Source organism: Pseudomonas sp. LBUM1644, from assembly GCF_059716195.1.
Genome location: NZ_CP166812.1, coordinates 2,419,351 through 2,880,723, shown reverse-complemented (window position 1 = coordinate 2,880,723; position 461,373 = coordinate 2,419,351). Strand labels below are relative to the sequence as shown.

Below are 461,373 nucleotides of genomic sequence, written 5' to 3'. Positions count from 1 at the left end.
CAACTGGCCATGGATGCCCTCGACGGCTTGCAGGCGCAAGGACGCAAGGTCGCGGTGATTTCCCACGTACAGGAGATGCACGAGCGGATTCCGGTGCAAATTCAGGTCCACCGTCAGGGTAACGGCCTGAGTACCCTGGAGGTGAAATGAACACGCTGTACTCCTTCCGCCGCTGCCCGTACGCCATGCGGGCGCGCATGGCCCTGCGTCATTCAGGGGTTGCCGTGAGCATCGTCGAGGTCAGCCTCAAGGCCAAACCGGCCGAGATGCTTGCGTTGTCTGGCAAAGGGACGGTGCCGGTGCTGAGTGTCGATGGCCAGGTCATTGATGAAAGTCTGGAGATCATGCGTTGGGCGTTGGCGCAGAACGATCCGCAGGATTGGTTGCTCAAGGGTGATCCTGCCGGACAAGCGCACATCGCCGCCCTGATCGAGGAAAACGATCAGGTGTTCAAGGTGCATTTGAATCGCTACAAGTATGCCGAGCGATTTCCCGAGCAGCCGATGACGATTTATCGCGCTGAGGGCGAGGTGTTTTTGCGCAGGCTCGATGAGTTGCTGGAAGGTCGGGACTATTTTCTGGCGGCGCATCCGAGCCTGGCGGATGTGGCGCTGATGCCGTTCGTACGGCAGTTCGCCCATGTCGATCGCGAGTGGTTCGCGCAGACGCCGTACGTGCGGTTGCAGGCCTGGCTACAGCGCTTCCTTGAATCGGACCTGTTCACCTCAATCATGAACAAATAACGCCCTTGTAGGAGCTGCCGCAGGCTGCGATCTTTTGATCTTCAGCGTCTTTTAAATCGCTACAGATCAAAAGATCGCAGCCTGCGGCAGCTCCTACAGGGGCCAGCAATTCAATGGTTCTGCGACTTTCAGGCGAAGACTTCGCACATCTGCAACGCCGAGCAATCCACCTGGAAGGGGCCGAAGAAATCGGCATGGCGTTTCATGGGTGGATTGCCAGCCAGCAAGCCCATGGCCTTGTCGGTTTCAATATTACGGGCGAGGTTGTGATTGGCTTCAATGGAGCGTGCCACTGACCCGGCCGAACCCTGTCCGATGCCCAACAGGGAAGCGCCATTGGTCATGAATGCCAGGAAGGCGATGACCCAGAGTTTGCCCCCTTTCATGCCCCGACCACTCCCGCGACACCGGCGTGATCGACCATTACGCTATTGGCGTGCTTGGCAAAAGTGAGGATTAAGCGGGTCATGGTGTTCTCCGTGGGCGTGTTTCAGGACCCACAGAATCGATCAAAAAAGCAGCGATAACCACTCAGGGTTATCCATACTGAACATCAGCTTCGTTGATCATTGATCCGGTCTATCTCAGTCTTCGATAAAACTCATCAAGCGCTCACGCGCCGCATCCGGGTCGCCTGGAATGGGCTGGACAGCCGAAATAATAGGAGTTGAGTAGAGAAACAGAAGCATCACTGCCAGACGCATCGCCATGTTTTCGATCCTTAGCATGGGGAAGGAGTCAAAAAAATAAGCGTCAAATCTAATCGTATGGCCTTGTGATATCAAGGCATACATTGATGGCAATGTGATGCTGTCGTAAACGCGTTATGCAGGAGCGACATCACTCATGTTCTTCGACACTGTTAAGTGCGATCGACGCAAGTGACTTCGCTCCTGCATAAAAGGTGCAGGGCTGGAATTTCAGGCTTGGGTCTTGTGGTCCAGAGCCGCGTAGAAGTTGGCGCTCTGTTGCAGGTATTTCTGAGTGTAGCTTTGGGTGTGGTTTTTTTTGCTGTTGATTTCAACGTTGGCACTGGCTGGCAGGGCAACGGTGGCGGAGATTGCGGAAGCTGCGATTACGGAGAAGAGATTGAAGTTCATGGCGGTATTCCTCGGATTCAGTTGGCTTGCTTGCCCGGTGGGGCCGTGAAGCAAACTTAACGCTCGAGGCGCCGTGCCTGAAATCCTTTGTAGCATTAGCAGATATCAGCGTCATTAATAGAAGGATGCAGGCCCCATCAACCGGGGCCTGCGGCTTATTGACGCAGCAGAAACTTGAGATCGCTGGGGGCGTCCATCGGCAGTTTTTGCACGGTTTTACCCAAAAGACCGGTATCGGCATCGCGCTCGACAACGACAATCTGGTTGCTCTTCTGGTTCGCGATCAACAGGAACTTGCCACTCGGATCGAGGCTGAACTCACGTGGGTGGTCACCCTCGACGGAACGCCGCTGGAGCTCCTTGAGGTGCCCGGTCGCCGGGTCGATGGCGAAAACCAGCAGCTGATTGGCCGTGCCACGGTTGCTGACGTAGAGGAACTTGCCGTCCGACGAGGCGTGCAAGGCCGCGCCCGCCTTGTCCGAAACCGGCTGGCCTGCCGCCAGGTCGACCAGTTGCGTTTGCTCAAGCTTGCCGTCCTGGTAATCGAACACAGCCACCTGAGCGCTCATTTCCATGGTCAGCCAGGCGTGCTTGCCATCGGTGCTGAACAGCAAATGTCGCGGTCCGCTGCCCGGCGGTAACTGGACGAATGCCGGATCGGCAGCAATCAACGGCAATTGCGGATTGGCCTTGGGGTTGAAGCGGTAGATAAAGACCTTGTCCGCACCCAGGTCATTGGAAAACACGTAGTTGCCATCAGGTGACGAGATCGTCGAATGCACGTGTGCCGACATCTGCCGCTCGGGATTGACCCGGCTGGACGGATGACTGCTCATCTGCACCACGGTTTTAAGCTTGCCATCGGCGCCCACCGGCAACACCGCCAGGGTGCCGCCCGGATCTTCCGCCACCGAGTAATTGCTGACGAACAAGTGGCTGGCATCGCCGCTCAGGCTTGAATGCGTCGGTTCGTTGCCCAGGCTCTGCACCTGACTGATCAGGCTCAGCTCATGGGTCTTGGGGTTGATCGCATAGCTGCTGACGCGCCCGACCGGATCAGCCTGGCCTGGGCCATTCTCGTTGACCACAAACAACTGGCGCTGATCCTTGGACAGGGTCAGCCAAGACGGGTTTTCGCTTTTGACCACTTGCAGCGGCCTGGCGCTGATCTGCCCGGTGGTGCTGTCGAAGTTCAGGCGATAAATGCCCTGGCTCTGGCCGGCGGTGTAAGACCCGACCAGCAATTGATAGGCGTCGGCGAAGGCTGCCTGGGCACCCATTGCGCCAATACTGCCGGCCATCAACAGTGGCCAGAGATTACGCATCCTCATGCTCGTCTTCCTCGTCATCATGACCACCAATAGCTTCCACGCATACCAGTCGGTGCTCACCGGAATCCCCGGTAATCAGCCAGCTTTGCAGCGTGGCATCGAACGTCGCGGCCTGGATTTGCGCCGGGGTGAATTCCCAGTGCTTGGCCGCACGACCGTCCATGCATTCGATGTGCAGGTTATCGAATTCATCGAGGGAAAATTCAAAGGCGTGCAACCCGTCGATTTCGACCATGTCGCAGTGTTCGAGGGTGCTGAGCAAGGTGTCGGTTACGGCAGTCATGGCAGTCGATCTTTAAAGGGGAAAGACGCAATGATAGCTCATCACAACACCCTCCCCTGTAGGAGCTGCCTAAGGCTGCGATCTTTTGATCTTGAAAATCAAAAGATCGCAGCCTTCGGCAGCTCCTACAGGATGTCGAACAGTTAGATTGCGTCCCGGGATGGCTGGCCGTCCACCAAGCGCTGGATGCGCAGCGGATTACCATTCTTCAGCGCATCCGGCAGCAGGTTATCCGGATAGTTCTGGAAGCACACCGGCCGCAGGAATCGGTCGATGGCCAGGGTGCCCACCGACGTGCCCCGTGCATCCGACGTCGCCGGATACGGCCCGCCATGGACCATCGAATCACAGACCTCGACACCGGTTGGATAACCGTTGAGCAGGATGCGTCCGACCTTCTGTTCCAGCAACGCCGTCAGCTCACCGAACTGCTCGAAGTCCGCTGGCTCGCCGATGAGGGTCGCGGTCAGTTGACCGTGCAGGCCGTTCAACGCGGCACTCAGTTGCGCCTGGTCCGCCACTTCGACAAACACCGTGGTCGGGCCGAAGATTTCTTCCTGCAAGACTTCATCGCCATTGATGAGCAAGCTGACATCCGCCTTGAACAGCTGCGGCTGAGCCTGGTTGCCGTTCTGTGGAGTACCCGCCAGATGCGTAACGCCGGGATGAGCGAGCAGTTTCTGCAAGCCTTTGCCGTAGCTGCTCAACGTGCCCGCGTTCAGCATGGTTTGCGCCGGTTGATCGTTGATCAGCCGTGCCACTTGCTGCACGAACGCGCTGAACTGCGGTGAACGAATACCGATCACCAGCCCGGGATTGGTGCAGAACTGGCCACAGCCCTGAACCACCGAAGCGGTGAGGTCGCGAGCGACCGTTTCTGCCCGGGCCTCAAGCGCCTGCGGTAAAACGATCACCGGGTTGATGCTCGACATCTCGGCAAACACCGGAATCGGTTGCGCACGCGCCGCCGCCATATCGCACAATGCACGGCCACCCTTGAGCGATCCGGTGAAGCCGACCGCCTGAATCGCCGGATGCTTGACCAGCGCTTCGCCGACCCCGCCACCGTAGATCATGTTGAATACGCCGGCCGGCATTGCGGTTTTTTCCGCCGCACGAATGATTGCATCGGCGACCTGTTCGGCCGTTGCCATATGACCGCCATGAGCCTTGAACACCACCGGGCAACCTGCGGCAAGGGCCGATGCGGTGTCGCCGCCCGCCGTGGAAAACGCCAATGGAAAATTGCTGGCGCCAAACACCGCAACTGGGCCGAGTCCAATGCGGTATTGGCGCAAATCCGGACGCGGCAACGGTTGACGTTCAGGCAGCGCCAGATCGATCCGCGCACCGTAGAAATCACCGCGCCGCAGTACTTTGGCGAACAGACGCATCTGGCCGCTGGTGCGACCGCGCTCGCCTTGAATACGCCCGGCAGGCAACGCCGTTTCGCGGCAGACCACCGCCACAAACTCATCACCCAACGCGTCCAGCTCATCGGCAATGGCATCGAGAAATTGGGCCCGGCGTTCGGCGCTCAGGCTGCGATAAGCCGGGTAAGCCGCAGCGGCAGCCTTGGCGGCGGCATCGACTTCTTCCGGGGTGGCCTGGAAAAAATCGTGAGGCAACGCTTCGCCCGTGCTGGCGTCCACGCTCTGGAGTTTGATGGTGCCGGCCGCGCTACGTTGGCCGCCGATGTAGTTGTGACCGAGTATCTGGGTCATGCAAATCTCCTTAAAGGGTGCCGATGGTGCCGGGTTCGAACGCCGCTTCAACCGGCGCAATGCCGTTAATCAAGGGTGCGCCGAACTCAGCCTGGCTGATTTCGAACACGTCACCCGGCTGGGTACGGATGCCGTCGGCAAAGGACAGGGTCGCGGTGCCGAAGAAGTGAATGTGCACGTCGCCCGGACGCAGAAATTGGCCGTACTTGAAGTGGTGGTACTCGAGGTTTTCCAGGCTGTGGCACATATTGGCCTCGCCGCTGAGAAACTCGTTCTGCCACAGCACTTCACCGTCACGCAGAATGCGACTGGTGCCGACCAGATGTTGAGGCAGTTCGCCGACCCGAAGTTCCGGACCATAACTGCAGCTGCGCAATTTGGAGTGGGCCAGGTACAGGTAATTCTTGCGCTCCATGACGTGGTCGGAGAACTCGTTGCCTACTGCAAATCCGAGGCGATACGGCTTGCCATCGTGGCCGATGACATACAGGCCGCTGAGCTCAGGCTCTTCCCCGGCGTCTTCGGCGAACGGTGGCAGCGGGAACGGTTGACCCGGACGCACGACAATGCTGCCATCGCCCTTGTAGAACCATTCCGGTTGCACCCCGGCCTGCCCCGCCGCCGGTTTGCCACCCTCCACGCCCCACTTGAAGATGCGCATGGTGTCGGTCATTGCGGCTTCGTCGCCGGCCTGCTGGTGCATTTTGTCCCGAGCCGAGGCGCTGCCCAGATGGGTCAGACCGGTGCCGCTGACCAGCATATGAGCCAGGTCCGGATGGTCCAGCGGCGGCAGGATGCGCAGTTGCGCCAGCAATTGTGCATAGTCATGGCTGATGCCCAAGCCCAGGGTTTTCACCTGTAGCTCAAGGTTGACGCCCGCCTCAATGGCTGCCAGCGCCAGATCACGCACCGTGCGGGCGCCTTGCACTTCGTGCACCAGAGCGTCCTCGACCACGCCAACCCGGCGCTCGCCGTTACTCAATTCGAACTGAACCAAACGCATGATTTTCTCCTTTAACAAACTCGAAAACACCGCAAATCAAAATGTGGGAGCGGGCTTGCTCGCGAAGAGGCCGTCACATCAACAACAACGCTGACTGACACTCCGCCTTCGCGAGCAAGCCCGCTCCCACAGTAGATCGGGTCACATTCAGGTACGGGTAGCGCCGCGGGCGCTGGCGGCGAACTGGTCGGCCGGCAGCACATGCTTGCGCTCCAGCAGCCGATAAACCACGCCGGTCAACAGCAGCCCGAAGACCATCACGCCCGACAGGAAATACAGCCCCGACGCCAGATTCCCGGTGTACTCCTTCAGCGCCCCGATCACGAACGGACCGATGTAACCGCCAAGGTTTCCCACGGAGTTGATCAAGGCGATCCCGGCCGCCGCACTGGCGCCAGCGAAGAACCGGCCCGGCAAGGTCCAGAACACTGCCGTGCAAGAAAACAACGAGAACGCCACCAGGCACAGCGCCGCCAGTTGCAACACCGGTACCGTCAACCAGGCGCTGAGGAACAAGCCGATGGCGCCCAACACGTACAGCACCGCCAAGTGACCATAGCGATCATTCAACCGGTCGGAACTGCGCGGAATGATCAGCAAACCAATGATCCCGAAGATGTACGGCACCGACGACACAAACCCCGTCACCAGATCGGTGCCACCGAACTGCTTGATCAGCGTCGGCAACCACAGGCCCAAGCCATAGATGCTAAGCGTCACCGGCAAATAGAACAGCGCCAGGAGTAACACGCGCTTGTCCTTCAGGGCGTGCAGCGGGTTGCCGTGGCGGGTCTGGCCGTACGCTTCCAGGTCCTTTTTCAGCTCACCGGCCAGCCAGTCCTTCTCGGCCTGGTCCATCCATTTCACCTGTTGCGGGCCGTCCGGCAGGTACCGCAATACCGGCCAGGTCAGCAGGATGGCCGGAGTGCCGATGACAATGAACAGCCACTGCCAGCCGTGCAGCCCGAAAGTGCCGTCCATGCCAAGCAGGCCGCCGGAAACAGGACCGGTGACCATCATCGCGATGGGTTGAGAGAGGATGAACAGCCCGAGGATCTTGCCGCGATGGCGAATCGGGAACCATTGGGTGATGTAGTACAGGACGCCCGGGAAGAACCCGGCTTCGGCCGCACCGAGCAAAAAGCGCATCACGTAGAAACTGTGCGGTCCCTGGACGAAGGCCATGCCGATGGTGATAGCGCCCCAGGTGACCATGATCCGTGCGAACCAGCGTCGCGCGCCGAAGCGGTCGAGCATCAGGTTGCTGGGGATTTCCAGCAGAAAGTAGCCAATGAAGAACAGCCCGGCACCCAGGCCGTAGGCCGCGTCACCGAGGCCGATATCGGCACCCATGTGCAACTTGGCGAAGCCTACGGCGGAGCGATCCACGTAGGCGATCAGGTACAGCAGGATCAGGAAGGGAATCAGTTTCAGCGTGATGCGACGAATAAGCCGCAGTTCCTGGCTCATGGGATCGGTCTCCGATTGTTGTTGTTATAGAACCTCGGGGAACGCCTCTCGCTGAAAAAACGCCAGGGCCATTCCTCCGCTGAAAACGACTATATAGTAATACTAATTACCCAACAACACTTCCAAACCAGCGAAATAGCGCTTATGTTACGCCTTAGCTCGAACAATATAGTCATACAATAAGAGAATCGATCATGTCTGATAAGAAACCCACCCTGCGTTCCGCCCAATGGTTTGGCACTGCCGACAAAAACGGCTTCATGTACCGCAGCTGGATGAAGAATCAGGGCATCGCCGACCACCAGTTCCACGGCAAGCCGATCATCGGCATCTGCAACACCTGGTCGGAACTCACTCCGTGCAACGCGCATTTCCGCCAGATCGCCGAGCACGTCAAACGTGGGGTGATCGAGGCTGGTGGCTGGCCGGTTGAGTTTCCGGTGTTCTCCAACGGTGAATCCAACCTGCGCCCGACCGCCATGTTCACCCGCAACCTGACGAGCATGGACGTCGAAGAAGCGATTCGTGGCAACCCGATTGACGGCGTGGTGCTGCTGACCGGTTGCGACAAAACCACCCCGGCGCTGCTGATGGGCGCGGCCAGTTGCGACGTGCCCGCCATCGTGGTCACCGGCGGGCCGATGCTCAACGGCAAGCACAAGGGCCAGGACATTGGCTCCGGCACCGTGGTCTGGCAGCTCAGCGAACAGGTGAAGGCCGGCACCATCACCCTCGACGACTTCCTCGCGGCCGAGGGCGGCATGTCGCGTTCGGCCGGTACGTGCAACACCATGGGCACCGCCTCGACGATGGCGTGCATGGCTGAAGCCCTTGGCACTTCCCTGCCCCACAACGCAGCCATTCCGGCGGTCGATGCGCGCCGTTACGTGTTGGCGCACATGTCCGGCATGCGCGCAGTGGAAATGGTTCGCGAAGACCTGAAGCTGTCAAAGATCCTCACCAAGGAAGCGTTCGAAAACGCTATTCGCGTCAACGCTGCCATCGGTGGCTCGACCAACGCAGTGATTCACTTGAAAGCCATCGCCGGCCGGATCGGCGTGGACCTGGAGCTGGACGACTGGACTCGCATCGGTCGCGGCATGCCGACCATTGTCGACCTGCAACCGTCCGGACGCTTCCTGATGGAAGAGTTCTACTACGCTGGCGGCTTGCCTGCCGTGTTACGCCGCCTCGGTGAAGCCAATCTGATTCCGCACCCGGGCGCCTTGACCGTCAACGGCAAGACCCTCGGCGAGAACACCAAGGACGCACCGATCTACGGCAAGGACGAAGTGATCCGCACCCTCGACAACCCGATCCGTGCCGACGGTGGCATCTGCGTGTTGCGCGGTAATCTGGCGCCACTCGGCGCGGTGCTCAAACCGTCCGCAGCCACGGCTGAGCTGATGCAGCATCGCGGGCGTGCGGTGGTATTCGAGAACTTCGACATGTACAAGGCGCGGATCAACGACCCGGAACTGGACGTGGATGCCAACTCGATTATGGTCATGAAAAACTGCGGGCCGAAGGGTTACCCGGGCATGGCCGAAGTCGGCAACATGGGTTTGCCGGCCAAGCTGCTGGCCCAGGGTGTAACCGACATGGTGCGCATTTCCGATGCGCGCATGAGCGGCACCGCTTACGGCACGGTGGTTTTGCATGTGGCACCGGAAGCAGCGGCCGGCGGGCCGTTGGCAGTGGTGAAGGAAGGCGACTGGATCGAACTCGACTGCGCCAGCGGGCGCCTGCACCTGGACATTCCGGATGCCGAACTGGCAGCACGCATGGCCGATCTGCAGCCGCCACCGCCAATGATCCTGGGCGGATATCGTCAGCTGTACATCGACCATGTGCTGCAGGCTGACCAGGGTTGCGACTTTGACTTCCTGGTCGGTTGTCGAGGGGCCGAAGTACCGCGCCATTCTCACTAACACCACAGCCCCCTGTAGGAGCGAGCTTGCTCGCGATGGTGTGTCAGTCGATATCACTGTGACTGTCACACCATCGCGAGCAAGCTCGCTCCTACATTTGTTTGCGCCGCGCCTGTTATCATGCGCAGCATCTCCATCGCCCAGGATCGCGCCGTTCCCCATGGATTACCGCAAACCCTCCGACCGCAAAAGCATGCACTCGCGCATCGTCCAGGAACTGGGCATGCAGATCGTTTCCGGGCGCTTCAAACCGGACGACAAACTGCCCGCCGAAGCCCTGCTGTGTGAGGAGTACGCGGTCAGCCGCCCGGTACTGCGCGAGGCCACTCGTGTGCTGGTCGCCAAAGGCCTGGTGTATTCCCGCCCGCGGGTCGGCACGGTGGTCAAGCAGCGCAAGGAATGGCACATGCTCGACCCGGACGTGCTGCACTGGTTGATGCAAAGCAGCCCGCAGAACCAATTCTTCGATCTGCTGACCAGCGTGCGCAGCATCATCGAACCGGCGGCCGCTGCCCTCGCTGCACAATTCGCCACAGACGCTGATATCGCCTCCATCGGTGAAGCGTACCAGCGCATGGAAGCCGCACCGACGCCCGAAGCCTTGTTGCAACCAGACCTGGATTTTCACAGCCGAATTGCCGATGCGACCCACAACGACTTGTTGGCGAACCTGTGCAACATGCTGTCGGTGGCGATAGCCGAAGCGTTGAAGCATTCGAACCAGCGGCCGAACCTGCATGAGCTGGCATTGCCACGGCACAAGGCGATTCTCACGGCCATCGAAAACCGCGATGCGCTGGGTGCACGCCATGCGACGCTGGTTCAACTCGACGATGCGCGTAGCGCGCTGAATGTGGTGTTGGGTACGGATTTGTCTTAGGTCAAAGTCAAAAGATCGCAGCCTGCGGCAGCTCCTACAGGGTCCGGTGTACTCGGTCCCCTGTAGGAGCTGCCGAAGGCTGCGATCTTTTGATCCTCAAACATAAAAAAAAGCCGCAACCCTAAGGTTGCGGCTTTTCTGTTTCAGCCAGGGATCAGTGAGCAAACAGCGAGTTACCCTTCTGCCCCGCCAGTTTCTCCGGCTTGATCAGGAACCGCGCCAGCGCTGGCAGCAGCCACAGTGCGCCGAACATGTTCCAGAGCAACATGAAGGTCAGCATCAGCCCCATGTCGGCCTGGAACTTGATGGCCGAGAAGATCCAGGTGCACACGCCGATGGCCAGGCACAAACCGGTGAACAGTACCGCTTTACCGGTGGACTTCAGCGTCTGGTAGTAGGCTTCCTGCAACGGCAGGCCAGCACGCAGGAAGCTTTCCAGTCGGCTGTAGATGTAGATGCCGTAGTCCACGCCAATCCCCACCCCGAGCGCCACGACCGGCAAGGTCGCGACTTTCACGCCGATGCCCATGAAGGCCATCAATGCGTTACCGAGTACCGAGGTCAGCACCAGCGGCAGCACGATGCACAAGGTCGCCGCCCAGGAACGGAAGGTGATCATGCACATGGTCGCAACGCAGATGTAGACGAGGATCAGGATGGTCAGCTCGGATTCCTTGATCACCTCGTTGGTGGCCGCCTCGATCCCGGCGTTACCGGCGGCGAGGATGAATTCCAGCCCTTCTTTGTTGTTCTCCTTGGCGAAATCTTGCACTGCATGGACCGCACGATCCAGCGTTGCCGCCTTGTGGTCGTTGAGGAATACCAGCACCGGCGCCAGGGAGCAGCTGTTGTTGTACAGGCCATCAGCCCGCGCGATGGAGTTGTTCAGCACGTCCGGGTTGCGCGACAGGGTTTCCCATTTCAGGTTGCCCTCGTTCATGCCCTTGATCATCTGCTTGGACACGGTCACCAGCGAGACGGCCGATTGCACGCCCTCGGTGTTTTGCATCTTCCACATCAACTCGTCGATCGGCGCCATGGCTTCGTAGCGTGAGCACCCTTCGGCCTTGGTCTTGACCATCACCACCAACACATCGGAACTGGTGGAGTAGTTGTTGATAATGAAGTTGTTGTCCTTGTTGTAACGCGAGTCCGGACGCAGCTCCGGAGCCCCTTGATCGAGGTCACCGATTTTCAGGTTCTGGCTGTACCAAAGGCCGCCACCAAAAGCCAGCAAGGCCAGGGCAATGGACACCGGTGCAACTTTCGGGCTGGCAAAATTCGACAGCAGGCGCCAGAACGGGTGTTCGCGGTGTGCGTCCTTCTTGCTGCGCTCGACGGCGCGTTTACTGATGCCGACGTAGGAGATCGCGACTGGCAACAGGATCAGGTTGGTGAACACGATCACTGCCACGCCGATGGATGCACCGATCGCCAGCTCACGAATCACACCGATATCGATGATCAATAGCGTAATGAAGCCAACGGCATCCGCGAGAATCGCGATCATCCCCGGCAGGAACAATTGGCGGAAGGTCCTCCGCGCAGCCGTCAACGCGTTGTCGGCCTCGCTGGACTGCAACGCAATACCGTTGATTTTCTGTACGCCGTGGGAAATACCGATGGCAAAGATCAGGAACGGCACCAGCATCGAATACGGATCGAGCCCGAAACCGAAAAAGTGCATCAGCCCCAGCTGCCAGACCACCGCGACCAGCGTGGTACTGAGTACCGCCACGGTGCTGCGCATGCAGTTGGTGAACCAATAGAGCAGGATCAAGGTGATGATGAAGGCAACGCCGAAGAACATCACCACCATCACCAGGCCATCGATCAGGTCGCCGACTTTCTTGGCGAAACCGACGATGTGGATCTGGACGTTAGGGTTCTGCTTTTCAAACTTGTCGCGGATCTTTTCTTCCAGCTCGTGGGAGAACTTGCGGTAGTCCAGGGCCAGCAACTTGCCTTGATCCTGCGGGTCCGGGTAGGACTCCAGCAGCGGGATGTCGACGATGCTCGACTTGAAGTCGTTGGACACCAGGCGCCCGACTTGCCCGGACTTGAGCACGTTGTTGCGCAACAGGTCGAGGCTTTGCTGGGAGCCGTTGTAGCTCTGGGGAATCACTTCACCGCCAGCGAAGCCTTCTTCCGTCACCTCGGTCCAGCGAACGCTCGGGCTCCACAGCGACTTGAGACCGGAGCGATCGACGCCGGAAATGTAGAACACCTCGTCGTTGATCTGACGCAGGGTCTCCATGTACTCCTTGGAGAAGATATCGCCGTCGGTAGCTTCCACCGAAATGCGCACGGTGTTGCCCAGGTTCGCCAGGTCGTTACGGTGCTCCATCATCTTCTGAATGAATGGATGCTCGAGCGGGATCATTTTTTCGAAACTGGTGGACGGCCGGATCAGCGTCGCCTGCCAGAACAGGAAGATGCTGACCAGCAGGCAGATCGTGATCACTGCCGGGCGGTTGTTGAAAATCAGGCGCTCGAGAAACGTCGCCTTGTCCTGGTGATGACTTGTCATGGATGTCATAGCTCCGCCCTTCTTATTATTTGCCCAGCTCTGAGCCGGTTGGCGAAGTAGCGCGAACGCCGCCCTGTCCTGCCAGAATCAAATTGCCGTTACCCGCCGCAGTCACCGCCGAAACGGAAATACGGTCCGGTCGGTTGAACACGCTGAAGGTTTCGCCGTTGTCGTTGCTGCGGATCACCGAGCCACCATTGCCGACAATCACGATGGAGCCGTCGTCGAGCAACGTTGCGCCGGACAGGCCGAACTCCAGTGCGCCGCGAGTCGCTTTCAACTCGACCGGCTCCCACGTGGTGCCGAAATCAGTGGAGCGAAACAGGTTGCCCCGCAGGCCGTAGGCCAGCAGCGTGTTGGATTGAGCAGTGCCGATCACGCCGAACAGCGAACCTTCGTATGGGCCTTCGAGTTTCTCCCAGGTCTGGCCCCAGTCGGCCGAGCGGAACATGCTGCCCTGCTCGCCAACGATGAAGAGACCGGCATCCTTGACGGCGGCGATGGCGTTGAGGTGGTACTGGTCTTCGTTATCCAGGCGATCGCTGGCGTCTTCCCAGTGCTTGCCACCGTCGGTGGTTTCCATCAACGAACCGTAAGCGCCCACGGCAAAGCCGCTGTTGACGTCCTTGAACCAGACATCGAGCAGCGGCGATTCGCGTTTCAGGTCTTCAAATTGCTTGATCCAGGTGACGCCGCCGTCTTCGCTGGCGAGGATCTGTGCGTCATGGCCTACGGCCCAGCCGTGTTTGTCATCGACAAAATACACTGAGGTCAGCAGTTGCCGGCTCGGTACTTTGGCCTGGGTCCAGGTCTTGCCCTGGTCATCGGAGTAGAGAATGTGCCCGCGGTCCCCGACTGCCACCAGGCGTTTGCCGGCGTGGGCGACATCGAGCATCAGGCTTTTACTGGCCTTGGCAGATTCAACGGAATAAACGACGTCGGTTGCTGGCGCAGCGGCGGCCAGCACAGGTGCCGAAAACGCGGCACAGCCCAACAGCGAGAGCGCTGTAGCCAGCATCGCGAACTTGCGCAGTGCCGGCGGGCGGCAGATACCCACACCCATGACAGGCTCACTCATAGACCTTCCCCCATTATTATTGTTAGGTCGTTCAACCCATCAGGGCGCCGTAAGGGGTGCTCGTTGTGATTGGCCTCTGGAGCATAGTCCTGAAACGCGCAATCTAGAGCCCCTTCGGAAGCTGGCTTATCCTATCGGGGTTTGGAAAGGTCTGACAATCGACGCCACGTTATCTTTTGTTAACTGGAGGGGAATGGGGTTTGGCTGAATGATTGGGTATCAGGTGGGGTGATTTGGGTTGGGTGCATATCCGTTGCCGCGGTGACGGCTGATAACGGTTTCGCTCTTACAGCGAGTCACTTTGGAAAAGCACCAAAGTAACCAAAGTGCTTCTGCCCCTTTCGTTCGGTGCCTCTCGATGGGGCGGTGCGTCAAGATCAACAGCAGGCGAGCTAACGCTCGGCCTTGAGTGGTGAAGATCAAAAGCCTTACGCCGCCGCATCGTTGATCGTTCCCACGCGGAGCGTTCAAAAGATCGCAGCCTCCGGCAGCTCCTACAGGGATCGGTGTAGGAGCTGCCGAAGGCTGCGATCTTTTGATCTTGCTGTTGCCGTTGCTTTGGCTTTAGATCTTGATCTGCCCTATATCGGGAGGCTGAGTGGAGGTGTTCATCCGGGGATTGGCGCGCAGCGCCGTTCGACGCAGTCGAACACATTGCATGTAGGTCGTAGCGGAGCAGACCGGAGGGCAATGCCCCCAGATGGATACCGGAACGAAGGAACGCCGAGCCTAAGCGAGGGGCCGGACGCTCGGGGCGAGCCTTTTTTGCTTACTTTTTTTGGCGTTTGAAAAAAAAGTGAGTCGCCGTAAGGGCGAAACCCTAAGCCGCCGTTACCGTAGAAACGGATATGTACCCCATCCAAGAAACAGATCGACCCGAAAAGCCAGCTCCCACAAGGTCCGAGTGAACCCTGAGGGAGCAAACCCAAACTCAGGCCAGACTTTTACTGACCACTTCAAACACATCACTGGACAACTGCCCCGAAGCCCGAATCCGCTCCAGCTCGCCCTTCATCAACGCCTGACGAGCATCGTCATATTTGCGCCAGCGAGTCAGCGGCGCCAGTTGGCGAGAAGCGATCTGCGGATTGAACCCATTCAACTCAATCACCAGATCCGCCAGGAACCGATACCCGGAACCGTCGGCCGCATGGAAATTGATCAGGTTCTGCCCGGCAAACGCACCGACCAGCGCCCGCACCTTGTTCGGGTTCTTGATGTTGAACGCCGGATGCTGCATCAACTGACGCACCCGCTCCAGGCCACCCGGCAATGTGCTGCCCGCCTGAACGCTGAACCACTGGTCCATCACCAGCGGATTGTCCTTGAAGTGCTCGGCGAAACTGGCCAGTGCCTTGGCTTTCTCATCGTCGAACGAAGAGTTCACCAACACCGCCAGCGCGGTCAAACGCTCGGTCATGTTGTCGCTGGTCTCGAATTGCTCCAGCGTCGCTGCCAACACCTCCGGCTTGCCGCTGAGCATCAGGTACGACAGGGCGATGTTCTGCAAGGCACGACGAGCAAAGTGCTCGGCCTCGGCGACATAGGGGGTTTTCTTCGAGAGATCGCGATTGGCCTGATAACGCAACCACAATGCCTCGAACAAACCTTCAGCCAATTGCTTGCGCGCGAACTCGCGAGCGATGTGAATCGCGTCAACGTCAGCCACTTCGCTGATTTCAGTCAGATACGCCTCGCCCGGCAACGAGAGCATTTCTGCCACCATCGCCTGATCCAGCGTCTGGTCCGATAGCACGGTGCGCAAGGCAGAAATCAGGCGCTGATCCAGTACCAGGGTTTCGCCCTTCTGCTGTTGAGCGATCAACTCTTGCAGCACCTGCACCGACAATTGCTGGCCGGCATCCCAGCGATTGAAGCCGTCGCTGTCATGCTGCATCAGGAACATCAGTTGGTCGCGATTGTAGGGGAAGCTCAGTTTCACCGGCGCCGAAAAGCCGCGCAGCAGTGAAGGCAATGGTTGTTCCGCGATGTCGACGAAGGTGAAAGTCTGCTCGGCCTCGGTCACTGAGATGACCCGCGAAGTACCCTGAGCGCTGGCTTCATCGGAAAGACGCAAGGCAATCGCCGCGCCTTTCGAGTCGAGCAAGCCCAATTCGACCGGGATCACGAACGGTAGCTTTTCAACCTTGTCCGGCGTTTCCGGGCAGCTCTGACGGAACGTAAGGCTGTAGGTTTTCGCTGCCGCGTCGTAGGACTCGCTGACCGCCAAACGCGGCGTACCGGCCTGGCTGTACCAGCGTTTGAACTGGGTCAGGTCGACGCCGTTGGCATCTTCAATGGCTTTGATGAAGTCATCGCAGGTCACGGCCTGGCCGTCATGGCGTTCGAAATACAGGTCGCTGCCCTTACGGAAGCCTGCAGCGCCGAGCAAGGTGTGGATCATGCCGACCACTTCCGAGCCTTTTTCGTACACGGTCAGGGTGTAGAAGTTCGAGATCTCGATGAAGCTGTCCGGGCGCACGGCGTGGGCCATGGGGCCGGCATCTTCGGCGAACTGGTGCGTGCGCAGATAGGCCACGTCCTGAATGCGCTTCACAGTCGCCGAGTTCATGTCGGCGGAGAAGCCGGAATCGCGGAACACGGTGAAGCCTTCCTTCAGCGACAACTGGAACCAATCGCGACAGGTCACGCGGTTGCCCGACCAGTTGTGGAAGTACTCGTGGGCGACGATCGCTTCGACGCGTTGGTGCGCGGCATCGGTCGCGGTTTCAGCGCGAGCCAGCACGGCGCTGGAGTTGAAGATATTGAGGCCCTTGTTCTCCATGGCGCCCATGTTGAAATCGTTGACCGCGACGATCATGAAGATGTCCAGATCGTACTCGCGACCGTACACCTCTTCGTCCCAGCGCATCGACTTCTTCAGACTGTTCATCGCGTGCTGGCACTTGTCGATGTTTTCCGGCTCGACATAAATGCGCAACGCCACGGAGCGCTCGGTCATGGTGGTGAAGGTATCTTCGACACACCACAAGTCGCCGGCCACCAACGCGAACAGGTACGCCGGTTTCATGAACGGGTCTTCCCAGGTCGCCCAATGCCGGCCGTCTTCACCCGGACCGCTGGCAATCGGGTTGCCGTTGGACAGCAGCACCGGGTAGCTGTGCTGCTCGGCGACGACCGTGGTGGTGAACTTGCTCATCACGTCCGGGCGGTCGAGGTAATAGGTGATCTTGCGGAAACCTTCGGCTTCGCACTGGGTGCAGAACATGCCGCTGGACTTGTACAACCCTTCCAGCGCGGTGTTGGTTTCCGGGTGAATCCTGACGCTGGTGTCGACCGTGAAGGTGGTGCTGGTCGGGTGCAGGGTAAGGTGGTTTTCAGTCAGCTGGTAATCGGCATCGCTCAATTCGCGGTCGGCCAACGTGACTGACAGCAATTCAAGTTGCTGGCCGTCCAGCACCAGCGGCGGCAGGCCCGAGCCACGCTCAGGATTGCGGCGCATCACCAGTTGCGCATGGACCAGACTGTGGTCCTCGAACAACTCGAAGGTCAGGTGCGTCTCGTCGATCAGGTATTCAGGCGCCTGATAGTCCTTCAGGTAGATCATCTTCGGTTGTTCGGTGCGCATGCTGGAGTCCTTACTGATGCACGGCGAGCTGATAGGCCGTGTATTTACGAATATTGATCACGCCGGTGTCGAAGATCAGGTATTGGCCCTTGATCCCCAGCAGCGTGCCTTCGGCAATCGGGTTCTTGTCCAGGTTGAAGCTGACAATCTTCGCCGGGTATTGCTCGACCGGGTAGCGGATTTCGAGCGGCTCTACGTCGGCAATGGTCTGGATCGCCTGTAGGCCGAATCGTTCCTGCAAGCCTTGCAGCCCTTCGGCGCAGCTGTCGAACAGCTGATCGCGAACTTCGGCAAGGTCCACCGAAACGGCTTCACCCTTGAGTAAAGCACGCCAGTTGGTCTTGTCGGCGACCTGACTGCGGAACAGGTCTTCGACGAAGCCTGACTGCTGACGGGTCGACACGCGCATGATCGGCAACGCCTGACGGGCGCCCTGGTCGATCCAGCGGGTCGGCAGCTGGGTGGCGCGGGTAATCCCGACTTTCACTCCGGACGAATTCGACAGGTAGACAATGTGATCGGTCATGCAGAACTTCTCGCCCCACTCCGGTTCGCGGCAGGTGCCAGCGTCGTAGTGGCACCGTTCCGGACTCATGATGCAGAGGTCGCACTGCGCCAGTTTGGTCATGCAGGGGTAGCAGTAACCCTGGCTGAAACTGGTTTTGGTCTTGCGCCCGCAATGGGAACAGAAAATCGCCCCCAGGTATTCCAGACGAACCGTGCTGCCGATCAACGGATTGACCGGCACCTCGATGTCGCCCAGACGAAAGGCGTACTGCACGTCAGACCCGTCAAGACGCGCCGACATTTTACTGATTGCACCGCGGCCAATCTCGATCAATGGATGGCATCCGACTTGAACAAGATGTTCGGCACACTGATCGACTTCGAACTGCATTCCTGCGGGCCCATATAGCCGGTGCGCTTGTCTTCCGGAAGGTTCTGGACTTCCCAGGCGATCATCGCCTGCAGCGACAGTTCGCGTTGCTCGGCGGTGAGTTTGCCACCGTCCGACCATTTGCCGATTTCCACCGCCAGTTTCAGGCTCTGGTAGATATCGGGGGTGATGTTTTGGATCATTTCGTGAAAAGAGGACATCAAGGTCTCCGAACTTACATAACTTTTTTAGGCGGCCAGTTTACGGCGGTTGTACAAACCACCCAACAAACCGGTCAAGCATCCGACGAGCAACCCGCCGACGTGGGCCGCGTTGGCAATTTCACCGAAGCCGATCATCGAGATCAGGCCCGACAGACACAGCACCAGCCACACCAGCATCATCACCAACACGCCGCGCGGCAGGCGATAAGCCCGGTTCGGCGACAGTATCTGGAAAATCCAGCAATGCCCAAGCAGCCCGTAAAGCACCCCGGACAAGCCGCCAAACAGGGTTGGGCCGCTGAAATAATATTGCGCGTAGTTGGACACCAGGCCGAACAGCAATGTCAGGCCGATCAGGTTGATACTGCCCTGGCGCGACTCGATGCGCCGGCCCAGCTCCCAGTACCACATGCCGTTCATGGCCAGGTGCAGGATGCCGAAGTGGATCAGCATCGGCGTCACCAGACGCCACCACTGCCCCGCCGCCAAACTGTCAGCCAATGGCACGAAATGGATGTATTCGCCGACGACCCGAAAATCGAGAAAGGTCAGCCAGCGCAGGGTGTCGAGGTTTTCACCGAGCAGCGTCACTGCGCCGACGATCAGGCTCAGCAGCAACACCAGGCCGGTCGCTCTGGCATGGCGTAGCTGCTCGGCAAAACCGGGGCGCTTGATGGTCTGCGCAACGGGAATTTCCAGTTGCTGATCAGGGTCGCCCGCCGGGAAGCGCTCATACAACGAGCGAACGTCTTCACTGATGTTGGCCGGCACCCACAACACCTGTTCACCCGCTTCTTCGCTGACGCGATACGGCACCTGCATGCGTTGCAGCAGAATGACGAACCCGCTCAAGTCCACTGCCAACGGCAGCCGCAATACGGCAACAGCAGTCATTGCAGCGCCTCCGGCCGCTCGACATCGACCCAGACAAATTTGTTCGGGTCGAGCCGGGTTTCCTGGTCCAGTCGATAGGCGACCAGTTTGCCGTAGAGCACTGCGCTGTAATCCAGGCAGGCCAGGTTCGGACGGATCGGCGCCGGTTTACCGCTGCGCCAGTAGTGGCCGACGAACAACAAAGGTTCATCGATGCCATAGCGCAGCAGGGTGTCCTTTTCGGTGGAAGACAGCGGCGTGCGGGCCACGGGATCGGGCAATGCATCGGGCTGGAACACAATGTCTCCGTAGGTTTGCGGGTCGTCTTCCCAGAATTTGGTGCGGAAAAACGAACGCACCAGGCCATCGCCGCTGGTCATGGTCAAGCCATGCGGCAAACGCATGTCGGTGCCACGCAGCAAACGGTCAAACACGGTACACGCGAAGCTGCCCGGCACAGCCGAAGCCTGAAGGAAATGTTCATCGATGCAACCGTTGGAAAACTGCGCACGCAGCGGCTCGATCAGCCCCGAATCCCAGCAGGCGTGCACCACCCGGAAGCGCCCGGCATCCACAAACAGGGGCATTTCGTAGAACCATTGCTGGAAGTCGTGCCAGTCGCCGGGATGGTGTTCAAATTGAGTCAGGGTTTCACCCAGCAAGCGGGCGTGACGCGGCGTGTGCTCACGCACGAATTGCTTGCCGCTGCCCGGTGGTGCCGGGGTGCTCCAGCCAAGGGCGTTGAATTCATGGTTGCCCATGATGCACAACGCCTGGCCTGCCTCGACCATGTCATGAACGATGTGCAGCGCTTCACGAATCCGCGGGCCGCGGTCGATGATGTCACCGACGAACACCGCCATACGCGACGAATGCCGCCAGACGCCACTTTGTTTGTGATAACCGAGCCGGTCGAGCAAATGCTCAAGGGTCAGAGCGCAACCGTGCACGTCACCGATCAGGTCGTAGCTACGCGCGGGATCGAGCATCAATCGCCTCCACCCCCCAACCGACTGCCCCAGCCGAGCTTGGTCCGGCAGACTTCATAATAGTTGTGGTCGAGCGGGTGAATCAGCCGCAGCTTCTGCGCCTTTTTGCTGATGGTGATGGTGTCACCCGGCGCGCAGGTGAAGTGGTTCTGCCCGTCACACGAGACTTGCGGGTAGATCTGCATATCCTTGGACACGACGATTTTCAGCTCACTGTTGCCATCGACCACAATTGGCCTGCCTGACAAGGTATGGGGGTACATCGGCACAATCACAATAGCGTCGAGCTTGGGATGCATGATCGGGCCGCCCGCCGACAGCGCGTAGGCGGTCGAACCGGTTGGCGTGGCGACGATCAGGCCATCGGCCTTCTGGCTGCAGACGAACTGGCCATCGATGTACAACTCGAACTCGATCATGCGCGTCGACTTGCCGGGGTGCAGCACCACGTCGTTCAGTGCATCGCCCTGGCCAATGGCCTCGGCATGGCGCCGGACTTCGGCCTGCAACAGGAAGCGGTTTTCCACCAGGTAGTGGCCGTCGAGCACTTCGGCGACTTTGACTTCCAGCTCGTCGGGGCGAATATCGGTCAGGAAACCCAGGCTGCCACGGTTGATGCCGAGCACCGGGATATTGTGTCGGGCCAGGGCACGTGCGGCGCCCAGCAGGCTACCGTCCCCGCCGACGACAATCACCATGTCACAGACTTCACCGAGCATCTTGCGCGAGGACGTTTGCAGGCCATGACCCGGCAGTACTTCGGCGATGGTGTCTTCGAGGATCACGTGCAGGTGACGATCGAGCAGAAACCGTTTCAGTCGGCGGACGGTATCCAGCACCTGCGAACTGCCCAGGCGACCGATGATGCCGATATTACGAAATTGCTCCATGGGGCTCCTGCGGGGCAGCGAAAAAACACGATTATGGGCGAAAGCGCAGGATAGACAAAATCCTTTCAGCCACAAGGATGACCTCCTGTTTAAGGCTATGCTCGCAAGATGATCCTATTTCCCGAGTTGTTACAGTTACCCCACCAGTTACGCCACCCCGAAGTGCGTGACCTGGCGTGGGTCATCCTCGCCCCGCCCATGCTCGCCAACACGCCGTGGCCACAGCGTCATCCGCTGACCGGCAGCGACTGGGTGCAGGCACCGGAGCGCCTGGAACTGTGGCTGCGGCAACTGGATCGCGACAGCTATGACTTGTTGCACTGGCTGGCCCAGGCGCGAACCCGGCGCCTCGGCCTGTATTACGAACGTCTGTGGCAATACGCTGTGCGGCATGCGCCGGGTATCGAGCTGATCGCCGCCAATATGCCGATTCGTCGCGAGGGCCATACGCTGGGCGAACTTGACATGCTGTTGCGCGATCGCGACGGCGTGCACCATCTGGAGCTGGCGATCAAGCTCTACCTCGGCCCACAAAAAGGCGACGGTCACGATACTGCGCAGTGGCTGGGCCCGGGCTGCCACGATCGACTGGACCGAAAACTGGCGCACCTGAGCCAGCATCAGTTGCCGATTTCCGCGCGACCCGAGAGCCGCGAGGTGCTGGCAGCGCTGGATATCCAGCAGTTCAGCGCGCACTTATGGCTGGGCGGCTATTTGTTGTACCCATGGCCGGGACAAGCCGATTCCCCGAGCGGCGCGCATCCGCAGCATTTGCGCGGCAGCTGGCTGCATCAAAAGGACTGGCCGGCGTTTGTTCAGCAACGGCCTTTCGGTCGCTGGCAACCCCTGCCCCGTCACGCCTGGCTCGCGCCGGCGCACTACCCCGTCGACCAGACCTGGACCACGGAACAGTTGGCGGCATGGCTGCGCGATATCGAACCGCTGGCGCCGGCGCAGTTGCTGGTTCGGCTGGTTGAAAATGCTGACGGCGATTGGGAGGAAGCGGAGCGGCTATTTCTGGTGGCGGATCTGTGGCCGAATGTACCGGGCAGTGGCTGAGATTTTGTAGTGTCTGGGCCGGCCCCTTCGCGGGCAAGCCCGCTCCCACATTTGATCTCCATTTTGACGAAGATCCCTGTGGGAGCGGGCTTGCTCGCGAAAGGGCCAACCCGGTTCAGATGGACAACCGCAATGCCAGCGCCGCCAAGGTCACCAGCAAAACAGGCACCGTCAACACGATCCCGACCTTGAAGTAATACCCCCAGCCAATCCGAATATTCTTGCGCTCCAGCACATGCAGCCACAACAGCGTCGCCAGACTGCCGATCGGCGTGATTTTCGGCCCCAGGTCGCTGCCGATGACATTGGCGTAGATCATCGCCTCTTTCACCACCCCGGTCGCCTGACTCGCATCAATCGATAGCAGGCCGATCAGCACCGTCGGCAGGTTGTTCATGATCGACGACAACAGCGCTGTCAGCACCCCGGTGCCCATGGCCGCGCCCCAAACACCGTAGGCGGCAAAGCCGTCCAGCCAGCTGGCCAGATACCCGGTGAGCCCTGCATTGCGTAGCCCATAGACCACCAAATACATACCGAGCGAAAAAATCACGATCTGCCATGGCGCTTCTTTCATCACTTTGCGCGTGGAGATCTTGTGACCTCGGGCGGCAATCGCCAGCAGCAACGCCGCGCACACTGCCGAAATGGCGCTGATCGGAATTCCCAGCGGTTCCAGGGCAAAGCAGCCGAGCAACAAAATTACCAGCACGGCCCAACCGGCATAAAACGTTGCTTTGTCATGGATCGCAGACTCAGGCGACTCAAGTTGTTCCGGGTCGTAATCCTTGGGGATGTCGCGCCGGAAGAACCACATCAGCACCGCCAGCGTTGCCGCGACACTCACCAGGTTGACCGGGATCATCACCGCCGCGTAGCGGTTGAAGCCGATGTGGAAGAAGTCCGCGGAAACGATGTTCACCAGGTTCGACACCACCAGCGGCAGGCTGGCGGTGTCGGCGATGAAGCCGGCGCCCATGACGAACGCCAGGGTCGCCGCGGGCGAAAAGCGCAGCGCCAGCAACATCGAAATCACGATGGGCGTGAGTATCAGCGCCGCGCCGTCGTTGGCAAACAGCGCCGACACCAATGCCCCGAGCAGCACCATATAGGCAAAAAGTTTGCGCCCGCTGCCCCGCCCCCAACGGGCCACGTGCAGCGCCGCCCAGGCAAACAACCCCGCCTCATCCAGCAGCAGGCTGATGATGATCAGTGCAACAAAGGTGCCCGTGGCGTTCCAGATGATCTGCCATACCAGCGGGATATCGCTCAGGTGCACTACGCCAAGGATCAGCGCCAGCACCGCGCCGAATACCGCACTCCAACCGACACCGAGGCCCTTGGGTTGCCAGATCACCAGGGTGATGGTCAGCAGGAAAATCAACGACGCTACGAGCATGCCAGGCCAGCCTTTATACAGGGGCCGCCAAAATAACCGAATTCACCACGCGGGTGTAGGAGCGAGCTTGCTCGCGATGGAGTTAAAGGCAATGCGTTTATCCAGAAAAAACGCGTTATCGTTAACCTCCATCGTGAGCAAGCTCGCTCCTACAAGGTTATGTGGTGTCAGACCTTTTTGTGTTGTTCCACCCACTGACCATAGGCATTGATGAAACTCTGCAAAAACGGCTTCACCGACTCAGACAACTTGCCCGCCTCGTCGAAGGCCGAACCGGCCCCACTTAGATAGGCCTCCGGTTGCTGCATGCACGGCACATTGAGAAACACCATGGACTGACGCAAATGGTGGTTGGCGCCAAATCCGCCGATTGCCCCCGGTGAAACACTGATGACTGCGCCAGGCTTGCCGCTCCAGGCGCTTTTGCCATAGGGACGCGAACCCACATCAATTGCATTCTTCAACGGCGCAGGTACGGAACGATTGTATTCCGGGGTCACAAACAGCACCGCGTCGGATGAACTCACTTGTTGCCGGAAAGTGCTGTAGGCTGCCGGCGGTGAAGCACCATCGATGTCTTCGTTATAGAGCGGCAGATCGCCGATTTCGACGATGTTGAGCTTGAGATTGGCCGGTGCCAGGTCGGCCAGGGCCAGCGCAACCTTGCGATTGATCGATTCCTTTCTCAAGCTGCCGACCACTACGGCGATCGTATAGACGTTGCTCATGGAAGATTCTCGACTGTTCGATAGAAAGAGCTTGTAGTTATAGATGACGAATCAAGCAGTGAGCGGCTGAAAACTACCGCCCTGACTATTTTTTTCTTGTAGGAAAACTTACATCGCCCAAGCACGGTCTACAGAACCGCAAATTGAGTGATTTATCTCCAGAGGTTCTAAGCAGATGGCAGCAGTACTCGTCGGTCAGTTCCATGCAAGAGACGCGGAAGGCCGTGTTTATTCCGTGCATGAGTTCCAGGAATCCACCCCGTCGGCAGACGGCCTCGTCGGCTCCGCGCCTGTCACCACCTATAAGCTGGCCATTGGCGATCGTGTCAACAAGCTCGATGACAACCAGTTTTTGCTGGTGCAATCGAACGTCACCATCGTTCGCGAACCCGACACCTATGTCGGTAGCCTGCCGGAAACCACCGTCGCTTCATAACCTCGCGTTATGAGCAGAAGTCATATGCGCGGACTTGGGTTAGGATTCAGCCACTGAATCCCACCTGCTGAACATGGACTTCACGCATGCGTTTACGCCATATCGAAGTGATCCAGGCGCTTTTGCAGACCGGTCACCTGGGCACCGCCGCCGAATGGCTGCAGTTGCCGGTGGCCGAGGTTGAACGCATTCTGCGCGACGCCGAGGATCAGTTGGGCTTCATGCTGTTTTCCAGCGTGCGCGGACGCTTGCAGGCCACGCGCGAGGCGCGGGAGTTGCAGGTCGGGATCAACCACGTCTACGACGCACTTGAACCGGTCCAGCGCCTGGCCGCCAGCCTGAAGCAATATCAGGCACCGCCACTTCGAATTATCTGCACCCCGCCGCTGGCCCAGCAACTGTTGCCACAGAGCATCGCGGTACTGCGTCGGCGTCTTCCCGATGCGCCTTGCACCCTCCTCAGCCAGCCCACCCGCGACATCGTCAGAAGCTTGTTGCTGCACGAAAGCGATCTGGGGCTGAGCCTGCACGATCCCGATCACGCCGACATCCATTGCCAAGTGATTGCCCAAGGCAAGCTGCAACTGCTGGCGCCCCATGGCTGGCTGCAACCGAAGCAGAAGTACATCTCGCTGCAAGACTTGGCGGGCCAGTCAATGGTTGGGCTGGAGGGCCAGGATCCGCTGAGTCCGGCACTCGAGCACAAATTACATGCCTTGCGCCCCGCCCCGGTCATCCAGACCCGGGTACAGACTCACCAGATGATGCGCAGCATGGTCGAAGCCGGAGAAGGCCTGGCCATTGTCGACCCGTTCACGGCCCTGGGCGCCCGTTCGGCCGGGCTGGATGCCTGTCCGCTGGCGCCTGCCGTGCCGATCAGCCTGTATGCCTTGACCCTCAAGAATGGCGAACCATCAGCGGCCGTTCAGGCATTGCTGGACATCGTCACGGAACAAGCCGCGGCGATGCTAACGAACTGAGTGGGTTTTCCAGCGGGTTATCGAACAATCGATACCAGAACAACGCCACTTCGGCGGTGTTCGGGTCGATACCGCGATAACGCAAATGATCGATCCCGCCAATTACGTAACCGCTGCGTTCATAGAGGCGGCAGGCCCCAAGATTGTTGTTCTGGGTCTCGAGCATGATGCCCGGGAGTTTCTTTTTGCGACTCCAGAACTGCGCGACATCCAGCAGCGCCTTGGCCACGCCATGCCGTCGCGCCGGCGCATGGACCGCCAACTCGTCGATATGGGCAAAACCGTTCCAGTTGGTGCTGACGACCAGGTGGCCCACTGGCTCGTCGTCGAGATAGGCCATGAAAATGGCGCTGTCGGGGGCATCCCGGAAACTGCTGAACTCCTCAGGATCAATGCCGTAGCACTTGCGGTAAGGCGTGATGGGGGTGACCGGCCACTGTTCCACCGGTTGACCGATTTCAGGCGTGCCATAGGCGACGACTTCAAAACTGAAATCGCTGCCCCAGATGTAGGCGGCGAAGCCATCGTCGGCCACACGCACCGACAGCCCTGGGTATTTTGGATTCATGAGCGGTTGCATACTGGGAAAGGTCCTCATTCCTTGATGCAATCGACGGTGTAGTGCCGTCCATTGCCCTCGTCTTCGTGTTGCAAGCCGTGCACATCAGCGACAAACCCCGGGAAGCTGCTGTCGAATGTACGGGCAAACGCCAGGTAATCGATGATCGAGCGTGTCGACTCGGTAAATCGCTCACCGGGCATGATCAACGGAATCCCCGGCGGGTATGGCACCAGCATCACGGCCGCGATCCGCCCATCCAGAGCATCGATCGAAACCGCTTCAACATCGCCACGCACCAGTTGATCATAGGCGTCAGCTGGCTTCATGGCGATTTCCGGCAGCACCGTGTACATGCGCTTGAGGTGCTTGGCCGTGGCATTGCTGCGATAACAGGCATGCAATTGATCACACAGATCGCGCAAACCCATGCCCTGATAGCGCGCGACGTTTTCTTGCGCCACGCACGGCAGGCAACCCGCCAGACTGACATTGGCATCGTAGCTGCGCTTGAACTCCAGCAACTCGGTCAACAGCGTGCTCCATTTGCCCTTGGTGATGCCCATGGAGAACAACACCAGGAACGAATACAAACCGGTCTTTTCAACCACCAGCCCACGCTCCCAGAGGAATTTACTGACGACCGCAGCCGGAATCCCACGCTCGCTCAGGGCACCGCCAGCGGTCAGGCCGGGCATCACCAGAGTCACTTTGATCGGATCGAGCAGCACGTAGTCGTCGGACACGCCACCGAAGCCGTGCCAGTCGGCGTCAGGCTGTAGCAGCCAGTCTTCGGTGATCACGCGATCAATCCCCGCCACCGACGGCGGCTGCCAGATGGAAAACCACCAGTCGTCGGCGGCGATGTGCTGCCGCAGATTGGCCAAGGCCCGGCGGAAACTCAGCGCCTCGTCAAACATCTCCTGCAACAGCGAACGTCCGGCGGGACCTTCCATCATGGCGGACGCCACGTCCAGAGAAGCGATGATGCTGTATTGCGGCGACGTGGAGATATGCATCATGAACGCTTCGTTGAAGCGGTCACGGTCGAGTTGCCGCGCGCCGCCATCCTGGACATGAATCATCGAGGCCTGGCTGAACGCGGCCAGCAATTTGTGCGTGGAGTGGGTGGTGAACACCAGCGGGCTGTCTTCGCTGCGGGAAGTGCCCATGCCGTAGCGCCCGGCGAAAAATTCGTGGAACGCCGCATAGGCGTACCAGGCTTCGTCGAAGTGCAGCACCTCGACGCTGTTACCCAGGTTCTGCTTGATTAATTCAGCGTTGTAACAGAGCCCATCGTAAGTCGAATTGGTGACCACAGCCAATTTAACCTTGGGTTCACGGCCCTTGGTCAACGGGCTGGCATCGATCTTGGCCTGGATCGATTCGCGGCTGAACTCGCTCAGCGGGATGGGGCCGATGATCCCCAGTTCATTGCGCTCCGGGCACAAGTACAGTGGGATGGCGCCGGTCATGATGATCGAATGCAACACCGACTTGTGGCAGTTGCGATCCACCAGCACCAGATCATCGCGAGCGACCATGGAATGCCAGACGATCTTGTTGGCGGTCGAGGTGCCATTGATCACGAAAAACGTGTGGTCCGCCCCGAAGTTACGGGCCGCGCGGGCCTCCGCCTCTGCCAGCGGGCCGGTGTGATCCAGCAACGAGCCGAGCTCCGGCACCGACACCGACAAATCCGAACGCAGGGTGTTTTCACCGAAAAACTGGTGGAACGCCTGCCCCACCGGGCTTTTGTGATAAGCCACGCCTCCACCATGTCCAGGGGTGTGCCAGGAATAATTGGAATCGGCGGTATGTTGAACGAGGGCTTTGAAAAAGGGTGGCAACAGACCATCAAGGTACTTGCGTGCCGCTCGGGCAACCTGCCGAGCCAGAAATGGCACGGTGTCTTCGAACAGATAAAGAATGCCCCGCAGTTGATTCAGCTCGTCCATGGCGTCGGCCGGGGCGTTTTCCAGCGTCACTTGCTCACCCAGGGCGAAGATCGGCAGATCCGGCGCACGAACCCGCGCGAGACCGATCAATTCGGCCATATTCTGTAACAAATGAGAATGGGCGCTGGGGTCTTCAGACGCGATCAACATGCAGGAGAGGCCATGATGGGTCGAAGCCACCAGGCGCCCCTCGGTGTAATCCACTGCCGAGACAATGCTGAAGCCTTCCTGCTCAAGCTCCCGGGCAATGCCCCGCACGCGGTCACCGGCGACGGTGTCGGCCTTGATGTCGCGATGGACGATCAGGACCGGGAATTTCAAATCTTTATACATGAGGCTCAGTGTCCTGAGGCGGCAGGCCGTGGCTTGCCAATCACCTCAGGGTAGAGGGTTCGAGGGGATGTGGCGAGCGCGATGCCCCGAAATGGGTCATTGAGTGTATTGCGGGGGTGCGGCTTTTCAAGATCAAAAGATCGCAGCCTTCGGCAGCTCCTACAGGGGGATTGCAATCCAAATGTAGGAGCTGCCGCAGGCTGCGATCTTTCAAGCTTTACGCCTGAGCCTTGGCCTCGGCCAATTGCTGCCACAGCGACGGCGCGCCGGCGGATTTGGCGATGGCTTCCAGCCGCGACACGTGTCGGGCCAGGTCATCTTCACTGGCGCGGATGACTCGTGTCGGCTGGCGATCAGCCGGCAGACGGCGAATTTCGGTCGCGGAGTTGTCAGCGCCTTCACCCGAACCATTGCCATCGGAAGCGTTACCTGCCAGCGACAGGCTGGTCTGGCCGCCGGTCATGGTCAGGTAAACGTCGGCGAGAATCTCGGAGTCGAGCAAGGCGCCGTGCAGTTCACGGCCAGAGTTGTCGACGCCATAGCGTTTGCACAAGGCGTCGAGGCTGTTGCGCTGCCCCGGGTGACGTTCCCGGGCCATCATCAGGGTGTCGAGGATCGAGCAGTGCTGCGTGATGTCCGCACGATCATGCTGGCCCATCAACGCGAATTCGTTGTTGATGAAGCCAACGTCGAACGCCGCGTTATGGATGATCAGTTGGGCGCCCTTGATGAATTCGAAGAACTCATCCGCCACTTCAGTGAAACGCGGCTTGCCCACCAGGAACTCGTTAGTAATGCCGTGGACGCCGATGGCGCCCTCGTCACTTTCGCGATCCGGCTGCAGGTAAACGTGGAAATGCCGGCCCGTCAGGCGCCGACCGATCAACTCGACACAACCGATTTCGATAATCCGGTGGCCGTCGGTCACCGGCATGCCGGTGGTTTCGGTATCGAGTACAACGGATCTGGTGGCCATTATTGCTCAGCTCTCAACGGGTCATTCGTGCAAAAGCGGCGATGTTAACACGCAACACGACCCCTGTAGGAGCTGCCGAAGGCTGCGATCTTTTGATCTTTTCGCCCTTATAAAAGCAAGATCAAAAGATCGCAGCCTTCGGCAGCTCCTACAGGGGATAGGGTGCAAAATCAGGCTTGTTTGTAGCCACGTACTTCATCCACGCCACGGTTGGCGAGTTGGTCCGCCCGCTCGTTGCCGTGATGGCCAATGTGCCCGCGCACCCATTTCCAGGTGACGTTGTGGCGATTGACCTGCTCGTCGAGCAGCTTCCACAAGTCGGCGTTTTTGACCGGCTCTTTCGCCGCCGTTTTCCAGCCGCGCTTCTTCCAGTTGTCCATCCACTCGTTGATGCCTTTCATGACGTACTGCGAGTCGGTGACCAGCAATACATCGCAAGAACGCTTGAGCTCCTCCAGGCCGCGGATTGCGCCCATCAACTCCATGCGGTTGTTGGTGGTGTTGGCTTCGCCACCCCAGAGTTCTTTTTCAACGCCCTTGCACACCAGCAGTGCGCCCCAGCCGCCAGGGCCAGGGTTGCCTTTGCAGGCGCCGTCAGTGAAGAGTTCTACGCTATCGCTCATGCCAGTCTATCCAGAAAATGCGGTGGCTCGCCGATCGATGATCGAAGATGCCCGAGGCCGGGGCTGACCCCGACCGGGAATATAAATGTGTATTACGGCTCGATATTGCGACGATTGACCTTGGCCATCGGCAACGGGATCAACTTGCCCATCGGCTCGCGCCGCTCTTGGCGGACCGGACGCAGACCGACCACGATTTTGCGTGCGACCAATAAATAGAAACCGCCGCCGGACAATTGCCAGTCACCGGCCTTACGCTCCCAACCGGCCAGACGGGCTTGCCAGGCGGGCGACGCAATCGGCGGACGATAGCACCCGAAGCGGCGTTTCTCCAGCGCAAAGCCCAGCAGGTTCAGCCAGTCAGCGACGCGCGACGGCGAAATGCAGCGCGCCTTGCGCAACGCGTCATGGGCAAATACATGACGCAAGCCCCAACTGCTCCACGGATTGATGCCGATGATTACCAGGTGCCCGCCGGGCCGCACACTGCTGGCGGCTTCACGTAGCAAACCGTGGGGCGACAGGCAGAAATCCAGCCCATGCTGCAACACCACCACGTCGGCGGCGTGCTCGCTCAGCGGCCAGGCCTGTTCCTCGCAGACAATCTCGACCCCCGGCAACGGCGCCCCGAGGCGTACATTGCGCTGGACCTGCGGCGCTGGCGGCGGCGTCTGGGCCGAGGGACCGTAATGGACCAGGTAACCGCCGAAGAACCGCCCCAGCTCGTCTTCGAGCATCCGCCGCTCTTCGTCCAGCAAAAATTGCCCGAGGGGCCCGGACAGCCATTCACGAGCCGCGCTGATCAACGCCAGCCAGTCAGGATCGGCCTGAGCGAACGCTTTATCAGTCATTGCATTCTCCAACGCGCCAGGAAGTTCTAAGATGCACCATTGTTTTCCGCTTGGCGAATCCGACGATGATACAGATCACTGCCCTGCCCGCCTTCACCGACAACTACATCTGGTTGTTACAAGACCACGACACCCGGCGCTGCGCGGTGGTTGACCCGGGCGATGCCGCGCCAGTCATTGCCTGGCTCGCGGCGAATCCGGGTTGGGTACTGAGTGACATTTTGATCACTCATCACCATCACGACCATGTCGGCGGCGTCGAACAGCTGAAAAAAGCGACAAACGCGCAGGTTTATGGCCCGGCAAGCGAAACCATTCCCGCACGGGATGTCGCCCTCAAGGACAACGACCGTATCAGCGTGCTGGGTTGTGACTTTGATGTCATCACCGTGCCAGGCCACACCTTGGGGCACATAGCCTATTACCATCTCGGCCTGCTGTTTTGCGGTGACACCCTGTTCGCCGCCGGTTGCGGACGACTGTTCGAAGGCACACCCGAGCAAATGCATGCCTCGCTGTCACGCCTGGCGGCCCTTCCGGAGGACACGCGGGTCTACTGCACGCATGAATACACGCTGAGCAACCTGCGTTTTGCTGCAGCGGTCGAACCGGGGAACCCGCATACCGCTGAACGGCTCGCCAAGGTTACGCAGCAACGTGAAGCCGGAATTATCACGCTGCCCTCGACGCTGGCCCTCGAAAAGCTGACAAACCCGTTTTTGCGTACCGGCGAAACATCTGTTAAAGAAAAAGTGGACGAACGGATGGGGACCGATAACCGGGCTCCGAGTGCGGTTTTTGCTGCCCTTCGGGCTTGGAAAGATAAGTTCTAAGCAGGCTTGTCATCAGGCTGAAAAATCTGAATGGTTGACCGCAGGGGGTGCGCTTTCTAGAATCGCCCGACATTTTTGCCCGGAACTTACTTCCAGCCAATGTCGTCATCTATTCGTAAAGCCATCAATTCAGACGCATTGACCCGCTTGGCTCAAGTCATTGCGGTGGCTGTGTCCGCCACTTTGGCGGGCTGTTCCAGTCATGTGCCGCAGACCGAAGCGGCACACACTCCGAACATCGCAGCTCGAGCCAAGCAAAAACCTATCTGGCTCAGCGAAAAACCAAGTCCACAAATCCCACAGGATGTCTGGGAGCGCATGCGCCAGGGCTTCCAGTTGCAGGATGGCCTGGGCGTCAACCCGCGCATCGAGCAACAGCGCCTGTGGTTCGCCAGTAACCCGTCCTTCCTCGAAAACGCCGGCGAACGCGGCAGCCTGTACATCCACTACATCATCGAACGCCTTGAAGAACGCAACATGCCGCTGGAACTGGCGCTGCTGCCGGTCATTGAAAGCGCCTACAACCCGATGGCCTATTCCCGGGCCGACGCGGTGGGTCTTTGGCAATTCATCCCTTCCACCGGGCGTTACTACAACCTGCGTCAAACCCGTTTCTATGATGGCCGTCGCGATATCACCGCCTCGACCACCGCCGCCATGGATTACCTGACCCGCCTGCATGACATGTTCAACGGCGACTGGCTATTGGCACTGGCGGCCTACAACGCCGGTGAAGGCACCGTCAGCCGGGCCATCGAGCGTAACGAAAAGCTCGGCCTGCCGACCGATTACTGGAACCTGCCACTGCCGGCCGAAACCCAGGCTTATGTGCCGAAGTTGTTGGCCTTGTCGCAAGTGGTACTGGCGCCGGAAGCTTATGGTGTTAACCTCAGCCCGATCGCCAACGAGCCGTATTTCCAGGTCGTCGAAATCAACCAGCGCATGGACCTGTCCAAGGTTGCCGCGGTGGCCAACATCGACGAAGACGAATTGTTCCAGCTCAATCCGGCGTTCAAACAGCGTACGACCCTCGACGGCCCGCAGCATTTGCTGGTGCCAACGTCCAAGGCCCAGTTGCTGACCACCAGCCTGCAGACCATGCGTCCCGAGGAGCTGATCAGCAAGAAGCCGATCAAGCCGGTGTTCGAAGGTGCTGACGAGTCCGAAATCGCCAGCCTCAAGCGTGCCTACCGCGTCAAACGCGGCGATAACCTGGCCTCCATTGCCAAGGCCAACAAGGTCGACATCAAGGACCTGCAGCGCTGGAACAAAATGACCGGCAAGAACCTCAAGGTCGGCCAGACCCTGGTCATGCAGGACGCCACCAAACGCAACGGCGGCCGGGTCAACACTCTCGTGGCGGCAAACAGCAAAACAAAGGGTAAAACAGAAAAAGCGCAACCGCAGACCCAATACAAAGTGCAGCAAGGTGATTCGCTGTACATGGTTGCCAAGCGCTTCAATGTCGAGATGCAACACCTCAAGCGCTGGAATCCGCGTGTTGGCCAGGCGCTGAAGCCTGGTCAGATGCTGACGGTTGCTTCGCCTCGTTAATTTGAATTGACGCCAAAAAGATCGCAGCCTTCGGCAGCTCCTACAATGGATTATGTGCATCCTGTAGGAGCTGCCGAAGGCTGCGATCTTTTGCTTTTGGCCTCTGTCTTTTTCCTGTCCATACAAGCTGTTACTGTACGGCCCACAAAGCCCAAGCCGCCTGGATCGGATCTCTGACTTGAAGCGTCCCCTCCTCCTTCTCCTGATCAGCCTGGCCTTGAGCTCCCCCGCAAGCGCGACGATCAGCGAAAGCCATGGTTATGCGCAGTTCGGCACGCTCAAGTACCCGGCCAGATTTACCCACTTCGACTGGGTCAACCCGCAAGCGCCCAAGGGCGGAACATTGCGGGTGATGGCGTTTGGCACCTTCGATACGCTCAACCCGTACACGTTCAAGGGCTCAAGTCCTGTTTCCACCCCGAATTTCCTGCAATACGGTATCAACGAACTCAACGAACCGTTGATGGTCGGCACCGGCCAGTACGCGCCGTCCGGTGACGAGCCGACGTCGAGTTATGGTCTGATCGCCCAATCGGTCGAATACAGCGAAGATCGCAGCTGGGTGGTGTTCAACCTGCGCCCCGAAGCCCGCTTTCACGATGGCACGCCGATTACCGCGTACGACGTCGCGTTTTCCTACCGTTTGCTGCTCAAGGAAGGTCATCCGCAATACCGCACCAGTCTCCAGGAAGTGTCGCGGGTCGATATCCTGAGTCCGCTGCGCATTCGCTTCGTCTTCAAGCGCGCCGGCAATTCGCTGCAGATCCTTCGCCTGGGCGAGTTGCCGGTGCTGCCGCAGCATTACTGGAAAGGACGCGATTTCAAGGCCACCACCTTCGAGCCGCCGCTGGGCAGCGGGCCGTATCGCATCACTTCGGTCACGCCGGGGCGCCAGATTATTTTCGAGCGGGTGAAGAATTACTGGGGCACGGACCTGGCGGTGAATCGCGGCAAGTACAACTTCGATCGCATGGAAGTCGAGTTCTATCGAGACAGCGACGTGGCGTTCGAAGCCTTCAAGGCGGGTGAATTCGACATCTACATCGAACACCAGGCGAAAAACTGGGATAACGGCTACACCTTCCCGGCCGTTACCCGTGGCGATGTGATCAAGGCCCAAATCCCGCATCAGATCCCGACCCAGAGCCAGGGTCTGTTCATGAACAGCCGCCGCCCGACCTTTTCCGACACCAAAGTCCGTGAAGCGCTGGGGCTGATGTTCGACTTCGAGTGGACCAATCGCACCCTGTTCAGCGGCGCCTATAAGCGCGCCATGAGTTACTACCCCAATAGCGAGTTCTCTGCCACTGGCCTGCCAGTCGGCCATGAATGGCTGATGCTCAAGCCGTATCGCGAGCAACTGCCCGCCAGGCTGTTCACCGAACCATTCAGCCTGCCGCAGACTCAAGGGCGCGGCATCCCCCGGGAAACCCTGCGAAAGGCCCTGGGCTTGCTGAACGAGGCTGGCTGGAAGCTGAACGGTCAACGTATACAGAACGCGGCCGGGCAACCGTTGCGCCTGGAGATCCTGCTGGTCAACCCGAACCTGGAACGCATCCTTCAACCGTATGTCGAGAACCTCGCCAGCATCGGAATCGACGCACGGCTGCGCACGGTCGATCGCGCCCAATACAAACAGCGCCTCGATCAGTTCGATTTCGACATGATCCTGATGACCCTCAATCAAACCCTCAGCCCGGGCCTGGAGCAATGGCAGTACTTCCATTCCAGCCAGGTCGGGGTCAAGGGCAGCAAGAATTACGCAGGTATTGCCAACCCGGTGGTGGATTATTTGCTCGAACAGTTACTTGCTGCCCAAACCCGCGATGAGCAAGTTGCTGCCGGCAAAGCCCTGGACCGGGTGTTGTTGTGGCAGCACTACATCATTCCCAATTGGTACCTCAATTATCACCGTCTGGCCTACCGCAACCGGTTCGCCTTTGTCACCACGCCGCCCTACACCCTGGGCCTGAGCGCGTGGTGGCTGAAATCTTCGGAGAAAGATCAATGAAACCCGTACGCGCCCTGCTCCTGCAGGCCAGCGGGCTGTTGTTCGCCGGGTTGGCCTGCGCCGCCCCGCAACATGCCCTGACCCTGTACAACGAGCCGCCGAAATACCCGGCCGACTTTAAACATTTCGACTACGTGAACCCGGACGCGCCCAAGGGCGGAATCTTCCGCCAGGCCGGTTTCGGCGGCTTCGACAGCCTCAACCCGTTCATCAACAAGGGGGTCGCGGCCGACGATGTCGGGATGATCTACGACACCCTGGCCAAACAGGGCCTGGACGAACCGTTCACCGAGTACGGCCTGATCGCCGGCAAGATCGAGAAAGCACCGGACAACAGTTGGGTGCGTTTCTACCTGCGCCCCGAAGCCCGCTTCCATGACGGTCATCCGATACGCGCCGAGGACGTGGTGTTCAGCTTCCAGACCCTGATCAAGGACGGTGCGCCGCTGTATCGCGGTTATTACAGCGACGTGGAGGAAGCGGTCGCCGAAGACCCGCTCACGGTGCTGTTCAAGTTCAAGCACAGCAACAACCGTGAGTTGCCGCTGATCCTCGGCCAGTTGCCGGTGCTGCCCAAGCATTGGTGGGCAACCCGGGATTTCAACAAGGGCAATCTCGAAATCCCGTTGGGCAGCGGCCCCTACAAGGTCAGCGAAGTGAAGGCCGGGCGTTCGGTACGTTACGAGCGGGTCAAGGATTACTGGGGCAAGGACCTGCCGGCGAACCGTGGTTTCTATAACTTCGACGTAATGACCACCGACTACTACCGCGACAACACCGTGGCACTGGAAGCGCTCAAGGCCGGACAGTTCGATTACTGGCTGGAGATGACCGCGAAAAACTGGGCCAACGCCTACAACATCCCGGCCGTCACCGAAGGCCGGTTGATCAAGGAACAGATCCCCAACGGCAACCCGACCGGCATGCAAGGCTTCGTGTTCAACCTGCGCCGGCCAGTGTTCCAGGACGTGCGCGTGCGCCAGGCGCTGACGCTGTTGCTGGACTTCGAGTGGACCAACAAGCAACTGTTCAACGGCGCCTATGCGCGCACCCGCAGCTACTTCGAGAACTCGGAGATGGCGGCCACCGGACTGCCGGACGCCGACCAGTTGGCGATTCTCGACCCGTTCCGCGGTAAGGTCCCCGAGCAGGTGTTCAGCGAGGCATTCCAGAACCCGGTGACCGACGCCAGCGGCATGCTTCGCACCCAGCAACGCAAGGCGTACCAACTGCTGCAAGAGGCCGGCTGGCGGATCGTCGATGACAAAATGGTCGACGCCACCGGCAAACCGGTGACCATCGAGTTCCTGCTGGCCCAAACCGAATTTGAACGCGTGTTGCTGCCGTTCAAGCGCAACCTCAGCGACCTCGGCATTGATCTGGTGATCCGTCGGGTCGACGTCTCGCAATACATCAATCGCGTGCGTTCACGGGACTTCGACATGATCGTCGGCAGCTTCCCGCAGTCCAACTCGCCGGGTAACGAACAGCGCGAGTTCTGGATGTCTGCCGCCGCCGACAAACCTGGCAGCCGCAACTCCATGGGCCTGAAAGACCCGGTGGTGGACCAGTTGGTCGAGCAACTGATCAACGCCTATTCACGCAAAAGCCTGGTGGCCCACGCCCGCGCGCTGGACCGCGTGCTGCAATGGGGTTATTACGTGATCCCCAACTGGCACATCAAGACCTGGCGCGTGGCTTATTGGAACCACATCGGGCATCCGAAAATCTCACCTGCGTATGACGTCGGCATCAATACCTGGTGGATCAAGCCCAACGTGACACCGGCGTTAGAAGTCGAAACCAAACTGCAAGCCGACCCTGCGGGCACGGAGTAATCAGATGCTGGCGTATATTTTTCGGCGACTGCTGCTGATCATCCCGACGTTGCTCGGCATCTTGCTGATCAACTTCGTGATCATCCAGGCCGCCCCCGGCGGGCCGGTGGAGCAAATGATCGCCAAGCTTGAAGGCTTCGAAGGCGCCACCAGCCGCATTGCCGGCGGCGGTGCCGAAGTGTCGGTGGCCGGTTCCGCCTATCGCGGTGCCCAGGGCCTGGACCCGATGCTGGTGAAAGAAATCGAGCACATGTACGGCTTCGATAAATCGGCGCCGGAACGCTTGTGGATCATGATCAAGAACTACGCCACCCTGGATTTCGGCGACAGCTTCTTCCGCGATGCCAAGGTCATCGACCTGATCAAGGAAAAGATGCCGGTGTCGATCTCCCTCGGGTTGTGGAGCACGCTGATCATGTACCTGGTGTCGATCCCGCTGGGGATCGCCAAGGCGACGCGGCACGGCAGCCACTTCGATGTCTGGACCAGTTCGCTGATCATCGTCGGTTACGCCATCCCGGCGTTCCTGTTCGCCATTCTGCTGATCGTACTGTTCGCCGGTGGCAGTTATTTCGACTGGTTCCCGCTACGAGGCCTGACCTCGAACAACTTCGACGAACTGAGCATGGGCGGCAAGATGCTCGACTACTTCTGGCACTTGGCATTGCCGGTGACCGCGCTGGTGATCGGCAACTTCGCGACCATGACCTTGCTCACCAAAAACAGTTTCCTCGACGAAATCAACAAGCAGTACGTGGTCACCGCCAAGGCCAAGGGCCTGACCAATCACCGGGTGCTTTACGGCCATGTGTTCCGCAACGCCATGCTGTTGGTGATCGCCGGTTTCCCGTCGGCATTTATTGGCATCTTCTTCACCGGTTCGTTGCTGGTCGAGGTGATTTTCTCCCTGGACGGCCTGGGCCTGATGAGTTTCGAAGCCGCGATCAACCGGGATTATCCGGTGGTGTTCGGCACCCTCTTCATCTTCACCCTGTTGGGACTGGTGGTGAAACTGATCGGCGACCTCACGTACACCTTTGTCGATCCGCGCATCGACTTCGAAAGCCGGGAGCATTGAGATGAATCTATCCCCGCTCAATCGCCGGCGTTTCGAACTGTTCAAGGCCAACAAGCGTGGCTGGTGGTCGCTATGGCTATTTTTGCTGCTGTTCGGCCTGAGCCTTGGCGCCGAGTTGATTGCCAACGACAAACCGCTGGTGGTGCATTACGACAACGGCTGGTATTTCCCGGCGCTCAAGCGTTACCCGGAAACCACTTTCGGCGGCGAATTCCCCCTGGAAGCCAACTACAAAAGCCCGTACATCCGCGAACTGCTCAAGGCCAAAGACGCCTGGGTGCTGTGGGCACCGATTCCCTACAGCTACCAAAGCATCAACTACGACCTGAAAGTCCCGGCGCCGGCGCCGCCGTCGACCGACAACCTGCTGGGCACGGACGACCAGGGCCGCGATGTACTGGCCCGGGTCATTTACGGCTTCCGGATTTCGGTGTTGTTTGCCCTGACACTGACTATTCTGAGTTCGATCATCGGTGTCATTGCCGGCGCCTTGCAGGGATTCTATGGCGGCTGGGTCGATCTGGCCGGGCAGCGATTCCTGGAGATCTGGTCCGGGCTGCCGGTGCTGTATCTGCTGATCATCCTCGCCAGTTTCGTACAGCCCAATTTCTGGTGGCTGCTGGGGATCATGTTGCTGTTTTCGTGGATGAGCCTGGTGGACGTGGTCCGCGCCGAGTTCCTGCGCGGACGTAATCTGGAATACGTGCGCGCGGCCCGGGCGCTGGGCATGCAGAATGGTGCGATCATGTTCCGCCACATCTTGCCCAACGCCATGGTCTCAACCATGACCTTCATGCCGTTCATCCTGACCGGCGCCATCGGCACCCTGACTGCCCTCGATTTCCTGGGCTTCGGTTTGCCGCCTGGCGCGCCGTCCCTGGGTGAATTGGTAGCCCAGGGGAAATCCAACCTGCAAGCACCATGGCTGGGCATGAGCGCGTTTGCGGTGCTGGCGTTGATGTTGAGTTTGCTGGTGTTTATCGGCGAGTCCGCTCGCGACGCCTTCGACCCGAGGAAGTGAAATGAATCAGGACAATCTGATCGAAGTGCGCGACCTGTCCGTCGAATTCGTCGTCGGTGACCGCTCGCAGCGGGTGGTAGAAGGCGTCAGCTTCGACATCAAGCGCGGCGAGACCCTGGCGCTGGTGGGCGAAAGCGGTTCCGGCAAATCGGTGACCGCCCACTCGATCCTGCGGCTGTTGCCCTACCCGCTCGCCCGGCATCCGTCCGGGACCATCGAGTATTCCGGGCAAGACCTGTTGAGTCTGAAAGAAAAAACCATTCGCCACATCCGCGGTAACCGGATCGCGATGATCTTTCAGGAGCCGATGACTTCGCTCAACCCGCTGCATTCGATCGAGAAGCAGATCAATGAAGTGCTGGGCATCCATAAAGGTCTGGTCGGCAAAGTCGCGACCAAGCGCACCCTGGAATTGCTGGAGATGGTCGGCATCCCCGACCCGCACAAACGTCTCAAGGCCCTGCCCCACGAATTGTCCGGTGGCCAGCGCCAACGTGTGATGATCGCCATGGCCCTGGCCAATGAGCCGGAACTGCTAATCGCGGATGAGCCGACGACTGCGCTGGACGTGACCGTTCAGCTGAAAATCCTCGAATTGCTCAAGGAATTGCAGGCTCGCCTGGGCATGGCGTTGCTACTGATCAGTCATGATTTGAACCTTGTGCGAAGAATTGCGCATCGCGTATGTGTCATGCAGCGAGGTTGCATCGTCGAACAGGCATCGTGCGAAGAGTTGTTCCGCGCGCCGCAGCATCCGTACACTCGGATATTGCTGGCAGCAGAGCCCAGCGGCACGCCGGCAACCAATGTCATTGGCCCGCCGCTGCTGGAGGTCGAGGAACTGAAAGTCTGGTTCCCGATCAAGAAAGGCTTGCTGAAAAAGACCGTCGACCACATCAAAGCGGTGGACGGGATCAATTTCAGCCTGCCCCAGGGCCAGACCCTGGGGATTGTGGGAGAAAGCGGTTCCGGCAAGTCGACACTGGGTTTGGCGATTTTGCGGCTGATTGGCAGCAAAGGCGCGATCCGTTTTGAAGGCAAGCAGCTAGACTGCCTGACGCAGCAACAGGTTCGGCCGTTGCGGCGAGAGATGCAGGTGGTGTTTCAGGACCCGTTCGGCAGCCTGAGCCCGCGAATGTGCGTCAGCCAGATTGTTGGCGAAGGCTTGCGGATCCACAAGATGGGCACCGAGGCGGAGCAGGAGCAAGCGATCATTGCGGCACTCAAGGAGGTAGGCCTGGACCCGGAAACCCGGAACCGCTACCCCCATGAATTTTCCGGCGGGCAACGGCAGAGAATCGCCATTGCCCGGGCACTGGTGTTAAAACCGGCGTTGATTCTGCTGGACGAGCCGACTTCGGCCCTCGACCGGACCGTACAACGCCAAGTGGTGGAGCTGCTGCGTTCACTGCAAACCAAGTACAACCTGACGTATCTGTTTATCAGCCATGACCTGGCTGTCGTCAAAGCGCTGAGCCACCAGCTGATGGTGGTCAAGCATGGCCAAGTGGTCGAACAGGGAGACGCGCAAAGTATCTTTGCCGCCCCCCAACATCCGTATACACAGCAGTTGCTGGAAGCCGCTTTCCTGGCACCAGCCACTGCGCAATAACCTGAAAGAGAGGAGCAACACATGGGTTTTCTCGCCGGTAAGCGCGTACTGATCGTCGGTGTCGCCAGCAAGCTGTCCATCGCATCCGGCATCGCTGCCGCCATGCATCGCGAGGGCGCTGAGCTTGCCTTCACTTATCAGAACGACAAACTCAAGGGTCGTGTCGAAGAGTTCGCACAAAGCTGGGGTTCCAACCCGGACCTGTGCTTCCCGTGCGACGTGGCCAGCGATGAAGAAATCGCCAAGGTCTTCGTTGAGCTGGGCAAAAAGTGGGACGGCCTGGATTGCATCGTGCACTCCGTCGGCTTCGCCCCGGGCGACCAACTGGACGGCGACTTCACCGAAGCCACCACCCGTGAAGGTTTCCGCATCGCTCACGACATCAGCGCGTACAGCTTCGTGGCCCTGGCCAAAGCTGGCCGCGAAATGATGAAAGGCCGCAACGGCAGCCTGCTGACCCTGTCGTACCTGGGCGCCGAGCGCACCATGCCGAACTACAACGTCATGGGCATGGCCAAGGCTTCCCTGGAAGCTGGCGTTCGCTACCTGGCCGGTTCCCTGGGCCCGGACGGCACCCGCGTCAACTGTGTATCGGCTGGCCCGATCCGCACCCTCGCCGCTTCCGGCATCAAGAACTTCCGCAAGATGCTGGCCGCCAACGAAGCGCAGACTCCGCTGCGTCGCAACGTGACCATCGACGAAGTGGGCAACGCCGGCGCGTTCCTGTGCTCGGACCTGGCGTCCGGCATCAGCGGCGAAATCATGTACGTGGACGGTGGCTTCAACACCACGGCCATGGGTAGCCTCGAAGAGTAATCTTCAGTCAGCCATAAAAAACCCGCCTCTTCAGGCGGGTTTTTTATGCAGCCAAGATCAAAAGATCGCAGCCTTCGGCAGCTCCTACAGGGGTATTCGATCATCCACGATCAATGTAGGAGCTGCCGAAGGCTGCGATCTTTTGATCTTCAAATCAGGCAGCGGGCAAACAACTGCTGGATCGGTTGCATGCGCTGGCTATAGCGCTGCAGCAACACCATCTCTCGATAGAACGTCAGTTCGCCCAGCGGTACGATCCGGACCTTCGCGCCATATTCGAGCCAGAGCCCCGCTTCAGGCAGCAACGAAACCCCCAGCCCGCACTCGACCATTTTTACGATGGCTTCCAGTTCATCCAGCTCCAGGGCGACGTGCACGTCGATCTGTTGCTCACGCAAAAACCGCGTCACCAGGCGTCCACCGAATGAATTGCGGTCGTAGCGCACATGAGGATGCTCCGCCAGCAACTGCAACGGATCATCGCCTTCAAGGTCGGGCGGCACGATCAACACGAACGGCTCGCGCCGAATCACTTGCGCTGACAATTCCTTTGGCAACTCGAACGGTGGCTTGATCAAGATCGCCAGATCCACTTCCCCGGTATCGACCTGACTCAACAGATTCAACGACACGCCGGGCACCAGTTTCGGCTCCAGCAGCGGCGCCTGTTGGCGCAATCGCAACAACGCCTGGGGCAGCAGCCCGGTCTGAGCCGTCGCCACCGCGCCGATTTTCAACTCACCACGGCAGTCGCCAACGTCATCGCTGATCGCCATGCGGCTGAAGGTTTCCAGCATTTCCTTGGCCATCGGCAGCGCCCGTTGGCCCGCCGCATTGAGAATCGCCTGGCGCCCGGTACGATCGAAAAGGCGAATACCCAAGGCTTGCTCCAGATTGCGCATCTGCGCGCTAACCGCCGATTGCGTCAGACCGATGTGCATCCCGGCCGCCGCGAAGGTTCCGTAGCGGGTCACGGCAATGAAAGTTTTCAGTTCCCGCAGCATGGCGTTCTCGATTGATCGAAATAATTTGTGCTCGACGCAAAAACTATCGTCTTTCAATCAAAAAGCACAGCGCTAAACTCGACACCAACGATCAGCAGCGCGATGAGGAATACCCATGCAACTCTCCCCTTTTCATTTGGCCATCCCGGTGTATGACCTGGCGGCGGCACGCAATTTCTATGGTGAAGTCTTCGGCCTCGAAGAAGGTCGGTCCAGTGACCACTGGGTGGACTTCAACTTCTTTGGCCATCAATTGGTGATTCACCTGGCACCGAAAAACGCTGCACAAGAAGCGGCCCATACCAACGCCGTGGACGGGCATGACGTGCCGGTTCCGCATTTTGGGGTGGTGTTGGGCATGGACGATTGGGAGGCCTTGGCCAAGCGGCTGAAATCCCTCGACACTCAATTCGTCATTGAGCCGGGCATTCGGTTTCAGGGGTTGGTGGGTGAGCAGGCGACGATGTTTCTGTTCGATCCGTGCGGTAATGCGCTGGAGTTCAAGGCGTTCAAGGATATCGGGCAGTTGTTTGCCAAGTGAATCAAGATCAAAAGATCGCAGCCTGCGGCAGCTCCTACAGAGGATTTGAGTTCATCCATACAACGCGTTACCCGGTGGAATTGTGTTCATCCATGACCATGCGATAACCGATCACTGTAGGAGCTGCCGCAGGCTGCGATCTTTTGATCCTTTAAAGGCCGGCAACTTCCAGCAGGCTCTCCACCGATTGATGCAGCACAGGGTCGTATTCAATCTGCCCGATGCTGAAACGAATGTCATAGCCGCGATGGACCGTGGCATTGCGCTCATCGAGAATTTCCTCAAGCCGCGCCTTGATCGCACTGACGTCCACGGCACTCGAACCGGTCAGCAAGGCAACGAATTCATCGCTGCCCAGTCGACCGATCACATCGCTTTCGCGAAAGGTAATGCGCAGCACGTCCGCGAAGGTTTTCAACGCATCATCGCCTTCGGCTCGACCGTACAGGTAGTTGATGTGCTTAAAGTTATCGAGGTCAAAAAACAGCAGGCTCGCCGATGTTTGCAGCTGCTGACAGGCATCCAGGCCAAGTTGGGCCAGCGCGATGAAACCATGGCGGTTGGGTAGCAGCGTCAACTCATCCATGCTCGCCATCTGCACACCGATGACGTCTTGCTCAGCCTTGCGGGCCAGGTCGCGCAGCATTTCACGCGCCTGCTGTGGCGTGCGCCTGGGGTCTGCGCTAACGCCTGATTTGACCGGCTTGCCTCGGATCAGCATCACTTACTCCATTGGCGGGTGTGCACTTTAGAGTCGCCCATACCCGGTTTGACTCCACGCTAACGGACCGCCGGTCAACTTCCCAGTACCGGACACGGCCCTCCAGCGTCCGCCCAAAGCTTGAATTGAGTGACAAAAATGTCGTGCGGCACGGGAACCGGAGCGCGATTACCGCCCGGGTTCCAGCCCCAAAGCACCAGCTTGTCTTCGCTGACATGCTTGATCAGCGCTGCAAAATCGCGGTCGCCGTTACTGGCGCGGTCCTTGATCAGGGCGCACAACTTGTCGGCTGGCAGGCCAATCCAGGCCATTTTGCGTGCTGCCGGCGGCAGACTCCAATGCGGTGCTCCCGGCGGAGCTTTCGGGCCATAACTGTCCGGAGGATTGGCTTCAGCGTGACACGTCGCACAAGGCAAACCCGCCGCACCTTTGCCGTCCATACCGCGCACGACGTTCATTGCATGCGCAACACCAGCGTCGAACTGCAACGGCGAATCACCGGGAATATGGCAGTTCTGGCAACGCGGGCTCTGGAAGACTTTCTGCACAGTGTCGAAGGCCTGCAATGACTGTTTGTCATCGGCCAACAGATCCGTGGCATAGATAGCAAGGCAAACCAGCAACACCGAGCCGAGCAACCAATGATGTCGTTTCATCTCACACCCCCGACAATTGCAGCGGCAGTTCCCGCAAGCGCTGCCCGGTCAGGGCAAACACCGCGTTGGCCACCGCTGGCGCCGTGGGCGGCACACCCGCCTCGCCGATTCCGCCAGGCTTTTCAGTGCTGGGCACGATGTGCACTTCGACCACCGGCATTTCGTTCAGCCGCAACACTTGGTAGTCATGATAATTGGACTGCACCACCTGCCCGCCCTTGAAGGTCAGTTTGCTGTGCAAGGTGAACCCGAGGCCAAAGGTGATGCACGACTCCATCTGCGCCGCGATGCTGCGCGGGTTGACCGCAATCCCGCAGTCGACCGCACACACCACCCGGTGCACACGGATTGCCAGGTTGTCCTGGGACACCTCGGCGACCTGCGCCACGTAGCTGCCAAACGACTCATGCACCGCGACACCCAACGCATGGCCGTCCGGCAAGGGGGCATTCCAGTTGGCTTTTTCTACCGCCAGATTCAACACGCCCAGGTGTCGCGGATGCGCCTTGAGCAACGTTCGTCGGTATTCCACCGGGCCCTTGCCGGCGGCTTCCGCGAGTTCATCGATCAACGATTCCATGACGAATGCGGTGTGACTGTGACCCACCGATCTCAGCCACAACACGCTGATGCCGGTTTTCGGTGAGTGCAGTTCCACCTGGTGATTGGCCAGGTCTTCAAGGTAAGGGCTGTCGGCGACGCCTTCGACCGAGGTTTTGTCGATGCCATCCTTGACCATGGTCGCCGCAAGCGCAGTGCCGTCCATGATCGACTGCCCGACCATTACGTGTTTCCAGGCAATGGGCAAACCGCCGGCATCCAAGCCGATCCGCGCCTGATGCAGGAACGCCGAGCGGTAGTAACCACCGCGAATATCGTCCTCGCGGGACCACACCGTTTTCACCGGCGCGCCCGCCGCCTTGGCCACCTGCACCGCCTCAGCGACAAAGTCCGAGGTCGGATTGGCCCGGCGACCGAAACCGCCGCCAAGAAATTCGGTATGAATCTCGACCTGCTCGGGTTTGAGCCCGGTAATTTTCCCGGCGATCATTTGATCCATTGTCTGAAACTGGGTGCCCGTCCAGATCTCGCACTTGTCCTTACTGATTTTCACCGTGCAATTGAGCGGTTCCATCGGCGCGTGCGCCAGGTAAGGCACGCTGTACTCGACATCAATCGTCTTCACCGCTTTGCCCAACGCAGCCTCGGTATCGCCCGCCTTACTCGCCGAAAGCCCGGGAGTGGCAGCCAGTTTGCGGAAACTTTCCAGCAGCTGCTGACTGTCGAGCCCAGTGTTCGGCCCCAGGTCCCACTCGACCTTCAGCGCATCGCGTCCCAGTTTCGCCGCCCAGTAATGATCGGCAATCACCGCCACGCCGGTAGGGACCTGCACCACTTTGTGCACGCCCGGTACCGCAAGCGCTTCGGCGCCTTCAAAGGATTTGACGCTGCCGCCGAACACGGGCGGGCGAGCGACCATGGCGGTCAGCAGCCCATCGAACTGCACGTCCATGCCGAACTTCGCACGGCCGGTGATTTTTTCCGGTGTGTCCAGGCGTTGGGTCGGCTTGCCGATCAGCTTCCAGTCCTTGGACTCCTTAAGCGCGATCGAGGCCGGTTCCGGTACCGGCAACTGGCCGGCGTCATCGGCCAGCTCGCCATACGTGGCACGGTTGTCGCCGGCCATCACGACACCCGATTCCGTACGGATTTGCGAGGGGGCTACGTTGAAGCGCTTGGCGGCGGCGTCGATCAACATCATGCGCGCCGCCGCGCCAGCCTGCCGGTAGCGGTCGAACTCCATCCAGGTCGACGTCGAACCGCCGGTGATTTGCATCCCGCCAAACCCGGCCAGGCCATAATCGGCCGCCGATGCGGGAGAATGTTCGACGCGGATTTTCGACCAGTCGGCGTCCAGTTCCTCAGCGATCAACATGGTCAGGCCGGTCCAGATACCCTGCCCCATCTCCGAATGGCCGAGCAGCACCGTCACGCTGTTGTCATTGCCAATTCGCAAGAAGGCATTCGGTGCGAACACGTTGCCTTGATTCTCGGCGCCGAAGGCAAAGCGATGGCCGCCGGGAATAACGAACGCCACCACCAGCCCACCGCCCAGCAAGGCGCTGCCCTGGAGAAAACCACGGCGTGAAAACGGATTGATGCTGTTCATGAGTCATGACTCCCATCAACCGATGTCGGCGGCGCGCTTGATCGCTGCGCGGATCCTTGGGTAGGTGCCGCAACGACAGATGTTGCCGGAGAGCGCCTGATCGATGTCGCTGTCGGTGGGTTTGGGGATCTTCGCCAGCAACGCGGCGGCAGACATGATTTGCCCGGACTGGCAATAACCGCACTGCACCACATCGAGTTCGGCCCAGGCCTGTTGCACCGGATGGGAACCGTCGGTGGACAGGCCTTCGATGGTCATGATTTTCTGCCCATGGGCCACGGCCGTGGCGGGTGTGATACAGGAACGCAGCGGCGCGCCGTCGATGTGTACGGTGCAGGCTCCGCACTGGGCCATGCCACAACCGAATTTGGTACCGGTGAGGTGCGCGACATCGCGCAGGACCCAGAGCAGTGGCATGTCTGCAGGGACATCGAGCTCCTGATCCTTGCCATTGATGTTAAGGGTCAGCATGGCGAATTTCCTCAGACTCACGGTGACGCCGTTTTTTTTTGAGCAAAGGTCGGCGTTATCCTTTCAGCTAAGCGCAAATTGCCGGGCGAGACCGGTTCATCGACCACCGGTCACCATGGACGGCGCGCTATGTAGGAGCTGCCGAAGGCTGCGATCTTTTGATTTTGGCGATGTTTTGGACGCCGAAGATCAAAAGATCGCAGCCTGCGGCAGCCCCTACACGCTGCGATCTTTTGATTTTGGCGAGGTTCGGGACGCCAAAGATCAAAAGATTGCAGCGTGCGGTGGGGGTTAGAAGTCGGTGGAGACGGACACTTCGCGCCAAGTTTGCAGCTCATCGGCGACGAAGCTGTTCTTCGCTTCGATCGCCGCGACGGAGTCACTGCCCAGTGGCAAGCGCAGTGGTGCTTTTGGCGCTTCCACCAGCACGATCATGGCCTGCGCAAGCTTGTCCGGATCGCCAGGCTGGTTCAGGGTCACGGCCTTGGCAATCTTGCGGACTTCACCCGCCGTGCTGTCATAGTCGGTAATCGAGGCCGGCGATTCGACCAGGGAATTGCCTTCGAGGAATTCGGTACGGAAGTAACCGGGCTCGACCACCGTCACTTTGATGCCCAGCGGTAACAACTCGGCGTGCAGCGCTTCGCTCAAGCCTTCGACGGCGAATTTGGTCGAGCAATAGACGCCAAAACCCGGCCCAGACTTATAACCGCCCACCGAGGAGAGGTTGATGACATGCCCACTGCGAGCGGCGCGCATGTGCGGCAGGACGGCGCGTGTGACATTCAGCAAACCGAAGACATTGATTTCATACACGCGCCGCACTTCATCGGCGGTGGCTTCTTCCACCGCACCCAACAGACCGAAACCGGCGTTGTTGACCAGCACGTCAATACGCCCGAAGTGGTCGATGGCAGCCTTGGCGACTGCAATGCCTTGAGCTTCGTTGGTCACATCCAGCGACACCGCGAGCAAGGCGGATTGAGTACCGAAGCGTTGGGTGACGGTGCTCGCATCACGCGCAGTCGCCACCACGGCATCACCATTGGCCAGTGCGGCGGCGGCAATCTTGGCGCCGATGCCGCGGGAAGCGCCAGTGATCAGCCAGACACGTTTGAAGTGGTGGGAAGTGGTCATGATTGAGTTCCTTGTTTGCGGTTGGGGTGAGCACAAGGTACGCAGGAAGATTGATTGGAAAAATGCCCTCGTGCTACAAGCACTATGAAACTGTCTTTCATAATGGCACCGAGATGAATCACGATCCGTTCGACGGTTTGACCGAGTTCCTGGCGGTGGCCGAGCACAAAAGCTTCACCCTCGCCGCGACTCGCCTGGCGGTGACGCCCACGGCCATCAGCCACGCGATCAAATTGCTCGAACGCCGCACCGGGGTGCTGCTGTTTCAGCGCACCACGCGCCGGGTGGCGTTGACCGAAGCCGGCGCCAGCCTGTTTGCCCGCTTGCGTCCGGCAGCCAGTGAAATTGACGAGGCGCTGGCCGTGCTCAGCGGTTTTCGCGATCAACCCATGGGCACGCTGCGCATCACTGCGCCGCGCCTCTCGGGCAGCCTGTTGATCGAGCCGCTGATTCCGCTGTTTCGCCAGGCCTACCCAAAAGTCACCCTCGATATTTCCCTGGACGACGCCACGGTCGATTTGATGGAAAGTGGATTCGATGCCGGGATCCGGCTGGGCGAATCCATCGAGAAAGACATGATCGCCGTGCGCCTGACACCCGACCTGCAATGGTCAGTGGTGGGCTCGCCCGCTTACTTCGCCAAGGCCGGCAAGCCGCTCAGCCCTGAAGACCTGACTCGGCATCAATGCATCGGCTTTCGGTTTGCCAATTCCGGCAGCGCGCACCGCTGGGAGTTTCGTCGTGACGGGCGGGACTTCACGGTCGGCGTCGAGGGTGGTGTGATCGTCAATGACCGCAGGCTGCTGGTCTCCGTTGCCCGCAACGGACAGGGATTAGCCTACGCCTGTGATCTGGAAGTCAGCGAGGAACTGGCGAACGGTCAACTGGAGCGGGTACTGCAACCCTATGTGCCGTTGAGTTCGGCGTTGTACCTGTACTTCCCAAGTCGCACTCAGACGCAACCGAAGCTACGGGCGTTCATCGATGTGGCTACGCAATGGATCGCGGACCAGGGTGGGTTGCGCCGCTAGACGCGCGGCCTGAGCAAGATGCCGGTGTAGTGCGTCAGGAACACGCCGAAAGCCGTGCACCAGAGCAGCGCCGACACGCCCAGCCCAGTCACCGAAAACGGCACGAGCAACACTCGGCACACACCGGCCAGCAGCACCAGGGCAAACCCCAGGACCACGGCTTTGGAGGGCTGCAACACGCGCCCGGTATGACCCAGGCTGACCCGTGCGATCATCGCCAGAATCAACCCGCCAATACCGCCCACGGCCAGTGAATGGGTGGCGAGGCTTTGTTGCGACATCAGGCCGGCGTGCCACAACGCCATCGCCAACGTCGCCAAAGCCAACCATGCGTAAGCCAGGTACAGCGACCAGAGCAGCGGCACCCGCCAAATGCCCCGATCATGCCAGCGCCACAGGCGCAGCAGATGCAATGCGCTGATCAGCAGAAACAACGCCGCCAGCCAAAGCCTCGGGACGTCGTTCAAACCGGCGGCAAACGAAACTGCTACGAGCAGTCCGCCGATCAACAACACATAAGTGGGCCATGGATTCACTGCGGGCGTTGCGGGGCGGCTCAAGCCGCGCTGTATGAAGAACGGAATCACTCGCCCGCCAATCACGCTCATCAGCGCACCGACCAGCCACAAGGCGGCCAGAACACCGCGTCGTTGCAGGCCAGTGTCATCAGTCCAGAGGCCCGACAAGGTCAGCACCTGACAGCCGGCCAGCAACGCAATCATCAGCAGAATCGGGTAGTTTTCGCGCTTGCTGGCAGCCACCAGGTCCCGTCCCAGCACCCAGGCCAGCAGTGGCAAAAAAGGTAGCTGCAAGACCAGCAACCACGCCGGCGGTATGGGCATCAGCCACGCCAGCCGGGCCAACAACCACAACAGCAGCAGGCCGATCAGCGGCCAGCCCTTAAGCGCCGGGCGGCCAGTCCAGTTCGGCACCGCAGTCAGCAGGAAGCCGGCGATGATCGCCGTGGCGAAACCGAACGGCATTTCATGGCGATGCCAGGCCAGCATGCCGCCGATGGGTTGCGCGCCGGGCAAGCGGCCGTATAGCCACAATGCCCAAATCGCCACCGCAATCGCCGCAAACCCCGCGCCGGCGAGAAAGAACGGTCGAAACCCGAGGCTGAAGACTGGCGTATCGGCGAACCTGCGCATGTCAGGCCACCGCGCCGATCAGGCCTTTACCCAACCGATGCTGCGATAACAGGCGCATCACGTAGCCAATTTTGATCAAGGTCGGACCGATGATGGTCATGGCGTGCATCATCACCAACACCACAATCGGCATGTGACCGTCGTAGAGGTAAGCGCCGTAGATACCGGCCAGGAGCATTGCCAGGCCAGTGCCAAGGACTTTGCTCGATAGGTGCAGAACGTTCAGAGGATTGCTGAAGAAATCGAACATTTTTTCGTACTCCCGAAGCAGTTCAGTTGTACGTTTGATGTTTCAAGTCTCATGCCAGAAATTTTGTGCTTATAAATCAAAAAGATAGATTTTAATGAGTCATTATGACCTCATGCGGAATTGGTCGTTATGACTCATTTCGCGGTCATTTAGACTCACTTCAATGCAAAATCCACACACACATTTGTCGATGTACGGTACGGCCAGACGACCGCAGGCTGGCTACGCTGAAAGTCCTCGCATGAGCACAATGTTTTGCTGTAGGAGCGAGCTTGCTCGCGATGGACTGACTCAAGAGCGCCACGTTTACCCAGTAAACCCGCGTTATCGTTAACGACCATCGCGAGCAAGCTCGCTCCTACAGGTAACAGCATGCGGCATGAGCAACCCGTAGAGGACAGCCACCATGCAACGCGTTCAAAAAACTGCCCTCCTGCCTCTGGCGTTGCAGCGAGCCTTTGACGGCGAGAGCTAATACACTCCGGGGCTGGCCTGCCGAGGACACTGACTATGAAGCACCCCGTTGCCAAAAACGCTGACCAGGCCCCGCGCTTCTGGCGCGACGACGCCCTGCCTTTCATCGAAGCCCGCTCCATCGCCGATGGGCGTGAGGTCTGCTACACCCGTCATTCCCACGAGCACTTTTCCATCGGTGCAATCACCGCCGGGCGCAGCACTTATGTTCACGAGCAATCGGAGTTTCAGGTCAGCGCCGGCACCGTAGTCCTGATGAACCCCGGTGATGTTCACGCCTGCAATCCCATTGATGATCAGCCGTGGTCGTACCTGATGTTGTATGTCGATACGGCGTGGCTTACCGATTTGCAGCATCAACTCGGATTCAGCCACGACCTGGCTTTGCGCCGGTTCGCCATCACCCATCTGCGCGACGCCAGCCTGTTTGCTGGCCTCAAGGGCTTGTACGACGTATTGGTCGATCCGCAGCAAGACGTGCTGGGCAAGCACAGCGCTGCGGTAGAGTTTTTTACCGAGGTCCAGCAACGCCTCGACCCCGGCGATCAACCGCTACGCGAACCCAACTACAAGCTTGAGCGTGCCGCCGACTACATCCGCGACCACTGCACGCAAATGCTCAAGCTCGAAGACATTTGCGAGGCGGCCCAGCTGTCGCCGTCCTACCTGATTCGCGCTTTCAAGTTGCGTTACGGCATGACGCCGCATGCGTTCCTGGTCAACAGACGCATTCAGTTCGCCCAGGACCAATTGCGCAACGGCAGGCTGATCGCCGACGTGGCGCTGGAAGCGGGGTTTGCCGATCAGGCGCATTTTCAGCGGGCGTTCAAGCAGCACCTGGCGGCGACGCCGGGGCAGTATCGCGGCTAAAACCAACCCAATCCCCTGTGGCTAGTCCCTTGTGGCTAGTTCCCTGTGGCGAGGGGATTTATCCCCGTTGGGCGGCGAAGCGGCCCCAGCGTTCATGCAGGCAAATGCAGCGCTCAGGTATTACGACGGCTTCGCCGCCGAACGGGGATAAATCCCCTCACCACAGTGGTTTACGGCAGTAGTAAATACACGGCGCTCACTGCCAGCAACAACGCCATGATCCGATTGAACAAGCGCATGCCCGCAGGATTACTCAGGTACCCCCGCAGGAACGTCCCGGCGTAGACCCAGCAGCCGACGGACAGATAGCAGATCACCAGGTACACCGCCGCGAACTGCCAGACCAGCCGCGCTTCGCCGTCGGCGACGAAGGCGCCCATTCCCGCCACGCACGCCAGCCAGGCTTTCGGGTTGAGCCATTGCATGACCGCGCCGTACAACATCGACGGCGCACGACCGGTATCTTTCGCGTCGAGACGACCATTGTCCGCCGCCAGTTTCCAGGCCATGAACAACAAGAACGCCACCCCCGCCAGTTGCACCACCCGTGTCAGCGACGGCCAACGCCGCAACACCTCATGCAACCCCAGCCCCATCAACACCAACAACAGCACGAAGCCCAGCGTCGCCCCGGCAACATGCCGTTGGCTGGCACGAAAACCGAACTGCGCCCCCGAACTCAACGCCACAATATTCACCGGGCCCGGCGTAATCGAGGCCACCAGCGCAAACGCCGCCATGGACATAATCAAACTCATTGCACACCTTCTTCAATTCAGTGGATTCAACGTTCAAGGTAATGAGCGCCCGGCACCCCGTATTGAAGAAAACTGCCCAATGTCTGACGTTGATGTCCTGCTATGGCACGCTCTCTGTAGCAGCTGGCGCAGCCTGCGTTCGGCGGCGCAGCAGTCGTAAAATCTGGCGATGAGGTCATTCAGGAAGACCGTGCACTCATGTTCACGACTGCTGCGCAGCCGAACGCAGGCTGCGCCAGCTGCTACGGGTCCTGTGTTTGGCGCAGTGGGATGTTCGATCAATCATCCTCGTGCAGTTTGATGCCGCGAGCATGCAGCAGATGAGGCACCACCAGTACCAGGAGCGTCAGCGCGAGGAAGGACGCCGCGATGGGTTGCGTCACAAAAATCAGCCAGTCGCCCTCGCCAATGGACAACGCATTGCGCAGCTGTTTTTCGGCCATTGGCCCCAGCAGCATCCCGACGATGACTGGCGCCACCGGAAAGTCAAAACGACGCATCAACACCCCGCCCCAGCCGATGGCCAACATCAGCAGCAGGTCGAAGGAAGAATGGCGCATGCCGTACACGCCGATGGTGGCGAACACCAGGATGCCGGCATTCAAGTACGGTCGGGGGATCTGCAGGAGCTTGACCCAAAGCCCCACCAACGGCAGGTTCAGTACCAACAGGATGACGTTGCCGATGTAGAGCGAAGCGACCAGGGTCCAGACCAGGTCTCCCGACGTCTGGAAAAGCATCGGCCCCGGTTGCAGGTTGTAGTTCTGAAACGCGGCTAACAGAATCGCCGCCGTCGCGGACGTTGGAATGCCCAGCGTCAGCAGTGGCACCAGGGACCCGGTCGCGCTCGCATTGTTGGCTGCCTCGGGACCGGCGACTCCCTCAATGGCCCCCTCGCCCTTACTGCCGGCAAACTCTTTGGGGTATTTGCTCAGTTTGCGTTCGGCCGAATAGGACAGAAACGTCGGAATCTCGGCGCCACCCGCCGGAATCGAGCCAAACGGAAACCCGATCAGGGTGCCGCGTAGCCAGGCCGGCACCGAGCGCTTCCAGTCGGCACGGGTCATCCACAACGAGGTCAAGCGGTGCCGGCCGGACGTTTCTTCTTTTTGATACAACAAGCTGTACAAAGCCTCGCCGACGGCGAACAACCCGACCGCGACGAGCACGACTTCGATGCCATCCACCAGCTCCGGTACGCCCAAGGTGTACCGGGCAATGCCCGAGGTCGAGTCGAGGCCGATCAAGCCGATGGTCAGGCCAATCCCCAGTGAGGCGAAACCGCGCAACATCGACGCGCCCAGCACCGCCGACACGGTCGTGAACGACAGCACCAGAATTGCGAAATACTCTGCCGGGCCAAATTTCAGCGCCAGTGTCGCCACGATGGGCGCAAACAGCGTCAGCAGAATCGTGGCGATGGTGCCCGCCACGAATGAACCGATAGCAGCCGTTGCCAGGGCCGGTCCTGCCCGGCCGTTACGGGCCATGAGATTGCCTTCCAGGGCCGTGACCATGGAGGACGACTCCCCTGGCGTATTGAGCAAGATAGAGGTGGTAGAGCCGCCAAATTGCGCGCCGTAATAGATACCGGCAAACATGATCAGCGCCCCGGTGGGATCGACCTTGGCGGTGATCGGCAGCAGCAATGCAACGGTCAGCGCCGGCCCGATGCCCGGCAAGACACCGATCGCGGTGCCAAGCAGGCAACCAATGAAGCCCCACATCAAATTGATCGGTGTCAGCGCGGCGGCAAAACCCATTGCCAAGCTTGAGAGAATGTCCACCTGGGTGATCTCCTTCGGCCCGGGTCAGATCCAGGCGTTGACAAGGGGCGGAAGGGAAACCCCAAGCCCGGCGTTGAACAACCAGTAAATCGGCAGGGTCAGGGCGATGCCGATGGCCAGGTCCCGCACCGGACGGCGACTGCCAAACCCTCGCGCCGAACAGGCAAACAACAACCCGGCCGCGAGGACGAATCCGATGAGGTTGATCAGCAAGGCCACGCCAACCAGTCCCGCCGTCACCCAGGCCGCGCCGAGTTTGCCGCCGGGCTGCGCTTTGGCGGATTCGTCGTCGTGGTCGGCCAATTCGCGGAAACCACCGGTGAATGCCTGATAAATCAGGAACAGCCCGACCACGCCCAGAAATGCCGCCAGCGCATAGGGGTAGACATGGGCGCCGAGAATGACAAAACCCATTTCGGGCGGAAACCGGAAAGCCCCGAATGCGAGCACGGCACTGATCGCCACGATGCCGGCGCCAATCGCCAGCTGCGCCGGCACTACTTTTTGAGTCCCGGTCATTTCAAAAGCAGCCCGACGTTGACCAGCATTCCATGCAGCCGAACGTGTTCTTCGTCGACAAATTTGCCGAAATCATCCCCGGTCAACACACTCGGTGACCATGCGTTGATGGTGATGTTGTCCTGCCAACCTTTGGTCTTCGCGGCGGCCAGCACGGCGTCGGTCACTTCTTTGCGCTGTTCTGGCGTGAGGCCCGCTGCACCGTAAACACCGCGCCAGTTGCCGATCGTCACGTCGTAGCCCTTCTCTTTGAGGGTCGGCGCATCAATGCCTGCGACACGCTCGGGCGCGCCGATGGCCAACACACGGAACTGGCCGTTTTTGATGTATTGGCCCAGTTCAGCATAACCACCGGTAATTACCTTGATCTGCCCGCCCAGGACCTGGGCAACCACCTCGCCACCACCGGCGAAGGCGACGTAATTGACCTTGTTCACCGGAATGTCCATTTTTCCGGCCAGATCGGCGATGCCGATGTGATCGATCGAGCCCTTGGAGCCACCGCCCCAGGTGATGCTGGACGGCTTGGCCTTGAACGCGGTCAGCAAGTCCTCCAGGGTTTTGTATTCGGACTCCTTGCGCACGGCAATCACGTTGTACTCGGTAAACAGCCGCGCGATCGGCGTCACGTCCTTCAAGGTAATTTGCGGTTTGTTCTGCTCAATACCGGCAACCATGATCGCGCCAACCACGAGCAGCGCATTCGGATCGCCCTTGGTGCTGTTGGCGAATTGCGCCAACCCCAATGTCCCGCCGGCCCCACCCTTGTTCTCGAAGGTGACCGCTTTGGCTGCCTTGGCCTCGATCAGGGCCTTGCCCAGATCCCGCGCGGTCTGGTCGTAACCGCCCCCCACTGAACCTGGGGCCATGAACTTGACGGTGTCGAGGGCGAAGACTGGCGTCGCCAACAGGGCGGCGGTGATGGCAATGGCTAAGGAGCTGCTGAATCGACGGAACATGGCCTGCATGAGTAGTCTCCCAATATTGTTTTTGTGGGTGCCGCTTGAATCGGGCTCAGGGGCAAACCCTGCTCGCCGAACGTGCGTCTGTGGACAAGCGTAGGCCATAGATCCAATGCTGTTCACTCAAGGTAGGAGCTGCCGTAGGCTCGGGCCGCGTTCGGACGATCTTTTGATCTTGCTTTTTTTAAGATCAAGATCAAAAGATCGCAGCCTGCGGCAGCTCCTACAGAGGGGCAAGTGTACGGTGACTTCGATTGCCGGCTGTATGGGCCGGACCGCCCGCCATCCGTGATAAAAATGCGCTTCTTGTACCAGGAGCCCCGTCATGGACCTCGCCACCCTCACCCTCTTTCTTCCGGCCTGCTTCGCCCTGAACATGGCGCCCGGCCCGAACAATTTGCTGTCGGTCAGTAACTCGACTCGCTATGGCTATCGCACCGCCTGCCTGGCCGGGATCGGCCGATTGCTGGCGTTCGCCGGGATGATCGCCCTGGCCTCGGCCGGGCTGGCGGTGGTGCTGCAAACCTCGGAGTTATTGTTCTACGGGATCAAGATTCTGGGGGCGGCGTATCTGCTGTATCTCGCCTGGCAATTGTGGCGTGCGGACCCGACGGCAGAAAACGTGGTGGCGAGTGCGCCGGTGGGCATGCTGGCCTTGGCGCGACAGGAGTTCCTGGTGGCGGCCGGCAACCCGAAAGCGATCCTGATCTTCACCGCGTTCCTGCCACAATTCGTCGACTCGACCCGCGCGATAACGCCACAATTCGCCGTGCTGGGTGCGTTGTTCCTGATGCTGGAGTGGATCGCCATCGCCGCTTACGCCTACATGGGCCTGCACATGCGCCGCTGGTTTGCCGAGCCACGGGGCAAGCGGATGTTCAACCGTTGCTGCGCGGGGTTGTTGTCGGCGGCGGCGTCGGTATTGCTGATGGCACGCCGAGCCTGAACCACTGAACCCTGTAGGAGCTGCCGAAGGCTGCGATCTTTTGATCTTGATTTTTTATGGCGGCAAGCAAGATCAAAAGATCGCAGCCTTCGGCAGCTCCTACATAAAATCCCGTCAATCCCGTCAATCCCGTCAATCGCGTCAATCGCGTCAATCGCGGACGACGGGAATTCGCTGTCGATTTTCCGGTGGAGGCGACGCTCGACGCGTCTTATGCTCAGCCCATGAACCTACAAAACGCTTTGCTTCCGCCCCACGCCGAGATGGTTCGCGCCATGCTCGAACGAGACACCGCCTACGAGGGGGTGTTTTTTACCGCGGTCAAAACCACGGGCATCTTCTGCCGGCCCAGTTGCACGGCGCGCAAGCCGAAGCCGGAGAACGTCGAGTTCTTCGCCCACGCCGACGAGTGTCTGACCGCGGGTTACCGCGCCTGCCTGCGATGCAAGCCGCTGGACGCCGCGGCCATCGCTCCCGACTGGGTGCAACGGCTACTCAAATCGGTGGAAGCCGATCCTGAGCAACGCTGGACCGACGCCCAGTTGCTGGCCCAGGGCATCGAACCGCTGAAACTGCGCCGCTGGTTCAAGCAGCATTTCGGCATGACGTTTCACGCCTGGCTGCGTACCCGACGCCTCGGCATGGCGCTGGGCGGGATCAAGCAAGGCGATTCCATCGACGACGTGGCGTATGACTCCGGCTATGAATCCCTGAGCGGTTTTCGCGATGCGTTTCAAAAGTCGTTCCGCATCACCCCAGGGCGCGCCGTCAACAGCGAGCCACTGTTGTTCACGCGCCTGACCACGCCGCTGGGGCCGATGATCGCCATGGCTGAACGCCGCGGCCTGGTGCTGCTGGAGTTTCTTGATCGACCGGCGCTGACCCGGGAAGTCGAGGCACTGCAGAATCGTTATGGCTACGCGGTAGCGCCCGGCCATAACGCACATTTGCAACAGATTGAAGCGCAACTGGCGCAGTATTTCGCAGGTCAGCTCAAGGAATTCACCGTTGCACTGCACTTGCCGGGCAGCGTTTTTTCCCGGCAAGTCTGGGCCGAACTGGCGAATATCCCGTACGGCCAGACCAGCACCTACGGCACCATCGCCGCGATACTCGGCAAGCCCGGCGCCAGTCGCGCCGTCGGGCTGGCCAACGGACATAACCGTCTTTCGATTGTCGTGCCCTGCCACCGGGTGATCGGTGCAGACGGCTCGTTGACGGGCTATGGTGGAGGACAACCGCGCAAGGCCTTCCTGCTCAGACTGGAAAATGCGGCAGTCCAGATCACCCGGCAGCTTGCCTTCTGATCACTCGTACATTGCATAGGGAAGGACTTTCGATGGATAGGCTCGACCAGCATTTCCACACGCTGCATCAGGACGGCTTGCTGATCCTCACCAACGTCGCCGATGCCACCGGGGCGCGGTTGGTGGAGCAACTCGGCAGTAAAGCCGTTGCCACCAGCAGCGCGGCAGTGGCGTGGGTCCACGGCTATCCCGATGGCAATGCCCTGCCCCTCGAACGCCTGGTCTCGACCGTCGAATCCATCGCCCGGGTGATCTCGGTGCCTTTGTCCGTGGACATCGAGGCCGGTTATTCCGATGACCTGACGCGAGTCGCCGCCGTCATCGATGCGGTGATTACCGCCGGTGCGGTCGGGATCAATATCGAGGACGGCGCGTCGGCGCCTGAACTGTTGGTGCGCAAGATCGAAGTCGCCCGTCAGGTGGCCGAGCGTCGTGGCGTCAAGTTGTTCATCAATGCGCGCTGTGACGTGTATCTCAAGAGCCTGGTTCCCGCTGAAGACCGGGTGGCCGAAACACTCAAGCGCGCAGCGTTGTATCAGGCCGCGGGGGCCGATGGGCTGTTCGCGGCGGGCGTGAGTGCCGAGTACGAAATCGCCGCCCTGTGCCAAGGCACCACCCTGCCAGTGAATGTGCTCGGGCTACCGGGGCTGCCTTCGCCAGAAGCTTTGAAAGCACTCGGCGTACGCCGTTTGAGCGCCGGCTCGGGCATCGCCGAGTTTTTGTACGGCGCCATGGCGGGTCTGGCCAAGAGTTTTCTGGAGACCGGCACACTCGACAGCAGGCACCTCAAGGCCTTCACTTACGGGGAAGTTAATGCCCTGCTGAAACCGGCCGAAAACGCTTGATCGACATGGCCGCCCCGTATCAACTCGCGACCGAGTTCCTGTCTCGCGTCGATGACGACTGGCGGCGCCACATCGCGGCCATCGGCCCTTGCCTGCACCAACCGCATGCGGCGCGCGATCCTTATGAATCGCTGGTACGGGCGATTGCCTACCAGCAGCTGCACGCAAAAGCCGGTGATGCGATTGTCGGTCGGCTGTTGGCATTGTTTCCGTCGGTGGCGTTTCCGCGACCTGAGCAGGTGCTGGCCACAGACTTTGAGCAAATGCGCAGCTGCGGCTTTTCGGCGAGCAAGATTGCGACCATTCAAGGGATTGCCCAAGCGACGTTGAACGGTGTGGTGCCGGACTTTGACACGGCGTTGGCGATGGCGGATGAAGCGTTGATCGAGCGCCTCGTTACCTTGCGCGGGGTTGGGCGCTGGACGGTTGAGATGTTGCTTATTTATAGCCTGGAGCGGCCGGACATCCTGCCGGCCGATGACTTTGGCGTGCGTGAGGGGTATCGGCGGCTGAAGGGGCTGGAGGTACAGCCGACGCGCAAGCAGATGGTTGAGATCGGGTTGGCGTGGCGCCCGTATCGGACGGTGGCTTCCTGGTATTTGTGGCGGATGACTGGCAAGTAGACCGCGTTATCGTTCTTCGCGAGCAGGCTCGCTCCCACATTGGATCTCCAGTGTTCGTAACATTCCTGCGGGAGCGGGCCTGCTCGCGAAGGGGACGGCACAATCAGCAAAAATCCAATTGCCCATCACCCTCCCTATCAACCATGACTTCCCCAGAACCCGACGCATGTTGATCCCGCCGGTCCAGGCTGTCTGGATAGGCCCAAGACTCCTCGGAGGTTCCCATGCAGCTAGAAGGCTCCTGCCATTGCGGCGTGGTGTCGTTCAGTTTGTCCAGCGCCCACCCCTACCCGTATCAGCGCTGCTATTGCTCAATTTGTCGCAAGACCCAGGGCGGTGGTGGTTATGCGATCAATATCGCGGGGGATGCCAACAGCCTGAAAGTGCGAGGGCGCAAGCACATCGCGATTTACCATGCACTACTCAAGGATGAAGGCGATATCCGCGCCCACCGCAGCACGGCCGAGCGACATTTCTGCTCGGTGTGTGGCTCGGGTTTATGGCTGTTCAGCCCGGAATGGCCGGAGCTGATTCACCCGTTTGCGTCGGCCATCGACACCCCGTTGCCGGTGCCACCGGAACACACGCACTTGTTGCTTGGTTCCAAGGCTCGCTGGGTGGAGGCAGAGGTGCAGCCGGGTGATAAACAGTTCGACGTCTATCCTGAAGAGTCCATTGCCGAATGGCATGAACGCTTGGGTTTGAGCTTTTAGAAGCAAAGATCGCAGCCTTCGGCAGCTCCTACATGGGAATGCCGCAGGCTGCGATCTTTTGATCTTATGCCGCAGCCGGCACACCGCTGTGGAAGCGGAATTCCACGTCCGGCGATTCAATCAACTCCTGCTCGGCAGCACGAACCCTGTCGATCACTTGCGCGATGTCCTTGGCGTCCCCGTACTGGTAGGCCAGTTTCAGGTACCCCTGAAAATGCCGGGCCTCACTTTTCAGCAGGCCAAAGTAGAACTTGCCCAGTTCTTCGTCCAGATGCGGCACCAGCGCTTCGAAACGCTCGCAGCTGCGGGCTTCGATGAAAGCGCCGACCACCAGCGTATCCACCAGTTTTACCGGCTCGTGACTGCGCACCACCTTGCGCAGGCCCGAGGCGTATCGCCCGGCGGACAGCTGACGCAACTCGATCTTGCGTTTTTTCATCAGGCGCATGACCTGCTCGTGATGCACCAGCTCTTCCCGGGCCAGGCGCGACATCAGGTTGATCAAATCGACGTGCGAGTGGTACTTGGCGATCAGGCTCAACGCCGTGCTGGCGGCCTTGAATTCGCAGTTCTTGTGGTCGATCAGCAGGGTGTCCTGATCAGCCAGCGCGGCCTGGACCCAGCCGTCTGGAGTACGGCAGCCGAGGAACTCGTGAATTTCGGGAAGGATCATGGGGCTCACGGATAAAGGGTTCAAAACGAAGGGCGCCGATTATACCGGCCTGCCGGCAGACCACCAGTCGCCGCCGTTGATATGTATCAAGTACCCGGTTGGCGACCAGCAACTATAGTTGTCCCACGCAGTATTTTTTACTTCCTGGAGATCCCGACCATGCAAGCCATTCGCAGCATTCTGGTGGTCATCGAACCCTCGCCGGATGAAAGCCTGGCCTTGAGACGCGCCAAATTGATTGCCGGGGTGACCCAGGCGCATTTGCACCTGCTGGTTTGCGACAAAAAGCATGATCACGCCGATCACCTGCGCGACCTCAAGGCCGCACTGCTGGAGGACGGCTACAGCGTCACTACTGAACAGGCGTGGAATGAAAGCCTGCATGAAACCATTGTTGATGTGCAGCAAGCGGAAGGCTGCGGGTTGGTGGTCAAACAGCATTTCCCCGACAGCCCGCTGAAGAAGGCCCTGCTGACCCCGGAAGACTGGAAACTGCTGCGCACCTGCCCGACGCCGGTCCTGTTGGTAAAAACCGCTGGTTCCTGGAAGGACAAAGTGATTCTGGCGGCCATCGACGTTGGCAATACCGATGGCGAACACCGCCACTTGCACGACACCATCATTGATCACGGCTACGACATCGCCAGCCTGGCCAAGGCTCAGTTGCATGTGATCAGCGCGCATCCGTCGCCGATGCTGTCGTCGGCCGACCCGACGCTGCAGCTCAGTGAAACCATCGAGGCCCGTTATCGCGAGCAGTGCAAGGCATTCCAGGCCGAGTTCGACATTGACGACACGCACCTGCATATCGCGGAAGGCCCGGCGGATGTGCTGATCCCGTTCATGGTGCACAAACTTCAGGCGGCGCTGATCGTGATTGGCACGGTAGCGCGCAGCGGGTTATCGGGGGCTTTGATCGGTAATACGGCGGAGGTAGTGCTGGATTCGGTGGAGAGCGATGTGCTGGTGTTGAAACCGGATGAAATCATGGATCATCTTGAGGAAGTCGTGACCCGGCATTAGAGCGCAGATCAAAAGATCGCAGCCTGCGGCAGCTCCTACAGTTGGAATGCGTACCCTGTAGGAGCTGCCGAAGGCTGCGATCTTTTCAGGCGCCAAACGCGTCCTTGAGGAAACCCGGTGCGATATAACGCTGGTAATGCGCCTCTGACAGCAGGAAAAACTCCCGATCAATGGCATCGCGCAATTCCGGCAGGTTCCAGTCGCGAAACTCCGGCATCAGCACCATTCCGTAGGCTTCCAGATTGTTGATCACCCGCGCACCCCGTGCGATCAACTGGTACGCCCAGCAATATTCCGACTGATGCGGCACAAAACGAATTTTGCGTTGCTCCAGTTGCAGGCGCAGGCGTTGCGGATCGAAAACTTCCAGCTTGCTGGCCATCACCTGCGATAACAGCTGCTCCAGACGCAGCCACACCGCCCGTTTTTCTTCCTCGTTGTAACCATTCCAGTTGATCACTTCATGGTGGAAACGCTTGCAGCCACGGCAGACCAGGTCACCGTAAACAGTGGAACAAAGGCCGACGCAGGGGGTCTTGATGGTCTGATTGGGCATAGGTAGGCAAAACACGGGAAAACAGAACAGGTCGGCATGTTAGCCCTTTGTCTAACATTCATCACCCCTCAAAGTTAAAGGCCTAACTTACCTTTAATTTTTTTTTGCCGTAGAATCAGCCAGCCTTTTAAGGCGCCAATGTCCGTTTGAAGCTGTTTTCAAAGCGTCACGAGCACAGTCGTTCCTTCAGAGCGGTGTTGGCGAAGGGTTTTTCCAGCGGGGAAAAGCCCAACGCCAACCCTCATCAGCTCCCGTTCTGCAGGCGTAAAACTTTGAAAGCAGCTTCTGTAAGGAATTGTCGGTAATTCTGGCTAAGTGGCTCACAACGCCATGCAGCGCATGAGTACGGCAATTTCGGGATGAGCGTCCCGGACACCCATTTGGGACCACTGATGAGGGTAATAACTGTGCTTGAAGCCTACCGCAAACATATCGAAGAGCGCGCAGCACTGGGTATCGTTCCCCAGCCGCTTAACGCCGAACAAACTGCAGGCCTGGTTGAGCTGCTGAAAAATCCCCCGGCTGGCGAAGAAGCTTTCCTCGTTGACCTGATCACCAATCGCATTCCGCCAGGTGTGGACGAAGCAGCCTATGTAAAGGCCGGTTTCCTGTCCGCCCTCGCCAAAGGCGAAGCCAAATCCCCTCTGATCGACAAGAAACGCGCGGTTGAACTGCTCGGCACCATGCAGGGCGGCTACAACATCGTCACGCTGGTCAACCTGCTGGACGACGCCGAACTGGCGCCAGTCGCCGCTGAAGAACTCAAGCACACCCTGCTGATGTTCGACGCTTTCCACGACGTCGCTGAAAAAGCCAAGAACGGCAACGTTCACGCCAAAGGCGTGCTGCAATCCTGGGCTGACGGCGAGTGGTTCAAGAACCGCCCGACCCTGGCCGACAAGATCAGCCTGCGCGTATTCAAGGTCACCGGCGAAACCAACACCGACGACCTGTCCCCTGCCCCGGATGCCTGGTCCCGCCCGGATATCCCGCTGCACGCCCTCGCCATGCTGAAAATGGCCCGTGAAGGCATCGTGCCTGACGCCCAGGGCGTCACGGGCCCGATGAAGCAGATCGAAGAAATGCGCGGTCAAGGCTTCCCGATCGCCTACGTTGGCGACGTGGTCGGTACCGGTTCTTCGCGTAAATCCGCCACCAACTCGGTGCTGTGGTTCTTCGGCGACGACGTTCCTTTCGTGCCGAACAAGCGTGCTGGCGGTTTCTGCTTCGGCAGCAAAATCGCTCCAATCTTCTACAACACCATGGAAGATGCCGGCGCACTGCCAATCGAATTCGACGTGACCAACATGAACATGGGCGACGTGATCGACCTGTACCCGCATGCTGGCAAAGTCTGCAAACACGGCACCGACGAAGTCCTGACCACCTTCGAAATGAAGACCCCGGTGCTGTTGGACGAAGTTCGTGCTGGCGGCCGTATCCCGCTGATCATCGGTCGCGGCCTGACCGAAAAGGCTCGCGCCGAACTGGGCCTGGGCCCTACCGATCTGTTCAAACTGCCTGAAGCACCTGTCGACACTGGCAAGGGTTTCACCCTGGCACAGAAAATGGTCGGCAAGGCGTGCGGTCTGCCAGAAGGCAAAGGCGTTCGTCCTGGCACCTACTGCGAACCGAAAATGACCACCGTCGGCTCTCAGGACACCACCGGTCCCATGACCCGTGACGAACTGAAAGACCTGGCGTGCCTGGGCTTCTCGACCGATCTGGTGATGCAGTCCTTCTGCCACACCGCGGCTTACCCTAAGCCGATCGACGTGACTACCCACCACACCCTGCCAGACTTCATCATGACCCGCGGCGGCGTTTCCCTGCGTCCGGGCGACGGCATCATCCACAGCTGGCTGAACCGCATGCTGCTGCCGGACACTGTCGGTACCGGTGGTGACTCGCACACCCGTTTCCCGATGGGCATTTCGTTCCCGGCCGGTTCCGGTCTGGTTGCGTTCGCTGCGGCCACTGGCGTTATGCCGCTGGACATGCCGGAATCGATCCTGGTGCGCTTCAAAGGCAAAATGCAACCGGGCGTCACCCTGCGTGACCTGGTTCATGCCATTCCTTACTTCGCGATCCAGGCTGGCCTGCTGACCGTCGAGAAGAAAGGCAAGAAGAACGCCTTCTCCGGCCGCATCCTGGAAATCGAAGGCCTGGACGACCTGAGCATCGAGCAAGCTTTCGAGCTGTCCGACGCCTCGGCCGAACGTTCGGCTGCCGGTTGCACCATCAAGCTGTCGAAAGAGTCGATCACCGAGTACCTGAACTCCAACATCACCCTGCTGCGCTGGATGATCGGCGAAGGCTACGGCGATGCGCGTACCCTGGAACGTCGTGCTCAAGCGATGGAAGCCTGGGTTGCCAACCCTGAGCTGATGGTTGCCGATGCTGATGCCGAATACGCTGAAATCATCGAAATCGACCTGGCCGACATCAAAGAGCCTGTGCTCTGCGCGCCAAACGATCCGGACGACGCCCGTCTGCTGTCCAGCGTTGCTGGCGAGAAGATCGACGAAGTGTTCATCGGTTCGTGCATGACCAACATCGGTCACTTCCGCGCTGCCGGTAAACTGCTGGATCAAGTCAAAGGTCAGCTTCCAACCCGTCTGTGGCTGTCGCCGCCGACCAAAATGGATGCTCACCAGCTGACTGAAGAAGGCTACTACGGCATCTACGGCAAGGCCGGCGCACGCATGGAAATGCCGGGCTGCTCGCTGTGCATGGGTAACCAGGCACGTGTAGAGCCGAACTCGACTGTTGTGTCGACGTCGACCCGTAACTTCCCGAACCGTCTGGGCGACGGCGCGAACGTCTACCTGGCTTCGGCTGAGTTGGCGTCTGTTGCTTCGATCCTGGGTCGCCTGCCGACCGTCGAGGAGTACATGGAATACGCTGGCAAGATCGACAGCATGGCGGCCGATGTTTACCGCTACCTGTCCTTCGACCAGATCGCCGAGTTCCGTGAAGCTGCTGCGAACGCCAACATTCCGGTCGTTCAAGCCTAACGCTGCAACGCAATAAAAAACGCCGCCCATCGTGAGATGAGCGGCGTTTTTTATGCCCGCAAGAAGATCCAATGTGGGAGCGGGCTTGCTCGCGAAAGCGGTGTGTCAGTCGATACAGAGGTTGACTGATACACCGCTTTCGCGAGCAAGCCCGCTCCCACAGGGTTATGTGTTCGGCTTGAGGGCTTGTTGTACCGCAGCGTCAACGCTCAGGCCGCTGAGAATTACCTGTTTGAGTTCCAGCGCCGGCAACTTCGTCAGCACCGCTTTAGCCTCATGCTTGAGCCGCGCCAGAATCAGCAGTTTGTCCTCGGCCCGCACCTGCAAGAAGAACGTTTCCAGCGCTTCGATACTCGTGCCGTCGAGATCTGGCGACTCTTCGAGACTGAGAATAATCGTATGTATGGGTGGCGACGCATGCCGCGCCAGGCGCAAGGCACCGCCCAGAATGCGCTCCACATTGGCGAAAAACAACGCCTCACTCGGCCGGACGATCAGCACACCAGGAATCTCCCTGGCATCCGGATGCCGCTGCAGATCAACAAAATCATGACCGCTACCGATTTGCCCCAGCACTTGAATATCCGCCGAAGACATCTGTTTGAGCATCAGCACCACGCTGATCGCCACCGCCACCAGCAAGCCGTCCAGCACACCCAGCACCAGCACGGCGGCCACCGCGCAAATCACCAGCAATCGGTCTCGACGCCAGATGAAGTAGCGGCCCAACGGTTGCAGGCTCAGGCCACGAGCCAGTGCATGAATGACGATCGCGGCCAGTACCGGCTCGGGGGTCAGTGCAATGTAGGGCAGCACCGTCAATACGATCAGCAAGACCACCCCCGCCGCTACCGCACCGGCCAGACGCGAACCGGCACCCGCCGCCTCATTGGCCGAAGTTGCGGAATAGCCGGCGCCCGCAGGCATTCCGTGGAACAGGCCTGACAGCAGATTGGCTGCGCCGAGGGCCAACAGGTCGCGGTTCGAGGACACCCGGTCGCCATGCTTCAGCGCAAAGGAGCTGATCGACCCAAAAGATTCGGCATACAGAATCATCACCATGGCAAACGCCAGTTCCCCAAGGCGCAACCAATCAGTGAAAGGCAGCACCGGCAGACGCGGCACCTCAAGATTCAAGTCGATGACGCCGATCAGCTTGACCCCATACGACGGCAGGTCCAGCCATTGACCGGCCGCAATACCGAGCGCCACCACCAGCAAACCTCCCGGCAGGCGGCGGACCCGCGTGCACAACCACAGCACCAGCAATGACACGGCTGCCACCAGCGCCCCGACCGGATTCCATTGAGGTAACTGCTCCAGCAGTTGTGGCAAGTAACGGATCAGGTTGGCGCCGTCCAGGTGCACATCGACCGCGCTCGCGATCTGTTTGAGGATGATGGTCACGGCCAGGCCCAAGGCAAAGCCACGCAACACCGGCTTGGCAATGAACGAAGTCACACTGCCCAATTTGAGCAGACCGGCGAGCAGGAAAAATCCTCCGGTGACCAGCACCAGGCCGATGGCGAGGGTCATGCGCAAGCCTGAATCACCATTGGCCAGTGTTGCCGTGGCCGCAGCCAGGACGGCTGCCGAAGACGAGGTGGCGGAAACGATGGCAAACCGACTGGTGCCGAATAGCCCGTAACACAACAAACCGGCAAACAAGGCAATGACGCCCGCCTGTGGCGCTAACGCGGCGATGCTTGAATAGGCGACCGCCTCGGGTAACAACAAACCGGCAATCGACAACCCGGCCAACACGTCCAGCCAACGGCTAGGCGGATCGGCACGGGATTGCGTCGATACGCCTTGGGCATGCGCCATGAAGCGTCTCCAGAGAAAGGGGAAAACCTGCGGCAAACGCTCTATGACGCGCTTTTCTTTGCAGTCTCTAGGGTAGTCGCTAATCCGGGGGGATGTCTGATTGGGGTCAGGTGCGGGGCGGTTTTGTGCCCCAAAAGATCGCAGCCTTCGGCAGTCCTACAGGTGTATGTAACCTCTGTAGGAGCTGCCGCAGGCTGCGATCTTTTGATCTTGCTTTCTAGGCCGTCAGCGAATAAATCAACGCCGAGATTGCCACCAGGCCCACGGCCGTCACGAACACGTTGGAAGCCTGACCACGATAACGCGCCATCGCCGGAACCTTACGGATCGCGTACATCGGCATCAGGAACAGGATTGCCGCGATGATCGGGCCACCGAGGGTTTCGATCATGCCGAGAATGCTCGGGTTCAGGGTGGCGACAATCCAGCACACCACCAGCATGAACGCGGCCGTCATGCGGTCCAGGGTTTTCGGCGCCGGGCGCTTGCCGCTTTTCGCGACCAGGCCCTTGAAGCCTTCACTGGCGCCGATGTAATGGCCCAGGAAGGACTTGGAAATGGCCACGAATGCAATCAATGGCGCCGCGAAGGCGATGGTCGGGTTGCTGAAGTGGTTGGCCAGATAGGACAGGATCGACAGGTTCTGCGCCTTGGCTTCCGCCAGTTGCGCCGGCGACAGCGTCAGCACGCAGCTGAAGACGAAGAACAGCACCATCACCACCATCAACGCGTGGGCGCGGGACAGGATCTGCGAGCTGCGCTCTTCGGCGTGATCGCCATAGCGACGCTTCTGGTCCACCGCAAACGCCGAGATGATCGGCGAGTGGTTGAACGAGAACACCATGACCGGAATCGCCAGCCACAAGGTGTGCAGCAATGCCGACGGTTCAGGCAGGGTCGATGCGGTGGCCAGGATGCCGCCGCTCCAGTGAGGAATCAGAAACACCGCCAGGAACAGCAACGCCACGATGAACGGATAGACCATCAGGCTCATGGCCTTGACGATCGCTTGCTCACCGCAACGCACCACGGCCAGCAGGCCGAGGATCAGCACCAACGACAACACGGCGCGCGGTGGCGGCGTGATGTGCAGTTGATGTTCGAGGAAGCTGCCCACTGTGTTGGTCAGGGCCACGCTATAGATCAACAGGATCGGGAAGATCGCGAAGAAGTACAGCAAGGTAATCAGCGCGCCGGCCTTGATCCCGAAATGCTCTTCTACCACTTCGGTGATGTCGGCGCCTTCGCGTCCGGACAACACGAAGCGGGTCAGGCCACGGTGTGCGTAAAAAGTCATGGGGAAGGCCAACACGGCCAGGACCAGTAACGGCCAGAAACCGCCCAGGCCTGCGTTGATCGGCAAAAACAGGGTGCCGGCGCCGATGGCTGTGCCAAACAGGCCCAGCATCCACGTGGTGTCATGGCGATTCCAGCTCGAAAGAGTCGCTGGTGTCGCCGTTACATAGCGTTTTTCGACGCTATTGGCCTGATCATTCATCCGGTGGGATCTCCGCATTCCGGTCACTTGCTACCCGGCCAGGGCGAGTCGGAAAAATCCGACAGGCAGCGCCCTGTCCGAAACAGGGGCGCGATTGTCCGGGATTAGTGAACAGAAGCAAAGACTTAGCTGAGGAGTGGTGGTGCGAATCAGATTTCCAGATGTTTTTATTAATAGATGTTTCAAAGAATCTATTTAATAAAGGTTTAGCGTCATGTATTTTAAATCCTACCTGCTGACCGGCAGCCCTGACAGGCGGAGATACTTATGCCACTCGTTCGCGTCGACATCAAAAACAACCAGGACCCCACCTTCGCCAAGCGTATTGGCAAACTGATCTACGCTGCGATGCACACCACCATTGGGGTTCCCGAGAACGATAACTTCCAGATCCTCGCCGAACACGACGAACATCACTTCATTTATGACCCGACCTTCATGGGTATCAACCGCACGGATAACCTGGTGATCATCCAGATCACGCTGATGGAAGGTCGGACCACCGAGCAGAAAAAGCTGCTCTACAAAACCATCGCCGAAAGCCTCAACGCGGAACTGGCCGTGCGCGTGGAAGATGTCTTCATCAGCCTGGTGGAGGTCAAGCGCGAGAACTGGTCGTTTGGCAATGGCATCGGCCAATTCGCAGGTTAAATCGTGCTCATTTCATTGATTACTGACATGCATGGCATCACGCACATCGCGCTGGGCCCGAACGGCGTCTATGCCCTGCAATCCGGCAAGAAGAATCTCGCTGCAGGGCCTTCGGCTTCCGTGAAGGTGACAACCTGACACCTGCACCACATTTCCCTATGATGCCAATCATCTATGCATCCTTCATACCTGTGAGCCGCCATGCCGAGAGTCTCCCGTAAACAAGCCGAACTCAACCGCGAGATCATCGTCGAGGCCGCCACACGCCTGTTTCGCGAACGCGGCCTGCATGGCATCAGCGTCGTCGATGTGATGGGTGCTGCGGGCCTGACCCACGGCGGCTTCTACGGCCATTTCGAATCCAAGGAAGCGCTGGCGAAAGAGGCTTGCTCGCGGGCGTTCACTCAATCGATGGAGCGCTGGAAACAGAAAATCGACGATCCCGACGACAGCAGTTCCGCCCGTGAGCGCATCATCGCGCCTTACCTGTCCGCGGCCAACCGCGACAATCCCGGCGAAAGTTGCCCGGTTACCGCGTTTGCCGGCGACATGTGCCATGAAACCGCCGACAGTGGTTTGCACCAGACCTACACCCAAGGCCTTGAAGCGTTGCTGAAAATGCTGGCACCGCTGATGGGGGAAGATCAGCCCGAGGCCAATCGGCAAGCAGCGCTGATGAACTATTCGTTGATGGTGGGTGCGCTGACATTGGCCCGTGCTACTCGGGGCGAAACATTGTCAGATGAAATTCTCGATGCGGCACGGACTTTTCTCACGTCGGGCGGTACATCTGCCTAAGCTACAACGTACACGAGTGTTGACCATTGCCAAACGACGCCGGAGCCAGCAATCTCATGCGACGTTCGAGCCCCGACATTCCGACGCCCACAGGAGCCCAGCATGCCCGCAACCGTTCTGGTACTGGTTGAAACCATCAATGAATATCTGCCCATCCTCGAACATCAGGGCTTTCACCTGATACTGGCTCCCACCCCCGCCGAGCGCGCCGAGGCCATTACACGGCACGGCGGGCAAATCGATGCGGTCCTGACCCGCGGGCCCCTGGGCCTGTATGCCGATGAAATCGCCGCCCTGCCCGCGCTCAAGATCATTTGCGTGATCGGCGCCGGTTACGAACACGTCGACTTGCAAGCCGCCGCCGACCGGAACATCACCGTCACCAACGGTGCCGGGGTCAATGCTTCTTCAGTTGCCGACCACGCCATGGCCATGTTGCTATCGTTGGTGCGTGACATCCCGCGCGCAGACGCCGCCGTTCGCCGGGGCGAATGGCCGAAGATCATGCGCCCTTCCCTGGCCGGCAAACGCCTGGGCATCCTCGGTCTCGGTGCCGTCGGCATGGCCATCGCCAAACGCGCCTCCAACGGCTTCGACATGACGGTCAGCTACCACAACCGCCAGCATCGCAGCGATGTGCCCTACAGCTTCTGCTCGACCCCCACCGAGCTGGCACGCGCCTCAGACTTCCTGGTCGTCGCGACCCCGGGCGGCCTCGGCACCCGGCACCTGATCAACCGCCATGTACTCGACGCGCTAGGGGCCAAGGGCTTCATCGTCAACATCGCCCGGGCCAGCGTGATCGTCACCACCGACCTGATCAATGCGCTGGAGCAACGCAAGATCGCCGGCGCAGCGCTGGATGTCTTCGATGCCGAACCCCACGTGTCGGAATCCCTGAAGGGCTTGACCAACGTCATCCTGACCCCGCATGTCGCCGGATTGTCCCCGGAAGCCACGCAAGGCACCGTGGAATTGGTGGGCCGCAACCTCGTGGCCTTTTTCACCAATCAACCGGTGCTGACGCCGATTGCATTGCCACCGTCGATGAGCAGCGCTGCCAGCTGAAGGCAATTCAAACAGGTGTATCAAAAGCAATGATTGGCAGGCAACACGCTCACCTATAAGGGCTGCTCGAGGTTGTGGGTATCGGGTGCGCGCATTAGATTAGCCAATAGTCTCAGGCCTCCAAAATAAGCAGAAGGGATAAGCATGGCGCTTACTGACCAGTCCACCCGTATCCGCACCGGCGAAGAACTTGATGCCAGCCTGATCGATCCATACCTCAAGGCCCATATACCGGGGCTCAGTGGTTTGCCGCAGATCAGCCAGTTTCCGGGCGGTGCGTCGAACCTCACCTACTTGCTGGAATACCCCGAACAGGAATTCGTCCTGCGTCGGCCGCCATTTGGTCACAAGGCCAAGTCCGCCCATGACATGGGCCGCGAATTTCGCATCCTCAATCAACTCAAGGACGGCTTTCCGTATTGCCCGAAAGCCTACGTGCATTGCACCGACGAATCGGTGATCGGCGCCGAGTTCTATGTCATGGAACGGGTCAACGGGATCATCCTGCGCTCTGAACTGCCTCCGGAATTGGGCCTGGATTCGGCAAAGACCGAAGCCCTGTGCAAGAGCTTCATCGACAAGTTTGTCGAGTTGCACCAGGTCGACTACAACGCCTATGGGCTGGGCGATCTGGGCAAACCCGAAGGCTATGTGGCCCGGCAGATCAAGGGCTGGAGCGACCGTTACGAAAAAGCCCTGACCCCCGACGCACCGCAGTGGGAAGCGGTCAAGGCCTGGCTCAACGACAAGATGCCGGCCGATCACCCGACCTCGAGCATCGTTCACAACGACTATCGCTTCGACAACGTCATCCTCGACCCGAACAACCCGATGCAGATCATCGGCGTGCTCGACTGGGAACTGACCACGCTTGGCGACCCGCTGATGGACCTGGGCAACACCCTCGCCTACTGGATCGAAGCCGGCGACCCGGCACCGGTGCAATTGATGCGCCGCCAGCCAAGCCACGCCCCGGGCATGCTGACTCGCCGCGAGTTCGTCGATTACTACGCTGAACGCTCAGGCATCCAGATCGACAATTTCGATTTCTACTACACCTACGGCCTGTTCCGCCTCGCCGGCATCGTGCAGCAGATCTACTACCGCTTCTTCCATGGTCAGACCCAGGACAAACGCTTCGCGCAGTTCATTCACATGAACAAATTGCTGGAGCAAATGAGCCTGCAGGTCATCCAGAAATCCAGCCTCTGATTCCGCCCCCGGCCCAATAACAAGACTTTTTATAAGAGAATCCCATGTCCAAGACTCAGTTGTTTGACCTCGACGGCAAAATCGCTTTCGTTTCCGGCGCCAGCCGTGGCATCGGTGAAGCCATCGCCAAATTGCTGGCTCAGCAAGGCGCGCACGTGATTGTTTCCAGCCGCAAGCTGGAAGGCTGCCAGCACGTAGCCGACGCGATCATCGCGGCGGGCGGCAAAGCCACCGCTGTTGCTTGTCACATTGGCGAAATGGAACAGATCAGCCAGGTTTTCGCCGGAATCAAGGAACAGTTCGGACGCCTGGACATCCTGGTCAATAACGCTGCGACCAACCCGCAATTCTGCAACGTGCTGGACACCGACCTCAGCGCCTTTCAGAAAACCGTTGACGTGAACATCCGGGGCTACTTCTTCATGTCGGTGGAAGCCGGCAAGCTGATGCGTGAAAACGGTGGTGGCAGCATCATCAACGTCGCGTCGATCAATGGCATCTCGCCGGGCATCTTCCAGGGCATCTACTCGGTGACCAAAGCGGCGGTGATCAACATGACCAAAGTGTTCGCCAAGGAATGCGCTCAGTTCGGCATTCGCTGCAACGCCCTGCTGCCAGGCTTGACCGACACCAAATTTGCGTCGGCACTGGTGAAGAACGAGGCCATTTTGAACACCGCGCTGCAGCAGATCCCGCTCAAGCGTGTGGCGGACCCAAGTGAAATGGCGGGTGCCGTGTTGTACCTGGCCAGCGATGCGTCCAGCTACACCACCGGCGTATCGCTAAACGTGGATGGCGGTTTCCTGTCCTGACCCATTGATACACACCCTTATCCTGACAGGTTGATGGACACCCTGTAGGAGCTGCCGCAGGCTGCGATCTTTTGATCTTAGCGATTCAATCTACGCCATAGATCAAAAGCAGAAGATCAAAAGATCGCAGCCTGCGGCAGCTCCTACGGGGTTTATTGGGTGATGCAGCGTGTCAGGGTCGTGGTTCGCGTCACCTGCGCATCTGCCCGCGCATCGCCGTTCACATCGGTATTTTCAGAGGTTTGGCAAGTACGGACGGGATCGGGGGGTGGTGCGACGGGAGGGGGTGGCGGTGGACTGGCACAACCGCCAAGGATCACTGCACAAAACGTGAATGACAAAAGCGGTAAAACGCGTTTCCCAAGACTGTTCATAGGTTGACCCGCGGTAATTGATGTACACATTTGTGTGACAACAAAACAACGCCGGAAAGTCCACGAGTTCCCAATAGAAAAAAACACCCTCGTATTGTCTTAGCCCACTACATCACTCATGCCATCCAGACCTGGCACTTACCACGACATTGCCCCTGGACGATGCAGGCTATTGCTCTCCAGTTCGTAGCGCAGTTCTTCAATCAGCGCATTCACCGCTTCCGGCGTCCTGAGCGTTGAAACGTTCAATCCACTGACCACCAGATCGACCTGCCCCGACACCGGGTGATACAGCTTCACCGTCAACGAATTATCACCCGTGACACTGCAGTCACACGCCAATGGCGAAAAACTCCGCTCCAGTTGCATACGCAATTGCGCCAGATAAATCATTCCGCTTGTTCCTGTCATTGTTTCGAAGGTTGCGATCCTGGCCCAAAGACCCCTTTCGCACCCTTTCAGACTAGGCACAGCCGTGCGGCACCAACACACGAATTTGCACCTCACCGACTAGTGCAATTGCACCTTATCGCTGGCCTTTTGGGCGCCACTCACCGGAGAACAACCCCCGTTCCCGCGCCCACACAATAGCCTCGCTGCGACTGTGAACATCGAGCTTTGAATACACCGTCGATACATGATTACGCACGGTGTTGGGCGCCAGTTTGAGCCGGGCGGCGATCTCCTTGTCCGCCAGGCCTTCGCAAATCAGCCCCAACACATCACGTTCCCGGGCGGTCAGATCAGTGAAAGAGACGTTGGGTAACTTAGGCGAATTGACGTTCTTCACGTTGGCGAGTTTTTCGATCAGCGTACGGCTGAACCAGGAAGCGTCTTTCATCACCTCTTCGATCGCCGCTACCAACTCCAGCTCAGTGCGTTTGCGATCGGTGATGTCCATCAGCACCAGCAGGTAGCACGGGCTGTCCTGAATGTTCACGGTGTCGGCGGACACGGCGCAGTCGATCAGTTCAGTGTCTTTCTTGCGCACGCGGACATCGACACGGTCCAGGCTGCCGGTTTTTTCCAGCGCCGCAAACAGCCGGGTCCGTGCGCCCTTGTCGTGGACGAAATCGATCTCGGCGATGGTCTTGCCGAGCACCTCTTCGCTGGGGTATGCCAGGGTGTCGAGGAACGCTTCGTTGACGTCCATGACCACTTGATCAACGGCACTGCACACCAGGATCGGCACCGGCGTCAGGCGAAAGGCCTTGGCAAATCGCTCCTCACTCTGACGCAAGGCGACTTCAGCCTTGTGCCGAGGCTCCGTGTCGACGAAGGAAAACAACATGCAGGCTTCATCATTAAGCTCAAGGGGTTGGCCGGCGACGATGACCTGCTTGCTTCCGCCTTCGGGTAATTGCAGTTCGGCCTGCATTTGCGGGATGGTTGTCCCCTCCCGCAGACGCTGCTTGGCCAGGTCTTTGTTTGAGGCCCCTTCGAGTACATCCAGCTCATATGCTGAAGCGCCGATCACCTGATCACGGGCATAACCGGTCATTTCCAGAAAACCGGAATTGACCTTGATGTAGCGCAAATCACTGAGCCGGCAGATCACCGCCGGGGCCGGGTTGGCATTGAAGGTTTTTTCGAAGCGCTGTTCGGCGCTGGCCCACTCAGTGACATCGTCCATGATCAGCACCAGCGACTCCGGATCACCAGCGCTGTCGGCCAACACCAAGCTACGCACGCTGTGGACCCAGCTGCGCTCTTCGTCTTCCTGCGACGTCACTTCCACCAGCACATCGCTGAACGTCTCACGCCGCGCGACCCGGTTGATCGGGTAATTGTCGACCGGGACCGGATGATTGTTGCGATAGCGCAGGGTGAATCGCTCGGCATACTCCTGGGCATTCGTACCCAGATCGCTGATTTGCCCGACACCGTGCATGGCCAGCGCCGCATCATTGGCCCACAGGATCGTCTGGTCGAGCTCCAGCAGAATCACACCATCCGACAGGCCGGCGATGATCTGCTGCAACTGTCGGCGATTGGTTTCGGTAGTCAGGACGTCCTGGCTCATTGGATCTCCACACGTGCGCCGGCGCTTGCATGCGCCGGCCTGTGAAGATGTCGACCGCAGGGGGATGCGATAGTGCTAAACCTCGTAGGAGCTGCCGCAGGCTGCGATCTTTTGATTTTCGGCGCCGCGTCAAAAGACAAGATCAAAAGATCGCAGCCTGCGGCAGCTCCTACAGGAGATTGTTTCAGGCGGCGAGTTGGCCGCTGGCAATCGCTGCCGACGCCGCCAGCATCGCCCGCAACAACACCGCACACCCGGCTGCCAGATCATCCGGCGCGGCGTTTTCGATTTCATTGTGGCTGATGCCGCCTTCGCACGGCACGAAGATCATCCCGGCCGGGCCGAGTTCGGCCAGGAAGATTGCGTCGTGGCCCGCGCCACTGACGATATCCATGTGCGACAGGCCCAGCCCTTGTGCGGCACTGCGCACCGCATCGACGCAGCCCATGTCGAAATACAGCGGCGGGAAGTCAGCCGTGGGGGTGAGTTCGAAGGTCAGGCCGTGTTCCTCACAGGTGGTATCGATGACTTCGCGGACTTCGGCGATCATCGAGTCCAGGCGCGCCGGTTCCAGATGCCGGAAATCGAGGGTCATGCGCACTTCGCCGGGGATGACATTGCGCGAGCCAGGATAGGCTTGCAGGCAACCGACGGTACCACAGGCATGAGGTTGATGGCCGAGCGCCGCGCGATTGACGGCACCAACGATGATGGATGCGCCGACCAGGGCGTCCTTGCGCAGGTGCATCGGGGTCGGGCCGGCATGAGCTTCGACGCCGCGCAGCGTGAGATCGAACCACTTCTGGCCCAAGGCGCCCATCACGACGCCGATGGTTTTGTGTTCGTCCTCAAGGATCGGGCCTTGTTCGATGTGCGCCTCGAAATAGGCGCCCACCGCATGCCCGCTGACGGTACGCGGGCCCGCGTAGCCAATCGCGTTCAGCGCTTCGCCGACGGTGACACCTTGCGCATCGACCTTGGCCAGGGTTTCTTCCAGGGTGAATTTTTCCGCAAACACGCCGGAGCCCATCATGCACGGGGCGAAGCGCGAGCCCTCTTCGTTGGTCCAGACCACCACTTCCAGCGGTGCTTCGGTTTCCACGCCAAGGTCATTGAGGGTTCGCAGCACTTCGACGCCAGCCAACACGCCGAAACAGCCGTCGAATTTGCCGCCCGTAGGCTGCGTGTCGATGTGGCTGCCGGTCATCACCGGGGGCAGGTTCGGGTTGCGACCGGGGCGACGGGCGAAGATGTTGCCGACAGCGTCGATGCTGACGGTGCAACCGGCCTCCTCGCACCACTGGACGAAAATATCCCGCGCCTGGCGGTCGAGGTCGGTCAGGGCCAAACGGCAAACGCCGCCCTTGACCGTGGCGCCGAGTTTGGCCAGTTCCATGAGCGACTGCCACAAACGGTCGCGGTTGATGTGCTGATGGGTGGACTGCAGAACGTCTACAGCAGCGTTCATGATGATCTCCTCAGGCGGTTCTTATGGTTTCTTCAGGTATTTCTTTGGTGTATTTGAGGCCGTCTTCGCGAGCAAGCCCGCTCCCACAGGGGGAATGCATTTCAAAATGTGGGAGCGGGCTTGCTCGCGAAGAAGCCAGTGCTCACACCGCAGATTTCGCTACAGACGGGTTCGGACGCATCGAGCACAACCCGTAATAAATCACCCCACCCAGCGCCGAGCCGGTGAACCAGCCATAGCTGTAGAACCAGCTGAACGCATTGCTGCCCAGCGACAACAACGTCAGCACCACCGGCACACCGAAGGCGATGAACCCGAACCAGTTCCACGCCGGATAAACGTCATCTCGATACAACCCCGCCAGGTCCAGTTGCTGTTTCTTTATCAGGAAATAGTCCACCACCATGATCCCGGCGATCGGCCCGAGCAGGCTGGAATAGCCCAGCAGCCAGTTGGAATAAACCGTTTCCAGGCTCACGTCGGAGACGATCAACCCAAGCTTTTTCAGCAGCTCATGGCCCATCAGCAGCAACCCCACCAAACCCGTGAGCAATACCGCTTTGGTCCGGTTGATCACCTTCGGCGCGATGTTCTGAAAGTCGTTGGTCGGGGAAACAATGTTCGCCGCCGTGTTGGTGGACAGCGTGGCGATGATGATCAGCGCCATCGCCACGGCGACCCACACCGGGCTCTGGATATGACCGATCAACGTGACTGGATCAGAGACCGTAACGCCCACCAGTTTGACCGACGCGGCCGTCATCACCACACCGAGGGAGGCGAACAGGAACATGGTCAGCGGCAAGCCGAAAATCTGCCCGAGGATCTGGTCTTTCTGGCTCTTGGCGTAGCGGCTGAAGTCCGGAATGTTCAGGGACAAGGTGGCCCAGAACCCGACCATCGCGGTCAGCCCGGCAGCAAAGTAGCTAACGACGCTGGCGCCTTCCGGACGTTTGGCCGGAATCGCCAACAACTCGGTCATCGACACGTTCGGCATCGCCCACATCAACAGACCCACGCCCACCAATACCAGCAGCGGCGCCGAGAGTGTTTCCAGCCACTTGATCGATTCGGCACCCCGTAATACCACCCATAAATTCAGCGCCCAGAAGATCATGAAGCCGATCACTTCACCGGTGCCGCCAAGGGATTTCCAGCCTTCGAAAATAGACCCCAGAAACAGGTGAATGGCCAGGCCACCGAACATCGTCTGGATGCCGAACCAGCCGCACGCCACCAGCGCCCGGATCAGGCACGGCACGTTGGAGCCGAGGATGCCAAACGATGAGCGCAGCAATACCGGGAACGGAATGCCGTATTTGGTGCCGGCAAATGCGTTCAACGTCAACGGGATCAATACGATGAGGTTGGCGAACAGAATCGCCAGCAAGGCTTCGCCCACGCTCAGGCCGAAATACGCGGTGAGTACGCCACCAAGGGTGTAGGTCGGCACGCAGATCGACATGCCGATCCACAGCGCGGTGATGTGCCATTTGTTCCAGGTTCGTTCGTGCACCTTGGTCGGTGCCATGTCGTGGTTGTAACGGGGACTGTCGAGGACGTCACTTCCGGCTTCGAGCTCAAACAAGCCGTCGCGCTCGGTCACTTGCGATCTGATCTGTTGCATGGCCGCTCCACTGTTCTTTGAATTATTTTTTGCTCATCAGGGCAGTCGGCATCAATAAGCGTGCCGGGCTCCCCGTTTGCGCATCGGGCAGTTCCATAAAACTTTGCAACCAACTGATGTTTATCAATTTTATTTGTTTACCCAGTAAGTCCACGGTGACTTGTCTGTTCACTCAGGCTAAAGGCCAGGCAAGTTGTCCGAACAGTCAGGACTCAATCTGGTGCATCGATCTTTTTTCAAAGTTGCGCATCAACCTTAGACCATCCTCAAGCGGCTGATTTCACATAGGAAATTTCGTCTATTTTTGGAACCTGTCAAGTGCGTCAAAATGGTGAGCGGTCGAACCATTTTGGTGATTATTACGTTTAATCGTTATTTATCAGTTAGTTATCACAGTTATAAGCATATAAAAAATATTCTTGATCATTCCTTAAACTCAGACTAGCTTCTATTCCTGACAGCGTTGACAGGAATACACCTGTTTGCGTTGGCGTCATATAAAACATTTAGAACCGACACAAGTCGGTCATTGCCTGCGAGGAACTCGGAATGTCTCTGTTGATCCGTGGCGCCACCGTTATTACCCATGATGAAAGTTTTCGCGCCGACGTCTATTGCGCTGACGGCGTGATTAAAGCCATCGGTGAACATCTTGATGTCCCGGCAGGTGCCGAAGTGCTCGACGGCAGCGGCCAATACCTGATGCCCGGAGGCATCGACCCCCACACCCACATGCAACTGCCCTTCATGGGCACGGTGGCCAGTGAAGATTTTTTCAGTGGCACGGCTGCCGGCTTGGCCGGCGGCACGACGTCCATCATTGATTTCGTGATACCCAATCCGCAGCAATCGCTGATGGAGGCCTTTCACCAGTGGCGCGGCTGGGCCGAGAAGTCGGCATCGGACTACGGCTTCCACGTTGCGATCACTTGGTGGAGCGAGCAGGTCCGCGAAGAAATGGCCGAGCTGGTCAGCCAGCACGGGGTCAACAGTTTCAAGCACTTCATGGCCTACAAGAACGCAATCATGGCGGCCGATGACACCCTCGTGGCGAGTTTCGAGCGCTGCCTGGAACTCGGCGCGGTGCCGACCGTGCACGCGGAAAACGGCGAGCTGGTCTATCACCTGCAACGCAAGTTGATGGCGCAGGGCATCACCGGGCCGGAAGCGCATCCCCTGTCGCGGCCTTCGCAAGTGGAAGGCGAAGCGGCCAGTCGGGCCATCCGCATCGCTGAAACCCTCGGCACGCCGCTGTACCTGGTGCACGTCTCGACCAAGGAAGCCCTCGACGAAATCACCTACGCCCGTAGCAAGGGCCAGCAGGTTTACGGCGAAGTACTGGCGGGGCATCTGCTGCTGGACGACAGCGTCTATCAACACCCGGACTGGCAGACCGCCGCCGGTTATGTGATGAGCCCACCCTTCCGTCCTCGTGGCCATCAGGAAGCGCTTTGGCATGGCCTGCAATCCGGCAACCTGCACACCACGGCCACCGACCACTGCTGTTTCTGCGCCGAGCAAAAAGCCGCGGGCCGTGACGATTTCAGCAAAATCCCCAACGGCACCGCCGGTATCGAAGATCGCATGGCGGTGCTGTGGGATGAAGGGGTGAACACGGGGCGGTTGTCGATGCAGCACTTCGTCGCGCTCACTTCCACCAACACCGCGAAAATCTTCAACCTCTACCCGCGCAAAGGCGCGATTCGCGTGGGCGCCGATGCAGACCTGGTGCTGTGGGACCCGGAGGGTACGCGGACGATTTCGGCGAAGACGCATCACCAGCAAGTCGACTTCAACATCTTTGAAGGCAAGACCGTGCGCGGTGTACCCAGTCATACCGTGAGCCAGGGTCGAGTGGTGTGGGCCGATGGCGATCTGCGCGCTGAGCGTGGTGCGGGGCGGTATGTCGAACGGCCGGCGTATCCGGCGGTGTTTGATTTGTTGAGCAAGCGGGCTGAGATGAACAAGCCAACGGCTGTGAAACGCTGAGATCGAGGCCTTCGCTCCCACACTTGAAATGCGATCCCTGTAGGAGCTGCCGAAGGCTGCGATCTTTTGATCTTGCTTTTTAAGATCAAGATCAAAAGATCGCAGCCTGCGGCAGCTCCTACAGGGACCAAGCACGATTCAACCAATGCCCATCAGAGGCAGTACCTCAATAACCGTGAGGCCAACACCGTGATCAAGACCCTGAACCACCTCCCGCATTCCAACGAGAATGCGGCCGCCCTCGCCGGCCATTTCACCGACCTGGCGCCCCCTCTCAACGACCGTCAGGCGCACCTGGAAGCCTCGCGCTGCCTGTACTGCTACGACGCTCCTTGCGTAAATGCCTGCCCGAGCGAGATCGACATTCCGTCGTTCATCCGCAATATCCATCAGGAAAACGTCCAGGGCGCGGCGCAGAAAATCCTCTCGGCGAACATCCTTGGCGGCAGTTGCGCCCGGGTCTGTCCGACGGAAATTCTCTGCCAGCAAGCCTGCGTGCGGAACAATGATCATGAGTGCGCGCCGGTGCTGATCGGTCTGTTGCAGCGGTATGCCGTGGACAACGCGCACTTCAGCGAACACCCGTTCCAGCGCGCCGCCGCAACCGGCAAGCGCATTGCCGTGGTTGGCGCCGGTCCGGCCGGGTTGTCCTGCGCTCATCGCAGTGCGATGCACGGTCATGACGTGGTGATTTTCGAGGCTCGGGAAAAGGCCGGTGGCCTCAACGAATACGGGATCGCCAAGTACAAACTGGTGAATGACTACGCGCAGCAGGAGCTTGGTTTTTTGTTGGAGATTGGCGGCATTGAAATCCGCCACGGACAGAAGCTCGGCGAGAACCTGACCTTGAGCGAACTGCATCAGCAATTCGACGCCGTGTTCCTCGGCCTCGGCCTCAACGCCAGCAAACAATTGGGCCTACCCCATGAAGAGGCGCCCGGATTAGTCGCCGCCACTGATTACATTCGCGAACTGCGCCAGGCCGATGACCTTACGCAGCTGCCGCTGGCCGATCATTGCATCGTCCTCGGGGCCGGCAACACCGCCATCGACATGGCCGTGCAAATGGCGCGCCTCGGCGCTCGCGACGTCAATCTGGTGTACCGCCGTGGTGTCGAGGACATGGGCGCCACCGGCCACGAACAGGACATCGCCAAGGCCAATCAGGTGCGTTTGCTGACGTGGGCACAACCCGAAGCAGTGTTGCTCGACGATCAGGGCCAGGTACGTGGCATGCGTTTCGCTCGCACCACACTGGTCGAAGGTCGCCTGCAAACCACCGGAGAAACCTTCGAACTCGCCGCTGATGCCATCTTCAAAGCCATCGGCCAGGCCTTCGACAGCAGCGCCCTCGCCGACCCGCTGGCCCGGGAACTCAAGCGTCAGGGGGAGCGCATCCAGGTCGACGAACACCTGTGCACCAGCATCCCCGGTGTCTATGCCGGTGGTGACTGCACCAGCCTCGATCAGGACCTCACCGTGCAAGCCGTGCAGCACGGCAAACTGGCCGCCGAAGCCATCAACGCCCAACTCATGCTCAACGTGGAGGCTGCGTAAATGGCCGATCTCTCGATTGTCTTCGCCGGCATCAAAGCCCCGAATCCGTTCTGGCTGGCCTCCGCGCCGCCCACCGATAAGGCCTACAACGTGGTGCGCGCCTTCGAGGCCGGTTGGGGCGGTGTGGTCTGGAAAACCCTGGGTGAGGACCCGGCGGCGGTCAACGTGTCGTCGCGTTATTCGGCGCACTTCGGCGCCAACCGTGAGGTGCTGGGCTTCAACAACATCGAACTGATCACCGACCGTTCGCTGGAGATCAACCTGCGGGAAATCACCCAGGTCAAAAAGGACTGGCCAGACCGTGCGTTGATCGTGTCGCTGATGGTGCCGTGTGTCGAAGAATCCTGGAAGTACATCCTGCCGCTGGTGGAAGCCACGGGTGCCGATGGCATCGAGCTGAACTTCGGTTGCCCGCATGGCATGCCGGAACGCGGCATGGGCGCGGCGGTCGGCCAGGTGCCGGAATATGTCGAGCAGGTCACTCGCTGGTGCAAGACCTATTGCTCATTGCCGGTGATCGTCAAGCTCACACCCAACATCACCGACATCCGCGTCGCCGCCCGCGCGGCCCACCGAGGTGGGGCCGATGCCGTTTCGCTGATCAACACCATCAACTCGATTACCAGCGTCCATCTGGAACGCATGGTCGCCAATCCCATGGTCGGCAGCCAAAGCACCCATGGTGGTTATTGCGGTTCGGCGGTGAAGCCCATAGCGCTGAACATGGTCGCTGAAATCGCCCGTGACCCGCAGACCCAAGGCCTGCCGATCTCAGGCATTGGCGGCATCGGCAGTTGGCGCGACGCGGCAGAGTTCATCGCGCTGGGCAGCGGTTCGGTGCAAGTGTGCACGGCAGCGATGCTGCACGGCTTCCGGATTGTCGAGGAGATGAAGGACGGCTTGTCTCGCTGGATGGACAGTCAGGGCTACAGCAGCGTGTCGCAGTTTACCGGGCGTGCGGTGGGCAATACGACTGACTGGAAGTACCTGGACATCAACTACCAGGTGATTGCGAAGATTGACCAGGAGGCTTGCATCGGTTGCGGTCGCTGCCATATCGCCTGCGAAGACACCTCGCACCAGGCGGTTGCGACCCTGAAGCAGGCGGACGGCACCCATAAATACGAAGTGATCGATGACGAATGTGTGGGCTGCAACCTGTGCCAGATCACGTGCCCGGTGCAGGACTGTATCGAGATGGTGCCGATGGAGAACGGCAAGCCGTTTCTGGACTGGAATCATGATCCGAGGAATCCGTACCATGTAGCTGTTTGACTTTTTAAAGAGATCGCAGCCTCGTTTCACTCGGCAGCTCCTACAGGTACACGTAATCCTTGTAGGAGCTGCCGAGTGAAACGAGGCTGCGATCTTTTGATCTAGGGCTCCAACCCAATCCCCCGCAATATCACACTCGTCACCGTCTGCACCGCCCGCTCAAACTGCATGTCCGACAGCGGCTGGTGATCGTTCAGAATATTCACCTGGTGATCAAAGTCAGCGTAATGCTGGGTCGAGGCCCAGATCATGTAGAGGAGGCTCGAAGGCTCCACCGGCAGGATGCGTTTGTCGTCCACCCATTGGCGAATTTTCGCTTCTTTCATCTTGGCCCAGTCGTACAGGCTGACGTCCAGTTTCTCACCCAGGGTCGGCGCGCCGTGGATGATTTCATTGGCCCAGACCTTCGAACCGTAAGGGCGGCTGCGGGAGTGGTTCATCTTGGCGCGGATGTAGCTGCTGAGCACCACGCGCGGGTCGTCGAACATCTCGAAGCACAATGCGTCCTGCTTCCAGACCTCCAGCAGATCGAACAACACCGCGCTGTACAATTCGCTTTTGGTGCTGAAGTAGTAATGCAGGTTGGAGCGCGGCAGCTGCACTTCGGCGGCGATGTCGGCCATGGCCGTGCCGCCAAAACCTTTTTCGGCAAAGACCTTCTCGGCCCCCAGCAAAATTTTCTCGACGTTACTGCGACGAATCTCGATCTTGTGATTGCCCATGAGGGCTCCCTGACTACAGCGTTGGCCAAGACTAGCATCCGCTCTACCTTGCGGCGACTGGGGAAAACGAAACTTCGTACACACGGCTTCTCGACGCTAAACTCACCCCATCCAAGCACCTGCCTCAAAGGTATTCCACGATGCTCAAGCAAACCCTGGCCACCGCTGCACTGCTCGGCTCGCTCCTCGCCGCCTCGTCGGTATTTGCCCACGCCCATCTGAAAAGCGAGACACCCGCCGCCGACAGCACCGTGAGCGCCCCATCGGAACTGCGCCTGGTGTTTTCCGAAGGCGTTGAATCGACCTTCAGCAAGGTCACGATCCGCAAGGACGGGGCCGAGGTGCCGGTCAAGAGCCTGGCCACCGAGGGCAGCGACAGGAAAACCCTGGTCGTCACGCCAGCCGCGCCTTTGGCAGCGGGCGCCTACAAAGTCGAATGGCATGCGGTCTCGGTCGATACCCACAAAAGCGAAGGCGCCTATAGCTTCAAGGTCGGCCAGTAATTCATGACGAGCGCGATGGTGTTGTGTCGTTTCCTGCATTTCACCGTGGTGCTGATGCTGTTCGGGGCCTGGATGTTCAGGCCTCTGCTGTTTGGCCGTGAAACAGCGCTGGAGCAACCGCTGGGACGTATCGCCCGCTGGCTTTGTGCAGTGGCGCTGGTCAGCGGCGTCTGCTGGTTGCTGCTGATCACCGCCAGCATGGCCGGGACCTGGAACTCGGCATTCGAGCCGTCGACGTTAAGCCTGGTGCTGGGCAAAACGTTTTTCGGTCAGGTCTGGCGCTGGCATTTGCTGATCAATGGGTTATTGGTGGCGCTGTTGCTGTCGCCATGGCGTTCGAACTTCCCGCTGCGCATGGGCCTTGCCGGCCTTCTGCTGGCCACCCTTGCCCCGGTCGGCCACGGCGCGATGCTGGATGGTCTGAGCGGCCAGTTGCTGATCCTCAATCAAATCATTCACCTGATCTGCGTCGGCGCCTGGCTCGGCGGGCTGATGCTGTTGGTCATGGTCCTGCGTCAACCTGACGGCCATGCCGTCGGTGAAATCCTGCGGCGCTTCAGCGGTGTCGGTTACGCCCTGGTCGCGGGGTTGGTGTTGACCGGACTGATCAACGTACGGGTGCTGACCGGGGCCTTTTGGCCGACGCCGTTGCTGACCGGGTTCGCGTTGATTCTGCTGATCAAGGTGTCGCTGGTCGGCGTGATGTTGGGCCTGGCACTGTTCAATCGGTTGCAGGTCAGGGACAACGGGCAACGCCTGCCGACCTTGCGGGCCAGCGTAATCCTGGAATGGTTTCTGGGGATGGGCGCGGTGGCGGCGGTTTCACTGTTGGGAACCATGCCCCCCATGATCGCAGGCTGAACGATCCCCTGTAGGAGCTGCCGCAGGCGGCGATCTCTTGATCTTAAGCTGCTGATCCGAAATCAATGTCGTCGTACAACTTCTGATTGACAACCCCTGAACGCCTCGCAAATAATCGCCCCCAATGTTGTACGACGACGTATGACAACTATAAAAACAAAAAGCACCAAGGGAGCGTTACTGTGAGCAAGCTCGTCCGCAATTCCGTCTGCACCCCTCGCCCGAACTTCGTACGCCGTCATACCCTAAGCCTGATTGGTTGCAGTGGCCTGGCACTTGCCTTGCCAATGTCGAGTCATGCCGAAGGCTTCACTGATGACGCAAAAGCTACGCTGAACCTGCGTAACGCTTACTTCAATCGCAACTACATCAACCCGGCCTACCCACAAGGCAAGGCTGAAGAGTGGACGCAGAACTTCATCCTCGACGCCAAGTCCGGCTTCACCCAAGGCTTCGTCGGTTTCGGCGTCGATGTACTCGGCCTGTACTCGCAGAAACTCGACGGTGGTAAAGGTACCGGCGGCACGCAACTGTTGCCTATTCACGATGACGGCCGCCCTGCCGACAACTTCGGCCGCCTCGGTGTGGCACTGAAAGGCAAGGTCTCTAAAACCGAACTGAAGGTTGGCGAGTGGATGCCGGTGCTGCCGATCCTGCGCTCGGATGACGGCCGTTCCCTGCCGCAAACCTTCCGCGGCGGCCAGGTGACCTCCACCGAGATCAGCGGCCTGACGCTCTATGGCGGCCAGTTCCGGCAGAACAGCCCGCGCAACGACGCGAGCATGGAAGACATGTTCATGAACGGCAAATCGGCGGCCTTCACCTCGGACCGTTTCAACTTTGGCGGCGGTGAATACACCTTCAACGACAAGCACACCCAGGTTGGCGTCTGGTACGCGGAACTCAGCGATATTTACCAGCAGCAGTATTTCAACCTCAACCACAGCCAGCCGCTCGGTGACTGGACGCTGGGCGCCAACCTCGGGTTCTTCAACGGCAAGGAAAATGGCAGCGCACTGGCCGGCGACCTCGATAACAAAACCGCATTCGCCATGCTCTCGGCCAAGTACGGCGGCAGCACCTTCTATGTCGGCCTGCAAAAACTCACCGGCGACGATGTCTGGATGCGGGTCAACGGCACCAGTGGCGGCACCCTGGCGAACGACAGCTACAACTCCAGCTACGACAACGCCCGGGAAAAATCCTGGCAGTTGCGCCACGACTACAATTTTGTGGCCCTCGGCATTCCCGGCCTGACCCTGATGAACCGCTACATCAGCGGCGATAACGTGCACACCGGGGCGATCACCGACGGCAAGGAATGGGGCCGCGAATCGGAACTGGCCTACACCGTGCAGAGCGGCGTGCTGAAAAACCTCAACGTCAAATGGCGCAACGCGAGCATCCGCAAGAACTTCAGTACCAACGAATTTGATGAAAACCGTATTTTTATCAGCTACCCGATTTCGTTGCTGTAAGAGCCTCGCAGGCTGACTACTCACCTGTAGGAGCGAGCTTGCTCGCGATGGACTGAAGGGCACCGCGTTTATCCAGAAAATACGCGTTATCGTTGACGTCCATCGCGAGCAAGCTCGTTCCTACAGGGACTGCCGCAGATGCCCTCCGTCATTTCCTGCCAATGTTGCGTTGACAAAACCCGGACACCCTAACGATACTTTGATCTAGTCGTACGACAACCTACAACGAACTCAACAACAATAAATTGCGCTCCAGGGACTACCATGACCACTACTCCTACAGCCCCTTTCAATCGCCTGCTTCTGACCGGCGCCGCCGGTGGCCTCGGTAAAGTGCTGCGCGAAAGCCTGCGCCCGCTCGCCAAGGTGATTCGCCTGTCGGATATTGCCGACCTCGCACCGGCCATCGATGATCGCGAAGAAGTCGTGACGTGCGACCTTTCCGACAAGCAAGCCGTGCATCAACTGGTCGAAGGCGTCGATGCCATCTTGCACTTCGGCGGCGTGTCGGTTGAGCGCCCGTTCGAGGAAATCCTCGGCGCCAACATCTGCGGCGTATTCCACATCTACGAAGCCGCGCGCCGTCATGGCGTGAAGCGCGTGATTTTCGCCAGCTCCAACCACGTCATCGGTTTCTACAAACAGGATGAAGTGATTGACGCTCGCTCCCCTCGCCGTCCGGACAGCTACTACGGCTTGTCCAAGTCCTACGGCGAAGACATGGCCAGTTTCTACTTCGACCGCTACGGCATCGAGACCGTCAGCATCCGCATCGGCTCGTCCTTTGCGGAACCGCAAAACCGCCGCATGATGAGTACCTGGCTAAGCTTCGGCGACCTGACTCAATTGATCGAACGCGCGCTGTCTGCGCCGAACGTCGGCCACACCGTGGTCTATGGCGCGTCCGACAACAAGAACGTCTGGTGGGACAACCGCTACGCCACCAGCCTCGGTTACCAGCCACAGGACAGCTCTGAAGTATTCCGCGATAAAATCGAAGCCCAACCAATGCCGGCCGCCGATGACCCGGCCATGGTTTATCAGGGTGGTGCGTTTGTCGCGTCTGGCCCGTTCGGCGACTGAGTCACCGCGTTGCACTTGATTTCCACTTTGAACACAAGGTTGCCATGCAAGCCGAATTGATTGTCGATGCCCGCAACGCGGTCGGTGAAAGCCCGGTCTGGGTCCCCGAGGAAAACGCCTTGTACTGGGTCGACATTCCTGCCGGAGCACTCCAGCGCTGGCGTGCCGACAGTGGCATTGTCGACACCTGGATTGCGCCGGAGATGCTCGCCTGCATCACACGTAGTAGCGCAGGCGGCTGGGTGGCCGGCATGGAAAGTGGTTTTTTTCACCTGCGCCCGCACAACGACGGCAACCTCGACAGCGATCTGCTGGCCCACGTCGACCATGCCCGCACCGACATGCGCCTGAACGATGGACGCTGCGATCGCCAGGGCCGCTTCTGGGCGGGGAGCATGGTGCTGAACATGGGTGCCAACGCCGCTGATGGCGCGCTTTATCGCTACAGTGCCGGACAACGCGGGCCCGTCGACGCTCAGCTCAGCGGATTTATCGTGCCCAACGGCCTGGGCTTCAGCCCGGACGGGACAACCATGTACCTATCGGACTCCCATCCCTTGTCGCGGCAGATCTGGGCTTTCGACTATGACATCGAGCGCGGTACGCCCTCCAACCGCAGGGTGTTTGTCGACATGACCCAGTTTCCCGGGCGCCCCGACGGCGCCGCCGTCGATGCCGACGGCTGCTATTGGATCTGCGCCAACGACGCCGGGTTGATTCATCGTTTTACCCCTGACGGTCGACTGGATCGGTCGCTTACCGTGCCGGTCAAAAAACCGAGCATGTGCGCCTTCGGTGGCAGTCGACTGGACACCTTGTTCGTGACCTCGATCCGCCCCGGTGACGACCAGGATGAACAGTCGCTGGCGGGTGGGGTGTTTGCGCTGGATCCCGGCGTGACAGGTTTGCCTGAGCCATTGTTCAACAATGGCTAACGTCAAAAGATCGCAGCCTTCGGCAGCTCCTACATTGACCGCGCACACCGTGATATTGCGGATGTACCCGAACCTGGTAGGAGCTGCCGCAGGCTGCGATCTGTTCATCCATTCAACGCAAGATGAATAACCATGACACTCATCGAACTGGAAGACGATCTCACCCACCTCACCCTCGCGCCTGAAACCGGGGCAAGCATCGTCAACTGGACCGTACGCAGCACCGGCCAGCCGTTGTTGCGTCACAGCGATGCCCACGCGCTCAACACCGGTCTGCCGGGCAAACTCGGTTGCTATCCGTTGGCGCCATGGTCGAACCGAATTGCCGAAGGCGGCTTCGACTGCCCCGAAGGCTGGCTCGCACTCCCGCCCAACAGCCTCACCGATCCGCTACCGATTCACGGCAGCGCCTGGCAACAGCCATGGCGAGTGGTTTCGCAGGCGCCGAATGAAGTCGTCCTGCAACTCCACAGCGTGACGCCCTTCGCCTATCGCGCAACGCAACGTTTTCATTTGCACGACGGCAAGCTCAGCATCGATTTGCAAGTCACCCACCTGGCTGAAAATGCGGCCTGGCACGGGCTCGGTTTGCATCCTTACTTTCCGCGCACCGCCAACACAAGGTTGCAGGCCCAGGCCCGGCAAGTCTGGTTATGCGACGCCACCAAATTGCCGACCCGACTTGATTCGTTACCGGTTGAATGGGATTTCCAGCAGCTCAAGGGATTGCCCGAGACGCTGGTCGACAACGGTTTCTGCGAATGGGATGGCCACTGCCTGATCCAGCAACCCGACCTCGGTTATGAACTGGAATGCCAGGCCAGCGGCAGCGATTACTACCTGCTCTACTGCCCGGTGGGCCTGGCGTTTTTCTGTATTGAACCGGTGAGCCATCCGGTCAATGCGCATCACTTGCCTGGCCGTCCGGGGTTGCGTTTGCTGGAGCAAGGTCAATCCACTGAACTGGGTTTCAGCCTGCACTATCGCGAACTGGGCTAACCCAGCATCTGACTGAGCACCGCGCGCAACTTGCCGGGTTTCACCGGTTTATTCAGCAACGGGGCCTCGAGTCGTTGCAGCGAGCGCCGACACTGGTCGGTACGGTCGGCGGTGATGATGACCGCTGGAATCGTCTGGCTGAAATGCTTGCGCAAGTGCCTCACCACCTCACAGCCCACGATCCCGTGATCAAGGTGATAGTCCGCCAGAATCAGTTCTGGCGCCTGCCCCTGCAACGCCAGCAACGCCGACGCTTCATCGGTGGCGGTCACCACTTCGCAACCCCACTGCCCGAGCAACGCGCTCATGCTTTCGAGGATGCTCACCTCATTGTCCAGCACCAGCAATCGCCGGCCCGGCAACGGATTGCCCGTGCCAGGCTGCGGTGCCGCCAGACTGATGGGCAGCGGAACCTCATGGGAAATCGGCACGTCGATGCTGAACATCGAACCGCGTCCCGGCAACGAATGAACCTGAATCCTGTAGTCGAGAATCTTCGCGATCCGTTCGACAATCGCCAACCCGAGGCCGACGCCCTTGCGGTCAGCGGCGCGACCGACGTCCAGTTGGTTGAACTCGAGAAAGATCGAATCCAGACGATCCGATGCAATCCCACGCCCGGTGTCCCAGACCTCCAGGCGCAGCATCTCGCCACGACGTCGCGCGCCCAGCAGGATGCTGCCTTCGTCGGTGTAGCGGCAGGCGTTGCTGAGGAAGTTGCGCAGGATACGGGTCATCAAGCGCAAATCAGTATGAACGGCGTAATCGCCCATGTGCACCCGCAGGTTCAAGCCGGCCGCTTGTGCCACTGACTGGAACTCGGAGACCAGCGGCCCGAGCAATTCGTCGAGACGGTACAGCGCGACGTCCGGCTTGACCGCCGCCTGATCGAGCCGGGAAATATCCAGCAGATCGGTAAGCAGATCTTCCGCCCCTTCCAGCGCCTGGTGCGTACGCTCCACCAGCACCTGTTCGACGTCGGGCAGTTTGCGTTCGCGCAAGGTCGATATCAGCAAGCGCGCGGCGTTGAGCGGTTGCAACAGGTCGTGGCTGGCGGCGGCGAGGTATTTGTCTTTGCTGCGATTGGCAGCCTGGGCGGCGTCACGGGCATCGCGCAGTGCCTGTTCGACTTGTTCACGCTGGGTGATCTGCTGTTGCAGGTTGCGGTTGGCTTCCAGCAATTCATCGGTGCGCGCGGTGACGCGCTGCTCCAGTTGGTCATTGAGCTGTTGCAGGCGTTGCTGGGCCAGTTTGCGTTCGGTGATGTCGGCGACAAAGCCTTCCACCAGCCCTTCCTGATCGGGCTTGAGCAGCAGGTTCATCAACACGTCGAGGCTGCTGCCATCCTTGCGCCGAAGTTGCGTTTCGTAACCGTGCAAGCTGCCCTGGTGCCTGAGGATTTCGCCAATGTTTTCCAGCTCCGCTGCACCGCCGACAAACAGGTTGCTGGCCAGGTCCGCCAGGGAGAACAGCACCTCTTGCGGGTCGTGGTAGCCGAGCATCCGCGCCAGCGCCGGGTTGGCGGCGCGCATGCCCTCAAGCAAGCTCGCCTGGAAGATCCCGAGAACGGCGTTTTCGAACAGCCATTTGTAGCGATTGCGCTCGGCCTCCAGTTCGTCGAGGCGCGCCGCCAGTTCCGGGTAATGGCTCTTGCGCGCCGAGTGACTGCCTAATCCCAGTAACCCGGCCAGCGCCCGTTGTTGCTCGTCAGAGCGCTTCGCCATAGACGACCTCGACATCACGCTGACTGGATTCGCGCGGATTGGTGAGAATGCACGGGTCGTGCATGGCGTGTTGGGAGAGGAACGGAATGTCCGCCGTGCTGACCCCGTGCAAGCCGAGGGTTTCATGGAAGCCGATCGCATGCTTGAGGGCGATCAGATGCTCAACCAGACGCGCGCAAATCTGTCGATGATTGAGGCCTCTGCAGTCGATGCCGAACGTCTCGGCGATCACCTTGAAGCGATCCGGCGCCGAGCTGTAGTTGAACGCGACGACGTGTTCCACCAGCACCGCGTTGCATAAGCCGTGGGGCAAGTCGAGAAACCCGCCGAGGCTGTGGGACATCGCGTGCACCGCGCCGAGGATCGCGTTGGAGAACGCCAGCCCGGCTTGCATGCTGCCGAGCATGATTTTCTCGCGCAGGGCGATGTCCGTCGGGTTGGCGATCATTTGCACCAGGTTGCCGTTGATCAAGCGCATCGCTTCAAGTGCATGGGGATCGGTCAGCGGCCCGTGACCGGTGGAGACGAAGGCTTCGATGGCGTGCACCAACGCGTCGATGCCAGTACACGCCGAGAGGAACGGATCCATGCTCAGGGTGGTTTCCGGGTCGATCAACGACACGTCCGGCACCACCGCTTTGCTGACGATGGAGAACTTCATGCGTTCTTGCTGGTTGGAGATGATCACGAATTGCGAGACGTCCGCCGAGGTGCCGGCGGTGGTCGGAATCAGGATCAGCGGCGGGCTGGGCACGCGGATGGTGTCCACACCCTCGAATTCAAGGATGCTGCGCCCGTGGGCGACGACGATGCCGATGCCTTTGCCACAATCCATCGGGCTACCGCCGCCGACGGCCACGATCACGTCGCAATGGTTTTCCCGGTACAACTCGGCGCCGAGCATGACTTCTTCGACCCGAGGGTTGGGCGAAACGTCGCTATACAAGAAGTAGTCGATGCCCTGGGCTTGCAGGCTGGCCTCGACATCGGCGACCCAACCGGCGGCAATCACCCCGGGATCGCTGACCACAAGGACCTTGCGGGCGCCAAACGTCTTGGCGTAGTTGCCGACGTTGTGCCGGCAGCCGGCGCCGAAGATGATTTCAGGTGAAACGAATTTACGCAGCTGGCTGAGACTCTGGCTCATTGGAAAGCCTGTTTTTTATTGTTTTGAAAGGTAAAGCCACACTAACCCATCCGGCTGCGAATGCAATCAGACCAATGGGGTAGCGGGTTCCTGTATCCACCGCAGATCAACTGTGGGAGCGGGCTTGCTCGCGAAGGCGGTGGGCCAGTCAATATCAATACCGACTGACACACCGCTTTCGCGAGCAAGCCCGCTCCCACAAGGGAAGTACGTAGCGTCCTATCCGCGATAAATCAATCGCGAGGCCTTCTCGTTGCGCAACGTCAGGTGTTCCATGCCCTGCCCCGGCGCATCAGCTTCCTCGCGGGCCTTGAGGATTACACCGTGGTGCGCAGACTTGCTGCACACCGGATCGGCATTGGCGGCGTCGCCGGTCAGCATGAACGCCTGGCAACGGCAGCCGCCGAGGTCCTTGTGCTTTTCATCGCAGGAGCGGCAGGGTTCTTTCATCCAGTCATCGCCGCGAAAGCGGTTGAAACCAAACGAGTCGTTCCAGATGTGCGAGAGGCTGTGCTCGCGCACATTGGGAAACTGCACCGGCAACTGCCGGGCGCTGTGGCAAGGAAGTGCGGTGCCGTCCGGGGTGATGTCGAGAAACAGATTGGCCCAACCGTTCATGCAGGTCTTGGGGCGCTCTTCGTAATAGTCCGGGGTGACAAAGATCAGCTTACACGGGTGTCCCTGTGCCTCCAGGCGCTCGCGGTATTCGTTGGTGATGCGCTCGGCGCGCTGCAATTGTTCGCGGGTCGGCAACAGACCGACGCGGTTGAGTTCGGCCCAGCCGTAGAACTGGCAGGTGGCCAATTCGACGAAATCTGCCTCCAGCTCCAGGCATAAGTCGATGATCTGCGCGATCTGATCGATGTTGTGCCGATGGGTCACAAAATTCAGCACCATCGGGTAACCCTGGGCTTTCACCGCGCGGGCCATGGCGAGCTTCTGCGCGAAGGCTTTGCGCGAGCCGGCGAGCATGTTGTTCACGGCCTCATCGGCGGCTTGAAAACTGATCTGGATATGGTCGAGCCCGGCGACCTTGAAGTCGCGGACCTTTTGCTCGGTCAAGCCGATGCCGGAAGTGATGAGATTGGTGTAGTAGCCCATGCCCCGGGCGGCTTTGATCAGCTGTGCCAGGTCCTGTCGAACCAGCGGCTCGCCACCGGAAAACCCCAGTTGCGCGGCGCCCATCTCCCGCGCCTCGCGGAACACGCGAATCCATTCTTCGGTGCTCAGTTCTTCCCCCGACTGGGCGAAATCCAGCGGGTTGGAACAGTAAGGGCATTGCAGCGGACAGCGGTAGGTCAGCTCCGCCAACAGCCAGAGCGGTGGACCGGGTGCTTGATCGATCAGGCTCACAGGGAAATCCCCCGGTGCCACACGTTTTCGCGGGTGACCGTGTGATACGGCGGCCGTTCCAGCTCGTATGCCATGCTCATGGCATCCAACATGCTCCAGAGCACGTCGAGCTTGAATTGCAGGATCTCCAGCATGCGCTGCTGGCCTTCGAGCGTGACGTAATGCCCGAGGGTGATACGCAAACCGTGCTGGACATCGCGCCGCGCCTGACCCAGGCGCGTGCGGAAATAGTCGTAACCGGCGACATCGATCCAAGGGTAATGCGTCGGCCAGGCGTCGAGCCGGGATTGGTGGATGTGCGGGGCAAACAATTCGGTCAGCGAACTGCTCGCAGCTTCCTGCCAACAGGCGCGGCGAGCGAAGTTGACGTAGGCGTCGACGGCGAACCGCACGCCCGGCAACACCAGCGCCTGGGAAAGCATCTGTTCGCGACCCAGTCCCACTGCTTCACCCAAGCGCAGCCAGGCTTCGATGCCGCCTTCGCTGCCGGGGACGCCGTCGTGGTCGAGGATGCGTTGCAGCCATTCCCGACGCATCTCGCGGTCCGGGCAGTTGGCGAGGATGGCGGCGTCCTTTAGCGGGATGTTGACCTGGTAATAAAAGCGGTTGGCGACCCAGCCCTGAATCTGTTCGCGGGTGGCGCGGCCGGCGTACATGGCTTGGTGGAAGGGGTGATGGATGTGGTAGTAGGCGCCTTTGGCGCGCAGGGCCGCTTCGAATTCAATGGGGGTCATGGGTGAGTCTGTCATTGCTGTTCTCCGGGGAACAACCGGTGGATTGTGCGGTGTCTGGTCTGGCCCTTTCGCGAGCAAGCCCGCTCCCACAGTGGATCTGTTGCGTATACAAGTCCCCTGTGGGAGCGGGCTTGCTCGCGAAAGGGCCATCCGCTACAACACGATGTCCATGCCATCAAACGCCACCTCGATGCTACGGCGTTCCAGCAACGCGCGCTCCGCCGAGTCTTCATCCAGGATCGGGTTGGTGTTGTTGATATGGATGAGCACCTTGCGCTGGCGCGTGAAACCCTCCAGCACCTCAAGCATGCCGCCGGGCCCGCTCTGCGACAGGTGCCCCATCTCACTGCCCAGACTCTGGCCGACTTCGCACACGCGCATCTCGTCGTCGCGCCACAACGTGCCGTCCAGTAGCAAGCAATCGGCACGTTGCATCCAGCTCAACACTTCGTCATCGACTTGGCCCAGGCCCGGCGCATAAAACAGCGAAGCGCCACTGCGCAGGTCTTCGATAAACAGGCCAATGGTGTCGCCGGGTTGCGGGTTACCGCGATTCGGCGAGTACGGCGGTGCGTTACTGACCAGGGGAATCGCCCGAAACTGCAGGTGCTCGCAGCCCGCAATCCTGAACGGTTCGCGGTCGAGGCCGATGGGCTGCCACTGCAAGCCGCCGTTCCAGTGTTCAAGCATGGGAAATAACGGGAAGCCGCTACTCAGGTCCTGGTGAACCCGGTCGGTGCACCACACCGAGTGCGGGCAACCTTCGCGCAGGCTCAACAGGCCGGTGCAATGGTCGATCTGGCTGTCGATCAGGACGACACCGGCAATCGCCGTGTCGCGCAATCGCCGTGCTGGTTGCAGGGGCGCGAAACCCTCGAGTTGCGCGCGGATATCCGGTGAAGCATTGCACAGCACCCACTCCACGCCGTTGTCGCTCAGGGCAATGGATGACTGCGTGCGACGTTGCCCCCGCAGGCTGCCATCGCGCACACCCGTGCACTGGCGGCAATTGCAGTTCCATTGCGGGAAACCACCGCCAGCGGCGGAACCGAGTACGCGGATGTGCATGGGCGATGCTCCAGGAGGCAGGCCCGGCCAACGCAACGGCTGGCCGGGTGAACAATCAACGGTTGGCGAAATACATCGTCACTTCAAAGCCAATGCGCAGATCGGTAAACGCGGGTTTATTCCACATGGGTCAAGCCTCTTCTTGTGCCGGGCAATTCCGGTAAAGCCATTAATGCACGAGCCGCCAGGCACCCGAATGCTACTTTCGAAGGAGGTGGCGGCGTGCGTTGGTAGGGGGTGAAAGGGTCCTGCCAGAACATAACGAACCCCTGTAGGAGCTGCCGCAGGCTGCGATCTTTTGATTTTCAAGATCAAAAGATCGCAGCCTTCGGCAGCTCCTACAGGGGCGGTGTAGAGCCGATGACTTTTTTGATACAGGGTTAGAAGAACCCCAGCGGATTGATGTCGTAGCTCACCAGCAGATTTTTGGTCTGCTGATAGTGGTCGAGCATCATCTTGTGGTTTTCACGGCCGACACCGGATTTCTTGTAGCCACCAAAGGCGGCATGGGCCGGGTACAAGTGGTAGCAATTGGTCCAGACGCGCCCGGCCTTGATCGCCCGGCCCATGCGGTAGGCGCGGTTGATGTCGCGTGTCCACAGACCGGCGCCAAGGCCGAATTCGCTGTCGTTGGCGATGGCCAGGGCTTCGGCTTCGTCCTTGAAGGTGGTGACACCCACCACCGGGCCAAAGATTTCTTCCTGGAACACACGCATCTTGTTGTGGCCCTTGAGCAGCGTCGGCTGGATGTAATAGCCCGTGGACAAGTCGCCTTCCAGACGCTCTGCCGCGCCGCCGATGAGCAGCTCGGCGCCCTCCTCCTGGGCAATTTTCAGGTACGAGAGGATCTTGTCGTACTGCTGCTCGGACGCCTGGGCGCCGACCATGGTTTCAGTGTCCAGCGGATTGCCGCGCTTGATCTTGACGATCTTCTTCATGACCTCGGCCATGAACGGTTCGTAGATCGATTCCTGCACCAGCGCTCGAGACGGACAGGTGCAGACTTCCCCCTGGTTGAAGAACGCCAGCACCAGACCTTCAGCGGCTTTTTCGATGAACTGCGGCTCGGCGTTCATGATGTCTTCGAAGAAGATGTTCGGCGACTTTCCACCCAGTTCGACGGTACTTGGAATGATGTTCTCGGCGGCGCAATGCATGATATGCGCGCCCACCGGGGTGGAGCCGGTGAAGGCAATTTTGGCGATGCGCTTGCTGGTGGCCAGCGCTTCACCGGCTTCACGACCGAAGCCCTGAACGATGTTCAGCACGCCGGCCGGCAGCAAGTCGACGATCAGCTCGGCGAACACCATGATCGACAGCGGCGTCTGCTCGGCAGGTTTGAGCACCACGCAGTTACCAGCGGCCAGGGCCGGGGCGAGTTTCCAGGCGGCCATCAGCAGCGGGAAGTTCCACGGGATGATCTGCCCGACCACGCCCAGCGGCTCGTGGAAGTGATAGGCGGTGGTCAGCTCATTGATCTCGGCGGCGCCGCCTTCCTGAGCGCGAATGCACCCGGCGAAGTAACGGAAATGGTCGGCAGCCAGCGGCACGTCGGCGTTCAGGGTTTCGCGCACGGCTTTGCCGTTGTCCCAGCTTTCGGTGACTGCGAGGACTTCCAGGTTTTGCTCGATACGGTCGGCGATTTTCAGCAGCACCAGGGAGCGATCCTGCGCAGAGGTCTTGCCCCAGGCATCGGCGGCGGCATGGGCCGCGTCGAGGGCTTTTTCGATGTCGACGGCGCTGGAGCGCGGGAACTCGGCGATCACTTCACCGGTAACCGGCGAGGTGTTGGTGAAGTACTCGCCATTGACCGGGGCGACGAACTCGCCGCCGATGAAATTGCCGTAGCGCGCTTTGAAGGAAACGACGGCGCCGGGGGTGCCAGGTTGTGCGTAGATCATGGTGAGCCTCAGTCTGGGTCGATGCCTGTCGGGCAAACAGGCGATGAATCGATAGTAGAGAGCCCCGCCTGCCAGACGAATGCGCCGTTGGCAGGGGGACTCTCGTTATTTGGTAGTAGGAGCGAGCTTGCTCGCGATGGTCATCAACGCTGACGCTGGCAACCTGACACGCCGCGGCGGTCTCCGGTTTTTCGCGAACGAGCTCGCTCCTACAAGGGTTGTGCGGTGGTCAATGTTTGGCCACGAGGTCTTTCGGCAACTTGAAGGTCCAGAGCATCCCGCCCTGGTTGAAGTCCTTGATCCGCTTGGCCACTTCGCCGCCCCACAGCGGCACCGCACCACCCCAGCCCGAGAGCACCGAGACGTACTGTTCGCCGTCCATTTCCCAGGTCACAGGCGAGCCGAGTACACCGGAGCCGGTCTGGAATTCCCAAACCTTTTCGCCCGTCTTGGCATTGAAGGCCTGGAGGAAACCTTCCGGCGTACCGGTGAACACCAGGTTGCCCTTGGTGGTCAGCACCCCGCCCCACAGCGGCGCGTAGTTCTTGTGGCGCCAGACTTCCTTGCCGGTGACCGGATCAATGGCGCGCAGTACGCCGATGTAGTCTTCGTTCAACGGCTTGATGGTGAAACCGGCACCCAGGAACGCTGCGCCTTTCTTGTAGGCGATGCCTTCGTTCCAGATGTCCATGCCCCACTCGTTGGACGGCACGTAGAACAGCTTGGTGTCCTTGTTGTAGGCCATCGGCATCCAGTTTTTCGCGCCGAGAAACGCAGGCGCTACAAACACTGAACTGCCTTTGGCTTCAGTGCCCGGGGCACCAGGGCGACTGGCTTCGTTGTAGATCGGCCGGCCATCCTTATCCAGGCCGGTGGCCCAGGTGATCTTGTCGACGAACGGGAAACCACGAATGAATTTTCCGTTGGTGCGGTCCAGCACGTAGAAGAAACCGTTACGGTCGGCGGTGGCCGCGGCTTTGATTTCCTTGCCGCCTTCGGTGTAGTTGAACGAGACCAGTTCGTTTACGCCGTCATAGTCCCAGCCATCGTGAGGCGTGCTCTGGAAGTGCCACTTGATGGTGCCGTCGTCCGGGTTCAGCGCCAGGCGCGATGAGGAGTAAAGGTTGTCGCCAGGGCGCAAGTGCGAGTTCCACGGCGCCGGGTTGCCGGTGCCGAACAGCAGCAGATTGGTTTCCGGGTCGTAGTAACCGCCCAGCCACGGCGCCGCGCCGCCGGTTTTCCAGAGATCGCCGGGCCAGGTCTTGCCGGCTTCACCGCCGGAGATACCGTTCTCTATCGCCTTGCCATCTTTGTAGACATAGCCCATGTGGCCTTCGACGGTCGGGCGGACCCACAGCAGATCGCCGTTTTTCGGGTCGTAAGCCGAGATTTTGCCCACCACACCGAACTCGCCACCGGCCACGCCGGTAATCAGTTTGCCGTTGATTACCAACGGCGCAGCGCTAATGGAATAGCCTTCCTTGTGATCGGCGACCTGCTTGCTCCACACCACCTTGCCGGTGTCTTTGTTCAGGGCCACAAGCTTGGCGTCGAGAGTGCCGAAGAACACCAGGTCGCCATACAGCGCCACGCCACGGTTGATCACGTCGCAGCACGGGCGGATGTCATCGGGCAGGCGTGCGTCGTACTGCCAGAGTTTTTTGCCGGTGCGTGCATCCACCGCGAACACGCGCGAGTAGGAGCCGGTCATGTACATCACGCCGTCCTTGATCATCGGCTGCGCTTGCTGACCGCGTTGCTTTTCACCGCCAAAGGAAAAGGCCCAGACCGGCCGCAGCTCCTTGACGTTATCGACGTTGAGGGTGTCCAGCGGACTGTAGCGCTGACCCTGGACGCCCAGACCGTTGGTGACGATCTGCTCCGGATTCTTGGGGTCCTGGAGAATGTCCTGATCGCTGACGGCAGCCAATGTCGAGCCGGACAACAGCATGGCGCTGAGCAGCACACTCAAGACGAAGGGTTGGCGACGTGCGGGTTGGGTCATGACGGCTACCTCTGCGGTTTTTGTTATACCCGGGGAATTTTCCCGGTCAGGTGCAGATTCTTGGGCGCCGACGCCCTTTCAACAATTGCCCGCAGTGCTGAGATTGCTAATCCCTTAGTACGGGGTCGGAGGTGATGAATGCTGGATTTGCGATCAATACCAGCGCCCTGTAGGAGCGAGCTTGCTCGCGATGGTGTGTCAGCTGCGTTGATGTCGACAGATACACCATCGCGAGCAAGCTCGCTCCTACAGTCGATGTGAGTCGACTCGGGTCATCTGTGCACGCTCGTAACGCGGATACAGGTGGCTGACGCTGCGGATCAGTTCATATCGGGTCAGGTTAATCCCGGAAAACCGCTCGGGGACAGGGCTGCGGATCATCTCGGCCATGTCGCTGCCGTGGGCGGCACCGTCGCGCATGAGCTGGTCGAGCCAGGTCAGGTAGTCGCGCATCTGCGCGAAGGGTTTTGCATCCGTGGCCACCGGTCCGTGGCCCGGAACGACCAGCGTCCACGGCAAGCCCTGAAGGGTCGCGATGTCCGCCAGCCACACCGACAACCCCGGGCTGTTGGGCGTGGTCAGTGCCCGTTGATAAAACACCAGGTCACCGGCAAACAGCACGCCGGTTTGCTGGTCGAGAATAGCCAGATCCGCGCCGGTGTGCCCACCCAGGCTCAGCAGGCGCAGTTCGTGATTCCCAAAATTTCGCACGCCGGGCGTCAGCGTTTCGGTCGGCAACAGCACTTCAGTCCCGCGCATCCAGTCCCCCACCAGCCGATACAGGTTCTCGGCCATCGCATCACCTTGCTGATGCAACAACTCAGTGGTGCCTGCCAGCGCGCCAATGGGTACGTCGCTGAAGGCCTGATTGCCCAGCACATGGTCCGGGTGATGATGGGTCAGCAGCACCTCAATCACCGGTTTGTCGGTGGTCGCGGCAATGGCCTTGCGCATGGCTTCGCCGTAGCGCTTCGACGGTCCGGTATCGATCACCACCACGCCGCGCTCGGTGACGATGAACGCGGTGTTGACGATGTTGCCGCCGTTAGCCTTGGCGAAATTGTCGGTACTGCCCTCCAGCAGCCAGGTGTCTTCGGCGATCTGTCGGGGCTTGAGCACGTAGTCGAGGTCGGCAAGGGCCGGCAGGCTCAGGCCCAGCAACAAAAACAGCATCCAGCGCATGACACGCTCCTTGGGGTCAGGGTATGGCCGCATCGAATTCATTGCCGCTGTTGTCCCGCAGCAACAGGCGCGTCTGCCCTGCGCCTTCGATATCGAAGGCCAGGCTGGGGTTTTCGCTGACGGCAGGAAACAGTTCGAGCCGGGCCAGCAACTGGTCGTTCTGATCCCGCAACTCGGCATGGTTGATGAAGAATTCCGGGATGCCGCTGACCATGCCGTTGTCCATCGGGTGCGCCACTTGCACGCGCACGCGGCTGAAGTCGCGCCGAGGATAACGACCGCCCAGCACTTCACCGATGTGCTCTTCCCAGCCGGGTTGGGTGCGCACCACGCTCGGCGCCGTGCAACCGCCACCCGCCGCGTCGATCAGGGTCGAGCCAACGTGCCAAATGCCATCACGCGTCAGCACCGCCGCGCGCAAGGGTGTGGCTTGTTCGATACGGATGCGGATCGACAGCCAGGGCAGGACCCGGTCCAGCGGTTGGAAATCGACGATTTTCGGCAAAGGATTGAGTTCGGCCCAGGCGAGGATTTTCACCACGTCGCCCTTGAACGCTCGTGCGTCGATTTCCAGGGGCACTTGCCGCGCGTCTTCGGCGAACGGTGGCGCAAACAACTTGATCCGCTCGTCGAACACGAACGGCGCGTCGCCCAGCATCAGCTTGTGATAGAACTCCCACATCACCGACGGCACCGGATCTTTACCCGGTTCGAGGGTCGCCGCGTGCGCGGCCAAGGGCAACCAGCAGGCCAGCAGACAACTCGCTCGCCAGTTCACTATTGATACATCTCGGGCACGTCATAGCGCAGGCCGTAGCGGGCATAAATGGCCTTGACCGAGCCGTCACGAATCAACGCCTCCAGCGCCTCTTCCACGGCATAGGCCAGTTGCCGGTTGCTTTCATTCACCGCCATGCCGATTTCCCAGAGTTGCTTGCCCATGTTCGGGTAGGCGTTTTCGGCCAGCGCCACCTGCGGATCCGCCGCCTCATGCACCTGCCAGTCAATCTCGCCACGCATGGCCATGACCGCGTCGACTTCACCGGCCTTCATCGCCGCGAACGCCTGTGGCACGCCGGGATAGTGGTGGGTTTTGCCGGCGAGCATGCCGTTGAACACCGAGGTCAGGTAGAACGACGGCACGCTGTCGACTTCGACGCCGATCGGGTGCTGCTCGAATACCGCGACACTGCCCACCGAGTCCAGTCGACGGCGGTCATACGCGACTTGCCATTGCTCGTTCTGGTAGGGACCGAACATCACTACATGGTCGTTCTCCAGCTCGCCCAGTTCATTGCGCTTTTGTGAATAGTCGCGGTCGTATGGCACGCGCATCATCAGGTCGGCCAGTTGCTGGTTATGCAACTGGCTGGCGCGCCAGATGTAATCGCGCAGGTCGTCGTCGAGCTTCTCGCCGGCGGGTGCCCAGATCAGCGTCAGGTGCACACCAAGGGCTTTGGCCAGTGCCTCGGCGAGGTCGACATCGACCCCGCGCGGCTGGCCGGCGTCTTCAAAACTGTAGGGGGCGAAATCCTTGTAGACCGCCACTTTCAGTTCGCCTGCGGCGATCATTTGGTCAAAGGTACGGACCTGCGCCTGCGCCACTTGGCAGCACAGCAACACAGCGCTGATCAACACAGTGAGCAGGCGCATGGGCTACTCCTCGACGTGAACGCTGTCCAGGTAGGTGCGCACCGCCCACAAGGCTTCCTGACTCAGGTAATCCGCCATTTTCGGCATGTACACCCGGCCGTCACGCACCGCGCCATGGCGAACCCGTTCGACGAACCATTCATCACCGGCGTCGCCGACATCGAGCAGGCGCAAATCCGGGGCGATGCCGCCGGACTTGGCTTCCAGGCCGTGACAGGCCGCGCAGTTCTGGTTGTAGGCCGAAGAACCGATTTCCAGCGCTTTGTCATGTTGCGGCGAGGCGCGGTAAGGGTTCACCGAGGCCCAGCCATCGGCATCGACCTGCACGCCGGCGTCCTTGATCGGGGTCAGGCCCGGCGTTTCGACAGCCTGCGGCACCACGTTGCCATGGGCCCACACGGAACCTGCGCTGATAAAACCGGCCAGCAGTCCGGCCACGAGCAAGACGTTGCGTTTTGTTGTCATTGTTATGCCCTCTGGGTTGCACGCAAAACCTCTTGGCAGAGGCTATGGCAACCATCTTAGGAACCCCGTCGCACCAGCCCCATGCTGCTTTGGTGGCCGCCATCTAGTCCCTTGGTAGTAGGGCAATTGGCCGACACGCCCGCGTTTCCCGGATGAGTTACGACCTTGGTACTGCCTCTCCGCTACTTTCTGCATATTTCTTCTACCTCGCAGGCTTCCTATGCTGGCGCTACCTGTAATGGAGTGCCTTATGCGCCAGCTTGCCCCTTACGCCCTGATCTACCTGCTGGCGATTGCCTGCGCTGCCGGGCTGGCGACCCAGAGCCAGGCAGCCGACGCGCCGTTGCAGGTGCAGATCGGCTACCTGGGTTATCGCCCCGATCCGGGGCCGTTGTTGTCGAACGTGATTCCCGAACCGACCGACGCCGGGCTGCGCGGCGCCGAACTGGCGATCACCGACAGCAACAGCACCGGGCGTTTTCTCAATCACCGCTACAGCCTGGTCAGTGCCAGCGTCGACAGTCCGGATGCGCTGGTCGAAGCGGCCAAGGCCCAACACGAGCAGGGCCTGCGGCTGTTTGTGGTGAATGCGCCGGTGGAAACCCTGCGCCGACTCAGCGCGGTGCTGCCCGACAGCCTGCTGTTCAACGCCGGCAGCGCGGATGACAGCCTGCGCAGCACCGATTGCCTGCCGAACGTGCTGCACACGCTGCCGAGCCGGGCGATGCTCGCGGATGCGCTGGCGCAATTTCTGGTGGTGCGCAAATGGCAGCGGGCGCTGTTGATCGTCGGCCCGACCACGGACGATCAAGCCTACGCCGCCGCCCTGCGCCGCGCGGCGAAACGCTTCGGCCTGCAACTGGTGGCGGAAAAAGCCTGGAGTTTCGACAACGATCAACGCCGCAGCGCCCAGGCCGACATGCCGCTGTTCACCCAGACCGCCGAATACGATGTGGTGCTGGTGGCGGATGAACGCGGTGACTTCGGCGAATACGTGCCCTACCAGACCTGGTATCCGCGCCCGGTGGCCGGCACTCAGGGCCTGACCCCGGTGGGCTGGCACAAAACCGTGGAAACTTACGGCGCCGCCCAGTTGCAGAAGCGCTTCGAAGCCATGGCCGGGCGCTGGATGAATGACCGTGATTTTGCCGCATGGATGGCCGTGCGCAGCATCGCCAGCGCGGTGAGCAAACTGCGCCAGAGCGATCCGATGGCGATCCGTACGCTTGAAATCAGCGATCAATTGCCCCTGGACGGCTTCAAGGGTCGCAAGCTCAGCTATCGCCCGTGGAATGGCCAGTTGCGTCAGCCGATCCCCATCGTGCAACCCCGGGCGCTGGTCAGCACCTCGCCGCAAGATGGTTTCCTTCACCCCTTCAACGAAATGGACAGCCTGGGCTATGACAAGCCCGAGGTCAGTTGCCGCTTTCCCTGATCGGGTCCCTCACAACACCCACAATAAAAAGGAAACTGCCATGCGCCGCACCCTGCTTTCTTGCGCCCTGCTGCTCGCCGCCGGGCACGCCGCGGCCAGCACCGCCTGGGTCTCGAACGAAAAGGACAACAGCCTGAGCCTGATTGACATGCAGACCCTGCAAGTCACCGACACCCTGCCCGTCGGCCAGCGTCCGCGCGGCCTGCTGCTGTCCCACGACAGCAAGTTGCTGTACATCTGCGCCAGCGATTCCGACCGGGTCCAGGTGATGGACGTCGCCACACGCAAGATCATCAAGGAACTGCCGTCCGGCAAAGACCCCGAGCAATTTGCCCTGCACCCGAACAATCGCTGGCTGTACGTTTCCAACGAAGACGATGCGCTGGTGACGGTGATCGACACCGAAACCTCGAAGGTGCTGAGCCAGATCAACGTCGGCGTCGAACCGGAAGGCATGGCGGTCAGCCCCGACGGCAAATGGGCGGTGAACACCAGCGAAACCACCAACATGCTGCACTGGATCGACACCAGCACCCAGACCCTGGCCGACAGCACCCTGGTGGATCAGCGGCCGCGCTTCGTCGAGTTCGCACCCGATGGTAAACAGCTCTGGGCCTCGGCGGAAATTGGCGGCACCGTGACCATTCTCGACGTCGCCACCCGCCAGATCCTCAAGACCCTGACCTTCCAGATCAAGGGCGTGCACCCGGACAAGGTCCAGCCGGTGGGGATCAAGCTCAGTGCCGACGGCAAATACGGTTTTGTCGCCCTTGGTCCGGCGAACCATGTGGCGGTGATTGACGCCAAGACCTTCGAAATCCTCGACTATCTGCTGGTGGGCCGCCGGGTCTGGCAGATGGCGTTTACCCCGGATCAAAAGCAATTGCTCGCCACCAACGGCGTCAGCGGTGATGTGTCGGTGATTGATGTCGACAGCCTCAAGGTGACCAAATCAGTCAAGGTCGGGCGCTATCCGTGGGGCGTGGTGGTAACGCCATGAACGCACTGCAGGTCAACGAGCTGAGTTTCGCTTACGGCGCGCGGGAAGCGTTGCGCCAGGTAAGTTTCAGCCTGGCACCGGGACGTTTTGCGGCGTTGCTGGGGCCGAACGGCGCGGGCAAATCGACGCTGATTGCGTTGCTCACCCGACTCTATGATTTACAGCACGGTGACATCCTGGTGGGCGGTTGCTCGTTGCGTAACGCGCCGCGCCCGGCGCTCAGACAACTGGGTGTGGTGTTCCAGCAAAGTACGCTGGACCTGGACCTCAGCGTCGAGCAGAACTTGCGTTATCACGCTGCGCTGCATGGCATGTCGCGCCGACAGACCCACCTGCGAGTCGATGCCGAACTCGCCAGGCAAGCATTGACCGAGCGCCGTCGCGAACGGGTACGCGAACTGAATGGCGGTCACCGTCGCCGGGTGGAAATCGCCCGTGCGTTGCTGCATGAGCCACGGCTGCTGCTGCTCGACGAGGCCAGCGTCGGCCTCGACCCAGCCAGTCGACTGGCGCTCAACCAACACATCCGCAGCCTGTGTCGCGAACACGGCATCAGTGTGTTGTGGACCACCCATTTGCTGGATGAAGTGCGGCCGAGCGACGACTTGCTGATTCTGCATCAAGGGCGATTGGTCGCCAGCGGACCCGCCGATGCGCTGAGTCTGGAACACGGCGGTGACCTCGGTTCGGCCTTCGCTCGCCTGACAACGACAGGAGCCGCCCGATGAACGCTTATTGGCAATGCTTCAGCGGCATCGTGCTGCGCGAATGGCTGCGTTTTGTGTTGCAGCGCACACGGTTTCTCAGTGCGCTGGTGCGACCGTTGTTGTGGTTGCTGGTGTTCGCCGCGGGGTTTCGCGCGGCACTCGGCATCGCGATCATCGAGCCCTACGACACCTACATTCCCTATGAGGTCTACATCATTCCAGGGCTGGCCTGCATGATCCTGCTGTTCAACGGCATGCAAGGGTCGCTGTCGATGGTCTACGACCGAGAGATGGGCAGCATGCGCGTGCTGCTCACCAGCCCTCTGCCGCGGACGTTTCTGCTGTGCAGCAAACTGTTGGCCACGTCGCTGATTTCGCTGTTGCAGGTGTATGCCTTTCTGGCGATTGCCTGGGTGTACGGCGTGCAACCGCCGGCCGTGGGTTTGCTGATCGCGTTGCCGGCATTGCTGCTGGTGGCGTTGATGCTCAGCGCGCTGGGCTTGCTGCTGTCCAACGCGATCCGCCAACTGGAGAACTTTGCAGGAGTGATGAACTTCGTGATCTTCCCGCTGTTTTTCCTGTCGTCGGCGCTGTATCCGCTGTGGAAAATGCGCGAGTCCAGTGAATGGTTGTTCTGGTTGTGCGCGTTGAATCCGTTTACCCATGCGGTCGAGCTGGTGCGGTTTGCGCTGTACGAGCGCTTCAATCCACTGGCGCTGGCGGTGTGCGTCGGACTGACGCTGGTGTTCACGTTACTGGCCGTGTTTACCTTCAACCCCCAACACGCGGCCCTGCGCAAAACCAACTGACCACACAATTCCCCCCTGTAGGAGCGAGCTTGCTCGCGATGGTGTGTCAGTGACATTGATCTCGACTGACACGACTTCGCGAGCAAGCTCGCTCCTACAGTTGATCTGCATTGAGCAGGGCAAAATTACTACTTTAGTACTGGTTTACCTGTCTATCGTCGCATTCCCAATGCACCGCGACTGGCATGTAATGGGTTCATAACGATAAGGATTGAACCCCATGCCGCGTGCCCGACGTCGTCTGATGCGCCCTTCTCTCGCGGTGCTGTCGCTGAGCCTGTTGCTGGGCACCGCGCACGCCGAAACGCCGCTGTTCTCTGCCGATGGCTACCGCATCGGTCTCTACCGCAGCCCGACCCCGAATCAGCTCCAGGGTGCGGCCATCATCGACACCGCCGCCCTGCAAACCCTGCTGACTCAAAGCCAGCGTCCGGTGCTGATCGACGTTTACCGCCGTCAATGGCTGCAAGGCCGTTTCATCGAAGACCAGCCCCACGAGAACCTGCCCGGCAGCCACTGGCTGGCCAATACCGGCGACGGTGACCTGACAGCTGCCTGGCAGGACTATTTTGCGCGTAACTTGAATACATTGACCGCAGGCGATCTTGCGCAACCGCTGGTCTTCTACTGCCGTGCCGATTGCTGGCTGAGCTGGAACGCGGTAAAACGCGCCGCCGCGATGGGCTATAAGTCTGTGTATTGGTATCGCGATGGCCTGGACGCCTGGCAAGCGGCAAACCTGCCCGTGACCCCGGCCCAGCCCGAACCCTTTCCCTGATCGTTACGCTTGCGTGTTGTTGCCACACCCTAATCAAAATAATGAGGTGAAAGGCTATGTACAAAATTCTGATTGCCGACGATCACCCGCTGTTTCGCGAAGCCATACATAACGTCATCAGCGATGGATTTCCGGGCAGCGAAGTCATGGAAACCGCCGATCTCGACAGTGCGCTGCTGCTGACTCACGATCACGACGACCTCGACCTGATCCTGCTCGACCTGAACATGCCCGGCATGCACGGCCTCAACGGCCTGATCAACCTGCGCAACGAAGCGCCGACCATTCCGGTGGTGATCGTGTCGGCCGAACAGGACAAACAGATCGTGCTGCAAGCCATCACCTACGGCGCGGTGGGGTTCATCACCAAGTCCTCGCCACGGGTGCAGATGACCGAAGCGATCCAGCAGATTCTCAACGGCAACGTGTACCTGCCGCCGGACATTATCCGCACGCAGAAAGCTGGCACTCATCGCCGGATGAACGACACCCCGAGCTTCCCGCAGGAACTGCTCCAGGCCCTGACCCGCAAACAGTTGCTGGTGCTGGAGCGCATGACCAAGGGCGAATCGAACAAACAGATCGCCTACACCCTGGAAATCGCCGAAACCACGGTCAAGGCCCACGTCTCGGCGATCCTGCGCAAACTCAACGTGCACAACCGCGTGCAGGCGATCCTGAGTGCCGGAGACATCGATTTCGGGTCTTACCTGCGGCGCTGAAACACGATTCCTGCGCCGAGGGCATTTCGCAGCGACGCAAACTCTGTAGCAACTGGCGTAGCCTGCGTTCGGCTGCGCAGCAGTCGTGAAACCTGATTGCGCGGTCTTCCTGATACACCGCATCGTCTTGTTTTACGACTGCTGCGCAGCCGAACGCAGGCTGCGCCAGCTGCTACAGATCGGAATTGCCGCGCGTTATCGGGATGGGCCGAGCAAATGACTCATCGCCGTCTTGAGCTTCATCGGCCGCACCGGCTTGTGCATCAAGGTGTGCCCCAGCTCTCGGATCTGTTGTTTGAGTTCGTTGCTATAGTTGGCGGTGATCATCATCGCCGGGATTGCTGAAGCGCGACGGGCGTTGATCCGCGCTACGGCATCGACGCCATTCTGTTCATCGTCCAGGTGATAGTCGGCAATCAGCAAGTCCGCTTCGGCGTGGTAGTTGTCCACTTGCCGCGCCAAATCCTGCTCCGACAACGCGGTTACCACCTGGCACCCCCAGCCTTCGAGCAAGGTGCGCATGCCCGCGCAAATCGCCGCGTCATTATCCAGCACCCACACCCGCGCGCCGCGCAGACGTTCGAGCATCGGCTCACTCATCACCAGACTCGGCGGCGCCTTGGGCGCCGTTGCACTTAAAGGCACTTCGACGGAGAACATCGAACCCTTGCCCGGCCAGGAACGCACGTGAATGCGGTGGCCAAGAATCCCGGCTATTTTCTCGACAATCGCCAGCCCCAGGCCCAAACCGCGATCCTGATCCGGGCGCTGCACGTCACCGCGTTTGAACTCCTGGAAAATTTCTTCCAGACGGTTTTCGGCGATGCCCATGCCGCTGTCCCACACCTCAATCGACAGGCGCTGGTGATGACGACGGCATCCAAGCACCACGCGTCCACCGTAGGTGTAGCGAATGGCGTTGCTCAAAAGGTTTCTCAGGATCCGCGCCAACAGCTGAATGTCACTGCGCACCAGCGCGGAACAGGCGATGAAATGCAGTTCAAGGCCTTCACTGCGGGCAACCTGGGTGTATTCGGCGGCAAGGTTCTCCAGCAATTCGCTCAGGGCGAACGGCGCGATATCGGCCTTGATGACGCCAGCATCGAGCTTGGAAATATCCACCAGCGTGCCCAGCAGATTCTCCACGTCTTCCAGCGAATTGCTGACATTGCGCACCAGAATCGCATTGGCCACCGGCTCCCGGCGTTCCAGCAAGGCACTGGTAAACAGTCGCGCGGCGTTCAGCGGTTGCAACAAATCGTGGCTGACGGCGGCAAGAAATTTGGTCTTCGACAGGTTGGCCTGCTCGGCCTCAAGCTTGGCCTCACGCAGGCGCGACTCCACCCGCCGACGTTCGTCGATTTCTCGGCGCAGTTGATCGTTAAGGGTCGTCAGTTCGGCGGTGCGTTCGCGCACCCGCAACTCCAGATTCTGATAAGCCTGGTGCAGTGCCTCGGCCGTGCGCCGGCGCTCGGTGATGTCACAGATCAACACGAAAATCCCCACCACTTCCCCAGTGGCCAGGCGATTGGGCACGTAGGAGCGCAGCATGTAGCGTTCCTGATTGTTGATGTTGATTTCGGCGAACTCGAACGTCACGCTTTCACCCGCCAGGGCCCGCGCCACGTAGGCTTCCAGGCGCTGGTAATGCTGCTCGCTGTGAACTTCGCGCAAGCTCTGCCCGAGCATCACACCCCGGGGCCAGCAGTACCATTCTTCGTAGACTTTATTGGTGAACTCGTAGACCAGATCGGCGTTGAGGTAGGCGATCAGCGCCGGCACATGGTCGGTGATCAGGCGAATCCAGCGCTCGCTTTCGCTGAGTGCTTCGGCGTGCTGGTAGCGTTCGGTGATGTCGGTGAAGGTGTTGACGAACCCACCGGTGGGCAACGGATGAGTGCGAATTTCCAGCACCCGGCCACCGTAGAGGCGCTGCTCGCATTCCTGCACCGGCCGCCCGTTTGAGTCGCGACTGGCCGGAGTCAGCAGGTTCAACTCACTGTCGGCGATCACTTCGGCGAACGGACGATGGGCCGCCACCGGGGCCAAGCCGCTGAGCTCCAGAAAGCGCCGGTTCCACAATTCCAGAATGCCCTCGGCATTGACCATCGCCACGCCTTGGGACAGGTTATCGACCGCCCGTTGCAGCAAATGGGATTTCTGCGCCACCGCTTGTTCACGGCGCAGCGCTTCACTGAGTTTGACGTCGGTGATGTCAGTGAACAGGATCACGCGCCCGCCCTCCTGGGTGGGCCGCTCGCTGACTTGCAGCCAACGGCCGTCTTGAAGGCGATAGAGCAGGTTTTCGTCGACGCCTCCACGGGGTTCTTCAGTGAACAACCCGGTCGCCGTCATCAATCGCTTGACCTCGGCCAAGCGCATGCCCGCGTTGATCCGCACCCGGCTATCGCCCCAAAACCCCCTGAAACGGCTGTTGAACAGCACGATCCGTTGCTCGGCATCAAACAGCACAAAGGCGTCGGAAATGCTCTCGATGGCATCGATCAAATGTTGGTGGGCGGTTTCAGCCCGTAGCCGCGCTTCGCTGAGCAAATGATTACCGGCCTTGAGTTCGGCCATGGCCTGGTTCAAGGCGTCGGTGCGCTCACGCACCTGCTCGGCCAACACCACTGAATGCTGGAACGCCGCGTACGGGTCGTTGCCGCGGGTGATGCCTGACTCGATCCGCTCGATCAGCGCGGCATTGATGCGTTGCAGTTTGTGGTTGTCGTGTCGCAGGCTGGCGATCTGAGCCTGTAGCTCAGCGGTGTCCAAGGGACCGGCCTCGGGCAATGGCAACCCCGGTGAAGGTCTGGTTGATGTGCATGCCATTGAACTGTTCTCCGTAGGTGTTGAAACCCATCACCCGCTGATCGCGCAAAAACGCGCCGATCTGCTCCAGGCTGCCGTCGTCTTCCAGTTCCAGACGCCTGAGAAAACAATCGCAGCCAATGGTCAGCAACAGATCGCCGAGGCGCTCCTGCAGCCCTTCGAACAAGGCTTGCAGATTGGGCAGCATCGGGCCTGGCGTCATGACCGTAAGAACAATGCCGTTCTCCACCGCGCAATAGAAACTCAGGCTCAAGTCCGGATGAACCTGCTGGATCGCCCGCACGTAGTACTGATCGTTGATCCGCACCGCGAGCGGGTGCGCGGCGAAGACTCGGTGATCGAGCTCCGCCACCGGCACGCCGATGTGCCGGGCGTATTCCTCGGCGGCGGGCTCGGCATTAAGTTCAAAGACCCGGCGCGAAGCGCTGTCAGCCCCGGTGACCACCAGTTTTTCCGCCCTCGGCAGGATGTGGTGGGTGGTGAAGACCTCGAAGTCGAGCCACGTATTGACCAGCACCACTACCGCCGCGCCGCTGTGGAACTCGCCGCCGAAGTACACGTGGGTGTGGGTCAGGTAGTTGTCGTCGCCTGCCGATCCGCCGAAATGCGGAATGTCGCCCAACGCCGCACTCAGGGCGGCGAGGACCATTTCTTCGCGGCTGGACAAACCATCGAGCAGGGTCAGGGCGAAGCTGTTGCCCTTGATCGGCGCCAGGGTATTACTGCGACAGCCACTGACCAGTCGCTCGACCATTTGCTGGGCGTCGATCAGGCTGAAGCGTTCCATCTCGCAGATCAGCTCGACGGCGATGGAAAAGTGCCGATGATCGAAACCCACCGCCGTGACGCAGTTGCGGCCATAGCCCAGAGGAGTGATTTCTCCGGCGCTGGTGCAGCCCACCAGGCGAATCCCGCCGAAGCTTTCTTGCAAGGCCTGCCCCAGCGCCTGCAAGTCGTACTCGGCGGAACAAAAGAACAGCACAAACCCCAGGTGCGGGTGCAACAACCGTCGTGCCAACTCCTGAGCCACCTGCTGGGCATCGGTGGCCTGGGACATTGCACTGACGACGCCTTCGCTCTGGACCTGATGCATTGTGGCCTCCCGCAGGTGCGCCTGGATGAGGCACGAGTGTACGAATCCTGAGGGTCTGGACGTATGCTACTTGGGTAGCGGGTACCTGCTTCGATGGGATGAGACGGGGCGCGTGGATCTACAGAACACCACACATCCCCTGTGGGAGCGGGCTTGCTCGCGAAAGCGGTGTGTCAGGCAACATCAATGTCGACTTGAAGACCGCCTTCGCGAGCAAGCCCGCTCCCACAGGGGATCGGCGTTAAGACCCGCTACGCGGTCGCTTTGAACAACATGTAAGCGGCGACCACCACGCAGATGGCGGCAAAACCAGTTTGCAGGGCTCGCGGCGGTACGTGCGCGCACAGTTTTCGGCCAATGATCATGCCGACGATGCTCGCCGCGATGAAGGCGTAACCGAGGCTGTCAATGCGCACCCCGACCTGAAACGCACCGATCACGCCGATCGCGGAAATCAGGCTGATCACCATCAACGACGTGGCGACGATGCCGCGCATCTGCACATCGGTCAGTTGCTTGAACGCCGGGACGATCAGGAAACCACCGCCCACCCCGAGTAATCCTGAGACCACGCCCGTCACCGCGCCCAACGCAGCCAATGTCGCGGTGCATTTGGCGGTCCAGGAAAAGCGCCCCGTCTGTTGATCGAGCATGCAGTTTTTCTGGCCCCAGTTGGCGTGCCCGTGGTCGTTTGGCCCTTCATCCTGACGCTCTTTGCGCAGCATTCGCCAAGCGACCATGACCATCAGCAGGCTGAACAGGATCATCAAGATCCTTTCCGGCAACTGATGGGCGAAGAAAATGCCGAACGGGGAAAATATCGCCCCCAGCAACGCGATCAACAACGCCGCTCGGTAGCGTACCAGACCGTGACGTAATCCGTCGATGGCGCCGACGGCCGCCGCACTGCCCACCGCAAACAGTGCGACCGGCGCGGCTTGGGTCATCGTCAAACCCAACCCCAGCACCAACGCCGGTACCGCAAGAATGCCGCCACCGGCACCGGTCAATCCGAGTACCAGGCCCATGACCACACCAAAAAAACTTGCCAGCAACATAAACCACTCGTGATCTGCAACAAAAAGCCGGGAGCGCCCGGTATCGATGACTGACAGGATAGAGCCCGAACGGATTTTTTTCTCACTTTGAATTGATGCGGGGCTGGTCAGCACAGGGACAATGAATCTACCCTCAAGGCTCGTTCAGAAAGAAACGGCCACCATGCCTGCCTTGATTGAAGCTTTTTTTGACCCCGCCTCGTCAACCTACAGTTATGTGATCTACGAACACGACGGCGGGCACTGCGCAATCGTCGACCCGGTGCTCGACTACGACCCGGCCGCCGGGCGCACTGCAACCGTCCAGGCCGACAGGATCATCGGCTTCGTTCGCGAACATCAGTTGCAGGTGCAATGGCTGCTGGAAACCCACGCCCACGCCGACCATTTATCCGCCGCACCCTATCTGCGTCGCGAGCTGGGGGGCAAGATCGCTATCGGCCAGTCGATCAGCAAGGTTCAGGGGGTGTTCAAGACCCTGTTCAATCTGGAGCCGGAGTTTTGTGTCGATGGCTCGCAGTTCGATCATCTGTTTGCCCCGGATGAATCGTTCATGATCGGCAACCTCAAGGCCACCGCGCTGCATGTGCCCGGCCATACCCCGGCCGACATGGCTTATTTGATCGGCGGCGATGTGCTCCTGGTGGGCGATACGCTGTTCATGCCAGACGTGGGCACCGCTCGCTGTGACTTTCCCGGCGGTAACGCCAGTCAGCTGTTCGCTTCGATCCAGAAGTTGCTGGCCTTCCCCGCGAGCGTCAGTCTGTATGTCTGCCATGACTATCCGCCCGAGGGCCGCGAACCCCGGTGCATGACCACGGTTGGCGAACAGCGCCAAAGCAATATTCACGTCCACGATGGCATCGACGAAATGGCCTTCGTCGCCATGCGCACCCAGCGCGATGCCGGGCTGGGCATGCCGACGCTGTTGCTGCCGGCGATTCAGGTGAATGTACGGGCGGGGAACTTGCCGCCGGCGGAGGACAACGGCGTCACGTACCTGAAAATCCCTCTGAACAAACTCTGACTTTGTAGCAGCTGACGAGCACCGCGAGGCTGCGATCGCGGTCTGCCTGAAAGAGCCCGGTTGCAGGGTTTGCGACGGCTGCGCCGCCGAACGCTGCCTCGCGGTGCTCGACAACTGCTACGGAGATTGGGTTTAGCCAGCCAGGGTCAAACCATTGGCCGGCAATGGCAGCGCCGTCTTGTATCGCACCTGCTTGAGCGCAAAGCTTGAGCGGATGTTGGCCACGCCGGGGACTTTGGTGAGGAAATCCATCATGAAGCGCTCCAGCGACTGAATGGTTGGCACCAACACACGGATCAAATAGTCCGGGTCGCCGGCCATCAAATAGCATTCCATCACTTCCGGGCGATCCGAGATCGCCTCTTCGAAATGTGCCAGCGCCTCTTCCACCTGTTTCTCCAGGCTGACGTGGATGAACACGTTGACGTGCAGCCCCAGCAGGTCGGCATCGAGCAGAGTCACTTGCTCACGAATCAGGCCCAGTTCTTCCATCGCCTTGACCCGATTGAAACACGGCGTCGGCGACAGGTTGACCGAGCGTGCAAGGTCGGCGTTGGTGATACGGGCGTTCTCCTGAAGGCTGTTGAGAATGCCGATATCGGTACGATCCAGTTTGCGCATGAGACAAAACCTCCTGTTATTTTTGTTTATTTAGAATTTCTATCCTCAAATGATCGCCAACGCAACGAAACACAGATAAATATTCTCCTGCGCCGGGCCTATGATGTTTGTAGGACAAGATTTCCATTACACGTGGAATGACGGTCAGCTCACTACAAGAAATTCACAAGATCGAGCGTAGAAGCCATGAACCAAGCGTACGAACCGCTGCAACTGCACGTTCCCGAGCCATCGGGCCGTCCTGGCTGCAAAACCGACTTTTCCTACCTGCGTCTGACCGACGCCGGCACGGTGCGCAAACCCGCTATCGATGTTGAACCTGCCGAGACTGCCGATCTGGCCAAGGGCCTGATTCGCGTGCTCGACGACCAAGGCAATGCCCTCGGCCCATGGGGCGAAGGCGTGCCCGTCGAGATCCTGCGCAAAGGCATGCGCGCCATGCTCAAGACGCGGATCTTCGACAACCGCATGGTGGTCGCCCAGCGTCAGAAAAAAATGTCGTTCTACATGCAGAGCCTTGGCGAAGAAGCCATCGGCAGCGCCCAGGCCCTGGCCTTGAACATCGACGACATGTGCTTCCCCACCTACCGTCAGCAAAGCATCCTGATGGCGCGCGAAGTCCCGCTGGTGGGCCTGATCTGCCAACTGCTGTCCAATGAGCGCGATCCGCTCAAGGGCCGTCAGTTGCCGATCATGTACTCGGTCAAAGAGTCTGGCTTCTTCACCATTTCCGGCAACCTCGCCACCCAATTCGTACAAGGTGTGGGCTGGGGCATGGCGTCGGCGATCAAGGGCGACACCAAAATCGCCTCGGCCTGGATTGGCGACGGCGCCACCGCCGAGTCGGACTTCCACACTGCCCTCACCTTCGCCCACGTTTACCGGGCGCCTGTGATCCTCAACGTGGTCAACAATCAGTGGGCCATCTCCACATTCCAGGCGATTGCCGGTGGTGAAGCCACCACGTTCGCTGGCCGTGGCGTCGGCTGCGGGATTGCCTCCCTTCGGGTCGACGGCAACGACTTCGTCGCCGTCTATGCCGCCTCTGCCTGGGCCGCTGAACGCGCACGCCGCAACCTCGGTCCGACCATGATCGAATGGGTCACCTACCGCGCCGGCCCGCACTCGACCTCCGATGACCCTTCCAAATACCGTCCCGCCGACGACTGGAGCCACTTCCCGTTGGGCGACCCGATAGCGCGCCTGAAGCAGCACCTGGTGAAAATCGGCCAGTGGTCCGAAGAGGAACACGTCGCCGTCAGCGCCGAACTGGAAGCCGAAGTCATTGCCGCGCAGAAAGAAGCCGAGCAGTACGGCACCCTTGCCGGCGGCCAGATTCCAAGCGCCGCGACCATGTTCGAAGACGTCTATAAAGAGATGCCGGAGCACTTGAAGCGCCAGCGTCAAGAGTTGGGGATCTGACATGAACGACCACAACAACAAAATTGAGCTGGAAACCGCCATGACCACAACCACCATGACCATGATCCAGGCCCTGCGCTCGGCCATGGATGTGATGCTTGAGCGTGACGATAATGTCGTGGTGTTTGGCCAGGACGTCGGCTACTTCGGCGGCGTGTTCCGTTGCACCGAAGGCTTGCAGACCAAATACGGCACCTCCCGGGTGTTCGATGCGCCGATCTCCGAAAGCGGCATCGTCGGCGTCGCCGTCGGCATGGGCGCCTACGGCCTGCGCCCGGTGGCCGAGATTCAGTTTGCCGACTACGTCTACCCGGCGTCCGACCAGATCATTTCCGAAGCCGCCCGCCTGCGTTATCGCTCGGCCGGCGAGTTCACCGCCCCGATGACCCTGCGCATGCCGTGCGGTGGTGGCATCTACGGTGGCCAGACCCACAGCCAAAGTATCGAGGCGATGTTTACCCAGGTCTGCGGCCTGCGTACCGTCATGCCGTCCAACCCCTACGACGCCAAGGGCCTGCTGATCGCCTCCATCGAAAACGATGACCCGGTGATCTTTCTTGAGCCAAAACGCTTGTACAACGGCCCGTTCGACGGCCACCACGATCGCCCGGTAACCCCGTGGTCGAAACACCCGGCCGCACAAGTCCCGGACGGTTACTACACCGTGCCGCTCGATGTGGCTGCCATCACCCGTCCAGGCAAGGACGTGACCATCCTGACCTACGGCACCACCGTTTACGTGTCGCAAGTGGCCGCCGAAGAAACCGGCATCGACGCTGAAGTCATCGACTTGCGCAGCCTATGGCCGCTGGACCTGGAAACCATCGTCAAGTCGGTGAAGAAAACCGGCCGTTGCGTGGTCGTCCACGAAGCGACCCGCACCTGCGGTTTTGGTGCTGAACTGGTCGCCCTGGTGCAAGAACACTGCTTCCACTACTTGGAAGCGCCTATCGAGCGTGTCACCGGTTGGGACACTCCCTACCCGCACGCACAAGAATGGGCGTATTTCCCTGGTCCGTCCCGTGTGGGCGCGGCTTTGCATCGGGTTATGGAGGTCTGAATGGGTACCCACGTTATTAAGATGCCGGACATTGGTGAAGGCATTGCAGAAGTTGAACTGTCGGTGTGGCACGTCAAGGTCGGCGACCTGGTCGTCGAGGATCAGGTGCTGGCCGATGTCATGACCGACAAGGCTATGGTCGACATCCCTTCTCCGGTGCACGGCAAAGTGATTGCGCTGGGCGGTGTGCCCGGCGAGGTCATGGCGGTGGGCAGCATCCTGATCAGCATTGAAGTCGAAGGCGCGGGCAACGTTAAAGAGTCGGCTCAACCGGCTGTTGCTGCTGCCGTGAAAGAAGCGCCGGTTGCAGCGCCAAAAGTCGCAGCTGTTGCTGAAAGCAAACCGGTCGCTGCTACAGCGCCACGAGCTGCCGCTTGTCAAGGTCCAATGGTTGCTCGCGAGGCCGATGAGCGTCCGCTGGCCTCCCCGGCCGTGCGCAAACATGCGCTGGACCTCGGCATCCAGTTGCGTCTGGTGCGCGGCACCGGCCCTGCCGGTCGTGTCCTGCACGAAGACCTCGACGCCTATCTGGCTCAAGGTCAGTCAAATGCGTCGACCGCCACCGCCGCTTACGCCCAGCGTAACGACGAAGAGCAAATCCCGGTCATCGGCATGCGCCGCAAGATCGCCCAGCGCATGCAGGACGCCACCCAGCGCGCCGCTCACTTCAGCTATGTCGAAGAAATCGACGTCACGGCCGTGGAAGAACTGCGTGCGCACCTGAACGAGAAACACGGCGCGACGCGCGGCAAGTTGACCTTGCTGCCGTTCCTGGTCCGCGCCCTGGTGGTTGCCCTGCGCGACTTTCCGCAAATCAACGCCCGTTACGACGACGAAGCCCAGGTCATCACCCGCCTCGGCGCAGTACACGTGGGCATCGCCACGCAAGCCGACATCGGTTTGATGGTACCGGTGGTGCGTCACGCTGAAGCCCGCAGTTTGTGGGACAGCGCCACGGAAATCTCCCGTTTGGCCACCGCCGCGCGCAATGGCAAGGCCAGTCGCGATGAGCTGTCCGGCTCAAGTATTACCCTGACCAGCCTAGGCGCTTTGGGCGGGATTGTCAGCACGCCGGTGCTGAACCTGCCGGAAGTGGCGATCGTTGGCGTCAACAAAATCGTCGAACGTCCAATGGTCGTCAAAGGCCAGATCGTGATTCGCAAGATGATGAACCTCTCCAGCTCCTTCGATCACCGCGTGGTCGATGGCATGGACGCGGCGCAATTCATCCAGGCCATTCGAGGCTTGCTCGAACAACCCGCTACCTTGTTTGTGGAGTAAGGCATGCAGAACTTGAACACCACATTGCTGATCATCGGCGGCGGTCCTGGGGGTTATGTAACGGCGATTCGGGCCGGTCAGCTGGGCATTCCGACCATTCTGGTGGAAGGCCAGTCGTTGGGCGGTACGTGCCTGAACATCGGCTGCATTCCGTCCAAGGCGCTGATCCACGTTGCCGAGCAGTTCCACCAGACGCAGCACCACAGCCAGCATTCAGCTCTGGGTATTAGCGTTTCGGCGCCGACCCTGGACATCGGCAAAAGCGTGGAGTGGAAGGACGGTATCGTTGATCGCCTGACGACTGGCGTTTCGGCGTTACTTAAAAAGAACAAAATCCAGGTTATTCAAGGCTTTGCGACAGTCATTGACGGTAAAACCGTAGAAGTCGGCGACACGCGCATCCAGTGCGAGCACCTGGTGCTGGCCACCGGTTCGAAAAGCGTGAACCTGCCGATGTTGCCAATTGGCGGGCCAATCATCTCTTCCACTGAAGCTCTGGCGCCGACTTCTGTGCCAAAACGGCTGGTTGTGGTGGGTGGCGGTTACATTGGCTTGGAGTTGGGCATTGCCTATCGCAAGCTTGGCGCCGAGGTCAGTGTGGTCGAGGCACAGGACCGCATATTGCCGGCCTACGATGCCGAGCTGACGCAACCGGTGCATGACGAACTTAAAAAACTCGGCGTGAAGCTTTACTTGAAGCATAGCGTTCAAAGCTTTGATTCCGTTAGTAATACACTTCAGGTTCTAGAGCCTGGTGGTGAGACGCTGAACCTCGAAACCGATCAGGTGCTGGTGGCCGTCGGACGCAAACCCAACACCCAGGGTTTTAACCTTGAAGCGCTGAAACTGGACATGAACGGCTCGGCGATCAAGATCGACAACCGTTGCCAGACCAGCATGCGCAACGTGTATGCCATCGGCGACGTCAGCGGCGAACCGATGCTGGCACACAGGGCGATGGCCCAAGGCGAGATGGTTGCGGAACTGATCAGCGGCAAATCCCGCGAGTTCAACCCGACCGCCATCGCTGCCGTGTGCTTTACCGACCCGGAACTGGTGGTCGTCGGCAAGACACCGGACGAGGTCAATGCCGCAGGGCTGGACTGCATCGTTTCAAGCTTCCCGTTTGCGGCCAATGGCCGGGCCATGACGCTGGAGTCGAAAAGCGGTTTCGTGCGGGTTGTCGCTCGTCGGGATAATCATGTGATTGTCGGCTGGCAGGCGGTCGGTGTGGGGGTGTCGGAATTGTCGACAGCGTTTGGCCAGAGCCTGGAAATGGGCGCTCGGCTGGAAGACATCGCCGGCACCATCCATGCGCATCCGACGTTGGGCGAGGCGGTGCAAGAAGCGGCGTTGCGTGCCCTTGGGCACGCGTTGCACTTGTAAAGATCAAAAGATCGCAGCCGTCGGCAGCTCCTACAGGGGATCGCGAACCTGTAGGAGCTGCCGCAGGCTGCGATCTTTTAAGCGACGACTTCGTCGTCGAACGCTGCCTCGCGGTGCTCGACAGCTGCTACATCGGGTGCATCGATGGTCGCAGAGATCGAATTGCGGGCTGCGAAACAGGCCCGGAATGAAGTATTGTTGTCCCCATCCAGAAAAACGTCAGAAGCCTTGAACCGTTTCGGCGGTTGTTAAGTGATAGAGGGTGTCATGGGTAACGAAAGCATCAATTGGGACAAGTTGGGTTTTGACTACATCAAGACAGACAAGCGCTATCTGTCGCACTGGCGTAATGGCGAGTGGGACAAAGGCACCCTGACCGAAGACAATGTGCTGCACATCAGCGAAGGCTCCACTGCCCTTCACTATGGCCAGCAATGCTTCGAGGGCCTGAAGGCCTACCGTTGCAAGGACGGTTCGATCAACCTGTTCCGCCCGGATCAGAACGCCGCACGCATGCAACGCAGCTGCGCCCGCCTGCTGATGCCACAGGTGTCCACCGAGCAGTTCGTCGAAGCGTGCAAGGACGTGGTCCGCGCCAACGAGCGTTTCATCCCGCCTTACGGCACCGGCGGCGCGCTGTACCTGCGTCCGTTCGTGATCGGCGTGGGTGACAACATCGGCGTGCGTACTGCGCCCGAGTTCATCTTTTCGATCTTCGCCATTCCGGTCGGTGCCTACTTCAAGGGCGGCCTGACCCCGCACAACTTCCTGATCTCCAGCTATGACCGTGCTGCCCCTCAAGGCACCGGCGCGGCCAAGGTCGGTGGCAACTATGCCGCCAGCCTGATGCCAGGGTCCCAGGCCAAGAAAGCGCACTTCGCCGACTGCATCTACCTGGACCCGATGACGCACACCAAAATCGAAGAAGTCGGTTCGGCCAACTTCTTCGGGATCACCCACGACGACAAGTTCGTGACCCCGAACTCGCCGTCGGTACTGCCAGGCATCACCCGACTGTCGTTGATCGAACTGGCAAAATCGCGTCTGGGCCTGGAAGTGGTCGAAGGTGACGTGTTCATCGACAAGCTGTCCGATTTCAAGGAAGCCGGCGCTTGCGGTACGGCTGCCGTGATCACCCCGATTGGCGGCATCAGCTACAACGATCACCTGCATGTGTTCCACAGCGAAACCGAAGTCGGCCCGATCACCCAGAAGCTCTACAAAGAGCTGACCGGTGTACAGACCGGCGAAATCGAAGCGCCAGCGGGCTGGATCGTCAAGGTTTGACCTGAGACGGCTGTCCGTTTGAGTACAAAAGCCCGGCCTTCACATTGATGGCCGGGCTTTTTTTTCGGCCACTGAAAGATCGCAGCCTGCGGCAGCTCCTACAGAGGCATGCGCTCCCCTGTAGGAGCTGCCGCAGGCTGCGATCTTTTGACGTTGCCTTGAGTGGCCGACGGCAGCGTCAGGTCAAATCGCGCATTGATCTCTTTTCTTCCCAACGCCGTCAATGCCAACGCCCGACTGTCCAGATCTTGCGTCACCCATTTGCGCTTGATCGCCGTTTGCAGCAGCGCCGCCCCCAACGAACCGCCCAGATGCGGACGGCGCATGCTCCAGTCCAGGCACGGGCAGGCAAATCGGCGACGCAACGTGTTCAAGTCTTTAACTTCGATCCCCAACCCTTCATACAACGCTTCGCCGCTGTCGCTCAGCTGATAAACCCGCTCATCGGTCTCCAGCAACCAGCCTTGTTCCAGCATCTGGTCATGCAGCAACACCGCCAAGGTGCCGGCCATATGGTCGTAACACGTGCGGGCGAATTGCAGGCGATCCGGGGTGTGCGGGTTGAAGGTCGGCGCGGCGTTCTGGCCGATCACCATCAGCGCTTCCAATGCCTGGGCTACCCGTTTGTCCGCGAGTAATAGCGATGGCGGCCCTGTACGTGTAAACGCACCAGTGCCGACTCCTTGAGTTTGGACAGGTGTGCGCTGGCAGTGGACGCGCTGACCTCGGCAATCGCCGCCAGCTCGGTGCTGGTGCGGGCGTGGCCGTCCATCAGCGAACAGAGGATTTTGGTCCGGGCGGGTTCCGCGATCGCCGCGGCTACTTGAGAGACGCCAATGTCGTGCTGTTCAACGTTCATATTTCGCTCCCGGACGAATCAAGGTCCTTTTGGACTGGAGATAGTAGCAACACTTTTCCCACCACGAACAAGGCTGCGACCCATGGACCCGATCATCGCTGCGACTCATGCCGATCCTTATCCTTATTACGCACAACTGCGCGCCGAGGGCGGGCTGGTTTTTCACACGAGACTGAAACTGTGGGTGGCCAGTAGCTCCCGCGCCGTGGCGGCGGTGCTGACGCATCCTGATTGTCATGTCCGGCCTGCCCACGAACCGGTGCCCAAGGCGATTGCGGGTGGCATCGCCGGCAAGGTATTCGGGCAATTGATGCGGATGAATGAAGGCGAGCGCCAGCGTTGCCCGAGGTCGGCGATTGAGCCGGGGTTGGCGTTGGTTGATGTCGAGGAAGTCAATGCGCTGGTCCACGCGCGTTTGCTCAGCCCGGACGCTGATGGGCTGTACAAGGCGATGTTCCGCGGACCGGTGTGCGTGGTGGCGGCGTTGCTGGGGTTCACGCCTGCTCAGGGCCGGGTCATCAGCGAACTGACAGCGGATTTCGTCGCTTGCCTGTCGCCGCTTAGCGATCAGGTACAACTGGTGGCTGCCCATGCTGCGGCGGAGCAGTTATGCGGTTATTTCATCGAGCTGCTGGACGACCCGGACCATCAAAGCGCCCTGCTCACCGGTATCCGCCAGCGCTTTGCGGCGACATCAGCCGACCCCGAGTCGTTGATCGCCAACCTCCTCGGCCTGTTCTCCCAGACGTATGAGGCCACCGCCGGGTTGATCGGCAATGCGTTGGTGGCGTTGATTCGAAACCCGACGTTGCAGAGCGAGCCGATTCGCGTTGATGACCTGCTGGCCGAAGTCCAGCGCTTCGATCCGTCGGTGCAGAACACCCGCCGGTTCGTCGCTGCGCCCTGTGAAATCGACGGCGTGAACCTGCACCCCGGCGATGTGATCCTGCTGCTTCTGGCCTCGGCCAATCGCGATTCACAGCTCAATGACCATCCCGACGCCTTCCTGCTCGATCGTCCGCAGCGTCGCAGTTTCACTTTTGGCGCGGGGCGGCATCAATGTCCGGGGCAGGAGTTGGCCATGAGTATCGCCAGCGCTACGGTGACGCAAATTATGCGGATGAAACCTTCGCTGGATCGATTGACCTGGTGCTACCGGCCTTCGCTGAATGGGCGGATTCCGTTGTTCTCTGATTTGTCTTAAGCCTGATTTATAGATCAAAAGATCGCAGCCTTCGGCAGCTCCTACAAGTGCTCAGCGCACCCAAAACCTGTAGGAGCTGCCGAAGGCTGCGATCTTTTGATCTTCCAGCTGTATTAATTACACCAGGTTAAAACTGTAATTACCGGCGATGCCTATATCCCCAAGGCCTTTCTCCATAGAGTCTCCGTTATAAAAGACACCGAGGCGCCACTGATGCAAACCCTACTGGACACGTCACTGAGTGCTTTTGCACGCACAGACTTGCTGCAAGGCCCCACGCCCATTCAGCGGGCCGAACGTCTCGAACGACTGCTGGGCCTGGATACCCAGGGAATCGGCCTGTTTCTCAAGCGCGACGATCACATGTTGATTGGCGGTGGCGGCAACAAGCTGCGCAAACTCGAATTCCATATCGGCGCGGCGCTGGCGGTCGGGGTCGATACGGTCATTACCATCGGCGGCCTTCAGTCCAACCATGCGCGCCTGACCGCCGCGGTTTGCGCTCGCCTGGGCATCGCCTGCGAATTGATCCTGACCCGCTCGGTCCCCAAAGCCGAAGTGGATTACGAACTCAACGGCAACGTGCTGCTCGACCAGTTGTTCGGCGCAAAAATAAGCGTGCTTGCCGGTGGCTCCGACTCGCTCGCCAAGGCCGAGTTACGGGCGACGCAACTTAGGGAATCGGGGCGCAAGGTGATGGTGCTGCCAACGGGTGGCTCAACGCCGCTGGGTAGTCTCGGTTATGCGCGCTGTGCAGCGGAGATTGCGCAGCAGGAAGCGGAACTCGGCCTCACCTTCAATCAAGTCGTAGTGCCCAACGGCAGCGCCGGTACCCACGCCGGGCTCGCCGCTGGTTTTCAATTGCTGGGCCAAGGCACATCAATCGTCAAGTCGTACTCGGTTTTATCCGATCAAGCCACGTCAGCGGTTAGAACCCTGAAGTTAACCCAGGAAACGCTGAAGTTGCTGAACAGCGACGCGATGATTCAGCCTGAAGAGATCGTCATTGACGGCAGCCAATTGGGCGACGGTTATGGTCTGCCGACGCAAACCATGCAGGACGCCGTACACCTGATGGCTCGCACCGAAGGTTTGTTAATCGACCCGGTGTATTCCGGGAAAGCATTCGCGGGGCTGTTGGCCGATCTCCGGCAAGGACGTTTCCGCGACGGAGACAACGTGCTGTTTGTGATGACCGGCGGCACACCGGGGTTGTATGCCTATCGGGAAACGTTTCAGGCCTGACCCGCCAGGGCAACATCAAGAGATCGCAGCCTTCGGCAGCTCCTACAGGTGATCGGTGTAGGAGCTGCCGAAGGCTGCGATCTTTTGATCTTTACCATCAATCATCCCTCGTCAGCACTTCCAGCAATTCAATTCAGAGAGGCGCCCCGCGCGCGTCAAGTTTCAGACGAGTCCTACATCTATCAAATGCCCATTGATATAGCGTTCGAATCGTTTCGAAACCAAGGGCAATATCCCGGGAGCCAAAAAGTGAATCTTCGCTATCAAGATCCATCAATGAGCCACAAAGAAGCGACGAAGCTTCTTGAATGAAGAAGACAGAACCTGGGCTCAGAACACTTGCCTTAAATACCTCGCAAGTGACACGGAATCGGTTGCAGCATCCGCCGTGACCGCTCTGGGTCATATCGCTCGCAGGCATAGTGAGTTGGATAGGGAAACGGTCCTTCCAGCACTCGAGATCGTGAAGAAAAAATTCCCATCTCTTGAAGGAATTATTGCGGACACGCTAGACGATATTGAAGCGTTCACCTGACAACTTCAAAAGATCGCAGCCTGCGGCAGCTCCTACAGGTGATCGGTGTAGGAGCTGCCGAAGGCTGCGATCTTTTGATTTTTACCCTCAATCATCCCGCGTCAGCACCTCCAGCAATTCAATTTCGAAGATCAAATTCGAATTCGGCGTAATCGTCCCCATCGAACGCTCGCCATAACCTAACTGGGCCGGCACCAGCAGCTTGCGCTTGCCGCCCACCTGCATGCCCATGATCCCTTGATCCCAGAATCTTTGAATGTGACCCTGCACGATGGTATGCTTGAGGCATAAGGAGATCACATGAAACAAGCAATCTCGTATGTACGCTTTTCCAGCTTCCGCCAACATGGTGGAAGCTCTGTAGAACGCCAGACTGCCATGATTGCGGAGTGGTTAACCAGGAATCCCGACTACATGCTTAGCGGGTTGAAGTTCGAGGATTTGGCCAAATCGGGCTACCACGGCGACCACATCAAGGCTGGTGGAGGCTTCGGCAAACTCCTTCGAGCCGTCGAGGCTGGTGCCATCAAAGAAGGTGACGTTGTTTTGGTGGAGGCCATTGACCGAACGGGTCGGATGGACACCGTGGACATGCTCGACCTACTCACACCAATCCTGAAAGCCGGTGTATCGATCACCACCCTCGATGACGGAAATACTTACAACCGCGCCAGCGTAAACGGCTCGCACATCTATATGCTGATGGCGAAAATCCAAGCCGCGAACCAATACTCGGAAGCCCTCTCCCGCCGCGTCACCGCGTCATACAGATTACGCGAAGAGAAAGCAAAGGCAGGACAGCAAGTGAAGCGCTGGACACCTGCTTGGCTCACGGTCGAAGGTGTCGTGATCGAGCGAATAGCCAAACACGTCAAGACTGCTTTCGAGTTATATGCGTCGGGTGTCGGCAAAGCCACTATCTCTGTCCGCATGCGAGATTCCGGCGAACCGGAACTGGCAAAGTGCTCAAGTCCAACTATCGAGGGCTGGTTACGGAATAGAACGGCTATCGGCTACTGGAACGATATCCCCAACGCTTACCCAGCTATCATCGAACCGGATCTGTTCTTTCGTGCCCAACAACGCGGCAAGGAAGCGAAAACAACTCGCCCTGCGAAGACGGCAAAGCATTTCCTCGTCGGCTTGGTGAAGTGTGGTCACTGTGGCGGCAACTACATAATGCAAAACAAAGATGGACGCCCCCACAGCATGAGGTGCTTGAATCGCCAGCGACTGAAAGACAGCGGGTGCGATAACACACGCACTATACCGAAGCCAGTCTTGGACTACATCCGCGTCAATACATCCTTGGGGGCGATTGAAGCAGCATTCCAACGCCAACAACTGACGGTCAACCAGAAACGAATACTCGCTATCCAGAACGAGCTTGCAGAAGTTGCGCAGAAGATCACTGAACTAACCAACGCTGTAGAAATCGTCGGAGCAATCCCCGAAGTTATCCGCCAACTTGCAGCTCGCCAAGCCGAACGAACAGCACTGGAAGCAGAACTGGTGGTGATGGAGCGAACTGAAAGCCCGCTAGATACTTTCGGCGCTGTTCATGTTGAAGACGATTTGCTGGAAAATGATCCAGTGAAACTGGCTGCACTGCTAAAAGGTGTGGACTACAGGATCACGGTCTTCGTGGGCGGGCGGATAATCGTAAACTGGTCAGCAGAAGACGGATACGGACACGAATGGGCGTACAAAGGGGTTGAGCGGTCAACAGGAAACTACCTGCTCCGAAGCTACACCACAGAGGCTATGGACGAGCTTCACGATGACTTTTTTGGACTGAAAGCCAAGCCTTTGGATGAAACGATAAGGATACTCCCGCAACCGCACCTTGTGCCAAAACCTATATTGAATACGGAAGTAGTGGAGCAACTAAACCCGCTGCAGAAGCTGCTTAGAAGAACGCACAAGCACCAACCATGAGTCACGCCCCTAAAAGTACCGCTCGGAGTGATGGGACACCACTAGTACGCAAAACTAGAGACGATTTGCAACCTCGATACTTTACTGCCCTAGAACGGAAGGAGATACTGACGGGGCATTGCGCCCAGCGGGTTAGTGGCTACTTATTATGTTACCTCTCACATTACTAATAGGGGATTAGTTATGATTGAGGCACTCGAAAAGCACGCTGATTAGTTTACAAGGCAATGTAAATCTCATCGAATTCCTTACAAGCTTGATCCACCTTATACTTCATCATCAGGGACGCTGAAAGCTTAACTAACTTATCAAACAGTGGATGCCCAGACAGAATAGTACATCGCCCCAGACACTCACTATTGCTTGCGTCATATGCATATACCGTGTAGAAAACCCCACTAGCATCCCGGTTCAATCCAACGGTTAAGTATTTTATCGGCTCTGGAACAGATGCCTTGCGCAATGAAAACTGTAGTGTATCTTCAAAGGGCGTGAACATTGCCGATAACGACATTACAAATAGGCTGGCGACTTCCAAGGAGTCTTCAACCTGCTCCAGTGTTGGAACTTTGTATTCGTGCTCCAGAATATTACGTAGCTTGACCACCTTCCGTAGAAGACCGGGGGTCAAAAGCCCTAACCCTTTCAATTTCTCGATCTTCATTGGAACTTCAAGCTGTAACGAATCAAAACCGAAAGACATTAGCAGCCTGTCCATCTGACCAACAATTGCTCTCTTCGCATTTGTTATGGAGTTTATCAGGGCTGAAAGCCCACCTCGCTGAAAGTCCTCTTCTGCCAAGATCAGAAATTCAACTGGAGATATGTCTAAATCGATCAAGTTAAAACTTCCACCAACTAGCTCCACCCCACATCGACTCATATCAATAGCATGTTCAATACAAAAATCTTTGATATCCATGCCTTCTCCTGACCAGAGCCTAGTTGTTAGAAACCGCGTAGGCGGTCCGCAGGTGTACCATGCGGTCATTTTGATGGTCAACGACGAGATTCGGAACAACTCATGATTGCCTTAGCCGTAAAATCGAATTGGCGACCGCTGCTGCATTCTTGTCTAGTGTTTCTAAGGCTGCCATTGCGTTAGCGGCAACATCCCCCACGCCATTCTCTGAGAGATACTTGGTCACTTCTTCGATGGCTGAAGCTAAAGCGTGCTGGTTGTAAAGAAGCAGCGTCAGTGCATCAGCCGTTGCGATGTTGGGTTCTGAGCTACGTGGCATGGCAATCGTCCCTGAGTGATGGTGCAGAGATCCTAGTTTATCTCGGCGCTGACTGTAGCTACTTCTCCCAAACCGCAGATACCGGAATTTTTCCAAAACGGCACTTGCCCCAGGTCGATCGTGGCCCGTGAAGCGCCTTAGGAAATATGCGGACGGGGTATCAGGTAGAACGATGGACTCCACACTCTGGAGGTCGGTGCTTAACGCCCTCGCCGTGCCACCTCGCTACGGAAATTACGATTTTAAAATATCCGACCAAAGAAAAGCCCCGCACTTGGCGGGGCTTGCTCAGTGGTCTAGACCTTGTTCCAGTGGCGTTTGACTGTAGCAATGCCGATCTTCAGTTCACCGGCGACTTGGGCCTGAGTCATATCTCTCGCTCTGAGTCGACGCACTGCTGCCGTAGTAAGCATCGCCTCAGGGCGGCCCAACTTCTTGCCTTCGCTTTTGGCACGCTGCAATCCTGCCTGTGTGCGTTCGATCAGCAAGTCACGCTCAAACTCCGCGACGGCGCCGAGAACTTGCATAGTCATCTTGCCCGCTGCACTGGTGAGGTCGACACCGCCGAGAGCAAGACAGTGAACACGAATACCACCAGAGGCCAAGTGCTCAACCGTCTGGCGTACATCCATCGCGTTACGGCCTAGGCGGTCCAGCTTCGTCACGATCAGCACGTCACTCGACTCCATCTTGCCTAGCAGAGTCTGGAAGCCCTTACGCTCACTGGCGGGAATGCTGCCTGAGATAGTTTCCTCGACCACCCGGCTCGCCTGTACATCGAAACCAGCAGCTTTAACTTCTTGTACTTGGTTCTCTGTGAACTGGCCAGAAGTGCTGACGCGGCAGTAAAGGAAAGTGCGGGACATGGCGGGTGACTCCACTGGTATCACTTAAGGTAGTATCAGTATAATAAGGAATCATCAACTCTTAAAGGCTATTTTGATGATACCAAATACCGCTCGTCAGGAAGGTATCGTTTAACGGTCGTTTGTTGGTACGTACAGAAATGCCACTTGCCGGGGCCGCATAGCTTCTGGAGGCTGCATTCAAAACTGGATCGGCGACTCCTACGACTGCTTGATGCCGGACAACTCTGCTGCAACCGAAAGAATTTGCACGAACGGAGAGACTGGCTTAGCACCTGTAGTGGTAACGCAGCACAAATAGGGGAGTTGACGTGCCACAAACGATATTAGCCCCATGTAGCTGACGCCTTTAAGCCAATAGATAGCTGATAGTTCCGAAGTTGTTACCGGAAGCCGCTGCGGGGGCCGATGCTCAGTAGAAACTTCGCATGGCAGATATGGGCAGACCGTGTAATGATTCGGGAGATAAAACCTTGACTAATTAATCAGCCGCTTAGGCCACGGAGCACATCATGGATGCTGGATACGTATCTGCCATTATTTCGGCTGCCGCTGGCATCACTGGCGTTTTGTTCGGGAATGTGTTCGTCTTAGTTAAGGAACTCTTGACAACTAAGGCCGCTCGCCAGAAAGAAACGACATACCTTGGAGTCATTGTTGTATCTCACTTGGATCGGTTTGCCAACGGCTGCTCGCATGTTGCGTTTGACGATGGCACAGAGTACGGCCGTCCTGCGGGAAAAAATGGTGAACACGTAACAACTACTGCGCTTCCAGTGTTTCAACCGCTGGAAATCAATGTTGATTGGAGATTATTGCCGAAAGACTTGATGTACCCGATCCTTCGGCTTCCTGATCTTCAGGAGCAACTCCAAAGCAGACTCGCAGGAATTACGCAGTACGATAATGATCCTCCAGAACATACCGAGCTCTTCTGGGTCAGGCAGCATGGCTATGCCGACTTAGGACTCCAAGCATCCGACTTGGCACGGAAGCTTCGCACGCATGCAGGGATACCCGTCGAGGAATCTCGTCCGGGCGAATGGAACCGAGATCAAAACTTGAAGGACGTGATCAATGAAATTGACGCTAAAAGAGCGGCTTGGGAACGTCGGCAGTCCGAGAGCCTGAAACAACTAAACTCCTAGTTGTGCGTAAGAATTTATCTGCTTACTTTCGTTCGCGGCTTTATGCTGCCAATGCAAAGGATGTATCTCCACCGGGTCTAGTGCACTCCGTAAGCACAGGGAACTCCAGATATGCCGGGTAACCTTTAAAACCCCAGCTGCTGTAGTACTTGCCGCCCACCAACCGCTTGAAGCTGGGTTGATTCTTGTACTGCCGACGCCCCTGTTCGATAGCGGCATGTAGGCTTTCCAGTACACCTATACGGGCTGCGTCAACCTGATCAGCAGTGCAGATTCCTACGTCGAGCAGAGCTTGCCATGTACTCTCGAACGAGCGGTACAGGTTGGCGATGTACGCATCCCAATTAGAACCACATGCTTCCCAAGCCATCTTTTCAGGAATATCCACGACTGGCACCAGCGTTTGAAGGTGCATGCGTTTCACCAACTTCGCCTCCAGCATTTCTACGGGAACGTGCAGGCCCTGTAGTGCATTGAATGCCGCCTCTGTGATCAGTTTGACCAACTCCTGTCGATCAGGATCTACCATACGTGCTGACGGATTCCACGGGTTTAGGGGGCAGAAGTACTGTAACGGTGCCCACGTAGCATTGACGGGCTTGAGGAAGCTTCCGTGCTGCCGCTGGGAAAAGTCCTCGGTCTGGGCCAAGTACATTCCTAAGACACGCACCAGACGTAGCATCACCTGGCAGTTGCCCTGGTGGCGTCCAGCGGCGATGCTGGCCACCCGCTCCAACTCATCGGCGTAAATGCAAAGGATCGCCCTCGCATACACCTCTGGTTGAAACTTACTTGTTGTTGTCTTGCCGCGTTGGTGTGCATCCATCTGCTCCAGCACTTCGATGTCGATATCACGCGACTCCAGCTCACTCAATGTCCATTGACGGTCAAGGCTGCGAATGGCAGTTCCTTTCTGCTGGCGGTTGTAGATCCGCCGGGCGAGAGTGTGACGCTTGTCTAGGTCAATCGAAGGGGCTTGATCAAGATAGTCATCTAGGGCTGCACCAAGAAAGGCACGGATCTTTGCGACAATGGCTGCGTTCGAGTCGCCCTGCTCTACTGCCCACTTCTGTTTCAGAGTACTGGCGGGAATCCTCAGACCTGCATCGGCAGGCACCAACTTGTTGCCCTGCTTCCGGTTCAGTCTGCCGCAACCGATGAACAGGTTTGCCGGGTGAAGCAGACCGATGTATCCGTTCCTGCCCTTACGTGGCTGGATATGGCAGATGTTGAACAGGTTCGTCTTCTGGTCACTGCTCCAGCCGTAACACTTGTACATGGCATCGCTGAGCAAATGCAGGACTAACAGAGTGGCGGACGTGTGCCCTGTCAGAACCTGAACGGTGCCAGCCTCTCGGCACTCCCTGATCACCCACCGCCAGAAGGTGTTCTTGGCAAGCTTGGCAAATCTGTTCTCTACCTTCTTGCTGGGCTGCCTCGCCCTGTGGGCCTTTTTACGGCATACGCTGGTGCAGTAGCGCTGGGACTTCTCGGTGAATCTTTTTGCTTGGTACTCGACGCTGCACTGGCAGCAGATGTAGTTACGCTGCGTGGGGTGTTTCCGGCTTTCCATTGCTTCCCTCAGTGTTTGGGATTTCAAGATACTGTTTATATGCTTCTGTAATCAGAAGGTTGACGAAGTAAGAGGGGTTGTATTTCCCCCTCGCCTGCATCATCTCGATCAGCTCCTTCTGAGCCTGTTCGTTCACGTTTAATCGCATGGTTTCACTCATGTAAGTTGGGATTGGCTGAAAGCCACATAACACGCGGGGTTGCTCGTATTAGCGTGTCATAAATCTATACTGCCTCCCGCCTTCTAACGCCTTTCGCCAGACAGCAGAAACCCGATGTAGTCAGTTGGGCCAGTTAGGCTTAACTATCGGGGAAGCGATTCAGGGAAGGCGGATATGGTGCGGGAAAAGTTACTTGGCTGTCGATGCTTTCTTTGGCGAGTACGCGGACAGCAGATCAGCAAGTGCCAATGCTTCCTCAGTTGACTGTTGTTCTGCTGCTACTTTAGCCGCTGCCGCTGCGTGATCTCTCGCCCTGCGTGCTACGGAAATGTCAACTTGGCGTTTTGTCTCTTCAACATTGCGGGAATAGCGATTTGCGGCATATTCAACCTTCGCCTGCTCTGTGACTTCAAGAAGATCCGCATCGACTATCGCCGCTGGCTTTCTAAGCTGGACGCTAAGATATAGCGGACGACAAAGTGAAGTTACAACGGTATACCCCAGAGCGAACCAGCCTTCTAGCTCGTTGAGAGCTACGGTTAGCGGCTCTTCGTTAATCCAAGACACATTAACGCCTAGATCGGGGTAAGCTGGCGACATGCAGCTCCGAAAGTATTGAACTTCTTTCTGTTTAATCAGCCCCTGCAGCTCTTCGTCAGAGTGCTTGAAGATTTCGACAACTTCACTGCCATACTTATATTGCGTATTTTTCATATTGGTTTTCCTTGGACTACTTCGACTTGTTATGTGCTTTGATCTGCTTGATAAGACTCTGGCGGGCCTCATCGTCGCTAGTGGATGGTTTGGTAGGCTTTGCTTCGTAGGCGGCTACCTTAACCTTGGACGGGGCAGCCTTGGCCTTGGCTTGGGCAAGTGCCTTCGCCGTGGCTCGAAAATCGAGCAAGTCAGAAAGAGTGGAGATTGTGCCCACAGGGAACACGCTATCCTCAAGGCTGTTCAAGTATTTTAGTTCAAACTCAGTTACTTCGATAAAGTCTGAAGTAGACGACTCCAGCTCTTCGTGACTATAAGAGAGAATGGCGCCCGAGCTCTTGGCAACTTCCAGGTAGAGGGTGGTAACCATTACGCTGCTCCTTGCCTGAATGTTTGTTCTGCTTCCTGTAGGTTGAAGGCTAGCTCCAGCTCTGCTGGAGTTTGCTTCAGGTTTGCACGATAGTTTCGTGTCTGGCAAACACCAGAACACCAGCGACTGCGGTGAGAACGACTATAGTACATAGCTCCGCAGTGATGGCAGTATTTCCGCTTGAGCGGATAACGCTTTATCATTAGTTGTATCTCTGAGTGTGTAGTTGCTTTCGATAAGCCAAGAAAACCCCTAACTCCGCGTGAGAGTTTCGGGGGAACTGGCTATCAGTTGTTTGCACTGAGTAGTGCATAGACTTTCTCTACGTTGCAGAGAAAAGAAGTAGCGACCGTCTTTTGTTGCATCCTGACGGTCGAGGACTGGCATTGTGACTATACGGATATGCCTAACCATATAGCCATCATGGCAACAACTCTTAAGGAACAATGTCGATCTTCTGCACTTGGATCGACCACAAGTAGTTAGCGACAAAGTTCGGCAAGGATCAAACCTAACTATGTCGTCGAGCAGGCAGGCAGGGAAACTTGGGATGGCGTTACTGAGAAGTTGTATCTAACTAAGCACACTTTACCATCTTTCTCGATTCTGTCAAGTGCTAGATCGCACTTATAGTTAAGTTGCAACTATTATTTCTATTAATCTGACGGAAGGTAGTCATCCCAGACGTGAGGCCATGTTGCGCAGTGCCGCTGTGTTCAATCTGATGGAGTACGGTACTGCTGGGCTGGCAGATTTCACACAGGAACGCGTTCTCGAAACTGCTGCTCTACAATCTACAGACTCATATAGTAAATTGTTGCTCCCAACCATTGATCACCCGGCCAGTGCCAATCACGCACTGGAACGGTTTGCCTCGACTGTAGGAAGAGTCGAACTCGGTGCCATCTTCCAGCCAGCCACGGTATTGGGTGGTGATCAGCGCGCCTTTGACGGCGGCTTTGCCCTCGCCCACTTCAAGATCGATTACCTGCAATTCATCATTCATCGCGTTCACTCTATTGCTCACTTGCCCTTCAGGCCGGATGGGCGCCGTTTTCCCAGAAATACGCCCGATTGGCAACCGCTTCGGTCTGTTTCCGGCTTTCACCGTGAACTAACATAAGCACCACCAACCTCTACGGATCAACATGCCATGATGGCAACCCCCTGAATGAGTCTGGTCTGGACCAGCGCAGCCATCGGCTCAGTGATGCTTGCCCTGATCGTCGCGTTGATCTGCCGCGAGCGCTTGCTGCGAAAGCAGTTGGCCGAGTGTCGAGTGTTGATTGCCAGCCTGACCGATGGGCTCGTGCGTGCATCCGGACGACCGGGCCAGGGTCCGGGCTGGTGAGCTGCGCTGCCTGGAAACCGGCGAAAACCATGACGAGGAGTATCGGGTAGTCTGGCCCGATGGCACCATTCGCTGACTGCGAGAGACCGGCATCGTGGTCATAAACGATCACGACACGACCATCAAGATGATGGGTGTGGTGCGCGAATCACCGAGGAAAAAGCCTCTGCCAGTTACTTGCAGCACCTCGCCCACTACGACCCGCTGACCGGCCTGCCCAATCGCCTGGTGCTTGAAGAGCGTTTGTCCGAAGCCCTGGAACAGGCGCGCATCAGCGCCACGCGGGTTGCGCTGGTGTTTGTCGACCTCAATGGTTTCAAGGCAATCAACGACCACTACGGCCATGCAGCCGGCGACCGGGTATTGATCACAACGGCTACCCGTTTGAAGAGAATCCTGCGCTCAACCGACACCGTCGCCCGGATTGGCGGTGACGAATTCGTGGTCATCCTGCAAGGCCTCGCCCAAGGCGTCAGCCTGCAGGATGAGGCTCGCAGCATTTGCCAGAAAATCTTCGTCGAACTGTCACCGCCCATCACCATCGGCAATGACCAGCGCCACATCGGCACCAGCCTCGGTGTCGCGGTGTTCCCGGACCATGCGCCGAGCATGGACCGGTTGATTCATATTGCAGACCTGGCGATGTATGAGGCCAAGCGTAGAGGGAATAATCAGCATCGGTTGGGGAGTGAAAGCCCGGTGCGAGCTCACAGCGAGTAACGTTTGGGCCACCTAACGCTCCACAGGAGTGATATCCACGATCGTCCCGTTGGTGATCATCACCATCATGTACTTGCCATTGATCTGCACCCACTGCGCCTGTGCCTTCGGCGGTTTCAGGCCTTTCTGCTGCCAGTTGACCAGGGCTTTTTCGCTGCGTTGGTAGACGTCCGGGGCGCGGTCGCCGACCACCAGTTTGCGGGCGTTGTTAACGCCGGGCTGGACGGTTTTTTGCGGTGGGTCATCCGCTTGAACGATCGGGCTGATACCGGCGATGCCGGCGACAAGCGCCAGGCTGGCGATAAGGGTCTTGTTGTTCATCGGTGAACCTCCAGTGATGTCGTGGTACCCAACTCCGACTGCGTTCGGGATCAATCATTCATTACTGTTGCGATGATTCTGTGGCCGACTGTACGGGACGACTCACTCAGAGGCGGCGTAGTCTGCGGAAAAACCATCGGGATTCGCCATGCACATCGCCATTCTGACCTTTGACGGCTTTAACGAACTGGATTCGCTGATCGCCTACGGCATGCTCAGCCGGATTTCCCTGATCGGTGACAAGGATTGGCGAGTCAGCATCGCTTCGCCAACGCCTCGGGTCACGTCGATGAACGGTTTGACCATCGACGCGCACGTCGACCTGGCGCAGGCCTGTCAGGCGGATGCGGTGCTGGTGGGCAGCGGCATGAAGACCCGTGAAGTGGCCAATGATCCGGCGATTATGGATCAGCTGCGTTTCGACCCGTCCCGCCAACTGCTGGCGTCGCAGTGCTCTGGGACCTTTGTGCTGGCCAGACTCGGGCTGCTCGGCGAGGCTCCGGCCTGCACCGATACCACCAGCAAACCCTGGGTGCAGGCGGCAGGCGTCAACATCGTCAATCAGGCGTTCTACGCCAACGGCAACATCGCGACGGCGGGCGGCTGTTTCTCCGCGCAGTACGTGTCAGCCTGGTTGCTGGCGCGGCTGAAGGGTATGGAAACGGCGCGGGAAGTGCTGCATTACTTCGCGCCCGTGGGCGAGAAGGAAGAGTATGTGGCCAGGGGAATGGCGCATATCGAGGCGCATCTCTGACGGATGGGCCGCCAATGAAACCGCCATCGCGAGCAGACTCCGGGCGGCGCTCCGACGATGGCGGTACTTCATTCAACGACTGTTTATGTTCAAGCTGACGCCCGTGGCTGCAACCCTTATCCTTGACACTCCGCCGTACCGAGTTCTGGAGTAAGTCATGCCCCACGAAGGCAACCTGTTGCAAGCCGCTGTCGTTTTTCTGTTCGCGGCCGTGCTCACCGTGCCGTTGGCCAAACGTCTGCAATTAGGGGCGGTGCTGGGTTATCTGTTTGCCGGTGTCATCATCGGGCCGTCGGTGCTGGGCCTGATTGGCAATCCGCAAAGCGTCAGCCACATCTCCGAGCTCGGCGTGGTGTTGCTGTTGTTCATCATTGGTCTTGAGCTGTCGCCGCGACGCTTGTGGGTGATGCGCAAATCGGTGTTCGGCGTCGGCCTGGCGCAGGTGCTGCTGACGGGGTCAGTGATTGGCGTGCTGGCGTTGTTGGTGTTTGGCCAACCGTTGAACAGCGCGATTGTGCTGGGCCTGGGGCTTGCGCTGTCGTCTACCGCGTTCGGCTTGCAAAGTCTGGCCGAGCGCAAGGAATTGACCAGTCCTCACGGGCGGCTGGCGTTTGCGATTCTGCTGTTCCAGGACATCGCCGCTATCCCGCTGATCGCCATGGTGCCGCTGCTGGCCGGCGGCGACCACACCACCAGCGCTGCGGAAGACCTGAATCATGGCTTACGCGTGCTGGGCAGCATCGCGGTGGTGGTGGTCGGCGGGCGCTATCTGTTGCGGCCGGTGTTTCGTGTCGTGGCGAAGACCGGTTTGCCAGAGGTCTCCACCGCCACCGCGTTGCTGGTGGTCATCGGTACGGCGTGGCTGATGGATCTGGTCGGTGTGTCCATGGCATTGGGCGCATTCCTGGCCGGGTTGCTGCTGGCGGACTCCGAGTATCGGCATGAACTGGAAGCGCAGATCGAACCGTTCAAGGGGCTGCTGCTGGGGCTGTTTTTCATCAGCGTCGGCATGGGCGCCAACCTCAGTTTGCTGCTGAGCGCGCCGATCACGGTGTTAGGCCTGACGTTGCTGCTGATCGCCATCAAGCTGCCGCTGCTGTTCGTGGTCGGTCGATTGGCCGGTGGCCTGGGCAAAGTCAGTGCGATTCGCCTTGGTATCGTGCTGGCCGCCGGTGGTGAGTTTGCGTTTGTGGTGTTCAAGATCGGCCGTGATCAAGGCCTGTTCGAGCCGCGCTTATATGACTTGCTAGTGCTGACCATTACCTTGTCCATGGCGGTGACGCCGCTGTTGTTGCTGCTGTGCGCACGGCTGTATACGTCCAAGGTGCAACCGGTGGTGGTGCCGCAAAAATTCCGCGAAATCGACACCGACGAGCCGCGCGTGGTGATCGCCGGCATGGGCCGCATGGGGCAGATCGTGGCGCGGATCCTGCGGGCGCAGAACATCAAGTTTGTTGCACTCGATACCTCAGTGGAAACCATCGAATTGTCGCGCAGCTTCGGCGGTGTGCCGGTGTTCTATGGCGATCCGATGCGCCCGGAAATCCTCAGCGCGGCCAAGGTCGAGCAGGCGGAATACTTTGTCATCGCCACCGACGACCCGGACACCAACATCAAGACCGCCGAGGTGGTGCACAAGCTGTATCCGCACATCAAGATCATTGCCCGGGCGCGTAACCGCCAGCACGTGCATCGCCTGGTCGACCTCGGCGCCGAAGCGATTCGCGAAACCTATTATTCGAGCCTGGAAATGAGCCGGCGCACGCTGGTCGGGCTGGGGCTGACCCAGGCCCAGGCGGATGCGCGAATCAAACGCTTCAAGCATCACGACGAACAGGTGCTGGAAGCGCAACATGCGGTGTATGACGATGCGGCGAAGGTGTTGCAGACCGCGCAGGAAGCCCGGGCGGAACTGGCGAAGTTGTTTGAGTCGGATCAGTTGGAAGAGCAATCGGGTAAGACTTAAGACCTTTGGCACAGCAAAAAGATCGCAGCCTTCGGCAGCTCCTACACGGCCTACGATTTATGTAGGAGCTGGCGCAGCCTGCGATCTTTTGATCTTTTCCAACTCGTTATCAAGCTCGAATGGAGTTCACAATGTCTGCCGACCAACCCGCCCCCGCACTCAAGGAAATCTTCAACCCCGAGCGCCTCCAGCACATCGCCACCGAAATGACCGCGGTCTACCCCGCATTCGACGCCAAGGCCTTCTTGAAAATGGCCAACGACGGGCTTGCAGACTTGTCGATCATGCAGCGCATGGCCCGGGTAAGCGAGTGCCTGCACGCGGTGCTACCGCTGAACTATGAAGAGTCGCTTGAGGTGCTACGCGCCCTTGCCCCGCGCCTGAACAGCGGCTTCGTCAGCATCTCGTTGCCACATTACGTCGCGATGTATGGCGCTCACGCGTTCGAGCCGTCGATGGAGGCGCTGAAATATTTCACCGCGTTCGGCTCCTCGGAATTCGCGATCCGGCATTTCCTGCGCAGCGATTTCGAGCGCTCGCTCGAACGCATGCACGATTGGTCGCTGGATGAAAACGAGCACGTCCGGCGCCTGGCCAGCGAAGGCAGCCGACCGCGCCTGCCGTGGTCGTTTCGCCTGGAGCAGATCCAGGCCGACCCGAAGCTGGCGGCCGCAATCCTTGACAACCTCAAGGCTGACAGCAGCCTCTACGTACGCAAATCGGTGGCCAACCACCTCAACGACATCACCAAGGACCACCCCGAGTGGGTATTGGACCTGATCGAAGGCTGGTCGCTGGACGACAAACGCACCGCGTGGATAGCCAGGCATGCCCTGCGCAGCCTGATCAAACAGGGCAACCAGCGGGCACTGGCGGTCATTGGCGCGGGCGGTAAACCTGAGGTCGAGATCAGTGACGTGAACGTCACACCGGCGGTGATCGGGCTCGGAGAGAAAATCACCCTGTCCTTTACCGTCAAATCCACGGTCGCAGACAGACAGCGCCTGGTGATCGACTACGCCATCGATTACGTCAAAGCCAACGGCAGCACCTCGGCGAAGGTGTTCAAACTCAAGGCCCTGACACTTCCCGGCAAGGCCAGTGAGCCCATCACGCGTGGCCAGCACATCAAGCAACACACCACCCGCCGCCATTACGCGGGCAAGCATGCGGTGCACATTCTGGTGAACGGCGAACGCCTCGCGAGCACCGCATTCGAAATCCTCGTTTGATCCACACCCTGTAGGAGCTGCCGCAGGCTGCGATCTTTTGATCTTGATTTTTAAAAACAAGATCAAAAGATCGCAGCCTCGTTTCACTCGGCAGCTCCTACAGGGGGTTCAGTAGTGCTTGCTCGCGTTCGCACAGCTCCACCACGTAATCCCACAACACCCGCAATCGCACGGATTTGTGCAGCTCGCGGCGGGTGCTGATCCAGTAGCTGCGCTGGATGCTTTCGTCCGGTAACAAGGGCACCAGCTCCGGATCGGCGCTGGCCATGTAGCACGGCAGCACTGCAATCCCCAGCCCTGAACGCGCCGCCTGGTGCTGGGCGATCACGCTGGTGCTGTGGAAGACCACCTGCGGGTTGCGACAAAAACTGTTGAGGAACATCAGTTCCTGGCTGAACAGCAAGTCGTCGACGTAGCCGATCCAGGCATGTCGGCCAAGGTCTTCGCGGCTGCGCAGCGGTGGCGAGCGATCCAGATAGGCCTGGCTGGCGTATAGCGCCAGCCGATAGTCCGTCAGTTTGCGAGTGACCAGCATGTCGGCGGCCGGGCGTTCGAGGTGAATGCTGATCTCGGCTTCGCGGTTGAGAATGCTGACAAAACGCGGCACCGCCAGCAGTTCCACCTCCAACCCCGGATAGCGCTCGAACAAACTGTTCATGCGACTGGCGAGGAACATGATGCCCAGGCCCTCCGTCACGCCAACGCGGATCTTGCCCAACGGCGCCGTGGACTGGGTGATTTCTTCCTGGGCCAACAGCGCGACGTTTTCCATGGCTTCTGCGTGTTTGAGCAACGCTTCGCCGGCCGGGGTCAGTTCGTAGCCCTGGGCGTACTGGACGAACAGCGCGGTGCCGAGGCTCTTTTCGATGGCCTCGATGTGCCGGGCCACCGTGGCATGGGTCGTGTTCAAGCGGCGGGCAGCGGTCAGCAAACGCCCGCTGCGCTGCAACTCGAGAAAAAACCGCAGGTCATTCCAATCAAACATGAACCTTCCTTAGGACTATGCTGTTTAAAAACGCACAGCGGCTGCGCAAAAACTAACATTCTTTTGACGAAAGCTAACAACTAGGATGACCGACAACAAGAACAACAGATGAGGTCATGGATGCAGACTTCCCTTGATGAATTCGACTACATCGTGGTCGGCGCCGGACCAGCCGGTTGTTTGCTGGCCAATCGGCTGTCGGCCAACCCGCAACATCGGGTACTGCTGCTTGAAGCGGGCGGCCGTGATAACTACGCGTGGATTCATATCCCGGTTGGCTACCTGTTCTGTATCGGCAACCCGCGCACCGATTGGTGCTTCAAGACCGAAGCGCAAGCAGGCCTGCAAGGCCGCGCCCTGAGTTACCCGCGGGGAAAAGTGCTCGGTGGCTGTTCTTCGATCAACGGCATGATCTACATGCGCGGCCAGGCCGGGGACTACGACGGCTGGGCTGCCGAGGGCAATCCCGGCTGGAGCTGGAACGAGGTGTTGCCGCTGTTCAAGAAAAGCGAAAATCATTTTGCCGGTGATTCGCAATTTCACGGCGCCGCCGGCGAATGGCGGATCGAACGCCAACGTCTGTCATGGCCCATTCTTGATGCATTCCAAAGGGCTGCCGAGCAAAGCGGCATCGCCAGCATCGACGACTTCAACCAGGGCGACAACGAAGGTTGCGGTTACTTTCAAGTCAACCAGAAAGCCGGGATTCGCTGGAATGCGGCCAAGGCGTTTCTCAAACCGGTCCGCAACCGACCCAACCTCACCGTGTTGACCGGTGTTGAAGTGGATCGCGTGCTGCTGGAAAACGGCCGTGCATCGGCGGTCAGCACACGCTGGCAAGGTCAGGCGAAATCCTTCAAGGCACGCAAGGAGATCGTCCTCTGCGCCGGCGCCGTCGGTTCGCCGACCATCCTCCAACGCTCCGGCGTCGGCCCGCGCCCGCTGCTGGAAAAACTGGGCATCGGCGTGGCTCATGAGTTGCGCGGCGTCGGCGGCAACTTGCAGGATCACCTGCAACTGCGATTGATCTACAAACTCGAAAACGCCCGTACCCTGAACCAGATCGCCGGCAGCCTGTGGGGCAAAATGGGCATGGGCTTGCGTTATTTGTATGACCGCAGCGGCCCCCTGTCGATGGCACCCAGTCAGCTCGGCGCGTTTGCCCGTTCGGGACCGGAGCAGACCTCGGCCAATCTTGAATACCACGTGCAGCCACTGTCGCTGGAGCGCTTTGGCGAACCCTTGCACGCCTTCCCGGCGTTCACTGCTTCGGTCTGCGATCTGCGCCCGCAAAGCCGTGGCCGAATCGACATTCGTTCGGCCAATCCGCAAGACGCGCCACTGATTCAGCCCAATTATTTGAGCCACCCGCAAGACTTGCGTATCGCGGCCGACGCCATCCGCCTGACCCGGCGCATCGTCGCCGCTCCGGCGTTGCAAGCGTTCAAACCGGTGGAATACCTGCCCGGTGACAGCCTGCAGAGCGAAGAAGAATTGCACCAGGCTGCTGCCCGCATCGGCACCACGATTTTCCACCCGGTGGGCACCTGCCGCATGGGCAATGACACGGATTGCGTGGTGGATGCGCAATTGAAAGTCCACGGCATCCCCGGCCTGCGCATCGCCGATGCGTCGATCATGCCGCGCATCACCTCGGGCAACACGTGTTCGCCTACGCTGATGATTGCCGAGAAAGCCGCCCAACTCATCCTCAACCCAGCCACAAGGAGCATCATCGAGCAAAAGGAACTGGCCGCCCACACCTGAATCCCACCTGTAGGAGCTGCCGAAGGCTGCGATCTTTTGATTTTGCTTCTTAAGATCAAGATCAAAAGATCGCAGCCTGCGGCAGCTCCTACAGGATTGGCGTACACCTGATTTATGGACAAACGCGGCACCACCCACAAGGGCGGTGCCGACAGTGGAACAACAAAAACAATCACTGTGAGGGATACCGATATGTCAGAACATGTTCAGCCTCTGGAAATCACGCGCAGCGCCGATGCCGGCCGCGACACCCGTAAAGTCATCTTCGCCTCGTCACTCGGCACGGTATTCGAGTGGTATGACTTTTTTCTCTACGGCGCGCTTGCGGCCGTCATCAGCAAACAGTTTTTTGCCGGTGTCAACGACACCACCGCGTTCATTTTTGCGCTCATGGCGTTCGCCGCCGGTTTTGTCGTGCGGCCGTTCGGTGCGCTGGTGTTCGGGCGGTTGGGGGACATGATCGGGCGTAAATACACCTTCCTCGCGACCATCATCCTGATGGGGCTGGCGACCTTCTGCGTCGGGTTACTGCCGACTTACGCGAGCATCGGCATCGCCGCGCCGATCATCCTGGTCGTGCTGCGCATGCTCCAGGGCCTGGCCCTGGGCGGTGAATACGGCGGCGCGGCCACCTACGTCGCGGAGCACGCCCCCATCGGCAAGCGCGGTTTCCACACCAGCTGGATTCAATCCACCGCCACCCTCGGGCTGCTGTTGTCGTTGCTGGTGGTGCTCGGTTGCCGCTATTTCACTGGCGACCAGTTCGAAGTCTGGGGCTGGCGGATTCCGTTTCTGTTTTCGATTTTCCTGCTCGGCATCTCGACCTGGATTCGCTTGAGCCTGCACGAGTCGCCTGCCTTCGTGAAAATGAAAGAGGAAGGCAAACTCTGCAAGACGCCGCTGCGTGACTCCTTCGGTAAATGGGAAAACCTCAAAGTCGTTCTGATCGCCCTGTTCAGCATCAACGCCGGGCAAGCGGTGACCTTTTATGCCGCGCAGTTCTACGTGCTGTTCTTTCTCACCCAGTTCCTGAAGATGGACCCGGCACTGGCCAACAGCCTGCTGATTGTCAGCGTGATCATCGGTGCGCCGTTCTTCATCTTCTTTGGCTGGCTGTCGGACAAGGTCGGGCGCAAACCGGTGCTGATGATCGGCCTGCTGCTGGCGACCGTGCTGTACTTCCCGATTTTCAAAACCTTGGCCCACTACGCCAACCCGGCCATCGACCAAGCCAGCCACCAGGCACCGATCACCGTGCTGGCCGACCCGGCCACCTGCACGTTCCAGTTCGACCCGGTGGGCAAGGCGAAATTTGACAGCCCTTGCGACAAGGTCAAGACCTTCCTGGTGAAACAAGGCTTGCCCTACAGCAGCGAAGCGGCGCCGGCCGGCAGCAAGGTGCAGGTGAGCGTCGGCGACGTGAAGCTCGATGGCTATGACGAAGCGGCCCTGCGCGGCGCGGTGACATTGGCCGGGTATCCGTCGCAAGCCGATACCCAACTGATCAACAAGCCAATGATCGTGGCCTTGATCGTTGCGCTGATCATCATCTCCGCCATGTGCTACGGACCGCTGGCGGCGCTGATGGTCGAACTGTTCCCGACCCGCATCCGCTACACCTCGATGTCCCTGCCCTACCACATTGGCAATGGCTGGTTTGGCGGGTTTCTGCCAACGGTGTCGTTTGCGTTGGTGGTGTACACCGGGGACATCTTCTACGGACTGTGGTACCCGGTGGTGATTACCGCGGTCAGCCTGGTGGTGGGGATGATTTGTTTGCGTGAGACCAAGAACGTGGATCTGAATACCAACTGATAATCAAGCCATAACGCGGACCGTAGCAGCTGGCGAAGCCTGCGTCCGGCTGCGTAGCAGTCGTAAATTCTGAGCGCTAGGTATTCCTGAAACACCGCCGCTTGATTTTACGACTGCTACGCAGCCGGACGCAGGCTTCGCCAGCTGCTACGGTTTGTGTTACGGCTTAATTGATTGGCATTCTCCAGCCCCGCCACTCACCCGACCGAGGCACCATGATCATTTCATCCGCTTCCGACTATCGCGAGGCCGCCCGGCGCAAACTTCCGCGTTTCCTGTTTGATTACATTGACGGGGGCGCTTACGCCGAGCACACGCTGAGGGCCAACAGCGCTGACTTGACGGGCATCAGCCTGCGGCAGCGCATTCTGAAAAATGTCGAGACCCTGAGCCTCGAAACCACCCTCTTCGACCAACCCCTTTCAATGCCAATCATCCTGGCGCCGGTGGGCCTGACAGGCATGTTCGCCCGCCGGGGTGAGGTGCAGGCGGTCAAAGCCGCGAACAACAAAGGCATCCCACTTTGCCTGTCGACGGTCTCGGTGTGTTCGATCGAGGAAGTCTCGACCCAGAGCCAGCAATCCATCTGGTTTCAGCTGTACGTGCTGAAAGACCGAGGCTTCATGAAAAATGCGCTGGAGCGCGCGAAGGCCGCCGGCGTAAAGAACCTGGTGTTTACCGTCGACATGCCGACGCCCGGTGCGCGCTACAGGGATGCGCACTCGGGCATGTCCGGCCCATTTGCGGCGTCACGCCGAATGCTCCAGGCCATGACCCGACCCGACTGGGCATTCAATGTCGGTGTCATGGGCCGGCCACATGACCTCGGGAATATCTCTAAGTACCTGGGCAAAGCCGTAACGCTCGAAGATTACATGGGCTGGCTGGCGAACAACTTCGATCCGTCGATCAGCTGGAGCGACCTGCAATGGATTCGTGATTTCTGGAAAGGCCCGATGATCATCAAAGGCATTCTCGATCCCCAGGATGCCAAGGACGCGGTCAGCTTTGGCGCCGATGGCATCGTGGTGTCGAACCATGGCGGGCGGCAGCTGGACGGCGTGCTGTCCACGACCAAGGCATTGCCGCCGATCATGCACGCCGTGGGGAATGATCTGACAGTGCTGGTCGATTCAGGGATTCGCTCGGGGCTTGATGTCGTACGAATGTTGGCCCTGGGCGCGAAAGGCGTATTGCTCGGGCGTTCAATGGCCTATGCGCTGGCGGCCGATGGTCAACGCGGGGTGGAAAACATGCTGGACATTTTCGCCAGGGAAATGCGCGTGGCCATGACCTTGACCGGTGTGACGTCGATTGGGCAGATTGATGAGTCCACGCTGGTGGATATTCGAGCTGGAACGCAGAGCGTCCCTTGAGGCATCCCCACGCGGAGCGTGGGAATGATCTGTCTCCAATTTATCGCCTTTGAAGCGCCAGTCAGACCACGTCGTCAAGGATCTCGAACTTCACTTGATCCGGATAAAACGCCACGTATCCACGAATCTGATCGACCGAGACTTTGGGGTTTTCATAACTCCACACGGCATTGGCGCCTTCGTGCCCCGGGATTTGCAGGCTGAAATAGCTGGCATCTCCCTTATACGGGCAGTAGCTCGTGTGATCCGTGCGGGCGAAATATTTCTCGTCAATGTCCTCCCGCGGGACGTAGTACACAGGCGGGTAATTGGCCTCCAGCAGCACCAGCGCGCGGGAGGACGCGGCCACCTGGATACCGTGAAACTTCACCAGCAGGCAGCCTGGCTGCTCGGCGATGGTGATGACAGGACTGGGACCGGAGCTTTTCATGGAATACGTTCCTCATGGGCTATTGGACCTGTAGGCGCGAGCACAGCGGCCTCAATACCGGAGACCTCAAGCGTCAGGTATAACCCAAATTTCGCAGTCACGACTGCTTCGCAGCTGAACGGAGGGTCAAAAGATCGCAGCCCAACAGGGTGCACGCCGTTGTAGGAGCTGCCGCAGGCTGCGATCTTTTAACACTTTCCAACGGAAAACTTCGTCTACGATCAATAGCACCGTTGACACCCTTACTGCGCAGTTGAGCAGTCGTGGCGTGGGGGTTCGAGTCTCAAAAGCTTGAGGGACCGCACATGCCTGCCACACAGTTTGCGCTCGATCAAAAGATCATCACCCTCGACGCCCGCCCGGATCGCCTGGATTTGCGTGATCGCATCTTCACCCCGCGCGTCCAGTCACTGCCGCCCTCCTGGCCCGCCGACAAAGACATCGCGACCGAACTGTCGGCTTATCTCGGTAAAGGCATGGTCCTTTACCAGGGCAACGAAGGTGCGTGCACCGGTTTCGGGTTGGCGGCGGTGGTCAACTATCTGTTGTGGCTGCGGGACCGGGCCTCGACCCAGACGAGCCCGCGCCAGCTCTATCATTTGGCCAAGCTGTATGACGAGTGGCCAGGCGAAGACTACGCCGGCTCCAGTTGCCGTGGCGCGTTGAAGGGCTGGCACAAACATGGCGTCTGTGCCGAGGCGCTTTGGCCCTATACGGTCAAGGCCAACGGCTCGGTGCCCGCGTTTGAAGCGCCGGCCGAGAATTGGGCCATCGACGCCATGACTCGACCGCTGGGGGTCTACTACCGCGTCGAGAAGGATGACATCACCGCCATGATGGCGGCGCTCTACGAAGCCCGCGCGCTGTACGTTTCCGCCAATGTGCATCAGGGTTGGGCGCTAATGCAGCCCAAAGGCAAAAAACGCCCGCCCGTGGTGTTCCAGAGCATGTCGCAACTGCCGGTCATCAAATGGCCGGCAAAACCTCAGGGCGGTCATGCCTTTGCCTTGATCGGCTACACCCATCAGGGCTTCATCGTGCAGAACTCCTGGTCAACCGATTGGGGATTTTCCGGATTTGCCATCCTGACATTCGAGGACTGGCTGGCCAATGGCACGGACGTCTGGACCGTGGCGCTCGGGGTAGCGATCGAACACGGCGCGCCCTCGCACAACCTGACTTCACGTGCCAAGGCCGATGCCCGGTCGCCGTTTCGCAACGCACTGTCCAGCGCCAGCGCCAAGCGCGAAGGTGTCTCGCTGTTTACCGCCAGTGCGCGCGACCCCGATCGCAAAGGCCCACCCTTGTTGACCAAGGACCAGGCGTATGGGCTGACCATCGTGATGGAAAACAACGGCAGCATCGGCCCCCGTCTCACCGACGTCGAAAATGTCCGGGCGGGCGTAAAGCGTATCGTCTACGAGGCACCACGTGCCTGGTACGACAAGTTGCCGGCAGCCAACAAGCCAGCGGTATTGCGGATCGCCGTGATTGCCCACGGCGGGCTCAATTCAGAGGAGGACTCCATCAACCGGATTTGTGCGATGGCGCCGTACTTCCTCGAAAATGGCATCTATCCGCTGTTTGTCACTTGGCGCACCGGCGCCGTGGAAACGTTCGCGGACATCGTTCAAGACGCATTGCCCGGGTTGTTTCCTGAGGCGGGGGGCATCAGCGACATGCTGAAGAACCTCAAGGATAAAGCCCTGGAAGGCCTGGATCGCACGGTGGAACTGGCGACCAAAAAACTCGGCGGCGATCAGTGGAGCCAGATGAAACAGAACGCCGAAGCTGCCTCCGAGGCGGGCTTCACCCCGCGCGGGCTGGTGGAAATGGCGGATAACCTGAAGAAACTGGTCGCGGACCTGGGCAAGAAGAACGTTGAATTGCACCTGGTCGGCCACTCGGCCGGATCATTGATCAATGGCCATTTGATACAGCTGGTGTGGGCGCGAAGCCTGTCCATCGAAACGTCGACGTTGATGGCCCCGGCCTGCACCCTCGACTTTGCCAACCAGACCTATCGCAAAGTCATCGATGCCGGTGGGCTCAAGCGCAAGGATTTCCACCTCCACATCATGTCCGACGACCGTGAACAGGACGACAACGTCATCAGCGTGTACCACAAGTCGCTGCTGTACCTCGTTTCCCGTGCCTATGAAGAACTGCAACGGATGCCGCTGCTGGGCATGGCCAAGGCGCTGGATAAAAATTTCCAGGACTTCAGCGATCCCGCCCTGGCGGAGTGGAACATTGCCGCGAAAAACATGACCGAGCAGTGGAATCAGTTTTACTGGGGCAAAACCATTCCATCCGGGTTTGCCGCAACAGGCCGCGGGCTGCCCGACGCGTTCGCGAACACCCTGCACATCTTCAACGATGCCAAAATGAACTACGGTGCGGGGACCAAGGCCGATACGTCTCATGGCGGATTCGACAACGACATCAACGTCATTACCGCCGTGTTACTGACCATCCTCAGACGCGAACCCAACGCCAAGCTGGATCTGCCGGTGGTCAACCTCAACTATTGACCCGTATTGGCCCGTATTGCCCCGTCCCCTGTAGGAGCTGCCGAAGGCTGCGATCTTTTGATTTTAAAGGTCAAGATCAAAAGATCGCAGCCTTCGGCAGCTCCTACAGGGGAGAAATGAATCGCAATGCGAAAGCTGTACATCCATACAGATAATGATTGCTCCATCGTTCATCAGCCGCCATTCTGTCAGCCTCTCGACAGTTGATGAACGATGGTGGTTATGCGGTTGTACCTCTGTGAAAAACCTTCCCAGGCCAAAGACATTGCAGCGGTGCTCGGCGCCAGGCGTCGGGGCGACGGCTGCTGGCTGGGAACGGACGTCACGGTAACCTGGTGCATCGGCCACCTGCTCGAAACCGCGCCGCCGGATGCCTATGACGCGCGTTACAAGCGCTGGGTACTGGCGGACCTGCCGATCATTCCAGACAAATGGAAGATGACGGTCAAACCGCGCACGGCCAGCCAGTACAAAGCCGTGAAGCGTCTGCTCGGCGAGGCCAGTGAACTGGTGATCGCCACCGACGCCGACCGTGAAGGCGAAATGATCGCCCGGGAACTGGTGGAACATTGCCGGTATCGCGGGCCGATCCAGCGCTTGTGGCTGTCGGCACTGGACGATGCCTCGATCCGCAAGGCGCTCGCGGCACTCAAGCCTGGGGCCGAAACGTTCAGTCTTTATCATTCGGCGCTGGGGCGTTCCCGGGCCGACTGGCTGATCGGGATGAACATGAGCCGGTTGTTCACGCTGCTGGGGCGTCAGTCCGGGTACCAGGGCGTATTGCCGGTCGGCCGGGTGCAAACACCGACCTTGCGCCTGGTAGTGGACCGCGACCGCAGCATCGCCGATTTCGTACCGGTGGCCTACTGGGCCATCGACGTACAACTGCTGCACGACGGCACCGCGTTCACCGCCCAGTGGCGGGCGGCGTCCGACGTTTGCGACGATCAGGATCGCTGCCTCGATCAGGCGCTTGCCCAACAGGCCGCAGCGGCGATGGGCAGTGCCGCGAAGGCCAGGGTCATCAAATTGCGCACCGAGCGGATGCGCGAAGTGGCGCCCCTGCCCTTCGATCTGGGCACCCTGCAGGAAGTCTGCTCAAAGAAGCTCGGGCTCGGCGCGCAGGAAACCCTCGATATTGCCCAGGCGCTCTACGAAACCCACAAAGTCATTACCTATCCGCGCAGCGACTGTGGCTACCTGCCCGTCAGTCAGCACAGCGAAGCACCGGGTATTCTGGCGGCGTTGAGACAGGCTGATCCGGCGCTGAACGCCTTGAGCGATCACCTCGAACCTCAGCGACGATCCCGGGCCTGGAACGACGCCAAGGTCAGCGCGCACCACGGCATCATCCCCACGGCGGCGGCGAAAAACCTTGAGCGACTGGCGGGCAAGCAGCGAGCGGTCTACACCCTGATCCGCGCGCGTTACCTGGCGCAGTTTCTGCCCAATCACGAATACGACCGGACCCAGGCCGACTTTGACTGTGCAGGTGAAGCCCTGCGCGCGGTGGGCAAGCAGATCGTCGAGCCCGGCTGGAAACGCGCCCTGCCCGAGGCCCTGGCCCCGGCCAAGGGCCGCGAAGCACCGGCACCGCAGACACTACCGGCCCTGGCCGAGGGGCGTGACTGCGCGGTGGCCGACGTGAAACTCAAGGACCTCTGGACGCAACCGCCGAAACCGTTCACCGAAGGCGACCTGATCAAGGCGATGAAAAATGTGGCCAAACTGGTCGAAGATCCGCTGCTCAAGCAAAAGCTCAAGGACACCACGGGCATCGGCACTGAAGCGACCCGCGCCTCGATCATCCAGGGCTTGCTCGACCGTGGTTACCTGATCAAGAACGGCAAGGCCCTCGCCGCGACCCCGGCGGCTTTCAGCCTGATTGATGCCGTGCCACGCGCGATTGCCGATCCCGGAACCACGGCGATCTGGGAGCAAGCGCTGGACATGGTGCAAAGCGGCGAAATGAGCCTGGAAGAGTTCGTCACCAAGCAGGCCGCGTGGATGAGCAAGCAAGTCGCTCGCTGCGCCGGCCTGAGCCTGACCATCAGCGGACCCGCAAGCCCGGCCGGGCGCGGTGCCACGCCCTGGAAGAACAAGCGCAAACCGGCCAAGCGCAAACCATCGACCGGCACCCGGCGCACGGTCAAACCGGCGGGCAAGGCGTGAGGGCAGCCGGTAATGGTCTAGTGTTTTCATAGCCCGCATCAGGAGCTCACCCGCATGCCCTCGATACAGCTGCACGCCGCCCAGCGCGATGAACTGGAAACGATTGAAAACCTGATGCAGTTCTACCTGCACGACTTCAGCGAGTGGCTGCCGCTGAAACTTGGTGAGCATGGCTTTTTCAACGTCCAGCCCCAACTGGATTACTGGCGAAACCCCGCAACCCGCCCGTTTCTGATCAACGTTGATGGAGAATTGGCCGGTTTTGTGACAGTGGATGACGTCACCCACCTTCAAGGTGCCGAGCACAACATCGGCTACTTTTTTGTCAGCCGCCGCTTCCGTGGCCAAGGTGTCGCGAAGTTTGTCGCTTCCACCCTCTTGAGCCAATTCCCCGGTCAATGGCAAATTTTTCACATCGACGCGAACCTGCCTGCGCGGCGGTTCTGGGCCAGGGTAATGCCCGAGCTCACAGCGGGTGCGTTTACCCGGCAACAGCTGCCAGTGGAGGATTATCCCTGCACGTTCTATCGCTTTACTTCCGCAGCGCCAACACCGCCCCTGTAGGAGCTGCCGAAGGCTGCGATCTTGGCGATGTCAACTCCACCGCACCCCCACACATGCTGGCTTCGCTGCTCCTTTTAATTCCAAAAGCCCATTGTCCGACAATATGTAGTGCCTGAAAATAATCACTACATAACGGTTGACGACGTCGATTTGCCCTTGCATGATGCAGACATCTCCCCGATCGGGAGTACAGCAACATGTTTGAGCAAGCTCGTCTGACCGCCGAGCTGTTTTCCCCGGATACACGCTGCCCACAAGGCAGATTGAAGAAACTGACCTGGCCCGAACGTCCAGTACAAGGACGAGAAGCTGGCGATCTATCCTCATGAAGCTTGTGGCCGACCCTGAAAATGTCGGCAGTGGCCTGAAGGTTTTCGCCGGTTCTCTTCGTTGTGACGCTAACGCGTAGCAGTTATTCAACACGACTACATGCAGCAGACGCGGGACTCGCCATCTATGGCGGCCGACCGCTGACGTCCTGGTTTCGGTGCCAGGGATCAACTAACCGATGGGCTACTTGTATTAGCGAATCAACTTTGAAAGATCACCAAATGGTCAAGGGGCTTTATTATGAATCTGAACAATCAAACCACTATCGATGAACTGGCTCGTATGTTCGCTGCGCAAAAAGACAGCCATGACAGCCATATTCTGTGGATCAGCAAGTCGGGACAGGTTCATATCGACTGTCTGTCACCGCACGCCCATGAAGCCGAGTTCGACCAGAACAACCAGAACCTGCTCGCCCGACTGAAGATGTACCGTCGCGGCCAGGGCTACGTCGGCAAGAAAGCCGCGGCCGACAAGGACTTCATCGGTAATGTGCTGCATACGCTGAAACAGGCGTGGGCATCGATGCAGAATCACAACGAAGTTCGGGTGATTGACCGATTCTACTGATAGCACAATGGGGTTTTATCCCTCCCCATAAATAACAAAGGCCCCGCTCGTTATATCGAGCGGGGCCTTTTTGTTTGTCTCGCGCACAGCAAACGAAGCTATCGTTAAGCCTATCCACTGAGCATTGGAGACTGGCGATGAAAAAAACCCTGACGTTCATACTGCTGCTGGCACTGGCGAATGTTGCCCACGCCAGCAGTACCCCCGGCATGCCCTCCTTTGATGTCGATTGCCCCGGCAAAATTGCCGTTCATGCGGATCAGGACGGGCCGGTGACGATCAACAACAAGGAAGCCGAGACCAAAGCCATCGACGAACACCACTTCGAGGCCAAAGGCTCGGGCATCACACTCTCGATCGTCCTCGCCGATGATGACTCGGTGACTGTGAGTTCCACTGGCAAGGCGCCCAATGGCCTGTGCCAGTCAGTCGATGATTGACGTGCCCCCGAGCACCAGTTCCATAAAGGCCAATGACGCCGCGCTGTCATAGTTGTTTCTGCGTCGCAGCAGTGCAGCCCCGCGCTGGGCGCCTTGCCGAGTAACGGCATTTTGCGCAAAGCGCGGTCCTGGGTGGCGATAGCCATGTGCCGAATGACTTCGAGCAAGGTGTTCACCGAATTGACCTCAATCAACACCTTCGGGCGGTGCGCGTGAACCACCGTGGTCGGCGACTGCCAGCAGATAGCGCAGGTGTCGGAGCAGCATGGAATCTCCATCTATAGGCAGCACTTATGCGATGCATTGTATATCGGTCTTGGACGCTATTGATTAATCGGCAGAAGATTGGTTCACACCCAAGCATTACCCAACCCGATAGGAGAAATACCATGCAACAGTCCCACGCCTACAACGACAACAGCCTTGAACTGACCGCCAAGATTCTCGACGCCAAAGCTCGCAAAAACCTGTCCTTCGAAGACGTCACTGAAGGCACCGGCCTTGGCCTGGCGTACGTCACCGCAGCCCTGCTCGGCCAGCACCCGCTGCCGGAAAGCGCCGCCAAAGTGATTGGCGAGAAACTCGACCTGGACGCCGACTCGGTAGCCCGCCTGCAAATCATCCCCCTGCGCGGCAGCCTCTCGGGAGTCCCGACTGACCCGACCATCTACCGCTTTTACGAAATGATCCAGATCTACGGCACCACCCTGAAAGCCCTTGTTCATGAACAGTTCGGCGACGGCATCATCAGCGCGATCAACTTCAAGCTGAACATGAAGAAAGTCGAAGATCCAGAAGGCGGTCACCGTGCAGTGATTACCCTCGACGGCAAGTTCCTGCCACTGCGTCCTTTCTGAGTTGATACCGGCCGCAACGAATTTTCACGCACACCAATCTGTAGCAGCTGCCGAGCCTGCGAGGCTGCGTTCGGCTGCGGAGCAGTCGCCTGGGCCTGCGAGGACTACGTCCACGGACGCAGCCTCGCGAGCTCGGCAGCTGCTACGGAACTATCCAATTCATGTACGAGGTGATACCCATGAAAGCGCTCGTCGACGGTTTTTTGAAGTTCCAGAAGGAAGCCTTCCCGCAACGGACCGACCTGTTCAAACACTTGGCCACCACGCAGCACCCCGGCACGTTGTTCATCACCTGCTCCGACAGTCGTGTGGTGCCGGAACTGCTGACCCAACAAGAACCGGGTGAACTGTTTGTGATCCGCAATGCCGGCAATATCGTGCCCTCCTACAGCCCCCATCCGGGTGGTGTGTCGGCTACGGTCGAGTATGCGGTCGCGGTACTGGGCGTCACCGATATCGTGATCTGCGGCCACTCGGACTGCGGCGCCATGACCGCTGTCGCCAAGTGCACCTGCATGGACCACTTGCCCGCCGTCAGCGGCTGGTTGCAACACGCGGAATCGGCGAAAGTCATCAACGAAGGCCGGACTCACGCCAATGAAGCGGCAAAAGTGAGTTCGATGGTTCGGGAAAACGTGATCGCTCAACTGGCTAACATCCAGACTCACCCGAGCGTGCGACTGGCTCAGGAAAAAGGGCTGCTGAACCTGCATGGCTGGGTCTACGACATCGAAACCGGTTCGATCGATGCACTCGATGCCAACAGCCGCTCGTTCGTGTCGCTCGTCGAGCACCCGACCACCTGCGCCGTTTACGGCAGAGCGGTTGAAGCCGCTTGATGGGTGCCAGACCACCCGGCAGCGCCCCCGGTTCATGGGAACGCTGCAACGATTCAACCTCTATTTGTCGTCGAGCTTATCTGGTCGACTCTCCGCGCTTTCTTCGGCGTTGGGCGGTGTTGGAACACTGCCCGGCGTGAACACGTGAGTCAGCAACTCCCTCGCATCGATTTCGACAACACCCGGCACAGAACGGGCCAGCGCAACCGCCTGTTCACATTGTTTATGGGTGTTGACGCGACCGCTCAACGCCACCGTGCCCGCAAGGGTTTTGACATGGATCTGCAGGCCCAGGCTCGGCTCGCCCAGTGCCAGGGCTGATTTCACCCTCGTGGTAACCCATGCGTCGTGAGCGACCGTTTCCAGCCGATGAGAGTAATGCTCAAAGGATTGAAGTTTCATGGCGGACCCCTCTCTCAAAACACAGACTCAAACACACATTAATTATAGTGCGCCTCTGGCCTGCGGTCGGGAAGGTTCAGCGCTTGACCGACAGATCGGTCTGGGTCATTCGGCTACGGATCGTAAACACCCCATCTCCCGAGAGAATCGCGCTGCGCGCGAACAGACGGCCGCTTTCCCAGTTCGAAAGACCCAGTTCCGGCTTGTTCAGCGCGTACTGGCCATCGACCCAGCGGGTAATCCCGTCACCGACGAACGGTGCGTTGACTTCGTTATAGAAGCGCTCATGGGCCTCGGCGTGTTCACTGATCAGCGACACGGTGAACTGCGGGCTGTAACGGTTGAACAAGGCGATAGCGGTGTCCAGGTCGTCGATGATCATCAAACTCACTTCAGGCGTTTCTTCCCATTCCCACTCGCGGCCCAACTGTTCTTCGGCTAGCGGCTCGGCCAGCGCTTCGGTCTGGTAACCGTCGGCGCGGTAGACATCGACTGTTGCGGTCCGCCAATGGGCAGGCAAATACGCTTCGCTGCCCTCGACGATGTGCAACTTGCAGCCCTCTTCCCGTGCGGCGCCCGCCTGTTGCAGGGCGGCCAGAAACAGCGGCACCAGTTCGCCCGCGCGATCGCGGTGAATCAGGCAGACGTTCAGGGTGTTGCAGACTTTGCGGTCCAGGGAATTGCGCACCACGGCGGCAAAACGCTTGGCGTCGGCGTCCTTGTCGGCGATCAACCAGGCACCACCGGTACCGTGCAGACTGACGGCGGTGCCGGCCTGTTGCGCAATGCTGCCCAGTTGACTGACGGCACGCCCCGAACCACGGGCCACGGCCAACGACAGGCGCCGGTCGGCGAACATCGCCCAACCGGCGGCGTGATTGATGCTTTCAACCAGCGACACCGCGCCCGTCGGCAATCCGGCGTCGCTCAAGGCCGGGTTCAAGGCGTGGGTGACGATGGCTTGCGCCGTGCCCAAGGCATCGCTGCCAATGCGCAGCACGGCGGTATTGCCGGTGCGTAACACGCCAGCGGCGTCGGCAAAGACATTCGGCCGGCCCTCGAAGACGAACGCGACGATACCCAGGGGCGAAATCACTTGCTCGACTTTCCAGCCGTCATGTTCGACGCAACTGAGTACCTTGCCGCGCGTGGCGGACGCATCACGCCAGGCGCGCAGGCCGGCGATCATGTCGCGGCGCATGCGTTCATCGGCCAGCAGCCGCGTGGTCGAGCGCCCACGGGATTTGGCCCACTCGATGTCGGCCAGGTTGGCGGCTTCGATCAAGTCCCAGCAATCCGGGTCTTCAAGACGTTGGGCAAAGAAGTCGAAGAACGCGCTGATCGCCTCATCGGAAACAGCGGCCATCGCCTTAAAGGCGGCTTCGGCCCGCTCGATCGCCACCGTCGCCGCTTTCTGGTCCGCGACGGGAACCAGCAACAGCTCGCCGCTGACCTGTTCTACCAGCAGGTGGTCACCGGGCTGAAAGCGTGCCGCCAGTTCAAGGCTGACCACGGTGACACGGTTACCGGCAAAAGGGATCTGAGTGCCAGCGACAAGACGTTCGAGCGCAAGAGACATGAAGCGGTTTCACCATGCAATGGGCGGGCAGAAAATGTATAGGAAAAGCCCTCTGGCGTCACGTTTCAGGCCCGGGATTGCAGCCGCGAATGCAACAAACCCTTGACCGTGCGCATGACCGCGGCGTTCGCGTCTTCCATCTGCCCGACGTGTTTGAGCGCTTCCTCCAGTTCGCCCCGGCCGTGCGCCTCGAGCGCTGCCTGCCCGCTACTGTGAACCAGCCGATGCGGCACTTCCATGCGTCGAAACTCGGCATCGCGCTGCTGGGTCTGGTTCTGTTCGCCGTAGTACCACTGGCCAAACAGGCATTCGGTTTCATCGGGCAGGGTCAACGGTGAATGGGGCTTGGGATTGAGCAGGCGATCGTACACCGTGACTTTCAGCGTCAGCTCTTGCAGGTTAGCCAGTTCGACGTTGGACAGCAGGTGCGACTGATCGATTTCGCGTTGCATTTGTTGGGCTTCGCCGTACATGCCGGCCATCGCCTCGGCGGTTTTATCGATGACGGCACCGAACGCGTTCGACACCTGGCTCTGTTGCGAGATCGCCTGTTTGGCCTGGCTGATTTCCTGCTGGATGGCCGAGGTTTCCTTGACGATCTCCCGGGTCGCTTCAGCGGTTTTCTCCGCGAGCAACCGCACTTCGCCAGCCACCACCGCAAAACCGCGCCCTTTGTCCCCGGCGCGTGCCGCTTCGATGGCGGCATTCAGCGCCAACAGGTTGGTCTTGCGTGCGATGTCGCTGATCAGGTCGACGATCCGGTCAATCTCGCTGGCGCGGCCGACCAGATGGGTGATCACCTCTTCCAGTGCGTCCAGGCCCGCGGCCATGACCCGCGACTGCTCCTGCAAGTGGCTGACCTGCGCGCGGTTGTCGATGGCCGCCTGCGCCACGGTTTCGGCCCGCTGATGGTTGAGTTTGAGGCGCTGGTTGAGCATCGAGAAGGATTCGCTGACCGGTGACAGCGAGTTGCCGCACGTCAGCAGGTGTTGCGCCAGGCCGCGGAAAAAATCGCGATCGCGCAATTCGGCCTTACGCGTTGCCGACAGTGGGTCGTCGACGCTGGCCGCGATGACTGGCGCCAGCACCGCCACTGGCGGTTCGGCGGCTTTTTTGCTGCGCCACGTGAAACTCATCCCCATCTCCCTACGCATTGCGTCAAAACACGGACGATACGAACGAACAGTGCCGGGAAAAAGCCCCAATTTTACGAAATACACGCATACCCCCTGTAGGAGCTGCCGCAGGCTGCGATCTTTTGATCTTGCTTTTTTAAGATCAAAAGATCGCAGCCTGCGGCAGCTCCTACAGGGACCGTGCGCGTATCAGAGTGTGTACAGAGCCGGGCCTGACACACCCCACCTATAAAACCCCGCGCCAGAGACACATCGCAGATACACCCGCTTGATGAAATGTGCCTGTCGATTGGCCACGCCAATCAAAGCGCTCAACTCACTCCCCGCATCCCTGACTGAACGGAGATCCACCCCATGAGCACCTCACTCTCTTCGGCCGTGAAAGGCCTGCACCTTAACCTTGACCGTGCCGGTAGCTGGATCGCCCCGCTGACCCTGCGGGTATTCCTCGCCTGGGAATTCTTCGAATCAGGCCTGGAAAAGTGGAATGGCGAGAACTGGTTCGCCGACATTCAGGACCGCTTCCCGTTTCCGTTCGACCACGTGTCGGCCAACCTGAACTGGGAACTGTCGATGTGGGCCGAACTGATCTGCGCCCTCGCGATACTGGTGGGCCTGGGCACCCGGGTGTCGGCTTTCATCCTGATCGTGGTCACCATCGTTGCGACCGCTGCCGTTCACTGGCCGGCCGATTGGTCTACATTGAGTGAGCTTGCTCAGGGTTACGCCATCAGCAACAAGGGTCATGGCAATTTCAAACTGCCGCTGATCTACCTCGCGGCCTTTATGCCGCTGCTGCTCTCGGGTGCCGGCAAGTTCAGTCTCGATGCGCTGATGGCCCGGTTTTTCTGGCGTCGTAACAATCGCTAAACACCAGCACGTCGATAATGCCTCCCACTCCACAAGAACGGAGCAATCGTCATGAGCCTCACTCTCTACGGTTTTAACGGCAGCACCTATGTACGTACCGTGAAGATGCTTCTTGCAGAAAAAGCAGCGGATTACGACCAGGTGCCGGTCAACGTGATGAAAGGCGAGCCGCATCTGCCGGAGCATTTGTTGCGCCACCCCTTCGCCAAGGTGCCGGTCATCGATCACGACGGTTTCAGAGTGATTGAAACCGACGCCATCATGGCCTACCTCGATGAAGTCCTGCCCGGCCCTTCGCTGATGCCTGACAATGCCCATGACCGCGCACGCGCGCACATGGTCATGGGGATTCACGATTCCTATGGCTACGGCGCAATGGGCTCGGTGTTCGGCTATCACCTGTTTCCCGATTTCATCGGCGGGAAAAATGAAGACTCTCGGCGCAAAGGCATCGAGAACTCAAAACTGGTCCTGCGTGAACTGATGAAAATCAAAGGCGACGATCCGTTTGTCGCCGGGCAAAGTCCGAGCTTCGGCGACTTTTACCTGGCACCAGCCTGTGCTTACATGGCGATGACCCCGGATGCGCCACAGGTGTTTGCGGTCAACGGTTTCGATGACTGGTGGAAACGGGTTCAGAATCTGCCAAGCTTCCAGGCTACCCCACCGCAATAATCTTTACCCCAACTCACTTGCGAAGACAGGAGCCACCATGAGCGTGACCACCCAATGGATCGAGATCGACAGCGCCGACGGTAAATTCGGCGCTTACCTGGCCATTCCCCACACCCTCAAGGGTCCGGGGATTGTGCTGATCCAGGAGATCTTCGGCGTGAATGAACACATCCGCTCGGTTGCCGAGCAATACGCCGCTGATGGCTACCTGGTCATCGCACCGGACCTGTTCTGGCGCAGCGGCCCACGGATCGAACTGACTTACGATGAAGCGGGCTGGAAACGCGCCGTCGAGTTGATGAATGCCACCGACGTCGGCAAGGCACAAACCGACATCGAACTGGCCATCGACGCCTTGAAAGCTCATCCCGGCCTGGACGGCGGCATCGCTTCAATCGGTTACTGCTTTGGCGGCCTGCTTTCGTACCACACCGCTGCCAATGGGCTAGTGGACGTGGCTATCGCCTATTACGGCGGCGGAATCCAGAATAATCTCGACCGCGCCGATGAAATCGAAGTGCCGCTGCTGATGCACTTCGGCGAACAGGACAGCCATATTTCATTGGAAGCAGTGGAGAAAATTGCCGAGCGCTTCGACACCAATGACAACGTGGAAATTGTCGTGTATCCGGAAGCCGAACATGGCTTCAACTGCTCGCACCGCGACAGCTATAACCAGCGCGCAGCGGCCGAGGCGCATGGCAACACCTTGATCTTCTTGGGTATGGAACTGTAATACCCCCCTGTAGGAGCTACCGAGTGACACGAGGCTGCGATTTTTTGATTTTAAAAAGATCGCAGCCTCGTTTCACTCGGCAGCTCCTACCGGCATGGTTTATTCCGGTTGAGCTGAAACAGCCACGTTCGGTTGCGTACGTTCATGAACATGACGATGCGGCGTACGGTCGATGTTAAGGCTGAGCAATTCCGGACGGCTGTAGTGGCCGCGCCCATCCATCTGACGTTTACGGATTTCGATCTGGAACAAATCGATGTCCGCGATGACTTCACCTTCGCCTTCGATCAGCGCGCCGACGACCTCACCTTGCGGGTCAATGATCGCGGTGTAGCACCCCCCGGAAATCGGACCGATCTCGCAGCCGGTGTCGGCCACGATCTGGGCCTGCTGCTCCGGGTATAACCAGGCGGTCGAGTTCACCACAAAGCACGCCGATTCCAGGGCGTGCATGCGGATGCTGACTTCCATTTGGCGGGTGAACAGTTCCCCGGCGAATGAACCCGGGTACATCGAGGCGTGAATCTGTTCGCCGTCTTCGATCAAGGCGTAGCGCGCCAACGGGTTGTAATGTTCCCAGCAGGCCAGTTGACCGATGCGCCCCACCGCGCTGTCGGTAGCCCGCAAGCCAGAGCCGTCGCCCATGCCCCAGATCATGCGTTCGTGATAGGTCGGCGAGATCTTGCGGCGCGCCTGAATCAGGGTGCCGTCGGCATCAAACAACAACTGCGTGTTGTAGAGGGTGCTGCCATCGCGTTCGTTGACGCCGATGGAAACAACCATGTTCGCTTCCTTCGCGGCCTGGCCGATCGCATCGGTGGTAGCCGAGGGCACCACGACGGCCTGGTCGAGTAATTTATAGTGCTCGGCGCCCATTTTGAAAGGCGACTGCACGAACGAAAAATACGGGTAGTACGGAACGATGGTTTCGGGGAAAACGGCGAACTGCACGCCCTTCTCGCCAAGTTCACGAATCTTGTTAACCACCTTTTCTACAGTGCCTTCACGGCTGTAGAGAACAGGTGCGATTTGGACGGCAGCGGCTTTGACGACGGTCATGGCGATAATCTCACTGAGGAAACGGGCTTCAACGAGATCTAAATTACGCCAATAATATTTTGTCTCAAATGCCGAATACACCACCTTTTAGGACATCGCCTTCAAGATACGCTGAAGCACTTGCGGCGGTTGCCCGAACGCGCGGATGAACGCTCGGCGCATACGCTCCCGATCGCCAAAACCGGTATCGGTCGCGACCACATCGATGGAATGCCGGCCGGTTTCCATCATCAGGCGCGCGGCCTCCACTCGCAGGTTTTCGATGGCTTTGGCGGGTGATTGACCGGTTTCGGCGTGGAACACCCGACTGAACTGCCGAGGGCTGAGATGGGCGGCGCCGGCCAGTTCTTCCACCGACAACGCGGACTTCAGGTTGTGCTTGGCGTAAGTTAGCGCCGCCTGGATACGGTCGGTCTTGGGCTCCAGTTCGAGCATCACTGAAAACTGCGACTGCCCGCCCGCACGCCGGTGATAAACCACCAGTTGCCGGGCCACCAAACGTGCGACTTCCGCGCCCAGATCCTGTTCCACCAAGGCCAGCGCCAGATCGACACACGCGCTCATGCCCGCGGCGGTCCAGATATTGCCGTCATTGATGAAGATACGGTCTTCTTCCACCTTCACCTTTGGATAAGCCCGTTGCAGCGCCGGTGCATGGCACCAGTGCGTGGTCGCCCGTCGGCCATCGAGCAAACCGGCCTCGGCCAGCGCAATCGCCCCCGTGCAAATCGACCCCAGACGCCGGGTGGACTGACTGGCGCTTCGCAAAAATTCGACCATGCCCGGTGTGGTCGGCCGGATCAGGTTGTCGCCCATCACCAGTAGCGTATCGAAAGCGTGCTGATCGAAAGCGCTGGTTTCCACACCGAACCCAGCAGAGGTCTGCACCACGCCGCCGTGCTCGGACAGCAAGGCAATACTGTAGACCGGTTCACCCGCCGTGCTGTTGGCCATTTCGAAAGTGGCGCACATGGCCAGGCCCAGCACCTGGAAACCGGGGTAAACGATGAGTCCGACCTTGTGCATGAATACTGTCTCTTTGACCTTAAAGGTGGCGTGACAGGATTTCCAGCCACAGCCCTGCACTGTACGCCTCTTGGAATCGCTCATACATGCTTAACTACGCAAAGTTTTAGCGCCGATGCCCCCACGGCGCCTTTGTAGGAGCGAGCTTGCTCGCGAAGAACGACAGGGCGGCGCGTCTATTCAGGAAACACGCGTTATCGTTGACGTCCATCGTGAGCAGGCTCGCTCCCACAAGGGTATTACCTCCGTTCAGAGCTGGTTGGCCAGCGCCATGTTCACGAATCGTGTATCGAAACGCAGCTTGATGTTGTTCTTGTCGCCAAGGGTCGAGCCATCGGCGAACAGCATGCCCACCGCATCGGCGCTCTTGGCGTTCTGGCCGAGCAAGCCTTTGGCGAAGGAGAACGTGCGGACCTTGTCCATGGTGTGGCGGATGGCCTCGGAGTTGGCAAATTCAAACGCCGTGGCCGGCGTGTAGAACAACATGGTTTGGGTCAGTTGGTCCTCATAGCCTTTCAGGTCGGTGCCCGAGCGTTCAGCCATCGAGGTACGTGCGGCAACCGCCTGACCGTCGTCACCAGACATCAATTGCAGGGTCTCGAACCACGCGCCGACCAGCGCTTTGCCCAGCTCCGGATTGGCTTTCAGGGTTTCGGTGTTCACCGCCATCATGTCGATGATCTCCCCGGGGATCTCCTTGGACGTAAAGACCTGCACTGCCGTCGGCGATTGCTTCATCACCATGCTCAATTGCGGATTCCACAACGCCGCAGCGGTGACGCCCGGCGTGGTGAACGAGGCCACCGCATCGGCGTCGGAGGTGTTCATGATCTTGATGTCGCGCTGGCTCAGACCGTGGATGTCCAGGGCCCGGGACATCAGGTAATCCGAGACCGACAGCTCCACCAGGTTGACCTGCTGGCCCTTGATGTCGGCAAAGGTCTTGCCGTGCTTCAGCACGATGGCGTCGTTGCCGTTGGAGTAATCGCCCAGAATCAGGCCGGTGGTGTCCACGCCGTTGGCGCTCGGGATGGTCAGCGCATCCATGTTGGTCATGCCGCACGCATCGAACGCGCCGGCGGCGTACTGGTTGATCGACTCGATGTAGTCGTTGAGCTGCACGAGTTCGATCTTGATCCCGTACTTCTTCGCCCACTTGTCGATGATCCCGTGTTCACTGGCGTAGCCCCACGGCATCCAGCCGGAATAGATCGACCAGGCGACCTTGAACTCCTGTTTTTTCTCGGCGGCAGAAACCCCGAAAGCGAGACAGGACAGCGCCAGCAACACGGCTGCAAAACGATAAAGCACGCACGAGAATGCCTTCATGGAAACCTCACGGGTTATGAATGTGTGATGCATTGAGTTCAAACGAGCGGCTGGGTATAGCGGCTCAATGTCGGTGATTCCAGCGCGTACCATTGCCCGGCGCTGTTGGTGAATCCGGTGGCCTGCATGTAGCTGACGTTCGGCTCCAGCGTGTCGATGACGAACACGCGTTCACGGGTTACGCCATCGACTTGCAGCAATTGAGTGACGTGCTTGCCGTCGGCGTGCAGCTCGAAACCCTCGAGTGAAATCAGCGGCTGGCCCACTCGAACGGCGCAAGTCGAGAGCGCTACGGTAAAGCCCTGATCGAGCGACCCCGCCGCCACCGAGGTTTCGAAGTTGAATGCTTGGTTCAGCCAGTGCGGGTCATGCCCGTTACGGGCGACCAGATCGCGCAACGGCACGTCGCCCTCAAGAGGTTCGGCACGTCCCAGCACCATCGCGGCATGTTCACCGCAGACGATCAGGCCACCGCCACGGTGATACACGATGCCGCTTTCCAAGTCCTTTTCTTGCAACAATCGCAGGCCAATCAGCGCGCCAGGGGCCGACGTTTGCAGGCGCCAGTCTTCGACATACGCGCCGCTGGGCGCGAACTCGATCATGCAGTTGCCGATGCGCTTCAACACACCGGGCTCCGGCCAGCGATTGTTCAACTGCAACGACGTGTCGGTGTGCCAACTGAGCACCTCCCCCTCCCACGAACACAAGGCTTCCCAGCCTTCGTAGTTGGCAAGTGTCTGCAATTCTTCGGCGTTGTATTCCAGAAGTGGTTTGGCTGTTACCTGCTGAGCCTCCAGCGGCAGGCGCAAATCGATGGTGAAGTGGCGGCTTTGAAACCAGCACACATGGGTTTGTGTATCGGTCAGGCCATCGGCAAAGCTGATCGCCCGGCGCTTGTAGAAACCGAGCATCCAGTCCGGCACACCGTTCACGGCTTTTTGCGGATAGCGTGCGACGAGGTCGTTGAGGTGCATGTCAAACCTCCTCGGCCATTGCGGCGCGGCCATAGGACGACAAGCCTTTCGCCCCATCCGGCAAACTCAGCTCGCCGCTGGCCACGCGCTGCTTTAGGTAGCGGAAAGTCTGCAGGGTTTGCGCATACAGGTGATCGCCACACGCGACCGGGTCATAACGGCTGGGCGTTGCCGGGTCGACCAGTTGCGCGATGGGCGCGATGACCGTGTCGTAATCACAGGCACAAAACATCGGGAACGAATAACGCTCCCGGGTCACCTTGCGCACCCGATGTGCCGTGGCGACGTAGGTGCCGTTACTCAGCACTTCCATCATGTCGCCAATGTTGATCACAAACGCCCCGTCCACCAGCGGCACATCAATCCACTGCCCTGCCCCGTTCAAGACTTCAAGGCCAGGCGCGGTCGGCAGCAAAATGGTGAAGCATTCGTAGTCGGTGTGCGCGCCGATGCCGGGGCGATCCACCGGCGCGTCTGGCGAGAACGGGTAGTGGATCAGCCGCAGTTGGCTGGGCGGATGATTGACCCATTGGCTAATGGTGTTTTCCGGCAAGCCGAGCGCCAGTGCGAAGCCTCGAAACAGCGTGAGACTGAGACTGAACACGGCGTCGTAATAGGCCTTTATGTCGTCCTTGAAGCCCGGCAAGGTCGGCCAGCGATTGGCGCCGAGCATGGGGCGTTGCCCTTGGTCACGGAGGTAATCGAAACCAACGTCGAAGGCTTCCTTGTGATCGATGCTGCCCTCGACGAACTGCTCCTCGCCCTCGGGCACATAACCGCTGTGATTGCTCGAAAGGCCAATGTAATCCTGCATTTTTTGCTCAAGCCGTTGTGCGAAATAGGCTGCTGTCCGTTGCTTGAGGCGATGGATGATTTGCGGGTCGATACCGTGGCCGGTTACGTACAGGAAACCCGCTTGTTTCGCGGCCTGACCTAATGCAGTGGCGGTTTCGATTCGGTCCGCTGCGTTGGCCGAAAAAAGTCCGCGAAGGTCCACGAGGGGCAAGGTCTGAAACGCGGAGTGTGGGGTGATACGAGGCTTGGGCGCCATAAGTAACCTCCTGATGATTAGTCAAAATGTCACCTGGTCGTCCAGATATCGCAAAGCCGCGAGGCCTCCGGGTCGTCCCGGATCAGTCGCACCAGAAAAGGTGCCTGAGGGATGGAGCAAGGGACGTGCCACGTTTGAATGGCTGGCTGATGGCGAGGTTATTCATTGATTCAAAAGGGTTTTTTATGGATGGCGTCTTTAGGTTTTTTACCGGCGGTGCACCAGAATCGCGCCATGCCCTTCTATTCGGCATTGCTGCGGGAAAGGAGCAGCAGATCAAGATCAAAAGATCGCAGCCTTCGGCAGCTCCTACAGGGGACGATCAAAATCCAAAATGTGCGAGCCTGCTCGCGATGGCGGTATGTCAGGCGACATCGAGGGTGAATGTGCCGGCCTCTTCGCGGGCAAGCCCGCTCCCACAGTAATTTCTGGTGCTCACAGACTTTGTGTACACCCACATAAAGCAAAAGCTACTTCGCCGCCCCGGCTTTGGGCTTATAAAAGCGAAACCTGCCGATATCGGCCGTCTTGATGTACTTGCTGGCCCAGTCAGGCTTGACGGTCCGATCATGGAAGTACATCGCCCCCAATGTCCGATCATTGAGTGTCTTGTTCAGCGCCTTGCGCGCGATTTCCTTGGCGACGACGTATTCGGCGTCCTCCTTGACCTGATCCGGACGCCCGTCACACCACCACGAAAACTGGCAAGTCTTGGTTTCCGAACCTTGCTTGACCACTGCGCACACCGTGTCCGGAAAGCCTTCATGACCCAGGCGGTTCATGACCACGCTGGCCACGGCTTCCATCTCGCTGGTTTCCCGGCCCTTGGCTTCCCAGTAAATCGAGCGAGCCAGACAGGTGATTGCATCGTCCATAGGCGCGGTGCCAGCTGGATCGACCGCCTGGACTTCAGAGGTGGTGATGGCTTCGGCTTTGGGCACTGGTACATCGCTGCCCTTCTCCGCGGCTTTTTGCTCCAGGACTTCAGCTTTGTCTTCGGCTTGTTTTTTTTCCTGCTCCGTCGCCATCGCATGGCCGGCGAGAAGGGAGAGTGCAAGGCAGGTTGCTATCCAAATAAATCGCATGATCGACCCTTTTGAGTGAACCGCGTTTGAGCCACTGAATGTTGACGCTGTAGCGCGCCTTACTGGCGATCTGGCTTGATTGTAGTAGCCAGAATTCATTCCTACAGACGGCAAACAAACTGAATTTCGGCGTGAAAAGACATTGCGCTCGCAGGGGTAAAATCGCGCATCATGGGCGCAGTCAGCCCAAGGGGAATTTCCATGCGTTTGCTTTCATCCGCTACTCGTGTTGCCGCGTTGTCACTGGGTCTGTTGTTCGCCGCTCATGCGCTGGCGGCCGACGAGAAACAACTGATGGACTCGATCAACCTCTACCGCAGTCAGGTGCAGCGCTGCGCAGGTCAGCCGGGTGGAGAGTTGCCGCCGCTGGCGGGTGATCCACGGCTGGCGCTGTCCGCCACCAGCATCGGCAATCTGCAGCAGGCGATGGCGAGCGCCGGGTATCCGATGGTCAATGTGCAAGCGATCAGCCTGTCCGGGCCGCGTGATGCGCCGGCGGCGATGAAAGCGATTCAGGAGAGTTTCTGCCAGGTGGTGCTCGACCCGCAATTCGTCGATGTCGGCGTCAGCAGGGATGGACGTGAGTGGCGCATTGTACTGGCCCGTCCGCTATTGGCCGGGCGTCTGGGCGACTCGCAGGCGGAAGGCCAAAAGCTGCTGGCAGCGCTGAACAGTGCCCGCAGCCAACCCCACCAGTGCGGCACACAATCTTTCGCCGCCACCACGCCACTGGCCTGGAACGCCATGCTGGCCACCGCCGCCGAGGAACATTCGCGGTCAATGGCCAACAACAACTACTTCGATCACAAGGACCGCGAAGGCCGCACGCCGGGTGACCGGGCTGAACTGGCGGGCTACATCGCCCAGCAGCTCGGCGAGAATATCGCCGCCGGACAAGACACCGTCGACAAAGTGGTCAGTGGCTGGCTGGACAGCCCGGGGCACTGCGCCAACCTGATGAACCCGCAGTTCCGCGAGGTGGGTGCGGCGTATGCGGTCGATCCGAAGAGCGATGCGGGGATTTACTGGACGGTGATGTTTGGCACGCAATGAGTGCAAGGCTGTCATCAATTACGTTGATCTTTTAAATCATGAAGCCGAATTTTTTATTTTTCCCCGACCTGTTCAAGATGGCTGCACTTCTGAAATCTCGGGCGGCACCTTCATGAACATCAATTTTGCGTTTGCGTGCCTGATCGTGGTCTCGTTTGCGATCGCGTTAGGCCACGGCTGAGTCACAAAGGAGTTGCCGCTTGAGCGACACGCCCTCGCCGGCCACGGATCTGGATCAAACAAAACCTGAAGCGGTCTCGCTCTGGGAGGCCTTGCGCTTCTGGCTCAAACTTGGCTTCATCAGTTTCGGCGGTCCGGCCGGGCAAATTTCGATCATGCACCAGGAGTTGGTAGAGCGGCGACGCTGGATCTCGGAGCGGCGGTTTCTGCATGCACTCAACTACTGCATGCTGCTGCCCGGGCCCGAAGCCCAGCAGCTAGCGACCTACATCGGCTGGCTGATGCACCGCACGTGGGGTGGCGTGATTGCCGGCGCACTGTTTGTGCTGCCGTCGCTGTTCATCCTGATTGCCTTGTCCTGGGTGTACATCGCCTTCGGCGAGGTGCCGGCGGTGGCCGGTTTGTTTTACGGGATCAAGCCGGCGGTAACGGCCATTGTGGTTCAGGCCGCGCACCGGATCGGTTCACGAGCCCTGAAGAACAACTGGTTGTGGGGGATCGCTGCCGCGTCATTCGCGGCCATCTTCGTGTTCAATGTTCCATTTCCGCTGATCGTGCTGGGAGCGGCAATCATCGGGTATCTCGGCGGGCGCGTGGCTCCCGCAAAATTCACGGCCGGTGGCCACGGCGCAGCCCGCAAATCCTTCGGGCCGGCGCTGATCGATGACGACACCCCTACCCCCGAACATGCCCGTTTCAGCGCCTTGAAACTGCTGCGCCTGTCCGTTCTCGGCGCCACGTTGTGGACATTGCCGATGGGCATTCTCACCGTGCTGTTCGGCTGGGAAGGCACGTTGACCCAGATGGCCTGGTTCTTTACCAAGGCGGCGCTGCTGACGTTTGGCGGCGCGTACGCGGTGTTGCCCTATGTGTATCAAGGGGCGGTCGGACACTATGGATGGCTGACACCCACTCAGATGATTGATGGCCTGGCGCTCGGCGAAACCACACCCGGGCCGCTGATCATGGTGGTGGCCTTCGTCGGATTCATCGGCGCTTACGTTCACCCGGTTTTCGGCCCCGACCAGGCATTTTTCGCCGGCGCCCTCGCCGCCACACTGGTGACGTGGTTCACCTTCCTGCCTTCGTTTCTGTTCATCCTCGCTGGCGGCCCCTTGGTGGAGTCGACACATAACGAGCTCAAATTCACCGCACCGCTAACGGCAATTACCGCTGCGGTGGTCGGTGTGATCCTCAATCTGGCGTGCTTCTTTGGCTACCATGTGCTGTGGCCCAATGGCGTCGACGGCCACTTCGATTGGCCGTCGGCGCTGATTGCCATTGCGGCGGCGATTGCGCTGTTCCATTTCAAGCGTGGAGTGATTGAAGTGTTGGTGGCCTGCGCGCTGTCCGGGTTACTTATCCACTTGCTTTGATTGGAGTGGTGCTAGTGGGCCGGAAACACCACACCCACCTGCCGGGCATATTTCAACCACGCTTCCTTGAGCCGCTGTAGTGTTTCCGGTTGCGCGGCTGCCAGGTCAGTGTTTTCGCCACGGTCTTGTGCCAAGTCGTATAACTGCCATTGCGGCGGCTGCGCGTTGTCGCCAAAGCCTGCTTGCGGGCGCATGCCCAACAGTTTGAGGTTGCCCTCGCGGTAATAGGCATTGCCGAACAGTTCGCCGGCCAGGCTATCGTCGTTATGAGGGCTGCCTTTGCCGGCGAGCATCTCCAGCATCGATTTGCCCGTAATTGGATGTTTGCTCGTGTCAGTGGGCGCCTCGCTCGGCAGCGCAATACCCGCCAGTTCGAGAAAGGTCGGCGCCAGGTCATCGACTCGCGCCACGCCACGCTCCACACCCTGACGATGCAGGGTCTTGGGCAATTGGATAATCGCTGGCACGCTGATGCCACCTTCGGCAGTGGTGCCTTTGAACAAGTGAAACGGTGCGGCACTGACCTCGGCCCATCGCAGACCATAGTCGATCTGTGAACCGGGCTGACCCAGGTTGGCGTAACTGTTATCAGTGCGTGGGCCCGGCGGATAGAACTGGGCGTGATTTTCAGCGGCGGCGCCGTTGTCCGACATAAACACGATCAGGGTGTTGTCGTACTGGCCGCTCTCGCGCAGGTAATCGACCAGCCTCCCGATGTTGTGGTCGAGGTTATCGACCATGGCCGCGTAGATTTCCATCTTCCGCGCTTCGATATGTTGCTGCTCAGGGCTCAATTGCTGCCAGCCCGGTAGCTTCGGATTTACCGGAAGAGGCTGCGCGGGCTGGGCGTCATTGGCCACGAGGCCGAGCTTTTTCATGCGTTCGATTCGGGACAAACGCACACTGTCATAGCCTTGGTCAAAACGTCCGCGGTATTTATCCAGGTATTCCTTGGGCGCTTGCAACGGCCAGTGCGGCGAGGTGTACGCGGCGTAGGCGAAAAACGGTTTGCCGTCCTTCCTGCTGTTTTTCAGGAAGCTGATCAGTTTGTCGGTGTAGAAATCCGTGGAGTAGAAGTTTTCCGGCAGCTCCACGGCCTGGCCGTTTTCGCGGTAGTGAACCTGCTCGATTTTCGCTGGCTCGACACTGGAAGGCTTGAAGTGTGAAGCGCCGCCCTCCAGCAATGTGAAGGACTGCTCGAAGCCCCGTTGTTCCGGCCCCTGATCCGCCTCGAGACCCAAATGCCATTTACCGACCATCAGGGTGTTGTAACCGCCCGCTTTCAGCAATTCGGCAATCGAGTAAGAACGTTGATTCAGATAGCCCTCATAACCTGGCTTGCCTTGCTGGAAAGGCTGCAATGCTTCAGCCATGGTGCCTAGCCCGGCGAGGTGGTTGTCGGTACCCGACATCAACATGGAGCGAGTGATCGAACAGGTGGGCGCGGCGTACATGCTGGTGAACTGCACGCCTTGATGGGCGAGTTGATCGAGCGTGGGGGTATTGATGTCACCGCCATAACTGCCCAGGTCGGAATAACCCAGGTCGTCGGCCAGAATCAGCAAGATGTTGGTTTGTGCCGCATCGCCACTGGCCGCCATCGCCAGGCTGCTACCGAGTGTCAGCGCACCGAACAGTAACGTCAGGGGCATCCGCAAAAGACGCATATTTTCTCTCTTATTGTATTTGATCGAAGTACATGGATTTTGATAGTTGCGCGGCGCGGTGCTTACCCTTCGAAGATCGCCACCGCCCGAACAAACCCCGCCGATGCGTGCTTGATCTTGTAGGGAAAGCAAGACACCACGAAGCCGTTGGCGGGCAGCGCTTCAAGGTTGGCGAGCTTTTCCATTTGCCCATAACCGATATCGCGCCCGGCTTTGTGCCCTTCCCAAATGATCGAGGCATCGCCGTCGGCCGCGAAACGTTCGCGCGTGTATTTGAAGGGTGCGTCCCAGCTCCAGGCATCGGTGCCCACGACGCGCACACCGCGTTCCAGCAAATACAAAGTGGCCTCGCGGCCAATACCGACGCCGGCATCGAGGTATCCCGGCTGACCGAATAACGCACCAGCGCGGGTGTTGATCAGCACGATGTCCAACGGTTGCAACACATGCTCAATGCGCGCCAGCTCGGCTTCGATCTCGGCGGCGGTGACTACGTGCCCGTCTGGCATGTGCCGAAAATCCAGCTTTACGCCCGGTTGCAGGCACCAATCCAGCGGCAATTCGTCGATGCCAAACGCCGGCTGACCGCCGTCGGTGGTCGAGGCGTAATGCCAGGGCGCGTCCATGTGCGTTCCGCTGTGAGTGGTGATCTGCAAACGCTCGGCAGCCCACGACTCCTTGCCCGGCATCTGATCAAGTTGCAGCCCCGGGAACATCGCGGCCATTTCAGGCCAACCCTGTTGATGGTCCATGTAATCGATCTTCGGCAACAACGGTGGCGGATCGGTGTAGGGGTTGTTTTCGAGGGTGACCGAAAGGTCCACCAGGCGACGTTTAGGCTTGATTGGCTGTGACATGAGCAGTGTCTCCGTTGAGCGGCAGGTGCCGGGGTGCGGCGGGATTCAGGGAATTGCGGATCAGTGCGGCTGCATTGCCGTCGTGGCTGAAACCGGCCGCACGCGCCTGCGGTGTTTTCAGGGGCGGCATGCATCCGAACAAGGCTTCGAGTTGAGCGTCCGGGGCATAGCTGATGAGGCTGCGACGCTCTTGGCCGTAACTCGCCGCCAAGGCGTCGACGACCTGGGCGATGGACAAATGCAGCACCGGCAACTGCCACACCCGTTGCATCCCTGGAAAGGCGCTGTCGATTTCTGCGGCGTGGATCAGGTTGTTCACACAGCAGCGCGCCGACATCCACCAGGCCGTAGCCTCTTGCGAGACCGGGCAACTGTAGGATTCGCCCTCGGCAAACGCCCGCAACAGGTCACTCATGAACGCCGAGCGCAAGCCATTGGGCTCACGCGGGCGGGCGACGATGCCCGGCAGGCGCAACACGCGACCGTCCACTTCCGCGCGTCGGCCAAGGTCGATCACGGCGCTTTCCACCATCGCCTTGTGCGTGCCATAGGACAGCTCCGGGTGGAGCTCGGCACGCTCGTTCATTCGCGCCCGCAACTGACCGCCGTACACCGCCACACTGCTGGCATAGACCAGCACCGGCGGCAGCACTGCATCTCGTAGCTGGTTGAGCAGTTCCAGGCTGGCCAGCAGATTGACCTGATAACCCAGCTCGTAATGCGCCTCCGCCGCCCCACCTGGAACGCTCACCAGATGAAAGACCACGTCGATGCCATCGGCCAAGACGCGTCGCATCAAGGCCGCATCGGTGACGCTGCCGGAATGCCGGCGCAAACGCGGGTCCGCCGGCAAGTTTTTAAGGTCGGTGTCCAGCACCAATAACGAGCCTATGGCCTGACCACGCAAACTGCCCCGTGCCAGCAGGCAACGCACCAATTCGCGACCGACAAAACCATTGGCACCGGTAATCAACACACGCATAGGGCGCTCCTCAGCCGTGGGCCTGAACGACGCGCTGGTCAATCGCACCGAACAACGACTGACCATCGTTGCCCAGAACATCCATCCGTACCCGGTCACCAAACTTCATGAAGCCAGTTTGCGCGGCGCCGTGCTCGATCATCTCGATGGCGCGGCGCTCGGCAATGCAGGCCGATCCCACACTGCGCTCGCTATTGGAGACCGTACCGGAGCCGATCAGCGTGCCGGCGCGCAGCCTGCGAGTCAGCGCGGCATGGGCGATCAATTGGCCAAAGCCGAAATTCATCTGCCCACCGTGCGGGTGACCAAACCAGTTATCGTTCCACCGCACGTTCAACGGCAAATGCACGCGTCCATCGCGCCAGGCATCGCCCAGCTCATCCGGGGTGATGGCCAGCGGGGCAAAGCTCGATGAAGGCTTGGCCTGCAAAAAGCCAAAACCGGTGCGCATTTCCCGTGGGGCCAAGGCCCGCAGACTGACGTCGTTGATCTGCAGGATCAGCTTGATGTGCTGGATCGCCTGCTCGGCCAGACAGCCCATCGGTACGTCGTCCACCAGCACCACGAATTCGCCTTCAAAGTCGATGCCCTGGCTCTCGCTGGGCAGTCGAATATCGTCGCGCGGGCCAATGAAATCGTCACCGGCGCCCTGGTACATCAGCGGCGTGTGCTCGGCGCCGTCGATGGGGTCAAGGTTAAAGGCCTTCTGCATCAGTGCACCGTGGCTCAGGAACGCCGAGCCATCGCACCACTGGTACGCGCGCGGCAACGGCGCCATGGCCTGGGTGGGATCGAAGGCAAAGGCATCCACCACTTGGCCCGCATTCAACTGGCTGGACAGCGCTTGCAAGCGCGGTTCGGCACTGCCCCAGTTTTCGATGGCCTGCTGCAAGGTCAGCGCGACGGGGCTGGCGTCCAGCGCCCACGCCTGGTCTCGCGAGACCACCACCAGTTGGCCATCCCGGCTATCGTTTTTCAGTGTCGCGAGTTTCATGCCGATGCTCCCTGTCCATTTCGTAGCTCGGCGGCAAAGCGTCCGTCGAGGAGAATGAAGACCATGCGGGCCATGGCTTCGGTGCGGTTGCTCCAGGCGTGGTTGGTGCCGCGTTGCACCACCACGTCGCCGCGTTTGAGGTGCACTTCTTCCTCATCCAGCACCAGCCACACCTCGCCTTCGGTGACGATCCCGTAGTCGAGGGTTTCGGTGCGGTGCATCAGTTTGTGCCGGGAGTTGGCCTGGCCAGTACCGGCGTGGGATTCGCCGATTTCGGCAAACACCGCCGCAGCGTTTTCATCGCTGACCTGGTTCTGCACGCTGTCCGGTGGAATGTCCACCACGCGTATCACGCTGCCCTGCGGCCCTGGACTCAGTTGCAGCGGTTGGCTGCTGGGGTCGCTGGCGTTATCGAGTAGCGCCGGGCTGGCGCTGCTGTTCCACAGTTCATAAAACACCGTACCGGGCACCGCCAGTAGCGGGAATACATTGGGCGTCGGACCACTGCTGGCGACGATCGCCTGGCCGTCGGCGTTGTGGCCGGTGACCACTCTTTTGAATTCGGGAAGCGCTTGCATGGAATGTCCTCGTTCAGTTGCCATCGCCGACGGTGTTGCGACCGTCCGCATTCGCGTTGACCAATAAGCCACCCAACCTGGGGACCGTCAGACAAAACCCGGCCACCACGATCTGCAGCCAACCGATGACGGCCAGTGCGTGGGGTAAGGCCGAGGTGATGCCTGCGGTGATGCCGAGTACCGCCAGAGGGCTGATAAATTCGCCGGCGAAAATGGCCGCGGTAAAACATCCCGCTGCCCGGCCGCGCTGATGAAAATTGACCTGGGCCATGATCCAGGTGATGAGGGTCGGCAGCATCAGACCGATCCCCAATCCATTGACCAACACCGCGACCACCACGTGTGCATGGCTACCGGCACCGGCCATCAGCAGTCCGCCAACTCCCGCCAGCACAAAGGCAATCAGCAGCATGTGTTGACTGCGCAGTGCGCCGAACAAACGAAAACTCAGGGCACCGACCAGCACGCCCAACTGATTGGCGCCCATGGTCATGCCGATTTGCTGGGGGGCGTCCACGTGGAGCAAGTTGAGCAGATACCCGGCCTGCACCGGCACGATAAACAGGCTAAGACCGGCCAGCAGCGCCAACGCGTACATGGGCGTGAGGGCGCGCCAGGGAAATGCGCCCGTGGGTGCCGGCGATGTCGATTGCACCTTCAGTGCACGCGGTTGCGGTTCCCAGAGTTTCCAGGCCATCAACGGCAGGAAGATCAAGCCCACCGCGTACAACGCAAACGGCGTGCGCCAGTCGTTCTGTCCCAGAAAGCCGCCCACCGCAATAAACACCGCAGCGGACAGCGAGGTGGCAACCATTTGCAGCGCAAACAGGCGCTCGCGTTGGGTGCCGCTGTAGTAATCGCCCATCAGCGTAGTGCAGCAGGTCATGATGCCCGCCTCGGCCAAACCGATACCGGCGCGACTGAGTACGATCGCCTGCAGCGAGTCGAGCCACAACGGCAACACCCCGCAGATCACGTACAAGCCCATGCTCGCCAGCAACAATGGCCTGCGTCCCAGGCGGTCAGCGATCAACCCGGCGAAAGGCGCCAACAGGGCAATCACCAGCGCCGGCAAAGTCAGCACGATCGGGACCAGCACGGCGCTGCCGGCCACGTCGCTGAAATGGGCCTGCATCCGCGGCAACACCGGGGCCAGCAACACCGCTCCCAGTACCGGCAAGCAACTGCCCAGAAGCAGCAACAGACTTTGCGCCAACCCGGCGTGTTGACCGGCGTTTTCAACTCGGGATTCAGCGACCATGACAATGCTCCTTGCCGCGCAAGTGATGGACGTCAGCAACAACCGCCGTGGCAGAAGCCGCCTCCTTGATCGCACTTTCTGACCCCACGACGCCGGCGGCCGGACTGCGCACAGGCAGCAGGAAGTAGGCCAGCGCTGGCAGCAACACCAAGGCACCGACCATGTTCCAGACAAACATGAAGGCGAGCAGCACGCCCATGTCGGCCTGGAATTTGATCGGTGAAAACATCCAGGTCGCCACGCCGATGGCCAGGGTGATGCCAGTCAGCATCACCACCTTGCCGGTGGACACCAATGCCCGGTAATAGGCTTCGGAGAGGCTCGTCCCTTGACGCAGATGTCCCAGCAGAATGCTCATGACGTACAGCGCGTAGTCGACGCCGATGCCCACGCCCAAGGCGATCACCGGCAAGGTGGCAACCTTCACGCCAATGTTCAGCCAGACCATCAGCGCTTCGCACAGAATTGACGTGAGCATCAGCGGGATCACCGCGCAGAGCGTGGCGCGCCAGGAGCGGAAGGTGATCAGGCACAGCACAATCACCGCGCCATACACCCAAAAGAGCATCTCGCGGTTGGCCTGTTTAACCACGATATTGGTCGCCGCTTCGATACCGGCATTACCCGCGGCCAGCAGGAACTGCACTTCGTCGGTGTTGTTGGCCGCGGCAAATTGCTCAACGTGCTCGACCAGACGCGTGAGGGTTTCGGCTTTATGGTCGGTGAGATAGGCGTACAGCGTCAGCAGGCTGCAGTCTTCGTTGTACAAGCCACGAGGTGCGCTGGCGGTGATCATGTTGAGCATCGCCTGATTGTTCTGCAGCTCGTACCACTTCGGGTTGCCTTCACTCAGGCCGACCAGCATGCGACGGTTGAGCAATGCCAGGGAATTGGTCGAATCCACGCCCGGCAAGGCGCGCAGTTGCCAATCCAGGGCATCGACCTTGGCGAGGATGTCGTAACGCGCACAGCTGCTGGCCGGGGTTTTCACCATCACGGCAAACAGATCGCTACTGGCGCCGTAATGACGGGTGAGAAAGGCATCGTCCTCGTTGTAGCGCGAGTCCGCTCGCAACTCGGGCGCCCCGGCATCGAGGTCGCCGATTTTCAGTTGCAGGCTGACCATAAAGCCGACTGCCGCCAATGCGAGGCTGATGGCAATACACAGGCTGGCCCAACGACGCTGGGTGAACAGGTCCAGAAAACGCCAAAAAGCATGGCGACGCTGGCCGGCCTGCTCGGCTTGTTCACTTTTCAGGCTCAACTGCGCCGCAGCCGGCGTCACGCCGACATAGGACAAGAGCACGGGCAGCAAAATCAGGTTGGTGAAGATCAGCACCGCCACGCCGATACTGGCGATCACGGCGAGGTCCTGAATGACCTGAATCTTGATCAGCATCAGCACGGCAAAACCCACCGCGTCACACAGCAGCGCCGTCAGCCCGGCGAGGAACAGGCGCCGGAAGGTGAATCGCGCAGCGACGATGCGGTGCATACCACGGCCGATGTCCTGCATGATGCCGTTCATTTTCTGCGCGCCGTGGCTCATGCCGATGGCGAACACCAAAAACGGCACCAGCACTGAGTACGGGTCCAGCTGGTAGTTCAGTAGCGGCAGCAGCCCAAGTTGCCAAACCACCGCCACCAGTGAGCAGAACACCACCAGCAGCGTGCTGCGCAGGCAACGGGTGTACCAAAAGAGCACGGCGGTGGTGATCAGGATGGCCACGGCAAAAAACAGCAAAATCTGTTTTAGACCGGCAATCAAGTCACCGACCTTTTTCGCGAACCCGGTGATGTGGATATCGATTTTGTCGTTTTGATACGTGTTGCGCAGGGCCTCCAGCTGATCCGACAAGGTCGAATAGTTCAGCGGTTTGCCATTGGCCGTATTGGCCAGCAACGGTACGTAAATGATGCTGGAGGTTTGATCGAAGGCCACCAATTGCCCAAGTTCATTGGAGCGCTGCACATTACGTCGCAACGCGTCCAGGTTGGCGGTAGAGCCCGTGTAGTCATCGGGAATCACCGGACCGCCGTCCAGGCCGTCCTCGGTAACGGCGACCCACCGGGTGGCCGGCGTCCATAACGACTTCATGAACGCGCGGTCGACGCCTGGCAGCAGGTAGAGCTTGTCGCTCATGGCCTGCAGGGCTTTCAGGTACTCGGCGTCGTAGATATCGCCTTGGCGGTTGTCCACGACGATTCGCAAGGCATTGCCCAAGCCACTGAGTTGTTTCTGGTGTTCAAGGTAATTGGCAATGTAGGGCTGTTGGGTCGGGATCATCTTTTCGAAGCTGGCATTGAGCTCGATCCGGGTGGCCTGAAATCCGAGCACCAGGGTCGTCAGGACACACACCAGCAGCACCCACAGGCGATGGTTGAACAAGGTACGTTCCACCACTGAGCCGGAGCGCGGATCAAAATTCGCCAGGCTTGCCGTGGCGTTGTCGAATGGCGTCATAACCTCACTCCGAAGCGTTAGCGGTTGACGGCAATATGCGCGTCACACCCGTGAACCCGGCCAGCACCAGGCTGCCGTCGGCGGCCTGGATCACACTGGCAACGGGCTTGCCCAGTGGTTTGCCATAAGGCTCCAGCAGCCCTCCGGGCTGGCGACTGGTTCGAAATAGCGCGCCACCCTGATTTACCAGCAGCAACTGGCCGTCATCGGTGCGGATCGCATCGCTGAAAGAAATCGGCATCGGCACGGGTGCGGACTGGAAGTGCTCGCCGAGGTCGTTGGAGATAAACGCGTTGCCTTTCAAACCGGCCGCCAGCAATGTGCCGTCGTCGCGGATTTGCAAGGCAAAAAAACTGCCCGCATAGGGGCTGTCGAGCGCTGCGAAGGATTGGCCGCCATCATTCGAACGAGCCAGGTAACCCTGCTCGCCAGCGATAAACCAGTGTTCGCCCAGCCGTGCGATGGCGTAGAGGTGCGCGCCCATGGGATTGTCGATTTGCCCCATCAACGACTGCCAGGTGAGACCACCGTCGTCGGTCTGGAACGCCAGGCCATAAGCGCCGACTACCAGGCCGTGCTTGTCGTCCACAAACTTGAGTGCGAGGAAGGGTTTGTCCGCACCGTCACTGACCAATCGCTCAGCCGCTTGCACGCGTACCCCGGCGGCGTCCTGCTCTGTCGCAGTGGACTGTTGCTGCCGGGCGGCTTGCAACTCAAGTTGCGCAGCGCGGCTTCCGTTCAACTGGACGGTCCAGTGCTCACCCCCGTCTTGCGAGGCCAGCACGACACCGGCATGCCCGACGGCCCAGCCGCGACTGGCATCCGCAAACTGCACCGCCGTCAAGCTGACCGATACCGGCACCACGGCCTGGCGCCAGCTTGTGCCGTTGTCATCGGAGAGCAGCACAATGCCCCGCTCCCCCACCGCCACCAGCCGCGTCCCCGCCCGCGCCAGGTCCAGCAGCACTGCGTATTGTGCTTGCGGCGCGAACATCGCCGGGGTGTCCAGCACGTCACCCACCTTAGCGGCATGCGCCAGGCTCAACGGCAACGCCAGTGGCAGCGCCATACACCACATCAGTCGACCCAACAGCTGACAGATTCTGTTCATTACCGACCTCGAAACACCTGTGAATCCGGATCGCGGTCCGTAAACCGCGATCCGGTCTGACTCAACGAACCCCGGCACCTGCCATCGCCGCCGGCGAAAATTCCGAAGCCTTGTAGCGATCCACACTGCCGTACTGCTCAGGCAGCCCGGTATAGACGTTCTGGATAAACCAGGCGCCAGATGTCAGGTCGTAAAAGCCCGAAGACAGTTGCGCTTGTGCTGGCAGGTCGGGCAGCACCGCGGGTAACGACCACAAGGTCTTGGCCAGTTGACCGTTGGCGTCCCAGCGGTCGCCGAGCATCGCTTGCCAGGTGTCTTCATCGAGGTAGTAGCGACCCTTTGGCAATTGGTGACGTTTGCCGGGGGCCAGTTGTGCCTCCACCACCCAAACCCGGTGCAGTTCCCAACGCACGTAGTCGGGGTTCATGTGATGAGCGAGGAACAAGTCTTCAGGTTTGCCGGCGGTTTGCACTTTGTTGGTGTTGTAGGGGATGTACATCTCCTGCTTGCCCACCAGCTTCCAGTCGAAGCGATCCATGCGGCCCTGAAACACGCTTAATTCGTCGAACGACATCACCCCGGCAGTCGCCGGTGTCGGTGTATCGCAGCAGGCATTCGGCAGCTTGCGCACACGGCGCTGACCGGTCAGGTAAACGTGTGCCTGGGACTTGTCACCATTGATGTTGGTGCGGCCCATGATCTGTTCGCCGGCGCGCAACGGCGGCCCGATATTGAGCAGACGGAACAGCCAGTAGTCACCGGCGAAGGACTCCGGCGAACCGTCCTGGTAGTAATACGGCATCTCCTGAATGGCCTGGCCGTCGGTGGTCATGACCTGATTGCCGTCGGCGGTCATCAGGTAATGACGAAAATGCATCGCCACCGAAGTGCCCCGCCAGTTCAGCAAGTGGTTCCACATGGCTTCGGCGCCGTTGTGTGGCACCGGAAACGGGATGCCACCAAACGCACCTTCCGGTACCGGGCCGGCGCTGCTGTCCACCAATTTGGCGCGGGTAGCGTTTTTCAGCGTGTTGTCATACACCCATTGCGGCGCAGCGGCGGTACGACGTGTCGGGTAGACATCGATGCGATAGGTTTCAGGGAAGCGCTTGAACATTTCCTTGGTGCCGTCGCTGAGTTTGTCAGCGTATTGCGCAAGGTTTTTCGAGGTGATGCTGAACACCGGCTTGTCCGCAGCGAACGGATCGGAACGCTTGCCGCCCTCCTTGTATGAAGGATCGACCTTGGTATAGCCGCCGTCCCAGGCAGGAATAGTGCCGTTGGCATTACCGGCGCGTTCAGCGCCGAAAGGCGTCAGGCTTTTCGACAAACTGGCCGCTTCGTCTGCCGTGGCTGCAAGCGCCCATGGGCTGCACACGGCCAGGGTGCCAAGCAGCGCGAAACACAGGGCTTTGAGTTTGAAAGCTCGATTTTTCTTGTTGTGGGTCATGCGCAAGTCCTCTTAAAACGTGGTCTTGACGGAGAAGGCCAGGTAATCCCGATCCTTCAGCGATTGCTTGTAATTGAACTGGCTGGCCGCGTTGAGGTTGGTGTCCTCGGGGCCGTAGTAATGCGTGTAGGTCAGGCCTGCGGTGACGCGGTCCAGATAGGTCGCGGTGATTCCGATGTTCATATCGCCGCCATCGTCCGGGCCGAAGGAGCTGACAACGGCCGACTTGCCTAGCGGGAAGTAGCTCAGGCCGACGGGGATGCTGATATCGATGCCGGAGAAAAACTGGCGGTAGGTCGGGGTGTAAACCATCTTGAAACCGAGGCCGTCATCAGTGGCATTGGGATCGAGCGCGGCGCGGTTTTTCGTCACGCTGAGCAAGCGGTTCCAGGCGATTTCACCGACGAACCCCGACTCCCTGGCAATGAAGTTCGGCCCGAATGAAGCAATCACGTTGAGGTTGACGTGGGCCGTGCGCCCCACGGCGTACAGCGCGTTATCGTCGTTGTCGGCTTCTACACCGGGCAACACGGTCACGCCGTTGGAAACCAGCGGCATGTTCCAGCGCATCGAGGCTTCACCGGCGAAGCTGTAGGCGTCGACCGTGGTGGAAAAACTGGCACCAAAGGCGCGAATGTCTTCCGGATAAACCCAGTAGTAATCGCCGATCTGCCCGGTGCTGAAGTTCGGCGCACCGGTGGAGGGCCGTAGATAAAGCTTCGGTGTCTTGTCGTGGTACTGAATTGCGTAGAGGCCGTACTCGACCGTCTCGGCGCTGTATTTCAATTGCAGGCCGCCCTGCCCCGAACTTCGCGCTTCCTTGTCATTGCCGTGGAAGAACGCCGCCGGGCTGTTGGGGTTGCCGCCGAGGAATGCAGGAAAGGGTGCGCCGACGATCAGGCGTTCGTTGCCTTCACCAATGGTGTCGCTGGTGGAGAAATAACTGCCGGCAGCCGGAAGGCGCGTCTCCTCCCATTCGAGCTGGTAGAACGCGCCAAGCGACACGTCATCGGTCATTTGAAAAGTGCCCGACAGTTGATTGACCGGGCGGGTGATTTCCTTGAACTGGGTGTTGGGTACGGACTGCGCTTTCACCACATCGACCGGCGCCATGCCACCGGCAATGCCGTTGGCGCCGAAGAACAGGCTCTCGCCCCAGATCAACCCGTGGCGCCCTGCACGTATCGACGTGGCGCGGTCGGCCACTTCGCCGTTCCAGTACACAAAAGCGTCCAGCAGTTCGCCGTCGCCCCCGTGCACGTGGCGGGTGTCATCGGTGAATTCGTCGTAGGCCACCGAACGTGCGTTGGCACGGGCCGGATCGTCGTTATCGTTGTCGTGCTCGTACGCGGTGTCGTACCAGGCGGCACCACTGATGCGGGCGCCGACATTCTTGAAGGACATATCCAGCTCGGAAAGGATGTCCGTGCGGTTGGAAATCAGACCTTTCTTGAAGGCGCGATCACCATCGTCCTGGTTGAGCGAGACCTGACCCTCGGTCAGTTTGCTGCTGGGATTCTGGGTTCGCCACGCGGCACTGTATTTGACCGTATTGTCCCAGCGCAGGCTGAAATCCGGATTCCCCGTATCCACCTGAAAAGCATTCGCCGCCTGGCTGCACAACACCAAAACCGCGGCCAAACTGAAACCAAAGGGTGCAGACGTGCAGACCGGGCGGCGCACAAGCGTCGCAGTCGCGAAACTAACCATCGCGTTAACCTCTTGTTTTTATAGTGGTAACTGCTGTGGGTGAACTGTCGTGTTGAATCAGATAGGTTCGGCCGTGCGCGCGAGCATTTGCTTGACCAGGCCGATACGGTCGAAGTCACGGTCGTGCTGCATCTCTTTGTCGCCGGCCAGCACCGAGCTTTCGCTGATGAATTTGCAACGCTCGAAACGGCGTTTCATGAAGCGCTCGAGCTGTTGCTCAACGCTGCCGTCACCGGTCAGTTCTTCACTGAGCACGATTGCATCCTCAATCGCCATGCCGGCGCCCTGACCGAGGTGAGGTGTGGTGGCATGTGCGGCATCGCCGATCAACAAAACGCGGCCGCGGTGCCAAGGCTCGTCGACGAAAACCACTTCCATCGGCTTGTAGACCACCTGGCTACTGTCGGTGATTTGCTCACGCAGCTCGCCGATCAGGCCGGTGAACCCTTGCAAGCGCTGGCGCATCTGCTCGGCCATGGTGGTGGGGTCCATCCATGGATTGGTCGGTTCGTGGGAGGTCAGGAACATGTACATCAGGTCGCCGGCCAGCGGCACCAGTCCGGCGTTGCCCTCGGCACTTTGATAGTTGGCGAGATGATCGATTTGCGCCGCGCGCGGAAAGTTGTAGCGCCACACCGATTGACCGGTGAAGCGCGGTTGGTAGGTGTCGCCAAACAGCAGTTCACGAACCCTGGAGAACAAACCATCAGCACCAACCACCAGGTCGTAACCCGCGCTGCTGCCATCGGTGAACAACACATTAACGCTGTCGTCCTGATCGTTCAGCGATTGCACGCTGAGGCCAAGACGTACTTTGGCGCCCAGTTCGAGGGCGGTTTCGCTGAGGACTTTGTGCAGGGCCAGGCGCGAAATACCGACGTTAGCCGGATAGTCTGGACCGGCCAGGCGTTGACCGGGAATGCGCGCCAATTGCTGCCCGGCCGGACCGTAGATAGCGACATCTTCAAAGGCATACGCCGCATCGAGATAACCGTCCAACACCCCAAGCTTGGCCATCTCGCGGACCACGTTGCTCTGCTGGATAATGCCGACACCGTAAACCGTCCACTCTGACTTGAGCTCGATCAAGTCGACCTCAATGCCTTTGCGGCGCAATGCGATGGCCGCACACAATCCACCAATACCACCGCCCACGATCAGAACGTTGTTCACTTCACTCATGGCATTCTCACTTCTTATTCTTGTGATTCGATGCAGCGCCGGGCGCTGCGTCGTTAGGTCCAGCTTCCCGACAAAGCAGGGATTTGACTAATCGCGAGTAGGGATGCGATGTATCGCCAATCGCGATACCTCGACCTGCCCCTGCAACACCCCGAAGCCAGGCATTTTCAGCACCAGCCAGCCCTCTTCCAGACGCCACGGCAGTGCCTCCAGTGTTTGCCCCAGACACGGGCCATAGACGCATTCGCCGGTGCTCGGCAGAAACTGCGCACCGTGTGCGTAGCACACGATCAACTGGCCGTCGGCAGAGAGAAAACGGTCTTTGCGGTACTCCAGGCGTACGTCCAGATGCGGGCAACTGTTGCGATAAACCCGCACCTGACCTTGATGCAGCAAGGCAAAAACACTGTCTCTGCCTTGCTGTAACGGATCAAACCCGCGCGCCTGCCCTTCCACCAAGTCCTCCACCCGACACAGGAAAAAATCGCTGTCGTTCATGGCTGAAACCCGACTCAACCTTGCTTCGGTGGCGGTCCGCCGGGTGCCCATTTTTCTTTCGAGTTGAACAGGAACAGTTGCGAGTTATCCGCCGACAGCGGGGCACGGCGTGCCTCCCAGGCCTCATCGTGTTTGTCCATGTCGGCGTCGTATTCGATATGGCAACCCAGCGGACTGTTGAAGTACCAGAACCAATTGGAGCCAAAGAGGTGACGGCCAGGCCCCCAGAAACTGGTCCAGCCTTTTTGCTCGAAACGCGTGCCGGCCAACAACACTTCAGTGCCGCTGCCCATGTGGAAGGTGAAGTGCTCGCAGCCTTTCATGTGCGGCGGGGTCTGGATCATGAACAGGCAGTGGTGATCATCGGAACCTGCCGGGCGCATGAACGGACCGGCGCCGACGAAAGTGTCCGTGGTTCTGAAACCCAGGCGCTCGGCATAGAAGGCCTCGGCCTTGGCGGCATCCGGGACGAAATACACCACATGGGACAAGGTGCGCGGCGTGGCACTCATCTCGAGGGTAATGCCCGGTTGATTAAGCGGACGCTGCGGCGCATGGCCGGCGGCGTTGGTCAGGTCATCCGCCGCGTCGTACGCCTTGCGAACGGTGACCTGGAAGGCAATCGCAAATCCCATGTCGTCGATGCTGTGCAGCACCCCGTCATTATCACGGGTGACCTGACGATCTCGCGCCAGTTCGTCTTCGATGGCGTCGAGGTCAGCGGCGCTGGCGACGCCATAAATGGTTTCACGAATCGACGGTGCCGGGCCGATGGCGACAGGCAGGTTCGGATCGTCCGCACGGCGAATGATCACGGCGGTGCCGTCCAATGCTTCGAAACGCCCCCCGTTGTCGTCGACGGAAACAGGCGCGAGGCCGTAATCACGCAGGCAATCGGTACAGGCTTGGATGTCATCGACGCCAAAGATCAGGGCATCAAGGCCAATGATGTTCATGGCTACCACTCCATTGAAATTATGATCCGGAAACAGCCGCTGAACGCTCATCAAGTCGAACAGCCAGGTGTTGAAACCGGTGGTGGTGTCGGCCAGAGGTCCGACTGCGGCGAAGATTGACCTGAGGGTTGGCAGCTGACTAATCGCGTGTCGGGATGCGACCTATCGGCAAACGCGATACTTGAATCCGGAGGGAAACGTCAGGCAGCGGGGTTGACGCGGTGATGTATTCATCCGAATGTATCGCGAAAATAAATACAACAATGGACATGCCTAATGCGTTTCAACCACTTGGATCTGAACCTGCTGGTGGCGCTCGATGTGTTGCTCGAAGAGCAGAACATCACCCGTGCTGCCGAACGCTTGCACATGACGCAGTCCGCCACCAGCGGTGTATTGGGCCGCCTGCGCACCTATTTCGAGGACGAATTGCTGGTGCAAGTGGGGCGAAAAATGCAGCCGACCCCCTACGCGCTGGAACTCGGCAGACCAGTGCGCGAAGTGTTGTTGACGATTCAGTCCTCAATCACCGCCAAACCAGTGTTCGACCCCACCACCAGCAAACGACACTTCCGCATGGTGACCTCGGACTACTTGATCAGCGTGCTGTTTGCCCAGGTGATCCAGAAGATTCATCAGGAAGCGCCCTACATAACGTTCGAGATGCTCGGCCCTGGTGACAATTCCGGTGAATTGCTAGTGCGCGGCGAGGTCGATCTGATGATCGTGCCTGAGCGTTACATCATTGACGGCCACCCTTCCAAACTGCTCTTCGAAGAAGAACATGTCTGCGTGGTGTGGCAAGGCAACACGCAAGTGGGCGACAGCCTGACCCTTGAGCAGTACATGGAAATGGGCCATGTCTCGGTCGGCTTTGGTCGCAGCCGCCACATGAGCATCGAAGAGTGGTTCATGAACCAGTACGGCTTCAATCGCCGCCTCGAAGTCATTACTAACGACTTCAATACCCTGCCGCAGTTGATCGTCGGCACCCAACGCATCGCCACCATGCACCAGCGCCTGGCGCATTTGTACGCCGAGCACCTGCCGCTACGCATTCTGCAACCACCCGTGAAAATCCCCGTGATGCGCGAGTTCCTGCTCTGGCACCGCAGCGTGGACGGTGACCCCATGCATCGTTGGCTGCGTGATCGCATCAGCGAATTCATCCAGCATTTGGAACAGGGTCATATCGCCTCTCGCGATACCTCCCATCCCGACTCACGATTGGCCAAATAGTCGGGCCGTCCTTAACGTGCCTTGCACATGCCAAGGCAACCACAAGGACAATAAAAATCATGTTCCGCTACTTCCCGACCAACTACGTGTGGAATCTCTCTGTCGATCTGGCCATCGAGATGGGTGCCCGCATGGGCGAAATCGAAGAGATGTGCGCGCCCCTGCAAGACGCCGCCAAACAACCCGACGCTACCGGTACCAAGGCGTTCCGCGACACCTGGGCGAAAATGGCCGACAAGCTCTGCGGCCTGGCCGAAGAGGACGAAAGTCATGGCCGACGGCTGTCCGCAGGCGAAAAGTACAACCGCGCCGCCACGTATTACCTCACCTGCGAACGCCTGCAGGCCCACGGCGCACCGGGCCGTACCGAGCTGTACCAGCGCTTTTTGCAGACTTTCAAACGCGGTACCGAGCTGTCGCAAGAAAACTGTGAGCGGGTTGAAATCCCCTACGAGGGCAAGCACATTTCCGGCCTGCTGGTACGTGCCGAAGGCGTGAACGGCCCGACACCGATCCTGGTGCAGGTCAATGGCCTCGACTCGACAAAGGAAATGAAATACCGCGTCGGCCTGCCAGCCTGGCTGGCAAAACGCGGCGTGTCATCGTTGATCATCGACCAGCCTGGAACCGGTGAAGCGCTGCGCTTGCATAACCTGATCGCCCGTTTCGACAGCGAGCACTGGGCCAGTCGCGTGGTCGACTGGCTGGAAACCCGCAGTGATGTGGATGCCAAGCGCATTGGCTTGGAAGGCGTCTCTCTCGGCGGTTACTACTGCCCGCGCGCCGTCGCGTTCGAACCGCGCTTTGCCTGCGGCGTGGTGTGGGGTGCCAACCACGATTGGCGCGATGTGCAAAAGCGTCGCCTGGAAAAAGAAGGCAGCTTCCCGGTGCCGCACTATTGGGCGCACGTGTGCTGGGTGTGGGGCGCGAAGGATGTCGACGAGTTCATGACCATCGCCGAAAACGTACATCTGGACGGTGTGCTGGACCGGATCAAAGTGCCTTTCCTGGTCACCCACGGTGAAAAGGATTCGCAGATTCCACTGAAGTGGGCACATCGTACTTACGAGCAACTGGTCAACAGCCCTAAACGCGAGCTGAAAATCTTCACTGAGCGCGAAGGCGGCGTGCAACATTCCAGCTTCGATAACAGCATCAATGCGGGCCACTACATCGCCGACTGGATCGCGGAAACACTGGGCGGCCACACGGCCTGACTCACCTCGTAGCCTCACACAAAAACGCCGGAGAACCTTAGGGTTCTCCGGCTTTTTTTTGCATGTCTGGGTAACGAATCCAGCTATCGACGCCATCAATACGCGGCCATCGATGCAATCTGCTGGTGGCATCGATGGCAGCGCCCTAGCCTCGTTTTGCATAACAATCAGCCAAGCGAAAACACCATGACTGCCCTGCACCTGAAATGCCAGACCCTGTTCGACGGCACCGGCCTGGACACCCGCCAGCAGCAAACGCTGGTCGTTGAAAACGGCCTGCTGAGCTACGTCGGCCCGACGGCGTCAGCACCGCAACCCCACCCGGGAGACACCCTGCTGGATGCCGGCGATCACTTTGTCATGCCTGGCCTGGTGGATGTGCATACGCACCTGGCTTTCGGCAACGCGCAAAGTGAAGAAGACATTGACCTGTGGACCAGTGACGAATTCCGCGCACTGCGCGGCATGTTCTTCGCACAACACGTACTGGCTGCCGGCGTCACCAGCATGGTTTGTCCTGGGGATAGCGGCCAGCTCAGTATCGCTGTGCGTAATGCAATCGCCGCCGGCCTGTTCGAAGGCCCGCGCATTGCAGCGAGCAGCCGGGTCATTACCAACCGGCAAAGCCTGAACGACTGGTTCCCAAGCCGCGTAGGGGCCCCGGAATACTTCACCGCGCAACTGGTCACCAGCCGCAGCGATGCGCTGGCGGAAATCCGCAAGCAGGCCAAGGATGGCGTGGACCTGATCAAGATCGCCATGGACGGCACCCACCGCCGCCCCAATGGCGAAATCATCGCCGCGTTCACGGCCGAAGAAACCTACGAGATGGTTGAAGAAGCGCATCGTCTGGGCTGCAAAGTCGCGACTCATGCCTATGGCCGCGAAGCCGTGATGTACGCCGCCCGCGCCGGTGCAGACCTGGTGTTCCATGCCTTCTACATGGACGATGCGTGCATCGAAGCCTTGCTTGAAGCCGGCAGCATTCTCGCCCCAACCATGACCTTTCCCCAGAACACAGTGGACTTCTGCCAGCCCCACGATCCAGCCATCAGCACTGGCTATGCCGGTTACTGCGCACGCACTCTGGAAGTCGGCTCTGCGGTGCTCAAACGGGCCAAGGCCGCCGGCGTACCTTTCGCCTGCGGCAGCGACAGCGGATTTGCGGTGACGCCTTACGGCGAGTGGCATGCTCGCGAACTGGAACTGCTCGTAACCCGTTTGGGCTTTACCCCAGCCGAAGCGTTGTATGCCGCGACTGCAGTCGGTGCGCGCTGCATGCCACGCGGTGAAACCCTCGGCTCGCTGGAAGTGGGCAAACAGGCAGACTTCCTGTTGGTGGACGGTTCGCCGTTGCACGACATCCGCATTCTGCAAGACCGTTCGCGCCTCAAAGCCGTGTACAAAGCCGGCCAGCCGGTACGGATGGAACGCAGCCCCTACAACCCCAAACAAGTGTCGGATTTCAACTCACTGAAATGGACCGACCTGTACACCCGAGACCGCGTTGCCCAACTGGGCAAGTGGGCCTTGTGAGGACTGACGACATGCAGCAACTCGATCTACTCACCGCCACGCACATCGCGAGTGGCGCGATTCGTATCGCCCGGGAAACGGGGGTTAAACCCCTGGCCGCCGCCGTGCTCGACGCTGCGGGTCACCCGCTCGCCGTCCTGCGCGATGAACAGGCCAGTTTCCTCCGGCCACAAATCGCCACCGGCAAAGCACGCGGTTGCCTCGGAATGGGCTTCGGTGGACGGGAGCTGGCGCGCCGCGCGCAAGCGATGCCGGCGTTTTTCGATGCGATCAACAGCCTGACGGGTGGCGAAGTCATTCCCGTGGCTGGGGGTGTGCTGATACGCAATGCCGAGGGCCTGATTCTCGGCGCCATCGGCGTCAGCGGCGACACCTCGGACAATGATGAACGATGCGCTTTGCAGGCCATCGCTCAGTGGGGTCTGGTGGCAGATAACGGTGATCAGCCGCTGGGTTGATCAAGCAGCGCGGCCTGCTCCAACAATAGGCCGCGAAACCACATCATGGCCGGATCATGCTCTTGATAGGGATGCCATTGCAGCACTTGAACGGCCTCGGGAAACGCCAGCGGCGAGGGGTGAATTTGCAAGGGATAGCGCTGAGCAAAACGCTCGGCCTGCCGGCGAAACAACGTAGCGACCCGCGCGCTACCGACGATAAATTCCGGTATCAGCGCGAAGCTTTCCACGGCGACCGCTACCTGCCGCTGAATGCCCAGCTCATGCAGGTGCACGGCATCCATTGCCAGGTTTCGACCGTCGGCAAACTCCCGTGCCACATGTTCGGCAGCGCAGTAGTCGGCCAGGCTCAAGCCGTCAGCGAACTGCGGCTGCTGCGCGCAGACGATGCAGCACAGTTGATCGCTCAATAACGCCACATGGGGGTAAGCAGGGTTCAGCCGGCGCTGCGGCACAATCACACAATCACTGCGCCGATAGTCGAGCGCTTCGCTGACCACGTCACCATCACGCGGCACGGGCAAGTCCCGCAGGCTCAAACGCACACCAGGGGCGATGCGCGCCAATTCAAGGCTGACCGCCGGCAACAGCACCCCGGCTATGTAGTCGGATGCCACCAGAGTGAATTTTCGAGTACAGGTGGCTGGCTCGAAATTCACCGGGGCATCGACAATCTCCCGGGTCAGGACGAGGGCTTCACGGACCTTGGGTAACAGCTCCAGCCCCAATGCCGTCGGCTCTAGACGCCGCCCCACCTGAACCAGTAACGGGTCATTGAAATGCTCGCGCAAACGGCCAAGCGCCGAACTCGTGGCCGACTGACCCAGGCATAAACGCTCGGCGGCCCGGCTGACACTGCACTCGGTCAGCAAGGCATCCAGGGCAACCAAAAGGTTCAAGTCGAGGCGTCTGTATCGCATGCTGTATCCGTAGCAGACTTCGGGGAGTGTCCACCTTATAGGCCGGCTTGCCGACTACGCCAATCGCGTCCTTCGTTAGGTGGTATCGCCAATCAAGATGCCAGTTTCGGTTGCACACGGGGCAACACCGTCAACAAGCCCATTTACTTTGACGTGGCGCACCCTTACAACGTCCTTTCCATTGCCTAGAGCCACCCCATGTTTTTTTCCCTTGTATCGAACGGTTCCCTGCTAACACCGCAAATGCCCGATGTGATGGTTCCCTGGTGGAGTTTTACCAAGACAGTGCTTTGTGGCGCAGCCCTGACACTTGTGCGTGATGGAACGGTCAGTCTTGATGAAGAGGTTCCCGAAGGGCCCTTTACCCTGCGCCAACTGCTGCGACACGAGGCCGGGTTGGCGGACTATGGTGAACTCGCCGAGTACCACGCCGCCGTTAGCCACAACGAACTGCCCTGGTCGGCCGATGACATGCTGCATCGCCTCGACGCCACCCGGTTACGCTACGAACCGGGAGCCGGTTGGCGCTACTCGAATGTCGGCTATCTGTACGTCGCCAGGCTCATCGAGCGGGTCACCGGTCTTGCACTTGAAGAGGCGCTGGAGGAACGCGTGTTTTCAGTGCTCGGTTTGACGCACGTTCGCCTTGCTCGGACCCGGGCCGATTTGCAGGGTGTGAGCATGGGCAGCGCGACCACGTACGACCCGGGTTGGGTCTATCACGGTTTGCTGGTCGGCCCGTTGGCAGAGGCTGCCCTCCTCCTCGATCTCGTGTTTGCAGGCCACCTGCTCCCCGAGTGGTTGCTGCAGGAGATGCAGTCCGTACGTCACCTTGGCGGTCCCATTCCCGGACGCCCATGGACTGCCCCGGGTTATGGCCTTGGCTTGATGCAGGGTGCGGTGGCTGGCGGCCTGACCCTCAGCGGACACACGGGAGCCGGACCGGGCAGCATCGTCGCGGTGTACCGTTGCGCGGTCGGCGACCAGTCGGCGACGTGTGCGGTCTTGCGTGAAGGCAACGACGAAGGGGCCGCCGAAGCAGAGGTCGTGGAGCGACTGTCTGCCAGGTTCTCAAACACTGATTGAGCGATGCGATCCATACATTGCTCGCATCGATAGTCACCATCAACCCAATGAAGTTCTCTTAAAAACTCCGGGGCGTAACATCGCCTCCATACCAACCAATAACACCCCGGAGCACACAATCATGAAACGCCAAATCTTCCTCAGCATCGCTTTCTCGGTTTTTGCAGCTAACGCTTTCGCCGCAGCCCCTGCTCACCAGGCCATCGCTGAAGGCGGTTCGGATCGTCTGATCGAAAGTCGTGTTGCCGAAGGTGGTTCCGACCGTCTGATTGAAAGCCGTGTTGCAGAAGGTGGCTCCGACCGTTTGATCGAAAGCCGCGTTGCCGAAGGTGGCTCGGATCGTCTGATCCAGAATCGCGTTGCTGAAGGTGGTTCTGACCGTCTGATTCAAAATCGCAACGCATGAATGAATGGCTCTAAAGCGGTACTCAAGAAAAAACCCGGCCACAGCAGCCGGGTTTTTTTATGGCTGCAAGAATCCTGACGTCATGCGGTGTTTGAGCGTGCGTCAAGATCGCAGCCTGCGGCAGCTCCTACAGGGGGAATGCGCACTTCTGTAGGAGCTGCCGAAGGCTGCGATCTTTTGATCTTGCCGCGCCTAAACAACCGGGCTTTTTCGTGAGCTATTGACCCATTCACGTGGACTGACACCTGTTTTACGGCGAAATGCCCGGGCCAGCGCCGAAGGACTTTCGTAACCGACCTCATCGGCGATCAGGGCGATAGGCTTGCCTTCGCGCAAGCGTTTCTGCGCGAGGCTGATCCGCCAACTCACCAGATAATCGACGGGCGTCTGCCCAACCACCAGGCGAAAATGTTCAGCGAAGCTGGCGCGCGACATGTTTGCCGCTGCCGACAACTCAGCCACGGTCCAGGCCTTGCCGGGCTCGTCATGCATGAGGCTCAACGACCGCGCCAGCCGGGGATCGGCAAGGCCAGCCATCATCCCCGGACTCTGATCACGATGGGTCAAAATGTGCCGCAGCAACTGAATCACCAACAATTCAAACAGCCGGTCCATCATCGCTTCGCGACCACAGATGCCATCGAACGCCTCGTTGAACAACCACTCCAGCGTGCCGGCCATCGTCGGTATTTCATCGAGCGGCAGCACCAGGTAATCCGGCAACGCCGCCGCCAATGCATTACCCGCCCCACCATCGAAGGTCAGCGAAGCACACACCAGACGAGTATCGAATGCGTCAGAGGCGAACAGCCGATGACGGTAAGGTCGGGGGAAAAACATCAACGTTGGCTGAGTGAGCTGGACCTCGCGCTCATCCGCCAGCTTGAGTCCCAACTCGCCGGCCTGAAGCAAATGCAAATGCCCGCAATCCTGATGGCCATCAAAGGCCGTAGTGCCGCAAAACGCCCCGCTGTGGAAGGTGCCGGCACTGACACCGAAGTGCGTCAGCAAGGTGGATAAGCGATCCATAAAGCGGTTCCCGAGCAGATTTTTGGACGATCTGTCGCATATAATCGACGATTTGCACCCTTAAGGCCAGCCTCGATCATTAGCATGGAACCCGTACCTCGCGCACTTCGCGCTTCTATTTACGGAGAATGACCATGAGCCGCATCGCCCCGCTGAGTCTTGAACAAGCCACCGACGCCACCCGCCCGCTGCTGGAAGGCGTGCAGAAAAAAATCGGCTTTTTGCCCAATGTCTTCAAGACACTGGCCCACGCCCCTGCAGTGCTTTCTTCGTATCTGCAACAGTCCGTGGCCCTGGGCAAAACGTCGCTGAGCGCCACCGAGAAAGAAGCGATTTTTCTCGCTACCTCGCAAGTCAATGGTTGCGACTACTGCCTGGCGGCGCACACGTTGTTTGCAGGCAAGGCCGGGCTTTCGGCGCAAGACATCCTTAGTGCACGAAATGGCCAGCTCAACGCCTTTGCCGCGCTCGCCCGGCAAGTCACCGAAAGTCGCGGCCACCTGAGCACCGAGCAGATCGAAGCCGCCCGCGCCGCCGGCATCGATGACGCCAAGATCATCGAGGTGATTGCCCACGTGGCGTCGCAAACCTTGACCAACTATCTGAACAACGCCGCCCTGACCGAGATCGATTTCCCTGCGATCGACGCTTGAACACCGCTTCAATCTTTGGAGTACAGGCCATGAACACTGTCACGCTTTACACCACCGACACCTGCCCTTACTGCCGCAACGCCAAGGCGCTGCTGGCCAGCAAAGGCATCGCGATGAAGGAAATAAACGTTCAGTCCGAACCCGGTAAATTTCAGGAAATGCTCACCCGCAGCGGTCGACGCAGTGTTCCGCAGATTTTCGTGGGTGATGCGCATATCGGCGGCTTTGATGACCTGGCCAAGCTGGATCGTCAGGGTGGTTTAATGTCGATGCTCGCTTGATGCCAGGGTCGGACCACCGTTGGACGTTAGCCGGTGGTCCGAGCCGACTCAGTCAGGCCAACTTGACCTGAACATTGATGTTGCCTCGCGTAGCTTTTGAATACGGACACAGTTGATGCCCGGCGTCTATAAGCGCCTGGGCCGTTTCGCGCTCCAGCCCCGGCAGGCTGACGTTGAGTCGAGCCTGAAGCAGGTAACCGCCCTCATTCGTGCCCAGGTCGACTTCAGTGTCAATGGCCACGTCTGGCGGAAGCGTGATCTTCATTTTACCGGCCGCGACTTTCATCGCACCGATGAAGCAGGCTGACCAACCGGCAGCGAACAGCTGCTCAGGATTGGTCCCGCCGCCCCCGGCGCCCGGTGACGAAAGTTTTATGTCGAGAATGCCGTCAGAGCTGCGTGCTGCGCCGTCTCGTCCTCCCGAAGTGTGGACTTTGGCGGTGTAAAGAACTTTGTCGATCTGGGTCATGATGGTCTCCTGATTGAAATGTAAAAACTGTCTTCCAAACGCATCCCGTCAACGTTGCATTGCCGGAAGGGTTCAGAGGTGTCGTTTACGTGATCTCAGGTGAATCAGAGTCTGATCAGGCTGCGCTTTCCTCCCTCGTGAAAATAACCTGATCGATTCGACACTCCTCCGGGTGCTTTCGCAACCTGAAGTGGACGAGCGTTATCGATATCGATGTCATTGGTTAACGGCGGATGCGGTGGAGCTATGGTGGTTCCGTCCGCCCCGCCGGTCACTCAAGGCTGAATTTCAATCGCGGAATTGAGTCAGTTGCTGATTCAACGACCCGGCCTGAACTATCGCGAAGCGCACCCCATTGGTGCAAACAAGTTCAAAAGATCGCATCCTTCGGCAGCGCCTACAGGGGATTGCGTACATCCTGTAGGCGCTGCCGAAGGCTGCGATCTTTTGATCTTGATAACCCAGATGAGTGGTCCTCCAATACCCGGCGAAGTACTGGCGATAGAACTAGCGTTATAAGTCCAGGCTGGTCCTCCAGCATTCTTGCAGTGGTGAACTTCCATGGAAAAGATCGCCCGAAAGCTCATTGAATACTCTGCCACAGGCCTCGCAGGCGTGGGTTTGGCCTTAGTCGTCGCATTCAGCAGCCCGCTGGCCGCATACGCCGATGAGGCCACTGCCAAAAGCCTGCTCAAGAACATGTCGGACTATATGGCAGCGCAAAAAAATATATCGTTCAACTACGACACTGACCTCGAAGTTGTCACCAAGGAGAATCAGAAACTCGCACTGGCTGCGTCCGGCACGGTGGTCATGAACCGCCCCGACAAAATCCGCAACAGCCGTACGGGCGGATTTGCCGATGTCGAAATGCTGTTCGATGGCAAAACCCTGACCCTGTTCGGCAAAACCGCGAACGCTTATACCCAGGTGGAGTCACCCGGCACCCTTGATCAGTTGATAAATAACCTGAGGGACAAATACAACCGGCCATTACCCGGCGCCGACCTGTTTGTGTCCAATCCGGAGGCAGAACTGATGGCCGGCGTGAACGACATCAAGGATTTGGGCAGCGGTGTAATCGGTGGTGTGGAATGCGATCACCTGGCCTTTCGTACCAAGGACGTCGACTGGCAAATCTGGATCGCCCAAGGCGACCGCCCGTACCCTTGCCGCTATGTCATCACCTCTAAACAAGTGACCGGTGGTCCGCAGTACAGCATTCAGTTGCGCGACTGGAAAACTGGCGATGAAGTAGCCGCTGACGACTTCGCGTTCAACAACTCGACGAATGCCAAAAAAATCGAACTCAAAGACCTTCCCAACGGAGATGACTTGCCGAAGAACTTTGTGCGAGGAAAACTCAAATGAACCTCTTGATGAAAACGGGTGGCTTGCTGGTGATCGGGCTCGTCCTGGTCGCGGCGCTTGAACTCGGCGAAACCCTGGCGATCCCCGGCGTGCACAGCGTTATTTCACCGGCCGAAGCGATTGTCGGACGCCCTCTCACACCGGTCAGTGTGGCCGGGGTAGCGCGGCGTACGGTGCGGCGTTGTGCGGTGGGGGTTTATAACTGCTAGCGGTGAATCAACCGCAAAAGATCGCAGCCTGCGGCAGCTCCTACAGGGGAATGTATTTACCTGTAGGAGCTGCCGCAGGCTGCGATCTTTTGCTTTGATAGTTGATCAGTTCAACGCCACAGAACCGGACGTTACGAGTGCCTTCAGCGACGCATCGAACTGCTTCAAGGCATTTACTTGCAGTTCAGTTTGCTGGTCAATCTGCGCCGCGATCTGCGGCGCTGCTTTGCCATGCACCCAGACCGAAGGCATTTGTTGTTCACGGGCGCCCTCAGCCTTGCCGATATATTGCAGGTTCGAATCGTAGAACTTGGCCATGAAACGCGCCTCGACCTGGTTGTTGCGCTTGGACACCAGGCGGCTGTAGGTGTCCAGCATCACCACCACGTCCGGGTGCGCTTGTACCGCCGCGTCGAGGTTGTCGTAGACCGTTACCGACGCGAACTCTTTTTGCAGCGAACTCATCAGCCAGTCGATCGCCAACTTGGGATCGGAGCTGTTGACGAATGCGTTGCTGATCCGAGAATCCAGCCCGGGATTCTTCGCGCCGTTCAACGCGACCGCATGGTACTGCTCAAGGTATTCGATCGTGCTGAGGGTGTTTTCGCTGTAGAGCACAGCCACCGATTGGGCGTGCTGCAAGTTGGCACTGCTGTCGCCCACCGGCAGAAAATGGCAGGACGGGTCGGCGGCGTACGCCGGTACGGTGGCAGCGACACCGCCGATCAATACGGCGACAAGGGCCAGCAAGGTAGAGATTCTCATCGCGCAGGTTCCTTCAAAGGCGAGTTCGGTATGTCGCTATCCTCCTCCCCTGCTAAAAAAACAGAACTTGTGTTTGTTGATGGTGGTTATTGATTAAACGAATGGTTGCACAAGGCAAGCCTCACCGTGACCGGCCCCCCCTCGTAGTGTTAGTTTGGAAATGTTTCTGACATAACGATCAGATATTTCTCACAAACTGCCTGCAAAGGAATGCCCCAGCAATGGAATTTTCACTCAAGCACCTGGCCGCGACCACCCTGATGCTCGCCAGCCTTTCGTCGTTCACCACCGCGGCGCACGCCAACATCACCCCACAACAGAGCGCGATCATCCTCAAGACGTTCAGCGATGCATCGGTAACGGATTTCAGGCAATTCCTGGGCACCCTGGCCAAGAGTGACATCGCCAAAACCGACGACCTCGGCCCGGCAATCAGCACCTTCCTCGACAACAAGCCGCTTTCTTCCGAGCAACAAAACGAAATCCATCGCCTGCTGGGTCTCTATGCACGGGTGAAATACGGCAGCGCGGCCACCGAAACCTTGCGTGAGCTGGTAGCCATCCCGACCATGCGCGTCGAGGGTGTCGCCCAGCACGAGAATCCTGAGTTCATCAAAATCGCCGACAAGATCAAAGATCTTGCCCAGGCGTTCAACCTGAACTTTCGCAACATCGATAACCGCGTCTATGAAATCTCCCTCGAAGGCACTGGCGATGAAGTCGTGGGCATTCACGCCCATGCCGACGTGGTGCCTGTGACGCCGGAGAACTGGGTCCTGCAGGATGGCACCCGCCTCGATCCGTTCAAGGTCACGCTGGTCGGCGACCGCATGTATGGCCGCGGCACCGAGGATGACAAAAACGGCATCGTGGTGGCGCTCTACGCCATGAAGATCATCAAAGAAGAGAAGTTGCCGCTGGCCCGCAACTTCAAGCTGCTGGTCGACACCACCGAGGAAACCACGGGCGACGCCATCCCCTACTACTTCGAACGCAACCCGACGCCCAACTACAACCTGGCGCTGGACGGTGGCTACCCGGTGGTGATTGCCGAAAAAGGCTACGGCACCGTCATGGCCACCTTTGCCCGGCGCAACGCCCAAGGCAAGGGCGCCGAAATCACCTCGATGACCGGCGGCCTGGCCACCAATCAAATTCCGTCGACCTCCGTCGCCACGCTGGTGACTGACAAGCCCGCCGCGCTGGCCGCCAGTCTGCAAAAGGCCGGCACCGATTATGCGAAACGTAATGGCGGCAACTTCACCGTTACCGCCAAGGTCGTCGGCAAGGACGTCAAACTGACGGTCACTGGTGTTTCCGCCCACTCCTCCGAGCCCCAGTCCGGCGTCAACCCGGTAGCCAGGATGCTGGTCTTCATCAATAGCCTCGGCGGCAAAGTCGCACTCAAGCACAACCAGATCACTGACGCCGCCCGCTACGCTGCCGAAAACTGGGGGCTGGATTACCTCGGTGGCAAATTGGGCGTCGGCTTTTCCGATGAATTCATGGGCCCGCTGACTGCATCCCTGACCTTTGTCGGGGTGGATGACAAAGCCTTCAAGCTCGCGGTCAACCTGCGCGTGCCAAAGGGCAAGTCGCCGGAAGTGCTCAAATCTGAAATCGCCGGAAAGCTAGATGCCTGGAGCAAGAAAACCAGGATCGCGCCGGCTTTCGACTACTCGATCGCCGAACCGATGTTCCGCAACCCTGAGGGTGAATGGGTCAAGGCCCTGCTCGCGGTGGCCAGCGAAAACCTTGGCATGGAACACAAGTTTGGCACCTCCGCCGGCGCCACCTCGGTCCATGAGCTGCCCAATGGCGTGCAATTCGGCCTGGCCATGCCGGACGTCAAATACACCGGGCACAATGACAACGAGTTCAAGACCACCGAGCAATTCCTGCTGGACCTGCAGATCGTGACCGAGATGATGGGGCGTATAGGACAATTGCCGACACTCTGATCCACCTTTTCGGGCCCGCCGTTCTGGCGGGTCCGGTTCTTTGAACCCTGAAAGGGAGCTGACCGTAGTCACAAAAGTCGCGTAGCGAAACGGTGGACGCGACAACTACCTTGAAAGACGCCGCTAAAGACCGCGAATAGAGTTAACGATGAAATTTAAACGCGGCGGTTCGAATGTGGGCTTTAATGTCCGTGCTTATATGCAGCAAGGTGGATGCGCCTAACGGTGGATTCAGGTTGCTATGCACTTGTCTAATCAAGGAAGAAACGACATTGAAAATAGCTTTTGGCGCCCTTTTATTGACCTGGCTGTCGACTTTCGCACTCGCTGGCGAGAACCCTGTCGGCTTTCACTCTTCCACACTGGCGGACTCGCACAATGACCGCGCACTGGAGATGGTCGTCTGGTACCCCAGTGCAACTACCGCAGCCACGCAAATGATTGGCGATGATGCGGTTTTCGTCGGGGCTTCTGCCGTTCGTGACGCGCCGCCCGCTGCTGGCAAGCATCCATTGTTGGTGCTCTCCCACGGGTACAGAGGTAACTGGAGCAACCAGATCTGGCTTGCCAGTGCTCTGGCTCATAGGGGTTACATCGTCGCCGCAATCAATCACCCTGGCACCACCACTCATGACCGTAGCCCTCAAGCAGCGGCGCAGTTATGGCAGCGGCCCGTTGATGTGCGCCGAGCCATTGATAGGGTCACGACTCAACCTGAAAAATTCGGATTGGTTGCCAATGACCGAATTGCAGTAGTGGGCCATTCACTCGGCGGCATGACCGCCTTGGAGATCGCCGGTGCTCGTTTCGATCCAGACCGCTTCGCCCATGACTGCAAAGCACACCCGCAGCTAGCAAGTTGCACCGTCTATGGAAAGATAAACCCCGCAAGCACCTCAGAATCAAAGGCCGCGTTGGCCGCCGATTTGCGCGATAAACGCGTCACTGCTGTGGTTACATTGGACCTGGGCCTTTCACGGGGCCTGACCGATGAAAGCCTGGTCGCGCTGCCGGTACCAACGCTAGTGATCGCTGCTGGCGTACCGTCGCGCGAGCTTCCCGCTGAGCTGGAGTCTGCCAACCTGGCCAAACGCCTGCCTTCGGCGTCAAGCCGTTACGTCGAAATCAGCGACGCAAGCCACTTCAGCTTCTTGTCAGTGTGCAAACCTGGCGCGGAGGTAATGCTCGAAGAAGAAGTACCAGGCGATGGCATCATTTGCCGGGATGGCGACAGCGCTCGCCCGCGTGAGGTGATTCAACAGCAGATTACATCGCTAATAGCAGAGTTTCTTGAGTCATCTATCTACAAAGAAGGCAGATTGTAAAATCACGGTACGAGAACTGCCGCAGTTCAACAAAAAAACCGCTGGAGCAGTTTCAGCGTCGGCCAATCTATCAGAACGGTTGGCCAGGGATGAACGCTCTGGGTCGAAAGCGGTCAGTCGCGAACAGCTGCTTTCGGCCCATAGCTGACCTTCGGCTTTCCTACAACCGTTGACGGTTTCGCTGCTGTTTCACCTTATACATCTCGCGGTCTGCCAGCTTTGTGGCCTCGTCCGCAGTCATGCTGCCCGGTATCACTGCCACGACCCCAACACTCGCGCCGGTATATTGAATATCACCAAGACCGTGGCCCAGCTCATATCGCCCTATCGTCGCTTTGGACAGGCGATCCTGAAGTAGCTCGGCTGCATGTCGCATGTCTTTTGCCAGGTCCGAGTGTTCGGATGGTGTGCCCAAGGCGATCACGATGAACTCATCACCTCCAGTACGCCCGATGATGTCACTGGTTCTGAGGCCATGCTGCAGTTGGGCGGCCACACCGCGCAGTAGCTGGTCTCCTGCCAGGTGGCCGCGGGTATCGTTGATGAACTTGAACCCATCCAGATCGATGACACCCATTAGTATGTACTTGTTCTCCCGCTGGGCCAGGGCGAACAGGTGCGCGGCATCGTTTAGAATGGCACGCCGGTTGGACAGGCCGGTTAGTGGATCTGTCAGGGCCAGCTTGGTCAACTCGGCGTTGGCAGCCTGGAGTCGCTCAACAAGCAGCCCACGTTCAAGGGAATATCCCAGCAACCCTGACAGCAGCATCAGCAAGGGTTCCACTTCAGCAGAGCGGGCCACCTGATCCGAGCTGGCGGCACATACCGTCCCCAGCACTTGCCCATCTTGGGATCTGATTGGCGCGCTGACGTAAGTTCTGATGCCCAAGGCCGCGGCGGCCTCCGAGTCGCTCCAACATTCGGCAACGTTATCCGAGTACATGCGATTCTCGTCCAGCGCCCGCTTGCACAGAGTATCTGTCCAAGGCACGACCAGCCCTTCAGGAATCACCATGTCACCGACGTTGCGTGCGAACTCGACACGCTGGACACCCTCGTCGGTATCAATGGTCGTCAGGTAGGTCGACTCCATACCGGTCACCTGGCTGAGCAGGGTCAGCAAGGGACGCGTAAGCTGCTCCAGGGTTTGGGCTTTTGGAATGGTATCGGAGAGAAGAGAAAGAATCTGATCCATTTGGGCGTGCCGATAGCTAAGTGGTAGTTCAATTATCGACTAATCGGTGGATTACTGAACAGTGCAGGGCTTCACCAAGCTGAATGAGACTGCCAGCGCCGCTCGCTCAGTCAGACGAACCTGAAATTCTCGTAGGGGCGCGATTTCCGGAAGCATTGATGGATTGGAGCTCGCGAAGGTGACTTGGTGACGGTGGCCTAACCTGGCCGTTTTCTGCCCGTCGCGAGAGGCAGAAAACGACCCACAACAGACAGGGCATTGATGCCTTGATATTTATTCGAGGCCCATCGATCAAGGACATCAGCACATGGAAGTACCACCACAATTCATCATCCTTGAGACCACGCGTTGGATACTCAATCATCACCTGTCGTCCACGTTGACTGGCCAAATCGACTAAACCGATCTAAGGGCAAGCACATCAGCCTCTAAAATCTAGTAACAGACGAGTAAAAAACACGCCTCTACCCTCTTGCTACAGGGAAACAGGATGACCGGAAAAACAGCGCGCCAATGTTGGTCATGGGTCCTGCCCTCCCTGCTGGCTATTGACCTGGCACTGACAGCGGGATGTTCAGCAAAGCCTCGCTATTCGGCCTCAAGCATTGGCTCAAGCTGCTATGCAAAAGCACTACCCACTGCCGGCGAGGGAGGCTTGGCCTGGGGATCGACCTTGAATATCGCTCGCCAAAAATCTCTGAACAATTGCATACGTTATGCCGGCCGATCCGGTGGCACGCCGGACACCTGCCAAGTGGTGTTGTCCGAATGCAGACATTAATAGAGCCATAGCGAAACCTACTTTCCCTCGCCCATGCACTCTGCCGTACTGGCGAACAACGTCCCGGCTTGCTGAGCAAGCTTGCGCCACTCGGTGCTGGTGATCAGGCCTTCGCGCTCCATGTCGTCAGCAGACCTCAACAGCCTGTAGTACTTGTCCTCAGCATCGATGCGGTTCTCGGCCAGGGTAAAGAGCTGTCGCCAGGCTGTTATGGCTAATCTTCTTTGCGCTTCTTTCATCATGTCCCCCCACGGTCGATTGGGGGGTAGATAGCCAACGCGCTCGCGCGTTCAATTTAACTGATGCGCAAATGCACCCGAAATCGTCGGGAATCTCAACTGATCCAGATTGCACAGCGAAAACAATCCGCTGGCGCGAAGCTTTATCGAGTGGCTGCTGAGCAACCTGGACGCGCCCCATATGCCTATTTGACCAACCGCGTTTCCTTGGACGGCCGGTAGCCAAAGTATGAGCTGTAGCACTTGCTGAAATGGCTCGGCGACACAAAGCCACACGCCACCAATACATCCACCTGGGACAGTTCAGTGTGCTGCAGCAGCCGCCGCGCCTCGGTGATCCGCAGCTCCATGTAATAGCGCTGCGGCGTGGTGCCCAGTTGTTCCTTGAACAGACGCTCGAGTTGTCGCCGTGAACGGCCGGCATACACCGCCAATTGCTCCAGCTCCAACGGTTCTTCGAGGTTGGCATGCATCAGTTTCACCACCTCGCGCAATGGCGCGCTGACACAGATATTCTCCGTCGGTTTGATGCGACGGTAGCGCGACTCCTCGAACGCGAGAATGTCCTCGATGCCCTCGACGAGTGCTTTGTCGTGCAAGCCTTTGATCCAGTCCAGCGCCATGTGGAATGCCCCTGACGGACTGGACGCCGTGAGCCGGTCCCGGTCGATGACGTAGGGCTCACTGGTGACTTGCGCAGCCTTGGCAATTTCCGCGAGTGCCGGGCGATGTTCGGGGTGAATCGCGCAACGATAGCCATCGAGCAACCCCGCGCTGCCAAGGAACCACGCACCGTTCCACAATCCGGCAAGGCTGACACCGTGATCGGCCGCATTTCTCAGCAAACCGCTCAACTCATCCGTCGCCTTCAGCTCTGTCCGGTAGCCGCCACACACCACCAGCAAATCCAGGTCCTGTACCGCGCAACTGTCGATCCGGGCATCCGGGCGAATGATCAGGCCCAGATCGCTGACGACCTCCCCGTCGCTCAAACCGAACGTGCGGGAAGAAAACAAACCGGGTCGCAGCAGGTTCGAGGTCACGATCGTGTCCAGTGCTTGCGTGAACGCGGGCAGCGAAAAATGCTCGAGCAGCAAAAAGCCTGTCCGGGTCAGTCGAACAGGCTCGTTGCGGTTTTCGTTCAGGTAGCGAAGGTTTTTGCCTTTCATGCCGCCGCTAAATTGGCGTCGCTCGATCAATGTGTGGGCCACTCGGTTGCGTTAACGAACAGTTAGTTTCGCACATCAGAATATCGAAAAGCGGTCTACGCTCCTCCAATCCGCACCTCTGGAGATACCGAAATGATCCGCGCCCTCCTGACCGCTACCATGCTGCTTGCCCTGAGCATTCCGGCCCATGCCGGCGTGACGCCATTCCCCTCCTCGTTTCGCACGCAAGACATCCCGGTTGAAGGCGCCAAAATCCACGTTCGCGTCGGCGGCAAGGGGCCGGCCGTGGTGCTGTTGCATGGCTTCGGCGACACCGGCGACATGTGGGCGCCACTGGCCGCCGACCTCGCCAAGGATCACACCGTCGTGGTACCGGACCTGCGCGGCATGGGTTTGTCGTCGATCCCGGACGGCGGCTACGACAAGAAGACCCAGGCAGGTGACATCCGCGCCGTATTGGCCTCGCTGGGCATCGAACACTCGGTGGTCATCGGCCACGACATCGGGACCATGGTCGCCTTCGCCTACGCCTCGCGATATCCGCAGCTAACCGATCGACTGGTGGTGATGGATGCACCCGTGCCGGGCATTGCGCCGTGGAACGAAATTGTCCGCTCACCGATGCTCTGGCACTTCGATTTTGGCGGCCCCGATATGGAACGCCTGGTCGCCGGCCGTGAGCGCATCTACCTGGATCGCTTCTGGAACGAGTTCGCCGGCGACCCGAAAAAGGTCGATGAAGCCACCCGCCAGCATTACGCCAAGCTCTACGCCCGCCCCGGTGCCATGCACGCGGCCTTCGCCCAGTTCCGCAGCATTCGCCAGGACGCGGTGGATAATGAAGCGACGATGAAGACACGGCTGACGATGCCGGTGCTGGCCGTCGGCGGGGAAAAATCCTTTGGCAGCAATGAAGCCATCGTCATGCGTAACGCCGCTGACAACGTCACAGAAGTGGTGATTCCGGGAGCCGGACATTGGCTGATGGAAGAGGCGCCGACGCAAACCATTCAGGCGATTCGCGCGTTCATTGCGCAGTGACGCCGATTCCAGATCCGTAGGAGCCAGGCTTGCCGGCGAAGGCGTCCTCAAGCGCGCCTTCGCCGGCAAGCCTGGCTCCTACAGAAAAAGCGCTTCACTCGTGTGGGTAGATGATCCTGAGCCAAGGCCAGCGCGCCTGGTAACTTTTCGCCTTTTGCTCGAACAAATCGGGCTGGGGATTTCTTGGGTTGATCCGAAGCATCCCTTGCTCGACGTCGACCAGCCCATAAGGCGCATAGACCTCACCGGTTTCGACGTCCAGTCCGATGCACGTCCCCGCAATCAGGTAACGATCAATCCCGTCTTTAGCCGACTGAAGCTGAGGGTAGGCGCTGCCGAACCGCTGGCTGTACCAAAGGTGCACGCGCGCCTGATTCTTGAGCTCGATGTTAACGTCGAGGTCGTGAAACAGGCGCTGAGCCGAGTTGATTACCTCATTCTCAGCCTCCCAGGTCAGATCGGTATCGAAGTAAAAAACGTCGTAATCCTTGATGCCCCACTCGGGCGGTAACTGCGCCTGATGATTCCACACCGCCTGGAACAGGCAGCCTGCCGTGAGCATGCATTGGCTCAATTCGAGAGACGGCAAGCGTGCGGCAATTTCGGCGTTAACGGGATTGGTCATCGCGATGCTGACCAGGTTTTCGACAGTCAATGTCATGTTCAGTCCTTTGTGAAAATTGGTGTCATGCCCCCGTTTGTGGCGAGGGTACTTGCCCCCGTTGGATGACAAGCCGTCCCAGATCTTGCAGTCCGCCCTCAGCTCAGATCGCCAGTGCGTGGCGCCGCGAGCATACCATTGGGCCCTTCAATTGAACCCCTGGCCCCACCGCGTTTTCGAATCTCCATCAGCGCTGACTTTGATCAAATGAAGCGCCATTGGAGAGGAAATCCCGATGAACAGCAAACTACTGCTTCTGATCGCCTGCCTGAGTCCAACCCTGGTTTTCGCTGAAGGCTGTGACGTGTTGACCCGCTCCCAAAGCCCTGCCGTGCCCGTGGTCGAATCCCATAGCTGCTATGAGTACGAAGGCATGCCGGTGAGTTCCATCGACTGGTCTTGCAGCAACGAAAGCAAGGAAATGCTGACCAGCACCAAGAAAAAAGTGCAGGCCTGCGCCGATCATTATCAGGCCACTTGCATCGCTACCCTGACTCAAGAATCGCTGGCCAATCCGCATTCCACCAGCAAAGACAAGAACGCCACGTCGCTCAACATTCCCGACAATGCTCAGGTCAGCACGTATTACTACGACGCTGAGCACTTGGGTCAGGCAAAAATTGATTGCGAGTCGGGCGGTGGGCACTGGAAGGTGAAGTAACGGCTAAGGCCGCTTCACCGTCGGAAGGCGAGTCTGGAAAACCCGCGCAGGTTTTGTAGTGTCATCCAGTTCGCCAGAACAGCGGGGATGAGCATGAAGAAATGGCAGGGGCGGCTGGATTCGAACCAACGCATGGCAGGATCAAAACCTGCTGCCTTACCGCTTGGCGACGCCCCTGTAACTTGCGCGGAAATTTATCAATTTTCGTTTCGACTGGGAAGCCCCCAGGACAAAATTAATTACTTATAAAACAGCCAGTTACCAACAACAATCACTTGACACAACCAACACACACTGGCCTGCGCCCCGTTATTCGCAGGATGCGATCGTACGGCCACTGCCCAGAATCAGGTGTATGTTGAAAACCTGCGCGCCGAGGTTGATTCCGGTCAGTCAGACCCTAATACCATCTGTAGCAGCTGGCGAAGCCTGCGTTCGGCTGCGAAGCAGTCGTAAACCCTGAGCACCCAGTTTTTCTGATGCACCGCGCTGCCTGTTTTCACGACTGCTCCGCAGCCGAACGCAGGCTTCGCCAGCTGCTACAAGTAGGTGTTGCTAATTAACTGATCGGCATTACGCGCCGAAGTCACATTTGTTGCGCGAGCAGTGCACATCCAAACGTGGAGGGAAGTCAGATGACACAGATTTTGTTCATTGGGCAGACGCTGGAAACCGTGGATTTTTCCGATCCAGCCTTACCACCCGGTTTGACTGTCGAGAAGATACAAGCAGGCATAGACATCGCCATGGCATCCATGGCCGACAGGAGCTGGCAGGCTGACCTTTGCCTGATCCCGCCCGACGAAACCGCCGGTGCCTTGCTGAAAAAACAGCTGGCGACCAAGACCTACGATTGCGTGGTCATCGGCGCCGGCATTCGTCTGCCGCCAAACAGCCTTCCACTGTTCGAGACGGTCATAAACGCCGTGCATAAAGGCGCGCCCAACGCATCCATCGCGTTTAACACGGGACCTGAGACCACCGCCGACTGCGCGGCACGCTGGCTGTCTTGAACTGGGCCTGCTTCGCCTTGGCGCCGCTCTGAATTACGCTGGGTTGTCAGCCATGCCTGCGATCCAGCCCCAGCTGCACACACCATGACAATGGCAATGTCAATGTCAATGTCAGCAACAGAATGGCCGCCAGCGTCATCACCGCCACAGGGATGCCGGTGACGTAGCCCAGTCGCCCAAACACTACCGGTGCCAGCGCTCCGCCGCCGATGGTGCCTGTGTAGAACAACGCAAAGGCGTGCTCGCGTTTTTCTGCGCTCGAGAGTTCCGGCACCACGCCGTAGAGCACCGACGATGTCCCGTTCAGCGCCAGCCCCAACAGCGGCAACATCACCATCATTCCGGTCAGTGGTAAATAGACGACCAGAATGATCAGCAACGCAGTCATGGACTCCGTCAGCCACACGGACTTCATCATGCCGATGCGCGCGCCCAAGTAACCGCACAGCAACTTGCCGAAGGCGCCACCCACGAACAACAACGCCAGCGCCAGGCCGATGCCCGCTGTCCCGGCACCTTTGAAGGCAATCTATTCGTTCAGATGGGTCATCGTAGGGGGAACATTAACGATCGGTTTTTAAAGGATGAATGTAGCAGGTCCGCGAATTCAACCCTTTGCCGCCATCGCGGTGACTTCCACGCGCATGCCTTCAACGGCCAGCGAGGCCACGCCTACAGCGGCGCGAACGGGCCACGGCTTGGCGAAAAAGCGCTTATAGACCTCGTTGAACGCAGCGCGATCAGCCATGTCGGTGAGGTAGATGGTCAGGTGCAGGACGCGGTCGATGGAACTGCCGGCGCGCTCCAGCGCAACCTTCAAAGCCTGCAACGTGCACTCGCTCTGCAGGGTGATGTCGCCCAGTTCCAGGCTGCCGTCGGCGCGGGTCGGGATCTGGGTGGAGACCAGAATGCCGCCGAAACCGGCGACGTCGGAGGAGATGGAGTCCGCGTCGGGATCGGGGGTGAAGTCGATGTCTTGGTTAGCCATGGGGATCTCTGGTTTGAGGGGATAAAAGGAGGCGGCCAGTTTACAGCGCCGCTGAATCAAACGCTCTGCATCAGTTATTTATACTCAAATGCCAGCTTAATAATATTTTACCGATACCAGGGTGATCCCTAGTCTTGAGCCCAAGAAATGGCAGGCCGCTAGCGACCTAAATCCAACTCGAAGGGTATAGAGATGACCACTGAGAAAATAAAAACAGATACGCTGATTGTTGGCGCCGGTCAGGCTGGCGTGGCCATGAGTGAACACTTGAGCAAACTTGGCGTGCCCCACCTGGTGCTGGAGCGCAACCGTATTGCCGAGCGCTGGCGCACCGGGCGTTGGGATTCGCTGGTGGCGAATGGTCCGGCGTGGCATGACCGCTTTCCAGGCCTGGATTTTGACGACCTCAGCCCCGACGAGTTTGCTCCAAAAGAACGCGTAGCCGATTACTTCGAAGCCTACGCGAAGAAATTCAACGCGCCGATCCGCACCGGCGTAGATGTCCTGAAGGTTGAGCGCAATGTCGGTCGCCCGGGCTTCACCGTTGAAACTTCTGAAGGCGTGATCGAGGCCAACCGCGTCGTAGCGGCCACCGGGCCTTTCCAGCGTCCGGTCATCCCGCCGATTGCACCGAAAGAGCAACCCTTCCTGCAGATCCACTCCGCCGACTACCGCAACCCGGCACAATTACCCGAAGGCGCCGTGCTGGTGGTGGGCGCAGGCTCGTCCGGGGTGCAGATCGCCGATGAATTGCAGCGCGCCGGCAAGAAGGTCTATCTGTCCGTCGGCGCCCACGACCGCCCTCCTCGCGCCTATCGCAACCGTGATTTCTGTTGGTGGTTGGGTGTGCTCGGCGAGTGGGATCAAGCGGCGATGAAGCCGGGCCGGGAACACGTGACCATCGCGGTGAGCGGCGCACATGGCGGCCGCACCGTGGACTTCCGTGGCCTCGCCCATCGCGGCATGACGCTGGTCGGCCTGACCCAGGCGTTCAACGGAAGCGTGGCGACGTTCCAGCCAAACCTGGCCGAGAACCTGGCGCGTGGCGATGAGAACTATCTGGCACTGCTGAATGCGGCCGATGCCTACATCGAACGCAATGGCTTGGATCTGCCGGAAGAACCGGAAGCACGCCAGACCTTCCCCGATCCTGACTGCGTCACCCAGCCGATCCTTGAACTCGATTTGGCCAAGGCTGGCGTGACGTCGATCATCTGGGCCACCGGTTTTGCCACGGATTACAGCTGGCTCAAGGTCGATGCCTTCGACGACCAGGGCAGGCCGCAGCATCAGCGCGGCGTGTCGAGCGAGCCAGGGGTGTATTTCCTCGGTTTGCCGTGGCAGTCGCGTCGTGGGTCTTCGTTCATCTGGGGCGTATGGCACGACGCCAAGTACGTGGCCGATCACATCGCCATCCAGCGCTCTTATCTCGACTACCACGATGCGGCACAACGCGAGGCTGAAGTCGCCCCGGTTGCCCATAAAACCACGGTCAGCGCTTAATTTCCCTTGTAGGAGCTTCAGATGTCCACGCCAACCCATACCCGTATTCGCATGTTCAACACCAAGGAAACCTACCCGAACCAGAGCCTGGACAATGACCTGTGCCAAGCGGTCCGGGCGGGCAACACCGTTTATGTTCGTGGCCAGGTCGGGACTGATTTCGAGGGTAACCTGGTGGGTCTTGGTGACCCGCGAACGCAGGCCGAGCAAGCCATGCGCAACGTCAAGCAGTTGCTGGAAGAGGCTGGCAGTGATCTGAGCCACATCGTTAAAACCACCACTTACCTGATTGACCCGCGGTATCGCGAGCCGGTTTATCAGGAGGTTGGGAAGTGGTTGAAGGGCGTGTTTCCGATCTCGACAGGGTTGGTGGTGTCGGCGCTCGGGCAGCCGCAGTGGTTGATGGAGATTGATGTGATTGCGGTGATTCCTGAGTAAGCAGGCACACCGCGTCGCGGCCTTCGCGAGCAGGCTCGCTCCCACAGGGATCTTCAGCGACCAAGGATTTGTGCATGACACAAATCTACTGTGGGAGCGAGCCTGCTCGCGAAGGGGCCCGCCCAGACACCCTTTTCGCCCAGGCAAACCAAGGAGCAAAACCCATGACCTTCTCCATCGCCGCCCGTTGCCCCGAAACCGGCCAATTCGGCATTGCGATCAGTTCCTCAAGCATCGCCGTCGGCGCCCGTTGCCCATGGCTGCTGCCGGGGGTCGGCGCCGTCTCCACGCAAAACATCACCCTGCCATCCCTCGGCCCGGAGGTCCTCGCCCTCATGGAGCAAGGCCTCGCGCCCGCCGAGGCGCTCGACACGGTGTTGACCCGCAACGGCTACAGCCAATACCGCCAAATCACTGCCATCGACCACCTCGGCCAGACCGCGCACTTCAGCGGCACGCAAACCCTCGGCAACCACAACGCGGTGTCGGGCGAGCAATGCGTCGCCGCCGGCAACATGCTCGCCGACCGTGGTGTGATCGAAGCCATGGTCCACGCATTCGAGCACGGCGAAGGTCAACTGGCCGACCGCTTGCTCGCCGCGATGAAAGCCGCCATCGCCGCCGGTGGCGAAGCCGGGCCGGTGCATTCGGCGGCGATGGTGGTGGTGGGCGAACTGACCTGGCCGATCATCAACCTGCGGGTGGATTGGGCTGACGAAGATCCAGTCGGCCAGCTGGAAAAGCTGTGGGACGCCTACCGCCCGCAAGTCCAGGACTACATCGACCGCGCCCTCGCCCCCGACAAATCCCCGGGCTACGGCGTCGCCGGAGACGACCGATGAGCACCAGCCGCGAGTTGCTGCAAACGCTGGTGGCGTTCGACACCACGAGCCGCGAATCGAACCTGCAGCTCATCGAGTTCGTGCGTCATTATCTCGCGGACTTCGACGTACCTTGCGAGCTGGTCTACAACGAGCAGCGCAGCAAGGCCAATCTGTTCGCCACCATCGGCCCGGTGGAGTTGCCGGGCATCGTGCTGTCGGGGCACACCGACGTGGTGCCCGTCGACGGTCAGCCGTGGACGGTTGCGCCGTTTGAACTCACCGAGCGCGATGGCAAGCTGTATGGGCGTGGTACGGCAGACATGAAAGGCTACATCGCTTGCGTGCTTGCGCTGGTTCCTTCCTTGGTGGACGCGTCGTTGCGCATGCCGGTGCACATCGCGCTTTCGTACGATGAAGAAGTCGGCTGCCTTGGCGTGCGTTCGCTGCTGGCAGAGCTGGAAAAGCGTCCGGTCAAACCCATGCTGTGCATCATCGGCGAGCCCACTGAACTGAAACCGGTGCTCGGGCACAAAGGCAAACTGGCGATGCGTTGCGATATTCATGGTGAAGCATGCCATTCGGCGTACGCGCCGCTGGGGGTCAACGCGATTGAATACGCGGCTGAACTGATCGGTAAACTGGGGCGGATCGGCCACCGGCTAAAAGCCCCCGAGCATCACGATGCGCGGTTTGATCCACCATTCAGCACCGTGCAAACCGGCATGATTTCGGGTGGTAAAGCCTTGAACATCGTCCCGGCCGATTGCCGCTTCGACTTCGAAATCCGCGCCCTGCCCTCGCAGGATCCGAGCGAAGTTGCGCAGGAATTGAAGGCCTATGCCGAGCAACAACTACTCCCGCGGATGCGTGCCGTGAGTGACCAGAGCGAAATCCACTTCAGCGAGCTGTCGGCGTATCCCGGTTTGGCGACAGATGCACACAGCGAAGCGGCTGAATTGATCGCTGCATTTTCCGGTTCCCGAGAGTTTGGAACCGTGGCGTTTGGCACCGAGGGCGGCCTGTTCGACGCAGCAGGAATCCCCACCGTCGTCTGCGGCCCCGGCAGCATGGATCAAGGCCACAAACCCGACGAGTTCGTCAGCCTCGAACAGCTCAACGGCTGCGACGCGATGCTGCAACGGATGCTGATATCGATCACCCAATAATCATCCCGATTCACCGCCGCGCAACACCGCCCCTGTAGGAGCTGCCGAAGGCTGCGATCTTTTGATCTTGCCTTTAAAAACAAAAATCAAGATCAAAAGATCGCAGCCTTCGGCAGCTCCTACAGGGATAACCTCGGCGCATGAGTTCGCGCGCGACCGCCTTAAAACCACCCATCCTCGCCCCCATCCGACCTACTTTTTTTAACGTCTATACCCACAAACTTACTAATTTATCTATCCGCCCCCACAGCACATCATCGACTCCAACAAGAAAAGCGTCGCCCCCACGCAGCGCTCACCGAAGTACGTCCACGTACTCAAATTGCCTTGGAGTCCGTCATGGTTACCGCAGCAACAACCTCCGCCCCGCTCATCGAAAAACACACCATCGGCTACGTGCCGCCCGAAGATCGCCACGGCAAAACCCGCGACCTGTTCACCCTCTGGTTCGGCGGCAACATCGCCCCGCTGCCCATCGTCACCGGCGCGCTCGGCGTACAGATGTTCCACCTGAACCTGGTGTGGGGCATCGTCGCCATCCTCGTTGGCCATCTGGTCGGCGGCGTGCTGATGGCGCTGCACTCGGCGCAAGGCCCGCAGATGGGCATCCCGCAGATGATCCAGAGCCGCGCCCAGTTCGGCTCCCTCGGCGCGCTGCTGGTGGTGCTGATCGCCGGCATCATGTACATCGGTTTCTTCGCCTCCAACATCGTCCTCGCCGGCAAGTCCCTGCACGGCGTGGTCGACAGCGTGCCGGTACCGGTGGGCATCGTCATCGGCGCCCTCGGTTCAGGCATCATCGGCATCATCGGCTACCGCTTCATCCACGTGCTCAACCGCATCGGCACCTGGGTGCTTGGCGCCGGCATCGTGCTCGGGTTCGGCTACATCTTCACCCACGTACAGACCGCCGACTTCCTCACCCGCGGCAGCTTCAACATCTCCGGATGGCTCGCCACCGTCTCCCTGGCCGCGCTCTGGCAAATCGCCTTCGCGCCGTACGTCTCCGACTACTCGCGCTACCTGCCAGCCAACGTGCCCGTCGCCGCAACGTTCTGGACCACTTATCTGGGCACCGTGCTCGGCTCCAGCCTCTCGTTCATCTTCGGCGCTGTCGCCGTCCTCGCCACACCCGTTGGCATGGACACCATGGACGCCGTCAAACTCGCCACCGGCTCCATCGGCCCGTTGATGCTCGTGCTGTTCCTGCTCAGCGTCATCAGCCACAACGCCCTCAACTCTACGGCGCCGTGCTGTCGCTGATCACCCTGGTGCAAACCTTCGCCTACCGCTGGATTCCCACCGCGAAAAGCCGCGCCGTGCTCTCGGTCATCGTCCTGGGCGCCTGCTGCTTCGCCGCCGTGGGCGCCTCCGCCAACTTCATCGGCCACTTCGTCGACATGGTCCTGGTGCTGCTCGTGGTGCTGGTGCCGTGGACCGCGATCAACCTGATCGACTTCTACGCCATTCACAAAGGTCAGTACGACATCAACTCGATCTTCAAGGTTGATGGCGGGATCTATGGCCGGTACAACCCGCAGGCGTTGTTGGCTTACGCAATCGGAATCGCCGTGCAGATCCCCTTCATGAACACGCCGCTGTACGTCGGCCCCATCTCCGAACACATCAACGGCGCTGACCTGTCCTGGTTGGTCGGCTTGCTCATCACCTCGCCGCTCTACTACTGGCTAGCCAACCGCGACACGGCGTACAAACGCCGCCTCTCAATCGGCAAACTCGCCACCAGCGTCTAACCAAAAACACCGGGGCAGCCCAAATCCCATGGACTGCCCCAACACCTGTAGGAGCTGCCGAAGGCTCGGGCCGCGTTCGGACGATCTTTTGATCTTAAAACCTTTGGTAGCTCAAAAATTTAATGAACCCTACCAGCCCTCACTCACCTAACTGAATGACCATCAGGAGGGCAACCCATGCAAACCGAAACCATTTGGATCGTACTCGCCGCAGTTCTCATACTGGTCGAGCTTTGGGCAATCAACAAAGTGCGCAAAGCCGAAGGCAAATCCAGCAACAAACTCGTATGGATGGTAGTCATCGTATTTGTGCCGCTATTCGGTCTGATCGCGTGGGCAGTGGCGGGACCGAAGCACACCAATCCGAATCCGCATTCACCGCAGGCCAGACAATGATCCGCGATTACAATGCGGAAACCGCACAGCCTGAAAAAACAAAGCCCGATAACTCGGGGCTTTTTAGTTTTGAACTGACACACCCATTCAAAATCACTCACCCTCCTCGTGTAGGAGCTGCCGAAGGCTGCGATCTTTTGATCCTGACGTCCGAAAATCGTGTAGGAATTGACCCACTGTGGCGAGGGGGCTTGCCCCCGTTGGGCCGCGAAGCGGCCCCAGCTCCTGCCATACTTTTAAACATAAACCCGTTCCCGTAGCAGCTGGCGAAGCCTGCGTTCGGCTGCGCAGCAGCCGTAAATTCTGCGTGCAGGGCTAATCTGACACACCGCGACTTCTGATTTGGCGACTGCTACGCAGCCGAACGCAGGCTTCGCCAGCTGCTACAAAACCCCAGTAGGCGTCCTACACACCCGTTTGCAGACACCAAAATCGCCGCTTATAGTTTGCTCCGTCACTGACAACTATCAGAGACAGGGTTTCGCAGCCCTAAAAAGAAGACACCGAGTACCGACCTCCACACACAGCCGATTTCCGTCTGTGCATTGGTAATGTCGGTTGTGATTCATCTTTCTAGGACTATCACCATGACAACCCAAAACCCGCCACGCCGCTTCACCCCCATGTCCCAATTCGCCACCGATTACCCCGTTTTAGTAATCGACAGCCACGCCCCAATCCGCGAACTCCACAACGTCGTCAGCGAACGACTCAGCGCCGTCCTCCCCTACCTCCAGCTCATGGGCTGCACCAGCGTCACGAAGCTTCCCGCTTCCTCGACAACCCGGAAATTATGGCCGCTTACATTGCTGAAAGCACATCGCAAGACACAGGTTTTGCTTCGAAACAATCTAACCAAATTCTGAAAACCAATAGCTTCCAAACTAAATTGTAAAGCCACCCAACTTGAACGTGGGTCGCAGCCTGAAGTCCCGCATTCCCATCGGAATGGTTAGAGCTTCTTCACCTATCGAATGAGAGGTAATGAGATGACTCAGCAAGACAGCAGAGAATCGAATACGGGCAGTTCATTCGTCACCACTGCCGACGGCACCGAAATTTTCTACAAGGATTGGGGCACCGGCCAACCACTTTTTTTTCATCACGGCTGGCCACTTTCTGCTGACGATTGGGACGCTCAGATGATGTTCTTTCTCAGTCAAGGCTACCGGGTCATTGCTCACGATCGCCGGGGACATGGGCGCTCGACACAGACCGATAAGGGCCACGACATGGATACCTATGCCAGCGACGTAGCTGCGGTCGTCGCGAAGCTTGATCTCAAGAACGCGATCCATATCGGACACTCGACGGGTGGCGGTGAGGTGACTCGCTATGTGGCCAAGTACGGCAAGGGACGCGTAACCAAGGCCGTACTCATCAGCGCAATTCCTCCGCTCTTCATGAAGTCGGAGAAGAACCCTGACGGAGTACCGATGGATGTGATCGACGGCATCCGGGAAGGCACGGCGAACCTTCGTTCACAGTTCTACCTGGATATTACGATGCCTTTCTATGGATTTAATCGCCCTGGCGCGGAGATCTCGGAAGGCATTCGGTGGAACTGGTGGCGGCAAGGCATGATGGGGCGAAACTTGATTCGCCATCCTGGGAGTTGTCGAAGATGTACGCTCGATTTGACACCAAAATGGCCGCAGATAAGTTTTCCAAGGACCGTTTGTAGCGCAATCGAATCTTTTCCAGAGGAACGTCGTGCCCACCGTTTGCGGCTCTATAGGCGACGCGCGCCACATTGATGTCAGAGTCAGCAGTAGCTACGTAATACACATATACCCGGTAACCAGCTGATCGCGCTTGCCGCAGCAATTCAACTTTACTGACATCTGACATTACGGTTTCGAAGGTGAAGCTAGCAAGCTCCTGGATCAGCGATACCCGAATGAAGTCAGAAAGCACTGAGGCAATGTACGAGTCGATCTGTCGCGACGGAAAAACAAGCAGCCCCTCTTCAATGAATACATCATCGAGCCTAGCGAGGGATTCAGAGTATTTAGCAAGGAATCCACTAGCACGCATAAAAGGTATCGCGCGATCCACATAAGCCTGGAGCTTGAACTGAGCAAAGTCGAACGTACCCGTCTCACGAATACCCAACTCAATTGCATCAGGATTGACGTAGTTGACGAGTAAATGAGCAGGGACTTTCGAATTGAACGTGCTCTTTCCGCTGCCATTTGGACCAGCGAAAATTCTGACTCTAGGCGTACTCAAGCTTGAAGCTGAGGAACGACTTCCCCCTGCCGAGACTTCTTGACCTTCAGCCGAGTACCAGCCTTGATCGTCCCGTAGGTCTCGACTGAGCGAAGCACTACGCTCTCGGAGCTAGAGACTTTAACCAAATTACCTTCACGAACCACGAGCACGGACTCCCCTTTTGAAAGCGCCACGTTGTAGGCATCCCTGAATGCCTTGGCTGCAATCGAGGGAATCGTGGATTCCTGCGCGACTATCTGTGCTTCAGTCTTGGGGAGCTTCTCTTTTTTACGAGACATGTCTGACTCCGGCTAACACCTGGTAGCTATAACCAACAATTATCATACATCCCAGCGGGCGTCGAGCGCGGCGCCGCTTCTGGCCCAGCAGGTTTTCTAGTCTTTCTTGAAAGGATGTTTCGCGTCCGCTTAGGCCTGCGTTGAGCCGAAAAGCCATCGCTTCACCATCAGAAGTTAGCCGGAGTGTTAGCACTGATGATTTCCGCTTCATCCGCCCCAATATTGCGAAACCGATGCGGCAACGTCGTCGGAAAGTAATACCCATCCCCAGCATTCAGCACACTAATCTGCCCATCAACAGTCAACTCAACAGTGCCACGAGTAACCAACCCACACTCCTCCCCTTCCGAATGCACAATCGGCTCTTCCCCCGAACTCGCCCCCGGCGCGTACTGCTCGCGCAACAAGCGCATCTGCCGACTCGGCACCGAAGCACCAATCAGCAACAACCGCAGCCCATGACGCCCAAGATCCGGCTGTTCATTCGCCCGAAACACGTATTGATGCTCGCGTGGCGGTTGGTCAAAGGTAAAGAAGTCCGCCAAGGACATCGGTATGCCTTCGAGTAGTTTTTTCAGGGAGCTGACGGAGGGACTGACGCGATTTTGTTCGATCAGGGAGATGGTGGCATTGGTGACGCCGCTACGCCGGGCCAGCTCGCGCTGGGAGAGTTTGTAGCTTTCGCGTACTAATTTGAGTCGTGAGCCCGTGTCCATGACAGCCTTATGCGAAGAATACTTAAGGGTTATGGGGGTGGATGGCGGGCGACTTTTGGCCGCGAAAGTACCGCTTCCCTGTCCCGGATATTTGAAAGTCGGGTATTAAATCACGTTTGGTGGTGTTGCTGTAGGAGCGAGCTTGCTCGCGATGGTGTGTCAGCTATAGAGACGTTTACTGACACACCATCGCGAGCAAGCGCGCTCCTACAGGGATAGCGCTGATTAGATCCCGAACCGATCGCGCAGCGCGTAGTACGCGGCGCCCATGGCGGTGAGCGGGGCCTGGAAGGTGCGGCCGCCGATCATTGGCATGTGCGGCAGCGAAGCGAACGCGTCGAAGCGTTCGGCGTCGCCGCGGATCATTTCCGAGATCAATTTGCCGGCCAGGTGCGAGCAGGTGACGCCGTGGCCGCTGTAGCCTTGCATGTAGTAGGCATTTTTTTCGATGCGGCCGAATTGCGGCATGCGCGACATGGTCAGCAGGAAGTTGCCGGTCCAGCGGTAGTCGATTTTCACGTCCTTGAGTTGCGGGAAGGTCTTGAGGATTTTCGGCTTGATCAGTTGCTCGATGTCGTCCGGTTCACGCGCACCATAGACCACGCCGCCGCCGTACAGCAGGCGGTTGTCGGCGGTCAGGCGGTAGTAGTCGAGCAAGTAGTTGCAGTCTTCGACGCAGTAGTTGTTCTTGATCAGGCTGCGCGCAACCTTTTCCGACAACGGTTCGGTGACGACGATTTGCGAGCCGCACGGCATGCTTTTACGGGTCACGCGGTTGTCGAGGTCTTGCGGCAGGTAGGCATTGCCGGCGATCAGCAAGTACTTGGCGCGGACCACGCCTTTGGCGGTGCGTACGGTGATCGGTTCGCCGTAGGTGATTTCCACCGCCGCCGATTGTTCGTAGATTTTGCCGCCCAGGCCGATGATGGCCGAGGCTTCGCCAAGGGCCAGGTTCAGTGGGTGGATGTGGCCGCCCTGCAGGTCGAGCAGGCCGCCGATGTAGTTGTCGCACCCTACTTCGCGCTTGATGTCCGCCGCGTCGAGCATTTTCAGGTTCTTGTTGCCGTAGCGTTCCCAGCTGCTTTTCTGCTCGGCCAGGCCTTTGAGCTGCTTTTTGTTCAGCGCAGCGAAGATGCCGCCCGGACGGTAGTCGCACTGGATGTCGTAGTGCTGTATGCGCTGGCGGATGATGTCGGCGCCTTCGAAAATCATGCTGCCGAGCACTTCGGCGGTTTTGTCGCCGTAGCGTTCTTCGATGACATCGACGTCGCGGCTGTAGGAGTTGACCAGTTGGCCGCCGTTGCGACCGCTGGCGCCGAAACCGACTTTGGCGGCTTCGAGCACGGTCACGCTGTAGCCGGCTTCGGCGAGGAACAGGGCCGAGGACAAACCGGTGTAACCGGCGCCGATGATGCAGACGTCGCAGTCCACCGCTTGTTCCAGGACCGGGAAGTCGCCGGTGAAGTTGCGGGTGGCGGCGTAGTAGCTGTTTACATGTGTTGTTGGTTTCATACGTTTCTCCGATGGCCGCCGGCAGCGTGCCGGCGACCGTCGCTTTTTTTATAGGTATTAGAGCTTGATCCAGGTCGCTTTGAGTTCGGTGTACTTGTCGAACGCGTGCAGCGATTTGTCCCGTCCGTTACCCGACTGCTTGTACCCGCCGAACGGCGCGGTCATGTCGCCGCCGTCGTACTGATTGACCCAGACGCTGCCGGCACGCAAGCCGCGCGCGAAGGTGTGGGCCTTGCTCAGGTTGCTGGTCCAGACGCCGGCGGCCAGGCCGAAGATGCTGTCGTTGGCGATGGACAACGCTTCTTCAGCGGTGTCGAAGGTGATCAGCGACAGCACCGGGCCGAAAATTTCTTCACGGGCGATGGTCATGGCGTTGGTCACGCCGTCGAAAATCGCCGGCTCCACGTACAGGCCACCGGTGGCTTCGAGGGTGCGGCTGCCGCCTGCGATCAGTTGCGCGCCCTGGTCCTTGCCGACCTGGATGTAGCGCAGCACGTTGTCCAGTTGACGCTGATCGACCACCGCGCCGACGGTGGTTTGCGGATCGAGGGCGTGCCCCGGTTTCCAGGCTTGCAGGGCTTCCACCAACAGTGGAATGAACTGCTCGCGAATCGAGCGTTCCACCAGCAATCGTGAGCCGGCGGTGCAGACTTCGCCCTGGTTGAAGGCAATCGCACCGGCCGCCGCTTGGGCGGCCGCGCGCAAATCCGGCGCGTCGGCGAACACCACGTTCGGGCTCTTCCCGCCCGCTTCGAGCCAGACGCGTTTCATGTTGCTTTGCCCGGCGTAGATCAGCAGTTGCTTGGCAATCGCGGTCGAGCCAGTGAAGGCCAGCACGTCGACATCCATGTGCAACGCCAGCGCCTTGCCGACGGTGTGGCCGTAGCCCGGCAGGACGTTGAACACGCCTTTCGGGATGCCGGCATCCAGCGCCAGTTGCGCGATGCGGATCGCGGTCAGTGGCGACTTTTCAGAAGGCTTGAGGATGAACGAGTTGCCGGCCGCCAGGGCTGGGGCGAATTTCCAGCTGGCCATGATCAGCGGGAAATTCCACGGCACGATGGCGGCGACAACACCTGCGGGTTCGCGGGTGATGAGGCCGAGTTGATCGTGCGGCGTGGCGGCGACTTCGTCGTAGATCTTGTCGATGGCTTCGGCGCTCCAGCGGATCGCGTTGGCGGTCGCCGGGATGTCAATGTTCATCGAGTCGTTGATTGGCTTGCCCATGTCGAGGGTTTCGAGCAGGGCCAGTTCTTCCTGGTTGGCCAGGATCAGGTCGGCGAAGCGGATCAGGATGCGCTTGCGCTCTGCCGGGGCCAACAGCGCCCAAATGCCGGATTCGAACGTGCGGCGCGCGACGGCGACGGCGGCATTGGCGTCGGCTTCGTCGGTGCTGGCGACGTTGGCCAGGAAGCGGCCGTCGACCGGGCTCATGCATTCAAAGGTGTCGCCGCTGAGTGCCGGGCAGTATTGGCCGTCGATGAATGCGCGGCCTTCGATGGTTAAGGACTGGAAGCGTTGTTCCCAGTCGCTGCGAGTGTTTGTCATGGTTGTGACTCGACGCAGGAGAATAAGTGATCGTCAGGCTGATGCCTGTCATTTGAAACCTGGAATGCAATCCCCCTGTAGGAGCTGCCGCAGGCTGCGATCTTTTGATCTTGACGCCCATGAAGCGGCCGAAGATCAAGATCAAAAGATCGCAGCCTGCGGCAGCTCCTACAGGGTTATTTGCCAGTCGTTAGACGGTGTGCAGGTACCAGTTGTACTCAAGGTCCGAGATGGAGTTCTCGAACTCGGCCAGCTCGCTTTCCTTGCACGCCACGAACACGTCGATGTACAGCGGGTCGATGTATTTGGCCATGACTTCGCTGTCGTCCAGCTCGCGCAGTGCATCGCGCAGGTTGTTCGGCAGGCTTTGCTCGTTTTGCTCGTAGCTGTTGCCTTCAACCGGGGCACCTGGCTCGATCTTGTTGGTCAGGCCGTGGTGAATACCGGCCAGCACCGACGCCATCAGCAAGTACGGGTTAGCGTCGGCGCCGGCAACGCGGTGTTCGATGCGCACCGAGTCTGCGGAACCGGTCGGCACACGCACGGCCACGGTACGGTTGTCGATGCCCCAGCTTGGCGAGTTCGGTACGTAGAACTGTGCGCCGAAACGACGGTAGGAGTTGACGTTCGGGCAGAGGAACGCCATCTGCGCCGGCAGGGTCTCGAGCACACCGCCGATCGCGTGTCGCAGCGCGGCGTTCTGCTCGGGATCCTCGCTGGCAAAGATGTTGTTGCCTTCTTTGTCGAGAATCGAAATGTGCACGTGCAAACCATTGCCCGCCTGGCCCGGATACGGCTTGGCCATAAACGTGGTGTCCATCTCGTGGTCGTAGGCGATGTTCTTCACCAGACGCTTGAGCAACACCGCGTAGTCGCACGCCTTGATCGGGTCATTGACGTGATGCAGGTTCACTTCGAACTGCGCCGGGGCGCTTTCCTTGACGATGGCGTCGGCAGGAATGCCCTGCTCTTTCGCGCCTTCGAGGATGTCTTGCAGGCAATCGACGTATTCGTCGAGGTCGTCGATCAGGTACACCTGGGTCGATACCGGACGCTTGCCCGATACCGGCGAACGTGGCGACTGCGGACGACCGTTCACGTTGTCCTGGTCGATCAGGTAGAACTCCAGTTCGAATGCCGCGCAAATAGTCAGGCCAAGTTCGTCGAATTTGCGCACCACATTGGCCAGCACTTCGCGCGGATCGGCGAAGAACGCCTGGCCTTCCAGCTCGTGCATGGTCATCAGCAACTGAGCGGTTGGGCGCTTCTGCCACGGCTCAATGCTCAGGGTGCCAGGGATGGGGAAACAGATCCGGTCAGAGTCGCCGATGTCCAGACCCAGGCCGGTGCTTTCCACCGTGGAACCGTTGATGTCCAGGGCAAAGAGCGACGCTGGGAGGTTAATGCCTTTTTCGTAAACCTTATGAAGACTGGTGCGCTCGATGCGCTTGCCGCGCACCACACCGTTCATATCCGCAATCAGAAGGTCGACGTACAAAACCTCAGGATATTTCTTAAGGAATGCGTTTGCTTCGTTGAGTTGAACGGTACGCAGAGGGACCGACATGATGCACCTATTAGCTGTTAATTATTATGTTCACTACCTTGTTGCGAGCCCAGTCAACCCGAACGACAAAGTGAAGTCAATAGCGAACACTTGTCCTTTCAACCTTTATTTTCGGGCCTTTTATGGGCACGAGAGTGCCAGATCAGTCTTGCACACCGCGTAAACGCTGAAGATCAGACGTGCGGCGTTTAGAATTTTTTACATGAGAGTTGTTAATTAAAATCAACAAGGCTAAGCTCCGGAAAAGCTCGTTCAAGTGTGAAACTTCGAGGTGATAAAAATGGCACTCAAGCCATTGATCGGCGTTACTGCATGCGTCAAACAGATTGGCCTGCACCCCTACCACGTCAGCGGCGACAAGTATTTGCGTGCTGTCAGCGTCGCGGCTCTGGGGCTGCCTGTGGTCATTCCTTCCTTAGGCGACCTGACCGAAATCGATGACCTGCTCGCGCAGCTCGACGGTCTGTTGCTGACCGGCTCGCCATCGAATGTGGAACCTTTCCACTATCAAGGCCCGGCCAGCGCCCCCGGCACGGATCACGATCCGGCGCGGGACGCCACGACCCTTCCTTTATTGCGTGCGGCCATTGCGGCGGGCGTTCCGGTGCTCGGCATCTGCCGCGGCTTTCAGGAAATGAATGTGGCGTTCGGCGGCAGCCTGCACCAAAAGGTGCATGAGCTGCCGGGCATGCTCGACCACCGTGAAGCGGACAGCCCGGAGCTGGCGGTGCAATACGCTCCAGCGCATGCGGTGACGGTGCAACCGGGCGGCGTGTTCGAAGCGCTGGAGTTGCCGCCGGTGTTCCAGGTCAATTCGATTCACAGCCAAGGTGTCGACCGCCTCGCTCCTGGCCTGCGCGCCGAAGCGATTGCGCCGGACGGTTTGATCGAGGCAATTTCGGTGGAACACAGCCCGACCTTTGCCGTCGGTGTGCAGTGGCACCCGGAATGGCAGGTGCTTTCGAATCCGCCCTATTTGAGTATTTTCCAGGCGTTCGGCGATGCGTGCCGGCGACGGGCTGCGCTGCGAAAAACCCGCTGACTTACACCATTTTCTGCCCCCGCAAGTCTGGCGGGCGTGCCCTTGCGCGCCCACCGCTTGCGAAAACAACACACTGCAATAACAACAAGTACCACCAGGCAGCCAGGATGGCGGCGCCGAATAAGCCCGAACGGACCGGCAACGCAATTCCCTGTAGGAGCGAGCTTGCTCGCGATGGACGTCCGCACACCGCGGGCATTCAGACAGCCCGCGTTATCGTTGGCGTCCATCGCGAGCAAGCTCGCTCCTACAGTGGCCGGCGTTACCCGCCCTGGGCTTGCAATCAACTATTAAGTCAGGCCGCGTTGGCCCGACGACTGAAACCTGTTGGGAGTTTCACATGGCAAACGCCTCCAGCATTTACAGGAAGGCTCTTGAAGGTCACCAGACATCGAAAAAGGTGCTGGTGAAAGTCGACCGCGTCACCAAGAAATTCGACGAAACCTGCGCAGTAGACGATGTCTCTCTCGAGATTCATCAAGGCGAAATCTTCGCCCTGCTCGGCGGTTCCGGTTCCGGAAAATCGACCCTGCTGCGTATGCTCGCAGGCTTCGAGCGCCCGACCGAAGGCCGGATTCTGCTCGATGGTGTCGACATCACCGACATGCCGTCCTACGAGCGGCCGATCAACATGATGTTTCAGTCGTACGCGCTGTTCCCGCACATGACGGTGGCACAGAACATCGCCTTCGGCCTGAAGCAGGATCGTTTGTCCGCCAGTGAAATCGACGCCCGGGTTGAAGAAATGCTGCGCCTGGTGCACATGACCCAGTACGCCAAGCGCAAACCTCACCAGTTGTCCGGCGGCCAGCGTCAGCGTGTGGCTCTGGCGCGTTCCCTGGCCAAACGTCCGAAGCTGTTGCTGCTCGACGAACCGATGGGCGCGCTGGATAAAAAGCTGCGCTCGCAGATGCAACTGGAGCTGGTGGAGATCATCGAACGCGTCGGCGTGACGTGCGTGATGGTGACCCACGACCAGGAAGAGGCCATGACCATGGCCCAGCGCATCGCGATCATGCACCTGGGCTGGATCGCGCAAATCGGTAGCCCGGTCGACATTTATGAAGCACCGGTCAGCCGCATGGTCTGCGAATTCATCGGCAACGTGAACGCCTTCGAGGGCACCGTTGTGGAGGACCTGGAAGGTCACGCGATCATTCACAGCAAGGATCTGGAGCAGAAGATCTACGTCGGCCACGGCGTCAGCACCTCGGTGCAGGACAAGTCGATCACCTACGCGATCCGCCCGGAAAAAATGCTGGTCAGCACCACCCAACCAGACACCCGTTACAACTGGTCCCAAGGCAAGGTGCATGACATCGCCTACCTTGGCGGTCACTCGGTGTTCTACGTGGAATTGCCTGGCGGCAAAATCGTGCAGTCGTTCATGGCCAACGCCGAACGCCGTGGCGCGCGTCCGACCTGGGACGACAAAGTGTACGTGTGGTGGGAAGACGACAGCGGCGTGGTACTGCGCTCATGAACACACTCAATCAGCAGTTCATGCGGCTGATGCCGAGTGGTCGAAAGCTCGTCATCGGGATTCCATTCCTGTGGCTGTGCCTGTTTTTCCTGTTGCCGTTCTTCCTGGTAATGAAGATCAGCTTCTCGGAAGCGGCGCTGGCCATTCCTCCCTACTCCGAGATCTACACCTACGCCGAGCAGAAATTCCAGCTGTTCTTGAACGTCGGCAACTACTTGCTGCTGACCGACGATGAGCTGTACATCTCGGCCTACCTCGGCTCGTTGAAAGTTGCGTTTTTCAGCACGCTGATGTGCCTGGTGATCGGTTTCCCGATGGCTTACGCGATTACCAAGGCCAACAAGGAAACGCAAAACGTCCTGATGCTGTTGATCATGATGCCGACCTGGACCGCGATCCTGATCCGCGTGTATGCGTGGATGGGCATCCTCAGCAACAACGGTCTGCTCAACGCGTTTTTGATGTGGACCGGGCTGACTGATCACCCGATCGAGATCCTCAACACCAACACCGCCGTCTATATAGGAGTTGTTTACGCCTACTTGCCGTTCATGGTGTTGCCGCTGTACGCCAACCTTGTGAAGCACGACGGCACCTTGCTGGAAGCCGCATCGGACCTGGGTTCGAGCAACTTCAACAACTTCTGGAAAATCACCGTGCCGTTGGCCAAGAACGGGATCATCGCCGGCTGCATGCTGGTGTTCATTCCGGTGGTCGGTGAGTTCGTGATTCCGGAACTGCTGGGCGGCCCGGAGACCCTGATGATCGGTCGTGTGTTGTGGCAAGAGTTCTTCAACAACCGCGACTGGCCGGTGGCATCTGCCCTGGCGGTGGTGATGCTGTTGATCCTGATTGTGCCGATTCTGCTGTTCAACCGCAGCCAGGCCAAAGAGATGGAGGCACGGGGATGAAACGTTTCGGGTTTTCAAAAATGATGCTGGTGCTCGGCCTGTCGTTTATCTACTTGCCGATGCTGATTCTGGTGATCTATTCGTTCAACGCCTCCAAACTGGTGACGGTGTGGGGTGGCTGGTCGTTCAAGTGGTACGCCGGCTTGCTCGACAACACGCAACTGATGGGCTCGGTGGTGCGCTCGCTGGAAATCGCCTGCTACACCGCGATTGCCGCCGTGGCACTGGGCACGCTGGCAGCGTTCGTGCTGACTCGCGTCACGCGTTTCAAGGGCCGTACGCTGTTCGGTGGTTTGGTCACCGCGCCACTGGTCATGCCTGAAGTGATCACCGGTCTGTCGTTGTTGCTGCTGTTCGTGGCGATGGCGCAGTTGATCGGCTGGCCGATGGAGCGTGGCATCGTCACGATCTGGATCGCCCACACCACGTTTTGTGCCGCTTATGTCGCGGTGGTAGTCTCCGCCCGCTTGCGTGAGCTGGACCTGTCCATCGAAGAAGCGGCCATGGACCTCGGGGCGAAGCCATTCAAGGTGTTTTTCCTGATCACCATCCCGATGATCGCGCCGTCACTGGCGGCTGGCGGCATGATGTCGTTCGCCCTGTCGCTGGATGACCTGGTGTTGGCGAGCTTCGTGTCGGGCCCGGGTTCGACGACTTTGCCGATGGAAGTGTTCTCGGCGGTGCGTCTGGGTGTGAAACCGGAAATCAACGCCGTGGCCAGCCTGATCCTGCTCGCCGTTTCGATCGTGACGTTCATGGTCTGGTATTTCAGTCGCCGCGCTGAAGCCACCCGTAAACGGGCGATCCAGGAAGCGATGGACCAGACCGCCAGCGAATCCTGGCAGCAACCGAAGAAACAGTTGGTTGGGGCCGCCGCCTAATGTAGGAGCTGCCGCAGGCTGCGATCTTTTGATCTTGCTTTTAAAAAATCAAAAGATCGCAGCCTCGTTTCACTCGGCAGCTCCTACAAGATGATGGCGCCCCTCCCTCGCCACAGGTTTTATGTTCCATAGAAAAAGAATGGAGTTGTACCGATGAAAATGTTTGGCAGGACTCTGCTGACACTGTCCTTATTGGGCGTAATGGCTACGGGCGCCCAGGCCAATGACAAGGTTCTGCGCGTCTATAACTGGTCGGATTATATCGCCCCGGACACCGTCAAGAAGTTCGAAGATGAAACCGGCATTCGCGTGACCTACGATGTGTTCGACAGTAACGAAACCCTTGAAGCACGCCTGCTCGCTGGCAAATCCGGCTACGACATCGTCGTGCCGTCTAACAGTTTCCTGGCCAAGCAGATCAAGGCTGGGGTCTATCAGGAACTGGATAAGTCGAAGCTGTCGAACTGGAAAAACCTGAACCCGGTCCTACTGAAAAACGCGTCCGCCAGCGACCCGGATAACGGCCACGCCTTCCCGTACATGTGGGGCTCGATCGGCATCGGTTTCAACCCGCAGAAGGTCAAGGAAGTGTTGGGCGCCCATGCACCGACCAACTCCTGGGACCTGCTGTTCAAACCGGAGAACGCGGAGAAACTTAAAGCCTGCGGCATCAGTTTCCTCGACTCGCCAACGGAGATGCTGCCGGCTGCCCTGCACTACCTGGGCTACCCGGTGAACTCGCAGGACAAGGGTCAGATCGCCGAGGCTGAAGCGCTGTTCATGAAGATCCGGCCATCGGTGGCGTACTTCCACTCGTCGAAGTACATCTCCGACCTGGCCAACGGCAACATCTGCGTGGCGGTCGGTTACTCCGGCGACGTGCTGCAAGCCAAGGCTCGCGCTCAGGAAGCGGGCGACAAGGTGAAGATCGACTACAGCATTCCAAAAGAAGGCGCGGGCAGTTTCTACGACATGGTCGCGATCCCTCGCGATGCGGCGAACGTCGAGAATGCTTACCTGTTCATGAACTTCCTGATGCGCCCGGACATCATTGCCGAGATCACCAACAACATAGGCTACAGCAACGCCAATGCCGCGGCGACGCCGTTGGTGGATGAAGCGATCCGGAATGACCCGGGGTCGTATCCGTCGCAGGAAGTGATGGCAACGCTGTATGCAATTCCGGACATGCCGATTGGTGTTCAGCGGGTGATGACCCGGGGTTGGACGCGGGTGAAGCTCGGTAAGTAACCTGATCGGCTTTTGTAGGAGCTGCCGAAGGCTGCGATCTTTTGATCTTTCTTTGACGCGACATTTAAAGATCAAAAGATCGCAGCCTTCGGCAGCTCCTACAGGGGATTGTGTACATCCTGTTTTCCGTTCTTGCAGCGCCTTACCACCGCTGCACCTCTCTCATGAACGGCCTCACCTGGCTTCCTCGGTTAAGGTGAATTTGGGCGCCCTCCTCGGGCGCCTTTTTTTATGCTGGCACGAGCGGCCACTCGGCCAGCGCTCGATAGCGGCCCTTGTGGGATTCAAACAACACAAATCGATCAGCCCGCAGCAAAAACTCGGGAGGCATCGCGGATTCAGGCACCGGCGCCCGATAGTCGCGCATCAACGTCAGGTGCGGACGAAACTCCTTCGGCAAATCCTCAAACCCGAACGGCAACATCGCCTGTTCCAGCGCATACACCAGCCGCAGCAACTCCGGCGGCGCCTGCTCCGCCGCGAGCACCAACACGCTTGACCTGCGCCAGGCATCCAGCCGATCAAGCGCCACCCGCAACGGCACACCCGGCACTCGAATGTTCGCGGCCGCCGTGCAGATGTCCGCAATCTGCGCCACACCCACAGCGCCTAAAAACATCAGGGTCAGGTGAAAGTTCTCCGCCGGCACCGGGCGCCCGCTTCGCAGCTGTAGCGCACTGCGCCATTGGACAATGGCCTTGCGTTGCTCCGGCGGGCAGTTCAGGGCGAAAAACAGCCGCTTCGACGGCTCATCGGTTTCGTCGCTCACGCCTGGCACCTCCTGACATGCACGTTATAGTTGAACCAACCGCATCAACGGGACGAGGCCATGCGAGCGATCATCAGCAAAGAGCCATGGTGGGCAATGCCACCGCAACCGGGTCAGGATGAGTCCGAGCTGGATTGGGGCTGGCTGGTTCACTATAGCGAAGGTGAGCCGCGTTTCGAGTTCGTCCGGGAGCGGCCGACGGACAGTGAGATCCGCAATCGCAAGAGTTGCAGGATCACCCCTTCATCGGAGTGATCCTGTCGCGTGTTCAAGCTTTCAAAATGATGTTAAAACCGCCGAAGATCATCCGCTGGCCGTCGAACGGCATCGGGTTGACGTCCTGCTGCATGCGCGGATCGGCCATCATCTTTTGCATGCCGGCGTCGCGGGTGGGCTTGTCCGGCCAGACGATCCAGGAAAACACCACCGTTTCGTCTTCCTTGAGTTTCACCGCCATGGGAAACGAGGTCACTTTGCCGTCAGGCACGTCATCGCCCCAGCATTCAACGATGCTCAGGGCGCCGTTCTCTTTGAAAATCACGGCCGCGGATTCGGCGTGTTTCTTGAATTTTTCACGGTTGGCGGTAGGCACCGCAAAGACACAGCCATCAACGTAGGACATGGTCATTCTCCTGCTGGGGGTAGAGGGTCGATCTGCTGGTTAGTCGATTCGGGGGGACGCCAATCGACCGCTCCACTGCCCGAACTGACCGACGGTATTTCAGCACTCCCCCCCAGGTTGCCCTCGATTTGTGCCGCCATGTACAGCGTCCCCGCCATGACGCCGGTGGTCGGGTTTTGCACCAGTTTCGTCCACGCTTTATCGAACGTGTTGCCCAGGCTGCTGCGAATCAGCGCTTCGCTGTCCGGCCGGTCGGCGGCCTGAATGATCGCGCGGATCCCCGCCACCCCCACGGTAATCAAGCCACCGGCGAGTTTGCCCGCCGCCGCTGCCACGGCACTGGCCGCGCCGCGCGGGGCCATTTCGGCTTCCATTCGTTGACTGGCGCGCTTGGCCACCGGCGCCATCGCCGTGTCGGTCGCGCCAACGCCCTTGTCGCCGCCCGCGGCGTGGATCTTGTCGATCAGCGCCGCGTACGCTGGCAGCGTATTCAGCGGCGTGGTATGCACAACCTGGTAAAGCGACGCATCGCGGGCCGGTGGCGGCCCAAGGGCGATGGCGGGGATTTTCTGGATCCGGCCGTTGAGTTGAGCGATAGGCACGCCGTGACGCTGGGAGATTTTTTGCAGTTCTTCCTGAAGAATGTCGACGTAGAACGCCATTGCCAGGCCAAGAATCTGGTCGGGATCGATCTCCACCGCGACCGGCGCCAGCACGCGTTCCTGGTATTGCTCCAGCAAATAGGCCGCGAGGTGTTTGGACGAAGCATCCTGCTCGCCCTTGGCGCTGATGGTGTACCAGCTGACCTTCATCGACAGCCATTCCTGGGTCCAGTAGCTGCTGAACCAGGGAATGAAGTTCTCTTCAGTCAATTGATAGACACGGGTTCGCCAATAATCCATGGCGCCGCGTGCGTAGATTTTGGTCTGCTCGGTAGCCGATTGCGACGCCGCGACAATCTCCCGATCCACTTGCTGCCAGACGTCTGGCGCAATGATCACCTGCACCTCAACCACCGGCGCGCGCACGGGCGTGGCGCAACCCGCCAACACCACCAACACGGCGACGATCAGCGAACGCAGGTTCAAGATCGTGGTTCCTAGTGTGTTCCCCGAACAGGATATTCGGTGGTTAAAAACATTCTGATTTGAGTATAGGTGGACGGTGTCTATCTATCTGAGGGTGATGTCGTCCTGAAGGCCGCCTTCGCGAGCAAGCCCGCTCCCACATTTGACCGCATTCTCTTGGGCTATCTCGGAAAAATGTGGGAGCGGGCTTGCTCGCGAAGAGGCCCGATCAGACAACGAAGATCCACCATCACTTATGTCGATATTCACCATCGCCGCGAATGCCTTCCGCCCAACAACCGTCAGCGTAGGATTCATCTCAACCCGACACGAAACCCCGTATTGGAGGGACGAATCATGCTGATCCATCTCCTGACCTGCCTGGCCCTGACAGCCGTCACGTTGAGTGTGTTTTCCTGGTTCGTCCTGACCGAGGAGCACGCATCATGATCCACGCCGTCAGCCTCTCCGTGAGCTTCCCGGTATTTGGCACCAACTATTACTCGCAGCAATTCGAGTCACGTAAAGTGTTGACGCTGGTGTTCGACAAAAAGTTCGAAGCCATGCTGATACCGGCAGCCGGCCACCACTTCAACAACGAAGTGGTCGGTCTCAATGATCAGTTTCGTTTCTTGAACGATGTGCTGCTTGACCATCTGTCGGAGATTGAAATGGCCAGCGCCGCGTCACGTTCGGCGCATCAATTCACCTTTTAAGCGACTGCGCAGACCTCTCGAAGACAACCGCGTAACCAACGGTGCACAGGGTCTGCATCCAGCCGAGGATGCCAGAGCATGGCGACGGTGAACGCCGGCAAGGTCAACGGCAGCGTGAAGCTGTGCATCCCCGCCCGCAGATTGGCGGTGTGCCGCTCGGGAACACTGGCGACCAGGTCAGTGGATCGGGCCAACGCCAGCGCCGTTGAAAAGCCAGCAACGATGGTCACCACTTGCCGCGTCAGTCCAAGCGACTCCAGCGCTTCATCGACAGGCCCTTTATCGAGTCCCCGTCGCGACACACTAATGTGGCCGCCCGCCGCGTAACGCGCGGGCGTGATCTCACCCTCGCTGAGCGCATGCCCGCTGCGTACGACGCCGATAAAACGGTCGCGGAACAAGCCTTGCGTGCGCAACTCCGGGCCAGCCGCTTTCCCCACCACACCTGTTTCCAGATCCACGGTGCCGTCACGCAGTGCCGCGCTGTCCTTGTCCGGTTTATGCATGAAACGCAGCCGTACACCCGGTGCTTGCTCACGGACGCGGGCAATGAGCGCCGCGCCGAAATTCTCGACGAACCCTTCACTGGTACGCAGCGTGAAGGTGCGCACCAACTGCGTGAGATCGGGCTGCTCAGCCGGACGCAGGACCGCTTCTGCGTCCTGCACCAGTTGACTGACCCGCTCGCGCAATTCGAGCGCTCGCGGCGTAGCCACCAGACCGCGCCCGGCCCTGACCAGCAGCGGATCCCCGGTGGTTTCACGCAAGCGCGCCAGTGCCCGACTCATCGCCGACGGGCTCAGCCGCAACCGCTTCGCGGCGCGTGCCACGCTGCCTTCAGCGAGCAGCACGTCAAGGGTGACCAACAAATTGAGATCGGGAATGGACATGCTGCGCCCCATAAGATTTTGGTGTGGCGTTCAACGCATCAATAACCTGCAACTGATGCGTCTTCCGCCATGTTAGGCCCGGGCGTAGATTTCCGATAGCTCCGGTTTGGGAGTGCTCAGAAAAGAGGGAAATGATGAAGCCGACTATTGCTCTCGCGGACCGCGTACAAACGCCACCGACCGTTCGATGGGCGCTGGCCAGCCTTGCGCTGTCGATGTTGCTGTCCTCGCTCGGCACCAGCATCGCCAACGTAGGTTTGCCGACCCTGGCCCAGGTGTTTCACGTCTCTTTCCAGGACGTGCAGTGGATCGTGCTGGCGTATTTGCTCGCCATTACCACGCTGATCGTCAGCGTCGGTCGGCTCGGCGACCTCACTGGCCGTCGTCGCCTTTTACTGACCGGCATCGGGCTGTTTACCCTGGCCTCGGCGCTGTGCGGTGCCGCGCCCACGCTCGGGCTATTGATTGCGGCGCGGGCGCTGCAAGGGCTCGGCGCGGCGATCATGATGGCGCTCACCATGGCCTTCGTCGGCGAGACGGTCGCACAGGCGAAAACCGGTAGCGCCATGGGGTTGCTGGGAACGATGTCGGCAATGGGTACCGCGATGGGGCCGACGCTTGGCGGCCTGCTGATTGCCGGATTCGGCTGGCGGGCGATCTTCTTGATCACGGTGCCGCTGGGGCTGCTGACGTGGCTGCTCGCGCATCGTTATTTGCCCGCTGATCGCCAAAAACCGAAGGCCGGACGTGCCGGCTTCGACGCAGTGGGCACTCTGTTGCTGGCGCTGACACTGGCGGCGTATGCCTTGGCCATGACCCTTGGGCGCGGCAGTGTTGGCTGGCTGAACGTAACGCTGCTGGGCGCGACCTGCGTGGGTATCGGCCTCTTCATCTTCACCGAAGCCCGAGTCGCCTCGCCGTTGATGCGATTGACGATGTTCCGTGATCCGCTGCTCAGCGTGAGCCTGGCCATGAGCACGCTCGTTGCAACGGTGATGATGGCGACACTGGTGGTCGGTCCCTTCTATCTTTCCCGCGGGCTCGGGCTGGATGCGGTTGTGGTGGGGATTGTTCTGTCGGTCGGGCCATTTGTCGCGGCGCTGACCGGTGTACCCGCGGGCCGTATGGCCGACCGGATGGGCGCACGACGCATGATCCTTGTCGGACTCCTCGCCATGGCGGCGGGTTGCCTGGCATTGGCAGTAACGCCGCAAACGTTCGGCATCGGCGGCTACGTCGCGCCCATGATCGTCATGACCCTCGGCTACGCCCTGTTCCAGACCGCCAACAACACGGCGATCATGACCGATGTTGAACCGGACCAGCGAGGCGTCGTCTCGGGCCTGCTCAATTTGTCACGCAACCTGGGACTCATCACCGGCGCCTCCGCGATGGGCGCGGTGTTCGCCTTCGCTTCGGCGGCGGCCGACATCAGTACGGCGCAACCGGAAGCGGTTGCCAGTGGAATGCGCATGACGTTTGCGGTGGCGCTGATGGTGATCGGTATCGGCTGCGTCTTTGCGATTGGCACCCGGGCAATGACGCTCACAGCAGGCGCCAGAAGCTAGGGGATTGGCGCCTGGGCAGAATCACTGTAGGAGCGAGCTCGCTCGCGATGCTCGTAAACGATAACGCGTGGCCACAGGTTAAACGTGGCGTTCTAGCGTTTATCGCGAGCAAGCTCGCTCCTACGATGGCCGTTCATTGCGTTATTACAACGAGCGGTTCGCCCTTCTTCACAATGTACGTCGCCAACTCCGAACCATTGCCGCCACCCACATTCTTCGCGACATGTGCCGTGCCGGCAGGGATGTACAAAGAGTCGCCGGCCTTGAGTGTCACTGCTGGCTGCCCTTCGAGTTGATATTCAAACGTGCCGCTGATCACGTACGCCACTTCCACCCCTGGATGGGAATGTTTGGGAGATACCACTCCGGCATCGAAATCGACACGTACCTGGATGACTTCTTGCCCGGCGACGCCGAGATCCCGGCGGACCAGGTCCGTGCGGTGGAGCCCTGCCTGCCAGCTTTTTGCCGCAGGGGGTTGATCGGGCGCCTTCGCGTCTTCGGCTTGTGAGACGCTCGCGAACACGGACAGTGCTGCGGCGGCAGCCAGCGCGACGATATGGCGGGTGTTGAAACGGGACATGGCATTTCTCCAGGGTGTGCGCGGCAGGACGGCGCGGAGGTTGCCGCAAATGCGGTGCCTGTATTGGGAGGCTTTCATGTATCACGTACATGTCATACAGGCGGGGATTTGTATTTGAAGTTAGCTGGAGGCTTGGCGGATACGTTCAGATACAAGCACTGGAATGGGTGTGCACCGCCAATCCCTTGTGGAACCGGGCTTGCTCCGGGCGGCGTTCCGACGAAGGCGGTGTGCCAGTCAACATTGATATTGACTGACACGGCCCCTTCGCGGGCAAGCCCGCTCCCACATTTGATCTGTGTGAACTCAGGCTGTGTGTCCACAGGGATTCAGCGACGCTCATAGGTCTCAGGGCGGCTATCTCAAACGCTACCGAAAATACGCCGCAGCAAACCTTCAGGCTTCAACAGTTTCTGCACGCGCTGCTGGTTGGCGCTCCACCACAGCAGCAGTGCTTCACCCGGCATGGGCTTGGCAATGAAGTAGCCTTGAACCTCATCGCACCCCAGTTCACGCAATAGCGCCCAGTCTTGCTGGGTTTCCACCCCTTCTGCCACGACCTTGAGCTTTAACCGGCGGGCAATGTCTATTGCGCTTTCCAGCAGAATGCGCAAATGGACGTTCTCGCTCGCGCCATTGACGAAGGCGCGGTCGACCTTCAACTCGGAGCAGGGGACCCGCGACAACTGCAGCATGCAGGAAAAACCGGTGCCGTAATCATCGACTGACAGACCGAAGCCTTTGAGACGCAGACGTGCCAATGTCCCTTGGGTGATCGCGAGGTCCGTCATCAGTGCGCTTTCAGTGATTTCCAGCATCAGATAGTGCGGAGCGATACCGCTGGCCGCCACACGTTCGATGATGGCGTCGGCCAGTCTGGAGTCGGCGAGCGAGCGCGCCGACAGGTTGATCGACACGCCAATTTTCAGGCCCTCGGCGTGCCATTGCTGGCACTGGCGCAACGACAGGTCGAGCATCAGCATGGTGATGGCCGACATGTTCTCGGTGCGCTCGATCAGGTCGAGAAAGTGCCCCGGCTGCAGCAAGCCATGCTGGGGATGTTGCCAGCGGATCAGTGCTTCGACACCGCTCAGACGACCGTCAAGCAACGACACCTTGGGTTGGAAATAGGCGCAAAACTGCTGTTCGCTCAACGCGACATTGATCTCCTCGGCGGTCAGTTCCGGTCCCAGTTCGGCCATGGTCTGCAAGGCGTCACGCTGTTGCACGGCGGCAAAACGGCCGAGGCTTGAAGCCAGCTGGTTGAGTGTCAGCGGTTTTTGCAACACCCCCAACAACTTGACACCCAGGCTCTTGCCCATGCTTTCCACGACCGTCAGCAATACGCTTTCGCGCGCGCTGGCGACGATCACGGCCGGGTCCATGCCTAGCCGGACCAGTTCGTGCAGCACCTGCACGCCATCCATGCCCGGCATTTCCAGATCAAGGATCACCACCTCGATCTGCGGTATTTGCTGCAACAGGGCGATGGCCTGGTGACCATCGTCCGCCTGATGAATATCTGTCGCGCCGAGACGCAAACACAGATCCACCGCAAACTCGCGCTGTACCCGACTGTCGTCAACGACCAGGATGTGCTTTGGACTGACGCTCGATTGCATAGCTGAATCCCCCTGTTTCAACGCCAACCCATCAACAGCGCGGGAATGGCGTCGAGCGCTATTGTCTGCTCGACGCCTCCCAGCTTGATGGCTTCTTTGGGCATGCCGAACACCACACAACTGTCCTCGTCCTGCGCGTACGTTCGGGCCTTCGCTTCAAGCATTTCCTTGAGGCCGCGAGCGCCGTCGTCGCCCATGCCGGTCATGATCACGCCCAGCACGTTACTGCCGGCCTGCAGCGCGGCAGAACGAAACAGGACATCCACCGAAGGCCGATGCCGACTGACCAGCGGACCGTCCCTGACCTCGACGTAATATTGCGCGCCGCTGCGCTTGATCAGCATGTGCCGTCCGCCGGGTGCAATCAGCGCCAGGCCTGGCAACAACCGGTCACCGTCCTTGGCTTCACGCACTTCAATCGCACACAGCGAGTTCAAGCGTTCGGCGAAACTGCGGGTAAAGCGTTCCGGCATGTGCTGGACAATAGCGATCCCGGGGCAGGTAATGCCCAGTTCGCGCAACACCGCTTCCAAGGCCTGAGTGCCCCCGGTAGACGTGCCGAGCACCGCAATTTTCTGCGTGGTGCGCAGGCTCGTCAGCCCAGAGGGCGTCGGCAGCAAGGCATCGGCCGTCAACTTGACCGGCACCGGTTCGCTCCCGGCGACAGGCCGGCCTTGACGAGGACGAGCCTGGGCGGCCGTGCGAATGGCGGTCACCAGTTCATTGGCGCTTTGCTGAAGGAAATCGCGCAGGCCCATGGTCGGCTTGGCCATGACCTCGACCGCGCCGGCAGCCAGTGCCTGAAGTGTTACATCGGCGCCCTTTTCGGTGAGCGTCGAACAAATCACCACCGGCGTCGGGCGGCTCAGCATGATCTGCCGCAGGAAGGTGATGCCGTCCATGCGCGGCATTTCCACGTCCAGCACAATCACGTCCGGCCAGTTGCCCTGCATTTTCTGCAAGGCAATCAGCGGATCCATTGCCGTACCGATGACCTGAATGTCTTTATGGCCGGACAACAACTCCTGCATCACCTGACGCATCACCGCAGAGTCATCGACGATCATTACTTTAATGGTCATAGCGCCTTCTTCCCCCAATGCGCGGGCAATGCCAACGGTGCGCCATGGCGCACCCAAACATCGCCATTGGCAAGGTCAAACCTGAGGTAGCGATGGCCCTGCCCGCCCAGGTCACAACTGACCACCCGCACCCCTTCGGCCCGCAGGCAATCTTCGGCGAAACGAATGTTGCGCCGGCCCACGGCGTGGTGCCCGTTGGTCCCGACCAGCGCCTGCGCCCCGCCAAACAGCTTGGCTTCGCAGTCGCGGATATCCAGGCCATTGGCCCACGCCTGGCCCTTGAGCCACAGAATGGCCTCCTCGCCATAACGCCCATCCAGGGTCTGCAAGGCATCGCGCAAACGGGTAGGCAACATGAAATGGCACAACCCGCCAAGCTTCTGCTCCGAATGCCAGAGCGTGATCGTGACGCAAGAGCCCAGCACGGTTTCGACCTGACAGTTGCCTCCGCCGAAGAACCAGCCTCCGGGTTTGATGAACAGTTTTTCGCTCATGCGCAGACCTTGCGATAAACCGATGGCATGATCAGTTCCAGTGGCAAGCGGGTGTCGTGCAAGGACTCAGAATGGCCGACCATCAGCCACCCTCCTGGTTTCAAGCGTTCCATCACGTTACGCAGCACCTGCAACTTGGTCGCAGGGTCAAAATAAATAAGCACATTGCGCAGCAGAATCACGTCGAATAAACCCAGGGCGCTCTCAGACTGTGTGAGATTTCCAGGCACGAAGTCGACGCGCGCACGCAGCGCCGATTCGACCATGAAATACCCCGCGTAGCGGCCATTGCCTCGCAGGCAATAGCGCTTCAAATACTGCGGCGGAATACGCTCGCCGCGGCTCATCGGGTATAACCCCCGCTGAGCGTTGATCAGCACTTGGCGACTGACATCGGACGCCGTGATCGACCAGGGTTTGGGCGAGCGGAAGCTGTCCAGAATCATCGCGAGGGTGTAGGCCTCCTCCCCCGTCGAACTCGCAGCACTCCACACGCGTAGTTCGGGACTGGCGTGCAGGCTTGGAATCACCTTGTTTTGCAGCAGTTCGAAATGCTTGGGCTCACGGAAGAAATAGGTTTCATGGGTGGTGATCAAGTCGATTGCAGTTTCCCGTTCCTCGCTCCCTGACTTCGACACCAGCAGGTTGTAGTAGGCGCGGTAGCTGTCCAGCCCCAGTGCGGTCAGTCGTTTGGACAACCGTCCACACAGCAACGGCTTTTTCACCGAGGTCAGCTGGAGCCCGATCTGTTCAAGAAAAAACCGCTGGAACAGACTGAACTCCTGATCGCTGATGCTCGAGTTCAAACCGGTGACTGCGTTAACGACGTCCATGCATGTTTTCCCTGTTTTCAGGCCGAGGCCAAACCAACCAATTCGCAGATTTCGTCGACCGACAACACCTGGCGGATATCGAGCACGATCACAAACCTTTCATTCTTGCGCAGGATGCCGGCAATGAAATCCGCGCGAATGCGTGCGCCAAAGGTCGGTCGCGTTTCCACCTGGTTGGCCTCGACGGCCAGCACCTCGTTGACCGCATCGACAATGATGCCCAGCATCTGGGCTTCGTCGTCCTGTATGACCTCGACAATTACGATGCAGGTGCGCCGGCCGATTTCCGTGCGCTCACGACCAAAACGAACCGACAGATCCACCACCGGCACCACCGCCCCGCGCAGGTTGATCACCCCGCGCAGGAAGGCTGGCATCATCGGGATCTCGGTCAGGCCACCGAACTCGATGATCTCGCGAATGTGCTCGATCGGCAGGGCATACAGCTCTTCACGCAGGGTCAGCGTCAGAAACTGCTGAATCAGCAAGGTTTCTTGCAGAGCCGCTGCGCGGCTCTGACTTTGCAGGGTTAGCGATGACATGGCGACAACCTCTTAGAATCGAGTGAACGCTGCTTCATCGACGGCCTCTTCCTGCGATGGACGGCGCATGGGGATAACGTCTGTCCGCTGTGGTCGACGCGGCGCGGCCAGGGGTTTCTTGGCGTTCTTGATGTTTTCGTCACCGATGCGGAAGAACTGGATCATCTCCTGCAACTGCACAGCCTGGGTGCTCATTTCCTCGGAAGTGGACGACAGTTCTTCAGAGGCCGACGCGTTGACCTGAGTGGTCTGCGCCAACTGGCCGACCGCCAGGTTGATTTGCTCAAGCCCGGTATTTTGCTCGCGGGAAGCGGACGTGATTTCCTGCACCAGGTCGGCAGTCTTGCGGATCGAGGGCACCATTTGGTCCAGCAACTGACCGGCGCGCTCGGCCAGGGTCACGCTATCGCTGGCCACGCCACCGATTTCCTGGGCCGCGACTTGACTGCGCTCGGCCAGTTTGCGGACTTCGGCCGCGACCACCGCGAAACCTTTGCCATGATCACCGGCGCGTGCCGCTTCAATGGCCGCGTTGAGCGCGAGCAGGTTGGTCTGGTAGGCGATGTCATCGATGATGCTGATCTTCTGCGCGATCTGGCGCATGGCGTGGACCATCTGCCCCACGGCTTCACCGCCTTCTACCGCATCCTTGGCCGACTGGCTGGCCATGCTGTCGGTGACCTTGGCGTTCTCGGTGTTCTGCGCCACGGTGGCGGAAATCTCCTCGACCGACGCGCTGGTTTCTTCGACGTTGGCGGCTTGTTCGGAAGCGTTCTGGCTCAGGGCTTCGGAGGATGCGGCGACCTGCTCCGAAGCGGAGGCCAGCGAATCGGCGGTCATGCGCACATCACTCATGATCCCGCGCAGGCGAATCACCATCAGTTGCAGGCTGTAAAGCATGCTGGATTTGTCACCGTCGCGCAGTTGCACGTCGACCGTCAGGTCTCCCCCCGCGACACGTTGCAACGCATCCATGGCGACAGCGGGCTCGCCACCGACCTGACGCATGATCATGCGGGTAATCACCAACCCCAGGGCCAGCGCCAGCAGGAAGCCGCCGATCATCAACGCGATCATGAAGTTGTTGATGCCGGCAACGATCTGGTCGGCTTCCTTGTTCACCGTTTCGGCCGTGGTGCTGTTGACTTCGACCAGGTTGGCGACAGTTTTCAGCAGCGCATCGAACGCCGGTTTGGTTTCGCTGCGCAGACGCTTGGTGGCGTCGTCCAGTTGATCGGCCTGCAACAGGTCACTCACGGCTTTTGCCGAGGCCGCATAGACCGGCATTTGTTGGTCGTATTGTTCGATCAAGCGCTTTTCCGCATCGATCAGCGAGGTCTGGCGATAGGCGGTAAACAGCTCGTCGATCTTGCGCATCGATGTGCTGTTTTCGGTTTGCTGAAGGACCGTGTTGGCCGGATCGTTCAGCGCTACCGAGACGTAGGCACGGCGGTTATGTTGAACCAGTTCGATTTCAAGTTTGTTCAAGTCGCGAATCGGCACCAGTCGATCGGCGTACATGCTGGTCATCAGCTCGTTGACCTTGCCAATATTGATGACAGCGGCCAAACCAATAATCAGCGAGACCAGGGCAACCACCAGGAACGTGGAGATCAGCTTTACACCCAACTTCAGATTCATGAACCACTGCATACTTTCTCTCCGACGACTTAAATTGAATTCATCACACTGCGATTGACGTCAGGTGCAACTTCCGCAGGGCGTCCAGAGGTATCAACCGAGTACGCACTGGCACGCTGGAGCAGGTTGGCGACATCCAGAATCAGGGCCACGCGGCCGTCTCCGAGGATCGTCGAACCACTCAAACCGCGACTTTTCTGAAACAACATGCCCAGCGGTTTGATCACCGCCTGGAACTCACCCACGAGGTGATCCACCACCAGCCCGGCGCGATGTGCCCCGTGTTGCAAAACCACCAGGCTTTCTCGTCCGGGTGAGGCGCCAGCAATGCTGAACAGCTCGCGCAAGCGCAGGAAAGGCAAGGGTTCGCCGCGCAGGTTGATCAAATGATGCCGGCCGTCCTGCGGCGGCAGGTCGACGCACTCGACCACCTGATCCAGTGGCAGTACAAAATGTTCGTCACCGACCATGACCTGGAAACCGTCGATGATCGCCAGCGTCAGCGGCAGGCGGATGCGCACCGTGGTGCCCCGCCCGAACTCGCTGAGCACTTCGACTTCACCGCGCAACAGTTCGATGTTGCGCCGTACCACATCCATCCCGACGCCACGCCCGGAAAGATTGGTCACCTGTTCGGCCGTGGAAAAACCCGGTTCGAAGATCAGGCGATAGACGTCGGCATCGCTCAGCGGCTGATCCGGCTGGACCAGGCCACGCTGCAACGCCTTGGCCAGAATGCGCTGACGGTCCAGGCCGCGGCCGTCATCGCTGACTTCAATGACGATGCTGCCGGACTCATGGTAGGCATTCAGGCGCAGTGAACCGCTGACCACCTTGCCCGTGGTCAAACGCTCTTCGGCGGTTTCGATACCGTGATCCATGGCATTGCGCACAATGTGCATCAGCGGGTCGGCGAGGCGTTCCACCATCGATTTATCGAGTTCGGTGTCCGCACCGGTTACCACCAACTGGATGTCCTTGCCGAGCTCCTTGGAGATGTCACGCACCACACGCGGAAAGCGCTGGAACACTTCGCCGATCGCCACCATCCGCAAGCTCAACGACGCATCGCGGATGCTCTCGACCAGCACCGACATTGCCTGGGCAGCCTCCTCCAGCATGTCCATGTCACGCCGCAGGGCATGCAGGTTGGTGGCGGCACCGGCGATCACCAATTCGCCCACCAGGTTGATCAGCTGATCCAGCTTGCCCACTTCAACCTTGATGAACACCTGCTCGTGAGCACGTTTGTCTTCGACATGTTTTTGCTTGTTGAGCGCTGCAGCGATCACCGGTTGGGGCACCAGTTGATCGTCCAGCAGCAGCGTGCCCAACGGAGTGACTGGCGGCGCTTCGTCACGCTGGCGCGCCAATCCACGCTCGAGCTCGACCTGGGTCAGCGCGCCGCTGTGCACTAGGATTTCGCCCAGGCGCTGCGGCGACTCAGGGAGCGCCTCGATCAGGCGCAGGTATTCTTCGACCCGGCTATGGGGCGACAGGATGTGCAACTGGCAGTCATCCCGCACGAACTCGAAGACGTTCTCGATTTCCTGTTTGGTCGCCGTCGATTCGAACGCCAGTTCAAAGCCCAGGTAGCAGCTCTCGGGGTCGAAAACGCTGGCGCTGGGGAGCTGATCCGTGACCGTGTGCAGATGGACGATGCGCCCCAGTTTGCCCAGATAACGCAGGAAGGACAGCGGGTCCATGCCATTGCGCAAGACATCCGGCGAAAGCCGCAACGACAGATGCCAGAATTGGTTGTTCACCGAGTCACCGGCAACGTTCTCGGCTGGAAGTTCAAGTACACGAAACGGTTCGATCGCAGGTGCTGAATCGACGAGCGTGCGGTGGAGGTACTCTTGCAGCTGCTCCAGCAAGTGCGCGCGCAGCACGGCATTGGGCTCCTGCTTCTCGCTGCCGTCCTCGACCGCCGTGAGCAGGCTGCCGATGTAGTCGCCACAGGTCAGCAACAGCGAGAGCATCGCACCTTCCACAATCAATTCGCCCGTGCGGACCTGGTCCAGCAGGCTCTCCGCCACATGCGTGAAACTGACCAGTGACTCCAGGCCAAACAGGCCGGCAGAGCCTTTGATGGTGTGTGCGGCGCGGAAAATCGCATTGATCCGCTCTTCCGTGAACCCCTCGTCCTCGATCGCCAGCAACGCCTCTTCCATTGCCGCCAGTAATTCACGCCCTTCTTGCACCAGAGCACCGCGAGCGCTGTCCAGATTCATTGGAAACCCTCCTCTTGACTGGCCATGACCGGCGATGAATCGCCCAACTCGCCGACCAGATTGAGCAGCTCAAGCACTTCCCACACGGCGACGGAGTGCCTGACGAAATTAAGGGGCTTGTTCTGGCGTGCCGCCTCGGTCTTGAGTACCAGCAATATCTGCACGCCGGCGGTGTCGAAATCCTCGACTCCTGCCAGGTCGACTTCCAACTGCTGACGAGACTCCAGGGCTTGCAAGAGTTCCGCTCTTAGCGTTGCGGCGCTGTAGATATTCAGTTCGCCGACCAGGCTGAGGCCGTGATTTTCAGCGTGTTGGATCGTCGCCATGAAAGGGATACCTCAAGGCAGGATTAGTTTTGACACCGCGTCCAGCAGCACCGGCGGCTGGAACGGCTTGACGACCCACGCACGCACACCGGCAGCCTTGCCTTCGTTCTTCTTGGCCTCACCCGATTCGGTGGTCAGCATGATCACCGGGGTGAACTTGTAGGCCGGGAGTTGCTTGGCCGCTTTGACAAAAGTGATGCCGTCCATGACGGGCATGTTCACGTCGGAGACGATCAGATTGATCTTGCGACCGTCGAGTTTGCCCAGGGCATCCTTACCGTCGAACGCCTCCACGACGCTGTAGCCGGCATTGCGAAGGGCGATGCCGACGACCTGACGAAAGCTGCTGGAGTCATCGACGATCAACACTGTCTTTGCCATGAGGTTTCCCTTGTTGTTAACTTCGGAGGATTAGAAAAAGGTCACGGATGACTGTTCGACCTGCGCCTTTGACTCGCCGCCATGAATGCGGGTTTGTTCCAGCGTGGTGTAACTGGACTCCAGCACTTGCAACCAGGCCCGGGCATCCAGCGGCGCGACGTCGTACAGCCGCTCCAGCAAGCGCCGCATATCCAGGGTGATGTGAGAGGTGATCTGGCTGACTCGATCCTGGAATTGCAGGTCGACGAGGACTTGATTGACGGTGTGCTCGACCTCACGGCTCGAGCTTTGCAACAACGTGATGCGTTGCTCCATTTGCGCGATGCCCTGGGCCAGGTCACCCAGCACTTGATTAACGATGCCTTCGGCTTCGCGGATCTTGCTCCGCTCGGTCTCCGCCACCTGACCGGCATGTTCGATCAGCTCGTGCATGGAGCCGCCCATGATGCGAACTTTTTCAGTGATTCGCGCGCCGGTGGCGCCCGACAGCGTGGAGAGTTTGCGCACCTCGTCGGCGACCACCGAGAAGCCGCGTCCGGACTCACCGGCGCGGGCGGCTTCTATGGCGGCGTTGAGGGCCAGGAGATTGGTTTGCGAGGCGATTTTGGCGACGTCTTCGGCCATGCCGAACAGCTCGTCGACGAAGCTGCCCAGTTGGTGCATTTCCGTCAGGAAGTGCTCGCGTTCGGCCTGGGTTGCATCCAGGGCGGTCACGGCTTTTGGCAGCTCGACCTGCGCACCGCGGATGACTTCTAACCTGCCATCCTGGCCATTGTCGTCAGAACTCAAGGCAATGGTCTGCCCCACTTGCTGGCTCATGGCGACGAACTTTTGAGTCAGGCCGTCAGCGGCCTCTTCAGTCTGGGCTCGAGCCAGTTCGACTTGTTTTTCCCACAGCGGCAATACGCTCGACAGCAACTTGCGCAGGGCCAGCAGACCAATCGAGTCTTCATGCTCTGCAGGCTCTGCGACAGGTTCGACGTGAGCAATGGCTGCCTGACGCCAGCAACACCAGTAGCAAATACCTTGTATCAGGGCGGCAAGGCCGGCTTTCCACCACGCGTCCGCCAAGAAACTGCACAGCAGAACCGTCAACAGTAATCCTGCGATCAGCCACCCAGGATTACGCACCGGACTGCGTGTCGGATTCAGCGCCATCAGACCACCCCAATATTTTATTTTTTTACGGGGCTACGCTGCTCACACAGCAACGTTTCAGAAAAACGAAGAGTGCTGGCAGAAGGCCACGCTATCTTCGGTAAAGTCTAGAGGGGCAAGCCGCACGGGGCCACGAGGCAATTACCGGGAGCGACTAGGTAAAATAACCTATACGGCTTTTGGTACCCGGGCCGGGGATGGGGGAAGCCTGTCTGTTAAACCGCGACGCAACCTGTAGCAGCTGGCGAAGCCTGCGTCCGGCTGCGCAGCAGTCGTAAATTCAGACTATGCGGTACGCCAGACCCACCGGGTGCTCAGGGTTTGCGACTGCTGCGCAGCCGGACGCAGGCTTCGCCAGCTGCTACAGGTCGCTTCAGGGTTATTACTTGCCGAGATCGAGGATGCCCTGGCGGATGGCATACACCACCAGCCCGGCAAGGTCGCGGATGTTCAGACGCACCATGAGTTGCGCGCGGTGCGCATCGACCGTCTTGACGCTGAGGTTGAGCTGGTAGGCAATTTCCTTGTTGGTCTTGCCATTGACCAGCCAATACAGCACCTCGCGCTGACGCGCCGTGAGGGTGATTTCTTCGGGTTCGGAACCTTGTGCGTTCATGGCCTCGATGACACGGCCGGAGATTTTCGGACTCAGGTAGCGATGTCCACTGAGCACGGCCTGAATAGCCATCCGCAGTTCGACCTCGGCCGCATCCTTGAGCAGGTAACCCGAGGCGCCCTCTTGCATTGCCTTGAGAACAAAGTCACGGGTGTCGTGCATCGACAGCAGAATCACCGGCAGCGCAGGCCAACGCACGCGCAGCTTCTTCAGCGCTTCCAGGCCGGACAACCGCTCCATGGTGATGTCCATCAGCAGGACATCCGGCTGATGCAGTTCGAGCAGCCTTTCGACATCGTCGCCATCGCAGCCTTCGGCAACCACCGAGTACCCCCAGTCTCCGAGTAATACCCGAATGCCCGCGCGCACCAGATTGTGGTCGTCCACCAGGACAATTCGAACAGTCATGCCTTCGTTTCCTCGTTAGTTATTATTGTTGTCCGGGATGCTGACCAAGAGCTGCGTACCCTGCCCCCTGGTCGACGTCAAAACAAACTCGCCGCCCAGCAATTTGGCGCGTTCTGCCATGCTCATCAAGCCCATGCCACTGCCGTCGGACAAAGCCGCTTCATAGTCAAAACCACGTCCGTTATCGGCTATTTTCAAGTGAATGCTCTTGTTGAACCGCGCCAACCTGATCTCCACGGAATGGGCGGCGGCATGCTTGAGCACATTGTTCAGCGCCTCCTGGAAAATCCTGAACAGGGTGATTTCCACGCACGGCGCCGAGCGCGGTTGCAGCTCGACACAATCGAGCAGGCAATCGACGCTGTCAGGCAGGTAATTGTCGATCTGCCAACGCATCGCCGCCACCAGCCCCAGGCTGTCCAACTGTACCGGGCGCAACATGCGCGAGAGATCGCGGACCTTGCTCAACGCCTCATCGGCAATGCGCACCAGCACGGATTGCCGCTGTTCGATCTCGCCTTCCAGGTGACGCTGAATCCCGGAAGCACTGATTTTTATGCACGTCAGCAACTGCCCGATATCATCGTGCAATTCCCGAGAAAGATGCCGGCGCTCACTCTCCTGCACCTCGATGATTTGGCCGGACAGGCGTTGCAATCGCCCGTTGGCGGTCTCAAGGTCCCCTTGCAATCGACGATGCTCGCTGACGTCACGCACCATCACTTGAATGCACCTCTGACCATCGAGAAACAGGCAGCGCGCGGCCATCTCGACTTCAATCGCCGAGCCATCCAGCCTCAGGTACTGCCGCGACGTAAACGCCGGCGCATGGTCACGCTGCAGGACCAGCGCCAGGTCATCCATGGCCAGTTGGTGGAAACCGGGGTCGATCATGGTAAAGACATTCACCCCGATAAATTGCTCGACCGACTTGGCGGCGAAGAGCCTGGCCGCCGCCACGTTGGCAAAGATCACCCGATAGTCGCGGAGGATCAGCAGCCCTTCCGGCAGCAACTCGACCAATTCGCGATAATGTCGCTCTCCCTCGCTCAACCGCCGCTCCACCCGCTTCTGCTCAGTAATGTCGAGCAAGGCACCGAGCAGCACAGGTGTTTCGCCCTGCGGACGCAGCTCGCCGCAGATCAGGATATTGCGCAGTTGCCCGTCGGGCCGGCGAATCTGCAGCTCTATGTCTAGCCGTTCGCCTTCCAGCGCCCGATCAAACGCCTGCTGAACCAGCCGTCGCTCGTCGGCGATAATGCTGTCGAAAAAGTTGCCATAGGTGCACTCACCGGAAATCGCCGGCAAGCCGAATATTCGCGCACACTCATCCGTCCACGTGGCGTACTCGGCGCCAACCTCCCAGGACCACACCCCCAAACCGGCGATCAGTTGCGCCTCGAGCAACTTATGCTGCGATACCTGCAGGGCCTTTTCGGTTTGCTGTCGGGCCGAAATGTCATGCAGACAGGCCAACACATAGACCTTCTTGCCCAACCGGATCGGAGAAAAATGCACTTCGCAGATAAACGAATCGTCCTGATCCAGGCGCCTGAATTTCAACGTCGCACACAACTCGGCGCCGCTGGCAGCGCAAGACAACAACTGCGCAATGTCCGACGGCTGGCTACGGTTCAATTGCTCGGGGTAACAAAGGTCGACGAAGCGGTAGGTACAGAGGCGCTCAACCCCGTCGACACCGAACAGCTTAGCGGCTCGGTCATTGACTTCCTGGACACCCGACTCGCCCAGCAACAGCACGCCATCGTGAATCGATTGAAACAATCGACGATAGCGTTGCTCGCCACGCCCGATGCGCCGCCAGGCAGACGCTAGCCCGACGGATGCCGCCAGGATCACGAAGCAGGTGAGCAACAGGACGATAACCGTGAAGCGCCTCTGTTCGTTCCATTGGGCCAGGTATTCCTCCGGCCACCGGGCGACGACCACCTGCAACGGATAATTCTGCACGGCGTTGCGCACCAGCAGGATGTCCTCCCCCTCGACCTCCCGCAGCCATTGCACGCCCGTCGGGCCTGGCACGCGCGCTTGCGCGGGTAGCCGGCCTTGCTGCCGATACACCGCGCCCTGCAGGTCAAGCAACACCAGTGAAATATCGAATGTGTAGCCAAGACTGGCGAAGTAATCCCGCTGATTGGTCAGTGGCACGAGCGCGCCAACGGTCAACCATTTTCCGTTGGGGCATTCGTAACGGCGAAACACCGGCAACAAGAGCCGGTCGCCCTGTTGCACACTGGCCTCGAACCAGACCTCACGACCGACCTCATGCGGCGGCTGCCAATCGATGCCTTGGAAAGCGGCGCCGGGAAGTGACCAGTGCCGCTCCCCGGCACCGACGAACAACGGCCCGCTTTGCGGGTCGGAATCTACAAATCGTGCCAGCTCGCTGTCGACCTGGGCGTCGGTCAGTGGCCAGTCCAGACCCAGCAGATGATTGGCCAGCGCATCCATGGCGAAGCGGCGCTGCTCCAAGGCTGTCGCGGTATAACCGGCAATGGACGCGGCGAACAATTGCGTGCGAAAACTGACAGTGCGCTGGCGGTCCTGGTGGTCACGCCACAACATCAAACTGCCCAGCCCCAGGATGAGAATCAGCAGCGTGACGCAGACACTCCAGATCAACAGGTAGGGGCGTGAGTCCGGGCGAATACATATTTTGAAGCGCAATACTCGCATAACAATCCGGGGCTCAGCGCTCACAAAGGGAATGAGGAGGTATGACCAACGCCCTGCCGTAGACCCTCTGGTAATCGAGCCAGGCTCGAAAAAGGTCGCGTCATCGAAGGAGGCGAAATTAAGGTCGCAGGTTGCCTAAGGAAATTGGGCGCACACATTACTACGGAATTTGAAGGGGGAATGTTCAGGCCGACGTACGTTGCTCAGGTGGCAGTTTTGCCCTAGCTGATACCGGTTTCAGTGGTTCAAATCGCAGAGATCAACAGTGATGGCCAATAGCTAGTTACGTAGCAATCATACTGATTTTTGCAAGCGGACCCGCACAAGCCATTTCCTTGTTGACCTGGAGGATTTTACCTATTGACAGCCAGGATCAGGCAGCGCAAACAGACGCGGGCCATTACGCATTTTCACTGCCGATTCCCCTTGAACGCCTCCCGCCGCGCTGTTCGTTCTGCGGAATACGCCACGCCGAGCTCGCTGCTCAACTCTTCACGGCGCAATAGCTGGCCGCAATGTGCGCAAAGCGGCCCTAACCCGGCCGTCTCACCGCAGGCCTTGTGGGTATACACGACCGCCAATTCCTCCTCTGGCGACTTGCACCAGGTTTCTCCCCAGGCACGTAGCGCAAGAATCACAGAATAGAAAGCGTTCCCTTTCGGGGTGAGGTGGTACTCGTAGCGAAGCGGCCGCTCGCTGTAGGGGCGGCGTGCGACGAGCCCGTCAGCCTCCATGTTTTTCAGACGTGCGGCGACCATTTGCGGTGTGCCTGCGGTCTGCGCCTGGATCTCGTCGAACCGATGGCTCCCCATGAACAACTCCCGCAGGACCAGAACGGTCCATCGGTCGCCCACGACGGCCTCGGCTCGCGCAACCGGGCAAAGGGTTTCGGAAGAAGGTGTGTTTACCGACATGCGGACTTGCCTCTTTTACAGTTACTATGATTATCATATCTACAGCGAACGAAGACAAGCTCACCGCACTGATCACCCAAAATCCCAGGAGAACACCGCGATGTCGAATACTACCTATCCTCTCAACAGAACGGCCTACCTGCTGGTCGATCCTTACAATGATTTTCTGTCGGAAGGCGGAAAGGTCTACCCCTTGATCGAACCGATTGCCCAGCAAGTCGGCCTGCTGGACAACCTGCGTACCCTCGACCGTACCGTGCGTGCCCTCGGCCTGCCGGTGGTGATCGTACCGCACCACCGCTGGGAACAAGGCGACTACGAAAACTGGGATCATCCGAGCCCCACTCAATGCAAGATCATGCACATGCATCACTTTGCACGCGGCGAATGGGGTGGCGAATGGCACCCCGATTTCGCGCCAAGGGACGGCGACATCGTCGTTCAGGAGCACTGGGGTTCAAGCGGTTTTGCCAACACCGACCTTGATTTTCGCCTCAAGCAGAAAGGCATTACGCATGTGGTCATCGTCGGCCTGCTGGCCAATACGTGCATTGAAGCGACGGCTCGCTACGCGCAGGAGCTTGGCTACCACGTCACCCTGGTGCGAGATGCGACCGCGGCCTTCCGACCAGAAATGATGCATGCCGCCCATGAACTGAACGGCCCCACGTTCGCCCACGCCATTGTGACGACCGACGAACTCGTCGCCTCCCTGACCCAGCAGGCGGTGACACAATGAAGCTGACAGGCCATCTGATCATTGGCGCAAACGATGCCGCCGCAACCGAAGGGACGATGAAGGCGCTCAACCCCGCGACGAACCAGTTGATCGAGCCAGAATTCGCCTTGGGTGGCTTGGCGGATGTAAACAGGGCCGCGACACTCGCCGACGAGGCGTTTGATGGCTACAGCCATACCTCGCTCGTGCAGCGCGCGGCGTTCCTCGACAGCATTGCCGACAATCTCGACGCCGTGCGCACCGACCTTGCCGCACGGGCCGCGCTCGAAACAGGTCTGCCTGAGGTCCAGCTTGAGGGCGAGGCCGCCAAAGCCGCCACCCAGTTCCGTCAATTCGCCGATGTCGTGCGCAAAGGGCGCTTCCTGCAGCTCGCCGTCGATCCGGCACAGCCCGATCGGCAGCCTCGCCCACGCATGGACCATCGCCTTCAGAAAATAGCGATCGGCCCGGTGGCGATCTTTGGTGCGAGCAACTTTCCCATCTCGTACTCGGTCGCCGGTGGCGATACCGCGTCGGCACTGGCAGCCGGCGCGACCGTCATCCTGAAAGCGCATAACGCTCATCCCGGCGCTTCGGAAATTCAGGCGCGGGCGATTCGCAAGGCCGTGCAAGACCACGGTCTGCCCGAAGGCGTCTTCTCGATGGTGCGCGGCAGCGGAAACGCAATCGGCGAAGCGCTGGTCGATCATCCGCTGGTCCAGGCCGTCACGTTCACCGGCTCGGAGCGTGGCGGCATGGCGCTGTATCGCCGAGCGCAACTGCGCCCCGCCCCCATTCCGGTGTTTACCGAAATGACCAGCGTCAACCCGACGTTCATCCTCCCCCATGCACTGGTCACGCGCGGCGAACAGATCGGCGATGGGTTTGTCGAGCGGATGCTGGTCAATGTCGGACAAGCCTGCCTCAAACCCGCCATTCTGATCGCGATCGAAGGATCTGGCTTTGAGGCGCTGCGGGCCGCGATGGTGAAGCGGGTGTCCGAGGCATCGGCACGCACCCTGTTGGCACCGGGAATTCATGCGTCCTATATAAGCGGTCTCGCGGCCTTGGAAAATGCCGGGGCAAATCTCCTGGCCGAAGGCTCGGCAGCCCGTGCCGATTTCGATGGCCGGTCGGCGTTGCTTGAGGTCGACGGCCAGCGCTTCCTGGCTGACACGGTGCTTGCGCAAGAAGTATTCGGCCCGTCAGCACTGCTGGTGAAGGTCAGGGATGAGGATGAAATGCTCACCGTTGCACGCGCGTTCAAAGGCCAGCTCAGCGCCGCGATGCACGTTGAGGAAGGTGACACACGACTGGCCCGGCGCTTGCTGCCGGTCCTGGAACGGCGCACCGGACGCATCGTCGTCAACGCCTTCGCCCATCCGCAGGAGGTAACATTTGCCACGGTTCACGGCGGGCCGTTTCCGGCGACGTCGGACAGCCGCTTCACCTCGGTCGGCATGACCTCGATTGAACGCTTCTTGCGCCCGGTGTCCTACCAGGGTTTTCCCGACGCGCTACTGCCCGAGGTACTGCGTGCTACCAACCCACTGGGACTGCCACGCTTTATGGACGGTGAATAGATTCCCCCTGTAGGAGCCGCCGCAGGCTGCGATCTTTTGATCTTGTTTTTCAAAGGCAAGATCAAAAGATCGCAGCCTGCGGCAGCTCCTACCGTTGGCTTTTAATCAGCAAAACTTGCGTTCAGCAACATTCAGCTAAGCTCTCAACAGCTAATTGCTCACGATGCTCGCTCCTGCAGGTTTTGGGTTTTTCTGAAGAGCGTCTGCAACAGCTAATCAGACAGCCCCAAACCCTTCACGCAGGATTGACGTGATGACCGAACCCCTTCTGAGTTTCGAGGCACTCAAGCGCGCCGCGGCCGCCGGCGAAATCGATACCGTGTTGGTCTGCATGGTCGACATGCAAGGTCGATTGGTTGGCAAGCGCTTCCAGGTCGAGTTTTTCATCGACAACGGCCATGAAGAAACCCACTGCTGTAATTACCTGCTGGCCGATGACATCGACATGGAACCGGTGCCGGGTTATGCCGCCGCCAGTTGGAGCAAAGGTTACGGCGACTTTGTGCTCAAGCCGGACATGTCAACGCTGCGTCGCGTGCCATGGCTGGAGTGCACGGCGCTAGTGCTGTGCGACGTCCTCGATCATCACCATCGGCAGGACTTGCCGCACAGCCCGCGGGCGATCCTGAAAAAGCAGATCGAGCGCCTGCGCGAGCGCGGCTACACCGGCATGTTCGCCTCGGAACTGGAGTTCTACCTGTTCGACGAGAGCTACGAAGCGATCCATGAGCGCAACTACCACAAACCGAAAACCGCCGGTCACTACATCGAGGATTACAACATCCTGCAGACCACCCGCGAGGAACCCGTGCTGCGGGCGATTCGCAAACATCTGCAGGCGTCCGGGATTCCCGTGGAAAATTCCAAGGGTGAATGGGGCCCGGGCCAGGAAGAAATCAACATCCGCTACGCCGATGCCCTGACCATGGCCGACCACCACGTCATCATCAAACACGCCTGCAAAGAGATCGCGCAACTGCAAGGCAAGGCGATCACGTTCATGGCCAAGTGGCGCTACGACGCCGCCGGGTCCAGCAGCCATATCCATAATTCGCTGTGGGACAAGAACGCCAAAAAGCCGCTGTTTTTCGACGCTAAAGCCGAGTTCGGCATGTCGGCGCTGATGCGCTCCTGGGTGGCCGGGCAGCTCAAATACGCCAACGACATCACCTGTTTTCTCGCGCCCTACATCAATTCGTACAAACGCTTCCAGGCCGGCACCTTCGCGCCGACACGGGCGGTGTGGAGCCTGGACAATCGCACCGCGGGCTTCCGTTTGTGCGCCGAAAGCAGCAAGTCGATCCGCATCGAATGCCGTATCGGCGGCGCCGATCTCAACCCTTACCTGGCCTTCGCCGCGTTGATCGCTGCGGGCCTGGCCGGCATCGACGAAAAGCTCAGCCTTGCACCGCCCTTTGAAGGCGATGCCTATCTCGATGAACACTTGCCCGAAGTGTCGAAGACCCTGCGCGATGCCTGCAGCGCGCTCAAGGCCTCGGCCATGTTGCGCGAGGCGCTGGGTGACGACGTGGTCGACCACTACGTGCACACCGCCGAATGGGAGCAGAAAGAGTACGACCGACGGATCACCGACTGGGAACTGCAGCGCGGCTTCGAGCGCTATTGAGACCGCCATGACTTCGAACATTGAACTCATTTCACCGGTCGATGGCCGGCTCTATGCAGAACGCCCTTGCGCCGACGAAACGCACATCGAGCAGGCGTTGGCGGCGGCCTCAACCGCCCAGGCGTTATGGAAACGCCGACCACTGAGCGAACGTGCGGCCTTTTGCAGTGCCGCCGTGGATGCAATGCTGGCGATGAAAGCTGAAATCGTCCCGGAACTGGCGTGGCAGATGGGTCGCCCGGTGCGCTTTGGCGCCGGCGAGTTGCGCGGTTTCGAAGAGCGGGCCCGGCATATGATCGACATCGCGCCGGAGGCGTTGGCAGCGATAGAACCGGCGCCTGTCGCGGGTTTTCGTCGGCACATCAAACGTGAACCGTTGGGCACGGTGCTGGTCATCGCGCCATGGAATTATCCTTATCTGACGGCGGTGAATACGATCATTCCGGCGTTGATGGCGGGCAACAGCGTCATCCTCAAACACGCTTCGCAGACGCTGTTGGTGGGCGAGCGATTCGCCGAGGCCTTTCGCCGTGCCCATCTGCCCGAAGGCCTGTTCCAGAACCTGGTACTCGATCATCAGCACACCAGCGTAATCATTGGCTCCGGGAGGGTGCAGCAGGTGAACTTCACCGGTTCTGTCGGCGGCGGCAGCGCAATGGAAAGTGCTGCCACGGGACGTTTCCTCGGCATGGGCCTGGAGCTCGGCGGCAAAGACCCGGCCTACGTCCGTGCAGATGCCAACCTTGAATATGCAGTGGAAAACCTGGTGGACGGCAGCTTCTTCAATTCCGGGCAGAGTTGCTGCGCCATCGAACGTATTTATGTCGATGAAAAAATCTACCCGGCCTTTGTCGAGCGCTTCGTCGCCCTGACCCGCCAATACATCCTGGGCAATCCGCTGGACGAGGCCACCACGCTCGGCCCGATGGTCACGCCAACCGCAGCCGACTTCGTGCGCGAACAGATCGCTGAAGCCCTGGCCCAAGGTGCCCGCGCGTTGATTGATGCCAAGGATTTCCCTGCCGATGCGCCGGGCAGCGCCTACCTCGCGCCGCAGGTGTTGGTGGACGTCACCCATCAAATGTCAGTGATGCGCGACGAAAGCTTTGGCCCGGTGGTCGGCATCATGCCGGTGGCCGGCGATGCCGAGGCGATCGCCCTGATGAACGACAGTCAGTTCGGGCTCAGTGCATCGATCTGGACCCAAGACCTTGCCGCCGCCGAACAGCTGGGCAACGAGATCGACACCGGCACCGTGTTCATGAACCGCTGCGATTACCTCGACCCGGCGCTGGCCTGGACCGGGGTGAAGAACAGTGGGCGCGGTGTCACGCTGTCGCGCCTGGGCTACGAGCACCTGACCCGAGCCAAATCTTTCCATCTGCGCCACGAGGTGTAGGCCATGAGCCTGACTGGAAACTGGAACTACCCCACGAGCATCCGCTTCGGTGTCGGTCGCATCACCGAGCTGGCCGAGGTCTGTCGCAACCACGGTATCCAGCGACCTTTGCTGGTCACCGACAGTGGCCTGGCACGTGCGCCGATCACCACTGCGGCGGTGGACGCGTTACGCACCGCGGGCCTTGGCGTCGCGCTGTTTTGCGACCTCAAGCCCAATCCTGTGGAAGCCAACCTGGCCGGCGGGCTCGATGCCTGGCGCGCCGGCAAGCACGATGGCGTGGTTGCCTTCGGCGGTGGCAGCGGCCTGGACATGGGCAAGCTCATCGCGTTCATGAGTGGTCAGACCCGACCGGTCTGGGACTTCGAAGACATCGGTGACTACTGGACGCGTGCCGACGAAAGCGGTATCGCCCCAGTCATCGCAGTACCGACCACCGCCGGGACCGGTTCCGAGGTGGGCCGTGCGGCCGTTATCATCGATGAGCGCACGCACACCAAACGCATCATTTTCCACCCGAAAATGATGCCGCGCGTGGTCATCAGCGACCCGGCCCTCACGGTCGGAATGCCGGCAAAGATAACCGCCGGTACGGGCATGGATGCGTTGGCGCACTGCCTGGAGGCGTACTGCGCGCCCGGTTTTCACCCACTGGCCGATGGCATCGCCGTGGAAGGCATGCGCCTGGTGGCCAGCGCGTTGGTGCGCGCCGTACACACCCCTTCCGACCTGGATGCCCGAGGCCAAATGCTCGCGGCCGCCGCGATGGGCGCCACCGCGTTCCAGAAAGGCCTGGGCGCAATGCACGCCCTCGCGCATCCGATCGGCGCGCTCTACGACACTCATCACGGCATGACCAATGCCACCTTGATGCCCTACGTATTGAAGTTCAATCGCCCGGCCATCGAAGAACGCATCACGCGCCTGGCCGCTTATTTGCGGTTGCCTTCCCCGGGGTTCGACAGCTTCCTGGCCTTCGTCCTCAAATTGCGCAAGGACATCGCCGTACCCCATACGCTGTTTGAGCTCGGGGTGGATGATCGGCAAGCAGATCTGATCGCGGACATGGCGATTGTCGACCCGTCGGCCGGCGGCAATCCGCTGCCACTGACCCGGCCCGGCGCGGCGCAAATTTTCGAAGCGGCGTTTCACGGCCGCCTCTAGACAGAGCAGTCAGTTGTATCGGTTCGAAAACGGAGCAGTACGACAAGGTGTTGAAAGCCAGCCCATTGCGCAGCCGCCAATGGATTGAATCAAACCTGAAGGGGTACACACGAATGAACCCAGCAATCCAGCCCGGCACCGACGCGCACGACGATGACGTCAAGGTGCTGCACAGCATGGGCTATGCCCAGCAGCTCTCGCGACGAATGGGCGTTTTCTCCAACTTTGCGATTTCCTTTTCGATCATCTGCATCCTCTCGGGGGGCATCAACTCACTGGCCCAGGGCACCTCGGGCGCGGGGGGTGCAGCGATCGGGATCGGCTGGCCCATCGGCTGCCTGATCTCCGGGGTGTTCGCCATGGCCATGGCGCAGATTTCCTCGGCCTACCCCACCGCTGGCGGCCTGTATCACTGGGGCTCGATTCTCGGTAACCGCTTCACGGGCTGGCTGACCGCCTGGTTCAATCTGCTCGGGCTGGTCACCGTGCTCGGCGCGATCAACGTCGGCACCTATTACTTCTTTTTCGGTGCTTTCGGACCCGCCCTCGGCATGGAAGACACCACCACGGTCAGGGTGATATTCCTGGCGATCCTGACCGGCGTCCAGGCCTTGTGCAACCACCTGGGTATCGGCCTGACCGCGAAGCTCACCGACTTCTCGGGCTATCTGATCTTCGCCACCGCGCTCGCACTCACCATCGTCTGCCTGATCTCGGCCCCCAGCTATGAGTTCGTAAGGTTGTGGACTTTCGGCAACTATTCCGGCGAAGCCGGCGGCAGTGTCTGGCCACAGGTCTCGAACAGCTGGGTGTTCATGCTCGGCCTGCTGCTGCCGATCTACACCATCACCGGATATGACGCCTCCGCGCACACCTCCGAGGAAACCCGCAATGCAGCCATGTCGGTGCCACGGGGCATGGTCATGTCGGTGGTCTGGTCGTTGCTGTTCGGGTGGGTGATGCTGAGCTCGTTCGTCCTGATGCTGCCAAGCATGGACGGCGCGGCGAAACAGGGCTGGAATGTGTTCTTCTGGGCCATGGACACCCAGGTCAATCCGAACGTGAAACTCGCGCTGTACGTGGCGATTTTCATCTCGCAATTTCTCTGCGGGCTGGCGACCGTCACCTCGGTCTCACGCATGATTTTCGCGTTCTCCCGCGACGGTGGCCTGCCCTGCTCGAAAGCGCTGGCCTCGGTCTCGCCGACCTATCGCAGCCCGGTGGCGGCCATCTGGACCGGGGCGACGCTGGCGGTGCTGTTCGACTGGGGATCGTCGGTCATTTCGATCGGAGCCACGCCGGTGTACACGATTGTGGTCTCCTGTACGGTGATCTTCCTGTTCTTCTCGTTCATCATTCCCATCGTGCTCGGCCTGTTCACCTATGGCACCTCCAAGTGGCCGACCATGGGGCCCTGGAACATCGGACGCGGCTTGTACTCATTGTTCGCCATTCTCTCGGTGCTCTCGATGGTGGTGATTTTCGTCATCGGCATCCAGCCACCGAACGATTGGGCGCTGTACATCACCATTGGCTTCCTGGTGCTGACGGCCATCGTCTGGTTCGGCTTCGAGGCCCGACGCTTCCAGGGGCCGCCGATGGGCGACCTGATCGTCAAGCGCCAGGCTGAAATCGCAGCGGCTGAAGCGGCGTTGAATAAACCGGCGGGTTGAGCACCTGGGGCACTGTAGGAGCGAGCTTGCTCGCGATGGTCGTTAACGAAACCGCGTGATACCTGGGTAAACGCGGCGTTCTGAAGTCCATCGCGAGCAAGCTCGCTCCTACAGTTTCATTTAGCCATCATCCGCAACAAAAACGCCGCTTACCGCCTGGCCGCGATCACCGACCAGGATGTGCTGCTGGAGAAATGGCTTACTTGCACATACCCGGCAGCAGTAAATCGCCGAAGAAGTGAGGGTCCTCAGTTTCCCGAGACCAACCTGAGCCCGATCACGCCCGCCAGAATCAGCCCGATGCAGACGATTCGCAGCACCGTGGTGGCGTCGCCGAGCAGCGCCATGCCCAGAATTGCGGTGCCGGCCGCGCCGATACCCGTCCACACCGCGTAAGCGGTGCCCACCGGCAGTGTTCGCAGCGACAGTGACAGCAGAAAAACGCTCGATAATCCGGTGGCGGCGGCAATCAGTCCGGGGATCAATCGGGTGAACCCTTCCGAGCCTTTCATGTAGAACGCAAATGCAATTTCGAGAATGCCAGCGATGCCAAGCAGTGCCCAGGCCATGATGATAATTCCGTAGGTTGACTCGCCAGGCGTTTCGGCCCGGCGAGTGTGCTGAGAGGTTTACTGCACGTTGGCAGCAGCGGGAGGTGTGCGGAAGGTGATGCCGAAGCGGTTAAAGGCGTTCATCAGCCCGATCGCATACGTCAGATCAGCCAGTTCTTTTTCGCTGAACTCGGCAGCCGCGGCTTGATAGTCAGCGTCCGGCACGCCGGTGTCGGTCACTTGCGTGACGGTTTCTGCCCAATCCAGTGCGATGCGCTCACGACGACTGAAGACCGCGCCTGCGTCGTGCCACACCGGCACCAGCACCAGTTTGTCGACGCTGACGCCCAATTTGAGCAGATCCCGCGAGTGCATATCGATGCAGAAAGCGCAGCCATTGATTTGCGAAACCCGCAGGTAAACAAGGTCGATCAGTTCGGCGGACAGGCCGCTTTTTTGCAGGTAGACGTACACGCCGCCGAACGCCTTGTAACCTTCGGGTGAAGCCTTGGAGTAGTCGATGCGGTTGCTCATGATGAATCCTCATGGGTTGAAAGAGGCTCCATCGTGCGGTGACTTGGTCCACTTGATAAGGTCCATGAATCGCCTTGTGTTGCAGGCCATGATCCTCCCCAAACCGAACTGACATGGCCCAGTCAGATGCTCCATTCATGGACCTTTGGCATGGGGCATGCGCTGCCTAAAATGAATGCCTCCACCCTCTCCAGGAATCAGGCAATCATGAAAATCCTACACGTCAGTTGCAGCCCTCGCGGACAAGCTTCCGAAAGCTACAGGCTCTCTAAAAACATTATTGGCTACTTGCTGGAAAGCGATCCGACGGCAACCGTCATCAACAGGGTGCTGGGGGACGCGGCCCTGTCGCATGTCGATGTGTCCTACGCGATTTCCCAACAGTCATCCGAAGACGTCTCCCAAGAAGGGTCTATCGCCCGCTCGGATGAACTGATTCAAGAGCTGAAAAGTGCCGATGTCGTGGTCCTGGCCACACCCATGCACAACTTCACCGTGCCCTCTGCACTGAAAGTCTGGATAGATCATATCGCCCGGGTTCGTCGCACCTTCAATGTTGGCGCGGGCGGCAAGACCAGCCTGCTGCATGACCGGCCGGTCTATGTCGCCGTGTCATCAGGTGGACGGTTTTCCGGAGTCACCCCACGCCAGCCAGACTTTCTGACGCCGTACCTGACCGCCGTTTTGGGCATGATCGGGCTGCATGCACTAACGTTCTTCTCTGTTGAAGGCACTGCCTTTGGTCCACAAGCAATCGATGAAGCCAGAAGCAGGACCGATGAAGCACTGCACACACATTTTTCATCGATTCTGTGATTACTCCTGTTCCCCTGTAGGAGCTGCCGCAGGCTGCGATCTTTTGATCTTGCCCCTTGAAAAACAAGATCAAAAGATCGCAGCCTGCGACAGCTCCTACAGGGTGCTGCAAGCTCGCTTGTATGTTTTGACTTGAAGGGGGGCGAGGCTATGGCAAAACCAATCAACAGCTTTTCACCGCTCGACCCGACGTCCGCCGAGCCTATCTACCGGCAACTTTACTGGCGGTTCCGTGACGCGATCACGGACGGTACGCTCACGCCCGGAGAGCGGATCCCCGCGGCCCGGGCGCTGGCCAAGGAGCTGGGTCTGGCGCGGGGCACCATCGATACCGCGTATTCACTGTTGACCGCCGAGGGCTATATCCAGTCTCGTGGCCAGGCGGGCACGGTCGTGGCGCCCGGCATTAACGTCAAGGCGCTCGCTACTCGAACGACGCGACCCTCCGGGCCGACGGGAAGCACTTCGATCAGGCAAAAATCGCCGGTATTGCCCTTTCAAATGGCCCTGCCCGCGCTGGACGCCTTTCCCAGAAAAATCTGGTCGCAAATTGGCACGCGATGCGTTCGAGCCACGCTGATCCCGGACATGGCCAATCCGTCGGTGTATGGGCTGGAGTCGTTGCGCACCGCGATTGCCACTTACCTTCAGGTTGCCCGTGGCATCACTTGCTCGCCCGCTCAAGTGTTCGTCACGTCGGGCTACCGCAATACGCTGTCGCTGATTGCTCACGCCCTTCTCAACCCTGGCGATCGCGTGCTGGTCGAAGACCCCGGCTACCGACCCACCCGCCAGTTGCTGGAACATCTGCAGATTGAGGCGACCCCGGTGCCGGTGGACCAGGATGGCATGCGGGTCGCCGAAGGTGTGGACAGAGGCGCACGCGCAGCCGTCGTTACCCCGGCCCATCAAAGCCCGTTGTGCGTGTCGCTGTCGCTGCCGCGACGGCTGGAGCTGCTTGAGTGGGCGAGCCGGGAGCAAGCCTGGATTGTCGAGGACGACTACGACGGCGAGTACCGCTACATCAGCCGCCCGCTGCCCGCGCTCAAGAGCCTGGATCGCGACGGTCGAGTCCTCTATTGCGGCACTTTCAGCAAAGTGCTGTTTCCTGGCATCCGGCTCGCCTATTTGGTTGTGCCGCACGCGCAGGTGCAACGCTTCGAACAGGTCAGCCAGACATTCCTCGGCGGCTGCCCGGAACTGACACAAGCCATTGTCGCCACGTTTGTGACCGAGGGCCACTTTGCTCGCCATATCCAGCGCATGCGCAAGCTCTACGGCGAACGTCGCGACGCGACCGCGAGGGGCTTGAAGAAAGCCTTGGGTGATCACATCCACATTGATGCCCAGCCGGGCGGCATGCACTTGATCCTGCGACTGACCGGCCAGCAGTCCGACACCGCGCTGGTCGAGCGGCTACAACAGGCAGGTATTTACGCAGAAGCCCTGAGCGATTGGGGTGTCCGCGACAAGACCGATTCCGCGCTGCTGCTCGGGTTCGCCAACATCGACTCGCAGGACACCGCCGAACAGCTTGGCAAACGTATCCTGGAATTGATGTAACCGCCGCGCCGTGTTCATGGCCCAGTCGAACCGCCCATTCTTGGATCTTTCGGGCGTATTCGCCGGACCGCAACATGGGGGTTTGCAATCATCCGGGAATAATCCGATGCCAATCCCTCCTGCACTTCGCAGCATTGCCGTTTTTTCTGGCTCCAATCACGGCTTCAACCCCGCGTATGTCGAAGGCGCCAACGCCTTGGGCCGGGAAATCGCAAGACGCGGGATACGACTGGTCTATGGCGGCACCGACAAGGGTTTGATGGGCGTCGTGGCCGACTCCGCACTGGCGGAGGGCGGTGAAGTGGTTGGCATCATCACGGACCTGCTGTTCGACCTCGGGCATCTTCATGGTGGTTTGACCCAGCATGAAGTGACACCAGACATGCGCAGCCGCAAGTCGCGCATGAGTGAATGGGCGGATGCATTTATTGCGCTGCCTGGCGGCTTGGGAACCTTTGAAGAGTTGTTTGAAGTGGCGACCCTCACGCAACTCGGTGAACACCACAAAGGCGTTGCCTGCCTGAACATCGGCGATTTTTTCAATCCGCTGCGCAGCCTGCTCAAGCATGCCGTCGACGAAGGCTTCATGAAGGTCGAACACAGCGAGATGCTGCTCTTCGACACCGATCCGGCCGCGTTGATCGATGCGCTCGAGCGATGGCAAGCCCCGACCGTAACGAAATGGATTGGGCCTGCGCGTCCTTGATTGGGCGGATACCGACCAGTCAAGGAACACCCCAATCCGTAGCAGCTGGCGAAGCCTGCGTTCGGCTGCGCAGCAGTCGTAAAACCTGAGCGCGGGGTTTTCCTGAAACACCGCATCAGCTGATGTCACGACTGCTGCGCAGCCGAACGCAGGCTTCGCCAGCTGCTACATAAAGCGTGTATTGCCTGCTAACTGTTAACTGACCGGCATTACGCCAAAAGCACCTACAAGCATTCCCGTAACGCTCCCCCCTCGGCAATGGGGGGGTGTAAACCCTCAAACAACGTAATTTTCCTCCCCAGCAGATACCTGCACCCAACCACTTCACTTGTGGGCGAGGAAAATAACAATGATCAAGTTGCACGACACCTTACAGCTGCCAGATGTCGGCCTGACCGGCTTCGAAACGCCGCTCAGCGAAGTAGAGCGCGCAGTTCAGCACTCAGTGCACCAATTCGCCAAAAACGTACTGCGCCCCATCGGCCAGGAACTCGACAAAATGAGCGCCGACGATGTCTGCGCGCCGGGTTCACCGTTTTGGACCGTCTATCAGGAAGCCGCGAAGCTGGGGCTGGACCCTGATTTCTTATCGCAGTTCGAACCGGATGTCGCCGTACGCCTTGAATCGTTGATCGGCGAGGAAATGGGCTGGGGCGACGCAGGGCTGGGCGTTTCCTTGGGCGCTGCAGGCTTCCCGTTGCAGATGGCCATGGCCGTCGGCAATCAGGAACTGGTGGAGCTGTGCGCCGGCAAGATCGGTTGCTGGATGATCACGCATCCAGACAAGGGCAGCGACATCATGGTCTACGACATGAAGCGCGAATGGCCCAAGGATCAGGTCGGCAACAAGGGCAGCCTCACCGCCAAGGTTGGCAAGGACAACATCGTCCTTAATGGCCAATGCTCGGCCTGGGTGTCCAACGGTGCAGTGGCTCAAGTGGGCTTGGCGTACGTCACCGCCGATTATGGTGATGGTTATTTCGACGCCGACGGTCGGCCGCATGGCCTGGCGGTGATTATCCCGCTCGACCTGCCGGGCGTTTCCCGTGGCAAACCGCTGGACAAGATCGGCCAGCGCTCGCTGCCCCAGGGTGAGATTTATTTCGACAACGTGACCGTGCCACGACGCTTTGCGGTGGCAGAGAAAGACCAGTACTACGGCAATCAATCCTCAGCGTGGTCTTACGCCGGTACGCACATGTCGCAAGTGTTCACCGGTGTCGCCCGTTCGGCCTTCGAACTGGCGTTGCAGTATTGCCATGAGCGCAAACAAGGCGGTCAGTTGCTGATTGATCATCAACTGACCCGCTATCGCCTGGGCGACATGATGCGCCGGGTCGAGTTGTCACGCGGCGTGGCGCGGCGCTCGCTGGCCTATGCCCGCCTCTCCCCGCACACCCATCCTTACGCCACGGCGTCGGCCAAGGTGACCGTCACTGAAGAGTGCATGAAGGTCGCCAGCGAAGCCCTGCAACTGTTCGGCGGCGCGGGTACTTCCCGCGAATACCCGATTGAAAAGCTGTTCCGCGACGCCCGCTCGGCGCTGATCGAGGACGGCGAGAACACCATCATCACCATGCGCGTCGGCTTGCTCTGCCAGCAGCTGTACGCCGAAGGCTGGTCGCAGAACTGACCGCTGCACACCTACCCGACAACCCTCCAAAAACAAGAGATCAAATGAAATGGCTAAGTACCCTGTAGTTGTTTATGGCGCCAGCGGCTACACCGGCATGCTGACAATGGACTGGCTGATTGACCAGAACATCCCGTTCACCGCCGTGGCCCGCGATGCCCGCCGCACTCAGGAAATGATGGCGCAACGGGTGGTTCGTCTTGAATCGGCCACCTACGAAATCATCGAAGCGGAACACACCGTCGAAGCGCTGACCCACGCGTTCCGGGGCGCCAAAGTCGTTTGCAACACCGTCGGCCCGTTCGTCAAATTCGGCCTGACTGCAGTTGAAGCGGCACTCAAGGCGGGTTGCCACCACCTCGACACAACCGGCGAACAAGGCTACATGCGTAACGTGCGTGAGCAGTTCGGCGAACTGTATGCCCAGGCCGGCCTGGTGGTATCTCCGTCGCTGTCCTACATGTACACCTACGCAGAAATCGCCGCCGAACTGGCGTTGGAACACCCGGGCATCGACGCCCTGGAAACCTCAACCCTGTGCCGTGGCCCTCGTGGCGGCGCTGCCGGCGTCACCGTTGGCTCGACCGCTTCGATTTTCGAACTGCTGCGCGCCGAACAATGCTACCTCTGGGAGAAGAAGCTCGTTCCCCATCCTATGGGCACCTCGTTCAACATCGCCTCGCCTGACTTCCTGACCCCGGTCTTCGCCTTGCCATGGGGCGGCACGTCGCTGCCGGTGTATTTCGAGAACGATCCACGGGTGCGTTCCTGCGTTTCCTGCGTCGGTTTCTACGACAACAACGTGATGCAGATGGTGCATTCCATGGGCCAGAAGTGGGAGTCGGAATATAAGTTCCTGCCACCTGAGCAGCAGGACGCCGTCATCCAGCAAATGGTCCAGTCGACCACGCCGACCATGCCGCCGCGCGAGCGCACCACCATCACCCGCATGGTCGATACCGCCATTGGCCGTGGCCAGCTCTCCTCCGTGCGCGCCACCGTTCACGGCACCACCGCTTACATCGCCACGGGCGCCTTGCAGGTTGCCGCAGCGATCAAGCTGATCGACGGCGAGACCAACAAGGTCGGTTTCGTTTCCGGCTCCAAAGCCTTTGGCCATCGCTACTTGCTGGGCTTCCTCGAAGAACGTGGCCTGGCCCGCGCCTCCGTTACCCAGCTCTGATTCGAGCACAGGAACCGACATGGCTATTATCGATTTTTACGACCGCGGTTGGCGCATTGACCCAGCCGCCATTGCCTACATCCAGGGCGAGCGGTCCTTTACCTTTAATGAAATTGGCGAACTGTCCTGCCGCATCGCCAACGCGCTGCTGGCGCTGGACCTGCCAAAAGAAACCAAAGGCGCGATCTGGGCCGGCAATGACGTAACGGCCTGGGCCTGCACCCTGGGACTGTGGCGGGCGAACATGACCTGGATTCCGGTCAATGCGCGCAACGCAGTTCAGGAAAACGCCGACATCCTCGATTCGTTCGATTGCGATGTGATGTTCTACCAGCACGACTTCGCCGCCGTGATGGCCGACCTCCGTCCATCACTGCCGAAGATCAAACACTGGATCTGCATCGACGGCACCGACGGCGATACACCGTCGCTTGAAACCTGGACCGCAGGCCAGCCGTCGACTCGCCCGGAAGTCGCCTATGACATGGACGACGTGGTCATGCTCTCGCCCACCGGTGGCACCACCGGCAAGCCGAAAGGCGTGATGAATACGCACCGCAGCACGCAAACGTTCATTGCTCATTTCATGTTGGCCTGTGCTTACCGGGACGGGCTGAAGCCAGTGAACATGGCCGCCGCACCGATGACACACACCGCCGGCCTGCTCGCGGTTCCCTGCACCGCGCAAGGCGGCACGGTCGTCGTCCTGCCAAAGCCTGATCCGGCATTGATGTTGGCCTCGATCGCACAGCACAAGGTCAGCGAGTTCTTCCTGCCGCCGACGGTGATTTACAAGCTGCTGGAAATCCCCGGGATCGACACCCTGGACTTTTCCTCGGTGAAATATCTGCTGTACGGCGCCGCACCGATGTCGGTCGAGAAACTGAAAAAAGCCATCGAAGTCTTCGGCCCGATCATGGCCGGTGGCTACGGTCAGACCGAGGCCCCGGCGGGCATCGCCAACCTGCGTCCGGACGAACATCGGGTGAACGGTGAACTGGCCAGTGACAGCCGACTGTCCTCGGTCGGCCGTCCCAACCCGCTGATCCGTGTCGAGGTGATGAACGATGCCGGGCAGATTCTCGCCCGGGGTGAAACCGGTGAAATCTGCGTGCACGGCGACCTGATCATGAAGGGCTATTACAAGCAGCCGGAAGTGACCGCGCAAACCATCGTCGGCGGCTGGCTGCACACCGGCGACATCGGCCATATCGACACCGAAGGCTACCTGCATCTGACCGATCGCAAGAAAGACATGATCATCACCGGTGGTTTCAACGTCTTTCCGAGCGAAGTCGAGCAAGTCTTGTGGAGCCATCCAGCCGTGCAGGACTGCGCCGTGATCGGCGTGCCCGACGAGAAATGGGGCGAAGCGGTCAAGGCGGTGGTTGAACTCAATCCGGGCCATAGCGCTACGTCGCAAGAACTTATCGACCTGTGCAAATCCAGACTGGGTGGCGTCATGGCGCCCAAGTCCGTGGACTTCATCGACAGCCTGCCTCGCAGCCCGGTGGGCAAGGTGCTGAAGAAAGATCTGCGCGCCCGCTACTGGGATAGCGCGCAACGCCAGATCTGATTCGTCGCCCCTCACCTCCACCATCGTTGAACGGCGCCGCAGTCATGCGGCGCCACTCAGGAGAGTTGCATGAGCACCATCTACATTGCCGGCATCGCCATGACCGTCTTCGGTCGTCATATGGAACGCAGCCTCGACGACCTGGCGCGTGAAGCGCTGGAAGGCGCGCTCAACGACGCCAACTGCAGCCGCCAGGACCTGGGCATCGCCTTTTATGCCGGGATGACTAATGGCCCGTTGCAAGGGCAGATTTCCATTCCGGGCCAAGTTGTGTTCAGCAAGATCGGCATTGAGGGCATTGCGGTCTACAACGTGGAAAACGCCTGCGCCTCGGGCAGCTCGGCGTTCAACCTCGCGGTGCAGAGTCTGCAGGCCGGCACCACCGATGTCGCCCTGGCGCTGGGCGCCGAGAAGATGAACATTGCCGACAAAGCGAAGGCCTTCCAGATTTTCGAAGGCGGATGGGACGTCTCTCGCGTTGAGGAGAACTACCAGACGCTGGTCAAAATGGGGGAAGGTGTCGAGATTCCCGAAGGTTCGGAGTCGGACAAACCCTACAGCAGGTTCATGTCGATCTACGCGGCCATGTGCCGTTTTCACATGAAAACCTACGGCACCACGCAACGGCAGATCGCGGCAGTGTCGGCCAAGAACCACACCCATTCGGTGCACAACGAGTTTTCGCAGTTTCGCAAGCCGTTCACCATCGAAGAAATTCTCGCGGCACCGCCCATCACCTACCCGATCACCTTGCCGATGTGCGCACCGCTTTCCGATGGTGCCGCGGCGGCGATTCTTTGCACCGAGGAAGGCCTCAAACGCATCGGCGCCGACCGTAGTCGCTGCATCAAAGTAGCGGCCAGCGTGATCCGCAGTTTCAGCCATCGTCGCCTCGATCAGCCTGAGCTCAACATCGCTCGACTGGCGGCCGATCACGCTTACGACCTCGCCGGCCTGGCACCGGAAGATATCGATGTCGCCGAAGTGCATGACGCCTCGGCGATGGGCGAAATCATCCAGGTCGAAAACTTACGCCTGGCCGAGCCCGGCATGGGCGGACCGTGCGCCGAACGCGGCGACTTCACGCTCGGCGGACGGATCCCGGTCAACACCTCCGGCGGTCTCGAGTCCAAGGGCCATCCCCTCGGTGCGACCGGCATTGGCCAGATTTGTGAACTGGTCAAGCAATTGCGCGGCGAGGCCGGCAAACGCCAGGTCGAAGGCGCGCGCCACGGCATTCAGGAAAACGGTGGCGGATTGCAAGGCATCGAAGAAGCCGCGGTCGCCATTCACATTCTCAGTAAATAGGTCCCCTGCCGTTCGATTGGCAATGGTAGGCGAAACGTTAAAACAAGAAGGATAAACGACATGTTTCAAAACAAAGTGGTGGTCATTACCGGCGCAGGCTCCGGCATTGGCCGGGAACTGGCGATTCAACTGGCCGAGGCCGGTGCGCGTCTCGCCCTGTCCGACATCAATCGTGCCGGTCTCGACGAAACCCTGAGACGGCTTCCTGCCAACAGCAAAGCCAAAAGTTACCTGCTGGACGTCGCGTCGTGGGAAGCCTTTCAAGCCCACGCCGCCGAGGTCGAAAACGATTTCGGCACCGCGCATTACGTCATCAACAACGCGGGGGCGACCGTCATTGGCACGGTCGCCAACACCTCGGTCGAAGAGTACGAGTGGCAATTGGGGATCAACCTCTGGGGCGTGCTGTACGGCACCAAGGCGTTCTTGCCGATGATGCTGGAGCAGCGCGAAGGCTGCGTCGTCAATATCTCGAGCATTTTCGGCCTGCTGGGTTATCCGGTGCAGAGCGCCTACAACATGTCGAAATTTGCCATTCGCGGCCTGACGGAGTGCCTGTGGTCGGAACTGGAAAACACCGGCGTACGCGCAGTGTGCGTGCACCCGGGCGGCATCAAGACCAACATCGAAAAGTCTGGCCGCCGCTGTAAGGCTGCAGGTCCGGAAGAAGAAAAGTTCGCGGCCCAGGCCGCCGGCATGCTGCTGACCCCGGCGGACGAGTGCGCGGCCGACATCATTAAAGGCCTGCGCAGAGGCTCGAAACGCATCATGACCGGTAACAAGTCGAGAACCGTGTTCTGGGTCAGTCGACTGTTCCCAAACAGTTATCCAAAACTGCTCAAACTGATGGCTTGAGGAATCGAATCATGCAAACCAAATACTCCAGCGGACTATTCAAGACCGCCGCCTGTTTCAACCTGCTTGCGGGCCTTCCTTTCCTGGTGGCCACCGCGCCTGTCGCCTCATTGCTGGGACTGGAAGTGACCCCGATCGCCATGCTGTTCATACAGATCACCATGGGGATGGTCGTCCTGTTTGGCTTGGCTTACTGGATGGTCAGCGTCGATCCTGTGCGCTACCGCCCGTTCATCGTGCTGGGGCTAACCTCGAAATTCCTGGTTGTCGCACTCATCAGCGGTTACTGGCTGGCGGGCAATATTCCCTGGCAACTGCCGGCCCTGGCATCGGGCGACATCCTCTTTGCGATGTTGTTCTGGCGTTACTTGAGCGCAACCCGATTGGCGGTGGCACAGCGCTGCTGATCATCCCCCCTCGCCAATGGGGGGGTGGTGAATGCACAGGCGATACAGGATGCCTCTGAACTCCGTGAATACCTTCACCCAACAAGAGAACAACAAAAATGTTTTATGAAAACATCGATACCGCCTCCATCGACGCCGATGACCTGCCGTGGGTTCCATTCACGCCTTACAGCGATGAAGTTTTCATCAAATACCTGAAGTGCGACCCGATTCGCGGCGAGACCATCACCTTGCTCAAGGCTCCGGCGGGCGTTCCTCTGGCCAAGCATCATCACTCCGGCACGGTCGTCGTCTACACCATCAAGGGTGCCTGGAAATACCTGGAACACGACTGGATTTCGAAACAGGGCGGCGTGGTATTCGAAACCGCCGGCACCAGTCATACACCGATCGGGTTGACTGAATATGGCGATGAAATCATCACCCTGAACATTACGGTGGGTGACCTGCTGTATTTCGACGACAACAACAACCTTGTCGCCATCGAAAACTGGAAATCCAGTGTCGAGCGTTATCTGGCGTTCTGTAAAGCCAATGATATCGAGCCCAAAGACATCACCAGCTTTTCGGTCTGATCAGCCTCCCAGTTTCACAGGCGCCCGGTTTCGACCGGGCGGCTGTGTTGTTGCAATTACAAGAAAAAACGGAGACATCCATGTCCCAGAAGCTCCAACCCGCCGGGCGGTTCACCTTAAAACTCTGCGCGCTGCTGGCCAGCTCGGTCGCATCTGCACAAGACTCACTGCCCTTCCCGCCGACGCCTTCGGCCAGTGACGCTCAACCGACACTGCAAGCATCGAAGCATCAAAAACGCCAGCAACAATCCCACTTGCCGGCCGACGCGCCGAACATTCTGGTGATCATGCTCGATGATGCCGGGTTCGCGCAGTCCGACACTGTCGGCGGTGCGATTCACACGCCAACCCTGACGCGCGTCGCCGATAGCGGCGTGCGCTACAACGCTTTCCATACCGCCGCGATCAGCTCCGCTACCCGCGCAGCGTTGTTGACCGGGCGTAATCACCATCGCGTCGGCAACGGCGTCATCGCCGAGCTGGCCACCGATTGGGATGGCTACACCGGCAAGATTCCAAAAAGCTCGGCGACCATGGCCGAAGTGCTCAAGCAATACGGCTACAGCACCGCTGCGTTCGGCAAATGGCATAACACGCCGCCGATGGAGACGACGGCTGCCGGGCCATTCGATAGCTGGCCGACCGCCTACGGCTTCGAACATTTCTACGGCTTCCTGGCCGGCGAAACCTCCCAGTACGAACCGCGCCTGTACCGCGACACTACGCCGATCGAACCGCCACGAGACCCGAAATATCACCTCAGCGAAGACCTGGCGAAGCAAGCGGTGAACTGGCTGCAGGATCAAAAGACCTACGCACCGGACAAGCCGTTTTTCATGTACTGGACGCCGGGTGCCGTGCACGGTCCGCACCAGGTGAACGCGCAGTGGGCAGACAAATACAAAGGCAAGTTTGACGGTGGCTGGGATGCTTATCGTGAGCAGACATTTGCTCGCCAGAAAGCCATGGGCTTTATCCCCCAGGACGCCGTCCTGACCCCGCGCCCGGCGGAAATGCCAGCCTGGGACAGCTTGTCGGCTGAGCAGAAACAGTATCAGGCACGCTTGATGGAGGTGTATGCCGGCTTCATGGAACACGCAGACACTCAGGCCGGCAAGATCCTCGACGAGCTGGAACGTGAAGGGAAGCGCGACAACACGCTGATCTTCTATGTATTTGGCGACAACGGTGCTTCTGCCGAAGGTATGGAAGGCACGATCAATGAGTTGCTGGCACAGAACGGTATTCCTGTGCCCAAAGAGCAACAGCTGAAAGTCCTTAACGACATGTACGGTGGCCTGTCGGCGCTCGGCGGCCCCAAACTTGAAAGCATGTACAACTCGGCTTGGGCCTGGGCAGGTTCGGGTCCGTTTGTCGGCACCAAACTGGTCGCCGGTTACTTTGGTGGTACGCGTACGCCGCTGGCCATTTCCTGGCCAAAACAGATCAAGGCAGACGCCAAGGTTCGCGGTCAATTCCACCATGTGAACGACATCGCCCCGACCGTCTACGACGTGCTGTCGATCACGCCGCCCAAAGAGGTCAACGGTATCGCTCAGGATCCATTGGACGGCGTCAGCATGCGCTACACGTTCAAAGACGCAGACGTGAAGTCGAAAAAACCGGCACAGTACTTCGAAGTGTTTGGCAGCCGCGGCGTTTACAAGGACGGCTGGATGGCTTCGGTGTTCGGGCCGCGCAAACCCTGGGTACAAGGTTTCGCCCAGTTCATGGGCTGGAATCCTGAGAAGGATCAATGGTCGCTGTTCAACCTGCAAGATGACTACTCCCAGGCCAAAGACGTCGCCGCGGCCAACCCGGAAAAACTTGCCGAGCTGAAAGCGGAATTCGACGTGCAGGCCAAGGCCAACCACGTTTACCCGATTGGCGCAGGTCTGTACCCGTTCCTCAATCCGGCCGCACGGATTGCTACCAACCAGCATGAGTGGCACTTCAGTGATCGCATTCAGCGCTTCCCCGAGTTCGCCGCGCCCAACTTGCGCAGCCAGAACAGCAAAGTTGTCGTAGACGCCGAAGTTCCAGCAAACGCCAGCGGCGTGTTGTATGCCTTGGGCGGAATTGGTGGGGGGGTCAGTTTGTATATGGACGACGGTTTCCTGATCTACGAGTACAACGACCTGGCCATCGCCCGAGTCAAGTTGAAATCGGCCGAGCGGGTCCCCGCAGGGAAAGTGAGCATCGAAGTGTTGACCGCCATGTCGTCAGCCAAACTCGGCGCACCGGCCAACCTGACGTTGCGGCTTGACGGCAAGGACGTTGCCAACGGAACAACGCCGTTTACACCGTCCCTGACCTTCACTGCCAGCGAAACCTTCGACGTGGCTGAGGACTTGGGCTCTCCCGTTGCCCTCGACTACTTCGACCGCGCGCCCTTCGCCTTCAACGGCAAGGTCAATGATGTTCATGTGACTTACATGCCTTAAGTACTTTGTAGGGCTGCCGCAGGCTGCGATCTTTTGAGCTTGCTTTTTTAGGCTTTTGACGCTGCCAAAAGATCGCAGCCTGCGGCAGCTCCTACAGGGTTAGTGTTAATCGGGAAGGTTTAAACCTATTCCGACTAAGCCTTAGTGCTGATCGTGATTAGCCTTGATTGAAAGTTTTGAGTTAGCGGCAATACTCCAGTTCGCATCGAACCTGTTCGAATAAAGCGTGGGGCAATAAGTCATGACCTTAACTGTTACTGAAGCAAAATCATCCAGATTCTCTTTAATCAAACGCTGCCTTCGCGAACCACTACTGCATTTCCTCATTGCTGGCTTTGGACTGTTTGTCCTTTACGGTGGCTTGCATAGTTCAACCGCGAATCAGGACCCTCAACGTATCGAAATTACCCCGGACGATATTCAGCGGATCGAAATCTCCTGGCTGGCGCGCTGGCAGCGCCCGCCGTCCGATCAACAGCTCCAAGGGATGCTCGATGACTATGTGAAGGAGGAAATCCTCTATCGCGAAGCATTGAAGCTCGGGCTCGATAAAGACGACACCATCATTCGCCGGCGACTGGCGCAAAAGATGGACTTTCTCGCAGAGGACGTAGCGTCACTTCGTGAACCTGTCCCCGGCGTCCTTGAGGCCTGGTACAACCAGCATCAAGACCAATATGCCCCGCCGCCGCTGGCGACCTTCCACCACTTGTTCTTCGCCTCGGACAAACGCGGTGTTGACGCGCAAGCGCAGGCTCAAGCAGCGCTGGCCACACTGACGGATAAAAACAGCGGCCAAGGTGATGCCTTCCTGTTTAAAGATACGTATGCCGAGCAATCGCAGGATCAAATCGCGCGAAACTTTGGTTCAAAATTCGCAATTGCCTTGTTTCAGCAAACACCGGGACATTGGGTCGGACCTGTGGAGTCGGGTTTTGGCTGGCACCTGGTGTGGATAGATGCGCTGACCAAGCCCGCGCCGCCGCCGTTCGAGACCGTCGCACAGCAGGTCAAATCCGATTGGCTCTCCGAACAGCGTACCGAATCGAAACGTTCGAATTTCGATGCGCTCAAAGCGCGCTACCAAGTCGTGGTGATGATGCCGGCCGCTGTTAGCGGGATCGCCGCGACGCAAACGGAGCAGCCATGATGGGACGTACGATCTGGCTCCTGTTGTTGGTTTTATTCATGGGGCAAGCGGCCTTGGCCCATGATGCCCGCCCCGCTTACATGGAAATCAACGAAACCGCTGCCGGGCGCTACGACGTACTGTGGCGCACGCCGGTGTTGTCCGGCATGCGATTGCCTATCGCGCTACGGTTTTCTGAAGGCGTGCGAAACGTCGTTGAACCGGTGGAAAGCGAACTCAACGATTCGCTGATCGAGCGTCGGGTAATCGATGCCGGCCCCGCAGGACTGGTGGGCAAGCGCATTGAGTTTGTCGGCCTGCAAGCGAGCATCACCGATGTGTTGGTGCGCGTCTCGCGGCTGGACGGAACGGTGTCGACCACCCTCGTGCAACCCAACCAACCGTGGATAGACATTGTCGCCACGCCCGGCGCGTTCTCGGTGGCCGGTGCGTTTCTGGTCCACGGTATCGAGCACATTCTGGGTGGTTTCGACCACCTGATGTTTGTTTTTGTCTTGATGCTGCTGGTGCGCAACGGCTGGATGCTGCTGAAGACCATCACCGCGTTCACCCTCGCCCACTCCATTACCCTGGCACTCGCCGCGCTAGGTGCCGTGCACCTTCCCGGCCCTCCCGTGGAGGCCACCATTGCCCTGAGCATTCTGTTGCTGGCGGTTGAAATCGCCCGCAAGAATCGTGGCGAACCCAGTTTCACTGCGCAATGGCCGTGGGTCGTGGCGTTCTGTTTTGGCTTGCTGCACGGCTTTGGGTTTGCCGGTGCGCTGGCAGAAATCGGCTTGCCGCAACGTGACCTGCCCTTGGCGCTATTCACGTTCAACGTCGGCGTCGAGATTGGCCAACTGATGTTTGTAGCCGTGGTGTTGAGTCTTCGTGCCCTGCTGCTGCGTTGTCGCCTGCCCAAGTCTGCGTTGCTGTATGCCCAGCCGATTGCTTCTTATGGCCTGGGCACGCTGGCCGCCTTCTGGTTTTTCGAGCGAGTCTCGACTTTTTGGTCCTGAGCTGTTTCGGAGATGTGAAACATGAAAACCAATAATCACCCCACTGCACCCTCACTGTTCAGTTACGCCCTGCTCGCCCTCGCTGTCAGCACACACGTCATGGCGGACGGCAACCCGGATCGCGAAGTCTATTTTGGCCAGACGCACTCGCACACGTCGTGGTCGATCGATGCCTACCTGATTGGTAATCACCTGGTCGGGCCCGAAGAAGCTTACAAATATTCATTGGGCATGCCAGTCATGCACCCGATGGGGTTTGAAGTGCAATTGCGGGGCCGGCCGCTGGATTTCCACGGGGTAACCGATCACTCGGAATATGTCGGGGTGATCGCCCTCGCGAATGATCCAAAGTCGGACTTCAGCAAACTCCCCATCGCCAAAAAACTGATCGCCAAAACCCCGGAGGATTTCAACCGGATCTTCAAATGGATTGCCGGCAGTATCAGCGGCAAACCGATTGAAGAGCTGATCGATCCGAAGGTGGCGGGTGGCATCTGGCAACAAACCATTGCCATTGCCGACAAATACTACAAGCCCGGCAAGTTCACGACCTTCGTCGCTTATGAATGGACCTCGGCCCCTAACAATCAAAACATGCACCGCAACGTGTTTTTCCGCGATTCGAAAAAGGTCCCCGCCCTGCCCTTTACGGCGCTCGACTCAAACAAACCGGAAGATCTTTGGGGCTGGATGGACGATCAGCGCAAACACGGCAATGAGGTACTGGCGATCTCGCACAACGCCAACCTCAGCAACGGCATCATGTTTCCAGTGGATGTTGATGACCGTGGCCGGCCCATCGATGCCGCCTGGGCTGAAACACGGATGCGCAACGAGTCCCTGACCGAGATCCACCAAGTCAAGGGCACCTCGGAAACCTACCCCGACCTTTCGCCGAATGATGAATTTGCCAACTACGAAATCATGAGTTTCCTGATTGGCCTCGACAACAGCACGTCCAAAATCAATGGCAGTTACGTGCGCCAGGCCTGGCAAAACGGCATGGCACTGCAAGAAGCCAAGGGCTTCAACCCCTACAAAATGGGCGTAGTCGCCGCCAGCGACTCCCACAACGGGGTGATTCCGTACGCGCAGAACAACAACTTTGGTTCCCACGGTTTTACCGACAGCAACCCTGAGCTACGCCTTTCCGGCAAAAAGAACTCGGGCATGGCCGCTTTGCAAACCAGCACCTCCGGCCTGGCCGGGGTCTGGGCTGAAGAAAACACCCGTGAATCGATTTTCGATGCGATGAAGCGCAAGGAAGTGTATGGCACCAGCGGCGTACGCATTCCCGTGCGCTTGTTTGGCGGCTGGGGTTTCGACAGCACGCTGTGGAACGAGAAAGACTGGGTGCATGCCGCCTACGCCAAAGGCGTTCCCATGGGCGGCGACTTGCCGGCAAAACCGGGCAAAGAGGCGCCGAGCTTCGTGGTGTGGGCAGTCAAGGATGCCGATGACGGCAACCTCGACCGGATCCAGATCATCAAGGGGTGGACCAAAAACGGCCAGACTTTCGAGAAGATCTACGACGTTGCCTGGTCTGGTGATCGTCAGCCGGACCCGGCCACCGGCAAAGTGCCCGCGGTGGGCTCCACGGTTGATGTGTCCAAGGCGACTTACACCAATACCATCGGTGCCACCGAGCTGAAAAAAGTCTGGGTCGACCCGGATTTCGATCCGGCCCAGCACGCGTTCTACTACGCCCGTGCCATACAGATCCCGACACCCCGCTGGAGCACCTATGACGCGGCCAAGCTCCAAGTACCGCCGCCAGCCGATGTCTCGGCCACTGTGCAGGAACGCGCCTGGACCTCGCCGATCTGGTACTCGCCGAACGCCGAGGACGGCAAATTGACGGCGCGTGGTAAAACCATTGAAGACCTCAAGACCGAAGGCGCCAAGGCACTCACCAACGAACAGCTGCAAGCCTACGTGGTGGGTAAAACGATCAAGGTGCGCAACACCGTCACCGGCCAGACCTTTGAAATTGCCTATGGCACCGATGGCCAGCGCTCGGTGATCAGTGTCGACGGCAAACCGCCTTCAGACGGTGAATACCTGAACATGCTGCATGGCGGCCAGTTCGGCGTTCCGGCGAGTTACGAAATCAAGGACGGGCATCTGGTGACGAGCCTCGGCGGCTCGCCCTTCGAGGCCACCGTCTTCGAGCAAAACGGCAAATACGTGGCGGCGCGCAGCAGTGAGTTCGGCTTCGTGAACTATGAGGTCGAGGAAATCAAATAGCCGCCACCTGGTTTCATTGTTCCCTATCGGCGAAAGTCACCGCCGCCACGTTGGGTCTGAACGTGGCGGCGACTCTGGTCCGCACCTCTCTGGCGATTTTGCCTATCCTGGTTCAACTCACCCATGGATGCTTGGCCATTTGAGCGGTTATAGCCACTGGCAGGACTCTGTTGAGCACCTGCGCTCGGTCTGTTAGCGCTCGATGCCGCCGGGCGCTGTTGTTGAGCGCTCTGAGCCCTCTGCTGCGTGGTTGCCTGATTGACTTCAGTGCGCTGTTGTTGCGTTTTTTTTGCAGGTTGCGCGTTGGTGGCAGAACTGGCCGCCTGGCCTGCGGTAGCGCGTTTTGGTTGCGCGCTTTGTGTTGTCGGTGACGCGTTTTTTGGCGTGGGCTTGTTCACCGAAGACCAGGAGCCATCGTCATATTTTTGCCAGCTCCCGTTGGTGTTTTTATAAACGTTGCCGTCACGTCCGGCGTACATATCGCCGCTCGCGGTTTTGCCCGCCGCCGCACGGCCATTGATACTAGTGGTGGCAATGGCCTTGCCGCCTGCCGAATTCTGGTACGTCCCCACCGAGCCTCTGGCCGTCGTCTGATGCTGAGTCGCCGCCCACTGGTTACCCTTGGTCACGACGGAGCTGCCCCACTGGCCATAAGCATTCGAGCCTTGACGCGTCGCGCCATAGGCCCCGGTGTAGGGATTGTAGGCCTGGCCGACAGCGGCGCTGCCGTATCGACCCGACACTGCAGCGCCCCGAGCGTAGGTGCCAGTGTTGGGATTGTACGACGCACCCCATTGCGCGCCGCCATTGGGCCCGTAAGCGCCTCTTCTGATGCCGCTGGCGCCCGTGTAAGGGTTGTAAGTGCGATAGGCATAGGGCATCGGACGTGGGTAATACGGAGGATAACGACCGCCCCCGACACCGATATAGGGCGGATAGTAATACCCGTTCCCTTGCGCGATGATCGCGCCAACGACGGCGCCGGCGATGAACACACCGAGATACCCCGGCGTGTAACTCGCCTGCACCGTGCCGGTAGGCATGACCTGCTGCGTGACATACGTGACGTTGTAGACGGGCGAACTGGGTGGGATCGTATAGATGGCGGGCGGCACAGAAGTCGTGGTTTGCCACGGTCCCGTCGGTGTCGACGAATCGAACCACACGCCCTGAGTGCAGGCATAGTAACGATTGTCGACCTTGATCACTTTGTCCGGCGTGTTCGTTGCGTATGAGAGTGCAGTGCCTTCAATGGGCTGGAACTCAGGTTCGCCACTGTATGACACCTTGACGGCGCTCGCCGCCGCAGCAGGGTTGACTTCAACGGTGGTCGGGATCTGTGCGAGCAATACCGCATCCTCGGCCTCTGGTGTGCCGGGCACGGAACTCAGGACCCAGGCAGCCTCGCTGTCACGCGGTATCAGGGCAAAGTCAGGCGGTAGCTGGTTCGTTGCGAAGGTCCACGGCCCGCCAGGACCGGGAGCGGAAAACCATCGGCCGGCGGTGAGGTAGTAGAACGTCCGGGTCGGTGAAAAAACGAACACATTGCTCTCAGTGTTCTTGGCGACCACCAGTTGGGTGCCGGGTATCGCGGTGTAGACCGGCGGCCCGTCAAAGACAATCAACTCGGCAGGGGGACTGCTGTAGTACACGCCCAGCGCCTCGGCTTTTTGCCCTTTGGGTAGCGGAATAAAGGGCTTCAGATCTGCCCACGTCGGATCAGCCGGCACTGTTGACATCGAGGCGGGAAGCGCTTTCGTTTCGACCCAGCCGCTTTTCAGGTCGGTCGAGGTCATCCATGACTGTCCGGTGAACAGGTAGTACTGGTGGCTGGCCGGGTCTGTGAACAGTGGCCAGTTGGCATTTACCACGAACGAAAGGTCTGAATGCTGAACCGGTGCGAGCGTCGGCTCCCCGTCGACATACAGCAAGATCGCCGGCGCATAGCTCACGAAGATGGCTGGCGGATCGTTCTTGACCTCTGTCACGGGCGGCGAATTTTTGTTTTGTACACTCGCCACCAGGCGATCGACTGACAGGGTCATCGAAGCCTGTGGATTGAGAAACGTGCGCACCAGCTGATCCAGCTTCTGGCTGGTTTGCGGGTCTACACCGGGAAACGCGGTGCTGGCGAATTGCGGATTGGTTAAAAGTGCCGTGCGGTTGTCGAGGTCTACATCGGTATGCGCCTGGAACGCGGCCACGCCGAGCTGTGGTTTGCTGCCGCGAGGGGTAATGCTAATCGCCATTCGACCGCTCAGTTCCTTGAAATCCTTTCCAGTCGTCGATCTGTGGCTGGTAGTAGATGAGGGTCGCGTCGTCCCGGACAATTTCACGTGGCCAGCCAGGGTCCAGTGGGGCGGCTCGGAGCGGCAATACCGCAAACAATACAAACATCAGCATCAATGCACGGACGGGCAATTTTGATGTGTTCATGGTTTGTTCAGAACCTGCTTCAAGAGGAGTTTGCGCTTCGCGGTCAGACCATGAAGTGTAGGTTATGGCGGTGTCCCCGGGATTTTTCTCAAAGTTAGTATCGTCGCCCCCCCGATCACGGGGGGCGGCCAATTCAGCTACGCCCCCTAGCCTCTGCCATTGGAACCGCAGCGATCCGCTGAGCGGTCCGAACGCAGCCTGCCACCATGCCTACCCAAGAATTACCGCCCCAGGGCCTGCATCTCATGGCCAAGCCCGTCGGGCCGATTTGCAACCTCGATTGCAGTTACTGTTTCTATCTGGAAAAAGAACAGCTGTATCCACCCCGTGAACGCTTCAGCATGACGGACGACGTGTTGCGCCTGTATGTGCAGCGCTACATCGAAGCCCAGCCCACACCCGAAGTCGAATTCACCTGGCAAGGCGGTGAACCGACGTTGCTGGGCCTGGATTTTTTCCAGCGCGCGATGGTGTATCAGCGCGAGTTCGCCGGGGACAAAGTCATTCGCAACACGTTGCAGACCAATGGCACCCTTCTCGACGATGACTGGTGTTCATTCCTCGCCCGTGAAAATTTTATGGTGGGGATCAGTCTCGATGGCCCGCGTTTCGTCCACGACCTGTATCGCCCCGACAAGCGCGGGCGTTCCAGTTTCGATGAGGTGATGCGCGGTCTCGGTCTGCTTAAGCAGCACGGTGTCGCCTTCAACGTACTGGTGACCGTGGCTCGTGATGTCGCCCAATATCCCATGGAAATCTACCGTTTCCTCAAGGCTGAAGGCGTCCGTCATATCCAGTTCAACCCGGTCGTAGAGCGCCAGCCGAGCGCGCCGCAAGTCAGTCAGGGTTTGCACTTTGCTGTGCCGCCCGAGCTGCGCTTGCACGCGGTGCCGGAACCCGCAGTGGTGACAGAGCAAACCGTCGAGCCTGAGGCCTATGGTGATTTTCTTATCAAGATTTTTGACGAGTGGGTGCGCCAGGACGTCGGTGAAGTTCACGTGATGAATTTTGAATGGGCGCTAGCTTCGTGGTGCCAGTTGCCCGCGTCGGTGTGCCTGTTCAGCCCGCGCTGCGGCAAAGCGGCAATCGTCGAGCACGACGGCAATGTCTATTCCTGCGATCACTACATGTACCCCGAGTATCTGCTGGGTAATCTGAAGACCGATGATCCTGCCGTACTACTCGCCTCCCCCGCCCAACAAGCTTTTGGCGCGGCCAAGGAAGAGACACTGCCGAGTTACTGCCAGCAATGCGACTACCGCTTTGCGTGCCATGGCGAATGCCCGAAAAACCGATTTACGAGTGCCCCGAATGGCGAGCCGGGCCTGAATTACCTGTGCCCGAGCTACAAGAAATACTTCCGCCACCTGACGCCCTACATGAATGCCATGGCCCAACTGGTGAGTCACAAGCAACCGGCGGCGTTGATCATGCAGGCCTTCGCCGGCCCGCTGATCGTGCCGCTGGATAAATAGCCCTTAGCCTGGAAAACGGTAGTCGCGGAACTGCTCGCGCAGCTTCATTTTCTGCAACTTGCCGGTGGCGGTATGCGGCAGCGAGTCGACGAAGGCCACATCGTCCGGCAGCCACCACTTCGCAACGCGGCTTGCCAGCACTTTCAGCAACTCGTCTTTGCTCGCGGTCTTGCCAGGTTTGAGCACCACCACTAACAGCGGGCGCTCCTGCCATTTTGGATGTGGGATACCAATCACCGCCGCTTCAGCGACAGCCTTATGGCTGAGGGCGGCGTTTTCCAGATCTATCGATGAAATCCACTCGCCGCCCGACTTGATGACGTCTTTGGCACGGTCGGTGATCTGCATGTAGCCATCGGCATCGATGGTTGCGATGTCGCCGGTATCGAGCCAACCCTCGCTATTCAAAATCTGCCCGCCCTCACCACCGTAGTATTGACTGGCGATCCACGGCCCCTTGACCAGCAGCAGACCGGAAGCCTTGCCATCGCGTGGCAGTTCAGTGCCCTCATCATTGACAATCTTCATCGACACCCCAAACAGCGCCCGCCCCTGTTTGGCCTGCAAATCGAGCACTTCATTGAGCGGTGCGCCGCGGTGCTTGGGCAAGGGGATGCAGAGGGTGCCCAGTGGCGACATCTCGGTCATGCCCCACGCATGCAAGACACGTGCGTCGAAGAACGTCTCGAACGTCTCGACCTGGCTTCGAGGCGCGGCCGCCCCGCCGATCACTACCCGGTTCAGGCACAGCTCGGCGGCCGGCTGCAAGCCCTGAGCCTCGACATGTTGCTGCAACGTCATCCACACCGTCGGCACGCCCAGCGCCAGGGTGACTTGCTCATCGCGCATCAGCGTGTAGAGACTCTCGCCATCCAGCGCGGCACCCGGTAATACCAGTTTGGCGCCACACATCGCAGCAGCGTAAGGCATGCCCCAGGCGTTGACGTGGAACATCGGCACCACCAGCAGCGCTGAATCTGCCGCAGACAGGCCAAAACCATCCGAGGTACACAGCGCCAGGGAGTGCAGAATCGAAGAACGGTGCGAATACAGCACGCCCTTCGGATTGCCGGTGGTGCCTGAGGTGTAGCACATCGACGACGCCGTGCGTTCATCGAACTCAGGCCAGATAAAGTCACTGCTGTGCTCGGCGATCAGGTCTTCGTAGCAGATCAGATGAGGCACATTGAGCGCCGGCATTTGCTCACGATCACACAAGGCAATGAAACCTTTGACCGTTTTCAGGTGAGGTGCGATTTGCTCGACCAGCGCCGCGAACGACAGATCGAACATCAAGTACTGATCCTCGGCGTGATTGGCAATGAACTCGATCTGCTCGGCGAACAACCGCGGGTTGATCGTATGCAGCACCGCGCCCATGCCCGACACACCGAAGTACAGTTCCATGTGCCGGTAACCGTTCCAGGCCAGCGTGCCGATTCGGTCGCCGGGCTGCACATCGAGCGCTACAAGGGCATTGGCCACTTGTTTGGCGCGGCGGCCGATGTCGGCATAGGTGCAGTGATGAACCGATCCATCGGCCATGCGTGAGGCAATTTCAGTGTGCGGATGCGCCTTCAGCGCATGTTCCAGAACGGAAGAAATCAAAAGCGGTTGATCTTGCATCAAGCCCAGCATGGTTTTGTTCCTTTTATTCTTGTTCGAGTCAGCGCAGAAAATCACAGGTAGCCGATCTTCCGGGCGTCGCGAAGGATCACCCGGCGCATCAAACCGATGGAAAGGCGCTTGACGTGGAAAATCACTTTGGCGAACGGCCCGACCAGTACCAGGTCCTGGCCCTTTTGCACGGCACGAACCATCGCTTCGGCGACCAGCTCCGGCTCACATCCCTTGGCGTTGTAATAAGCCTGCAGTCGTTCGAGCTGCTCTTCGCGGATGGAAGGTGAAATGCTGCTGCGAGCCTGGGTGATGGGGGTATTGATAATGCCGGGGCAGACCGTGGTAATGCTGATGTTAGTGTGGGCCAGTTCCATTTTCAGCACTTCACTGAGGCCGAACACCGCATGCTTGGAGGCTGCATAGGCGCCCATCGTCGGCGAGGGATAGATGCCTGCCGCGGAGGCTACGTTCACTACATGGCGCACGCCGCCGGCCTGAATCATTTGCGGGATGAAGTGATAGCAGCCATGCACCACGCCCATCAGGTTGATGTCCATGACCCGCCGCCAGTGGGCCAGGTCACTCTGGAGGAACTGGCCCAGGTAACCGATGCCGGCGTTGTTGATCAGCACATCGATCGGCCGCTGCTTCATGTCCGGATGCTGGGCAAACGCTAGCATCTCTTCGTTATTCGAAACATCGAGCTGATGGATCATGCAGATAGCGCCTAGCGCCACAATGTCGACCTGCAGCTGTTTCAGCGCTTGCGGATTGATGTCCGTAGCGATGATTTGCGCACCGCGGCGAGCGAAGGCAAACGCCGCTGCACGACCGATGCCCGAGGCGGCGCCGGTGATCATGACTTTCTTGTTTTTGAGATCAGGGATGGACATTGAGATGTTCCATAAATGGTGGAGTTTCGCCAGCGATATTCGTTGCTTTCGCTGGGGTGCAGGAGGCTAAAAAGTCACTGTTGTGAGCCACTTCCGCCATCACTGCGACCGTCCGATTACTTCAGCTGTTCCAGAGGCGGCGCAGTCCATTGAGCCAACAACGCCTGCTCTTTCGGCCAGTACAAACGCATGTACATGGCAAAGGGGCCCTTGGGTGCAGGCAACCAGTTGGCTTCCTTGTCTAGGCCTGGGGATTCGTGCTGGATGAACAACGTGACGCCGCCGTCCGCATCGCGCTTGAACTGGGGCAGCATCGGCGAGTTGATCAAATAACGATTGAGAGGATTGTCGACCAACCAGCTGCCTGGCAGTTCATACATCGTCAGCGACCAGAACGCATTGACGGGGGGCAGTTGATCAGGCGCAAAACGCAGGCTGTAGCGCTTGCTGCCATCCAGCTTCTGCTTATCCGCATCGACACGATAAAACGGATACATCGCCTCTTGTCGGGAGGCGCCATAAATACCAATCGTCCCGAGCATGCGGTTCAGGTAGTTATTCTTCATTGTCTCGCGTGAGCCGAGAATATCGCCCGAGGTCAGTGTTCCCGCATTGAGCTGTTGGACCCCACCCGCAAAATCAGCCCAGGCATCGGCAATGCCTTGCTCGAAAGCCGCCTTGATCTCAGGGCTGAGTTTGGCTGGGGCGAACTCTTTGCCAGCGCCGATACCGATCTTGGCAAAGCGCGCCATCAGTTCTTTTTCTGAAGGATCGGTCGGGCAAAACTGCAGCAGGAAGTTCAGCGTACTGAACAGCTGCAGCGAGGTCTTTTGCTCCTCAAGGCTGAGCGGTTTGACGAAATCAATGGATGGCGCAGCTTTCGCCGGTGCCTGGCCAAGAAATGCCGATAGTGTCTGCACGGTGTAGCCGGCCTGCACTTTCTTCACATTTTCGATATCGCCTGGGTTGAATAGCTGCGTGCGATAGATAGCGAGAGTCAGATCTGTTTCAGCACGAAAGACGTTCTTGATTCCTTTGGGTGTATCACCTTTCCAGTTCGGCCCGACGACAAGATAGCTACCGCCCTCGTTACCGGTGCTGCGACTGCCTATATAGTTGGAATTGAAGGTGTAAAGATCAGTCAGCTGGACACTGTAGTAACGATCTTTCTCCACGGGAGCCATCGTCAGTACAACCGGTTCGGCGCGCAGATCGAGGCCTGCCCATGAATAGGGCGTATCCGAATTGGGCGTCTGGATCGCCTTGTCCGCCGGGGTGTAGACGCGAGGCGTGTTGTGAATACGATTCCAGGCGCCTTTGTATTCGGGATTCTGAGAATCCACGAAGTAGCCGTACTGAACGCGATAATTGTCCACCATCGGGTACGCGTAAATGTAGGCTTCCTTGGCGATCGCGCGCGCCTCTTCCGGGCTCACATTTGCCTGGGCTTGAACAGCTGGAAGGCCAACCAGTAGTGCTGCTGCGCAGGCGATAGCTTTCAATCGAATACTGTTCATCGAGTCAGCCCCTCGCATCAATATCGGTGGTGGCGGAGAAAAAGCTTTTACGCGCCGTTGCTGACTTCACATGCCAGATGACAGTGGCGCCTTTACGAATAAACCAGCTGCGGCCATCACCGCCGATATAGGTAGCGCTTTGGCCAGATTCATCGGTGATTTCAAGTTCACCTTCGATCAACGTTGCCAGCTCGCTAAAGGGATACGTGTAACTGAAGCGGCCTTTAGTGACTTCAAATAAGCCAGCCGTCAATGGTGAGTCCGGGCCGCCGACATCGAAACGGGCATACAACTTTACTATTGAGGCTGACAGTGTCTCGCCGCCCAAGTCCTCGGGTGTACCAATGTAATTGAGCTCATCAATTCTGTTGGAAGTTGAATAGATAATCATGGAAGTTCCTTTGTTCTATTTATTCTTCAAGGCTTGGGCAAGGGATAGCGCAACTCCCCGATCATTTCATCCAGTGACCCTTCTGATTCACCTTCGCTTTCCATCGCCAGCCATTTCAGGATTGCTGACTCATGGCGAACCATAGACTCGGTGACATCACGGTCTTCTTCAGGGCAAATACGGGTTATTTCTTCGAAGCGTGCCAGGAATTCTTCGACGGTGGGTTTAATCGCACAGGAAAATTCCTGCAGGCTATTCATTGCCTTGTAAACACCGACAATGGCCTCGATTTCACCCTGATCCGGGCTCTCGCTGAGGGGCATGCCGTAGCTGACCAGGAACGGGCGTAGTCGCGCTTTTGTTTCTGTTTCAAGTTGCAGCAACGTACTGAAGTGATATTGATCGCGTTTATTTTTTGCGACTTCAATCAGTGCGAGGGCGAGCGCTTCGCCGAATACTTCGCTCTCGTGTAATTCTTTAATCCAAGTGGGATAGACCAGATTGTTCATTTGGTTTTTTCCTTATTTTAATGAACGCGGCGCAGCAGGAAGTGCGAGAGCGCAGGAATCAACACCAGTGCTCCGACCATGTTCCAGATGAACATGAACGTGAGCAGGATGCCCATGTCGGCCTGGAACTTGATCGGCGACCAGGCCCAGGTGATCACGCCTGCCGCCAGGGTGATGCCCACCAGCGCCACAACCTTGCCGGTGAACGCGACGGAGTTTTTGTAGGCTTCGGTCAGCGACAGGCCGGCACGTTGCTGAGCCAGTTGCACACTCAGCAGGTACAACGCGTAATCCACGCCAATGCCCACACCGAGGGCGATCACCGGCAAGGTCGCGACTTTCACGCCCATGCCCAGCCAGACCATCAACGCCTCGCAAAGAATCGAGGTCAGCATCAACGGCACCACCGCCACCACCACCGCCCGCCAGCTGCGGAAGGTGATGAAACACAACACGATCACCGCGCCGTACACGTAGAACAGCATGGTGTGGTTGGCCTCGCGCACGACAATATTGGTCGCGGCTTCGATCCCCGCGCTGCCAGCGGCGAGCATGAACTGACGATCATCGTTGCTGTGCTCGCGGGCAAACTGGTCGGCCACTTTCACCACGTGATCGAGGGTTTCAGCCTTGTGATCCGAGAGATAGGCAATCACCGGCATCATCGAACAATCGCTGTTGAACAGTTCAGGGTTGTTGACCGAGGCCTGCTGCGCACCGTAGTTCAGCACGTTCTGGTTGCGCGCGATGGTCAGCATCTTCGGGTTGCCTTCATAGGAACCCGCCGTGATCTGCCGCACCGCGTTGACCAGCGATAGGGTGGTCTGCACGCCCGGTTGCTGTTGCAACAACCAGCCGAGACGATCCGCTTCCACCAGTGTCTCGTACTTCAGACAGCCTTCGCTGGCGGTTTTGACCATGACCGCGAACTGATCGCTCGACAGCGAATAGTTGGCCGTGATGTAAGCGTTGTCGCGGTTGTAGCGTGAATCCGCGCGCAGTTCCGGTGCTCCCGGATCGAGATCGCCGATCTTCAGGTGCGTACTGACGACGAAGCCGCCAACTGCCAACACCCCGGCAACCACCAACGCCACCGTGGCCCATTTGCGTTCGGTAAAGCGGTCAAGCAGGCTCCAGACATTGCCCAATCCTTTGCCTTTCAGCTCTTTGCTCTCCTGACGCAAACTACGCTCGGCGGCCTTTCGACTGACGCCCCAATAGGACAGCAGTACCGGCAACAACACCAGGTTGGTGAAGATCAGGACCGCCACGCCAATACTCGCGGTAACCGCCAAATCCTGGATCACCGGGATGTCGATCAGCATCAGCACGGCAAAGCCCACGGCATCGGCCAGCAACGCGGTGAGGCCTGCAAGGAACAACCGGCGGAAGGTGTAGCGTGCGGCGATCAACTGATGGGTGCCACGCCCGACGTCTTGCATGATCCCGTTCATCTTCTGTGCGCCATGGGACACGCCGATGGCGAACACCAGGAACGGCACCAGAATCGAAAACGGATCGAGCGCATAGCCGAACAGAGTGATCAAACCCAGCTGCCAGACCACCGCAATGACCGAGCACAGAATCACCAGCGCGGTGCTGCGTACGCAACGGGTGAAGGCATAGATGATGGCGGTAGCGATCAGCGCTGCCGCGCCGAAGTACATCATGATCAGCATCAACCCATCGATCAGGTCGCCCACCAGTTTGGCGAAGCCGATGACGCGGATCTTGATCGGGCCTTTGCCTTCTTCACCGGCTTTATGGGTCGCGCTGCTGCCGGCAAACTCGAATTTGTCACGCAGCTGTTCTTCGAGCGTGCGCGAGAACTGGTGATAGTCGATGGCGGCGCCGGTAACCGGGTCTTTCTCCAGCAACGGCACCACAATCATGCTCGACTTGAAGTTGTTCCCGACCAGACTGCCGACGATCCCGGAACGGGCAATGTTCAGGCGCAGTTGCTCGACGCCACTGGCCGAGCCGTCGTAGGAGTCCGGCATGACCGGGCCGCCACGGAAGCCTTCCTCCGTGACCTCGGTCCAGCGTACGGCCGGTGTCCACAATGATTTCATCCACGCCCGGTCCACACCCGGGGTCAGGAACAGCGCGTCATTGACCTGCTTGAGCACCTCGAGGTATTTCGGGTCATAAACATCGCCGTCGGTGCTCTCCACCACCACCCGCACCGTATTGCCCAATCCGCGCAGGGATTGCCGGTTTTCCAGGTAGTTTTTGATGTAGGGCTGACTCTGCGGAATCATCTTCTCGAAGCTGGCATTGAGCGTCAGTCGAGTGGCGGCGAAGTAGCTCAGCAACACCGTCACGAGCAGGCAGGTCAATACCACCAGCAGACGATTATTGAAAATCAGGCGTTCAAGGAAATTGCCGGAGCGTGCATCGAAGCCCTTGAGCTCTCGGATCACCGGCATCGTATCGAGGTTGTAGTTACCCATGACGTGGCTCGTCTCTTTTTATTGTGTGAAGTGGGCTCATTCGAAGGGCAACTGGCGCAAGCCCTGTGCGCCTGCGACCACCACGGAGCCTGATGCAACGGCCTGCGCCGCAGCGGCGGGGCCCATGCGCTCCTGTGGCTTTTGCGTGAAGCTTGCGCCGTCGTCAGCGCTGACCAGTACGTGACCGGCCTGGCTGACCAGAATGATTCGACCGTCTGCGGTGACGGTGCTCGCGGTGATGCTTGAGGACACGCCCAGCTCGACTTTGTCCCAGCTCGCGCCGTGACCGACGCTGCGGTAAACATTGCCGCGCAGGCCATAAACCAGCACGGCGCCCGGCTTGCCGGTGATACCGAAATAGCTGCCGTTATAGGGCGTAGGCAGATTGACGAAGCGTTGCGTCGCCGGGTCCAGTTTCAGCACCAGACCTTGCTCACCGACGATAAACAGGTCATCACCGATGGCACGCATTCCGTAGAGGTTCAGCGCGCCCGGATTGTCCGTACGGTCCATCAATGGAACCCAGGTCCGGCCGCCATCGTCAGTGCGGAAAATCAGGTTGAACGCGCCGACGACGTAGCCGGTTTTCTCATCCGCGAACCACACGTCCAGGAAGGGCTTGTCCGCCCCTTCATCGATCATTCTCTGAGCATCAGCCAACAGAGCCTCATCCGGCGCTGCTTGCTGCTGATAGTGTTCGAGCATGATCTGCCCAACCTGACGGCCATCGAGCTGGCGCGTCCAGGTTTCGCCATTGTTGTCGCTGTGCAACACAACGCCGTCATGCCCGACCGCCCAACCCTGAGTCGGGGTCGGGAACTGCACAGCCACCAGGTCGGAACTCACTGGCACTTGTGCCTGATGCCAACGGACGCCATTGTCATCAGAGTAAAAAATATGGCCTCGTTGCCCTACGGCAACCAGACGCTTACCGGCAGTGGCCAGCCCGGTGAACATTCCGTTAATGGCTTTTTCGCTTGCAGTCGCCGGACTTGACAGCGGGTCGACAAAATCCGCGGCGACCACCGCTCGGGTAAAGGGCACGGCCAATGCCACGCCTAGCGCCGCCAGCGTTATCCATCTAAATGCATTCATGAGGTTTACTCGGCAAAAAAAGCCGCCAGACAGCGCGAGGAGCACTGTCGGCGACAAAAAAACACCTGCGTCTATGGCTTAGCGAATGCCAGTGCCAGCCAATGACTCAGGTGCCCACTGCGCTTTCGAAAGCGGGTCGATGTACTTGACGCCGCCATACGGGCCGTAGATGCCGGTGATGTTGTAGCTACCGGAGACAAAGTCATAAATCATGTGGTTGTCGGAATTCGGCGCCTGCACGTCATAGCTGTAAGCCAGGTGTGCAAAGGAGCCGCGGTACAACTTGCCGCTGGCGTCATATTCATCGGAGGCCAGTGCAATCCAACTGTCTTCGTCGAGGTAGAAGGTGCGCTTGCTGTAGATGTGGCGTTTGCCCGGTTTCAGCGTGGCTTCTACCACCCACACGCGGTGCAGCTCCCAACGCACCAGGTCCGGGTTGACGTGGTGCGGCGTGGTGATGTCCGCCGCTTCCTTGTGGTAGTTCAGCTTGTAGGTGTTGTAAGGAATGATCATTTCCTTCTTGCCGACCAGCTTGAAGTCGTAGCGATCCATTGCACCGTTGAACACCCAGGCATCGTCATAGGTCGAGGCACCGGCCGAGCCCGGGTTTGGCGTGTCGTAGGCGATGTCCGGAGCAAGCTTGATTCGGCGCTGGCCCGGCAGGTATTGCCAGCCACGACGCTCCATTTTCAGCGGGTTGACCGCATCCTGCACCAGGATGGCTTCACCGGCGCGGCGGGCCGGGGCCTGGTAGTAGAGCTTGGTCTTGAAGAACAGATCGGTCTCTTTCGCCGGTTCCGTACGCTTCGGATCGTAGAGCGGGTATTCCAGATAGGCATTACCAGACGTGGCCAGAATCGCCGAACCGGAACCGTCGACGTTCCAGGAATCGTATTTGAAGTTGGTGGCGTAGCCCTGATAGCGCAGCAGGTGGTTCCACATGGCTTCATAGCCATCTTTCGGGATCGGGAACGGGACGCCTGGCAGCGCATTTTCCAGCGCTACACCGCCCTCGAGTGTTTTGGTGACGACCGCGTTTTTCGCGGTGTTATCCAGCAGCCGTTGCGGCAGCGCAACGCTGCGATGGGTCGGATACACATCGACCCTGAACGTCGGGTAGCGCTTGAGCAATTCCTGGGTGGTCGCGGTCAGCTTGCCAGCGTACTGGCTGAGGTTTTTGCCATCGACGACCGCACGCGGCTTGTCGGCCTCGAAAGGGTCCGGACGGAACGAACTGCCGGCCTGGAAGCTGGCAGGCGGCGTGGTGATACCGCCGGTGTAGGCCGGAATGGTGCTGTCGGCATTGCCGGCTTTTTCCGCGCCGACGGCGGTCAGGCTGCTGCCCAGTTTGGCTGCTTCATCAGGGGAAACTGCAGCGTGGGCCACGCCGGCGATGGCGACGGTCAAGGCAGTAAACAAAAGCGTGTTGACGAACTTCATGAGTGACTCCTGCTATCAAGCAAAGACTTCGATCAAATGGTCGTTTTGAAGGTAAACGTGACCATGCCCCGATCCTTGAGCTGAGATGGCGTACCGCCGAAAGCAGTGGGCTGCCCCGGTACACAGTTGTATTGACTATTGGCCCCGGGTGCGGCGCCTGCGCCTTGTGCACCCGCGCTACCGGCGGAATCGCAGGTGTCGAACGGACCAAAGTTGTCTACGTACTTCAGGTCAAACCGGTACTGGTTGTGCACGTCCATGCCAACGCCCACCGAGTAGCTGCCTGAATTCTTGTTACCCCCCAATTGAACAGCAGAGTTGCCCGACAGCCCGACGTTGTAGGTGGCCGGCAAGTACATATCGATGCCGGGGAACACCTGGTACCAGGTCGGGTTGAAGTTGACGCCCAGGACGTAGTTGTCCTTGGTGACCTTGTCGACACCGCGATACCAATCTTCGCCTTTGAACAATTGCTTGTTCTCGGTGACGTCCAACCAGCGGCTGTAGGCGAGTTCGACCAGCAAGGTCGAGCTGTCCCAGACCGGCGTGTCGCCAAACGTGGTCAGGCCATTGAGCACCGCATGCACGGTGTTGCCTCGGGCCACGCCGTTGTCACCGTTGAAACTGCTGATGAAGCCCGGCAAACCGGCAGCGCCAGCCGCTGGATTGACGGTTGCCGGCACGCTGGCCAGCGGCATGTTGTGGCGGTAGTTGACGTCGAGGCCGACGCTGACGCCTTCGATGCTTTTCGACAGGCTGATGCCGTAGACATCGATGTCGTCGACGTAGAACTGGTTGTAGCTGCCGGCATTGCCGGAAATCAGTTGCGCAGGACCGACAGCCGTCGGCTGCAGCACCAGATTCGGCAGAATGTCGGAGGTCTTGCGGTAGTAGACACCCAGGGTGCCCTGCAGCCACTCCGGGCTCCACTTGGCCATCAAGCCGAAGTCGCCGTGGTTATCCGGCGTATAGGTATGCCCGTTGGTCAGGCGCAGGAACTGGTTGGCACCCAATGGACCGGGCGTGCCGAACCGGGGGTTCTGTGCAGCGACCAACGACAGGTTATGCCCACCGCTCTGAATACCGTCGTTGAAACCCAGGTAGGTGCCCGATTCCGGCAACCGCGCCGCGTCCCAATCCAGGAAGTACTGCGCGCCAAGGGTCAGCTCCGGGTTGACCGTAAAGCTGGCAGACAACTGATTGCGCGGAATGAACAGCTCTTTGGCTTCTGTTCCCGGGATCGCCAGTGCCTTGGAAATATCCAGGCCCGATTGGCCGTAACTGTTGCCGTGGGCAAACGCGAGGATGGTCTCGCCCCAGTAAACGGTGTGTTTGCCTGCCTTGCCGCTAAGCAAGGATTCGTCGCCGACTTCCGTACTGCCAAACACAAAGGCATCGAGAATCTCCGAGGACGGACCGTTGTAATAACGATCGGCGTAACCGCTCTGGTGACGGGAATCCGGCCGGCCGTTGTTCAGCTGGTTGGTCGAGGCGTTATCGCTGCCGATATCGTCATAGGCGTGGTCGTACCAGGAGTTGGCACTGACCCGGAAACCGGCTTTTTGTTTGTAAACCACATCCAGTTCGGACAACACATCCAGGCGTTGAGCAACCGGGCTGCCGGACGAGAAGTTGCGATCCCCGTCGTTGTTGTTCCACGAATGGGCCAACTTGCTATTGGGTGCTTCCACGCGCTGGGCGTAGTTGAACTTCAGCGTGTTGTCGAAGCGCACCGCAAAGTCTTCATTCCCGGTGTTGATCTCGACCGCCTGCACGGGAGCGATGCCCAGACCGGTCAGAATCGCCGAAGTCAGCAACCCCTTGCGAAGGTTTGCATGGCAGATCTTATTATTTTTGTTCATCAAACGTGCCACCTGCTCTATGGTTTACGAAAAGTCATGGTTTTCAATTACGGCACCCGCGCCTCCTCTCACGTGCGCTGCAAAATGGTGATCGACACGGCCCGACCCAGGGCCGTGCTGTGCTGTAGCGCCGTACGGGCGCCCCTAATTTGTCTGCCGTCGGTCTGGTCGCGCAGTTGCCAGACCAGCTCGACCAGTTGCGCCAGCCCGGTGGCGCCTGGGGCGTGTCCACGTCCGAGCAAGCCACCCGAGGGGTTCACTGCATTCGACTGCCCTTTCAACGGGCCACTGAGTTGAATGAACCGATCGATCTCCGTCTCCCTGCAAAAACCCAGCGCGGCGCTGTTGACCATGAAGTCGCCGACGCTTTGGTCATGCAGTTCAGCCACGTCAATGTCTTCCGCGCCAAGACCGGCTTGCTGATAGGCCTGCTGCGCCACGCGCCGGGTGGTCGCCCGTCCCAGCACATCGAGCACACAGCCCGACTCTTGCTCTGAAGTACTGTCACTGCCCCGGGCACTGGCCAAAACGCTGACGTCGGCCCGAGCGCCGAAGCGCAAGGCGAAGGCCGGTGTGCAGATCAGGACGGCCGCCGCTCCGCAGGCTGGCGGGCACAGGTAAGGCGGAAGCCATCCGTCGCGACCCGGCACGCGGTTCAATACGGCGTAAGGGTTGAGTCCGGCCTGGATCCGCGCCCGCTCAAGCACCTGATCGAAACTGCTTTCGGAAACGCCCAGCCGCGTCAGCAGCCAACTGGTCTGGGCTGCGAACAGCAGCGCCGGTTGCTGTCGACGCTCGATAAATGCGACGTCGCCACTCGGACCGACCATGGCCGACTCATCGCGAGCGAGCTCTTTCAAACCGAAGAACTCACGATTGGAAATCCGCGCTGGCATGCACTCGACGCCCACTACCAGAACGCATTCCGCCTGACCGCACAGCACGCTGTTGCGGGCCAACTGAAAAGCACTGCTGGCGGAGGCACAACCATCGGCGAGGCTGAAAACCGGCACGCCGGAGTAGCCGATCTGCGACAGCATCTGCTCGGCTATACCCGCTTCGCCGTGGACGCAGGAGGTGAACACCTGATCGACCAGGTCATAGTCGATTCGCGCATCGGCCAGCGCCGCACGAATGGCCCGCCCTGCCAACGCGGCATGACTGTCACAGCCACCCAGCGGCAGAAACGGCGCCATTCCTGCACCCGCGACCAGCACTCTTTCCGACATAACCCTTGCTCCCCACCTGCCGATGCGCATTGCGCTCTTGTTGGGGGCCAGACTATGGCGAAGAGGCGGGTGTAAACCCCCCATTGGCAGGGGGGGAGGCGTGAAATCGGACTGGGGGGTTAGATGTCCGTTTCTGCGGTAACGGCTGCTGGCTTAAAGATCAAAAGATCGCAGCCTCCGGCAGCTCCTACAGAGGACGTGTAGGAGCTGCCGAAGGCTGCGATCTTTTGATCTACCGGATTTCTCAGCCCGCTGTTTCGAGAATCCCAAGCATGTACGCACGCGCCACGACGTGCTGCCGTGTCCCGGCCTGGAACTTTCCAAACAGGTTTTTCAGGTGCCACTTCACGGTTTCTTCACCGACATTCAGCGCCAGGGCAATTTGCTTGTTGGAGAGATTGCGTGCGAGCAGCTGCAACACCTCACGCTCCTTGGGGGTCAGCAGGCGGCTGGGTGAAACGCTCGATGTCGCGGACTCCGGCCGCGAAGCGGGCGCCGGTACCGGTGCAGCGGCTGCCACTGGCGGGACCGTTTCGCGCTTGAGCGATTGCAGCCATTTGCTCAGATCGGGATGGGTATCCTGCACCACGCGTTGCATACCATTCTCTTGCGCGAGGCTGACGGCTTCGAGCAAACAGGCGGTGCCGTCTTCGCCGGTCGCCTTGAGTGCCAGGGCCTTGAGCAGTTTGATCTGCACAATTTCCCGGCCACGGCGCAAGTGTTCGGCCGTGGCGCTGACCTTGTCGAGCACCACCAGCATGGCCTGCCATTCGCGCCTGGCCAGCAGGACATAAGCGTTGGCCACGCCCGCCAGCAACGCGAGTTCCGGACCGAGCAAACCGGCTTCTTCACGGGCGATAACCGGCGTGACAGCGTCCAGGCGTCGCCAGAGTGCCTGACAGGTATCGCTGCGTCCCTGCAGGGCATGCAAGCGAATTTGCTCGCCAAGCGAAGCGATGCAAAACCTGGGAATGCCACGTTCGTCGCCAAGCGCAAATAGCGCCTCAAGCAGATCCTGCCCGCGATTTCCCTGGCCCTGTATCGACGCCAGGCGGGAGGCAGTGATGTAGCCCAACACAATCGCATGCGGCGAAGCCAGCCGTTCGACCATGTCCAGCCTGTTTGCCAGCACGGTACTCGCTTCCTGAACGTCACCGAGTTCCAACAACACCGCGGCCAGAGTGCCAGCCAACATGACGGCCACGGGACTGCGCCGACCGATGTCCCGCTCGGCACGCATCAGGCTGTCGTGCAGGGAAGCCTGTGCGGACTCCATCCGCCCTTCACACAAATACGACAGCCCTACCATCCACTCGCCCATCCCGCGAATGGCATCCAGCCCCGGACTCCACGCATAATGTGGAGCTCGCTGAAAAAGGCGCCGGACCTTCTCGGGCTGCCCCTCGAACAGCGCCAACCGCGCAAATTGATTGGCCACAATGGCTTGAAGCTTGGTCGAGAACGAAGGCAGTCTGTCGGCCCATGGAGAAATCAGCGCCAGCGATTCGTCAGGCCGATCGCCGAAGTAGGCGGCCGCCGTGGCGATGGCGACGGCTTCGCATCGAGTGGCTTCGTCGGCGGACGGGTGCTGCTCAATGCTGGCAATCAATCCAGCGGCTTCCGCTTGACGGTCGCCCATCGCCAATGTCCAGGCCGCTGCCAGGCAGATGCGAGGATGCGTCTTGATGTCCTCAAGCCCGAGCTCTTCAACCCATTCCAGCACTCTGCTCAACTGACCATGCAACATGACTTCGTACAGGCATTCTTCAATGATGCTGTAGGCAGGCTGCGGCAGGCCTGCCGACAGGTATTGCCGGGCGGCCTGTTCCAGAAATCCGTGTTGTTCCAGCCAGACAGCCGCACGCTCGTGAAAACCCTGGCGTTGCTCCAGGGGCAACTTGGCAAACCGTCCGAGCAAGAACTCCCGAGCCAGCGGATGAATACGCACCCAATCGCTGTCGACACTCTCGACAAAAATGGGGGTCGAGATACACAGATCCTTAAGCAATTCACCCGAGCGTGGATTGCCTGTCAACGCCATGCACAACGAAGGCTGAACCATTTCCAGCAACGCAATACCGGTTAGAAATACGACCTGTTCTTCGGTGAGATGAGCAATCAGGCTATCGACGAAATAGCGCTTGATATCACCGGACCCTGTCGCCAGCTCTTTGATGGCGGCAGTCAAATCAGGGCTCTTTTCCATCGCCGAAATCGCCAACTGCAGACCGAGGGGCCAACCTTCGGTGATCTCATGCAGTCGCACACAAAGATCAGCATCGATACGCGCGCCAAAGCGACCGCCCAGTATCGCTACCGACTCTTCGACCGAAAAGCGCAGTGCGGTGCTAGTGATTGTGGCGTAGCGGCCCCGTGCCGCAAGATCGGCCACTTGCAGGTTCAAGCGCGCACGAGAGGCCATGATGATGCGCAAATTGGCCGGTGCGTTGTGCAACAGGTACGTCAGCGCTTGACGGACGGTCATCTCGGGCAGGGCGTCAGCCTCGTCCAGAATCAGCACCGTTTCGCTGCCCAGATCAGCGACTTCTGCCAGCCACTGCGTCAGTCCCTCCAGCTCGTCGCGCGCGCGCCCCGGAACACTCTCGAAGGCGCGAGCGAAGGACGGTCGCCCACTGCCAACTGCCATGGCCGTTCCCAGACCCTGGACAAATCGGGCGCCGTCATCGCGCGCATCGAGCGTCAGCCACGCCACCACCGCCCCGAGGGACAAACATTCCCGGCGCCACTGAGTCAACAGAAACGTCTTGCCGAAACCGGCAGGTGCGTGAACGGCGATCACTACCTTGTCGGTCAATTCCGGGGTATCGAGCGCCAGCCGACTGCGCATCCGGGCAGACTTCTGGCTGCGCGGCGGTGTCGTTTTCAGGATCAGTTGTGGCTCTATGTGATCCATTTTCAGGCCTTCTGCAAAACAAAGAGGGGCTCGGCCATGAACTGCCGCGGTCGATCAGGCAGCGAGCCACTGCGGCGCATTGCGGTGACGCCTTTCATTTTGGAAAGAGTAGCGTGTATGCCACCCGAAAGCCCCAGCCATGAGCGCCATCTTCGGGGCTGTCCGCCCAATAACGTGGCCCGACCTGAAGACTCATGGGTTGCTTGCCCACCTTGAACAACTGCGTCACAAACAGGTTGATCGGCACATTCCACTCCTTGGCCTGCCAGTCATAAGTGGATTCGGTGTTAATGCCAAAACTGGTGTAAGTCGCCGTGGTGTACACCAGGAAGGGCTGCAGGTACGTCTGGTTCACTTTCTCCTTGTTATCGGCCGGGCTGTTTTCCAGCGACCAGATGTGGTTGGCCAGAATGCCCGTTGTCCAGCCGTTGGCCTGTTTCAATGCCACCGCCGTGGGTCCCAATCCCCACTGCTCGCTGCTGAGCAATTTGTCGCTGCCGGTCGGCAACAGCAATGCCGGACCGACACCCCAGATCCAGCCGCCGTCAGTCGGTTTTTTCGGTGAGAAGAAAAAGCTTTGGGACGTGTCTCCCACGCCGTTTTTATCGGCGATACCGCCCGGCGCCAGTCCGTGCTGATCGATGATCGGCAGGATCGTGCGGGAAATCAGGTTCCAGTCATCGTTGAGCGAGAAAGGCAAGACGGGCTGAATATTGGTGACACTCTGGATGCCTTCACCGCTGGGGCCCATTTTCTGGTTCCAGTTGTACTGGATCGGCAAGCTGTACAACGCCGCAACCGGGTTCAGGGCCTGCTTGGCCAACTCTGCCTGGCTGTCTGCGTAACTGTTCACGGACAGACCAAACACCATCAGTGACAGCAGAGGCCGTTCAATGCATTTGTTCATGTCGAACTCCCAATCCGGCGAAGAACCTGCCAGGCAAGCTGAAACGCACGGGCAAATTCGCTTTAGCCCCGGCTTGATCCAGCCGTCATCGACAGTGCATTGGTATTCGATCAGATAACAACGCAACCGAGTCCGTAAGGCGAAGTGAAGTATTGTCGATGATTCGACATTTGCCATTTGCCATTTGCGCGTTCTCATAACCGCCAGCCAGTTGCCGATTATGGTTTACCGGACAGGTGGTCGCATTAGATTGCGCCGGGCTTAATCTCACCCCCCCAGTCATGGGGGGTATGCAGCCGTGCATTCGAAACAAGACTGTTTCATGCACACCCGAGCTCAAAAGTCGCCATTCGCTGGAGCAATAGCGGATGTGCACCTATGCTTGCGGCTGCTGGTATTAGCCATCTCCCCGGGAGAACACCCATGGCGTACGCTCTCAAACCCATCGCCGTTTTTGCGGCGCTTGCCACACTGACGCTGCCGGTCCTGACCACGGCCCAGGCAGCATCCGAAATCCCTCCAGGCGTCAGGACGCCAGACCGTATCGAGACCCGCATCGGTGTGCTGGACTTCAAGGACGGTGCGCCGAGTGCAAAAACCGCGCAGGACGTCTACGACACGCTGGCGTTCAGTCGCGGTGTCGACGCCTTCATGAACAGTTATTCCGGCGCCTCGGCCTATGCGATTCGCGAGGGTTTCCACAGCATTGGCGCTGAAGACAACTCGGTGGTCATCTTCTCGGAATTGATGGACTCCAACTCACTCTTTCTCACCGCCAACGCCGATACGATCTACACGGTGGCAACGCTCGACTTGACGAAAGGACCGTTAGTGGTTGAGGTGCCACCCAAGGCGCTCGGTACGCTTAATGACATGTGGTTTGGCTGGATCATCGACATCGGAGCACCTGGACCTGATCGGGGCGAAGGCGGTAAATACCTGATTCTGCCGCCGGACTACGAGGGTCCTGTTCCTGATGGAGGTTACTTTGTTGGCCGCTCGAAAACCAACCATGTGCTCTACGCTGTTCGCGCCTTTATGGAGAACAACGACCCGAAACCTGCTGTTGATCTCATCAAAGACAAGCTGAAGATCTACCCCTACACACCGGGTGGCTACGGCACCAGCATCGCCACGGCACTCGACGGCAAAGTCCGTTTGGAGCCCATCCTCCCGATACCTCCAACGAAGTTCATCGAGGGCAGTGGCAAATCCTTCAACACCATCCCGCCTAACGATTTTTCTTACTTCGAGATGCTCGATAAGCTCGTACAGCTGGAGCCCGCCACGTCGTTCAGCCCCGAACTTATGGGCGAATTGGCGGCTATTGGTATCGTGAAGGGCAAACCCTTTGTTCCGGACGAGCGAATGAAGAAGATCCTCACCGACGCTGCGGCCGTAGGCAACGCGGCTGGGCGAACGCTGAATTGGCGTGGTGCCGACTATCCCGGCTGGGCTCTTTATCCGAACTCGATGTGGGCCAACATGCTGTGGCAAGGTGGTTTCGACTTCGAGACGCCGCCACCGATGATCACCAAGGAAGGCTTGTTCAAAGCGCTGCCACCGACTGGCGCGCGGACCCTCGACTCCCGCGCGGCCTTCTACTACGGCTACACCATGGACTCCCCGGGCATGATCATGCGGCTGCCCAACGTTGGTTCGCAGTACCTGATGGGTTTCACTGATGCTGAAAAGAATCCCTTCGACGGCGGCAAGACCTACAAGGTGACCCTGCCACCGAAGATTCCGGCGGCAAAATTCTGGTCGTTCACCGTTTACGACAATCAGACGCGCTCCATGCTCCAGACACCGCAACGCTACCCGCGCGCAGGGAGTCAAACTTATCCGTCACCGGCCGCCGTGGAGAACGCGGATGGTTCAACGACCATTTACTTCGGTCCTTCCAAACCGGCCGATGCCAAGGCAGGCAACTGGATTCAGACGATGCCGGACAAGGGATGGTTCATGCTCCTGCGGCTCTACAGCCCACTGGAGTCGTTCTTTACCAAAGAGTGGCGGCCGAGTGAGGTGGAGCTGGTGAAGTGAGCCAGGGATGAACGATCAAACACTTGAGCCGCAATCGATCTGCACCCCGATCACCCGCAGCGCGATGTTCATCGTGGCGACGTTAACGCCTGCCAGTGAGGCTGCCAGCACAGTGCGGGATTGGTGCGACATGCGCAGTATCATCGACTTTGTGGATGGCACAGAAAACCCACTATGACCGCCTGCTGGATTTCAGCACGGCGGTCACTGGCGGCTTTTTTTTGTGCCTTCATCCCAGCTGCTGGAACAGTTGGCCGACTGCGCCCCTTAAAACCCACCGAAGGCAAATAACCACCTAAAGCGATTTTTCAGCAGTGCCCCGCCCTGCTACGCTTTTAATTCCTGGAATGGTTTCACTGCTGTCGGAATGCCATTCACTGTAGTAGCTCGCTCGCGAAGAACTCAAGAGCACCGCGCTTAGCCAGTTAACACGCGTTATCGTTAACGACTATCGCGAGCAAGCTCGCTCCTACAGGCGGCATTGCTCTGACTGCTGAGGTTGCGGAATGTGAAAGCGCAATTGTTTAGTGCCACCTTCACCGTTGCCGTGATCGCCGCGTCTACGTATGGCTTCGTGGAATGGAGAGCTGTCGAGAGTGCGCGGCAGGATGCGGTGTGCCGGGCAGCACAGCAGCACATGGAGGCGCTGGACGTTCGAACACGAGCGATGGCTTCCGGACTGTCTGTCGACGCCTACGCCGAGGCCGAAACGGAACAAGTCGGCAAACTGGTCAGAAAGCTCGACACCGCGAAAAATGATGCCGAGGTTGAAGCCGTCATAGACGCACATGCTGCCGAATTGCAGGCGGAAGATGCCGCCACCGACGCCGAATTGAAAAACCAGGGGAGCCGGCTGTTCCTCGACCAGAAACTCATCAAACAACGCATAACCACCGATACCCGCCAAGAAGTTGAACGCGCCGCGAAGGCCGTCAGTGATGCCTGCAGTTAGTCCGGACACCTTTTGTTTGGCGGGCGCTCAGCTACACTTTCCTGTCTTCTTCACGACACCTCAATCCCTGTCTCCTGATCTGGAGGTATCCCATGAGCGATAACACCGAACTCAAGTCTTTCACCGGCTGGGCCGCAACAGCTGCCGGCGCGCCATTGGAGCGCTATAGCTACGATCCCGGTCCATTGGAAGATGAGGAGGTAGAAGTCGCCGTGGAGTATTGCGGTGTCTGCCACTCCGACCAGTCGCTGATCGACAACGACTGGGGGATCAGCCAATACCCGTTTATCCCCGGCCACGAAGTGGTTGGCCGTATCGTGCGCGTGGGCGCGCAGGTACGCGGCCTCGAAGCGGGGCAACGGGTGGGCATTGGTTGGTACAAGGGCAGTTGCATGCATTGCTCCTCCTGTATGGGAGGCTCGCATCACCTGTGCGGCACGGCCAAACCCACCATCATCGGCAGCAACGGAGGCTTCGCCGACCGTTTGCGTTCGCACTGGGCCTGGGCCCTGCCAATCCCCGACAGCCTCGACCCGGCAATGGCCGGGCCACTGTTTTGCGCCGGTTCGACGGTGTTCAACCCACTGCTGCAGTTCGACATCAAACCCACTGACCGGGTCGGTGTCGTGGGTATCGGCGGCCTCGGTCACCTGGCCCTGCGCTTCCTCAACGCCTGGGGCTGCGAAGTCACGGCGTTTACTTCGTCGCTGAGCAAGCAAGACGAAGCCAAGCGCCTGGGCGCACACAACGTCGTCGCGTCGACCGACAGTGATGCCCTGAAAGCCATCGCCGGCACCCTGGATTTTCTCCTGGTCACCGCCAACGCCAACCTCGACTGGACGGCCATGCTCGGCACCCTGCGCGGCAAGGGCCGCCTGCATTTTGTCGGGGTCGTGCCCGGCGCCATTCCCGTGCACGTGTTCGACCTGATTCCCCAACAAAAGAGCCTGTCCGCCTCGCCGGTCGGTTCACCCGGCACCACGGCGACCATGCTCGAATTCTGCGCACGTCATCAGATCCTGCCGCAGGTCGAGCTCTTCCCCATGAGCCAGGTCAATGAAGCCATCGACCACTTGCGCAGTGGCAAGGCGCGCTACCGCGTCGTGCTCGACGCCAGTAAATGAGTAATGCTGTTGTAGGAGCGAGCTTGCTCGCGATGGACTCGAGAGCGCCGCGTTTAGCCAACAGACACGCGCTATCGTTGCCGACCATCGCGAGCAAGCTCGCTCCTACAGAAACTGCGTTACGGCCTCGTCCCGGGTTTAATCCGGTTTGAAGCAATAGGCAGCCAATTTGTTACCGTCCAGATCACGGGCATACGCTGCATAGGCATTCGGCGCCCAGCCACGTGGCCCGGGCAAGCCTTCACACGTGCCGCCAGCGGCCAGTGCGGCGGTATGAAACGCGTCGATGGCGGCACGCGTCGGGGCCTCGAAACTGACGGTCACACCATTGCCGACGCTGGCAGGGGCGCCGTTCGCCGGTTTCAGCACGAAGAAGGACGGCGCATTCTCGCCCCAGATAGACCCGTTGTCTCCAAGATCGGCGATACGTTTTTGGCCAAGTTCGCCCAGTACGTCGTCGTAGAAACTGCGGGCCTTGTCCAGATCATTGGTGCCGACTGTAACGTGGGTAAACACACTCATTTTATGGCTCTCTTTACTAGCGATGGGTTTGCTGCGGTTGCGGCCAAGAATGTGCCCCGTTCCTTTGAAAGGACAGTGATGTATCTGCATAAATCCCATGTGAGGAGCGCATAGAATCAGCGCGCCCGGTCTCGAGGAGCTGAGGAACGGCAAGCCGGTCCCTATCCCGTGCCATTGACCGATTAGCTGCCCTGATTACCGCAGTCTGCAAATTTGCTGTAGTCCAGCACCTTAAGCGTGCCGCTGGAATCAAGGTAGGTCATGCGGGCATTGACGATCCCGCAATTCCCGTTGCTATCGTCTACTGTAGAGATCACCTTTTTAACATCCAGGTGCGTGCCATACGTGTAAGTCTGCGGCTGGGCCTGATCATCGGCGTGGGCCGCAAAGGCTGCGACGTTCAGGACAGCGAACACGCTGGCGGCAACAAGTTTGGTGCGGTTCATGGTGGTTTCCTCAGGTTTCAATGGGCAGTGGTTGTGAGGCAAGTTGCCTTGTCTCGATGGAACCCATTCAATCGGCCCGAGGTATCGGCGATGTGTCGTAAAACCGTGGCAATTAAGGCGTAAGGTGTCACGCAGCGCACCGGATACAGTGCGATACATTTGCACCTGAAAAACAGGGCTCGCCAGACGCGTACCGCACAAATAACAAGAGGTTTGAGTGATGGAGCATGTGAACCACATTCTGATTGTCGATGACGATCGCGAGATCCGCGAACTGGTCGGCAATTACCTGAAGAAAAACGGGCTGCGCACCACCGTGGTCGCTGATGGCCGACAGATGCGCAGTTTCCTCGACGCCAATACCGTGGATCTGATCGTGCTCGACCTCATGATGCCCGGCGATGATGGCCTGGTGTTGTGCCGTGAATTGCGTTCGGGCAAGCACAAAGCCACGCCGATCCTGATGCTCACGGCGCGTAACGATGAAACCGACCGCATCCTCGGTCTGGAAATGGGCGCCGACGACTACCTGACCAAACCCTTTGCCGCCCGCGAACTGCTGGCGCGGATCAATGCCGTGCTGCGTCGTACCCGAATGCTGCCGCCCAACTTGCTGATCACCGAAAGTGGCCGGCATCTTGGTTTTGGCCGTTGGCGCCTGGACACCACCGCCCGCCATTTGCTGGATGAAGACGGCACGATGGTCGCCCTCAGCGGCGCCGAATACCGACTGCTGCGGGTGTTTCTGGATCACCCGCAACGGGTGCTCAGCCGCGACCAGTTGCTCAACCTGACGCAGGGCCGCGACGCCGACCTGTTCGACCGTTCCATCGATTTGCTGGTGAGCCGCCTGCGTCAACGGTTAATGGATGATTCGCGCGAGTCGACCTACATCAAAACCGTGCGCAGCGAAGGCTACGTGTTTTCCTACCCGGTGGAATTGCTGGGCGAACAGGGATGACATGTTCACCGTTCCTTACTCATAGAGGGCGTATCCAATGAAGATCGGTTTCCTGGGTCTTGGCAGCATGGGTCAGGCGATTGCAACCAACCTTTTGAAAAGTGGCCATGAATTATGGGTATGGAATCGCTCACCCCAGGCCGTGCAAACACTGGTCGAGCTTGGCGCCAGGACTGCTGCGACCCCGGCTGAAGCCTTCAGCGCGGATGTCGTGTTCAGCATGCTGGCTGACGACAAGGCGTTGCGTGCCGTGTTGTTGGACTCCGGGCTGCTGTCGCAGCTCAAGGGCCCGCTGATTCATGTCAACCTGGCGACCATCGCGGTTGCCTTCGCCGAAGAACTGGCCGCCGTGCATGAAGCGCAGGGCATCGACTACATCGCCGCGCCTGTGATGGGGCGGCCGAATGTCGCTGTCGCCGCACAACTCAACATCCTGGCTGCCGGCCCAAGCCACGCGATCGAACGTGTGCAGCCGCTCCTCGATCTGATCGGACGCAAGACGTGGCGGCTGGGCGACAAGGCATCGAGCGCCAACGCCATGAAGCTGGCGACCAACTTTCTGCTGGTGTCTGCGGTGCAGGCCATGAGTGAAGCGGCCGTGCTGGTCACCCGCTACGATCTTCAATCAGCCGATCTGATTGACCTTGTTTCGAGCACCATTTTTACCGGCCCGGTTTATCAAGGCTACGGCGCCCTCATCGGTGAACGCAGATACGAGCCCGCCGCATTTAAAGCGTCCCTTGGGCTCAAGGATGTGGACTTGATCCTCGCGGCTGCGGAGGACGTTTCAATCCGGATGCCCACTGCCGACATGATTCGCGCCAACCTGCTGGACGCCATAGAGCATGGTGAGGGTGATATGGACCTTGCGGTACTGGCCGAAGTCGCCGAAAGGCAAGCATTGGCAGGGTGAACGCGATCTGTAGCAGCTGGCGAAGCCTGCGTTCGGCGGCGAAGCCGTCGTTAAACCTGTGCGCGCGGTGTTTCTGATGCACCGCGTCGCCTGATTTTACGACGGCTTCGCCGCCGAACGCAGGCTTCGCCAGCTGCTACATGAAGTTCTCCCGGGTCACTGATCGGATTAATTCCACCCTCCTAAGCAGTGCTGCGAAAATGCGCATTCAACTGCAATATCGCAGCACTGCCAAACCAAATCCGCCGATATGCCCAATGTTCCCTGGCCTTTTAGTTGGCATGCGATATGCCGCTGTCTTAGACCGCCTGAGTCTTCAACCAGGTACCCACAAGCCAAAATCGAGCCGATCCACCGATGGATATCCTGAATTTACTGGCCAATAAAGCGCCGCCCCTTTCCAGCACCCTCAGTGCCGACGGACATCTCGTCAGTCTGTCCGCCAGCCTGAGTGATGAACTGGGCTATGCGCCGGAAGCGTTACTGAATCAGCCGATCGAGCGAATCTACAGCGTCGAGTCGCTGCGCACCTTGCAACGGCTGTTCGCCAATCCCCCTGCCGACGAGCAAATCCACAGCCTGGAACTGACCCTGATTCGCCATAACGGTGGCCTGTTGCAGGTGGTCGCCTGCGGTCTGCTGGAGTGGCGTTCGGTGCAACCGGCGCGTCTGCACCTGCTGAAAATCCCCCTCGGCGCGCTGGGCCATCGCCTGCGGGAAATGCACAACGCCAATGAGGTGATGAGCCAGATGCTGCAGAGCGCCAAGGTTGCGTACTGGTGCATCGAGTTCGCCGAGGCGGTGGACATCAACAACTCCCCGGATGAAATCGTCCGCCAGGTGTTCGAAAACGACTCGCACTGGCGCTTGTGCAACCGCGCCATGGCCGAGGTGTACGAGATGCCGTCGGATGTCGATTTCAACCAGCAACCGGTACGCCTTTACTGGCCGCGCAGCCCGGCCAACGAAGAGTTCGTGCGGCGCCTGATCGAGGCCGGGTTCAGCGTCGATTGCGCGCTCTCGGTGGATCGTCGGCACGATGGCTCACCGGCCTATGTGGAAAACGACGTGCGCGCGACCATCGTCAATGGGCACCTGTTGCGCATGTGGGGCAGCATCCGCGACGTCAGTCAGGAGTTGCGCATGCAGCACGATGCGGAGCAGCGCATCGACGCCTTGCGCCGGGTCTTCGATGCGGTGCCTGACGCGGTGCTGGTGATCGATGAACACTTGCAACCGCAATGGCGCAACGCAGCGTTCGAAGAGACGTTTGGCATCACCCATGGCGCCGGGATTGCCCGTTTGCTGCTGGATAACGCCTTGCCGGAACGCACGTGGCACAGCCTGCCGCTGCCGGACTTGAGCGGACGCATTCTGAACTTCAATGTGCATTGTTCGCGCATCCTGATTCGTGAGGGCGTGGCCTGGCGGGTCGCGGTGTTCCGCCAAAGCCAGGGTGTGCGCCGCGCGGAAGAGTTGCACCCATGAATGACAAGAACCTGCCACCCACGGTGCAGATGGGCATGCGCTCGTCGGTGAACGCCAGCAGCGAAGCACTCGGTGCGTTGCTGGAAACACCTGCGCTGCATGCCTTGCTCGACAGTTTCAGTGAAGCGTTGATCGTCACGGACGGTGAAGGCCGGGTACGCTTCATCAACCTTGCCGCCGAGCGCGTCAATCGACTGTCCAGGCAACATGCCGTCGGGCTGTTCGACAGTGATTTCTTCCAGCGTTCCGCTTTGAATTATGAAGACTTGCAGACGGCCCTGAATCGCGGCGGCAACAGTGCCTTGACCCGCTCGCGCGAAGGCCGGGTTCTGCTCAGCAGCACCCATGCCATCCCCACGGGTGCCTACGAAAAACCGTTCAGGATGTTGACGCAGAAAGACTTCGACGGCAGCCAGCCACAACGTCGGGCGTCGCTGGGCAACCGACCCGTAGAACCGCAAGGCCTGCGCGATCCCCAGGACAGCGCCCTGCACCTGTCACCCCAGCTATCGGCCATCGCCGACACCGGCGTGCGCGCCTTCCGGCGTCGTGCGCGGTTGTTGCTGCTCGGCGAGCCGGGGGTCGGCAAGACCGCCATCGCCCGACATATCCACCGCGCGGCGGGTTGGGGCGATCGCCCGTTCATTCACGTCAACTGCGGGAGCATTCCGGAGAGCCTGTTCGAGTCGGAAATGTTCGGCTATGAGCGCGGTGCCTTTACCGGTGCACTGCAGGGCGGCAAGCAGGGCTATATCGAGGCGGCATCGGGCGGGACCTTGTTCCTCGACGAGATCGGCGAGATCCCGTTGCACGTTCAGGCCAAACTGTTGAAGTTTCTCGAAGACAGCACCATTCAGTCGGTCGGCTCGCCACTGAGCAAAACGGTGCAGGTGCAAGTCATTGCCGCCACCAACAAGGACCTGCAACATCTGGTGAGCATCGGCGAGTTCCGCGCCGATCTCTACTATCGGCTGGCGGTCCTTCCGGTGGAAATTCCGCCGCTGCGTCAGCATCGGGACGATTTGCCGTTTCTCATCGACATCCTGCTGAGTCGTATCAACGGCGATCGCGAGCCGTCGTTGAGCCTGTCCGCCGGTTGCCGAAAGCGCCTGATGGGCTATGACTTTCCGGGCAATGTCCGCGAGTTGGTGAATATCTTCGAACGGTTGGCGGTCCTCGCCGACGATGAAGCGCAAGAGCATCATTTGCCGGCCGAACTGCTCGAACCGGCACGGCCGCAGGAACGCATGAAACCGGCGGTTGCCGACGAAGACGATCCGGAGCAAAACCTCAAGCTCCAGGTACAGCACTTCGAACGCCAGGTCATTCTGAGGGCCGTGCAGCTGCGCGGCAGCAAACGCAAAGCCGCGGTGCACCTGGGCATCGACATCGGCACGCTGATCCGCAAACTGCAGCGCGATTGACCTCACGGTTTGCACCGGTCACCTGTAGGAGCTGCCGCAGGCTGCGATCTTTTGATCTTGATCTAAAAAAGATCAAAAGATCGCAGCCTCGTTTCACTCGGCAGCTCCTACAGGGGGTTGTTTGCTGCAAAAACGCCTACACCCGTGGTTATTTCTGCCTGCCCCCTTCGCAGAAAATACAACAAAAGCCTTTATTTTCAATGCGTTGAGTTTATGGCACGACCTGTGCTCCTGCTATCTGCAACCCATCGTCGTTGGGCTTTGCATCAGGGCCGGCTTCCATTAGCCGAGCCGGTAGCCAGGAGGAATAATAAAAATGTTGATCACCGGGATCAAAAGCCGGCCGGTCTATGACCGGTTACAACCACTGCCAGGAGGAATCCGGCACATCATTGCCGGGCAAGGCAGCGGCGGTCAGGCCATGTTGCGCCTGTTGCAGGATATGGCCGCTATGGATCGGCCGATCACCCTGCTGTACTCCCTGGAATCCTTTTCCGGGCAGGACTTCCTCACCCAATTGCAGCAGCACCCAGAACACCCACTGCATGTGCACGCGACGAATCAATCGTTGATCGACGAGCTCAAAACCCTCCTCGGCGAAGCGCGCATGGGCACCCGCCTTTACCTCGCCGGTTCGGAAAGCTTTCTCGGCACGGCGATGCAAGTGGCGACGCATTTCGACCTCAACCGCGACGAAGTGCTGCGCGAGCACTCCGGCACGTTGGTCCGTCGGGTCTGGTGCGTGCACTGCGATACCTACACCGAAAACGTCACCCAACGCGTCTATGACTGCCCCGGTTGCGGCCTGACGCTGGTGGTGCGCGATCACTATTCCCGGCGGCTGGCTGCCTTCCAAGCGGTCAAGGCCGATGCCGAAGTGCCGGGTGAATTGCCAGAAGCCGAGGAACTCGACACATGAGCCAGAACAATGGGACGTTGAATCTGCGCGTGGCCCGAATCGAATCGGTAACCCCGGAAATCAAGCGCTTCACCCTGGTCTCGCCGACCGGTGCGCACTTGCCGGCCTTTTCCGGTGGCAGCCACGTCGTGGTGCTGATCGCCCATCAACACAACACCTTGCGCAATCCGTACTCGTTGCTGAGTTCGCCCTACGACACCAGCAGTTATCAGATTGCCGTGCGCCGCGTGGACAGTGGTCGCGGGGGTTCGGTCTCGCTGCATGACACTGTCGGTGAGGGCGACCTGATCGAGGTCACGCCACCGGTCAATCTGTTCCCGCTGATCAAGCAAGCGCGGCTGCACATCTTTATCGCTGGCGGCGTCGGCATCACGCCGGTGATTTCCCAACTGGAAGAATTACGCCTGAGCAAGGTGCCGTTTGAGCTGCATTACGCAGTGCGCGGCGAAGAGCATGCGCAACTCGGCAAGGAGCTGCAGGCCACCTACGGCTCGCAGGTTCACCTGTACCGCAAGGGCATCGAATCGCGGATGGACATTGGCCGGGTGCTCGCCGACCGCCCGCTGGGCAGCCACGTTTATGTGTGTGGTCCGGACAGCATGATCGACGCCACACTGGCCTGCGCCCGCGACCTCGGCTGGACCGACAGCCACGTGCACTTTGAACGTTTTCTGGAACAAAGCAGCGGCGGCGAAGCCTTCAGTTTCACCCTCGGCCGTAGCGGCACCACCATCGAAGTCTCGCCCGACCAGACCATGCTCGAAGCCGTCGAAGCCGCCGGTTTCAGCATGCCCTACCTGTGTCGGGGCGGTGCCTGTGGGCATTGCGAAACCGAGGTCCTGGAGCTCGACGGCGAGCTTCTGCACAGCGATGACTGGTTGTCTGACGAAGACAAAACCGGCCGCAAGAAAATCATGCCCTGCGTATCCCGCGCCAAGTGCAATCGCCTGGTCATCGACCTCTGATCGACGGAGAAAAAACAATGAATATCCAATTCAATCCCGACGAAACCTATCGCGACGACTACACCTTCGCCAACAGCCCGGAAACCATCGCGCGCGCGCCCTTCCCGTTCCCTGATGACGACTACATGTACTCGATGAACCTAGAGCCGCATGTGTCGGTGGGCGATGGCGCTTTCCGTGCAGCCTTCGATATCGACGAGCACTACATCAGCGAATGCCGGGATCGCGCGATCACCCTCGAGAAAGATCCTGGCATGCACTACGTCTCGGCGCCGCACATGATGGAGGCGCAGTGGGATTTGCTTGAGCTGATCATGGAATCCTACGCCCGGGACTATCCGCAATACTTCAGCCTCGCGCGTGAAGGTCGGCAGTGGCATTGGACCAACCGCCTGCTGGACATCGACGACCACTTCACCTTCGGCGACCCGGCCACCCTGCCCTACGAGCCGATGGAATACGTGACCCGTCAGGCCCAGGGTGACTGGGTGCTGCAAGAAGAACGCGATGGCACGCTCTACTGGGGTGCCGGGATTGCAACCCAACGGGCCGATTACTCGTTGCGCTTCAACCTCGGCATGAGCTGGGAAGAGTTCCACGGGCCGGTGCCGCTGGTGAAAGAGATCGGCATGCTCGACCGCGCCCTGAAGTTCCTGCTGCGCCTGCGCACCGGCCACCCGGTCCGTCGCCTGAACTGGTCGCTGACCGTTAACCCGCGCCTCGAAGTCTCGGCTGAAAGCCTGCCGGAATGGGCACCGGACCGGACCATCGTCACAGCCGAAAATGCCGGCAAGCTGGTGTACCTGCGCATCGAGTTGCAACCCCTGCATCGCCTGCCGCGCAGTAACGCCATCGTCTTCCCGATCCGCACTTACCTGCTCAGCCTCGAAGACATCGCCACCCATCCTGCCTGGGCCCGACGCATGCATCGGGTGCTGCGGGATTTGAACCAGCAACTGGTGGATTACAAGGGCTTCAGCCGCTACCGCGATGCGGCCGTCGAATGGCTCTCGCAGTACGACGACGAAACCAAAGCCTGACGCACTCCGGTAGCAGCTGGCGGAGCCTGCGTCCGGCTGCGTAGCAGTCGTAAAGCCCTCGCACACGGTTCTCTGAAGGACCGCGTTGCCTGATTTCACGACTGCTGCGCAGCCGGACGCAGCCTTCGGCAGCTGCTACGGGATCGGCATCGCGATCAAGCCTGGAATCAACACAACAACAAGCTCGAAACGAGCATAGGCGGCCCGACCCGCCAGCATCAATCCACTGCCATTGATAATGAGGAAATAACATGAGTGGCTCACCTAACGCGCGTGCAAGTGTCAGCGCCGATCAGGATGCGGAACAGCTCCGCGCCCTCGGCTACAGTTCGGACTTCAATCGCACCATGAGCCTGTGGGAGAACTTTTCCCTGGGCTTCACCTACCTGTCGCCGGTTGTCGGCGTCTACACCCTGTTCGGTTTGTGCCTGGCAGCAGGCGGCCCGCCGATGTTCTGGTCTTACCTGCTGATCGGCGCCGGCCAACTGCTGGTGTGCCTGATTTTCGGTGAAATCGTTTCGCAGTTCCCGATTTCCGGTGGCGTCTACCCATGGGCGCGTCGCCTGGTGGGCAAGCGCTGGGCGTGGATGGTCGGCTGGGTGTATGCGTGGGCCTTGTGCGCCACCATCGCCGGGGTTGCCGTCGGTGCCGGGCCGTACCTGGCGATCATGCTGGGCTTCCATCCCGGCCCCGAAGCCAATATCTACATTGCCCTGACGATCATCCTGCTCTCGACCGCACTCAATCTGGTAGGCACCAAATTGCTGGCACGGGTGGCGATGTTCGGCTTTCTCTGCGAACTGGTCGGGGCGATCCTGGTCGGCGGCTACCTGTTGATCTTCGAGCGCCATCAGCCGTTCAGCGTGCTGTTCGACACGTTCAATCTTCAAGTCAACGGTTCGTACTTGCCGGCATTCCTCGCGGCGTCGCTGGCGGGCCTGTTCCAGTACTACGGTTTCGAGGCCTGCGGCGATGTCGCCGAAGAAACCCCGAACCCGGGCAAGCGCATTCCGAAAGCCATGCGCATGACCATCTACATCGGCGGTGCCGCAGCGATGTTTGCCTGCCTGGCGTTGATCCTCTCGGTGCCGGACATGGCCAAGGTGCTGGCCGGGGAAGACACCGACCCGGTTGCCACCATCCTGGCCAATGCGTTCGGGCCGGTCGGTTCGCGCCTGGTGATGGCGGTGGTGATGGTCTCGTTCATCTCCTGCGTCCTCAGCCTGCAAGCGGCGGCAAGCCGTCTGTTGTTCGCGTACGCCCGTGACGAAATGATCATTGGCAGTTCGCTGCTCAAACGCCTCTCGGGCAACCATGTGCCGTCGTTCGCATTGCTGATCAGCGGCGTGGTACCGGCAGCGATCGTCTGCCTGGGCATGTTCATGGCCGATGCCGTGGCGACCATCGTCGGCTTCGCGGCGATTGGTATCTACGTCGCGTTCCAGTTGATCGTCATTGCCGCGTTGATCGCCCGCGCCAAGGGCTGGCGCCCGAGCGGTCAATTTACCTTGGGTGCGTGGGGTTTGTGGGTGAATGTGGCGGCTTTGATTTATGGGCTGTGCGCAATCACCAATATGGTCTGGCCGCGCTCGCCGGATGCGCCGTGGTACATCAATTATTCGATGATCCTGACCACCCTGGTGGTAATGGGCGCTGGCTTTGTTTACATGCTGCTGGGCAAGCCTTACGACAAAGGCACGGCGCCGGCGGGGGATGCATGGAAGTTCTCGACACCGTTGGCCAAGGCGCCCGGTATTTCCGGCGCAACGGTTAACAGACCGGCAATATGACAACACCCAATTCCTGAAGGAACCGAATCCACTGTAGGAGCTGCCGCAGGCTGCGATCCTTTGATCTTTCGCTTGGACTGTAAAAAGATCAAAAGATCGCAGCCTTCGGCAGCTCCTACAGGATGTGCGCGGTCTCAACGCTTACAACGTTCGCTGGCTATTACCAATGCCCTTCGCGATATCAATCCCCCAGTCCAGCGCCGCTTCCATGTCCAGAAGATGCGGTTTTGGATCGGGATCCTCAGATATGACCGAGCCGTCCGGCCAGTAAACTCCGATGAACATCTTCAGCGAGCCATCTCTCAATATCTCTGCTTTGACCTCGATCTTGCATCCGTTCGACAGCGTTTCCTTGTAGTCCAAATGGCGCTCAGTCATTGCTGCATTCCTCCCGTCGTTGACACCCGAGTGACGCAAACCCTTAGCTGCCATCTTAGCTCACCGACGCCTGCCAACAGCGCTCATTCAGGAAAAACCAGCCCTGCCCTGACAGCGGCGTAATGCCACCTATACTACAAGCCACCTTCCCCTAGGGGTCTGCATTCCCAACAATAAAAAGCAGAGGTGGAACATGGTCTGGCAGCAAATCTACGATCCGTTCGGTAACCCGGTGCTTTCAACCATCATGGCGGCAGTGCCGGTCGTGGTGATGCTGGCCTCCCTCGCGTTTTTCCACATCAAGGCACACATAGCGGCTTTACTCGCCCTCGCCTCGGCGCTGTTGATCGCGATTTTCGCGTTTGGCATGCCGGCGACCATGGCCGGTTCGGCGGCGTTGTTTGGCGCTGCCAACGGACTGCTGCCGATTGGCTGGATTGTGCTGAACATCATTTTCTTGCACCGGCTGACCACCGAGAACGGCTCGTTCAAGGTCCTGCAAGATTCTCTGGCGCGTATTACCGACGACCGACGCCTGCAATTGCTGCTGATTGCCTTCTGCTTCGGCGCGTTCTTCGAGGGCGCTGCGGGTTTCGGTACGCCGGTGGCGGTGACCGGGGCCATTCTGATCGGTTTGGGCTTCTCGCCGCTGGCCGCGTCGGGGCTGGCGTTGATCGCCAACACCGCGCCGGTGGCGTTTGGCGCCCTGGGCACGCCGATCATCACGCTGGCCAAGGTGACCGGGCTGGATGAAATGGAACTGTCGATGATGGTCGGTCGGCAATTGCCGTTCTTCTCGGTGCTGGTACCGTTCTGGTTGATCTGGGCCTTCGCCGGCTGGCGCAAAATGCTGGAAATCTGGCCGCCGATTCTGGTCGCCGGGGTCAGCTTCGCCGTGCCGCAGTTCCTCGTGTCCAACTACCACGGCCCGATGCTGGTGGACGTGATCGCCGCGCTGATTTCCATGGCCTGCCTGACCGGCTTCCTCAAGGTCTGGAAACCGGCCACCGTGCACACCTCCGCCGCGCTGTCCGGACGCGTCGACAACTCGAAAATCGATGCCGAACATGACGAAAAACCCACCGCCACCGCGACGTTTTCCGCCGATGCCAAGCCTGCCGTGATGCGGGCGTGGATGCCGTGGATCATCCTCACGATCTTCGTCTTCGCCTGGGGCACCCAGGGCTTCAAAAACATGTTCGATACGCGCCCGGCCATCGACCCACAAACCCACTCGGCCAAGCTTGACCCTCAGGGCAAGCCCGTGCGCGAAGCGAACCCGATCTTCTCGCCGGCCCTGACCTTCACCACCCTGCACTTGCAAGTCGAGAAGGTACCGCCCGTGGTGCCTGCGCCTAAAACCGAGGAAGCGATCTACAAGTTCACCTGGTTCACCGCCACCGGCAGCGGCATCTTGCTCTCAGCCATCCTCGGCGGGCTGCTGATGGGCTACTCCATTCCCCAGTTGGTGCGCCAATACCTGCGAACGCTGTGGGTGGTGCGTTATTCGCTGATTACCATTGCGGCGATGCTTGCCCTGGGCTATCTCACCCGCTACTCGGGCCTCGACGCAACGATGGGCCTGGCCTTTGCGGCAACGGGGATTTTCTACCCCATGTTCGGCACCCTGCTCGGCTGGCTCGGCGTGGCGCTGACCGGCTCGGACACCGCGTCGAACGTGCTGTTTGGTGGCTTGCAACGGGTCACCTCCGAGCAGTTGGGCATTAGCCCGGTGTTGATGGCCGCCGCCAACAGTTCCGGCGGGGTCATGGGCAAAATGGTCGACGCCCAATCCATCGTGGTGGCGTCCACGGCCACTCGCTGGTATGGCCATGAAGGGGAAATCCTGCGTTATGTGTTCTTCCACTCGATCATCCTGGCGATTCTGGTCGGCGGGCTGGTGACGTTGCAGGCGTATGTGGCGCCGTTCAGTCATATGGTGGTGGGCGGGCATTGACCGAGGCAAAAAAAACAAAAGATCGCAGCCTTCGGCAGCTCCTACACGCGATCCCATGTAGGAGCTGCCGGAGGCTGCGATCTTTTGATCTTCGCCCGGGCGTTCGTGAACGGAGTATCGTAAAGCAACCATGAATATTCTCTACGATGAACGCGTCGACGGCGTACTGCCTGACGTGGACAAAGCCGCGCTGTTGCAGGCGCTGCACGCGCAGTGGCCGGATCTGGAGATCCTGCATCAGCGCGAAGAGCTCAAGCCGTACGAGTGCGACGGGCTGTCCGCCTACCGCACCACGCCGATGCTGGTGGTGCTGCCGCGTCGTATCGACCAGGTGCAAGGCGTGCTGCGGGTGTGTCATGAGCGGCAAGTGCCGGTCGTCGCCCGCGGCGCTGGCACCGGTTTGTCCGGTGGCGCATTGCCGCTGGAAAAAGGCGTGCTGCTGGTGATGGCGCGCTTCAACAACATCCTGCACATCGATCCGGCCGCGCGCACGGCGCGGGTCCAGCCGGGCGTGCGTAACCTGGCGATTTCCCAGGCCGCGGCGCCCTTTGGCTTGTACTACGCGCCGGACCCTTCCTCGCAGATCGCCTGTTCCATCGGCGGTAACGTGGCAGAAAACGCCGGTGGCGTGCATTGCCTGAAATACGGTCTGACCGTGCACAACTTGCTCAAGGTCGACATTCTGACCGTCGACGGCGAACACTTGGCCCTGGGCTCGGACGCACTCGACTCGCCCGGCTTCGACCTGCTGGCGTTGTTCACCGGTTCCGAAGGCATGCTGGGGGTGATTACCGAAGTCACGGTCAAACTGCTGCCCAAACCGCAGACCGCCAAGGTGTTGCTGGCGGCGTTCGATTCCGTTGAAAAGGCTGGCCGCGCCGTCGGTGACATCATTGCCGCCGGCATCATTCCCGGCGGCCTGGAAATGATGGACAACCTGGCGATTCGTGCCGCCGAAGACTTCATCCACGCCGGCTATCCGGTGGATGCCGAAGCCATTCTGCTGTGCGAGCTCGATGGCGTTGAAGCCGATGTCCACGATGACTGCGACCGCGTGCGCCAGGTGCTGGAGCGGGCAGGCGCCACCGAAGTGCGCCAGGCCAGGGATGAAGCCGAACGTGTGCGTTTCTGGGCCGGGCGCAAGAATGCCTTTCCGGCAGTGGGTCGGCTCTCGCCGGATTATTACTGCATGGACGGGACGATCCCGCGTCGCGAGTTGCCCGGTGTGCTACAGGCCATCGCGGCGTTGTCGGCCGAATACGACCTGCGGGTGGCCAACGTTTTCCACGCCGGCGACGGCAACATGCATCCACTGATTCTGTTCGATGCCAACCAACCGGGGGAACTTGATCGCGCCGAGGCGCTGGGCGGCAAGATCCTGGAGTTATGTGTGAAGGTCGGCGGCAGCATCACCGGCGAACACGGCGTTGGCCGCGAGAAGATCAATCAGATGTGCGCCCAGTTCAACAGCGACGAGTTGACGCTGTTTCATGCGGTCAAAGCCGCCTTCGACCCGAGCGGCATGCTCAACCCCGGCAAGAACATTCCGACCCTGCACCGCTGTGCCGAATTTGGCGCGATGCACGTGCACATGGGTCAACTGCCCTTCCCTGATCTGGAGCGTTTCTGATGCCCGGCGAATGGGATTTCGATGACAGCGCCGCGCTGCTGGAGCAGGTCAATCAGGCACTGCAAAACGCCACGCCGCTGCGCATTCAGGGCTCCAACAGCAAGGCGTTCCTGGGTCGCATCACGGCCGGTGAAGTGCTCGATACGCGCACCCATCGAGGCATCGTCAGCTACGACCCTACCGAGCTGGTGATCACGGCGCGTTGTGGCACACCCTTGTCGCAGCTGTGTGACGTGCTGGATGCGGCGGATCAAATGCTGCCGTGTGAACCGCCCGCGTTCGGTGACGACGCTACCGTCGGTGGCATGATTGCCTGCGGGCTGTCCGGGCCACGCCGGCCCTGGTCAGGGTCGGTGCGGGACTTCGTCCTCGGCACACGGGTCATCACCGGCCACGGCAAGCATCTGCGCTTCGGTGGCGAAGTGATGAAAAACGTCGCTGGCTACGATGTGTCGCGATTGATGGCCGGCAGTTACGGTTGTTTGGGGGTCATCACCGAAGTCTCGCTCAAGGTCCTGCCTAAACCACGCCAGGCCTTGAGCATCAGCCTCGACATGGACAATGAGCGTGCGTTGCTGCGCCTTGCGGAATGGGGCCAGCAACCGCTGCCGATCAGCGCGGCCTGCCACGATGGCCAGCGCCTGCACTTGCGGCTTGAAGGGGGTGAAGGCTCGGTGGCGGCAGCGCATGACCGTTTGGGCGGCGAGCTGCTGTACGCTTCGTACTGGGCTGACCTCAACGAGCATCGTTTGAGTTTCTTTGATGAAGGCCAGCCCCTTTGGCGGCTTTCGCTCCCGCACAACACACCGCGGCTTTCGCTGCCCGGTCGTCAATTGATGGATTGGGGCGGCGCACAGCGCTGGCTCAAGTCTGACGCTGGGGCGGCGTTCATTCGCCAGGTCGTCGAAGCGGTAGGCGGGCATGTGACTTGCTACAGCCACGGCCTCGTCGACAGCCCCTTCCAACCACTGCCGGCGGCGCTGATGCAGTACCACCGGAACTTGAAGCAACAACTCGACCCCAGGCAAATCTTCAACCCCGGGCGCCTGTACGCGGAGCTTTGAACCATGCAGACGACCCTGAGTGAACACGCCAGCCAGTTGCCTCGGGCCGCCGAAGCCGAAAGCATTCTGCGGACTTGCGTGCACTGTGGTTTCTGCAATGCCACCTGCCCGACCTATCAATTGCTGGGCGATGAACTGGACGGACCGCGGGGTCGTATCTACCTGATCAAGCAAGTGCTGGAGGGTAACGAGGTCACCCGGAAAACCCAGCAACACCTGGATCGCTGCCTGTCCTGCCGGAACTGCGAAACCACCTGCCCCTCTGGCGTCGACTACCACAACTTGCTGGACATCGGCCGGGCGGTGGTCGATGCCGCGGTGCCGCGCCCGCTCGGCCAGCGCCTGTTGCGCGAGGGATTGCGGGCGGTCGTGCCCAACCCGGAACTGTTCAAGGGGCTGGTGGGGAGCGGTCAGGTTTTCCGTGCGTTGTTGCCCAGCACGCTGAAGATAAAGCTGCCGCGCACCGTGTATCCGGCAAAGCCGCGCCCCACCGCCCGGCACGCCCGGCATGTGCTGATGCTCGAAGGTTGCGTACAGCCGAGCCTGTCGCCCAATACCAATGCCGCCGCCGCGCGCGTCCTCGATCGGTTGGGGATCAGCGTCGTTTCGGCCCGTGAGGCCGGTTGTTGCGGTGCCGTGGACTACCATCTGGACGCTCAAGCAGCCGGCCTCAATCGCGCCCGCCGCAACATCGATGCCTGGTGGCCAAGCATCGAACAAGGTGCGGAGGCGATTGTGCAGACCGCCAGCGGTTGTGGTGCGTTTATCAAGGATTACGGCCACTTGCTCAACGCCGACCCGGCGTATGCCGACAAGGCGCAAACAGTCAGTGCGCTCGCCAGGGACCTGGTGGAAGTGCTGCGCGATGAGCCGCTGGAAACGCTCGGCGTACACAGCGGTCAGCGCCTGGCGTTCCATTGCCCGTGCACCTTGCAGCACGCGCAAAAGCTCGGGGGTGCGGTCGAGGCGATGCTGACGAGTCTGGGCTTCAACCTCACCGCCGTTCCCGACGCTCACCTGTGCTGCGGCTCGGCGGGCACCTATTCGCTGACCCAACCTGAACTGGCCCGACAACTGCGGGACAACAAGCTCAATGCCCTGGAAAGCGGACATCCCGACGTCATCGTTACCGCCAATATCGGCTGTCAGTCCCACCTCGACGGCGCGGGCCGTACCCCGGTCCGGCACTGGATCGAACTGGTCGAAGCCGCGCTGCCCTCACCGAGCACTGGAGAAACCCCATGAAAACCAAAGCCGTATTGAGCCAGGTCGAAGTCACACAGATTCTCGCTGCCGCACGCACCGAGGCGCAAAACAATCAGTGGGCCGTGACCATCGTGATTGTCGATGACGGCGGTCATCCCCTGGCCCTCGAACGCCTCGACGGTTGTGCCGCGTCCAGCGCCTACATCGCCACGGAAAAGGCGCGCACTTCCGCGCTGGGTCGGCGTGAGTCCAAAGGCTATGAAGAGATGGTCAATGGCGGGCGTTTCGCGTTTCTGTCAGCACCGCTGCTGACGTCGCTGGAAGGTGGCGTGCCCATTATTGTCGACGGCCAGGTGATCGGCGCGGTGGGCGTGTCGGGGGTGAAAGCCGAGCAGGATGCGCAAGTGGCCAAGGCGGGGGCGCAATGTCTGGGCGGTTGAATTGCGACATTACTTACCGGCACCGAAAATACCTTTATATGACCCACGAAACACCTTTATGAGCCCTATATGGATCATTCAAGGCTATATTTTTCGACGATGCACAATGGCGTTCCCCCACTGCAAGAAGGCCAAGGTTCTTTTTGGGTGTGCAGCTACGCTCGATAGGTACCGCTCACGTTGCCGAGCCGACAGAGTGATCGATCCGCCCAAAGAGGAAACCCGCAATGCCTCGTCTCACCGCTAAAGACTTTTCCCCGCAACTGCTGGAACTCTACGACTACTACGCCCACGGCAAGATCAACCGGCGAGAGTTTCTCGACCGGGCGGCGTTGTTCGCGTTGGGCGGTTTGACGGCCAGCGCGCTGCTCGCCGCGCTGAGTCCGAATTACGCGCTGGCCGAGCAGGTTGAATTTACCGACCCGGACATCATCCCCGAGTACGTCACCTATCCCTCGCCCAAGGGCAACGGGCAGGTGCGTGGTTATCTGGTGCGTCCGGCGAAAGCCACCGGCAAGGTGGCAGCCGTGGTCGTCGTGCATGAAAACCGCGGGCTCAACCCGTATATCGAAGACGTCGCCCGGCGTGTGGCCAAGGCCGGTTTTATCGCCCTCGCCCCCGATGGCCTGACCTCGATGGGCGGTTATCCAGGCAACGACGACAAAGGCCGGGAGCTGCAGGAGAAGGTCAATCCTGAAAAGCTCATGAATGACTTTTTCGCCGCCATCGAGTGGCTGATGAAACACGACGCCACGAACGGGAAAGTCGGCATCACCGGGTTTTGCTACGGCGGTGGTATCACCAACGCGGCGGCGGTCGCCTATCCCGAGCTGGGGGCCGCGGTGTCGTTTTATGGCCGACAACCCGAGGCAAAAGATGTCGCCCGAATCAAGGCACCGATCATGCTGCACTACGGCGAACTGGATACGCGCATCACTGAAGGATGGCCCGCCTATGAGCAGGCGTTGAAAGCGGCAGGCAAGACCTACGAAGGCTACATTTACCCCGGCGCCAACCACGGGTTCCATAACGACTCGACGCCTCGCTACGACGAGGCGGCAGCCAAACTGGCCTGGGACCGCACGCTGGGCTGGTTCCGGCGGTACCTGGTTTAGCCGGTCACCCTGCTGGACCCGCCCAAGGTTTACTACTGTTCATTTAAGCGAATTGGGCTTATGTAGGAGCGAGTTTGCTCGCGATGGTCGTTAACGATTGCGCGTGTTTGCTGGCTAAACGCGGCGCTCTTGAGGCCATCGCGAGCAAGCTCGCTCCTACAACATCACTAAGTGAACAACGTTGCGCTCAGGGTGACCGTTGCCAGTGATGGATTACTTTGGCTGCGCCACCGTGCGCAGATACGGTTTCAGCGTTTTGAAGCCTTGCGGGTATTTCTTCTTCGCGTCTTCGTCGGAGACTGACGTGGGAATGATCACGTCTTCGCCCGGACGCCAGTTCACCGGGGTGGCAACCGTGTGCTTGGCGTTCAATTGCAGAGAGTCGAGCAGACGCAAGACTTCATCGAAGTTGCGCCCGGCACTCATGGGATAGATCAGCATCGCCTTGACCTTTTTGTCCGGACCGATGATGAACACCGAGCGCACCGTGGCGTTATCCACGGCGGTGCGCGAGCCGCCGCTGGCATTCGGGTGGATCATGTCATAGAGCTTGGCCACCACCAGGTTATCGTCGCCGATCATGGGGTAGTTGACGGCATGTCCCTGGGTCTCTTCGATGTCATCAGCCCAGGCCTTGTGATTACTGACTGGGTCGATGCTGAGCCCGACGATCCTGGTGTTGCGTTTGTCGAACTCCGGCTTGAGCCTGGCCATATAACCCAGTTCAGTGGTACATACCGGCGTGAAGTCCTTTGGATGCGAGAACAGAATGGCCCACTTGTCGCCAATCCATTCGTGGAAATGAATCGGGCCTTCAGTACTTTCGGCGGTGAAATCCGGGGCTTCATCGCCTATGCGAATGGTCATGCTCAATCTCCTTCCAGTGACTGATAGGAACGCCGTTTCCAACGGCACGCTGTGTCTGCGCGAATCAGTATAGGAGAGCCTTTGGAAAAGGCTGGGAATCCGCCGCGAGGCGTGTCTGCCCATGGAGCGCGCGGTAGGCGCCCACCAGTTGCTCCAGGGTAAATGCGCGATTTCGGCCACTGGGGTTGGGCAAAACCCATACCGAAGCATTGCCGAAAGTCTTGGGTTGAAGGCCCCAGGTAACGTCTCTTTGGCCGGACAACGCGCAATAGGCCGCCTTACCCAGAAACGCAACGAAACGCGGCGCATAGCGCGTGATCTTTTGTTCAAAATCCGCAGCGGTGGCGGTGAATTCTTCTAAAGATAACTGATCCGCCCGCGCCGTCGGCCGCTCGACCACGGCGGTCAGTCCGCACTGATGCTGCAAGATCGTCCGGTCGTCTTCCGGTCGCACCTCCGTTGGCGTGAACCCAGCAAGGTGCAGCGTGCGCCAAAAACGATTGTTCCTGCCCGCAAAATGATGCCCCTGGGCGGCCGCCATCACGCCCGGGTTAATCCCGCAAAAAATCACCTCGAGGTGTTCAGCCAGAATATCGTCGAGTCTTTCGCCCATCTTGAAACCTCTCAACCGCAGATCACGTTGACCGCGTTGCCTGCAAGCGCCGTCAATTCTGCGCGGGATTTGCCCGCCCGCGCACGGATCGAAATGCTGTGCAGCAAGGACGACGCCAGTACCGCGAGGGCCGCTGCGTCGACATCGCTGTTCAACTCGCCGGACTCGATGGCCGTTCGCAAGCGCGCTTCTAGGTCGGCATCGAGCCGGCTGAGCCGGTCCGACAGCACCTCTCGAATTTCCGGATCCTCGACGGCTTCAGTCGTCGCCGTGCCGATGGCAAAACAGCCGCGCGGCTGGCCGTCACCCGAAAAATAGATCGACAACTGCCCTTCGTAGAACCGTAGCAACGCCTCGCGCAGCGTCAGGTTGTTGTCCGTCAGCGCCTCATGCATATCCGCAGCGGCAAACTCCCAATATTGCTCGAGCGCCTTGATATAGAGCGCGTGTTTGTCACCGAAAGCGGCATAGAGACTCGGGCGATTCATGCCGGCTGCGGTGGCGATGCTGTCCAGGGAAGCGCCGGAATAACCGGTGCTCCAGAACACACCAAGCGCTTGCTGCAGCGCGGTTTGCGGGTCATAAGCGCGAGGACGGCCGCGGCCTTTTGCTTCTGTAATCTTTTTTTGTGCCATGTCGTACAAAATCCTTGATGGAAGTTGGGTGCAGGGATATTCTTACACCATCGCACAAAATTAAGGAACCAGAAATTCCTTGATTTACGGTTTGTTGAAGCGGAGCTCGAACTGAGTGTTGCGGCGACGAAACAGGTGCGGCGGAGCGATCCTCCTGCCCGCGCTCGGGCTTGATTTCTCACAGCAACTATTGACGTCAGGGCTACAGGCCCGACCTCCCGGTTAAAGGTGCATTCGATCATGACTAAAGCGTTCGACATCCCGGCTTCGCAGACCTACGAACATCCCGAGCCCATCAAGAAACCGTTCAAGGAGAAACTCCGGCCCTTTCTGATCGTGGGCGCCCCGCTCCTCTTCGCGGCGGTGGGCTATGCACACTACGTGGCGGGCGAACCCTTCGTTTCGACCGACAACGCCTACGCCCGTGTGGCAAAAGCATCGATCAACGCGCGCATTTCCGGCCAGGTCGTGGAAATCGCGGTCGAGGACAATCAGCAGGTTCACAAAGGCCAGGTGCTGTTTCGCATCGACCCCAAACCGCTGCAGATCGCGGTTAACCGTGCCGAAGCCCAGCTGAGTGTGGCGCGCCTGCGCATCGACGGGCTCAAGGCCAGTTACCGCCAGCAGCAGGCGGAGCTGCAATCGGCCAAAGAGTCGGCCGATTTCGACCAACGGGAATTCGCCCGCAAGAAGGCGCTGGTCGCGACCGAATTCGTTTCGCGCGCCATTTACGAGCGTGCCGACACCGACCTTAAAGTGTCGCGGCAACGCATCGTGTCGATCGAACAGCAGATCGCCAGCACGGTCGTGGCATTGAACGGCAATCCGAACATCGAACCCGACAGCCACCCGAGTGTGCGTGAAGCCAAGGCCCAGCTCGACGAAGCGCAGCTGTACCTCTCGTACGCGACGGTGTATGCGCCGGACGATGGCATTGTCGCCAAGGTCGACGATCTGCAGGTTGGCAACTACGTCAACAACGGCGCGCCAGCCTTTGCGCTGCTGTCCGGGCGTGAGATCTGGATTGAAGCCAACTTCCGCGAAACGGAGGTGACCCACATGCGTCCGGGCCAGGAAGCGACCATCCGTATCGACACTTATCCTGACCATGTCTTCAAAGCCCACGTGACCAGCATGAGTCCCGGCGCCGGATCGGACTTCGCCCTGCTGCCACCGGAGAACGCGACCGGCAACTGGGTCAAGGTGGTTCAGCGGGTACCGGTACGGCTCGAGCTCGACGAGGCCGATCCCGCCCTGCCGCTGTTCTCGGGCACCAGCGCCACGGTCAAGGTTGATACCGGGCATCGCACGCCGTGGTGGCATCCGCTCAAATCGCTGTTGACCGCGGGTACCGACCGATGAACGCCAACCTTGCCGGACCTCCCGGTGCGGGGACATTAAGGTTTGCCGCGCTGCTCGCGACCTACATGCAGTCGGCAAACCTGCCCTTGCCGAATGCGGTGCTCAGGTTGATTCAGGGCAGCCTGTCGATGACCGACGACCAGGCCGGCTGGATCTTCACTTCATACCTCGCCGCAAGCGCCATCAGCATGCCGGTGGCGCAATGGTTGGCCGGGCGTTTTGGCCTGAAGCTGGTTTATCAAGCGGCACTGGCCTTCTTCGTCCTCGGTTTGCTGCTCGCTACGCTGGCCACGACCCCACTGGAGTTCATCGGCGCGCGGATTATTCAAGGCCTGGCGAGTGGCGTGCTGGCACCGTTGTCGATGGCAATTTCGATGGAGACGTTGCCCCTGGAGAAGCGTGCGAAATTTGGCGCGACGTGGACCGCCATCGTGCTGTGCGGCATCGTCAGCGGGCCGAGCATCGGTGGCTGGGTCGGCGAACACTTCGGATGGCGCCCGATCTTCTACATCAGCCTGCCGCTGTCGGCGTTTATCTGCCTGGTGATGGCGCTGTTGCTGGCCGAGAAAAAAGCCGAGAAACGCCCGTCGTTCGATTTCTTCGGTTTCGGCAGCTTCACGCTGGGTTTGATCAGCCTGCAAATGCTGCTGGATCGCGGTGAACGTCTCGACTGGTTTTCTTCGACCGAGATCTGGCTGGAAGCGCTGGGCTGTGCACTGGGGCTGTACCTGTTCGCGGTGCACATGCTGACCGCCAAGGTGCATTTCCTCAATAAGCGCTTGTTCAAAGACAGCAACTTTGTGCTGTCGACGATCATTTTCTTCGCCGTGGGTTTCGTGCTGTTGTCGACCATGGCCCTCACCTCGCCGATGCTGGACGAGATTCTCGGCTACCCGCCAGACACCACAGGCTCCCTGACCATTCCGCGCGGTATCGGGCTGGTCGGCGCGTTCCTGTTGATGGGCCGTGTTCCGGAACGTTTCGACCGTCGGTGGTTCGTTGGAGCAGGCGTTGCCACGGTGATTTACGCCAACTGGCTGATGCTCGGTTACTCGCCGTTGATGGACTGGTGGCCCGTGGCGGTGGCGGGTGCGATCCAGGGCATTGGCATCGGCGTCTTGATGCCATCGCTGACCAAGGTCGCGTTCAGCACGCTCGATCCCACGCTGCGCCCGGAAGGCACCGGCTTTTTCAACCTGTCACGGGTGTATGGCAGCACCCTCGGCGTGGCGATTGTGCAGCTGTTTTTCTTCAACAATACGCAAGCGATGCACCTGGCGCTCGCCAGCAACCTGACGCCGTATCGCGCTGCTGCGCATGCCCTGCCGACGTCCCTGCAAGCACTGGCCGGACTCAACGAAATGATCACCGGCCAAGCCGCGTTTATCGCGGTGATCGACCAATTCAAGATTTTGATGTTCGCGATGCTGGTGGTGAGCCCACTGGTCGTCTTTCTTCGCAAGCCCGTTCCGACCAACTAGTTTTCGTGGAGTTTGCCAAATGAAATCCAAAGCGCTCTTCATCAATAGACCCCTGTTCAAAACCGCGTTCGGTGCGACGGCAGCCCTGGTGTTCCTGACTGCCTGCACCGTCGGCCCCGACTATCAAATGCCCCCACCCAGTCTGTCGCAGCACTACGACCAACAGGCGGAGCAGCGCCTTGGCCAGAACGGCAATACGCCGGGACAACAGCGCATCGACCTTGGCAAAAAGGTCGGCGGTGACTGGTGGACGGCCTTCCGTTCGCAGAAGCTGGACAAGGTTGTACGTCGCGCCATCAAAGGCAATCTTGAACTGGTGGCGGCCGACGCAACGATCCGGCAAGCGGCCTCCTCCGTTGCAGCGGCGGAAGGTGCGCTGTACCCGCAGGTCGATTTTGGCGCGACGGCGGGTCGCCAGCGGGTACACAATGCGAAAGAGCCTGCCATCTCCAACTTCTACGCAATCGGGCCGCGCGTTGGCTTCGACCTTGATGCATTCGGTGGCAACAAGCGCCTGGTCGAGCAGCAAGAAGCGTTTACCGATCTGCAGAAGCATCGGTATGACGCGGCGTACCTGACTTTGACCGGTAATGTTGCCAGCCAGGCGTTGTTGGTCGCCTCTGCCAATGCGCAGATCGAGGCGGTCCAGAAACTGCTGGCGAATGACACCCGCAACCTCGAACTGGTGCGTATGGCGCACGCCAACGGCAGCACCACGCAGATCGACGTTTCGCTGGCCGAGACCCGGCTTGCCCAGGACCGCACGCTGTTGCCACCCCTCGCCCAACAGCGTGACGCCGCACGCCACGCGTTGTCGATTCTCACGGGCAAAGGCCCTGGCGACTGGATTGCTCCAGACTTCGATTTGGCCGAGTTTGCATTACCGGCCAACGTGCCCGTCAGCCTGCCCTCGGAAATGGCCCACGGCCGGCCGGACGTACTGCAAGCCGAGGCGGAGCTGCACATGGCCAGCGCGGCCGTTGGCGTCGCGACCGCCAATCTTTATCCCCACGTAACGCTGTCTGCGTCCCTGCTGCAGGCCGCGTCAGGCAATGGCGGCGCGGCGCTTTGGGGCTTCGCAGCGGGGATCGCAGGTCCGATCTTCGATGGCGGAACGCTCAAGGCTGAACGTCAGGCTGCCGTCGACGGCTACAAAGCGACGCTCGCCGGCTACCAGCAGACGGTCATTCAGTCGTTCGGCCAGGTCGCCGACTCGCTGCAGGCCATCAACCATGACGCCGAACAAAACCTGGCACAGGAAGACGCCCTGCGCGCCGCCGAAACCAGTTTTCGGTTGAACCAGCAAGCCTACGCACAAGGCGAGAACAGCATCCTCCAGGTGCTGGAAGCGGAACGTGCCTATGAGCAGGCGCTGCTGGGGCAAATCCGCGTGAAGACCGCGCAGTACCTCGACACCGTGGCGCTGTACGTAGCACTCGGCGGAAATTCAGTAGGTGCGTCTGAGCAACGAGTTGCCAGCCGCGAACAGCACAACTCTTCGTATCAATAGCGGCTGCGGCCAGGACATTGGAGTAAAGAGATGACTTACGAATCATTTTACGATGCGCTTCGCGACACAAAATTCCCGCTTAACCACGGTTCTGGCGAAATACCGGCCGTTGGGTTTGGCACGTTGTTCCGCGATCTCAGTACAACCACGCAAGCGGTCAAGGACGCACTGGACGTCGGGTTTCGCCATTTCGATTGTGCGGAACGCTATCGCAATGAGGACATGGTCGGGGTTGCGTTGAAGGAAGTGCTGGCGTCTGGGAAAATCCAGCGGGAAGACGTGTTCATCACCACCAAACTGTGGAACACCAACCATCGTCCCGAGCGCGTTCAACCGGCATTCGAGGCCAGCTGCCGACGGCTTCAGGTCGACTACATCGACTGCTACCTGATTCACACGCCCTTTGCCTTCCAGCCCGGCGACAACCAGGACCCGCGAGATGAACAGGGTCACGTCATCTACGACACCGGCGTCACGCTGATAGACACCTGGAGGGCACTTGAGCAACTGGTGGATGAAGGCCGCTGCAAGTCCATTGGTTTGTCTGATATCACGCTGGACCGTTTAAAAGAGATTGTGGCCGTCGCCCGGATAAAGCCTGCCGTCGTGCAGGTCGAGTCGCATCCTTTCCTGCCGGAATGGGAGCTGGTTGAATTTTGCAAAGAGCATGGAATTATCGTGCTAGCGTTTGCACCACTGGGCCATGGCATGGAGCCGAATGTGCTGCAAGATCCAGTGATTACCCAGATCGCGCAGCGCTTGCAGAAGACCCCGGCGCAAGTGGCGTTGGCCTGGTCGGTACAGCGAGGGGTCGCTTTCCTGACCACTTCTGCAACACGGAGCCATATCCAGGAAAACTTCGATATTGCTACCCTGCCGCATCGGGCCATGCTTGAAATCAAGGAAGAAATCGACACCCGTATACGTTTCAACTCGGTCGTGGAAACCGGTGTGCCTGGATTTATACCGCGCAAGAAGTAACGCGCAACGAGGGGTGTCCCGGCAGGGCCGCCCCTTTTATCGATTGCCTTTGAGGTGAAAACGATGGACGTTTTCCAGACCCTGCGTGCGTTCGTCGCTGTCGCTCAAAGCGGCAGCTTCACGGCGGCCGCCGAGCTGTTGGACAGCACCACGACCAACGTTTCCAAAGCGGTTTCCAGCCTGGAAGCCAGGCTGCAGACTCGCCTGATCAACCGCACCACCCGGCGCCTGGCATTGACCGAAGCCGGCATACGCTATTTACAACGCTGTGAGAGGATTCTTGATGAGGTACGGGAGGCCGATGAAGAAGCGGGAACGGCACATACCCTGCCCGTCGGCCGGCTGAAAATTCACGCCATGTCCGCCATCGGTAACCATTACGTGATCGATGCCATTGCCCGGTACAGAGAGACGCATCCCTCGGTCATGTTTGATTTGACGCTGACCAACCGACTCCCCGATTTACTCGAGGAAGGGTATGACATGTCGATTGTGTTGGCGCGGGATCTGCCCGATTCAGGATTTGTCGCTCAGCGGCTCGGCATCACCTACAGCATTCTCTGCGCCTCGCCAGCGTACTTGAAGAAACGCGGGCACCCCGAGTCACCGAGTGCACTGGGCTCACATGATTGTCTGAGGATTGTGAATACGGTCATGCCGGCTGAAAACTGGGCATTCGAGGGGCCGCAAGGCGTGGAGACGGTCAACCTGACTATCTCGCCTTTTCACGTCAACACGGCCGATGCGATGACTGTTGCGATAGAAAGCGGAATGGGGATTGGTATTCAGCCGATTGCTTCTGCAGTCGATGGCTTGAGAGCAGGCACACTGGTGCGCGTACTGCCAGAGTATAAATTCGAAGAGTTCAACTTGTTTGCCATTTACCCATCACGAAAGTTCGTGGATGCAAAAATAAAAACCTGGGTAGATTTTCTTAAAGATTACATACCGGGTTTGTTGGCTTCCGATAAAAAACTCGCGGGGTCATAAATAACGCTTCTCGGGTTTTGCAGGCATGGAGTGTCGACCCTCCATCGTTCTCACGTTACTCATCCGTTCGAACAGCCTGTGCCCATGACTTGATACTGCATGACATGCCGTTGACCGTGGGAGTCTTCATAGGTCATTTGAGCCGGCACCGGGCCGCACTCATTCGGGATATCTGTAATGGTGATGATTTTGGCGATATCCAGTTTCATGTCGTAACTGTAAATCTCGACCGGAACCTTGCTGGCCGCCTCGGTCGAAGGACTCTCGCCTGCAAAGGCTTGTCCGCCTAAACCGCCCAGTGCAAGAACAAGCGCAATTTTCAAGATCTTCATGATATTCACCGTCTCGTTTAAGGCGCGCCCTGCGATCGCAGATCGTAAAGCTCGCATTGAGTTTCAGAGTTTTACCTGGTGAGTCAGTGAGTGTTTAACGCTCTTTGCTCATTCGGTAGAGACGATGCTAGGTGTTTATACCGGCCCTAAAAAGCGCCCTGCCGGACAAACACTATTGCCGGTTTGCGCATGAATAATAGGCTTCAAAAAGGTGCCGGATCGACACCATGTGCAATCACGCATAAGCGCGTTCCTGTGCTGTTATCTATCTTGGATATTGATTACGTCCACCAATCCGGCCTTGCCAACACGCCAGACCCTGTTTCTGGCAGAGGGAGTTCACGATGAAGATGGCTCTGTTGAACAACAAAAACGAAATGCGCCGCCGAAAACTCATTGGTCCCTCGGTCCTGGCTTGCGCACTGCTGCAGTTCAGTGTCCTGGGCGCCACCCATGTACAGGCCGCGGACGCGGAGCCGGCCAGTGCCACCCAATCGGCGGCACAGGGTGCGTTCGGTCCACTGAAGCATGTCAACGCCGGCCTGTTGAATGTGGCGTACGCCGAAGTCGGCCCGGCCGACGGGCCGGTGGTGATTCTGCTGCACGGCTGGCCGTACGACATTCATAGCTACACCGAAGTGGCGCCCTTGCTGGCCGCCAAGGGTTATCGGGTGCTGATCCCGTATGCGCGCGGTTATGGCGATACACATTTCCTGTCGGCCAAGACGCTTCGCAATGGCCAACCTGCGGCGCTGGCCAGCGATGTCATTGCCTTCATGGACGCACTCAAGATCAAGCGCGCGGTGCTCGGTGGCTACGACTGGGGCGCGCGCTCGGCGGACATCGTTGCGGCGCTCTGGCCGGAACGGGTGCAGGCGCTGGTTTCCGTGAGCGGTTACCTGATCGGCAACCAGGCGGCGGGCAAGAATCCGTTGCCGCCCAAGGGCGAACTGCAGTGGTGGTACCAGTTTTATTTCGCGACCGAACGCGGCCAGGCCGGCTATGAAAAGAACCGACACGACTTCGCCAAGTTGATCTGGGAGCTGGCGTCGCCAAAATGGTCGTTCGACGATGCCACGTTCGACCGTAGCGCCGCGGCCCTGAACAACCCCGATCATGTCGCAATAACGATATTCAACTATCGCTGGCGGCTGGACCTGATCAAGGGCGAACCCCAGTATGAAGCGCTGGAACAACGGCTGGCCAAGGCCCCGCCTATCTCCGTGCCGACCATTACGCTTGAAGGTGATGCCAACGGCGCACCGCACCCGGCGGCCGAGGATTATGCGAAGCGGTTTACGGGCAACTATGAATACCGACTGATCAGTGGTGGGATTGGCCATAACCTGCCGCAGGAAGATCCGCAGGCCTTCGCCAAGGCAGTGATCGACGCGGATCACCTGTAACGCGCACTGAATGGGATGTACGCCCCCCTGTAGGAGCTGCCGCAGGCTGCGATCTTTTGATCTTGATCTTTAAAAACAAAATCAAAAGATCGCAGCCTGCGGCAGCTCCTACAAGGGGCGGGTTTCGGACAGCGGCCAGGCAATTAGCCCAGCAAATCGATCAACTGCTCGCGCTGCGCCCCCGTCAGCATCAACCCCACGCCGGCCCCGGCATTTTCCGCCATGTAGCGTGGGTTACCGGTGCCGGGGATGACGCAGGTCACCGCCGAATGCGTCAGCAAAAACTTGAGCGCCAGCGGCGGCCAGCTTTTCACCCCCACTTGCGCGGCCCAACCTGGCAGCGGTTTGCTCTTCAAGCGGTCAATCAAACCACCACCGCCGAAGGGGCGATTGCAGATCACCGCCACGCCTCGCTCGCGACACAGCGGCAGGATGCGCTTTTCGGCGGCGCGATCGTCCAGGGCATAGTTGATCTGCAAAAAATCCAGCGGCTCGGCCTTGAGGACTGCTTCGACCTCGTCGTACGCCGACGCCGTGTAGTGGCTGATCCCGATGTAGCGAATACGCCCTTCTTCCTTCCATTTGCGCAGCGTGGGCAGGTGGGTTTTCCAGTCCAGCAGGTTGTGGATCTGCATCAGGTCGATACGATCGGTCTGCAGTAATTTGAAAGACTGCTCCATCTGTGCGATGCCTTCCTCGCGACCACGGGTCCAGACCTTGGTGGCCAAAAAGGCCGGTGAGCGCGGTTGATGGATCGACAACAATTCACCGGTGGTCTGTTCGGCGCGACCGTACATGGGCGAGCTGTCGATCAACGTTGCGCCCTTCTCGAACAATGTACTGAGCACGGCGGGCAGGTTTTTGTAGGCGGGATCGGCAGGCGCGACATCAAAGCCGCGATAGGTGCCCAGCCCGACGATGGGCAATGATTCAGCACTGGACGGAATGGCCCGGGTCAGCATGTTCTTGCCTCCTGATCTCAAAGGGCGGCGGGGCCCGCTATCGATCTACTACACTCTGAAAGCGATCAAGCGATAGCCGTCTTCAGGTCCAGTACAGTCAATGTCGCCCCTTAAACTTAGTCGAATGTCACGAATCCTGATGTCTATCGTCGTAATCGTTGCCGCCGTGTATCTGGCACTCTGCATTGCGCTGTTCGTATTTCAACGCGCCCTTATCTACTTTCCGCTGCCACGTTCCGTCGGAGCGGCCGAATCGCTGCTGACCCTGGCAGTAGACGATGCACAGGTGCTGGTGTCCGTCCGTCCGCATGACGGGCCGAAGGCAATGATCTATTTCGGTGGTAACGCCGAGGACGTTTCTCGCAACCTGCCCGCGTTTTCCCAGGCGTTCCCGGATCATGCGCTTTACCTGCTTCACTACCGGGGCTACGGCGGGAGTTCAGGCTCGCCCTCCGAGGAGGCGATTGCCCGTGATGCCGTGGCCTTGTTTGATCAGGTCTACGCCACACACCCGCATGTGGCAGTCGTCGGGCGCAGCCTTGGCTCGGGTGTCGCTGTGCGTCTCGCCAGTCAACGCCCGGCGGCTCGCCTGATCCTGATCACGCCCTATAACAGCCTTGAAGAACTCGCCGCCCGCCAGTTCCCAATGTTCCCGGTGAAGTGGCTGCTTCAAGACACGTTCGAATCCTGGAAGTACGCCGCTCGCATCACCGTGCCCACGCTCTTGATTGCGGCGCAGGACGATGAAGTGATCCCGCGTGCAAGCACCGAGCGGCTCTTGACGCATTTCGCAAACGGCGTGGCGTCGCTGCGGGTTATCAGCGGTGTGGGGCACAACTCGATATCGGAGAGTCCGGCGTATCTCAAGCTGCTGGGATCGGGTTTGTAGAAGACCACAGAAACACCGTCACACATCTGTCATTGCGCCCTGATAACGTTTTCTCCCCCTCCCAAGGCGACACTTCAGGTGTACTCAAGCACGACGCGCAAGCAAATCATCCTCAGATCCGACGACATGCGCGGTGACGACTTCGGCGCGCTGTTCTCAAAAATGTTTGGCAACCGCTACGCCGACTCGCCACCCCCACCCAGCAATATCATCATCGGCGGCGACTTCACGGTCGATTTTCCCGATCCCCACGACGAAATCACCTTCGTCATCCCCACCGCCGGCACGATTATCTTCAACCACGCCACTGAGTCGGTTGGATTTGCCAAGGTCGGTCTGGCCATCGACAAGGCCGATGTCCGCACGGTGCGCTTCATCGATAATCATGCACAACACGGGATTTCGATCAGGCGTGCGCTCCTCACCGAACGACTGTCAACGCTGCTGGGCAAGCCGATTCGAAGGCGGCGCGCTGTTCAATATCCAGTCCCAGCAGGTGCCCCTGACTGTCGACCTGATGATCGCCAAGCACATGCTCGTAGCCGACCTGGACACCTGGCACCAATTGCCAAGCGCCAACGCCGATCGCGGCAAACGACGCATTGAGGTTGGCCACGGCACTGCGGCGAGTTTCCTGGATGCCGTCGACGTCGAGGGCCAGTTCGCTGCCTTTCTCCTTGAAGCCCGCCAAGTCCAGGTGGCTGACGCGCACGCCGAGGCTCGGCTCCAGGATCAAGCCGCTCACTGCCAGACGGTAGCCCAGCGCCAGGCTAGCACCCGAGAGGTTGCCTCGGCTGTAGCCGAAGCCGGCATGGGCGCTGAGTTGTTCGGAGAATCGCTGGGTCAGGCCGACCATCGTCCCTTGGCTATGCTCGTTGCTGCTGGCCGCGTGGGACGAGCCGTCGGTGCCCAGATAGCCCGCCAATGCAGTCGTCCACAAGCGATACTGGCCGATCTTGAGGTCCGTGCCGCTGGCGTAGGGCGAAGCTGCCTATGTTCGCCAGCGAACAGACGAACAGCCCTCCAAGTCTCCACACTCAAGTTGAAAAGCTAAGTCCACCAAGCGCTGCTCGGTGCTGGCGCAATGCGTTGACGCACCTGTAAAAATGCACGCAATTGTATGATGCGTTTCAGGCTCAGGACCTTATGAACAGCATATGGACACGCCTACAGAAGGTATTTTCTCGCTCGTCCGTTTTTTGGCGAATCCGTCTGTTTCCTCCACCCCGATTCAAATACGAGCCCATATTGCGCTCGGAGCTTTTCAGCACCGATCAGATGGCCAGTCACGGCATCGCCCTGGCCGGACAGCATCGCCTGACAACGCTGTCCGCACGGAACGCGATGCTGCACAGGCTCGATGACAACGAGAAGTTGCTCAAACGCAGTTGCGCGGCGCTGACCAACGCGCAAGGGTCCATTCGACGAGTGACGCCGGCGGCGGAATGGCTGCTGGACAATTACTATCTGATCGAGGAAAACATTCGCACCGCCCGAACGCACCTGCCCAAAGGTTATAGCCGTGAGTTGCCACGCCTGATCAACGGCCCGTCAGCGGGGTTGCCTCGCGTCTATGACATCGCGCTGGAGACCATCTCCCATGGCGACGGTCGAGTCGATGAGGAAAGCCTGAGCCGCTTCATTTCTTCCTATCAGACGGTGATGCCGCTTGCGCTGGGCGAACTGTGGGCGATACCGATCATGCTGCGTCTGGCGTTGATCGAAAACCTGCGGAGGGTGGCCTCCAGGGTCATGGCCAACGCCGACGAGCGCAATCTGGCCGATGACTGGGCCGAACACCTGATCGAAACCTCGGAACGAGACATCAAAAGCGTGGTGCTGACCGTTGCCGACATGGCCCGCTCCGCTCCGCCGATGAACGCCGCCTTTGTCGCCGAATTCACCCGTCGCCTGCAGGGCCAGAGCGCGGCGTTGGCCCTTGCGCTGAACTGGATGGAGCAGACGCTGAGTGAGACAGGCTCCAGCATCGAACGCCAGGTGCAGCTCGATGCGCAACAACAGGCAGCGGATCAGGTGTCGATTGGCAACAGCATCGGCAGTTTGCGCCTCCTGTCCGCCACGGACTGGCGCGAATTCGTCGAGTCGATGAGTCATGTCGAGCAGATTCTCACTGAAGACCCGGCAGAAATTTACCGGGCGATGGATTTCAGTACCCGCGACAGCTACCGGCATGTCATAGAACGCCTTGCCCGAAGAAGCCCCCAGCACTCGGAAATCCAGGTCGCCCGCGCCGCGATCCAGCTTGCCGCGGCCGGAACCGCTTCAGTCACCTGCGAATTGCTGGCCCGCCATGTCGGGTATTACCTGATCAGCGCCGGGCTGCCGACGCTGGAGCGACGACTCAATGCCAGGGTCCCGCTTCATGAGCGCTGGAAACGGTTGTTGCAGCAGTCGCCGCTGATGTTTTACCTGGCGCCGGTGGCTGTTCTGACGCTCATCTTCGCCTGGCCTTTACTGGCCTCCGCGCAGCGCGACGGAATGCCCGATGCGGCGCTTCTGATGATGGCGATTCCCTGCCTGATCATGACCAGCCGACTGGCGATCAGCCTGATCAACTGGTTGGTGACGTTCAGTCTGTTGCCGACGACGCTGCCGAAAATGGATTTTGCCAGCGGTATTCCCGATGGCGCGCGAAGCCTGGTGGTGATCCCGACGCTGATCGCCAGCCTGGCAGACGTGGACGAACTGGTGGAAGGTCTTGAAGTGCGGTTTCTCGCCAACCGCGACAGCAACCTGTATTTCGCGTTGCTCAGCGATTTTCTGGATGCGCCGCAAGAGGCTCAGCCACAAGACGCCGAGCTGCTCACACAAGCCTCCCGTGCAATCACCCTGCTCAATCGAAAATACGCGGACGGACTCAACGACCGATTCTTTCTGCTGCATCGGCCACGTCGCTGGAACGCGAGCGAACGTGTGTGGATGGGCCACGAGCGCAAACGCGGCAAGCTGATTGAACTCAACGCCCTGTTGCGTGGCCATGGAAGGGAACGCTTCAACGCCATTGTCGGCGACATCACGCCATTGCGCGGTGTGCATTACGTGATCACGCTGGACACCGACACCCTGCTGCCGCGCGATGTCGCTCGCCAATGCGTGGCGGCCATGATGCACCCGTTGAATCGTCCGTTGTTCGACAGTGACGGCGAGCAGATCATTTCCGGCTACGCAGTGTTGCAACCGCGAGTGGGCATCAGCCTGACCAGCGCCACGCGCTCGATCTACGCCCGGCTGTTTGGCAGTGATGCCGGCGTCGATCCCTACACTCGGACGGTATCCGACGTTTACCAGGACCTGTTCCAGCAAGGTTCCTTCATCGGCAAGGGCATCTACGACGTGGACGCGTTCACCTGCGCCCTGGAAGGTTGCTTGCCGGATAACCAGATTCTCAGCCACGACCTGATTGAAGGGTGTTACGCACGATCCGGCCTGCTCAGCGACGTGCAAGTCTACGAGCAATACCCCTCGCGCTACGGTGCCGATGTCAAACGACGGCATCGCTGGGTTCGCGGCGACTGGCAACTGTTGCCGTGGACATTGCCCTGGGCGCGCAACGCCGACGGCAAGTGGGTGCGCAACAGGCTGAGCGTCATGGCACGCTGGAAGATTCTGGACAATCTGCGACGCAGCCTGGAACCGCTGGCGCTGTTGCTGATGTTCGCATGGGGCTGGTTTGCCAGCAGTCAGCCAATGAACTGGACCCTCACAGTCATCGGGTTGATGGTGATTCAACCGTTGCTGCGTGCGGTGACCGATCTGATGCAGCCCCCCGCTAATGTGCCCTATGGACAATACCTCAGGGCGTTGCTGGATGATTTGGCACAAGACCTCGCCCGGGCAGGTCTGACGCTCGCCTGGCTGCCCTTCGAGATGTTCTACAGCGCTGACGCCATCCTGCGCTCGCTCTGGCGAATCGGCTTCAGCAGACGCCGGCTGTTGCAATGGCAGCCCTCGCGCGAGGTGGAGCGCACCACCGAAAACCGGCTGTCCGGCCTCTATCGCCAGATGTGGATCGAGCCGGTGTCTGCCCTGATCTCACTGGCGCTGCTGGTGAAGGATCCGCAGACGCTGGCCATCGCCAGTCCGCTGCTGCTGTCGTGGTTAGTGGGCCCCTGGATCGCTTGGTGGCTCAGTTCGGCACCCAAGCAGTCGGTGTTCGCACCGTCGACGGATGATTTGCGCTTCCTGCGGTTGCTGGCGCGCAAGACCTGGGCGTTCTTCGATCAATACGTCGGGCCCGAGGATCACTGGCTGCCACCGGACAACGTGCAGGAAGAACCCAGACCTGCCATTGCCCATCGCACCTCGCCGACCAATATGGGCATGTCACTGCTCGCCCACCTGGCCGCTCACGATTTCGCTTACCTGAGCACTGAACGACTGCTGTCCCGGCTTGCGGCGTCACTGGAAAGCATGGACGGTCTGGAGCGTTATCGGCAGCATTTCTATAACTGGTACGACACGCAGACCCTCGAGCCGCTGCGTCCGCATTACGTCTCCACCGTCGACAGCGGCAACCTGGCAGGCCTGCTGCTGACCTTGAGCACCGGCATTGCGCAGCTGGCAGACACCCCGATGTTCGGCCCTGCCGTGATCAAGGGCCTGCGCGATACCCTGGATATCCTTGCAGATGCCCAACGCGCTTCGGGGGCGGATGAATACGCCCTGCCATTGAGGAAAGGCCTTGAACCGGTCTCGCAAATTGCGAACCCCGAGGCGCTGGCAGACCTGCTGCACACGGCTCGTGTCATGGTCACCAGCCAGACAGTGGACATCGACGAGGAAAGCCTCTACTGGCGAGAAGCGTTCATCCGTCAATGCATCGACTGGACAGAAGAACTGCAGCGTTATCGCCTCCCTGCCCCCTCGGTCACGATTGAATCGCCTCGCACCTTGCGTCAACTGGCCGACCTTAGCCCCGCCGACTGGGCCACCGAGCATCACCCTGAAATCGAGCGGGTCCGCAGTGACGCCGCGCAGCGTCTGGAAACCCTGAAGCGTCTGGAGTTATTGGCGACGACGTTGGCGCAGATGGATTTCTCGCTGCTTTATGACAATCAGCGTGACCTGTTTGTCATCGGTTACAACGCCGAGGAGCGCAGGCTAGACACCGGTTACTACGACCTGCTGGCGTCCGAGGTGCGGCTGACCAATTACGTGGCCATCGCTCAAGGACAAATCCCCCAACGCGCCTGGTTCACCTTGGGAAGGCTGCTGAGTGAAAACGCCGGCGTACCGACGTTACTGTCCTGGTCGGGTTCGATGTTCGAATACCTGATGCCCATGCTGGTGATGCCCAACTTCGAGGGCAGCCTGCTGGACCAGACTTGTCGCGCCGCCGTGTCGGTGCAGATCGAACAGGGCAACAGGCTGGGTATTCCCTGGGGCGTTTCGGAGTCGGGTTACTCCACCGTCGACGCGCACTTCAATTATCAATACCGCGCCTTTGGCGTTCAGGCCCTGGGGCTCCAACGCGGGCTGAGCAATGACGTCGTGATAGCGCCCTACGCCAGCGTCCTGGCGTTGATGGTCGATGCCGATGCGGCCTGCAAGAACCTGCAACGTCTCGCCCTACAGGGCTCCGCTGGACGTTTCGGTCTGTATGAAGCCGTGGATTATACCGAGGCCCGCTTACCGCGCGGCCAACACTTCGTCGTAGTCCGGTCGTTCATGGCTCACCACCAGGGCATGAGCATGCTGGCCTTGACCAGCCGACTGCTCAATCAACCCATGCAACAGCGATTCGAGGCCGACCCGGCGCTGCGATCAGCCCTGCTGCTGCTACAGGAGCGAGTGCCGAAATCCGCCGCGCCGTACCTGCAGACCGCACAGTCACCAGTACTCGGCGATGTCGGCCAAGGCCAGGATACGGGGCTTCGGGTGTTCTCCGATCCGGGACGCAAGCGTCCGGCCGTGCAGTTGCTTTCCAACGGTCGCTACCACGTCATGCTGACCAGCGGCGGCGGTGGTTACAGCCGCCGTCATGAAATGGCGATCACCCGTTGGCAGGAGGACACCTCACAGGACAATTGGGGGATGTTCTGCTACCTGCGCGACGTCCAGAGCAACACGGTGTGGTCGGCGGCGCATCAACCGACGATGCATCAACCCGAGAGCCACGAGGCGATCTTCTGCGATTCCCGTGCAGAGTTCCGTGCGCGCAACCTGGATTTCGATACGCACCTGGAGATTGTTGTCTCGCCTGAAGACGACATCGAACTGCGCCGTCTGCATGTCACCAACCGAGCGTCATCGGCCAAGACACTGGAGATCACCACTTACGCCGAAGTGGTGCTGACAACCCCGGTCAGCGACGCGATGCACCCGGCGTTCAGCAAGCTGTTCGTGCAGACCGAATTACTGCCTGCGCTTCAGGCCATAGTCTGTAGCCGCCGCCCCCGGGCGAGCGACGAGCCGACACCGTGGATGTGCCACTTGCTGGCGGCACACGGGGTGGACATCGATGCGATCTCGTACGAAACCGATCGCGCCCGGTTCATCGGCCGAGGACGCAGTCTTGTGTCACCTGCCGTCCTTGATGCCGATTGCCAGCGCTTGTCAGGCAGTGCAGGCCCGGTGCTTGATCCGGTGATCGCGATTCGCTGCAGGATTACCCTGCAACCCGGACAACAGGCCACCATCGACTTGGTCACCGGTGTCGCTGAAAGCCGTGATGACTGCCTTTACCTCATCAACAAATACCGCGACCGCCACCTCGCCGACCGCGTGTTCGATCTGTCCTGGACCCATAGCCAGGTGCTTCTGCGTCAGCTCAACGCCTCGTTGTCCGATGCCCGTCTGTTCGAGCAGATGGCCTCGTCATTGCTTTACGCGAACGCCTCGATGCGCGCCAACCATGCGGTGCTGATTGCCAATCGCCGCAATCAGCCGGGGCTCTGGGGGCAGGCCATTTCTGGCGACCTGCCCATCGTGTTGCTGCAAATCCAGAGCCTGGACAGCATCGCCTTGGTGCAGCAATTGATTCAGGCCCACGCCTACTGGCGGCAAAAAGGGTTGGTAGTCGATTTACTGATCTGGAACGAAGATCAGGCGGGTTATCGCCAGCAACTGCAAGACGCGATCCTGGGCCTTATCACTTCAGGCAGTGAAGCCACTCTACTGGATCGTCCGGGCGGGATTTTTGTGCGCCCCGCGCAGCAGATGTCGAATGAAGATCGCGTGCTGTTCCTATCGGTTGCCAGGCTGGTGCTGAGCGAAGATCTGGGCAGCCTGGCCGAACAGATTCATCGCCGCAAAGTATCACCGGTGCACGCGCCGTTTGTGGCGACCCGGCATTTTCAGGCTCGGCCGGCAGCGGTACGACCGAGCCGTCCCTTTTTGCTGTTGAGCAACGAATATGGCGGCTTCAGCGCCAATGGCGGTGAGTACATCATCACTGGGCTCGCGCCCGATCCGACACCCGCGCCCTGGGTCAACGTGATCGCCAATGCACATCTCGGCACGGTGGTCTCGGAAGCCGGCAGTGCCTATACCTGGGCCGAAAACGCCCATGAATTTCGCCTGACGCCCTGGCACAACGATCCGGTCACCGATCGCAGCGGCGAAGCCATTTACCTGCGTGATGAAGAGACCGGGCACTTCTGGTCTGCAGCGCCTCAACCCTGCCCCGGACAAGGCCCGTACCAGACCCGTCACGGTTTCGGTTACAGCGTGTTCGAGCATGAAGAAGACGGCATTTACAGCGAGCTGTGGATCTACGTGGCGCTGGATGCGCCGATCAAATTCTCTCGGCTAGTGTTGAGCAACCGCTCAGGACGCCGCCGGTCTTTGTCGGTCACCGGGTATGTGGAATGGGTACTGGGCGATCTGCGCAGCAAATCGGCGATGCACGTGGTCAGCCAATCGGATCCCACCAGCGGGGCCTTCTTCGCCCGCAACGCCTATTCGTTGGAGTTTTCCGAGCGGGTGGCGTTCTTTGACACCGACACGATCGATCACGGTGTCAGCGGTGACCGTACTGAATTCATCGGCCGCAATGGCACCCTCGCCTCACCGGCAGCGATGCAGCATGCCGGTCTGTCCGGACGCATGGGCGGCGGTCTGGACCCGTGTGCCGCCCTGCAAGTGTCGATCGAACTCGGCGAGGGTGATACACGGGAAGTCATTCTGCGTTTGGGGGCAGCGTCTTCCAATAACGCCGCCACCCAGCTGGTGCAGCGTTATCGAGGCAGCCTGGTGGCCGCCGAGGAATTGCATAAAGTACGGGAACACTGGCGCTCATTGCTCGGAGCGATTCGTATTGAAACGTGCGCGCCTGAGGTCGACGTCATGGTCAACGGCTGGTTGATGTATCAGGTCATCGCGTGCCGTTTCCAGGCCCGAAGCGGCTACTACCAGTCGGGTGGCGCCATCGGTTTTCGCGATCAGCTGCAGGACAGCATGGCGATGATTCATGCCGATCAGGCGGCCGTGCGAGCGCATCTGTTGATGTGTGCCGGCCACCAGTATGTGGAAGGCGACGTGCAACACTGGTGGCACCCACCGATGAATCGAGGGGTTCGCACCGCCTGCTCCGATGACTTTTTGTGGCTGGTGGCCGCCACCAACCGCTATATCGAAATGACCGCAGACGTGGGTGTACTGGAAGAGGTCGCCGGATATCTGGAAGGACGCCAACTGGCGGCCGGCGAAGAGTCCTACTATGACCTCCCCGGTGAATCGCCCCTGCGAGAGTCCCTGTATCAACACTGCGTGCGTGCCATCGAACACAGCCTGCGCCGCGGTCATCACGGGTTGCCGCTGATGGGCTCCGGGGACTGGAACGACGGCATGAATCGCGTCGGCCACCTGGGTGCAGGTGAAAGTGTCTGGCTGGGCTTCTTCAGCTATCAGGTGCTGGAGCAATTTGCGGTGACCGCTCGCCTGCACGGTGATCACGCATTTGCCAAACGCTGCAGCGACAGCGCGGTGACACTGCAACGCAACCTTGATCAAACGGCCTGGGACGGCGCCTGGTATCGCCGCGCCTGGTTCGATGACGGACAAATGCTCGGCTCGGCGAGCAATGAAGAATGTCGTATCGATTCCATTGCACAAAGCTGGTCAGTGCTATCGGGGGCCGGCTCTGCCGTCCGCCAGATCAAGGCCATGCAGGCATTGGATGAGCATCTGATCAAACGTGACATCCGCGCCGTGCTGCTGCTGGATCCACCGTTTGACAAGGGCACCCTGGACCCCGGCTATATCAAGGGCTACGTGCCTGGCGTGCGCGAGAACGGAGGTCAGTACACGCATGCTGCCGTTTGGGCGGGTATGGCGTTTGCGCAGTTGGGTGAAGCCGGCAAAGCATGGGAACTGCTGAATCTGATCAACCCCGCCGCGCCTTCCAACAACGCTCAAATCGACACCTATAAAGTTGAGCCCTATGTCATGGCCGCGGATGTCTACGGCGCCGCGCCCCATGCCGGCCGAGGTGGCTGGACCTGGTACACCGGTTCTGCGGGCTGGATGTACCGGCTGATTGTCGAGTCGTTGTTGGGCGTACAACGCAGTGGCCGCACGCTCAGGATCGAACCACTGATACCTGTCGACTGGCCGGGCTTCATCTTGCACTACCGCTTCGGCAAAACCCTCTACCACTTTGATGTGCGTCAGGGCAGTTCGACCTTCACCTCGATGACCCTCGACGGCCAGCCATTGAATGACGCTGCGCTGCCACTGGATGACGGCGGACTGGAGCATTGGGTCCGGGTAGATTGTCGCGCGCGGTCACCTAGGCCCCAAGCGCTGGAATTCGAGCATGCCGCCGATGAATAGACATTGATCACCAGCCATGGCATGCATGGGAGTACCCTGAGCGGGCACGCCCCTGTTCCGCCACGGATGCTCTGTCATGCATGCCTCGCCCAATCCAAGCCACAATCATTTACTGGCGGCACTCCCGGCCGTCGACCTCCAGCGTCTTGCTCCGGACCTGGAGCAGGTCAGTCTGGCGCTGGGCGATGTGCTATATGAACCGGGGGACACCTTGCGGCACGTTTACTTTCCGACCGACGCCATCGTTTCCCTGCTGCATGTCACGGAAAACGGTTCGTCAGCAGAAATCGCCGTGGTCGGAAACGAAGGTTTGATCGGCATTGCGCTGTTCATGGGCGGCGAAAGCACCTCCAGTCGGGCGGTGGTACAAAGTGCCGGTGGTGCGTTTCGCCTGCCCGGGCAAAAGCTCAAGAAAGAGTTCAACCGTCATGGTGATCTGCTCCTGCTGATGTTGCGCTACACCCAGGCGCTGATCACGCAGATGTCACAGACCGCCCTCTGCAATCGTCATCATTCAATCGATCAGCAATTGTGTCGCTGGCTGCTGTTGTCGCTGGATCGCCTGCACGGCAATCACCTGAACATGACCCAGGAGCTGATCGCCAACATGCTGGGCGTGCGCCGCGAGGGCGTCACGGAAGCGGCCGGCAAACTGCAGCGTCAAGGCGTCATCGAGTACAGCCGAGGCCAGATCACGGTTCTGGATAGAGCACGCCTTGAACGGCTCAGCTGCGAGTGCTACATGGTGGTCAAGACCGAAACCGATCGGCTGTTGCATTACACCCGTCGTCAGGACGAGTGATGCGTTCGAATGGTTTGCCGGCGGCAATACCGGCTGTCCCTTAAACCTGTCAGCGAGCGGATAGTGCTCCAGCTCACCTCGCATAAGACTAGGGTGAATGAGCAGTCCCATTAATGAGCTGGAGTTCATCGCATGTCTTATGACGCAAGCATCAACAATCGTTTCAAGGATGAAACCGATGGGCTGACCAGCGAATACTGGGTGGAATCCTTGGCCGACGGTACGCCCCTACTGATTCGTGAACTGGCAGAAACGGATCGAGACCGGGATCTGGCCTTTTTCAACGAGCTCGGCAAAGGCAAACCGCATTTTCATTTTCTGGCCTCGTTCAGCAATCTGGTCGAACCCCATGAACAGCTCATGGACATCAACCTGCACAATCGCATGGCCTACCTTGCACTGGCATACGAAGGCAGTCAGCTCATTGAAGTGGGTACTGCGCGTTATGGGGCGTACGAAGGCGATGCTCATTGCGAGTTCGCCGTTGCTGTTCGCGACCGCTGGCAACGACGAGGGGTCGCCACTGCGCTGTTACAACATTTGATGGACACCGCCACTCGTCAAGGCTTCAGCAAAATCTCGTCAATGGATTCGTCAGGTAACGAGGCAATGCATGGCCTGGCCGTTGGTATGGGATTTACCAGCAGAGCTGATGAAGAGCATGGTTCGCAGATTTTTCATGAGTATGTGTTAGCGCCCTAGTTTTAAAAGGGCCGCTAGGTGACCTGTTCGCGTTGATGCTTGGGCAGCAGTTGAATCCACAGCCAAGAGCGGACGTTCAATTCGGGGCCGTTAACCGCCCACAAGCAGTCTTTCAAATGGCTGTCGAATTTAGAGAAAACGGAGCGAACAGCGCACTGAGGCTTGAATATTCGATCATAGGCTTACCAAGGCAACACCAAGCTGAAAATATTCGGCCGTTGCGTAACGGCCGGTTCCAGCGATTCAGAGGGGAATGGAATAACTGAGGATTAATCGATTCTCGTCGATGTCACTACCGAAATTGGTCGAGCGGACTGTCGCGTTGCGCCATTTAATACCGACGTTTTTCAGAGGTCCGCCCTGAATCACGTAGGCGATATCCGTATCACGCTCCCACTCCTTCCCTTCCGGACGATTCGGTCCTAGGTCGATGTTGTCCCCGGTCAGATAGCGGGTCATGAACGTCAGCCCAGGCACGCCCATCGCAGCGAAGTTATAGTCATATCTCGCTTGCCAAGAACGCTCAGAAACGTTGCCAAAATCATTAACCTGTACAAAGTTCACCAGGAATGCATCTGTACCACTTATATAAGCGTAACCGCTGTCTCCACTCATGCGCTGATAGCCCAAGCCAAAAGCCTGTGAGCCCAGCGTATAGGTAAACATCGCTTCCAACGCACGGTTATCAACCTGGCTGGAGCTTAATTCGGTGGAACGTGCGAACCGGATATCACTCTTAAGGGTGCTTCCTCCGGACAACGGCGCCACGTGGTTCAACGTAAAAACATGTTGATCGTAAACATTGTCTAAGCGGCCATAACCATACCCAGTAGTTAACTGATCTGTCCATTTATAGCTAAAGTTCGCGAAGTCAAAATTATCACTGGCAAGCTGTCGAGGTTTGAAGTTCTTTACGCCGACGGTTGAGATACTGATATCTTCGTAGTCTGTGGAATCCCGTTGATTTACCTTTGTGAGCCGTCCGGCATCCACAGTTAGACCGAGCAATTCCAACGAATTAAGCTGCCCCCCCCTAAAAGTTTGCGGCAGCAACCTCGAATCGTTCGCCTGAAGTAGCGGCAACTTTGGAGTCAAAGTGCCTACCTTCAACACGGTTTTAGAAACTCGCATCTTAGCGGTGACGCCCAATTCGCCGTATTCATCTTGGGCCCTGCGTGGGGACTCACGATCACGCAGGAGCAACCCAGTACCGGACCTGTCTGGGCTAGAATCCAGCTTTACACCTACTTGCCCCAAAGCATCAAATCCGAAGCCGACTGTGCCTGCCGTAAACCCGGACTCATATCGCAACAGGAATCCTTGCGCCCACTCCTCCGCCTTAGACTGCGGGGCATTATCTTGGCGAAAGTCTCGATTCATATAAAAATTTCGCGTATCGAGTGATGCCTTTGTATCCTTCAAAAAATCTGCATTCGCATAGGAAGATGACAGCGCGCTACCTGCGAAAACCATTCCGCTTACCAAAATGCTGCGATTCATATTTCTGCCTCTTTTATTGTTTTTGATGGGACAGCCGTATTGAAAAATGTGAAAGCAGATGACATGCAGACGCCACCCGCTCCTTATTTAATTCCAAGGACGGAATCTATATATCGTCACGTAATCACAAAACAGACAACATGAGAGGTCATCCACAATCCTCTCGTATCGCCCTCACTCAGACAAACAAAAACTCGTCATTGGACATATCCATCGTGACCTGACTCGAAGTGCTAATCACTTTGAAATGATATTCTGACTTCGGCAGTGTTTGTTTGAAGAAGAAGTTACCTGTCTTCACCTTTGCTTGAGCCATCCGGAAATTTTCGGCGTTGGTTAGTTGCAACGAAGCGCGAACTACTTTCGCCCATGCAAATCCCATCGAAACGAGCCCGAACAGTTGCAAATAGTGGTGACTGGCGGCGCCATTCAAATGCTCATCAGTCTGAGCATTTGACGTGACGTAACGCGTTGCACTCCGCAAGTATCTGAGGGCGTTGCCTAGCAACTCAGCTAAGTCCGTACGAACCTCCGAGAGACCATTTATTTCTTTGTCGATTAAATCAAAGAAACTATTCACCGTCTTACCATCGTTCATCTGTATCTTGCGATGGATAAGATCGAGTCCCTGGATACCGTTCGTACCTTCATAAAGCGAAATGATTCGCCCATCTCTGACGAACTGCTCAACGCCAGTTTCTCTGATGTAACCATGCCCGCCAAATACCTGTACCGCCGCATTCGTCGCTTCGAAAGACTGATCGCTGAAAAATGCTTTCAGAACTGGCGTCAGCAAGGCCAGAAGGTCTTCACATTCAGCCCTCACCTCCAAGTCAGGATGGTGGTGACGGCGATCAAGGTGAATACCAGCCCACATCCAAAGTGCTCGGGCACCTTCTACGAATGATTTGCCAATCAGAAGATTCCTACGAACGTCCGGATGGTTAATGATCGCTATGGGGTTGCTACCAGCCGGTTGACCGGGTTCACGACCTTGAACCCTCTCAGTCGCATATTCCGTAGCTTTTTGAGCTGCCGCTTCAGCCAAGCTAACCGCTTGTACCGAAACACCCAAACGTGCGCCATTCATCATCGTAAACATCGCTTTCATGCCCCGATGTGGCTGCCCAATCAGCCACCCTTCCGCACCTTCAAAAGCTAGGCTCGCGGTCGCAGAAGCCCGCATCCCCATTTTATGTTCGATGCCCGTGCAAACGACGTTGTTGCACTGTGACCAAATCCCTTCGGCGGTTGGTATCAACTTAGGTACAGCGAATAGCGAAATGCCTTTAACACCCGGTGGCCCATCGGGTAGCCGAGCGAGGACGAGATGGACAATATTTTGGGAGAGGTCATGCTCGCCCCCGGTCACGAAAATTTTGGTTCCAGTAATTTTATAGGAGCCAGAATCATTCAGCTCAGCACGAGTTTTGAGCAACCCCAGATCCGAACCGCAATGTGGTTCAGTAAGGCACATGGTCCCCGTCCAACTGCCGTTCACAAGTCGGGGCAAAAACGTTTCCTTCAGTTCTTTAGAACCGTGAGAGTAAATCGCTTGGTATGCGCCCTGGGTTAAGCCCGCGTAGGTACCGAAAGAGCTATTCGCCGCACTGGTGATCTCGCGAATGATCAGGCCAATCACGTGAGGTAATCCCTGCCCCCCGTACTCATGCGCTGCCACCAGTCCCGTCCACCCGCCTTCTCGATAAAGATCAAACGCGGCCTTAAATCCCGTAGGCGTACGTACTTGGCCGTTATCCCAAACACATCCTTCTTCATCACCGCTACGGTTGAGCGGTGCCAGTTCGTTTTCTGCGAGACGTGCACCCTCCGAGATGATTGCTTCGATGAGTTCGGGCGTAAAATCTTCATAACCTGGAAGCGACAGCACCAAGCCCGCATAATCCAATACGTTATTCAGAAGGAAGTTATAGTCGTCTACCGGTGCAGCATAACTGGACATCGAAGTTCTCCACTCGATTGGAAGTCTAAATGCGTATCGAAATAGCGGAACACGTGAGCTTAGGACTCGCCTCGATAATCGGCGCTAACGCTCCCTACGTTTTAATAAAGCTTTTGAGGCGCTCAGCGTCTCGCTCGGGATGAACAAAAATCCCCACCGCTAAACCGCCTACGACCAATGCGATACCTAAAATTTGATAAGCGAAGGAATAGCCGGCCAAGGGGTTAGCGGCGTGGTCCACCAATATCCCCACCATTGAAGGCGCGATAAGTCCCGAGACATTCTGCAAGGCCAAGAAAATCCCCAATGTACTCGCCAACTGTCGAGCAGGTGTTATTTGAGAAATAACAGCGTTCATCATTGGCAACGCCACGCTAGCGCACCCGTAACCAAAGATCAGGACGCCCACAACTAGATAGGGTGTTTGGATAAACGGCAAACTGCAAAGTGTTAACCCGCCGATCAACAGGAAACCTGCGGTCGTCAAGGCGCGGGTGACGCGAGCGCTGTGATTGCGGCTTGATAAGCGATCAGCAATGAACGTTGATCCGAACATCATGATTAGAGAGGCGATGCTAGGAAGCCCGAACATAAGGCCCGAGTGCAGCCTTGAATAACCGAGGCCCGCTTCCAGATAGGACGGGATCCACGTTATCGAGGCAGCCACCAATGCGTATACCGTGAACGTTCCAAAAAGCGCGCCGAGAAATGAAGGCGTCAGCAAAATCTTCCTCAGAGGGACTCGCTCGGCGACAACGTCTGCGGCCTGTCCTGGCACGGCAGCGGTGGTTCGACTCTTGCGCGCGTACGGACCTTCTTTGGCGATCATCAGCCAGAAGACGCACCAGAGAACGCTGACTGCCCCCATGACAATAAAACACGCTCGCCATCCCCAGGCAGCGAGTATGAGCGCGAGAATTGGAGCGACAGCGATCTTTGCGAGCGACGACCCTGAAGTCACGAGAGCGGAAGGGAAACTACGCTTCTCAGGAGGAAACCATTGAAAGACGGCCGTGTTGGCCATCGCCGTGGCTGGTCCTTCCGCTGCACCGAGCAAGATACGAGAAATCAGCAGTACAGTGAATGTCCCCGAAATTAGGATCGGTAGCTGTATCAAGCCCCACAACAAAGCGAGAGTCAGAAGAATCCAGCGAACCTGAAAACGGTCACCGAGAAATCCAACTGCCGCGCCGCTGATACTGAACAAAAAGAAGAACGCGCTGCCGGTATAGCCTATTTGAGATGCCGTCAGGCCCAAATCCTCTTGGAGCGCACGAGCTACAATTCCGATGATTGCTTTGTCCGCCCAGTTGATGGTTGCAAACATAACAACCATAAGAGTGACCGACCACGCTCGGCGTTTGTAGTTTTCGAACCGCATTGTGTTCGCCAGATCCGCTTGCGATGTTTCTATGCTAATGCCCATGAAACGCGTCTCCAATTCTTGTTTTTATTGTACTCGTGATTGTCTCTTTGCTTGGTGAGCCTTGTTCGGAATCACTTATCGCGGGCGAGTCAATAGGTTGGCCGAATGCAGCACATCCAGGCCGAGTGACTTATATTTCGCGAATAGTCCGGTTCAACAGCGCATTAACTTCTAGTAGATATACGCACTGGTCGCATACCTTGCTGAACCGCTTATAGCTTTTTTAAAAGTGGAAAATCCAGATCGTCATCGTCCGGTAAAGTTTGCTGGTCGACGATCTACGAATGATTTGCGGCCTTCTACGGCATCTTCAGATGATAGGAGCGCAACCAAATCTGGAACCAACTGTTTCGACGCGGAGATTTCCCCCTCCCGCACGGCACGCGTTGCTGATTTCAGTGCAGTTTGGACACCCAGCGGTGCTTGAGCCGAGATAGTCTTAGCAATTTCAATGGCACGCAGGAGCTGGCCATTAACGGACGTTACTTCTTGAACCAACCCGATCCGCAGCGCTTCCCGCACGTCAAAGGTGTCGCCGGTCAAGATCCAGCGCATCGCGTTGCCCCAGCCCACCTCCCTAGGAAAACGGATTGTCGCGCCGCCGAATGGATAGATCCCCCGGGAAACCTCCATTTGGGAAAATTTGGTGTCTTCAGCGGCGACGCGAATATCGGTGGCCAAAGCAATCTCAATCCCCAGGGTGAGGCACCAGCCCTGGAGCGCGCAAACCACGGGTTTTGTTCGCGGAGCGGTGAAGAATCCTCTCCAATCAACCCCCCCTTCCGGTATTCCGCCGTTGCCGCCTTGTAGCGCGTCGCTTACCTGGGCAAGGTCGAGACCACCCGTAAAATGTTCTCCATGTGCATAGAGCACACCGCAGCGTATTTCCTCATCCCGCTCCATTTCACCGTAGGCAAGCGCAAGTTGCTCACGCATATCAACATCGAATGCATTCCGCTTGTTAACTCTGTTCAGACCAATTAAAAGCAAATGGCCAACTTTGTGCCGAGTTACGGTCCGCGAGTCGCTGTTCAAATCCACATCATCGATGATCATGCGCTTATCTCCGCATTAGGCTGAGTATGTGATGAAAGTAGCTGCTGCTTATCTATTTTCCCCACCGCTGTTCGTGGCAGCATTGCAATAACTTCCACAACCGTTGGCACCTTGAACGGTGCAAGTTCAGCTCGGCATCGTTCAATTAAAAAGTCTTTGTCGAGGTTAGCTCCTTGATTGACAACTACCACGGCTTTAACTGTCTCGCCTCGATAATCATCAGGGATACCAATTACGGCCACCTCAGCGACGCCTTCGATCTGCCCAATAACCCGTTCAATTTCAGCTGGGTAAATGTTGTAGCCACTGGCTACAATTACTTCTTTGAGGCGGCCCACCACGTAGAGATAGCCATCCTCATCAATCTTGGCGATATCGCCTGTAAGGAGCCAGCCATCCCTGAGCGCTTGAGCGGTGAGACCTGGCTCCCGCCAATAGCCTTTCATTATTTGCGGGCCTTTGATGGCAAGCTCACCGCTCTCGCCTGGAGGAACGTCAACAAGCTCTCCACTGATCGTCGAGACGATCCTGGCTTGAGTGAAAGGCACAGGGATTCCGGCGCTTCCATTTCGTCGTTGTAAAAACGGAGGATTGGTATGAGTGGTGGGCGAAGATTCACTCATTCCAAACCCATCAAGTACTTTTGAACCAGATCGCAATTCAAATTGTGCGAGATGAGCGGGTGGCATTTGCGCACCCGCTGAATTGAAAATCGATACGTGATCCAAACCGAACGTTTCCAGATCTGGTTCGCGCAGAAACGCCGCATACATCGTAGGAACACCAAAGAAAGCGAAAGGCTTGGTCTCTCTAATCAATTCAAGAACTGCTCGCGAGTGAAATCTCGGCACTATCAACTGATTCATGCCCATCGCCACGCTCATGAGTGTTACGCACGTTAGGCCGAATACGTGACACATGGGCAAGGTGTTGACGACCTTCGCCTCTGGTGGAACTTCCAGAACCTTGAAAGTCAAACGCAGCCGCTGCTCGATGTTGGACAGGATGTTTTCATGAGTGAGCATTACAGCCTTGGGCAGCCCGGTCGTACCGCCGGTGTATTGCAGCACCGCAATGTCGGAACTCACATCTGGGAAATCTAACCCAGACAGATTGTCATCTGTGGCGTGGGAAATTACTGCCGGGGCGCCTTCCCCAACCAAGCAGACTGCGCATTTAATTTCCTTACCGCTGTCGCGAAGTTTGGCCATCTGTTCCGGGGTCGTGACTAGTAATGACGTCCCCGAGTGATCAAGGATACGCACGACTTCTGCCGCGACATATGCAGCATTCACCTGCACGACAATTCCACCAGCTAACCAGGTGGCAAAAAGCGTAGCGACATATTCCGGCAGATTCGGCAGGTAAATTGCGATCCGATCACCGGCGGCGACTCCTGCGATCTTGAACAGCTCGGTCATGAGCTGAGATTCTGCCTCTAAGCGCTCAAACGTCCAGCTGCCTGTAGGCGAGGTGAGCGCGGTACGGTCACGATATTTTCTAGTCGCGTTTTCCAAAAGCTCGGTCAATTTTTTGTTCGATACATCCAACGGTTCCATAGCACCCGAAGGATAATATTTGATCCAAGATTTGTTATTCATGGGACTACGCCTCAAACATTAATTGGATGCCCGTTCGCATCCCGCCGAATAGAGTGAGTCTTCCCGCTGGCCTTGAACTCCTTGGCTTCCTCGCTGAAGTGGCTAAGCATATGGGAGTCGAAATGCGCACGTAGCGCCTGCTCACGCCCCATGATGTCGTAAGTACGATTGATAGATTTTTTGAGTACCTTCAGCGCAAATGCCGGCGCCTGGGCGATCTGATTCGCCAATTCCAATACTGCATCATCCAGCTCAACAACCGGCACGACCCGGTTCACCATTCCAGCGGCCAAAGCATCAGCTGCTGTCATACGCTGCCCAGTAAACAGCATTTCCTTAGCCTTGCGGGATCCCAGCACCCACGGGTGGATCAGCACTTCTACTGCCGATACCGCCATCGTATGTACGACCGGATCAGCGAAGAATGCATTTTCAGACGCGACCATCAGATCGCACATGTTCGCGACCATAAAACCGCCAGCGATGCACGCGCCGTCGACCTGCGCAATGGTGGGCTTGTGGCAATTCAAGATGTTCAAGCAGTAGGTTAGGTAGTACTGGTCCTCATAGGCCCAGCGCTCTTCAACACTGAAATTTGCGCGAAGTGCGCGTCCTTCTTTCAGGTCATGGCCAGCAGAGAAATGCCCCCCCTTACCCGCCAGCACAATTACACGCACCTCACTATCAGCTTCCGCCGCTGCAAGAGCGCTATTCAGCTCCTCAAGAAGCTGAGTGTTCTCGGCATTTCTCATTTCTGGTCGGTTGTGCCACAGACGTGCAACAGGGCCGATCTTTTCGTACACGATATCTTGATAAGTCGTCATCGCTAATACCTGGTGGAGAGAGTTGCGGTTGCTGAATGCTCGATGCAGAGCAATCTTGACAGTGATAAGACCATCCAATTTGTTCAGTGTCAAGATTAGCTTTTGGGCGAGTGAGGTTGCGTTTCACCTAAGCGCGAATCAGAATCGAGGTATTCAAACAGGTGACTAAATGATGAACTCAGCGGACTCCCCGGCAACTCTGAAAGCAAGCTCCAAGCAGGAGCGGAAGCCTTCTTATCATCACGGGAATCTGAGGGAAGCCCTTATCGAGGGGGGGTTGGCTCTGCTGGAGGAGTACGGAGCCGCCGACTTAAGCCAGCGTTTGCTAGCTCGCCAATTAGGCGTTTCCCAGACTGCTCCGTATCACCATTTTGGGGACAAAAACGCTCTTCTAGCTGCCCTCGCAACTGAAGGATTTCGACGGTCGGCAAATGTTTTGAAGACTGCCACTATCGAAAACCAGTCGCTGGAGCGACGAGTCCGTGGCTTGTGTGCTGGCTACGTGCGGTTCGCACGAGAAAAGCCAGAGCTGTTTCGCCTGATGTACGGCACCGCGGTGCAGCGCAAGAACGAGTATCCGGAATTGGTTGCGGCTTCAACTGAGGCGTTTGAGGCTTTAGCAACAAAAGTGGCAGAGATGATTACGGATTTCGACATCACGCACGTGGATGCCAGGCAGGCCACCACCTCACTGTTAGGCCTTAGCCATGGTCTCGCTCACCTAATTGTGGACCGTCGAGTTTCGCCCATCTTGTCAGAGCTTATCGATGACGAACGCGTGGTGGTTGAGCAAGCTGCGAGGTTGTTCGTTAAAGGTTTCCAACCTTCGACAGAGTGAACTCACATTTTTGTGATTCAAACTCTCAACGGAATATTGAAGCGCTGACAGCTTCAATAGGCCTGTTTACTGGATCTCAGGGTTCCTTCATCCCTCCTGCTTAGATCGCCGCTCGAATACGTAATTAATGGGGAACGCTGGTTCCACCGACCTGCAAAGTCTGCCTATCAATTAGTGGTGTAAGCCATGGCCGCTGTGGGTTGTTTTGCGGCCAGTCGCGACAGACAGCAATCGGCCAGAAGCAGCCAGTGGACAGAGCGATAGCAAATGAGTAGCTATGATTGGTCTACTGCAGGAACTAATCGAGCAGATTGGGCTTTCCGTCCAAGGTGTATAAACCCCTTCAGCGGACACCCGACTGTCACAATGCCCGGTCTGGTCAGGGCTAGACGACAAAACAAGGAATGGTATCCACCAAGCCCGTGAAGGTGTCATCACCCCACTCGGGGTCAATTTAGAGTTAGGCCCAAAGAGGAATCTGCCATGACTGTAGTAGATCACCTCTGCGCGTCGTTCTAGTTTTGGCTGGCTTGGCGTGCCTTGCTCTCTACCCACTTATGTTGTTCTGGTCGTCCGGCTGGGCCTGGCACGTCGGTCACTCGGACTACCCGATGATGATCGTTGGCATCTACGCAACACTTGGCGTGTTCTTGATCCTGGCCGCACGTGATCCATTAGCCAATCTGAGCCTGATCTGGTTCACCGTGTGGTCTAGCGCCGTACACGGAGGAATCATGGCTGTCCAGGCGGTGACCCAGCCGGAACAAATGGGGCACCTGGCAGGTGACGTGCCGGCGCTCTTTATCGTGGCGATTGCCTTGGCCGTCTTGACGCCCCGCTCGCAATTGGCCGCTCGGCCCCGGACTACGTAGCAACGCAGTCTTCAAGACTGGCCCGCGTTTTGTCACAGCCAGAAGCAGGCATTTGCAGTTAGGCTTGATCAGCGTGCCCATCGAAACTCTACCTTCTCTCGACCCATTAAAAAGCCCGCTGACCGTTAACGTCCAGCGGGCTTTTGTCTCTAAGTCAGCGATGCCAAGCATTCCGAATGATCATAAAGCCATGTCAGCCGGTGCCTTTTCCTGCATCGGCTTACCCTCCTCCTTTTCAGCAATCGGCGTAGCGAACTGACTGATCGCCGGTGGGGGCATCAGTTCAAGTATCTTGGCGGTATAGGCCCATTCCTCAGCCACTTTTGCCGGGTCGTCGTTAAGTTGGGTACCGTAGCTCGGGAGAATCTGGTGCAGTTTCTCCTGCCAGGCGGGCGTTGCGACTTTGTCTTTGAAGACTTTCTGCAGCAAGCTCACCATGATGGGTACCGCGGTCGACGCGCCTGGAGAGGCACCTAGCAAACCGGCAATGGTGCCGTCCTGGGATGTAACAATCTCTGTACCCAGTTTCAGGACGCCACCGGCCGCTTCGTCACGCTTGATCACCTGCACGCGCTGGCCTGCTTGCCACAGATGCCAGTCTTCGGCTTGGGCGTTGGGGAAGTATTCTTTCAGTGCATTGAGACGATCCTCGTCCGACAGCATCAGTTGGCCAGCGAGGTACTCGACCAGTGGATATTGTTTGATGCCGACGCGAGTCATCGGCCACACATTGTCTATCGTGGTAGTACTCAGCAGGTCTAGAAAGGAGCCCTGCTTGAGAAACTTGGTACTGAAGGTTGCGAATGGCCCGAACAGGATCAGGCGCTTGCCGTCCAGTACACGGGTATCCAGATGCGGAACCGACATGGGCGGCGCCCCCACCGATGCCTGGCCGTAGGCTTTGGCCAGATGCCGCTCGGTGATGGCCGGGTTTTCTGTCACCAGAAATGAGCCGCCCACTGGAAAGCCCGCATATTCCCTGGCCTCGGGAATACCCGATTTCTGCAACAGCTTCAGCGCGCCACCACCCGCACCGATGAACAGGAACTTGGCATCGGTTACGTTTTCGCTCCCGTCTTTGAGGTTTTTGTAGCTGACGCGCCAACTACCGTCCTTATTTCGGGTGATGTCCTGCACTTCGCTTGACAGCTTCAGGGCAAATGTCGGCGAGGTTTGCAGGTAACCGACCAGTTGGCGGGTCACTTCTCCGAAATTGACATCGGTGCCATTGGGGTTCCACGTGGCCGCAATTTTTTGCTTCGGATCACGCCCTTCCATCATGAGCGGAACCCAATTTTTGATCACCGCCGGGTCTTCGGAGTACTGCATGCCGCGAAACAGCGGGCTAGCCTGCAACGCCTCATAACGCTTTTTCAGAAAGCTGGCGTTGGCATCGCCCCAGACGAAGCTCATGTGCGGGGTGGAATTGATGAACGAACGCGGGTTCTTCAGCACGCCTTGCCTAACCTGCCAGGCCCAGAATTGCCGGGTCAACTGGAAGCCTTCATTGACTTCAACGGCCTTGGAGATCGTGACTTTTCCGTTCTCGTCTTGCGGTGTGTAATTCAACTCGGCCAATGCCGAATGACCTGTACCCGCGTTGTTCCAGCCATTGGAGCTTTCCAGGGCGACACCGTCGAGGCGTTCGACCATCTCCATCGAGAGCCCGGGCTCCAATTCATTCAGCCACACGCCCAAGGTTGCGCTCATGATGCCGCCACCGATAAGCAGCACATCGACTTTTTTGGCCTCTTCGGCGTTCGAATGCACAGCGCCAAAAGACAGCGTTAAACCGGCAAGAATGTGCTTCAGTTTTTTCGTGTTCATCTTGTGCTTCTCCCGCAAATTTACGGTCATCCTTACCGCTCAGTTAGCTCTATCGTTGGTGATAGGTGGTAAAGACCTGGTGAGAAGCTTCAAGATCAAGCATCACGTGAATCCAGGAGCCCTATTGGGTTCCATGCTCGGCACCCAATGAAATCAGGGTAACGAGGACCGAAGAATCCTGTTCAGGTGTTTGCGTGCTTTTTGTGCCAATTTGCATTTAATTACGGCCACACTCTGAATTCATCTACCTGTCGGCAAATGCAACGTCAGCTTCGGAGGCTACACACCACACGACAGAAGGGATGACTAATACTCTGACGAACAATCTTGGCGACTTACTTTCCCGACCGAGAAACGTTTGCTCTTCCTACCTACTGAAAGGCGCTCAAGCCCCGCTGGACGGCTGGCCTGGCTTCGATGGCGTGAAACCAGTCTGACAGCCGTGGATGGCTCTTCCAGTCCAAACGGTCGCGAACAGATGAAGCAATCGTGAATGCAGAAATATCCGCCATAGAGAAACGATCTCCAGCCATGAACTCCTCCGTCAGAAAACTTTCCGCAAAAATGAGCTGCTCAATGACGCGCTTGTCTATCACAGCGGCGGCATCGTCCAATCCCGTTTGACGCAGGAAGAATGCGGCGTGGCTAGGAGCGATGACGTCAGTCACGAAAAAGAAGTAGCGATCAAAGACTCTGACAGTTTCTGGGCCGGGCAAAAGTGGTGCGAGCTGACCTGGAGCTTTGGCATCGGCGTATTGGATGATCGCGTTCGACTGATTGATGATCAGCGTTGGCGTCTGCGTATGGTCGACCAGCGTCGGGACTTTACCGGCCGGGTTGAGCGCCTTGTACGGCATATCGCGCTGCTCATGGGCCCATAGATCCACCTTTCTGGCGGTGTAGGCAATGCCGGCCTCTTCCAGTGCGATTGCTGCCCGGAAACTGTTACCTGTGTTAGCGCCATACAGCTCTATCAGATCGTTCATGAATAACTCTTTTTCAATGTGAGACAAGAAGGCAATTCAGTCGTCAACTGGAAAGCGAAAGGAGTGGACATCAAGCCCCGGGGCTTGATGCGTTGTTGGATTGAGGCCAGAGATTGAGCCAGCATTTCCCGCGCCTGTTCGGGGACATCCATCGCGCGTGCGAGGGTGGAATAGATCGCGATATGAAACGGTGAATCAGACTCTGTGGCGTGACCAGAATGCTGTGGCGACGGCCAACCCCTGGGCCAGGAATTGATCGGTAGCGCTGTCGTTTGCACTGCCGTCCTTGTTGCGGGTGTAGGTGTCGATGAGTCGCTGGAACAGCTCGGTGTACTGGCTTCCGCCCGCTTTGATGCCTGCGTAGTACTCATCAAGCGAAAGGCTGCCATCACCAGACTTGTCAAAGGCCTTGAACATGATCTGGGCCTTGGCGTCGCTAACGCCAGCGCGGTTCAGCTGCTTCACGAAATGGCTGAGATCGAGTTCCTTGCTGCCGCCCCCTGCTTGAACGAAAAGCTGTGGAGCCCAAGCCTCGCTAAGCGGCATGGAGCTTTTGTCCGTTCCAACTTTAATGAGACCCAGACGCACGCCCTCATTCCCTTCCTCAACGGTAAGCGTGATGTTTTTTTCACCTCGGGCATAAGCTGCCAGGCCTGGAAATTTTTCTGCATCAACCTGAGAAGCAGGATTTTTCGCCGCTTCACTTAGGGTCACAATTGTGGATGGAGACGGATCGCTGACAACGTCCGCTGGACTTTCAGCGTTTGTAATTACGTCGGTTGTCAGGGGTGTTGGCTTGGCAGTAGACGAGACAGGTGGAGAGTATGAAGCGGCTGCATTGCTGACATTTGAGACTGACATGTTGAAAGACCTCACCATTACCGTTGGACTATCAAGTCAATTGATAGCGATCACTATTATTAAGGAGAATCTACCAGCTCAATGAAAAAATCAGCAAAGCTTTTTTTCTTTTCGAGATCGCGCTCTTGAACTCCGCAATCGAAAATCACTGTCCATCTCCATGGACAGTGATTCCCTGTTTAGCTGACTTCTCGAAATACCTCGCCCCGATAGAGTGATCCCAAACCTGAAGAACTATTCAGGTAACCAATCATTCTTTGAGGTTACGACGATGACAAACACACTTTTGAATCTGCAAGGCAAGGTCGCACTGGTCACTGGCGGTGCGCGGGGCATTGGCGCAGCGGTGGCCAAGCAACTTGCCGAACTGGGTGCAACGGTTGCTATCAGCTACACCGCCAACGCGCAAAAGGCCCAGGAAGTGGTTAGCACCATCGAAGCGGCAGGTGGAAAAGCCAAAGCTTTCAAGGCCGATCAAGCCGATGAAGCCCAAGTCGTCGCGCTGATCAGTAACGTGGTGTCGACATTTGGCAAACTGGACATCCTCGTCAACAACGCCGGCGTTTTCGAGACAGGATCAATTATCGAAACTCTGGAGACCGACCGTTTCGACCGTCAAGTTGCCATCAACTTGAGCGGTGTCATCACTGGTATCCGTGAAGCGTCCCGAGTGATGACTGACGGCGGGCGCATTGTGTCGATGTCCTCCGGACTCGCCTCGCTCGTGGGCGTCCCGGGGTTGGCGGATTATGCCGCGACCAAAGCAGCCATCGAAGGTTACTCAAAAGGTGCCGCCCGTGAACTGGGCCCTATGGGCATCACTGTGAACATCATCCGCGTGGGCTCTATCAACACCGATATGAACCCGGAAGACGGCCCGTTTTCCGGTTGGCAGAAAGGTGCCAATGCACTGGGTCGCTTTGGCCGGCCCGATGAGATCGCCGCCGCCGTGGCCTTCCTGGTGAGCCCATCGGCAAGCTTTGTTAACGGCAGTGTATTCAGTGTGGATGGTGGTTACGGCGCCTAACGGCATGAGCCCCCGGCTGCCTTCGTGGCAGCCTCCCCTCCGCAGTCTCCACAGGATTCAGGCAATGCCAGAAGCAAACAACGATCTTCCCGGTTTCACACTGTCCCGACGCCACCTGCTCGCAGGTGCGGCCTCCGGTCTCGCGCTGGCGGCTAGCGGCCTGCCCCTCACGGTCAATGCGTCAACTACTGAAAACATTCCGTTGGGCAACGCAATCACGCCGTTCGCCGTCAAGCTGGACCCTTCCGTTATTGTCGATTTGCGCCATCGCCTGACTGCCGCCCGTTGGCCGGATGCAGGCACTACCGCAGATTGGAGCCAAGGGGTTCCGCTGGTCAAAGCCAAGGCTCTCACCGATTACTGGCGACGCCAGTACGACATGACTCGGCTGGAAAAGCGACTCAATGCGTTCCCTCAATTCCGCACCAGTATCGACGGTCTGGGCATCCACTTCATTCATGTGAAGTCACGGCACGCCAATGCATTGCCGATGATCCTGACTCACGGCTGGCCTGGCTCGGTTGTCGAGTTCCTCGATGCCATTGATCCATTGGTCAATCCGACCGCCCACGGTGGGACGGCAGCCGATGCGTTTCATGTGGTGATTCCATCGATGCCCGGTTATGGTTTTTCCGACAAACCGACAACCGCCGGCTGGGGCCTGCCTCGCATTGCTCAGGCGTGGGACGTGCTGATGAAACGGCTCGGTTACGCCCATTACGTTGCACAGGGCGGAGATCTGGGAGCAGGTGTTGCGAGCTGGATGTCAAAGCAGCAGCCACAAGGTCTGGCTGCTATCCACCTGAATCTGCCGATTCTGTTCCCGCCGCCACCACCGGGCGCTGGCGGTTACACCCCTGCCGAGCAGGCAGCGCTGGATCAACTCATTCATTACGGTGCCGACCTCTCCGGCTATGCGTCCATACAAGGCTCGCGGCCGCAAACACTCGGCTACGGACTGGCTGACTCGCCGATTGGGCAGGCGATGTGGATCTATGAAAAGTTTCAAGCCTGGACCGATAACAAAGGCGACCCTGCCGACGCCATCGCAGTCGACAAGATGCTCGACAACATCATGCTGTACTGGGTGACAGACACCGCTGCATCGTCCGCTCGTCTTTACAAGGAAAGCTTCAACAAAGACTTCGTCCGCTTTGAACTGGCAGGCCCGGTCGCCGTGAGTATTTTCAAAGGCGACATTTTCACGCCACCGAAGAGCTGGGGCGATCAAACCTACGCCAAATTGACCTACTGGAATGAAGTTTCGGCCGGTGGACATTTTGCGGCCCTGGAAAAACCTGGCTCCTTCGTCGAAGAGCTTCGCAAGGCGTTGAAGCCTTACCGACAGGCCTGAGTCTTTTTGATTTTCCAAGCGGCCTGTTCACCGCGCTCTGCTTTGATTACCCGAGATTCCTTGAATGTCCAACCTTCTGTTCGAGCCCTTCACGCTGTGCGATTTGCACTTGAAGAAACGCATGCGCCACGGATATCCACTGACCGCCCCTTGCGTAGACTATTTCTATCAGGGCGGCCTTGAGAGCTATCTGGACTACTCCGAGCACCACGCCAAAGTCCTCGAGGCAACGGCCTGATCGGAGCCATGAAATGAGTACAGCGGAGAATCAAATCGGTGCCGAAACATCAGTGGCTGCGCCGGCATGGCTGGCGGTGGGATCGTTAGCAATCAGTACATTCGCCTCGGTCACTTGCGAGTTTCTTCCGGTTGGCTTGCTGACCAACATTGCCTCCAGTCTGAAGGTCAGTGAGGGAACGGCGGGGTTGATGGTAACGCTTCCGGGGGTGACCGCCGCACTGGCAGGTCCAGCGCTTTTGACGGCCTCAGGTCGTCTTGATCGCCGAGCAGTGCTGCTGGTTTTATCGGCGCTGCTGGTGCTGTCGAATGTGCTCGCCGCACTGGCTCCAAACTTCGCGAGCATGCTCTTCGCTCGCGTGTTGCTGGGTCTGTGCGTGGGCGGATTCTGGACCTTCGCACCGAGTGCGACCGGGCATCTGGTGCCCAGCGCGATGCAGCCCAAGGCGATGTCTTACATCCTCGCGGGCATCTCGGTGGCTACGGTTGCTGGCGTGCCGGCGGGGGCGCGGCTGGGCAACTTTGCTGGCTGGCGGGTCGCTTTTGCGGTCTCTGCGGTGTTGGCGGGTGCGGTGCTGGTCTTGCAATGGCGAGTGCTGCCGGCCCTGCCAGCGGCGCGGGCAATCAGCGTTCGTGACCTGCTTCAGCCTTTCACTCGCCAGAGCGCGCGGTTGGGGTTGGTGGTCACGTTTTTTGTGGTCGCCGGCCACTTTGCGGGATACACCTACTTGCGGCCCATGTTCCAGCAATTGTTCGGTCTGACAGGGGACGCGGTGGTCAGCATTTTGCTGATCTACGGGACGGCAGGTTTCGTCGGAACATTGGTCGCAGGCAGCCTCATCGCGAGGAATGCCCAGGCTGTCGCCCTCCTGGCGGCGACAGTGATCGCCGGCGTGCTGTTCACCTCGGTGCTGGTCGGCGATGGATGGCTCGATGGCGGCCTGATTCCTGCGGGCATGGCGAGCCTGGTGTGGGGCGCAGCATTTGGCCTGGTGCCCTTATCGATGACCGGATGGATGCTGGAAGCTTTGCCGCTGGCGCATGAGTCGGGCCAGGCCATGCTGGTCACATTTTTCCAGTTGGCCATCTCCCTCGGCGCCCTGATCGGAGGCAGGGTTTTCGATGCGCAGGGCATCATCGGTACCCTTCATTTGGGAGGGGCATCGTGCCTGATCGCGGTAGCTGTAATCGCCGTGACGTTGCTGACCAGGCGCTAGTCCTTCAACTGCTAGCGCTCTCAATCGCCGATGTCGTGTCGGCCGTTGAGCGCTTGATACTCTCTGAGATGGAAGCCGTGACCGTCGACATTTCCTGCGCAAGGCGAGCGCTGATGAAATCGACAAACACCCGAATTTTTCGGGAAAGGTGTCGACTGGAGGGCCAGACCATACTCATGGGGTTGGGTGGCGCCAGGTGATCCAGCAAAATACACCGCAGCGATCCGTCCGCCAGCGCCTCACGTGCCAGGAAGTCCGGAATCACGCCCACTCCGAATCCGTGGCTCAACGCACCGTGGACCATATCCATGTTGTTACAGACGAGGGTCGTGCGGGTACGAAGCTCTACATCCCCTGCCTTGCGCCGCAGTGGCCAGTCCTGGAGTTTCCCGTTTTGAAAGTAGCGAAACCTGACCCCTGCATGATCAGCCAGATCATGTGGTACCTGAGGTACACCGTGCCGTTCGAGATAGAGCGGCGAAGCACACACCAGCAACTGCACCGGGGGCAAAGAGCGGCGCATCAATAGTGAGTCGGGAAGCTCACCGCCGCGAATCGCGATATCCATTCCTTCGTTGATCAAGTCGACCATCTGATCGCTGAAGTCGATCTCCATTTCGATGTCCGGATAACACGACATGAAGTCCAGGAATGCCGCCCGGAACAGTTGATAGCTGGCAATGGGCAGCGTGATTCGCAAACGTCCTCGGGGGACTTCGGTTGAATGACTCAACGCAGCCTGGGCGTCCTCGAAGTCTTCGAGAATACGTCGGCAGCGCTCGTGAAACTGACGGCCATCATCGGTCAGGCTCAGGCTGCGAGTGGTGCGTTGAAACAGCCGAACCCCGACTTGCTGCTCCAGACGCGTCACGCTTTTACCAACGGCAGATGCTGATAAACCGAGGGCTCGACCAGCAGCTACGAAACTGCCGAGTTCGGCGGTTTTAACGAAAGGCAGAAGCCCGGTAATTCGATCCATCTTCCCCTCGCATTCGAGCGTTTGTTTCCGCTATGAACGGATAAATCATCGTTTTAAGCATAACTAGCGACGAATTATGATTCTCAAACATTCAGACCGTACAGGGCAATAGCCAAACTCCGTTCCTGGCGCCCTGTCCCTCCCAACTCCAGGATCACACTCTATGAAGCCTCATACTTACGGCGCCTTTGAGCGAGCGGTGGTTCTTCTGGCCGTCTGTATAGCGGCCATCACCATGCCGCTCAATTTCACCGCCGCCGCCATCGCACTACCCGCCATCGGACGGGATTTGCATGCAACGCCCTTGGAGGTCAACTGGATCACTAACGCCTTCATGCTGACGTTCGGCAGCCTGCTGATGCTGGCCGGCGCGCTGTCGGATAGTTTTGGTCGCAAGCGGGTTTTTCTCGGCGGCGTGATTGGCTTTGCGTTGTCTTCAGCGGCATTGACCATCGTCTCCAACATGGTGGTGTTCGACGGGATGCGCGCTGTGCAAGGCGTGGCCGCTGCGGCGGTGTTTTCCGGCGGCATGTCAGCGCTGGCACAGGTGTTTGATGGCCCCGCGAGGATTCGCGCTTTCAGCTTTGTCGGCAGCAGTTTCGGTATCGGGCTTGCATTCGGCCCCATCGCAGCCGGGCTGATCATTGAAGCCTTCGGCTGGCATGTGATTTTCTGGATGATCACCGTGCTGGCAGTCGCGGCATTGCTGCTTGCCGCACGGTACATGGAAGAATCGCGCAACCCGGCTGCTGTCGGCATTGACTGGGCTGGCGCGATCACCTTCACGGTGGGCTTGGGTGTGTTTACGTTTGCCATTCTCAAAGTGCCGGAAAATGGTTTGGGTGATCGGTTGGTGCTGACATTGTTTGGCTTGGCGCTGTTCTTATTCACTGCTTTCATCATGATTGAACGTCGAGTCGCGCAACCGATGCTCGACCTGACGCTCTTTCGCTTCCCACGATTTGTCGGTGTCCAGCTACTGGCCGCAGCGCCTGCCTATGCATTCGTCGTGCTCCTGGTGTTGCTGCCCGTCCGATTCGTCGGGATTGAAGGCATGAGCGAGATGGATGCCGGTCTCCTGATGATTGCGCTGTCCGGCCCTTTGCTGGTTCTTCCTGTTATGGCGGGTTACCTCACCCGCTGGCTCTCACCCTCTACACTGTGTGGTACAGGTTTGCTGGTCTCGGCAGGCGGACTTTACTGGCTCAGTCATCTGCCATTGGGAAGCACCGCAGACCAATTGGCCTGGCCGATGCTGGCGATCGGGGTTGGCATCAGTTTCCCTTGGGGCCTGATGGATGGTCTGGCCGTCAGTGTGGTGCCCAAGGAGCGAGCCGGTATGGCCACCGGAATATTCAGCACGACCCGAGTCGCGGGTGAAGGCATTGCGTTGGCCTTGGTCACGGCGCTGCTGTCGGCTCTGACCGCGCATCACCTCGATTCGCTGATCCCTCAAGCCATCACTGACACTGCAAATGCCGCCCAACACATGATTGCCGGGGATGTGGCCGCCGCTTCACAGCTCCTGCCGAATGCACTCTCTGGTAGGCTGGCCCAAAGTTATGGTGCAGCGTTCAATACGTTGCTGCTGGTACTGACCACTATTACTACCCTGACTGCCGGGGTAGTGTTTCTGTTTCTCGACCGTGGTTCTGTCGAGGAGGCCTGCGAGGCCACAGTGGTTCGCTTGCGGACTGAAGGTTTGGGTGATTAAACGCTGCGGCAAAAACTGCCCTCCCTAAGGAGGTGCGCAATGATGCCTGGGAGAAATGAGTGGATCAGCTCAATGCGATCAGAGTTTTTGTGCAAGTGGTTGAACTGGCCGGATTCACCAAGGCGGCGAAATCCCTGGGCATGCCCAAGACCACTGTCAGTAAGCTGATCAGCGATCTGGAAGCGCATCTGAAAGTTAAACTGCTGAAACGATCGACGCGCAGTGTGCAGGTGACTCCCGAAGGTGCGGCTTACTATGAGCGAACCACGCGCTGGTTAGAGGAGTTGAGAGAAATCGATGGCTCTTTCGACAGTGTGGCAGCCGAACTTCATGGCCTTGTCCACGTCGATGCCAGCGCTTGGGTCGCGAGCAATGTCATCATTCCTCGCCTGCCCGATTTTTACGCAAAGTACCCCGCCATCGAAATCGAAATCAGCGTGGGTGACCGAGCGGCGCATCTGATCCGTGAACGAGCCGATTGCGCAGTCAGAAGTGGCGTAATCAATGATCTTTCCATGGTAGCGCGTCCTTTGGGCTCGTCACCGTGGGTAACGGCTGCGACGCCGGCTTATCTGCAACAACATGGCATTCCCTTACACCCGGGTGATTTGAGCACCGGCCATGTGGTGATCAACTATCAATCGACGTCTTCTGGAAGGTCCACGCCGCTGATATTTCAAAAAAACGGTGAGCCGTTGACCATCGAAGTACCTACGTTGTTGACCGTAAACGAAAGCAATGCCCATCTGGCCGCAGGGCTCACGGGGATTGGCCTGCTTTACAGTTTCGAGTGGAAGCTGCGGCCCTATCTTGAAGACGGCAGACTCATCCCCGTGCTGCAAGACTGGCAACCTCCTGCCTATCCATTTCACCTGGTCTATCCACCCAACCGTCACATGAGCGCTCGCACGCGTGTATTCATCGATTGGATAACGCAGCAATTTGCAAGTCTGTCCGCACGGCCGTAGTGCGGACAGACTTCGCCAGCGTACCGCACCGATCAGGTATGAAACGGTACCCACATCATCTTCACCTCGACGTTCAATAAGCCTGACTTGACCGTTGGATCGTCAGTGCCGATCTTGATGGCTTCTTCGAGGTCAGCGGCCTTGAAGATCGTCATGCCGCCGTCAGCCAGTACGCCATTTAGCCCGCCGGCTTTTTCCATGAACGGGCCGCTGAGAACGGTCAGGCCTTTCTCCTGCATTTCGATCATGTATCCCACATGGTCCATGAACCCGGGCTGCTCGTTGTACTTCACGCCCTGGACCCAGTTCGGGCCAGGGGTTTGGAAGGCGACAAAATAATGTGGGCCGTTCTCGTCAATCATGATTCTGTACTCCAGAGGAAAAGGGGAATCGAGGCAGTTCGTACCGATCAGGTATGGAACGGTACCCACATCATCTTCACTTCGACGTTCAGGAAGCCGGACTTCACCGTCGGATCGTCAGTGCCAATTTTTATGGCTTCTTCGAGATCCGCCGCCTTGAAAATCGTCATGCCGCCGTCTGCCAGTACGCCATTAAGACCGCCAGCCTTTTCCATGAACGGACCGCTGAGCACGATCAGGCCCTTCTGGTGCAATTCGATCATGTAGTTCACATGATCCATGAACTCAGGTTGTTCGTTGTATCTGACGCCCGGAACCCATTTTGGGCCAGGGGTTTGGAAGGCGATGAAATAGTGTGGGCCGTTTTCGTCAATCATGGTTTTGCACTCCAGAAGGATAGTTTGTTTCGAAAGAAAGTTATTGAGAGATCAGGAAGTCATGCCCGCCCAGAGGGCCGCCGGCTTGTTGCATTTTTCCGCCATCCTTGAGCCCACCGAGATCGATGGTGCGAAAACCCATTTTGTTGATGAACTCGGTCACGAAGGCCTTGGCCTCGCTGTCGTCACCCGAGACGAAGAGCACCCTGCGTGCTTGGCCGCGGACAGGGCCAGCGTTGAAGTTGGTCATGACAATGTTGTTGAACGCTTTAACCACACGAGCGCCCGGTGCCAGTTCAGCCACTATTTCACTCGCGCCCCGCTCGCCCAGATCGGCCAACACCCACTTGGGCGTGACTTCCAGAAATGGATTAGTCGCATCGATAAGAATCCGGTTATTCCAGGCCGGCAGATCACTCAAGACTGTCTCTATGGTGGTCCACGGCGTCGCCAGCAATACCACCGGGGCGGCGGCGGCTTCGGCGAGGGTGACCACGGATGCCTTAGGTCCCAACTCAGAAAGCACATCGGCCAATTTGCCTGCTCCGCTGCGGTTGCTCAGGAGCACTTCGTGACCCTGTTCAATCGCGTGTCGAGCAATGGACAACGCCACAGTGCCGGAGCCCAACATTCCAATCTTCATAAAGGTCACCTCGTTATCAATGCGTTGAACCGGGGGATAAATGTTTTTGGAGTGGTTGCTCCGATATGCAATACTATGGCGACAGAAATCCCCTCGTCAAGGAATATTGGAGTGATCGAACCAAAATTATCCGAACCCAAAAAACGCAGCCGTGGCCGACCCTCGAACTTTGACCGGGCGACCGCTGTGCATCAGGCAATGAAATTGTTCTGGGAGTCGGGTTACGAAGGCACGTCCTTCGAGAGTCTGGTCGCGGCCATGGGGATCAGTCCGTCCAGCTTCTACAACTCGTTTGGCAGCAAAGAGCAGCTCTACGCAGAAGCGACCAACGCCTATCTCGAAGCATCGGGTGAGTGGTTCATGGGCATCTTGAGTGACCCGACGGATACGCGGACCGCTTTCAAACGATTGATGGAAGCGACAGCGACCGAATTCACCCGAGACGATCTACCTTCCGGCTGCATGATTTCCGTGGCATGCGTGCACGTACCTCCGGCGCTGCATTCGGTTCGCGAGATGATGACGCAGCACAGAGCGATGGCTCGGCAGATGATGGAAGCGAGGATTCAGCGCGGGGTCGAAGAAGGCGACATCCCCGCCAATACCGACGTCAAAGCCCTGGCTGGCTATTTCAACGTCGTGGCCCGAGGATTGGCTGTGCATGCCAGAGATGGAGCCAGTTCAGAGCAACTGTTGGAGATCGTTCAAGTCGCCATGCAGGCGTTTCCCGCCGCACCAGAGCTTTAATCCGGCCCCCTGAGCCACGGATTGCGCTGGAATTCTTCCACCAGGAAATCCACCATGACCCGGGTCTTTTGCGGGATCCAGGACGAAGAAGGCATCACCGCGTAGATGGGGACAAACGCGGCGTCGTAATCCGCCAGCAACCGGACCAGACGTCCGGCTTCAAGGTCCGCGCCACACGCCGACAACGGCGCTTGCAACACACCGAGCCCTGCAATCGCGGCATCGCAGAGCGCTTCGAATACGTTCACCCGATAAGGTCCATCAACGTCGACCGAGACCTTTTCGCTATGGGCCCCGGTAAACGTCCACTGGAACGGAGTTGGGTGGCGTAAGTAAATCAGACAAGGCACTGAACCCAGGTCACGAGGATGAAAAATCCCGGGGTATTTTTCCAGGAACGTCGGCGAGGCGACAGTGACCGGTTGGAGAGCGCCGAGTTTTCGCGCCTGGTGAGAACTGTCTTTCATTTCGCCCACGCGGATCGACACATCGACGCCATCGCGAATCAGGTCTGTCGCTGAATCGCTCAGGTAATGCTCCACCACAATGTCCGGATAGCGCTGGAAAAAACGCGGCAGCAACGGGGTCAATTGCTTTCGGCCGAGCAAGATCGGCGTAGCGATCCGTAATGTGCCTGAAGGTGTCTGCCTGGTATTAAGAGCATCGCCCAAGGCCATGGAGTACTGGTCAAGAATCAGCTTGGCCTGCTCATAGAACCGTTCACCGGCTTCGGTCAGAAACAGGCGCCGGGTGGTGCGTGAGAACAGCTTGGCCTGTAGTTGTTTTTCCAGATCGGTAATCTGCTTGCTGACCGTCGATTGACTGATCGACAACTCGGTCGCCGTATGCGTAAAGCTGCCGATCTCGACCACTCTGACAAAAATTTCTAACGCCGAAAACCTGTCCACACAGCCCCTCATTTATTCCGGTCGACGATAAATTTTATCGCCGCCCAGCCAATTATCACTTTTGAAGCGCTCAATTAGTCTGGCCCTTCGCAACATCCTCAACATTCAGTATCAGGGAGTCAGTCATGACCATCAGCATCTACGGCGACAGCGGTTCCGGCAGTTTTCGCCGCGTATGGACCGCTGCAAAACACATGGGCATTCAGTTCGAACATATCCCGGTCGACTTGTTGAAAGGCGAAAGCCAAGCGCCAGAATTCCTGGCAATCAATCCGATCGGTCGCGTACCGGTACTGGTCGATGGCGATACCGTCATCTCTGAGGCTTCGGCCATTAACCTCTACCTGGCGGAGAAATTCGACTCGCCGCTGCTGCCCAAAGGCAAAGCGCGGTATGAAACATTGCAATGGATGTTTTGGTCCGCTGAACACTGGCGGGTGTTTTCGTCCTATCTGTTCAACGAGCGCATCGGCAAACGCGTGATGGGCGTGGCGGAAGACCCGACGTTGGTCGAGTTCATTTTCACCAACATTCGCAGCAACGCCGCCACGCTCGACAAGCACCTCGAAGGCAAGCAATTCGTTGTCGGCGATCAAGCAACGCTGGCGGACTTCGATATCGCCGCACCGTTCTCGCAGATGGCAAGGACGAAAGCGCCGTACGATGAATTCCCGAACATCATGGCCTGGCAACAAAGCCTGCTGGATGAAGTGCCGGCCTGGAAGGAAACCAAGGCATTGCTCGACGACCGCATGGACCGCGCGTTTTCCGCTTTCGGTCTCACATTCTGACCTGATGATTGGAGAGCGCCGAAACTCGGCGCTCCTTTCACCCACGTTGTTACTGAGCCCCGTTGATCTGCAACAGTACCTTTCCGCCTTTTTGCGTGTGAATGATCGCTTCCTCGAACGATGCCAGCGGATAGACAGCGGCCACAGGAACCTTGAGCTTGCCGGACCTGATCAACTCAACGGCCTCACGCAATATTTCCGGGACTTTCGCCGTGAACGCAGGTTTGTTCTGATAAAAATTGTGCATCGTGATGCTCTTCCTCATGAGCGGTCTGAGATCGCCCGGTGCCGACATGTCACCGCTCATTTGTGCGTAATTGACCAACGATCCACCAGTGGAAAGCGCGCTGACCAATCGCGCAGTAGCCACCCCGCTGATGCCGCAGAGCGCCAGGCGCACCGCCCCGTCACCGACCATTTCCTGCACCCGTTCAGTCGCATCATTTTCATCCACCAACACGATGTCGCCACCTGCGGCTTCGACTTCTGCGACCTGATCCTGGCGACGTACAAAATTGACCGTTCGTAATCCGCGCCCCTTGGCGATGGCAATCACTGCCCTGCCCACTCCGGAATTCGCGCAGTTCTGTACCACCCAATCGCCGGGGCTCAGGTCAACGAACTCACTCAACAACAAAGCTGCTGTTGGCGGATTGATGCGCAGCATAGCGAGCTGCTGAATATCGGCGTCCACGGGTAAAACGAAGAGGTCTGCGGCGGGAATCACCATCCGCTCGCGCCAAGTAAAGCTGTAAAGCGGTGGCGTCACGCGATCCCCGACCTTCACGTTCTCTACGCCCTCTCCGACGGCCAACACGATACCCACGCCTTCGTTGCCGACCACACTCGGTAATGGCGGATGGACTGGAAACTTACCGCCAAACAACAGTAAATCGTTGTGGTTGACCGGCGCAAACTCGACGCCTATCAACACTTCATCCGGCCCTGGTGGCGGCGGCTCAGCGATGTCGACCAGTTCAAGACCTTCTAGGGGATCGCCGTAAGCGTTGATCTGGATCGCTTTCATGCTGGAGTACCTGCGGGAAGGGTTTAAATGCCGACGTGGTGCAACTATCATAGTGATCACCCTCAAAAGAATCCATCCTATTGAAGGCGATCACAATAAATGGATGAGTGTAGTTCAGGAGTGAATGCGTGAAGGTTTCAAAAGAACAAAATGCCTACAACCGCGATGCACTGGTCGCGGCCGCGTCTAGTTTGTTCCAGAAACAGGGCTTCGCCGCCACCGGCGTCGCGCAAATCAGCGAAGAAGCAGGACTGACCCAAGGTGGTTTTTACGGTCATTTCAGATCCAAGAACCTGCTGGTCGAGGCAGCGTGCCGGCAAGCGCTGGCCAACGGTCGCGCTTCATGGCGCGCCATGATGGGGTCGGCTGCGAATGACCTGGAAACGATAATTGACGCCTATGTATCACCCGAACATGTCGAAGCCGTCGCCGAAGGCTGTCCGATGGCTGCATACACGTGCGAAGTCAAAAGTCAGGATGACGCCGTTAAAAACACCTTTACCCACGGTTTCGAGGACATGGTTGCAATCCTCCAGGAAGTGCTTTCTGGAGATTTCGCGGATGAAACCGCACGTCGCGAAGCGTTGTTTTTCATGTGCAGCATGGTCGGCAGTGTGGCTATGGCGCGGGCGACCAAAACCACGAATCCTCAGCTTTCCGAGGAAATCATTGAGGCAACCCGAGCGAATCTGAAAGCGGTCGCCAGCTCGGCAGGTGCTTAAGCATCTGACACTTCCGATTTTGTCAGATGGCTCACAGCAGTCTCCAGAATTTCAGCTGAAAGCGCTGGGCGCGAGGCCATTCTCGACAAAGAGAGCGCCCCCATCATCGTGCACATCGCGACGAGCGCACGAGCACGCGCGGACTCGCTTTTTCCGGACTCAGACTGGTCGGCCAACAATTCAATGACTCTTTCCAGACCCTGGGTCGCGACGTCCTTTACCTGCTCGTTGCTCCGGACCAGCTCACTCCCAAGCGCCGCATAAGGACAGCTCTGTTCTAGCGAATCACGGTGTTGAGCCGAAAGATAATGACCCACGATCGCATTAAATCCTCCGTCGCCAGCGACCTCCCCCAGCTCTGATACCAGCCCGTCGACCGCCACGCCGCATGCCTCGGCAAGCACCTGATCTTTCGATTCGAAGTGGCGATAAAAACCGCCGTGCGTTAAGCCCGCAGCCGCCATCAGCCCCGAGAGGCCCGTCCCGCTTATGCCGCTCTTGCGAAACTCGATGCTGGCCGCCTCAACGATCCGCTGCCGGGTTTCGCTGGTTTCCTGCCGTGATTTGCGCATACCAAAAATCCTGATCAATGGTGTTTGACTTAGATGTTAATTAACATCTATATTTATGACGAGCGTAATATTTAACCTTTCGCACCGCAACCAGAGGCTACCAACATGACGCAAGCCACCATTCTCGTAACGGGCGCTACCGGGTACACCGGTCGTAAAACCATCGAAATCCTCACCGCTAAAGGTGTTCCGGTCAGGGCCCTTGTGCACAAGGAAGATGAACGATCGGCAGAGCTTCGCGCCATGGGCGCCGAAGTTGTGCTCGGTGATCTGCTGGACCTGAATGCCGTCCGCAGCGCGCTTGAAGGTATTCGCACCGCTTACTTCGTGTACCCGATTACCCCAGGCTTGATTGATGCCACCGCACGTTTCGCCCAAGCAGCAAAAGAAGCCGGCGTCGAAGCCGTCGTCAACATGTCGCAGATTTCCGCGAGGCGCGAAGCCAAGAGCAATGCGGCCCTTGATCACTGGACGGCGGAGCGCGTGTTTGATTGGTCGGGACTGGCAATGACTCACCTTCGCCCAACCTACTTTGCGCAGTGGCTGATCTACCCACATTTCCGCTCGCACATCCTGGAAAAAGGCGAGATCCGCCTGCCGTTTGGTGAGGGACGCCACGCCCCCATCGCCGCTGAGGATCAGGCCCGCCTGATTGCCGCTATTCTCGAAAATCCGAAACAACATGCAGGCCAAACCTACACGTTGCATGGACCTACCGAGTTAAATCAGCAAGGTGTCGCGGACGCCATCGGTGAGGTGCTTGAACGCAAGATCACCTATCAGCAAATCAGCCTCGAAGAATACAAACACGAACTGCTTGAAGCCGGCTTACCTGCTTTCGTCGTTCAACACCTGGGCGAAGTGGCTCTGGATTACCAGCACGGTGTGTTCGAAGGGGAAGACACGATCATTCGCGACGTCACCGGACAAGCGCCAATGACCGTGCAAGCGTTCGTCACGCTTCACAGAGAGTTATTCAACGCATGAAGCCGGCGGAGTGAGCCTGTGTCTGACACAGGCATTCACCGGCGATGAGGCCCCGTTTCGAAACCGTATTGCAACCCATCATTGCGCACAATTTTGCTCAGCAGCCGAGTGCGCTGGCCGGTTCCATCTGCCTGACGAGGTCGCCAAGCACATGCTGGGTTCATCTGAGCTAACAGCGTGCACGTCGTGCTGATTTATTCCGCCTATCGATAGGTTTTATCGCAGCTCAGGCAATTATCGCCCGCCCCTCCCCCGGTTACTTTTGGCTCAAGACTCATCAACGAATGTCTTCAGCCATCACGGGATTCAGCATGACAAAATTATTCACCGGCAAAGTCGCCTTGGTAACCGGCGGGTCACGCGGCTTAGGCGCAGCGACCGCCAAGGCACTGGCCGAGCAAGGCGCTGACGTCGCCATCAGTTACGTCTTTGCCGAAGACCAAGCAAGCAACGTGATCGAATATGTGACCGCTCAAGGTGGGCGAGGCGAAGCATTTCAAGCGGATCAAGCCGATGTCCATGCCGCGCAATCGCTCATTGATCGGGTCATGGCCAAATTCGGTCGTATCGACATCCTTATCAACAACGCCTCCATCGATCAATTGGGCAGAGTCGATGATCCAGCCCGCGACGCTGCAGCGTTCGACCGCTTCTGGGCCGTTACGCTTTCCGGCTTCATGGCCACGGTGCGAGCGGCATCCAAAGTACTCAGCGATCATGGCCGGATCGTCATGATCGGTTCTAACCTGGGCAACCGGCCTGGCATGTCAGGTATTGCTGACCTGGCGGCGATGCGCGCAGCCATCGATGGCTATTCCAGAGGCGTCGCCCGAGACCTTGCCGAGCGCAACATCAACGTCAACGTCGTACACGCCGGGTTCATGAAAACCGACCTCAACGCGCATCTGCGTGACGCTCTGGCGCCCTTGGTGGAGCGCTTATGCTTCCCGAGATTCGGTCGGCTGGAAGAGGTCGTTGCACCGATCCTGTTCCTTGCCAGCCCTGCCGCGTCTTACATCACCGGCACCATCATTGATGCCGATGGCGGCTACAACGTCTAGTCGCCGCCGTACATCCATGACAAGACTGAAATTCTTGGGGAATGCAGCATGAAAAAGCTCGAAGGGAAAATTGCACTCGTCACCGGTGCCAGTTCAGGGATTGGTTTGGCGACAGCACGTTTGCTGGTGGAAGAAGGCGTGCACGTTTTCATTACGGGTCGTCGCCAAGCCAACCTGGATGAAGCAGTCCGCTTGATCGGTAGGAATGTGACAGGTGTCCAGGGTGACATCGGTAACCTCGAAGATCTTGACCGGCTGTTTCGGGTCATCACCGAAGAGAAAGGCCGTCTGGACATGGTATTTGCCAATGCGTCCATTCAAGCAAGCGCGCCACTGGGTGCGATAGAGATCGAACAATACAACCGTATCTTTGATGTGAACGTGCGCGGCACCTTGCTCACCGTTCAGGGCGCCCTGCCGCTGTTGTCGGATGGTGCATCCGTCCTGCTGATGGCATCCGTTGCCGCGTCAAAGGGAAACCCGGCAAGAAGCATCTACGGCGCTTCGAAGGCAGCTATTCGATCCTTTGCACGGTCGTGGGCAAATGACCTCAAGTCTCGCGCCATTCGTGTCAACGCGATCAGTCCCGGTCCCACTGATACTGCCGCGTTCAATTCGCCGGGAGTACCCACCGAGCAGATCGCTCAGATCAAGAACCGGATGGCGTCGACCATCCCCCTGGGCCGACTGGCCCGATCTGAAGAAATCGCCAAGGCAGCACTTTTTCTGCTATCGGACGACAGTAGCTTCGTCACTGGCTCGGAAATGTTCGTAGATGGAGGCTTTGCCCAGCTCTAAAACCCGGAGAGCCAGTCGTCGTTTCTTCAGTCGAAAAGTGTTCATCTGGAGGATGAAAATTGCTGAAAGCGCCGCTGCTTGAGCGGCAGCTTTCGGCCCAGAGTGTGTAAAAACGCGCTGATGCACTGTCGGCGCGCAGCGCTGACGGTTGTTAGCTGAGTAATTACTCGCAACAAGTCCTGCGGATCATTACGAGGGCCTGGGAGCCCCTAGCGCCGCTTTTACCTTGCTGGGTGGCCAAAATACAGACCTCTTCAGGCCGACAGCGCCTTCATTAAAGCGCTGGTACCGAGAATTTTCATGACTCGTTTCAAGTTGTAGGCGAGGACGTTCAAGCTCATCTCCGCACTTACTCCGTTCAGCTTTCGTGTCAGGAAATGTGTGGCGCCCATCCATTGTTTGAGTGTTCCGAAGGGATGCTCGACCGTACGCTTGCGCAGCGGGACAAATGTATTCGTTTTTTGCCGCGTCATAGATGAAGGCATCGTTATCGAAACGCCCGTCAGCCTTGGCTCCAGAGGTCATCGGCTTGGGCACATAGGCGGTGATGCCTGCATCGTGACAAGCCAGGATTTATTCGCTTTTGAAGTAACCTCTGTCAGCCACTACCGACAACGTATCTGACGCCATCGCCTCGCGGGCCTGCTTGGCCATCGAGCTGAGTTGATCGCGGTCGGAACCGACGTTGGTCACCTCATGCGCAACGATCAAATGGTGCTGCGTATCGACCGCTGTCTGCACGTTGTAACCGACGACTCCAGTGCCGCGCGTCATCATGGAACGGGCGTCTGGATCGGTCAGTGAGACCTGTTTATCCGGTGATTCGTTGAGCTGAGTTTCAATGACCTGCAACTCTTTCATCTGAGCTTTGAGCTTGTCGATTTTCTCTTGCAGACGAGCAGCCTTGGGCTGAGCGACCGAGGGTTCTTGCCGATCGGTTTCGTCGAGCGCAGTCAGGTGCCGATTGATACTTGATTCAATTTCTTCCATCCGCCGTTTCAGCTTAGCGCTGGTGAAATTGCGGTCGCGGTTATTGACGGCCTTGAATTTACTGCCGTCGATGGCGACCAGATTTTCTTCGAACAATCCTAGCTGCTGGCACAGCACCACGAACTGGCGGCAGACACCTCGGATGGCCTTGCTGTCCAAAGCAGATACCCGCCGCCCGTTGTCCCTATATTTCGGGAGCGGAGAGATGTAATTCCGTTACAGACATGGTGAATATCAGCTTGGATTTCCCGCCGTTGGAATAGGAGTGTGGAACATCGGTTTTTGCTACGGCAGAACAACCTTCTGAAACTGATAACTCGGTCTCACCCACTATGAACTTGAGAATTCCTTTCTCCACATGAAATAGCTCAACAGTGTCCTGAGGGTGTCCTGATGAAGCGAATGTCTCGCCTGGATACATCTCCCATCGCCATAGTTCAATCATGTTCGGGCCAGTGGTCCCTGCAAGCAGGCGTGCTGTTCCCCCCATACTACCGGTCCATAACGTGGGGATTTCCTGACGTTCAATGAGGTGAGCAGATGGGGCGTCGGACACGTTGACGACATCCGCAACAGAAAGGCCCAAGGCACCTGCGATTTTGCAAAGAATCGCGATGCTTGGGTTGGCAGTGCACTTCTCGATCTCGACAACCATGCCTTTGCTTACACCGGAGAGACGGGAAAGCTCGTCCAGAGTGATTTTCCGCTTCTTTCGCTCCTGTTTGAGCTTGCGGGAAACCGCTTCGCTAACCGTATGAACGTCAGCACCTGTATTGGTCGATATATTGACTATTTTGGTCATTATTCCCTAGTATGCAGTGGAATTTAGGGTTGAGAGGATTCTCTGATGCTGTCCGTACTACCGTCAATTGACCAGCATGTAGTCAAACTGGCGCCTGGGTTCAGAGCGCTGAGTATTGTGGTCGAAGCTGCCCCGATAGCCAATCCGGATATTGGTAAAGATGCTTTGGCTCGTGCCTGCCAATCGGTTTCGGCAGGTGGCGCAATATGGGCAGAGGCTCACCTGACAGCTTGGGCGGATCTTTTCCGAGCGTTCGGTGCCAAACCGCAGCGCACACCTTGCTCGGCTGAAGCTCTGCGCAAACGGGTTCTGCGCGATGGCAGCCTGCCGAGTATCGATCCAGTGGTTGATCTCTATAACGCGATTAGTATTGAGTATGCAGTCCCTGTCGGCGGTGAAAACGTTGAAGCCTATGTGGGCTTGCCACGACTTGCTGTTGCTGATGGATCGGAACCCTTTGACACTATGAGAGAAGGCTCCGCTGCCCATGAGTTTCCTGAGCCCGGCGAAGTTATTTGGAGGGATGATAAAGGCGTGACTTGCCGTCGTTGGAATTGGCGACAAGGCGTGAGAACACGGCTGAGCGCAGATGCAAAGCATATGTGGTTTATTCTGGAGAGTTTGCCGGCCATGCCCCTTGAAGCGTTGACGGAAGCGGGTGACAAGCTGATCGATGGCTTGCAACTGATGATGCCCGGTGTGCAGATTGAGAGTGTGCTCATCGGCCCTGGAGCCGACTAAGGAATAAGCGGGACGGCACAGGCTTCTTCTAACGGACATCTAACTTTGCTAAGGGGCTTTAAATGTCGTTTGATTTGCACCATCTGCTGCTCGTATTCACCGCCTATATCGTTGGTGCGGCGAGTCCAGGACCTAGCAATATGCGGATCATGGGGGTCGCGATGCATCAAGGCAGGCAGCCTGCGCTGCTGCTGGCGGCAGGCGTTATCAGTGGTTCGTTTTTTTGGGGATCGATGGCCGCTACCGGTGTCTCAGCCATCCTGGCACAGTACGCGCAAGCGCTAGGTGTCTTGAAAGTGGTCGGGGGTGTCTACCTGTTATTCCTCGCCTTCAAGGCTGGTCGATCCGCGCTTACTTCCGATGAACATCTAGAGAAGGGGATCGCGGCTGCACCGAGGGTTTCTGGCTTCAGCCTCTACCAGCGCGGATTGCTCATGCATCTTACAAACCCCAAAGCGTTGCTGGGTTGGATTGCGACTATGACGCTCGGGTTGGGGCCGGAAGCTACGCCAACAACGGTTGCGATTATTCTGGCCGGATGCGCGATGCTGAGTGTCACTATCTTCTGCGGTTATGCGATCGTCTTTTCCACCGAGCCCATGATCAGGGGGGTATCGCAGGGCGCGCCGATACATTGAAGGTACCCTGGCCATAGTGTTCGGAGCCGCTGGGATTAAGCTGCTGATCTCCCGCACCTGACACGCTCTAGATCCAAAGAAACATAAGGCCGTGATGATATTGCAAGCCGCTGTTACGCTGAACCGCTGAGTGTCCGTTTGGCCGATTCTGTTGAAAAAGTAGCTCCCCTGACTGACCTCCGGCAAAATCTCTTCATGGCCGGAGGGGGATCACACAGCATGATGGGACAGTTATCGAGTGGGCAGGAGCGGCTGTTTTACTCGTTCAACCTTGAAGACCACATTCCAGCCAATCACCTTCTGCGCAGCATTGATCGGTGTCTCGATCTGAGCGACCTGCGCCATTACCTCGCCGATTTTTATAGCCCGATCGGGCGTCCGTCGATTGATCCTGAACTGATGATTCGCATGCTGATCGTGGGCTATTGCTACGGCATTCGCTCAGAGCGGCGGTTGTGCGAAGAGACCCATTTGAACGCCGGCAGCGCAGTGTACCGGGTGATGAACAGGTCAACTGGAGCGATCCATCTCTGAGCACCCGCGCCGTGCGTGAGTACCTTGAGGCACTCGATGAAGAGGCTCTGGCCGAAACGCTACCGAAGCGCCTGTCGCTGACTGATCCTCAGGCCCGCTGGACCGCTGCTCCAGGAGGCCCAGCTTTCTACGCTTACTCCACGAATTATCTGATCGATACCGAGCACGGCGTGATCATGGATGTGGAGCCAACACCGGCGCATCGAACGGCTGAGGTCGAGAGCACCAAGACGATGATCGAGCGGGTCGAAGCGCAATTCGACATCAAGCCGTAGCGCCTCATTGGCGATACCGCTTACGGTACAGCGCCGATGCTGGCCTGGATGGTGGAGGAAAAAGACATCGAGCCGCATGTGCCGGTGTGGGACAAAACCGAGCGCAAGAACGACAGTTTCTCAAGCAACAATTTTCACTGGAATGAAGAGGCTGAGGAGTATCGCTGTCCAGGCGGCAATGCCTTGCGCAGCGAATGGCGAGCCTTCAAGAATGAGCGTTCGCACGTCACAAAAGCCAACACCATCATCTTCCGATCCCGGCAGACGGACTGCGTAGCGTGCCCGATGAAAGCCCAGTGCTGCCCGAACACTGCGTTTCGCAAGATCGCTCGCAGCGTCCATGAAGCTGCTCGTGATGTGGCTCGGCGCATTGCAGCGACGCCAGCGTATCAGCGCTCGCGCCACGAACGTAAGAAGGTCAAAATGCTGTTTGCCCACCTCAAGCGCATCCTGAAATTGGATCGCTTGCGACTACGTGGCATAAGTGGCGCGACTGATGAGTTCACGCTGGCCGCCGCGGTGCAGAACCTGCGACGGCTGGCCAAATTTACATCTCAAGGGCCACCGGTCACGGGATAGGTGCGCCTGCACTAAGCAAAAAACCTCAAACTAACCCATTAATAGAGCAGCAAAGGTCAACGAAGGGCCGAAAAACCACTCAATGTGGTGAGTAGGTTCTCCGGTGGTAGCCGTGCCTGAGTTCAGGCTATCTGAAAATCCGACTTTTTCAACAGAATCGGCCAGAAGCAGCCCGTCGCCAAGGGCAGTTCTCGGGTAGGCTGATTCCCGGCATAATCATCCGCCTCGACCCATACGCCAACTTTCCCCCAAATACGCGAAGGAACCCCCTTCGGCACACTCCGGATATCACGCATGAACCTTCAATATCGCAACAATATAAAAGTGGTGGGTGAAGGTCCTACGACACTGATCTTTTCCCACGGCTTCGGCTGCGACCAGACCATGTGGCGTTATCTGCTTGAACACTTTACCTCTCGCTTCAAGGTTGTACTGTATGACCTGGTCGGTGCGGGCCAGTCAGATCTCGGCGCGTATGATCGGGAAAAATACAATGCGCTGGCTGGCTACGCTCAGGACCTGAGCGAAATCATCGATCAGTACGCCACCGGCCCGGTGATTTTGGTCGGCCACTCCGTCAGCGCCATGATCGGTGCCCTGGCTGACCGCCAGTCTCCCGGAAGAATCACCGCTCACGTGATGATTGGTCCTTCGCCCTGCTACATCGATTCGGACGACTACGTGGGCGGATTTAAACTCGAAGACATCCATTCTCTGCTCGACACCCTCGACAGCAACTACCTCGGCTGGTCCAGCACCATGGCACCCGTGATCATGGGTGCGCCCGGTCAGCCGGCGCTGGGCGAAGAATTGACCAACAGTTTCTGCCGTACCGAACCCGAGATTGCCAAGCAATTTGCGCGGGTGACGTTCATGTCGGACAACCGCAAGGACGTCGCGGGCCTGACTACACCAACCTTGATCCTGCAATCCACCGACGATCTCATCGCGCCCGTCGCCGTGGGTGAATACCTGAACGCTGTACTCCCCAACAGCACGCTCTGTATGGTCGCCAACGTCGGTCATTGCCCGCACATGAGCGCACCAAGTGCCTGTTCCGAAGCCATGGACAGCTTCCTGTCGCCGTGGGTAGGCGCTCATGTCGACTGATGAGCCGCCACTGCCCGACCCGCAGACGCTATTTGAAGGCGCGCCTTGCGGCTTGGTAGTGACGAAAGAGGATGGCACGATCTTGCGCGCCAACCTGACTTTCAGTCACTGGATCGGCTTCGATTCCCACGTGTTGATCGGCCGGCGTTTCCAAGACCTGCTGACCATGGGCGGCCGCATTTTCCATCAAACCCATTGGGCGCCGTTGATGCGTATGCAAGGCTCTGTGGCCGAGGTGAAACTCGAATTGGTTCACCAAGATAAACGCTCCATCACCATGTTGCTCAACGGTGTAAGGCGCGAGCACGCCAGTGGCGCGTTTTATGAGCTGGCGCTGTTCGGTACCACCGACCGCGACAAGTACGAGCGTGAACTGCTTAGCGCCCGCAAAATCGCCGAAGATCTGTTGCGGGAGAAAACCGCCGCTGAAACTGCGCTCCAGCAAGCCCAAAGCGAACTGAGCAAGGCCTATGAAAAAGCCAAACGTCGCGCCTTGTTCGCCGAACAAATGGTCGCCATCGTTAGCCACGACCTAAAAAACCCGCTGACCGCGATCAAAATGGCCTCTGACATCCTCGCCCGAGGCGAACACACCACCAACCAAGTCAAAATGCTCGGCCACATCAGTCAGTCGACGGACCGCGCCCAACGGATGATTTCCGACCTGCTGGACTTCGCCATGGCCAGAGTCGGACGCGGGATTTCGATCACACCTGCTTCGGTTGATCTGCACGCACTCGTCAGCCTGAGCGTCGATGAATTGCGCATTGCGTTTCCTAACGCCACGTTGCTGCATCAGCGCAATGGGTCGGGTAGCGCTTATCTTGATGCGGATCGTGCGCAGCAGATTATTGGCAATCTGGTGGCCAACAGTGTGGCTTATGGTGATTTGAAACAGCCGATTATTGTTACTTCACGACTAGAAGAGGATCAAGCCGTGGTGTCGGTGTGTAACCAGGGTCCGGTGATCCCAGAGCCGCTAATGGCCACTTTGTTCGAGCCTATGACCCGCGGCACGAAGACCTACAGCGATTCGCGTAGTGTAGGACTTGGGTTGTTTATTGTGAGGGAAATCGCAAGGTCACATGCAGGGAGTGTCTCGGTCAGCTCCAGCGCCGATGAAGGTACGACGTTTGATGTTCACTTTCCGAGAATCCATATTTAAAACCTCGGTCATCCAGCAAAGTAGGCCGCTACTCGGCATCCCAAAACCGAAATGCCTTGATGTATTCATCAGGAGGCGGCTTACCGCCCCCCCCACTGCAAAACGATAACGCTCAATGCCCATCCGAATGCAAGAATCCCTATTCCCAACGTGAAGCCAAGCAGCAGAGGATATTTCCACAAGGGGTCTATCTCCTATCACTGTCATTCTTGAGTTCTCAACAGGAGAGTCGGAGCAATATCCAAGCCACTTAACAACTTCAGCTCTACGATCAATGTCACCGACGCAGTGGCCATTTTTCGGTGCGGTAGGTTTCATTCGACTGAGTCAGCACGCCCAAAGTTGGGGGTGACTTCCCTACAATAGGTGCCAAGGTCCTGTAGCCAATATCGCACTTAGGCGCTACGGCACTTGCCTTCGAAACCGCTGATGATGCGTTGACCTATATTTTGCAGGCGCAGGGCGAATGCCGCTTGGGTCATCGCCGATCATGAGTTCCAGGGCAAATTCAGGGGGGTAGAGTTCATTGAATTGGTCAGAGGAAAATGGCCTTCCATCGGCACGATTCTGATTTCCGGATACCTGATAGATTCCGCATCAGTACCATCTTCTACCATTCACCTGTACTGGTCGCTGTATGATTTCATCCTCTCAATTGCGTCCCTTTCTTCAACCAGGTGTTCTAATCCACCATTTTTCGTTTTCGGCCAAGACGTCCTCAAGCTTGGTGAGCGCGGCATCGAAGTCGATGTTCTCGATGGCCCGAGAAACCGGCACCAGCGCCTGAACCAAGGCCACGCCTTCAGCGATCAGGCGCTCGATCAGTGCATCAAGCAGATCACCGGCTTCGGCGTCGCTGTCCTGTAGCAGCTGGCGCAGTTTGCCCAGCATTGCAATGGCCTCGGCCGATGGGGGTAGGCTGTGCCGACTAGCGGGTGCTTGCGATACGGCTGCCGGCGCGACTGCCTGCAACCCTGCGAGCACTGGGTCGAGCGCGGCAAGTGTCTGTTTAAGCAAGGCCTGAAGCGTCTCGTCGCTTGCGCCCTCCGCGCAGGCTTCCTCTAGCGCCGCTGCGGCGGAGGCCACGCCCATCGCGCCGATATTGCCTGCCACGCCGCGTAGCGTGTGCGCACAGCGGATCGCCGCCTTGGCTTCGCTGCGGTCCTGCCGGGCTTGGGTAAAGCTCTCGGCAAAGTGGATTTGGCCCGTGGCGAACTTGACCAGCAGACGCCGGTACAAGGCCATGTTCTGCTGTGAGGTGGTCAAGCCGGCTTGTACGTCGATGCCGGGTAGAGGCGGCAGTTCGTCAGCCGCGGACAACGGCACAGCGACGCCTAGGGGTTGAGGCGTCGCCGGCTTGATCCACCTCGCCATACAGCCCAACATATCGTCCACTCGCAGCGGCTTTGCGATGTGATCCGTCATGCCCGCAGCGATGACCTTTTCGCGGTCACCAGCCATCGCGTTGGCCGTCATCGCAATGATGGGAAGTTGAGCGAACTGTGGCTGTGCACGCAGATGGCGCGTAGCTTCGTAGCCATCCATCACTGGCATCTGGCAATCCATCAACACGCCGTCGAAGACAATGTCGCGCGATAGGATGTCTAGTGCCTCCTGCCCATGCCGGGCCAGTACCACTTCGATGCCGGCCTGTCCCAGAAGCTCCTGCGCCAGTTCCTGATTCAGGTCATTGTCCTCGACCAACAGAACGCGGGCGCCGCGCAGTAGCACTGTGAGCTGTTGTTGCCCCTGGGTCTTTGATTCAAAGCGGCTCTGCAAAATCCGTCCCTTGCCCAGTGCCTCACCCACGGCTTCGAGAAGGGTCGAGGCCGTGATCGGTTTGGTGAGCACCGCGCTGAGGTGGGTGCCAGTACTGAGCGCCGAGCTCACGGCCTCTTCGCGACCGAAGGCGGTCACCATGATGGCAGCGGGTACGGTCACTTGGTCCAGGGCCTGAATCCGGCGTACCGCCTCGACGCCGTCCATGCCGGGCATCCTCCAGTCCATCAGGACGAGTTGATAGTCCAATTGCCGTTCATGGGCGGCCTTTATCATGCGCAGACTTTCCGCGCCGTCATGCGCCACATCCACCTCCATGCCGAAGTGGCGCGACATGGTGGAAAGAATCTCGCGCGCAGTAGCATTGTCGTCAACTACCAAGGTGCGAACGCCGAGCAATTCCTCGGCGCGGAACATGCGCCGCGGCATCGGCTCAGCCTGCATGCCGAAGCGGGCCTGGAAGTGAAAGATCGAGCCGCTACCCGGTTCGCTCTCCACCCAGATGCGCCCATTCATCAGCTCCACCAGCGTGCGCGAGATCGCCAAGCCGAGACCAGTGCCGCCGTACCTGCGCGTAGTCGAGCTGTCGGCCTGGCTGAAGGAATGGAACAGTCTGGCGCACTGCTCGGGTGTCATGCCTATGCCAGTGTCGCGGACCCAGCCATGCAGATTAACCTCGCCGCGCTCCTGGCTGGCGACCTCAATGCCGAGGATGACCTCGCCGTGCTCGGTGAACTTGACCGCGTTGCTGCACAGATTGACCAGCACCTGTCCCAGGCGCAGCGGATCTCCCACGAGAGCGGTCGGCACATCGACCCCGCAGTTGAACAGGAGCTCCAGGCCTTTGTCGTCCGCCTTCATGCCGATCAAATTGGCCACATGGTCCAAGACATCCTCGAGCCGGAAATCCACCTGTTCAATGGACATCTTGCCGGCCTCGATCTTTGAGAAATCGAGGATGTCATTGATGATGCCCAGCAGGTTCTCTGCCGAGCGGTGCACCTTCTCCACATAGTTGCGCTGTTTCTTGTCCAACGCGGTTGCTAGGGCGAGGTGCGACATGCCGATGATCGCGTTCATCGGTGTGCGGATTTCATGGCTCATATTGGCCAGGAAATCGCTCTTGGCCTTGGTGGCTCCCTCGGCGATCTCCGTAGCCTTGGCCAGCTCCTGCTGGGTCCTGATGTATTCAGTCACGTCCTGGGTGACGCCATACATGTCCGTGGCCTTGCCATCCGCGTCGCAGAACACCGTGCCATAGGCATGAATCCAGACAGTGCGTCCGTCGATTGGGCGCTTATAGGCGTAGATGGAGTCATAGGCCGGAACCTTGCCGTCAATGGCATCCTGGAAGTTTTGTTCTGTTGCTGCGGCATGTGCCGGGTCGCCGGCTGCGACATTGGCGAGCCAGTCCTCGGCCACGCGATAGCGGAAGTGTTCGTTCGGAATGTCGCCAAAAATGTCAGCCGCACGCTTGGATGAGTTGTACCAACCGGAGCCATCGAGCGGTACCTGCCAGTAGCCCGACCGGGTCAGGCCCAAGGCCTGATCGCTGAGGAAATTGATTCTCCTGAGCTCTTCCTCTGCCCGGTTGCTCTCCGTGAGGTCGGTCTGAGTGCCCACGATTCGAATGGCCTGCCCCGAATCGTCACGCTCAACAACCTGGCCCTTAGCCATGACCCAGGTCCACTCACCGGAAGTGTTCTTCAACCGAAATTTGCTCCGGAAATCAGATTGCGGCCCCGCAACGACATGCGCCAGGTCTGCTTCCACGCTGGAAGCATCCTCCGGATGGAGGATGGCCTTGAAGCGTTCATAGGTGTGCCCGTAAAGGATGTCCAGATCCTCGGGTCGATAGCCCACCATGGTCGACCAGGTCGCATTGGTGTAAAGCTCGTCGGTGACGGTATTCCAGTCCCACAGGCCGATATTGCTGTTGCTCAGGGCAAGGTCCAGGCGCTGTTGGCTGATCGCCAGCGCACTGGCCATCGCGCGGAACTCGGTAATGTCATGAATCCAGCTGATCAGTTCTACCGTTCCCTCCTGAACCAGGCGGTTGGCACTGACCAATACGTTGCGCGACTGACCATCCTGCCCCACCAGCTCGGCCTCATAGTTCTTGACGATGCCGTTCTGCTCCAGCAGCGCGATGAAATTCCCGCGGCTCCGGGCGGTCTGCCACAGCGACGCCATATTGCTTTGGAGCAGCTCCTCCTTACTCAGGCCCATCAACTGCGTCATCTGGTGGTTTGCGAAGATGGAATGCCCATCCTCGGTGGAAATGGCAACAGCCACGGGGCTGTTCTCCAGTATTTGCTGAAGGCGTTTCCGCTCATTGCTGAGCATCTGCTCCGCGGTCTTACGTTCGGTAATGTCCTCCAGCATCCACACTGTGCCCTTGGACAGGTCGTTGAAGTCAATGGCCGCCCCACTGGCTTGGCACCAGAAGCGCGTGCCGTCGGCGCGCACCAGCACCTGCTCGCGTTGGTACATTTCGCCACACCCAAGTCGTTCGTAGATGGCACGTCCTTCCTCGGCAAATTGTTCGTCCGAGGGATACCAGGCGCGCGTGGATTGGCCAATCTGCGCGCCTTCGTGGGTCCGAAACAGCGCATCGAGATTGCGGTTGCTGCGTACGATGGTGCGAGCTCTGATGAAGGCGATGCCCAGTGTTGCTGAATCGAATATCGCCGACTGCTCAGCGTTGGCGATGCGCACAGCTTCTTCGTTCTTCTGCCGTTCCGTCACGTCATAAATCCAGCTAACCAAGAGGCTGGCCTCGCCTTGCCAACTACGGCTGGTGCTGACCAGCACGGAGTGAGCTTCGCCGTCCTTGCCCACCAGTTCCGTCTCGAAGTCCTTGACGATGCCTTCGCGGCGCAGCCGTTCGACAAACTGTTTGATGCTCTGCGGATGCTTCCACAACGTAAAGCTGTTGCCTGCCAACAGCTCTTCCGTAGACCGGCCCAGCAGCTGCGTCATCTGATGATTCGCAAAAACGGCGTTGCCATCTTCCGAGCTGATGAAGACGCCCACCGGACTGTTTTCGAGGATCTGCAGCAGCCGCTCGCGTTCGTCGGCGAGCGCGCGTTCCGCGGCTCTGCGTGCCGTGACGTCGGTCAGCATCCACACCGACCCCTTACCCAGATCCTGAGGGTCGATGGCCGAGCCACTGAGTTCGCACCAGAAGCGCGTTCCATCGGCCCGCACTAGTTCCTGTTCACGCTGGCATGTGGCCCCGGTTGACAACTGCGCGTAGACCTCGTTGAGGCTGCGGACAAAGGCCTCCTCTGAGTCGTACCAGGCGCGAGCAGACTGGCCGATTTGCCCACCAGGCCCGGAGCGGAATAGCGCATCGCATTGGCTGTTGCAACGCACGATGACCGCGTTCTTGAGGAATGCAATGCCGAGCATGGCGGCCTCGAACATTGCAGTCTGTTCAGCGTTGGCAGTGCGCGTAGCTTCCGTCAGTGCCGCTTGTTGCTGAAGATTGCGTTCGATCGTATTAGCCATTTGGCGCAGTACCAAGGCAACGGCCCCGCAGAGCATGAAGACGGCCAGCAGGCCCAGGCCGACGATGGAATTGCGGATCGTGTCCTTGGCCTCGGCTTCAAGGCCCGCGCGGTACGGATCCAGCGCGCCGACCAAACGGTCGACCGCAGCACGGTTGTCGTCATAGTGCGCCGCGAGGCGCCGATAGGATTGGTTGACGGCCGCCGTGTCATTGCGCGTCAGTGCCGGCAGAAAGACGGTCTTCCATTCGGTGAAAAAGGCATCGGCCGGAGTGAACACGTCACGGTTGATGTGGTCCTTCAATGACTGCGGAAGTTGACTCTGGGCCCACTGTCGCTGTCCGGTGTAGAAGCGATCACGCTGCTGTTCCAGCCGCGCAATCAACTCGGGTCGCTCGGCCGGGGCGGCGCCGCGCAACTGATTCGCGACGAAGAAGCTCTCGATGATGTACTGCGGCGGCGGAAGGACATCGGCTTCAAGGTTCTCGCCAGCGAGGATTCGGCTGTACAACTCGCCGTTCACTGCGACCGTACTCAGCGCCCGGTAGGACCAAAGAGACAGTACCAGTAAGGCGGCGACCACACCGGCCAGCAGCAAGCCAAACTGCGTCTTGATAGATCGCCTGTGCAAGGGAACCTGATTCATGGTCTTTGTTCCGGACAATTAGGTGATATTGCAGTTCCCGAGAGGTATCTCAATCGAAATTTCCGCGGTGAGAAATCGATCTACCCCAAGTTCTCGGAGGTGATCTTAAAGAGCTCCACGACTTCTGCCAGATGCACAGTCTGATATCTGTCCGTCATCAGAAATACGATATCGCCTCCATCATGTCGCCGTCAGCGTGACTCAGATGGGGCCGCATTTCGGCCGCCAGCAATCCGAGTCATTGGCGCACGCGCTGACGACTTTCAGAGATTCGGCCCCTTTTCTCTCCTGTTCGTAATAGGCGAATTCGTGCGCGCTGGTATCGTGGCCCTTCTTGCGATGGAACTCATTCACCCGGCGAAGCTGCCATCGCCCTTGGCCAGGGCCAGGTCTTGCGCCTTCTGGGCGATGTCGGCATCGGAATCGACGAAGCGTTGCGCGATCCGCCGAAACTCCTCTGCCAGATCGAAAAACACATCGAGGATGTCCGGATCGAAATGCGAGCCGCGCCCCTCGCGCATGATGCTCAACGCCTGCTGGTGCGACATGCCCTCCTTGTAAACACGGCGGCTGATCAATGCGTCATAGACGTCGGCGACTGCCATGATCCGGGCCGACAGTGGGATCGCTTCGCCAGACAGGCCTTGCGGATAGCCGCTGCCGTCCCACTTTTCCTGGTGGCTGTAGGCGATCTCCTTGGCACATTGCAGGAACTCCACGGGCACGCCGAGCATGTCCTCAGCATGCTGGATCGCGTCGCGGCCCAGAGTGGTGTGCCGTTTCATGATCTCGAACTCGTGCGGCTCGAAGCGACCCGGTTTTAGCAAAATGCGGTCCGGGATACCGATCTTGCCGATGTCATGCAGTGGCGCCGACTTGAACAGTAGGTCGATCACGTGATCAGAGAGCTGCTCACGCAAACGTGGGAGCCGCTCCCGCAAGGCCTGCGCAAGTGCGCGCACATAATTCTGCGTACGCCGGATGTGGTTGCCGGTCTCGTTGTCGCGCGTTTCCGCAAGCGAGGCCATGGCAAGGATGGTGACGTCCTGGATCGCCGTAATCGCGCGCGCACGCTTCTGCACTTCTTCTTCGAGGAACTGGTTCTGGTCACGCAGAAAGTCGGCGCCGGCCTTGGCCTGCAGCTGTGTGGCAACTCGGGCCAACACGATGGGCGGATTGATCGGCTTGGTGATGAAATCTGCAGCACCCAGCGCAAGACCTCGTTCCTCGTCTGCCGTGCTGGTCATGGCGGTCAGGAAGATAATGGGAACGTGCTGCGTGGCCGGATCGGCCTTGAGCTGACGGCAGACCTCGTAGCCAGACAGACCGGGCATCATCACGTCGAGCAGGATCAGGTCCGGGGCGGTCTCACCGCGCGCAATTGCCAGGCCCTTCTCGCCGGAACCGCATAGCTTGATACGGTATTTATCCTTCAGCAGGCCGGAAAGTAGCCAGAGATTGTCGGGAGAGTCATCAATCGCAAGAATCGTGGGCTTTTCGGGGGCGCCGGAACTGCTAGATGTGGACATCACCGCTCCTTGTAAGACGTCGGTCTTTTCGCTGCCAAGCATACTATCCCGCAATGCCGAATGGATGACAAGGCAGCCCCAAGCCTGCAGGACAATAGCTGTCCCAAGAACCTTAGGTTACGCTGCCAGCGGCATATGGACGCTGAGTCTAGGAGTGAGCCCACGATGATGGACGTAGCACCGCTGAAATCACGCACACGATTGCTGGTCGTTGATGACATCGATGCCATATGGAAGGCCGAGGCCAAGGCCAATCAGCTGCTCCAAGTTGGTGAGAGGAACAAGACGGCGAAGGATGGGGCCGAGACCGTGCGCTATCCGTATATAGCCTATCCCTTCGGCTGCGATGTGTGAGAAGGCGCGATCCCACGACACTCTCTCGACCCACGGATCCCATTGAAGCCGTTGACATCTTCACGATGGGTCAGCGGATAGTGGAAAGGCAGTGTCTTACGGCGCTTAAGAGCCACTCCTCTCTTGAGGACTTATTGATCGCTGAACAAGTCCGAAACACGGCGGCCCGCCGCAGTTCGCTCGTCCAAAATTGGCATGCGGGCCACGAAGGTTGTGCCTTGTGAAGCATTTGAGTTGACCTCAATGGCCCCTCCATCGGCCGTCACTATTTGAGCGGCGTTATGTAAGCCAACTCAAAGACCCGCACTTCCAGCACTGCAAAACCTTCCTGGCCATCGATGCTGGTAGCGAGTATTAGAGGCAACCGATATGCCTTTGGCCAACAACCCAGCAGGCGAATTTACGGGTCGGAAGCCGGACGAGGGGCAGCTTGGCGTTTTCGTTAAAGGTATTGCCAGGCACCGTCACCCGGAACGAGAGACTCACCCACCTGTAGTTTGACAGCGCGCCATCACAAATCGCCGGGGTCCTTCCGGGCGATCTGCCTAGTTCTTACCAATCGTTAATTTGCGCGAAGAGGCCCAGATCAGCGGTTTCAATCATGGCCGACGCCGGAATGCTTAAGGGCTACGAATCATCCGTTGGCGTCATCCGCCAGTTCTGTTCCAACTGTGGCTCTTCGCTGTTCTGGTCCGATTCGAAGGGACCGTTTTCGGATTGGGTCTCTATTGCCATCGGGACGCTGGATACGCCGCTGCAGGTGCTGAAGCAGAAGCACACTTGCATCGACGAGAAGGTGTACTGGTACGAAATAAATGATTGATGCCCGCCCTCATCTGGAAGGCATTTCATCTTGGCGGCAACAACAGCGAGCCACATACCGATTGAACTGATCAGCAACTGTCCTGGAGGCCACTATGAGCGCCGAACTTTCACCCATTGTTTCAGAGTTCGAAACCGAAGAGCAGGCCGCCAGCTATGACCGCTGGTTCCGTGCGAAGGTACAAGTCTCTCGATGATCCACGGCCGAATGTCCCGCACGATCAGGTGATGGCTGATATGCGAGCGCTTATCGAATCAAAGCGCAATAAGGTCGATGCTCGTTGAGTGGCGGCCCGCAGCGCGGGCTCAACTCGGCAGGAATATCCCTGACTACCCGTGCCTGCGCTTGACTCTGTCTATTTACGTAAGTGCCAACCCCTTCATGAAGGCCGCTTGACCGCCCTCACCTTCCCGCTTCCACCTCCACCGCAAAAAAAACGATCACCGCCATCAGACTCGAGCCCGGACACGCCAACGCCCGTCGGCAACTTCACGCTTTCCAGCACCTCGCCGGTGGTCGAGTCGATCCGGCGCAATTCGCTTTCATCACCTTCCCACGTGGCATGCCACAGCGCGCCTTCGACCCAGGTCACCCCGGTGACAAAGCGGTTCGATTCAATGGTGCGCAGAATTGTCCCGGTGTCGGGATCGATCTGATGAATCTTGCGCTGCCGATACTCGCCCACCCACAAGGTGCCTTCGGCCCAGGTCAGCCCCGAATCGTTGCCGCCGCCGGGAGCCGGGATGGTGTGGAGTACGCGGCCAGTCTGCGGGTCGATCTTCTGGATACGATCCTCAGCGATCTGGAACAAGTGTTCGCCATCGAAGGCGGTGCCGGCATGGGCGGCGACATCGAGCGAGCGTAGGGTCTTGCCGCTGGCGGGGTCGAGGGCGTTGAGTTTGTCGCCGGAGGCAAACCAGACGCGCTGACCATCCCAGGTGACGCCATGCACGGCGTCGACACCGTCAAAGGGGCCATATTCCTGGAGGATGTCGGCGGTTGAGTGTTTCATGTTGATGTCCTCGTCACGGGTTGTGTGGCGTTCATCCTAGTCACCGGCGAATGGAACCGGGAGTAACAAGGTCGTCGCGAAACCCGGCACCGGCGGGGTCATCCACCGCCGCGCCCGCCCGCGACCGAACGACTGCACTTTTCCTTCGGTGCCCAGTTCGTCGAGCACCCGTTGCACCGTGCGCTGGCTGGCGCCGAGGGCCAGCGCCAGGGCCGAGCTCGACCACGATTCACCGTCGGCGAGGAAGGCGAACACCGCTGCGTGTTTCTCTTCGACGGGACGCGCCAACACCACGACGTCAGGCGCCACCAGCGATACCAGGGCAAACCCGCGCGCAGTTGCCGTCACACCGGCCAAGGGTTTAAGCGCCGCACGCAGTCGCCCGACTTCGACGCGCAACCGCGCGCGGTGGGACTCATCCGTCAGCTTCAGCCGAAAGGCCTGGGCGATCAGCGATTCCCTCGACACGTCAGCGGGCCAGGCCTCGGCCAGCGCCCGAGCGAGGGTAAACAACACCGGACGCGTGGCGAGGGAGATCGACATCCCGACCCCACGTACGACGTATCGGCACGCGTCCACCACCAGCGAGGTAGAACCGAGTAACGCCTCCACCTCTTCCAGCAACAGTGGTCGCGCTTGCCCCTGTGTAATCAAGCGGGCGGCAGGCGTGTCGAGAATCAGGACTGCGCTTTGCACCTCGGCCGTCAGCGCAGGGATACCGGCAGCGCGGGCGGCGAGCTCGGCCCTGGTGAGCGCAGACCGCGCCCTTTGCGTCTCCAGCCGCCGCACGGCAATCCCCGCCACGACCAGTTCGTGAGCCGCACGCAAGGCCGGAGGCAAAGGCCCAGGGTCAAGTTCGGCGAGTAGCCCTTCGGCCTGATCGAGATGCCCGATCAGCAGCAAACGCCGCAACTCCAGATACCGCGCATGGGCCGCGTTGACCCGATCACCGTGTGCCTCGAGCGTTTTGCGCGCCGCATCGAGCGCCTTCACTGGCCAGCCAAGGTCACGCGCCGCCAACGCGACCTCGGCCTCGGCGACCACACAACGCCCCCGCGCCACGGGCTCTTTCGATCCGAAGGCCCGCGCCGCCCGTTGCAGCAGCGTCTTGGCTCGAACCAGATCGCCCAACTGCGCCATCGCGATCCCTCGCAGCGCGAGCGCCGGGGCGTCGTCGCGCAAAGCAACACGGTTCAACGCGCCGAGCGGATCCCCCGCCGCCAGTGCCTTAGCGGCGGCCGTGATCAGCGAATCCATTGGAATCCCGCCACAGTTGTCACTCCCATCCTCGGATGTCCGCTGTTGAGTCTATCTCACGTCCCCGAGGGTTGAAAAAATCAAAAGATCGCAGCCTGCGGCAGCTCCTACAGGGAAATACATTCCAATTGTAGGAGCTGCCGCAGGCTGCGATCTTTTCAGGCGCCCCACAGAACATCCGGCACACACACCACACCGTCAAACAACAACCGGGCCGTGCGCATCAACCCACACCCCACCAGCAGGCCATCCCGCAACCGCAGCTCCACGGTGAACTCGCCCGTGGGATGCTCAACCGAGAGCCGCTTCACGTCGCCTTCACCGACACTGGCCAGACCCGCCGCCACACTGCCCTCGATCAAACAGGCCGCCGCCACACTGACCGCCCCGAACACCCCGATGCTGGTGTGGCAGCGATGCGGAATGAAGGTCCGGGTGCTGAGCGCACCACCCTTTTGCGCTGGCGCAACCAGGCACATCTTGGGCACGTTGCGACGACGGACATCGCCGAGGTTCATGCGCGGCCCGGCCTGCAAGCGGATCGACTCGAGACGGGCCTTCAGATCCGTGTCGGCCTCCAGTTGTTCCGGGCGCTCATCACCACGGCGACCGAGGTCTTGGGCACGGATCAGCACGACCGGCATGCCGTTATCGATGCACGTCACTTCGACACCGTCGAACACATCAGTCACGTTGCCGGTCGGCAGCAATGCACCACAACTGGAGCCAGCCACGTCCTCGAACTCGACGATCAACGGCGCCGCATGCCCAGGCACGCCATCAATTCGCGCATCGCCTGAATAGCTGACTACACCATGGAGCGTGGGCACGAGCGCCACTGCAATTTGCCCGGTGTTTTCCATGAAGATCCGCACCGCCGTCACGTCGCCGTTCACTGGCACCAGCCCGCGCTCCAAAGCAAACGGCCCGACACCGGCGAGGATGTTGCCGCAGTTCTGGCCATAGTCCACCCGCGCCTCGTCGACCACGACTTGAGCGAACAGGTAATCGACATCCGCCTCGGCGCGTGCGCTGGGCTTGATGATCGCCACCTTGCTGGTCAGCGAGTCGCCGCCACCGATGCCATCAATCTGGCGCTCGTCCGGCGAGCCCATGACGGCCAGCAGCACGCGGTCGCGAAGTGCCGGCTGATCCGGCAAGTCGTTGGCAAGAAAGTACGCCCCTTTGGATGTTCCTCCGCGCATCAGCAAACAGGGGATGCGTGTCTGGCCCATGTTCAGTCTCCGAGTTCATCGAGACTGTCGACGTAGCGCAGCCCCTTTTCCGCCAGTCGCGTACGCATGTTGTAAATATCGAGTCCCAGTTCGCCCTTGGCCAGGCGCAAGGCCTTCTGCTCTTCCAGGTCGGCACGCGCGCGGCTGGCCTCGACCACCTGCGGCACTTCGGCGCGACGCACGATGACCACCCCATCGTCATCGGCTACCACGACATCGCCCGGATGCACCAATTGACCGGCACACACCAAGGGCAGGTTGACCGAGCCGAGGGTCTCCTTGATCGTGCCTTGGGCGCTGATAGCGCGGGACCAGACCGGGAAGCCCATTTCGCGCAAGGTATGGGTGTCCCGCACGCCGGCGTCGATCACCAATGCCCGCACGCCGTGAGCCTTGAGCGAGGTCGCCAGCAGGTCGCCGAAGTAACCATCGGTGCACGGCGATGTGGGAGCCACCACGAGGATATCCCCCGGACGACATTGCTCCACAGCCACATGAAACATCCAGTTATCGCCAGGGGCGACCAGCACCGTCACCGCCGAGCCACTGATGACGCTCCCCCGCTGAATCGGTGTGATCGATGACGCCAGCAGGCCCTTGCGGCCCTGCGCTTCATGAATGGTCGCGACACCGTAGCGCTTCAATTCATCAACCAGCGCCGTCTCGGCCCGGGGAATGTTGCGCACGACGATGCCGGTCTTGCCGATGTGCTCGCTCATGCCAGGTTCTCCGTGACACGCGGGAAGATGCTCTGGTAACCCTCGCCGTAAACGATAGTGCGGGTGGAGGTGATGCCGACATTGCGCTTGGCCTGTACGCCGCGCTGCAAGGCGACGCGGGTGTAGTACTCCCAGAGATGTTCCTGGCCGGCCATGCACTGGATTGCTGCGTACTTTTTGTCCCAGACGTCGGTGATGTCCAGCAGCACATCGGGACGCCATTCGCATTGCTCGGGCTGGTGCGGTTCGAAGCTGTACACCGGCGGCGCGCCGACAATCTTCTCGCCCGGCTTGTAGCCCTCGGCCTGGGCGATGATGCGCGCCTCTTGCGTCAGGTTCATGGCCAGCGGGTGATCGTAGTTGTAAGGGTCTTTCAGCGAGTGGCTGAGGACGAATTCCGGCTGGACCTTGCGGAACACGTCAGCCAGGCGGAACAGGGTTTCCTTGTCGGCGCGCATCGGGTAGTCGCCAATGTCAAAAAACTCGACGCTGGCGCCCAGAATATCGGCGGCGGCCTGAGCCTCCTCGCGGCGTGCCGCCTTGACCTTGTCTTCACTCATCTCGCCTTTGCGCCAGAGCTTGGCGGACTCACCGCGCTCACCAAAGGACAGGCAGACAATGTGGACGTTGTATCCCTGCTGCGCATGCAGTGCGATCGCACCGCCTGCACGCCAGACGAAATCGGCAGAGTGTGCGCTGACAACCAGCGCGTTTTTCGGTGATTCGATCATTGCGGGGGCTCCTCCTGCGTGTCGAAAGAGCATCGCACCCGCACGTGCCGCCGGAGTAATGCGTTCGAGTGTTCGAGGTATGCGTTTTTTTTATTGCTACCCCATCGGGTCGAAGGCATAGTCCGGCTGAAACACTGACCTGCAGAGCATGAACCGCCATGGAACCCTCGGAACTCCCTAGCCTGATGCACGTCCGGGCCTTTGTCCGGGTGGCCGATCATGGCAGCGTATCCAAAGCCTCGGTGGCGCTCTATCGGGCTCAGTCAGTGGTGACCCGCGCCATCTCCGAACTGGAAACCCGGCTGGATGTTCCGTTGTTCGAACGGCATGCCAACGGTATGCGATTGACCGACTTTGGCGAGCGCTTGTTGCCGCGAGCACGGCGGGTACTGGCGGAGCTGGAAAGCGTGCCGAAGCTGCTGGGTAACGCCGAAAAACAGGCCGTCGAGCCGCTTTATCTGTTCCAGGCCCGGCGCCTGAAAGTGTTCGTCAAACTCTGCGAAACGCACCACATGCAGACCGTGGCCAGCCTGCTGGGCCTGAGCCAGCCCGCCGTCAGCTCGACACTCAAAGTCCTGGAAAGCGGTTGCGGGCAAACGCTGTTCGAGCGTACGCCTCGCGGGTTGCAACCGACACGCGCCAGCCTGGAAATCCTGTTCCCGGTCCGCCGTGCGCTGAACGAATTGCGTCTTATCGAAACGGACATCACCGCCATCCGTGGCGCCCTGCACGGCGTAGTGCAGGTTGGCGCCCTGCCCTTGGGACGCACGCGTATATTGCCCGAAGCCATCGTCCGGTTGATGGCCAGGCATCCCGGGATTCAGGTGATCACCAACGAAAGCCCGTTCGATTTGCTGGCGACGGAACTGCGCGCCGGCGATGTCGACTTCATCTTCGGCGCCTTGCGCTCGGCGGCCTACGCCAGTGACCTGGTCGGCGAATCATTACTCACGGAAGAAATGGTGGTACTGGCGCGCCGGGGTCACCCGCTCTATGCGAAAAGCGCCCTGCAGGAAGAGCTCAGCGGTGCCCGATGGGTGCTGCCTCGGGCAGGGTCGCCGGCCCGTAAAATGCTCGATGAGTGTTTCACCGCGTTCGGCATCGCGCCACCTCGGCCCGTGGTGGAAAGTGCCGACATGGCGATCATTCGCGGACTGTTGCTGCGTTCGGACATGCTGGCGGCGGTGTCTGCGCATCAGCTGGAACAGGAGATTGCCTCCGGCGAGCTGTGCATCCTGCCGCTGGTGCTGACACAGACCACCCGCGCCATCGGCCTGACGTATCGCAATGGCTGCCTGCATTCACCGGTGGCTCAAGCCCTGATGGACATGATTCGCCTGGTGATTCACGAGCAGGCAGCCGTGTAGCCTGACGGTGCGACGCCTACCTTGTAGGAGCTGCCGCAGGCTGCGATCTTTTGCCTTTAAAGATCAAAAGATCGCAGCCTGCGGCAGCTCCTACAGGGTATTCGTCGCGCCGAGTGAGTTGTTACAGCAGGCTCAGTGGGTAGCTGACGATCAGGCGATTTTCGTCGAATTCGTTGGTGCTGAAATCTTTACGAATGCTCGCGTTGCGCCATTTGACGTTGAGGTTTTTCAGCACGCCGCTCTGCACGGTGTAGGCCAGTTCCGATTCGCGGCCCCATTCCTTGCCGTCGGTGATCGCCCCGGTGTGCACGTTATCGCCGCTGATGTAGCGGTTCATCAGGGTCAGGCCGGGAATGCCGAGGGCCACAAAATTGTAGTCGTGGCGCAACTGCCAGGATTTTTCCCGGGCGTTGTCGTAGCTGGAGTTGTAGCTGTCGTTCGCCAGGGTGCCGCCACTGGTGCCGTTGACCCGCATCCAGACATCGTCGCCGGTGAGTTTTTGCAGGCCGACATAGAAGGTGCTGCCGCCGTACTTGGCCGAGAGCATGGCGAACGCGGTTTTGTTATCGAGGTCGCCGGCCAGGGCACTGCCATTTTCCTTACCGTTGAAGAACCCGAGGTTGGCGCCCAGCGTCCAGTCACCGAGCGGCTGGCTGTGATTGAGGTTGAAATACTGCTGCTGGTAAATATCGCTGAGTTCCGCGTACCAGACGCCAACCTGGGTGTGCTTGTCGTTGAACGTATATTCACCGCCGCCAAAGTTGAAACGGTCCGAGGTGAAGGCCGCCGATTTGCCGTTCATGAACATGTCTTCCATGCTCGCGTCATTGCGCGGGCTGTTCTGCCGGAACTGGCCGCCGTAGAGCGTCAGGCCGCTGATCTCGGTGGAGGTCACCTGCCCGCCACGGAAGGTTTGCGGCAGGGAGCGGCCGTCATCCGAGCGCAGGATCGGCAGGACCGGCATCCACTCGCCGACCTTCAATTCGGTTTTAGAGATTTTGCCTTTGAGCGCCACACCGAGGCGGCCGAAGTTATCGGCGGGACGGCCATCGTCATGGATCGGCAGCAACTGCGTGCCGCCGGTGCCTTTACCACCGTCGAGTTTCTGCGAGTACAGGCCGAGTACATCGACGCCGAAACCGACGAAGCCTTGGGTGAAGCCGGACTTGGCGTCGAGGATGAAGTTCTGCGTCCACTCTTCAGCCTTGCCTTGTGGGTAGGCCGGGTTGGTGTAATTACGGTTGATGTAGAAGTTACGCAGGTTCAGGTTCGCGCTGGCATCTTCCAGGAAACCGGCGGCGGAACCCGCTTGCGGGAGCGCGGAAACGACGGCCAGCGTGAAGAAGAATCGAGGTTTGACGGTGGTTTTCATTGTTATTGTTTTCCGGTTTTTGGCTATAAAAATCCGCTGCGCCCAGAAATGCCGGGCGCAGTGACTCAATCAAGTTCGTTGCGATGGCGGCCAGACCGCGCCGCCCGAGACAATCGGAGCGTCAGCCCCGGATGATCAGCGCGGGGCTTTGCCCGCTACCGAATAAAGCACCTGCTGGTTCCGGGTTTTCATGAAGTCCTCCAGGCTCTGCCCGCGCATCGCCGCGTAGACCTGCAGGTTGGGAATACCCAGCACGGCGGCGAGTTTTTCCAGCACGAAGAAAATCGCGCCGTACTGGATTAACCCGCGCCAGTCACGGCGTCGCAGCAAGTCCCGCTCTTCTTCCGTCAGCCCGGTTTCATCGAACAGAACTTCAGGCGTGTCGAGAAAGCGCTGACGCCAGTCCGGTTCGATCATGCGATGCAGAAACTTGTTCAGGCGATAGCCCTTGGCGCTGCGCTCCAGCGTGAACGGATAGGTCCCCTCAAGCTTCTCGATACCGGCCAACTGGTGCTGCATGTGCTGCAAGTGGCGTGCGTTGACGTCGGCAGGCACCGGCCGGTCCTGGTTTTCCAGGAGCAAGGTGGCGATGCCGGTCATCGACGGCAGGTAATAATCCTGGTGCAGGTTTTTCACGGTGGCCGACAACGCGCCGCGCATGATCAACCAGGTAATCACCTCCGCACCCTCCAGCCCGCCGAGGGTCGCGAATTCCGCCAGGGTCATTTCCGTCAGGCGGACCGGGTCGTTGACCAGCAAATCAATGAACTGCCGATCCCACTGCGGGTTGTTAAAACCGCAGCGCTCGCCGTGCACCTGATGCGACACACCACCGGTTGCCACGATGGCGACCTTCAAGTCTTCTGGATAGCTTTCGATGGCCCGGCGCAGGGCCAGCCCCAACTTGTAGCAGCGCAACGCACTTGGGATCGGGAACTGCAACACGCCGACCTGAAGCGGCACGATCTCCACCGGCCAGTCAGGTGTGCACGGCAACAGCGCCGACATCGGCGAAAAGAAGCCATGGTCCAGCGGTTTGTCGCGGAAGAAGCTCATGTCGAATTCATCGGCCATCAGGCTTTCGCCGATGTGCCGCGACAGCGCCGCATGCCCGCCAATCGACGGCAAGTCACGGGGATTGCCGCCCTCGTCGGCGACCTCGTAGCGCTCATCGACCCCAAGGGAAAACGCGCCATAGTGGTCGAAGAAAAACGAGGTCACATGGTCGTTGAAGATGTAGAACAACACATCGGGTTGTTGCTCCTTCAACCAGACCTTGATCGGTTCGAAACCTTCGAAAATCGGCGCCCAGGCAGCCTCGTTCTGTTTATCGTGATCGACCGCGAAGCCGATGGTGGGAGTGTGGGATACAGCGAGGCCACCGATGATGCGTGCCATGACGAGTTCCTTTGTTCGAAAAAGTTTATTGCGCCAGCAACGTCTGACTGACCCGACGCCGCGCATGACCGTTGGCCAGTATCGCGAGCGCCGCGATGAAGGCCGGCAGGCCCAGCAAGGCGAACAGCAACGGCAGACCCAAGCCCAGGCTGAGCACCGCACCGCCGATGAGTGAGCCAAAGATAGCCCCGAAACGACCGATGCCGAGCATCCAGCTCACGCCAGTGGCGCGAAAATCCGTCGGGTAATAGCCGGGGGCAAAAGCATTGAGGCCGGTCTGCGCACCGCTCATGCAGAAACCTGCGGCAATCACGCCGACCGCTAACAGGCTCGACTCCAGGCTGAAGGCGCCCAACAGCAGAATGAATACGCCGCCCAAGGCATAAGACGTCGCAATGACCGTGTTCGGATTGCGCCGATCCATGGCCCAGCCGACCACGATCGCGCCGACGGTACCGCCAATCTGGAACAAACCGGTGATGGTCGCCGCCCGTTCGATGGACAAACCGCCCTCGCGCAACAGGGTCGGCATCCAGCCCATGGTCAGGTAGATCACCAGCAGGCCCATGAAATAGGTCAACCACAACGCCAGCGTGCCGAACCGATAGCGCTCGCTGAACAGCATGCGCACTGGCGCCTTCTGCTGGACCTGAGGTTCGGCCAGGGTGAAATTCGTGGTCGCCGAAAAAGTCCCACCCAACTTGTTCAGCACTTTGGCGATCTGACTGGCGGGCGCATTACGAGCCGCCAGGAAACGTGCCGACTCTGGCAACAGCAACCAAAGGAACGGCAACAACACCAGCGGCAGGATCCCACCGGCCAGCAGCACCGATTGCCAGCCATGGCTCGGAATCAGCCAGGCCGCGAGTAAACCGCCCAGCCCCGACCCCATGTTGAAACCGGTGAACATGATGGTGATGAACAGCGAACGGTTACGCTCCGGCAGGTATTCCGACAGCAGCGTGGTGGTATTGGGCAGTGCCGCTCCCAGCGCCACACCGGTCAACAGCCGTAGTGCGGCCAGTTCATAAGGATTACTCGCGAAAGCACACGCCAAGCTCAGGACACTGAAACCGGTCACGGCAAACAGCAGCACCTTCTTGCGCCCGATGCGGTCGGCGTACGGCCCCGCCGTCAACGCACCGATGGCCAGGCCGACCATGCCGGCGCTCATCACCGGGCCAAAGGCCGCTTTCGACAGTCCCCACTCCTGAATCAATGACGGTGCGATAAACCCCATGACGGCGACATCGAAGCCATCGAACAGAACAATGAAGAAACACAGGCTCATGATGAGCCACTGGTATCGGGCAACCGGTCGGTTGTCGATCCACGCTTTGATATCAACCGTTTCGTGACTCATGCTTTTCACCTTCTTATTTTTGTAGAAATTCCGACAGCAGAACGCTGGGCGTGACTCTAAGGCCGCAAGTGCCTGCCCCGCCTCTGGGAAATCCTTAAGCGGGTATCGGTTTTTCTTATCGGGTGAAAAATCTGCGTGGGCGATCTCTTGACCTTCCCCCCCAAAAAGCCCCACACCCTCAAAAGGACTGTAATGCTGTTTACTTCGGGTTAGGGCTTCAGGCGTACACACATTTGTGGCCCGGAAGCTAATGGGGGGATTGGGTGTATATCCGATTTTTTGGTGATGGCTGCTGGCGGTTTCGCCCTTACGGCGAGTCACTTGGAAAAACGGAACGCCGCCCGGCCCTAAGTAACCAAGGGCTTCTGCCCCTTTCGTTCGGTGCCTCGCTGTGGCTCGGCATGCCCTCGCTCCGGTCCTGCTCCGTGGGCCCGCCGCCATCCATGCCGGGTTGCCCACTGCGCAGAACCTCCACTCGGCCTCTCGAGGGGGCGGTGCGTCCAGATCAAAGGCAGGCGAGCTAACGCTCGGCTTTGAGTGGTGAACATCAGAAGCCGTACACCGCTTTGCTCTTCTGTGCGAGCCTGCTCGCGAAGGCGGCCTGACAGCCGACCCATCTCTTGCGGATGCACGTATCCCCTGTAGGAGCTGCCGAAGGCTGCGATCTTTTGATCTTGCTTTTGCTTTTGATCTTCTTGCCCCATCGGCAGGCCGAGCGCAGGTTCTGCGCAGTGGGCAACCCGGCAAGGATGCCGGGTTAGCCGCGCACGGCCATGGATGGCCGATCGCGGCGGGCCCACGGAGCAGGACCGGAGCGAGGGAACCCTGAGCCTCAGCGAAGGGCCGTACGCCAGGGGCAAGAGCCCTTGGTTACTTGGGGCTCTTCCAAGTGACTCGCTGTAAAAGCGAAACCATTAGCGGCCGTTACCGCAGAAACGGATATGTCCCCAATCCCACCCCCAAAACTTTCTTAAGTGAACAGCATTACAAAAGGAATGGGGCTTTTAATTGGCCATCGCTATAACCGGTCAACCGCGTACTTGACGCCTCACGCCGTTAAATGGGAAAACGTGCGCAGCCCGAAAGGATCATTTCGCTACAAGCTTTGGGCCACCACGAGAATCAAGGATGAGACCTCAACACCATGAAAACCTTATTGTGTTTGCTGATTGCCACCGGTGTCGGCGCCGCGCTGCAATACACCGGTGTTCCCCACGGCCTGTTGCTGGGCTCGATTCTCGCGACTGCGCTGATCGTCAGTAACGCACGCTTTGCACCCACGCTGCGCTTCGGCCTTGGCTACGTGCAAATCGTATTGGGGATCGCTACCGGCCTGATGTTCAAGTCGTGGGACAGCCAGACGGCAGCCGCCATGCTGCCCAGCCTCGGCTTCCTCCTGGTGTGCTTGTCGGTCCAGATCGCCGTGGGTGGTTTCTGGTTGTACCGGGTGTCGGGGTGGGACTTGAAGGATTCGCTGCTGGCCGTCTATCCGGGGGCACTGGCTGCGGTGTTCGATTTGCTGGAGTCCGAGCGTGCATCGAGCAAGGTGATTGTCGTGCACCTCGTCCGGCTGCTGTTGATCACGGTGCTGGTCAGTTTTTGCATTCCGGGGCCTACCGGGGTGGCGCTGGTCGAAAGTAGCCCAATGGAGATAAGCACCTTGCTGACACTGACGGCGCTGATCGTCGGGTGCATTGTGATCGGTCGCTTGCTGTTGAAGGTCGGTGTGCCCGCACCGTTCATGCTGACCGCGATCGTCGCCACCGGCACCTGCATCAAGCTGGGTTATTTCCAGACCTTCCTCATGCCGGCATGGAGTGTCGATTTCGCCACGGTCCTCCTCGGTGTGCTGATCGGTTCGAAGTTCAGGGACATCAGCCTCGCGGCGCTGGTTCGCCACGGCCGCGCCGGGCTGATATCCATTGTGCTGATGCTGCTGGTCGCCGCCGCGTTTGCCGGGGTGGCCGGTCGGATCCTGGGCAACGATCCTTTGTCGTTATGGCTGGCGTACATGCCCGGCGCCATCGAGACCATCGCCATTGTCGCGTTCAGTGGCGGGCTGAACGTCGTGTTCATCCTGTCTCATCATCTGGTTCGAATGGTCGTGCTGCACTTTGCGCCCGCCTTGCTCATTCAGGCGCGGCGCTGGCGGGCCAATGCCTGACCGGATGGCGCCGCGTGTCCAGCGTCGCCAGGTCATTGCCCAGCAGTACCGGTGATTCACCGGTGACTTCGCACAGCAGTGCCGTGATGACCTCCCCGCTCACCGAGCCCTGCGCTTGCAGAAGATCCGCCACCGCAGTCACAGCCGGCCAGTAACGATGCACCAGGCAACTGGACCGGGCGATGGCGCGGGCTTCGGCGTCGAGCATTTTTCGGGCGGGCAGCAAACTGATCAATGCATACCCCCGGCGCTGGTCGCCTTGGCCGCTGCCTCGAAAGAGTTTGTCGGATTGGGTGTGCCGATAGACGGCTTCAGCCACGGGGCCGGCGAAGCAGTCGAGCAGGTCACGTTCAATCGGTTCGATCATGGAAGGCAGGCATTCAGCAATCCCGGGCGGGTCCAGCGCCGGATTCGGCACCAGGTAGTCAGCCTCGACCAGTCCCTCCGCGGGTTGCAGGTTGCCCCGCAGGTCAACCATGGGGCCGGCGAACGCTTCCGCATGGGTACGCACCGTCACACGCTCGATGTGCTGACCATTCCACCAAAAGGCCAGGACATGGCCCGCTTCGTGGATCGCCGTGCGGCGCTGGCGCTTGTTCATCGTCGGGTCCTCTCCCGTGACAGCTGGCCAAATCATCTGCCCCGCCCCAAGGGGGCAGATAAAAGATTATAGCTATCGGGCACCAATAGTCCGGCTATTAGCTGACTTCATGACTGGGGTCTACCCTTATCCGAGCGCTGGCGCCATAAGCTGGCCGGTTTAGTGCTGATAAGGAGACAGGAATGAGTCCGAAGCTTGACTAGGCCACCCGTGGGCCACCGCGCAGGCCACTCGATTGCTGCTGTTCAGAATGCCTGTGTGGTCAAAACAATCAGTTGATCCAACTGTTGGCCCTGCCGCCGATGTCATTGATTCCGCTCATTAGCTATTCAACGCCCATCCCGGGCGCGATAGCCGGATGAACACGACCAAAGGTAGCTCACACATGGCAAATGAATCGAAATGCCCGTTCAACCACGCCGCTGGCGGCGGCACGACGAACCGCGATTGGTGGCCGAACCAACTGAATCTGAAGATCCTGCACCAGCATTCATCCCTGTCCGACCCCATGGACGAGAACTTCAATTATGCCGAAGCGTTTAAAAGCCTGGATTTCGAGGCGGTCAAGAGAGACCTGAACGCGCTGATGACCGATTCTCAGGATTGGTGGCCGGCGGATTTCGGTCACTACGGGCCACTCTTCGTTCGCATGGCCTGGCACGCTGCGGGCACGTATCGCACCGGTGACGGGCGTGGCGGTGCCGGTTCCGGCCAGCAACGTTTCGCGCCGCTGAACAGCTGGCCGGATAACGTCAGCCTCGACAAAGCACGCCGGCTGCTCTGGCCGATCAAGCAAAAATATGGCCGGAACATTTCCTGGGCTGACCTGATTGTCCTCACCGGCAACGTCGCGCTCGAGTCCATGGACTTCAAGACTTTTGGCTATTCCGGTGGCCGTGCGGACGTCTGGGAACCGGATGAGGACGTTTACTGGGGCTCGGAAAACAAGTGGCTGGGCGGCGACACCCGCTACGACAAAGCGCAAAAAGCCGTGCAAGCACCCGGTGATGTTCCACTCGTGGCCGAGCCCGGTAGAAATGAGGACAGCCGTACTGATGGGGGGCGCAACCTGGAAAATCCACTGGCCGCCGTGCAGATGGGCCTGATCTATGTGAACCCGGAAGGCCCTGAAGGCGAGCCAGACCCGGTCAGATCCGCCCTCGACATACGCGAGACTTTCGGCCGCATGGCCATGAACGATGAAGAGACCGTGGCGCTGATCGCCGGCGGCCACGCCTTCGGCAAAACCCATGGCGCCGGTCCGGCCGATAATGTTGGCGCCGAGCCCGAAGCGGCGGGCCTTGAGGCCCAAGGGTTAGGCTGGAAGAACAGCTTCGGCACCGGCAAAGGCCCGGACACCATCACCAGCGGCCTGGAAGTGACCTGGACCACCACGCCAACGAAGTGGAGCAACAACTACCTGGAAAACCTGTTCGGCTTCGAGTGGGAACTGACCAAAAGCCCGGCCGGCGCGCACCAGTGGACGCCGAAAAACGGCGCTGGCGCCGGCATCATTCCGGATGCGTTCGACCCGTCCAAACGCCGCAATCCAACCATGCTGACCTCGGACCTGGCCCTGCGATTCGATCCGGTCTATGAACCGATTGCACGGCGCTTCCTGGCCAACCCCGATCAACTGGCCGATGCCTTTGCCCGCGCCTGGTTCAAGCTGATCCACCGCGATATGGGCCCGCTCTCGCGCTACCTTGGCCCGGAAATGCCGAGCGAAGAACTGCTGTGGCAAGACCCGATTCCTGCGGTCGATCATGCCTTGGTCAGCGACAGCGATGTGGCCGCCCTCAAGAGCAAAATCCTGGCGTCGGGGCTGACGGTTTCGCAGCTGGTGTCTACCGCGTGGGCGGCCGCTTCGACTTTCCGCGGCTCCGACAAACGTGGCGGCGCCAACGGTGGACGCCTGCGTCTGGCACCGCAGAAGTCCTGGCAGTCCAACCAGCCAGAGCAACTGGCGAACGTGCTGGCGAAACTCGAAGGTATCCAGAGCGAGTTCAACATCGGCGGCAAGAAAATCTCGTTGGCAGACTTGATCGTGCTGGCGGGTAACGCCGGTGTCGAACAAGCCGCGAAAAATGCCGGCCACAACGTAACGGTGCCATTCACACCCGGGCGGATGGACGCCTCCCAAGAGCAGACGGACGTCGAGTCGTTCGGCTTCCTCGAACCCATCGCCGATGGCTTCCGCAACTACCTGAAAACCCGCTACCGCGTGGCGGCCGAGCAGCTGTTGATCGACAAGGCGCAACTGCTGACCCTCAGCGCACCAGAAATGACTGCACTCGTGGGCGGCCTGCGCGTGTTGAACACCAACGTCGGGCAAACCAAACACGGTGTGTTCACGAAACAGCCGGAGGCGTTGACCAACGACTTTTTCAAGAACCTGCTGGACATGAGCGTGGAATGGAAACCGACTTCGGAGGTGAATGAGGAGTTTGAAGGGCGTGATCGCAAAACAGGGGAAGTGAAGTGGACCGGAACCCGTGTGGATCTGGTCTTTGGTTCAAATGCGCAGCTGCGTGCGCTGGCTGAAGTCTATGCGAGCAGCGACTCGAAAGAGAAGTTCGTCAAAGACTTCGTGGCGGCGTGGACCAAGGTGATGAACCTGGATCGCTTTGATGTGAAGTGATGCGGGAAGCACCTGCGCAGGGCTGAAAAAAAACGCCATCCCGATTGTCGGGATGGCGTTTTTTATTAGAGCCAGCCTTTACAGATCAGTGATTTCCTTATGACGTGGCACCAGCGTTTTCATCACGCTCCACGCCACCAGGTAGGCCACCGCACAGATCGCGAACATGATCATGTAGCCGGTATGGATATCGTTGAGCATTTTGTAGTGGTCGATCACCCAACCGCCGGTCTTGGTCATCACTACGCCGCCCAGGCCGCCGGCCAAACCGCCAATGCCGACCACCGAAGCGATGGATTTTTGCGGAAACATGTCAGACACGGTGGTGAAAATGTTGCAGGACCAGGCCTGGTGCGCCGACGCGCCGATACCGATCAGCAGCACCGGCACCCAGAAGCTGATGTAGCCGAACGGCTGCGCCAGCAAGACCACCAGCGGGAAGAACGCGATCACCAGCATGGCTTTCATACGACCGTCATACGGCGCGTCGCCGCGGGCCATGAAATAGCTGGGGAACCAGCCGCCGCCGATGCTGCCTATCATGGTCATGCTGTACAACACCGCCAGCGGCCACACGATGGCTTGGCCTTTCATGCCGTATTGCGCCGCCAGGTAAGTCGGGAGCCAGAACAGGAAGAACCACCACACGCCGTCGGTCATGAATTTGCCGAAGACGAAGGCCCACGTCTGACGGTAGGTCAGCAACTTGAACCACGATACCTTTTTAGCCGCTTCACCCGAGTCAGTGCCGGCAAGCGCCTGCGCGCCCTGGTCATGGCGGATGTAGGCCAGTTCTTCGGCCGACAGGCGTTTTTGCTGTTCCGGTTTCTGGTACAGCGCAATCCAGACAGCCACCCAGACAAAGCCCAACCCGCCGATCACGATGAAAGCCGCTTCCCAGCCCCAGATGCCGGCGATCAGTGGCACGCAGATCGGCGCAAGGATCGCGCCCACGTTGGCGCCGGAGTTGAAGATGCCGGTGGCGAACGAACGCTCCTTCTTCGGAAAGTATTCCGCGGTGGCCTTGATCGCGATCGGGAAGTTACCCGCCTCGCCTATTGCCAACACGGCACGCGACAGCATGAAGCCGGCAATCGAGACCGGGATGACGGCAACGCCAAGCGCGCTGCAGATACCGGCGATGCCCTCGCCCATCGGCACCGCAAAGGCATGCATCATCGCGCCGGTCGACCAGATGCCGATTGCCACGATATAGGCGGTCTTGGTGCCGATCTTGTCGACCAGGCGGCCGGCAAACAGCATGGAAATCGCGTACACAAACTGGAACACCGAAGCAATGTTGGCGTAATCGGTATTACTCCAACCAAATTGCGTAGACAGATCCGGGGCCAACAGACTCAGTACCTGACGGTCCAGGTAGTTGACGGTGGTGGCAAAAAACAACAGCGCACAGATAGTCCAGCGGTATTTGCCGACCGCCTGGCTGATACGTTGCGCATTGATGGGCTCGTTCAGATTCATGGCATCACTTTTATTGTTGGTTGTGGTGATGATCTCTCGGTTTCAAGCGAGATCAATTTGAGGCATGGAGCATCGCCAAACGCGACTGGTCCGCGCCAAGGGCACGTCCGGCTCGGTGTAAATGTTCAAATCAGAGGTAGGCGTTATCCCCGGGGCTGGCCGTGGGATGGGCAAGCAGCATCGGTCGAATCATAGGAAGCTGGATTCAAGGACATGCGGAAGCGGATTGATTTCATGATGGGACCGACCCGTTTTTATTTTTATGATTGAACAGCCGATTGATTCGTCTGTCGTCGTACAACCTTGCCTGCGTATATAGCCAGCTCGCCGCAAAGCTGTCAATCATAAAAATGACCGTGCGTCTCAATGGAATCGATAGGTCTGGCCACCGATGCTCGCGGTGGCAGCGCCAGGCTTTTGTTTGTTAGTGGGGTTGATGCGAGGCAAGACGTTGTGACAATAAGACCTGTTGTACGATAACTAAACGTGTAGGAGCTGCCGCAGGCTGCGATCTTTTGATCTTCAGCGATCCAGAGAAGATCAGGATCAAAAGATCGCAGCCTGCGGCAGCTCCTACAGGGGGGTTTTGCGATTAAAAGCGTGGTTTGAGCGCTTTCCAATCAGGCTTGTAGCGCTGCATCTGTTTCACGTCATCCCGCTGGCGGATGCCGCAGGTCAGGTATTGATCATGCAGCTTGGCCAGTTGATCCTGATCCAGTTCCAGACCCAGGCCCGGGGCACGGGTGATTTTCACGCAGCCATCGACGATCGGCAGCTTGCCGCCCTTGATCACCTCTTCATCCGGTTCCTGCCACGGGTAATGAGTGTCGCAGGCGTAATCGAGGTTAGGCACGGACGCGGCGACATGGGCCATCGCCATCAGGCTGATGCCCAAGTGCGAGTTGGAATGCATGGACACCCCCAGGCCGAAGGTGTCGCACATTTTCGCCAAGGCCTGGGTGTCGCGCAGGCCGCCCCAGTAGTGGTGGTCGGCAAGCACAATCTGCACGCTGTTTTGCGCAACGCTGCGCCGGAATTCATCGAAATCAGTGACGACCATGTTGGTCGCCAACGGCAGCCCCGTGCGTTTGTGCAGCTCAGACATGCCCTCCAGCCCCGGCGTCGGGTCCTCGTAATATTGCAGGTCGTCGCCGAGCAATTCGGCCATGCGAATCGAGGTTTCCAAGGACCAGTTGCCATTCGGATCGATGCGCAGCGGGTACCCCGGGAAGGCTTTTTTCAAGGCCTTGATGCACGACACTTCATGCTCCGGCGGCAGCGTGCCGGCCTTGAGCTTGATGCTTTTGAAACCGTAGGCCTCGATCATGCGCCGCGCCTGCGCGACGATCTGTTCCTCGTTCAGGGCCTCGCCCCAACTGTCCGGCTTGTAAGGGGAATCGACGTGTTGCGCGTACTTGAAAAACAGATAAGCGCTGAACGGAATCTCGTCACGAATCGCCCCGCCCAGCACATCCACCAACGGTACATTCAACGAGTGCGCCTGCAAGTCGAGGAACGCCACTTCGAACGCCGAATAGGCGTTGCTTACCGCTTTGCTGGCGTGGGAACCGGGTGCCAACTCTGCGCCGGCAATGCTCGCCGGTTTGTTCGCCGCCACCGTGGCCTGCACGATCGCACGCAACTGATTGAGGTTGAACGGGTCAAGCCCGATCAGTTGCGATTGCAATTGCTGCTGGATCAACAGCGCCGGGGCGTCGCCGTAACTCTCACCCAGACCGACGTAGCCGTTGTCACTTTCGATCTCGATGATCGAGCGCAGCGCGAACGGTTCGTGAATACCGCTGGCGTTGAGCAACGGCGGATCACGGAAAGCGATGGGGGTGACGGTGACTCGTGTGATTTTCAAGAGGCTGCTCCCTTTGTACCTGAGCTCAAGGCTTTATGACTGACAGATGTTTTAGGCGTTACGACGTCGGCCAGTGTGCCGGTCAGCGCGCGAACGGGATCGCCACGGGGTGCCGTGCGCGCGAAGAAGATCACCACCGCCGCCACCAATGAAGTGGCCGCCAGACCGTAGAGGCCGCCTTCGATGGAACCGGTTTTTTGCTCCAGGAAACCGAACGCCGTCGGCGCGACGAAGCCCCCGAGGTTGCCGATGGAGTTGATCAAGGCGATCACTGCGGCGGCGATGCGTGCGTCCAGATAGCCTTGCGGAATCGGCCAGAACAGCGCCGAGGCGGCCTTGAAACCAATCGCCGCAAAGCAGATGGCGACAAAGGCGAAGATCGGCCCGCCGGTGGTGGACATGAACATGCCGAACGCGGCAATCACCAGGGTCAGCGCGACCCAGGCCTGCTGGTGTTTCCATTTACTGGCCATGGCGGCGAAGCCATACATCGCGACGATGGAAATGATCCACGGGATCGAGTTGAACAGGCCGACCTGGAAGTCGCCGAGGTTGCCCATTTTCTTGATCATGCTCGGCAGCCAGAACGTGGCGCCGTAGATCGTCAGGGCGATGGAGAAGTAGATGAAGCAGAACAACGCAATCTGCTTGTCCGCGAGCAATTTGAACATCGACGGCTTGACCGCCTGCGAGGCTTCGCGAGCCTGTTGTTCGAGGGCGATGGCGCCTGTCAGCGCGTCCTTTTCCTCGATGCTCAACCACTTCGCTTGTCGCGGATGGGACTGCAGCCAGCACCAGACAAACCCGCAGAGCACGATCGAGGCGAAGCCTTCGATCAGGAACATCCACTGCCAGCCATGCAGGCTGAAACCGCTGACATTCAACAGCGCGCCAGACACCGGGCCGGAAATCACCGAGGCAATGGCCGAGCCGCTGAGGAAGATCGCCATGGCCTTGCCGCGTTCGGTCGACGGCAGCCATTGGGTGAAGTAGTAAATGATGCCGGGGAAGAAACCGGCTTCGGCCGCACCGAGGATGAAGCGCAGCACATAGAAGCTGGTTTCGCCGCGGACAAAGGCCATCGCCATGGCGGCGGCGCCCCAGGTGAACATGATGCGCGTCAACCAGGCCCGCGCACCAAAGCGCTGCAGCAGGATGTTGGAAGGCACTTCGAAGATCGCGTACCCGATGAAGAACAGCCCGGCACCCAGGCCATAGGCTGCCGCGCCGATGCCGAGGTCGGTTTCCATGTGGCTGCGCACGAACCCGATGTTGACCCGGTCGATGTAGTTGACGATGAACATCACCACGAACAGCGGAAGCACGTGGCGCTTGACCTTCGCCGCCGCGCGGGCCAGCACATGTGGGTCGGGTGGACTCTGGACAGTATTCAAGGGGCGACTCCCGATCATTGTTTTTTTAGGGACAGGTCGATCATGGACGCGGTCATTGATCCCGTCTAATCTAACTTGGCATTCGATTGATACCTGGATTAGATCAATGTTCGAGCTCACCCAATTACGCTGTTTCACCACCGTGGCGACGGAACTGAATTTCCGTCGTGCCGCCGAGCGGCTGAACATGACGCAACCCCCGCTCAGTCGGCAGATCCAATTGCTGGAGCACCACTTGGGGGTCGAGCTGTTCACCCGCACCACCCGCAGCGTCGCCCTGACCGCCGCCGGTCGCGCCTTTTTCATCGAAGCGCAGAACCTGCTGGAGCGCGCCCAGCAAGCCGCCGTCACCGCCCGACGCTTCGCCGAGGGCGACATCGGTTCGGTCAATATCAGCTTCGTTGGCAGCGCGGTCTACGAGTTCCTGCCCAAGGTCATCGCCGAGGCACGGCTCAAGCAACCCCATGTAAAAATCGACCTGGCGGAGATGAACACCTACCAACAGCACGAAGCGTTGCGCGCCCGGCGCATCGACCTGGGCATCGCTCGCGCGCCACTGCTGGAGCCCGGCTACTCCACCGAATGCCTGGTGCGCGAGCCGTTTGTATTGGCCGTGCCCAGCACTCACCCCTTGGCCAGTGCCGAAACCGTGACGGTCAAAGACCTCGATGCGCAGCCATTCCTGATGTATTCCCACGCGGCCTATCCACCGTTCAACGAACTGCTGACCGGTATGTTGCGCTCGGCCCGCGTCGCGCCGAATTACGTGCAATGGCTCGGCTCGTCACTGACCATCCTCGCGCTGGTCAACGCCGCCATGGGCCTGGCCCTGGTGCCCCGTTGCGCCACCAGCGTGGTGTTCAAGAACGTGGTGTTTCGCGATATCGACCTGGGGGAAGGCGTGCAGAGCGAGTTGCATCTGATCTGGCGCGAGAACAACGACAACCCGGCATTTGCGATGTTGCTGGAGGCCATTCGACGGGCGGTGCGCGAGGGTTGGGGGGTGTAGTTCGGGTATCGGCCAGCCCCTGCATCGCTAAACCAGAATGCAGGGGCAGCTAACGGCGGGAGCTATTGACGGTCGGCGAGTTGGCTGACGGGCCAATCCAGCAAGCGATGAGTGAAACCATAACTCGCGGCCTGATAGTAGGTAATCGCACGTGCGACTAGCGGGTCTTCGATCTCAACCGTCACCTCATGACTGGCGCCCAACGCATCATTGTGGCGCCGAAACGTCGCGCGGGGGCTGAGGATCGCCAGATCCTTGCCATCGAACAAGCCCAGGTGCTGGTAATTGCCCACCACCACGCGGGGCGGCAAGGTGGACGGCTGAAGCAGATTACGCCCGAAGAATGTTGACTCGTAGTCAATATTCAGCAGGCCCACCAGGGTCGGGGCCAGGTCGATCTGACTCGCCAGTTGGCCCTCTTCACGCGCTGGAAGGAGTTTGGGTGCATAGATGAACAACGGAATTTGGTAGTTCCGAATCGGTAGATCTTCCTTGCCCGCACTGCCCGCGGTGTGGTCGGCGACAAAGACAAAAATCGTGTCGTCGAACCAGGCTTTTTTCCGCGCCGCTTCAAGAAACTGGCCGATTGCATAGTCGGTGTACTTCACCGCGCCGTCACGGCCGTCACCGGACGGAATATCGATCCGGCCGTCAGGGTACGTGTATGGACGATGATTGGAGGTGGTCATCAGTTGCAGCAGGAACGGTTTGCCTGAGGCGAAATTCTGGTCTGCCAGTTTCAGCGTTTGCCGGTAGAGATCTTCATCAGCCATACCCCACGCATTTTTGAAATGGATCTCGGCCTCGTCGACACTGCTTTGATCAACGACCCGGTAACCGTTGCCGCTGAAGAACGCGTTCATGTTGTCAAAGTATCCACGGCCGCCATACACAAACACACTGTCGTAGCCAATGTAACTCAGTTGCTGGCCCAGGCTGGCGAACCCGCTTTCACGCCCGACTCGCTTGACGATCGAGCGGCCCGGCGTCGGTGGAATGGACAAGGTAATGGCTTCCAGGCCCCGATCCGTCCGGGTGCCCGTGGCATAAAAGTTGTTGAAGTACAGGCTCTCTTTTCGCAGTTGATCAAGGTTGGGGGTCAGGTTGCCGGGATGCCCATTGCTGCCCATGTATTTGGCGCTGAAGCTTTCGATCGTCACCAGAATAATATTATGTGGCCGGGTTTTATCGCCCTGGGTCAGGGTACGGCGCACGTCGAGTGAATCCTTGCCGATGAACTGCGCCCCGGTTTCCGCCAACTCTTGGCGAATGTGCCCGCCTACGGTGTCGTTCGGCAACGTGCCATAGAACTGGTCGTAGTCCAGTTCATTATTGCGAAATGCGGCAAAGAACTGATAAGGACCATTGCTCGCCAGCTCATGTTGATAGGTGTTGCCGCCCCTGCCGCGTGGAGTGTCCTGGTCAACAACCAACAGAACAACAGCACTCATCGCACACATCACGCCGATACAATGCAGACGCTGGCGCCAGGAAGGTAATGGCGCACTCATCACCCGCTGCAGGGGTTTGTGCAAAGCAATGCAGATAACCACCGCGATCACCGCCAGTGCGCCCAGCAATTTGCCAACAGGATAGGACTCCAGGATGTTGCTCAACACCTCGTCGGAGTACACCAGATAGTCCACGGCAATAAAATTGAAGCGTACGCCGAACTCATCCCAGAACAGCCACTCAGCCACGGCAGTGAACAACATGGCGAAAACACTGACCGTCAGCAGCCCCTGCAAAAACCAGCGGTGCCCACATGAACGCCATAACGATGGCGGGCACAACAGCACATACAGGCCCATCGGCAGTGCCGCATACAGTAAAAAGCTCAGGTCGTATAAAAACCCTATGCCAAAGATCGACGCCAATGCGGTGCCGGCCTCTGAGAAATGAGTCGCGAGTAGCACCAGGCGGGAGAGGGAAAAAATCACTAGCCACAAACCAGTGATCATCAGTAGGAAACGAAGCGGGGCTGAAGCAGGCAAACGCATGTGTAACTCCTTGTTGTACTGCCCTCCGTTTTAAAATTGTTATGCCGATTGGCCGACACATCATTGGCATCAGGACTTTCTTGTCTTCGAATGCGCTCAGTTATGAATCGTTTGAGGAGGGCAACAAAAATCTAGCCCTCGCTTTAGCAAAATTTTGTCAACACGATGCGAATTAATGGGTATTCATGCTGTCTCGAAACATCTAGAAACAAGACTGCGAATAACGGGCCAAATGCCAATCAGTTAAGCCGTGATGCGGTCTGTAGGAGCTGCCGCAGTCTGCGATCTTTTGATCTCTATTTTTTAAAAGCAAGATCAACAGATCGCAGCCTACGGCAGCTCCTACAAGGTATGCGTTGCCAAATGTCATTCCCTCAGGCTCAGCTAAGTTTCGCTACGTACCTTCTCCCCTGCGCACCTTCAGCGCTGCTCAGGAGAGGCTTTCCGCCGATGAAACCCGCAATAGCCGGCTGGCTCAACAAAGTACCCGAGGTGACGCTGTCCTTCTGGGTGATCAAGATATTGTCCACGACAGTGGGTGAAACCGGCGCTGATTTCCTGGCCGTCGATGTCGGCTTCGGCGCTGGCCCGACCAGCATCGGCATGGCGGTTTTTTCAGTCCTGCTGGCGATCAACTTCCTGGTCTGGTACCGCATGGAACACAACCTGTCGATCCGTGAAATTGTCACGACACGCCGGGAGTTGTTCTACTGGGCCACCGTGCTCTGCACCTTCGCCCTGGGTACCGCGGCCGGTGATCTGGCGACCGAAGCGCTGGGCCTTGGCTTCACCCTTGGCGCGGTGATCTTCGGTGCAATGATCGCTGCCACCCTGGTGGCCTGGCGCCTGCAATGACAGGGCCGTCATGGGCGAGCGCAATTCGTGGGCCGCGTCGGCAACGGTTTGAAAACAGCGAACCCAAAATAATTTCACTTTTCACTGATACCTTTTTCCCCGTCGTTCGGTGTGTAGATGAATTCTCAATTTCTCTCGCATTCCACGGGCATGCCGAATGACTTCAAGACCGCTCCAGTATTTCTCCAAAATCAGCCCTGCTCGTCTTCCAGTGAACATCCTGAGCCTGGCCATCGCGCTGAGCGTTATGGCGCCAGTGCACAGTGTCCTGGCAGCCGACACCACTGGAAGCGAAGCCACGCACAGCTATGCCATCGCGCCCGGAACGCTGAGCACTGTATTGGCGAAATTTGCGGCGACCTCGGGCGTGCTGTTGTCATTCGACGCACAATTGTTGGGTGATCTGAAAAGCGCAGGGCTGCAAGGCACTTACACCGTGCAATCGGGCTTTGCACAGTTGCTGCAAAGCAGCGGCTTCATGCTGTTGAACACTGGCGCGAACAGCTACACCGTCACGCCGCAAGTCGACGCCGGGGCCGCGCTGGAATTGGGTGCAACCACCATCAGTGGCGTAAACAGCCCGTCGGCGGACACCTACGCCGGTGGCCAGGTTGCGCGCACTGCCCGTCTGGGCATACTCGGTAACCGTTCGATCAATGACGTGCCGTTCAGTGTGGTCAGCTACACCGCGAAGACCATCGAAGACCAGCAGGCGCGAACCGTGGGTGATGTGTTGCTCAACGATGCGTCGGTGCGCCAGTCATCGGGCTTCGGTAACTTCTCCCAGGTGTTCACCATTCGTGGCCTGCCGCTGGTCAGCGACGACATTTCGTTCAACGGTCTGTACGGCGTGCTGCCACGGCAGATCATCACCACTGAAGCCCTGGAACGGGTCGAACTGTTCAAGGGTCCGAACGCGTTCATCAACGGTGTGGCACCGTCCGGCAGCGGTATCGGCGGCAGCGTCAACCTGGTGCCGAAACGCGCGCAAGACACCCCGACGCGCAGCGTGACCCTGGATTACGCCAGTGACAGCCAGGTCGGTGGGCACATTGACCTTGGCCAGCGCTTCGGTGAAGACAATCGCTTCGGCGCTCGAGTCAACCTGGCTGAGCACGGCGGCGACACGGCGGTGGATGACGAAAACGAGCATTCACAACTGATCGCCGTCGGTCTGGATTATCGCGGCGATCGCCTGCGGGTCTCGACCGACCTGGGTTATCAGAAACAACGCATCAACAACGGCCGTTCCGTGGTGTATCCCACGGGCACCAAAGTCCCGCATGCTCCGTCGGCCAAGGACAACTACGCCCAGGACTGGACGTGGTCACAGCTCGAAGACACCTACGGCATGGTCAATGCCGAATACGATCTCAATGACAATTGGACGGCCTACGCCGGCGGCGGTGCCAAGCACACCCGGGAAAACGGCCAATACTCATCGCTGTATGTTGCCAACGACGGCAGCGGCAAGGTCGGCTTTCTCTACTCGCCCCATGATGAAGACAATCAAAGCGCCATGGCGGGGTTGAACGGCCATTTTAATACCGGTCCGGTGACTCACCAGATTAACTTCGGGCTATCGGGAATTTGGGGCGAACAGCGCTCGGCCTTCGAAGCCATCCTGGTGGCGAACCGCGTTCCCGGCAATCTGTACAACCCGACGCAGGTTCCGCGGCCAACCAAGACTTACTTTGGCAGCGACATCCATGACCCGCGCGTCGTCGGTAAAAACCGCATCAAGAGCGCGGCGGTGTCCGACACCTTGGGTTTCATTGACGATCGCGTGCTCCTGACCCTTGGCGTGCGCCGCCAGTCGTTGGAAGTCGATGCCTGGAACACCACCAGCGGCGCACGCAGCGCCAATTATGACGCGTCGATCACCACCCCGGTCTACGGTCTGGTCATCAAGCCCTGGGAGCACGTGTCGTTCTACGCCAACCGCATTGAAGGCTTGGCCCAGGGCCCGACCGCACCGTCCACGGGCGTGACCAACCCCGGCGAAGTGTTTGCGCCCAATCGCAGCAAACAGACGGAAGCCGGGGTCAAGCTCGACTGGGACACCTATGGCGCAACGCTGGGCGTGTACCGCATCGAGCAGCCGAACAGCTCGACCTCGAGCACTCCGGGCTCGGCGCTGGGCACCTTCAGTGTGGATGGCGAGCAAGTGAACAAGGGTGTGGAGTTGAACGTGTTCGGCGAGCCGATTGAGGGTTTGCGCCTGTTAACCGGTGCCACCTGGATGGACACCGAACAGAAGAAAACCGCCAACGGCATCAATGACGGCAATCGTGCCGCGGGTGTGCCGCGCTTCCAATACAACGTCGGTGCCGATTGGGACGTTCCCGGGATCCAGGGCGCAGCCCTCAGCGGGCGCATGCTGCGCACCGGTGGCGAATACGTGAACGCGGCCAACACCCTGAGCATTCCGGCCTGGACCCGCGTCGATCTCGGCGCCCGCTACGGCTTCAAGGCCGACGACAAATACATCACCCTGCGTGCCAACGTTGAAAACGTCGCGAACAAAGCGTATTGGTCGTCCGCCTCGACGGCCAACAACTACCTGACGCAAGGCGAACCCCGCACGTTGAAGGTGTCGGCGACGGTGGATTTCTAGCCCGCGACTCAATCGTAATGCTGTTGTAGGAGCGAGCTTGCTCGCGATGGGCCCGAGATCGCCGCGTTTAGCCAGCAAACACGCGTTATCGTTAACGACCATCGCGAGCAAGCTCGCTCCCACAGGGGCCTATTCACAAAATGAATAGCATTACGGTCGGTCGCTCACACTTTCATTTTGCAAGTCGGCCAAGCGGTCAATTGCGTCCAGCCATCGCTTATATTGGCGTGCCCATTCAGGGCCACACGCCGTACCACTACGCAACATAGTGCTCACTACACGGAACACTTCTCTGTACTCAGCCTGCGCCTCTAGAGATTGCCTCAACAACTCGTCAACATTTTTAATGAGTCGGTCTCCTGCATCGGCGGCCTTCATCGCTCGACGTAAACTGCGCACAATAGAAATAGGCGTTCGCCCAACTGAGGCCTTGCATCCAATGCGTCGGTAAAGAGCCTCGGCCAGGCAAACGGAGAAATCATACCGGCGTAATTTTTTCCATGTGCAAGTGGTTTCCTGCCCCTCATAAGGAAAACTACCTACCCTTCCCCCCTCGCCCTCTGGCTCAGTACTTGTCCGGGGGGATACCTCCGATTTTCCTTATATACCGCGCAGAAAAGTGACTGGGCAATCCAGAATCGCCCAGTGTTGCGGCTCTTTACCGTGCATGGACTGCGAGGCCGGGGCGCTGGGCGAAACCAATCAACATCGCAATGACTTATTGACCTGCACGCGGACTTTCATTGATGGGTGAAGCCAAAGGCATACTCAAACACCCAGGAACACGCTGGCTTCAGACGTTCTCGCAACTGGTCACCGCCGTGGTCATGCTGGTGGGTGCCATCGTACTGCTGGGGTGGTTCTTCGATATTAGTCGCCTGAAGAGCCTCATCACGGGTGCCGTCTCCTGCACGCCGCTCTAGAGTCACCAGCCTGCTAATCTTCGCCGATGTCGATCGACTGAAACAAACGAACGACACTTATGGACATGAAGCCGGTGACCTGGTTATTGCCGCGACGGCACAGGTCCTCAAGGAATGCTTCAGGACGACGGACATCGTCGCTCGCATGGGCGGTGACGAGTTTGTCATCCTCGCGGTGGACTGCGGTGAATCGCCGGATGTCATCAATGCGCGCATGCAGGCGCGGATCCATGAGCTCAATACCAGCGGCCGATGTCACTACCCGCTCTCCCTGAGCACCGGCGTCGTCAGCTGCCTACCCCATGAGCCGATGCGATGATGTACGGCAACAAACAAAAACGCCGCACCCGGCCTGGCGAGGTGCAACCCCCGTAACCCGTTCAGGATTTTCAGGACTAAACACGTCATGCCACTCGCTCAATTGTCTCCGGACTGCTCTTCTTCCCTCCCCTGTTCCAGCGCATCAGAACAATTCGAACGGCCTTGTTCCACGAATAGGCAACCGCAATGCCACCGACTACAGCAAACGCTACCGCGATCGCCGGCTGGTCAATGATGTGACGGGCAACCGACTGGAACTGAAAGTGCGTCAAATAAATAAACAAGGTTGACGACGCTATTAATGCGACTCCCCGTGCAATGAGGCCCGGCACGGGAATAGACCTGATCCAGATCAGCGCCAGAACGGCAGGCAGGGCAATATCTATATATTCCCTCGCGACGAGTGCATACGGACCATACCCGAACATTGCCAAAACATCCTGCCAACCCACAACAACGACAGCAATTGCACTGACGATACATTTCTGGACGCTTGAATGAGCGTAGTGAATGGCCATGCCGAGCACCATGATCGCCAGATAATGCTGCGGCACTCGGTTATGAACCGCCGAAGCATCAAACACATACGCGTTAATCAAAATGCCTGCTATTACCAACACGCATGAAGCACTGACCAGATAAAAAAACGGGTTTGAAATTATAATTTTCCTGACTGTCGAGAACGACAGTACAAAGCCAATGATTGCGATCATCTGCACAAGGACTTCAAGATACCAATAGGCAAAAACACCGATCTGATTCGGGGGAAACCAATTTGAAATCAACAACAACGTCTGCCAATGAATCCTGTCGAACGCGATCTGAATCAGCGCGGTATAGAGTATTGTCGGGACCGCGATACTGATAACGGACTTGAGAAGCGTATGCACACTTCCCCGTTCCTCTATGGCTTTGAACTGGAATCTTGCCAGGCTGATACCGGAGATTAAAAACAACAGCGTCGTCTCGCCCGCCACCAACCATTCTGAAAACAAATTAAAATGCCCGACGACAATCAGCAGGATAGCGACCACGCGTAAAAAGACCGGTGCCTCCATCTCCCGAATGGATGACGTTGTCTTCCCGGTTTTGCTGGCCAGTTCACCCAGTTCGCGTACCGGCATCATTTCCCATTGGTCCGGCAATCGGCCAACCAGCCCTTCAAGTACCATTGAAGCCTGAACAAACGACAGCGAATCCCCACCCAATTCCACAAACGTCAGGTTGGCATCAACGCGCGGGACCTGGAGTATTTCAGCCCAGGAATCCGCGAGCTTGAGCGTCAGTGGCGATAGATCCTGGCTCGAGTCTGCGGCTGTTGCATCGGGATTACCGGCAAACGAAGGCAACGCCCGCTTATCAATTTTCCCATTCGGCGTCAGTGGAATAGCCTCCAGGAAAACGAACAGTGCCGGCACCATGTATTCCGGGAGCTGTTTGCTGACATGCTCACGCAATTCAACCGATGAAACAGCGGTGGTTGGCACGCAGTAGGCCACCAGCCTGACATTCGAACTGTCATTGGCCGTTACCACAACGCACTGCTTGATCCGGGGATGCCGTGACAGGACCCCTTCGATTTCTGTCAGCTCGATTCGATGGCCGCGAATCTTGACCTGATTGTCACCTCGTCCCAGAAAGCTGACACTGCCATCAGAAAGATAAGTACCCAGGTCACCGGTTTTATAACAAATGTCGTTCGCGACATTCGTAAACGGATTCACCACAAACTTTTCCCGGGTTTGCGCCACATCCCCCCAGTAACCCTGGGACAAATAAGGGCTACGGATAAGAATTTCTCCAACTGCGCCTTCGTCGACCAACTGACTGTTGTCATCCACGATCAGCAACTGCGCGCTTTCAATGCCTTTGCCTAATGCAATCTTTGCGTTATCGGCTTCAGGATCGACGTGATGGTACCCCATCGCCTGCGGGGTTTCGGTCGTGCCGTAAAAGTTCACGCTAACGGCATTGGGCGCAATGACGCGCATGTGTTCGCACAGCAAAATAGTTAACGCATCCCCGCCCCAAAACAGGTACCGCAGGTCATTGAATTGAAGTTTGTTTATTTTCGCTCCGGTTTCAATCAGCCTGCCCAAGGGCGGTGTCAGGTGAATAACCGATATTCCACTTTCCCGTATCCACATCGCCAACGCCGAAGGATCAATGACAGTCGATTGCGCAGGAATAACAACTTTGGCGCCAATCGAGAGAGGCGTAAAAACATCGCGGTATACCGGGTCATGACCCAGCCCGGACAACAACGAAAAACAATCGTCCTTGGATAACGAATGACGCTTGGCATGCCACTGGACAAAATGAACCAAAGGCGCATGTGTCGCCACAATGCCCTTCGGTTCTCCGGTGCTGCCGGAGGTAAAGGTTATATAGGCCGGGTGACCAGGATCGACTTCCGGCAAGACCGTTTGATTTACGGCGAATGCACGCAGCGCTTCGGTGGGCACTTCCGGAACTCTTACGGCTTGCGGAGTGGGCTCAAGGTGCTCGAGGCTGAGGTCGATTGTCGCCTCGCCGCAGAGCAGGACAAAGGAAGGCTCAAGCGCTCGAATGATTTGAGCGACGCGTGCAGGTGGATAAGCGATGTCGGCAACGGTGAACGTCAATCCGGCACGCAAGGCGCCGAGCATTGCATAGACCAGCCCCGCACAGCGACTCGAAACAATGACAACCCGGTCGGATTGCGTAGCGCCCTGTTCAATCAGGAAGGCAGCAATGCCCCCACTGATCTGTTCAAGCTGTTGATAGCTGCAACTCGCGTCTTGAGCGACGACAGCCATGGCTTCAGGCGCGCGCCTCGCCTGCTCCAGGAAATCCGTGAATATCGGACGTCCGACACAATATTCAAGAGGAAGCGTTGGGTTTGGCCGGGCGTCCTGCATGGTATTTCTAACTCCGCTTGATCTGCACGAGGTGAACGTCGTGACCCGAAAATCCTGAGTGAGAGGGCGCGGAGTTCATCGGTGGCCGAAAAAACCGTACGTCGAAATTCCGCGCAACGCTCAAGCGTAGTGCATGAATCGTGGAGCTGCCTGTTGAGTGGTTTGGGTCGGATGATTGAACGTTAGTGCACAGTGGCCCGCGGCGCCAACGCGGGCCCTGAAGCTGTTCGATAAATACGCGGTTTTCACAACGTTTCCTGGCGTTGATCAATGAACTGCATGAACGCCTCGCCAGCCAGCGGGACCGAGAAGAAGTTGCCTTGCCCGATCTCGTACCCCTGGGCCTTGAGAATGTCACGCTGGGTGGCGCTCTCGATGCCTTCAGCCACCACTTGCAGGGAAAGCCCCTTGCCGATTCCGATGACGGATTCGCTCAAGGCCCGGCAGGACATGTCGTATTCCAGGTCGTCGACAAAACTCTTGTCCAGCTTCAGCTCACTGATGGGCAGATGCCGCAGATACCCCAGGCTGGAATAGCCGGTGCCGAAATCATCGATCGCCAGCCGCACACCCAACGCATGCAGATCGCGGATGGTTTTCTCGGTCCCCAGGCTTTTGCACAGCATGACGCTCTCGGTCACTTCCACACACAGGTCGCCGGGTTGCAGCCCACATCGTTGCAATTCGCCGGCAATCATTGCGGCCAGGTCGAGGTTGTGAAAGTTGATCGGCGACAGGTTGATTGACATGGACGGGATCACCAGGCCTTGTTGGCGCCACTGGCGGAGCTGCTCGCAGGCCTCATGCAGGACCCATTGGCTCAGGTCATTGATCAATCCGCATTCCTCGGCAATGGGAATGAATTGTGTGGGCAAGATGTCGCCCAGTGTGGGATGCGTCCAGCGTGACAGCGCTTCGACACCGACCAGGCACCCACTGTTGAGATCGACTTGCGGTTGATAGAACAGGCGAAGGTCATCGCTGGCCAAGGCATTGCGCAGTGCCGTTTCCAGCACCAATCGGCCTTGGGCGATCCTGTTCATCTCTTCGACAAAGAAACTGAAGCTGCCGCACTCAGTGCGTTTGGCCTGGTACATCGCAATGTCGGCACGGTGTAAAAGGCTCTCCATGTCTTGACCGTCCGCCGGGAACAGGCTGATGCCAATGCTGGCCGAAACGACCACGGACGTACCGGCAATGCTTGCCGGGCGACTGAGGAGCGTCATCAGTCGTTCCAGAAAAGTGGTGATCTGTGTCGCGTTCATCCGGGGCAATACCAGCACGAACTCATCACCGGACAGGCGCCCGACCAGGTCAGACTCTCGAAGCACACTGCGTAGCCTCTGCGCCATGACACGCAGCAACTCATCCCCCGAGGCATGCCCTAGCGCATCATTGATTTGCTTGAAACGGTCCAGATCGATAAACAGCACAGCCAGTTCGGCGTGCTCTCGAGCCATTTCGACCAGCGTGCGCTGCGCTTGGGCCAGCAGGAACGTGCGATTGGGCAAGCTGGTCAACGCGTCGTAAAAGGCCATTTTTCGAATGGACTGACGTGCTTCTTCACGCTCAAGCGCCAACATGCACAGATGCGTGCCGGCCGTCACCAAGTGAGCATGCAGGGAGTCCGGTCCACGACTTTCCCTGAAATAGAGGGCAAACGTCGCCGCGATTCGCCCAGCACCATTGCGCACCGGCAGCGACCAACACGCCTGCAGACCGGACTTTTGCGCCAGTAATTTGTACTCGGCCCAGAGTGGGTCGTTATTGATGTCCGTCACCAGCACCGGCTCGCCCCGATAGGCCGCCGTACCGCAGGAGCCCGCCACCGGGCCGATGGATAAACCTTCGATGGCCCTGGAGTAATCCGTCGGCAAGCCAGGGCTGGCCAAGGGGTGGAGAATCCCGTTTGGGTCCACACTCAGGATCGACACAATGACTTCGGGGGCAATGCGTTCAATTTCATGGCACAGCAGGGTCAGCACGCTCTCCAGCGATTCCTCTTTCAACAAGGCGCCAATGACTTTGTCCTGTAACACCTCGTGCAGCTTTGACTGGGTAATGTCGGTCAGCACGATCACGATGTTCTCGACCTGTCCCTGGGCGTCGAACACGGGCGTGGAGGACACGTGCACCCACAGCCGCTGGCCATTACGTTTACTGATCAGTGCACTGAATTCATGTGGCTGGCCACCGAGAATCCTTTGCAGCCCGGGCTCGGCTTCTGCCCGAGCGTCGGACACAAAAAACATCATCGGTGATTGCCCTATCACCTCTTCACGGGAATAACCCAGCAACCCGACAAGCCCGTCATTGACGTAGATAAGATGAGCGTGAGTGTCGACGATGCAGGTCGCCGAGCGGGTCGCGTTGACAGACATCGATAGCAACCGGTGCTCGATGTCTTGCAAGCGCACTTGCGTGACATCCTTGAGGAACGCCGCGTACAGGGTTCGGTCCCTCAGGGCGATGGTCGAAACCGACATGACGCCCCAGCGCTCTTGACCATCCTTGCGCACGATCCGGACATCCCGACTGATGCCTGCAACCTTATTGACTCCAGCCTCGCGGTTTACACAGACATAATCATCGTGGTGCAGGCTCAGGGCCTGGGGGACCAGGCAATTGATATCGCTGCCGAGCACTTCAGCTCGCGAACAGCCCCAGAATCGCTCGGCCGCGGCATTGAAAAACGCCACGCGGTTTTGATCATCCACGACCACCACGGCATCGATCGCCTGCTCCAGGGTTTGCACGAAAAAACCTTCCGCCTCTTCGCCGCTCGTCAGCTCGACTCTGGTGTTCATCCGTTGCCACTTTTATCCATGCAACCACTGCTTTTCATCCTGAAAAGTCTGTGGCGCGCCATAAGACCCTTCGTTACCGGGAGGGGCCTATCATCGATAGCAACACTTGATTACGGCTTTTGACGCTGAACTGCCGGGTTTCATCGGCTGATCAACAGGATCACGAGAATGGCCGGTTAAACAGAGAGGATAGTCGGGATCTCAGATTTAGAAGCACTCAGAGCACCAGCAGCGCTTCATGTATCTCAATAGAAGGAATAGCATCGTCAATACGTCGGCTTTCAAGCCACTTCCGAGTTTTGCTGACATCGAAAATCTGGCCCTGATCCATCAACGTCAAGATGAGCTCGTCAGAAACGCGGTAGCGGCCACACTCTGGACAATCCCGCTCTTCCCAAGGGCCGTGACATTGAATGCGCTCCGCGACACCGACACATATAAGGCAATTCATCGCAATCACCGTTTTTTATACTTTTGCTCGATCCGTCATGGGCCAATAGTTTCAGCGCGTACAGAATCGAAATCGAGAGCACAGAAGAAGTGGGTGACTGGTCGACAGGTGGAATTCAGGCAAAGTTCGAGGGCCTGTCGCTTACAGTGGACATTGCTGACTCTTCAGGGTCAGCAAAGGCATCCGAATCATCGCCTCAAGCAGCCGGTTTGAGCACGACCTTAGTCCTACCGTTGTCTCGCGCATCAAAGTGCTTATACATACTGAAATTTTTTTTCCGAACGTGGCATCTCTTTATCGAGCGCACATCAGAAGATCAATTATCTTTACAGCATGGACGAACGCAGGGATAAAACGCCGCACTGCCCTGGTGACTGCTTGAAAAACGAAAGGTAAAAGGAGGATAAGAGCTTGGCCTATCTTGACTGGGTTCAATGGCCTGCGATGTTGGTAACGGTGCTTGCTGCGTGGCTGATCGGGTCTCAAAGGCCGACGAGGCGAATGGCCGGGTTTGTATGTTTCAGTTTGAGTAACGTGCTCTGGGTTATTTGGGGAGTCTACGCAGAGGCGTATGCTCTAATCGTTCTGCAGATTTGCCTTTTCCTGATGAATCTACGCGGGTTCAAAAAGAACTTTGAAGGACAGCAGAACTAGAGATTTATCGCTCGGGAGCCGGTGTTTATGACCAAAAACGGCACTTCAAATCTATCGAGTCGCGCTTTGCTGGTCGCTGCATCTGGCATCAACTGGACTGATCGACGACATTAATTTGCGTCAACCCTACCCGCTCAGCCTGCTCTAAAATCTCCTCTGGCCTCGCGTCCGCATTGGGCATGATCAGGCTGTTCTCTGCGTCACCAAAATGCAGCTGTAGCAGGTGCATCGCCGCCTCATGCAAGGGCAGCTGAGGCTGCTTGAGTTCGAATATGTGTGCACGGGGTTCACCGTTGAACAGGTATTCCAGTTCGTATTTGTGCATGGTGGGATCCTTGTAATTTCAGTCATTCACGATTAACTCGAACCTTCCCGCTAAAGACGCTGAAGCCGTAGGTGTTGTAGATGAGCGTTACCGGGATCAGAACAGCGAAACCGACCAGCATGAAAATCTGGCTGTTGGGACTTGAGGCAGCAGCCTGCAAGGTCAGCTGCGGCGGAACAATCATTGGATAGAGCGCCGCGATCATCAATGTAAACGCCAATACGAAAATGCCCAATGCGGCAAACAGTGGCAGAGAATGAAAACGGCCTCGAAACCCCAGAGCAAAGCCGATCAGCAGCATAATCAGCAGCGTGACTGCCGGTTCCCACACAAGCCGGTCTGAAAGCCGTTGCGCATAGCGAGTGTCCAGTGTCGCTGTCCAGGCAACCAACACAATCAACAACACCACGGTCACGAGCGCCAGCAACTTCGCCTGCAGACCGGATCGCCGCTGGAGCTCACCGACAGTGCGCCAATATAGCCAGCAAGCCCCCAACCACGTGTAACCCACCACGAGCACTGCACCACAATACAGCGGGAACATGTTGAGCCATTCCGCGCCATCACCGTTGTACTGCCCGGCGGCATTAGGAACGCCTTGTACAAGGGTACCCAACACGATTCCCTGTGTTCCACCGGCGATTAGTGAACCGCACGACAATAAGCCATCGACCGCGCGCTTAATGCCATCGCTGGGCGCGTAATCACGAAACTCCAATGTTGCCGCTCGAAGCATCAATGCCAGGAACATCAAGATAAAAGGCACATAAAGTGCCGGCAACAGGATGGCGTAGGCCAACGGAAACAGCGCCAGAAGGCCGCCACCTCCCAGCACAAGCCACGTTTCATTGGCATCCCAGATCGGCAAGATGGTCACGGCCATGGCTCGGCGGTCCTTGCCGCAACGCGTCAGGCCCATCAGCACCCCAACGCCCAGATCAGTGCCATCCAGCAGCACATAGTTCATCACCGAGAACGCCAGGGCTCCAGCAGAAAGCAGGACTATCCAATCAGTGTCCAACATGGATTCAGCTCCTCAGGATTGCCCTGTCTCGTCCGCCAGCGTCGGTTGCGGCCCGGCTTCATCCTCGTGCGGTGGCTCGCGCAGTATTCGTAGCAGCACCCAGAGTCCGATACCGAAGAGCAGCAGGTAAAACACCAGAATCGTCCAGGTCGAGCCAATCACCTGCTGGCGCGACACCGACGACAGACTGTCGGCTGTGCGCAGCAAGCCATAGACAGTAAAAGGCTGGCGGCCTACCTCTGTCACTACCCAACCGCAAAGCATCGCGAGGAACCCAGCCGGTGTCATCAGCACACACCCTCGCAGCATCCAACGCGCTGCGTACAACCTCTTTCGCCATCGCAACACCAAACTGGTCAGCCCCAGTCCCACCATCAACAGCCCCAGACCGACCATTAAACGAAACGCGAAAAACACAATCGGCACTGGCGGAATGTTTTGGGGAGGGAATTCATCGAGCGCGGCGATGGTGCCCGTCAGGTCGTGCCGCAGGTACAAAGAGCCAACGCGTGGAATCGCCACCTCCCAATGATTGCGTCGCTCGGCCATGTCAGGAATGGCAAACAGGCGCAACGGTTCCCCCGCGCCTGCCGCCGGGCGCGTCCATGAGCCTTCGATAGCAGCGATCTTCTGTGGCTGAACCTTGAGGCTGTGCTGACCGTGCAGGTCACCTACGACGATTTGCAGGGGTGACAGCACCACAATGATCCACAGCGCCATAGAGAATTGAAGGCGTGCTCGCGGGTTCTGCGGTAGCCGCAATAGTTGCCAGGCGCTGACACCGGCCACCAGGGTAGCAGTGCCCAGAAATGCCGCCAGCGTCATGTGGGCCAGCCGATAAGGAAACGACGGATTGAATATGATCGCCCACCAATTCTCGGCAATGAAGCGACCATCAGCGCCAATGGCGTAACCGGCGGGTGTCTGCATCCAGGAATTGGCAGAAAGAATCCAGAATGCACTGATCAACGAACCAAGGGCTACCGCGCAGGTGGCGAAGAAATGCAGACGAGGGCCGACCTTCTTCAGGCCGAACAGCATGATGCCCAGGAAGCCCGCCTCCAGGAAAAAGGCGGCGAGCACTTCGTAGAACATCAACGGGCCGAGAATATCGCCAGCCTGGGTCGACAGTCGCGACCAGTTAAGTCCGAACTGGTATTCCAGAATCAGCCCCGACGCCGTGCCCACCGCCACATTGATGGCGAATACCTTGAGCCAGTAAAGGTAAATATCCAGATAGATTTGTCGGCCACGCCACAGCCAGAGACCTTCCAGCACCATTAGAAAAATGGCCAAGCCGAGGGTGAGCGCGGCCAACACAATATGAAAACTAATGGTGATCGCAAACTGGGTTCGCGCAGCCATCAGTGCCGAATCGATGGCATTCATGCTCACCCGCCAGTGCACGGTGGTGGAAATACACTCTTTCCTGCCGTGCACGACTCTTCTGCCATGAGCACCAGGCTGTTCTCCCGAAGGTAATCGACTGTCACTGCCGCAATGAACATCACGTTTTCTCAATGAGGTCTGCGCAGTTGACCCCTGCGAGGCGTGTTCATTCCACGTTCTTTACGCAGGGAGCGATTTCAACTCGATTGAACAGAACGAAATTGCGTCAGATGAGCGGCCGCTTCAGCCTGCTCCAACTGAATCCAGCCAGAGCGGATAAACTGGGTGAATTGAAGGGCGGCGGTACCAAGTTCTCTAGCTGTTGGCGCTTGCCTCCGCCTCTACCCGAGCGGCGATTAGTCGTAGAACGGCTCAACCAACGCCCGACTGCCCACAAAAAAGCTGTCAGCAACCAGTCGCAGCGGCTGGAGGTCCAGGTCACTGGCCTTGTCGCCAATCAGCTGTTGAAAATGTCGATACACCGCCGCGTACTCGCCCTCCTCCGATACCGCTTGGCGCACGCCGTCAATACTCAACAGGGCGCCACCGTTGTCCAGTCGCAGGGTGCCTTCGGTGCAGCGAATCTCGATGCTCCAGAGTTCCTCATGACCGTGGTCGAAATCGAACTCCGCGCGGACATCGAGGTGGCGCGCGTCAGACATTTTGATGGACGCGGCAATAGGCGACTGGCAGTTGCCGGGGACTCGCAGTTCGGCAGACTCGACAAACAGCGGCAGCGGCAGCAGATGAGTGGCAATCGACAAGGCATTGATGCCGGGATCGAAGACGCCCAAGCCTCCGGGCTGCCAAATCCATGCCTGGCCGGGGTGCCATTTGCGCACGTCTTCTTTCCAGTCGATCTGTACGCTTTGCAGAGTGCGGCTGGCCAGCCAGTCGCGGGCGGCTTCGATGCCGGGCGCGTAGCGTGAATGCCAGGCGAACAACCCACTGACGCCTTGCGCCTCTACCTGATTCACCAACGCCATCGCTTCTCCCAGCGTGGCGCACGGCGGCTTTTCTACCAGCACGTGCTTGCCAGCGGCCAGTGCTTGTTGCACCAGGGCGAATCGACCTTGGGGCGGTGTGCAAAACGCAATCGCATCGACGTACGGGCCGTTTTCGAGCAGTTCGCTCAGGGACTGAAAATTCTCTACGCCGGCGCAGGGCCGCCCTTGCGTTGCGACAGACACCAACTGGAACGCGGGGTTGGCGTTGATAGCGGGAACGTGTTGATCCTGGGCAATCTTGCCGTAGCCCACCAGACCGAGACGGATCGGTTGCATCGATGACTCCTTTATTATTTTTTATCGGGATACAGATCACAGGTCAGCATCATATCTCTCTAGCGCCTGCTTCAAGACACTCCGAACGTGATCCCTCAATTTGCGTGGTGCAACGACTTGGATGTCTCCGGCATTGCTCAGCAGGAACAAGCGCAGCCCCTGTGTATCGGCTATCTGGCACGTGAGCCTCCAACCCTTTGTATCTTGAGTGATCACCTGCCCATCCGTCAGCGGGTTTTCGCTCAAGCGATTGTGCAAGTTGTCGCTAAGCCTTAGTTCCAGATCGATTGGCCCATCACTGTGGATCGTCATGAGATCCTTCTGAATGTCCACTGAGTGCACGTCGAACGCGGTCAGCTCGGGAATCTCCTGCCAGGAGGTCTCAACGTCCACCATCCGGTGCAGCATAAGGACACACGTCTTTCCCGGGCCATTGCTGCTGTACTTTCCACGCGGTGCATCAACAGGTGGTTCGAGACCGTCAGGCCACTTCTCCTCAGCGACCAGTGCGGACAGGTAAATATTCGAATCCTGATACGACAGTGCAAGCGGCTTGAGCCAATACCCGCACGTTTCGGCGGCTCCGGCATCTCTAGGGCGATAGACGACGTTCAGACTGCTGACGCCATCGATCAGCGCCTTCTGAATGGTTCTCAGGTGTTCCTCGTTGTACGCTCCCGGCCTGAGAATGGTAAACCGGGTGCCGGTAGTAATGCGCCCTTCTGCCACCAGGTCACGATGGGCCTTCTTCCATAATTCCGAGGATGCATAGGCCCTGAGTTTCGCCAGGTCCTCGGTGTCGGAGCGAAACCCGAAACGATCAGCGTGCTGGAAAATGGCTGTGAGCGTCATGCACTCCATTGGAGACAGCGTCAAATCAATACTGCCTTGCCCGCCAGCCCACAAAAGAGACTTGGCGGTTGGGTCCTTGGCAACCGGTTTCACCCATTGGGGGCGACCCGCCATGGCAACCAGGTCGCGACGCGTGGTTCTAATCGAATAGGCACCGAACTGCCCCTCCATGATGAGATGCAGCGATTCGGTCTTCTGTGGAGTGGTAGCGTCTTGAAGCAATTTGCGCAGCGCTTTTCGACGGCGCTCCCTGTCTGGAGCGGTGTATTTCGACCCGGCCAAAGAAAAAAACTCCCTGAATCACGATAAGGACAAAATGTGGTCCTACCAGTAGATACCCTCTCCTCGTTGGCACGCAATCGTGCGCTCACAACGCCAACCCACTGGAGTATCCAATGAAGACCGAACAGGCCTACGCTACCCTTCCCCACGTCGCTGGCTTCATCGCATGGCTGGCTGCCGAGCTTGACTCCACGACCTTGTTCAAGCACGAATACGTTGATCGCCGAAACGCAACCGAGTGGTCGTGTGACAGCCTGTTTGGTGCTTATGAAGGTTACCGTTGGAATTTCCCTGGCAACGAGCGTCTGGGATACAAACCTGGCATTTCTTCCGCCGCTAACGCGGGGGCCCACAAGGCGTTGCGCCAGGATCTTATCATCGCCGGCAACGATGATACGCTGGTGTTGCAAGCAGCCATCGATGTCATGGCCTGGGGCGGCGTCACGGCGCGTAACGTGGACTGGCTCAAGGCCAACAAACATAACCTCGGACGCACGATTCAGGAGGTTCAGTCGGCATTGTTGACGGGCGATGAAAACACTCCCGTGCTGCGCTCCAAAACGCTGCGCTTCAACTCCGGAATGACCAAGGTCTACTCGCTTCTGTGTCCTGGCCTCTGCATTTATGACAGCCGAGTCGCTGCGGGCCTTGGGGCGCTGGTTGTTCAATACTGCAAGGCGAACGGCCTGACTAAAGTACCCGATGCATTGTGTTTCCCCTGGGCAGCCGCAAAGGAAGGCAAGAACACCGTAGCCCCCAAGCGCCGCAACCCGAGCACTGGCACCCTGCACTTTAAACGCCTGCGTTCCGGGTCCCACCATGCGCGTTGGAACCTGCGCGCCAGCCATGTGTTAAACCAAATCGCGGAACATGCTCGCTTGCTCGATACCCCGTTTCGCCAGGTTGAACAGCCTGAAGACATTCGACTGGCCCTCGAGAACAGCCTGTTCATGCGAGGCTACGACCTCGGCGCAGAGGGCCTCTGAGCCCATGTCTGATCACAGCATCCGCTCGACTACCTGGCAGTGAGATTTCCATGGACGATATGACGCAATTGGACAGTTTGGTCCTGCGACTCGCCAGCGGTGGCATAGCCTCACCGGCACTTCGCCGGGAGGTGATGGCGGCTCATCCCGATCTGCGTGACAGCACTTATTTTTCCACCCTGCTGTCGCTTCAAAATCGCGGGCGGCTTGCCGGCCAGGAGATCACGGGTGTCTGGGTGTTTACTTCGATTGCTGAGGAACACATCCACAGTGACGAACGAGAGTGCAGCCCGGAGTTTGCAGAGATGATTATCGCGATGGACTGCGGTGAATGGCAGGAGATCGATGTCGATGATCTGTTGGCTGACTTGGATTCCATGATTCAGAAAGCGCGAGCGCGGAAGTCACCGTAATCGCCCCCCGAAAAAGCGTTCTTCTTGGTGACTTTTGCACCGACGCTGTCGCGAGTTCGTGCGTCTGCTACTGCCAGCACAAACTCGCATGGATGAACGTAGATGGATACCCTGCAGGAAAGCTCTCGCGCATTGCAGATCTGATCGAAACTGGATTGCTGAACTCAGCCGCTTTAGGTGATGAAAAATGGTTGGAAGACGCTCCTGCCGTCATCGCCATCGTCGCTGATCGATCGCTCGCAATCGATCATTTCGCGGCTCAGCAAGCCGACGGTTTAAGGGGCGCACGCTACGTTGATTTCGAAGCGGGAGCAGTCGCTCAGAATAAGTATTTGGCGGTCACCGCATCGGACCTGGGCGGTGTCGTCGTGATGGGTTTTGATGACATTAAGATGAAGGAAGCCTTGCGTCTTGAACGCCCCCTTTTTCCGGTCGCTCTTTTCTGCGTTGGGAATCCTCTCAAATAGGGCTGGGGCGCTCCCACAGTGTGTCATGCGGTGTTCGAGCATGCGCCAAGATCGCAGCCTGCGGCAGCTCCTACAGGGATCGGCACGAACAGGCGTTTACACCCGAACCCTGTAGGAGCTGCCGCAGGCTGCGATCTTTTGATCCTGAATACAGCTTCTACAGTCAACAACCCTTGATTGCGCAGCATCAGGAACCTCGCGTCACCAAGGTCCGCCGCCAGGCGATGTTTCTCGTCATCGCGAAGCGCAATGCCTTCGTAGTCGTGGTACACGGTCGACGCCAGCACGACAGTCGACTGAGTACGCCTGCCTTCTGGGCACTTCCGCCAAGCCCGCGCGGGTATGGGTCCGTGCTCTAACCGCCCTATCCTGGATCTTTATAAGATCTTTATTCTTTCGCCCCCAATCCTGTTAACAACTTACTAACCGAAAAACTAGGCTTCCTTCATTGCTGGAGGGAATGCCATGGACTTCATCTTTTTAGTTCTCGGAGCACTGTTTTTTATCAGCCTGGTGGGACTGGCGCGCGGCTGTGCGGCGCTTAACAGGAGGCGGTCATGACGGGCTTCTATCTGTTCGGCAGCCTGATAGCGGCCGGGTTGCTGGTTTATCTCGTCTGCGCGCTGCTGTTTCCGGAGGACTTCCTGTGACTATTCAAGCGTGGGTCCTGCTTGGCGCTTTCCTTCTGGCGCTCGGCATTCTGGCCTGGCCTCTTGGCCTTTGGCTGACCAGCGTGATGGAAGGCCGGTTTACCTTCGGTTCGCGCCTTGAGTCGCCGCTGTATCGCCTGGCGGGGGTCAAACCTGAAACCCAGATGAGTTGGCTTCAATACGCACTCGCCTTGATCGTATTCAATGCGCTGGGTTTGGTGGTCGTTTATGCCTTACAACGGTTGCAAGGTGTTCTGCCATTCAACCCGCAAGGCATGGGCGCCGTAAGTCCGGATTCGTCGTTCAATACAGCCGCCAGTTTCGTCACCAATACCAACTGGCAAGCCTACAGCGGCGAAGCAACGATGAGTTACCTGACGCAGATGCTCGCGCTGACAGTGCAGAACTTCCTGTCCGCCGCCACCGGTATCGTGGTGGCAATTGCCCTGATTCGCGGATTCGCACGCCACAGCGCGGACAGCATCGGCAATGCCTGGACCGATCTCACGCGCATCACCTTGTGGGTGCTGTTGCCACTGTCGCTGATTTTCGCGTTGTTCTTCGTGAGCCAGGGCGTGATCCAGAATCTTGACCCCTATAAGGAAGTCACGACGATGGAGGTCATGCAGTACCAGGTTCCAGTGCTCAATGACGCTGGCCAGCCGACCCTTGATGCGCAAGGCAATCCCGCATTGCAAAACATCAGCAGTGACAAGCAGACCCTTGCCATGGGGCCGGTGGCGTCACAAGAGGCGATCAAGATGCTGGGCACTAACGGTGGTGGTTTCTTCAACGCCAACTCGGCCCACCCCTACGAGAACCCCACCGCCATTACCAACTTCTTGCAGCTGATCGCGATTTTCCTGATTCCAACGGCGCTGTGCTTTGTGTTTGGCCATGTCGTCGGCGACATACGCCAAGGCTGGGCGCTGTTGGCGACGATGACGATCATCTTCGTGATCGCGGTAGTGGCTGTCACCCATTACGAACAAATCGGCAACCCGCAATTTTCAGCGCTGGGTATCGATACGGCGGCGGGCAACATGGAAGGCAAGGAGGTGCGCTTCGGCATCAGTGCATCCAGCCTGTTCGCGGCCGTGACCACGGCGGCTTCCTGCGGGGCGGTCAATGGGATGCATGACTCGTTCACGCCACTGGGCGGTGCGGTGCCGTTGGTGCTGATGCAACTGGGCGAGGTGGTGTTCGGCGGCACCGGCTCAGGCCTTTACGGCATGTTGGTGTTCGCCATCCTCGCGGTGTTTATCGCCGGCCTGATGATCGGCCGTACGCCTGAGTATCTGGGCAAGAAAATCGAAGCCTTCGAAATGAAGATGGTCGCCATCGCGATTCTGGTAACGCCATTGCTGGTGCTGTTTGGTACCGCTATCGCCGTCATGGCCGAGGCCGGCAGGCTGGGGATCGCCAATCCGGGCGTCCATGGCTTTTCGGAAATCCTCTACGCCTTCACCTCGGCGGCCAACAACAACGGCAGTGCATTCGCCGGCCTGTCGGCCAACACACCGTTCTACAACACGATGCTGGCCGTCATGACCTGGTTTGGCCGGTTCGGCGTCATCGTGCCAGTGCTTGCGGTCGCCGGCAGCCTGGCAGCCAAGAAACGCCTGGCGGTTACCGGAGGCACGATGCCGACCCACGGCATGCTGTTCGTGGTGCTGCTGATCGGCACCGTGTTGCTGGTTGGCTTGTTGAACTACGTACCGGCGCTCGCGCTGGGTCCCATCGTTGAACACTTCATGATGATCAAGTGAGATCACGAACATGACACGCAAAGCGTTCTCCTTGTTCGACCCCAAGCTCATACGACCTGCCATCGTTGACTCCATGCGCAAACTCAGTCCCAGGACCCAGTGGCGTAACCCGGTGATGTTCGTCGTCTATATCGGCGCAATCATTACCACCGCCCTGTGGGCACAAGCCCTTGGCGGCAAGGGTGAGGCCAGCACCGGGTTCATTCTTGCGATTGCCCTGTGGCTCTGGTTCACCGTGTTGTTCGCCAACTTCGCCGAGGCCCTGGCCGAAGGCCGCAGCAAGGCTCAGGCCGCGTCTTTGCGCGACCTGAAAAAGGAAACCTGGGCCAAGAAACTGCGCGAGCCGCATTACGGCGCCGAGTGGCAATTGGCTCAGTCGAGCGACCTGTGCAAGGGTGACATCGTGGTGGTTGAAGCCGGCGACCTGGCGGACTCGGTGATCCCCGCCGACGGAGAAGTGATTGAGGGTGCCGCCTCGGTGGATGAGTCAGCCATCACCGGTGAGTCTGCCCCGGTCATACGAGAAAGTGGCGGCGATTTCTCGGCGGTCACGGGCGGGACTCGGGTCCTGTCGGACTGGATCGTCATCCGCGTAACCACCAATCCCGGCGAGACCTTCGTCGACCGCATGATCGCCATGGTCGAAAACGCCAAGCGGCAAAAGACCCCGAATGAAATCGCCCTGTCGATTTTATTGGTCGCACTGACGATCGTGTTCCTCGGCGTGACAGTGACCCTGCTGCCCTTCTCGTTGTTTGGTGTGGCCGTGACGAAGGCTGGCATGCCGGTGTCGATCACCGTCCTGATTTCACTGCTGGTGTGCCTGATTCCCACTACCATCGCCGGATTGTTGTCGGCAGTCGGTGTGGCGGGCATGAGTCGCATGATGGAGGCCAACGTCATCGCCACGTCCGGCCGAGCCGTGGAAGCTGCCGGCGATGTCGATGTTCTATTGCTCGACAAAACCGGGACGATCACGCTGGGCAACCGTCACGCCTCGGCATTTATACCGGCGCCGGGGCACAAAGAGGCTGAACTGGCGGATGTGGCGCAACTGGCCTCCCTGGCCGACGAAACCCCCGAGGGACGCAGTATCGTCGTATTGGCCAAGCAGCGATTCAATCTGCGGGAACGCGACATTGGCGCACTCGACGCCCACTTCGTGCACTTTTCGGCGCAAACGCGCATGAGCGGTGTCAACCTCGGTGACCGGCAAATACGCAAGGGTGCTGGCGAAGCGATCCTCAAGCATGTCCAGGGTCTGGGCGGCAGTTTTCCCGAGGCCGTGCAAACCAGCATTGAAGAGGTAGCGCGCCGGGGCAGCACCCCACTGGTGGTTGCCGACGGGGCCAATGTACTGGGCGTCATCGAACTCAAGGACATCGTCAAGGGTGGGATCAAGGAGCGTTTCGTCGAATTGCGTCGTATGGGAATCAAGACCGTGATGGTGACGGGTGACAACCGGGTCACCGCTGCTGCCATCGCCGCCGAAGCGGGTGTCGATGACTTTCTGGCCGAGGCGACTCCCGAACAAAAGCTCGAACTGATCCGCAGCTATCAGGCCGAAGGTCGGCTGGTGGCCATGACGGGCGACGGCACCAACGATGCCCCGGCACTGGCCCAGGCGGATGTCGCCGTGGCCATGAACTCGGGGACTCAGGCCGCCAAGGAAGCCGGCAACATGGTGGACCTGGACAGCAACCCGACGAAGTTGATCGAGGTAGTGGAAACCGGCAAACAGATGCTGATGACCCGTGGTTCGCTGACCACCTTCTCGATTGCCAACGACATCGCCAAATACTTCGCCATCGTGCCGGCGGCCTTCGTCACCACGTACCCGCAGCTCGCGGCACTCAACATCATGGGCCTTACCAGCCCAAATTCGGCGGTGTTGTCAGCGGTCATCTTCAACGCGTTGATCATCATCTTCCTGATCCCCTTGGCGCTCAAAGGCGTCAAGTATCGGCCGGTCGGTGCCGCCCTGCTCTTGCGCCGCAACTTGCTGATCTATGGGCTGGGCGGCGTGATCGTTCCATTCATTGGCATCAAAGTGATCGACATGGCGCTGTTTGCCGTCGGTCTGACTTGAAGGAGCACTGTCATGGCTTCTCTACTGCGTCCGGCGTTGACCCTGCTGATTGCACTTTCCTTGATCACGGGCCTGGCCTATCCACTGGTCACAACCGGGATAGCCCGCCTGGTGTTCCCCTCTCAGGCGGCTGGCAGTCTGATCGAACGGGATGGCAAAACCGTGGGTTCGTCGTTGATCGGCCAGGGCTTCAGCGATCCCAGGCACTTCTGGAGTCGCCCGTCTGCAACCAGCCCCATGCCCTACAACGCGGCAGCATCATCGGGGTCGAACCTGGGGCCTCTGAACCCGGCACTGGCGGACGCGATCAAGGGCCGCATCGAGGCCTTGCATGCAACCGATCCCGGGAACACCGCCACGGTGCCCGCCGACCTGGTCTACAGTTCGGCTAGCGGTCTTGATCCGCATATCAGCATCGCAGCAGCCCTGTATCAAGCGGGTCGAATTTCGCGGGTGCGCAACCTGCCCATCGAACGCGTTCATCAACTGATCGCCGAACACTCTGAAGGCATGCTGCTTGGGTTCCTTGGCGAACCTCGGGTCAACGTCCTAGAACTGAACCTGGCACTCGACGCCACGCATTGAGCGCCAACTCACACACGGTGGGCTTGATGGCCGAACAACGTCCTGACCCCGATCAGCTACTGGCACAGATTCGCGAAGCAGAAGCGCAAGCCACGCGCGGTCGGTTAAAGATTTTTTTCGGAGCCAGTGCCGGTGTCGGCAAGACTTACGCGATGTTGGTCGCCGCGCAAACGGCGCAACAACAGCACACCCCTGTACTGATCGGCGTGATCGAAACCCATGGTCGCGCCGAGACCCAGGCGCTCACCTCGGGGCTCGAACAATTGCCGCTCAAACAGGTCATCGACAAGAACCGTACGCTGACCGAGTTCGATCTGGACGCCGCACTGTTGTGCAAACCCGAGCTGATCCTGATCGACGAACTGGCCCACTCCAACATCAGCGGTTCCCGCCATCCAAAACGCTGGCAGGACGTAGAAGAGCTGCTCGGCGCCGGTATCGACGTCTGGTCCACCATGAACGTTCAGCATCTCGAGAGCCTGAATGACATCGTCGGCGGGATTACCGGCATCCGGGTCTGGGAGACCGTACCCGATCATGTGTTCGACACGGCCGATGAAGTGGTGATTGTCGACCTGCCACCTGACGATCTGCTGCAACGCCTCAAGGAAGGCAAAGTCTATCTGACCCATCAGGCCGAACGCGCGGTGCAGAACTTCTTCCGCAAAGGCAACCTGATCGCCTTGCGCGAACTGGCACTGCGTCGTACCGCCGACCGTGTCGACAGCGAAATGCTGCAATACCGGATCAGCAGTGCAGTCAAACCCGTCTGGGGCACCCGCGACTCGCTGCTCGCCTGCATCGGTCCGCATGAAAAAGGCGAAAAAACCGTACGCTCGACAGCTCGCCTGGCTGCTCAGCTCAATGTGCCCTGGCATGCCGTGTATGTCGAAACCCCCGCCCTGCAGCGTCTGCCGGAGACGAAGCGCCGTCGCGTTCTGGCGACCCTGAAGCTGGCCCAGGACATGGGGGCGCAGATCTCGACCCTGGCCGGTCAGGACATCGCCGAAACGCTGGTCAAGTACGCACGCCAGCACAATCTCTCCAAAATCGTACTGGGGCGCGACGAACACCCTCGTCGTCGTTTCTGGCGGCGGGTAATCGCGGATCGAATAGGTGCTCAGGGCGCTGACCTGGACATCATTCAAGTCTCTCTTCCAACCGACCAGCGTACACAAACCGGCCCCAGCACCACGAAGACCGAGACGCCGGTGATGTGGCGGTCCTATGTCTGGAGCGTAGCCCTCTGTACGGTGACGACCTTGCTGGTCATGCCCCTGGCTCACGTGCTGGAACAGGCCAATATCGTCATGATATTCCTGCTGGCCGTCGTCGCCGTCGCCGTTCGCTTTGGACGCGGCCCGGCGATTCTGGCGGCCTTTTTGGCAGTGGGTGCGTTCGACTTCTTTTTTGTGTCGCCGCGTTTTTCGTTTGCCTTCACCGATGCCCAGTACCTCGTGACTTTCAGCGTCATGCTCGTGGTCGCACTGGTGATCGGACAAATGACCGCCGGCCTGACCTACCAGGCGCGTGTGGCGCAACGGCGTGAAGACCGCATGCGGGCGCTGTACGACATGTCGCGCCTGTTGTCGGCCGCACTGATGACCGAGCAAGTCGCCGACATCAGTGCTCACTTTCTCTCCGCCGAGTTCGGTGCAAGATCAGCGCTGCTGGTCGCTGATGACAACAATAAACTGCAGGCTCCACTGATCACTGGGGATGCACCGCAAGTGGATGTTGCGATTGCCCAGTGGTCCTTCGATAAAACCGAGCCGGCCGGCTATGGCACCGATACCCTGCCCTCAAGCTCAACGCTTTATCTGCCGTTGTCAGCCCCCATGCGGGTGCGCGGTGTACTGGCCGTGCAACCGCGAGACACGAGCCGGCTGGTAGTGCCGGAACAGCGACGCCTGCTCGACACGTGTGCGTCATTGCTGGCCATCTCGCTCGAACGGATTCACTACATCCACATTGCCCAGGACACGACCGTGCAGATGGAGTCCGAGCGCTTGCGTAACTCGCTACTCTCGGCCATTTCCCACGACTTGCGAACGCCATTGTCCGTTCTGGTAGGGCTTGCCGAAGCGCTTAAACTGACCAAACCACCCCTGACCGGCGAAGCCGCCGAGATCGCCACGGCGGTGGGTGAGTCCGCGCTGCGCATGAATACGCTGGTCAACAACCTGCTGGACATGGCGCGCCTCGAGTCCGGCAAAGTGGTGTTGAATCGGCAGTGGCAACCCATCGAAGACGTGGTGGGCAGTGCCCTGCGAGCCATTCAACCGATTCTGGGTGGGCGTTCGGTGCAGGTCGCTCTGGACGATGATTTACCTCCCGTGAAAATCGACGCGGTGCTGATCGAACGCGTGCTCATCAACCTGCTCGAGAACGCCGTCAAGTACACGCCGCCAGGCACCACCATCGGCCTGGGCGCCAGGGCCACGCCTGACAACTTCGAATTGTGGGTCGCCGACCAAGGGCCCGGGTTACCGCACGGTCACGAAGAGGCAATCTTCAGCAAATTCATGCGCGGCAAAAAGGAAAGCTCGATACCCGGCGTCGGGCTGGGTTTGGCCATCTGTAGAGCCATTGCCCAAGCTCACGGTGGCACCATTTTCGGTGTCACACGCCCAGAGGGCGGTGCGCGCTTCACCTTGCGCCTACCCCGTGAGGAGCCGCCCGTCATTGAACCCTTTGCTGAGCAAACCGGCGAGGAGCAACCATGACCGAATCGGTGCTGCACGTCCTGATCATTGAAGACGAAAAGGAAATACGACGTTTCGTGCGAATGGCCCTGCAAGCTGAAGGCTTGGAAGTTCACGAAGCCGATACCTTTCACCGAGGCCTTATCGATGCAGGGACTCGCCATCCGGACCTGATCGTGCTCGACCTCGGACTGCCCGACGGCGACGGGGTTGACCTTATCCGGGACGTACGGAGCTGGTCAGAGGTGCCGATCATTGTGTTGTCTGCCCGTGGCGCGGAGTCGGACAAGATCCTGGCCCTGGACACGGGCGCCGATGACTATCTGGTCAAGCCGTTTGGCACCGGTGAACTGCTGGCTCGCGTTCGCGCACTCCTGCGCAGACATGTGAAGGATACCGAGAACCATGCGGTCCTGGCCTTTGGCGAGGTGCGGATTGATATGGAACGGCGTGTCGTGGAACGCTCCGGCGCCCCTCTGCATTTGACACCGCTGGAGTACCGCCTGCTGGTCCATCTTTGCTCACACCCGAATCGCGTCCTGACACATCAGCAACTGCTCAAGGCTGTGTGGGGCCCATCGCACACCACCGATACGCCTTACCTTCGAGTATTCATGGGCGGCCTGCGTAAAAAAGTCGAAGCAGACCCTTCGCAGCCGCGACACCTCATCACCGAAACGGGGGTTGGATATCGTTTTATTCCTTGAGCGTGGTGCCACTTCTCACCGGCATAAAATTGAAAGGTCTGTCGAGTTGATTTCAGACCTGCCAGTGATTCCAAACCGGGCTATGCAGCACTCAAGCCAATCCAGCCGTGAACCCCCACATAGAGTCCGACACCGATAATCAGCACGCTGGACAGATAAGGTGCGCGACGCGCAATTGCGCCAAGCCAAGGCCAGCGATTGGAAGCTTGTTTGGCGCCAATGGCCGCCGCCACACCCACAGATACCAATGTAAGCGCCAAACCAAGGCTGAAACACAGTACCAGCATGCCGCCCAAGGCGATTTCTTTAACCTGAAGGCAGAGCAGCAGAACGGTGATAGCCGCAGGGCAAGGAATCAGCCCTCCGGTCAAACCGAACATGATGATCTGGCCAGTGGTGACCTCACGGTGGGTGAAGCGCTTACGGATATCGTTGGCATGGGCACGTTCGTGTGCATCCTGATACCCCTCTATCGACAGTTCCAAGCCTTCCAACTCGGAGTGCTCGTGACTGTGTCCATGCTCCTGGTAATCCAAATCGTAATCATGGGAATGACCTGCATGCCCGAGACTCAAACGAGCACTAAATTCATGAGGCTCGGGAATGTCAGCTGTCGACACCAGGTATCCCCCGCGCTCAACAAATGAGAACGATTGAAGGCTGCCGTCTGGACGGGTAGTCATCAAGCGAACGTCTGAGGCTGGCCAGACGTGCCCGCTCAACGCTTTCAATCGCCAGTGGGGTGGCATGCCTTCTTCGAAAATCGACAGTTCAATGCGGCCATGGCCGGTATCGATACGATGGGTTTCATCAGGGTGACCGTGGCCATGCTCGCCGTGATGGTGATCTCCCTGCTCAAACTTGAACATTTGTTCGCCACGCCATGTACGCCACAGCATCCACAGCGCAATCAGAATGATCAGTGCAGATGATGCGAGCTGGAAGTAGGGTTCGGTCGTTTGAGCGTCCAGACCTTTGCCCAAGTACATGCCGCCGATAGCGACCAACCACACCACTGCGGTGTGCGACAGCGTCGCGGCCAAGCCCAGCAAAACGGCCTGTTTGACCGAGCCCCGGATGGCCACGATGAACGCCGCCATCATGGTTTTGGAGTGGCCCGGCTCCAGGCCATGCAGGGCGCCGAGCAAAATAGCACTCGGGAAATATAACCAGGCGTGCGAGCCGCCCTGTTGCAAAAGTTCAGCGAAGTTGGGCATGACCGACCTAGAGGTATTTGGTTATTTGCTTGAACGCTTCCAGGGGTGCGCGCTCGCCATTGTTCAATGCCGAGACGGTGTCCTCCAGGCAATGATCGATGTGATCCTGGATGAGCGTTCGCTTGGCTTGGCACACCGCTTTTTCAACAGCATGGAGCTGCTGCGCGATGTCCACGCATGCCCGCCCCTCTTCGATCATGGTGATGATGCCGCGCAAGTGACCATCCGCACGTTTAAGGCGCTTGATGATCGCTTCGTGGCTTTGGTGGGTATGGGGAGGGTGGTGATCGTGATCGTGTTCGTGCGCACTCATGACTTGAGCCTCAGGCCTCAATGAACGACGCCACATCATATCCCCCCCTGGGGGATATGAGCAAACGTGTCGCGGCCGCACCAAATGACTCAACACAAACACTTTGCTCAACTTTGTCGTACACTCGCGCCCAAAAATTAAGCGGTTCAGGACAGTTTCCAGTGCTAGAGAATACGGAAGTTTCAGCGGTTGCTGGCCGAGTCAAATTCAAAAATGACTCGCGGATGAAGTTCAGAAGTGAGCAAGCTGTTCAGATTATCGCTGGAGGAAATCCCTCCATTGCGTACCGAGCCGACATAGATGGCTTGAGAGCGATTGCCGTCCTGTTGGTATTGATATTCCATGGCGGGCTGTCACTGTTCCCGTCCGGATTCATTGGTGTCGACATCTTTTTCGTGATCTCCGGGTACCTGACCACCTCGATCATTCTGAAATCACTCCAGAACGATTCATTCAGCTTTGCCGGTTTTTACTCTCGCCGCATCTGGCGCCTGCAGCCCGCGATGATTGCCTTGATGTTGGCGACATTCGCGCTGGCGGCATTCTTTTACCTGCCGGAAGACTTCACTCAATTCTTGAAAAGCGAGCGATACACCTCGCTGTTTATCTCAAACCAGTATTTTGAGCGCTCCACTACCGCCTATGCCGCTGACGACACGTCGAGTCTCCTGTTGCTGCACACTTGGTCGTTGGCCATTGAATGGCAGTGGTACCTGGTGCTGCCGCTAGGCGTGTGGCTGCTGCATCGTTACTGCACGCAAACTGGATTCAAAGCCGCCGTGCTGTGCCTGACAATTGGGGCGACTGCATTGTCGCTGTGCCTGTCGAGCAAGTTCCCGGACAAAAGCTACTACTTCTTCACGGCGAGGATTTTCGAACTGTTAATCGGGTCGTGCGCGGTGATTTTCAGCGCTGACAAGGTCAAGCTGAATTCAATCTGGACGAACATCCTTGGCGGTGTCTCTGTAGTTGCCCTGTTTTACTGCGCCACCCGTGAAAGTATTCTTCCGGGCTTTCCGGATTACCACGCCGTTATCGTATGCCTGGCAACAGCACTGTTGCTCTGGCGCAGTGGTTCTGAAGGCAGCATAACCACCAAGGTGCTTTCTTTTCGACCACTGGTATACATCGGCACTGTCTCGTATTCGCTCTACATCTGGCACTGGCCTGTCCTTGCAACCACCAGCTATCTGGGCTTTAAACACAGCATCGAGCTGACCGTTTTATATTTCGTTTTGACCTTTGCGTTGGCGGCTCTTTCTTACGTCACGATCGAGCGGAAATTCCGTAAGCCGAAGCTTGGATTGAAGATGACCCTTGGTGTGCTGATAGTGCTACCAGCGATTGCACTGTCCGCTCTTTATTCATTGAGTGTTTCCAAGGGTGGATGGCCACAGCGTTTTGGATCAGATATGTCGGACGTGTTCCACACACTTCAGGCAATGACACCTCCAGCGCGCTCAGAATGTCTGGGCGGAGCCAGTGATGATTCCGATACACGTTGTGTTATCGGGGCGCCTCATGCAGAAGTTCAAGCCATCCTCATGGGTGATTCGTTCTCCAATCAATACTGGGGCTTTGTCGACACCTTGGCGAAGGATGCGAACATTTCGATTCTTGCACGAAGTTATTCGGCGTGCCTGGCACTGCCAGGCATTTACTTGTACGACTGGAGTAAAACCAAAGGCACTATTTATAAGAAATGTCATGACAATGTGGCGAACTACTATGACCTGATCAAAAAGAATCACTACAAATATGTGCTCATTGGTCAAATTTGGGACAGTTACGCTGATGCTGCCATTGTGACGAAGCTGGAAGATCCGCGCAGCCTGGAATTGTCTCATCAACGTTTTGAATTCGCGATTCGCCACGCATTGAACATCATCAAAGAGTCAGGTGCAGTACCGATATTCCTGAAAGCAATGTATCCAATGCCTCCGGGGGTCAACGAGTGTTTGTTGCAGCGCTATGTGTTGCGAGGAAAGCTGGGCAGCATCGAGAGGAGTGAATCCTGCAAGAGTGTGGCCCGAGATGATGTAGAGAATCCATGGCTTAGTTCGGTGTTTACTCAGCTTACAGTTGAATACCCAGATCTCATTCTGATTGACCCGAAGGATATTCAGTGCGACAGCAACGCTTGCGAGACCACGGTGAATGGAATTCCTCTCTATCGTGACATAGGACACATGACCGATTATGCGTCGTTCAAATTCGGCGAGTCCTATCTGAACAGGTTCGGTAACCCGCTGAGAGTGTCTCAATAGTCGGTCCTGACTACGCGGACGACACTTTTGAACTGAGACGCTTCAGCCGCTGCCGTGATAATCGAACGCTAACGGATGAAACGTCGAGGTTCAGCATGACAAGCACCGCTACAGAGCAGGTCAGCCCGAAAACCCTGAGAAAAGTGATCGTCGCCGCTGCCATCGGCAATTTCGTCGAGTGGTTTGATTTTGCCGTCTACGGCTTCCTGGCGACGACCATCGCCCAGCAATTTTTCCCCAGCGGCGATGCCAGCGTTGCACTGCTAAAAACCTTCGCGGTGTTTGCCGTAGCCTTTGCCTTTCGGCCTCTGGGCGGAATTTTCTTCGGCATGCTGGGGGACAGGATTGGTCGCAAGCGCACCTTGGCGATGACCATTTTGTTGATGGCGGGCGCGACGACCTTGATCGGATTGTTGCCGACTTATGCGGCAATCGGCGTCATGGCGCCAGTGCTTCTGAGCCTCATCCGATGCGCCCAGGGCTTTTCCGCCGGGGGCGAATATGCGGGTGCGTGCGCCTATCTGATGGAGCATGCGCCCAGTGATAAAAGGGCCTGGTATGGCAGCTTTATTCCAGTGTCGACCTTTGCTGCCTTCGCAGCGGCAGCGGTGGTGGCTTATGTACTTGAAGCGTCATTGTCGGCAGAAGCCATGGGCAGTTGGGGCTGGCGCCTGCCGTTCCTGATTGCCGCGCCACTGGGCCTGGTGGGTCTCTACCTGCGCTGGAAGCTGGATGAAACCCCGGCTTTCCAGGCCGTGACGCAGCAACATGCAGTCGCTCACTCCCCGCTCAAGGACACCTTGCGTAACCATGGCGCGGCGATCTGCTTCCTGGGTGCATTCATATCGTTGACGGCCCTGTCGTTCTATATGTTCACCACCTACTTCGCGACCTACCTGCAAGTCGCGGGCGGACTGAGTCGCGCAATGGCGCTGCTGGTGTCGCTGATTGCACTGATCTTCGCCGCGCTGATGTGCCCGCTGGCCGGGTTGTATTCGGATCGGGTCGGACGCCGAATGACGGTGATGACGGCCTGCGCACTGTTGATTGTCGCGGTGTATCCGTCGTTCATGATGGCCAGTTCCGGATCGTTCGCAGCGTCCATCGTTGGCGTCATGCTCCTGGCGATTGGCGCAGTGCTGTGTAATGTGGTGACCGCGGCGCTGCTCTCGGAAACCTTCCCCACTCGCACTCGTTACACCGCGTCGGCGATCACCTACAACGTGGCCTACACCCTGTTCGGTGGCACCGCACCGCTGATGGCGACCTGGCTGATCAGTACGACCGGCAGCAATCTCTCGCCGGCGTTCTATTTGATTGTCATTGCCATACTCGCGTTGGCCGGCGGTTTGGCGCTGCCGGAGACTTCAAGGATTTCGCTGCATGAAGTTCCGACGGGTGAGGACAAGGCCGACGTGACTGCGGTCGCCTGAGGGTTGCAACGCCGAAGAACGCTATATCTTCGGCGTCATGTGCAGTCCGGCGCGTTTTTATCGCATGACTTTCCAATTAGATCGGTTTGCCGAGCGCGGCGTCGATCATGTGACGCACGCCCCGCAGTGCCTGGGCCGACACCTCCGGTCTGGCCTTCGCCATGGCACGCGCAACCGAGAGGCCGCCAACCATTGCGGCAACGATGCCCATGGCGGTTGCAAACGCGTCGACGCTTGGGTTGTTGGCCGCAACTCTGCGCTCGAACGCCCTAACCAGCACCAGATAGCCCTCGGCAAACGTTGAGCTGGTCGCCACATCCTGGCGGCCAATTTCGCTGGCTGACGCAGCCATTGCACAGTTGTCGGCGTAGTTGTCGCGGTTATCGACTGCCAGATACTCGGACAGGAAGCGATCGAGGTCCGGCTCGCCATCGATCGTGCCCGTATAGAGTTTGGCATTGCCCTGCTCCAGGCTCCACGCCAGCGCCTCGGCGGCCAAGGCTTCCTTGGATGGGAAGTGCGCGTATAGCGCGCCGTGGGTCAAGCCGGCTGACTTACTGATTTCGGCCACGCCTACCCCATCGATCCCTTTCTCACGAAACAGGCGGCTGGCGGTCTCCACCAGTGCGGCGCGGTTGGCTTCTGATTTTTCTTTCGAGATTTTCATAATGAGGCTCCTCTGCGCACATTCTTGCACATTATGATTGCACTCACAATGATCGATAACACAGCGCCAACGGGCTTTATTACGCGAATAATATTTATCTTGACTTTAATAAATGCGATCACCATTATTAATTCAATGATTGCGAGCGCAATCTTACAGGGCGAAAGCCTCATCCAACCTAGAGCACACCCTCATGAAAATAAAAAATTCTGTTGCCTTCGTTACCGGCGCCAACCGTGGTCTCGGCCTTGCGTTTGCAAAAGAACTCGTGGCCCGCGGCGCGAGCAAGGTCTACGCCGGGGTGCGCAACCCCGAAGGCGTCAACATTCCGGGCGTGATCGCGATTCGTCTAGACGTCAGCGACCCGGCATCGGTGGCTGCGGCGGTGGCTCAGGCAGGTGACGTGACGCTGCTGGTCAACAATGCAGGCATCGCCCGCCTGCTGCCCTCCATGCTTGAACCTGGCCTGGTGGAGGCCGCTCGCGAAATCTTCGAAACCAATTACTACGGCGTCATGCACGTCAGCCTGGCCTTCGCCCCTGTGCTTAAGGCCAACGGCGGTGGCGCGATCGTTAACGTACTGTCGGATGCGACCTGGGTTGCCGCACCTTTCCTGTCCGCTTACGCGGCATCGAAAGCGGCAGCGTGGAGTTTTACCAACTCGCTGCGGATCGAACTCCACGGCCAGGGCACCAGCGTGCAAGGCCTGCACGTGGGCTTCATCGACACCGACCTGACCCATGGTTTTGACGTGCCAAAAGTCCAGCCATCCGACGTCGTGATCCAGTCGCTGGACGGTGTGGAAGCAGGCCTGAAAGAAGTGCTCGCAGACGAAGGGACACGCGCCATAAAGGCCAGCCTGTCGACTGAGCAAGCGGCTTACCTGAATCCCGAAACCGTCGCATAAGGAGCACAACATGCATCTCTTCCAGCGGCTGGCCCTCGGGGCTACCTTCTTTGCCATCGCAGTCAGCGGCGCCGTCGCGGCGCCGGCTGCCACGCACAACAGCGCACCCAATCAATTCGTCGAAGCTGACGGCGTGCGTTATGCCTATCGCCAGTTCGGGGCGCAGACTGGCGTTCCGGTCATCTTGCTCCAGCACTTTCGCGGCAACATGGATTATTGGGACCCGGCACTGACCGACGGCTTGGCAAAGCAGCGGCCGGTCTACCTGTTCGACAATGCCGGCGTGGGTCTTAGTAGCGGCGAAACACCCGATTCATTCGAAGCCATGGCCGACCACGTTGCCGCGTTTGCCCGCGCCCGCGGGCTGACACAGGTAGACGTGCTGGGCTTTTCAATCGGCGGCATGGTCGCGCAAGAAGTTGCGTTGCGCCATCCGCAACTGGTGCGTCGGCTGATCCTGGCGGGAACGTCGCCGCGTGGCGGCGTCGCTGGACATGATCCACGGGTTCCGGAGATCGCGCTGCGCGAATCGATCGCCACGCAGGAAGAGACCGCTTACCTGTTCTTCGATCCCGCGCCAGCAAGCCAGCAGGCGGCCCGGGAATTCTGGGAAAGACGCCACCAACGCACGGAAGGCCTCGACAAGCTCAGTTCGATGAAGGTCATCGCGGCTCAAGGGGCGGCGCTGGGCAAGTGGAGCGTTCCCGGTGACGGCACTTTTTCGCAATTGAGCAAAATTACCCAGCCGACCCTGGTGGTCAACGGCAGCAAGGACGTGATGGTGCCCACCGAGAACTCGTTCACGCTGCAACAGCACATTCCGAACGCCAAGTTGCTGATCTATCCAAGTTCGGGACACGGCTCACTGTTCCAATATGCCAACGATTTCGTGCAGCAAGCCAACACCTTCCTGAACTAGGTCGGGTCCCATCGCTTTCGAAAACCCTTGTATTGGCTGACCAACAGCGCAATCTCGTCCGCTCGTCTGTATTGGGAAAACAACACCAACAACTTCAATGCCGTGGAACAGAAGACGCGGGATATCAAGATTCCTGTCGCGGTGACCGTGTTCCCTGGCGAAATCTACCAGGCGCCGAAAACCTGGACTGAGCGCGCCTACCCCAACCTGATTTATTTCAACGAAGTAGATAAGGGCGGGCATTTCGCTGCCTGGGAACAGCCTGAATTGTTCGCCAAGGAACTGCGCGCAGCCTTTCGCACCTTGCGCTAAGTATTGCGGTGTCCCGACATACGCCAAGATCGCAGCCTGCGGCAGCTCCTACAGGAATCGCAGTTGTACCTGTACATGTAGGAGCTGCCGCAGGCTGCGATCTTTTGATCCTGAATACACTTCAACAAACCCTAGCGACCGAGCAGCGCACTCGCCAACAACGCCTCCAACCCCATCGGCTTGGCAAAATAATAACCCTGGGCCTGTCCTGCGCCCATTTCGCGCAGCAAGTCCAGGGTCGCTTCATCCTCGACACCTTCGGCCACCACACTCAGGTCCAGCGATTCGGCCATCCGCACAATTGCCCGGACAATCGCGCGACTGCGCGGGCTGGTGGTCAGTTCGAGGATGAACGACTTGTCGATCTTCAAGCCGCTGAAACGGTATTGATGCACATAGCTCAGGGATGAAAACCCTGCACCGAAGTCATCGAGCACCACCGTCATGCCGTTGTCGGCCAGTTGCTGCATGGTCAGTCGGGCAATGGCGGGCTCAGCCACCAGCGCACCTTCGGTCAACTCCAGGCAGATCCGCGACGGCGCGACGCGGTGCCGCGCCAACAGTGCAAGTACCTCACTGGCGAAGTCCGGGCGCGTCATGCTGTAGCTGGAGCAATTGACGTGCACCGGTGGCCAATTGCCGTGCTCGGGCTGTGCGAGGATCACGGCAATGCTGTTGAGCATGTACAGGTCCAGTCGGCCGATCAGGCGCAAGCCCTCGACATCCGGCAAAAATTCGCCCGGGGCGATCACCCGGCCGCCCGGCTGATGCCAGCGGATCAGCGCTTCAAGGGCCAACAGTTCGCCGCTCTCGACGCTGACAATCGGCTGGAAATACGGCAGCAGTTCGTCAGTACGCTTGAGCGCATTGCGCAAGGCCCCTTCGCGCTCGACCTGGTCCGAGACTTCACGGCGCACTTCCTGGTTGAACACCGCGTAGCTGTCGCGCCCGGCACTCTTGACCCGGTACATCGCCGCATCGGCATCGCGCAGCAAATCGGCAGGCTCGTGATGGAACTGACTGTCGGCGCTGACGATACCAATACTGCAGGACGAAAACACTTCATGGCCGTTGATCAAAAACGGCAGGTCAAACGCCACCAGGATTCGCTCGGCGATTTCGATCACCACGTCCAGCGGTGCCTCGGGAGCGAGCACCGAAAACTCATCGCCGCCCAGGCGCGCCAGCATGTCGGTTTCGCGCAGGCAAGCGCGCAAACGGTGGGCGGCCTGCATCAACAGCAGGTCGCCAAAATGGTGGCCAAGGCTGTCGTTGACCATCTTGAAACGGTCGAGATCGATGAACATCACCGCCAGGTGCCCGCCTTCGCTGCCGAACTGCGACCAGGCCTGATTGAGGCGCTGTTGCAGGTAGGTACGATTGGGTAGCCCGGTCAGCGCATCGTGGGAGTTTTCGTGTTGCAACTTGGCATTGGCGTGATCGAGTTCGCGGGTGCGGTTCTGCACCCGGGCTTCCAGCTTGAGGTTGGCGGCATGGATCGCCTCGGCAGCGGTGCGTCGCGACAACGCGGTGTCAATGTGCCGCGACACGAACGTCAGCAGTTCCTGGTCACGCAAGGTATAGCGCACCTTCGAGGTATAGGTTTGCACCGCAAGCACGCCACGCACCACATCGCCATCGAACAATGGAATGCCCAGCCAGGAGTAGGATCGGACAGACTCATGGCCCAATTCGATTTCACCTTGCGCAGACAATCGCTCAGCCTCGTCTGCGTCGATCAGGCACGGTCGACGCTGACGGATAACGTACTCGGTCAAGCCCCGACGCCCACGCCGTGCCGACGGACAAGTCGTCTGCCGCTCATCGACATAATAGGGAAAGGTCACTTCACTGGTCGCATCGTCGAACAGCGCGATGTAGAAGTTCTGCGCGAACAGCAGATCGCCGACGATCCCATGCAAGGTTTGAAACAACTCAGCCATGTCGCCAGGCTGGCTCGACAGTTCAGCAATCTGGAACAGCGCGCTCTGCAGATGCTCGGCGCGCTGCCGGTCTGCCACTTCTTGCCTCAATGCGTCGTTGACGGCCGAAAGCTCCAGGGTGCGACGCATGACCGTCCCTTCCAGGTCCTCGCGGTGCAGAATTCGGTCCAGCGCCATCGCCACGTGACGGGCCACGACCAGAAACAGCGCGCGGTCTTCAGCGCTGTAGGTACGAGAAACGTCGTAGACCTGCATGGCAAGCATGCCAAACACCTCGTCCGAGGCATTTTTCAACGGTGCGCCCATCCAGAACTCGGGGCGATCACCGATGCAGTAGAAACGGCCCTCGGCCTGAGCCGCGAGGATGCCGGCGGTGTCGATCAGCAACGGCTGGCCAGAGGTCAACACCTGACCGGTCAACGACAGGTGCGACGGATCAAGGTATTCGTAGTGCTGGGACTCCACGGCATCCACGTCGATGATGTCGACATAATACGGGTAGTCGATCTTGCCGCTGTGCGGGTCATACAGCGCGAGATAGAAATTCTCGGCGTCGATCAGGCTGGCCAGCAGCTGGTGAACTCCCACCAGAAACACTGACCGATCGCGGGTCGAACTGGCCAGGTAGGTAATTTCATACAGAACACGCTGGGTAATCTGCGCACGGGCCAGGGTATTGGTCTGTAACTGAATGCCCAGGCGCTGGGCAAATTCGGCGAGCGCCGGTTCCGCGGCATCGTTGATGGGCGCGAGTAGCCAACCCAGCTCACTTTCGCCTCTGCCCGTCGGCCAGCGGTGCAATTGCCAGGTCTGGCAAAAGGCTTCGAACGCTTCATTCGCAACACTCGACGGCCACTGCACCCGTGGATCGCCCTGACCGACCAAGTGCATTTGTTCACCGGCGCGGTAAACCACCCACGACGTGGTATGGGCCCAGTTGCGCGCTGAGTCCAGCAATTGCTCGATTGTGTCCCCGTTGCCAGTGTAGGCCATGCCGCCAGTTTCCGAATTCCCTATTGATTGAGATGCGACAACGCCGCACTCGTTCGATTGCCGCGAGGAATCGGTCAATGGACGAAAACTCATCAGCGCTCCCTGTGCCAAATACTGGCGATGCTCACTCAGTGATTGCTAGCAATATGCCAGCGTGCTTCCCGTTTAAAGCTTATGGAAGTTTTTTTCAACAGTTTTATTCGGTTTAGTGCCTTTGCTGCGTTTTGTCGCCTTCCCGCCAGAAATTCATTTCGGGCACTTGCGCTGCCGGTATTATGGTATACCATCAGACGCACAGACACTCAAAACCTCATACGGAGCAGCTCATGAGTTTCGAAATCCGCAAGATCGTCAGCTACGTCGAAGAAACCTTCATTGAAGGCGGCAAGGCTTCTGATACGCCTGTCACCATGGTCGGCCTGGCGGTCGTGATGAAAAATCCCTGGGTGGGCAACGGCTTTGTCGAAGACCTGAAGCCGCAAATTCGCGCCAACTGCTCCGACCTCGGCGCGCTGATGGTTGAACGCCTGGTGGGCATCATCGGCGGTGCCGAGAAGATCGAGGCCTACGGTAAAGCCGCAGTCGTCGGTGCCGACGGTGAGATCGAGCACGCTTCCGCCGTGATCCACACCCTGCGTTTTGGCAATCATTACCGCGAAGCGGTTAAAGCCAAGAGCTACCTGAGCTTTACCAACAAGCGCGGCGGCCCCGGCACCTCGATCCAGATTCCGATGATGCACAAGGACGACGAAGGCCTGCGTTCGCACTACATCACCCTGGAAATGCAGATCGAAGACGCACCGCGTGCCGACGAAATCGTGGTGGTCCTGGGTTGCGCCGATGGCGGCCGCCTGCACCCGCGCATCGGCAATCGCTACATCGACCTGGAAGAACTGGCCGCCGAAAAAGCCCAGTAATTCCGGTGCGAGCCACTACCACAAAAAGGCATGCAGGAGCGCTCCATGATTCGGCTCACCGCTGAACGCACCCCGGCTGGCACCAGTTACCTGGCGACCGGCCAAGGCCAGCCCGTGGTCTTGATCCACGGCGTGGGCCTGAATAAAGAAATGTGGGGCGGCCAGGTCGTAGGCCTCGCCACGAAGTACCGCGTGATTGCCTACGACATGCTCGGCCATGGCGCCAGCCCGCGCCCGGAAAGCGGCACGCCCCTGCTCGGGTATGCCGATCAGTTGCTGGAGCTGCTCGACCACCTGCAGTTGCCGCAGGCGACGGTGATCGGTTTCTCCATGGGCGGGCTGGTCGCGCGGGCGTTTGCACTGCATTACCCGCAACGCCTGCAAGGCCTGGTGGTGCTCAACAGCGTGTTCAATCGCAGCCCCGAGCAACGTGCCGGCGTCATCGCCCGCACCGCACAGGCTGCCGAGCACGGGCCGGATGCCAATGCCGAGGCCGCGCTGTCGCGCTGGTTCAGCCGCGAATACCAGGCGGCCAACCCGGCGCAGATTGCCGCGCTGCGCCAGACCCTGGCGGACAATGATCCCCAGGGTTACCTGACCACCTATGAACTGTTCGCAACCCAGGACATGTACCGCGCCGATGATCTGGGCAGCATTCAGGTGCCGACACTGATCGCCACCGGGGAACTGGACCCGGGCTCGACACCGCAAATGGCCCGGCAACTGGCCGAGCGCATTCCCGGCGCGACCGTTGCCGTGCTCGCCGAGCAGCGGCATATGATGCCCGTAGAATCGCCGCGCCTGGTCAACCAGCTGTTGCTGGAATTCCTGGACACGGCAAACGCCCGACAAAACCAAATTAAGGGGATCGTTGCATGACACTCGCACGCTTCCAGATGTGCATCGGCGGTGAATGGGTCGATGCCCTCTCCGGCAAGACCTTTGAAAGCCTGAACCCGGCGCTGGCTGAAGCCTGGGCTCAATTGCCCGATGCCGACGAAGCCGATGTCGAGTGCGCCGTGCAGGCAGCGCAGACCGCCTTCGACAGCCCTGCCTGGCGCGGCCTGACGGCCACGGCGCGAGGCAAGTTGCTGCGACGCCTGGGCGACCTGATTGCCGAAAACAAGGAGCAACTGGCGCAGCTGGAAAGCCGCGACAACGGCAAGCTGATTCGCGAAACCCGCGGCCAGGTGGGCTATTTGCCGGAGTTTTTCCACTACACCGCGGGCCTGGCCGACAAACTCGAAGGAGGCACCCTGCCTCTCGACAAGCCCGACCTGTTTGCCTACACCGTGCACGAAGCAATGGGCGTGGTCGCCGCGATCATTCCCTGGAACAGCCCGCTGTACCTGACGGCGATCAAACTGGCCCCAGCCCTGGCCGCCGGCAACACCATCGTGATCAAGCCGTCCGAACATGCCTCCGCCACCATTCTCGAACTGGCGCGACTGGCGCTGCAAGCCGGTATTCCACCGGGTGTGGTCAATGTGGTCACCGGTTACGGACCCAGCACCGGCGCGGCCCTTACCTGTCATCCGCTGGTGCGCAAGATTGCCTTCACCGGCGGCGCCGCGACGGCACGGCACGTGGTGCGCAGCAGCGCCGAAAACTTCGCCAAGCTGTCGCTGGAACTGGGCGGCAAATCGCCGAATATCATCTTTGCCGACGCCGACCTCGACAGCGCAATCAACGGCGCCATCGCCGGGATCTACGCGGCCTCCGGTCAAAGCTGTGTGTCCGGCTCACGGCTGCTGGTCCAGGACGAAATCTACGACGAGTTCGTCGAACGCCTGGTGGAACGCGCCAAGCGCATTCGCATTGGTAATCCGCAGGAAGACAGCAGCGAAATGGGCCCGATGGCCACCGCACAACAACTGGCGGTAGTCGAAGGCCTGGTCGCCGATGCCATCGCCGAAGGTGCGCGCCTGCGCATGGGCGGCAAGCGTCCGCAGAATCTGGGTGAAGGCTGGTTCTACGAGCCGACCTTGTTCGAGTGCGACAGCAACTCGATGAAGATCATGCAGGAAGAAGTCTTTGGTCCGGTGGCCTCGGTCATTCGTTTCAAAGACGAGGCCGAAGCGCTGGCGATCGCCAACGACTCGCAGTTCGGCCTCGCCGCCGGGATCTGGACGCGCGACCTGGGCCGCGCCCACCGCCTGGCCCGGGATGTGCGCTCGGGGATCATCTGGGTCAACACCTACCGCGCCGTATCGGCCATGGCCCCTATCGGCGGCTTCAAGAACAGCGGCTATGGACGCGAGAGCGGCATCGATTCGGTGCTGGCCTACACCGAGCTCAAAACGGTGTGGATCAACCTCTCCCAGGCACCGATGCCTGACCCCTTCGTGATGCGCTAAGAGACTACCGACATGATCGAACCCGGCATTTACAAAGACGTCATGAGCTCGTTCCCCTCCGGGGTCACGGTGGTCACCACCCTGGACCCGGACGGTGGCATCGTCGGCATCACCGCCAGCGCTTTCAGTGCACTGTCGATTGATCCGGCACTGGTGCTGTTTTGCCCCAACTATGCTTCGGACACCTACCCGATCCTGCGCGACAGCAAGCAGTTTGCGATTCACCTGCTGTCCGCCGACCAGACCGCCGAAGCCTATGCGTTTGCCAGCAAAGGCAAGGACAAGGCCAACGGCATCGACTGGCACCTCAGTGCGCTGGGCAATCCGTTGCTGGGCAAGGCCACGGCAATCATCGAGTGCGAACTGTGGCGCGAATACGACGGCGGTGATCACGCGATCATTGTCGGCGCGGTGAAGAACCTGATCCTGCCCGAGCAACCGGTCACGCCGATGATCTACCACAAAGGCAAGCTGGGCCCCCTGCCCACCCTGGCCTGATGGGTTTACACAAAACCCTGTGGGAGCGGGCTTGCTCGCGAATGCGGTCTGATATTCAACATCAGTGTCGACTGACACACCGCATTCGCGAGCAAGCCCGCTCCCACAGGTACCACCTCATTTTCGGGAGTTCGCATGAGCCCAGCAGCCTCGCAACTGTTCCGCCAACAGGCCTACATCGACGGCCAATGGCTGGATGCGCCGGATGGCGCCTGTCAGGACATCTTCAACCCGGCCACCGGCGAACGGATCGGCCAGGTGCCGAACCTGGGGGCTGCCCAAGCGCGTCAGGCCATCGCTGCCGCCAACAACGCCTGGCCGGCCTGGCGTGCACTGACCGCCAAGGAGCGCAGCAATCTCCTCAAACGCTGGCACGGGTTGATGCTTGAACAGGCCGATGCACTGGCAGAAATCCTCACCCTCGAACAAGGCAAGCCACTGGCCGAAGCCAAGGGCGAAATCCTCTACGCCGCGAGCTTTATCGAGTGGTTCGCCGAAGAAGCCAAACGCATCTATGGCGACACCATTCCCAGCCATAAAGGCGATGCGCGGATCGTGGTCAGCAAAGAGCCGATCGGCGTGGTCGCGGCCATCACCCCGTGGAACTTCCCGGCGGCCATGATCACGCGCAAGGCCGGTCCGGCCCTGGCAGCCGGTTGCCCGTGCATCGTCAAACCGGCACCGGAAACCCCGTTCTCGGCGCTGGCCATGGCGGCACTGGCCGAACAGGCCGGTATCCCGCCGGGCATTTTCAACGTGATTACCGGTGACGCTGTGGCCATCGGCGCCGAGCTGACCGCCAGCCCGTTGGTACGCAAACTGTCCTTCACCGGCTCCACCGGCATCGGCAAGCTGTTGATGGCCCAGTGCGCGCCGACGCTGAAAAAGGTATCGCTGGAACTGGGCGGCAATGCGCCCTTTATCGTCTTCGACGACGCCAATCTGGAGCGTGCCGTGGAAGGCGCGCTGATTGCCAAATTTCGCAATGCCGGGCAGACCTGCGTCTGCGTCAATCGCTTCCTGGTCCAGGCTGGCATTCACGATGCGTTTGTGGCGCGACTGGCAGAGCGTGTGGCGCAATTGAACGTGGGCAGCGGCTTTGACAACGGCGTCACACAAGGTCCGCTGATCAACGAGCGCGCGGTGGCCAAGGTTGAAGACCATGTGCAAGACGCCCTCGCCCACGGTGCGCAATTGCTCTGCGGCGGTGAACGCCATGCCCTCGGCCACGGCTTTTTCCAGCCGACGGTACTGGCCGGCGTGACCGCCTCGATGAAAGTCGCCCAGGAAGAAACCTTCGGCCCACTGGCTGCGGTGTTTCGCTTCGACACCGAAGCCGAAGCGATCCACATGGCCAACGACACTGAATTCGGTCTCGCTGCCTATTGCTACACCCGCGATCTGGCCCGTGCATGGCGCATGAGTGAAGCGTTGGAGTACGGCATGGTCGGGATCAACGAAGGGTTGATTTCCACCGAAGTCGCCCCGTTCGGCGGCATCAAGTCCTCGGGCCTCGGCCGTGAAGGGTCGAAGTACGGCATTGAAGATTACCTCGAGCTCAAATACACCCTGATGGGCGGGCTCTGAATCAATACCTGTAGGAGCTGCCGCAGGCTGCGATCTTTTGATTTTAAAAATCAAGATCAAAAGATCGCAGCCTGCGGCAGCTCCTACAGGGAACGCGGGAGACAATCGAATGAGTAATGAGAAGTACGAAAAGGGCTTGCAGATCCGCACCCAGGTGCTGGGCGAAGCCTACGTCAAGCGCTCCATCGAGAACGCCGACGACTTCACCCGGCCGTTGCAGGAGATGGTCACCGAGTACTGCTGGGGCCACGTCTGGGGCCGTGAGGGCTTGTCGCTAAAAGAACGCAGCATGATAAACTTGGCCATGATTTCGGCCCTCAACCGGCCGCACGAACTCAAGCTGCATGTACGCGGCGCCTTGCGTAACGGGCTGAGTCGTGAACAAATACGCGAAATTCTGCTTCAGGTCGGTATTTATTGCGGTGTCCCCGCTGCCGTAGACAGTTTCCGGCTCGCCCGTGAAGCGTTCGCCGAAGCCGATGCCGAGGCCTCCAGTTAACCCTTGGCTGTTTGATCTGACCGGAGCACGGATGATCGTGAGGATCCAAGTGCTCTTTTTGCATGGACAGCCACATTCAGAGCGGACCCCATGAAACGCCTGCCACTCGACGACAGCTTCAAGGTCAATCGCAACCCCGTTACCCTGCGCGAAATCGTGCTGGATAAACTGCGAAGCGCCATCATGAACTTCCAGCTCATGCCGGGAGACCGTCTGGTCGAACGCGATCTGTGCGATCGCCTCGGGGTCAGCCGCACGTCCGTTCGCGAGGCCCTGCGCCACCTGGAGTCCGAAGGCCTGGTTGAGTTCGCTGACGCCAAAGGTCCAAGCGTCGCCATCATTACCCTCGCCGATGCCGTCGATATCTACGAACTGCGTTGCGTGCTCGAAGGCTTGATCGTCCAGCTGTTCACCCTGCGCGCCAAAGCCAAGGACATCAAGGCACTGGAAAAAGCCCTCGAGGAAAACCGCAAGGCCCTGAAGGAAGGCGAGCTGCAAACGGTGATCGACTCGGTCCAGGGTTTCTATGACGTCCTGCTCGAAGGCTCCGGCAACCACGTCGCGGCGACTCAGCTGCGTCAGTTGCAGGCTCGGATCAGCTACCTGCGTGCCACCTCGGTGTCCCAGGAAAACCGTCGCGGCGCCAGTAATCAGGAGATGGAACGCATGGTCGAGGCGATCAAGAGCGGCGATCCGCTGGTGGCCCATCAGGCGTGCGTCGACCACGTGCGCGCCGCCGCCGCGGTCGCCCTCGACTACCTCAAGCGCAAACAGGAAGAGACCGGGAAAATCCCCGAAATCACCCTGCCGATCGCGCTGAAAGAACCGCGCATAGGTCGCTGAAAATGTTCAGCCCGAGCTTTTGCCCAAAGTGCGGCGGCAGTGACCTCAGGTCTCAGCTGCCGCCGGGCGATACGCACGAGCGCCTGATGTGCCGCGGCTGCGGCTACATCCATTACGTCAATCCGAAAATCATCGCTGGCTGCATCATTGAGCAGGACGGCAAGTATTTGCTGTGTCAGCGCGCCATCCCGCCGCGCCCTGGCACCTGGACGCTGCCGGCAGGATTCATGGAAGGTGGCGAGACCACCGAACAAGCAGCGTTGCGCGAAGTCTGGGAAGAAAGCGGCGTGCGTGCGGAGATTCTTTCGCCGTACTCGATTTTCAGCGTGCCGAAGATCAGTGAGGTGTACATCATCTTCCGTGCCATCGCGCTGGAGATCACGGGCCAGTATGGGCCGGAAACGCTGGACTACAAATTCTTCGCGCCTGAGGACATTCCTTGGGAGAGCATCTATTACCCAGCGATTCGGCAGATCCTTGAGCGGTATATCGAGGAACGCCAGGCTGGGGTTTATGGCATCTATATCGGTAACGACGATACCGGCAAAATCCACTTCATCCGCTAACCGATCCCACGACGCAATCGGCTTCCTGTAGGAGCTGCCGAAGGCTGCGATCTTTTGATCTTTTGATTTTTGGCGTCTTGAAGATCGCTTGAAGATCAAGATCAAAAGATCGCAGCCTTCGGCAGCTCCTACAGGGTTATGGCGTTGGTCATGTGCCTTCGACGATGATCACTTCGGCCTTGGCCACTCCCTTGCGAAACCCTTTCGCTGCCTGATAGTGCGCTGACCGATAACACGCCACCGCCTGTTCGTAAGAGTCGAATTCGATGACCACACTGCGTTGCGGCGTCGGCCGTCCTTCCATCGCTTCGCTACGCCCGCCCCGGGCCAATATCCGCCCGCCATACAACGCGAAGGCCTGCGGCGCCCGCTGGGTGTATTCGCGGTATTGATCGGGGTCGTCGATGTCTACATGAGCAATCCAGTACGCCTTCATAGTGACCTCTCGGTTTGTTTTGTATTATGGTATACCGTATTACATTTCTATCAAACACTGAGAATCCCAGCATGGCCTTCAACAGCATTGAAGAAATCATCGAAGACTACCGCCTTGGCAAAATGGTGCTCCTGGTTGACGACGAAGACCGGGAAAACGAAGGCGACCTTTTGCTCGCCGCCGACTGTTGCACCGCCGAGGCAATCAGTTTCATGGCCCGGGAAGCCCGTGGCCTGATCTGCCTGACCCTGACCGACGACCACTGCCAGCGTCTAGGCCTGGAGCAGATGGTGCCGAGCAACGGCAGCGCCTTCAGCACCGCGTTCACCGTGTCAATCGAGGCCGCCGTCGGTGTGACCACCGGCATCTCCGCTGCCGATCGGGCGCGCACGGTTGCCGCCGCCGTTGCCGCCGAGGCCGGCCCCGCCGACCTGGTACAGCCCGGCCATATCTTCCCGCTGCGCGCCAAGGAAGGCGGTGTGCTGACCCGCGCCGGTCATACCGAAGCCGGATGCGACCTGGCACGCCTGGCGGGCTTCACCCCGGCGTCGGTGATCGTTGAAGTCATGAATGACGACGGCACCATGGCCCGCCGCCCGGACCTGGAGGTGTTCGCACGCAAGCACGGGATCAAGATCGGCACCATCGCCGACCTGATCCACTATCGCCTCAGTACCGAGCACACCGTGGTGCGCATCGGCGAACGTGAACTGCCGACGGTGCATGGCACCTTCCGCTTGATCACGTTTGAAGACCGCATCGAAGGTGGCGTGCACATGGCGATGGTCATGGGCAAATTGCAGCGCGACGAGCCGACGCTGGTGCGCGTGCATGTGATCGATCCGCTGCGCGATCTGGTGGGCGCCGAATACCACGGCCCTTCGAACTGGACCTTGTGGGCCGCGTTGCAGCGCGTGGCCGAAGAAGGTTGCGGCGTGGTGGTGGTGTTGGCCAATCATGAATCCTCGCAGGCATTGCTCGAACGCGTGCCGCAACTGACCCAGGCGCCACGCCAGTTCAGTCGCTCGCAATCGCGGATCTACTCTGAAGTGGGCACCGGCGCACAGATCCTCCAGGACCTCGGGGTGGGCAAATTGCGCCACCTGGGCCCGCCACTGAAATATGCCGGCTTGACCGGTTACAACCTGGAAGTGGTCGAGAGCATCCCGTTCACCCAGTGATCCTAAGGGTTTAGCTCTACCGAGCCGGGAACCCAATCTGTAGGAGCTGCCGCAGGCTGCGATCTTTTGATCTGCACTTTTAAAAGCAAGATCAAAAGATCGCAGCCTGCGGCAGCTCCTACAAACAGCCGGACGCAGGCTTCGCCAGCTGCTACAGGACCGTGTTTCGACTTACAAAAAAATTCTCTTGGCAGATAGCCGGTCAGGCAAAGTGCTTGCACAAAGTTTGGAATACCATAATATGATATTCCATAGACCGAACCGCCGTAACCGGCCAGACGGACCTACTGCTCCCGATAGGCGGGCACTAAAAGCCCCGCTCATAAACACAACAATGAGGGCGTGAAAATGGTGTTGAACAAACGTGCAGCCGCAGTTCTTTTTGCGGGATTGCTGAGCGTAACCAGCCAGGCGTTGATGGCGGCCGAAAGCGTCAACTTCGTCAGTTGGGGCGGTAGCACGCAGGATGCGCAGAAGCAGGCCTGGGCCGACCCGTTCAGCAAGGCCAGCGGCATCACCGTGGTCCAGGATGGCCCGACCGACTACGGCAAACTCAAAGCCATGGTCGAAAGCGGCAATGTCCAGTGGGATGTGGTCGATGTCGAAGCCGACTTCGCCTTGCGCGCCGCCGCCGAAGGTCTGCTCGAACCCCTCGATTTCAAAGTGATCCAGCGCGATAAAATCGACCCGCGATTTGTCTCTGACCACGGCGTAGGCTCGTTCTTCTTCTCCTTCGTCCTCGGCTATAACGAAGGCAAGCTTGGCGCCAGCAAACCCCAGGATTGGTCCGCGTTGTTCGACACCAAGACCTATCCCGGCAAACGCGCCCTCTACAAATGGCCCAGCCCAGGCGTGCTTGAACTGGCCCTGCTCGCCGATGGCGTCGCCGCCGACAAGCTCTATCCGCTGGACCTGGATCGCGCCTTCAAAAAACTCGACACCATCAAGAAAGACATTGTCTGGTGGGGCGGTGGTGCGCAGTCGCAACAGTTGCTCGCGTCTGGCGAAGTCAGCATGGGGCAGTTCTGGAACGGCCGGATCCATGCCCTGCAAGAAGATGGCGCGCCAGTCGGCGTAAGCTGGAAACAGAACCTGGTCATGGCTGACATTCTGGTCATCCCTAAAGGCTCGAAAAACAAGGACGCGGCCATGAAGTTCCTGGCCAACGCCAGTAGCGCCAAAGGTCAGGCGGATTTCTCCAACCTGACCGCCTATGCGCCAGTCAACGTCGACAGCGTGGCGCGCCTGGACTCGGTGTTGGCTCCGAACCTGCCGACTGCCTACGCTAAGGATCAAATCACTCTTGATTTCGCGTACTGGGCCAAGAACGGTCCGGCCATCGCGACACGGTGGAACGAATGGCTGGTCAAATGAAAATGACGGCATCCACTCCGACCGGTAGCGCCACTGGCGTTGCCGGAGCGGTTTCCGGCAAGGCGGCTGCGATGACGCAGTCCCCTTCTCTGGCACAGCGCTGGCGTGGTGCAAGCAACCTGCTCCCCGCCCTGCTGTTCCTTGGCCTGTTCTTCCTGGCGCCACTGATCGGCCTGTTGCTGCGCGGTGTGCTGGAGCCGACACCGGGACTGGGCAACTACGCACAGTTGTTCGCCAACTCGGCGTACGCACGAGTGCTGCTCAACACCTTCTCCGTTGCCGGACTGGTGACCCTGTTCAGCCTGCTGCTCGGTTTTCCATTGGCGTGGGCCATCACCCTGGTGCCCCGTGGCTGGGGTCGCTGGATCCTCAATATCGTGCTGCTGTCGATGTGGACCAGCCTCCTCGCCCGGACCTATTCCTGGCTGGTGCTGTTGCAAGCCTCCGGGGTGATCAACAAGGCGCTGATGGCGATAGGCATCATCGATCAGCCGCTGGAGATGGTGCACAACCTGACCGGCGTGGTGATCGGCATGAGCTACATCATGATCCCGTTCATCGTGCTGCCGCTGCAGGCGACCATGCAGGCCATCGACCCGATGATCCTGCAGGCCGGCTCGATCTGCGGCGCCAGTCCCTGGACCAACTTCTTCCGGGTGTTCCTGCCGCTGTGCCGGCCGGGGCTGTTCTCCGGTGGGCTGATGGTGTTCGTGATGTCACTTGGGTACTACGTGACCCCGGCGCTGCTCGGCGGCGCGCAGAACATGATGCTGCCCGAGTTCATCATTCAGCAGGTGCAGTCGTTCCTCAATTGGGGCCTGGCGAGCGCCGGTGCCGCACTGCTGATCGCCATCACGCTGGTGCTGTTCTACTTCTACCTGAAGCTTCAGCCGGAATCCCCGGTTGGCGCCAGCAACGCGAGGTAAGCCGTCATGCTCCTGACCCCCAATGCGATGAGCCGACGCATGCGTTTCGGCCTTTATTTCACGACGGGTTTGATCGCGCTGTTCCTGTTACTGCCGATCGTGTTCATCGTGTTGCTGTCCTTCGGCTCTTCCCAATGGCTGGTGTTCCCGCCACCGGGCTGGACGCTGAAATGGTATGGCCAGTTCTTCTCCAACGCCGACTGGATGAACGCCGCACTGGCGAGCCTCAAGGTCGCGGTGTTGACCACCTTCTTCGCCGTGGCCCTGGGTTTGCCCACCGCTTTCGCGCTGGTGCGAGGACGCTTCCCTGGACGGG

401 protein-coding genes, 1 tRNA gene and 17 pseudogenes (2 of these 419 cut by a window edge) are annotated in these 461,373 nt (G+C 59.0%); 218 read left to right on the top strand and 201 right to left on the bottom strand.

The genetic code is table 11. From position 1 onward, the window contains the following. Both ACA052_RS13040 and ACA052_RS13035 read left to right on the top strand, forming a co-directional pair. Positions 1-150: the end of an AAA family ATPase gene (locus ACA052_RS13040; RefSeq protein WP_497650040.1), read on the top strand. The gene continues 3,492 nt to the left of window position 1, outside the view; only the last 150 of its 3,642 coding nucleotides appear in the window; its start codon lies off the left edge, out of view; it ends in the stop codon at positions 148-150. After that, positions 147-743, top strand: coding sequence for a glutathione S-transferase (locus tag ACA052_RS13035; RefSeq protein ID WP_497650039.1), 597 nt, complete (start codon positions 147-149; stop codon positions 741-743). Before ACA052_RS13040 ends, ACA052_RS13035 begins: the two co-directional genes overlap by 4 nt. 128 nt (positions 744-871) lie before the next feature. Here ACA052_RS13035 and ACA052_RS13030 read toward each other — a convergent pair whose 3' ends face one another. The 8 genes from ACA052_RS13030 to ACA052_RS12995 all read right to left on the bottom strand — a co-directional run bounded on the left by ACA052_RS13030 (position 872) and on the right by ACA052_RS12995 (position 7,654). After that, positions 872-1,129: a hypothetical protein gene (locus ACA052_RS13030; protein WP_497650038.1), complete on the bottom strand. Its 258-nt coding sequence runs from the start codon at positions 1,127-1,129 to the stop codon at positions 872-874. A gap of 198 nt (positions 1,130-1,327) precedes the next feature. Then, positions 1,328-1,453, bottom strand: coding sequence for a hypothetical protein (locus tag ACA052_RS13025; RefSeq protein ID WP_497650037.1), 126 nt, complete (start codon positions 1,451-1,453; stop codon positions 1,328-1,330). 210 nt (positions 1,454-1,663) lie between these two features. Continuing rightward, positions 1,664-1,843, bottom strand: coding sequence for a hypothetical protein (locus ACA052_RS13020; protein ID WP_497650036.1), 180 nt, complete (start codon positions 1,841-1,843; stop codon positions 1,664-1,666). Between the two features lie 155 nt (positions 1,844-1,998). Next, positions 1,999-3,168 carry a lactonase family protein gene (locus tag ACA052_RS13015; protein WP_497650317.1) on the bottom strand — a complete coding sequence of 390 codons (1,170 nt, stop codon included), beginning with the start codon at positions 3,166-3,168 and terminating at the stop codon, positions 1,999-2,001. Continuing rightward, positions 3,161-3,457, bottom strand: a complete 297-nt coding sequence (locus ACA052_RS13010) for a DUF5629 family protein (RefSeq protein WP_497650035.1) — start codon at positions 3,455-3,457, stop codon at positions 3,161-3,163. The genes ACA052_RS13015 and ACA052_RS13010 overlap by 8 nt, the downstream gene beginning before the upstream one ends. Before the next feature lie 143 nt (positions 3,458-3,600). Then, complete coding sequence (locus ACA052_RS13005) at positions 3,601-5,181, bottom strand: aldehyde dehydrogenase (NADP(+)) (RefSeq protein WP_497650034.1); 1,581 nt, start codon at positions 5,179-5,181, stop codon at positions 3,601-3,603. A 10-nt stretch (positions 5,182-5,191) separates the two neighbouring features. Then, a complete protein-coding gene (araD1, locus tag ACA052_RS13000) occupies positions 5,192-6,184 on the bottom strand; it encodes an AraD1 family protein (protein ID WP_497650033.1) in 993 nt (330 codons plus the stop codon). Between the two features lie 147 nt (positions 6,185-6,331). Beyond that, the gene (locus ACA052_RS12995; RefSeq protein WP_497650032.1) at positions 6,332-7,654 is read right to left on the bottom strand and encodes an MFS transporter; all 1,323 of its coding nucleotides are present in this window, start codon (positions 7,652-7,654) and stop codon (positions 6,332-6,334) included. 194 nt (positions 7,655-7,848) lie between these two features. Here ACA052_RS12995 and ACA052_RS12990 point away from each other — a divergent pair, with 194 nt between their 5' ends. Both ACA052_RS12990 and ACA052_RS12985 read left to right on the top strand, forming a co-directional pair. Then, positions 7,849-9,585 (top strand): IlvD/Edd family dehydratase, encoded by a 1,737-nt coding sequence (locus ACA052_RS12990; protein ID WP_497650031.1) that lies wholly within the window; start codon positions 7,849-7,851, stop codon positions 9,583-9,585. A 160-nt stretch (positions 9,586-9,745) separates the two neighbouring features. Next, entirely contained in the window at positions 9,746-10,465 is a 720-nt protein-coding gene (locus tag ACA052_RS12985) for a FadR/GntR family transcriptional regulator (protein WP_497650030.1), read from the top strand. A 154-nt stretch (positions 10,466-10,619) separates the two neighbouring features. Here ACA052_RS12985 and ACA052_RS12980 read toward each other — a convergent pair whose 3' ends face one another. The 8 genes from ACA052_RS12980 to ACA052_RS12945 all read right to left on the bottom strand — a co-directional run bounded on the left by ACA052_RS12980 (position 10,620) and on the right by ACA052_RS12945 (position 21,515). Next, the gene (locus ACA052_RS12980) at positions 10,620-12,995 is read right to left on the bottom strand and encodes an efflux RND transporter permease subunit (protein WP_497650029.1); all 2,376 of its coding nucleotides are present in this window, start codon (positions 12,993-12,995) and stop codon (positions 10,620-10,622) included. Between the two features lie 25 nt (positions 12,996-13,020). Further along, positions 13,021-14,073: a WD40/YVTN/BNR-like repeat-containing protein gene (locus ACA052_RS12975; protein WP_497650028.1), complete on the bottom strand. Its 1,053-nt coding sequence runs from the start codon at positions 14,071-14,073 to the stop codon at positions 13,021-13,023. 931 nt (positions 14,074-15,004) lie between these two features. Continuing rightward, positions 15,005-17,662, bottom strand: a complete 2,658-nt coding sequence (gene pepN / locus ACA052_RS12970) for an aminopeptidase N (RefSeq protein WP_497650027.1) — start codon at positions 17,660-17,662, stop codon at positions 15,005-15,007. A gap of 10 nt (positions 17,663-17,672) precedes the next feature. Beyond that, a complete protein-coding gene (locus tag ACA052_RS12965; RefSeq protein WP_497650026.1) occupies positions 17,673-18,503 on the bottom strand; it encodes a DUF2797 domain-containing protein in 831 nt (276 codons plus the stop codon). Beyond that, a complete protein-coding gene (locus tag ACA052_RS12960; protein ID WP_497650025.1) occupies positions 18,500-18,760 on the bottom strand; it encodes a YeaC family protein in 261 nt (86 codons plus the stop codon). The genes ACA052_RS12965 and ACA052_RS12960 overlap by 4 nt, the downstream gene beginning before the upstream one ends. 27 nt (positions 18,761-18,787) lie before the next feature. Beyond that, positions 18,788-19,657, bottom strand: a complete 870-nt coding sequence (locus ACA052_RS12955; protein ID WP_497650024.1) for a rhomboid family intramembrane serine protease — start codon at positions 19,655-19,657, stop codon at positions 18,788-18,790. Continuing rightward, positions 19,654-20,625, bottom strand: a complete 972-nt coding sequence (locus ACA052_RS12950) for a metallophosphoesterase (RefSeq protein WP_497650023.1) — start codon at positions 20,623-20,625, stop codon at positions 19,654-19,656. Before ACA052_RS12950 ends, ACA052_RS12955 begins: the two co-directional genes overlap by 4 nt. Beyond that, on the bottom strand, positions 20,625-21,515 hold the full coding sequence (locus ACA052_RS12945) for an NAD(+) kinase (protein ID WP_010459816.1): 891 nt from the start codon (positions 21,513-21,515) through the stop codon (positions 20,625-20,627). The genes ACA052_RS12950 and ACA052_RS12945 overlap by 1 nt, the downstream gene beginning before the upstream one ends. A 108-nt stretch (positions 21,516-21,623) precedes the next feature. Here ACA052_RS12945 and ACA052_RS12940 point away from each other — a divergent pair, with 108 nt between their 5' ends. After that, complete coding sequence (locus ACA052_RS12940; RefSeq protein ID WP_497650022.1) at positions 21,624-22,574, top strand: DUF1853 family protein; 951 nt, start codon at positions 21,624-21,626, stop codon at positions 22,572-22,574. A gap of 115 nt (positions 22,575-22,689) precedes the next feature. Here the strand turns inward: ACA052_RS12940 and ACA052_RS12935 are convergent, their stop codons facing one another. Together ACA052_RS12935 and ACA052_RS12930 are read right to left on the bottom strand one after the other, a co-directional pair. Then, entirely contained in the window at positions 22,690-23,973 is a 1,284-nt protein-coding gene (locus ACA052_RS12935) for an arsenic transporter (RefSeq protein ID WP_497650021.1), read from the bottom strand. A gap of 167 nt (positions 23,974-24,140) precedes the next feature. Further along, entirely contained in the window at positions 24,141-24,701 is a 561-nt protein-coding gene (locus tag ACA052_RS12930; protein WP_497650020.1) for an NADPH-dependent FMN reductase, read from the bottom strand. Between the two features lie 175 nt (positions 24,702-24,876). Here ACA052_RS12930 and ACA052_RS12925 point away from each other — a divergent pair, with 175 nt between their 5' ends. Beyond that, the gene (locus ACA052_RS12925; protein ID WP_497650019.1) at positions 24,877-25,137 is read left to right on the top strand and encodes a hypothetical protein; all 261 of its coding nucleotides are present in this window, start codon (positions 24,877-24,879) and stop codon (positions 25,135-25,137) included. Positions 25,138-25,223: 86 nt separating this feature from the next. Beyond that, positions 25,224-26,117, top strand: coding sequence for a LysR family transcriptional regulator (locus tag ACA052_RS12920; RefSeq protein ID WP_497650018.1), 894 nt, complete (start codon positions 25,224-25,226; stop codon positions 26,115-26,117). Here ACA052_RS12920 and ACA052_RS12915 read toward each other — a convergent pair. From ACA052_RS12915 to ACA052_RS12895, 5 genes are all read right to left on the bottom strand, one after another. After that, on the bottom strand, positions 26,083-26,697 hold the full coding sequence (locus tag ACA052_RS12915; protein WP_497650017.1) for a GNAT family N-acetyltransferase: 615 nt from the start codon (positions 26,695-26,697) through the stop codon (positions 26,083-26,085). The two genes, ACA052_RS12920 and ACA052_RS12915, sit on opposite strands and share 35 nt — an antisense overlap. A 14-nt stretch (positions 26,698-26,711) precedes the next feature. Next, the gene (locus ACA052_RS12910; RefSeq protein WP_497650016.1) at positions 26,712-28,967 is read right to left on the bottom strand and encodes an Orn/Lys/Arg family decarboxylase; all 2,256 of its coding nucleotides are present in this window, start codon (positions 28,965-28,967) and stop codon (positions 26,712-26,714) included. A gap of 217 nt (positions 28,968-29,184) precedes the next feature. Then, entirely contained in the window at positions 29,185-29,943 is a 759-nt protein-coding gene (gene dnaQ, locus ACA052_RS12905) for a DNA polymerase III subunit epsilon (RefSeq protein ID WP_497650015.1), read from the bottom strand. Between the two features lie 170 nt (positions 29,944-30,113). Continuing rightward, positions 30,114-30,566, bottom strand: coding sequence for a ribonuclease HI (gene rnhA / locus ACA052_RS12900; RefSeq protein ID WP_008028618.1), 453 nt, complete (start codon positions 30,564-30,566; stop codon positions 30,114-30,116). 92 nt (positions 30,567-30,658) lie between these two features. Then, positions 30,659-31,417 carry a methyltransferase domain-containing protein gene (locus tag ACA052_RS12895; protein ID WP_497650014.1) on the bottom strand — a complete coding sequence of 253 codons (759 nt, stop codon included), beginning with the start codon at positions 31,415-31,417 and terminating at the stop codon, positions 30,659-30,661. A gap of 65 nt (positions 31,418-31,482) precedes the next feature. Between ACA052_RS12895 and gloB the strand changes: the two genes are divergently transcribed. The 8 genes from gloB (at position 31,483) to fabI (ending at position 42,180) form a co-directional block, all read left to right on the top strand. Then, on the top strand, positions 31,483-32,250 hold the full coding sequence (gene gloB / locus ACA052_RS12890) for a hydroxyacylglutathione hydrolase (RefSeq protein ID WP_497650316.1): 768 nt from the start codon (positions 31,483-31,485) through the stop codon (positions 32,248-32,250). Positions 32,251-32,349: 99 nt separating this feature from the next. Continuing rightward, positions 32,350-33,804: a transglycosylase SLT domain-containing protein gene (locus ACA052_RS12885; RefSeq protein WP_497650013.1), complete on the top strand. Its 1,455-nt coding sequence runs from the start codon at positions 32,350-32,352 to the stop codon at positions 33,802-33,804. 178 nt (positions 33,805-33,982) lie between these two features. Then, positions 33,983-35,815, top strand: a complete 1,833-nt coding sequence (locus ACA052_RS12880; protein ID WP_497650012.1) for an extracellular solute-binding protein — start codon at positions 33,983-33,985, stop codon at positions 35,813-35,815. Beyond that, entirely contained in the window at positions 35,812-37,653 is a 1,842-nt protein-coding gene (locus ACA052_RS12875) for an extracellular solute-binding protein (RefSeq protein WP_497650011.1), read from the top strand. The genes ACA052_RS12880 and ACA052_RS12875 overlap by 4 nt, the downstream gene beginning before the upstream one ends. A 4-nt stretch (positions 37,654-37,657) precedes the next feature. Further along, positions 37,658-38,731: a microcin C ABC transporter permease YejB gene (locus ACA052_RS12870; RefSeq protein ID WP_497650010.1), complete on the top strand. Its 1,074-nt coding sequence runs from the start codon at positions 37,658-37,660 to the stop codon at positions 38,729-38,731. Between the two features lies 1 nt (position 38,732). Further along, a complete protein-coding gene (locus ACA052_RS12865) occupies positions 38,733-39,752 on the top strand; it encodes an ABC transporter permease (RefSeq protein ID WP_123364351.1) in 1,020 nt (339 codons plus the stop codon). A 1-nt stretch (position 39,753) separates the two neighbouring features. Then, positions 39,754-41,364, top strand: coding sequence for an ABC transporter ATP-binding protein (locus ACA052_RS12860; protein WP_497650009.1), 1,611 nt, complete (start codon positions 39,754-39,756; stop codon positions 41,362-41,364). 21 nt (positions 41,365-41,385) lie between these two features. Continuing rightward, on the top strand, positions 41,386-42,180 hold the full coding sequence (fabI, locus tag ACA052_RS12855) for an enoyl-ACP reductase FabI (protein WP_008152082.1): 795 nt from the start codon (positions 41,386-41,388) through the stop codon (positions 42,178-42,180). A gap of 149 nt (positions 42,181-42,329) precedes the next feature. On the opposite strand, the gene ACA052_RS12850 is transcribed toward fabI, so the two are convergent. After that, on the bottom strand, positions 42,330-43,184 hold the full coding sequence (locus ACA052_RS12850; RefSeq protein ID WP_497650008.1) for a LysR family transcriptional regulator: 855 nt from the start codon (positions 43,182-43,184) through the stop codon (positions 42,330-42,332). Positions 43,185-43,299: 115 nt separating this feature from the next. Between ACA052_RS12850 and ACA052_RS12845 the strand changes: the two genes are divergently transcribed. Beyond that, positions 43,300-43,725: a VOC family protein gene (locus ACA052_RS12845; RefSeq protein WP_497650007.1), complete on the top strand. Its 426-nt coding sequence runs from the start codon at positions 43,300-43,302 to the stop codon at positions 43,723-43,725. Positions 43,726-43,876: 151 nt separating this feature from the next. Here the strand turns inward: ACA052_RS12845 and ACA052_RS12840 are convergent, their stop codons facing one another. From ACA052_RS12840 to ACA052_RS12820, 5 genes are all read right to left on the bottom strand, one after another. Then, entirely contained in the window at positions 43,877-44,446 is a 570-nt protein-coding gene (locus ACA052_RS12840) for a GGDEF domain-containing protein (protein ID WP_497650006.1), read from the bottom strand. A gap of 74 nt (positions 44,447-44,520) precedes the next feature. Beyond that, positions 44,521-45,102: a hypothetical protein gene (locus ACA052_RS12835; RefSeq protein WP_497650005.1), complete on the bottom strand. Its 582-nt coding sequence runs from the start codon at positions 45,100-45,102 to the stop codon at positions 44,521-44,523. Between the two features lies 1 nt (position 45,103). After that, positions 45,104-47,272, bottom strand: coding sequence for a xanthine dehydrogenase family protein molybdopterin-binding subunit (locus ACA052_RS12830; protein ID WP_497650004.1), 2,169 nt, complete (start codon positions 47,270-47,272; stop codon positions 45,104-45,106). A 15-nt stretch (positions 47,273-47,287) separates the two neighbouring features. Next, positions 47,288-47,743, bottom strand: a complete 456-nt coding sequence (locus ACA052_RS12825) for a (2Fe-2S)-binding protein (protein ID WP_497650003.1) — start codon at positions 47,741-47,743, stop codon at positions 47,288-47,290. 291 nt (positions 47,744-48,034) lie between these two features. Further along, complete coding sequence (locus ACA052_RS12820) at positions 48,035-48,880, bottom strand: oxidoreductase (protein WP_497650002.1); 846 nt, start codon at positions 48,878-48,880, stop codon at positions 48,035-48,037. A 113-nt stretch (positions 48,881-48,993) separates the two neighbouring features. Here ACA052_RS12820 and ACA052_RS12815 point away from each other — a divergent pair, with 113 nt between their 5' ends. Then, positions 48,994-49,911, top strand: a complete 918-nt coding sequence (locus ACA052_RS12815) for a LysR family transcriptional regulator (protein WP_497650001.1) — start codon at positions 48,994-48,996, stop codon at positions 49,909-49,911. Here ACA052_RS12815 and ACA052_RS12810 read toward each other — a convergent pair. Together ACA052_RS12810 and ACA052_RS12805 are read right to left on the bottom strand one after the other, a co-directional pair. Next, positions 49,908-51,062 carry an NnrS family protein gene (locus ACA052_RS12810; protein ID WP_497650000.1) on the bottom strand — a complete coding sequence of 385 codons (1,155 nt, stop codon included), beginning with the start codon at positions 51,060-51,062 and terminating at the stop codon, positions 49,908-49,910. The genes ACA052_RS12815 and ACA052_RS12810 overlap by 4 nt on opposite strands. A 1-nt stretch (position 51,063) precedes the next feature. Next, complete coding sequence (locus ACA052_RS12805) at positions 51,064-51,312, bottom strand: transmembrane sensor/regulator PpyR (protein ID WP_497649999.1); 249 nt, start codon at positions 51,310-51,312, stop codon at positions 51,064-51,066. A 510-nt stretch (positions 51,313-51,822) separates the two neighbouring features. On the opposite strand from ACA052_RS12805, the gene ACA052_RS12800 reads away from it, so the two are divergent. Continuing rightward, positions 51,823-52,656, top strand: coding sequence for a helix-turn-helix transcriptional regulator (locus ACA052_RS12800; protein WP_497649998.1), 834 nt, complete (start codon positions 51,823-51,825; stop codon positions 52,654-52,656). Between the two features lie 170 nt (positions 52,657-52,826). Here the strand turns inward: ACA052_RS12800 and ACA052_RS12795 are convergent, their stop codons facing one another. The 4 genes from ACA052_RS12795 to ACA052_RS12780 all read right to left on the bottom strand — a co-directional run bounded on the left by ACA052_RS12795 (position 52,827) and on the right by ACA052_RS12780 (position 56,688). Next, positions 52,827-53,414 carry a LysE family translocator gene (locus ACA052_RS12795; RefSeq protein WP_497649997.1) on the bottom strand — a complete coding sequence of 196 codons (588 nt, stop codon included), beginning with the start codon at positions 53,412-53,414 and terminating at the stop codon, positions 52,827-52,829. Positions 53,415-53,692: 278 nt separating this feature from the next. Further along, positions 53,693-55,201 carry a tripartite tricarboxylate transporter permease gene (locus tag ACA052_RS12790; RefSeq protein ID WP_497649996.1) on the bottom strand — a complete coding sequence of 503 codons (1,509 nt, stop codon included), beginning with the start codon at positions 55,199-55,201 and terminating at the stop codon, positions 53,693-53,695. 24 nt (positions 55,202-55,225) lie between these two features. Continuing rightward, complete coding sequence (locus ACA052_RS12785) at positions 55,226-55,720, bottom strand: tripartite tricarboxylate transporter TctB family protein (RefSeq protein WP_497649995.1); 495 nt, start codon at positions 55,718-55,720, stop codon at positions 55,226-55,228. Beyond that, positions 55,717-56,688 (bottom strand): tripartite tricarboxylate transporter substrate binding protein, encoded by a 972-nt coding sequence (locus ACA052_RS12780; RefSeq protein WP_497649994.1) that lies wholly within the window; start codon positions 56,686-56,688, stop codon positions 55,717-55,719. Before ACA052_RS12780 ends, ACA052_RS12785 begins: the two co-directional genes overlap by 4 nt. Before the next feature lie 319 nt (positions 56,689-57,007). On the opposite strand from ACA052_RS12780, the gene ACA052_RS12775 reads away from it, so the two are divergent. The 5 genes from ACA052_RS12775 to ACA052_RS12755 all read left to right on the top strand — a co-directional run bounded on the left by ACA052_RS12775 (position 57,008) and on the right by ACA052_RS12755 (position 61,116). Further along, a complete protein-coding gene (locus ACA052_RS12775) occupies positions 57,008-57,628 on the top strand; it encodes a LysE family translocator (protein WP_497649993.1) in 621 nt (206 codons plus the stop codon). A gap of 224 nt (positions 57,629-57,852) precedes the next feature. Further along, positions 57,853-58,935, top strand: a complete 1,083-nt coding sequence (locus ACA052_RS12770) for a bifunctional transcriptional activator/DNA repair enzyme AdaA (RefSeq protein ID WP_497649992.1) — start codon at positions 57,853-57,855, stop codon at positions 58,933-58,935. Positions 58,936-58,967: 32 nt separating this feature from the next. Further along, positions 58,968-59,780 carry an isocitrate lyase/PEP mutase family protein gene (locus tag ACA052_RS12765; protein ID WP_497649991.1) on the top strand — a complete coding sequence of 271 codons (813 nt, stop codon included), beginning with the start codon at positions 58,968-58,970 and terminating at the stop codon, positions 59,778-59,780. A gap of 5 nt (positions 59,781-59,785) precedes the next feature. Next, positions 59,786-60,403: a DNA-3-methyladenine glycosylase family protein gene (locus ACA052_RS12760; RefSeq protein ID WP_497649990.1), complete on the top strand. Its 618-nt coding sequence runs from the start codon at positions 59,786-59,788 to the stop codon at positions 60,401-60,403. A gap of 224 nt (positions 60,404-60,627) precedes the next feature. Then, positions 60,628-61,116 carry a GFA family protein gene (locus ACA052_RS12755; RefSeq protein WP_497649989.1) on the top strand — a complete coding sequence of 163 codons (489 nt, stop codon included), beginning with the start codon at positions 60,628-60,630 and terminating at the stop codon, positions 61,114-61,116. A 64-nt stretch (positions 61,117-61,180) separates the two neighbouring features. Here ACA052_RS12755 and ACA052_RS12750 read toward each other — a convergent pair whose 3' ends face one another. Next, the gene (locus tag ACA052_RS12750; protein WP_150710675.1) at positions 61,181-61,789 is read right to left on the bottom strand and encodes a MiaE family protein; all 609 of its coding nucleotides are present in this window, start codon (positions 61,787-61,789) and stop codon (positions 61,181-61,183) included. Between the two features lie 159 nt (positions 61,790-61,948). Here ACA052_RS12750 and uspL point away from each other — a divergent pair, with 159 nt between their 5' ends. Next, the gene (gene uspL / locus ACA052_RS12745) at positions 61,949-62,812 is read left to right on the top strand and encodes a universal stress protein UspL (RefSeq protein ID WP_497649988.1); all 864 of its coding nucleotides are present in this window, start codon (positions 61,949-61,951) and stop codon (positions 62,810-62,812) included. Positions 62,813-62,897: 85 nt separating this feature from the next. Here the strand turns inward: uspL and ACA052_RS12740 are convergent, their stop codons facing one another. Beyond that, a complete protein-coding gene (locus ACA052_RS12740; RefSeq protein ID WP_027923350.1) occupies positions 62,898-63,368 on the bottom strand; it encodes a DUF1289 domain-containing protein in 471 nt (156 codons plus the stop codon). Positions 63,369-63,775: 407 nt separating this feature from the next. On the opposite strand from ACA052_RS12740, the gene acnB reads away from it, so the two are divergent. Then, entirely contained in the window at positions 63,776-66,385 is a 2,610-nt protein-coding gene (gene acnB / locus ACA052_RS12735) for a bifunctional aconitate hydratase 2/2-methylisocitrate dehydratase (protein ID WP_497650315.1), read from the top strand. Between the two features lie 165 nt (positions 66,386-66,550). Here the strand turns inward: acnB and ACA052_RS12730 are convergent, their stop codons facing one another. Both ACA052_RS12730 and ACA052_RS12725 read right to left on the bottom strand, forming a co-directional pair. After that, a complete protein-coding gene (locus ACA052_RS12730; protein WP_497649987.1) occupies positions 66,551-68,212 on the bottom strand; it encodes a SulP family inorganic anion transporter in 1,662 nt (553 codons plus the stop codon). 217 nt (positions 68,213-68,429) lie between these two features. Further along, positions 68,430-69,710, bottom strand: coding sequence for a serine/threonine transporter (locus ACA052_RS12725; protein ID WP_497649986.1), 1,281 nt, complete (start codon positions 69,708-69,710; stop codon positions 68,430-68,432). A 267-nt stretch (positions 69,711-69,977) separates the two neighbouring features. Between ACA052_RS12725 and ACA052_RS12720 the strand changes: the two genes are divergently transcribed. The 6 genes from ACA052_RS12720 to ACA052_RS12695 all read left to right on the top strand — a co-directional run bounded on the left by ACA052_RS12720 (position 69,978) and on the right by ACA052_RS12695 (position 74,251). After that, positions 69,978-70,361 carry a tautomerase family protein gene (locus ACA052_RS12720; protein WP_497649985.1) on the top strand — a complete coding sequence of 128 codons (384 nt, stop codon included), beginning with the start codon at positions 69,978-69,980 and terminating at the stop codon, positions 70,359-70,361. A 3-nt stretch (positions 70,362-70,364) separates the two neighbouring features. Further along, positions 70,365-70,499 (top strand): hypothetical protein, encoded by a 135-nt coding sequence (locus tag ACA052_RS12715; protein WP_497649984.1) that lies wholly within the window; start codon positions 70,365-70,367, stop codon positions 70,497-70,499. 63 nt (positions 70,500-70,562) lie between these two features. Further along, the gene (locus ACA052_RS12710; protein ID WP_497649983.1) at positions 70,563-71,159 is read left to right on the top strand and encodes a TetR/AcrR family transcriptional regulator; all 597 of its coding nucleotides are present in this window, start codon (positions 70,563-70,565) and stop codon (positions 71,157-71,159) included. A gap of 102 nt (positions 71,160-71,261) precedes the next feature. After that, positions 71,262-72,227, top strand: a complete 966-nt coding sequence (locus tag ACA052_RS12705) for a 2-hydroxyacid dehydrogenase (protein WP_497649982.1) — start codon at positions 71,262-71,264, stop codon at positions 72,225-72,227. A 144-nt stretch (positions 72,228-72,371) separates the two neighbouring features. After that, positions 72,372-73,439, top strand: coding sequence for a phosphotransferase family protein (locus ACA052_RS12700; protein ID WP_497649981.1), 1,068 nt, complete (start codon positions 72,372-72,374; stop codon positions 73,437-73,439). Between the two features lie 44 nt (positions 73,440-73,483). Next, positions 73,484-74,251 carry an SDR family oxidoreductase gene (locus ACA052_RS12695; RefSeq protein WP_462050905.1) on the top strand — a complete coding sequence of 256 codons (768 nt, stop codon included), beginning with the start codon at positions 73,484-73,486 and terminating at the stop codon, positions 74,249-74,251. Between the two features lie 512 nt (positions 74,252-74,763). Here the strand turns inward: ACA052_RS12695 and ACA052_RS12690 are convergent. The 4 genes from ACA052_RS12690 to ACA052_RS12675 all read right to left on the bottom strand — a co-directional run bounded on the left by ACA052_RS12690 (position 74,764) and on the right by ACA052_RS12675 (position 79,743). Continuing rightward, entirely contained in the window at positions 74,764-75,018 is a 255-nt protein-coding gene (locus ACA052_RS12690) for a DUF1652 domain-containing protein (RefSeq protein ID WP_497649980.1), read from the bottom strand. Positions 75,019-75,151: 133 nt separating this feature from the next. Then, positions 75,152-76,648: a helix-turn-helix transcriptional regulator gene (locus tag ACA052_RS12685; protein WP_497649979.1), complete on the bottom strand. Its 1,497-nt coding sequence runs from the start codon at positions 76,646-76,648 to the stop codon at positions 75,152-75,154. Between the two features lie 184 nt (positions 76,649-76,832). Continuing rightward, positions 76,833-78,116, bottom strand: coding sequence for a Zn-dependent hydrolase (locus ACA052_RS12680; RefSeq protein ID WP_497649978.1), 1,284 nt, complete (start codon positions 78,114-78,116; stop codon positions 76,833-76,835). Between the two features lie 142 nt (positions 78,117-78,258). Then, a complete protein-coding gene (locus ACA052_RS12675; protein ID WP_497649977.1) occupies positions 78,259-79,743 on the bottom strand; it encodes an NCS1 family nucleobase:cation symporter-1 in 1,485 nt (494 codons plus the stop codon). Positions 79,744-80,292: 549 nt separating this feature from the next. On the opposite strand from ACA052_RS12675, the gene hydA reads away from it, so the two are divergent. The 3 genes from hydA to preA all read left to right on the top strand — a co-directional run bounded on the left by hydA (position 80,293) and on the right by preA (position 84,564). After that, positions 80,293-81,732: a dihydropyrimidinase gene (gene hydA, locus ACA052_RS12670; protein WP_497649976.1), complete on the top strand. Its 1,440-nt coding sequence runs from the start codon at positions 80,293-80,295 to the stop codon at positions 81,730-81,732. Between the two features lie 189 nt (positions 81,733-81,921). Continuing rightward, entirely contained in the window at positions 81,922-83,289 is a 1,368-nt protein-coding gene (locus ACA052_RS12665) for an NAD(P)-dependent oxidoreductase (RefSeq protein ID WP_497649975.1), read from the top strand. Further along, positions 83,290-84,564, top strand: a complete 1,275-nt coding sequence (gene preA / locus ACA052_RS12660) for an NAD-dependent dihydropyrimidine dehydrogenase subunit PreA (RefSeq protein WP_497649974.1) — start codon at positions 83,290-83,292, stop codon at positions 84,562-84,564. A gap of 101 nt (positions 84,565-84,665) precedes the next feature. On the opposite strand, the gene ACA052_RS12655 is transcribed toward preA, so the two are convergent. Further along, positions 84,666-85,286, bottom strand: a complete 621-nt coding sequence (locus ACA052_RS12655; RefSeq protein WP_461972317.1) for a TetR/AcrR family transcriptional regulator — start codon at positions 85,284-85,286, stop codon at positions 84,666-84,668. 140 nt (positions 85,287-85,426) lie between these two features. Between ACA052_RS12655 and copC the strand changes: the two genes are divergently transcribed. From copC to ACA052_RS12625, 6 genes are all read left to right on the top strand, one after another. Further along, positions 85,427-85,789: a copper homeostasis periplasmic binding protein CopC gene (copC, locus tag ACA052_RS12650; RefSeq protein ID WP_497649973.1), complete on the top strand. Its 363-nt coding sequence runs from the start codon at positions 85,427-85,429 to the stop codon at positions 85,787-85,789. Positions 85,790-85,792: 3 nt separating this feature from the next. Further along, complete coding sequence (copD, locus tag ACA052_RS12645; protein WP_497649972.1) at positions 85,793-86,650, top strand: copper homeostasis membrane protein CopD; 858 nt, start codon at positions 85,793-85,795, stop codon at positions 86,648-86,650. A 182-nt stretch (positions 86,651-86,832) separates the two neighbouring features. Then, a complete protein-coding gene (locus tag ACA052_RS12640; RefSeq protein WP_497649971.1) occupies positions 86,833-88,128 on the top strand; it encodes an OprD family porin in 1,296 nt (431 codons plus the stop codon). A gap of 264 nt (positions 88,129-88,392) precedes the next feature. After that, positions 88,393-89,211 carry an NAD-dependent epimerase/dehydratase family protein gene (locus ACA052_RS12635; protein WP_497649970.1) on the top strand — a complete coding sequence of 273 codons (819 nt, stop codon included), beginning with the start codon at positions 88,393-88,395 and terminating at the stop codon, positions 89,209-89,211. 44 nt (positions 89,212-89,255) lie between these two features. Next, positions 89,256-90,146, top strand: coding sequence for an SMP-30/gluconolactonase/LRE family protein (locus tag ACA052_RS12630; RefSeq protein ID WP_497649969.1), 891 nt, complete (start codon positions 89,256-89,258; stop codon positions 90,144-90,146). A gap of 126 nt (positions 90,147-90,272) precedes the next feature. Continuing rightward, positions 90,273-91,145: an aldose 1-epimerase gene (locus ACA052_RS12625; RefSeq protein WP_497650314.1), complete on the top strand. Its 873-nt coding sequence runs from the start codon at positions 90,273-90,275 to the stop codon at positions 91,143-91,145. On the opposite strand, the gene ACA052_RS12620 is transcribed toward ACA052_RS12625, so the two are convergent. From ACA052_RS12620 to pedF, 12 genes are all read right to left on the bottom strand, one after another. Continuing rightward, on the bottom strand, positions 91,142-92,869 hold the full coding sequence (locus ACA052_RS12620) for a hybrid sensor histidine kinase/response regulator (protein WP_497649968.1): 1,728 nt from the start codon (positions 92,867-92,869) through the stop codon (positions 91,142-91,144). The genes ACA052_RS12625 and ACA052_RS12620 overlap by 4 nt on opposite strands. Next, positions 92,853-94,016 carry an alcohol dehydrogenase-like regulatory protein ErcA gene (ercA, locus tag ACA052_RS12615; protein ID WP_497649967.1) on the bottom strand — a complete coding sequence of 388 codons (1,164 nt, stop codon included), beginning with the start codon at positions 94,014-94,016 and terminating at the stop codon, positions 92,853-92,855. The genes ACA052_RS12620 and ercA overlap by 17 nt, the downstream gene beginning before the upstream one ends. Before the next feature lie 219 nt (positions 94,017-94,235). Then, entirely contained in the window at positions 94,236-95,369 is a 1,134-nt protein-coding gene (gene pqqE / locus ACA052_RS12610) for a pyrroloquinoline quinone biosynthesis protein PqqE (protein WP_497649966.1), read from the bottom strand. After that, positions 95,366-96,118 carry a pyrroloquinoline-quinone synthase PqqC gene (gene pqqC, locus ACA052_RS12605; protein WP_497649965.1) on the bottom strand — a complete coding sequence of 251 codons (753 nt, stop codon included), beginning with the start codon at positions 96,116-96,118 and terminating at the stop codon, positions 95,366-95,368. Before pqqC ends, pqqE begins: the two co-directional genes overlap by 4 nt. A gap of 138 nt (positions 96,119-96,256) precedes the next feature. Then, entirely contained in the window at positions 96,257-97,171 is a 915-nt protein-coding gene (gene pqqB, locus ACA052_RS12600) for a pyrroloquinoline quinone biosynthesis protein PqqB (protein WP_497649964.1), read from the bottom strand. 55 nt (positions 97,172-97,226) lie between these two features. Beyond that, positions 97,227-97,298 (bottom strand): pyrroloquinoline quinone precursor peptide PqqA, encoded by a 72-nt coding sequence (pqqA, locus tag ACA052_RS12595; RefSeq protein WP_010455123.1) that lies wholly within the window; start codon positions 97,296-97,298, stop codon positions 97,227-97,229. 253 nt (positions 97,299-97,551) lie between these two features. Continuing rightward, entirely contained in the window at positions 97,552-99,072 is a 1,521-nt protein-coding gene (gene exaC, locus ACA052_RS12590; RefSeq protein WP_497649963.1) for an acetaldehyde dehydrogenase ExaC, read from the bottom strand. A 229-nt stretch (positions 99,073-99,301) separates the two neighbouring features. Further along, positions 99,302-101,077, bottom strand: a complete 1,776-nt coding sequence (locus tag ACA052_RS12585; RefSeq protein ID WP_497649962.1) for a PQQ-dependent methanol/ethanol family dehydrogenase — start codon at positions 101,075-101,077, stop codon at positions 99,302-99,304. Positions 101,078-101,323: 246 nt separating this feature from the next. Next, complete coding sequence (locus ACA052_RS12580; RefSeq protein ID WP_497649961.1) at positions 101,324-102,259, bottom strand: quinoprotein relay system zinc metallohydrolase 1; 936 nt, start codon at positions 102,257-102,259, stop codon at positions 101,324-101,326. 16 nt (positions 102,260-102,275) lie between these two features. Next, a complete protein-coding gene (locus ACA052_RS12575; protein ID WP_497649960.1) occupies positions 102,276-103,037 on the bottom strand; it encodes a quinoprotein dehydrogenase-associated SoxYZ-like carrier in 762 nt (253 codons plus the stop codon). After that, a complete protein-coding gene (locus ACA052_RS12570) occupies positions 103,037-103,912 on the bottom strand; it encodes a substrate-binding periplasmic protein (protein ID WP_497649959.1) in 876 nt (291 codons plus the stop codon). Before ACA052_RS12570 ends, ACA052_RS12575 begins: the two co-directional genes overlap by 1 nt. A gap of 3 nt (positions 103,913-103,915) precedes the next feature. Further along, positions 103,916-104,377 carry a cytochrome c-550 PedF gene (gene pedF / locus ACA052_RS12565; protein WP_497649958.1) on the bottom strand — a complete coding sequence of 154 codons (462 nt, stop codon included), beginning with the start codon at positions 104,375-104,377 and terminating at the stop codon, positions 103,916-103,918. A 250-nt stretch (positions 104,378-104,627) separates the two neighbouring features. Between pedF and ACA052_RS12560 the strand changes: the two genes are divergently transcribed. From ACA052_RS12560 to ACA052_RS12535, 6 genes are all read left to right on the top strand, one after another. Beyond that, complete coding sequence (locus ACA052_RS12560; protein WP_497649957.1) at positions 104,628-105,812, top strand: ABC transporter substrate-binding protein; 1,185 nt, start codon at positions 104,628-104,630, stop codon at positions 105,810-105,812. Positions 105,813-105,852: 40 nt separating this feature from the next. Further along, positions 105,853-106,812 (top strand): YVTN family beta-propeller repeat protein, encoded by a 960-nt coding sequence (locus ACA052_RS12555; protein ID WP_497649956.1) that lies wholly within the window; start codon positions 105,853-105,855, stop codon positions 106,810-106,812. After that, complete coding sequence (locus ACA052_RS12550; RefSeq protein ID WP_497649955.1) at positions 106,809-107,540, top strand: ABC transporter ATP-binding protein; 732 nt, start codon at positions 106,809-106,811, stop codon at positions 107,538-107,540. Before ACA052_RS12555 ends, ACA052_RS12550 begins: the two co-directional genes overlap by 4 nt. After that, entirely contained in the window at positions 107,537-108,328 is a 792-nt protein-coding gene (locus tag ACA052_RS12545; protein ID WP_497649954.1) for an ABC transporter permease, read from the top strand. The genes ACA052_RS12550 and ACA052_RS12545 overlap by 4 nt, the downstream gene beginning before the upstream one ends. A gap of 220 nt (positions 108,329-108,548) precedes the next feature. After that, positions 108,549-109,106: a PQQ-dependent catabolism-associated CXXCW motif protein gene (locus tag ACA052_RS12540; protein ID WP_497649953.1), complete on the top strand. Its 558-nt coding sequence runs from the start codon at positions 108,549-108,551 to the stop codon at positions 109,104-109,106. A 56-nt stretch (positions 109,107-109,162) separates the two neighbouring features. Next, positions 109,163-109,828, top strand: coding sequence for a response regulator (locus tag ACA052_RS12535; protein WP_497649952.1), 666 nt, complete (start codon positions 109,163-109,165; stop codon positions 109,826-109,828). Positions 109,829-110,023: 195 nt separating this feature from the next. Here ACA052_RS12535 and nahK read toward each other — a convergent pair whose 3' ends face one another. The 3 genes from nahK to ACA052_RS12520 all read right to left on the bottom strand — a co-directional run bounded on the left by nahK (position 110,024) and on the right by ACA052_RS12520 (position 114,811). Further along, positions 110,024-112,660, bottom strand: coding sequence for a hybrid sensor histidine kinase/response regulator NahK/ErcS' (nahK, locus tag ACA052_RS12530; RefSeq protein ID WP_497649951.1), 2,637 nt, complete (start codon positions 112,658-112,660; stop codon positions 110,024-110,026). Then, positions 112,590-113,753, bottom strand: coding sequence for a nitric oxide-sensing protein NosP (gene nosP / locus ACA052_RS12525; protein WP_497649950.1), 1,164 nt, complete (start codon positions 113,751-113,753; stop codon positions 112,590-112,592). The genes nahK and nosP overlap by 71 nt, the downstream gene beginning before the upstream one ends. A 251-nt stretch (positions 113,754-114,004) precedes the next feature. Continuing rightward, positions 114,005-114,811, bottom strand: a complete 807-nt coding sequence (locus ACA052_RS12520) for a sulfite exporter TauE/SafE family protein (RefSeq protein ID WP_497649949.1) — start codon at positions 114,809-114,811, stop codon at positions 114,005-114,007. Between the two features lie 163 nt (positions 114,812-114,974). On the opposite strand from ACA052_RS12520, the gene ACA052_RS12515 reads away from it, so the two are divergent. Then, positions 114,975-115,838 (top strand): MBL fold metallo-hydrolase, encoded by an 864-nt coding sequence (locus ACA052_RS12515; protein ID WP_497649948.1) that lies wholly within the window; start codon positions 114,975-114,977, stop codon positions 115,836-115,838. A gap of 132 nt (positions 115,839-115,970) precedes the next feature. On the opposite strand, the gene bkdR is transcribed toward ACA052_RS12515, so the two are convergent. Beyond that, positions 115,971-116,459 carry a Bkd operon transcriptional regulator BkdR gene (gene bkdR / locus ACA052_RS12510; RefSeq protein ID WP_480421742.1) on the bottom strand — a complete coding sequence of 163 codons (489 nt, stop codon included), beginning with the start codon at positions 116,457-116,459 and terminating at the stop codon, positions 115,971-115,973. A gap of 186 nt (positions 116,460-116,645) precedes the next feature. Here bkdR and ACA052_RS12505 point away from each other — a divergent pair, with 186 nt between their 5' ends. The 5 genes from ACA052_RS12505 to ACA052_RS12485 all read left to right on the top strand — a co-directional run bounded on the left by ACA052_RS12505 (position 116,646) and on the right by ACA052_RS12485 (position 122,895). Then, positions 116,646-117,881, top strand: coding sequence for a 3-methyl-2-oxobutanoate dehydrogenase (2-methylpropanoyl-transferring) subunit alpha (locus ACA052_RS12505; protein WP_497649947.1), 1,236 nt, complete (start codon positions 116,646-116,648; stop codon positions 117,879-117,881). Between the two features lies 1 nt (position 117,882). After that, positions 117,883-118,941, top strand: a complete 1,059-nt coding sequence (locus ACA052_RS12500) for an alpha-ketoacid dehydrogenase subunit beta (RefSeq protein ID WP_497649946.1) — start codon at positions 117,883-117,885, stop codon at positions 118,939-118,941. Next, positions 118,942-120,222: a dihydrolipoamide acetyltransferase family protein gene (locus tag ACA052_RS12495; RefSeq protein WP_497649945.1), complete on the top strand. Its 1,281-nt coding sequence runs from the start codon at positions 118,942-118,944 to the stop codon at positions 120,220-120,222. Positions 120,223-120,225: 3 nt separating this feature from the next. Beyond that, entirely contained in the window at positions 120,226-121,608 is a 1,383-nt protein-coding gene (lpdA, locus tag ACA052_RS12490; RefSeq protein WP_497649944.1) for a dihydrolipoyl dehydrogenase, read from the top strand. 267 nt (positions 121,609-121,875) lie between these two features. Then, positions 121,876-122,895 (top strand): branched-chain amino acid aminotransferase, encoded by a 1,020-nt coding sequence (locus tag ACA052_RS12485; RefSeq protein ID WP_497649943.1) that lies wholly within the window; start codon positions 121,876-121,878, stop codon positions 122,893-122,895. A 98-nt stretch (positions 122,896-122,993) separates the two neighbouring features. On the opposite strand, the pseudogene ACA052_RS12480 reads toward ACA052_RS12485, so the two are convergent. Beyond that, positions 122,994-123,754: pseudogene (locus tag ACA052_RS12480) on the bottom strand (ArsR/SmtB family transcription factor). A gap of 82 nt (positions 123,755-123,836) precedes the next feature. On the opposite strand from ACA052_RS12480, the gene ACA052_RS12475 reads away from it, so the two are divergent. From ACA052_RS12475 to ACA052_RS12465, 3 genes are all read left to right on the top strand, one after another. Then, a complete protein-coding gene (locus ACA052_RS12475; RefSeq protein WP_497649942.1) occupies positions 123,837-124,958 on the top strand; it encodes a cytochrome P450 in 1,122 nt (373 codons plus the stop codon). 213 nt (positions 124,959-125,171) lie between these two features. Next, positions 125,172-126,203: a D-cysteine desulfhydrase family protein gene (locus ACA052_RS12470; RefSeq protein WP_497649941.1), complete on the top strand. Its 1,032-nt coding sequence runs from the start codon at positions 125,172-125,174 to the stop codon at positions 126,201-126,203. 304 nt (positions 126,204-126,507) lie between these two features. Further along, positions 126,508-126,738, top strand: coding sequence for a hypothetical protein (locus tag ACA052_RS12465; RefSeq protein ID WP_497649940.1), 231 nt, complete (start codon positions 126,508-126,510; stop codon positions 126,736-126,738). Positions 126,739-126,825: 87 nt separating this feature from the next. Here ACA052_RS12465 and ACA052_RS12460 read toward each other — a convergent pair whose 3' ends face one another. Further along, positions 126,826-127,086 (bottom strand): FKBP-type peptidyl-prolyl cis-trans isomerase, encoded by a 261-nt coding sequence (locus ACA052_RS12460; RefSeq protein WP_497649939.1) that lies wholly within the window; start codon positions 127,084-127,086, stop codon positions 126,826-126,828. Here ACA052_RS12460 and ACA052_RS12455 point away from each other — a divergent pair. Next, complete coding sequence (locus ACA052_RS12455; RefSeq protein WP_497649938.1) at positions 127,039-128,676, top strand: recombinase family protein; 1,638 nt, start codon at positions 127,039-127,041, stop codon at positions 128,674-128,676. The genes ACA052_RS12460 and ACA052_RS12455 overlap by 48 nt on opposite strands. A gap of 217 nt (positions 128,677-128,893) precedes the next feature. Here ACA052_RS12455 and ACA052_RS12450 read toward each other — a convergent pair whose 3' ends face one another. From ACA052_RS12450 to ACA052_RS12440, 3 genes are all read right to left on the bottom strand, one after another. Beyond that, entirely contained in the window at positions 128,894-129,598 is a 705-nt protein-coding gene (locus ACA052_RS12450; RefSeq protein WP_497649937.1) for a hypothetical protein, read from the bottom strand. Between the two features lie 100 nt (positions 129,599-129,698). Then, positions 129,699-129,917, bottom strand: coding sequence for a hypothetical protein (locus ACA052_RS12445; RefSeq protein ID WP_497649936.1), 219 nt, complete (start codon positions 129,915-129,917; stop codon positions 129,699-129,701). Positions 129,918-130,213: 296 nt separating this feature from the next. Further along, a complete protein-coding gene (locus ACA052_RS12440) occupies positions 130,214-130,783 on the bottom strand; it encodes a recombinase family protein (protein ID WP_497649935.1) in 570 nt (189 codons plus the stop codon). A gap of 512 nt (positions 130,784-131,295) precedes the next feature. Here ACA052_RS12440 and ACA052_RS12435 point away from each other — a divergent pair. After that, on the top strand, positions 131,296-131,931 hold the full coding sequence (locus ACA052_RS12435) for a hypothetical protein (protein ID WP_497649934.1): 636 nt from the start codon (positions 131,296-131,298) through the stop codon (positions 131,929-131,931). A 40-nt stretch (positions 131,932-131,971) separates the two neighbouring features. Here the strand turns inward: ACA052_RS12435 and ACA052_RS12430 are convergent, their stop codons facing one another. The 4 genes and pseudogenes from ACA052_RS12430 to ACA052_RS12415 all read right to left on the bottom strand — a co-directional run. Beyond that, a complete protein-coding gene (locus tag ACA052_RS12430) occupies positions 131,972-133,504 on the bottom strand; it encodes a hypothetical protein (RefSeq protein ID WP_497649933.1) in 1,533 nt (510 codons plus the stop codon). A 349-nt stretch (positions 133,505-133,853) separates the two neighbouring features. Continuing rightward, positions 133,854-134,378, bottom strand: a complete 525-nt coding sequence (locus ACA052_RS12425; RefSeq protein ID WP_497649932.1) for a hypothetical protein — start codon at positions 134,376-134,378, stop codon at positions 133,854-133,856. 16 nt (positions 134,379-134,394) lie between these two features. Further along, positions 134,395-134,748 (bottom strand): hypothetical protein, encoded by a 354-nt coding sequence (locus ACA052_RS12420; protein ID WP_497649931.1) that lies wholly within the window; start codon positions 134,746-134,748, stop codon positions 134,395-134,397. Positions 134,749-135,565: 817 nt separating this feature from the next. Further along, positions 135,566-135,754 (bottom strand): annotated as a pseudogene (locus ACA052_RS12415) (FKBP-type peptidyl-prolyl cis-trans isomerase); the annotation flags it as partial. A gap of 165 nt (positions 135,755-135,919) precedes the next feature. Here ACA052_RS12415 and ACA052_RS12410 point away from each other — a divergent pair. After that, positions 135,920-136,819, top strand: a pseudogene (locus ACA052_RS12410) (diguanylate cyclase domain-containing protein). A 12-nt stretch (positions 136,820-136,831) separates the two neighbouring features. Here the strand turns inward: ACA052_RS12410 and ACA052_RS12405 are convergent. Further along, entirely contained in the window at positions 136,832-137,140 is a 309-nt protein-coding gene (locus ACA052_RS12405) for an RcnB family protein (protein WP_497649930.1), read from the bottom strand. 148 nt (positions 137,141-137,288) lie between these two features. Between ACA052_RS12405 and ACA052_RS12400 the strand changes: the two genes are divergently transcribed. The 3 genes from ACA052_RS12400 to ACA052_RS12390 all read left to right on the top strand — a co-directional run bounded on the left by ACA052_RS12400 (position 137,289) and on the right by ACA052_RS12390 (position 141,092). Beyond that, a complete protein-coding gene (locus ACA052_RS12400) occupies positions 137,289-137,894 on the top strand; it encodes a DJ-1/PfpI family protein (protein WP_497649929.1) in 606 nt (201 codons plus the stop codon). Between the two features lie 157 nt (positions 137,895-138,051). Beyond that, positions 138,052-139,860, top strand: a complete 1,809-nt coding sequence (locus tag ACA052_RS12395) for a monovalent cation:proton antiporter-2 (CPA2) family protein (protein WP_497649928.1) — start codon at positions 138,052-138,054, stop codon at positions 139,858-139,860. A 131-nt stretch (positions 139,861-139,991) separates the two neighbouring features. Then, positions 139,992-141,092, top strand: coding sequence for a DNA alkylation repair protein (locus ACA052_RS12390; RefSeq protein ID WP_497649927.1), 1,101 nt, complete (start codon positions 139,992-139,994; stop codon positions 141,090-141,092). A 97-nt stretch (positions 141,093-141,189) separates the two neighbouring features. Here the strand turns inward: ACA052_RS12390 and ACA052_RS12385 are convergent, their stop codons facing one another. Then, positions 141,190-142,077 (bottom strand): LysR family transcriptional regulator, encoded by an 888-nt coding sequence (locus tag ACA052_RS12385; RefSeq protein WP_497649926.1) that lies wholly within the window; start codon positions 142,075-142,077, stop codon positions 141,190-141,192. Between the two features lie 120 nt (positions 142,078-142,197). Here ACA052_RS12385 and ACA052_RS12380 point away from each other — a divergent pair, with 120 nt between their 5' ends. The 3 genes from ACA052_RS12380 to lldD all read left to right on the top strand — a co-directional run bounded on the left by ACA052_RS12380 (position 142,198) and on the right by lldD (position 147,035). Continuing rightward, complete coding sequence (locus tag ACA052_RS12380; RefSeq protein ID WP_497649925.1) at positions 142,198-143,844, top strand: GMC family oxidoreductase; 1,647 nt, start codon at positions 142,198-142,200, stop codon at positions 143,842-143,844. Between the two features lie 192 nt (positions 143,845-144,036). Beyond that, on the top strand, positions 144,037-145,659 hold the full coding sequence (locus ACA052_RS12375; RefSeq protein ID WP_497649924.1) for an MFS transporter: 1,623 nt from the start codon (positions 144,037-144,039) through the stop codon (positions 145,657-145,659). 215 nt (positions 145,660-145,874) lie between these two features. After that, positions 145,875-147,035 carry an FMN-dependent L-lactate dehydrogenase LldD gene (gene lldD, locus ACA052_RS12370; protein WP_497649923.1) on the top strand — a complete coding sequence of 387 codons (1,161 nt, stop codon included), beginning with the start codon at positions 145,875-145,877 and terminating at the stop codon, positions 147,033-147,035. Positions 147,036-147,096: 61 nt separating this feature from the next. Here the strand turns inward: lldD and ACA052_RS12365 are convergent, their stop codons facing one another. Next, entirely contained in the window at positions 147,097-147,465 is a 369-nt protein-coding gene (locus tag ACA052_RS12365; protein WP_497649922.1) for a DUF427 domain-containing protein, read from the bottom strand. A gap of 305 nt (positions 147,466-147,770) precedes the next feature. Here ACA052_RS12365 and ACA052_RS12360 point away from each other — a divergent pair, with 305 nt between their 5' ends. The 5 genes from ACA052_RS12360 to ACA052_RS12340 all read left to right on the top strand — a co-directional run bounded on the left by ACA052_RS12360 (position 147,771) and on the right by ACA052_RS12340 (position 154,075). Then, entirely contained in the window at positions 147,771-149,999 is a 2,229-nt protein-coding gene (locus ACA052_RS12360) for a C1 family peptidase (RefSeq protein WP_497649921.1), read from the top strand. A 222-nt stretch (positions 150,000-150,221) separates the two neighbouring features. Beyond that, the gene (locus ACA052_RS12355) at positions 150,222-152,171 is read left to right on the top strand and encodes a DNA topoisomerase III (protein ID WP_497649920.1); all 1,950 of its coding nucleotides are present in this window, start codon (positions 150,222-150,224) and stop codon (positions 152,169-152,171) included. Between the two features lie 54 nt (positions 152,172-152,225). Continuing rightward, a complete protein-coding gene (locus tag ACA052_RS12350) occupies positions 152,226-152,735 on the top strand; it encodes a GNAT family N-acetyltransferase (protein WP_497649919.1) in 510 nt (169 codons plus the stop codon). 570 nt (positions 152,736-153,305) lie between these two features. Then, the gene (locus ACA052_RS12345) at positions 153,306-153,635 is read left to right on the top strand and encodes a hypothetical protein (RefSeq protein ID WP_497649918.1); all 330 of its coding nucleotides are present in this window, start codon (positions 153,306-153,308) and stop codon (positions 153,633-153,635) included. Positions 153,636-153,772: 137 nt separating this feature from the next. Next, complete coding sequence (locus tag ACA052_RS12340) at positions 153,773-154,075, top strand: hypothetical protein (protein ID WP_497649917.1); 303 nt, start codon at positions 153,773-153,775, stop codon at positions 154,073-154,075. On the opposite strand, the pseudogene ACA052_RS12335 reads toward ACA052_RS12340, so the two are convergent. Beyond that, positions 154,061-154,278, bottom strand: a pseudogene (locus ACA052_RS12335) (transcriptional regulator CynR); the annotation flags it as partial. The gene ACA052_RS12340 and the pseudogene ACA052_RS12335 overlap by 15 nt on opposite strands. A gap of 186 nt (positions 154,279-154,464) precedes the next feature. Between ACA052_RS12335 and cynS the strand changes: the two are divergent. Both cynS and ACA052_RS12325 read left to right on the top strand, forming a co-directional pair. Then, positions 154,465-154,932: a cyanase gene (cynS, locus tag ACA052_RS12330; RefSeq protein ID WP_497649916.1), complete on the top strand. Its 468-nt coding sequence runs from the start codon at positions 154,465-154,467 to the stop codon at positions 154,930-154,932. 179 nt (positions 154,933-155,111) lie between these two features. Next, complete coding sequence (locus ACA052_RS12325; protein WP_497649915.1) at positions 155,112-155,771, top strand: carbonic anhydrase; 660 nt, start codon at positions 155,112-155,114, stop codon at positions 155,769-155,771. A gap of 60 nt (positions 155,772-155,831) precedes the next feature. Here ACA052_RS12325 and ACA052_RS12320 read toward each other — a convergent pair whose 3' ends face one another. The 4 genes and pseudogenes from ACA052_RS12320 to ACA052_RS12305 all read right to left on the bottom strand — a co-directional run. After that, the gene (locus ACA052_RS12320) at positions 155,832-156,173 is read right to left on the bottom strand and encodes a BON domain-containing protein (RefSeq protein WP_497649914.1); all 342 of its coding nucleotides are present in this window, start codon (positions 156,171-156,173) and stop codon (positions 155,832-155,834) included. Between the two features lie 76 nt (positions 156,174-156,249). Next, complete coding sequence (locus ACA052_RS12315) at positions 156,250-157,752, bottom strand: aldehyde dehydrogenase family protein (RefSeq protein ID WP_497649913.1); 1,503 nt, start codon at positions 157,750-157,752, stop codon at positions 156,250-156,252. Between the two features lie 65 nt (positions 157,753-157,817). After that, complete coding sequence (locus tag ACA052_RS12310; protein ID WP_497650313.1) at positions 157,818-158,204, bottom strand: CZB domain-containing protein; 387 nt, start codon at positions 158,202-158,204, stop codon at positions 157,818-157,820. Between the two features lie 36 nt (positions 158,205-158,240). After that, a pseudogene (locus ACA052_RS12305) lies at positions 158,241-158,690 on the bottom strand (methyl-accepting chemotaxis protein); the annotation flags it as partial. A 552-nt stretch (positions 158,691-159,242) separates the two neighbouring features. Between ACA052_RS12305 and ACA052_RS12300 the strand changes: the two are divergent. From ACA052_RS12300 to ACA052_RS12290, 3 genes are read left to right on the top strand one after another with little or no spacing between them, the layout of a single operon-like run. Then, complete coding sequence (locus ACA052_RS12300) at positions 159,243-159,758, top strand: HvfX family Cu-binding RiPP maturation protein (protein ID WP_497649912.1); 516 nt, start codon at positions 159,243-159,245, stop codon at positions 159,756-159,758. Positions 159,759-159,809: 51 nt separating this feature from the next. Continuing rightward, entirely contained in the window at positions 159,810-160,433 is a 624-nt protein-coding gene (locus ACA052_RS12295; RefSeq protein ID WP_497649911.1) for a glutathione S-transferase family protein, read from the top strand. A 37-nt stretch (positions 160,434-160,470) separates the two neighbouring features. Beyond that, positions 160,471-161,169 (top strand): dienelactone hydrolase family protein, encoded by a 699-nt coding sequence (locus ACA052_RS12290; RefSeq protein WP_497649910.1) that lies wholly within the window; start codon positions 160,471-160,473, stop codon positions 161,167-161,169. 99 nt (positions 161,170-161,268) lie between these two features. Here ACA052_RS12290 and ACA052_RS12285 read toward each other — a convergent pair whose 3' ends face one another. The 5 genes from ACA052_RS12285 to ACA052_RS12265 form a co-directional block, all read right to left on the bottom strand. Next, positions 161,269-162,228, bottom strand: coding sequence for a nitrilase-related carbon-nitrogen hydrolase (locus ACA052_RS12285; RefSeq protein WP_497649909.1), 960 nt, complete (start codon positions 162,226-162,228; stop codon positions 161,269-161,271). Positions 162,229-162,315: 87 nt separating this feature from the next. Then, positions 162,316-163,254, bottom strand: a complete 939-nt coding sequence (locus ACA052_RS12280) for a GlxA family transcriptional regulator (protein WP_497649908.1) — start codon at positions 163,252-163,254, stop codon at positions 162,316-162,318. 249 nt (positions 163,255-163,503) lie between these two features. Then, complete coding sequence (locus tag ACA052_RS12275) at positions 163,504-164,583, bottom strand: putative urea ABC transporter substrate-binding protein (RefSeq protein ID WP_497649907.1); 1,080 nt, start codon at positions 164,581-164,583, stop codon at positions 163,504-163,506. Positions 164,584-164,621: 38 nt separating this feature from the next. Further along, positions 164,622-165,560 carry a hypothetical protein gene (locus ACA052_RS12270; protein WP_497649906.1) on the bottom strand — a complete coding sequence of 313 codons (939 nt, stop codon included), beginning with the start codon at positions 165,558-165,560 and terminating at the stop codon, positions 164,622-164,624. A 1-nt stretch (position 165,561) separates the two neighbouring features. Continuing rightward, positions 165,562-166,611 (bottom strand): isopenicillin N synthase family dioxygenase, encoded by a 1,050-nt coding sequence (locus ACA052_RS12265; RefSeq protein ID WP_497649905.1) that lies wholly within the window; start codon positions 166,609-166,611, stop codon positions 165,562-165,564. Positions 166,612-166,736: 125 nt separating this feature from the next. Between ACA052_RS12265 and ACA052_RS12260 the strand changes: the two genes are divergently transcribed. Beyond that, positions 166,737-167,036 carry a hypothetical protein gene (locus ACA052_RS12260; protein WP_497649904.1) on the top strand — a complete coding sequence of 100 codons (300 nt, stop codon included), beginning with the start codon at positions 166,737-166,739 and terminating at the stop codon, positions 167,034-167,036. Positions 167,037-167,081: 45 nt separating this feature from the next. On the opposite strand, the gene ACA052_RS12255 is transcribed toward ACA052_RS12260, so the two are convergent. Next, complete coding sequence (locus ACA052_RS12255; protein WP_497649903.1) at positions 167,082-167,696, bottom strand: cell wall hydrolase; 615 nt, start codon at positions 167,694-167,696, stop codon at positions 167,082-167,084. Positions 167,697-167,897: 201 nt separating this feature from the next. Between ACA052_RS12255 and ACA052_RS12250 the strand changes: the two genes are divergently transcribed. Genes ACA052_RS12250 through chrA form a run of 3 tightly spaced genes read left to right on the top strand, consistent with a single transcriptional unit; the run spans position 167,898 to position 170,305 of the window. Next, positions 167,898-168,749, top strand: coding sequence for a CAP domain-containing protein (locus ACA052_RS12250; protein ID WP_497649902.1), 852 nt, complete (start codon positions 167,898-167,900; stop codon positions 168,747-168,749). Continuing rightward, complete coding sequence (locus ACA052_RS12245; RefSeq protein ID WP_497649901.1) at positions 168,736-168,930, top strand: hypothetical protein; 195 nt, start codon at positions 168,736-168,738, stop codon at positions 168,928-168,930. The genes ACA052_RS12250 and ACA052_RS12245 overlap by 14 nt, the downstream gene beginning before the upstream one ends. Positions 168,931-168,949: 19 nt before the next feature. Continuing rightward, positions 168,950-170,305 carry a chromate efflux transporter gene (gene chrA / locus ACA052_RS12240; protein WP_497649900.1) on the top strand — a complete coding sequence of 452 codons (1,356 nt, stop codon included), beginning with the start codon at positions 168,950-168,952 and terminating at the stop codon, positions 170,303-170,305. A gap of 11 nt (positions 170,306-170,316) precedes the next feature. Here chrA and ACA052_RS12235 read toward each other — a convergent pair whose 3' ends face one another. From ACA052_RS12235 to ACA052_RS12175, 13 genes are all read right to left on the bottom strand, one after another. After that, positions 170,317-171,972 carry an arylsulfatase gene (locus ACA052_RS12235; protein WP_497649899.1) on the bottom strand — a complete coding sequence of 552 codons (1,656 nt, stop codon included), beginning with the start codon at positions 171,970-171,972 and terminating at the stop codon, positions 170,317-170,319. 62 nt (positions 171,973-172,034) lie between these two features. Then, the gene (locus ACA052_RS12230; RefSeq protein WP_497649898.1) at positions 172,035-172,829 is read right to left on the bottom strand and encodes a cyclase family protein; all 795 of its coding nucleotides are present in this window, start codon (positions 172,827-172,829) and stop codon (positions 172,035-172,037) included. After that, on the bottom strand, positions 172,807-173,811 hold the full coding sequence (locus ACA052_RS12225; protein ID WP_497649897.1) for an NAD-dependent epimerase/dehydratase family protein: 1,005 nt from the start codon (positions 173,809-173,811) through the stop codon (positions 172,807-172,809). The genes ACA052_RS12230 and ACA052_RS12225 overlap by 23 nt, the downstream gene beginning before the upstream one ends. A gap of 10 nt (positions 173,812-173,821) precedes the next feature. Continuing rightward, positions 173,822-174,805: a fumarylacetoacetate hydrolase family protein gene (locus ACA052_RS12220; protein ID WP_497649896.1), complete on the bottom strand. Its 984-nt coding sequence runs from the start codon at positions 174,803-174,805 to the stop codon at positions 173,822-173,824. Beyond that, positions 174,802-175,383, bottom strand: coding sequence for a cupin domain-containing protein (locus tag ACA052_RS12215; RefSeq protein ID WP_497649895.1), 582 nt, complete (start codon positions 175,381-175,383; stop codon positions 174,802-174,804). Before ACA052_RS12215 ends, ACA052_RS12220 begins: the two co-directional genes overlap by 4 nt. A gap of 13 nt (positions 175,384-175,396) precedes the next feature. Next, on the bottom strand, positions 175,397-176,644 hold the full coding sequence (locus tag ACA052_RS12210) for an MFS transporter (RefSeq protein WP_497649894.1): 1,248 nt from the start codon (positions 176,642-176,644) through the stop codon (positions 175,397-175,399). Further along, the gene (locus ACA052_RS12205) at positions 176,634-179,108 is read right to left on the bottom strand and encodes an efflux RND transporter permease subunit (RefSeq protein ID WP_497649893.1); all 2,475 of its coding nucleotides are present in this window, start codon (positions 179,106-179,108) and stop codon (positions 176,634-176,636) included. The genes ACA052_RS12210 and ACA052_RS12205 overlap by 11 nt, the downstream gene beginning before the upstream one ends. Positions 179,109-179,112: 4 nt before the next feature. Then, positions 179,113-180,219, bottom strand: coding sequence for a WD40/YVTN/BNR-like repeat-containing protein (locus ACA052_RS12200; RefSeq protein WP_497649892.1), 1,107 nt, complete (start codon positions 180,217-180,219; stop codon positions 179,113-179,115). A 61-nt stretch (positions 180,220-180,280) separates the two neighbouring features. Further along, complete coding sequence (locus ACA052_RS12195) at positions 180,281-181,669, bottom strand: DUF1329 domain-containing protein (RefSeq protein WP_497649891.1); 1,389 nt, start codon at positions 181,667-181,669, stop codon at positions 180,281-180,283. Positions 181,670-181,681: 12 nt separating this feature from the next. After that, positions 181,682-183,379 carry a DUF1302 domain-containing protein gene (locus ACA052_RS12190; RefSeq protein WP_497649890.1) on the bottom strand — a complete coding sequence of 566 codons (1,698 nt, stop codon included), beginning with the start codon at positions 183,377-183,379 and terminating at the stop codon, positions 181,682-181,684. A 57-nt stretch (positions 183,380-183,436) separates the two neighbouring features. Next, positions 183,437-184,561 carry an FAD-dependent oxidoreductase gene (locus ACA052_RS12185; RefSeq protein ID WP_497649889.1) on the bottom strand — a complete coding sequence of 375 codons (1,125 nt, stop codon included), beginning with the start codon at positions 184,559-184,561 and terminating at the stop codon, positions 183,437-183,439. A gap of 87 nt (positions 184,562-184,648) precedes the next feature. Continuing rightward, positions 184,649-185,059, bottom strand: a complete 411-nt coding sequence (locus ACA052_RS12180; protein ID WP_497649888.1) for a Rieske (2Fe-2S) protein — start codon at positions 185,057-185,059, stop codon at positions 184,649-184,651. Between the two features lie 14 nt (positions 185,060-185,073). Continuing rightward, positions 185,074-186,015 (bottom strand): VOC family protein, encoded by a 942-nt coding sequence (locus ACA052_RS12175; RefSeq protein WP_497649887.1) that lies wholly within the window; start codon positions 186,013-186,015, stop codon positions 185,074-185,076. Between the two features lie 276 nt (positions 186,016-186,291). Here ACA052_RS12175 and ACA052_RS12170 point away from each other — a divergent pair, with 276 nt between their 5' ends. The 4 genes from ACA052_RS12170 to ACA052_RS12155 all read left to right on the top strand — a co-directional run bounded on the left by ACA052_RS12170 (position 186,292) and on the right by ACA052_RS12155 (position 190,465). After that, complete coding sequence (locus ACA052_RS12170; protein WP_497649886.1) at positions 186,292-187,254, top strand: LysR family transcriptional regulator; 963 nt, start codon at positions 186,292-186,294, stop codon at positions 187,252-187,254. 59 nt (positions 187,255-187,313) lie between these two features. Continuing rightward, positions 187,314-188,471, top strand: a complete 1,158-nt coding sequence (locus ACA052_RS12165) for an alpha/beta hydrolase family protein (protein ID WP_497649885.1) — start codon at positions 187,314-187,316, stop codon at positions 188,469-188,471. Positions 188,472-188,657: 186 nt separating this feature from the next. Beyond that, positions 188,658-190,007 (top strand): metal-dependent hydrolase family protein, encoded by a 1,350-nt coding sequence (locus ACA052_RS12160; protein WP_497649884.1) that lies wholly within the window; start codon positions 188,658-188,660, stop codon positions 190,005-190,007. Between the two features lie 11 nt (positions 190,008-190,018). Continuing rightward, the gene (locus ACA052_RS12155) at positions 190,019-190,465 is read left to right on the top strand and encodes a GlcG/HbpS family heme-binding protein (protein ID WP_497649883.1); all 447 of its coding nucleotides are present in this window, start codon (positions 190,019-190,021) and stop codon (positions 190,463-190,465) included. Here ACA052_RS12155 and ACA052_RS12150 read toward each other — a convergent pair. After that, positions 190,450-191,385 carry a LysR family transcriptional regulator gene (locus tag ACA052_RS12150; protein ID WP_497649882.1) on the bottom strand — a complete coding sequence of 312 codons (936 nt, stop codon included), beginning with the start codon at positions 191,383-191,385 and terminating at the stop codon, positions 190,450-190,452. The genes ACA052_RS12155 and ACA052_RS12150 overlap by 16 nt on opposite strands. Before the next feature lie 198 nt (positions 191,386-191,583). On the opposite strand from ACA052_RS12150, the gene ACA052_RS12145 reads away from it, so the two are divergent. Both ACA052_RS12145 and ACA052_RS12140 read left to right on the top strand, forming a co-directional pair. Then, a complete protein-coding gene (locus tag ACA052_RS12145; protein ID WP_497649881.1) occupies positions 191,584-192,471 on the top strand; it encodes a serine hydrolase domain-containing protein in 888 nt (295 codons plus the stop codon). A 121-nt stretch (positions 192,472-192,592) separates the two neighbouring features. After that, positions 192,593-192,874, top strand: a pseudogene (locus tag ACA052_RS12140) (hypothetical protein); the annotation flags it as partial. A gap of 195 nt (positions 192,875-193,069) precedes the next feature. Here the strand turns inward: ACA052_RS12140 and ACA052_RS12135 are convergent. Continuing rightward, a complete protein-coding gene (locus ACA052_RS12135; RefSeq protein WP_497649880.1) occupies positions 193,070-193,906 on the bottom strand; it encodes a helix-turn-helix domain-containing protein in 837 nt (278 codons plus the stop codon). A gap of 134 nt (positions 193,907-194,040) precedes the next feature. Here ACA052_RS12135 and ACA052_RS12130 point away from each other — a divergent pair, with 134 nt between their 5' ends. Both ACA052_RS12130 and grxC read left to right on the top strand, forming a co-directional pair. After that, entirely contained in the window at positions 194,041-194,559 is a 519-nt protein-coding gene (locus tag ACA052_RS12130; RefSeq protein ID WP_497649879.1) for a carboxymuconolactone decarboxylase family protein, read from the top strand. A 29-nt stretch (positions 194,560-194,588) separates the two neighbouring features. Next, the gene (gene grxC, locus ACA052_RS12125) at positions 194,589-194,840 is read left to right on the top strand and encodes a glutaredoxin 3 (protein ID WP_497649878.1); all 252 of its coding nucleotides are present in this window, start codon (positions 194,589-194,591) and stop codon (positions 194,838-194,840) included. Positions 194,841-194,892: 52 nt separating this feature from the next. Here the strand turns inward: grxC and ACA052_RS12120 are convergent, their stop codons facing one another. Then, on the bottom strand, positions 194,893-195,309 hold the full coding sequence (locus ACA052_RS12120) for an organic hydroperoxide resistance protein (RefSeq protein ID WP_497649877.1): 417 nt from the start codon (positions 195,307-195,309) through the stop codon (positions 194,893-194,895). Between the two features lie 615 nt (positions 195,310-195,924). Here ACA052_RS12120 and ACA052_RS12115 point away from each other — a divergent pair. After that, positions 195,925-196,680 carry a DUF2092 domain-containing protein gene (locus tag ACA052_RS12115; protein WP_497649876.1) on the top strand — a complete coding sequence of 252 codons (756 nt, stop codon included), beginning with the start codon at positions 195,925-195,927 and terminating at the stop codon, positions 196,678-196,680. Then, positions 196,677-196,889, top strand: coding sequence for a hypothetical protein (locus tag ACA052_RS12110; protein WP_497649875.1), 213 nt, complete (start codon positions 196,677-196,679; stop codon positions 196,887-196,889). Before ACA052_RS12115 ends, ACA052_RS12110 begins: the two co-directional genes overlap by 4 nt. Before the next feature lie 105 nt (positions 196,890-196,994). Here ACA052_RS12110 and ACA052_RS12105 read toward each other — a convergent pair whose 3' ends face one another. Beyond that, complete coding sequence (locus ACA052_RS12105; RefSeq protein ID WP_497649874.1) at positions 196,995-197,654, bottom strand: ATPase; 660 nt, start codon at positions 197,652-197,654, stop codon at positions 196,995-196,997. Positions 197,655-197,875: 221 nt separating this feature from the next. On the opposite strand from ACA052_RS12105, the gene ACA052_RS12100 reads away from it, so the two are divergent. Both ACA052_RS12100 and ACA052_RS12095 read left to right on the top strand, forming a co-directional pair. Next, positions 197,876-199,615, top strand: coding sequence for a dipeptidase (locus ACA052_RS12100; RefSeq protein ID WP_497649873.1), 1,740 nt, complete (start codon positions 197,876-197,878; stop codon positions 199,613-199,615). A gap of 272 nt (positions 199,616-199,887) precedes the next feature. Then, the gene (locus tag ACA052_RS12095) at positions 199,888-200,940 is read left to right on the top strand and encodes an alpha/beta hydrolase family protein (RefSeq protein ID WP_497650312.1); all 1,053 of its coding nucleotides are present in this window, start codon (positions 199,888-199,890) and stop codon (positions 200,938-200,940) included. Between the two features lie 160 nt (positions 200,941-201,100). On the opposite strand, the gene ACA052_RS12090 is transcribed toward ACA052_RS12095, so the two are convergent. Then, on the bottom strand, positions 201,101-202,135 hold the full coding sequence (locus ACA052_RS12090) for a sensor domain-containing diguanylate cyclase (protein WP_497649872.1): 1,035 nt from the start codon (positions 202,133-202,135) through the stop codon (positions 201,101-201,103). Between the two features lie 490 nt (positions 202,136-202,625). Between ACA052_RS12090 and ACA052_RS12085 the strand changes: the two genes are divergently transcribed. After that, positions 202,626-202,916, top strand: a complete 291-nt coding sequence (locus ACA052_RS12085; RefSeq protein WP_497649871.1) for a hypothetical protein — start codon at positions 202,626-202,628, stop codon at positions 202,914-202,916. A gap of 17 nt (positions 202,917-202,933) precedes the next feature. On the opposite strand, the gene ACA052_RS12080 is transcribed toward ACA052_RS12085, so the two are convergent. Beyond that, on the bottom strand, positions 202,934-203,158 hold the full coding sequence (locus ACA052_RS12080) for a hypothetical protein (RefSeq protein WP_497649870.1): 225 nt from the start codon (positions 203,156-203,158) through the stop codon (positions 202,934-202,936). 182 nt (positions 203,159-203,340) lie between these two features. Beyond that, entirely contained in the window at positions 203,341-204,324 is a 984-nt protein-coding gene (locus tag ACA052_RS12075; RefSeq protein WP_497649869.1) for a GlxA family transcriptional regulator, read from the bottom strand. Between the two features lie 132 nt (positions 204,325-204,456). Between ACA052_RS12075 and ACA052_RS12070 the strand changes: the two genes are divergently transcribed. Further along, positions 204,457-205,365, top strand: coding sequence for an alpha/beta fold hydrolase (locus ACA052_RS12070; RefSeq protein ID WP_497649868.1), 909 nt, complete (start codon positions 204,457-204,459; stop codon positions 205,363-205,365). A gap of 94 nt (positions 205,366-205,459) precedes the next feature. On the opposite strand, the gene ACA052_RS12065 is transcribed toward ACA052_RS12070, so the two are convergent. After that, positions 205,460-206,026: a nucleotidyltransferase family protein gene (locus ACA052_RS12065; RefSeq protein ID WP_497649867.1), complete on the bottom strand. Its 567-nt coding sequence runs from the start codon at positions 206,024-206,026 to the stop codon at positions 205,460-205,462. Positions 206,027-206,261: 235 nt separating this feature from the next. Between ACA052_RS12065 and ACA052_RS12060 the strand changes: the two genes are divergently transcribed. After that, positions 206,262-206,687 (top strand): hypothetical protein, encoded by a 426-nt coding sequence (locus ACA052_RS12060; protein ID WP_497649866.1) that lies wholly within the window; start codon positions 206,262-206,264, stop codon positions 206,685-206,687. A gap of 102 nt (positions 206,688-206,789) precedes the next feature. Here ACA052_RS12060 and ACA052_RS12055 read toward each other — a convergent pair. Continuing rightward, positions 206,790-206,864, bottom strand: a tRNA-Gln gene (locus ACA052_RS12055). Positions 206,865-207,322: 458 nt separating this feature from the next. On the opposite strand from ACA052_RS12055, the gene ACA052_RS12050 reads away from it, so the two are divergent. Then, on the top strand, positions 207,323-207,700 hold the full coding sequence (locus ACA052_RS12050) for a hypothetical protein (protein ID WP_497649865.1): 378 nt from the start codon (positions 207,323-207,325) through the stop codon (positions 207,698-207,700). A gap of 46 nt (positions 207,701-207,746) precedes the next feature. Here ACA052_RS12050 and ACA052_RS12045 read toward each other — a convergent pair. Further along, a pseudogene (locus ACA052_RS12045) lies at positions 207,747-208,220 on the bottom strand (MFS transporter); the annotation flags it as partial. 87 nt (positions 208,221-208,307) lie between these two features. Beyond that, positions 208,308-208,688, bottom strand: a complete 381-nt coding sequence (locus ACA052_RS12040; protein WP_497649864.1) for a RidA family protein — start codon at positions 208,686-208,688, stop codon at positions 208,308-208,310. Between the two features lie 192 nt (positions 208,689-208,880). Between ACA052_RS12040 and ACA052_RS12035 the strand changes: the two genes are divergently transcribed. The 8 genes and pseudogenes from ACA052_RS12035 to ACA052_RS12000 all read left to right on the top strand — a co-directional run bounded on the left by ACA052_RS12035 (position 208,881) and on the right by ACA052_RS12000 (position 216,526). Further along, positions 208,881-210,191, top strand: coding sequence for a flavin-containing monooxygenase (locus tag ACA052_RS12035; RefSeq protein WP_497649863.1), 1,311 nt, complete (start codon positions 208,881-208,883; stop codon positions 210,189-210,191). 21 nt (positions 210,192-210,212) lie between these two features. Further along, on the top strand, positions 210,213-210,629 hold the full coding sequence (locus ACA052_RS12030; RefSeq protein ID WP_497649862.1) for a RidA family protein: 417 nt from the start codon (positions 210,213-210,215) through the stop codon (positions 210,627-210,629). 164 nt (positions 210,630-210,793) lie between these two features. Next, positions 210,794-211,471: a DUF1028 domain-containing protein gene (locus tag ACA052_RS12025; protein WP_497649861.1), complete on the top strand. Its 678-nt coding sequence runs from the start codon at positions 210,794-210,796 to the stop codon at positions 211,469-211,471. Beyond that, a complete protein-coding gene (gene argE, locus ACA052_RS12020) occupies positions 211,468-212,619 on the top strand; it encodes an acetylornithine deacetylase (protein ID WP_497649860.1) in 1,152 nt (383 codons plus the stop codon). Before ACA052_RS12025 ends, argE begins: the two co-directional genes overlap by 4 nt. A 339-nt stretch (positions 212,620-212,958) precedes the next feature. After that, positions 212,959-214,373: pseudogene (locus tag ACA052_RS12015) on the top strand (purine-cytosine permease family protein). Positions 214,374-214,550: 177 nt separating this feature from the next. Continuing rightward, positions 214,551-214,769 (top strand): PLD nuclease N-terminal domain-containing protein, encoded by a 219-nt coding sequence (locus ACA052_RS12010; protein WP_497649859.1) that lies wholly within the window; start codon positions 214,551-214,553, stop codon positions 214,767-214,769. A gap of 587 nt (positions 214,770-215,356) precedes the next feature. Next, positions 215,357-215,527, top strand: a pseudogene (locus tag ACA052_RS12005) (fructose-bisphosphate aldolase); the annotation flags it as partial. A 231-nt stretch (positions 215,528-215,758) separates the two neighbouring features. Next, on the top strand, positions 215,759-216,526 hold the full coding sequence (locus tag ACA052_RS12000; protein ID WP_497649858.1) for an alpha/beta fold hydrolase: 768 nt from the start codon (positions 215,759-215,761) through the stop codon (positions 216,524-216,526). Positions 216,527-216,997: 471 nt separating this feature from the next. On the opposite strand, the gene ACA052_RS11995 is transcribed toward ACA052_RS12000, so the two are convergent. The 5 genes from ACA052_RS11995 to ACA052_RS11975 form a co-directional block, all read right to left on the bottom strand. Beyond that, positions 216,998-217,282 carry a hypothetical protein gene (locus ACA052_RS11995; RefSeq protein ID WP_497649857.1) on the bottom strand — a complete coding sequence of 95 codons (285 nt, stop codon included), beginning with the start codon at positions 217,280-217,282 and terminating at the stop codon, positions 216,998-217,000. 167 nt (positions 217,283-217,449) lie between these two features. Further along, positions 217,450-217,998 carry a cupin domain-containing protein gene (locus tag ACA052_RS11990; protein ID WP_007895886.1) on the bottom strand — a complete coding sequence of 183 codons (549 nt, stop codon included), beginning with the start codon at positions 217,996-217,998 and terminating at the stop codon, positions 217,450-217,452. 225 nt (positions 217,999-218,223) lie between these two features. Beyond that, positions 218,224-219,510, bottom strand: coding sequence for an NAD(P)/FAD-dependent oxidoreductase (locus tag ACA052_RS11985; RefSeq protein ID WP_497649856.1), 1,287 nt, complete (start codon positions 219,508-219,510; stop codon positions 218,224-218,226). A gap of 57 nt (positions 219,511-219,567) precedes the next feature. Further along, a complete protein-coding gene (locus ACA052_RS11980; RefSeq protein ID WP_497649855.1) occupies positions 219,568-221,058 on the bottom strand; it encodes an aldehyde dehydrogenase in 1,491 nt (496 codons plus the stop codon). A 190-nt stretch (positions 221,059-221,248) separates the two neighbouring features. Continuing rightward, the gene (locus ACA052_RS11975) at positions 221,249-222,625 is read right to left on the bottom strand and encodes a glutamine synthetase family protein (RefSeq protein WP_497649854.1); all 1,377 of its coding nucleotides are present in this window, start codon (positions 222,623-222,625) and stop codon (positions 221,249-221,251) included. Positions 222,626-222,905: 280 nt separating this feature from the next. Here ACA052_RS11975 and ACA052_RS11970 point away from each other — a divergent pair, with 280 nt between their 5' ends. The 5 genes from ACA052_RS11970 (at position 222,906) to ACA052_RS11950 (ending at position 228,193) form a co-directional block, all read left to right on the top strand. Continuing rightward, positions 222,906-223,667: a gamma-glutamyl-gamma-aminobutyrate hydrolase family protein gene (locus ACA052_RS11970; protein WP_497649853.1), complete on the top strand. Its 762-nt coding sequence runs from the start codon at positions 222,906-222,908 to the stop codon at positions 223,665-223,667. Between the two features lie 340 nt (positions 223,668-224,007). Continuing rightward, complete coding sequence (gene potA / locus ACA052_RS11965) at positions 224,008-225,150, top strand: polyamine ABC transporter ATP-binding protein (protein WP_497649852.1); 1,143 nt, start codon at positions 224,008-224,010, stop codon at positions 225,148-225,150. Positions 225,151-225,179: 29 nt separating this feature from the next. Beyond that, positions 225,180-226,061, top strand: a complete 882-nt coding sequence (locus ACA052_RS11960; protein WP_497650311.1) for an ABC transporter permease subunit — start codon at positions 225,180-225,182, stop codon at positions 226,059-226,061. Continuing rightward, positions 226,058-226,942: an ABC transporter permease subunit gene (locus tag ACA052_RS11955; protein WP_497649851.1), complete on the top strand. Its 885-nt coding sequence runs from the start codon at positions 226,058-226,060 to the stop codon at positions 226,940-226,942. Before ACA052_RS11960 ends, ACA052_RS11955 begins: the two co-directional genes overlap by 4 nt. A gap of 153 nt (positions 226,943-227,095) precedes the next feature. Continuing rightward, on the top strand, positions 227,096-228,193 hold the full coding sequence (locus ACA052_RS11950; RefSeq protein WP_497649850.1) for a polyamine ABC transporter substrate-binding protein: 1,098 nt from the start codon (positions 227,096-227,098) through the stop codon (positions 228,191-228,193). A gap of 229 nt (positions 228,194-228,422) precedes the next feature. Here ACA052_RS11950 and thpR read toward each other — a convergent pair whose 3' ends face one another. Continuing rightward, positions 228,423-228,962 (bottom strand): RNA 2',3'-cyclic phosphodiesterase, encoded by a 540-nt coding sequence (gene thpR, locus ACA052_RS11945; RefSeq protein WP_497649849.1) that lies wholly within the window; start codon positions 228,960-228,962, stop codon positions 228,423-228,425. Between the two features lie 60 nt (positions 228,963-229,022). Here thpR and ACA052_RS11940 point away from each other — a divergent pair, with 60 nt between their 5' ends. Further along, the gene (locus ACA052_RS11940; RefSeq protein ID WP_497649848.1) at positions 229,023-229,217 is read left to right on the top strand and encodes a hypothetical protein; all 195 of its coding nucleotides are present in this window, start codon (positions 229,023-229,025) and stop codon (positions 229,215-229,217) included. 13 nt (positions 229,218-229,230) lie between these two features. Here ACA052_RS11940 and ACA052_RS11935 read toward each other — a convergent pair whose 3' ends face one another. Together ACA052_RS11935 and ACA052_RS11930 are read right to left on the bottom strand one after the other, a co-directional pair. Next, positions 229,231-229,584 carry a DUF1428 domain-containing protein gene (locus ACA052_RS11935; protein WP_497649847.1) on the bottom strand — a complete coding sequence of 118 codons (354 nt, stop codon included), beginning with the start codon at positions 229,582-229,584 and terminating at the stop codon, positions 229,231-229,233. A gap of 2 nt (positions 229,585-229,586) precedes the next feature. Beyond that, a complete protein-coding gene (locus ACA052_RS11930) occupies positions 229,587-230,672 on the bottom strand; it encodes a hypothetical protein (RefSeq protein ID WP_497649846.1) in 1,086 nt (361 codons plus the stop codon). A gap of 425 nt (positions 230,673-231,097) precedes the next feature. Here ACA052_RS11930 and ACA052_RS11925 point away from each other — a divergent pair, with 425 nt between their 5' ends. Continuing rightward, positions 231,098-231,367 carry a hypothetical protein gene (locus tag ACA052_RS11925; protein WP_497649845.1) on the top strand — a complete coding sequence of 90 codons (270 nt, stop codon included), beginning with the start codon at positions 231,098-231,100 and terminating at the stop codon, positions 231,365-231,367. Here ACA052_RS11925 and ACA052_RS11920 read toward each other — a convergent pair. Further along, positions 231,364-232,257 carry a LysR family transcriptional regulator gene (locus tag ACA052_RS11920; protein WP_497649844.1) on the bottom strand — a complete coding sequence of 298 codons (894 nt, stop codon included), beginning with the start codon at positions 232,255-232,257 and terminating at the stop codon, positions 231,364-231,366. The two genes, ACA052_RS11925 and ACA052_RS11920, sit on opposite strands and share 4 nt — an antisense overlap. 134 nt (positions 232,258-232,391) lie before the next feature. Here ACA052_RS11920 and ACA052_RS11915 point away from each other — a divergent pair, with 134 nt between their 5' ends. Beyond that, complete coding sequence (locus ACA052_RS11915; RefSeq protein ID WP_497649843.1) at positions 232,392-233,825, top strand: MFS transporter; 1,434 nt, start codon at positions 232,392-232,394, stop codon at positions 233,823-233,825. 133 nt (positions 233,826-233,958) lie between these two features. Here the strand turns inward: ACA052_RS11915 and ACA052_RS11910 are convergent, their stop codons facing one another. The 14 genes from ACA052_RS11910 to ACA052_RS11845 form a co-directional block, all read right to left on the bottom strand. Then, a complete protein-coding gene (locus ACA052_RS11910; protein ID WP_497649842.1) occupies positions 233,959-234,408 on the bottom strand; it encodes a cupin domain-containing protein in 450 nt (149 codons plus the stop codon). 362 nt (positions 234,409-234,770) lie between these two features. Next, positions 234,771-236,030, bottom strand: a complete 1,260-nt coding sequence (locus tag ACA052_RS11905; RefSeq protein ID WP_497649841.1) for an EAL domain-containing response regulator — start codon at positions 236,028-236,030, stop codon at positions 234,771-234,773. Between the two features lie 17 nt (positions 236,031-236,047). After that, positions 236,048-237,112 (bottom strand): protein-glutamate methylesterase/protein-glutamine glutaminase, encoded by a 1,065-nt coding sequence (locus ACA052_RS11900; protein WP_497649840.1) that lies wholly within the window; start codon positions 237,110-237,112, stop codon positions 236,048-236,050. Then, complete coding sequence (locus ACA052_RS11895; protein WP_497649839.1) at positions 237,109-237,606, bottom strand: chemotaxis protein CheD; 498 nt, start codon at positions 237,604-237,606, stop codon at positions 237,109-237,111. The genes ACA052_RS11900 and ACA052_RS11895 overlap by 4 nt, the downstream gene beginning before the upstream one ends. Then, on the bottom strand, positions 237,603-238,439 hold the full coding sequence (locus ACA052_RS11890) for a CheR family methyltransferase (protein ID WP_497649838.1): 837 nt from the start codon (positions 238,437-238,439) through the stop codon (positions 237,603-237,605). Before ACA052_RS11890 ends, ACA052_RS11895 begins: the two co-directional genes overlap by 4 nt. Before the next feature lie 17 nt (positions 238,440-238,456). Continuing rightward, on the bottom strand, positions 238,457-238,981 hold the full coding sequence (locus tag ACA052_RS11885) for a chemotaxis protein CheW (protein WP_497649837.1): 525 nt from the start codon (positions 238,979-238,981) through the stop codon (positions 238,457-238,459). Positions 238,982-238,993: 12 nt separating this feature from the next. Further along, positions 238,994-240,622 (bottom strand): methyl-accepting chemotaxis protein, encoded by a 1,629-nt coding sequence (locus ACA052_RS11880; RefSeq protein ID WP_497649836.1) that lies wholly within the window; start codon positions 240,620-240,622, stop codon positions 238,994-238,996. Positions 240,623-240,651: 29 nt separating this feature from the next. Beyond that, a complete protein-coding gene (locus ACA052_RS11875; RefSeq protein ID WP_497649835.1) occupies positions 240,652-242,856 on the bottom strand; it encodes a chemotaxis protein CheA in 2,205 nt (734 codons plus the stop codon). Then, positions 242,853-243,182, bottom strand: a complete 330-nt coding sequence (locus ACA052_RS11870; protein WP_497649834.1) for an STAS domain-containing protein — start codon at positions 243,180-243,182, stop codon at positions 242,853-242,855. Before ACA052_RS11870 ends, ACA052_RS11875 begins: the two co-directional genes overlap by 4 nt. A gap of 12 nt (positions 243,183-243,194) precedes the next feature. Further along, a complete protein-coding gene (locus ACA052_RS11865) occupies positions 243,195-243,563 on the bottom strand; it encodes a response regulator (protein ID WP_201112399.1) in 369 nt (122 codons plus the stop codon). Between the two features lie 30 nt (positions 243,564-243,593). After that, positions 243,594-244,382 (bottom strand): methyl-accepting chemotaxis protein, encoded by a 789-nt coding sequence (locus tag ACA052_RS11860; protein WP_497650310.1) that lies wholly within the window; start codon positions 244,380-244,382, stop codon positions 243,594-243,596. A 721-nt stretch (positions 244,383-245,103) separates the two neighbouring features. Next, a complete protein-coding gene (locus ACA052_RS11855) occupies positions 245,104-245,745 on the bottom strand; it encodes a response regulator (RefSeq protein WP_497649833.1) in 642 nt (213 codons plus the stop codon). A 15-nt stretch (positions 245,746-245,760) separates the two neighbouring features. Then, on the bottom strand, positions 245,761-248,442 hold the full coding sequence (locus tag ACA052_RS11850) for a PAS domain-containing sensor histidine kinase (RefSeq protein ID WP_497649832.1): 2,682 nt from the start codon (positions 248,440-248,442) through the stop codon (positions 245,761-245,763). Between the two features lie 410 nt (positions 248,443-248,852). After that, the gene (locus tag ACA052_RS11845) at positions 248,853-249,356 is read right to left on the bottom strand and encodes a winged helix-turn-helix transcriptional regulator (protein WP_497649831.1); all 504 of its coding nucleotides are present in this window, start codon (positions 249,354-249,356) and stop codon (positions 248,853-248,855) included. A gap of 100 nt (positions 249,357-249,456) precedes the next feature. On the opposite strand from ACA052_RS11845, the gene ACA052_RS11840 reads away from it, so the two are divergent. The 6 genes from ACA052_RS11840 (at position 249,457) to ACA052_RS11815 (ending at position 257,520) form a co-directional block, all read left to right on the top strand. Then, positions 249,457-250,095, top strand: coding sequence for a cysteine hydrolase family protein (locus ACA052_RS11840; RefSeq protein ID WP_497649830.1), 639 nt, complete (start codon positions 249,457-249,459; stop codon positions 250,093-250,095). Continuing rightward, the gene (locus ACA052_RS11835; protein ID WP_497649829.1) at positions 250,092-251,657 is read left to right on the top strand and encodes an aldehyde dehydrogenase (NADP(+)); all 1,566 of its coding nucleotides are present in this window, start codon (positions 250,092-250,094) and stop codon (positions 251,655-251,657) included. Before ACA052_RS11840 ends, ACA052_RS11835 begins: the two co-directional genes overlap by 4 nt. A gap of 253 nt (positions 251,658-251,910) precedes the next feature. After that, positions 251,911-253,284, top strand: coding sequence for a glutamine synthetase family protein (locus ACA052_RS11830; protein ID WP_497649828.1), 1,374 nt, complete (start codon positions 251,911-251,913; stop codon positions 253,282-253,284). Between the two features lie 7 nt (positions 253,285-253,291). Then, the gene (locus ACA052_RS11825) at positions 253,292-254,683 is read left to right on the top strand and encodes an aldehyde dehydrogenase family protein (RefSeq protein ID WP_497649827.1); all 1,392 of its coding nucleotides are present in this window, start codon (positions 253,292-253,294) and stop codon (positions 254,681-254,683) included. A gap of 3 nt (positions 254,684-254,686) precedes the next feature. Beyond that, the gene (locus tag ACA052_RS11820; RefSeq protein WP_497649826.1) at positions 254,687-255,847 is read left to right on the top strand and encodes an iron-containing alcohol dehydrogenase; all 1,161 of its coding nucleotides are present in this window, start codon (positions 254,687-254,689) and stop codon (positions 255,845-255,847) included. Between the two features lie 113 nt (positions 255,848-255,960). Then, complete coding sequence (locus ACA052_RS11815) at positions 255,961-257,520, top strand: amino acid permease (RefSeq protein ID WP_497649825.1); 1,560 nt, start codon at positions 255,961-255,963, stop codon at positions 257,518-257,520. A 248-nt stretch (positions 257,521-257,768) separates the two neighbouring features. Here the strand turns inward: ACA052_RS11815 and ACA052_RS11810 are convergent, their stop codons facing one another. Together ACA052_RS11810 and ACA052_RS11805 are read right to left on the bottom strand one after the other, a co-directional pair. Continuing rightward, the gene (locus ACA052_RS11810; RefSeq protein WP_497649824.1) at positions 257,769-258,089 is read right to left on the bottom strand and encodes a DMT family transporter; all 321 of its coding nucleotides are present in this window, start codon (positions 258,087-258,089) and stop codon (positions 257,769-257,771) included. Positions 258,090-258,149: 60 nt separating this feature from the next. Beyond that, the gene (locus ACA052_RS11805) at positions 258,150-258,605 is read right to left on the bottom strand and encodes a carboxymuconolactone decarboxylase family protein (RefSeq protein WP_497649823.1); all 456 of its coding nucleotides are present in this window, start codon (positions 258,603-258,605) and stop codon (positions 258,150-258,152) included. Positions 258,606-258,755: 150 nt separating this feature from the next. Here ACA052_RS11805 and ACA052_RS11800 point away from each other — a divergent pair, with 150 nt between their 5' ends. The 14 genes from ACA052_RS11800 to ACA052_RS11735 all read left to right on the top strand — a co-directional run bounded on the left by ACA052_RS11800 (position 258,756) and on the right by ACA052_RS11735 (position 276,066). Then, positions 258,756-259,421, top strand: coding sequence for an FMN-dependent NADH-azoreductase (locus ACA052_RS11800; RefSeq protein ID WP_497649822.1), 666 nt, complete (start codon positions 258,756-258,758; stop codon positions 259,419-259,421). Positions 259,422-259,571: 150 nt separating this feature from the next. Then, positions 259,572-260,984 carry a MocR-like pyridoxine biosynthesis transcription factor PdxR gene (gene pdxR, locus ACA052_RS11795; protein WP_497649821.1) on the top strand — a complete coding sequence of 471 codons (1,413 nt, stop codon included), beginning with the start codon at positions 259,572-259,574 and terminating at the stop codon, positions 260,982-260,984. Between the two features lie 106 nt (positions 260,985-261,090). Then, positions 261,091-261,690 carry an LOG family protein gene (locus tag ACA052_RS11790; RefSeq protein ID WP_497649820.1) on the top strand — a complete coding sequence of 200 codons (600 nt, stop codon included), beginning with the start codon at positions 261,091-261,093 and terminating at the stop codon, positions 261,688-261,690. A 349-nt stretch (positions 261,691-262,039) separates the two neighbouring features. Then, on the top strand, positions 262,040-263,323 hold the full coding sequence (locus ACA052_RS11785) for an acyl-CoA dehydrogenase family protein (protein WP_497649819.1): 1,284 nt from the start codon (positions 262,040-262,042) through the stop codon (positions 263,321-263,323). A gap of 49 nt (positions 263,324-263,372) precedes the next feature. Further along, a complete protein-coding gene (locus ACA052_RS11780; RefSeq protein WP_497649818.1) occupies positions 263,373-264,506 on the top strand; it encodes a saccharopine dehydrogenase family protein in 1,134 nt (377 codons plus the stop codon). A gap of 19 nt (positions 264,507-264,525) precedes the next feature. Beyond that, entirely contained in the window at positions 264,526-266,082 is a 1,557-nt protein-coding gene (locus ACA052_RS11775; protein ID WP_497649817.1) for an AMP-binding protein, read from the top strand. 69 nt (positions 266,083-266,151) lie between these two features. Beyond that, positions 266,152-267,390: a thiolase family protein gene (locus ACA052_RS11770; protein WP_497649816.1), complete on the top strand. Its 1,239-nt coding sequence runs from the start codon at positions 266,152-266,154 to the stop codon at positions 267,388-267,390. A gap of 60 nt (positions 267,391-267,450) precedes the next feature. Beyond that, positions 267,451-268,245, top strand: coding sequence for an SDR family NAD(P)-dependent oxidoreductase (locus ACA052_RS11765; protein ID WP_497649815.1), 795 nt, complete (start codon positions 267,451-267,453; stop codon positions 268,243-268,245). Between the two features lie 11 nt (positions 268,246-268,256). Beyond that, positions 268,257-268,652: a hypothetical protein gene (locus tag ACA052_RS11760; protein ID WP_497649814.1), complete on the top strand. Its 396-nt coding sequence runs from the start codon at positions 268,257-268,259 to the stop codon at positions 268,650-268,652. A 98-nt stretch (positions 268,653-268,750) separates the two neighbouring features. Next, complete coding sequence (locus ACA052_RS11755; RefSeq protein WP_140668826.1) at positions 268,751-269,227, top strand: 2,4'-dihydroxyacetophenone dioxygenase family protein; 477 nt, start codon at positions 268,751-268,753, stop codon at positions 269,225-269,227. Between the two features lie 80 nt (positions 269,228-269,307). Beyond that, entirely contained in the window at positions 269,308-271,671 is a 2,364-nt protein-coding gene (locus tag ACA052_RS11750) for an arylsulfatase (protein ID WP_497649813.1), read from the top strand. 241 nt (positions 271,672-271,912) lie between these two features. Further along, entirely contained in the window at positions 271,913-272,821 is a 909-nt protein-coding gene (locus ACA052_RS11745) for a peptidyl-prolyl cis-trans isomerase (protein ID WP_497649812.1), read from the top strand. After that, a complete protein-coding gene (locus tag ACA052_RS11740) occupies positions 272,821-273,819 on the top strand; it encodes a HupE/UreJ family protein (RefSeq protein ID WP_497650309.1) in 999 nt (332 codons plus the stop codon). Before ACA052_RS11745 ends, ACA052_RS11740 begins: the two co-directional genes overlap by 1 nt. Positions 273,820-273,840: 21 nt before the next feature. Continuing rightward, entirely contained in the window at positions 273,841-276,066 is a 2,226-nt protein-coding gene (locus ACA052_RS11735; RefSeq protein ID WP_497649811.1) for a DUF3604 domain-containing protein, read from the top strand. 23 nt (positions 276,067-276,089) lie between these two features. Here ACA052_RS11735 and ACA052_RS11730 read toward each other — a convergent pair whose 3' ends face one another. Both ACA052_RS11730 and ACA052_RS11725 read right to left on the bottom strand, forming a co-directional pair. Next, positions 276,090-278,315, bottom strand: coding sequence for a hypothetical protein (locus ACA052_RS11730; RefSeq protein ID WP_497649810.1), 2,226 nt, complete (start codon positions 278,313-278,315; stop codon positions 276,090-276,092). After that, positions 278,305-278,634 carry a hypothetical protein gene (locus tag ACA052_RS11725; protein WP_497649809.1) on the bottom strand — a complete coding sequence of 110 codons (330 nt, stop codon included), beginning with the start codon at positions 278,632-278,634 and terminating at the stop codon, positions 278,305-278,307. Before ACA052_RS11725 ends, ACA052_RS11730 begins: the two co-directional genes overlap by 11 nt. A 74-nt stretch (positions 278,635-278,708) precedes the next feature. On the opposite strand from ACA052_RS11725, the gene ACA052_RS11720 reads away from it, so the two are divergent. After that, positions 278,709-279,977, top strand: a complete 1,269-nt coding sequence (locus ACA052_RS11720; RefSeq protein WP_497649808.1) for an anaerobic sulfatase maturase — start codon at positions 278,709-278,711, stop codon at positions 279,975-279,977. A 3-nt stretch (positions 279,978-279,980) separates the two neighbouring features. Here the strand turns inward: ACA052_RS11720 and ACA052_RS11715 are convergent, their stop codons facing one another. From ACA052_RS11715 to ACA052_RS11660, 12 genes are all read right to left on the bottom strand, one after another. Next, the gene (locus ACA052_RS11715) at positions 279,981-281,615 is read right to left on the bottom strand and encodes a 3-(methylthio)propionyl-CoA ligase (protein WP_497649807.1); all 1,635 of its coding nucleotides are present in this window, start codon (positions 281,613-281,615) and stop codon (positions 279,981-279,983) included. Between the two features lie 41 nt (positions 281,616-281,656). Continuing rightward, positions 281,657-282,490: an SDR family NAD(P)-dependent oxidoreductase gene (locus ACA052_RS11710; RefSeq protein ID WP_497649806.1), complete on the bottom strand. Its 834-nt coding sequence runs from the start codon at positions 282,488-282,490 to the stop codon at positions 281,657-281,659. A 116-nt stretch (positions 282,491-282,606) separates the two neighbouring features. Beyond that, on the bottom strand, positions 282,607-284,007 hold the full coding sequence (locus ACA052_RS11705) for a DUF1254 domain-containing protein (RefSeq protein ID WP_497649805.1): 1,401 nt from the start codon (positions 284,005-284,007) through the stop codon (positions 282,607-282,609). Positions 284,008-284,011: 4 nt separating this feature from the next. Further along, positions 284,012-284,398: a cupin domain-containing protein gene (locus ACA052_RS11700; RefSeq protein WP_497649804.1), complete on the bottom strand. Its 387-nt coding sequence runs from the start codon at positions 284,396-284,398 to the stop codon at positions 284,012-284,014. Between the two features lie 26 nt (positions 284,399-284,424). After that, positions 284,425-284,907: a hypothetical protein gene (locus ACA052_RS11695; protein ID WP_497649803.1), complete on the bottom strand. Its 483-nt coding sequence runs from the start codon at positions 284,905-284,907 to the stop codon at positions 284,425-284,427. 17 nt (positions 284,908-284,924) lie between these two features. Beyond that, positions 284,925-287,360, bottom strand: coding sequence for an efflux RND transporter permease subunit (locus tag ACA052_RS11690; protein ID WP_497649802.1), 2,436 nt, complete (start codon positions 287,358-287,360; stop codon positions 284,925-284,927). Positions 287,361-287,396: 36 nt separating this feature from the next. Next, entirely contained in the window at positions 287,397-288,455 is a 1,059-nt protein-coding gene (locus ACA052_RS11685; RefSeq protein ID WP_497649801.1) for a WD40/YVTN/BNR-like repeat-containing protein, read from the bottom strand. A 78-nt stretch (positions 288,456-288,533) separates the two neighbouring features. Continuing rightward, positions 288,534-289,895: a DUF1329 domain-containing protein gene (locus ACA052_RS11680; protein ID WP_497649800.1), complete on the bottom strand. Its 1,362-nt coding sequence runs from the start codon at positions 289,893-289,895 to the stop codon at positions 288,534-288,536. Positions 289,896-289,927: 32 nt separating this feature from the next. Further along, positions 289,928-291,757, bottom strand: coding sequence for a DUF1302 domain-containing protein (locus tag ACA052_RS11675; RefSeq protein ID WP_497649799.1), 1,830 nt, complete (start codon positions 291,755-291,757; stop codon positions 289,928-289,930). 68 nt (positions 291,758-291,825) lie between these two features. Further along, positions 291,826-292,986 carry a thiolase C-terminal domain-containing protein gene (locus ACA052_RS11670; RefSeq protein WP_497649798.1) on the bottom strand — a complete coding sequence of 387 codons (1,161 nt, stop codon included), beginning with the start codon at positions 292,984-292,986 and terminating at the stop codon, positions 291,826-291,828. Positions 292,987-293,230: 244 nt separating this feature from the next. Further along, positions 293,231-295,900 carry a helix-turn-helix transcriptional regulator gene (locus ACA052_RS11665; RefSeq protein WP_497649797.1) on the bottom strand — a complete coding sequence of 890 codons (2,670 nt, stop codon included), beginning with the start codon at positions 295,898-295,900 and terminating at the stop codon, positions 293,231-293,233. A gap of 94 nt (positions 295,901-295,994) precedes the next feature. Further along, positions 295,995-296,771 (bottom strand): transporter, encoded by a 777-nt coding sequence (locus tag ACA052_RS11660; protein WP_497650308.1) that lies wholly within the window; start codon positions 296,769-296,771, stop codon positions 295,995-295,997. Between the two features lie 459 nt (positions 296,772-297,230). Here ACA052_RS11660 and ACA052_RS11655 point away from each other — a divergent pair, with 459 nt between their 5' ends. The 5 genes and pseudogenes from ACA052_RS11655 (at position 297,231) to ahr (ending at position 300,929) form a co-directional block, all read left to right on the top strand. Beyond that, positions 297,231-298,853 carry a DUF1254 domain-containing protein gene (locus tag ACA052_RS11655; protein WP_497649796.1) on the top strand — a complete coding sequence of 541 codons (1,623 nt, stop codon included), beginning with the start codon at positions 297,231-297,233 and terminating at the stop codon, positions 298,851-298,853. A 7-nt stretch (positions 298,854-298,860) separates the two neighbouring features. Next, the gene (locus ACA052_RS11650; protein ID WP_497650421.1) at positions 298,861-299,031 is read left to right on the top strand and encodes a hypothetical protein; all 171 of its coding nucleotides are present in this window, start codon (positions 298,861-298,863) and stop codon (positions 299,029-299,031) included. Then, positions 299,024-299,124: pseudogene (locus ACA052_RS11645) on the top strand (Dyp-type peroxidase); the annotation flags it as partial. The gene ACA052_RS11650 and the pseudogene ACA052_RS11645, both read left to right, overlap by 8 nt. Before the next feature lie 237 nt (positions 299,125-299,361). Then, on the top strand, positions 299,362-299,805 hold the full coding sequence (locus tag ACA052_RS11640; protein ID WP_497649795.1) for a hypothetical protein: 444 nt from the start codon (positions 299,362-299,364) through the stop codon (positions 299,803-299,805). A 92-nt stretch (positions 299,806-299,897) separates the two neighbouring features. Next, positions 299,898-300,929: an NADPH-dependent aldehyde reductase Ahr gene (gene ahr, locus ACA052_RS11635; protein WP_497649794.1), complete on the top strand. Its 1,032-nt coding sequence runs from the start codon at positions 299,898-299,900 to the stop codon at positions 300,927-300,929. A gap of 138 nt (positions 300,930-301,067) precedes the next feature. On the opposite strand, the gene ACA052_RS11630 is transcribed toward ahr, so the two are convergent. Further along, positions 301,068-301,451 (bottom strand): VOC family protein, encoded by a 384-nt coding sequence (locus tag ACA052_RS11630; RefSeq protein WP_497649793.1) that lies wholly within the window; start codon positions 301,449-301,451, stop codon positions 301,068-301,070. A 182-nt stretch (positions 301,452-301,633) separates the two neighbouring features. Next, complete coding sequence (locus ACA052_RS11625) at positions 301,634-301,897, bottom strand: DUF2790 domain-containing protein (RefSeq protein WP_497649792.1); 264 nt, start codon at positions 301,895-301,897, stop codon at positions 301,634-301,636. A 220-nt stretch (positions 301,898-302,117) separates the two neighbouring features. Between ACA052_RS11625 and ACA052_RS11620 the strand changes: the two genes are divergently transcribed. The 8 genes from ACA052_RS11620 to ACA052_RS11585 all read left to right on the top strand — a co-directional run bounded on the left by ACA052_RS11620 (position 302,118) and on the right by ACA052_RS11585 (position 311,397). Continuing rightward, positions 302,118-302,858 carry a response regulator gene (locus ACA052_RS11620; protein ID WP_497649791.1) on the top strand — a complete coding sequence of 247 codons (741 nt, stop codon included), beginning with the start codon at positions 302,118-302,120 and terminating at the stop codon, positions 302,856-302,858. Positions 302,859-302,895: 37 nt separating this feature from the next. After that, positions 302,896-303,771, top strand: a complete 876-nt coding sequence (locus tag ACA052_RS11615; RefSeq protein WP_497649790.1) for an NAD(P)-dependent oxidoreductase — start codon at positions 302,896-302,898, stop codon at positions 303,769-303,771. 357 nt (positions 303,772-304,128) lie between these two features. After that, positions 304,129-305,259, top strand: a complete 1,131-nt coding sequence (locus ACA052_RS11610; RefSeq protein ID WP_497649789.1) for a PAS domain-containing protein — start codon at positions 304,129-304,131, stop codon at positions 305,257-305,259. Then, positions 305,256-306,683: a sigma-54 interaction domain-containing protein gene (locus ACA052_RS11605; protein ID WP_497649788.1), complete on the top strand. Its 1,428-nt coding sequence runs from the start codon at positions 305,256-305,258 to the stop codon at positions 306,681-306,683. Before ACA052_RS11610 ends, ACA052_RS11605 begins: the two co-directional genes overlap by 4 nt. A 316-nt stretch (positions 306,684-306,999) precedes the next feature. Further along, positions 307,000-307,602 (top strand): dimethylamine monooxygenase subunit DmmA family protein, encoded by a 603-nt coding sequence (locus ACA052_RS11600; protein WP_497649787.1) that lies wholly within the window; start codon positions 307,000-307,002, stop codon positions 307,600-307,602. Continuing rightward, positions 307,599-308,567: a PDR/VanB family oxidoreductase gene (locus ACA052_RS11595; protein ID WP_497649786.1), complete on the top strand. Its 969-nt coding sequence runs from the start codon at positions 307,599-307,601 to the stop codon at positions 308,565-308,567. The genes ACA052_RS11600 and ACA052_RS11595 overlap by 4 nt, the downstream gene beginning before the upstream one ends. A gap of 17 nt (positions 308,568-308,584) precedes the next feature. After that, positions 308,585-309,607: a heme-dependent oxidative N-demethylase family protein gene (locus tag ACA052_RS11590; RefSeq protein WP_497649785.1), complete on the top strand. Its 1,023-nt coding sequence runs from the start codon at positions 308,585-308,587 to the stop codon at positions 309,605-309,607. A 251-nt stretch (positions 309,608-309,858) separates the two neighbouring features. Continuing rightward, entirely contained in the window at positions 309,859-311,397 is a 1,539-nt protein-coding gene (locus ACA052_RS11585; protein WP_497649784.1) for an APC family permease, read from the top strand. A gap of 141 nt (positions 311,398-311,538) precedes the next feature. On the opposite strand, the gene ACA052_RS11580 is transcribed toward ACA052_RS11585, so the two are convergent. Beyond that, positions 311,539-311,775 carry a hypothetical protein gene (locus tag ACA052_RS11580; protein WP_497649783.1) on the bottom strand — a complete coding sequence of 79 codons (237 nt, stop codon included), beginning with the start codon at positions 311,773-311,775 and terminating at the stop codon, positions 311,539-311,541. 193 nt (positions 311,776-311,968) lie between these two features. Here ACA052_RS11580 and ACA052_RS11575 point away from each other — a divergent pair, with 193 nt between their 5' ends. The 6 genes from ACA052_RS11575 (at position 311,969) to yghX (ending at position 319,187) form a co-directional block, all read left to right on the top strand. After that, positions 311,969-313,732 (top strand): L-lactate permease, encoded by a 1,764-nt coding sequence (locus ACA052_RS11575; RefSeq protein ID WP_497649782.1) that lies wholly within the window; start codon positions 311,969-311,971, stop codon positions 313,730-313,732. 130 nt (positions 313,733-313,862) lie between these two features. Continuing rightward, positions 313,863-315,362, top strand: coding sequence for a glycolate oxidase subunit GlcD (gene glcD, locus ACA052_RS11570; RefSeq protein ID WP_497649781.1), 1,500 nt, complete (start codon positions 313,863-313,865; stop codon positions 315,360-315,362). Further along, the gene (gene glcE / locus ACA052_RS11565) at positions 315,362-316,426 is read left to right on the top strand and encodes a glycolate oxidase subunit GlcE (RefSeq protein WP_497649780.1); all 1,065 of its coding nucleotides are present in this window, start codon (positions 315,362-315,364) and stop codon (positions 316,424-316,426) included. The genes glcD and glcE overlap by 1 nt, the downstream gene beginning before the upstream one ends. A gap of 3 nt (positions 316,427-316,429) precedes the next feature. Beyond that, complete coding sequence (gene glcF / locus ACA052_RS11560) at positions 316,430-317,671, top strand: glycolate oxidase subunit GlcF (RefSeq protein WP_497649779.1); 1,242 nt, start codon at positions 316,430-316,432, stop codon at positions 317,669-317,671. Next, positions 317,668-318,072: a heme-binding protein gene (locus ACA052_RS11555; RefSeq protein ID WP_497649778.1), complete on the top strand. Its 405-nt coding sequence runs from the start codon at positions 317,668-317,670 to the stop codon at positions 318,070-318,072. The genes glcF and ACA052_RS11555 overlap by 4 nt, the downstream gene beginning before the upstream one ends. A 227-nt stretch (positions 318,073-318,299) precedes the next feature. Continuing rightward, on the top strand, positions 318,300-319,187 hold the full coding sequence (gene yghX / locus ACA052_RS11550; RefSeq protein ID WP_497649777.1) for a YghX family hydrolase: 888 nt from the start codon (positions 318,300-318,302) through the stop codon (positions 319,185-319,187). A gap of 213 nt (positions 319,188-319,400) precedes the next feature. Here yghX and ACA052_RS11545 read toward each other — a convergent pair whose 3' ends face one another. The 3 genes from ACA052_RS11545 to ACA052_RS11535 form a co-directional block, all read right to left on the bottom strand. Next, positions 319,401-320,054: a peroxiredoxin gene (locus ACA052_RS11545; RefSeq protein WP_497649776.1), complete on the bottom strand. Its 654-nt coding sequence runs from the start codon at positions 320,052-320,054 to the stop codon at positions 319,401-319,403. Between the two features lie 64 nt (positions 320,055-320,118). Continuing rightward, positions 320,119-320,667 carry a G/U mismatch-specific DNA glycosylase gene (gene mug, locus ACA052_RS11540; RefSeq protein WP_497649775.1) on the bottom strand — a complete coding sequence of 183 codons (549 nt, stop codon included), beginning with the start codon at positions 320,665-320,667 and terminating at the stop codon, positions 320,119-320,121. An 11-nt stretch (positions 320,668-320,678) separates the two neighbouring features. Continuing rightward, the gene (locus ACA052_RS11535) at positions 320,679-321,302 is read right to left on the bottom strand and encodes a TetR/AcrR family transcriptional regulator (protein WP_497650307.1); all 624 of its coding nucleotides are present in this window, start codon (positions 321,300-321,302) and stop codon (positions 320,679-320,681) included. 240 nt (positions 321,303-321,542) lie between these two features. On the opposite strand from ACA052_RS11535, the gene ACA052_RS11530 reads away from it, so the two are divergent. The 5 genes from ACA052_RS11530 to ACA052_RS11510 all read left to right on the top strand — a co-directional run bounded on the left by ACA052_RS11530 (position 321,543) and on the right by ACA052_RS11510 (position 327,626). Further along, on the top strand, positions 321,543-322,664 hold the full coding sequence (locus tag ACA052_RS11530) for an HlyD family secretion protein (protein WP_497649774.1): 1,122 nt from the start codon (positions 321,543-321,545) through the stop codon (positions 322,662-322,664). Next, positions 322,661-324,145 (top strand): DHA2 family efflux MFS transporter permease subunit, encoded by a 1,485-nt coding sequence (locus ACA052_RS11525; RefSeq protein WP_497649773.1) that lies wholly within the window; start codon positions 322,661-322,663, stop codon positions 324,143-324,145. The genes ACA052_RS11530 and ACA052_RS11525 overlap by 4 nt, the downstream gene beginning before the upstream one ends. Positions 324,146-324,164: 19 nt before the next feature. Then, entirely contained in the window at positions 324,165-325,655 is a 1,491-nt protein-coding gene (locus ACA052_RS11520; protein ID WP_497649772.1) for an efflux transporter outer membrane subunit, read from the top strand. A 30-nt stretch (positions 325,656-325,685) separates the two neighbouring features. Further along, positions 325,686-326,636 carry an aldo/keto reductase gene (locus tag ACA052_RS11515; protein ID WP_497649771.1) on the top strand — a complete coding sequence of 317 codons (951 nt, stop codon included), beginning with the start codon at positions 325,686-325,688 and terminating at the stop codon, positions 326,634-326,636. Positions 326,637-326,699: 63 nt separating this feature from the next. Further along, complete coding sequence (locus ACA052_RS11510; protein WP_497649770.1) at positions 326,700-327,626, top strand: LysR family transcriptional regulator; 927 nt, start codon at positions 326,700-326,702, stop codon at positions 327,624-327,626. A 59-nt stretch (positions 327,627-327,685) separates the two neighbouring features. On the opposite strand, the gene ACA052_RS11505 is transcribed toward ACA052_RS11510, so the two are convergent. Then, complete coding sequence (locus ACA052_RS11505; protein WP_497649769.1) at positions 327,686-327,958, bottom strand: DUF2790 domain-containing protein; 273 nt, start codon at positions 327,956-327,958, stop codon at positions 327,686-327,688. Positions 327,959-328,302: 344 nt separating this feature from the next. Here ACA052_RS11505 and ACA052_RS11500 point away from each other — a divergent pair, with 344 nt between their 5' ends. After that, positions 328,303-329,364 (top strand): alpha/beta fold hydrolase, encoded by a 1,062-nt coding sequence (locus ACA052_RS11500; protein WP_497649768.1) that lies wholly within the window; start codon positions 328,303-328,305, stop codon positions 329,362-329,364. A gap of 143 nt (positions 329,365-329,507) precedes the next feature. Here the strand turns inward: ACA052_RS11500 and ACA052_RS11495 are convergent, their stop codons facing one another. After that, positions 329,508-330,326 carry an aldo/keto reductase gene (locus tag ACA052_RS11495; RefSeq protein WP_497649767.1) on the bottom strand — a complete coding sequence of 273 codons (819 nt, stop codon included), beginning with the start codon at positions 330,324-330,326 and terminating at the stop codon, positions 329,508-329,510. A 100-nt stretch (positions 330,327-330,426) separates the two neighbouring features. Between ACA052_RS11495 and ACA052_RS11490 the strand changes: the two genes are divergently transcribed. Together ACA052_RS11490 and ACA052_RS11485 are read left to right on the top strand one after the other, a co-directional pair. After that, positions 330,427-331,215 carry an alpha/beta hydrolase gene (locus ACA052_RS11490; RefSeq protein ID WP_497649766.1) on the top strand — a complete coding sequence of 263 codons (789 nt, stop codon included), beginning with the start codon at positions 330,427-330,429 and terminating at the stop codon, positions 331,213-331,215. Between the two features lie 78 nt (positions 331,216-331,293). Further along, positions 331,294-331,683: pseudogene (locus tag ACA052_RS11485) on the top strand (AraC family transcriptional regulator); the annotation flags it as partial. On the opposite strand, the pseudogene ACA052_RS11480 reads toward ACA052_RS11485, so the two are convergent. Further along, positions 331,670-332,206, bottom strand: a pseudogene (locus ACA052_RS11480) (autotransporter outer membrane beta-barrel domain-containing protein); the annotation flags it as partial. The pseudogenes ACA052_RS11485 and ACA052_RS11480 overlap by 14 nt on opposite strands. Positions 332,207-332,361: 155 nt before the next feature. Between ACA052_RS11480 and ACA052_RS11475 the strand changes: the two are divergent. The 3 genes from ACA052_RS11475 to ACA052_RS11465 all read left to right on the top strand — a co-directional run bounded on the left by ACA052_RS11475 (position 332,362) and on the right by ACA052_RS11465 (position 342,514). Continuing rightward, complete coding sequence (locus ACA052_RS11475; protein ID WP_497649765.1) at positions 332,362-341,010, top strand: GH36-type glycosyl hydrolase domain-containing protein; 8,649 nt, start codon at positions 332,362-332,364, stop codon at positions 341,008-341,010. Positions 341,011-341,086: 76 nt separating this feature from the next. Then, positions 341,087-341,812 carry a Crp/Fnr family transcriptional regulator gene (locus ACA052_RS11470; RefSeq protein ID WP_497649764.1) on the top strand — a complete coding sequence of 242 codons (726 nt, stop codon included), beginning with the start codon at positions 341,087-341,089 and terminating at the stop codon, positions 341,810-341,812. Positions 341,813-341,944: 132 nt separating this feature from the next. Beyond that, entirely contained in the window at positions 341,945-342,514 is a 570-nt protein-coding gene (locus ACA052_RS11465; RefSeq protein ID WP_497649763.1) for a GNAT family N-acetyltransferase, read from the top strand. A gap of 243 nt (positions 342,515-342,757) precedes the next feature. Here ACA052_RS11465 and ACA052_RS11460 read toward each other — a convergent pair whose 3' ends face one another. The 6 genes from ACA052_RS11460 to ACA052_RS11435 all read right to left on the bottom strand — a co-directional run bounded on the left by ACA052_RS11460 (position 342,758) and on the right by ACA052_RS11435 (position 350,977). Continuing rightward, on the bottom strand, positions 342,758-344,014 hold the full coding sequence (locus tag ACA052_RS11460) for an OprD family porin (RefSeq protein ID WP_497649762.1): 1,257 nt from the start codon (positions 344,012-344,014) through the stop codon (positions 342,758-342,760). A gap of 178 nt (positions 344,015-344,192) precedes the next feature. After that, positions 344,193-345,977, bottom strand: coding sequence for an acyl-CoA dehydrogenase C-terminal domain-containing protein (locus ACA052_RS11455; protein WP_497649761.1), 1,785 nt, complete (start codon positions 345,975-345,977; stop codon positions 344,193-344,195). Between the two features lie 94 nt (positions 345,978-346,071). Beyond that, the gene (locus ACA052_RS11450) at positions 346,072-347,403 is read right to left on the bottom strand and encodes an MFS transporter (protein ID WP_497649760.1); all 1,332 of its coding nucleotides are present in this window, start codon (positions 347,401-347,403) and stop codon (positions 346,072-346,074) included. 246 nt (positions 347,404-347,649) lie between these two features. Continuing rightward, complete coding sequence (locus tag ACA052_RS11445) at positions 347,650-348,459, bottom strand: crotonase/enoyl-CoA hydratase family protein (protein WP_497649759.1); 810 nt, start codon at positions 348,457-348,459, stop codon at positions 347,650-347,652. Next, the gene (locus ACA052_RS11440) at positions 348,456-350,060 is read right to left on the bottom strand and encodes an AMP-binding protein (protein WP_497649758.1); all 1,605 of its coding nucleotides are present in this window, start codon (positions 350,058-350,060) and stop codon (positions 348,456-348,458) included. The genes ACA052_RS11445 and ACA052_RS11440 overlap by 4 nt, the downstream gene beginning before the upstream one ends. Before the next feature lie 11 nt (positions 350,061-350,071). Further along, positions 350,072-350,977, bottom strand: coding sequence for an enoyl-CoA hydratase (locus ACA052_RS11435; RefSeq protein ID WP_497649757.1), 906 nt, complete (start codon positions 350,975-350,977; stop codon positions 350,072-350,074). A gap of 76 nt (positions 350,978-351,053) precedes the next feature. Here ACA052_RS11435 and ACA052_RS11430 point away from each other — a divergent pair, with 76 nt between their 5' ends. Beyond that, on the top strand, positions 351,054-351,722 hold the full coding sequence (locus tag ACA052_RS11430; RefSeq protein WP_497649756.1) for a TetR/AcrR family transcriptional regulator: 669 nt from the start codon (positions 351,054-351,056) through the stop codon (positions 351,720-351,722). Between the two features lie 476 nt (positions 351,723-352,198). Continuing rightward, positions 352,199-352,594, top strand: coding sequence for a DUF6632 domain-containing protein (locus tag ACA052_RS11425; RefSeq protein WP_497650306.1), 396 nt, complete (start codon positions 352,199-352,201; stop codon positions 352,592-352,594). 180 nt (positions 352,595-352,774) lie between these two features. Here ACA052_RS11425 and mqo read toward each other — a convergent pair whose 3' ends face one another. The 3 genes from mqo to ACA052_RS11410 form a co-directional block, all read right to left on the bottom strand. Next, positions 352,775-354,421, bottom strand: a complete 1,647-nt coding sequence (mqo, locus tag ACA052_RS11420; RefSeq protein ID WP_497649755.1) for a malate dehydrogenase (quinone) — start codon at positions 354,419-354,421, stop codon at positions 352,775-352,777. Positions 354,422-354,792: 371 nt separating this feature from the next. Continuing rightward, positions 354,793-355,407: a glutathione S-transferase family protein gene (locus ACA052_RS11415; RefSeq protein WP_497649754.1), complete on the bottom strand. Its 615-nt coding sequence runs from the start codon at positions 355,405-355,407 to the stop codon at positions 354,793-354,795. 195 nt (positions 355,408-355,602) lie between these two features. Further along, complete coding sequence (locus ACA052_RS11410) at positions 355,603-356,268, bottom strand: EF-hand domain-containing protein (RefSeq protein ID WP_497649753.1); 666 nt, start codon at positions 356,266-356,268, stop codon at positions 355,603-355,605. 271 nt (positions 356,269-356,539) lie between these two features. Between ACA052_RS11410 and ACA052_RS11405 the strand changes: the two genes are divergently transcribed. From ACA052_RS11405 to ACA052_RS11390, 4 genes are all read left to right on the top strand, one after another. Then, positions 356,540-357,295 (top strand): SDR family NAD(P)-dependent oxidoreductase, encoded by a 756-nt coding sequence (locus ACA052_RS11405; protein ID WP_497649752.1) that lies wholly within the window; start codon positions 356,540-356,542, stop codon positions 357,293-357,295. A 64-nt stretch (positions 357,296-357,359) separates the two neighbouring features. Then, complete coding sequence (locus tag ACA052_RS11400) at positions 357,360-358,649, top strand: epoxide hydrolase family protein (protein ID WP_497649751.1); 1,290 nt, start codon at positions 357,360-357,362, stop codon at positions 358,647-358,649. Between the two features lie 64 nt (positions 358,650-358,713). After that, positions 358,714-358,887: a hypothetical protein gene (locus tag ACA052_RS11395; RefSeq protein ID WP_497649750.1), complete on the top strand. Its 174-nt coding sequence runs from the start codon at positions 358,714-358,716 to the stop codon at positions 358,885-358,887. A 13-nt stretch (positions 358,888-358,900) separates the two neighbouring features. Then, positions 358,901-360,103, top strand: a complete 1,203-nt coding sequence (locus ACA052_RS11390; protein ID WP_497649749.1) for an MFS transporter — start codon at positions 358,901-358,903, stop codon at positions 360,101-360,103. 4 nt (positions 360,104-360,107) lie between these two features. Here ACA052_RS11390 and ACA052_RS11385 read toward each other — a convergent pair whose 3' ends face one another. Further along, positions 360,108-361,082: a LysR family transcriptional regulator gene (locus tag ACA052_RS11385; RefSeq protein WP_497649748.1), complete on the bottom strand. Its 975-nt coding sequence runs from the start codon at positions 361,080-361,082 to the stop codon at positions 360,108-360,110. Positions 361,083-361,245: 163 nt separating this feature from the next. Here ACA052_RS11385 and ACA052_RS11380 point away from each other — a divergent pair, with 163 nt between their 5' ends. Together ACA052_RS11380 and ACA052_RS11375 are read left to right on the top strand one after the other, a co-directional pair. Continuing rightward, positions 361,246-362,796 carry an MFS transporter gene (locus ACA052_RS11380; protein WP_497649747.1) on the top strand — a complete coding sequence of 517 codons (1,551 nt, stop codon included), beginning with the start codon at positions 361,246-361,248 and terminating at the stop codon, positions 362,794-362,796. 59 nt (positions 362,797-362,855) lie between these two features. After that, positions 362,856-363,764, top strand: coding sequence for a LysR family transcriptional regulator (locus tag ACA052_RS11375; protein WP_497649746.1), 909 nt, complete (start codon positions 362,856-362,858; stop codon positions 363,762-363,764). Positions 363,765-363,796: 32 nt separating this feature from the next. On the opposite strand, the gene ACA052_RS11370 is transcribed toward ACA052_RS11375, so the two are convergent. Genes ACA052_RS11370 through ACA052_RS11360 form a run of 3 tightly spaced genes read right to left on the bottom strand, consistent with a single transcriptional unit; the run spans position 363,797 to position 365,146 of the window. Further along, a complete protein-coding gene (locus ACA052_RS11370) occupies positions 363,797-364,126 on the bottom strand; it encodes a YciI family protein (protein WP_077047328.1) in 330 nt (109 codons plus the stop codon). 47 nt (positions 364,127-364,173) lie between these two features. Next, the gene (locus tag ACA052_RS11365; protein ID WP_497649745.1) at positions 364,174-364,503 is read right to left on the bottom strand and encodes a YciI family protein; all 330 of its coding nucleotides are present in this window, start codon (positions 364,501-364,503) and stop codon (positions 364,174-364,176) included. Positions 364,504-364,543: 40 nt separating this feature from the next. Then, positions 364,544-365,146 (bottom strand): NADPH-dependent F420 reductase, encoded by a 603-nt coding sequence (locus ACA052_RS11360; RefSeq protein ID WP_497649744.1) that lies wholly within the window; start codon positions 365,144-365,146, stop codon positions 364,544-364,546. 111 nt (positions 365,147-365,257) lie between these two features. Between ACA052_RS11360 and ACA052_RS11355 the strand changes: the two genes are divergently transcribed. Beyond that, the gene (locus ACA052_RS11355; RefSeq protein ID WP_497649743.1) at positions 365,258-365,893 is read left to right on the top strand and encodes a TetR/AcrR family transcriptional regulator; all 636 of its coding nucleotides are present in this window, start codon (positions 365,258-365,260) and stop codon (positions 365,891-365,893) included. On the opposite strand, the gene ACA052_RS11350 is transcribed toward ACA052_RS11355, so the two are convergent. Then, the gene (locus tag ACA052_RS11350; RefSeq protein ID WP_497649742.1) at positions 365,890-366,801 is read right to left on the bottom strand and encodes a LysR family transcriptional regulator; all 912 of its coding nucleotides are present in this window, start codon (positions 366,799-366,801) and stop codon (positions 365,890-365,892) included. The two genes, ACA052_RS11355 and ACA052_RS11350, sit on opposite strands and share 4 nt — an antisense overlap. 125 nt (positions 366,802-366,926) lie before the next feature. On the opposite strand from ACA052_RS11350, the gene ACA052_RS11345 reads away from it, so the two are divergent. Then, a complete protein-coding gene (locus ACA052_RS11345; RefSeq protein ID WP_497649741.1) occupies positions 366,927-367,592 on the top strand; it encodes a glutathione S-transferase family protein in 666 nt (221 codons plus the stop codon). Between the two features lie 49 nt (positions 367,593-367,641). On the opposite strand, the gene ACA052_RS11340 is transcribed toward ACA052_RS11345, so the two are convergent. After that, positions 367,642-368,619, bottom strand: a complete 978-nt coding sequence (locus ACA052_RS11340) for a zinc-dependent alcohol dehydrogenase family protein (RefSeq protein ID WP_497649740.1) — start codon at positions 368,617-368,619, stop codon at positions 367,642-367,644. Positions 368,620-368,747: 128 nt separating this feature from the next. On the opposite strand from ACA052_RS11340, the gene ACA052_RS11335 reads away from it, so the two are divergent. Further along, a complete protein-coding gene (locus ACA052_RS11335) occupies positions 368,748-369,341 on the top strand; it encodes a TetR/AcrR family transcriptional regulator (RefSeq protein WP_497649739.1) in 594 nt (197 codons plus the stop codon). Here the strand turns inward: ACA052_RS11335 and ACA052_RS11330 are convergent. Continuing rightward, positions 369,338-369,913: a TetR/AcrR family transcriptional regulator gene (locus ACA052_RS11330; protein WP_497649738.1), complete on the bottom strand. Its 576-nt coding sequence runs from the start codon at positions 369,911-369,913 to the stop codon at positions 369,338-369,340. The two genes, ACA052_RS11335 and ACA052_RS11330, sit on opposite strands and share 4 nt — an antisense overlap. A 105-nt stretch (positions 369,914-370,018) precedes the next feature. Here ACA052_RS11330 and ACA052_RS11325 point away from each other — a divergent pair, with 105 nt between their 5' ends. The 3 genes from ACA052_RS11325 (at position 370,019) to ACA052_RS11315 (ending at position 372,759) form a co-directional block, all read left to right on the top strand. After that, a complete protein-coding gene (locus ACA052_RS11325) occupies positions 370,019-370,900 on the top strand; it encodes an NmrA family NAD(P)-binding protein (protein ID WP_497649737.1) in 882 nt (293 codons plus the stop codon). Between the two features lie 311 nt (positions 370,901-371,211). Further along, positions 371,212-371,961: an SDR family NAD(P)-dependent oxidoreductase gene (locus ACA052_RS11320; protein ID WP_497649736.1), complete on the top strand. Its 750-nt coding sequence runs from the start codon at positions 371,212-371,214 to the stop codon at positions 371,959-371,961. A 48-nt stretch (positions 371,962-372,009) separates the two neighbouring features. Then, positions 372,010-372,759, top strand: coding sequence for an SDR family NAD(P)-dependent oxidoreductase (locus ACA052_RS11315; protein ID WP_497649735.1), 750 nt, complete (start codon positions 372,010-372,012; stop codon positions 372,757-372,759). A 254-nt stretch (positions 372,760-373,013) separates the two neighbouring features. On the opposite strand, the pseudogene ACA052_RS11310 reads toward ACA052_RS11315, so the two are convergent. Both ACA052_RS11310 and ACA052_RS11305 read right to left on the bottom strand, forming a co-directional pair. Further along, a pseudogene (locus ACA052_RS11310) lies at positions 373,014-373,905 on the bottom strand (transposase); the annotation flags it as partial. A 28-nt stretch (positions 373,906-373,933) separates the two neighbouring features. Next, positions 373,934-374,551, bottom strand: coding sequence for a helix-turn-helix domain-containing protein (locus ACA052_RS11305; protein ID WP_497649734.1), 618 nt, complete (start codon positions 374,549-374,551; stop codon positions 373,934-373,936). A 45-nt stretch (positions 374,552-374,596) separates the two neighbouring features. Between ACA052_RS11305 and ACA052_RS11300 the strand changes: the two genes are divergently transcribed. The 5 genes and pseudogenes from ACA052_RS11300 (at position 374,597) to ACA052_RS11280 (ending at position 379,593) form a co-directional block, all read left to right on the top strand. Next, positions 374,597-375,292, top strand: a complete 696-nt coding sequence (locus ACA052_RS11300; protein ID WP_497649733.1) for a B3/B4 domain-containing protein — start codon at positions 374,597-374,599, stop codon at positions 375,290-375,292. 62 nt (positions 375,293-375,354) lie between these two features. Beyond that, positions 375,355-375,930, top strand: coding sequence for a LysE family translocator (locus ACA052_RS11295; protein ID WP_497649732.1), 576 nt, complete (start codon positions 375,355-375,357; stop codon positions 375,928-375,930). Between the two features lie 219 nt (positions 375,931-376,149). After that, positions 376,150-377,318: pseudogene (locus tag ACA052_RS11290) on the top strand (transposase). Between the two features lie 294 nt (positions 377,319-377,612). Beyond that, positions 377,613-378,428: an alpha/beta fold hydrolase gene (locus ACA052_RS11285; protein WP_497649731.1), complete on the top strand. Its 816-nt coding sequence runs from the start codon at positions 377,613-377,615 to the stop codon at positions 378,426-378,428. Further along, a complete protein-coding gene (locus tag ACA052_RS11280; RefSeq protein ID WP_497649730.1) occupies positions 378,418-379,593 on the top strand; it encodes a PAS domain-containing sensor histidine kinase in 1,176 nt (391 codons plus the stop codon). Before ACA052_RS11285 ends, ACA052_RS11280 begins: the two co-directional genes overlap by 11 nt. A 669-nt stretch (positions 379,594-380,262) precedes the next feature. On the opposite strand, the gene ACA052_RS11275 is transcribed toward ACA052_RS11280, so the two are convergent. Continuing rightward, the gene (locus ACA052_RS11275) at positions 380,263-385,530 is read right to left on the bottom strand and encodes a PAS domain S-box protein (protein ID WP_497649729.1); all 5,268 of its coding nucleotides are present in this window, start codon (positions 385,528-385,530) and stop codon (positions 380,263-380,265) included. Positions 385,531-385,880: 350 nt separating this feature from the next. Further along, positions 385,881-387,059, bottom strand: a complete 1,179-nt coding sequence (locus ACA052_RS11270; RefSeq protein WP_497649728.1) for an HD domain-containing phosphohydrolase — start codon at positions 387,057-387,059, stop codon at positions 385,881-385,883. A 165-nt stretch (positions 387,060-387,224) separates the two neighbouring features. Here ACA052_RS11270 and ACA052_RS11265 point away from each other — a divergent pair, with 165 nt between their 5' ends. The 3 genes and pseudogenes from ACA052_RS11265 (at position 387,225) to relB (ending at position 388,520) form a co-directional block, all read left to right on the top strand. Next, the gene (locus tag ACA052_RS11265) at positions 387,225-387,413 is read left to right on the top strand and encodes a hypothetical protein (protein ID WP_497649727.1); all 189 of its coding nucleotides are present in this window, start codon (positions 387,225-387,227) and stop codon (positions 387,411-387,413) included. 601 nt (positions 387,414-388,014) lie between these two features. Beyond that, the gene (locus ACA052_RS11260) at positions 388,015-388,236 is read left to right on the top strand and encodes a GFA family protein (protein ID WP_497649726.1); all 222 of its coding nucleotides are present in this window, start codon (positions 388,015-388,017) and stop codon (positions 388,234-388,236) included. Positions 388,237-388,330: 94 nt separating this feature from the next. Next, positions 388,331-388,520, top strand: a pseudogene (gene relB, locus ACA052_RS11255) (type II toxin-antitoxin system RelB family antitoxin). 95 nt (positions 388,521-388,615) lie between these two features. On the opposite strand, the gene ACA052_RS11250 reads toward relB, so the two are convergent. The 5 genes from ACA052_RS11250 to galB form a co-directional block, all read right to left on the bottom strand. After that, positions 388,616-389,248: a Vgb family protein gene (locus ACA052_RS11250; RefSeq protein ID WP_497649725.1), complete on the bottom strand. Its 633-nt coding sequence runs from the start codon at positions 389,246-389,248 to the stop codon at positions 388,616-388,618. Between the two features lie 36 nt (positions 389,249-389,284). Further along, on the bottom strand, positions 389,285-390,505 hold the full coding sequence (locus ACA052_RS11245) for a helix-turn-helix domain-containing protein (RefSeq protein ID WP_497649724.1): 1,221 nt from the start codon (positions 390,503-390,505) through the stop codon (positions 389,285-389,287). Between the two features lie 158 nt (positions 390,506-390,663). Beyond that, the gene (locus tag ACA052_RS11240; RefSeq protein WP_497649723.1) at positions 390,664-391,740 is read right to left on the bottom strand and encodes a 4-oxalomesaconate tautomerase; all 1,077 of its coding nucleotides are present in this window, start codon (positions 391,738-391,740) and stop codon (positions 390,664-390,666) included. Positions 391,741-391,742: 2 nt separating this feature from the next. Next, positions 391,743-392,459 (bottom strand): 4-carboxy-4-hydroxy-2-oxoadipate aldolase/oxaloacetate decarboxylase, encoded by a 717-nt coding sequence (locus tag ACA052_RS11235; protein WP_497649722.1) that lies wholly within the window; start codon positions 392,457-392,459, stop codon positions 391,743-391,745. Continuing rightward, the gene (gene galB, locus ACA052_RS11230) at positions 392,456-393,190 is read right to left on the bottom strand and encodes a 4-oxalmesaconate hydratase (RefSeq protein ID WP_497649721.1); all 735 of its coding nucleotides are present in this window, start codon (positions 393,188-393,190) and stop codon (positions 392,456-392,458) included. Before galB ends, ACA052_RS11235 begins: the two co-directional genes overlap by 4 nt. 158 nt (positions 393,191-393,348) lie before the next feature. Here galB and ACA052_RS11225 point away from each other — a divergent pair, with 158 nt between their 5' ends. Then, positions 393,349-394,557: a LysR family transcriptional regulator gene (locus ACA052_RS11225; RefSeq protein WP_497649720.1), complete on the top strand. Its 1,209-nt coding sequence runs from the start codon at positions 393,349-393,351 to the stop codon at positions 394,555-394,557. 121 nt (positions 394,558-394,678) lie between these two features. Here the strand turns inward: ACA052_RS11225 and ACA052_RS11220 are convergent, their stop codons facing one another. From ACA052_RS11220 to ACA052_RS11210, 3 genes are all read right to left on the bottom strand, one after another. Further along, on the bottom strand, positions 394,679-395,929 hold the full coding sequence (locus ACA052_RS11220) for an OprD family porin (RefSeq protein WP_497649719.1): 1,251 nt from the start codon (positions 395,927-395,929) through the stop codon (positions 394,679-394,681). Positions 395,930-396,064: 135 nt separating this feature from the next. After that, entirely contained in the window at positions 396,065-397,327 is a 1,263-nt protein-coding gene (locus tag ACA052_RS11215; RefSeq protein ID WP_497649718.1) for a gallate dioxygenase, read from the bottom strand. Positions 397,328-397,352: 25 nt separating this feature from the next. Beyond that, a complete protein-coding gene (locus ACA052_RS11210; protein ID WP_497649717.1) occupies positions 397,353-398,690 on the bottom strand; it encodes an MFS transporter in 1,338 nt (445 codons plus the stop codon). Positions 398,691-399,834: 1,144 nt separating this feature from the next. Here ACA052_RS11210 and ACA052_RS11205 point away from each other — a divergent pair. Continuing rightward, positions 399,835-400,854 carry an AbrB family transcriptional regulator gene (locus ACA052_RS11205; RefSeq protein WP_497649716.1) on the top strand — a complete coding sequence of 340 codons (1,020 nt, stop codon included), beginning with the start codon at positions 399,835-399,837 and terminating at the stop codon, positions 400,852-400,854. Here ACA052_RS11205 and ACA052_RS11200 read toward each other — a convergent pair. Then, entirely contained in the window at positions 400,820-401,455 is a 636-nt protein-coding gene (locus ACA052_RS11200) for a hypothetical protein (protein ID WP_497649715.1), read from the bottom strand. The two genes, ACA052_RS11205 and ACA052_RS11200, sit on opposite strands and share 35 nt — an antisense overlap. A 385-nt stretch (positions 401,456-401,840) precedes the next feature. Here ACA052_RS11200 and katG point away from each other — a divergent pair, with 385 nt between their 5' ends. Beyond that, positions 401,841-404,096, top strand: a complete 2,256-nt coding sequence (gene katG, locus ACA052_RS11195) for a catalase/peroxidase HPI (RefSeq protein ID WP_497649714.1) — start codon at positions 401,841-401,843, stop codon at positions 404,094-404,096. A gap of 78 nt (positions 404,097-404,174) precedes the next feature. Here the strand turns inward: katG and ACA052_RS11190 are convergent, their stop codons facing one another. The 3 genes from ACA052_RS11190 to ACA052_RS11180 form a co-directional block, all read right to left on the bottom strand. Continuing rightward, positions 404,175-405,578 (bottom strand): MFS transporter, encoded by a 1,404-nt coding sequence (locus tag ACA052_RS11190; RefSeq protein WP_497649713.1) that lies wholly within the window; start codon positions 405,576-405,578, stop codon positions 404,175-404,177. A 592-nt stretch (positions 405,579-406,170) separates the two neighbouring features. Then, positions 406,171-407,445: a glucarate dehydratase family protein gene (locus ACA052_RS11185; RefSeq protein WP_497649712.1), complete on the bottom strand. Its 1,275-nt coding sequence runs from the start codon at positions 407,443-407,445 to the stop codon at positions 406,171-406,173. Further along, positions 407,442-408,839: an MFS transporter gene (locus tag ACA052_RS11180; RefSeq protein WP_497649711.1), complete on the bottom strand. Its 1,398-nt coding sequence runs from the start codon at positions 408,837-408,839 to the stop codon at positions 407,442-407,444. The genes ACA052_RS11185 and ACA052_RS11180 overlap by 4 nt, the downstream gene beginning before the upstream one ends. A gap of 106 nt (positions 408,840-408,945) precedes the next feature. On the opposite strand from ACA052_RS11180, the gene ACA052_RS11175 reads away from it, so the two are divergent. Continuing rightward, the gene (locus ACA052_RS11175) at positions 408,946-409,848 is read left to right on the top strand and encodes a LysR family transcriptional regulator (protein WP_497649710.1); all 903 of its coding nucleotides are present in this window, start codon (positions 408,946-408,948) and stop codon (positions 409,846-409,848) included. Positions 409,849-409,910: 62 nt separating this feature from the next. Here ACA052_RS11175 and ACA052_RS11170 read toward each other — a convergent pair whose 3' ends face one another. Further along, positions 409,911-411,848 (bottom strand): LTA synthase family protein, encoded by a 1,938-nt coding sequence (locus ACA052_RS11170; RefSeq protein WP_497649709.1) that lies wholly within the window; start codon positions 411,846-411,848, stop codon positions 409,911-409,913. A gap of 450 nt (positions 411,849-412,298) precedes the next feature. On the opposite strand from ACA052_RS11170, the pseudogene ACA052_RS11165 reads away from it, so the two are divergent. The 4 genes and pseudogenes from ACA052_RS11165 to ACA052_RS11150 all read left to right on the top strand — a co-directional run. Next, positions 412,299-412,697: pseudogene (locus ACA052_RS11165) on the top strand (COG4705 family protein); the annotation flags it as partial. 163 nt (positions 412,698-412,860) lie between these two features. Continuing rightward, on the top strand, positions 412,861-415,320 hold the full coding sequence (locus ACA052_RS11160; RefSeq protein WP_497649708.1) for a TonB-dependent siderophore receptor: 2,460 nt from the start codon (positions 412,861-412,863) through the stop codon (positions 415,318-415,320). A gap of 746 nt (positions 415,321-416,066) precedes the next feature. Continuing rightward, complete coding sequence (locus tag ACA052_RS11155; RefSeq protein ID WP_497649707.1) at positions 416,067-416,243, top strand: hypothetical protein; 177 nt, start codon at positions 416,067-416,069, stop codon at positions 416,241-416,243. Next, positions 416,218-416,562, top strand: coding sequence for a GGDEF domain-containing protein (locus ACA052_RS11150; RefSeq protein ID WP_497649706.1), 345 nt, complete (start codon positions 416,218-416,220; stop codon positions 416,560-416,562). The genes ACA052_RS11155 and ACA052_RS11150 overlap by 26 nt, the downstream gene beginning before the upstream one ends. Positions 416,563-416,647: 85 nt before the next feature. Here ACA052_RS11150 and ACA052_RS11145 read toward each other — a convergent pair whose 3' ends face one another. Together ACA052_RS11145 and ACA052_RS11140 are read right to left on the bottom strand one after the other, a co-directional pair. After that, complete coding sequence (locus ACA052_RS11145) at positions 416,648-419,464, bottom strand: amino acid adenylation domain-containing protein (RefSeq protein WP_497649705.1); 2,817 nt, start codon at positions 419,462-419,464, stop codon at positions 416,648-416,650. A gap of 245 nt (positions 419,465-419,709) precedes the next feature. Then, the gene (locus tag ACA052_RS11140; RefSeq protein WP_497649704.1) at positions 419,710-422,271 is read right to left on the bottom strand and encodes an EAL domain-containing protein; all 2,562 of its coding nucleotides are present in this window, start codon (positions 422,269-422,271) and stop codon (positions 419,710-419,712) included. 895 nt (positions 422,272-423,166) lie between these two features. Here ACA052_RS11140 and ACA052_RS11135 point away from each other — a divergent pair. Beyond that, positions 423,167-423,376 carry a hypothetical protein gene (locus ACA052_RS11135; protein ID WP_497650305.1) on the top strand — a complete coding sequence of 70 codons (210 nt, stop codon included), beginning with the start codon at positions 423,167-423,169 and terminating at the stop codon, positions 423,374-423,376. A gap of 88 nt (positions 423,377-423,464) precedes the next feature. On the opposite strand, the gene ACA052_RS11130 is transcribed toward ACA052_RS11135, so the two are convergent. The 5 genes from ACA052_RS11130 to ACA052_RS11110 form a co-directional block, all read right to left on the bottom strand. Further along, positions 423,465-423,701, bottom strand: coding sequence for a hypothetical protein (locus ACA052_RS11130; RefSeq protein WP_497649703.1), 237 nt, complete (start codon positions 423,699-423,701; stop codon positions 423,465-423,467). Between the two features lie 22 nt (positions 423,702-423,723). Beyond that, positions 423,724-424,725 carry a cytochrome d ubiquinol oxidase subunit II gene (gene cydB, locus ACA052_RS11125; RefSeq protein WP_497649702.1) on the bottom strand — a complete coding sequence of 334 codons (1,002 nt, stop codon included), beginning with the start codon at positions 424,723-424,725 and terminating at the stop codon, positions 423,724-423,726. A 12-nt stretch (positions 424,726-424,737) separates the two neighbouring features. Then, a complete protein-coding gene (locus ACA052_RS11120) occupies positions 424,738-426,114 on the bottom strand; it encodes a cytochrome ubiquinol oxidase subunit I (protein ID WP_497649701.1) in 1,377 nt (458 codons plus the stop codon). 356 nt (positions 426,115-426,470) lie between these two features. Continuing rightward, positions 426,471-427,397, bottom strand: a complete 927-nt coding sequence (locus ACA052_RS11115) for a Gfo/Idh/MocA family protein (RefSeq protein ID WP_497649700.1) — start codon at positions 427,395-427,397, stop codon at positions 426,471-426,473. Between the two features lie 36 nt (positions 427,398-427,433). Next, positions 427,434-428,531 carry a helix-turn-helix transcriptional regulator gene (locus tag ACA052_RS11110; protein WP_497649699.1) on the bottom strand — a complete coding sequence of 366 codons (1,098 nt, stop codon included), beginning with the start codon at positions 428,529-428,531 and terminating at the stop codon, positions 427,434-427,436. A gap of 113 nt (positions 428,532-428,644) precedes the next feature. Here ACA052_RS11110 and ACA052_RS11105 point away from each other — a divergent pair, with 113 nt between their 5' ends. The 3 genes from ACA052_RS11105 to ACA052_RS11095 all read left to right on the top strand — a co-directional run bounded on the left by ACA052_RS11105 (position 428,645) and on the right by ACA052_RS11095 (position 430,397). Further along, positions 428,645-429,517, top strand: a complete 873-nt coding sequence (locus ACA052_RS11105; protein WP_497649698.1) for a hypothetical protein — start codon at positions 428,645-428,647, stop codon at positions 429,515-429,517. Between the two features lie 50 nt (positions 429,518-429,567). Next, positions 429,568-429,930, top strand: coding sequence for a hypothetical protein (locus ACA052_RS11100; protein ID WP_497649697.1), 363 nt, complete (start codon positions 429,568-429,570; stop codon positions 429,928-429,930). A gap of 92 nt (positions 429,931-430,022) precedes the next feature. Then, positions 430,023-430,397, top strand: coding sequence for a nitroreductase family protein (locus tag ACA052_RS11095; RefSeq protein WP_497649696.1), 375 nt, complete (start codon positions 430,023-430,025; stop codon positions 430,395-430,397). 23 nt (positions 430,398-430,420) lie between these two features. On the opposite strand, the gene ACA052_RS11090 is transcribed toward ACA052_RS11095, so the two are convergent. Next, entirely contained in the window at positions 430,421-430,669 is a 249-nt protein-coding gene (locus tag ACA052_RS11090) for a hypothetical protein (protein WP_497649695.1), read from the bottom strand. Between the two features lie 285 nt (positions 430,670-430,954). Here ACA052_RS11090 and kdpF point away from each other — a divergent pair, with 285 nt between their 5' ends. Genes kdpF through ACA052_RS11060 form a run of 6 tightly spaced genes read left to right on the top strand, consistent with a single transcriptional unit; the run spans position 430,955 to position 438,902 of the window. After that, positions 430,955-431,047, top strand: coding sequence for a K(+)-transporting ATPase subunit F (gene kdpF, locus ACA052_RS11085; protein WP_349294113.1), 93 nt, complete (start codon positions 430,955-430,957; stop codon positions 431,045-431,047). Next, the gene (gene kdpA / locus ACA052_RS11080; RefSeq protein ID WP_497649694.1) at positions 431,044-432,816 is read left to right on the top strand and encodes a potassium-transporting ATPase subunit KdpA; all 1,773 of its coding nucleotides are present in this window, start codon (positions 431,044-431,046) and stop codon (positions 432,814-432,816) included. Before kdpF ends, kdpA begins: the two co-directional genes overlap by 4 nt. Positions 432,817-432,826: 10 nt before the next feature. Then, a complete protein-coding gene (kdpB, locus tag ACA052_RS11075; protein ID WP_497649693.1) occupies positions 432,827-434,905 on the top strand; it encodes a potassium-transporting ATPase subunit KdpB in 2,079 nt (692 codons plus the stop codon). 12 nt (positions 434,906-434,917) lie between these two features. Next, positions 434,918-435,490: a potassium-transporting ATPase subunit KdpC gene (gene kdpC / locus ACA052_RS11070; protein ID WP_497649692.1), complete on the top strand. Its 573-nt coding sequence runs from the start codon at positions 434,918-434,920 to the stop codon at positions 435,488-435,490. 26 nt (positions 435,491-435,516) lie between these two features. Then, positions 435,517-438,216: a two-component system sensor histidine kinase KdpD gene (gene kdpD, locus ACA052_RS11065; protein WP_497649691.1), complete on the top strand. Its 2,700-nt coding sequence runs from the start codon at positions 435,517-435,519 to the stop codon at positions 438,214-438,216. Further along, positions 438,213-438,902, top strand: a complete 690-nt coding sequence (locus tag ACA052_RS11060) for a response regulator (protein ID WP_497649690.1) — start codon at positions 438,213-438,215, stop codon at positions 438,900-438,902. Before kdpD ends, ACA052_RS11060 begins: the two co-directional genes overlap by 4 nt. 80 nt (positions 438,903-438,982) lie before the next feature. Here the strand turns inward: ACA052_RS11060 and ACA052_RS11055 are convergent, their stop codons facing one another. After that, positions 438,983-440,119 carry a nickel/cobalt efflux protein RcnA gene (locus ACA052_RS11055; protein ID WP_497649689.1) on the bottom strand — a complete coding sequence of 379 codons (1,137 nt, stop codon included), beginning with the start codon at positions 440,117-440,119 and terminating at the stop codon, positions 438,983-438,985. A gap of 7 nt (positions 440,120-440,126) precedes the next feature. Continuing rightward, positions 440,127-440,432 carry a metal-sensing transcriptional repressor gene (locus ACA052_RS11050; RefSeq protein ID WP_497649688.1) on the bottom strand — a complete coding sequence of 102 codons (306 nt, stop codon included), beginning with the start codon at positions 440,430-440,432 and terminating at the stop codon, positions 440,127-440,129. A 20-nt stretch (positions 440,433-440,452) separates the two neighbouring features. On the opposite strand from ACA052_RS11050, the gene ACA052_RS11045 reads away from it, so the two are divergent. Both ACA052_RS11045 and ACA052_RS11040 read left to right on the top strand, forming a co-directional pair. Beyond that, complete coding sequence (locus ACA052_RS11045; protein WP_497649687.1) at positions 440,453-442,699, top strand: acyltransferase family protein; 2,247 nt, start codon at positions 440,453-440,455, stop codon at positions 442,697-442,699. A 95-nt stretch (positions 442,700-442,794) separates the two neighbouring features. After that, positions 442,795-444,132 carry an MFS transporter gene (locus ACA052_RS11040; RefSeq protein WP_497649686.1) on the top strand — a complete coding sequence of 446 codons (1,338 nt, stop codon included), beginning with the start codon at positions 442,795-442,797 and terminating at the stop codon, positions 444,130-444,132. A gap of 76 nt (positions 444,133-444,208) precedes the next feature. Here ACA052_RS11040 and ACA052_RS11035 read toward each other — a convergent pair whose 3' ends face one another. Next, entirely contained in the window at positions 444,209-444,799 is a 591-nt protein-coding gene (locus ACA052_RS11035; RefSeq protein WP_497649685.1) for a TetR/AcrR family transcriptional regulator, read from the bottom strand. Positions 444,800-444,992: 193 nt separating this feature from the next. On the opposite strand from ACA052_RS11035, the gene ACA052_RS11030 reads away from it, so the two are divergent. The 3 genes and pseudogenes from ACA052_RS11030 to ACA052_RS11020 form a co-directional block, all read left to right on the top strand. Beyond that, positions 444,993-445,706, top strand: coding sequence for an SDR family oxidoreductase (locus ACA052_RS11030; RefSeq protein ID WP_497649684.1), 714 nt, complete (start codon positions 444,993-444,995; stop codon positions 445,704-445,706). A 10-nt stretch (positions 445,707-445,716) separates the two neighbouring features. Further along, positions 445,717-446,625: an alpha/beta fold hydrolase gene (locus tag ACA052_RS11025; RefSeq protein WP_497649683.1), complete on the top strand. Its 909-nt coding sequence runs from the start codon at positions 445,717-445,719 to the stop codon at positions 446,623-446,625. 27 nt (positions 446,626-446,652) lie between these two features. Beyond that, positions 446,653-446,937 (top strand): annotated as a pseudogene (locus tag ACA052_RS11020) (alpha/beta fold hydrolase); the annotation flags it as partial. 131 nt (positions 446,938-447,068) lie between these two features. On the opposite strand, the gene ACA052_RS11015 reads toward ACA052_RS11020, so the two are convergent. After that, positions 447,069-449,966, bottom strand: a complete 2,898-nt coding sequence (locus tag ACA052_RS11015) for a sensor domain-containing phosphodiesterase (protein ID WP_497649682.1) — start codon at positions 449,964-449,966, stop codon at positions 447,069-447,071. 233 nt (positions 449,967-450,199) lie between these two features. Between ACA052_RS11015 and ACA052_RS11010 the strand changes: the two genes are divergently transcribed. From ACA052_RS11010 to ACA052_RS10975, 8 genes are all read left to right on the top strand, one after another. Then, on the top strand, positions 450,200-450,790 hold the full coding sequence (locus tag ACA052_RS11010; protein WP_497649681.1) for an amino acid synthesis family protein: 591 nt from the start codon (positions 450,200-450,202) through the stop codon (positions 450,788-450,790). Between the two features lie 45 nt (positions 450,791-450,835). Continuing rightward, complete coding sequence (locus tag ACA052_RS11005) at positions 450,836-451,669, top strand: alpha/beta fold hydrolase (protein ID WP_497649680.1); 834 nt, start codon at positions 450,836-450,838, stop codon at positions 451,667-451,669. Then, positions 451,666-453,147, top strand: a complete 1,482-nt coding sequence (locus tag ACA052_RS11000) for an aldehyde dehydrogenase (RefSeq protein WP_497649679.1) — start codon at positions 451,666-451,668, stop codon at positions 453,145-453,147. Before ACA052_RS11005 ends, ACA052_RS11000 begins: the two co-directional genes overlap by 4 nt. A gap of 12 nt (positions 453,148-453,159) precedes the next feature. Further along, complete coding sequence (locus ACA052_RS10995) at positions 453,160-453,645, top strand: flavin reductase family protein (protein WP_497649678.1); 486 nt, start codon at positions 453,160-453,162, stop codon at positions 453,643-453,645. Between the two features lie 135 nt (positions 453,646-453,780). Beyond that, positions 453,781-455,232, top strand: a complete 1,452-nt coding sequence (locus ACA052_RS10990; RefSeq protein WP_497649677.1) for an NAD-dependent succinate-semialdehyde dehydrogenase — start codon at positions 453,781-453,783, stop codon at positions 455,230-455,232. Between the two features lie 109 nt (positions 455,233-455,341). Next, entirely contained in the window at positions 455,342-455,731 is a 390-nt protein-coding gene (locus ACA052_RS10985) for a carboxymuconolactone decarboxylase family protein (RefSeq protein ID WP_139645298.1), read from the top strand. A 90-nt stretch (positions 455,732-455,821) separates the two neighbouring features. After that, a complete protein-coding gene (locus tag ACA052_RS10980) occupies positions 455,822-456,574 on the top strand; it encodes a GntR family transcriptional regulator (RefSeq protein WP_497649676.1) in 753 nt (250 codons plus the stop codon). Between the two features lie 2 nt (positions 456,575-456,576). Beyond that, positions 456,577-457,140, top strand: coding sequence for an NUDIX hydrolase (locus ACA052_RS10975; protein WP_497649675.1), 564 nt, complete (start codon positions 456,577-456,579; stop codon positions 457,138-457,140). 148 nt (positions 457,141-457,288) lie between these two features. On the opposite strand, the gene ACA052_RS10970 is transcribed toward ACA052_RS10975, so the two are convergent. Next, positions 457,289-457,576 carry a DUF1330 domain-containing protein gene (locus ACA052_RS10970; RefSeq protein ID WP_497649674.1) on the bottom strand — a complete coding sequence of 96 codons (288 nt, stop codon included), beginning with the start codon at positions 457,574-457,576 and terminating at the stop codon, positions 457,289-457,291. 71 nt (positions 457,577-457,647) lie between these two features. Here ACA052_RS10970 and ribBA point away from each other — a divergent pair, with 71 nt between their 5' ends. The 4 genes from ribBA to ACA052_RS10950 all read left to right on the top strand — a co-directional run. Next, positions 457,648-458,757, top strand: coding sequence for a bifunctional 3,4-dihydroxy-2-butanone-4-phosphate synthase/GTP cyclohydrolase II (ribBA, locus tag ACA052_RS10965; RefSeq protein ID WP_497649673.1), 1,110 nt, complete (start codon positions 457,648-457,650; stop codon positions 458,755-458,757). A gap of 348 nt (positions 458,758-459,105) precedes the next feature. Beyond that, positions 459,106-460,131 carry an ABC transporter substrate-binding protein gene (locus ACA052_RS10960; RefSeq protein WP_497649672.1) on the top strand — a complete coding sequence of 342 codons (1,026 nt, stop codon included), beginning with the start codon at positions 459,106-459,108 and terminating at the stop codon, positions 460,129-460,131. Continuing rightward, positions 460,128-461,057 carry an ABC transporter permease gene (locus ACA052_RS10955; RefSeq protein ID WP_497650304.1) on the top strand — a complete coding sequence of 310 codons (930 nt, stop codon included), beginning with the start codon at positions 460,128-460,130 and terminating at the stop codon, positions 461,055-461,057. Before ACA052_RS10960 ends, ACA052_RS10955 begins: the two co-directional genes overlap by 4 nt. A 6-nt stretch (positions 461,058-461,063) precedes the next feature. After that, a protein-coding gene (locus tag ACA052_RS10950) for an ABC transporter permease (protein WP_162439841.1) crosses the window boundary here: on the top strand, positions 461,064-461,373 show its 5' end (the start). The gene runs 500 nt beyond the window's last position; only the first 310 of its 810 coding nucleotides appear in the window; its start codon is at positions 461,064-461,066; its stop codon lies off the right edge, out of view.

Excerpts from the sequence above, each read along its gene's own strand:
- ACA052_RS11370 (WP_077047328.1), bottom strand. The coding sequence starts at position 364,126 with ATGATTGACGAGAACGGCCCACATTATTTTGTCGCCTTCCAAACCCCT.
- ACA052_RS11515 (WP_497649771.1), top strand. The coding sequence starts at position 325,686 with ATGACTTACGAATCATTTTACGATGCGCTTCGCGACACAAAATTCCCG.
- ACA052_RS10960 (WP_497649672.1), top strand. The coding sequence starts at position 459,106 with ATGGTGTTGAACAAACGTGCAGCCGCAGTTCTTTTTGCGGGATTGCTG.
- ACA052_RS11280 (WP_497649730.1), top strand. The coding sequence starts at position 378,418 with ATGTCGACTGATGAGCCGCCACTGCCCGACCCGCAGACGCTATTTGAA.
- ACA052_RS11490 (WP_497649766.1), top strand. The coding sequence starts at position 330,427 with ATGTCGCCCCTTAAACTTAGTCGAATGTCACGAATCCTGATGTCTATC.
- ACA052_RS12955 (WP_497650024.1), bottom strand. The coding sequence starts at position 19,657 with ATGACTGCTGTTGCCGTATTGCGGCTGCCGTTGGCAGTGGACTTGAGC.
- ACA052_RS11665 (WP_497649797.1), bottom strand. The coding sequence starts at position 295,900 with ATGGATCACATAGAGCCACAACTGATCCTGAAAACGACACCGCCGCGC.
- ACA052_RS11360 (WP_497649744.1), bottom strand. The coding sequence starts at position 365,146 with ATGAAGATTGGAATGTTGGGCTCCGGCACTGTGGCGTTGTCCATTGCT.
- ACA052_RS11200 (WP_497649715.1), bottom strand. The coding sequence starts at position 401,455 with ATGAACAAGCGCCAGCGCCGCACGGCGATCCACGAAGCGGGCCATGTC.
- ACA052_RS11740 (WP_497650309.1), top strand. The coding sequence starts at position 272,821 with ATGGGACGTACGATCTGGCTCCTGTTGTTGGTTTTATTCATGGGGCAA.
- yghX (WP_497649777.1), top strand. The coding sequence starts at position 318,300 with ATGCCTCGTCTCACCGCTAAAGACTTTTCCCCGCAACTGCTGGAACTC.
- ACA052_RS11990 (WP_007895886.1), bottom strand. The coding sequence starts at position 217,998 with ATGGACACGGGCTCACGACTCAAATTAGTACGCGAAAGCTACAAACTC.
- ACA052_RS11925 (WP_497649845.1), top strand. The coding sequence starts at position 231,098 with ATGATCCACGCCGTCAGCCTCTCCGTGAGCTTCCCGGTATTTGGCACC.
- ACA052_RS11455 (WP_497649761.1), bottom strand. The coding sequence starts at position 345,977 with ATGTCCAGTTATGCTGCACCGGTAGACGACTATAACTTCCTTCTGAAT.
- ACA052_RS11390 (WP_497649749.1), top strand. The coding sequence starts at position 358,901 with ATGAGTACAGCGGAGAATCAAATCGGTGCCGAAACATCAGTGGCTGCG.
- ACA052_RS12935 (WP_497650021.1), bottom strand. The coding sequence starts at position 23,973 with ATGCTCGTAGCGTCGTTGATTTTCCTGCTGACCATCACCCTGGTGATC.
- lldD (WP_497649923.1), top strand. The coding sequence starts at position 145,875 with ATGATCATTTCATCCGCTTCCGACTATCGCGAGGCCGCCCGGCGCAAA.
- ACA052_RS12765 (WP_497649991.1), top strand. The coding sequence starts at position 58,968 with ATGGATAGGCTCGACCAGCATTTCCACACGCTGCATCAGGACGGCTTG.
- ACA052_RS12805 (WP_497649999.1), bottom strand. The coding sequence starts at position 51,312 with ATGTTCGATTTCTTCAGCAATCCTCTGAACGTTCTGCACCTATCGAGC.
- ACA052_RS11890 (WP_497649838.1), bottom strand. The coding sequence starts at position 238,439 with ATGGACGTCGTTAACGCAGTCACCGGTTTGAACTCGAGCATCAGCGAT.
- ACA052_RS12975 (WP_497650028.1), bottom strand. The coding sequence starts at position 14,073 with ATGAGTGAGCCTGTCATGGGTGTGGGTATCTGCCGCCCGCCGGCACTG.
- ACA052_RS12990 (WP_497650031.1), top strand. The coding sequence starts at position 7,849 with ATGTCTGATAAGAAACCCACCCTGCGTTCCGCCCAATGGTTTGGCACT.
- ACA052_RS12355 (WP_497649920.1), top strand. The coding sequence starts at position 150,222 with ATGCGGTTGTACCTCTGTGAAAAACCTTCCCAGGCCAAAGACATTGCA.
- ACA052_RS12405 (WP_497649930.1), bottom strand. The coding sequence starts at position 137,140 with ATGAACAACAAGACCCTTATCGCCAGCCTGGCGCTTGTCGCCGGCATC.
- ACA052_RS12730 (WP_497649987.1), bottom strand. The coding sequence starts at position 68,212 with ATGGCGCATGCCCAAGGCGTATCGACGCAATCCCGTGCCGATCCGCCT.
- nosP (WP_497649950.1), bottom strand. The coding sequence starts at position 113,753 with ATGCATCAGGTCCAGAGCGAAGGCGTCGTCAGTGCAATGTCCCAGGCC.
- ACA052_RS12085 (WP_497649871.1), top strand. The coding sequence starts at position 202,626 with ATGACCGGAAAAACAGCGCGCCAATGTTGGTCATGGGTCCTGCCCTCC.
- ACA052_RS11820 (WP_497649826.1), top strand. The coding sequence starts at position 254,687 with ATGAGCCTGACTGGAAACTGGAACTACCCCACGAGCATCCGCTTCGGT.
- ahr (WP_497649794.1), top strand. The coding sequence starts at position 299,898 with ATGAGCGATAACACCGAACTCAAGTCTTTCACCGGCTGGGCCGCAACA.
- exaC (WP_497649963.1), bottom strand. The coding sequence starts at position 99,072 with ATGATCTACGCACAACCTGGCACCCCCGGCGCCGTCGTTTCCTTCAAA.
- ACA052_RS11055 (WP_497649689.1), bottom strand. The coding sequence starts at position 440,119 with ATGCCCAACTTCGCTGAACTTTTGCAACAGGGCGGCTCGCACGCCTGG.
- grxC (WP_497649878.1), top strand. The coding sequence starts at position 194,589 with ATGAACACTGTCACGCTTTACACCACCGACACCTGCCCTTACTGCCGC.
- ACA052_RS12485 (WP_497649943.1), top strand. The coding sequence starts at position 121,876 with ATGGGTAACGAAAGCATCAATTGGGACAAGTTGGGTTTTGACTACATC.
- copC (WP_497649973.1), top strand. The coding sequence starts at position 85,427 with ATGCTCAAGCAAACCCTGGCCACCGCTGCACTGCTCGGCTCGCTCCTC.
- ACA052_RS12720 (WP_497649985.1), top strand. The coding sequence starts at position 69,978 with ATGCCACTCGTTCGCGTCGACATCAAAAACAACCAGGACCCCACCTTC.
- ACA052_RS12040 (WP_497649864.1), bottom strand. The coding sequence starts at position 208,688 with ATGGCTAACCAAGACATCGACTTCACCCCCGATCCCGACGCGGACTCC.
- ACA052_RS12850 (WP_497650008.1), bottom strand. The coding sequence starts at position 43,184 with ATGCTGCGGGAACTGAAAACTTTCATTGCCGTGACCCGCTACGGAACC.
- ACA052_RS12100 (WP_497649873.1), top strand. The coding sequence starts at position 197,876 with ATGGAATTTTCACTCAAGCACCTGGCCGCGACCACCCTGATGCTCGCC.
- ACA052_RS10955 (WP_497650304.1), top strand. The coding sequence starts at position 460,128 with ATGAAAATGACGGCATCCACTCCGACCGGTAGCGCCACTGGCGTTGCC.
- ACA052_RS12700 (WP_497649981.1), top strand. The coding sequence starts at position 72,372 with ATGGCGCTTACTGACCAGTCCACCCGTATCCGCACCGGCGAAGAACTT.
- ACA052_RS12820 (WP_497650002.1), bottom strand. The coding sequence starts at position 48,880 with ATGACCACTTCCCACCACTTCAAACGTGTCTGGCTGATCACTGGCGCT.
- ACA052_RS11985 (WP_497649856.1), bottom strand. The coding sequence starts at position 219,510 with ATGAAACCAACAACACATGTAAACAGCTACTACGCCGCCACCCGCAAC.
- ACA052_RS12535 (WP_497649952.1), top strand. The coding sequence starts at position 109,163 with ATGTACAAAATTCTGATTGCCGACGATCACCCGCTGTTTCGCGAAGCC.
- ACA052_RS11450 (WP_497649760.1), bottom strand. The coding sequence starts at position 347,403 with ATGGGCATTAGCATAGAAACATCGCAAGCGGATCTGGCGAACACAATG.
- ACA052_RS11915 (WP_497649843.1), top strand. The coding sequence starts at position 232,392 with ATGAAGCCGACTATTGCTCTCGCGGACCGCGTACAAACGCCACCGACC.
- ACA052_RS11210 (WP_497649717.1), bottom strand. The coding sequence starts at position 398,690 with ATGAGTCACGAAACGGTTGATATCAAAGCGTGGATCGACAACCGACCG.
- ACA052_RS11850 (WP_497649832.1), bottom strand. The coding sequence starts at position 248,442 with ATGCGAGTATTGCGCTTCAAAATATGTATTCGCCCGGACTCACGCCCC.
- ACA052_RS11525 (WP_497649773.1), top strand. The coding sequence starts at position 322,661 with ATGAACGCCAACCTTGCCGGACCTCCCGGTGCGGGGACATTAAGGTTT.
- galB (WP_497649721.1), bottom strand. The coding sequence starts at position 393,190 with ATGATCGAATCACCGAAAAACGCGCTGGTTGTCAGCGCACACTCTGCC.
- ACA052_RS12455 (WP_497649938.1), top strand. The coding sequence starts at position 127,039 with ATGAAACAAGCAATCTCGTATGTACGCTTTTCCAGCTTCCGCCAACAT.
- ACA052_RS12430 (WP_497649933.1), bottom strand. The coding sequence starts at position 133,504 with ATGGAAAGCCGGAAACACCCCACGCAGCGTAACTACATCTGCTGCCAG.
- ACA052_RS12225 (WP_497649897.1), bottom strand. The coding sequence starts at position 173,811 with ATGCGTGTGTTGATTACCGGTGCCAATGGTTTTGTCGGTCGCGAATTG.
- ACA052_RS11530 (WP_497649774.1), top strand. The coding sequence starts at position 321,543 with ATGACTAAAGCGTTCGACATCCCGGCTTCGCAGACCTACGAACATCCC.
- ACA052_RS13035 (WP_497650039.1), top strand. The coding sequence starts at position 147 with ATGAACACGCTGTACTCCTTCCGCCGCTGCCCGTACGCCATGCGGGCG.
- araD1 (WP_497650033.1), bottom strand. The coding sequence starts at position 6,184 with ATGCGTTTGGTTCAGTTCGAATTGAGTAACGGCGAGCGCCGGGTTGGC.
- ACA052_RS11215 (WP_497649718.1), bottom strand. The coding sequence starts at position 397,327 with ATGGCACGCATCATCGGTGGCCTCGCTGTATCCCACACTCCCACCATC.
- ACA052_RS11680 (WP_497649800.1), bottom strand. The coding sequence starts at position 289,895 with ATGAAGTTCGTCAACACGCTTTTGTTTACTGCCTTGACCGTCGCCATC.
- ACA052_RS12175 (WP_497649887.1), bottom strand. The coding sequence starts at position 186,015 with ATGAACATCATTGGCCTTGATGCCCTGATCTTTGGCGTCGATGACATC.
- ACA052_RS11330 (WP_497649738.1), bottom strand. The coding sequence starts at position 369,913 with ATGCGCAAATCACGGCAGGAAACCAGCGAAACCCGGCAGCGGATCGTT.
- ACA052_RS11865 (WP_201112399.1), bottom strand. The coding sequence starts at position 243,563 with ATGGCAAAGACAGTGTTGATCGTCGATGACTCCAGCAGCTTTCGTCAG.
- ACA052_RS11910 (WP_497649842.1), bottom strand. The coding sequence starts at position 234,408 with ATGTCCCGTTTCAACACCCGCCATATCGTCGCGCTGGCTGCCGCCGCA.
- ACA052_RS10970 (WP_497649674.1), bottom strand. The coding sequence starts at position 457,576 with ATGAAGGCGTACTGGATTGCTCATGTAGACATCGACGACCCCGATCAA.
- ACA052_RS11060 (WP_497649690.1), top strand. The coding sequence starts at position 438,213 with ATGACCGAATCGGTGCTGCACGTCCTGATCATTGAAGACGAAAAGGAA.
- ACA052_RS12545 (WP_497649954.1), top strand. The coding sequence starts at position 107,537 with ATGAACGCTTATTGGCAATGCTTCAGCGGCATCGTGCTGCGCGAATGG.
- ACA052_RS11685 (WP_497649801.1), bottom strand. The coding sequence starts at position 288,455 with ATGAATGCATTTAGATGGATAACGCTGGCGGCGCTAGGCGTGGCATTG.
- ACA052_RS10995 (WP_497649678.1), top strand. The coding sequence starts at position 453,160 with ATGATCGAACCCGGCATTTACAAAGACGTCATGAGCTCGTTCCCCTCC.
- ACA052_RS11705 (WP_497649805.1), bottom strand. The coding sequence starts at position 284,007 with ATGAACAGTATTCGATTGAAAGCTATCGCCTGCGCAGCAGCACTACTG.
- ACA052_RS12550 (WP_497649955.1), top strand. The coding sequence starts at position 106,809 with ATGAACGCACTGCAGGTCAACGAGCTGAGTTTCGCTTACGGCGCGCGG.
- ACA052_RS12885 (WP_497650013.1), top strand. The coding sequence starts at position 32,350 with ATGTCGTCATCTATTCGTAAAGCCATCAATTCAGACGCATTGACCCGC.
- ACA052_RS12690 (WP_497649980.1), bottom strand. The coding sequence starts at position 75,018 with ATGATTTATCTGGCGCAATTGCGTATGCAACTGGAGCGGAGTTTTTCG.
- ACA052_RS12110 (WP_497649875.1), top strand. The coding sequence starts at position 196,677 with ATGAACCTCTTGATGAAAACGGGTGGCTTGCTGGTGATCGGGCTCGTC.
- ACA052_RS12815 (WP_497650001.1), top strand. The coding sequence starts at position 48,994 with ATGAATCACGATCCGTTCGACGGTTTGACCGAGTTCCTGGCGGTGGCC.
- ACA052_RS12810 (WP_497650000.1), bottom strand. The coding sequence starts at position 51,062 with ATGCGCAGGTTCGCCGATACGCCAGTCTTCAGCCTCGGGTTTCGACCG.
- ACA052_RS13025 (WP_497650037.1), bottom strand. The coding sequence starts at position 1,453 with ATGGCGATGCGTCTGGCAGTGATGCTTCTGTTTCTCTACTCAACTCCT.
- ACA052_RS12120 (WP_497649877.1), bottom strand. The coding sequence starts at position 195,309 with ATGACCCAGATCGACAAAGTTCTTTACACCGCCAAAGTCCACACTTCG.
- ACA052_RS11770 (WP_497649816.1), top strand. The coding sequence starts at position 266,152 with ATGAGCACCATCTACATTGCCGGCATCGCCATGACCGTCTTCGGTCGT.
- katG (WP_497649714.1), top strand. The coding sequence starts at position 401,841 with ATGGCAAATGAATCGAAATGCCCGTTCAACCACGCCGCTGGCGGCGGC.
- ACA052_RS11015 (WP_497649682.1), bottom strand. The coding sequence starts at position 449,966 with ATGAGTTTTCGTCCATTGACCGATTCCTCGCGGCAATCGAACGAGTGC.
- ACA052_RS11800 (WP_497649822.1), top strand. The coding sequence starts at position 258,756 with ATGGGGCATGCGCTGCCTAAAATGAATGCCTCCACCCTCTCCAGGAAT.
- ACA052_RS11495 (WP_497649767.1), bottom strand. The coding sequence starts at position 330,326 with ATGCTGACCCGGGCCATTCCGTCCAGTGCTGAATCATTGCCCATCGTC.
- ACA052_RS12470 (WP_497649941.1), top strand. The coding sequence starts at position 125,172 with ATGCAAACCCTACTGGACACGTCACTGAGTGCTTTTGCACGCACAGAC.
- ACA052_RS12930 (WP_497650020.1), bottom strand. The coding sequence starts at position 24,701 with ATGAGCAACGTCTATACGATCGCCGTAGTGGTCGGCAGCTTGAGAAAG.
- ACA052_RS12445 (WP_497649936.1), bottom strand. The coding sequence starts at position 129,917 with ATGCCACGTAGCTCAGAACCCAACATCGCAACGGCTGATGCACTGACG.
- ACA052_RS12770 (WP_497649992.1), top strand. The coding sequence starts at position 57,853 with ATGAACCTACAAAACGCTTTGCTTCCGCCCCACGCCGAGATGGTTCGC.
- ACA052_RS13030 (WP_497650038.1), bottom strand. The coding sequence starts at position 1,129 with ATGAAAGGGGGCAAACTCTGGGTCATCGCCTTCCTGGCATTCATGACC.
- potA (WP_497649852.1), top strand. The coding sequence starts at position 224,008 with ATGGCAAACGCCTCCAGCATTTACAGGAAGGCTCTTGAAGGTCACCAG.
- ACA052_RS11190 (WP_497649713.1), bottom strand. The coding sequence starts at position 405,578 with ATGAATCTGAACGAGCCCATCAATGCGCAACGTATCAGCCAGGCGGTC.
- ACA052_RS11035 (WP_497649685.1), bottom strand. The coding sequence starts at position 444,799 with ATGAAAATCTCGAAAGAAAAATCAGAAGCCAACCGCGCCGCACTGGTG.
- ACA052_RS11595 (WP_497649786.1), top strand. The coding sequence starts at position 307,599 with ATGAGCCAGAACAATGGGACGTTGAATCTGCGCGTGGCCCGAATCGAA.
- pepN (WP_497650027.1), bottom strand. The coding sequence starts at position 17,662 with ATGCGCACCGAACAACCGAAGATGATCTACCTGAAGGACTATCAGGCG.
- uspL (WP_497649988.1), top strand. The coding sequence starts at position 61,949 with ATGCAAGCCATTCGCAGCATTCTGGTGGTCATCGAACCCTCGCCGGAT.
- ACA052_RS11970 (WP_497649853.1), top strand. The coding sequence starts at position 222,906 with ATGGCACTCAAGCCATTGATCGGCGTTACTGCATGCGTCAAACAGATT.
- ACA052_RS12760 (WP_497649990.1), top strand. The coding sequence starts at position 59,786 with ATGGCCGCCCCGTATCAACTCGCGACCGAGTTCCTGTCTCGCGTCGAT.
- ACA052_RS11415 (WP_497649754.1), bottom strand. The coding sequence starts at position 355,407 with ATGAACGATCTGATAGAGCTGTATGGCGCTAACACAGGTAACAGTTTC.
- ACA052_RS11245 (WP_497649724.1), bottom strand. The coding sequence starts at position 390,505 with ATGGATTCGCTGATCACGGCCGCCGCTAAGGCACTGGCGGCGGGGGAT.
- ACA052_RS11575 (WP_497649782.1), top strand. The coding sequence starts at position 311,969 with ATGGTCTGGCAGCAAATCTACGATCCGTTCGGTAACCCGGTGCTTTCA.
- ACA052_RS12710 (WP_497649983.1), top strand. The coding sequence starts at position 70,563 with ATGCCGAGAGTCTCCCGTAAACAAGCCGAACTCAACCGCGAGATCATC.
- ACA052_RS11600 (WP_497649787.1), top strand. The coding sequence starts at position 307,000 with ATGTTGATCACCGGGATCAAAAGCCGGCCGGTCTATGACCGGTTACAA.
- ACA052_RS12265 (WP_497649905.1), bottom strand. The coding sequence starts at position 166,611 with ATGGCGCCCAAGCCTCGTATCACCCCACACTCCGCGTTTCAGACCTTG.
- ACA052_RS11050 (WP_497649688.1), bottom strand. The coding sequence starts at position 440,432 with ATGAGTGCGCACGAACACGATCACGATCACCACCCTCCCCATACCCAC.
- ACA052_RS12940 (WP_497650022.1), top strand. The coding sequence starts at position 21,624 with ATGATCCTATTTCCCGAGTTGTTACAGTTACCCCACCAGTTACGCCAC.
- ACA052_RS12675 (WP_497649977.1), bottom strand. The coding sequence starts at position 79,743 with ATGCAACAGATCAGATCGCAAGTGACCGAGCGCGACGGCTTGTTTGAG.
- ACA052_RS12235 (WP_497649899.1), bottom strand. The coding sequence starts at position 171,972 with ATGCGTCTTTTGCGGATGCCCCTGACGTTACTGTTCGGTGCGCTGACA.
- ACA052_RS12460 (WP_497649939.1), bottom strand. The coding sequence starts at position 127,086 with ATGTTGGCGGAAGCTGGAAAAGCGTACATACGAGATTGCTTGTTTCAT.
- ACA052_RS11825 (WP_497649827.1), top strand. The coding sequence starts at position 253,292 with ATGACTTCGAACATTGAACTCATTTCACCGGTCGATGGCCGGCTCTAT.
- ACA052_RS12395 (WP_497649928.1), top strand. The coding sequence starts at position 138,052 with ATGCCCCACGAAGGCAACCTGTTGCAAGCCGCTGTCGTTTTTCTGTTC.
- ACA052_RS12030 (WP_497649862.1), top strand. The coding sequence starts at position 210,213 with ATGTCCACGCCAACCCATACCCGTATTCGCATGTTCAACACCAAGGAA.
- ACA052_RS11510 (WP_497649770.1), top strand. The coding sequence starts at position 326,700 with ATGGACGTTTTCCAGACCCTGCGTGCGTTCGTCGCTGTCGCTCAAAGC.
- glcF (WP_497649779.1), top strand. The coding sequence starts at position 316,430 with ATGCAGACGACCCTGAGTGAACACGCCAGCCAGTTGCCTCGGGCCGCC.
- ACA052_RS11755 (WP_140668826.1), top strand. The coding sequence starts at position 268,751 with ATGTTTTATGAAAACATCGATACCGCCTCCATCGACGCCGATGACCTG.
- ACA052_RS11785 (WP_497649819.1), top strand. The coding sequence starts at position 262,040 with ATGATCAAGTTGCACGACACCTTACAGCTGCCAGATGTCGGCCTGACC.
- ACA052_RS12540 (WP_497649953.1), top strand. The coding sequence starts at position 108,549 with ATGCCGCGTGCCCGACGTCGTCTGATGCGCCCTTCTCTCGCGGTGCTG.
- ACA052_RS11995 (WP_497649857.1), bottom strand. The coding sequence starts at position 217,282 with ATGTCTCGTAAAAAAGAGAAGCTCCCCAAGACTGAAGCACAGATAGTC.
- ACA052_RS12620 (WP_497649968.1), bottom strand. The coding sequence starts at position 92,869 with ATGGCGAAGCGCTCTGACGAGCAACAACGGGCGCTGGCCGGGTTACTG.
- ACA052_RS11920 (WP_497649844.1), bottom strand. The coding sequence starts at position 232,257 with ATGTCCATTCCCGATCTCAATTTGTTGGTCACCCTTGACGTGCTGCTC.
- cynS (WP_497649916.1), top strand. The coding sequence starts at position 154,465 with ATGCAACAGTCCCACGCCTACAACGACAACAGCCTTGAACTGACCGCC.
- ACA052_RS12875 (WP_497650011.1), top strand. The coding sequence starts at position 35,812 with ATGAAACCCGTACGCGCCCTGCTCCTGCAGGCCAGCGGGCTGTTGTTC.
- ACA052_RS12160 (WP_497649884.1), top strand. The coding sequence starts at position 188,658 with ATGACTGCCCTGCACCTGAAATGCCAGACCCTGTTCGACGGCACCGGC.
- ACA052_RS11380 (WP_497649747.1), top strand. The coding sequence starts at position 361,246 with ATGAAGCCTCATACTTACGGCGCCTTTGAGCGAGCGGTGGTTCTTCTG.
- ACA052_RS13015 (WP_497650317.1), bottom strand. The coding sequence starts at position 3,168 with ATGCGTAATCTCTGGCCACTGTTGATGGCCGGCAGTATTGGCGCAATG.
- ACA052_RS11305 (WP_497649734.1), bottom strand. The coding sequence starts at position 374,551 with ATGACCAAAATAGTCAATATATCGACCAATACAGGTGCTGACGTTCAT.
- ACA052_RS12780 (WP_497649994.1), bottom strand. The coding sequence starts at position 56,688 with ATGCAGGCCATGTTCCGTCGATTCAGCAGCTCCTTAGCCATTGCCATC.
- ACA052_RS11615 (WP_497649790.1), top strand. The coding sequence starts at position 302,896 with ATGAAGATCGGTTTCCTGGGTCTTGGCAGCATGGGTCAGGCGATTGCA.
- ACA052_RS12165 (WP_497649885.1), top strand. The coding sequence starts at position 187,314 with ATGTTCCGCTACTTCCCGACCAACTACGTGTGGAATCTCTCTGTCGAT.
- gloB (WP_497650316.1), top strand. The coding sequence starts at position 31,483 with ATGATACAGATCACTGCCCTGCCCGCCTTCACCGACAACTACATCTGG.
- ACA052_RS12775 (WP_497649993.1), top strand. The coding sequence starts at position 57,008 with ATGGACCTCGCCACCCTCACCCTCTTTCTTCCGGCCTGCTTCGCCCTG.
- ACA052_RS12155 (WP_497649883.1), top strand. The coding sequence starts at position 190,019 with ATGCAGCAACTCGATCTACTCACCGCCACGCACATCGCGAGTGGCGCG.
- ACA052_RS11095 (WP_497649696.1), top strand. The coding sequence starts at position 430,023 with ATGAACGTAGATGGATACCCTGCAGGAAAGCTCTCGCGCATTGCAGAT.
- ACA052_RS11010 (WP_497649681.1), top strand. The coding sequence starts at position 450,200 with ATGAGTTTCGAAATCCGCAAGATCGTCAGCTACGTCGAAGAAACCTTC.
- ACA052_RS12105 (WP_497649874.1), bottom strand. The coding sequence starts at position 197,654 with ATGAGAATCTCTACCTTGCTGGCCCTTGTCGCCGTATTGATCGGCGGT.
- ACA052_RS12725 (WP_497649986.1), bottom strand. The coding sequence starts at position 69,710 with ATGAATGATCAGGCCAATAGCGTCGAAAAACGCTATGTAACGGCGACA.
- ACA052_RS11500 (WP_497649768.1), top strand. The coding sequence starts at position 328,303 with ATGAAGATGGCTCTGTTGAACAACAAAAACGAAATGCGCCGCCGAAAA.
- copD (WP_497649972.1), top strand. The coding sequence starts at position 85,793 with ATGACGAGCGCGATGGTGTTGTGTCGTTTCCTGCATTTCACCGTGGTG.
- ACA052_RS11935 (WP_497649847.1), bottom strand. The coding sequence starts at position 229,584 with ATGTCCTACGTTGATGGCTGTGTCTTTGCGGTGCCTACCGCCAACCGT.
- ACA052_RS11005 (WP_497649680.1), top strand. The coding sequence starts at position 450,836 with ATGATTCGGCTCACCGCTGAACGCACCCCGGCTGGCACCAGTTACCTG.
- ACA052_RS12495 (WP_497649945.1), top strand. The coding sequence starts at position 118,942 with ATGGGTACCCACGTTATTAAGATGCCGGACATTGGTGAAGGCATTGCA.
- ACA052_RS11855 (WP_497649833.1), bottom strand. The coding sequence starts at position 245,745 with ATGACTGTTCGAATTGTCCTGGTGGACGACCACAATCTGGTGCGCGCG.
- pedF (WP_497649958.1), bottom strand. The coding sequence starts at position 104,377 with ATGACAACAAAACGCAACGTCTTGCTCGTGGCCGGACTGCTGGCCGGT.
- ACA052_RS12255 (WP_497649903.1), bottom strand. The coding sequence starts at position 167,696 with ATGCGATTTATTTGGATAGCAACCTGCCTTGCACTCTCCCTTCTCGCC.
- ACA052_RS11835 (WP_497649829.1), top strand. The coding sequence starts at position 250,092 with ATGAAGCTGACAGGCCATCTGATCATTGGCGCAAACGATGCCGCCGCA.
- ACA052_RS11730 (WP_497649810.1), bottom strand. The coding sequence starts at position 278,315 with ATGGCGATTAGCATTACCCCTCGCGGCAGCAAACCACAGCTCGGCGTG.
- ACA052_RS12065 (WP_497649867.1), bottom strand. The coding sequence starts at position 206,026 with ATGACATTGACTGTCGAAAACCTGGTCAGCATCGCGATGACCAATCCC.
- ACA052_RS12435 (WP_497649934.1), top strand. The coding sequence starts at position 131,296 with ATGGATGCTGGATACGTATCTGCCATTATTTCGGCTGCCGCTGGCATC.
- ACA052_RS12685 (WP_497649979.1), bottom strand. The coding sequence starts at position 76,648 with ATGAGCCAGGACGTCCTGACTACCGAAACCAATCGCCGACAGTTGCAG.
- ACA052_RS12275 (WP_497649907.1), bottom strand. The coding sequence starts at position 164,583 with ATGAAGGCATTCTCGTGCGTGCTTTATCGTTTTGCAGCCGTGTTGCTG.
- ACA052_RS11950 (WP_497649850.1), top strand. The coding sequence starts at position 227,096 with ATGAAAATGTTTGGCAGGACTCTGCTGACACTGTCCTTATTGGGCGTA.
- ACA052_RS12320 (WP_497649914.1), bottom strand. The coding sequence starts at position 156,173 with ATGAAACTTCAATCCTTTGAGCATTACTCTCATCGGCTGGAAACGGTC.
- ACA052_RS11285 (WP_497649731.1), top strand. The coding sequence starts at position 377,613 with ATGAACCTTCAATATCGCAACAATATAAAAGTGGTGGGTGAAGGTCCT.
- ACA052_RS11220 (WP_497649719.1), bottom strand. The coding sequence starts at position 395,929 with ATGAAAACCACCGTCAAACCTCGATTCTTCTTCACGCTGGCCGTCGTT.
- ACA052_RS11885 (WP_497649837.1), bottom strand. The coding sequence starts at position 238,981 with ATGTCATCGCTAACCCTGCAAAGTCAGAGCCGCGCAGCGGCTCTGCAA.
- ACA052_RS11625 (WP_497649792.1), bottom strand. The coding sequence starts at position 301,897 with ATGAACCGCACCAAACTTGTTGCCGCCAGCGTGTTCGCTGTCCTGAAC.
- ACA052_RS12285 (WP_497649909.1), bottom strand. The coding sequence starts at position 162,228 with ATGACCGTCGTCAAAGCCGCTGCCGTCCAAATCGCACCTGTTCTCTAC.
- ACA052_RS12185 (WP_497649889.1), bottom strand. The coding sequence starts at position 184,561 with ATGAGTGAAGTGAACAACGTTCTGATCGTGGGCGGTGGTATTGGTGGA.
- ACA052_RS12865 (WP_123364351.1), top strand. The coding sequence starts at position 38,733 with ATGAATCTATCCCCGCTCAATCGCCGGCGTTTCGAACTGTTCAAGGCC.
- ACA052_RS12195 (WP_497649891.1), bottom strand. The coding sequence starts at position 181,669 with ATGACCCACAACAAGAAAAATCGAGCTTTCAAACTCAAAGCCCTGTGT.
- ACA052_RS12560 (WP_497649957.1), top strand. The coding sequence starts at position 104,628 with ATGCGCCAGCTTGCCCCTTACGCCCTGATCTACCTGCTGGCGATTGCC.
- ACA052_RS11750 (WP_497649813.1), top strand. The coding sequence starts at position 269,308 with ATGTCCCAGAAGCTCCAACCCGCCGGGCGGTTCACCTTAAAACTCTGC.
- nahK (WP_497649951.1), bottom strand. The coding sequence starts at position 112,660 with ATGGCATGCACATCAACCAGACCTTCACCGGGGTTGCCATTGCCCGAG.
- ACA052_RS12425 (WP_497649932.1), bottom strand. The coding sequence starts at position 134,378 with ATGAAAAATACGCAATATAAGTATGGCAGTGAAGTTGTCGAAATCTTC.
- ACA052_RS11940 (WP_497649848.1), top strand. The coding sequence starts at position 229,023 with ATGCGAGCGATCATCAGCAAAGAGCCATGGTGGGCAATGCCACCGCAA.
- ACA052_RS11655 (WP_497649796.1), top strand. The coding sequence starts at position 297,231 with ATGGCGTACGCTCTCAAACCCATCGCCGTTTTTGCGGCGCTTGCCACA.
- glcE (WP_497649780.1), top strand. The coding sequence starts at position 315,362 with ATGCCCGGCGAATGGGATTTCGATGACAGCGCCGCGCTGCTGGAGCAG.
- kdpB (WP_497649693.1), top strand. The coding sequence starts at position 432,827 with ATGACACGCAAAGCGTTCTCCTTGTTCGACCCCAAGCTCATACGACCT.
- ACA052_RS11760 (WP_497649814.1), top strand. The coding sequence starts at position 268,257 with ATGCAAACCAAATACTCCAGCGGACTATTCAAGACCGCCGCCTGTTTC.
- ACA052_RS12925 (WP_497650019.1), top strand. The coding sequence starts at position 24,877 with ATGGCAGCAGTACTCGTCGGTCAGTTCCATGCAAGAGACGCGGAAGGC.
- ACA052_RS10985 (WP_139645298.1), top strand. The coding sequence starts at position 455,342 with ATGAGTAATGAGAAGTACGAAAAGGGCTTGCAGATCCGCACCCAGGTG.
- ACA052_RS11300 (WP_497649733.1), top strand. The coding sequence starts at position 374,597 with ATGCTGTCCGTACTACCGTCAATTGACCAGCATGTAGTCAAACTGGCG.
- kdpF (WP_349294113.1), top strand. The coding sequence starts at position 430,955 with ATGACGGGCTTCTATCTGTTCGGCAGCCTGATAGCGGCCGGGTTGCTG.
- mqo (WP_497649755.1), bottom strand. The coding sequence starts at position 354,421 with ATGAACACGAAAAAACTGAAGCACATTCTTGCCGGTTTAACGCTGTCT.
- ACA052_RS11720 (WP_497649808.1), top strand. The coding sequence starts at position 278,709 with ATGCCTACCCAAGAATTACCGCCCCAGGGCCTGCATCTCATGGCCAAG.
- ACA052_RS11535 (WP_497650307.1), bottom strand. The coding sequence starts at position 321,302 with ATGGCACAAAAAAAGATTACAGAAGCAAAAGGCCGCGGCCGTCCTCGC.
- glcD (WP_497649781.1), top strand. The coding sequence starts at position 313,863 with ATGAATATTCTCTACGATGAACGCGTCGACGGCGTACTGCCTGACGTG.
- ACA052_RS11695 (WP_497649803.1), bottom strand. The coding sequence starts at position 284,907 with ATGAACAATCTGGTCTATCCCACTTGGATTAAAGAATTACACGAGAGC.
- ACA052_RS11315 (WP_497649735.1), top strand. The coding sequence starts at position 372,010 with ATGAAAAAGCTCGAAGGGAAAATTGCACTCGTCACCGGTGCCAGTTCA.
- ACA052_RS11960 (WP_497650311.1), top strand. The coding sequence starts at position 225,180 with ATGCCGAGTGGTCGAAAGCTCGTCATCGGGATTCCATTCCTGTGGCTG.
- ACA052_RS12840 (WP_497650006.1), bottom strand. The coding sequence starts at position 44,446 with ATGCTGATCCGAGGCAAGCCGGTCAAATCAGGCGTTAGCGCAGACCCC.
- ACA052_RS12060 (WP_497649866.1), top strand. The coding sequence starts at position 206,262 with ATGAACAGCAAACTACTGCTTCTGATCGCCTGCCTGAGTCCAACCCTG.
- ACA052_RS11475 (WP_497649765.1), top strand. The coding sequence starts at position 332,362 with ATGAACAGCATATGGACACGCCTACAGAAGGTATTTTCTCGCTCGTCC.
- ACA052_RS12035 (WP_497649863.1), top strand. The coding sequence starts at position 208,881 with ATGACCACTGAGAAAATAAAAACAGATACGCTGATTGTTGGCGCCGGT.
- ACA052_RS12915 (WP_497650017.1), bottom strand. The coding sequence starts at position 26,697 with ATGCAACCGCTCATGAATCCAAAATACCCAGGGCTGTCGGTGCGTGTG.
- ACA052_RS12205 (WP_497649893.1), bottom strand. The coding sequence starts at position 179,108 with ATGACGCCATTCGACAACGCCACGGCAAGCCTGGCGAATTTTGATCCG.
- ACA052_RS10990 (WP_497649677.1), top strand. The coding sequence starts at position 453,781 with ATGAGCCCAGCAGCCTCGCAACTGTTCCGCCAACAGGCCTACATCGAC.
- ACA052_RS12130 (WP_497649879.1), top strand. The coding sequence starts at position 194,041 with ATGAGCCGCATCGCCCCGCTGAGTCTTGAACAAGCCACCGACGCCACC.
- ACA052_RS12755 (WP_497649989.1), top strand. The coding sequence starts at position 60,628 with ATGCAGCTAGAAGGCTCCTGCCATTGCGGCGTGGTGTCGTTCAGTTTG.
- ACA052_RS11700 (WP_497649804.1), bottom strand. The coding sequence starts at position 284,398 with ATGATTATCTATTCAACTTCCAACAGAATTGATGAGCTCAATTACATT.
- kdpC (WP_497649692.1), top strand. The coding sequence starts at position 434,918 with ATGGCTTCTCTACTGCGTCCGGCGTTGACCCTGCTGATTGCACTTTCC.
- ACA052_RS11115 (WP_497649700.1), bottom strand. The coding sequence starts at position 427,397 with ATGCAACCGATCCGTCTCGGTCTGGTGGGCTACGGCAAGATTGCCCAG.
- ACA052_RS12290 (WP_497649910.1), top strand. The coding sequence starts at position 160,471 with ATGAGCGTGACCACCCAATGGATCGAGATCGACAGCGCCGACGGTAAA.
- ACA052_RS11880 (WP_497649836.1), bottom strand. The coding sequence starts at position 240,622 with ATGAATCTGAAGTTGGGTGTAAAGCTGATCTCCACGTTCCTGGTGGTT.
- ACA052_RS12835 (WP_497650005.1), bottom strand. The coding sequence starts at position 45,102 with ATGAAACGACATCATTGGTTGCTCGGCTCGGTGTTGCTGGTTTGCCTT.
- ACA052_RS11465 (WP_497649763.1), top strand. The coding sequence starts at position 341,945 with ATGTCTTATGACGCAAGCATCAACAATCGTTTCAAGGATGAAACCGAT.
- ACA052_RS13010 (WP_497650035.1), bottom strand. The coding sequence starts at position 3,457 with ATGACTGCCGTAACCGACACCTTGCTCAGCACCCTCGAACACTGCGAC.
- ACA052_RS11105 (WP_497649698.1), top strand. The coding sequence starts at position 428,645 with ATGAAGACCGAACAGGCCTACGCTACCCTTCCCCACGTCGCTGGCTTC.
- ACA052_RS12070 (WP_497649868.1), top strand. The coding sequence starts at position 204,457 with ATGATCCGCGCCCTCCTGACCGCTACCATGCTGCTTGCCCTGAGCATT.
- mug (WP_497649775.1), bottom strand. The coding sequence starts at position 320,667 with ATGGGCGAAAGACTCGACGATATTCTGGCTGAACACCTCGAGGTGATT.
- ACA052_RS12800 (WP_497649998.1), top strand. The coding sequence starts at position 51,823 with ATGAAGCACCCCGTTGCCAAAAACGCTGACCAGGCCCCGCGCTTCTGG.
- ACA052_RS11170 (WP_497649709.1), bottom strand. The coding sequence starts at position 411,848 with ATGCGTTTGCCTGCTTCAGCCCCGCTTCGTTTCCTACTGATGATCACT.
- ACA052_RS11460 (WP_497649762.1), bottom strand. The coding sequence starts at position 344,014 with ATGAATCGCAGCATTTTGGTAAGCGGAATGGTTTTCGCAGGTAGCGCG.
- ACA052_RS11400 (WP_497649751.1), top strand. The coding sequence starts at position 357,360 with ATGCCAGAAGCAAACAACGATCTTCCCGGTTTCACACTGTCCCGACGC.
- ACA052_RS12295 (WP_497649911.1), top strand. The coding sequence starts at position 159,810 with ATGAGCCTCACTCTCTACGGTTTTAACGGCAGCACCTATGTACGTACC.
- ACA052_RS11805 (WP_497649823.1), bottom strand. The coding sequence starts at position 258,605 with ATGAGCAACCGCATCGACTACTCCAAGGCTTCACCCGAAGGTTACAAG.
- ACA052_RS11610 (WP_497649789.1), top strand. The coding sequence starts at position 304,129 with ATGGATATCCTGAATTTACTGGCCAATAAAGCGCCGCCCCTTTCCAGC.
- ACA052_RS11295 (WP_497649732.1), top strand. The coding sequence starts at position 375,355 with ATGTCGTTTGATTTGCACCATCTGCTGCTCGTATTCACCGCCTATATC.
- ACA052_RS12705 (WP_497649982.1), top strand. The coding sequence starts at position 71,262 with ATGCCCGCAACCGTTCTGGTACTGGTTGAAACCATCAATGAATATCTG.
- ACA052_RS11710 (WP_497649806.1), bottom strand. The coding sequence starts at position 282,490 with ATGTCCATCCCTGATCTCAAAAACAAGAAAGTCATGATCACCGGCGCC.
- ACA052_RS12845 (WP_497650007.1), top strand. The coding sequence starts at position 43,300 with ATGCAACTCTCCCCTTTTCATTTGGCCATCCCGGTGTATGACCTGGCG.
- ACA052_RS12785 (WP_497649995.1), bottom strand. The coding sequence starts at position 55,720 with ATGACCGGGACTCAAAAAGTAGTGCCGGCGCAGCTGGCGATTGGCGCC.
- hydA (WP_497649976.1), top strand. The coding sequence starts at position 80,293 with ATGTCTCTGTTGATCCGTGGCGCCACCGTTATTACCCATGATGAAAGT.
- ACA052_RS12505 (WP_497649947.1), top strand. The coding sequence starts at position 116,646 with ATGAACCAAGCGTACGAACCGCTGCAACTGCACGTTCCCGAGCCATCG.
- ACA052_RS11765 (WP_497649815.1), top strand. The coding sequence starts at position 267,451 with ATGTTTCAAAACAAAGTGGTGGTCATTACCGGCGCAGGCTCCGGCATT.
- ACA052_RS12150 (WP_497649882.1), bottom strand. The coding sequence starts at position 191,385 with ATGCGATACAGACGCCTCGACTTGAACCTTTTGGTTGCCCTGGATGCC.
- ACA052_RS11325 (WP_497649737.1), top strand. The coding sequence starts at position 370,019 with ATGACGCAAGCCACCATTCTCGTAACGGGCGCTACCGGGTACACCGGT.
- ribBA (WP_497649673.1), top strand. The coding sequence starts at position 457,648 with ATGGCCTTCAACAGCATTGAAGAAATCATCGAAGACTACCGCCTTGGC.
- ACA052_RS11270 (WP_497649728.1), bottom strand. The coding sequence starts at position 387,059 with ATGTCCACATCTAGCAGTTCCGGCGCCCCCGAAAAGCCCACGATTCTT.
- bkdR (WP_480421742.1), bottom strand. The coding sequence starts at position 116,459 with ATGCGCAAACTGGATCGTACCGATATCGGCATTCTCAACAGCCTTCAG.
- ACA052_RS11630 (WP_497649793.1), bottom strand. The coding sequence starts at position 301,451 with ATGAGTGTGTTTACCCACGTTACAGTCGGCACCAATGATCTGGACAAG.
- ACA052_RS11590 (WP_497649785.1), top strand. The coding sequence starts at position 308,585 with ATGAATATCCAATTCAATCCCGACGAAACCTATCGCGACGACTACACC.
- ACA052_RS11040 (WP_497649686.1), top strand. The coding sequence starts at position 442,795 with ATGACAAGCACCGCTACAGAGCAGGTCAGCCCGAAAACCCTGAGAAAA.
- ACA052_RS12050 (WP_497649865.1), top strand. The coding sequence starts at position 207,323 with ATGACACAGATTTTGTTCATTGGGCAGACGCTGGAAACCGTGGATTTT.
- ACA052_RS11395 (WP_497649750.1), top strand. The coding sequence starts at position 358,714 with ATGTCCAACCTTCTGTTCGAGCCCTTCACGCTGTGCGATTTGCACTTG.
- ACA052_RS12190 (WP_497649890.1), bottom strand. The coding sequence starts at position 183,379 with ATGGTTAGTTTCGCGACTGCGACGCTTGTGCGCCGCCCGGTCTGCACG.
- ACA052_RS11235 (WP_497649722.1), bottom strand. The coding sequence starts at position 392,459 with ATGAGCGAGCACATCGGCAAGACCGGCATCGTCGTGCGCAACATTCCC.
- ACA052_RS12515 (WP_497649948.1), top strand. The coding sequence starts at position 114,975 with ATGCCTGCCTTGATTGAAGCTTTTTTTGACCCCGCCTCGTCAACCTAC.
- ACA052_RS11545 (WP_497649776.1), bottom strand. The coding sequence starts at position 320,054 with ATGACCATTCGCATAGGCGATGAAGCCCCGGATTTCACCGCCGAAAGT.
- ACA052_RS11045 (WP_497649687.1), top strand. The coding sequence starts at position 440,453 with ATGAACGACGCCACATCATATCCCCCCCTGGGGGATATGAGCAAACGT.
- ACA052_RS12010 (WP_497649859.1), top strand. The coding sequence starts at position 214,551 with ATGCAAACCGAAACCATTTGGATCGTACTCGCCGCAGTTCTCATACTG.
- ACA052_RS12580 (WP_497649961.1), bottom strand. The coding sequence starts at position 102,259 with ATGCGCTGGATGCTGTTTTTGTTGCTGGGCCTGAGCCTGCCGGCCCTT.
- ACA052_RS11145 (WP_497649705.1), bottom strand. The coding sequence starts at position 419,464 with ATGCAGGACGCCCGGCCAAACCCAACGCTTCCTCTTGAATATTGTGTC.
- ACA052_RS12795 (WP_497649997.1), bottom strand. The coding sequence starts at position 53,414 with ATGAGTTTGATTATGTCCATGGCGGCGTTTGCGCTGGTGGCCTCGATT.
- ACA052_RS12350 (WP_497649919.1), top strand. The coding sequence starts at position 152,226 with ATGCCCTCGATACAGCTGCACGCCGCCCAGCGCGATGAACTGGAAACG.
- ACA052_RS12450 (WP_497649937.1), bottom strand. The coding sequence starts at position 129,598 with ATGGATATCAAAGATTTTTGTATTGAACATGCTATTGATATGAGTCGA.
- ACA052_RS11345 (WP_497649741.1), top strand. The coding sequence starts at position 366,927 with ATGACCATCAGCATCTACGGCGACAGCGGTTCCGGCAGTTTTCGCCGC.
- ACA052_RS12585 (WP_497649962.1), bottom strand. The coding sequence starts at position 101,077 with ATGACCCAACCCGCACGTCGCCAACCCTTCGTCTTGAGTGTGCTGCTC.
- ACA052_RS11135 (WP_497650305.1), top strand. The coding sequence starts at position 423,167 with ATGTTGGTAACGGTGCTTGCTGCGTGGCTGATCGGGTCTCAAAGGCCG.
- ACA052_RS11620 (WP_497649791.1), top strand. The coding sequence starts at position 302,118 with ATGGAGCATGTGAACCACATTCTGATTGTCGATGACGATCGCGAGATC.
- ACA052_RS11250 (WP_497649725.1), bottom strand. The coding sequence starts at position 389,248 with ATGAAACACTCAACCGCCGACATCCTCCAGGAATATGGCCCCTTTGAC.
- ACA052_RS11975 (WP_497649854.1), bottom strand. The coding sequence starts at position 222,625 with ATGTCGGTCCCTCTGCGTACCGTTCAACTCAACGAAGCAAACGCATTC.
- ACA052_RS11900 (WP_497649840.1), bottom strand. The coding sequence starts at position 237,112 with ATGACCATTAAAGTAATGATCGTCGATGACTCTGCGGTGATGCGTCAG.
- ACA052_RS12750 (WP_150710675.1), bottom strand. The coding sequence starts at position 61,789 with ATGATCCTTCCCGAAATTCACGAGTTCCTCGGCTGCCGTACTCCAGAC.
- ACA052_RS12075 (WP_497649869.1), bottom strand. The coding sequence starts at position 204,324 with ATGAAAGGCAAAAACCTTCGCTACCTGAACGAAAACCGCAACGAGCCT.
- ACA052_RS11845 (WP_497649831.1), bottom strand. The coding sequence starts at position 249,356 with ATGTCGGTAAACACACCTTCTTCCGAAACCCTTTGCCCGGTTGCGCGA.
- ACA052_RS11905 (WP_497649841.1), bottom strand. The coding sequence starts at position 236,030 with ATGCAATCGAGCGTCAGTCCAAAGCACATCCTGGTCGTTGACGACAGT.
- ACA052_RS12475 (WP_497649942.1), top strand. The coding sequence starts at position 123,837 with ATGGACCCGATCATCGCTGCGACTCATGCCGATCCTTATCCTTATTAC.
- ACA052_RS12360 (WP_497649921.1), top strand. The coding sequence starts at position 147,771 with ATGCCTGCCACACAGTTTGCGCTCGATCAAAAGATCATCACCCTCGAC.
- ACA052_RS12520 (WP_497649949.1), bottom strand. The coding sequence starts at position 114,811 with ATGTTGCTGGCAAGTTTTTTTGGTGTGGTCATGGGCCTGGTACTCGGA.
- ACA052_RS12340 (WP_497649917.1), top strand. The coding sequence starts at position 153,773 with ATGAAAAAAACCCTGACGTTCATACTGCTGCTGGCACTGGCGAATGTT.
- ACA052_RS11860 (WP_497650310.1), bottom strand. The coding sequence starts at position 244,382 with ATGAGCCAGCAAGTGGGGCAGACCATTGCCTTGAGTTCTGACGACAAT.
- ACA052_RS11155 (WP_497649707.1), top strand. The coding sequence starts at position 416,067 with ATGGGTGAAGCCAAAGGCATACTCAAACACCCAGGAACACGCTGGCTT.
- ACA052_RS11445 (WP_497649759.1), bottom strand. The coding sequence starts at position 348,459 with ATGATCATCGATGATGTGGATTTGAACAGCGACTCGCGGACCGTAACT.
- ACA052_RS12270 (WP_497649906.1), bottom strand. The coding sequence starts at position 165,560 with ATGCACCTCAACGACCTCGTCGCACGCTATCCGCAAAAAGCCGTGAAC.
- ACA052_RS12200 (WP_497649892.1), bottom strand. The coding sequence starts at position 180,219 with ATGAACAGAATCTGTCAGCTGTTGGGTCGACTGATGTGGTGTATGGCG.
- ACA052_RS12345 (WP_497649918.1), top strand. The coding sequence starts at position 153,306 with ATGAATCTGAACAATCAAACCACTATCGATGAACTGGCTCGTATGTTC.
- ACA052_RS11875 (WP_497649835.1), bottom strand. The coding sequence starts at position 242,856 with ATGAATCTGGACAGCGCTCGCGGTGCTCTGGTGCAAGAAGGGCGTGAA.
- ACA052_RS13020 (WP_497650036.1), bottom strand. The coding sequence starts at position 1,843 with ATGAACTTCAATCTCTTCTCCGTAATCGCAGCTTCCGCAATCTCCGCC.
- ACA052_RS12390 (WP_497649927.1), top strand. The coding sequence starts at position 139,992 with ATGTCTGCCGACCAACCCGCCCCCGCACTCAAGGAAATCTTCAACCCC.
- cydB (WP_497649702.1), bottom strand. The coding sequence starts at position 424,725 with ATGTTGGACACTGATTGGATAGTCCTGCTTTCTGCTGGAGCCCTGGCG.
- ACA052_RS12080 (WP_497649870.1), bottom strand. The coding sequence starts at position 203,158 with ATGATGAAAGAAGCGCAAAGAAGATTAGCCATAACAGCCTGGCGACAG.
- ACA052_RS12300 (WP_497649912.1), top strand. The coding sequence starts at position 159,243 with ATGAGCACCTCACTCTCTTCGGCCGTGAAAGGCCTGCACCTTAACCTT.
- ACA052_RS11790 (WP_497649820.1), top strand. The coding sequence starts at position 261,091 with ATGCCAATCCCTCCTGCACTTCGCAGCATTGCCGTTTTTTCTGGCTCC.
- pqqC (WP_497649965.1), bottom strand. The coding sequence starts at position 96,118 with ATGACAGACTCACCCATGACCCCCATTGAATTCGAAGCGGCCCTGCGC.
- ACA052_RS12910 (WP_497650016.1), bottom strand. The coding sequence starts at position 28,967 with ATGTATAAAGATTTGAAATTCCCGGTCCTGATCGTCCATCGCGACATC.
- ACA052_RS12950 (WP_497650023.1), bottom strand. The coding sequence starts at position 20,625 with ATGCTCGATCCCGCGCGTAGCTACGACCTGATCGGTGACGTGCACGGT.
- ACA052_RS11715 (WP_497649807.1), bottom strand. The coding sequence starts at position 281,615 with ATGCTGGGCTTGATGCAAGATCAACCGCTTTTGATTTCTTCCGTTCTG.
- ACA052_RS12280 (WP_497649908.1), bottom strand. The coding sequence starts at position 163,254 with ATGCACAAGGTCGGACTCATCGTTTACCCCGGTTTCCAGGTGCTGGGC.
- ACA052_RS12555 (WP_497649956.1), top strand. The coding sequence starts at position 105,853 with ATGCGCCGCACCCTGCTTTCTTGCGCCCTGCTGCTCGCCGCCGGGCAC.
- ACA052_RS11225 (WP_497649720.1), top strand. The coding sequence starts at position 393,349 with ATGGAACCCTCGGAACTCCCTAGCCTGATGCACGTCCGGGCCTTTGTC.
- fabI (WP_008152082.1), top strand. The coding sequence starts at position 41,386 with ATGGGTTTTCTCGCCGGTAAGCGCGTACTGATCGTCGGTGTCGCCAGC.
- ACA052_RS11585 (WP_497649784.1), top strand. The coding sequence starts at position 309,859 with ATGAGTGGCTCACCTAACGCGCGTGCAAGTGTCAGCGCCGATCAGGAT.
- dnaQ (WP_497650015.1), bottom strand. The coding sequence starts at position 29,943 with ATGGCCACCAGATCCGTTGTACTCGATACCGAAACCACCGGCATGCCG.
- ACA052_RS11505 (WP_497649769.1), bottom strand. The coding sequence starts at position 327,958 with ATGAAGATCTTGAAAATTGCGCTTGTTCTTGCACTGGGCGGTTTAGGC.
- ACA052_RS12630 (WP_497649969.1), top strand. The coding sequence starts at position 89,256 with ATGCAAGCCGAATTGATTGTCGATGCCCGCAACGCGGTCGGTGAAAGC.
- ACA052_RS11780 (WP_497649818.1), top strand. The coding sequence starts at position 263,373 with ATGGCTAAGTACCCTGTAGTTGTTTATGGCGCCAGCGGCTACACCGGC.
- ACA052_RS11430 (WP_497649756.1), top strand. The coding sequence starts at position 351,054 with ATGATGAACTCAGCGGACTCCCCGGCAACTCTGAAAGCAAGCTCCAAG.
- ACA052_RS11205 (WP_497649716.1), top strand. The coding sequence starts at position 399,835 with ATGAAAACCTTATTGTGTTTGCTGATTGCCACCGGTGTCGGCGCCGCG.
- ACA052_RS10980 (WP_497649676.1), top strand. The coding sequence starts at position 455,822 with ATGAAACGCCTGCCACTCGACGACAGCTTCAAGGTCAATCGCAACCCC.
- ACA052_RS12400 (WP_497649929.1), top strand. The coding sequence starts at position 137,289 with ATGCACATCGCCATTCTGACCTTTGACGGCTTTAACGAACTGGATTCG.
- ACA052_RS12635 (WP_497649970.1), top strand. The coding sequence starts at position 88,393 with ATGACCACTACTCCTACAGCCCCTTTCAATCGCCTGCTTCTGACCGGC.
- ACA052_RS11120 (WP_497649701.1), bottom strand. The coding sequence starts at position 426,114 with ATGAATGCCATCGATTCGGCACTGATGGCTGCGCGAACCCAGTTTGCG.
- ACA052_RS11690 (WP_497649802.1), bottom strand. The coding sequence starts at position 287,360 with ATGGGTAACTACAACCTCGATACGATGCCGGTGATCCGAGAGCTCAAG.
- ACA052_RS11735 (WP_497649811.1), top strand. The coding sequence starts at position 273,841 with ATGAAAACCAATAATCACCCCACTGCACCCTCACTGTTCAGTTACGCC.
- ACA052_RS12210 (WP_497649894.1), bottom strand. The coding sequence starts at position 176,644 with ATGGTCGCTGAATCCCGAGTTGAAAACGCCGGTCAACACGCCGGGTTG.
- ACA052_RS11955 (WP_497649851.1), top strand. The coding sequence starts at position 226,058 with ATGAAACGTTTCGGGTTTTCAAAAATGATGCTGGTGCTCGGCCTGTCG.
- ACA052_RS12325 (WP_497649915.1), top strand. The coding sequence starts at position 155,112 with ATGAAAGCGCTCGTCGACGGTTTTTTGAAGTTCCAGAAGGAAGCCTTC.
- ACA052_RS11320 (WP_497649736.1), top strand. The coding sequence starts at position 371,212 with ATGACAAAATTATTCACCGGCAAAGTCGCCTTGGTAACCGGCGGGTCA.
- ACA052_RS11240 (WP_497649723.1), bottom strand. The coding sequence starts at position 391,740 with ATGGGCCAGACACGCATCCCCTGTTTGCTGATGCGCGGAGGAACATCC.
- ACA052_RS12310 (WP_497650313.1), bottom strand. The coding sequence starts at position 158,204 with ATGCAACGCGAAATCGATCAGTCGCACCTGCTGTCCAACGTCGAACTG.
- ACA052_RS12985 (WP_497650030.1), top strand. The coding sequence starts at position 9,746 with ATGGATTACCGCAAACCCTCCGACCGCAAAAGCATGCACTCGCGCATC.
- ACA052_RS11745 (WP_497649812.1), top strand. The coding sequence starts at position 271,913 with ATGACCTTAACTGTTACTGAAGCAAAATCATCCAGATTCTCTTTAATC.
- ACA052_RS11440 (WP_497649758.1), bottom strand. The coding sequence starts at position 350,060 with ATGAATAACAAATCTTGGATCAAATATTATCCTTCGGGTGCTATGGAA.
- ACA052_RS12960 (WP_497650025.1), bottom strand. The coding sequence starts at position 18,760 with ATGTCCTCTTTTCACGAAATGATCCAAAACATCACCCCCGATATCTAC.
- ACA052_RS12365 (WP_497649922.1), bottom strand. The coding sequence starts at position 147,465 with ATGAAAAGCTCCGGTCCCAGTCCTGTCATCACCATCGCCGAGCAGCCA.
- ACA052_RS12135 (WP_497649880.1), bottom strand. The coding sequence starts at position 193,906 with ATGGATCGCTTATCCACCTTGCTGACGCACTTCGGTGTCAGTGCCGGC.
- ACA052_RS13005 (WP_497650034.1), bottom strand. The coding sequence starts at position 5,181 with ATGACCCAGATACTCGGTCACAACTACATCGGCGGCCAACGTAGCGCG.
- argE (WP_497649860.1), top strand. The coding sequence starts at position 211,468 with ATGAGCACCAGCCGCGAGTTGCTGCAAACGCTGGTGGCGTTCGACACC.
- ACA052_RS11405 (WP_497649752.1), top strand. The coding sequence starts at position 356,540 with ATGACAAACACACTTTTGAATCTGCAAGGCAAGGTCGCACTGGTCACT.
- ACA052_RS11775 (WP_497649817.1), top strand. The coding sequence starts at position 264,526 with ATGGCTATTATCGATTTTTACGACCGCGGTTGGCGCATTGACCCAGCC.
- ACA052_RS12250 (WP_497649902.1), top strand. The coding sequence starts at position 167,898 with ATGCGTTTGCTTTCATCCGCTACTCGTGTTGCCGCGTTGTCACTGGGT.
- ACA052_RS11385 (WP_497649748.1), bottom strand. The coding sequence starts at position 361,082 with ATGGATCGAATTACCGGGCTTCTGCCTTTCGTTAAAACCGCCGAACTC.
- ACA052_RS12500 (WP_497649946.1), top strand. The coding sequence starts at position 117,883 with ATGAACGACCACAACAACAAAATTGAGCTGGAAACCGCCATGACCACA.
- ACA052_RS10975 (WP_497649675.1), top strand. The coding sequence starts at position 456,577 with ATGTTCAGCCCGAGCTTTTGCCCAAAGTGCGGCGGCAGTGACCTCAGG.
- ACA052_RS11000 (WP_497649679.1), top strand. The coding sequence starts at position 451,666 with ATGACACTCGCACGCTTCCAGATGTGCATCGGCGGTGAATGGGTCGAT.
- ACA052_RS11830 (WP_497649828.1), top strand. The coding sequence starts at position 251,911 with ATGACCGAACCCCTTCTGAGTTTCGAGGCACTCAAGCGCGCCGCGGCC.
- ACA052_RS11025 (WP_497649683.1), top strand. The coding sequence starts at position 445,717 with ATGCATCTCTTCCAGCGGCTGGCCCTCGGGGCTACCTTCTTTGCCATC.
- ACA052_RS12570 (WP_497649959.1), bottom strand. The coding sequence starts at position 103,912 with ATGCGCCTGCTCACTGTGTTGATCAGCGCTGTGTTGCTGTGCTGCCAA.
- ACA052_RS12000 (WP_497649858.1), top strand. The coding sequence starts at position 215,759 with ATGACTCAGCAAGACAGCAGAGAATCGAATACGGGCAGTTCATTCGTC.
- ACA052_RS12860 (WP_497650009.1), top strand. The coding sequence starts at position 39,754 with ATGAATCAGGACAATCTGATCGAAGTGCGCGACCTGTCCGTCGAATTC.
- ercA (WP_497649967.1), bottom strand. The coding sequence starts at position 94,016 with ATGAGCCAGAGTCTCAGCCAGCTGCGTAAATTCGTTTCACCTGAAATC.
- ACA052_RS11160 (WP_497649708.1), top strand. The coding sequence starts at position 412,861 with ATGACTTCAAGACCGCTCCAGTATTTCTCCAAAATCAGCCCTGCTCGT.
- ACA052_RS11100 (WP_497649697.1), top strand. The coding sequence starts at position 429,568 with ATGGACGATATGACGCAATTGGACAGTTTGGTCCTGCGACTCGCCAGC.
- ACA052_RS11140 (WP_497649704.1), bottom strand. The coding sequence starts at position 422,271 with ATGAACACCAGAGTCGAGCTGACGAGCGGCGAAGAGGCGGAAGGTTTT.
- ACA052_RS12090 (WP_497649872.1), bottom strand. The coding sequence starts at position 202,135 with ATGGATCAGATTCTTTCTCTTCTCTCCGATACCATTCCAAAAGCCCAA.
- ACA052_RS12420 (WP_497649931.1), bottom strand. The coding sequence starts at position 134,748 with ATGGTTACCACCCTCTACCTGGAAGTTGCCAAGAGCTCGGGCGCCATT.
- ACA052_RS11980 (WP_497649855.1), bottom strand. The coding sequence starts at position 221,058 with ATGACAAACACTCGCAGCGACTGGGAACAACGCTTCCAGTCCTTAACC.
- ACA052_RS11840 (WP_497649830.1), top strand. The coding sequence starts at position 249,457 with ATGTCGAATACTACCTATCCTCTCAACAGAACGGCCTACCTGCTGGTC.
- ACA052_RS12385 (WP_497649926.1), bottom strand. The coding sequence starts at position 142,077 with ATGTTTGATTGGAATGACCTGCGGTTTTTTCTCGAGTTGCAGCGCAGC.
- ACA052_RS12440 (WP_497649935.1), bottom strand. The coding sequence starts at position 130,783 with ATGTCCCGCACTTTCCTTTACTGCCGCGTCAGCACTTCTGGCCAGTTC.
- ACA052_RS12980 (WP_497650029.1), bottom strand. The coding sequence starts at position 12,995 with ATGACAAGTCATCACCAGGACAAGGCGACGTTTCTCGAGCGCCTGATT.
- ACA052_RS12870 (WP_497650010.1), top strand. The coding sequence starts at position 37,658 with ATGCTGGCGTATATTTTTCGGCGACTGCTGCTGATCATCCCGACGTTG.
- lpdA (WP_497649944.1), top strand. The coding sequence starts at position 120,226 with ATGCAGAACTTGAACACCACATTGCTGATCATCGGCGGCGGTCCTGGG.
- rnhA (WP_008028618.1), bottom strand. The coding sequence starts at position 30,566 with ATGAGCGATAGCGTAGAACTCTTCACTGACGGCGCCTGCAAAGGCAAC.
- ACA052_RS11520 (WP_497649772.1), top strand. The coding sequence starts at position 324,165 with ATGAAATCCAAAGCGCTCTTCATCAATAGACCCCTGTTCAAAACCGCG.
- ACA052_RS12995 (WP_497650032.1), bottom strand. The coding sequence starts at position 7,654 with ATGAGCCAGGAACTGCGGCTTATTCGTCGCATCACGCTGAAACTGATT.
- ACA052_RS11815 (WP_497649825.1), top strand. The coding sequence starts at position 255,961 with ATGAACCCAGCAATCCAGCCCGGCACCGACGCGCACGACGATGACGTC.
- ACA052_RS11410 (WP_497649753.1), bottom strand. The coding sequence starts at position 356,268 with ATGTCAGTCTCAAATGTCAGCAATGCAGCCGCTTCATACTCTCCACCT.
- ACA052_RS12740 (WP_027923350.1), bottom strand. The coding sequence starts at position 63,368 with ATGCCCAATCAGACCATCAAGACCCCCTGCGTCGGCCTTTGTTCCACT.
- ACA052_RS11660 (WP_497650308.1), bottom strand. The coding sequence starts at position 296,771 with ATGGTGTTTGGTCTGTCCGTGAACAGTTACGCAGACAGCCAGGCAGAG.
- ACA052_RS12825 (WP_497650003.1), bottom strand. The coding sequence starts at position 47,743 with ATGCTGACCCTTAACATCAATGGCAAGGATCAGGAGCTCGATGTCCCT.
- ACA052_RS12695 (WP_462050905.1), top strand. The coding sequence starts at position 73,484 with ATGTCCAAGACTCAGTTGTTTGACCTCGACGGCAAAATCGCTTTCGTT.
- ACA052_RS12170 (WP_497649886.1), top strand. The coding sequence starts at position 186,292 with ATGCGTTTCAACCACTTGGATCTGAACCTGCTGGTGGCGCTCGATGTG.
- ACA052_RS11275 (WP_497649729.1), bottom strand. The coding sequence starts at position 385,530 with ATGAATCAGGTTCCCTTGCACAGGCGATCTATCAAGACGCAGTTTGGC.
- pdxR (WP_497649821.1), top strand. The coding sequence starts at position 259,572 with ATGGCAAAACCAATCAACAGCTTTTCACCGCTCGACCCGACGTCCGCC.
- ACA052_RS11870 (WP_497649834.1), bottom strand. The coding sequence starts at position 243,182 with ATGGCGACGATCCAACACGCTGAAAATCACGGCCTCAGCCTGGTCGGC.
- ACA052_RS12230 (WP_497649898.1), bottom strand. The coding sequence starts at position 172,829 with ATGTCACAGCCAATCAAGCCTAAACGTCGCCTGGTGGACCTTTCGGTC.
- ACA052_RS11260 (WP_497649726.1), top strand. The coding sequence starts at position 388,015 with ATGGCCGACGCCGGAATGCTTAAGGGCTACGAATCATCCGTTGGCGTC.
- kdpD (WP_497649691.1), top strand. The coding sequence starts at position 435,517 with ATGGCCGAACAACGTCCTGACCCCGATCAGCTACTGGCACAGATTCGC.
- ACA052_RS12145 (WP_497649881.1), top strand. The coding sequence starts at position 191,584 with ATGTTTTTTTCCCTTGTATCGAACGGTTCCCTGCTAACACCGCAAATG.
- ACA052_RS11650 (WP_497650421.1), top strand. The coding sequence starts at position 298,861 with ATGAACGATCAAACACTTGAGCCGCAATCGATCTGCACCCCGATCACC.
- ACA052_RS11340 (WP_497649740.1), bottom strand. The coding sequence starts at position 368,619 with ATGAAAGCGATCCAGATCAACGCTTACGGCGATCCCCTAGAAGGTCTT.
- ACA052_RS11365 (WP_497649745.1), bottom strand. The coding sequence starts at position 364,503 with ATGATTGACGAAAACGGCCCACACTATTTCATCGCCTTCCAAACCCCT.
- ACA052_RS11605 (WP_497649788.1), top strand. The coding sequence starts at position 305,256 with ATGAATGACAAGAACCTGCCACCCACGGTGCAGATGGGCATGCGCTCG.
- ACA052_RS11265 (WP_497649727.1), top strand. The coding sequence starts at position 387,225 with ATGATGGACGTAGCACCGCTGAAATCACGCACACGATTGCTGGTCGTT.
- ACA052_RS12025 (WP_497649861.1), top strand. The coding sequence starts at position 210,794 with ATGACCTTCTCCATCGCCGCCCGTTGCCCCGAAACCGGCCAATTCGGC.
- ACA052_RS11895 (WP_497649839.1), bottom strand. The coding sequence starts at position 237,606 with ATGAGCGAAAAACTGTTCATCAAACCCGGAGGCTGGTTCTTCGGCGGA.
- ACA052_RS11670 (WP_497649798.1), bottom strand. The coding sequence starts at position 292,986 with ATGTCGGAAAGAGTGCTGGTCGCGGGTGCAGGAATGGCGCCGTTTCTG.
- ACA052_RS12945 (WP_010459816.1), bottom strand. The coding sequence starts at position 21,515 with ATGGAGCAATTTCGTAATATCGGCATCATCGGTCGCCTGGGCAGTTCG.
- ACA052_RS12375 (WP_497649924.1), top strand. The coding sequence starts at position 144,037 with ATGTCAGAACATGTTCAGCCTCTGGAAATCACGCGCAGCGCCGATGCC.
- ACA052_RS11810 (WP_497649824.1), bottom strand. The coding sequence starts at position 258,089 with ATGGCCTGGGCACTGCTTGGCATCGCTGGCATTCTCGAAATTGCATTT.
- ACA052_RS12830 (WP_497650004.1), bottom strand. The coding sequence starts at position 47,272 with ATGAACAGCATCAATCCGTTTTCACGCCGTGGTTTTCTCCAGGGCAGC.
- ACA052_RS12895 (WP_497650014.1), bottom strand. The coding sequence starts at position 31,417 with ATGACTGATAAAGCGTTCGCTCAGGCCGATCCTGACTGGCTGGCGTTG.
- preA (WP_497649974.1), top strand. The coding sequence starts at position 83,290 with ATGGCCGATCTCTCGATTGTCTTCGCCGGCATCAAAGCCCCGAATCCG.
- ACA052_RS11030 (WP_497649684.1), top strand. The coding sequence starts at position 444,993 with ATGAAAATAAAAAATTCTGTTGCCTTCGTTACCGGCGCCAACCGTGGT.
- ACA052_RS11130 (WP_497649703.1), bottom strand. The coding sequence starts at position 423,701 with ATGCACAAATACGAACTGGAATACCTGTTCAACGGTGAACCCCGTGCA.
- ACA052_RS12220 (WP_497649896.1), bottom strand. The coding sequence starts at position 174,805 with ATGAAACTCGCGACACTGAAAAACGATAGCCGGGATGGCCAACTGGTG.
- ACA052_RS12315 (WP_497649913.1), bottom strand. The coding sequence starts at position 157,752 with ATGTCTCTTGCGCTCGAACGTCTTGTCGCTGGCACTCAGATCCCTTTT.
- ACA052_RS12215 (WP_497649895.1), bottom strand. The coding sequence starts at position 175,383 with ATGCAAGCGCTTCCCGAATTCAAAAGAGTGGTCACCGGCCACAACGCC.
- ACA052_RS11555 (WP_497649778.1), top strand. The coding sequence starts at position 317,668 with ATGAAAACCAAAGCCGTATTGAGCCAGGTCGAAGTCACACAGATTCTC.
- ACA052_RS11580 (WP_497649783.1), bottom strand. The coding sequence starts at position 311,775 with ATGACTGAGCGCCATTTGGACTACAAGGAAACGCTGTCGAACGGATGC.
- ACA052_RS12180 (WP_497649888.1), bottom strand. The coding sequence starts at position 185,059 with ATGAACGACAGCGATTTTTTCCTGTGTCGGGTGGAGGACTTGGTGGAA.
- pqqB (WP_497649964.1), bottom strand. The coding sequence starts at position 97,171 with ATGCACATCCGCGTACTCGGTTCCGCCGCTGGCGGTGGTTTCCCGCAA.
- ACA052_RS12680 (WP_497649978.1), bottom strand. The coding sequence starts at position 78,116 with ATGAACGCTGCTGTAGACGTTCTGCAGTCCACCCATCAGCACATCAAC.
- ACA052_RS12920 (WP_497650018.1), top strand. The coding sequence starts at position 25,224 with ATGCGTTTACGCCATATCGAAGTGATCCAGGCGCTTTTGCAGACCGGT.
- ACA052_RS11675 (WP_497649799.1), bottom strand. The coding sequence starts at position 291,757 with ATGAACAAAAATAATAAGATCTGCCATGCAAACCTTCGCAAGGGGTTG.
- ACA052_RS12655 (WP_461972317.1), bottom strand. The coding sequence starts at position 85,286 with ATGGGCAATCACAAGATCGAGATTCGTCGCAGTAACGTCGAGAAAATT.
- ACA052_RS12380 (WP_497649925.1), top strand. The coding sequence starts at position 142,198 with ATGCAGACTTCCCTTGATGAATTCGACTACATCGTGGTCGGCGCCGGA.
- ACA052_RS11470 (WP_497649764.1), top strand. The coding sequence starts at position 341,087 with ATGCATGCCTCGCCCAATCCAAGCCACAATCATTTACTGGCGGCACTC.
- ACA052_RS11175 (WP_497649710.1), top strand. The coding sequence starts at position 408,946 with ATGTTCGAGCTCACCCAATTACGCTGTTTCACCACCGTGGCGACGGAA.